408 protein-coding genes, 1 tRNA gene and 5 pseudogenes (2 of these 414 running past the window's edge) are annotated in these 451,459 nt (G+C 68.3%); 183 read left to right on the top strand and 231 right to left on the bottom strand.

The genetic code is table 11. From position 1 onward, the window contains the following. Positions 1-319, top strand: the 3' portion of a protein-coding gene (locus ACUDCK_RS24770) for an acyltransferase (protein WP_116793779.1). 596 nt of this gene lie to the left of the window's left edge; 319 of the gene's 915 nt are visible here — the last part of the coding sequence; its start codon lies beyond the left edge, outside the window; its stop codon occupies positions 317-319. Between the two features lie 10 nt (positions 320-329). Here the strand turns inward: ACUDCK_RS24770 and fahA are convergent, their stop codons facing one another. Together fahA and hmgA are read right to left on the bottom strand one after the other, a co-directional pair. Continuing rightward, on the bottom strand, positions 330-1,649 hold the full coding sequence (gene fahA, locus ACUDCK_RS24765) for a fumarylacetoacetase (protein WP_175143484.1): 1,320 nt from the start codon (positions 1,647-1,649) through the stop codon (positions 330-332). A gap of 118 nt (positions 1,650-1,767) precedes the next feature. After that, positions 1,768-3,066 (bottom strand): homogentisate 1,2-dioxygenase, encoded by a 1,299-nt coding sequence (gene hmgA, locus ACUDCK_RS24760; RefSeq protein WP_049076179.1) that lies wholly within the window; start codon positions 3,064-3,066, stop codon positions 1,768-1,770. Between the two features lie 165 nt (positions 3,067-3,231). Between hmgA and ACUDCK_RS24755 the strand changes: the two genes are divergently transcribed. After that, positions 3,232-4,149 carry a LysR family transcriptional regulator gene (locus tag ACUDCK_RS24755; RefSeq protein ID WP_175167064.1) on the top strand — a complete coding sequence of 306 codons (918 nt, stop codon included), beginning with the start codon at positions 3,232-3,234 and terminating at the stop codon, positions 4,147-4,149. Here the strand turns inward: ACUDCK_RS24755 and ACUDCK_RS24750 are convergent. From ACUDCK_RS24750 to mutM, 4 genes are all read right to left on the bottom strand, one after another. Further along, positions 4,115-4,333 (bottom strand): DUF2783 domain-containing protein, encoded by a 219-nt coding sequence (locus ACUDCK_RS24750; protein WP_049076175.1) that lies wholly within the window; start codon positions 4,331-4,333, stop codon positions 4,115-4,117. The two genes, ACUDCK_RS24755 and ACUDCK_RS24750, sit on opposite strands and share 35 nt — an antisense overlap. Before the next feature lie 17 nt (positions 4,334-4,350). Next, positions 4,351-6,030: an FAD-dependent oxidoreductase gene (locus ACUDCK_RS24745; RefSeq protein WP_175167065.1), complete on the bottom strand. Its 1,680-nt coding sequence runs from the start codon at positions 6,028-6,030 to the stop codon at positions 4,351-4,353. Positions 6,031-6,159: 129 nt separating this feature from the next. Next, complete coding sequence (locus tag ACUDCK_RS24740) at positions 6,160-7,113, bottom strand: MBL fold metallo-hydrolase (RefSeq protein ID WP_049076171.1); 954 nt, start codon at positions 7,111-7,113, stop codon at positions 6,160-6,162. A 228-nt stretch (positions 7,114-7,341) separates the two neighbouring features. Further along, positions 7,342-8,169 (bottom strand): bifunctional DNA-formamidopyrimidine glycosylase/DNA-(apurinic or apyrimidinic site) lyase, encoded by an 828-nt coding sequence (gene mutM, locus ACUDCK_RS24735; protein WP_064528550.1) that lies wholly within the window; start codon positions 8,167-8,169, stop codon positions 7,342-7,344. Here mutM and ACUDCK_RS24730 point away from each other — a divergent pair. From ACUDCK_RS24730 to ACUDCK_RS24650, 17 genes are all read left to right on the top strand, one after another. Further along, entirely contained in the window at positions 8,168-10,054 is a 1,887-nt protein-coding gene (locus ACUDCK_RS24730) for a tetratricopeptide repeat protein (RefSeq protein ID WP_054500689.1), read from the top strand. The two genes, mutM and ACUDCK_RS24730, sit on opposite strands and share 2 nt — an antisense overlap. A gap of 29 nt (positions 10,055-10,083) precedes the next feature. Continuing rightward, positions 10,084-10,644, top strand: coding sequence for a lipoprotein insertase outer membrane protein LolB (gene lolB, locus ACUDCK_RS24725; RefSeq protein ID WP_054500690.1), 561 nt, complete (start codon positions 10,084-10,086; stop codon positions 10,642-10,644). A 236-nt stretch (positions 10,645-10,880) separates the two neighbouring features. Next, positions 10,881-12,479 carry a methyl-accepting chemotaxis protein gene (locus ACUDCK_RS24720; protein WP_175167066.1) on the top strand — a complete coding sequence of 533 codons (1,599 nt, stop codon included), beginning with the start codon at positions 10,881-10,883 and terminating at the stop codon, positions 12,477-12,479. Positions 12,480-12,554: 75 nt separating this feature from the next. Next, positions 12,555-13,496: a 4-(cytidine 5'-diphospho)-2-C-methyl-D-erythritol kinase gene (gene ispE / locus ACUDCK_RS24715; protein ID WP_049076162.1), complete on the top strand. Its 942-nt coding sequence runs from the start codon at positions 12,555-12,557 to the stop codon at positions 13,494-13,496. A 1-nt stretch (position 13,497) separates the two neighbouring features. Continuing rightward, positions 13,498-13,574 (top strand) — tRNA-Gln (locus tag ACUDCK_RS24710). 135 nt (positions 13,575-13,709) lie between these two features. Continuing rightward, entirely contained in the window at positions 13,710-14,660 is a 951-nt protein-coding gene (locus ACUDCK_RS24705) for a ribose-phosphate pyrophosphokinase (RefSeq protein WP_006227587.1), read from the top strand. A 128-nt stretch (positions 14,661-14,788) separates the two neighbouring features. Further along, positions 14,789-15,403 (top strand): 50S ribosomal protein L25/general stress protein Ctc, encoded by a 615-nt coding sequence (locus tag ACUDCK_RS24700; protein ID WP_006385925.1) that lies wholly within the window; start codon positions 14,789-14,791, stop codon positions 15,401-15,403. 97 nt (positions 15,404-15,500) lie between these two features. Continuing rightward, positions 15,501-16,097 carry an aminoacyl-tRNA hydrolase gene (gene pth / locus ACUDCK_RS24695; RefSeq protein WP_026384832.1) on the top strand — a complete coding sequence of 199 codons (597 nt, stop codon included), beginning with the start codon at positions 15,501-15,503 and terminating at the stop codon, positions 16,095-16,097. Next, on the top strand, positions 16,097-16,876 hold the full coding sequence (locus tag ACUDCK_RS24690; protein WP_144655538.1) for a CPBP family glutamic-type intramembrane protease: 780 nt from the start codon (positions 16,097-16,099) through the stop codon (positions 16,874-16,876). Before pth ends, ACUDCK_RS24690 begins: the two co-directional genes overlap by 1 nt. A gap of 95 nt (positions 16,877-16,971) precedes the next feature. Then, positions 16,972-18,063 carry a redox-regulated ATPase YchF gene (gene ychF, locus ACUDCK_RS24685; protein WP_054500693.1) on the top strand — a complete coding sequence of 364 codons (1,092 nt, stop codon included), beginning with the start codon at positions 16,972-16,974 and terminating at the stop codon, positions 18,061-18,063. Positions 18,064-18,259: 196 nt separating this feature from the next. Then, positions 18,260-19,471 carry a tyrosine-type recombinase/integrase gene (locus ACUDCK_RS24680; protein ID WP_054500694.1) on the top strand — a complete coding sequence of 404 codons (1,212 nt, stop codon included), beginning with the start codon at positions 18,260-18,262 and terminating at the stop codon, positions 19,469-19,471. A 335-nt stretch (positions 19,472-19,806) separates the two neighbouring features. After that, on the top strand, positions 19,807-20,919 hold the full coding sequence (locus tag ACUDCK_RS24675) for a Fic family protein (RefSeq protein WP_054500695.1): 1,113 nt from the start codon (positions 19,807-19,809) through the stop codon (positions 20,917-20,919). Then, positions 20,909-23,686 (top strand): HsdM family class I SAM-dependent methyltransferase, encoded by a 2,778-nt coding sequence (locus tag ACUDCK_RS24670; RefSeq protein WP_217481213.1) that lies wholly within the window; start codon positions 20,909-20,911, stop codon positions 23,684-23,686. Before ACUDCK_RS24675 ends, ACUDCK_RS24670 begins: the two co-directional genes overlap by 11 nt. Then, positions 23,677-25,521 (top strand): restriction endonuclease subunit S, encoded by a 1,845-nt coding sequence (locus tag ACUDCK_RS24665; RefSeq protein WP_082401807.1) that lies wholly within the window; start codon positions 23,677-23,679, stop codon positions 25,519-25,521. The genes ACUDCK_RS24670 and ACUDCK_RS24665 overlap by 10 nt, the downstream gene beginning before the upstream one ends. Further along, positions 25,518-26,573, top strand: a complete 1,056-nt coding sequence (locus tag ACUDCK_RS24660) for a PDDEXK nuclease domain-containing protein (RefSeq protein WP_054500698.1) — start codon at positions 25,518-25,520, stop codon at positions 26,571-26,573. Before ACUDCK_RS24665 ends, ACUDCK_RS24660 begins: the two co-directional genes overlap by 4 nt. 4 nt (positions 26,574-26,577) lie before the next feature. Next, complete coding sequence (locus ACUDCK_RS24655; RefSeq protein WP_054500699.1) at positions 26,578-29,703, top strand: type I restriction endonuclease subunit R; 3,126 nt, start codon at positions 26,578-26,580, stop codon at positions 29,701-29,703. After that, entirely contained in the window at positions 29,703-30,413 is a 711-nt protein-coding gene (locus tag ACUDCK_RS24650; RefSeq protein WP_054500700.1) for a M48 family metallopeptidase, read from the top strand. Before ACUDCK_RS24655 ends, ACUDCK_RS24650 begins: the two co-directional genes overlap by 1 nt. Before the next feature lie 6 nt (positions 30,414-30,419). On the opposite strand, the gene ACUDCK_RS24645 is transcribed toward ACUDCK_RS24650, so the two are convergent. From ACUDCK_RS24645 to ACUDCK_RS24615, 7 genes are all read right to left on the bottom strand, one after another. Then, positions 30,420-31,283, bottom strand: coding sequence for a phage integrase N-terminal domain-containing protein (locus tag ACUDCK_RS24645; protein WP_175167067.1), 864 nt, complete (start codon positions 31,281-31,283; stop codon positions 30,420-30,422). A 677-nt stretch (positions 31,284-31,960) separates the two neighbouring features. Further along, positions 31,961-33,043: an STY4528 family pathogenicity island replication protein gene (locus ACUDCK_RS24640; RefSeq protein ID WP_244976859.1), complete on the bottom strand. Its 1,083-nt coding sequence runs from the start codon at positions 33,041-33,043 to the stop codon at positions 31,961-31,963. A gap of 361 nt (positions 33,044-33,404) precedes the next feature. Further along, entirely contained in the window at positions 33,405-35,699 is a 2,295-nt protein-coding gene (locus ACUDCK_RS24635; protein WP_175167068.1) for a TonB-dependent siderophore receptor, read from the bottom strand. 237 nt (positions 35,700-35,936) lie between these two features. Next, a complete protein-coding gene (locus ACUDCK_RS24630) occupies positions 35,937-37,550 on the bottom strand; it encodes an ABC-F family ATP-binding cassette domain-containing protein (RefSeq protein WP_175167069.1) in 1,614 nt (537 codons plus the stop codon). A gap of 206 nt (positions 37,551-37,756) precedes the next feature. Then, the gene (locus ACUDCK_RS24625; protein WP_054500704.1) at positions 37,757-38,254 is read right to left on the bottom strand and encodes a DUF2938 domain-containing protein; all 498 of its coding nucleotides are present in this window, start codon (positions 38,252-38,254) and stop codon (positions 37,757-37,759) included. Between the two features lie 173 nt (positions 38,255-38,427). Beyond that, positions 38,428-38,874 carry a MarR family winged helix-turn-helix transcriptional regulator gene (locus ACUDCK_RS24620; RefSeq protein ID WP_054500705.1) on the bottom strand — a complete coding sequence of 149 codons (447 nt, stop codon included), beginning with the start codon at positions 38,872-38,874 and terminating at the stop codon, positions 38,428-38,430. A 3-nt stretch (positions 38,875-38,877) separates the two neighbouring features. Next, entirely contained in the window at positions 38,878-40,476 is a 1,599-nt protein-coding gene (locus ACUDCK_RS24615; RefSeq protein WP_054500706.1) for an MDR family MFS transporter, read from the bottom strand. Positions 40,477-40,812: 336 nt separating this feature from the next. Between ACUDCK_RS24615 and ACUDCK_RS24610 the strand changes: the two genes are divergently transcribed. After that, on the top strand, positions 40,813-43,311 hold the full coding sequence (locus ACUDCK_RS24610; protein WP_064523562.1) for an AsmA family protein: 2,499 nt from the start codon (positions 40,813-40,815) through the stop codon (positions 43,309-43,311). Further along, positions 43,308-43,694, top strand: a complete 387-nt coding sequence (locus ACUDCK_RS24605) for an MOSC N-terminal beta barrel domain-containing protein (RefSeq protein WP_054500708.1) — start codon at positions 43,308-43,310, stop codon at positions 43,692-43,694. Before ACUDCK_RS24610 ends, ACUDCK_RS24605 begins: the two co-directional genes overlap by 4 nt. A gap of 73 nt (positions 43,695-43,767) precedes the next feature. Here the strand turns inward: ACUDCK_RS24605 and ACUDCK_RS24600 are convergent, their stop codons facing one another. The 4 genes from ACUDCK_RS24600 to rsmD form a co-directional block, all read right to left on the bottom strand. Next, entirely contained in the window at positions 43,768-44,988 is a 1,221-nt protein-coding gene (locus ACUDCK_RS24600; protein WP_049076138.1) for a benzoate/H(+) symporter BenE family transporter, read from the bottom strand. Continuing rightward, positions 44,985-45,236 carry a YfhL family 4Fe-4S dicluster ferredoxin gene (locus tag ACUDCK_RS24595; RefSeq protein WP_175144126.1) on the bottom strand — a complete coding sequence of 84 codons (252 nt, stop codon included), beginning with the start codon at positions 45,234-45,236 and terminating at the stop codon, positions 44,985-44,987. The genes ACUDCK_RS24600 and ACUDCK_RS24595 overlap by 4 nt, the downstream gene beginning before the upstream one ends. Positions 45,237-45,412: 176 nt before the next feature. After that, positions 45,413-45,916, bottom strand: a complete 504-nt coding sequence (coaD, locus tag ACUDCK_RS24590) for a pantetheine-phosphate adenylyltransferase (RefSeq protein ID WP_006385942.1) — start codon at positions 45,914-45,916, stop codon at positions 45,413-45,415. 58 nt (positions 45,917-45,974) lie between these two features. Further along, positions 45,975-46,541 (bottom strand): 16S rRNA (guanine(966)-N(2))-methyltransferase RsmD, encoded by a 567-nt coding sequence (gene rsmD, locus ACUDCK_RS24585; protein ID WP_054500709.1) that lies wholly within the window; start codon positions 46,539-46,541, stop codon positions 45,975-45,977. A 226-nt stretch (positions 46,542-46,767) separates the two neighbouring features. Here rsmD and ftsY point away from each other — a divergent pair, with 226 nt between their 5' ends. Beyond that, positions 46,768-47,946 (top strand): signal recognition particle-docking protein FtsY, encoded by a 1,179-nt coding sequence (gene ftsY / locus ACUDCK_RS24580; RefSeq protein ID WP_420867705.1) that lies wholly within the window; start codon positions 46,768-46,770, stop codon positions 47,944-47,946. A 133-nt stretch (positions 47,947-48,079) separates the two neighbouring features. Here ftsY and ACUDCK_RS24575 read toward each other — a convergent pair whose 3' ends face one another. The 7 genes from ACUDCK_RS24575 to ACUDCK_RS24545 all read right to left on the bottom strand — a co-directional run bounded on the left by ACUDCK_RS24575 (position 48,080) and on the right by ACUDCK_RS24545 (position 55,433). After that, positions 48,080-49,738, bottom strand: a complete 1,659-nt coding sequence (locus ACUDCK_RS24575; protein ID WP_175144124.1) for a CYTH and CHAD domain-containing protein — start codon at positions 49,736-49,738, stop codon at positions 48,080-48,082. 345 nt (positions 49,739-50,083) lie between these two features. Further along, positions 50,084-50,908, bottom strand: coding sequence for a phosphonate ABC transporter, permease protein PhnE (gene phnE, locus ACUDCK_RS24570; protein ID WP_054500712.1), 825 nt, complete (start codon positions 50,906-50,908; stop codon positions 50,084-50,086). Continuing rightward, a complete protein-coding gene (phnE, locus tag ACUDCK_RS24565) occupies positions 50,905-51,804 on the bottom strand; it encodes a phosphonate ABC transporter, permease protein PhnE (protein WP_026384726.1) in 900 nt (299 codons plus the stop codon). The genes phnE (ACUDCK_RS24570) and phnE (ACUDCK_RS24565) overlap by 4 nt, the downstream gene beginning before the upstream one ends. After that, the gene (phnC, locus tag ACUDCK_RS24560; RefSeq protein ID WP_054415079.1) at positions 51,804-52,574 is read right to left on the bottom strand and encodes a phosphonate ABC transporter ATP-binding protein; all 771 of its coding nucleotides are present in this window, start codon (positions 52,572-52,574) and stop codon (positions 51,804-51,806) included. The genes phnE (ACUDCK_RS24565) and phnC overlap by 1 nt, the downstream gene beginning before the upstream one ends. Positions 52,575-52,579: 5 nt before the next feature. Continuing rightward, positions 52,580-53,587: a phosphate/phosphite/phosphonate ABC transporter substrate-binding protein gene (phnD, locus tag ACUDCK_RS24555; protein WP_054500713.1), complete on the bottom strand. Its 1,008-nt coding sequence runs from the start codon at positions 53,585-53,587 to the stop codon at positions 52,580-52,582. Positions 53,588-53,800: 213 nt separating this feature from the next. Continuing rightward, positions 53,801-54,616, bottom strand: a complete 816-nt coding sequence (locus ACUDCK_RS24550) for an IclR family transcriptional regulator (RefSeq protein ID WP_054415082.1) — start codon at positions 54,614-54,616, stop codon at positions 53,801-53,803. A 10-nt stretch (positions 54,617-54,626) separates the two neighbouring features. After that, a complete protein-coding gene (locus ACUDCK_RS24545) occupies positions 54,627-55,433 on the bottom strand; it encodes an HAD-IIB family hydrolase (RefSeq protein ID WP_175167070.1) in 807 nt (268 codons plus the stop codon). 147 nt (positions 55,434-55,580) lie between these two features. Between ACUDCK_RS24545 and ribBA the strand changes: the two genes are divergently transcribed. The 6 genes from ribBA to ACUDCK_RS24515 all read left to right on the top strand — a co-directional run bounded on the left by ribBA (position 55,581) and on the right by ACUDCK_RS24515 (position 60,191). After that, complete coding sequence (gene ribBA, locus ACUDCK_RS24540) at positions 55,581-56,756, top strand: bifunctional 3,4-dihydroxy-2-butanone-4-phosphate synthase/GTP cyclohydrolase II (RefSeq protein ID WP_175167071.1); 1,176 nt, start codon at positions 55,581-55,583, stop codon at positions 56,754-56,756. Positions 56,757-56,766: 10 nt separating this feature from the next. Continuing rightward, positions 56,767-57,297: a 6,7-dimethyl-8-ribityllumazine synthase gene (gene ribH, locus ACUDCK_RS24535; RefSeq protein WP_006391339.1), complete on the top strand. Its 531-nt coding sequence runs from the start codon at positions 56,767-56,769 to the stop codon at positions 57,295-57,297. Then, positions 57,266-57,757, top strand: coding sequence for a transcription antitermination factor NusB (gene nusB, locus ACUDCK_RS24530; protein ID WP_049076116.1), 492 nt, complete (start codon positions 57,266-57,268; stop codon positions 57,755-57,757). Before ribH ends, nusB begins: the two co-directional genes overlap by 32 nt. A 253-nt stretch (positions 57,758-58,010) precedes the next feature. Beyond that, the gene (thiL, locus tag ACUDCK_RS24525; RefSeq protein WP_175144123.1) at positions 58,011-58,976 is read left to right on the top strand and encodes a thiamine-phosphate kinase; all 966 of its coding nucleotides are present in this window, start codon (positions 58,011-58,013) and stop codon (positions 58,974-58,976) included. Positions 58,977-59,121: 145 nt separating this feature from the next. After that, positions 59,122-59,628, top strand: a complete 507-nt coding sequence (locus tag ACUDCK_RS24520) for a phosphatidylglycerophosphatase A family protein (RefSeq protein ID WP_049076110.1) — start codon at positions 59,122-59,124, stop codon at positions 59,626-59,628. Then, positions 59,625-60,191, top strand: coding sequence for a CinA family protein (locus tag ACUDCK_RS24515; RefSeq protein WP_175167072.1), 567 nt, complete (start codon positions 59,625-59,627; stop codon positions 60,189-60,191). Before ACUDCK_RS24520 ends, ACUDCK_RS24515 begins: the two co-directional genes overlap by 4 nt. A gap of 69 nt (positions 60,192-60,260) precedes the next feature. Here ACUDCK_RS24515 and pyrF read toward each other — a convergent pair whose 3' ends face one another. The 3 genes from pyrF to ACUDCK_RS24500 are packed head-to-tail and all read right to left on the bottom strand — an operon-like array spanning position 60,261 to position 62,859. Further along, a complete protein-coding gene (gene pyrF, locus ACUDCK_RS24510) occupies positions 60,261-61,079 on the bottom strand; it encodes an orotidine-5'-phosphate decarboxylase (RefSeq protein WP_054500716.1) in 819 nt (272 codons plus the stop codon). Between the two features lie 8 nt (positions 61,080-61,087). After that, on the bottom strand, positions 61,088-62,407 hold the full coding sequence (locus tag ACUDCK_RS24505) for an NAD(P)/FAD-dependent oxidoreductase (RefSeq protein WP_054415094.1): 1,320 nt from the start codon (positions 62,405-62,407) through the stop codon (positions 61,088-61,090). 53 nt (positions 62,408-62,460) lie between these two features. Beyond that, complete coding sequence (locus ACUDCK_RS24500) at positions 62,461-62,859, bottom strand: diacylglycerol kinase (RefSeq protein WP_054415096.1); 399 nt, start codon at positions 62,857-62,859, stop codon at positions 62,461-62,463. A gap of 268 nt (positions 62,860-63,127) precedes the next feature. On the opposite strand from ACUDCK_RS24500, the gene ACUDCK_RS24495 reads away from it, so the two are divergent. Further along, positions 63,128-64,756: a mannitol dehydrogenase family protein gene (locus ACUDCK_RS24495; protein WP_175167073.1), complete on the top strand. Its 1,629-nt coding sequence runs from the start codon at positions 63,128-63,130 to the stop codon at positions 64,754-64,756. Positions 64,757-64,781: 25 nt separating this feature from the next. Here ACUDCK_RS24495 and ACUDCK_RS24490 read toward each other — a convergent pair whose 3' ends face one another. From ACUDCK_RS24490 to ACUDCK_RS24440, 11 genes and pseudogenes are all read right to left on the bottom strand, one after another. Next, entirely contained in the window at positions 64,782-65,492 is a 711-nt protein-coding gene (locus tag ACUDCK_RS24490; RefSeq protein WP_054415099.1) for an ABC transporter ATP-binding protein, read from the bottom strand. Next, positions 65,489-65,656, bottom strand: a complete 168-nt coding sequence (locus ACUDCK_RS24485; RefSeq protein WP_369817049.1) for a hypothetical protein — start codon at positions 65,654-65,656, stop codon at positions 65,489-65,491. The genes ACUDCK_RS24490 and ACUDCK_RS24485 overlap by 4 nt, the downstream gene beginning before the upstream one ends. A 147-nt stretch (positions 65,657-65,803) precedes the next feature. Continuing rightward, positions 65,804-66,202, bottom strand: a pseudogene (locus tag ACUDCK_RS24480) (ATP-binding cassette domain-containing protein); the annotation flags it as partial. Between the two features lie 62 nt (positions 66,203-66,264). Then, on the bottom strand, positions 66,265-67,251 hold the full coding sequence (locus ACUDCK_RS24475) for a branched-chain amino acid ABC transporter permease (RefSeq protein WP_064525808.1): 987 nt from the start codon (positions 67,249-67,251) through the stop codon (positions 66,265-66,267). A 19-nt stretch (positions 67,252-67,270) separates the two neighbouring features. Beyond that, positions 67,271-68,191, bottom strand: coding sequence for a branched-chain amino acid ABC transporter permease (locus ACUDCK_RS24470; RefSeq protein ID WP_175167075.1), 921 nt, complete (start codon positions 68,189-68,191; stop codon positions 67,271-67,273). Between the two features lie 35 nt (positions 68,192-68,226). Further along, positions 68,227-69,402 carry an ABC transporter substrate-binding protein gene (locus ACUDCK_RS24465; RefSeq protein WP_054500721.1) on the bottom strand — a complete coding sequence of 392 codons (1,176 nt, stop codon included), beginning with the start codon at positions 69,400-69,402 and terminating at the stop codon, positions 68,227-68,229. Positions 69,403-69,452: 50 nt separating this feature from the next. After that, the gene (locus ACUDCK_RS24460) at positions 69,453-70,454 is read right to left on the bottom strand and encodes an amidohydrolase family protein (protein ID WP_175167076.1); all 1,002 of its coding nucleotides are present in this window, start codon (positions 70,452-70,454) and stop codon (positions 69,453-69,455) included. Positions 70,455-70,482: 28 nt separating this feature from the next. Continuing rightward, positions 70,483-71,034, bottom strand: coding sequence for a 3-hydroxyanthranilate 3,4-dioxygenase (locus ACUDCK_RS24455; protein ID WP_049076093.1), 552 nt, complete (start codon positions 71,032-71,034; stop codon positions 70,483-70,485). A gap of 152 nt (positions 71,035-71,186) precedes the next feature. Further along, positions 71,187-72,152, bottom strand: a complete 966-nt coding sequence (locus ACUDCK_RS24450; RefSeq protein WP_244976860.1) for a LysR substrate-binding domain-containing protein — start codon at positions 72,150-72,152, stop codon at positions 71,187-71,189. 84 nt (positions 72,153-72,236) lie between these two features. Further along, positions 72,237-72,668 (bottom strand): RidA family protein, encoded by a 432-nt coding sequence (locus ACUDCK_RS24445; RefSeq protein ID WP_059273102.1) that lies wholly within the window; start codon positions 72,666-72,668, stop codon positions 72,237-72,239. 26 nt (positions 72,669-72,694) lie between these two features. Next, positions 72,695-74,152: a 2-hydroxymuconic semialdehyde dehydrogenase gene (locus ACUDCK_RS24440; RefSeq protein ID WP_175167078.1), complete on the bottom strand. Its 1,458-nt coding sequence runs from the start codon at positions 74,150-74,152 to the stop codon at positions 72,695-72,697. Between the two features lie 232 nt (positions 74,153-74,384). On the opposite strand from ACUDCK_RS24440, the gene ACUDCK_RS24435 reads away from it, so the two are divergent. Continuing rightward, positions 74,385-74,870 carry a MarR family winged helix-turn-helix transcriptional regulator gene (locus tag ACUDCK_RS24435; protein ID WP_238907799.1) on the top strand — a complete coding sequence of 162 codons (486 nt, stop codon included), beginning with the start codon at positions 74,385-74,387 and terminating at the stop codon, positions 74,868-74,870. Positions 74,871-74,930: 60 nt separating this feature from the next. On the opposite strand, the gene ACUDCK_RS24430 is transcribed toward ACUDCK_RS24435, so the two are convergent. Both ACUDCK_RS24430 and ACUDCK_RS24425 read right to left on the bottom strand, forming a co-directional pair. Next, positions 74,931-75,929, bottom strand: coding sequence for a YihY/virulence factor BrkB family protein (locus ACUDCK_RS24430; protein ID WP_049076086.1), 999 nt, complete (start codon positions 75,927-75,929; stop codon positions 74,931-74,933). 113 nt (positions 75,930-76,042) lie between these two features. Then, positions 76,043-77,302, bottom strand: a complete 1,260-nt coding sequence (locus ACUDCK_RS24425; protein WP_063582050.1) for a flavin-containing monooxygenase — start codon at positions 77,300-77,302, stop codon at positions 76,043-76,045. A 350-nt stretch (positions 77,303-77,652) separates the two neighbouring features. Here ACUDCK_RS24425 and ACUDCK_RS24420 point away from each other — a divergent pair, with 350 nt between their 5' ends. Genes ACUDCK_RS24420 through ACUDCK_RS24400 form a run of 5 tightly spaced genes read left to right on the top strand, consistent with a single transcriptional unit; the run spans position 77,653 to position 81,889 of the window. Continuing rightward, entirely contained in the window at positions 77,653-78,756 is a 1,104-nt protein-coding gene (locus tag ACUDCK_RS24420; protein ID WP_231891659.1) for an ABC transporter ATP-binding protein, read from the top strand. 5 nt (positions 78,757-78,761) lie between these two features. Beyond that, entirely contained in the window at positions 78,762-79,760 is a 999-nt protein-coding gene (locus tag ACUDCK_RS24415) for an NAD(P)H-quinone oxidoreductase (RefSeq protein WP_175167079.1), read from the top strand. Between the two features lie 50 nt (positions 79,761-79,810). After that, positions 79,811-80,431, top strand: a complete 621-nt coding sequence (locus tag ACUDCK_RS24410; RefSeq protein WP_175167080.1) for a glutathione S-transferase — start codon at positions 79,811-79,813, stop codon at positions 80,429-80,431. Between the two features lie 11 nt (positions 80,432-80,442). Further along, positions 80,443-80,922: a type II 3-dehydroquinate dehydratase gene (locus ACUDCK_RS24405; RefSeq protein ID WP_049076081.1), complete on the top strand. Its 480-nt coding sequence runs from the start codon at positions 80,443-80,445 to the stop codon at positions 80,920-80,922. 4 nt (positions 80,923-80,926) lie between these two features. Continuing rightward, positions 80,927-81,889 carry an NAD(P)-dependent oxidoreductase gene (locus ACUDCK_RS24400; RefSeq protein ID WP_175167081.1) on the top strand — a complete coding sequence of 321 codons (963 nt, stop codon included), beginning with the start codon at positions 80,927-80,929 and terminating at the stop codon, positions 81,887-81,889. 68 nt (positions 81,890-81,957) lie between these two features. On the opposite strand, the gene ACUDCK_RS24395 is transcribed toward ACUDCK_RS24400, so the two are convergent. The 3 genes from ACUDCK_RS24395 to ACUDCK_RS24385 form a co-directional block, all read right to left on the bottom strand. Further along, positions 81,958-82,773, bottom strand: coding sequence for an ABC transporter permease (locus ACUDCK_RS24395; protein ID WP_049076077.1), 816 nt, complete (start codon positions 82,771-82,773; stop codon positions 81,958-81,960). A gap of 1 nt (position 82,774) precedes the next feature. Beyond that, positions 82,775-83,629 (bottom strand): ABC transporter permease, encoded by an 855-nt coding sequence (locus ACUDCK_RS24390; protein ID WP_175167082.1) that lies wholly within the window; start codon positions 83,627-83,629, stop codon positions 82,775-82,777. Between the two features lie 102 nt (positions 83,630-83,731). Continuing rightward, positions 83,732-84,757, bottom strand: a complete 1,026-nt coding sequence (locus ACUDCK_RS24385) for an ABC transporter substrate-binding protein (protein ID WP_175167083.1) — start codon at positions 84,755-84,757, stop codon at positions 83,732-83,734. A gap of 303 nt (positions 84,758-85,060) precedes the next feature. Between ACUDCK_RS24385 and ACUDCK_RS24380 the strand changes: the two genes are divergently transcribed. From ACUDCK_RS24380 to argE, 4 genes are all read left to right on the top strand, one after another. Next, a complete protein-coding gene (locus ACUDCK_RS24380; RefSeq protein WP_063582047.1) occupies positions 85,061-85,474 on the top strand; it encodes a RidA family protein in 414 nt (137 codons plus the stop codon). Positions 85,475-85,494: 20 nt separating this feature from the next. Continuing rightward, a complete protein-coding gene (locus tag ACUDCK_RS24375) occupies positions 85,495-86,166 on the top strand; it encodes a DUF1028 domain-containing protein (protein ID WP_100503297.1) in 672 nt (223 codons plus the stop codon). A gap of 115 nt (positions 86,167-86,281) precedes the next feature. Further along, positions 86,282-87,262 carry a LysR substrate-binding domain-containing protein gene (locus ACUDCK_RS24370; RefSeq protein ID WP_049076070.1) on the top strand — a complete coding sequence of 327 codons (981 nt, stop codon included), beginning with the start codon at positions 86,282-86,284 and terminating at the stop codon, positions 87,260-87,262. Between the two features lie 7 nt (positions 87,263-87,269). Continuing rightward, complete coding sequence (gene argE, locus ACUDCK_RS24365) at positions 87,270-88,445, top strand: acetylornithine deacetylase (RefSeq protein WP_175167084.1); 1,176 nt, start codon at positions 87,270-87,272, stop codon at positions 88,443-88,445. 104 nt (positions 88,446-88,549) lie between these two features. Here argE and groL read toward each other — a convergent pair whose 3' ends face one another. Together groL and groES are read right to left on the bottom strand one after the other, a co-directional pair. Then, the gene (groL, locus tag ACUDCK_RS24360) at positions 88,550-90,190 is read right to left on the bottom strand and encodes a chaperonin GroEL (RefSeq protein WP_006385976.1); all 1,641 of its coding nucleotides are present in this window, start codon (positions 90,188-90,190) and stop codon (positions 88,550-88,552) included. Positions 90,191-90,228: 38 nt separating this feature from the next. Beyond that, positions 90,229-90,516 carry a co-chaperone GroES gene (gene groES / locus ACUDCK_RS24355; RefSeq protein WP_006221616.1) on the bottom strand — a complete coding sequence of 96 codons (288 nt, stop codon included), beginning with the start codon at positions 90,514-90,516 and terminating at the stop codon, positions 90,229-90,231. A 323-nt stretch (positions 90,517-90,839) separates the two neighbouring features. Here groES and ACUDCK_RS24350 point away from each other — a divergent pair, with 323 nt between their 5' ends. The 12 genes and pseudogenes from ACUDCK_RS24350 to ACUDCK_RS24295 all read left to right on the top strand — a co-directional run bounded on the left by ACUDCK_RS24350 (position 90,840) and on the right by ACUDCK_RS24295 (position 110,778). Next, complete coding sequence (locus ACUDCK_RS24350) at positions 90,840-91,328, top strand: helix-turn-helix domain-containing protein (RefSeq protein WP_445659264.1); 489 nt, start codon at positions 90,840-90,842, stop codon at positions 91,326-91,328. Between the two features lie 164 nt (positions 91,329-91,492). Next, a complete protein-coding gene (locus tag ACUDCK_RS24345) occupies positions 91,493-92,152 on the top strand; it encodes a TnsA endonuclease N-terminal domain-containing protein (RefSeq protein WP_175167086.1) in 660 nt (219 codons plus the stop codon). Next, positions 92,115-94,133 (top strand): Mu transposase C-terminal domain-containing protein, encoded by a 2,019-nt coding sequence (locus ACUDCK_RS24340; protein WP_175167087.1) that lies wholly within the window; start codon positions 92,115-92,117, stop codon positions 94,131-94,133. Before ACUDCK_RS24345 ends, ACUDCK_RS24340 begins: the two co-directional genes overlap by 38 nt. After that, the gene (locus ACUDCK_RS24335) at positions 94,130-95,017 is read left to right on the top strand and encodes a TniB family NTP-binding protein (protein ID WP_175167088.1); all 888 of its coding nucleotides are present in this window, start codon (positions 94,130-94,132) and stop codon (positions 95,015-95,017) included. Before ACUDCK_RS24340 ends, ACUDCK_RS24335 begins: the two co-directional genes overlap by 4 nt. A 76-nt stretch (positions 95,018-95,093) precedes the next feature. Beyond that, positions 95,094-95,363 (top strand): annotated as a pseudogene (locus tag ACUDCK_RS24330) (TniQ family protein); the annotation flags it as partial. Positions 95,364-95,720: 357 nt separating this feature from the next. Further along, positions 95,721-95,966: a hypothetical protein gene (locus ACUDCK_RS24325; protein WP_244976862.1), complete on the top strand. Its 246-nt coding sequence runs from the start codon at positions 95,721-95,723 to the stop codon at positions 95,964-95,966. Further along, on the top strand, positions 95,959-96,891 hold the full coding sequence (locus ACUDCK_RS24320) for a TniQ family protein (protein ID WP_175167090.1): 933 nt from the start codon (positions 95,959-95,961) through the stop codon (positions 96,889-96,891). Before ACUDCK_RS24325 ends, ACUDCK_RS24320 begins: the two co-directional genes overlap by 8 nt. Positions 96,892-97,800: 909 nt before the next feature. Further along, entirely contained in the window at positions 97,801-98,736 is a 936-nt protein-coding gene (locus ACUDCK_RS24315) for a CHC2 zinc finger domain-containing protein (protein WP_420867706.1), read from the top strand. Then, the gene (locus tag ACUDCK_RS24310; RefSeq protein WP_175167092.1) at positions 98,699-101,953 is read left to right on the top strand and encodes an RNA-directed DNA polymerase; all 3,255 of its coding nucleotides are present in this window, start codon (positions 98,699-98,701) and stop codon (positions 101,951-101,953) included. The genes ACUDCK_RS24315 and ACUDCK_RS24310 overlap by 38 nt, the downstream gene beginning before the upstream one ends. After that, entirely contained in the window at positions 101,950-102,897 is a 948-nt protein-coding gene (locus ACUDCK_RS24305) for a carbon-nitrogen hydrolase family protein (RefSeq protein WP_244976863.1), read from the top strand. The genes ACUDCK_RS24310 and ACUDCK_RS24305 overlap by 4 nt, the downstream gene beginning before the upstream one ends. A gap of 322 nt (positions 102,898-103,219) precedes the next feature. Next, on the top strand, positions 103,220-109,279 hold the full coding sequence (locus ACUDCK_RS24300; protein WP_445659263.1) for an ATP-binding protein: 6,060 nt from the start codon (positions 103,220-103,222) through the stop codon (positions 109,277-109,279). A 365-nt stretch (positions 109,280-109,644) separates the two neighbouring features. After that, positions 109,645-110,778: a DUF4238 domain-containing protein gene (locus ACUDCK_RS24295; RefSeq protein ID WP_175167094.1), complete on the top strand. Its 1,134-nt coding sequence runs from the start codon at positions 109,645-109,647 to the stop codon at positions 110,776-110,778. Between the two features lie 450 nt (positions 110,779-111,228). On the opposite strand, the gene ACUDCK_RS24290 is transcribed toward ACUDCK_RS24295, so the two are convergent. After that, on the bottom strand, positions 111,229-111,870 hold the full coding sequence (locus tag ACUDCK_RS24290; RefSeq protein WP_175167095.1) for a hypothetical protein: 642 nt from the start codon (positions 111,868-111,870) through the stop codon (positions 111,229-111,231). A gap of 858 nt (positions 111,871-112,728) precedes the next feature. Here ACUDCK_RS24290 and ACUDCK_RS24285 point away from each other — a divergent pair. The 3 genes and pseudogenes from ACUDCK_RS24285 to ACUDCK_RS24275 form a co-directional block, all read left to right on the top strand. Continuing rightward, a pseudogene (locus ACUDCK_RS24285) lies at positions 112,729-112,824 on the top strand (O-acetyl-ADP-ribose deacetylase); the annotation flags it as partial. Positions 112,825-113,033: 209 nt separating this feature from the next. Beyond that, the gene (locus ACUDCK_RS24280) at positions 113,034-113,780 is read left to right on the top strand and encodes a lysozyme inhibitor LprI family protein (RefSeq protein WP_240317449.1); all 747 of its coding nucleotides are present in this window, start codon (positions 113,034-113,036) and stop codon (positions 113,778-113,780) included. Between the two features lie 118 nt (positions 113,781-113,898). Next, positions 113,899-114,135: pseudogene (locus ACUDCK_RS24275) on the top strand (DUF2000 family protein); the annotation flags it as partial. Here ACUDCK_RS24275 and ACUDCK_RS24270 read toward each other — a convergent pair. Further along, on the bottom strand, positions 114,110-114,925 hold the full coding sequence (locus tag ACUDCK_RS24270; protein WP_175167096.1) for a hypothetical protein: 816 nt from the start codon (positions 114,923-114,925) through the stop codon (positions 114,110-114,112). The pseudogene ACUDCK_RS24275 and the gene ACUDCK_RS24270 overlap by 26 nt on opposite strands. Positions 114,926-115,095: 170 nt before the next feature. On the opposite strand from ACUDCK_RS24270, the gene ACUDCK_RS24265 reads away from it, so the two are divergent. Together ACUDCK_RS24265 and ACUDCK_RS24260 are read left to right on the top strand one after the other, a co-directional pair. Next, complete coding sequence (locus tag ACUDCK_RS24265; protein ID WP_244976864.1) at positions 115,096-115,746, top strand: imm11 family protein; 651 nt, start codon at positions 115,096-115,098, stop codon at positions 115,744-115,746. 168 nt (positions 115,747-115,914) lie between these two features. Then, positions 115,915-116,496, top strand: coding sequence for an SMI1/KNR4 family protein (locus ACUDCK_RS24260; protein ID WP_244976865.1), 582 nt, complete (start codon positions 115,915-115,917; stop codon positions 116,494-116,496). 58 nt (positions 116,497-116,554) lie between these two features. On the opposite strand, the gene ACUDCK_RS24255 is transcribed toward ACUDCK_RS24260, so the two are convergent. Beyond that, the gene (locus tag ACUDCK_RS24255) at positions 116,555-119,827 is read right to left on the bottom strand and encodes a hypothetical protein (protein WP_175167098.1); all 3,273 of its coding nucleotides are present in this window, start codon (positions 119,825-119,827) and stop codon (positions 116,555-116,557) included. Positions 119,828-120,047: 220 nt separating this feature from the next. Here ACUDCK_RS24255 and ACUDCK_RS24250 point away from each other — a divergent pair, with 220 nt between their 5' ends. Next, entirely contained in the window at positions 120,048-120,224 is a 177-nt protein-coding gene (locus tag ACUDCK_RS24250; RefSeq protein WP_175167099.1) for a hypothetical protein, read from the top strand. 46 nt (positions 120,225-120,270) lie between these two features. Here ACUDCK_RS24250 and ACUDCK_RS24245 read toward each other — a convergent pair whose 3' ends face one another. Next, positions 120,271-121,020: an SDR family NAD(P)-dependent oxidoreductase gene (locus tag ACUDCK_RS24245; RefSeq protein ID WP_054500731.1), complete on the bottom strand. Its 750-nt coding sequence runs from the start codon at positions 121,018-121,020 to the stop codon at positions 120,271-120,273. A 188-nt stretch (positions 121,021-121,208) separates the two neighbouring features. Between ACUDCK_RS24245 and ACUDCK_RS24240 the strand changes: the two genes are divergently transcribed. The 7 genes from ACUDCK_RS24240 to ACUDCK_RS24210 all read left to right on the top strand — a co-directional run bounded on the left by ACUDCK_RS24240 (position 121,209) and on the right by ACUDCK_RS24210 (position 128,790). Next, positions 121,209-122,114, top strand: a complete 906-nt coding sequence (locus ACUDCK_RS24240; protein WP_054500732.1) for a LysR family transcriptional regulator — start codon at positions 121,209-121,211, stop codon at positions 122,112-122,114. Between the two features lie 165 nt (positions 122,115-122,279). After that, the gene (locus ACUDCK_RS24235; protein ID WP_244976866.1) at positions 122,280-123,656 is read left to right on the top strand and encodes a sensor histidine kinase; all 1,377 of its coding nucleotides are present in this window, start codon (positions 122,280-122,282) and stop codon (positions 123,654-123,656) included. After that, complete coding sequence (locus ACUDCK_RS24230; RefSeq protein ID WP_175167100.1) at positions 123,641-124,978, top strand: sigma-54-dependent transcriptional regulator; 1,338 nt, start codon at positions 123,641-123,643, stop codon at positions 124,976-124,978. The genes ACUDCK_RS24235 and ACUDCK_RS24230 overlap by 16 nt, the downstream gene beginning before the upstream one ends. 149 nt (positions 124,979-125,127) lie before the next feature. Next, on the top strand, positions 125,128-125,832 hold the full coding sequence (locus ACUDCK_RS24225; protein ID WP_175167101.1) for a hypothetical protein: 705 nt from the start codon (positions 125,128-125,130) through the stop codon (positions 125,830-125,832). 79 nt (positions 125,833-125,911) lie between these two features. Beyond that, complete coding sequence (locus ACUDCK_RS24220) at positions 125,912-126,259, top strand: DMT family protein (RefSeq protein WP_054500735.1); 348 nt, start codon at positions 125,912-125,914, stop codon at positions 126,257-126,259. Positions 126,260-126,268: 9 nt separating this feature from the next. Continuing rightward, positions 126,269-127,531: an MFS transporter gene (locus ACUDCK_RS24215; protein WP_054500736.1), complete on the top strand. Its 1,263-nt coding sequence runs from the start codon at positions 126,269-126,271 to the stop codon at positions 127,529-127,531. A gap of 32 nt (positions 127,532-127,563) precedes the next feature. Beyond that, complete coding sequence (locus tag ACUDCK_RS24210; RefSeq protein ID WP_054501208.1) at positions 127,564-128,790, top strand: diguanylate phosphodiesterase; 1,227 nt, start codon at positions 127,564-127,566, stop codon at positions 128,788-128,790. A gap of 28 nt (positions 128,791-128,818) precedes the next feature. On the opposite strand, the gene ACUDCK_RS24205 is transcribed toward ACUDCK_RS24210, so the two are convergent. Continuing rightward, on the bottom strand, positions 128,819-129,673 hold the full coding sequence (locus tag ACUDCK_RS24205) for an oxidoreductase (RefSeq protein ID WP_175167102.1): 855 nt from the start codon (positions 129,671-129,673) through the stop codon (positions 128,819-128,821). 134 nt (positions 129,674-129,807) lie between these two features. Here ACUDCK_RS24205 and ACUDCK_RS24200 point away from each other — a divergent pair, with 134 nt between their 5' ends. Beyond that, the gene (locus ACUDCK_RS24200; protein WP_054500738.1) at positions 129,808-130,734 is read left to right on the top strand and encodes a LysR family transcriptional regulator; all 927 of its coding nucleotides are present in this window, start codon (positions 129,808-129,810) and stop codon (positions 130,732-130,734) included. A gap of 16 nt (positions 130,735-130,750) precedes the next feature. On the opposite strand, the gene ACUDCK_RS24195 is transcribed toward ACUDCK_RS24200, so the two are convergent. Beyond that, the gene (locus ACUDCK_RS24195) at positions 130,751-131,371 is read right to left on the bottom strand and encodes a TetR/AcrR family transcriptional regulator (protein WP_054500739.1); all 621 of its coding nucleotides are present in this window, start codon (positions 131,369-131,371) and stop codon (positions 130,751-130,753) included. A gap of 138 nt (positions 131,372-131,509) precedes the next feature. On the opposite strand from ACUDCK_RS24195, the gene ACUDCK_RS24190 reads away from it, so the two are divergent. The 7 genes from ACUDCK_RS24190 (at position 131,510) to ACUDCK_RS24160 (ending at position 141,131) form a co-directional block, all read left to right on the top strand. After that, the gene (locus ACUDCK_RS24190; protein WP_054500740.1) at positions 131,510-133,309 is read left to right on the top strand and encodes an ABC transporter ATP-binding protein; all 1,800 of its coding nucleotides are present in this window, start codon (positions 131,510-131,512) and stop codon (positions 133,307-133,309) included. After that, the gene (locus ACUDCK_RS24185) at positions 133,303-135,072 is read left to right on the top strand and encodes an ABC transporter ATP-binding protein (RefSeq protein WP_175167103.1); all 1,770 of its coding nucleotides are present in this window, start codon (positions 133,303-133,305) and stop codon (positions 135,070-135,072) included. Before ACUDCK_RS24190 ends, ACUDCK_RS24185 begins: the two co-directional genes overlap by 7 nt. Then, the gene (locus ACUDCK_RS24180; RefSeq protein WP_175142667.1) at positions 135,072-136,013 is read left to right on the top strand and encodes an ABC transporter permease; all 942 of its coding nucleotides are present in this window, start codon (positions 135,072-135,074) and stop codon (positions 136,011-136,013) included. Before ACUDCK_RS24185 ends, ACUDCK_RS24180 begins: the two co-directional genes overlap by 1 nt. Continuing rightward, complete coding sequence (locus tag ACUDCK_RS24175) at positions 136,010-136,960, top strand: iron chelate uptake ABC transporter family permease subunit (protein WP_175167104.1); 951 nt, start codon at positions 136,010-136,012, stop codon at positions 136,958-136,960. The genes ACUDCK_RS24180 and ACUDCK_RS24175 overlap by 4 nt, the downstream gene beginning before the upstream one ends. Further along, on the top strand, positions 136,957-137,733 hold the full coding sequence (locus ACUDCK_RS24170) for an iron ABC transporter ATP-binding protein (protein WP_175167105.1): 777 nt from the start codon (positions 136,957-136,959) through the stop codon (positions 137,731-137,733). Before ACUDCK_RS24175 ends, ACUDCK_RS24170 begins: the two co-directional genes overlap by 4 nt. Next, the gene (locus tag ACUDCK_RS24165; protein WP_054500745.1) at positions 137,730-138,731 is read left to right on the top strand and encodes a siderophore ABC transporter substrate-binding protein; all 1,002 of its coding nucleotides are present in this window, start codon (positions 137,730-137,732) and stop codon (positions 138,729-138,731) included. Before ACUDCK_RS24170 ends, ACUDCK_RS24165 begins: the two co-directional genes overlap by 4 nt. A 126-nt stretch (positions 138,732-138,857) precedes the next feature. Next, on the top strand, positions 138,858-141,131 hold the full coding sequence (locus ACUDCK_RS24160; protein ID WP_175167106.1) for a TonB-dependent receptor: 2,274 nt from the start codon (positions 138,858-138,860) through the stop codon (positions 141,129-141,131). A 46-nt stretch (positions 141,132-141,177) separates the two neighbouring features. Here ACUDCK_RS24160 and ACUDCK_RS24155 read toward each other — a convergent pair whose 3' ends face one another. From ACUDCK_RS24155 to ACUDCK_RS24090, 14 genes are all read right to left on the bottom strand, one after another. Further along, positions 141,178-141,693, bottom strand: coding sequence for a lipocalin family protein (locus ACUDCK_RS24155; protein ID WP_175167107.1), 516 nt, complete (start codon positions 141,691-141,693; stop codon positions 141,178-141,180). A gap of 10 nt (positions 141,694-141,703) precedes the next feature. Then, the gene (locus ACUDCK_RS24150) at positions 141,704-142,786 is read right to left on the bottom strand and encodes an SAM-dependent methyltransferase (protein WP_175167108.1); all 1,083 of its coding nucleotides are present in this window, start codon (positions 142,784-142,786) and stop codon (positions 141,704-141,706) included. Between the two features lie 11 nt (positions 142,787-142,797). Beyond that, positions 142,798-143,565: a DUF1295 domain-containing protein gene (locus ACUDCK_RS24145; RefSeq protein ID WP_175167109.1), complete on the bottom strand. Its 768-nt coding sequence runs from the start codon at positions 143,563-143,565 to the stop codon at positions 142,798-142,800. Beyond that, entirely contained in the window at positions 143,562-144,074 is a 513-nt protein-coding gene (locus tag ACUDCK_RS24140; RefSeq protein ID WP_026384043.1) for a DUF2878 domain-containing protein, read from the bottom strand. Before ACUDCK_RS24140 ends, ACUDCK_RS24145 begins: the two co-directional genes overlap by 4 nt. Then, complete coding sequence (locus ACUDCK_RS24135; RefSeq protein WP_175167110.1) at positions 144,074-145,348, bottom strand: SAM-dependent methyltransferase; 1,275 nt, start codon at positions 145,346-145,348, stop codon at positions 144,074-144,076. Before ACUDCK_RS24135 ends, ACUDCK_RS24140 begins: the two co-directional genes overlap by 1 nt. Beyond that, positions 145,345-146,121: a DUF1365 domain-containing protein gene (locus ACUDCK_RS24130; RefSeq protein WP_054500751.1), complete on the bottom strand. Its 777-nt coding sequence runs from the start codon at positions 146,119-146,121 to the stop codon at positions 145,345-145,347. Before ACUDCK_RS24130 ends, ACUDCK_RS24135 begins: the two co-directional genes overlap by 4 nt. Beyond that, positions 146,118-147,383: an NAD(P)/FAD-dependent oxidoreductase gene (locus ACUDCK_RS24125; RefSeq protein ID WP_054500752.1), complete on the bottom strand. Its 1,266-nt coding sequence runs from the start codon at positions 147,381-147,383 to the stop codon at positions 146,118-146,120. The genes ACUDCK_RS24130 and ACUDCK_RS24125 overlap by 4 nt, the downstream gene beginning before the upstream one ends. A gap of 2 nt (positions 147,384-147,385) precedes the next feature. Further along, the gene (locus ACUDCK_RS24120; RefSeq protein WP_244976867.1) at positions 147,386-148,315 is read right to left on the bottom strand and encodes an acyl-CoA desaturase; all 930 of its coding nucleotides are present in this window, start codon (positions 148,313-148,315) and stop codon (positions 147,386-147,388) included. A gap of 71 nt (positions 148,316-148,386) precedes the next feature. Beyond that, positions 148,387-149,139 (bottom strand): hypothetical protein, encoded by a 753-nt coding sequence (locus ACUDCK_RS24115; RefSeq protein ID WP_175167112.1) that lies wholly within the window; start codon positions 149,137-149,139, stop codon positions 148,387-148,389. 1 nt (position 149,140) lies between these two features. After that, complete coding sequence (locus ACUDCK_RS24110; protein WP_175167113.1) at positions 149,141-150,037, bottom strand: alpha/beta hydrolase; 897 nt, start codon at positions 150,035-150,037, stop codon at positions 149,141-149,143. Between the two features lie 59 nt (positions 150,038-150,096). Beyond that, the gene (locus tag ACUDCK_RS24105; RefSeq protein ID WP_054500755.1) at positions 150,097-150,768 is read right to left on the bottom strand and encodes an anti-sigma factor; all 672 of its coding nucleotides are present in this window, start codon (positions 150,766-150,768) and stop codon (positions 150,097-150,099) included. Beyond that, positions 150,765-151,310 (bottom strand): RNA polymerase sigma factor, encoded by a 546-nt coding sequence (locus ACUDCK_RS24100; RefSeq protein WP_054500756.1) that lies wholly within the window; start codon positions 151,308-151,310, stop codon positions 150,765-150,767. Before ACUDCK_RS24100 ends, ACUDCK_RS24105 begins: the two co-directional genes overlap by 4 nt. A gap of 131 nt (positions 151,311-151,441) precedes the next feature. Continuing rightward, entirely contained in the window at positions 151,442-152,323 is an 882-nt protein-coding gene (locus ACUDCK_RS24095) for a PhzF family phenazine biosynthesis protein (protein ID WP_054500757.1), read from the bottom strand. After that, positions 152,316-153,281: a Bug family tripartite tricarboxylate transporter substrate binding protein gene (locus ACUDCK_RS24090; RefSeq protein WP_064523070.1), complete on the bottom strand. Its 966-nt coding sequence runs from the start codon at positions 153,279-153,281 to the stop codon at positions 152,316-152,318. Before ACUDCK_RS24090 ends, ACUDCK_RS24095 begins: the two co-directional genes overlap by 8 nt. Positions 153,282-153,497: 216 nt before the next feature. Between ACUDCK_RS24090 and ACUDCK_RS24085 the strand changes: the two genes are divergently transcribed. After that, entirely contained in the window at positions 153,498-154,292 is a 795-nt protein-coding gene (locus ACUDCK_RS24085) for an AraC family transcriptional regulator (protein WP_064523058.1), read from the top strand. Between the two features lie 15 nt (positions 154,293-154,307). Here the strand turns inward: ACUDCK_RS24085 and ACUDCK_RS24080 are convergent, their stop codons facing one another. From ACUDCK_RS24080 to ACUDCK_RS24065, 4 genes are read right to left on the bottom strand one after another with little or no spacing between them, the layout of a single operon-like run. Next, positions 154,308-155,444 carry a hybrid sensor histidine kinase/response regulator gene (locus ACUDCK_RS24080; protein ID WP_054484794.1) on the bottom strand — a complete coding sequence of 379 codons (1,137 nt, stop codon included), beginning with the start codon at positions 155,442-155,444 and terminating at the stop codon, positions 154,308-154,310. After that, complete coding sequence (locus ACUDCK_RS24075; RefSeq protein WP_054500760.1) at positions 155,441-156,076, bottom strand: chemotaxis protein CheB; 636 nt, start codon at positions 156,074-156,076, stop codon at positions 155,441-155,443. Before ACUDCK_RS24075 ends, ACUDCK_RS24080 begins: the two co-directional genes overlap by 4 nt. Next, on the bottom strand, positions 156,073-156,918 hold the full coding sequence (locus ACUDCK_RS24070) for a CheR family methyltransferase (protein WP_054500761.1): 846 nt from the start codon (positions 156,916-156,918) through the stop codon (positions 156,073-156,075). The genes ACUDCK_RS24075 and ACUDCK_RS24070 overlap by 4 nt, the downstream gene beginning before the upstream one ends. A 24-nt stretch (positions 156,919-156,942) precedes the next feature. Further along, entirely contained in the window at positions 156,943-160,347 is a 3,405-nt protein-coding gene (locus ACUDCK_RS24065; protein WP_175167114.1) for a response regulator, read from the bottom strand. A gap of 250 nt (positions 160,348-160,597) precedes the next feature. On the opposite strand from ACUDCK_RS24065, the gene ACUDCK_RS24060 reads away from it, so the two are divergent. Beyond that, positions 160,598-161,032, top strand: a complete 435-nt coding sequence (locus ACUDCK_RS24060) for a response regulator (protein WP_231132852.1) — start codon at positions 160,598-160,600, stop codon at positions 161,030-161,032. 77 nt (positions 161,033-161,109) lie between these two features. Here the strand turns inward: ACUDCK_RS24060 and ACUDCK_RS24055 are convergent, their stop codons facing one another. Further along, positions 161,110-161,799: an ankyrin repeat domain-containing protein gene (locus ACUDCK_RS24055; RefSeq protein WP_081273372.1), complete on the bottom strand. Its 690-nt coding sequence runs from the start codon at positions 161,797-161,799 to the stop codon at positions 161,110-161,112. A gap of 125 nt (positions 161,800-161,924) precedes the next feature. On the opposite strand from ACUDCK_RS24055, the gene ACUDCK_RS24050 reads away from it, so the two are divergent. From ACUDCK_RS24050 to ACUDCK_RS24040, 3 genes are all read left to right on the top strand, one after another. Further along, positions 161,925-162,833 carry a LysR family transcriptional regulator gene (locus ACUDCK_RS24050; protein ID WP_175167115.1) on the top strand — a complete coding sequence of 303 codons (909 nt, stop codon included), beginning with the start codon at positions 161,925-161,927 and terminating at the stop codon, positions 162,831-162,833. A 92-nt stretch (positions 162,834-162,925) separates the two neighbouring features. Next, positions 162,926-163,615, top strand: a complete 690-nt coding sequence (locus ACUDCK_RS24045; RefSeq protein ID WP_244976868.1) for a DsbA family oxidoreductase — start codon at positions 162,926-162,928, stop codon at positions 163,613-163,615. A gap of 87 nt (positions 163,616-163,702) precedes the next feature. After that, on the top strand, positions 163,703-164,716 hold the full coding sequence (locus ACUDCK_RS24040; protein WP_175167117.1) for a cyclase family protein: 1,014 nt from the start codon (positions 163,703-163,705) through the stop codon (positions 164,714-164,716). A 42-nt stretch (positions 164,717-164,758) separates the two neighbouring features. Here the strand turns inward: ACUDCK_RS24040 and ACUDCK_RS24035 are convergent, their stop codons facing one another. The 5 genes from ACUDCK_RS24035 to ACUDCK_RS24015 form a co-directional block, all read right to left on the bottom strand. Beyond that, positions 164,759-167,095 (bottom strand): molybdopterin guanine dinucleotide-containing S/N-oxide reductase, encoded by a 2,337-nt coding sequence (locus ACUDCK_RS24035; protein WP_175167118.1) that lies wholly within the window; start codon positions 167,093-167,095, stop codon positions 164,759-164,761. A 7-nt stretch (positions 167,096-167,102) separates the two neighbouring features. Beyond that, positions 167,103-167,966, bottom strand: a complete 864-nt coding sequence (locus ACUDCK_RS24030; RefSeq protein WP_175167119.1) for a sulfurtransferase — start codon at positions 167,964-167,966, stop codon at positions 167,103-167,105. Between the two features lie 149 nt (positions 167,967-168,115). After that, on the bottom strand, positions 168,116-169,120 hold the full coding sequence (locus tag ACUDCK_RS24025; RefSeq protein WP_175167120.1) for a Bug family tripartite tricarboxylate transporter substrate binding protein: 1,005 nt from the start codon (positions 169,118-169,120) through the stop codon (positions 168,116-168,118). Positions 169,121-169,159: 39 nt separating this feature from the next. Further along, entirely contained in the window at positions 169,160-170,524 is a 1,365-nt protein-coding gene (purB, locus tag ACUDCK_RS24020) for an adenylosuccinate lyase (RefSeq protein WP_116793716.1), read from the bottom strand. An 18-nt stretch (positions 170,525-170,542) separates the two neighbouring features. Next, positions 170,543-171,985 (bottom strand): FAD-binding oxidoreductase, encoded by a 1,443-nt coding sequence (locus ACUDCK_RS24015; protein WP_175167121.1) that lies wholly within the window; start codon positions 171,983-171,985, stop codon positions 170,543-170,545. A 198-nt stretch (positions 171,986-172,183) separates the two neighbouring features. Here ACUDCK_RS24015 and ACUDCK_RS24010 point away from each other — a divergent pair, with 198 nt between their 5' ends. Next, complete coding sequence (locus ACUDCK_RS24010) at positions 172,184-172,876, top strand: IclR family transcriptional regulator (protein ID WP_054500772.1); 693 nt, start codon at positions 172,184-172,186, stop codon at positions 172,874-172,876. 29 nt (positions 172,877-172,905) lie between these two features. Here the strand turns inward: ACUDCK_RS24010 and ACUDCK_RS24005 are convergent, their stop codons facing one another. Further along, positions 172,906-174,288 (bottom strand): MmgE/PrpD family protein, encoded by a 1,383-nt coding sequence (locus ACUDCK_RS24005; RefSeq protein WP_175167122.1) that lies wholly within the window; start codon positions 174,286-174,288, stop codon positions 172,906-172,908. Positions 174,289-174,391: 103 nt separating this feature from the next. Then, positions 174,392-175,321: a DMT family transporter gene (locus ACUDCK_RS24000; RefSeq protein WP_054500774.1), complete on the bottom strand. Its 930-nt coding sequence runs from the start codon at positions 175,319-175,321 to the stop codon at positions 174,392-174,394. Between the two features lie 279 nt (positions 175,322-175,600). Between ACUDCK_RS24000 and dsbG the strand changes: the two genes are divergently transcribed. After that, positions 175,601-176,371 (top strand): thiol:disulfide interchange protein DsbG, encoded by a 771-nt coding sequence (dsbG, locus tag ACUDCK_RS23995; RefSeq protein WP_054500775.1) that lies wholly within the window; start codon positions 175,601-175,603, stop codon positions 176,369-176,371. Positions 176,372-176,392: 21 nt separating this feature from the next. Here dsbG and ACUDCK_RS23990 read toward each other — a convergent pair whose 3' ends face one another. The 3 genes from ACUDCK_RS23990 to ACUDCK_RS23980 all read right to left on the bottom strand — a co-directional run bounded on the left by ACUDCK_RS23990 (position 176,393) and on the right by ACUDCK_RS23980 (position 178,626). Further along, positions 176,393-177,160: an alpha/beta fold hydrolase gene (locus ACUDCK_RS23990; protein WP_064525843.1), complete on the bottom strand. Its 768-nt coding sequence runs from the start codon at positions 177,158-177,160 to the stop codon at positions 176,393-176,395. A 192-nt stretch (positions 177,161-177,352) separates the two neighbouring features. Further along, a complete protein-coding gene (locus tag ACUDCK_RS23985; RefSeq protein WP_244976869.1) occupies positions 177,353-178,105 on the bottom strand; it encodes an anti-sigma factor family protein in 753 nt (250 codons plus the stop codon). Between the two features lie 2 nt (positions 178,106-178,107). Next, on the bottom strand, positions 178,108-178,626 hold the full coding sequence (locus tag ACUDCK_RS23980; protein ID WP_175167124.1) for a sigma-70 family RNA polymerase sigma factor: 519 nt from the start codon (positions 178,624-178,626) through the stop codon (positions 178,108-178,110). Positions 178,627-178,788: 162 nt separating this feature from the next. Here ACUDCK_RS23980 and ACUDCK_RS23975 point away from each other — a divergent pair, with 162 nt between their 5' ends. Beyond that, complete coding sequence (locus ACUDCK_RS23975) at positions 178,789-182,322, top strand: ATP-binding response regulator (RefSeq protein WP_244976870.1); 3,534 nt, start codon at positions 178,789-178,791, stop codon at positions 182,320-182,322. 63 nt (positions 182,323-182,385) lie between these two features. Here the strand turns inward: ACUDCK_RS23975 and arsH are convergent, their stop codons facing one another. The 15 genes from arsH to ACUDCK_RS23900 form a co-directional block, all read right to left on the bottom strand. Next, positions 182,386-183,114, bottom strand: coding sequence for an arsenical resistance protein ArsH (arsH, locus tag ACUDCK_RS23970; protein ID WP_064525848.1), 729 nt, complete (start codon positions 183,112-183,114; stop codon positions 182,386-182,388). A 68-nt stretch (positions 183,115-183,182) separates the two neighbouring features. After that, entirely contained in the window at positions 183,183-184,262 is a 1,080-nt protein-coding gene (gene arsB, locus ACUDCK_RS23965) for an ACR3 family arsenite efflux transporter (protein WP_054500781.1), read from the bottom strand. A gap of 4 nt (positions 184,263-184,266) precedes the next feature. Further along, entirely contained in the window at positions 184,267-184,767 is a 501-nt protein-coding gene (locus tag ACUDCK_RS23960) for an arsenate reductase ArsC (protein ID WP_054500782.1), read from the bottom strand. A gap of 15 nt (positions 184,768-184,782) precedes the next feature. Continuing rightward, complete coding sequence (locus ACUDCK_RS23955; protein WP_054500783.1) at positions 184,783-185,109, bottom strand: ArsR/SmtB family transcription factor; 327 nt, start codon at positions 185,107-185,109, stop codon at positions 184,783-184,785. 73 nt (positions 185,110-185,182) lie between these two features. Beyond that, the gene (locus ACUDCK_RS23950; protein WP_054500784.1) at positions 185,183-186,289 is read right to left on the bottom strand and encodes an acyltransferase family protein; all 1,107 of its coding nucleotides are present in this window, start codon (positions 186,287-186,289) and stop codon (positions 185,183-185,185) included. Between the two features lie 13 nt (positions 186,290-186,302). Continuing rightward, a complete protein-coding gene (gene blaOXA, locus ACUDCK_RS23945) occupies positions 186,303-187,130 on the bottom strand; it encodes an OXA-364 family class D beta-lactamase (protein WP_175167125.1) in 828 nt (275 codons plus the stop codon). Positions 187,131-187,168: 38 nt separating this feature from the next. Next, entirely contained in the window at positions 187,169-188,878 is a 1,710-nt protein-coding gene (locus tag ACUDCK_RS23940) for a M56 family metallopeptidase (RefSeq protein ID WP_445659262.1), read from the bottom strand. Beyond that, complete coding sequence (locus ACUDCK_RS23935) at positions 188,875-189,264, bottom strand: BlaI/MecI/CopY family transcriptional regulator (RefSeq protein WP_054500787.1); 390 nt, start codon at positions 189,262-189,264, stop codon at positions 188,875-188,877. The genes ACUDCK_RS23940 and ACUDCK_RS23935 overlap by 4 nt, the downstream gene beginning before the upstream one ends. 124 nt (positions 189,265-189,388) lie before the next feature. Then, a complete protein-coding gene (locus ACUDCK_RS23930) occupies positions 189,389-190,273 on the bottom strand; it encodes an ABC transporter permease (RefSeq protein ID WP_175167127.1) in 885 nt (294 codons plus the stop codon). A 22-nt stretch (positions 190,274-190,295) separates the two neighbouring features. Continuing rightward, complete coding sequence (locus ACUDCK_RS23925) at positions 190,296-191,279, bottom strand: ABC transporter permease (RefSeq protein WP_054500789.1); 984 nt, start codon at positions 191,277-191,279, stop codon at positions 190,296-190,298. Further along, positions 191,276-192,862, bottom strand: a complete 1,587-nt coding sequence (locus tag ACUDCK_RS23920; protein ID WP_054500790.1) for an ABC transporter substrate-binding protein — start codon at positions 192,860-192,862, stop codon at positions 191,276-191,278. Before ACUDCK_RS23920 ends, ACUDCK_RS23925 begins: the two co-directional genes overlap by 4 nt. Positions 192,863-192,928: 66 nt before the next feature. Continuing rightward, positions 192,929-194,626 (bottom strand): hydantoinase B/oxoprolinase family protein, encoded by a 1,698-nt coding sequence (locus ACUDCK_RS23915; RefSeq protein WP_175167128.1) that lies wholly within the window; start codon positions 194,624-194,626, stop codon positions 192,929-192,931. Beyond that, positions 194,623-196,764, bottom strand: a complete 2,142-nt coding sequence (locus ACUDCK_RS23910) for a hydantoinase/oxoprolinase family protein (RefSeq protein ID WP_064525868.1) — start codon at positions 196,762-196,764, stop codon at positions 194,623-194,625. Before ACUDCK_RS23910 ends, ACUDCK_RS23915 begins: the two co-directional genes overlap by 4 nt. 202 nt (positions 196,765-196,966) lie before the next feature. Continuing rightward, positions 196,967-197,818 (bottom strand): hypothetical protein, encoded by an 852-nt coding sequence (locus ACUDCK_RS23905; RefSeq protein ID WP_054500793.1) that lies wholly within the window; start codon positions 197,816-197,818, stop codon positions 196,967-196,969. 17 nt (positions 197,819-197,835) lie between these two features. After that, positions 197,836-199,893: a PIG-L family deacetylase gene (locus ACUDCK_RS23900; RefSeq protein WP_244976871.1), complete on the bottom strand. Its 2,058-nt coding sequence runs from the start codon at positions 199,891-199,893 to the stop codon at positions 197,836-197,838. Between the two features lie 298 nt (positions 199,894-200,191). Here ACUDCK_RS23900 and ACUDCK_RS23895 point away from each other — a divergent pair, with 298 nt between their 5' ends. From ACUDCK_RS23895 to pdeM, 9 genes are all read left to right on the top strand, one after another. Further along, positions 200,192-200,854, top strand: coding sequence for an RNA polymerase sigma factor (locus ACUDCK_RS23895; RefSeq protein WP_116793700.1), 663 nt, complete (start codon positions 200,192-200,194; stop codon positions 200,852-200,854). After that, the gene (locus ACUDCK_RS23890; RefSeq protein ID WP_175167130.1) at positions 200,851-201,876 is read left to right on the top strand and encodes a FecR family protein; all 1,026 of its coding nucleotides are present in this window, start codon (positions 200,851-200,853) and stop codon (positions 201,874-201,876) included. The genes ACUDCK_RS23895 and ACUDCK_RS23890 overlap by 4 nt, the downstream gene beginning before the upstream one ends. A 166-nt stretch (positions 201,877-202,042) precedes the next feature. Continuing rightward, the gene (locus ACUDCK_RS23885) at positions 202,043-204,460 is read left to right on the top strand and encodes a TonB-dependent siderophore receptor (RefSeq protein WP_244976872.1); all 2,418 of its coding nucleotides are present in this window, start codon (positions 202,043-202,045) and stop codon (positions 204,458-204,460) included. 43 nt (positions 204,461-204,503) lie between these two features. Continuing rightward, on the top strand, positions 204,504-206,387 hold the full coding sequence (locus ACUDCK_RS23880; RefSeq protein WP_244976873.1) for a PepSY-associated TM helix domain-containing protein: 1,884 nt from the start codon (positions 204,504-204,506) through the stop codon (positions 206,385-206,387). A 77-nt stretch (positions 206,388-206,464) separates the two neighbouring features. Further along, positions 206,465-208,102: an ABC transporter ATP-binding protein gene (locus ACUDCK_RS23875; RefSeq protein WP_144655450.1), complete on the top strand. Its 1,638-nt coding sequence runs from the start codon at positions 206,465-206,467 to the stop codon at positions 208,100-208,102. A 101-nt stretch (positions 208,103-208,203) separates the two neighbouring features. Continuing rightward, positions 208,204-209,208, top strand: coding sequence for a ligase-associated DNA damage response exonuclease (locus ACUDCK_RS23870; RefSeq protein WP_175167132.1), 1,005 nt, complete (start codon positions 208,204-208,206; stop codon positions 209,206-209,208). A gap of 48 nt (positions 209,209-209,256) precedes the next feature. Then, positions 209,257-210,861 carry an ATP-dependent DNA ligase gene (locus tag ACUDCK_RS23865; RefSeq protein ID WP_063569933.1) on the top strand — a complete coding sequence of 535 codons (1,605 nt, stop codon included), beginning with the start codon at positions 209,257-209,259 and terminating at the stop codon, positions 210,859-210,861. Then, positions 210,858-213,314: a ligase-associated DNA damage response DEXH box helicase gene (locus ACUDCK_RS23860; RefSeq protein ID WP_175167133.1), complete on the top strand. Its 2,457-nt coding sequence runs from the start codon at positions 210,858-210,860 to the stop codon at positions 213,312-213,314. Before ACUDCK_RS23865 ends, ACUDCK_RS23860 begins: the two co-directional genes overlap by 4 nt. Beyond that, entirely contained in the window at positions 213,298-213,960 is a 663-nt protein-coding gene (pdeM, locus tag ACUDCK_RS23855) for a ligase-associated DNA damage response endonuclease PdeM (protein ID WP_175167134.1), read from the top strand. The genes ACUDCK_RS23860 and pdeM overlap by 17 nt, the downstream gene beginning before the upstream one ends. 40 nt (positions 213,961-214,000) lie before the next feature. Here the strand turns inward: pdeM and ACUDCK_RS23850 are convergent, their stop codons facing one another. The 3 genes from ACUDCK_RS23850 to ACUDCK_RS23840 are packed head-to-tail and all read right to left on the bottom strand — an operon-like array spanning position 214,001 to position 218,663. After that, the gene (locus tag ACUDCK_RS23850) at positions 214,001-215,743 is read right to left on the bottom strand and encodes an ABC transporter ATP-binding protein (protein WP_116793693.1); all 1,743 of its coding nucleotides are present in this window, start codon (positions 215,741-215,743) and stop codon (positions 214,001-214,003) included. Next, positions 215,740-217,455 (bottom strand): ABC transporter ATP-binding protein, encoded by a 1,716-nt coding sequence (locus ACUDCK_RS23845; RefSeq protein ID WP_277355991.1) that lies wholly within the window; start codon positions 217,453-217,455, stop codon positions 215,740-215,742. Before ACUDCK_RS23845 ends, ACUDCK_RS23850 begins: the two co-directional genes overlap by 4 nt. 17 nt (positions 217,456-217,472) lie before the next feature. After that, the gene (locus tag ACUDCK_RS23840; protein WP_175167136.1) at positions 217,473-218,663 is read right to left on the bottom strand and encodes an MFS transporter; all 1,191 of its coding nucleotides are present in this window, start codon (positions 218,661-218,663) and stop codon (positions 217,473-217,475) included. Positions 218,664-219,006: 343 nt separating this feature from the next. Between ACUDCK_RS23840 and ACUDCK_RS23835 the strand changes: the two genes are divergently transcribed. Further along, entirely contained in the window at positions 219,007-219,279 is a 273-nt protein-coding gene (locus tag ACUDCK_RS23835) for a metal/formaldehyde-sensitive transcriptional repressor (RefSeq protein WP_054415202.1), read from the top strand. Between the two features lie 57 nt (positions 219,280-219,336). Further along, entirely contained in the window at positions 219,337-220,362 is a 1,026-nt protein-coding gene (gene dmeF / locus ACUDCK_RS23830) for a CDF family Co(II)/Ni(II) efflux transporter DmeF (protein ID WP_064525887.1), read from the top strand. Between the two features lie 18 nt (positions 220,363-220,380). On the opposite strand, the gene ACUDCK_RS23825 is transcribed toward dmeF, so the two are convergent. Both ACUDCK_RS23825 and ACUDCK_RS23820 read right to left on the bottom strand, forming a co-directional pair. Next, positions 220,381-221,490, bottom strand: a complete 1,110-nt coding sequence (locus ACUDCK_RS23825) for a hypothetical protein (protein WP_244976874.1) — start codon at positions 221,488-221,490, stop codon at positions 220,381-220,383. Beyond that, positions 221,483-222,127 (bottom strand): hypothetical protein, encoded by a 645-nt coding sequence (locus tag ACUDCK_RS23820; protein ID WP_175167138.1) that lies wholly within the window; start codon positions 222,125-222,127, stop codon positions 221,483-221,485. The genes ACUDCK_RS23825 and ACUDCK_RS23820 overlap by 8 nt, the downstream gene beginning before the upstream one ends. Positions 222,128-222,366: 239 nt before the next feature. Here ACUDCK_RS23820 and ACUDCK_RS23815 point away from each other — a divergent pair, with 239 nt between their 5' ends. From ACUDCK_RS23815 to ACUDCK_RS23800, 4 genes are all read left to right on the top strand, one after another. After that, on the top strand, positions 222,367-222,846 hold the full coding sequence (locus ACUDCK_RS23815; RefSeq protein WP_175167139.1) for a VOC family protein: 480 nt from the start codon (positions 222,367-222,369) through the stop codon (positions 222,844-222,846). A gap of 208 nt (positions 222,847-223,054) precedes the next feature. Beyond that, on the top strand, positions 223,055-224,824 hold the full coding sequence (locus ACUDCK_RS23810; RefSeq protein ID WP_175167140.1) for a thiamine pyrophosphate-requiring protein: 1,770 nt from the start codon (positions 223,055-223,057) through the stop codon (positions 224,822-224,824). A gap of 92 nt (positions 224,825-224,916) precedes the next feature. Next, complete coding sequence (locus ACUDCK_RS23805) at positions 224,917-225,222, top strand: DUF883 family protein (RefSeq protein WP_054500807.1); 306 nt, start codon at positions 224,917-224,919, stop codon at positions 225,220-225,222. Between the two features lie 62 nt (positions 225,223-225,284). Further along, positions 225,285-225,683, top strand: a complete 399-nt coding sequence (locus tag ACUDCK_RS23800; RefSeq protein ID WP_054500808.1) for a PRC-barrel domain-containing protein — start codon at positions 225,285-225,287, stop codon at positions 225,681-225,683. On the opposite strand, the gene ACUDCK_RS23795 is transcribed toward ACUDCK_RS23800, so the two are convergent. Next, positions 225,674-226,114 (bottom strand): MarR family winged helix-turn-helix transcriptional regulator, encoded by a 441-nt coding sequence (locus tag ACUDCK_RS23795; protein ID WP_064525893.1) that lies wholly within the window; start codon positions 226,112-226,114, stop codon positions 225,674-225,676. The two genes, ACUDCK_RS23800 and ACUDCK_RS23795, sit on opposite strands and share 10 nt — an antisense overlap. Positions 226,115-226,186: 72 nt before the next feature. Between ACUDCK_RS23795 and ACUDCK_RS23790 the strand changes: the two genes are divergently transcribed. Next, positions 226,187-227,341 carry an FAD-dependent oxidoreductase gene (locus tag ACUDCK_RS23790; RefSeq protein ID WP_175142640.1) on the top strand — a complete coding sequence of 385 codons (1,155 nt, stop codon included), beginning with the start codon at positions 226,187-226,189 and terminating at the stop codon, positions 227,339-227,341. Between the two features lie 4 nt (positions 227,342-227,345). Here ACUDCK_RS23790 and ACUDCK_RS23785 read toward each other — a convergent pair whose 3' ends face one another. The 3 genes from ACUDCK_RS23785 to ACUDCK_RS23775 form a co-directional block, all read right to left on the bottom strand. Beyond that, positions 227,346-228,062 (bottom strand): hypothetical protein, encoded by a 717-nt coding sequence (locus ACUDCK_RS23785; RefSeq protein ID WP_175167141.1) that lies wholly within the window; start codon positions 228,060-228,062, stop codon positions 227,346-227,348. 30 nt (positions 228,063-228,092) lie between these two features. Then, on the bottom strand, positions 228,093-228,962 hold the full coding sequence (locus ACUDCK_RS23780; protein ID WP_064525898.1) for a hypothetical protein: 870 nt from the start codon (positions 228,960-228,962) through the stop codon (positions 228,093-228,095). Positions 228,963-229,071: 109 nt separating this feature from the next. Continuing rightward, complete coding sequence (locus ACUDCK_RS23775; protein WP_175167142.1) at positions 229,072-229,800, bottom strand: sulfite exporter TauE/SafE family protein; 729 nt, start codon at positions 229,798-229,800, stop codon at positions 229,072-229,074. 161 nt (positions 229,801-229,961) lie between these two features. Here ACUDCK_RS23775 and pdxR point away from each other — a divergent pair, with 161 nt between their 5' ends. Both pdxR and ACUDCK_RS23765 read left to right on the top strand, forming a co-directional pair. Then, positions 229,962-231,380 (top strand): MocR-like pyridoxine biosynthesis transcription factor PdxR, encoded by a 1,419-nt coding sequence (gene pdxR, locus ACUDCK_RS23770; protein ID WP_175167143.1) that lies wholly within the window; start codon positions 229,962-229,964, stop codon positions 231,378-231,380. A gap of 126 nt (positions 231,381-231,506) precedes the next feature. After that, positions 231,507-232,271 carry a class II aldolase/adducin family protein gene (locus ACUDCK_RS23765; protein WP_054500815.1) on the top strand — a complete coding sequence of 255 codons (765 nt, stop codon included), beginning with the start codon at positions 231,507-231,509 and terminating at the stop codon, positions 232,269-232,271. Between the two features lie 66 nt (positions 232,272-232,337). Here ACUDCK_RS23765 and ACUDCK_RS23760 read toward each other — a convergent pair whose 3' ends face one another. Then, complete coding sequence (locus tag ACUDCK_RS23760) at positions 232,338-233,126, bottom strand: hypothetical protein (RefSeq protein ID WP_064527710.1); 789 nt, start codon at positions 233,124-233,126, stop codon at positions 232,338-232,340. 123 nt (positions 233,127-233,249) lie between these two features. Beyond that, a complete protein-coding gene (locus ACUDCK_RS23755; RefSeq protein ID WP_006386038.1) occupies positions 233,250-234,149 on the bottom strand; it encodes a LysR family transcriptional regulator in 900 nt (299 codons plus the stop codon). An 89-nt stretch (positions 234,150-234,238) separates the two neighbouring features. Between ACUDCK_RS23755 and ACUDCK_RS23750 the strand changes: the two genes are divergently transcribed. The 4 genes from ACUDCK_RS23750 (at position 234,239) to ACUDCK_RS23735 (ending at position 237,521) form a co-directional block, all read left to right on the top strand. After that, positions 234,239-235,210, top strand: a complete 972-nt coding sequence (locus ACUDCK_RS23750; RefSeq protein ID WP_064527713.1) for a D-2-hydroxyacid dehydrogenase family protein — start codon at positions 234,239-234,241, stop codon at positions 235,208-235,210. A gap of 100 nt (positions 235,211-235,310) precedes the next feature. After that, complete coding sequence (locus ACUDCK_RS23745) at positions 235,311-236,186, top strand: NAD(P)-dependent oxidoreductase (RefSeq protein ID WP_054500818.1); 876 nt, start codon at positions 235,311-235,313, stop codon at positions 236,184-236,186. Positions 236,187-236,223: 37 nt separating this feature from the next. Then, positions 236,224-236,673, top strand: coding sequence for an acetyltransferase (locus tag ACUDCK_RS23740; RefSeq protein ID WP_054500819.1), 450 nt, complete (start codon positions 236,224-236,226; stop codon positions 236,671-236,673). Next, positions 236,670-237,521 (top strand): alpha/beta fold hydrolase, encoded by an 852-nt coding sequence (locus ACUDCK_RS23735; protein WP_175167144.1) that lies wholly within the window; start codon positions 236,670-236,672, stop codon positions 237,519-237,521. The genes ACUDCK_RS23740 and ACUDCK_RS23735 overlap by 4 nt, the downstream gene beginning before the upstream one ends. Before the next feature lie 83 nt (positions 237,522-237,604). On the opposite strand, the gene ACUDCK_RS23730 is transcribed toward ACUDCK_RS23735, so the two are convergent. Next, the gene (locus ACUDCK_RS23730; protein WP_175167145.1) at positions 237,605-239,923 is read right to left on the bottom strand and encodes a molybdopterin-dependent oxidoreductase; all 2,319 of its coding nucleotides are present in this window, start codon (positions 239,921-239,923) and stop codon (positions 237,605-237,607) included. A 235-nt stretch (positions 239,924-240,158) separates the two neighbouring features. On the opposite strand from ACUDCK_RS23730, the gene ACUDCK_RS23725 reads away from it, so the two are divergent. Both ACUDCK_RS23725 and ACUDCK_RS23720 read left to right on the top strand, forming a co-directional pair. Beyond that, positions 240,159-241,094, top strand: coding sequence for a 4-hydroxy-tetrahydrodipicolinate synthase family protein (locus tag ACUDCK_RS23725; RefSeq protein WP_054500822.1), 936 nt, complete (start codon positions 240,159-240,161; stop codon positions 241,092-241,094). Between the two features lie 137 nt (positions 241,095-241,231). After that, positions 241,232-242,245, top strand: a complete 1,014-nt coding sequence (locus ACUDCK_RS23720; protein WP_064527721.1) for a Bug family tripartite tricarboxylate transporter substrate binding protein — start codon at positions 241,232-241,234, stop codon at positions 242,243-242,245. A 43-nt stretch (positions 242,246-242,288) separates the two neighbouring features. Here ACUDCK_RS23720 and ACUDCK_RS23715 read toward each other — a convergent pair whose 3' ends face one another. Beyond that, complete coding sequence (locus ACUDCK_RS23715; RefSeq protein ID WP_277355989.1) at positions 242,289-243,491, bottom strand: MFS transporter; 1,203 nt, start codon at positions 243,489-243,491, stop codon at positions 242,289-242,291. A gap of 93 nt (positions 243,492-243,584) precedes the next feature. Between ACUDCK_RS23715 and ACUDCK_RS23710 the strand changes: the two genes are divergently transcribed. Beyond that, complete coding sequence (locus ACUDCK_RS23710; protein WP_175167147.1) at positions 243,585-244,538, top strand: helix-turn-helix transcriptional regulator; 954 nt, start codon at positions 243,585-243,587, stop codon at positions 244,536-244,538. A 119-nt stretch (positions 244,539-244,657) separates the two neighbouring features. Beyond that, positions 244,658-245,914 (top strand): MFS transporter, encoded by a 1,257-nt coding sequence (locus ACUDCK_RS23705; RefSeq protein ID WP_175167148.1) that lies wholly within the window; start codon positions 244,658-244,660, stop codon positions 245,912-245,914. A gap of 57 nt (positions 245,915-245,971) precedes the next feature. Here the strand turns inward: ACUDCK_RS23705 and ACUDCK_RS23700 are convergent, their stop codons facing one another. The 4 genes from ACUDCK_RS23700 to ACUDCK_RS23685 all read right to left on the bottom strand — a co-directional run bounded on the left by ACUDCK_RS23700 (position 245,972) and on the right by ACUDCK_RS23685 (position 248,420). Beyond that, positions 245,972-246,577 carry an ATP-dependent Clp protease proteolytic subunit gene (locus ACUDCK_RS23700; protein ID WP_054500827.1) on the bottom strand — a complete coding sequence of 202 codons (606 nt, stop codon included), beginning with the start codon at positions 246,575-246,577 and terminating at the stop codon, positions 245,972-245,974. Positions 246,578-246,616: 39 nt separating this feature from the next. Then, positions 246,617-246,976, bottom strand: a complete 360-nt coding sequence (locus ACUDCK_RS23695; RefSeq protein WP_144655434.1) for an SRPBCC family protein — start codon at positions 246,974-246,976, stop codon at positions 246,617-246,619. Continuing rightward, the gene (locus ACUDCK_RS23690) at positions 246,973-247,287 is read right to left on the bottom strand and encodes an ArsR/SmtB family transcription factor (protein WP_054500829.1); all 315 of its coding nucleotides are present in this window, start codon (positions 247,285-247,287) and stop codon (positions 246,973-246,975) included. The genes ACUDCK_RS23695 and ACUDCK_RS23690 overlap by 4 nt, the downstream gene beginning before the upstream one ends. Before the next feature lie 77 nt (positions 247,288-247,364). Continuing rightward, the gene (locus ACUDCK_RS23685) at positions 247,365-248,420 is read right to left on the bottom strand and encodes a sensor domain-containing diguanylate cyclase (RefSeq protein ID WP_175142631.1); all 1,056 of its coding nucleotides are present in this window, start codon (positions 248,418-248,420) and stop codon (positions 247,365-247,367) included. Positions 248,421-248,625: 205 nt separating this feature from the next. Here ACUDCK_RS23685 and ACUDCK_RS23680 point away from each other — a divergent pair, with 205 nt between their 5' ends. The 3 genes from ACUDCK_RS23680 (at position 248,626) to ACUDCK_RS23670 (ending at position 252,970) form a co-directional block, all read left to right on the top strand. Continuing rightward, positions 248,626-250,470, top strand: coding sequence for a methyl-accepting chemotaxis protein (locus ACUDCK_RS23680; protein ID WP_064527727.1), 1,845 nt, complete (start codon positions 248,626-248,628; stop codon positions 250,468-250,470). Between the two features lie 582 nt (positions 250,471-251,052). After that, entirely contained in the window at positions 251,053-251,442 is a 390-nt protein-coding gene (locus ACUDCK_RS23675; protein ID WP_231133048.1) for a tripartite tricarboxylate transporter TctB family protein, read from the top strand. A 16-nt stretch (positions 251,443-251,458) separates the two neighbouring features. Beyond that, a complete protein-coding gene (locus ACUDCK_RS23670; protein WP_054415478.1) occupies positions 251,459-252,970 on the top strand; it encodes a tripartite tricarboxylate transporter permease in 1,512 nt (503 codons plus the stop codon). 50 nt (positions 252,971-253,020) lie between these two features. Here ACUDCK_RS23670 and ACUDCK_RS23665 read toward each other — a convergent pair whose 3' ends face one another. Beyond that, complete coding sequence (locus ACUDCK_RS23665; RefSeq protein WP_175167186.1) at positions 253,021-254,217, bottom strand: FAD-dependent oxidoreductase; 1,197 nt, start codon at positions 254,215-254,217, stop codon at positions 253,021-253,023. Positions 254,218-254,307: 90 nt separating this feature from the next. Between ACUDCK_RS23665 and ACUDCK_RS23660 the strand changes: the two genes are divergently transcribed. Beyond that, the gene (locus ACUDCK_RS23660; protein ID WP_175167187.1) at positions 254,308-255,144 is read left to right on the top strand and encodes an AraC family transcriptional regulator; all 837 of its coding nucleotides are present in this window, start codon (positions 254,308-254,310) and stop codon (positions 255,142-255,144) included. Between the two features lie 41 nt (positions 255,145-255,185). Here ACUDCK_RS23660 and ACUDCK_RS23655 read toward each other — a convergent pair whose 3' ends face one another. Continuing rightward, entirely contained in the window at positions 255,186-256,352 is a 1,167-nt protein-coding gene (locus ACUDCK_RS23655) for a mandelate racemase/muconate lactonizing enzyme family protein (protein WP_175167149.1), read from the bottom strand. 158 nt (positions 256,353-256,510) lie between these two features. Here ACUDCK_RS23655 and ACUDCK_RS23650 point away from each other — a divergent pair, with 158 nt between their 5' ends. Beyond that, entirely contained in the window at positions 256,511-257,401 is an 891-nt protein-coding gene (locus ACUDCK_RS23650; protein WP_006387332.1) for a LysR family transcriptional regulator, read from the top strand. Positions 257,402-257,453: 52 nt separating this feature from the next. On the opposite strand, the gene ACUDCK_RS23645 is transcribed toward ACUDCK_RS23650, so the two are convergent. The 4 genes from ACUDCK_RS23645 to ACUDCK_RS23630 all read right to left on the bottom strand — a co-directional run bounded on the left by ACUDCK_RS23645 (position 257,454) and on the right by ACUDCK_RS23630 (position 259,670). Then, positions 257,454-257,906, bottom strand: a complete 453-nt coding sequence (locus tag ACUDCK_RS23645; protein WP_024070313.1) for a GNAT family N-acetyltransferase — start codon at positions 257,904-257,906, stop codon at positions 257,454-257,456. A 61-nt stretch (positions 257,907-257,967) separates the two neighbouring features. Further along, on the bottom strand, positions 257,968-258,318 hold the full coding sequence (locus ACUDCK_RS23640) for a DOPA 4,5-dioxygenase family protein (protein ID WP_006387335.1): 351 nt from the start codon (positions 258,316-258,318) through the stop codon (positions 257,968-257,970). 5 nt (positions 258,319-258,323) lie between these two features. After that, entirely contained in the window at positions 258,324-258,683 is a 360-nt protein-coding gene (locus ACUDCK_RS23635) for a translation initiation factor Sui1 (RefSeq protein ID WP_006387337.1), read from the bottom strand. Between the two features lie 84 nt (positions 258,684-258,767). Continuing rightward, positions 258,768-259,670, bottom strand: coding sequence for a LysR family transcriptional regulator (locus ACUDCK_RS23630; RefSeq protein WP_054415251.1), 903 nt, complete (start codon positions 259,668-259,670; stop codon positions 258,768-258,770). Positions 259,671-259,770: 100 nt separating this feature from the next. Between ACUDCK_RS23630 and dkgB the strand changes: the two genes are divergently transcribed. The 3 genes from dkgB to ACUDCK_RS23615 all read left to right on the top strand — a co-directional run bounded on the left by dkgB (position 259,771) and on the right by ACUDCK_RS23615 (position 262,689). Then, a complete protein-coding gene (gene dkgB, locus ACUDCK_RS23625) occupies positions 259,771-260,574 on the top strand; it encodes a 2,5-didehydrogluconate reductase DkgB (RefSeq protein WP_175167150.1) in 804 nt (267 codons plus the stop codon). Positions 260,575-260,626: 52 nt separating this feature from the next. Next, positions 260,627-261,517 carry an NAD-dependent epimerase/dehydratase family protein gene (locus ACUDCK_RS23620; RefSeq protein WP_175167151.1) on the top strand — a complete coding sequence of 297 codons (891 nt, stop codon included), beginning with the start codon at positions 260,627-260,629 and terminating at the stop codon, positions 261,515-261,517. Positions 261,518-261,639: 122 nt separating this feature from the next. Next, positions 261,640-262,689 carry an NADP(H)-dependent aldo-keto reductase gene (locus ACUDCK_RS23615; protein ID WP_054415256.1) on the top strand — a complete coding sequence of 350 codons (1,050 nt, stop codon included), beginning with the start codon at positions 261,640-261,642 and terminating at the stop codon, positions 262,687-262,689. A 69-nt stretch (positions 262,690-262,758) separates the two neighbouring features. On the opposite strand, the gene ACUDCK_RS23610 is transcribed toward ACUDCK_RS23615, so the two are convergent. Then, complete coding sequence (locus ACUDCK_RS23610; RefSeq protein ID WP_175167152.1) at positions 262,759-266,778, bottom strand: bifunctional nitrate reductase/sulfite reductase flavoprotein subunit alpha; 4,020 nt, start codon at positions 266,776-266,778, stop codon at positions 262,759-262,761. A gap of 406 nt (positions 266,779-267,184) precedes the next feature. Here ACUDCK_RS23610 and nirB point away from each other — a divergent pair, with 406 nt between their 5' ends. From nirB to ACUDCK_RS23595, 3 genes are read left to right on the top strand one after another with little or no spacing between them, the layout of a single operon-like run. Next, positions 267,185-269,737 carry a nitrite reductase large subunit NirB gene (nirB, locus tag ACUDCK_RS23605; protein ID WP_175167153.1) on the top strand — a complete coding sequence of 851 codons (2,553 nt, stop codon included), beginning with the start codon at positions 267,185-267,187 and terminating at the stop codon, positions 269,735-269,737. Continuing rightward, the gene (nirD, locus tag ACUDCK_RS23600) at positions 269,737-270,141 is read left to right on the top strand and encodes a nitrite reductase small subunit NirD (RefSeq protein ID WP_175167154.1); all 405 of its coding nucleotides are present in this window, start codon (positions 269,737-269,739) and stop codon (positions 270,139-270,141) included. Before nirB ends, nirD begins: the two co-directional genes overlap by 1 nt. A 26-nt stretch (positions 270,142-270,167) precedes the next feature. After that, positions 270,168-271,421, top strand: a complete 1,254-nt coding sequence (locus tag ACUDCK_RS23595; protein WP_240317435.1) for a nitrate regulatory protein — start codon at positions 270,168-270,170, stop codon at positions 271,419-271,421. A 19-nt stretch (positions 271,422-271,440) separates the two neighbouring features. On the opposite strand, the gene ACUDCK_RS23590 is transcribed toward ACUDCK_RS23595, so the two are convergent. Further along, on the bottom strand, positions 271,441-272,262 hold the full coding sequence (locus ACUDCK_RS23590) for a metallophosphoesterase (protein WP_064528727.1): 822 nt from the start codon (positions 272,260-272,262) through the stop codon (positions 271,441-271,443). 71 nt (positions 272,263-272,333) lie between these two features. Between ACUDCK_RS23590 and ACUDCK_RS23585 the strand changes: the two genes are divergently transcribed. Continuing rightward, complete coding sequence (locus tag ACUDCK_RS23585) at positions 272,334-273,311, top strand: GNAT family N-acetyltransferase (protein ID WP_054500844.1); 978 nt, start codon at positions 272,334-272,336, stop codon at positions 273,309-273,311. A 164-nt stretch (positions 273,312-273,475) separates the two neighbouring features. Further along, positions 273,476-275,716, top strand: coding sequence for a phosphocholine-specific phospholipase C (locus ACUDCK_RS23580; protein ID WP_175167155.1), 2,241 nt, complete (start codon positions 273,476-273,478; stop codon positions 275,714-275,716). Positions 275,717-275,729: 13 nt separating this feature from the next. Here the strand turns inward: ACUDCK_RS23580 and ACUDCK_RS23575 are convergent, their stop codons facing one another. Together ACUDCK_RS23575 and ACUDCK_RS23570 are read right to left on the bottom strand one after the other, a co-directional pair. Continuing rightward, on the bottom strand, positions 275,730-277,142 hold the full coding sequence (locus tag ACUDCK_RS23575; RefSeq protein WP_054500846.1) for a DUF2252 domain-containing protein: 1,413 nt from the start codon (positions 277,140-277,142) through the stop codon (positions 275,730-275,732). Positions 277,143-277,253: 111 nt separating this feature from the next. Further along, a complete protein-coding gene (locus ACUDCK_RS23570; RefSeq protein ID WP_054500847.1) occupies positions 277,254-277,904 on the bottom strand; it encodes a response regulator in 651 nt (216 codons plus the stop codon). 277 nt (positions 277,905-278,181) lie between these two features. On the opposite strand from ACUDCK_RS23570, the gene ACUDCK_RS23565 reads away from it, so the two are divergent. After that, a complete protein-coding gene (locus tag ACUDCK_RS23565) occupies positions 278,182-278,979 on the top strand; it encodes a hypothetical protein (RefSeq protein ID WP_175167156.1) in 798 nt (265 codons plus the stop codon). Positions 278,980-278,989: 10 nt separating this feature from the next. Here ACUDCK_RS23565 and gvpU read toward each other — a convergent pair whose 3' ends face one another. Next, positions 278,990-279,439 carry a gas vesicle accessory protein GvpU gene (gene gvpU, locus ACUDCK_RS23560; protein WP_175142623.1) on the bottom strand — a complete coding sequence of 150 codons (450 nt, stop codon included), beginning with the start codon at positions 279,437-279,439 and terminating at the stop codon, positions 278,990-278,992. Positions 279,440-279,613: 174 nt separating this feature from the next. On the opposite strand from gvpU, the gene ACUDCK_RS23555 reads away from it, so the two are divergent. Next, positions 279,614-280,000: a hypothetical protein gene (locus ACUDCK_RS23555; RefSeq protein WP_064526990.1), complete on the top strand. Its 387-nt coding sequence runs from the start codon at positions 279,614-279,616 to the stop codon at positions 279,998-280,000. A gap of 27 nt (positions 280,001-280,027) precedes the next feature. Here the strand turns inward: ACUDCK_RS23555 and ACUDCK_RS23550 are convergent, their stop codons facing one another. After that, complete coding sequence (locus ACUDCK_RS23550) at positions 280,028-281,041, bottom strand: helix-turn-helix transcriptional regulator (RefSeq protein ID WP_116792937.1); 1,014 nt, start codon at positions 281,039-281,041, stop codon at positions 280,028-280,030. Positions 281,042-281,157: 116 nt separating this feature from the next. On the opposite strand from ACUDCK_RS23550, the gene ACUDCK_RS23545 reads away from it, so the two are divergent. Next, positions 281,158-281,766 (top strand): glutathione S-transferase family protein, encoded by a 609-nt coding sequence (locus ACUDCK_RS23545; RefSeq protein WP_054500851.1) that lies wholly within the window; start codon positions 281,158-281,160, stop codon positions 281,764-281,766. 22 nt (positions 281,767-281,788) lie between these two features. Here the strand turns inward: ACUDCK_RS23545 and ACUDCK_RS23540 are convergent, their stop codons facing one another. Further along, entirely contained in the window at positions 281,789-283,090 is a 1,302-nt protein-coding gene (locus ACUDCK_RS23540) for a ParB/Srx family N-terminal domain-containing protein (RefSeq protein WP_054500852.1), read from the bottom strand. Positions 283,091-283,226: 136 nt separating this feature from the next. On the opposite strand from ACUDCK_RS23540, the gene ACUDCK_RS23535 reads away from it, so the two are divergent. Further along, a complete protein-coding gene (locus tag ACUDCK_RS23535) occupies positions 283,227-283,967 on the top strand; it encodes an ArsR/SmtB family transcription factor (RefSeq protein WP_231133021.1) in 741 nt (246 codons plus the stop codon). A gap of 50 nt (positions 283,968-284,017) precedes the next feature. On the opposite strand, the pseudogene ACUDCK_RS23530 reads toward ACUDCK_RS23535, so the two are convergent. Beyond that, positions 284,018-285,013: pseudogene (locus ACUDCK_RS23530) on the bottom strand (MFS transporter); the annotation flags it as partial. 90 nt (positions 285,014-285,103) lie between these two features. On the opposite strand from ACUDCK_RS23530, the gene ACUDCK_RS23525 reads away from it, so the two are divergent. Further along, positions 285,104-285,892: an AraC family transcriptional regulator gene (locus ACUDCK_RS23525; RefSeq protein WP_054500853.1), complete on the top strand. Its 789-nt coding sequence runs from the start codon at positions 285,104-285,106 to the stop codon at positions 285,890-285,892. On the opposite strand, the gene ACUDCK_RS23520 is transcribed toward ACUDCK_RS23525, so the two are convergent. From ACUDCK_RS23520 to cyoA (ACUDCK_RS23490), 7 genes are all read right to left on the bottom strand, one after another. Further along, complete coding sequence (locus ACUDCK_RS23520) at positions 285,889-286,995, bottom strand: porin (protein ID WP_064526996.1); 1,107 nt, start codon at positions 286,993-286,995, stop codon at positions 285,889-285,891. The genes ACUDCK_RS23525 and ACUDCK_RS23520 overlap by 4 nt on opposite strands. 292 nt (positions 286,996-287,287) lie before the next feature. Then, complete coding sequence (locus tag ACUDCK_RS23515) at positions 287,288-288,484, bottom strand: porin (protein ID WP_144655421.1); 1,197 nt, start codon at positions 288,482-288,484, stop codon at positions 287,288-287,290. 200 nt (positions 288,485-288,684) lie between these two features. Continuing rightward, positions 288,685-289,479: an SURF1 family protein gene (locus ACUDCK_RS23510; RefSeq protein ID WP_175167157.1), complete on the bottom strand. Its 795-nt coding sequence runs from the start codon at positions 289,477-289,479 to the stop codon at positions 288,685-288,687. A gap of 4 nt (positions 289,480-289,483) precedes the next feature. Next, positions 289,484-289,882 carry a cytochrome o ubiquinol oxidase subunit IV gene (gene cyoD / locus ACUDCK_RS23505; protein ID WP_054415283.1) on the bottom strand — a complete coding sequence of 133 codons (399 nt, stop codon included), beginning with the start codon at positions 289,880-289,882 and terminating at the stop codon, positions 289,484-289,486. Beyond that, positions 289,879-290,520: a cytochrome o ubiquinol oxidase subunit III gene (gene cyoC / locus ACUDCK_RS23500; RefSeq protein ID WP_049075869.1), complete on the bottom strand. Its 642-nt coding sequence runs from the start codon at positions 290,518-290,520 to the stop codon at positions 289,879-289,881. The genes cyoD (ACUDCK_RS23505) and cyoC (ACUDCK_RS23500) overlap by 4 nt, the downstream gene beginning before the upstream one ends. Then, positions 290,513-292,516: a cytochrome o ubiquinol oxidase subunit I gene (gene cyoB, locus ACUDCK_RS23495; RefSeq protein ID WP_054415286.1), complete on the bottom strand. Its 2,004-nt coding sequence runs from the start codon at positions 292,514-292,516 to the stop codon at positions 290,513-290,515. Before cyoB (ACUDCK_RS23495) ends, cyoC (ACUDCK_RS23500) begins: the two co-directional genes overlap by 8 nt. A 74-nt stretch (positions 292,517-292,590) precedes the next feature. Next, on the bottom strand, positions 292,591-293,634 hold the full coding sequence (gene cyoA, locus ACUDCK_RS23490) for a ubiquinol oxidase subunit II (RefSeq protein WP_064527038.1): 1,044 nt from the start codon (positions 293,632-293,634) through the stop codon (positions 292,591-292,593). A gap of 224 nt (positions 293,635-293,858) precedes the next feature. On the opposite strand from cyoA (ACUDCK_RS23490), the gene ACUDCK_RS23485 reads away from it, so the two are divergent. Next, positions 293,859-295,193 (top strand): MFS transporter, encoded by a 1,335-nt coding sequence (locus ACUDCK_RS23485; protein ID WP_064526999.1) that lies wholly within the window; start codon positions 293,859-293,861, stop codon positions 295,191-295,193. Continuing rightward, positions 295,186-295,587 (top strand): hypothetical protein, encoded by a 402-nt coding sequence (locus tag ACUDCK_RS23480; RefSeq protein WP_175167158.1) that lies wholly within the window; start codon positions 295,186-295,188, stop codon positions 295,585-295,587. The genes ACUDCK_RS23485 and ACUDCK_RS23480 overlap by 8 nt, the downstream gene beginning before the upstream one ends. 84 nt (positions 295,588-295,671) lie before the next feature. Here ACUDCK_RS23480 and ACUDCK_RS23475 read toward each other — a convergent pair whose 3' ends face one another. Next, positions 295,672-296,688 (bottom strand): amino acid ABC transporter substrate-binding protein, encoded by a 1,017-nt coding sequence (locus ACUDCK_RS23475; RefSeq protein ID WP_054500857.1) that lies wholly within the window; start codon positions 296,686-296,688, stop codon positions 295,672-295,674. A 43-nt stretch (positions 296,689-296,731) separates the two neighbouring features. Next, positions 296,732-298,060, bottom strand: a complete 1,329-nt coding sequence (locus tag ACUDCK_RS23470; RefSeq protein ID WP_445659261.1) for an aspartate aminotransferase family protein — start codon at positions 298,058-298,060, stop codon at positions 296,732-296,734. A 143-nt stretch (positions 298,061-298,203) separates the two neighbouring features. On the opposite strand from ACUDCK_RS23470, the gene ACUDCK_RS23465 reads away from it, so the two are divergent. Further along, complete coding sequence (locus tag ACUDCK_RS23465; RefSeq protein ID WP_116792931.1) at positions 298,204-299,103, top strand: LysR family transcriptional regulator; 900 nt, start codon at positions 298,204-298,206, stop codon at positions 299,101-299,103. Here ACUDCK_RS23465 and ACUDCK_RS23460 read toward each other — a convergent pair. The 3 genes from ACUDCK_RS23460 to ACUDCK_RS23450 are packed head-to-tail and all read right to left on the bottom strand — an operon-like array spanning position 299,091 to position 302,087. Then, entirely contained in the window at positions 299,091-300,134 is a 1,044-nt protein-coding gene (locus tag ACUDCK_RS23460) for a histone deacetylase family protein (RefSeq protein ID WP_064527008.1), read from the bottom strand. The genes ACUDCK_RS23465 and ACUDCK_RS23460 overlap by 13 nt on opposite strands. Before the next feature lie 31 nt (positions 300,135-300,165). Beyond that, positions 300,166-300,747, bottom strand: coding sequence for a SanA/YdcF family protein (locus ACUDCK_RS23455; RefSeq protein ID WP_175167159.1), 582 nt, complete (start codon positions 300,745-300,747; stop codon positions 300,166-300,168). Further along, positions 300,744-302,087 carry a hypothetical protein gene (locus ACUDCK_RS23450; RefSeq protein WP_064527012.1) on the bottom strand — a complete coding sequence of 448 codons (1,344 nt, stop codon included), beginning with the start codon at positions 302,085-302,087 and terminating at the stop codon, positions 300,744-300,746. Before ACUDCK_RS23450 ends, ACUDCK_RS23455 begins: the two co-directional genes overlap by 4 nt. Before the next feature lie 147 nt (positions 302,088-302,234). On the opposite strand from ACUDCK_RS23450, the gene ACUDCK_RS23445 reads away from it, so the two are divergent. Then, positions 302,235-302,636, top strand: a complete 402-nt coding sequence (locus tag ACUDCK_RS23445; protein ID WP_064527014.1) for a hypothetical protein — start codon at positions 302,235-302,237, stop codon at positions 302,634-302,636. Positions 302,637-302,682: 46 nt separating this feature from the next. Here the strand turns inward: ACUDCK_RS23445 and ACUDCK_RS23440 are convergent, their stop codons facing one another. The 3 genes from ACUDCK_RS23440 to ACUDCK_RS23430 form a co-directional block, all read right to left on the bottom strand. Further along, a complete protein-coding gene (locus ACUDCK_RS23440; RefSeq protein WP_445659260.1) occupies positions 302,683-303,282 on the bottom strand; it encodes a hypothetical protein in 600 nt (199 codons plus the stop codon). Between the two features lie 54 nt (positions 303,283-303,336). Next, a complete protein-coding gene (locus ACUDCK_RS23435) occupies positions 303,337-303,738 on the bottom strand; it encodes a hypothetical protein (RefSeq protein ID WP_054500865.1) in 402 nt (133 codons plus the stop codon). Between the two features lie 86 nt (positions 303,739-303,824). Continuing rightward, a complete protein-coding gene (locus ACUDCK_RS23430; protein ID WP_054501216.1) occupies positions 303,825-304,718 on the bottom strand; it encodes a LysR family transcriptional regulator in 894 nt (297 codons plus the stop codon). A 107-nt stretch (positions 304,719-304,825) separates the two neighbouring features. On the opposite strand from ACUDCK_RS23430, the gene ACUDCK_RS23425 reads away from it, so the two are divergent. Next, positions 304,826-305,824 carry a TerC family protein gene (locus tag ACUDCK_RS23425; protein ID WP_006387384.1) on the top strand — a complete coding sequence of 333 codons (999 nt, stop codon included), beginning with the start codon at positions 304,826-304,828 and terminating at the stop codon, positions 305,822-305,824. A gap of 288 nt (positions 305,825-306,112) precedes the next feature. Here the strand turns inward: ACUDCK_RS23425 and ACUDCK_RS23420 are convergent, their stop codons facing one another. Beyond that, complete coding sequence (locus ACUDCK_RS23420; RefSeq protein WP_054500867.1) at positions 306,113-306,835, bottom strand: serine aminopeptidase domain-containing protein; 723 nt, start codon at positions 306,833-306,835, stop codon at positions 306,113-306,115. 148 nt (positions 306,836-306,983) lie between these two features. On the opposite strand from ACUDCK_RS23420, the gene tam reads away from it, so the two are divergent. Continuing rightward, complete coding sequence (gene tam / locus ACUDCK_RS23415; protein ID WP_054415298.1) at positions 306,984-307,751, top strand: trans-aconitate 2-methyltransferase; 768 nt, start codon at positions 306,984-306,986, stop codon at positions 307,749-307,751. 53 nt (positions 307,752-307,804) lie between these two features. On the opposite strand, the gene ACUDCK_RS23410 is transcribed toward tam, so the two are convergent. Then, complete coding sequence (locus ACUDCK_RS23410; RefSeq protein ID WP_175167161.1) at positions 307,805-308,590, bottom strand: AraC family transcriptional regulator; 786 nt, start codon at positions 308,588-308,590, stop codon at positions 307,805-307,807. A gap of 85 nt (positions 308,591-308,675) precedes the next feature. On the opposite strand from ACUDCK_RS23410, the gene ACUDCK_RS23405 reads away from it, so the two are divergent. Further along, the gene (locus tag ACUDCK_RS23405; protein ID WP_277355990.1) at positions 308,676-309,908 is read left to right on the top strand and encodes an MFS transporter; all 1,233 of its coding nucleotides are present in this window, start codon (positions 308,676-308,678) and stop codon (positions 309,906-309,908) included. A 28-nt stretch (positions 309,909-309,936) separates the two neighbouring features. On the opposite strand, the gene ACUDCK_RS23400 is transcribed toward ACUDCK_RS23405, so the two are convergent. Both ACUDCK_RS23400 and ACUDCK_RS23395 read right to left on the bottom strand, forming a co-directional pair. Beyond that, on the bottom strand, positions 309,937-310,272 hold the full coding sequence (locus ACUDCK_RS23400; RefSeq protein WP_054500868.1) for a protealysin inhibitor emfourin: 336 nt from the start codon (positions 310,270-310,272) through the stop codon (positions 309,937-309,939). Beyond that, the gene (locus tag ACUDCK_RS23395; protein ID WP_054500869.1) at positions 310,269-311,333 is read right to left on the bottom strand and encodes a M4 family metallopeptidase; all 1,065 of its coding nucleotides are present in this window, start codon (positions 311,331-311,333) and stop codon (positions 310,269-310,271) included. The genes ACUDCK_RS23400 and ACUDCK_RS23395 overlap by 4 nt, the downstream gene beginning before the upstream one ends. A gap of 208 nt (positions 311,334-311,541) precedes the next feature. Between ACUDCK_RS23395 and ACUDCK_RS23390 the strand changes: the two genes are divergently transcribed. Continuing rightward, positions 311,542-312,171, top strand: coding sequence for a DMP19 family protein (locus ACUDCK_RS23390; RefSeq protein ID WP_175167162.1), 630 nt, complete (start codon positions 311,542-311,544; stop codon positions 312,169-312,171). A gap of 22 nt (positions 312,172-312,193) precedes the next feature. Here the strand turns inward: ACUDCK_RS23390 and ACUDCK_RS23385 are convergent, their stop codons facing one another. After that, positions 312,194-312,673: an anti-virulence regulator CigR family protein gene (locus ACUDCK_RS23385; protein WP_054500871.1), complete on the bottom strand. Its 480-nt coding sequence runs from the start codon at positions 312,671-312,673 to the stop codon at positions 312,194-312,196. Between the two features lie 271 nt (positions 312,674-312,944). Between ACUDCK_RS23385 and ACUDCK_RS23380 the strand changes: the two genes are divergently transcribed. Then, on the top strand, positions 312,945-313,838 hold the full coding sequence (locus ACUDCK_RS23380; protein ID WP_049075835.1) for a prohibitin family protein: 894 nt from the start codon (positions 312,945-312,947) through the stop codon (positions 313,836-313,838). Here ACUDCK_RS23380 and ACUDCK_RS23375 read toward each other — a convergent pair. Continuing rightward, positions 313,831-315,927, bottom strand: coding sequence for a PTS sugar transporter subunit IIC/EAL domain-containing protein (locus ACUDCK_RS23375; protein ID WP_054500872.1), 2,097 nt, complete (start codon positions 315,925-315,927; stop codon positions 313,831-313,833). The genes ACUDCK_RS23380 and ACUDCK_RS23375 overlap by 8 nt on opposite strands. Positions 315,928-316,211: 284 nt before the next feature. Between ACUDCK_RS23375 and ACUDCK_RS23370 the strand changes: the two genes are divergently transcribed. Further along, entirely contained in the window at positions 316,212-316,454 is a 243-nt protein-coding gene (locus ACUDCK_RS23370; protein ID WP_049075832.1) for a hypothetical protein, read from the top strand. Between the two features lie 150 nt (positions 316,455-316,604). Further along, entirely contained in the window at positions 316,605-317,426 is an 822-nt protein-coding gene (locus tag ACUDCK_RS23365) for a FecR family protein (RefSeq protein ID WP_064527026.1), read from the top strand. Positions 317,427-317,433: 7 nt separating this feature from the next. Here the strand turns inward: ACUDCK_RS23365 and ACUDCK_RS23360 are convergent, their stop codons facing one another. Then, positions 317,434-318,168, bottom strand: coding sequence for an SDR family oxidoreductase (locus tag ACUDCK_RS23360; protein ID WP_054428684.1), 735 nt, complete (start codon positions 318,166-318,168; stop codon positions 317,434-317,436). Between the two features lie 114 nt (positions 318,169-318,282). On the opposite strand from ACUDCK_RS23360, the gene ACUDCK_RS23355 reads away from it, so the two are divergent. From ACUDCK_RS23355 to ACUDCK_RS23340, 4 genes are all read left to right on the top strand, one after another. Beyond that, complete coding sequence (locus ACUDCK_RS23355; RefSeq protein ID WP_064527028.1) at positions 318,283-319,104, top strand: LysR family transcriptional regulator; 822 nt, start codon at positions 318,283-318,285, stop codon at positions 319,102-319,104. A 42-nt stretch (positions 319,105-319,146) separates the two neighbouring features. After that, positions 319,147-319,668, top strand: coding sequence for a sigma-70 family RNA polymerase sigma factor (locus tag ACUDCK_RS23350; RefSeq protein ID WP_064527030.1), 522 nt, complete (start codon positions 319,147-319,149; stop codon positions 319,666-319,668). Beyond that, the gene (locus tag ACUDCK_RS23345) at positions 319,665-320,618 is read left to right on the top strand and encodes a FecR domain-containing protein (protein WP_054500876.1); all 954 of its coding nucleotides are present in this window, start codon (positions 319,665-319,667) and stop codon (positions 320,616-320,618) included. Before ACUDCK_RS23350 ends, ACUDCK_RS23345 begins: the two co-directional genes overlap by 4 nt. Positions 320,619-320,736: 118 nt before the next feature. Then, positions 320,737-323,196 (top strand): TonB-dependent receptor, encoded by a 2,460-nt coding sequence (locus ACUDCK_RS23340; protein ID WP_144655407.1) that lies wholly within the window; start codon positions 320,737-320,739, stop codon positions 323,194-323,196. A gap of 56 nt (positions 323,197-323,252) precedes the next feature. On the opposite strand, the gene ACUDCK_RS23335 is transcribed toward ACUDCK_RS23340, so the two are convergent. The 4 genes from ACUDCK_RS23335 to ACUDCK_RS23320 form a co-directional block, all read right to left on the bottom strand. Continuing rightward, positions 323,253-324,149 carry a GntR family transcriptional regulator gene (locus ACUDCK_RS23335; RefSeq protein WP_054500878.1) on the bottom strand — a complete coding sequence of 299 codons (897 nt, stop codon included), beginning with the start codon at positions 324,147-324,149 and terminating at the stop codon, positions 323,253-323,255. Positions 324,150-324,168: 19 nt separating this feature from the next. Further along, positions 324,169-326,808, bottom strand: a complete 2,640-nt coding sequence (gene acnA / locus ACUDCK_RS23330; RefSeq protein ID WP_175167163.1) for an aconitate hydratase AcnA — start codon at positions 326,806-326,808, stop codon at positions 324,169-324,171. A gap of 71 nt (positions 326,809-326,879) precedes the next feature. Beyond that, complete coding sequence (locus ACUDCK_RS23325) at positions 326,880-327,593, bottom strand: 2OG-Fe(II) oxygenase (protein WP_421371968.1); 714 nt, start codon at positions 327,591-327,593, stop codon at positions 326,880-326,882. Then, positions 327,557-328,267: a DNA-3-methyladenine glycosylase family protein gene (locus tag ACUDCK_RS23320; protein ID WP_244976875.1), complete on the bottom strand. Its 711-nt coding sequence runs from the start codon at positions 328,265-328,267 to the stop codon at positions 327,557-327,559. Before ACUDCK_RS23320 ends, ACUDCK_RS23325 begins: the two co-directional genes overlap by 37 nt. A gap of 177 nt (positions 328,268-328,444) precedes the next feature. Here ACUDCK_RS23320 and ACUDCK_RS23315 point away from each other — a divergent pair, with 177 nt between their 5' ends. Then, positions 328,445-329,134, top strand: a complete 690-nt coding sequence (locus ACUDCK_RS23315) for an HAD family hydrolase (protein WP_144655405.1) — start codon at positions 328,445-328,447, stop codon at positions 329,132-329,134. Positions 329,135-329,144: 10 nt separating this feature from the next. Here the strand turns inward: ACUDCK_RS23315 and ACUDCK_RS23310 are convergent, their stop codons facing one another. Further along, positions 329,145-329,921, bottom strand: a complete 777-nt coding sequence (locus ACUDCK_RS23310) for a short-chain dehydrogenase/reductase (protein WP_064522625.1) — start codon at positions 329,919-329,921, stop codon at positions 329,145-329,147. A gap of 127 nt (positions 329,922-330,048) precedes the next feature. On the opposite strand from ACUDCK_RS23310, the gene ACUDCK_RS23305 reads away from it, so the two are divergent. Then, positions 330,049-330,567, top strand: coding sequence for an MgtC/SapB family protein (locus ACUDCK_RS23305; protein WP_116793257.1), 519 nt, complete (start codon positions 330,049-330,051; stop codon positions 330,565-330,567). Positions 330,568-330,574: 7 nt separating this feature from the next. On the opposite strand, the gene ACUDCK_RS23300 is transcribed toward ACUDCK_RS23305, so the two are convergent. From ACUDCK_RS23300 to ACUDCK_RS23270, 7 genes are all read right to left on the bottom strand, one after another. Beyond that, positions 330,575-330,940: a cupin domain-containing protein gene (locus ACUDCK_RS23300; RefSeq protein ID WP_054500883.1), complete on the bottom strand. Its 366-nt coding sequence runs from the start codon at positions 330,938-330,940 to the stop codon at positions 330,575-330,577. An 81-nt stretch (positions 330,941-331,021) separates the two neighbouring features. Then, positions 331,022-331,831 (bottom strand): AraC family transcriptional regulator, encoded by an 810-nt coding sequence (locus ACUDCK_RS23295; RefSeq protein WP_175167165.1) that lies wholly within the window; start codon positions 331,829-331,831, stop codon positions 331,022-331,024. Positions 331,832-331,837: 6 nt separating this feature from the next. After that, positions 331,838-332,224, bottom strand: a complete 387-nt coding sequence (locus tag ACUDCK_RS23290) for a VOC family protein (RefSeq protein WP_054500885.1) — start codon at positions 332,222-332,224, stop codon at positions 331,838-331,840. Positions 332,225-332,274: 50 nt separating this feature from the next. Then, positions 332,275-333,261, bottom strand: a complete 987-nt coding sequence (locus ACUDCK_RS23285; protein WP_175167166.1) for a formylglycine-generating enzyme family protein — start codon at positions 333,259-333,261, stop codon at positions 332,275-332,277. 141 nt (positions 333,262-333,402) lie between these two features. Beyond that, complete coding sequence (alkB, locus tag ACUDCK_RS23280; protein ID WP_064522622.1) at positions 333,403-334,062, bottom strand: DNA oxidative demethylase AlkB; 660 nt, start codon at positions 334,060-334,062, stop codon at positions 333,403-333,405. Between the two features lies 1 nt (position 334,063). Beyond that, positions 334,064-334,759 (bottom strand): 2OG-Fe(II) oxygenase, encoded by a 696-nt coding sequence (locus ACUDCK_RS23275; protein WP_175167167.1) that lies wholly within the window; start codon positions 334,757-334,759, stop codon positions 334,064-334,066. Between the two features lie 79 nt (positions 334,760-334,838). Then, positions 334,839-336,359, bottom strand: coding sequence for a phospholipase D family protein (locus tag ACUDCK_RS23270; RefSeq protein ID WP_420867704.1), 1,521 nt, complete (start codon positions 336,357-336,359; stop codon positions 334,839-334,841). A 119-nt stretch (positions 336,360-336,478) separates the two neighbouring features. On the opposite strand from ACUDCK_RS23270, the gene ACUDCK_RS23265 reads away from it, so the two are divergent. Both ACUDCK_RS23265 and ACUDCK_RS23260 read left to right on the top strand, forming a co-directional pair. Then, positions 336,479-337,051: a helix-turn-helix domain-containing protein gene (locus tag ACUDCK_RS23265; protein ID WP_175167168.1), complete on the top strand. Its 573-nt coding sequence runs from the start codon at positions 336,479-336,481 to the stop codon at positions 337,049-337,051. Between the two features lie 7 nt (positions 337,052-337,058). Beyond that, a complete protein-coding gene (locus ACUDCK_RS23260) occupies positions 337,059-337,595 on the top strand; it encodes a GNAT family N-acetyltransferase (protein WP_054500891.1) in 537 nt (178 codons plus the stop codon). A gap of 34 nt (positions 337,596-337,629) precedes the next feature. On the opposite strand, the gene ACUDCK_RS23255 is transcribed toward ACUDCK_RS23260, so the two are convergent. After that, positions 337,630-337,962, bottom strand: a complete 333-nt coding sequence (locus ACUDCK_RS23255) for a hypothetical protein (protein WP_054500892.1) — start codon at positions 337,960-337,962, stop codon at positions 337,630-337,632. A gap of 117 nt (positions 337,963-338,079) precedes the next feature. Then, positions 338,080-338,982: an alpha/beta fold hydrolase gene (locus tag ACUDCK_RS23250; RefSeq protein WP_054500893.1), complete on the bottom strand. Its 903-nt coding sequence runs from the start codon at positions 338,980-338,982 to the stop codon at positions 338,080-338,082. Between the two features lie 110 nt (positions 338,983-339,092). On the opposite strand from ACUDCK_RS23250, the gene ACUDCK_RS23245 reads away from it, so the two are divergent. From ACUDCK_RS23245 to ACUDCK_RS23235, 3 genes are all read left to right on the top strand, one after another. After that, positions 339,093-339,980, top strand: coding sequence for a LysR family transcriptional regulator (locus ACUDCK_RS23245; protein ID WP_144655400.1), 888 nt, complete (start codon positions 339,093-339,095; stop codon positions 339,978-339,980). A gap of 144 nt (positions 339,981-340,124) precedes the next feature. Beyond that, positions 340,125-340,280: a hypothetical protein gene (locus ACUDCK_RS23240; protein ID WP_167517638.1), complete on the top strand. Its 156-nt coding sequence runs from the start codon at positions 340,125-340,127 to the stop codon at positions 340,278-340,280. 170 nt (positions 340,281-340,450) lie between these two features. Beyond that, positions 340,451-341,272, top strand: coding sequence for an SDR family NAD(P)-dependent oxidoreductase (locus ACUDCK_RS23235; RefSeq protein WP_054500895.1), 822 nt, complete (start codon positions 340,451-340,453; stop codon positions 341,270-341,272). Positions 341,273-341,288: 16 nt separating this feature from the next. On the opposite strand, the gene ACUDCK_RS23230 is transcribed toward ACUDCK_RS23235, so the two are convergent. Next, a complete protein-coding gene (locus ACUDCK_RS23230) occupies positions 341,289-342,059 on the bottom strand; it encodes a sulfite exporter TauE/SafE family protein (RefSeq protein WP_175167169.1) in 771 nt (256 codons plus the stop codon). Continuing rightward, positions 342,056-342,466 (bottom strand): hypothetical protein, encoded by a 411-nt coding sequence (locus tag ACUDCK_RS23225; protein WP_064522614.1) that lies wholly within the window; start codon positions 342,464-342,466, stop codon positions 342,056-342,058. Before ACUDCK_RS23225 ends, ACUDCK_RS23230 begins: the two co-directional genes overlap by 4 nt. Before the next feature lie 123 nt (positions 342,467-342,589). Between ACUDCK_RS23225 and ACUDCK_RS23220 the strand changes: the two genes are divergently transcribed. Next, a complete protein-coding gene (locus ACUDCK_RS23220; RefSeq protein ID WP_054500897.1) occupies positions 342,590-343,480 on the top strand; it encodes a LysR substrate-binding domain-containing protein in 891 nt (296 codons plus the stop codon). 48 nt (positions 343,481-343,528) lie between these two features. Here the strand turns inward: ACUDCK_RS23220 and ACUDCK_RS23215 are convergent, their stop codons facing one another. Next, positions 343,529-344,929, bottom strand: a complete 1,401-nt coding sequence (locus ACUDCK_RS23215; protein WP_175142609.1) for an MATE family efflux transporter — start codon at positions 344,927-344,929, stop codon at positions 343,529-343,531. Positions 344,930-345,102: 173 nt separating this feature from the next. On the opposite strand from ACUDCK_RS23215, the gene ACUDCK_RS23210 reads away from it, so the two are divergent. Then, on the top strand, positions 345,103-345,573 hold the full coding sequence (locus ACUDCK_RS23210; protein ID WP_054500899.1) for a MarR family winged helix-turn-helix transcriptional regulator: 471 nt from the start codon (positions 345,103-345,105) through the stop codon (positions 345,571-345,573). On the opposite strand, the gene ACUDCK_RS23205 is transcribed toward ACUDCK_RS23210, so the two are convergent. The 3 genes from ACUDCK_RS23205 to ACUDCK_RS23195 all read right to left on the bottom strand — a co-directional run bounded on the left by ACUDCK_RS23205 (position 345,570) and on the right by ACUDCK_RS23195 (position 348,308). After that, on the bottom strand, positions 345,570-346,439 hold the full coding sequence (locus tag ACUDCK_RS23205) for a DMT family transporter (RefSeq protein ID WP_175167170.1): 870 nt from the start codon (positions 346,437-346,439) through the stop codon (positions 345,570-345,572). The genes ACUDCK_RS23210 and ACUDCK_RS23205 overlap by 4 nt on opposite strands. 82 nt (positions 346,440-346,521) lie before the next feature. Beyond that, positions 346,522-347,319 (bottom strand): AraC family transcriptional regulator, encoded by a 798-nt coding sequence (locus ACUDCK_RS23200; RefSeq protein ID WP_144655395.1) that lies wholly within the window; start codon positions 347,317-347,319, stop codon positions 346,522-346,524. Positions 347,320-347,345: 26 nt separating this feature from the next. Then, complete coding sequence (locus ACUDCK_RS23195; RefSeq protein WP_054500902.1) at positions 347,346-348,308, bottom strand: LysR substrate-binding domain-containing protein; 963 nt, start codon at positions 348,306-348,308, stop codon at positions 347,346-347,348. Positions 348,309-348,414: 106 nt separating this feature from the next. Here ACUDCK_RS23195 and ACUDCK_RS23190 point away from each other — a divergent pair, with 106 nt between their 5' ends. Both ACUDCK_RS23190 and ACUDCK_RS23185 read left to right on the top strand, forming a co-directional pair. Then, positions 348,415-350,709, top strand: a complete 2,295-nt coding sequence (locus ACUDCK_RS23190) for an NADP-dependent malic enzyme (protein WP_116792585.1) — start codon at positions 348,415-348,417, stop codon at positions 350,707-350,709. A gap of 108 nt (positions 350,710-350,817) precedes the next feature. Continuing rightward, a protein-coding gene (locus tag ACUDCK_RS23185) for an IS3 family transposase (protein WP_445659239.1) occupies positions 350,818-352,163 on the top strand; the annotation gives its coding sequence in 2 pieces (ribosomal slippage) (positions 350,818-351,282 and positions 351,285-352,163; 1,344 coding nt in all). Positions 352,164-352,315: 152 nt separating this feature from the next. Here ACUDCK_RS23185 and ACUDCK_RS23180 read toward each other — a convergent pair. The 3 genes from ACUDCK_RS23180 to ACUDCK_RS23170 all read right to left on the bottom strand — a co-directional run bounded on the left by ACUDCK_RS23180 (position 352,316) and on the right by ACUDCK_RS23170 (position 353,819). Beyond that, complete coding sequence (locus ACUDCK_RS23180; RefSeq protein ID WP_064524811.1) at positions 352,316-352,690, bottom strand: hypothetical protein; 375 nt, start codon at positions 352,688-352,690, stop codon at positions 352,316-352,318. Positions 352,691-352,883: 193 nt separating this feature from the next. After that, a complete protein-coding gene (locus ACUDCK_RS23175) occupies positions 352,884-353,243 on the bottom strand; it encodes a DUF4148 domain-containing protein (protein WP_054500905.1) in 360 nt (119 codons plus the stop codon). 360 nt (positions 353,244-353,603) lie between these two features. Next, positions 353,604-353,819 (bottom strand): SlyX family protein, encoded by a 216-nt coding sequence (locus ACUDCK_RS23170; RefSeq protein ID WP_006391018.1) that lies wholly within the window; start codon positions 353,817-353,819, stop codon positions 353,604-353,606. A 171-nt stretch (positions 353,820-353,990) separates the two neighbouring features. Here ACUDCK_RS23170 and ACUDCK_RS23165 point away from each other — a divergent pair, with 171 nt between their 5' ends. Together ACUDCK_RS23165 and ACUDCK_RS23160 are read left to right on the top strand one after the other, a co-directional pair. Then, positions 353,991-356,045 carry a TonB-dependent receptor gene (locus ACUDCK_RS23165; RefSeq protein WP_244976981.1) on the top strand — a complete coding sequence of 685 codons (2,055 nt, stop codon included), beginning with the start codon at positions 353,991-353,993 and terminating at the stop codon, positions 356,043-356,045. Between the two features lie 126 nt (positions 356,046-356,171). Continuing rightward, the gene (locus ACUDCK_RS23160) at positions 356,172-357,302 is read left to right on the top strand and encodes a hypothetical protein (protein ID WP_175168351.1); all 1,131 of its coding nucleotides are present in this window, start codon (positions 356,172-356,174) and stop codon (positions 357,300-357,302) included. A 34-nt stretch (positions 357,303-357,336) separates the two neighbouring features. Here the strand turns inward: ACUDCK_RS23160 and ACUDCK_RS23155 are convergent, their stop codons facing one another. The 13 genes from ACUDCK_RS23155 to ACUDCK_RS23095 form a co-directional block, all read right to left on the bottom strand. Further along, complete coding sequence (locus ACUDCK_RS23155; RefSeq protein WP_175168352.1) at positions 357,337-357,954, bottom strand: nitrogen fixation protein NifQ; 618 nt, start codon at positions 357,952-357,954, stop codon at positions 357,337-357,339. A 285-nt stretch (positions 357,955-358,239) separates the two neighbouring features. Beyond that, positions 358,240-358,590, bottom strand: coding sequence for a cytochrome o ubiquinol oxidase subunit IV (gene cyoD, locus ACUDCK_RS23150; RefSeq protein ID WP_006387442.1), 351 nt, complete (start codon positions 358,588-358,590; stop codon positions 358,240-358,242). Further along, the gene (gene cyoC / locus ACUDCK_RS23145) at positions 358,590-359,204 is read right to left on the bottom strand and encodes a cytochrome o ubiquinol oxidase subunit III (protein WP_006387443.1); all 615 of its coding nucleotides are present in this window, start codon (positions 359,202-359,204) and stop codon (positions 358,590-358,592) included. The genes cyoD (ACUDCK_RS23150) and cyoC (ACUDCK_RS23145) overlap by 1 nt, the downstream gene beginning before the upstream one ends. 3 nt (positions 359,205-359,207) lie before the next feature. Beyond that, a complete protein-coding gene (cyoB, locus tag ACUDCK_RS23140; RefSeq protein ID WP_020926575.1) occupies positions 359,208-361,184 on the bottom strand; it encodes a cytochrome o ubiquinol oxidase subunit I in 1,977 nt (658 codons plus the stop codon). Continuing rightward, positions 361,184-362,095 (bottom strand): ubiquinol oxidase subunit II, encoded by a 912-nt coding sequence (gene cyoA / locus ACUDCK_RS23135; RefSeq protein WP_026384598.1) that lies wholly within the window; start codon positions 362,093-362,095, stop codon positions 361,184-361,186. Before cyoA (ACUDCK_RS23135) ends, cyoB (ACUDCK_RS23140) begins: the two co-directional genes overlap by 1 nt. 258 nt (positions 362,096-362,353) lie before the next feature. Continuing rightward, on the bottom strand, positions 362,354-362,908 hold the full coding sequence (locus ACUDCK_RS23130; RefSeq protein WP_372363313.1) for a response regulator transcription factor: 555 nt from the start codon (positions 362,906-362,908) through the stop codon (positions 362,354-362,356). Between the two features lies 1 nt (position 362,909). Then, positions 362,910-364,112, bottom strand: a complete 1,203-nt coding sequence (locus tag ACUDCK_RS23125; RefSeq protein WP_049075761.1) for an ATP-binding protein — start codon at positions 364,110-364,112, stop codon at positions 362,910-362,912. 182 nt (positions 364,113-364,294) lie between these two features. Continuing rightward, positions 364,295-364,678, bottom strand: coding sequence for a DUF4148 domain-containing protein (locus ACUDCK_RS23120; protein ID WP_064524818.1), 384 nt, complete (start codon positions 364,676-364,678; stop codon positions 364,295-364,297). A gap of 240 nt (positions 364,679-364,918) precedes the next feature. Next, the gene (locus ACUDCK_RS23115; RefSeq protein ID WP_175168353.1) at positions 364,919-365,410 is read right to left on the bottom strand and encodes a copper chaperone PCu(A)C; all 492 of its coding nucleotides are present in this window, start codon (positions 365,408-365,410) and stop codon (positions 364,919-364,921) included. 30 nt (positions 365,411-365,440) lie between these two features. Beyond that, entirely contained in the window at positions 365,441-366,058 is a 618-nt protein-coding gene (locus ACUDCK_RS23110) for an SCO family protein (RefSeq protein ID WP_175168354.1), read from the bottom strand. Between the two features lie 59 nt (positions 366,059-366,117). After that, positions 366,118-366,546, bottom strand: coding sequence for a DUF2946 family protein (locus tag ACUDCK_RS23105; protein WP_064524822.1), 429 nt, complete (start codon positions 366,544-366,546; stop codon positions 366,118-366,120). Positions 366,547-366,580: 34 nt separating this feature from the next. After that, complete coding sequence (locus ACUDCK_RS23100) at positions 366,581-368,098, bottom strand: acyl-CoA-binding protein (RefSeq protein WP_064524824.1); 1,518 nt, start codon at positions 368,096-368,098, stop codon at positions 366,581-366,583. Then, positions 368,088-369,377, bottom strand: a complete 1,290-nt coding sequence (locus ACUDCK_RS23095) for an MASE1 domain-containing protein (RefSeq protein WP_054500914.1) — start codon at positions 369,375-369,377, stop codon at positions 368,088-368,090. Before ACUDCK_RS23095 ends, ACUDCK_RS23100 begins: the two co-directional genes overlap by 11 nt. A gap of 172 nt (positions 369,378-369,549) precedes the next feature. On the opposite strand from ACUDCK_RS23095, the gene ACUDCK_RS23090 reads away from it, so the two are divergent. After that, on the top strand, positions 369,550-370,320 hold the full coding sequence (locus ACUDCK_RS23090; protein WP_244976982.1) for a peptidoglycan DD-metalloendopeptidase family protein: 771 nt from the start codon (positions 369,550-369,552) through the stop codon (positions 370,318-370,320). A 58-nt stretch (positions 370,321-370,378) separates the two neighbouring features. Here the strand turns inward: ACUDCK_RS23090 and ACUDCK_RS23085 are convergent, their stop codons facing one another. From ACUDCK_RS23085 to ACUDCK_RS23075, 3 genes are all read right to left on the bottom strand, one after another. Beyond that, positions 370,379-371,140, bottom strand: a complete 762-nt coding sequence (locus ACUDCK_RS23085) for an amino acid ABC transporter ATP-binding protein (RefSeq protein ID WP_054500915.1) — start codon at positions 371,138-371,140, stop codon at positions 370,379-370,381. After that, positions 371,137-371,817, bottom strand: coding sequence for an amino acid ABC transporter permease (locus ACUDCK_RS23080; protein ID WP_026384606.1), 681 nt, complete (start codon positions 371,815-371,817; stop codon positions 371,137-371,139). The genes ACUDCK_RS23085 and ACUDCK_RS23080 overlap by 4 nt, the downstream gene beginning before the upstream one ends. 81 nt (positions 371,818-371,898) lie before the next feature. Then, on the bottom strand, positions 371,899-372,684 hold the full coding sequence (locus tag ACUDCK_RS23075; RefSeq protein WP_054500916.1) for an amino acid ABC transporter substrate-binding protein: 786 nt from the start codon (positions 372,682-372,684) through the stop codon (positions 371,899-371,901). A 192-nt stretch (positions 372,685-372,876) separates the two neighbouring features. Between ACUDCK_RS23075 and ACUDCK_RS23070 the strand changes: the two genes are divergently transcribed. Both ACUDCK_RS23070 and trhA read left to right on the top strand, forming a co-directional pair. Continuing rightward, positions 372,877-373,965 carry a P1 family peptidase gene (locus tag ACUDCK_RS23070; protein ID WP_175142603.1) on the top strand — a complete coding sequence of 363 codons (1,089 nt, stop codon included), beginning with the start codon at positions 372,877-372,879 and terminating at the stop codon, positions 373,963-373,965. Between the two features lie 142 nt (positions 373,966-374,107). Beyond that, the gene (gene trhA, locus ACUDCK_RS23065; protein WP_054500917.1) at positions 374,108-374,731 is read left to right on the top strand and encodes a PAQR family membrane homeostasis protein TrhA; all 624 of its coding nucleotides are present in this window, start codon (positions 374,108-374,110) and stop codon (positions 374,729-374,731) included. Between the two features lie 10 nt (positions 374,732-374,741). Here the strand turns inward: trhA and ACUDCK_RS23060 are convergent, their stop codons facing one another. Next, positions 374,742-375,215, bottom strand: a complete 474-nt coding sequence (locus ACUDCK_RS23060; protein ID WP_006386706.1) for an Lrp/AsnC family transcriptional regulator — start codon at positions 375,213-375,215, stop codon at positions 374,742-374,744. 138 nt (positions 375,216-375,353) lie between these two features. Between ACUDCK_RS23060 and kynU the strand changes: the two genes are divergently transcribed. After that, complete coding sequence (gene kynU, locus ACUDCK_RS23055; protein ID WP_175142602.1) at positions 375,354-376,604, top strand: kynureninase; 1,251 nt, start codon at positions 375,354-375,356, stop codon at positions 376,602-376,604. A gap of 58 nt (positions 376,605-376,662) precedes the next feature. Next, entirely contained in the window at positions 376,663-378,069 is a 1,407-nt protein-coding gene (locus tag ACUDCK_RS23050; RefSeq protein ID WP_175168355.1) for an amino acid permease, read from the top strand. 12 nt (positions 378,070-378,081) lie between these two features. On the opposite strand, the gene ACUDCK_RS23045 is transcribed toward ACUDCK_RS23050, so the two are convergent. Further along, the gene (locus ACUDCK_RS23045; RefSeq protein ID WP_116792575.1) at positions 378,082-378,987 is read right to left on the bottom strand and encodes a LysR family transcriptional regulator; all 906 of its coding nucleotides are present in this window, start codon (positions 378,985-378,987) and stop codon (positions 378,082-378,084) included. A gap of 102 nt (positions 378,988-379,089) precedes the next feature. Between ACUDCK_RS23045 and ACUDCK_RS23040 the strand changes: the two genes are divergently transcribed. Further along, positions 379,090-380,223: a threonine synthase gene (locus ACUDCK_RS23040; RefSeq protein WP_175168356.1), complete on the top strand. Its 1,134-nt coding sequence runs from the start codon at positions 379,090-379,092 to the stop codon at positions 380,221-380,223. On the opposite strand, the gene ACUDCK_RS23035 is transcribed toward ACUDCK_RS23040, so the two are convergent. Beyond that, the gene (locus ACUDCK_RS23035) at positions 380,195-381,115 is read right to left on the bottom strand and encodes a LysR substrate-binding domain-containing protein (protein ID WP_175168357.1); all 921 of its coding nucleotides are present in this window, start codon (positions 381,113-381,115) and stop codon (positions 380,195-380,197) included. The two genes, ACUDCK_RS23040 and ACUDCK_RS23035, sit on opposite strands and share 29 nt — an antisense overlap. Positions 381,116-381,224: 109 nt before the next feature. Here ACUDCK_RS23035 and ACUDCK_RS23030 point away from each other — a divergent pair, with 109 nt between their 5' ends. Further along, positions 381,225-382,535: an SLC13 family permease gene (locus tag ACUDCK_RS23030; protein ID WP_116792572.1), complete on the top strand. Its 1,311-nt coding sequence runs from the start codon at positions 381,225-381,227 to the stop codon at positions 382,533-382,535. On the opposite strand, the gene ACUDCK_RS23025 is transcribed toward ACUDCK_RS23030, so the two are convergent. The 4 genes from ACUDCK_RS23025 to ACUDCK_RS23010 all read right to left on the bottom strand — a co-directional run bounded on the left by ACUDCK_RS23025 (position 382,507) and on the right by ACUDCK_RS23010 (position 385,799). Further along, positions 382,507-382,935, bottom strand: coding sequence for a VOC family protein (locus tag ACUDCK_RS23025; protein ID WP_054500923.1), 429 nt, complete (start codon positions 382,933-382,935; stop codon positions 382,507-382,509). The genes ACUDCK_RS23030 and ACUDCK_RS23025 overlap by 29 nt on opposite strands. Before the next feature lie 110 nt (positions 382,936-383,045). Beyond that, on the bottom strand, positions 383,046-383,738 hold the full coding sequence (locus ACUDCK_RS23020; RefSeq protein WP_175142599.1) for a helix-turn-helix transcriptional regulator: 693 nt from the start codon (positions 383,736-383,738) through the stop codon (positions 383,046-383,048). An 88-nt stretch (positions 383,739-383,826) separates the two neighbouring features. Beyond that, positions 383,827-384,789, bottom strand: coding sequence for a hypothetical protein (locus tag ACUDCK_RS23015; RefSeq protein WP_175168358.1), 963 nt, complete (start codon positions 384,787-384,789; stop codon positions 383,827-383,829). Then, positions 384,786-385,799, bottom strand: a complete 1,014-nt coding sequence (locus tag ACUDCK_RS23010) for a tripartite tricarboxylate transporter substrate binding protein (RefSeq protein WP_175168359.1) — start codon at positions 385,797-385,799, stop codon at positions 384,786-384,788. Before ACUDCK_RS23010 ends, ACUDCK_RS23015 begins: the two co-directional genes overlap by 4 nt. Positions 385,800-385,955: 156 nt before the next feature. Between ACUDCK_RS23010 and ACUDCK_RS23005 the strand changes: the two genes are divergently transcribed. After that, the gene (locus ACUDCK_RS23005; protein WP_116792568.1) at positions 385,956-386,906 is read left to right on the top strand and encodes a LysR family transcriptional regulator; all 951 of its coding nucleotides are present in this window, start codon (positions 385,956-385,958) and stop codon (positions 386,904-386,906) included. Here ACUDCK_RS23005 and ACUDCK_RS23000 read toward each other — a convergent pair. Then, positions 386,903-387,763, bottom strand: a complete 861-nt coding sequence (locus tag ACUDCK_RS23000) for a hypothetical protein (RefSeq protein ID WP_175168360.1) — start codon at positions 387,761-387,763, stop codon at positions 386,903-386,905. The genes ACUDCK_RS23005 and ACUDCK_RS23000 overlap by 4 nt on opposite strands. A gap of 127 nt (positions 387,764-387,890) precedes the next feature. Further along, the gene (locus tag ACUDCK_RS22995; protein ID WP_175168361.1) at positions 387,891-388,358 is read right to left on the bottom strand and encodes a CopD family protein; all 468 of its coding nucleotides are present in this window, start codon (positions 388,356-388,358) and stop codon (positions 387,891-387,893) included. A 209-nt stretch (positions 388,359-388,567) separates the two neighbouring features. On the opposite strand from ACUDCK_RS22995, the gene ACUDCK_RS22990 reads away from it, so the two are divergent. The 8 genes from ACUDCK_RS22990 to ACUDCK_RS22955 all read left to right on the top strand — a co-directional run bounded on the left by ACUDCK_RS22990 (position 388,568) and on the right by ACUDCK_RS22955 (position 397,084). After that, positions 388,568-389,077: a sigma-70 family RNA polymerase sigma factor gene (locus tag ACUDCK_RS22990; protein ID WP_081273468.1), complete on the top strand. Its 510-nt coding sequence runs from the start codon at positions 388,568-388,570 to the stop codon at positions 389,075-389,077. Then, positions 389,056-390,057, top strand: a complete 1,002-nt coding sequence (locus ACUDCK_RS22985; protein ID WP_054500930.1) for a FecR domain-containing protein — start codon at positions 389,056-389,058, stop codon at positions 390,055-390,057. Before ACUDCK_RS22990 ends, ACUDCK_RS22985 begins: the two co-directional genes overlap by 22 nt. 111 nt (positions 390,058-390,168) lie before the next feature. Beyond that, on the top strand, positions 390,169-392,787 hold the full coding sequence (locus ACUDCK_RS22980) for a TonB-dependent receptor (protein WP_175168362.1): 2,619 nt from the start codon (positions 390,169-390,171) through the stop codon (positions 392,785-392,787). Positions 392,788-392,867: 80 nt separating this feature from the next. Continuing rightward, positions 392,868-393,914: a hemin-degrading factor gene (locus ACUDCK_RS22975; protein ID WP_175168371.1), complete on the top strand. Its 1,047-nt coding sequence runs from the start codon at positions 392,868-392,870 to the stop codon at positions 393,912-393,914. A gap of 10 nt (positions 393,915-393,924) precedes the next feature. Further along, on the top strand, positions 393,925-394,755 hold the full coding sequence (locus tag ACUDCK_RS22970) for a heme/hemin ABC transporter substrate-binding protein (protein WP_175168363.1): 831 nt from the start codon (positions 393,925-393,927) through the stop codon (positions 394,753-394,755). After that, positions 394,739-395,737 (top strand): FecCD family ABC transporter permease, encoded by a 999-nt coding sequence (locus ACUDCK_RS22965; RefSeq protein WP_175168364.1) that lies wholly within the window; start codon positions 394,739-394,741, stop codon positions 395,735-395,737. Before ACUDCK_RS22970 ends, ACUDCK_RS22965 begins: the two co-directional genes overlap by 17 nt. Beyond that, positions 395,734-396,522, top strand: coding sequence for a heme ABC transporter ATP-binding protein (locus ACUDCK_RS22960; RefSeq protein WP_064524856.1), 789 nt, complete (start codon positions 395,734-395,736; stop codon positions 396,520-396,522). Before ACUDCK_RS22965 ends, ACUDCK_RS22960 begins: the two co-directional genes overlap by 4 nt. Before the next feature lie 79 nt (positions 396,523-396,601). Then, a complete protein-coding gene (locus ACUDCK_RS22955; RefSeq protein ID WP_049075718.1) occupies positions 396,602-397,084 on the top strand; it encodes a YajQ family cyclic di-GMP-binding protein in 483 nt (160 codons plus the stop codon). Between the two features lie 442 nt (positions 397,085-397,526). On the opposite strand, the gene ACUDCK_RS22950 is transcribed toward ACUDCK_RS22955, so the two are convergent. Continuing rightward, entirely contained in the window at positions 397,527-398,975 is a 1,449-nt protein-coding gene (locus ACUDCK_RS22950; RefSeq protein WP_064524858.1) for an AlkA N-terminal domain-containing protein, read from the bottom strand. 144 nt (positions 398,976-399,119) lie between these two features. Here ACUDCK_RS22950 and ACUDCK_RS22945 point away from each other — a divergent pair, with 144 nt between their 5' ends. Then, positions 399,120-399,671: a methylated-DNA--[protein]-cysteine S-methyltransferase gene (locus tag ACUDCK_RS22945; RefSeq protein WP_175168365.1), complete on the top strand. Its 552-nt coding sequence runs from the start codon at positions 399,120-399,122 to the stop codon at positions 399,669-399,671. Positions 399,672-399,678: 7 nt separating this feature from the next. Here ACUDCK_RS22945 and ACUDCK_RS22940 read toward each other — a convergent pair whose 3' ends face one another. From ACUDCK_RS22940 to urtA, 10 genes are all read right to left on the bottom strand, one after another. After that, the gene (locus tag ACUDCK_RS22940; protein ID WP_064524860.1) at positions 399,679-400,284 is read right to left on the bottom strand and encodes a phosphatase PAP2 family protein; all 606 of its coding nucleotides are present in this window, start codon (positions 400,282-400,284) and stop codon (positions 399,679-399,681) included. Positions 400,285-400,411: 127 nt separating this feature from the next. Beyond that, positions 400,412-400,840: an arsenate reductase (glutaredoxin) gene (gene arsC, locus ACUDCK_RS22935; RefSeq protein WP_054500936.1), complete on the bottom strand. Its 429-nt coding sequence runs from the start codon at positions 400,838-400,840 to the stop codon at positions 400,412-400,414. A gap of 77 nt (positions 400,841-400,917) precedes the next feature. Then, a complete protein-coding gene (locus ACUDCK_RS22930; protein ID WP_175168366.1) occupies positions 400,918-402,453 on the bottom strand; it encodes a PepSY domain-containing protein in 1,536 nt (511 codons plus the stop codon). An 8-nt stretch (positions 402,454-402,461) separates the two neighbouring features. Further along, complete coding sequence (locus ACUDCK_RS22925) at positions 402,462-404,663, bottom strand: TonB-dependent receptor (RefSeq protein WP_175168367.1); 2,202 nt, start codon at positions 404,661-404,663, stop codon at positions 402,462-402,464. Between the two features lie 164 nt (positions 404,664-404,827). Beyond that, positions 404,828-405,226, bottom strand: a complete 399-nt coding sequence (locus tag ACUDCK_RS22920) for a DUF2946 domain-containing protein (RefSeq protein ID WP_064524868.1) — start codon at positions 405,224-405,226, stop codon at positions 404,828-404,830. A 25-nt stretch (positions 405,227-405,251) separates the two neighbouring features. Further along, a complete protein-coding gene (gene urtE, locus ACUDCK_RS22915; RefSeq protein WP_006386129.1) occupies positions 405,252-405,950 on the bottom strand; it encodes an urea ABC transporter ATP-binding subunit UrtE in 699 nt (232 codons plus the stop codon). 1 nt (position 405,951) lies between these two features. Beyond that, complete coding sequence (gene urtD / locus ACUDCK_RS22910) at positions 405,952-406,791, bottom strand: urea ABC transporter ATP-binding protein UrtD (RefSeq protein ID WP_006386130.1); 840 nt, start codon at positions 406,789-406,791, stop codon at positions 405,952-405,954. Next, positions 406,788-407,915: an urea ABC transporter permease subunit UrtC gene (gene urtC / locus ACUDCK_RS22905; RefSeq protein WP_006386131.1), complete on the bottom strand. Its 1,128-nt coding sequence runs from the start codon at positions 407,913-407,915 to the stop codon at positions 406,788-406,790. The genes urtD and urtC overlap by 4 nt, the downstream gene beginning before the upstream one ends. Then, the gene (urtB, locus tag ACUDCK_RS22900) at positions 407,912-409,543 is read right to left on the bottom strand and encodes an urea ABC transporter permease subunit UrtB (protein ID WP_049075705.1); all 1,632 of its coding nucleotides are present in this window, start codon (positions 409,541-409,543) and stop codon (positions 407,912-407,914) included. The genes urtC and urtB overlap by 4 nt, the downstream gene beginning before the upstream one ends. Before the next feature lie 21 nt (positions 409,544-409,564). After that, positions 409,565-410,818: an urea ABC transporter substrate-binding protein gene (urtA, locus tag ACUDCK_RS22895; RefSeq protein ID WP_047993316.1), complete on the bottom strand. Its 1,254-nt coding sequence runs from the start codon at positions 410,816-410,818 to the stop codon at positions 409,565-409,567. 405 nt (positions 410,819-411,223) lie between these two features. On the opposite strand from urtA, the gene atzF reads away from it, so the two are divergent. From atzF to ACUDCK_RS22880, 3 genes are read left to right on the top strand one after another with little or no spacing between them, the layout of a single operon-like run. Continuing rightward, on the top strand, positions 411,224-413,056 hold the full coding sequence (gene atzF / locus ACUDCK_RS22890) for an allophanate hydrolase (RefSeq protein ID WP_175168368.1): 1,833 nt from the start codon (positions 411,224-411,226) through the stop codon (positions 413,054-413,056). Positions 413,057-413,082: 26 nt separating this feature from the next. Next, positions 413,083-416,718: an urea carboxylase gene (gene uca, locus ACUDCK_RS22885; protein WP_175168369.1), complete on the top strand. Its 3,636-nt coding sequence runs from the start codon at positions 413,083-413,085 to the stop codon at positions 416,716-416,718. Positions 416,719-416,723: 5 nt separating this feature from the next. Then, positions 416,724-417,443 (top strand): GntR family transcriptional regulator, encoded by a 720-nt coding sequence (locus tag ACUDCK_RS22880; RefSeq protein WP_175168370.1) that lies wholly within the window; start codon positions 416,724-416,726, stop codon positions 417,441-417,443. Positions 417,444-417,911: 468 nt separating this feature from the next. Here ACUDCK_RS22880 and ACUDCK_RS22875 read toward each other — a convergent pair whose 3' ends face one another. From ACUDCK_RS22875 to ACUDCK_RS22855, 5 genes are all read right to left on the bottom strand, one after another. Continuing rightward, positions 417,912-418,727 carry an anti-sigma factor family protein gene (locus ACUDCK_RS22875; RefSeq protein WP_175167490.1) on the bottom strand — a complete coding sequence of 272 codons (816 nt, stop codon included), beginning with the start codon at positions 418,725-418,727 and terminating at the stop codon, positions 417,912-417,914. 1 nt (position 418,728) lies between these two features. Next, on the bottom strand, positions 418,729-419,241 hold the full coding sequence (locus ACUDCK_RS22870) for an RNA polymerase sigma factor (protein ID WP_047993313.1): 513 nt from the start codon (positions 419,239-419,241) through the stop codon (positions 418,729-418,731). A 31-nt stretch (positions 419,242-419,272) separates the two neighbouring features. Continuing rightward, on the bottom strand, positions 419,273-419,641 hold the full coding sequence (locus ACUDCK_RS22865; RefSeq protein WP_175167491.1) for a COG4315 family predicted lipoprotein: 369 nt from the start codon (positions 419,639-419,641) through the stop codon (positions 419,273-419,275). Positions 419,642-419,785: 144 nt separating this feature from the next. Beyond that, positions 419,786-420,250 carry a GNAT family N-acetyltransferase gene (locus tag ACUDCK_RS22860; RefSeq protein WP_144655370.1) on the bottom strand — a complete coding sequence of 155 codons (465 nt, stop codon included), beginning with the start codon at positions 420,248-420,250 and terminating at the stop codon, positions 419,786-419,788. Between the two features lie 9 nt (positions 420,251-420,259). Continuing rightward, positions 420,260-421,186 (bottom strand): LysR family transcriptional regulator, encoded by a 927-nt coding sequence (locus ACUDCK_RS22855; protein WP_049075692.1) that lies wholly within the window; start codon positions 421,184-421,186, stop codon positions 420,260-420,262. A 61-nt stretch (positions 421,187-421,247) separates the two neighbouring features. Here ACUDCK_RS22855 and ACUDCK_RS22850 point away from each other — a divergent pair, with 61 nt between their 5' ends. Beyond that, positions 421,248-422,390 (top strand): 4-oxalomesaconate tautomerase, encoded by a 1,143-nt coding sequence (locus tag ACUDCK_RS22850; RefSeq protein WP_054417206.1) that lies wholly within the window; start codon positions 421,248-421,250, stop codon positions 422,388-422,390. Positions 422,391-422,450: 60 nt separating this feature from the next. After that, complete coding sequence (locus ACUDCK_RS22845) at positions 422,451-423,419, top strand: tripartite tricarboxylate transporter substrate binding protein (protein ID WP_054500946.1); 969 nt, start codon at positions 422,451-422,453, stop codon at positions 423,417-423,419. Here the strand turns inward: ACUDCK_RS22845 and ACUDCK_RS22840 are convergent. The 7 genes from ACUDCK_RS22840 to ACUDCK_RS22810 form a co-directional block, all read right to left on the bottom strand. Beyond that, on the bottom strand, positions 423,376-424,776 hold the full coding sequence (locus ACUDCK_RS22840) for a DUF1501 domain-containing protein (RefSeq protein ID WP_175142583.1): 1,401 nt from the start codon (positions 424,774-424,776) through the stop codon (positions 423,376-423,378). The two genes, ACUDCK_RS22845 and ACUDCK_RS22840, sit on opposite strands and share 44 nt — an antisense overlap. Further along, the gene (locus ACUDCK_RS22835) at positions 424,773-426,335 is read right to left on the bottom strand and encodes a DUF1800 domain-containing protein (RefSeq protein WP_175167492.1); all 1,563 of its coding nucleotides are present in this window, start codon (positions 426,333-426,335) and stop codon (positions 424,773-424,775) included. Before ACUDCK_RS22835 ends, ACUDCK_RS22840 begins: the two co-directional genes overlap by 4 nt. A 152-nt stretch (positions 426,336-426,487) precedes the next feature. Then, positions 426,488-427,192, bottom strand: a complete 705-nt coding sequence (locus tag ACUDCK_RS22830) for an SDR family oxidoreductase (RefSeq protein WP_049075685.1) — start codon at positions 427,190-427,192, stop codon at positions 426,488-426,490. A gap of 87 nt (positions 427,193-427,279) precedes the next feature. After that, positions 427,280-427,732 carry an azurin gene (gene azu / locus ACUDCK_RS22825; RefSeq protein WP_049078035.1) on the bottom strand — a complete coding sequence of 151 codons (453 nt, stop codon included), beginning with the start codon at positions 427,730-427,732 and terminating at the stop codon, positions 427,280-427,282. Positions 427,733-427,940: 208 nt separating this feature from the next. Then, positions 427,941-429,266: a PQQ-dependent sugar dehydrogenase gene (locus ACUDCK_RS22820; protein WP_054500949.1), complete on the bottom strand. Its 1,326-nt coding sequence runs from the start codon at positions 429,264-429,266 to the stop codon at positions 427,941-427,943. A 73-nt stretch (positions 429,267-429,339) separates the two neighbouring features. Next, positions 429,340-430,665, bottom strand: a complete 1,326-nt coding sequence (locus tag ACUDCK_RS22815) for a ferredoxin reductase family protein (protein ID WP_175142581.1) — start codon at positions 430,663-430,665, stop codon at positions 429,340-429,342. 10 nt (positions 430,666-430,675) lie between these two features. Then, the gene (locus ACUDCK_RS22810) at positions 430,676-431,011 is read right to left on the bottom strand and encodes a PepSY domain-containing protein (protein WP_445659259.1); all 336 of its coding nucleotides are present in this window, start codon (positions 431,009-431,011) and stop codon (positions 430,676-430,678) included. Positions 431,012-431,208: 197 nt separating this feature from the next. Here ACUDCK_RS22810 and ACUDCK_RS22805 point away from each other — a divergent pair, with 197 nt between their 5' ends. From ACUDCK_RS22805 to ACUDCK_RS22795, 3 genes are read left to right on the top strand one after another with little or no spacing between them, the layout of a single operon-like run. Then, positions 431,209-431,556: a PepSY domain-containing protein gene (locus ACUDCK_RS22805; protein ID WP_100503429.1), complete on the top strand. Its 348-nt coding sequence runs from the start codon at positions 431,209-431,211 to the stop codon at positions 431,554-431,556. Then, a complete protein-coding gene (locus tag ACUDCK_RS22800) occupies positions 431,556-432,218 on the top strand; it encodes a response regulator transcription factor (protein ID WP_054500951.1) in 663 nt (220 codons plus the stop codon). Before ACUDCK_RS22805 ends, ACUDCK_RS22800 begins: the two co-directional genes overlap by 1 nt. Next, positions 432,215-433,597 (top strand): sensor histidine kinase, encoded by a 1,383-nt coding sequence (locus tag ACUDCK_RS22795; protein WP_175167494.1) that lies wholly within the window; start codon positions 432,215-432,217, stop codon positions 433,595-433,597. Before ACUDCK_RS22800 ends, ACUDCK_RS22795 begins: the two co-directional genes overlap by 4 nt. Positions 433,598-433,625: 28 nt before the next feature. On the opposite strand, the gene ACUDCK_RS22790 is transcribed toward ACUDCK_RS22795, so the two are convergent. From ACUDCK_RS22790 to ACUDCK_RS22775, 4 genes are all read right to left on the bottom strand, one after another. Next, positions 433,626-434,054 (bottom strand): universal stress protein, encoded by a 429-nt coding sequence (locus ACUDCK_RS22790; RefSeq protein WP_054500953.1) that lies wholly within the window; start codon positions 434,052-434,054, stop codon positions 433,626-433,628. A 10-nt stretch (positions 434,055-434,064) separates the two neighbouring features. Continuing rightward, complete coding sequence (locus ACUDCK_RS22785) at positions 434,065-434,490, bottom strand: universal stress protein (protein ID WP_064528398.1); 426 nt, start codon at positions 434,488-434,490, stop codon at positions 434,065-434,067. Positions 434,491-434,675: 185 nt separating this feature from the next. Beyond that, positions 434,676-435,479: a glutamate racemase gene (murI, locus tag ACUDCK_RS22780; protein ID WP_175167495.1), complete on the bottom strand. Its 804-nt coding sequence runs from the start codon at positions 435,477-435,479 to the stop codon at positions 434,676-434,678. An 87-nt stretch (positions 435,480-435,566) separates the two neighbouring features. Beyond that, a complete protein-coding gene (locus tag ACUDCK_RS22775) occupies positions 435,567-436,487 on the bottom strand; it encodes a LysR substrate-binding domain-containing protein (protein WP_054500956.1) in 921 nt (306 codons plus the stop codon). 133 nt (positions 436,488-436,620) lie between these two features. On the opposite strand from ACUDCK_RS22775, the gene ACUDCK_RS22770 reads away from it, so the two are divergent. From ACUDCK_RS22770 to ACUDCK_RS22760, 3 genes are read left to right on the top strand one after another with little or no spacing between them, the layout of a single operon-like run. Continuing rightward, the gene (locus ACUDCK_RS22770) at positions 436,621-437,196 is read left to right on the top strand and encodes a chromate transporter (RefSeq protein WP_175167496.1); all 576 of its coding nucleotides are present in this window, start codon (positions 436,621-436,623) and stop codon (positions 437,194-437,196) included. After that, positions 437,193-437,717 (top strand): chromate transporter, encoded by a 525-nt coding sequence (locus tag ACUDCK_RS22765; protein WP_054428590.1) that lies wholly within the window; start codon positions 437,193-437,195, stop codon positions 437,715-437,717. The genes ACUDCK_RS22770 and ACUDCK_RS22765 overlap by 4 nt, the downstream gene beginning before the upstream one ends. Positions 437,718-437,750: 33 nt before the next feature. After that, the gene (locus ACUDCK_RS22760; RefSeq protein WP_054500958.1) at positions 437,751-438,440 is read left to right on the top strand and encodes a DUF1345 domain-containing protein; all 690 of its coding nucleotides are present in this window, start codon (positions 437,751-437,753) and stop codon (positions 438,438-438,440) included. Between the two features lie 57 nt (positions 438,441-438,497). Here ACUDCK_RS22760 and ACUDCK_RS22755 read toward each other — a convergent pair whose 3' ends face one another. From ACUDCK_RS22755 to ACUDCK_RS22725, 7 genes are all read right to left on the bottom strand, one after another. Continuing rightward, positions 438,498-439,628 carry a methyltransferase gene (locus tag ACUDCK_RS22755; RefSeq protein ID WP_054500959.1) on the bottom strand — a complete coding sequence of 377 codons (1,131 nt, stop codon included), beginning with the start codon at positions 439,626-439,628 and terminating at the stop codon, positions 438,498-438,500. Positions 439,629-439,782: 154 nt separating this feature from the next. Next, complete coding sequence (locus ACUDCK_RS22750; protein ID WP_054500960.1) at positions 439,783-441,450, bottom strand: OFA family MFS transporter; 1,668 nt, start codon at positions 441,448-441,450, stop codon at positions 439,783-439,785. 146 nt (positions 441,451-441,596) lie between these two features. Next, positions 441,597-441,854: a formate dehydrogenase subunit delta gene (locus tag ACUDCK_RS22745; protein ID WP_175167497.1), complete on the bottom strand. Its 258-nt coding sequence runs from the start codon at positions 441,852-441,854 to the stop codon at positions 441,597-441,599. A 5-nt stretch (positions 441,855-441,859) separates the two neighbouring features. Then, positions 441,860-442,696 (bottom strand): formate dehydrogenase accessory sulfurtransferase FdhD, encoded by an 837-nt coding sequence (fdhD, locus tag ACUDCK_RS22740; RefSeq protein WP_054500961.1) that lies wholly within the window; start codon positions 442,694-442,696, stop codon positions 441,860-441,862. A gap of 19 nt (positions 442,697-442,715) precedes the next feature. Continuing rightward, the gene (gene fdhF, locus ACUDCK_RS22735; protein ID WP_054417105.1) at positions 442,716-445,592 is read right to left on the bottom strand and encodes a formate dehydrogenase subunit alpha; all 2,877 of its coding nucleotides are present in this window, start codon (positions 445,590-445,592) and stop codon (positions 442,716-442,718) included. 13 nt (positions 445,593-445,605) lie between these two features. After that, positions 445,606-447,177 (bottom strand): formate dehydrogenase beta subunit, encoded by a 1,572-nt coding sequence (locus ACUDCK_RS22730; protein ID WP_175167498.1) that lies wholly within the window; start codon positions 447,175-447,177, stop codon positions 445,606-445,608. Further along, complete coding sequence (locus ACUDCK_RS22725) at positions 447,174-447,731, bottom strand: formate dehydrogenase subunit gamma (RefSeq protein WP_054417107.1); 558 nt, start codon at positions 447,729-447,731, stop codon at positions 447,174-447,176. The genes ACUDCK_RS22730 and ACUDCK_RS22725 overlap by 4 nt, the downstream gene beginning before the upstream one ends. A gap of 157 nt (positions 447,732-447,888) precedes the next feature. Here ACUDCK_RS22725 and ACUDCK_RS22720 point away from each other — a divergent pair, with 157 nt between their 5' ends. From ACUDCK_RS22720 to mobA, 3 genes are read left to right on the top strand one after another with little or no spacing between them, the layout of a single operon-like run. Beyond that, positions 447,889-448,965, top strand: a complete 1,077-nt coding sequence (locus ACUDCK_RS22720) for a substrate-binding domain-containing protein (RefSeq protein WP_175167499.1) — start codon at positions 447,889-447,891, stop codon at positions 448,963-448,965. Between the two features lie 35 nt (positions 448,966-449,000). Continuing rightward, the gene (gene moaA, locus ACUDCK_RS22715; protein WP_175167500.1) at positions 449,001-450,095 is read left to right on the top strand and encodes a GTP 3',8-cyclase MoaA; all 1,095 of its coding nucleotides are present in this window, start codon (positions 449,001-449,003) and stop codon (positions 450,093-450,095) included. Next, a complete protein-coding gene (gene mobA / locus ACUDCK_RS22710; protein WP_175167501.1) occupies positions 450,088-450,711 on the top strand; it encodes a molybdenum cofactor guanylyltransferase MobA in 624 nt (207 codons plus the stop codon). Before moaA ends, mobA begins: the two co-directional genes overlap by 8 nt. Here the strand turns inward: mobA and ACUDCK_RS22705 are convergent. After that, positions 450,696-451,459: the 3' portion of a molybdopterin molybdotransferase MoeA gene (locus ACUDCK_RS22705; RefSeq protein WP_175167502.1), read on the bottom strand. Its footprint extends 442 nt past the window's final position; 764 of the gene's 1,206 nt are visible here — the last part of the coding sequence; the start codon falls outside the window, past its right edge; it ends in the stop codon at positions 450,696-450,698. The two genes, mobA and ACUDCK_RS22705, sit on opposite strands and share 16 nt — an antisense overlap.

Raw genomic sequence — 451,459 nt, 5'->3', positions numbered from 1 at the left:
CCACTTGCTCAAGCCCAAGGCGGGCGGGCTGGCGGTGTCGTTGAACGCGATGGGCACGCGCTTTCGCTCGATGATCGATGTCACCATCGCCTATCCGGCGGCCGTGCCCAGCTTCTGGGACATGGCCTGCGGCCGCATGGGCCCGGTGCGGGTGCGCATGCACCAGGTGCCGGTGCCGCCGGCCTTCTGCGACGGCGACTACAGCCGCGACAAGGCCTTCCGCACCGAATTCCACCACTGGCTGGGCCGGCAGTGGCAGGCCAAGGACGACGAGATCGAGGCGTTGATGGCCGATGCGGCCGCCACGCCCCGATCCTGACGGACTGCCCTTACACCCGCGCCGGCAGCACGGTGCCCGAGCATTCGCCGAAGCCGATGCGCGGATAGCCGGCCTTGACGCACTCGGCGCGCATGATGACCTGGTCGCCATCCTGCAGGAAGGTGCGCTTCTCGCCCCAGGGCAGCTCGATCGGCTGCTTGCCGCCGTGGTTCAGTTCCAGCATCGAACCGGCTTCCGAGGGCTGCGGGCCGGACAGCGTGCCGGTGCCGAGCATGTCGCCCGGCTGCAGGTTGCAGCCGTTCACCGTGTGGTGCGTGATCAACTGCGCCACGTTCCAGTACGCATCGCGGAAGTTGCTGCGCGACAGCCGCGCCGGCGCCTGCTTGCCGGCGCGCGACTGTTCGGTCGCGAGCAGCACTTCCATCTGCACGTCGTAGGCGCCCTTGGCGCGGTTGGCGTCGGAGGCCAGGTACGGCAGCGGCTGCGGTTCGGACGGGCCGCGGTTCCATTGCGTGCGGAACGGTTCCAGCGCTTCCATGGTGACAATCCACGGCGAGATGGTCGAGGCGAAGTTCTTCGACAGGAACGGGCCCAGCGGCTGGTATTCCCAGCCCTGGATGTCGCGCGCCGACCAGTCGTTCAGGATGCACAGGCCGAAGACGTGCGCATCGGCGTCCGCCAGCTTGATGCGGTCGCCCTGGGCGTTGCCGGTGCCGACGAAGATGCCCAGTTCCAGTTCGTAGTCCAGCCGCGCGCACGGGCCGAATTGCGGCGCCTCGCCTTCGTTGGCGGGGCGGGTCTGGCCGACCGGGCGGGGGAACTTCTGGTCCACGCCGATGCTGGAGGCGCGGCCGTGGTAGCCGATCGGCACCCACTTGTAGTTCGGCAGCAGGGGATTGTCGGGGCGGAACTGCTTGCCGATGGCGGTGGCGTGGTGCACCGAGATGTAGAAGTCGGTGTAGTCGCCGATGCGGGCGGGCGTGGTGTATTCGGCGTCGGCCTGGGCCACCAGCAGCGGCTCGACCGTGGCGCGCAGCGCGGCGCCTTCGCGCAGCGCGCGCGACAGCGCCAGGCGCAGCGCGCTCCAGTGGGCCTGGCCCAGGGCCATCAGCGCGTTCAGGCTGTCGCCCTGGCAGGCGGCCAGCGCCTCGGCGGCGGCGCCCTCGAACGGCTTGGCGGCGGCCAGCGCCGCCAGGTCGACGATCTGGTCGCCGATGGCCACGCCGGGGCGGAACGACTCCTGCGAGCCCTTGCGGCGGAACGCGGCGTAGGGCAGGTTCTGCACCGGGAAGTCCGACGCGCCGGTGTTGGCGCTGGCGACCCAGCTCTTGAGCGACGGGTCGTGGGTTTCGTTGATGGCGGTGGTCATGAGGAATGTCTCGTTCAATGTGTTTATAAGGGCGCGGCGGGCGCCGGAAAAATCCAAAGCCAAACGGCGATGCGCTTGCGCGCATCGCCGTGGGCGGGCGTGACGGGAGAGAAAACGGTCACGCCTTGGCGGGATCGAAATGCTTCTGCAGGCCCTGCCAGCACCGGTAATAGTCGCCCTGCAATTCTACCGAGGCCAAGGCCTGCGCCGTCGGGCGGATTACGCGCCGCGTCTCGAACATGAAAGCCATGGTGTCGCGGATGTAGTGCGCGGTGCTGGTGTCGGCGCGCGAGGCCTTCTCGAAGGTCTCGGCGTCGGGGCCGTGGCCGCTCATGCAGTTGTGCAGGCTCGCGCCGCCCGGGGCGAAGCCGTCGGCCTTGGCGTCGTACACGCCCTGGATCAGGCCCATGAATTCGCTGGCGACGTTGCGGTGGAACCAGGGCGGACGGAAGGTGTTCTCCATCGCCAGGATGCGCGGCGGGAAGATGGCAAAGTCCATGTTGGCCGTGCCCGGGGTGTCGGACGGCGCGGTCAGCACCGTGAAGATCGACGGGTCCGGATGGTCGTAGCTGATCGAGCCGATGGTGTTGAAGTGGCGCAGGTCGTACTTGTACGGCGCGTGCGTGCCGTGCCAGGCCACCACGTCCAGCGGCGAATGGCCGATCGCGGCGCGCCAGAAGCCGCCGGTGAACTTGGCGATCAGTTCGAAGTCGCCTTCCAGGTCTTCGTACCAGGCCACCGGCGTCTTGAAGTCGCGGGCGTTGGCCAGGCAGTTCGAGCCGATCGGGCCCAGTTCCGGCAGGCGCAGCGCGGCGCCGAAGTTCTCCAGCATATAGCCGCGCGCGCTGTCGTCCAGCAGTTGCACGCTGAAGCGCACGCCGCGCGGGATCACGGCGATCTCCAGCGGCTCCAGGTCGATCAGGCCCAGTTCCGTCGCCAGGCGCAGGCGGCCCTGCTGCGGCACCAGCAGCAGCTCGCCGTCGGCGTTGTAGAAATAGCGGCCCTGCATCGAGCGGTTGGCGGCATACAGGTGGATGCCGACGCCGCTTTGCTCATCGGGGCCGCCGTTGCCGCCCCAGGTCTTCACGCCTTCGATGAAATCGGTGGGCGCGGTGGGAATGGGCAAGGGGCTCCAGCGCAGCTGATTCGGCGTGACCGGGCCGTGACCGAACGCGCTTTCCCAGCCCTTGACGCCGCCAAACGGCTCGAACGGCTTGTGCTGTGCGCCCGGGCGGATGCGGTAGAGCCAGGAGCGGCGGTTCTCGCTGCGCGGCGCGGTGAAGGCGGTGCCAGACAACTGCTCGGCGTACAGGCCATAGGGACATTGCTGGGGCGAATTGCGGCCCAGCGGCAGCGCGCCGGGCAGGGCTTCGGTGGCACAGTCGTTGCCGAAACCGGTCTGGTAGTGCAGTTCCATGGAATCCTCCTGGGTGGCGCGCGATGCGTGGCCGCGCGGTCTTGGTCGTGGCGCGCCGGATGAAATGCTCCGACGTCGATACGCCATTGTCGGAAAATTCCCCCACTATGGCTACGGGAATGCAAAAATAGCAACTATAAATTTTGTGAATAGTAGGGGTGCCTGATGGCGGACTTGCGCGACGTCGACCTGAACCTGTTGATCCTGTTCCAGCACTTGCTGGAGGACCGCAACCTGTCCGCCGTGGCGCGGCGGCTGGACCTGTCGCAGCCGGCGGTCAGCAACGCCCTGCGCCGGCTGCGGCTGGCGTTCGGCGACGAGCTGTTCGTGCGCACCGCCCAGGGCATGCTGCCGACGCCGCGCGCGCAGCGGCTGGCCGGCCCGGTCAGCGAGGCGTTGGCCCTGTTGTCGCAGGCCTTGCAGGACCAGGAGGCGTTCGATGCCGCCACCAGCACGCGGCGTTTCCGCGTGGCCATGACCGATGTCGGCGAGATCCATTTCATGCCGCGCCTGATGGAAGTCTGCGTGCAGGTCGCGCCGCAGGTGCGCATCGATTCGGTGCGGGTGCAGGGGCCGGACCTGCCGCGCGAGATGGAGGCGGGCCGGGTCGACCTGGCCATCGGCGCCTTCGACGAGATGGGGGCGGGCACCTTGCAGCGCATGTTGTTCCGGCAGGGGTACGCCACGCTCTTTCGCCAGGCGCATCCCACGGCCCACCCCGGCATGGGGCTAAAGGCGTTTCGCGCCGAGCGTCATCTCATCGTGTCGCGGGCCGCGCCCTATGGGCAGGTCAACCAGTCGATGGAGCGGGCCGGCGTCGCGCTGGCCGAGCACTTCAGCGTGCCGCATTTTTCGGCCGTGCCGTACATCGTCAGCGCCACCGACCTGCTGGCGACCGTGCCCGAAAAACTGGCGGCGAGCGCCGCGCAGCCATTCGGCCTGCGCTACATGACGCCGCCGGTGAAGGTGCCGGCGCTGCAGACCAATATGTACTGGCAGCGCCGCTACGATCGCGATGGGGGCAACCAGTGGTTGCGCGCCCTGATCGTCAATGCGTTTGCGGTGGGTTCGCCGCCGGCGTGACCGACGCGCGGGCCTGCGCCAGCGCCTCGCGCAGCACCGCCATGTCGCCCAGGTGGTTGGCCAGCAGCAGGATCAGCGCGGCGTTCATCTCCTGGCTCTGCTCGTTGCTCAGGTCGCGATGGGCGTCGATCAGCGCTTCGTAGAAGTCGTCCGGTGCGGCCAGGTTGGTTTCGGTAATCAGCATGGAAAGGGCCTCCGTATTCAGGCGCGGCCAATGGCGCGGTTGACGGCCGACGCCACCGCGTCGGGCTGGAAGGCGCGCCAGCGCGCGGCGATGTGCTGGTCGGGGCGGATCAGGTAGGCGGTGCCGGACAGCGCGTCATATCGTTGGGCCAGCAGCCCTTCGACATCGATGACCCGCGCCAGGTCATCCGGCCAGCCGGCGGCCTCGCAACCCGGGCTGGCCACCAGCACGGGTGAGACCGGCACGGCCGCCAGGCGCAGCGCGCGCAGGGCCTGCAGGGTCTGGGCGTCGGGCGGGGCGTCGCCGCAGAACAGCGCCAGCGTGAAGCCCGCGCCCAGCTGCGACAGCCACCAGGGCGAGTCGCCAGACCCGCGCACCGGCGCGTCCAGCGCCACCGCGCCGGGCCGCATGCGGCCGGCGAAGGTGTCGCTGTCGGGGCTGTTCAGCGGCGAATCGACGTAGGTGGCGGGCAGCGACAGCCGGCCGCTGTTGACCAGCGAGCGCGCGAACGCATGGGTGCGGGCCAGGTTCAGCACCGCGTTGCGGAAGCTGCGGCTGATGTCGCTCTTGGGCGTGATGAAATCGGTGGCGCGCGACGAATTCAGGATGTTCTCGTCGGCGGCATGCTCGCGTTCGGCGGCGTAGCTGTCGATCAGCGATTCGGGCGCGTGGCCGGCCAGCACCAGGCGCAGTTTCCAGGCCAGGTTCTCGGCGTCCTGCACGCCGCTGTTGGCGCCGCGCGCGCCGAACGGCGAGACGCGGTGCGCCGAGTCGCCGGCGAACACCACGCGGCCGTGGCGGAACTTGTCCATGCGCTCGCAGGCGAAGGTGTAGACGCTGACCCATTCCAGGTCGAACTGCGCGTCCGGGCCGAGCAGGGCGCGGATGCGCGGCAGCACGTTCTCGGGCTTGACGGCCTCGACCGGGTCGGCGTTCCAGCCCAGTTGGAAGTCGATGCGCCAGACGTTGTCGGGCTGCATGTGCAGCAGCACCGATTGATTCGGGTGGAAGGGCGGGTCGAACCAGAACCAGCGCTCGGCCGGGAAGTCGGCCTTCATCTTGACGTCGGCGATCAGGAAGCGGTCGCGGAAGATGCGGCCATGGCTTTCCTGGCCGATCAGCTTGCGCACCGGCGAACGGGCGCCGTCACAGGCCACCAGCCAGTCGGCGCGCAGCGCGTAGCCGCCTTCGGGCGTGTCGATCGACAGCACCACACCGTCGCCGGCCTGTTCCAGGCCCACCACCTTGTTCTTCCAGCGCAGGTCGATGTTCGGTTCCTGGCGCGCCTGCTCGTACAGATAGCCCTCGGCGTAGTACTGCTGCAGGTTGATGAACGCGGGGCGGCGGTGGCCGGGCTCGGGCAGCAGGTCGAAGCGCCATACTTCCTGGTCGCGGAAGAACACCTTGCCCACGTTCCACGACACGCCCTTGTCGACCATGCGCTGGCCGACGCCGAGGCGGTCCCAGATCTCCAGGGTGCGCTTGGAAAAGCAGATGGCGCGCGAGCCGGTGGACAGGCGGTAGTCGTCATCCAGCACCACCACCCGCACGCCCTGGCGCGCCAGGTCCAGCGCCGTGGTCAGGCCGACCGGGCCGGCGCCCACCACCACCACTGGATGGCGCGCCTGCGTCGCGGCGGCCTGGTCGGCGTGTTTTTCATAGGCGAACTCCATCGCCTGAAAGTCGATGTCTCCCACGGTTGTCTCCTGTGTGGGTCATTTTGTTTTTATGCGCGGCGCCGCGCGCTGCCCGCGGCCGCTGGCCGGCGGGCCGTGCGGCGCCGTTTCAATCGGTGGAACGGCGGCCGGCGAGCCGGCCGCGCGGGATCAGCCCTCCAGCTGGGCCCACATTTCCAGGTCGCGCTTGTCGGTCCAGATGCGCGGATGGACGTGGCCGGTGGCCTCGTCGTAGGCGCGCGATACGTCGAACGGCATGCAGTGGTCGAAGATGACCCAGTCGCTGTAGCGCGGCTTCATGAAGTCGTAGACCTCGCGGTAGATCGTCTTCAGGTCCTTGCCCTCGGCCACGCCGCGGTTGACCGCGCCGTACAGGTCGGTCAGGAAGGCGCGCGTGCCGGCCAGGCCCTGGCGCACTTCGGTGGCGTTCTTCAGCGCGGGGCCGCGGCCAGGCACCATCTTTTCGGCCTCGAAGCCCGACAGCGCATCCAGCGTGCTGGGCCAGTCGCGGAAGTAGGCGTCGCCGCAGTAGGGGGTGGACTGGTATTCGACCAGGTCGCCGGCGAACAGGATCTTCTGCTCGGGCAGCCAGGCGATGGTGTCGCCCTTGGTGTGGCCGCGGCCGACCTGCAGCAGCTTGACTTCCAGGTTGCCCAGGTTGACGGTCATCTCGCCCTTGAAGGTCATGGTGGGCCAGACCAGGCCGGGGGGAATCGATTCGGCGTTGCGGAACAGGCGCGGGAAGCGGCCGATCTCGCTGGCCTTGTCCTGCTCGCCGCGCTCGGCGATCAGGTCGTAGGTGTCGCGGCTGGCCAGGATCTCCTGGGCGTTGTAGGCCGAGGCGCCGAACACGCGCACCGCGTGGTAGTGCGACAGCAGGATGTACTTGATCGGCTTGTCGGTGACTTCGCGGATGCGGCGGATGACGTCCTGCGCCATCACCGGCGTGGCCTGGGTGTCGACCACCATGACGGCCTCGTCGCCGATGATCACGCCCGTGTTGGGGTCGCCTTCGGCGGTATAGGCATAGGCGTTGTCGGACAGCTTTTCGAACGACACGACCTTGTCGGCCAGGTCGGCGTGCGAAGCGAATTGCTTGCTCATGGAGGCTCCTTCCACTTTTATAGGAATAGGGTGTGTGGAGGGACTATAGCGTGGCGTTAGTGGTTGTGCAATACGTTTGCTATAAACGAATAGACCCTTTTTGGCAGGGATTTCCCTGGGATTTCGGGCGGGGGCGCCCAAATGCGTCCGGGCCGCACTGGGCGGCCCGGAGGGGAACCTTTCAGGCCGCGGACGGCCCCAGGGAATTGGATGTGCTGGCGTGCGCGCTCAGGTCTTCTGGCACTTCGGGCAGTAGTACGTGGCCCGCTGGCCCTGGACGATGCGCTTGATCGGCGTGCCGCACACCCGGCAGGGCTGGCCGGCGCGCTCGTAGACCGCTGCGTGGATCTCGAAATACGCGCCCGGTTCGCCGGTGGCGCCGACATAGTCACGCAGGGTGCTGCCGCCGGAGGTCAGGGCGTCGGCCAGGGTGGCGCGCACCATGTCCGCCAGGCGGTCGCAGCGGGCGCGCGACAGTTTGTTGGCCGGGGTCTTGGGATTGATGCGGGCCCGGAACAGGCTTTCGGAGGCGTAGATATTGCCCACGCCGACCACCGCCATGCCGGCCAGCAGCACCTGCTTGATCGCGGCGCCGTGGCTCTTGAAGTGGTGGTGCAGCCAGGCGCCGTCGAAGCGCGGGTCGAACGGCTCGATGCCGAGCTTGGCCAGCAGGGGGTGGTTTTCGACCGGTCCGTCCGCTTCGGGATGCCACAGCACGGCGCCGAAGCGGCGCGGGTCGTGCAGCCGCAGCACGGCCTGGTCGAAGATCCATTCGACGTGGTCATGCTTGCGCAGGAATTCGCCCGGGGCCACGCTGCGCAGCGACCCGGACATGCCCAGGTGCACGATCTGGGTGCCGTGGTCAAAGCGCAGCAGCAGGTATTTGCCGCGCCGGCCGCATTCCTGCACGGTGCGCCCACCCACCAGGGCGGGCAGGTCGGCCGGGATGGGCCAGCGCATCCGGGACTCGTGGACGATCAGCCGCGTGAGGGGGCGGCCGGTGATGACAGCGTCGATTCCGCGACGCGTGGTTTCAACTTCAGGCAGTTCCGGCATGAGCCAGTGTAAGATCATCAATTGCGTGTACGAAGATTGTGCCACCAACCGGACGGGCCGCGTGAAGTCGTCTTTCAAACAAATGAATATCGGGATTGCCGCGCTGGCGCTTGCGTTGGCCTCCGCCCTGGCCCCTCAGGCCCAGGCCGCCGACAGCCGGACGCGGGATGCGACCGGCCCCCGCATGGCGCCCCAGAACCGCCAGCCAGAAACCGAGGTGATCCGCCTGCGTCCGGGCCAACTGCCCTACGTCTCGCTGACCGCCGACATCTTCTACCGCGTCCTGGCGTCGGAAATCGCCGCCCAGCGCGGCATGTACGGCACCGCCGCCAACACCATGGTCGGCCTGGCCCGCGACACCGGCGATCCCCGCCTGGCGCGCCGCGGCCTGGAATTCCAACTTGCCGGCGGCAATCTGCCGGGCGCCCTGGACGCCGCCCGGGTCTGGGCCCGCCTGTCTCCCAACGATCTGGAAGCCAGCTCAACCGAACTGGCGCTGGCCGCCGCCAATGGCCAGACGAAGGGCCTGTCGCAGGCCCTGCGCAACCGCATCGAAGCCTCGCGCGACAAGCCCGCCGCCATCGGCCAGGCCCTGGCCGTGCTGAGCCGCCTGAACGATCGCCGCCTGGCGCTGCGCATCCTTGACGAAGCCCTCAGCGACAGCGTGCGCAAGCTGCCGGCCGCCCATCTGGCGCTGGCCGACGTGGCCTCCGCCGCCGGCGACTACCCGCGCGCCTCCCAGGAGGCACGCGCCGCCCTGGCCGCCGATCCCAAGTCTGAACCGGCCGCCCAGCGCGTCCTGGAGTACGGCGCCAAGGTCGACCCGCAGCGCGCTCAGGCCGATGCCCGCGCCTATATCAACCGCAATCCCAACGCCCGCAAGGTGCGCCTGATGCTGGCCGGCCAGATGGCCGACGCCGGCGACTACAGCGGCGCGCTGGCCGAGCTGCAGGCCATGTCGCGGCGCTCGCCGGAAGACTTCGACCTGCTCTTCATGCAGGCCCAACTGGCCTACAAGGCCGGCCAACTGCCGCAGGCCAAGACGCTGCTGCAGCAGTACCTGGACGTGCAGAACCAGCGCCAGCGCGCCATCGTGCCGGGCGCCACCGACGCCGGCGCCGCGGCGGCCGACGCCCACGTGCTGCTGTCGCGCATCGCCGAAGACCAGGGCCAGTACGACGAAGCCATCGCCGAACTCGGCCGCATCGACGATCCGTCGCTGCGTTTCTCGGCGCGCATGCGCCAGGCCGCCCTGCGCGCCAAGTCCGGCCGCATCGACGACGCCATCAAGATGGTCGACGCCGCCGCGCCCCAGGACGAGGAAGAACGCACCCTGGGCGTGCTGACCAAGGCGCAGATCCTGCGCGACGCCGACCGCGTCGGCCAGGCCGTGTCGGTGCTGGAAGCGGCCGACCAGGCGCTGCCCGACACCGTCGAAATCAAGTACGAGCTGGCCATGCTGTACGAGCGCCAGGACCGCCTGGCCGACCTCGAACGCATGTTGCGCCAGGTCATCGCGCTGGATCCCGAGCACGCCCACGCCTACAACGCGCTGGGCTACACGCTGGCCGACCACAACCAGCGCCTGCCCGAGGCGCTGGATCTCATCACCCAGGCGCTGGAACTGTCGCCCAACGACCCGTTCATCCTGGACAGCATGGGCTGGGTCAAATTCCGCATGGGCGACCAGGTCGCCGCGGTCGATTACCTGCGCCGCGCCTATGGCGTGCGACCCGAGGCCGACATCGCCGCCCACCTGGCCGAGGTGCTCTGGACCCAGGGCAAGCGCGATCAGGCGGTCGAGCTGCTGCGCGCCGCGGTGCAGAAGGATCCCAAGAACAAGACCGTGCTCGACGTCATCAAGCGCCTGGGGGTCAGCCTGTGACGGCAGCGTTGCGCGGCAGCCTGGGTTGGATGCGCTGGGCGCTGCTGGCCATGCTGGCGTTCGTGCTGGCGGCCTGCACCACCACGCCCAAGCCCATTGAAGGCACGTCGCCGGATGCGTTCTCGCGCATCGGCCGTTTCGCCATCACGGTCAACGAGGAAAGCGGCAGGCAGAATGCCGTGCAGGGTGGTTTTTCCTGGTCTGACGACGGCCGTCGCTACGTGCTCGACCTGACCAACCCGCTTGGATCGACCGAGGCGCGCGTCGAGGGCCAACCCGGCGCGGCCAGCCTGACCAAGGCCGACGGCACCCGCCTGGTGGCCGATAACCCCGACGCCCTGGCCGAAGACGCCTTGGGCAGCAGCATGCCGGTGTCCGGCCTGCGCGATTGGCTGCGCGGCAGGCTGCCGGGCCAGCCCGAGGCCAGCGATGTCTCCAACGACGAGCTAGGCCGCCCCGTGGCGTTCGAACAGGGGGGCTGGCGCGCGCGGTTGTCGCGCTACGACACGCTCGGCCCCCAGATGCTGGTGCTCGAGCGCCAGGAGCCTGGCCGCCGCATCATGGTGCGGCTGGTCGTCAACAAGCCCTGATTCCCGCCGCTTCATGACCCGCGCGACGGCCCTTCGGGGCCGTTGTCTCGTCCGTCGGTAGCACGTCCCTCCGGCTTCAATTTGGCAAATAAGCGTTGCAAAACCGACTCTGTTACTGATTGATAGATTCTGTTTAGCCTGAATAATCCTCCGATCCCCGCGCGCACGACCCCTGCGCGCGGCATGCAAGGCCGGCGGTCGCGGATCGCGCCGCCGCTTTTTTACGGAGAATGCCAATGTTCAGGAATACGCGAATCGCGACGATGCTCTTGGGGATCATCGCGCTGTTTTTCACTTTCCAGTTGCTGGTGGGCGGCATGGGTTTCGTCGCCCTGCGGCAGACCAACCAGGACGTCGGCCAGCTCTATCGCCTTTCCTCGCAACAGGTCAATGCCGTCAACACGGCGGCGTTGTCGCTGGTCGCGGCGCGCACCGACCTGAGCCGCTACGCCACCCGGGTGGCGCAGGGCAATGCCAGCGACACCACCGCGCTGCGCCTGGCGCGCCAGCGCATCGCCGCGGGCGACCGCGCCTTCCAGGGCTTCGCCGGCGGCCTGTCGGCCGACGAGAAGGTCGTGTCCAAGGACCTGATCGAGGCCTACACCAACCTCAGCAACAACCTGCAGAACGTCGGCAAGGTGCTGGAGGCCGGCGACATGGACGCCTACTTCAAGCAGGGCACGCAACAGGTGCAGGAGCTGCTGGTGTCCGAGCGTGACGCCTTCATGAAGCGCGCCGAGACCACCGGCCAGGAGGTGATGGACGAGATCTCGCTGTTCCACATGATCTTCTCGTACCTGCTGGCCGGCATCCTGGTGCTGGGGCTGTTGATGGCGGTGGGCGCGCATGTGCTGATCCGCCGCATGATCGTGCGGCCGCTGCTGGAAGCCGGCGAGATCTTCCGCCGCATCGCCGAGGGCGACCTGACGCGCCGCGTAGCCGATCGCGGCCGCAACGAGATCGGCGCGTTGCTCAACGCCCTGCGCGCGATGCAGGACAGCCTGGTGCGCACGGTGTCCACGGTGCGCCGCGGCGTCGATGAGATCAACGTCGGCGCGCGCGAAATCTCGTCCGGCAATGCCGACCTGTCCAGCCGCACCGAAGAGCAGGCCGCCTCGCTGGAGGAAACCGCCGCCAGCATGGAAGAACTGGCCACCACCGTGAAGCAGAACGCCGACACCGCGCGCGAAGCCAACCGCATGGTCGCCGCCTCGGCCGCCGTGGCGCAGCGCGGCGGCGAGGCCGTCTCCAGCGTGGTCGAGACCATGCGCGCCATCCAGGGCAGCTCGTCGCGCATTTCCGACATCGTCGGCGTGATCGACGGCATCGCTTTCCAGACCAACATCCTGGCGCTCAATGCCGCGGTGGAAGCCGCGCGCGCCGGCGAGCAGGGCAAGGGCTTTGCCGTGGTCGCCAGCGAGGTGCGCACGCTGGCCCAGCGCAGCGCCGCCGCCGCCAAGGAAATCAAGCAGCTCATCGAGGACTCGGCGCAGAAGGTCGGCGTCGGTTCCGAGCAGGTCGAAACCGCCGGCGCCACCATGCGCGAGATCGTCGATTCGGTGCAGCGCGTGACCAGCCTGATGGGCGAAATTTCCGCCGCGTCGGAAGAGCAGGCCACCGGCATCGACCAGGTCAACCGCGCCGTGACGCAAATGGACGGCGTGACCCAGCAGAACGCCGCGCTGGTGGAGCAGGCCGCGGCCGCGGCCGGCGCGCTCGAAGAGCAGGCGCGCCAGCTGGCGGGCGCGGTGGCAGTGTTCAAGCTGCCGGAAGGGCAGGTGATCGAGGCCCCGGCGGAACGCCTGGCCGGCCGCGTCGCGCCGCAGATCGCCTGATCCGTGGCCGAGGGGGGGCGTCGGGGGCCGGGTGATCGCTAAAATCGACCCGTCTGTCTTTTTTTCCGATCCGCCGTGACCCTCTACGACGTACCCGCACCCGCCAAGGTCAACCTGTTCCTGCACGTGGTGGGCCGCCGTGCCGACGGCTACCACCTGCTGCAGACCGCCTTCCGCTTCATCGATCTGTGCGACACGCTGCATTTCGAGGCGCGCGCCGATGGCGTCATCAGCCGCGCCGCGGAACTGCCCGGCGTGTCCGAAGCGGACGATCTCACCCTGCGCGCCGCCCGCGCGCTGCAACAGGCCACCGGCACGCGCCAGGGCGCGCAGATCGCGCTGGAAAAGCGCATCCCGCAGGGCGGCGGCCTGGGCGGCGGTTCGAGCGACGCGGCCACTGTGCTGATCGCCTTGAACCGCCTGTGGGGCACCGGGCTGTCGCGGCGCGAGCTGATGGAACTGGCGTTGCCGCTGGGCGCGGATGTGCCGGTGTTCGTGTTCGGCCAGTCCGCCTTTGCCGAGGGCGTGGGCGAAAAACTGACGGCGCTGGACCTGCCGGCGCGCGCCTATCTGGTGGCGCAACCGGACGCGAGCGTGCCGACCGTTGGAATTTTTTCCGCACCCGATTTGACAAGAGATTCTTCTTACATCACAATAGCGGACTTTCTTGCTTCGCCTACATTTTCCTTCGGGAAAAATGATTTGGAGCCGGTGGTCTACCGACTTTATCCTGAGGTTCTCAGGGCATCGCGGTGGCTTGCAGAGCAGGGTGTGTTGAAAAACACGGGAACCCAAGTTCGCATGTCGGGATCTGGCGCGTGTTTGTACGCCGAGTTTTCCGAGCTGTCGGAGGCCGTTTTGGCGAAAACGGAAATTACCGCTACAATGCGCGGCGCTGTTGAAGCAAACTGCAAAAACGCAGATGACACAGACAGCACAACGCATCCACGGTTCCGGTTAGTGCAGGCGTGTCCTGGGTTGACTGAACATCCGTTGCGGAATTGGATTGCAAGATAGTTGGGGAGTCGCCAAGCTGGTTAAGGCACCGGATTTTGATTCCGGCATGCGAAGGTTCGAATCCTTCCTCCCCAGCCAACCGAATACATAACAAAGCTGTTGAACACGCCTGTAAGACACTGGCCCGGGTTCAGCAGCTTTTTTATTTTCCGGTTCCAGCAGGTTCTCGCATCACCTCGTTAGTGTCTCGAAACGACCATCGCATCATCCATCATGGCAAACGATAGCTTCATGATCTTCACGGGCACGGCCAACACTCGGCTGGCCGTGGACGTAGTCAACCACCTCGATATGTCCCTGGGCAAGATGACCGTCGGTCGCTTCTCGGACGGCGAGGTGATGGTCGAGATCAACGAGAACGTGCGCGGCAAGGACGTCTTCGTCCTGCAGCCCACCTGTGCGCCTACCAATGACAACCTGATGGAAATCATGGTGATGGTCGATGCCCTGCGCCGCGCCTCGGCCGGCCGCATCACCGCCGCCATTCCGTATTTCGGCTACGCCCGCCAGGACCGCCGCCCGCGCTCGGCGCGCGTCGCGATCTCGGCCAAGGTCGTGGCCAACATGCTGCAAGTGGCTGGCGTCGACCGCGTCCTGACGATGGACCTGCACGCCGACCAGATCCAGGGCTTCTTCGACATTCCCGTGGACAACATCTACGCCGGTCCGATTTTGCTGGGCGACATCTGGCGCCGCAATTTCTCGAACCTGGTCGTCGTGTCCCCGGACATCGGCGGCGTGGTGCGCGCCCGCGCGCTGGCCAAGCAGCTCGAAGCCGACCTGGCCATCATCGACAAGCGTCGTCCGCGCGCCAACGTGTCGGAAGTGATGAACATCATCGGTGAAGTCGACGGCCGCACCTGCATCATCATGGACGACATGGTCGACACCGCCGGCACGCTGTGCAAGGCGGCCCAGGCCCTGAAGGACCGCGGCGCCGGCGCCGTCTACGCCTATTGCACGCACCCCGTGCTGTCGGGCGGCGCCATCGACCGCATCGAGGCGTCGGAACTGGACGAACTGGTCGTCACCGACACCATTCCGCTCTCCGAGCAAGGCCAGGCCAGCGGCAAGATCCGTCAGTTGTCGTGCGCCGCGCTGCTGGGCGAGACCATCCTGCGTATCTCGAACGCGGAATCGGTCAGCTCGCTGTTCGTCGACTGACGTCAGCCCCCACCGTTTTTTGTGTCCTGCTGGTCGCGGCAGGACACAAGCAACACGGCGCACCTGTTGTGCGCCGTGTCTTTAACCGGTGAAGTCCGCTTCGCCATTTTTTGTTTTTGGAGTTTTCCATGAAATTCACTGCCACTGCGCGTAGCGTCCAGGGTTCGAGTGCGAGCCGCCGCCTGCGCCGCGCGGGCCGCGTTCCCGCCATCGTCTATGGTGGTTCGGCTGCCCCGCTGAACATCGAACTCGACCACAACGAGATCTACCACGCCCTGCGCAAGGAAGAGTTCCACGCTTCGATCCTGCAAATGCAGCTCGAAGGCGCCAAGGACGAACAGGTCCTGCTGCGTTCGGTTCAATGGCACGCCTACAAGCCGCAAGTCCTGCACGTGGACTTCCAGCGCGTCGACGCCAACCAGGCGCTGCGCACCAAGGTGCCGCTGCACTTCGTGAACGCTGAAGTCTCGCCGGCCGTCAAGCTGAGCGGCGCGATCATCAGCCACGTCGCCACCGAACTGGAAATCACGTGCCTGCCGTCGGCGCTGCCCCAGTTCATCGAAGTCAACCTGGCCGATATCCTGGCCGGCGCTTCGATCCACCTGGCCGACATCAAGCTGCCGATGGGCGTGACCTACGTCCCGCACGGTGGTGAAGAGAACCCGCTGCTGGCCGCCGCTGTCGTCAAGGGTGGCGCTGCCGCCGACGACGCCGACGCCGCTCCGGCCGCTCCCGCCGCCTAAGTCCTGTCGGAAAGCCTCGGCTTTCCGGCGGCTTGCGCCCGAAACCCTGCGTGTGCATTTGCATGCGCAGGGTTTTTTGGTTTAAACACCCCCCATCATGTCTATTCCCATACGCCTCATCGTGGGATTGGGTAACCCCGGTCCCGACTACGAAACCACCCGCCACAACGCGGGCTTCTGGCTGGCCGACCACCTGGCGGACGACCTGCGCGCCTCGTTCGCGCTGGAGAAGTCGTTCTTCGGCATGGTGGCCAAATCCCGCCTGGGGGCCGACAACGTGCTGCTGCTCAAGCCCAACACCTACATGAACCGTTCCGGCCAGGCGGTCGGGGCGCTGGCGCGCTTCTACAAGCTGACGCCGGAGCAGGTGCTGGTGCTGCACGACGAACTCGACCTGATGCCGGGCCAGGTGAAACTCAAGCAGGGCGGCGGCCACGCCGGCCACAATGGCCTGAAGGACATCCAGGCCGCGCTCGGCAGCCCGAACTTCTGGCGCCTGCGCATCGGCATCGGTCATCCGCGCACGCTCGGCCTGGCGCAGCAGGTGGCGGACTTCGTGCTGCACCCGCCGCGCCGCGAGGAGCAGAAGGAGATCGAGGCGGTCATCGACCGCTGCCGCGCCGTGGTGCCCGCCATGCTGGCCGGCGACTTCGCGCTGGCCACCCGCCAGCTGCACAGCGGCAACGACGCCTGATGGACGGCGCTCCGGCTTCCGCCGAATCGCGCAAGCTGCGCTTCCGCAGTGAGCTGGCGGATTTCTGGCGCTTCGTGCGCCGGCCGCGTCCGCTGCGGCGTCTGTCCGGCCGCACGCCGGCGATCGGCTGGGTGTCGGACTGGTGGCCGGGCGTCGGCCCCGGACGCCTGCTGGCGTGGGCCGCGGTGCTGTGGCTGATCAACCTGTTCGCCCTGGGGCCGGTGGCGGTCGCCGCGGCCGGCGTCGGCGGCGTCACGCATCGGCTGGACCCGGCCAACATCCCCTGGCTGACGGCGGTGATCTGGGCCCCGCTGGTCGAGGAAATGCTGTTCCGCTACGGCCTGCGACGTCCCAGGCAGGCGCTGTGGCTGTGCCCGGCGTTGCTGCCGGTGGTGCTGTACGGCCCACGCATCTGGACCGGCCTGCTGCTGGCCGCCTTCGTGCTGCTGGCCTGCTGGTCGCTGCGGCCGCGCCCCGAACCGCTCAAGGGCTGGAACACCGCCTGGCGGCGGCATTACCTGAAACACTTCGGCTGGGTCTTCCACCTGGTGGCGCTGACCTTCGCCGCCGTGCACCTGACCAACTTCGTCTTCAATCACACGCCGTACTGGCTGCTGCCGCTGCTGGTGCTGCCGCAATGGGTCACCGGCCTGGTGCTGGGCTGGATCCGCATCCGCCGGGGCATCGGCGCGGCGATCGCGCTGCACGCCATGTTCAACGCCGGCCCCATTTTGCTGATCTGGGTCGTGATGCGCTGGGCCCCCACGGCGGCCGGTTGAGCCGTCCGTCCCCCCGGGCGCGGTCATCATGGCGCGCCGCCCGGCGGGGTAAACTAGAACGTTAACGATCAATACCGTACTTACACAGGATTCCCATGGCTCTGCAATGCGGCATCGTCGGCCTGCCCAACGTTGGCAAATCGACACTCTTCAACGCTCTGACCCGCGCCGGCATCGCCGCCGAGAACTATCCGTTCTGCACCATCGAGCCGAACGTCGGCGTGGTCGAGGTGCCGGATCCGCGTCTGCAGAAGCTGGCCGAGATCGTCAAGCCCGAGCGCATCCTGTCGGCCACGGTCGAATTCGTCGACATCGCCGGCCTGGTGGCGGGCGCCAGCAAGGGCGAAGGCCTGGGCAACCAGTTCCTCTCGCACATCCGCGAAACCGACGCCATCGTCAACGTGGTGCGCTGCTTCGAGGATCCCAACGTGATCCACGTGGCCGGCAAGGTCGACCCGATCGCCGACATCGAGGTCATCGAAACCGAACTGGCGCTGGCCGACCTGCAGACCGCCGAAAAGGCCCTGCAGCGCCACCAGAAGACCGCCCGTTCGGGCGACAAGGAATCGCAGCGCATCGTCGCCGTGCTGGAAAAGTGCGTGGCGCAACTGAACGAAGCCAAGCCGATCCGCGCGCTCGACCTGTCCACCGAGGAAAAGGCCGACATCGCCCAGCTCTGCTTCATCACCGCCAAGCGCGCGATGTACGTGGGCAACGTGGCCGACGACGGCTTCACCAACAACCCGCTGCTGGACCGCCTGACCGAATTCGCCGCCGCCCGCAACGCGCCGGTGGTCGCCATCTGCGCCGCCATCGAGTCGGAAATCGTCGACCTGGACGACGCTGACCGCCAGGCCTTCCTGTCGGACATGGGCATGGAAGAGCCGGGCCTGAACCGCCTGATCCGCGCCGCTTTCAAGCTGCTGGGCCTGCAGACCTACTTCACCGCCGGCGTCAAGGAAGTGCGCGCCTGGACCGTGCCGATCGGCGCCACCGCGCCCCAGGCCGCGGGCGTGATCCACACCGACTTCGAACGCGGCTTCATCCGCGCGCAGACCATCGCTTACGAAGACTTCATCGCCTACAAGGGTGAGCAGGGCGCGAAGGAAGCGGGCAAGATGCGGGCGGAAGGCAAGGAATACATCGTGCAGGATGGCGATGTGATGAATTTCTTGTTCAACGTCTGACGATTTTTGCTGGATCTCGGTGGCGCTCAGTAGCGTTTGGTGGACAGATTGGCCCGTTTTAAATCAATGGGCTGCGTAAACAATACGGTCTGCTGAGCGTTCCTATTGTTCATCGAGGTCCAGAAAATTCGGGGGTAGCGTTGGGGGTACTCGTGTTCAACCGTGGGGGTACATCTCCCCGCAGTGGAGTCCAACGATGCCCGAGAATCTACTCACCGACCTCAAGGTCAGGTCGGCCAAATCGACTGATCGAGATTGGAAACTATCAGATGGCGGGGGCCTGTTCCTGCTGGTCAAGCCCACCGGCGGCAAGCTCTGGCGGTGGAAGTACCGCCTGCAAGGCAAGGAGAACCTCTTTGCCATTGGCGGCTTTCCTCAAGTAAGTCTTGCGGACGCGCGTGCGGCCCGAGAGAAAGCGCGTGCCTTGGTCAAGCAAGGTATCCACCCTGCGCATGAGCGGCAGCAGGTCAAGCAGCGCAACCTGGAAGTGCTGGAGGAACGCAAACGCGCAAAGGAAAGTTCGTTCGCCAAGGTGGCGCGGGCGTACCTAGCCGAGATCAAGCCAGTTTTTGCACAGAGTTCCTACCGCACGAAAGAGTCTCGCATCAGGAAGTACCTGTCGCCCAAGTTCGATGGGATGCCAATGAGCGACATTGGCGTGAAGCAGATTCGCCCTCTGCTGGAGGAATGCAAAGCTCATGGCGCGTGGGCGGCCATTCACGTCAAAGGCGATCTTTCGGCCATCTTCGAGTTCGCGGTGGTGCGTGGTTTGGTCGAGGCCAATCCGATCCCCAGTCTGCGCGGGCTGCTGCGCGTGCCGTTCAGCGAGAGCAAGGCGGCGATGACGCGAGAGCAAATCCAGAAGTTCTATCAGGAGTTGCGCGGCTACCGGGGCTATCCGGAAACTTCGTTGTGCCTGCGGCTGATTGCGCTGACCGCCTGCCGTCCAGGGGAAGCGGCGGATGCCGAGTGGGACGAGTTCGACTTTGAGGATGCACTGTGGCGTCGGCCTGCTGCGAAGATGAAGGCGCGGCGCGACCATGTCAGCCCGTTGTCTGTGCAGGCCATTGCCGTGCTGAAGGATTTGCAGTGCATCACGGGCGGTGGCTGCTATCTGTTCCCACACCGGAGCGGCAAGGGCTTCACCACACCCAACCGGTTGACCTACGCGATGCGCGATATGAACCTGGGCCGGGGTACGACGCCGCATTGCTGGCGGACGACCTTTTCAACCTGGGCCAACGAGAACGGATACCGGCCTGATGCGATTGAGCGGCAGCTTGCCCACGTGGAAAGCAACAAGGTTCGGGCCACGTACAACAAGGCGCTGCTGCTGGATCAGAGAAGGACACTGTTGCAGGACTGGGCGGACTACCTGAGTGCTGCGGAGGGCAGCGGCACAGCATAGAGACGGTTTGGCCGGGTATCGCAGCAGCGAGTGGGCAGAGCGGCCTTTTCCTTTTCTGGATAGGGCCGTTGTCCCTTGAGTGCCGTTCCCTTGCCGTTTGCCTTTGCCCTGAGTTGGGCCTGGAAATGGGGTAAACAATGGGGAAAATAGGGTAGTTGTGAAATTATTACCCTTTTTAGGCATTCCCTTCCTGGTCGGCCATGCCGGCCCCTCGCGATCGGGCCTACGTTCAGGAAATGGGGTAATCAAACACCTTTAATGAGGTATTTCTAGAGACAATGCCCCATTTAAAGACTATGATTACCCCCATTTAGACAGCCTGGGCTTACATTTCCATGCACTCGCTCACACCCGAGTACCTTGTCGCGCTTCGCTTCGATGGCACTCAAGCCGCCACGTTGCGCACACTGGGCGAGTACCAGGGTAAGCAGCAACTCTACGCCGCACAGTCGCCCGAAGCCCTCAAGGGCCTGCGCCAGATCGCGGTGGTGGAGTCCACTGAGTCGTCTAACCGGCTGGAAGGTGTTGTCGTAGCGCCTTCGCGGCTGAAGTCTCTGGTCATCCGCAACGCAACACCAAAGGGCCGCTCCGAACAGGAGATCGCCGGCTACCGTGACGCCCTGGCGCTGATCCACGAATCGGCCGCGCACATGTCCTTCAGCGAGGGCGTAGTGCTGCAACTCCACACCCTGCTGTACCGCTATATGCCGCAGGTGGGAGGGCGCTGGAAGGCTACCAATAACGACATCATCGAACGTCACCCGGACGGCACGTCACGTCTACGTTTCCAGCCGGTCGCTGCGCACCTCACACCCATGGCTATGACCGATCTGGCCGGGCGCTACGCCACCGCGCTGGATCAGCACCTGGCCGATCCCCTCGTACTGGTGCCGCTGGCGATGCTCGACTTCCTGTGCATTCACCCCTTCCCGGACGGCAACGGTCGCATGTCCCGCTTGTTGACCTTGCTGCTGCTCTACCACTTCGAATATGCCGTGGGCCGCTACATCAGTTTGGAACGCATCTTCGAGGACACCAAGGAAGGCTATTACGAGACGCTGGAAGCCAGTTCGCAGGGATGGCACCAGGGGCAGCACGACGTAAAGCCCTGGCTTGACTACTTCTGGGGCGCCTTGCTGCGGGCCTACCGCGAGTTCGAGGAGCGTGTCGGCACCATCGAACGGGGACGTGGCAGCAAAGGCGACCGGGTGCGGAAGGAAGTTCTGGGGCGTACCTTACCGTTCTCGATTTCCGAGATTGAAGAAGCCTGCCCGGGCGTGAGCCGGGACATGGTGCGGCTGGTGTTGCGGGCGATGAAATCAGATGGGTTGATCGAATCAACCGGAAAAGGCCGAGGGGCGAAATGGCTCCGTACCGCAGAAACACTGAGCACCACAGAAAACAGAGCGCTGGCATCCAGCCAAGCCGGCAACGAAGATGGATATTGAAGTGACAAGCACCGAACAGAAGACTGACCGCTTTATCAGCAAGCTCGAAGCCGTGGGAGGTTCCGCTGGGAATCAGCGGCTCCGAGAGGCGTTGGGGTGGCAAGAATCCACCTATGACAGCATCAAGCAGCAACTGATCGAGGAGGGGCGGATCATTCCCGGTCGAGGGCGCGGCGGTTCGGTTGCCCTGGCTACGACAGCCTATGCGGCCAACAAAAAATCAGCGACATCGTTGGAAGTACGCGAAGCCCCCGTGCCGTACCTGAAGACGAAGACGAAAGCAGATTCGTCATCGCGGGACCGAGCGACTGCTACCCCAGCCGCCAAGACGCTTACTCCGCGCAACGGTGTGGTCAAGAAATCCGACCTCTACAGCTCCATCTGGGCCTCCTGCGACGAACTGCGCGGCGGCATGGACGCCAGCCAGTACAAGGACTACGTGCTGTTCATGCTGTTTATCAAGTACATCAGCGACAAGTACGGTGACAGCGACGACTTCGCCCCGCCCGTGGTCATCCCACCGGGCGCGTCATTCAAGGACATGGTGGCGCTCAAGGGCAAGGACGACATTGGCGACAGGATCAATACCCAGGTTATCCAGAAGCTGATCGACGCCAACACCAAGCTGGCACGCAGCGACTTCCCTGATTTCAACGACCCCAACAAGCTCGGCGAAGGCTCGGCAATGGTCGAACGGCTGGGCAACCTGATCGCCATCTTCGAAAAGCCCGAGCTAAACTTCGCCAACAACCGCGCCGACAACGACGATTTGCTCGGCGATGCCTACGAATACCTGATGCGCCATTTCGCACAGGATTCCGGCAAGAGCAAGGGCCAGTTCTACACGCCGGCCGAAGTCAGCCGCATCATTGCCCAGGTGATTGGTATCTCGCACGCCAACACCAAGGCTTCCACTACTGCGTATGACCCGACATGCGGCTCGGGCTCGCTGCTGCTGAAAGTGGCTGCTGAGGCAGGTCGGCAGATCACCCTGGAAGGCCAGGAAAAGGACGTGACCACCGCTGGCCTGGCGCGGATGAACATGATCCTGCACGACTTCCCCAGCGCCACCATCCTCAGTGGAGATACGCTGGTGAACCCCAAGTTCAAGGATGGCGAACAACTGCGTGCCTACGACTACGTGGTCGCCAACCCGCCGTTTTCCGACAAGAAATGGTCCACCGGCCTCAACCCGGCCAACGACCCGTACCTCCGTTTCACCTGGGGCGAGCCGCCCGCCAAGCAGGGCGACTACGCCTACCTGCTTCACATTATCCGCAGCATGAAGGCCACCACCGGCAAGGGTGCCGTCATCCTGCCGCATGGAGTGCTGTTCCGTGGCAATGCGGAGGCCCATATCCGCAGGCAACTGGTGCGTTCCGGCATCCTCAAGGGCATCATCGGCTTGCCTGCCAACTTGTTCTACGGCACCGGAATTCCTGCCTGCATCCTGGTGCTGGACAAGGAAAATGCCAGCGCCCGCAAGGGCATCTTCATGATCGACGCCAGCAAAGGCTTCATCAAGGACGGCCCCAAAAACCGACTGCGCGAGCAGGACATCCACCGCATCGTCGATGCCTTCCGCCGCAGTGCGGACGAACCGCGCTATGCCCGCATGGTGCCGCTCGACGAAATCGCCAGCGAAAAGAACGACTACAACCTCAACCTGCCACGCTATATCGACAGCAGCGAGCCGGAAGACCTGCACGACATCGACGCCCACCTCAACGGCGGCATCCCCGAGCGCGACATTGACGCCTTCGCCGCCGATTGGCAGGAAATGCCTGCCCTGCGTCAGGCGCTGTTCGAGGCCGAGCGCCCCGGTTATGCGCGGCTGCGCCAGCCGATAGCCGAAGTGCGTTCCGTTATCCTGGCCCATCCGCAATTCCGGCAATTCCGCAGCAAGGTGGAAACCCTATTCGGCAAATGGCAGCAGGCCGTCACGCCGCTGCTCACCGGTATCCAGCCCAGCGACAAACCCAAGGCGCTGATAGCGAAGGTCTCCGAAACCCTGCTCACCACCTTCCACGCTGCACCGCTGCTCGACCCCTACGACATCTACCAGCACCTGATGGACTACTGGGCCGAGACCATGCAGGACGACGCCTATCTGATCGCCGCCGATGGCTGGGTGACCCTGCCCCGGCGCATCGTAGAAACCGACAAGAAGGGCAAGACCAAGGACAAGGGCTGGACCTGCGATCTGCTGCCCAAACAATACATCGTCGCTCGCTACTTCGCCGCCGAGCAGGCCGAACTGGAGGCAAAGCAGGCCGAACTGGAAAGCATTGCCAGCCAGATCGCCGAACTGGAAGAAGAACACGGCGGCGAAGACGGCGCCTTCGCAGGCTTTGACAAAATCAACGCCGCGCCGGTCAAAGACCGCCTCGCCGAAATTGGCGCTGATCCCGACAGCGCCGACGAACGCGCCGTGCTCAAGCAGTGGCAGCAACTCAGTGCCCGCGAAACCGAGTTGAAGAAAAACATCAAAACGCTGGAGGCGGAACTCGACCGTCAAGCCTATGAGCACTACTTCACTCTGAGCGAAGCCGAGGTCAAAACGCTCGTGGTTGAAGACAAATGGTTGGCTCACCTACAAACCGATGTGCAGCAGGAGCTGGATCTCATCTCGCAAACCCTCTCCCAGCGCATCCGCGAACTGGCCGAACGCTACGACACCCCGCTGCCCAAGCTGGAAGATGATGTGGTAGCCCTCAGCGCCAAGGTGGAAGCGCACCTGAAGAAGATGGGGGCGGTATGGAAGTGAAGCCGAGGTACAAGCAGACGGAAGTAGGGGTGATTCCGGAAGATTGGCGAATGGTTCACCTTGGAGATATTGCTGTCATTAAAGACGGGACACACCAAACTCCAAAATATGTTTCTTTCGGAGTTCCGTTTTACAGCGTTGAGCAAGTAACAAGCGGGAATTTCTCTGACACTAAATACATTTCGCCGGAAGAGCATAAATTTCTTACTCGCTCTTGCAAGATAGAGAAGGGCGATCTTTTGATGACCCGGATTGGGTCTATTGGCGATTGCAAACTGATTGATTGGGAGGTGGATGCCAGCTTCTACGTCAGCTTGGCACTACTGAAAATTCATGGCGCTTCTGCGGGTTATGTAGAGCAGTACTCCAAATCCCTCTCATTTAAGAGGGAGGTAGAGCTTCATTCCTTGCCTTCCGCAATTCCAAAGAAGATAAATCTAGGGCCCATATCGGATATACGAATTCCCCTTCCTTCTCCAGGAGAGCAGTCTGCCATCACCACCGCCCTCAGCGACATGGACGCGCTGCTGGACGGACTGGATCGCTTGATCGCCAAAAAGCGCGCTATCAAACAGGCCGCCATGCAGCAACTCCTCACCGGCCAAACCCGTCTGCCGGGGTTCAGGGGGGAATGGGAAGTGAAGCGGTTGGGTAATATCGTGAATATTGACCCCGAAAGCCTTGGCGGCGACACTCAAAAAGATTTTCAGTTCAATTACATGTCGCTCGAAGACGTAGATGAAGGCATCTTAAGAAGCTACTCGGAACAGATATTCTCTACATCTCCATCGCGTGCTCGTCGGAGAATACGTGAAAACGACGTGCTCGTTTCCACCGTTCGCCCCAATCTGAAATCACACCTGCTCTTCAAGAAAGGTGCTGGCAGTTGGGTATGCTCTACTGGTTTTTGTGTTCTACGTTGTCCGGAAGGCGTGATACACCCTGGCTACATTTTCTTCCATTTGTTTGCTAGTCATGTGAATCGTCAAATTGACGCTCTCCTGACAGGGTCAAACTATCCAGCCATCAACAGTAGTGATGTTCGTGCCTTGGAGGTTCCATTTCCCGGGTATGCCGAACAGGTGGCCATTGCCAGCGTCCTCAACGATATGGACGCCGAAATCACTGCGCTGGAAACCCGCCACACCAAGACCAGCGCCCTTAAACAGGCCATGATGCAGGAACTGTTGACTGGCAGGACGCGGTTGGTAATGCCTGATGTCAAACCGGCTGGCGAGGTGGTGGTACGAACAGAAGGACGCAAGGCGAACGTCCATTTCCTGAGAAGCGTGCTGGCTGCCGAAATCATCGACCAGTTGCACGACCAGCCGACTTTCGGTCACGTCAAGTTCGAGAAGATGATGTTCCTCGCCGAGCATCTGTGTGAGGTGGATACCGGCTCTACCTACCACCGCAAGGCCGCTGGCCCCTATGACAATCGGGCGCTGCGCTCGATAGACAGCCAGTTGCAGAAGCAGCAGTGGTTCGAGGCGCGCAAGCAAGATGGGCGTTACCAATACGTACCGTTGGCGAAGCGTGGCGGACACAAACCCTACTTCGAGCGGCATTTTCCCGGGATCGTCGAGACCCTTGAGAAGATTCTGGACACCTTCAAAACCGCCAAAACGGAGCAGTGCGAAATCGTCGCCACCTTGCTGGCGGCATGGAGCGATTTGCTGCGTGAGAAAGGAACCGTCTCCGATGAAATGATCGTGCATGAGGTGCTGCACAACTGGCACGAAGCAAAGCAGCGGATACCTGAAGATCGCTGGTTGAAGGCTCTAGGCTGGATGCGAGAAAAAGGTTTTGTGCCCAAAGGAGTGATATTGCCATGACCGACAAGCCAGTCTCCCTGACTTCAGCCCCACAAGGCTATGCCGACTGGCTGGCCGACCTGAAGGGACGCATCCACACCGCGCAGCAGCGTGCGGCGTTGGCGGTCAACCGGGAACTGGTGAGCCTGTACTGGCAGATCGGCCGTGACATCTTGGCGCGGCAGGCCGAGCAGGGCTGGGGAGCGAAGGTGGTCGAGCGGCTGGCGCATGACTTGCGTGCCGCCTTCCCGGAGATGAAGGGTTTTTCGCCGCGCAACCTCAAGTACATGCGGGCGTTTGCCGAGGCGTGGCCGGATGCCGAAATTGTGCAGCAGGCTGCTGCACAATTGCCTTGGGGTCATAACCAGGTATTGCTGGATCGCCTGAAAGGGCCAACGGAGCGCTTGGCTTATGCTCGCGCCGCCATCGAGCATGGCTGGTCGCGGAATGTGCTGAACATCCACATCGAGACCCGCCTGCTGGAGCGCACGGGCAAAGCCGTTACCAACTTCGATCAGCGCCTGCCTGCACCGCAGTCCGATCTGGCTATCGAGTCGCTGAAAGATCCGTACCGCTTTGATTTCCTCGGCCTGGGCGAGGAAGCGCAGGAACGCGAGATCGAGAATGCGCTGGTGCAGCACGTCACCGATTTCCTGCTGGAACTGGGTGCGGGCTTTGCTTTTGTCGGGCGGCAGGTGTTGCTGGACGTGGGCGGCGAGGAGTTCTTCATCGATCTGTTGTTCTACCACCTCAAGCTGCGCTGCTACGTGGTGATCGAGTTGAAGGCGGGCAAGTTCAAGCCCGAGCACCTGGGGCAACTGGGCTTTTACCTGACGGCGGTGGATCGGCAGGTGAAGCACGCGCAGGACAACCCGAGCATTGGTCTGCTGCTGTGCAAGAGCAAGAACAAAGTGGTGGCCGAGTACGCCCTGGGTGATAAGTCGCAGCCTATGGGTATTGCCGAATACAAACTGGTGGAGTCCCTGCCGCAAGAGCTGCAAACTGGCCTGCCGACGATCGAGCAGATCGAGCAGGAACTGGGCAAGTCTATGGACGATGGCACCGAGGAATGATGCGATGACCCAATCCATGCTGCGCTCCGAGCGCAACAGCCAAAACCGCGTGACGCGTCTGTTTACCACTCCACTGGCCGATGGCGGCCTGGGCTACGAACACCTGGGCAACTGGAGCAAGCGCGACCACAACCGCGCCATCGAAACCGAGTTGCTGCGCGCCAATCTGGCCGCTCGCGGCTACTCGCCCGCCCACATCAGCGCAGCCTTGCAGAAGCTGGAAGTTGCGGTGGATGTCACCGGCATCACGCCCTATCAGGCCAATCTGCGCACCTACCAGTTACTTCGCTATGGCGTGCCGGTGCAGATTGCGGCGGGTCAGTCGCATGAGACGGTGCAGTTGATCGACTGGGTGCAGCCCGGGCGCAATCACTTCGCGCTGGCTGAGGAAGTGACGCTGCGAGGCGGGAGCACCCGTCGGCCGGACATTGTTCTGTACATCAATGGCCTGGCGGTGGCGGTGATCGAACTCAAGCGCAGTTCGGTGGATGTGGGTGACGGCATTCGCCAGTTGATCAGCAATCAGGAAGAAACCTTCAATCAGGGCTTCTTCAGCACTGTGCAGTTGCTGCTGGCGGGCAGCGATGCGCAAGGTTTGCGTTACGGCACTACCGGAACACCGGAACAGTTCTTCGTGCAGTGGAAGGATGAACAACCGCCAGCCATGGCAACAGCGGGCGCGCTGCTGGATCGCCCGTTGGCGCAGATGTGCGAGAAGGCGCGGTTGCTGGATTTGATCCGCAACTTCGTGATCTTCGATGCGGGTTTCAAGAAGGTTCCCCGGCAGCACCAGTACCAGGGCATCAAGGCCGCGCAGGAACGCATTGCCAAACGCGAGGGTGGTGTGATTTGGCACACCCAGGGCAGCGGCAAGAGCATCCTGATGGTGTTGTTGGCCAAGTGGCTGCTGGAGCATGATCCACAGGCGCGGGTGCTGGTGGTGACCGACCGCGATGAGCTGGACAAGCAGATTGAAGGCGTGATGCGCAATGCCGGGGTGATCGGCGAAGGATCGGCTCCCCCGCGCATCACTTCACGCGCAGACTTCGTGCGAAAACTAGGCGTTACTACGCCGCGCTTGTTGTGCGCGCTGATCCACAAGTTCGATGCGGCCGATCTCAAGGGCGAGCCACCGCCCATCCATGGGCGTTTCTACGTGTTCGTGGACGAGTGCCACCGCACCCAGGGCGGCAACATGAACAAGCAGATGAAGCGCTGGCTGGCCGACGCCATCTTCATCGGCTTCACCGGCACACCGTTATTGCGCAAGGATCGGCAGACTACCCGCGAAGTGTTCGGCACGTATATCCACACCTACAAGTTCCACGAAGCGGTGGCTGACAAGGTGGTGCTGGATCTGAAATACGAGGCGCGGGATGTGCCGCAGCGGCTGACTTCACGCAAGGCCATCGATGCCTGGTTCGAGAAGAAAACGCGCGGGCTGAACAACTTCCAGAAGTCCATTTTGCGCAAGCGCTGGGCCACGATGGAAGAGCTGATGAGCGCCAAGGAGCGCAAGGATCGCATCGTCGCCAACATCATCGAGGACTTCAGTCTCAAGCCACGCCTGGACAATGACCGCGGCACGGCGATTCTGGTGGCCGCCTCGATCTACGATGCGTGTCATTATTTCCGGCTGTTCCAGAACACGCATTTCGGCCCCTATGTGGGCATCATCACCTCGTACGAACCCAACCCGGTTGCCATCTCGAAAGAATCGGCCGGCAGCGACGAGCGCTACAAGTTCGACACCTACAAGCAGCATGTGTTGCGTACTGGCCAGACCACCAAGCAGTACGAAGACGAAACCAAGCGCCGCTTCATCGAGGAACCGGCCAACATGAAGCTGCTGATCGTGGTCAGCAAGTTGCTTACCGGCTTCGATGCACCCAGCTGCTCCTACATCTATCTGGACAACGAACTGCACGACCATAACCTGTTCCAGGCCATCTGCCGTACCAACCGGCTCGACGGTGACGACAAGGACTATGGCCATATCGTCGATTACAAGGAGCTTTTCGGTGACGTGCAGCAAGCCATTGCGGTTTACAGCTCCGACGAGTTGGACATCGATGCGGGCAATGGCGGCGACAACAACATCCATCTGAAAAATTGGCTGGAGGAAGGCCGCAAGCAACTGGACGAGGCCCGTGAAGCGCTGCATTACCTGTGCGAGCCGGTGCCGCAGCCGCGTGAGCTGGAGCAGTTCATCCACTATTTCTGCGGGCATGCCGGTGATCCGGAAGCGCTGCTGGAAAGCGAGGCACTGCGCATTGCCTTCTACAAGGCGGTGGCGACCTATCTGCGTGCCTTTGCGGATATCGCCCAGAACTTGACCGAGGCGGGTTATTCCGACAATGAAGCCGACACCTTGCGCCGGGAGTCCGAGTTCTATGCCGAAGTGCGTTCGGCCATCAAGCACTACAGCGGTGAGGAGCTGGACATCAAGCCCTACGAAGCCGACATGCGCCACCTCATCAACACCTATATCCAGGCCGAGCCAGCGCAAGCGCTGGGGGAACTGGCCGAACTGTCGCTGACCGAGCTGATCATCGAGACTGGCATCCACGATGCCATCGCCAAGAAACTCAATGAGAAGGGCAAACTGTCGAAGAATGCCATTGCGGAAACCATCATCAACAACGTTCGCAAGACCATCATCCGCGACCGCCTGACCGATCCGCGTTTTTATGAGCAGATGTCCAAGCTACTCGATGACTTGATCCAGCAAAGCCGTGAAGGCACCGAGGCTTACGAAGCATTCTTGAGCAAGGCGGAAGGCATCCTGAAGAAGCACCGCGCGAAACAACACGACATCGATGAGCCTGCCATCTTGCACGGCAATGCAGGTGCGCTGGTGATTTATCGCAATCTGCCTGACATCATTTCCGGCGATGTGCTAGCCGATACGGATGGTGTAGTCAAAGAGCCACAGGCCGAATACGGAGATCCGTTGGCCTTGCTGGCGCTGAAGATCGATCGTGTGATGCGTGACGAAGCCCCGGCAGGATGGCGTGGCGACGAAGCCAAGGAGCGCATCGTGCAGAATTTCCTGCACCCGTTGACTGGACGCAACCGCGAGGCCACGCTCAAACTATTCGATTTGCTGAGAAATCAGCCGGGTTACTGATGGAGCAGACGCACATACGTCTGGGGGAACTGGACATCGCCGTCACGTTCAAGGCGGTGAAGAATGTCCATCTTTCCGTGCATCCGCCCGAGGGTGTGGTGACGCTGGTGGCCCCGATAGGCACGCGGCTGGAGGTTGCTCGTGCCTATGCTATTTCCAAGCTGCGTTGGATTCGCCAGCAACAGGCGCAATTACAGGCACAGTCCCGCGAAACTTCTCGCCAGTTCGTCACCAGAGAAAGCCATTACGTCTGGGGGCGCCGTTATTTGCTCACGGTGCTGGAGCGCGATGCCCCACCTTCAGTGAAGATGGACCACCATCGCATCACCCTGCATGTTCGCCCCGGCACCAACGCAGCCAAGCGCGAAGCCATCTATCAACGCTGGCAACGCGGTTTGCTACACCAGGCCATTTCACCCCTGATCGAATACTGGGAACCACGTATCGGCGTGAAGGTCAATGGCTACTTCCTGCAACGGATGAAAACCAAATGGGGTAGTTGCAATCATCGCCAGGCCCACATTCGGCTCAACACGGAACTGGCCAAGAAGCCTCGTGACTTGCTTGAATATGTGATCGTGCACGAAATGATCCATTTGATCGAGCCGACGCACAGTGAGCGGTTCATATCGTTGCTGACCCGACACTATCCTGCCTGGCGGGATGCTCGTGCGGAACTGAATGCGCTGCCGCTGGGACAGACGGTTTGAATATTGCTACCGGCCAAGATAAATCGAGACTACACCGACTCGCCCATGCCCTAGTTCAAGACTGATATGTAGTCGGACCTGGTGGTCTTGTAGGCGTTGTTCAGCAGACATGGCCGAAGAATGAATTCCCCCGGCCACAGGCGCCTTCCACCCCATCAGCATCTCATACCGCATCTGCGCATACCGATGCCGCAGCCCGTGCATGTTGCTCAACCCCGCCGCCTTGCACTGGCCGTCGTAAACATGCCGCTGCTGGATGTAGGTCTTGTACGCCGGGATCAGTGAGCCCGACCCTGCCAGCCGATGAGCTTCGTCCAGCACCGCACGCTGCTCCGGCGTCGTGATTGGCACCGTCCGATCACGCCCGCCTTTTGCCCATGATCCTTTGATGGCGATCTGGTCGCCACGGTCGGCATAGCGGGGTTGGAACTTGATGGACTCCTCCCGCCTCAGGCCGAAGGCAGCCTGTAAACGCAGGCTCATGAGGACATGAGGGTCGGTGATCCTGTCCAACCTATCGCCCAGCTCCTTGGCCTTGTTTTCATTGGTCACATAGCGGCGGTCAGGGATACCCAGCCTGGTGTTGTCCGTTGGTAGGATGCCTGCCTTGCCGACCTTCTCGGCCCACCAGCGCAGATGCGCCATGCGGTTCTTGATCGTGCCAGCCGACAGGCCTTCAGCTTGCCAGCGCTGTAACAGAGCTTCGACATGCTTGCCCTTGAGCGAGGTGGCCCGCATCTGGCGAAAGCCTGCTTCGCGCAGTTGGCAGGCGACCAGGGTCAGCGACCGTTGCCGGTCGGCTTGGGTGGCGTGGCTGCCGTCGCGGTTGCGCAGGCAGAGCTGGCGTAGGGTGTAGGTCAGGTCGTCCATTTGCGGCCTCCCAGTAAAGCGCCGTACTGCGTTGTCCTGAAATTCAGTGGTTAGTGTTGGTGCCAGCTCGCCAAGGCGAGATCCCGTGAGGGCAAGGGCATGGTGTTCAGGAGACACCAGAGCCTCGAATGAGGCGTCCGTCTTGCTCCCTGCTGGAAGCCCGGACGGAGGTACTACAAGACGAAAGTGATGCGAACGTGGACGAGTCCTCCTATGAAGTGAGTGGGATGAGAAATGCCGCGGGAACCCTGTGCGTTGTGCACAGGCAATTGCCGCAAAGGACAGTGCGCCAGATGGCGCGGTAGGGATGAGTTCAAACTGACGAAGAAGGCTCTGCCCTGAGTAGGGCCGGTATGCGGTCGGAGCCTGGGCATACCTGGGGTGGTTCCACCCTGTCGGGCCAGCGCTTGCAGGAACCTGCGCTGTTGGGGTTGCCGATGTACGAAGCCCATCGGTCATGGCAACTGTCCGGTCAATGTAGTGCGGACATCATCATGTAGGCCGCACGCAATAGGAACTGGCTTTTGCCCGCATTGTTTGCGGTGTTGCGCGGGGCGTCACTGCGGCGTGCAGTGACGCCCCGTTTCGCGGCAGCATCTACTGCTACGCAGGATGCGGCTGCCATCCCTTGGCCTGCATTGCCTGTACCGCGATATCCCCAGCGTTCGTCGGAGCATTCAGCATCTTGCGGATGTTGGCGATGTGCGCCAGGGCGGTTTCACGCGATGCCGGTTGTGCCGTCGTTCAGGGCGGTCTTCGGTGCGCGGCGGAGCTGCAGGCCGATTCTCGGCAGTCCGTGGGGTGGCAGACGCCTCCTTGCGTCCTGCCCACAGACGGAACTCGCCCGCAAATACGCGCTTCACCAAGGCAAAGAAGTAGGCCACGACATTGCGCACGGTGCCGCTCTGGCTGCGTGCCTGCAACTCATCGAGTACTTCCTGGCGATGCTGCGGCGGCAGCCGCCGCAAGGCGGCCTGCACGTCCTTTTGCTGATCTGCCTGGGCATTGCTCAGGCAAGGCGGCAAGCTCACCGACTGCGATGCCGTATTGCCGTCGCCTTCGCGCGCGCGGTACGTACGTTCTTTTTTATACATATACGTCTTATACGTACTGCCCTGCTCAGCCGTCACGTGGCGAGCGTGTCCGGTCTGTTGCGGAACAAGCGTGGTGCCAGCGGAATCGCCAGACATTGGCAGTGGGGCGGCTGCCTCGCTCGCCTGCGGCGGCGGAGTAGGGGGCAAATCATCGTCATCGTGGCGCTGATCGTGGGTCGCAATGGAAGCGGCTTCAGGTGCCTGCGCCAGCGTTGCCTGAATGTGGACGGCTACCCGATCCACCTGGTTGTTTTCGTGACCGATAGACGCTTGCAGAAGCGCAGGCAGACTGGCATCGAGCGCGCAGGCTTGTTGGAAGTCCAGGGTGCTTTCGTGAACCTGATACAGCTCGCTGAGCACATGGCCGGTAAGGGGATCGCGTTGCTGGCCCACCAGACTGATCCACCCCGTCAGCCGAAGCACGACGAGGACACGCCGGGCCGTCTCGTACCCGGCCCGCTGCCCCAATGGGGTAGAGGTGAGATAGCGTCGCAACTGTCCCAGGTTCGCCAGCGGGCTGATGCCCTCGGCAGAGCGCAGCATGCGCAGAACCTGCCAACCATTGCGCTCCAGCGGCGTGAGGCGAGCATCGAGCATGAGCGAGGCAGGTGTAGCGAACAGGGCATCTTGCCCCAGCGAGTTGTGGCGGGTGTGGTGGTCTGCCATGAGAGTTCTCCAAGGTCTGGGCCACAGTGGCCCGTTCCCCTGCATCTCATCGCGTACCGCTCCATGCGTCAGCCAACAATGCGGTCTGCGCCATACCCGTTTTATCCGGCAGGCGTAGCGCTGGCACCGGCTTCCAGACTGATCTATCATCCAGGTACCCCCTTGGGGGTACAACTGGGGGTACTTCCAGCGATTCCCGCAAAGGCCGTGGCCCGATTTCCCCGCGAAACCTAGCATTCACGGCCGTTTGCCGACCGATCAACGTTTAAACGTGTGATCAACGTCTGATCGTTTTCAAGCGCGCCAGGTCGCGCTTCATGGAAGGGGCAGGTCCTTGGCATCAAGGGCCTGCCCCTTCCATTTAGAACTTCGCCTGCAAGCTCAACGTCACCCGCCGCGGCTCGCCGTAGATCAAGCCGTTATAGAACCCATACTGCCGATAGTACGTCTTGTCGAACAGATTGCTGACGTTCAGCATGGCTGACAGATGGCGGTTGATGTCGTAGCGCGCCATCGCGTTGAACAGCGCATAGCCCTTCAGGGGAATCGGCGAGTCGTCGAAGCCGCCGCGGCCGTCCGGCCGGCCAGGGTAGGGTTCGGACACCGTCTTGCCTTGCCATGTCAGGCCGCCGCCGATGGTCAGCCCGCGCAGCATTCCCTGCAGCCGGTAGGTGGTGTTCAGCCGCAGCAGATGGCGCGGGTCGGGGCGCTCGGCCGTGTCGGTGTTGCCGACGTCCAGATAGGTGTAGCCCAGATAGACGTTCCAGGCGGCCGTCACAGCGCCGGCGATTTCGGCGTCGACGCCTTTGACGATGACGCCCGTGCCCGTCCGGTAGGCCTGGTCGCCATCGGGCGTCAACCTGTCGCCGTCTTTCAGGGCGACATTCTTCTGCAGGCCGCGGAACGCCGACACGGCGGCATTGAGCGCGCCATTGAACCATTCGCCCTTGATGCCGGCTTCGTAGCTGGCGCCCGTGATGGGCTTGAGGGTGTCGCCGCTTTCGTTCTTGCTGGTCTGCGGCGTGAATACGTCGGTGTAGCTGGCGTAGACCGAGTAGTTGGGCGTCAACCCGTAGACCAGGCCGTAGTAGGGCGTCCAGGCGTGGGCGGCGTTTTCGCCGGTGCGCGCGCCGCGGACACCCGCCGCGTTGTAGTTGTCGCTGTGGATCTGGTAGGCGCTGCGGCGCAGCCCGGTGATCAGGGTCAGGTCGTCGGCGAGTTCGAAGCGGCCCGCGACGTAGCCGCCATAGAGCGTTGTCCGGGTGACGCGGCGGGCATCGGTGCGAAACGCGCGGATGTTGCCGTATTCGTCGCCGCGCCAGGCGCGCCAGTCCGCGACGGGCAGCTCGGTGCGGTATTGGCAGCGGCCCCGGAAGCCGGCGATGCCGTCGATGCTGCAGTTGCTGCTGTTGAAGGTCCACGACGGTTCGTCCATGCGCGAGCCGTTCAGGCCGACGAGCAGTTCGTGCCGGCGTCCGAACAGTTCCAGGGGGCCCGAGAGATCCAGCGAGAATGCGTCGGTTTCGCCTTCCGTCTCCGAATGGATGGCATTGAGATAGGCGCCGCTGCCGTCCTGATTCCAATGGGGCCAGCGGACCCTGCCGTTGTTGACCTTCACCGCGCCCTTGTTGTTCAGGTCCGCGCGCGAGGTGTGGGCATAGTCGGCGCGCAGCTTCCAGTCGTTATCGAAGCGGTGGTCGAGCGAGGCGAACAGCGTCTTCGCTTCCATGTCGGTCTTGCTCCAGTCCGCCGCCAGGTTGACGTTGCGGCGGAAATGGGTCGGCGATCCGTCTGCGAACCAGGCGGGCACGTTGGCGCCCCATGAGGCGCCGTGGAAGATGCTGTGCTCGTACTGGAAGCCCAGGCCCACCTGCGTGCGGGCTGTCACATCCATGGCGATGCTGGCCAGGAACCCCTGCCGTTCGATGCTCGAGTGGTCGCGGAACACGTCGGAGTTCTCGCCGCTGAATACCAGGCGCGAGCGCACGCGCCCGTCCGCCGCCAGCGGGATGTTGATGTCGCCGACGGCATTCTTCTTGTTCCAGCTTCCGGTGCGCAGGGTCAGGCTCGCGCCGAGCTCGCGGCCGGGACGTTTGCGCACCAGGTCGACGGTGGCGGAGGGGTCGCCGGTGCCGCCCAACAATCCGTTTGCGCCCCGCACGATGCTGACGCGGTCGTAGAGATCCATGTTGATCGCGCCGCTGCCGCCGCTGTTGAACGAGGACCCGCCGATGACCGACAGGCCATCGACCTTGTAGTTGGTGATGTTGAATCCGCGTGCGCGGTAGGTGGTGCGCCCGCCGTTGTCCATTTCGACGAAAGTGATGCCCGTGGTGCTGCCCAGCACGTCGCCGATGGACTGCATGCCCTGGTCGTCCATCTGCTGGCGGGTCACCACCGACACGGACTGGGGCGTTTCCTTGGGGCTGAGCGTCAGGCCGGTGGAGGCGCGGGTCGCGGGCACGGTATAGGCGCGTGTCGCCTCGGTGGGTTCGTCTGCCTGGCCGCTCACTTCAATGGCCGGCAGCGTGGCGGGGCCGGGCGATGCGGTGCCGGCGCCATCCGGCTGCCGCGCCTGGAGAGGGGCGGACGCGGAGGCCAGGGCAAGCGTGATCAGGCCAAGCAGTACGGAAGAGCCCGACGAGTGGTGGTGCATGACAATCCATCCCGGTTCATATGGAAAAAAGAAGCGCCATTGATTGGCATTTTTATTTATGCAATTGGCTGCCAGGGAATATGCCGGATGTCGGCCGGGTTGGCCCACGCTATGCGCAACGGGTCGGCAAAAGAAGACTTGTTTAAGGGGGCCAGCCGCGAGAGCGGGATCAGGCTGTGCGATCACGCGGTGCGCGGGGCTTCACCGCCATGCCGACGCGTCGGCATGGCGGAAGGCTTACCAGGGCTCCAGCAGCCAGCCCTGTTGCGTGGCCCGCAGCCTGTCCGTGAGCGCCAGGTTGTCCAGGAACGCCTCGTCGTGCGATACCACGACCAGCGCGCCGGCATAGCCGCGCAGCAGGCTTTCGAGGGCGAGCATGGAGGGCAGGTCGAGGTGGTTGCCAGGCTCGTCCAGCAGCAACAGGCGGGGCGGCGGATCGGCGTAGAGCGCGCACGCCAGCGCTGCCTTCAGCCGTTCGCCGCCACTGAGCGAGCCGCTGGGCGCCAGGCTTTTGCGCGCATCCAGGCCGAGGTGGGCCAGGCGTGTGCGCAGTTCGCCTTCGTCCAGGTTGGGATTGGCGGCTTGCAGTTGTTCGAGCACGGGCTGCTCCGAAGCCAGGCCGGCCAGCCGCTGGTCGAGATAGACGCTTTCGGGCGCAGCCTTCCTCTCGCCCGACAGGGGCGCAAGCTGGCCCGCCAGCACCTTCAGCAAGGTCGATTTGCCGCAGCCATTCGGGCCGGTGACCGCCACGCGTTGCTGGCCGCCCAGCAACAGGCTGACATGGCGGGTGGCCGCCGCGATGAACGGCAGCGTGACGTCGTCCAGTTGCGCCACGCGCCGCTGCGCCGCCTGCGCGACGGGCAGGGCGTGCAGCGAGATCGCTGCGTCCTTTTCGACTTGCGCCGCGGCCTCGCGCACGGACTGCGCCAAGCGTTCGTGGGCGGCTGCGTGTTGCTGCTTCAATCTGCCGGCCGAATCCTCGCTGCGGCCCTTTTGACGGTCGAGCAGGATCCTGGCCTGGTTGGCCTGCTTGCCGTGCCGCTGGCCGCGCGCCTGCCGGCGCTCCTGCCGTTCGCGCTGGGCCTGCATCGCCTGTTCTTCGCGCCGGCGTTCGAGCTTGCGGTGTTCCAGCCGCTCCAGTGCATTGGCGCGTTCCTGCGCCTTGCTGGCGGCATAGACGCCGTAGTTGCCGCCATAGCCGCGCAGGCCCAGCGATGACAACTCCACGATGCGCGCCAGGGTGTCGAGCAGTTGCCGGTCGTGGCTGACGACCAGCAGGCCGCGCGGCCAATGGCGCAGTTGTTCGATCAACGCCTCGCGGTTGCGGCGGTCCAGGTGGTTGGTGGGCTCGTCCAGGATGAGGAAGTCGGCTTCGGACAGCATGGCGCTGGCCAGCGCGACGCGCATGGCTTCGCCGCCGCTGAGGCTGCTGGCGGGTGTCGCGGCGTCGAGATGGCCCAGGCCGTCGCGTTCCAGCGCGTGGTGCAGGCGCTGGCGGATGTCCCAACGGTCGCCGACGCATTCGAAGTCTTCCGGCGCGCTGCTGCCGGCCTCGATGCGCGCCAGCGCCTCCAGCGTGGATTGCACGCCTGCCAGACTGGCGACGGTGGCGCCGGGCGGCGGGGAGACCTGCTGGGCCAGATAGAAGACGCTGCCCGATCGCAGGCAGCGTCCGCTCGATGGCGGCAACTCGCCGGCCAGGATCCGCGCCAGCACGGTCTTGCCAACGCCATTGCGCCCGACCAGACCAGTGGGACGCGAGTCGAAGGTTTCGTCGAGTCCGGAAAAGAGGGGGCTGCCGTCCGGCAGCAGATACGACACGCCTTCCAGCGTGAGATACGGAGTCGTCATGCGTGATGCTTCCAGGGATGCCAGGAACTCCCCCTGCGAGTGGGGGGCGGGTGGAGACTGGCCGTCATTGCGACGGCGGCATCAATGGCGCATGGGACGAATACCTCGATGACTGTGATCCAGGCCGATACTGTAAAAGCCCTCGGCGGAATTGGCAAAATTCGCGCGAGGCAAGGCTGCCCGAGTTGACGGGGGCGTGCGCCGTTTCAGGCCTCCAGAGCCTGCGCCACGGCCCATCCCGCCAAGTACAAGCCTACGCCGAACGACGCATGCGCCATCAGGCTGCGTAGCCGCGCCACCGCGGGCTTCGGGGTCTTGCGCGCCGCGAGGCCGGCGCCCATGCCCGGTTGCAGGATCAGGAATGGCGCGGCGACGGTGGCGATGCCGACGATCAGCGCCGGAGGCAGCGTGGGCCGCGCGGCCCAGGCCGGTCCCCAGATCGCCAGCAGCAGGAGCGCGAACAGGATGCCGATGGCGTAGTGGGCGATCCAGCCGATGGCGCGTTCGCCCGCCACGGGGGCCGAGCGCGCGATGCCGGGATGGGTCAGCCGTCCCTGTGGCAGATGGCCGAGCCAGCGGCCCACCATGGCGTAATCCAGCGATGGCACGCCGAACAGGCGCTTGAGCAGCAGGGCCCACAGGTCCATGACGAGGGTGGCGCCGACGCCGATCAGCACGGCGCGAAGGAATAGCTCAGGAAACATGCGGGTTCCGGCAAGTGAACAACAATCAATAGATTGATTGAATGTTATTCAATAACGTTTCCGAGTGTCAACGTCACGGACCGATGATGGGCATATTGCCCGCGCGAAGCGGCGCCGGTGGGAAGGCCTTTGCCTGTGGGCTTGCAGCGCGGCCACGGGCGGCCCCGGCGCCGTTATTCGCCCTTGCCGCCACCCGCCGCGCGCAGGAAGTTTTCTTCCAGCACGTTCAGCACCCGGTTCAGCGTGTCGATGTCGGCGGCCGACAGGCCCTTGAGCGATTCGTCGAAGAAGGCCGCCCGCTTGGGCAGGGCCTCGTCGACCACGGCCTGGCCGGCCGGCGTGAGGCGGGCGTTGGTCAGCCGGTTGTCGTTCGGATCCACGGCGCGCGCGATCCAGCCGAGTTTCTGCATGGCCTGCAACTGGCGGGTGAGCGAGGCGGGATCGAGGCGGCAGCGCTCGGCCAGGTGCTTCTGCGAGCACTGGCCGCATTCATGCAATGCCAGCAGGATGCGCCAGCGCGGCAGCGCGTGGCCGACCCGGCCGCTGAAGGCGCTCTGCATGACGCGGTAGGTCTGGCCCATGTGCTGTATGACCTGCAGGCCCTGTTGTTGTTTGGGCAAAAGCTACTCTCCGACGCTGGCGGGCTCCGGCTTGGAGACGCGCGCCAATTGCACCAGGGGGACGCGCCGCACGCACCACAGCGCCAGCACCGCGACCGCCAGGGCGATGAGTTGCCCCTCGTGGATGGCGCCGACCAGCGCCACCCGCGCGATCTCGATCAGCGACGTTCCATCCTGGCCTTGATGCGCCAATTGTGCCAGGAACTGCGTCTGGGCCTGGGGATTGACCAGCATCTGCGGGTCGTCCAGTTGCGGCAGCCAGCGCGCCGAGGCGCCGCGCAGCGTCGATTCAACGCCGCTGAAATAGCTGTGGTTGACCATGGTGCCGACCACGGCGGTGCCGAGCATGCCGCCGATCATGCGCAGCGATTGCAGCAGCGCGGTGGCGATGCCCAGGTGGCTGCGGCCGGCGGTCTGCTGCGCGAACACGGTCAGGTTGGGCATGATGAAGCCCATGCCGAGGCCGGCCATCAGCATGTAGGCGGCAATCAGGCCGTGCGGCGTGTAGTTGTGGGTGGTGACGATGCCCATACAGGATAGCGCCATCAGGATGAAGCCCGCGTACAGCATGCGGTTGGGGTTGCGGATGCGGGTGATGATGCGGCCGTTGATGATGCTGCCCACGGTGATGAAGACCACCATCGGCGTGATCAGCAGTCCGGCGTCCTGCGGCGACAGGCCGAAGCCGCCCTGCAACAGCAGCGGTGCGTAGAACAGCAGCGAATACATGGTCACGCCCACCAGCAGCGCCAGTATGAACAGCATCGCCAGGCCGCGGTTGCGGAACATGTCGAACGGCAGCAGCGGATGCGGGCAGCGCCGCTCCCACCAGTACAGCAGGCCGAAGGCGGCGGCGCTGCCGGCGCCCAGCAGCACGATGGTGGCGCTCAGGCCTTCCTTGGGCAGCAGTTCCACCAGCAGTTGCAGGCCGCCCAGCGCGGCGGCGATCAGCAGCGCGCCCTGCCAGTCCAGGCGCACCTTGCCGGTGGTGTGATTGCGCAGGTGCGGCAGGTAGCGCGCGACGAACCAGAGGCCGAGGATGCCGATGGGCAGGTTGACGTAGAACACCGAGCGCCAGCCATAGTGCTCGGTCAGCGCGCCGCCCAGCGTCGGCCCGACCGCGTTGGCGATGCCGAAGGCCGAACTGAGCATGACCTGCCAGCGCAGCCGCACGTGCGGGTCCGGGAACAGGTCGGGGATGGAGGCGAAGGCGGTGCCCACCAGCATGCCGCCGCCCACGCCCTGCAGGGCCCGCGCCAGCACCAGCGTGAACATGCTGTCGGCCGCGCCGCACAGCACCGAGGCCAGCGTGAACAGCACGATCGCCGCCACCACGAAGGGCTTGCGGCCATAGTAGTCGCCCAACCGGCCGAAGATCGGCACGGTGATGACCGAGGTCAGCAGGTAGGACGTCGCCACCCACGCGTACAGCTCGAAGCCCTTGAGCTCGGCCACGATGGTGGGCAGCGCGGTGCCCACCACGGTCTGGTCGATGGCCACCATCATCATGACGAAGCACATGCCCAGCATGGCGAGCAGGGTCTGCCGGAAGGGGAGCACCTGGCCGGGCGAATAAGGGGTGCTGGGGGCGGGGGCGGGCATTGTTGGATGGATCAATGATTGATGGATCAATCATTCTAGCTCTACAATCCGCAAGACAGAAAACCGTCAGTTTTGCGCCCGGCGCGCAGGTGGGCCCGATTTGTTACGATAGCGGTATGTGCACGCTGGTCATGCTGGCGTCTTCAGCAGGTCTTTCCATGGCAGTTCCTCTCCGCTTGGCGTATCGGCCCCTGGCCTGACGCACGCGGCGGCACGCGATCGAAGACGGATAAATCAGTAAGCCTCGCGCCGGGCGCGACGGCATAGCGCCATTCCCGCGCCGGACGCGGCGGATGGCATTCAAGGATTACCAGTCGAGGTACCGACGGGGCGGCAATGAAAACGTGGTTCAAGCGCATTCTGATAGGCCTGGTGGTGTTGGTTGTCGTGGCCGTCGTTGGCCTGGCCATCTTTCTGCTGACGTTCGACCCCAACGCGTACAAGTACAAGCTCGAAGAGCTGGTCCAGGAACGCTATCACCGCACGCTCACGATCGACGGCGAGATCGAGCTGTCGCTGTTCCCGCGCATCGGCCTGTCGGTGCAGGGCGTGTCGCTGTCCGAGGTCAATAGCACCGAGACCTTCGCCTCCATCGAGAGCACCCGCCTGGCGGTGGCCGTGTGGCCGCTGCTGTCCAACAGTTTCGTGGTGGACCATGTCGCCATCAGCGGCTTCAAGGCGCGCCTGGTGCGGGGCAAGGACGGCCAGTTCAATTTCAGCAACCTGGTCGGCGGCACCGCGCCTGTGGTGGCTACGCCCGCCAATCCCGCCGAGGCCCTCGCGGGGGCGGCGCAGACCGCCGCGCAAGCGCTGACCAGCGGCGCGCTGCCGCCGTCGCGCAACAACATGCAGATCGACATCGCCGGCCTCGACCTGAAGGATGGCGAGGTGCTGCTGCAGGATGAGATGTCGGGCATGGCGGTGGCCGTGACCAAGATCAACGCCAATACCGGCCGCGTCACCTTCAACCAGCCGTTCGACGTGCGCCTGACGGCGCGCCTGGAAGGCGGCAACCCGCGCATCGACGCCAACCTGACCGGCCAGGCGTTGCTGACGCTGGACCCGTCCGCCAAGCGCTACGCGGCTCAGAAGCTCGATCTGCGCATGGACGGCAAGCTGCCGGGCGCCGAGGCCAAGAGCCTGGCGATGCGCGGCAACCTGGCGTTCAACGGCCAGAAGTCGGCGCTGGACGTGGCCGGGCTGGAAGTCGTGTTCCAGGGCGACGTCACCGATCCGGCCGCGCGCGCCACCAACGTGGACGCCAGCGTGGCCATGCCCAAGCTGTCGATCGACCCGCACAAGAGCCAGTTGCAGATCGAGAAGCTGGCGGTGCGTGCCAAGGGCGGCGTGGCCGACGGCCCGTTCGAATTCGCCGTGGACGCGCCGGCGCTGAACATTTCGCCGACGCAGGCCACGGGCGAGGCGCTGACCGGCCGCGTGCGCATCAGCGGGCTGGACGCCAGCTTTGGCCTGAACGGCATCAGCGGCAACGCCACCGAACTCGACATCAAGGAAGCCAAGCTCGACAGCACCTCCAAGAAGGGCGAGCGCGTGGTCAAGCTGACCTTCGCCTCGCCGCTGTCGCTGAACCTGCTGCAGCGCCAGGGCAGCCTGGCGGCGCTGCGCGGCGATGTCAACATCACCGACCCGGGCCTGCCCAAGGGCAGCCTGCAGATTCCCGTGATCGGCAGCCTCAATGTCGATCTGACCAAGGACACGGCCAGCAGCAAGATCAACGCGGTGCTCGAAGGCGGCAAGTTCGACCTGACCGCCGACATCGCCAAGCTGAGCGATGCGCCGCAGGTGAATTTCGCGCTGGCCGTGGATACGCTGGACCTGGACAAGCTGGTGCCGCCGGCGGCCGCGGCCGCGCCGGCCAAGCCGCCCGCCGACGGCAAGAAGGACGAGAACAAGCCGGTTGCGCCGGCGCCGGCCGCGCCCGCGGATGATTCGATCAACCTGTCGGCGCTGGTCGGCCCGAGCGTGAACGGCACGCTCAAGGTCGGCAAGCTGGTGGTGCGCGGCCTGAAGGCCGATGACGTCGCCGCCGCCGTCAAGCTGGACCGCGGCAAGCTCGATATCTCCAGCCTGACCGCCGGCCTGTACGGCGGCAAGCTGGCCGGCGCGCTGTCGGTGGACGCGGCGCAGGGCAACCAGTTGGCGACCAAGATGTCGCTGGCGGGCATTTCGATCGAACCGCTGCTGGTGGACCTGGCGCAGCGTAACGTGCTGAGCGGCACCGGCAGCCTGGCGCTGGATCTGAAGACCGCCGGGGCCAACGCCTACGCCATGAAGAGCGGCCTGGGCGGCACGCTGCAGGTGCGGCTGCGCGACGGCGCGGTCAAGGGCATCAACCTGACGCAGACGCTGCGCGAGCTGAAGGCCGCGCTCAAGCCCGAGTCGCAGGACGAAACGGTGGCGGCCGACACCAGCAAGCAGACCGCGTTCTCGGAAATGGATGCGGACCTGGCCTTCACCAAGGGCGTGGCGAGCGTCAAGCGCCTGAACGTCGTGTCGCCGCTGTTGCGCGTGACGCAGGGCGAGCCGGCCACCATCGACTTCGTCAAGAGCGAGCTGGACCTGGTGGCGCGCGCGCGCGTCGTCAATCCGGCGGCCGACCCGGAAGGCAAGGAATTGATCGACCTGAAGGACGTGACGATTCCGGTGCACGTGCGTGGTCCGTTCGAGAAGCCCACCTACACGCTGCTGTGGAAGGACGCCGTCGCCGGCATCCTCAAGCGCAGCCTGGAAAACAAGCTGCGTGAAGCCGTGACCGGCAAGGGCAAGGGCGGCGCGGCGGTGGACAAGGCCCTGAAGGGCCTGCTGGGCAAATGAGCGCCGCCACCTTCCAGCCCATCGCCCAGTGCGGCGTGACGGCGCAGGCCGAGGCCGCGCCGTATCATCGCCAATGGCTGGTGGCCAACGATTCGGGCCAATGGCTCAACCGCGAGCTGTGCCCGCGGCTGGCCGATGTGGCGGTGGAACTGCGCCTGGGCTACCTGGTGCTGCGCGCGCCGGGCATGCTGCGCATGGATATTCCGCTGGACGTGATCGAGGACGACGACAGCGTGCGCTACAGCATGAAGGTCGGCGAGCAGGTCATCGACGTGGTCGACGAAGGCGAGCTGGCCGCCGCCTGGATCTCGAATTTCGTGCAGGTGCCGTGCCGCATCCTGAAGGTGCATCCGGACACGCCTGTGTCGGTCTGGCCGGACTGAGTCTGGCGCGGGAAATCCGGGGGCGCGCCGCTGCGCGACGCGCTTGTCATCGGCAACGCATGAAGCGGCAGCTTCAGGCCGCCGGCCTGCGTTTGTATTCGAACACGGTGTGGGCCAGCAGGCCCGCCACCAGGCCCCAGAAGGCCGAACCGATACCCCAGAAACTGAAGCCCGAGGCCGTCGCCAGCAGCGTGATGAGCGCGGCTTCGCGCCGTTGCGGGTTGGCCATGGCGGCGGCCATGCCGCCCATGATGGTGCCCAGCAGCGCGAGGCCGGCCAGCGCCGCCAGCAGCGCGGCCGGCAGCGCCTGGAAGAACACCGCCACCGCGCCGGCGACGATGCTCAGCGCGAAATAGCTGACGCCGTAGGTGGCCGCGGCGATGTAGCGCTTGGACGGTTCGGCGTGCGCTTCGGGGCCGGTGCAGATGGCCGCGCTGATCGCGCCCAGCGTGACGCTGTGGGCGCCGAAGGGCGCGGCCAGCAGGCCGAGCAAGCCGGTGGCGGCGACCAGCCGCGAGGCGGGCGGACGGTAGCCGGCGGCCTGCAGGATGGCCAGGCCGGGCAGGTTCTGCGAGGCCATCGCCACCACGAACAGCGGCACGCCCAGGCTGATCGCGGCCTGCATGCTGAAGACCGGCGTGGTCCAGACGAACTCGGTCAGGTGCCAGTCGAGCTGGTCGACCCGCATCAGGCCCAGGCCGGCCGCCATGGCGACCGCCACGGCCATCACCACCAGCACCGCGTAGCGCGGCGCCCAGCGCCGGCACACCAGGTAGGCGGCGCACATGGCCAGCACCAGCGCCGGCTGCTTGCCGACGTTGGTGAAGATGCCCATGCCGAAGTTGAGCAGCACGCCGGCCAGCATGGCGGCGGCGACTTCGCCGGGAATGCGGCGCAGGATGGGATCGATCCAGCCGAACAGGCCGCAGGCCAGCGTCAGCGCGGCGGCCAGCACGAAGGCGCCGATGGCTTCGGGGAATGGCACCCCCGCCAGCGCGGTCACCAGCAGGGCCGCGCCGGGCGTGGACCAGGCCATGACGATGGGCAGGCCGGTGCGCAGGCTGTAGGCCGCGCCGCCCAGGCCCAGCACCAGGCTGAGCGAGCCGATCCAAGAGCCGATGCGGGCGGCGTCCAGGCCGGCGGCATGGCCGGCCTGCACCATCAGCACGGCGGTGCCGCCGAAGCTGACCAGCACGGCGACCAGGCCGGCCGCGATCGCCGAGGCGGACAGGTCGCGGCGGGCGTTGGGGCGGGTGGCGGGGGGATCGAAGACGGGTTGCGCGGTGTCGCTCATGCGGCACCGGTCAGGCGGCGGTACTTGGCCATCAGTTGTTCCTGGCCTTCATTCCATTGCGGGTGCAGCTCGATGCATTCCACCGGACAGACCACCTTGCATTGCGGCTCGTCGTGATGGCCGACGCATTCCGTGCAGCTGTCAGGGTCGATGACGTAGTATTCCTCGCCCATGGAAATCGCGTCGTTCGGGCACTGGGGCTCGCAAACGTCGCAATTGATGCATTCTTCGGTGATGGTCAGGGCCATGATGAGGGGCTACGGAATCCGGCAGGGATACTGCAATTGTACTGCCGGGCCCGACGGGCGCCCGGCAAGCCCCTGGCGCCGACCTGCCCATCCCGGCGCTTGCCGTCCGCCAAAACGCAGGGAGGGCGCACAAGGCGCCCTCCGGGAGGGTTCGGTGAGGCGGGGAGCGGCAGCGCTCAGCCCGGCCAGGATTGCTCGCGGCGTTCCTTGGCCTTTTCCTGCAGCCAGCGTTCCACCGAGGGGAACACGAACTTGCTGACGTCGCCGCCCAACTGGGCGATTTCGCGCACGATGGTGCCGGAGATGAACTGGTATTGATCCGACGGCGTCATGAATAGCGTTTCGACGTCGGGCAGCAGATGGCGGTTCATGCCGGCCATCTGGAATTCGTATTCGAAGTCGGACACGGCGCGCAGGCCGCGCACGATCACGCGCCCGCCCTGGTCGCGCACGAAGTCCTTGAGCAGGCCGCCGAAGCTCTGCACTTCCACGTTGGGATAGTGCCCCAGCACTTCGCGCGCGATGTCCACGCGCTCGTCGATGCTGAAGAAGGGCTTCTTGTTGCGGCTGTGCGCGATGCCGACGACGACTTTGTCGAAAAGCGTGGCGGCGCGGCGGACCAGGTCTTCGTGGCCTCTGGTCAGCGGGTCGAAAGTGCCGGGGTAAACAGCGATGATCATGCGAGCTCCGTACCGTTATTAGTGGTGTACACCATCCTCCGAAGCTCGGATTATTGATCTATTTGCGCAATGCAGCAAATTCCAGCAGATGGTAGTGGACCGCGCCTGCCTTGTCCTGGCGCAGGATCTCGAAGCCGTCGGGCGCTTCGATGGGGCTTTCGGCCTCGACGTAGACCAATCCGCCCTCGGCCAGGATGCCGGGCAGGATCGGCCACAGGCGCGGCAGCCAGCCCTGTCCGAAGGGGGGATCCAACAGGATGAGGTCAAAGCGGGACGCATCCATTCTTTCGACGACCTGCATCGCATCGCCCACATGGATGCGTATCATGTCGGCTTTGAGCTTGTCGCGCAGTGTCCGCAGCGCGGACGCGGCAGTCTTGTCGCGTTCCACCATCTGCACATGCGCCACGCCGCGCGAGGCCGCCTCGAACCCCAGGGCGCCGCTGCCGGCGAACAGATCCAGCACCTGCTTGTCGGCGAATTCGCCGCCCCACAGGTGATTGAGCCAGTTGAACAGCGTTTCCCGCACCCGGTCGGGCGTCGGGCGGAGCGTCTCCACGTCGGGCACGACGATAGGGGTGCGCCGGTATTGGCCCCCGACGATACGAATATACTTGTTACCCATGTTTAGCCGCTTCTTCAAGAAAAAATCCCCTCCGCCCGCCGCGCCGGCCCAGCCCGCGCCGCCGCCGGAGCAGGTGGATGCCGGGATCGCGCCGCAAGCCGAGGCCGAGGTCCCCGCCCAGCCCGTCGAACCCGCCGTTCCGGCGCGCGAATTCGCGCCCGTCGCGACGCCCGAGGTGACCCTGCCGGTGCCGTCCGCCGAGGTGCCCGCGCCGGCGTCGGCCAGCGTGCCGCAACCGTCGCCGGCCGTGGTGCCGCAGCCGCAGGCCTCGGCGCCCGTGGTTGCGCCTGCTGCCACGCCCGCTTCCACACCTGCTTCCGCCGCACCCGCTTCCGTGCCCGTGGCTGCCGCGCCGGCCGTTGCCCCGCCGCCGGTTGCACCCGCGCCGGTGGTGGCATCGCCGCCCGCCGTCACGCCTCCGGCCCCGGTCGCCGCTGCCCCCGCCGCCATCGCGCCGGCGCCCGCCGCGCCCGAACCGGAAGCCGCGCCCAAGAAGGCGTCCTGGCTGTCGCGGCTCAAGCAGGGCTTGTCGCGCACCGGCCAGAGCATTGGCGGCATCTTCGTCGGCGTCAAGGTCGACGAGAACCTGTTCGAGGAACTCGAATCGGCGCTCATTATGGCCGATGCCGGCCTGGAAGCCACCGAGAAGCTGCTGACCGCGCTGCGCGCGCGGGTCAAGAAAGAGCGCATCGAGGACCCCGCCAAGGTCAAGGCCGCGCTGCGCCAGTTGCTGGCCGATCACCTGCGTCCGCTGGAGCGCGCCTTTGACCTGAAGCGCGCGCAGCCGCTGGTGGTGATGATCGCGGGCGTCAACGGCGCCGGCAAGACCACGTCCATCGGCAAACTGGCGCACACCTTCCAGCGCCAGGGCGCCAGCGTGCTGCTGGCCGCGGGCGACACGTTCCGCGCCGCCGCGCGCGAGCAACTGATCGAGTGGGGCAGCCGCAACAACGTCACCGTGATCTCGCAGGATGGCGGCGACCCGGCGGCGGTGGCGTTCGACTCTGTCAACGCCGGCCGCGCGCGCGGCATGGGCGTGGTGATGGTGGACACGGCCGGCCGCCTGCCGACCCAGTTGCACCTGATGGAAGAACTGAAGAAGATCCGCCGCGTCATCGGCAAGGCCGATCCGGCCGCGCCGCACGAGGTGCTGCTGGTGGTGGACGGCAACACCGGCCAGAACGCGCTGGCGCAGATCCGCGCGTTCGACGCGGCCATCAACCTGACGGGCCTGGTCGTGACCAAGCTGGACGGCACCGCCAAGGGCGGCACGCTGGCGGCGGTGGCGGCGGGCAGCCAGGGCGTGCGGCCGATCCCGGTTTACTGGATCGGCGTGGGCGAAAGCCTGGAAGACCTGCAGCCGTTCGTGGCCGACGAATTCGCCGGGGCCTTGCTGGCCGACTGATCCGTCCCGCTGATACCGGCACGGGCCTCGCGCCCGGCGCTGAAAACACCGCGCCCCACGTCTGCTGCATCGCAGGCGTGGGGCGCGGTGTTTGCGGCGGGCGGAAACGCAATCCGCGAAGGATCGCGCCGCCTTATTTCCAGAACGGCTTGCTGCCGGCCAGGTCGTCGAATGCCTGTTGGGCATCCACCGCCAGCTCTTCCAGGCGCGCGCTGATCCAGCCCAGCGCGAACCAGGCCTGCGGATGCGTGGCCGTACACGACTCGTAGTAGTCCTTGGCCACGGCCAGGTCGTTGATCTCGCCCAGGATGTCCTGCACCCGCGACAGCAGCTTGCGGTAGCCGCGCAGCTTGCTCGGGGGCAGCAGCGATTCGGCGAAGGCCAGGCTGTAGCGCAGGCGCTTGCCGCGCTTGCGCAGCTCGTGGCGCGTGGGGATGTCGAGCGTGGCGAACTGGGTGCCCTGGTCGGCCACCTTGCTGTGCCAGCGGTGCAGGCGCCGCGCCAACTGCTCGTGCAGTTGCTGCGGATCGGGCTCGGGCGCCAGCATGGGGATGATGGTGGGCTTGACGCTGGGACCGGCGATGCCGCCTTCCAGGCGGATGGCGGGTTCGGGCGCCGCGTCGCTGGGCATGCCGTTGGCGACGGGCAGGCCATCGCTGGTGGGCTGCGCGGGCGGCACGTCCAGGCTCCATTCCAGCAGTTCCAGCAGCCAGGCCTGGAAGGCCTTGCCGCCGGCGATGGCGCGCGCGTCCTGTTCGGGCGGCGCGGCCTCCATCGGGATGACCGGCATGCCGGCGCGCATCAGCGCGGGCGCCACGGTTTCGTTCAGCACGTCCTGGTCGCGGTTGGCGCCGAAGGCGGCGAAGTGGGCGCGCACGCCCTGCATGATGGCGTCGGGGATCGGCCCGATCCAGCCGTCGAACAGCTTCCAGGCCGAGCGCAGGCGGCGGATGCCGACGCGCAACTGGTGCACGTGCTCGGAATTGCCGGCGCGGTACACGCCTTCGGTGTCGACTTCGGCCAGCACGGCCGCGTTGCGGGCGATCTGGTCGAGGCATTCGGCGGCGATGCGGCCCATGGCCTGCGCCGCCGTCATGTCCTCGCGCAGCTTGACGGACGCGGCGCCGCGCGGCGCCCAGAACAGCGCGATGGCCTGGGCGCGGCGGCTGTCGAGGTCGTCGCCCGGGACGGCGTCGACGTCGGCCAGGCGCTGCGCCAATTGCGCCAGCGCGTCGCCGCGCTCGGACTTGCTGCGCGGGTCCAGCACCAGGTTGTGGCGCTGCTGCCAGCCGCGCGCGACCGCGAAGATGGCGGCGGGGCGGCCCGAGACCAGTTCGAATTCAAGTTCGGAGATCGGCAGTTCCAGCGCGCCGGCGCGCAGGATGCCGGTGTCGTAGGCCAGTTCGACGGTGCCGTAGCGCGTGCGCACCTTGCGCAGCATGCGCTGCACGTCGGTTTCATAGCGCAGGCCGAGTTCGCCCTTGATGGCGGCCAGCGCGGCCTCGACCTCGGTGCCGGCGTAGACCGACAGGTCGAGAACGGGGCCCGGGCGCGGGTGGTTCAGTTCGATGCGGGTGATGGCGTTGATGCCGGGCATCTTCAGCGTCTGCACCCAGTCGCGGCCTTCCTGGCGCAGGCGGATGGCGATGCGCGCGCGGGCCAGTTCACGCTCGGGCGTGTCGAAATACATCGCATGCAGGCGGATGCGCGTCGCCTCGCGTTGCTTGATCTCTCGCAGCACGGCCTGGCGCGAAGCCGTGGGCACGTGCAGTTTCAGTTCCTGTTCCGACATGGCGGCGGGTGTCCAACGGCAAAAGCCGAGATCTTAATCAAACGGGGCGGGCGGTTTGATGACCGGTCATATTTATTTCACAAACGCCCACACGGAGCATAGACGTGGTTGCGGTGCATCAACAATCGTTCCCGCGTCAGGCGCGGGATATTTTCCGCTTCGATTGCGTCCGCTCAATGACCTGGACAGGCAGAGACGCGCCGTGGGGGGCTGTCGGATTGTAAATCCGGGGCGGGGCGTGCCTCGGCGGTCCGGGTGCGCGGGGTGGCATGCAGCCCCGCGCGAGGCGGCCAAAAAAAACCGCCCGTTGCCGGGCGGCGCAAAGGAACGTCGGTTGCGGGCGCGTCAGAGGATGCGCTTGCGCGCCTGGGTGATGAGGATCTCGGCCAGCACCACCACCACGAAGATGGCGGCCAGCACCAGCGCCACGCGGTCCCACTGGAACAGATTGAGGGCGGTGTCCAGCGCCATGCCGATGCCGCCGGCGCCGACCAGGCCAAGCACGGCCGATTCGCGCACGTTGATGTCCCAGCGCAGCAGCACGATCGACCAGAACGCCGGGCGGATCTGCGGCCAGTAGGCGTACCAGATCACCGAGGCCTTGCTGGCGCCGGTGGCGGTGACGGCCTCGATCGGGCCGCGCTGCGCTTCCTCGATGGCTTCGCCCACCAGCTTGCCGACGAAGCCGATGGAACGGAACGCGATGGCCAGCGTGCCGGCCAGCGCGCCGGGGCCGAAGATGGCGATGAACAGCAGCGCCCAGACCAGCGAGTTGACCGAGCGGCTCGACACCAGGATCAGGCGCGCGAGCATGTTGATGGTCTTGCTGGGCGTGAGGTTGTTGGCCGCCAGCAGGCCCACCGGCACCGCCATGATGACCGACAGGATGGTGCCGAGCGTGGCGATGTGCAGGGTCTCGATCAGCGCGTCGTGCACGCCGCCGCGATAGTGGGCCCAGTCCACCGGCCACATGCGCTGGAACAGGTCGGCCATCTGTTCCGGCGCGTCGTACAGGAACTCCGGGATGATCTCGACGCCGCGGATGGCCTGCACGATGGCGGCCACCAGCAGCAGGTAGAGGGCGAAGCGCAGCAGCCGCTGGCCCAGGCTGTAGCGGTGCCAGACGCGCGGCGCGTTGGCGGCGGGCAGGGTGGGGGCGTGCGTGTTCATTGATCCGCCTCCGCCTTGCGCGCGGCCTGGTAGGCTGCCTTCGATGCGCTCGAACCGATGCCGCGCGCGCCGGCGAAGCGGCCCTGCAGGATACGGTCGAAGCCCAGGTTGTCCAGGAACACGGCGCGCACGAAGCCCGCCAGGATCTCGCCCAGCATGATGATGGCGATGAGCGTCAGCAGGATGGCGCTGACGAAGTCGTAGTCGAAGCGCTGGAAGGCCGAGAACAGCGTGCCGCCCACGCCGCCGGCGCCGACGATGCCGACCATGGTCGAGTTGCGCAGGTTCGAGTCGAACTGGTAGGTGGCAAAGCCGATGAAGCGCGCGAACACCTGCGGCAGCACGCCGAAGGCGAGCACGTTGGCGAACGAGGCGCCGGTGGCGCGCACCGCTTCGACCTGCTTGAGCGAGATTTCCTCGATGGCCTCGGTGAACAGCTTGCCGATGAAGCCGATCGAGGCCACCGTCAACGCCAGGATGCCGGCCAGCGCGCCAAAGCCCACGGCCTTGACGAACAGGATGGCGACGATCACCGGATGCAGCGCGCGGCATAGCGCCACGATCGAGCGGGCGGGCCACGAGACCCACGCCGGCATCAGGTTGCGCGCGCCCAGCAGGCCCACGGGCAGCGCGAACAGGATGCCCAGCACCGAGGCCAGCACGGCGATCTCCAGGCTCTCGGCGATGCCCTTCCACAGCGTGGCGGGCTTCTCGAAATTGGGCGGGAACATGCGCGCCAGGAAGGTCGAGGCGTGGCCCATGCCGCTTTCGAAGCGGGCCCAACTGAAGTCCAGTTGCGCGGCCGCATACACGGTGTACAGCACCAGCAGCAGCACGCCGGCCTTGGCGCGGCCGGACAGCGCGAAGGGACGCGGATGGGACGAACGCGGAGTCATTACGCCAGCCAAGACTCGCCTCCGTAGATGGTCTTGAGCATGGCGGCGTCCAGGCCTTGGCCGTTGCCGTCATAGACCACATGTCCGCCGGACATGCCGACGATGCGGCCGGCGTAGCGCCGCGCCAGTTCGACGTCATGGATGTTGACGATGACGGGGATGCCGCTGGCGTCGCCCTGCGCCGCCAGCAGCTCCATGATCTCGACCGAGGTCTTGGGGTCGAGCGACGAGGTCGGCTCATCGGCCAGCAGCAACTGCGGGCGCTGCATCAGGGCGCGGGCGATGCCCACGCGCTGGCGCTGGCCGCCCGACAGGGCGTCGGCGCGCTGGTCGGCAAAGCCCGCCAGGCCCACGGTATCGAGCAGTTGGTAGGCGTGCTCGATGTCCTCGGCCTCGAAGCGGCGGGTCCAGGCCTTGAAGGCGCCGGTGTAGCCCAGCCGTCCGGTCAGCAGGTTTTCCATCACGGTCAGGCGTTCGACCAGGTTGTATTCCTGGAACACCATGCCGATGCGCCGGCGCGCGCGCCGCAGCGACGCGCCACGCACCCGGGCCAGGTCGACCGCCCCGTCGCCGGCTTCGAGCACGATCTCGCCGCGGGTCGGCTCGATCAGCCGGTTGATGCAGCGCAGGAGCGTGCTCTTGCCGGTGCCCGAGGGGCCGATGATGGCGGTCAGGCCGCGTCCCGCGATCTGCAGGTCGATGCCGTTCAGTACCGGCCGGCCGGCCCGGTATTCCTTGACCAGGCCGGAAATGCGTAGCGACGTCGTCATGCTGATTACTTCTTGCTCTTGGCGGATTCGCGGTCGTAGGCGGCGCGGTTGAAGCTTTCGCCGCCGGATTCGGCGACCTGGCGCACGATGGCCCAGTCCTTCTGGTAGGTCACCGGGTAGAAGCGGTCGGCGCCGTCGAAGGCCTTGGACATCTCGGCCGGGAAGCGGTAGTCGTAGAAGCACTTGAGCATCTGGTCGCGGAACTTCGGCTCCAGGTCGTGCGCGTAGGCGAACGACGAGGTGGGGAATTTCTCGCTCTTGTAGATGACGCGGAAATCGGCTTCCTTGACCTGGCCGCGCTCGATCATGCGCTTGAACACGTCCGAGGCCACGGCGGCGGCGTCGTAGTCGCCCGAGTTCACGCCCATGACGGACTGGTCGTGCTTGCCCGAGAACACCACCTTGTAGTCCTTGTCGGGCGTCAGGCCTTCCTTGGGGAACAGCGCCACGGGCGCCATGTGGCCGGAGTTCGACGACGGCGCGGTGTGCGCCAGCTTCTTGCCCTTGAGGTCGGTGAGCTTCTGGTACGGGCTGTCTTTCTTGACGATGACGATCAGGTTGTAGCCCTGGAAGCCATCGGCGTAGCCCTTGACGGCGAACGGCACCGCGCCGGCGATGTTCACGGCGAAGGCGGTGGGGCCGGTGGAGAAGCCGCCCACGTGCAGGCGGCCCGAGCGCATGGCCTCGATTTCGGCGGCGTTGCTCTGCACCTGGTAGAACACCACGCGCTTGCCGGTGCATTCGGACAGGTGCTTGGTGAACGGCTTGAAGATGTCTTCATACACCGCGGGGTCTTCCACCGGGGTGTAGGTGAACACCAGCGTCGACGGCGTCTTGAGCTTGGCCGGATCGGTGGGCGTGTCGGCCACCAGGTCCTTGTTGGCGTCGCAGTAGTTCTGGTCCAGGTCGCCCCGGTTGGGGCAGGCGTCGGCGGCGTGGGCGGCGGACGCTCCGAACGTTCCGAACACGAGCGCGGCCAGCGAGGCCGCTTGCAGGTGACGCAATGCGCGCATCGTATGTCTCCTCTTATAGGTCTGAATATGACTGGTAACTGAATTCAAACATACAAGCGCCAGGGGCACACTCGGGAAAGTCCCTGTGTTTCTTTTCGGGTTTTGTTCGTTTTGTTCGCTTTGGGTTCGTTTATGCGCGAACGGCGCGACGGCCGCGCGAGTGGATCGGCGGATCCGTCGCGCGGCTTGCGGGTCAGGCGGGAGGAGGGAAGGTCAGGCGCGGTAGCCCAGCTTGCGCGAGATCTCGTGGGCGCAGGCCAGCAACGGACGGGCGATGGCGCCGTCCCAGGACACGTCGAACAGGCCGGTGGGGCCCAGGCTGGTCAGCGCCAGCACGATGTTGCCGGTGTTGTCGAACACGGGCACCGACAGGGCGTCGACGCCCGGCAGCGGGTTGCCCAGGGCGCGCGCCATGCCGTGCACGCGGATGTCCGCCAGTTGCGCCTCGATGTTGGCGCGGCTGACCTTGCGCGGCGGCGACACGCTGGAGATCACCGCCGTATCGCCTTCCTCGCGGGCGATGTAGTGCTCGCTGACCTTGGGCGGCAGCCAGGCTGCGAACACCAGGCCGGTGGCGGTGTGCAGCATCGACATCACGGTGCCCTTGCGCATATTCACGTGCACCGGATAGCTGGCCTCGGTCATGTGGATCATGGTGGGGCCGTGCGAGCCCAGCACCGCGATGCCCAGCGTGTGGCCGATCTCGGATTGCAGTTTGGCGATCTCGGGCATGGCGATGCGCACCGGATCCAGCCGCTGCAGGCTGACCAGGCCCATCTGCAGCGCGAACGGCCCCAGCTCGTACTGGCCGGTGATGCTGTCCTGCTGCACAAGGCCGACCCGGATGAAGCTCACCAGGTAGGGGTGGGCCTTGGCCGAGGTCATGCCGGCGCCGGCGGCCAGATCGCGCAGGGTCAGCGGCTTGGCGGCGTCGACCAGGGCGGCCAGCAGCGGCACGCCCACTTCGATGGACTGGATGCTGCGGCGGCCGTCATTGGCGGCGGGGGCGGCGGGTTTGGTGGTGGCCACGGTGGGTGCCTCAGGCGGTGACGGCGCGGGCGGCCAGCAGCCGGTCGGCCATCTCGGTGAAGCCGGCGCCGCCATGGAACGCGGCCACGTAGGCGGGGCGGTGCGTCAGGCGGTGCAACTGCGACTGGATGTTGGCCACGCCGACCGAGACCGGGAAGTAGGCGAACATGGGCTCGTCGTTGGGCGAGTCGCCGATGAACAGCGTGCTGTCGAGCGCGCTGGCCACGTCGATGCCGAATTCGCGCTGGAACAGGGTGCGCGTCATGGTCAGCTTGTCGTAGTCGCCGAACCAGCCGTTGACGTGGATCGAGCTGACCTTGGCCTGGGCGCCGGCGTCTTCGAAGATGCGCACGATGCGGCTGATATCGGCCTCGGGCAGGGGCGGCACGTCCTCGCAGAAGTCGATGGCCAGGTCGGCCACGCGGTAGTCCTGGTCGCTGGCCACGGCGGCGCCGGGCACCTCGGCCAGCACCCGGTCGCGGATCGCGTCGAGCTTTTTGCGGCTGGCCTGGCGCGAGGCCGCGTCGGTCCAGTAGTGCGTAACCATGCGGCGCGCCTGGCGGTCGTAGGCGTAGTAGAACGCGCCGTTCTCGCCGACCACCGCGCGCACCGGCCACATGCGGGCGATGTGGTCGCACCAGCCGGCCGGGCGGCCGGTGATCGGCACCACCTGGATGCCGGCCTGTTCCAGGCGTTCCAGGGCGGCGTAGGCGTCGGCGGGCAGCCGGCCTTCGGTGGTCAGGGTGTCGTCGATGTCGGTGAGCACGACGCGGATCCCCGCCGCGACGGTCAAAGGCATGGCCGCAAGGGCTTGCATGGCGTTTTTCCTTGGTTTTATGGGGTGTTCTCCGGCCGAAAGTTTAACCGGATGGCCCTGTTTGGGCGGGGGCGGGGCGGGCCGGTAGGGGATATGGCGCCGGGGGCGGTAAAATCCGGGCTTTCCCGCCTGGTTTGCGTGCCCGCCATGTCCGTCCAGTTGTCCCCGTTGCCCGGCTCCGAGCCGGAATCCTTCGATATTGCCTCGGTCGCCGAGATCATCGCCGAGCTGCGCGCCGGCCGCATCGTCATCCTGGTTGACGAGGAAGACCGCGAAAATGAAGGCGACCTCGTTATGGCCGCCGAGTTCGTCACGCCCGAGGCCATCAACTTCATGGTGACCCACGGCCGCGGCCTGGTGTGCCTGACCCTGACCGAAGAACGCTGCCGCCAGTTGGACCTGCCGCTGATGGCGGCCCGCAACGGCACGCGATATGGCACCAATTTCACCCAGTCGATCGAGGCCGCCGAAGGCGTCGAGACCGGCATTTCGGCCGCCGACCGCGCCCGCACCATCCAGGTGGCGGTGGCGCGCGACGCCAAGCCGTCCGACCTGGTCCAGCCCGGCCACATCTTCCCGGTGCGGGCCGTGCCCGGCGGCGTGCTGGTGCGCGCCGGCCACACCGAGGCCGGCTGTGACCTGACCGCCATGGCCGGCCTGACCCCGGCCGCGGTGATCTGCGAGATCCTCAAGCCGGACGGCACCATGGCGCGCCTGCCCGACCTGGTGCAGTTCGCCCGCGAGCACGGCCTGAAGATCGGCACCATCGCCGACCTGATCCAATACCGCAGCGAGCACGAATCCATCGTCAAGCGCGTCGGCAAGCGCAGCATGCAGACCGCCTGGGGCACCTTCGAGGCCGTGGCCTACGAGGACGCCGCCACCGGCTCGGCCCACCTGGCGCTGGTGCATGGTACCGTGGCGCCAGACGTCGAGACCCTGGTGCGCGTGCACGAGCCGGCCTCGGTGCTGGACGTGCTGGATACCGGCGCCAGCCCGCATAGCTGGGGCGTGGCGCAGGCCCTGCAGGCCATTTCGCAGGCGCCGGCCGGCGTGCTGGTGCTGATGAACTGCCAGTCGTCCACCGAACACCTGTTCGCGCAGATCGCCGGCTGGAGCGACCCCAAGGCCAATGCCAACCCCGCCAACGCCGACCGATTCGGCCTGCGCACCTATGGCATCGGCGCCCAGATCCTGCGCGACCTGAACGTGGGCGAGATGAAGCTGCTGGCCCGGCCGCGCAAGATGCCCAGCATGGCGGGCTTCTCGCTCACCATTACGGGTTACGATTGCGACCCTCCGAACACTCCCGCAACACACTGAAGGCCGACACATGAACCCTTACATCCTCACCCCCGACCTGAACGGCGAAGGGCTGCACATCGGCATCGTACGCGCCCGCTTCAACGAAGAGATCGGCCAGGCCGAACTCGAAGCGTGCCTGAAGGAACTGGCCGAACTCGGCGTGGACGAGCGCGACGTGATGGTCGCCACCGTGCCGGGCGCCCTGGAACTGGGCGTGGCCCTGTCGCACATGGCCGAGACGTTCGAGTTCGACGCCCTGATCGCGCTGGGCGCGGTCATCCGCGGCGAGACCTATCACTTTGAAGTGGTCAGCAATGAAATGGCCACTGCTATCACCCGCATCTCCCTCGAGACCGGCATCCCGGTCGCCAACGGCGTGCTGACCGTGGACACCGACGAGCAGGCGCAAGCCCGCGCCGCCGGCAAGGGCCGCGACTGCGCCCAGGTGGCCGTCGAAATGGCCAACCTGGTGGCGGCCCTGGAGCCCGAGGAAGAAGACGAAGACGACGAAGACGAGGACGAAGATTTTGACGACGAAGAAGACGACGACCAGCGCTGATAGCGCGGCGCAAGCCCGCGCCAACGCCCGCAGCGCGCGCCGCCGTGCGCGCGAATTCGCGCTGCAGGGCGTGTACGCGTGGCTGCTGCGCGGCGGCGAAGGCACGCAGGACGCCGGCGAGATCGACGCCCATCTGCGCGACACCGAGGACTTCTCCGAGGCCGACGCGCAGTGGTTCAAGACCTTGCTGCATGGCGTCCTGCGCGAAGCGCCCGCGCTGCGCGAGCGTTTCACGCCCTACGTCGACCGTCCGCTGGCCGAGCTGTCGCCGGTCGAGCATGGCATCCTGCTGATCGGCAGCTTCGAACTGATCCATCATGTCGAAGTGCCGTACAAGGTCGCCATCAACGAAGCCGTGGAACTGGCCAAGTCGTTCGGCGGCACCGACGGCTTCAAGTTCGTCAACGGCGTGCTCGACAAGCTGGCGGCGGACGTGCGCTCGCACGAAATGAAGAAGTAGACCCCCCCGAAGCGCTGCGCGCTTCCCCCCCAGGGGGGCGCCGCTGCGGACCGGCGGAGCCGGATCCGCGCGGCCCGGGTCTGGGGAGGGCCGTTTTTTTGGGGCGGTCTCCCTTTTGGGGCGGGCTTCCTTCTTTTGGAGCGAGCTTTCCGCGCCTCTGGTGCGGACCTCTCTTTGGCGCGAATCTTCCCTTGGAGCGTGGCTCCGGTGTGGGAGTCAATACCGGCGCATTGCGCCGGACTGCGGAGTTGTCGTGGCGTCCGAATTCGATCTGATCGCGCGCTATTTCACGCGCGCCGCGCCGGCGGGGCTGTTGGGCGTGGGGGATGACTGCGCGTTGTTTCCGGTGCCGGCCGGCGAACAGGTGGCCACCAGCACGGATCTGCTGCTGGAAGGCCGGCATTTCTTTCCCGATGTCGATCCGAAGGCGCTGGGGCACAAGGCCCTGGCGGTGAACCTGTCGGACCTGGCCGCCATGGGCGCGCGGCCCATCGGTTGCGTGCTGGGGCTGGCGCTGCCGCGGCTGGACGAGGCGTGGCTGGCGGCGTTTGCCGAGGGGTTTCATGCGCTGGCGCAGGTCCATGGCTGCCCGTTGATCGGCGGCGACACCACCCGCAGCGTCCATGACCTGGCCATCAGCGTGACCGTGTTCGGCGCCGTGCCGGCGGGCGCCGCGCTGCGCCGCGACGGCGCCCGGGTGGATGACGATATCTGGGTGTCCGGCGAACTGGGCGCGGCCGACGTGGCCTACCGCCTGCTCGACGGGCAGTATCCGGCCGACGCGGCACGGCTGGCCGCGACCCGCGGCGCGCTGGAATGGCCCGAGCCGCAAGTGGCGCTGGGCGTGGCGTTGCGCGGCATCGCGCACGCCGCCATCGATATTTCCGACGGCTTGCTGCAGGACCTCGGCCACATCCTGGCGGCCAGCCGGGTGGGGGCGTTGCTGCATGAAGACCGCATGCCCGTGGCCGCCGCGCTGGCCGGCATGCCCGCTGACGTCGTGCGCCAAGCGGTGCTGGGCGGCGGAGACGTGTACCAACTCTGCTTCACCGCGCCCCCGGCCCGCCGCGACGCCGTGCGGGCGGCTGCGCAGGCGGCCGGCGTCCGCGTGACGCAAGTGGGCAATATCGTGGCCGAGCCGGGATTGGTGCTGCGGGACGCCGCCGGACAGCCGTTGACACGATTGCCCGCCGGCTTCGATCACTTTCCCTCGGTCTGAGAGCGCCGGCCTTGCGCCGGACGCAGGCAAACCCTGTCACAATCGCTGCCACGGTTGTTTACTGAACGCCATCCTTCCCATCGCCCTTATCCCCGCCACTCTTGGGCCCTTATCCATGTCGTCCTCTTCCCCCCATTCCCCGTCGATGCGCGAACGCTCGCGCGCGGTCTATCCCGCGCTGTCCTGGGTGTGCCGCGATCCGGGCCGCCTGATCGCCTTCGGCTTCGGCAGCGGCCTGATCCGCCCCGCCTCGGGCACCTGGGGCACGCTGCTGGCCTGGCTCATCTGGGTCGCCGCCGCGCCGGCCGCGTCGGACCTGGCCATCGGCATCTTCCTGGCGCTGGCCTTCCTGTACGGCTGCTGGGCCTGCGACCGCGTCGGCCGCGAACTCCAGCAGCCCGATCATGTCGGAATGGTGTGGGACGAGATGGTGGCGTTCTGGCTGGTGCTGTGGCTGACGCCGGCCGGCTGGTTGTCGCAGGCGCTGGCGTTCGTGCTGTTCCGCACGTTCGACATCGTCAAGCCGCCGCCCATCAAGTTCTTCGATGCCCGCCTGAAGGGCGGTTTCGGGGTAATGTGGGACGATATCGTCGCGGCCGGATACGCCTTGCTGATCATGGCGCTGGCCGTGCGCACAGGAGTCTTGGGATGAACCAGCAACACGAAAACCCGCCGTCCAATCTGTCGGCTGAACAACTGGCGCAGGCCACCGTATACGGGCTGGCCGAGCGGCTGGGCGATACGTTGCGGCGCCTGGGATTGGTGCTGGGCACCGCCGAATCCTGCACCGGCGGGCTGCTGGCGGGCGCCGTCACGGCGGTGGCCGGGTCCAGCGAGTGGTTCGACCGCGGCTTCGTCACCTACAGCAACGATGCCAAGGTCAGCGAACTGGATGTGTCGCCGGACGCCTTGCATCACTTCGGCGCGGTCAGCGAGCCGGTGGCGCTGGAGATGGCCAACGGCGTGCTGCTGGCCTCGCCGGCGGCGCAGGTGGCGGTGTCCACCACCGGCATTGCCGGTCCGGGCGGCGCCACGCCGGGCAAGCCGGTGGGCATGGTGTGCTTCGGCTTCGCGCAGTGGGTCGGCGACGGCATCAGCAGCCGCGCCGTCACCCACGTGTTCAGCGGCGACCGCGCGCAGGTGCGCCAGCAGGCGGTCGAATTCGCGCTGCGCGGCGTGCTGGAACTGCTGGGGGCGCCGGTCAACCGGCGTTGAGGAAGACCGCCCGCGCAATGGCGCGGTCCAGGGATACCGCGGGAACCGCCTGGCCCCCGCGGGCGGCGCTCAGCGCACCGCGTTGATCGCGTCGCGCAGGCCGCGCGCGGCGTCGCCGGCGGCCTGGCGCCAGTCATCGCCGCCGCTGGCGTAGATGATGGCGCGCGACGAGTTGATCATCATGCCGCTGCGCGCGGCGTTGGCGCCGGCGTTGACGGTGGCGGTGATGTCGCCGCCCTGGGCGCCGATGCCCGGCACCAGCAGCGGCACCGCGTCGCCGATGCGCTGGCGCACCGCGGCCAGCTCGTTCGGGAAGGTCGCGCCCACCACCAGGCCGCACTGGCCGTTGGCATTCCATTTGTCGGCCACCAGCCCCGCCACGTGCAGGTACAGGGGCTCGCCGTTATCCATCTTGAGGAACTGCAGGTCCGACCCGCCGGGGTTGGATGTGCGGCACAGCACGATCACGCCGCGGTCGCGCCAGGCCAGGTAGGGCTCGACCGAGTCCAGGCCCATGTACGGACTGACCGTCAGCGCGTGCGCCTGGTAGCGCTCGTAGGCTTCGCGGGCGTAGTTTTCGGCGGTGGAGCCGATGTCGCCGCGCTTGGCGTCCAGCACGATGGGCAGGTCGGGGTGCTTGTCGCGGATGTGCTGGCACAGCGCTTCGAGCTGGTCTTCGGCGCGGTGCGCGGCGAAGTAGGCGATCTGCGGCTTGAAGCTGCAGGCGTAAGGCGCGGTGGCGTCGACGATGTCGCGGCAGAACTGGAAGATCGCGTCCGGCTTGCCCTGCAGTTCGCGCGGAAAGCGTTGCGGGTCGGGGTCGAGCCCGACTTGCAGGAGCGAGTTGCTGGTGGTCCAGGCGTGTTCGAGTCTTTGGAGGAAATTCATGGGGGAGTTCAGTGCAGTTTGACCCGGGGGCGCGTGCGCCGCATGAGCAGGCGGGCCAGGGCCAGGGAGGCGGTGCGTGAGATGCCCAGCACCGCTTTGTGGTGCATCAGGTGCAGGCTCATGTACATCAGGCGCGCCAGTGTACCGCTTACGAACAGTCCGCGTCCGGCCAGCTTGCCCATCAGGCTGCCCACGCCGGCGTCCTGGCCCAGCGAGACCAGCGAGCCGTGGTCTTCGTAGACATAGGGAGCGGTGGGCTCGGCCGCGCGGCGCAGGCGCGCGGTGAGCTTCTTGCACAGGTAATCGGCCTGCTGGTGCGCGGCCTGGGCGCGCGCCGGCACGGTGCGGCCATCGCGCCAGGGCGCGGCGCAGCAGTCGCCCAGCGCCAGGATGTGCGGGTCGGCGGTTTCGAGCCGTTCGTTGACCTCGAGCTGGCCCAGTCTGTTCAGCGGCAGGTCCAGCTCGGCCAGCAGGGCCGGGCCCTTGATGCCGGCCGCCCACATGCACAGGCGCGCGGGGAATTCGCGGCCGTCGGCGGTCTTGACCGAATCGGCGGCGACCTCCGAGACGCGGCAGTCGGTTTCGACGCGGATGCCGAGCTCGGTCAGGCGCGCGGTGGCGGCGATGGATATCTTTTCGGGGAGCGCGGACAGGATGCGCGGCGCGCCCTCGACCAGGGTGATCGCCAGATCGCGCTCGGCGCGGAAATTCGGCAGGCCGTAGGCGCTGACCACGTGGCTGGCCTCGACCAGTTCCACCGCCAGCTCGACGCCGGTGGCGCCGCCGCCGACGATCACCAGGTCCAGCCGAGCCGACGGATCGCGCACCTTGGCCTGGTCGACCAGCGCCATGGCCTTGAGCATGGTCAGGCGGAATTGCTCGGCGTTCTCGGTGGTGTCCAGCGTGACGGCGTGCTCGGCCGCTCCCGGGGTATTGAAGAAGTTGGAGGTGCTGCCCAGCGCCAGCACCAGCGTGTCGTAGGCCAGTTCGCGGCGCGGCAGCACTTCCTGGCCCTGGCTGTCGGCCACGGCATCGACCGTGACCAGGCGGCGCTCGCGGTCGACGCCGACCAACTGGCCCTGGGCGAAGGAAAACCCGTTCAGGTGCGCCAGCATCAGATAGGACAGGCCTTCCTGGTGGATATCCAATGTGCCCGCCGCCGCTTCGTGCAGCGACGGCTTCCAGATGTGGAACGGCCGGCTGTCGACCAGGGTGATGTGCTGGCGGCCGTGGAGGCGGCCGAGCTTGGCGGCCAGTTCGAGGCCGCCGGCACCCCCGCCGACGATGACGATGCGTTCCGAAGGGGCTGGCGTCGAGTTGGGCATCATGGTTCCCAGTATAGAGGCCCGGACCCCTTGGCGGGCAAGCCCGGCGCCGTGAATCAGTGCATCACGAAGCGGCTGACTGCCACGCCCACCCAGACGGCGACGGTGAACAGCAGCAGCAGCATGACGGCGGCGCTGCCCAGGTCCTTGGCCCGGCCCAGCAGCGGATGGGTGTCGACCGACAGCGCGTCGGCCAGCGCCTCGATCGCCGAATTCAGCAGCTCCACCGCCAGCACCAGCACCACGGTGCCGATCAGGAAGAACACCTCGACCGTGGTGCGCCCCAGGAAGAACGCGGCCGGGATCAGCAGCACGGCCAGCGCCAGTTCCTGGCGGAAGGCGGCCTCGTACTTGATGGCGGCCTGCAGGCCCTGTAGCGAGTAGCGCAGCGCATTCAGGATGCGGCGCAGGCCGCCGGTGCTTTTGTAGGGCGAGTGGTGCGGGTTGGTCGACATGGGAAGCGTAATAAGGCCGGGTGTGGCGGCTTTTTAACAGATATGGATTGCCGGCGTGATGCGACATGAGGCGGGTCAAGCATCCGCCAGGTTTTGCTGGTAATACTACGTTACTTTTTGCCTTCGCCGCGGCCATGCGATACCCTGGCGGCGCGCGGCATCGCGGCGTTGGCTTCTGACCACGCCCGCCGTGTGCAATTCCCTACCAACGCGCCTCTGCGCCCGTCTTGGGGCGGATGCATCAAGGCGCCCTGAGACACAGCAATCCATGCTCGAACGCTTGAATACGGAGTCCTTGTCGCGCCTGCCCGCAGACGTGGAGAAACCCGCCTATGACCGCGGCCGATTGACGCCGGGTATTGTGCATCTGGGGCTGGGCGCCTTTCATCGCGCGCACCAGGCGTTGGCCACCGACCTGGCCATGGCCGCCAGCCAGGATCTGACCTGGGGCATCCTGGGGGTGTCGCTGCGCAGTCCGGCCGTGCGCGATGCGCTGACGCCCCAGGATGGCCTGTACACCCTGGCGCTGCGCGACGGCGACGAGGCAGGCGGCGCGCGGGAATCCCTGCGCGTGGTCGGGTCGGTGCTGCGCGTAATGGTGGCCCAGGAGGATCCGCAAGCGGTGCTCGAGCGCATCGCCTATCCGCAGACGCGCATCGTCAGCCTGACCATCACCGAGAAAGGCTACTGCCACGAACCGGCCACCGGCCACCTGCGCTGGGATGACCCGGACATCCTGCACGATCTGGAGAACCCGGTGCGCCCGCGCAGCGCCATCGGCATGCTGGTGCATGGCCTGGCGCTGCGCCGCGAGCGCGGCCTGCCGCCCTTGACGCTGCTGTCCTGCGACAATCTGCAGGCCAATGGCGACACGCTGCGCAGTCTGGTGCTGGCCTTTGCGCTGCGGCTGGACGTGGCGCTGACCGGCTGGATCGACGCGCACTGCACCTTTCCCAATTCCATGGTCGACCGCACCGTGCCGGCCACCCGCGACGAGGACCGCGCGCGCATCACGCAGCGCCTGGGGGTGGAAGACGCCTGGCCGGTGGTGGCCGAACCCTACCTGAACTGGGTGATCGAAGACAAGTTCGCGGCCGGCCGCCCCGCCTGGGAAGCCGCGGGCGTGACCTTCGTGGCCAATGCCGCGCCCTATGAGCGGCTGAAGCTGCGCATGGTCAACGGCCCGCATTCGGCGCTGGCCTGCCTGGGGACGTTGCTGGGCGCCGCCACCATGCATGAGGCGGCGGCGGTGCCGGCGTTGCGCGGCTTCGTGGACGACCTGATGCGCCACGAGGTCGCGCCCACGCTCAAGGGCATTCCAGATGCCGGCCTGGAAGGCTACCGCCAGCGCTTCCTGGCGCGCGTCGACAACGCGGCGCTGCCGCATCCGACGTGGCAGGTGGCGATGGACAGTTCGCACAAACTGCCGCCGCGCCTGCTGGCCACCATCCGCGACCGCCTGCGTCGCGGCGACGATATTCGCCGCCTGGCGCTGGCGGTCGCGGCTTGGCTGCACTATCTGCGGGGCGAAGACGAAAGCGGCGCGCGCTATCCGATCGACGATCCGCTGGCCGCGCCCCTGGCCAGACTGTTGGCGCGTGCCGATGTGGCGGCGCGGGCGGCGGCGCCCAAGCAGGCGGCCTATCGCCGCGCCCTGGTGCTGGCCGGCTATCGACCGGTGTTCGGCGACCTGGGCGAGAAGCCGGTGTTCGTCGCGGCGCTGGCGGCGCAGTTGGAGGCCCTGCGCGAACATGGCGTCCTGCATGCGCTGCAAGCCGTGGCGCGCGAACCCGAGCCTATTGTTCCGGCCGACAGCGTGGGCGTGGCCGAGGCGGCTGAAGCGACGGCCGCCGCGGCCGCGCCGCCTTCACGGGAAGCGGCCGGCCTGGGTATGTGAGCCCGCGCCGGCCACGATGCTGCCCCTACACGCCCAGGTAGTGCAGCAGGCGCGCTTCGTCGTCGATGAAGGCCTGCGAGGTGCCGCTCCAGGCTACCCGGCCCTTTTCGATGATGGCGTGGCGGTCGGCGGTGGCCAGCAGCGGCTCCAGGTTCTTGTCGATGCACAGCACCGCCAGCCCGGTGCGCTTGAGGCTTTCCAGCGCCTGCCAGATTTCCTCGCGCACCACCGGCGCGAGGCCTTCCGTGGCTTCGTCCAGGATCAGCAGGCGCGGATTGGTCAGCAGCGCGCGGCCGATGGCCAGCATCTGCTGCTCGCCGCCCGACAGGTGACTGCCCAGGTGGCGCGCGCGTTCGGCCAGGCGCGGGAACAGCGCGTAGACGCGTTCCAGCGTCCAGGGCTGCGCCAACCCCTGGCGGTTGTGCGCGGTGGCCACCAGGTTCTCGCGCACCGACAGGTTGGGGAACACGTGCCGGCCCTCGGGCACCAGGCCGATGCCGCACTGCGCCACCTTATAGGCCGGCAGGGCGACGATGTCGCGGCCGTCGAACGTGACGGCGCCGCGGCTGGCGCGGTTCAGGCCCATGATGGCCTTGACCGTGGTCGACTTGCCCATGCCGTTGCGGCCCAGCAGCGTCACGAACTCGCCCGGGCCGATATCCAGGTCGATGCCGAACAGCGCCTGGCTGGCGCCGTAGTGCGCGGTCACGCCGCGCAGCGACAGCAGCGCGCTCATGCCGGCGCTCCCTGCGCACGGCGGCCGGCGTGGCCGCGTTCGCTGCCCAGATAGCACTCGCGCACCTGCGGATCGTTGCGGATCTGGTCGGCATCGCCGCAGGCCAGGGCGCGGCCATACACCAGCACCGTGATGCGGTCGGACAGCGCGAACACCGCCTGCATGTCGTGCTCCACCAGCAGAATGGTGTATTGCCCGCGCAGGCGTTGCAGCAGCCGCGTCATGGCCTCGGATTCATGCTGGCTCATGCCGGCCATGGGTTCGTCCAGCAGCAGCAGGGTCGGCTGGCAGGCCAGCACCATGGCCAGCTCCAGTTGCCGCAGCTCGCCATGCGCCAGCGCGGCGGCGGGGGTGTCGGCGCGCGCGTCCAGGCCGGCCAGCGCCAGCGCCTCCCGCGCCGGCTCGCGCAGCGCCGGCGTGGCCAGCAGCGGCCGCCAGAAGCGGAAGCCGTGGCCGCGCCGCGCCTGCACCGCCATGGCCACGTTCTCCAGCGCGGTGAACGGCTTGAACACCGAGGTGATCTGGTACGAGCGCGCCAGCCCGCGGCGCACGCGCCGTTCGACCGGCAGGCGCGTCACGTCCTCGCCATCGAGCAGCACGCAGCCGCCGTCGGGCCGCAGCTCGCCGCTCAACTGGCCGATCAGCGTGGTCTTGCCGGCGCCGTTGGGGCCGATCACGGCATGCAGTTCACCCGGCCGGATGTCCAGCGACAGGTCGTCGGTGACGGTCAGGCCGCCGTAGCGCTTGACCAGGTGTTCGACGCGCAGCGCGCTCATCGCGGTTCTCCGGTGGGGTGGGGCAGGGCGCGCGCGGCGCGCAGGCGCAACGGCTTGTCCGACAGACCGCCATACAGGCCGCGGCGCGACACCAGCACCACGCCCACGATCAGCAGGCCCATCACCAGCATCCAATGGTCGGTCAGCAGCTTCAGTCCTTCCTCCAGCAACAGGAAGGCCAGGGCCCCGGCAACCGGGCCGACCACCGTGCCCAGCCCGCCCAGCGCCACCATCACGATCAGCTCGCCGGAGGTGGTCCAGGCCAGGTACGAGGGCGACACATACAGCGTCAGGTTGGCCAGCAGCACGCCGGCCACGCCGCACACCATCGCCGACAGCACATAGGCCGCCAGGCGATAGCGCAGCGTCGCGAAGCCCAGCGCGCGCATGCGCCGCTCGTTGGCCTGGCAGCCGCGCAGCACCATGCCGAACGGCGCGTGCACCAGCCGGCGTAGCGCGGCCAGCGCCAGCAGCAGCACGCCGAATGCGGTGTAGTACAGCGCCAGCGGCGTATCGAGCCGGAACAGGCCGAAGTCGCTGCCGGCGAACAGCGACATGCCGTCGTCGCCGCCGAAGCCCTCCAGCCCCGTGGCCAGGAAATAGAACATCTGCGCGAACGCCAGCGTGATCATGATGAAGGCGATGCCGGACGTGCGCATCACCACGTAGCCGCTGACCAGGCCGACCACGGCGCAGGCGCCCAGCGCGGCCAGCAGGTGCAGCCAGCCGTTCTCGATGCCGTAGTGGTTCAGCACGCCGACCGCGTAGGCGCCCAGGCCCAGGTACAGCGCGTGGCCGAAGCTGACCATGCCGCCGTAGCCCAGCAGCAGGTTCAGCGCCAGCGCGGCGATGCCGTACACCAGCACGCGGCCGAACAGCGCCAGCAGGAACGGTTCGCCCTGCCATTGCGCGTACAGCGGCACCAGCGCCAGGAGCAGCAGCAGCGCGCCGGCGGCGAGCGCGCGGGGAGAGAGTCGAAGCATGTCGGGGCCTCCTTGGGCGCTATCCATGCCGCACGGGAAACAGGCCCTGCGGTCGCAGCGCCAGCACCAGCGCCATGACGATGTAGATCAGCATCGAGGCGATCGCCGGGCCGGCCGCGTTGGCGGCGGCCGGCGGCAGCGCGGCGCGCAGCAAGGCGGGCAGCAGCGCCCGGCCGAGCGTGTCGACCAGTCCCTCCATCAGCGCCGCCAGGAAGGCGCCGCGCACCGAGCCGATGCCGCCGATGACGATCACCACCAGCGTCAGGATCAGGATCGGTTCGCCCATGCCGGTCTGCGCCGACAGGATCGGCCCGGCCATCAGGCCGGCCACGCCGGCCAGCACCGCGCCCAGCACGAACAGCAGCGTGTTCAGGCGCGCGATGTTCACCCCCAGCGCGCCCACCATCATGCGGTCGGTGGAGCCGGCGCGGATCAGCATGCCCAGCCGCGTGCGGTGGATCAGCGCGTAACAGCCCGCCGCCACCGCGAGCCCCGCCACGATGATGAGAAAGCGGTATAGCGGGTAGGTGACTCCCAGCAGGTCGATGGTGCCCGACAGCCACGACGGCAGGCCCATGCTGATCGGCGCCGGGCCCCAGATGATGCGGGTCAGCTCGTTGAAGAACAGGATGAAACCGAAGGTGGCGAGCACCTGGTCCAGATGCTCGCGCGGATACAGCCGCGCCAGCGCGATGCGGTCCAGCAACAGGCCCAGCAGCGCCATGCCCGCCACCACGGCGGCCGCGGCCAGCAGGAACGAGCCACTGTGGCGGAACACGGTGGCCGCGATGAAGGCGCCCATCATGTACAGCGAGCCGTGCGCCAGGTTGATGAAGTTCATGATGCCGAACACCAGCGTCAGGCCGGCGGCCAGCAGGAAAAGCAGGATACCCAGTTGCAGGCCGTTCAGGGCCTGCACCAGCAGCAATGTCGCGGACATGGCGCCTTACCTCGTTATTGCCCGGCAGGCCGGCGTCATTTCATGGCGCACTGGGCGGCGTACTGGTCCGAGACCTTGGACAGGTCGGCGAAGATCGGGCCCTTGTTGACGAAGCCGACCTTGCCGTCCGCGCCCGCCGCCACGTCGGCGCGGAAGAAGCCGGCCGCCGGGAAGTGGTTCGGCTGGTAGCGGAATTCGCCGCGCACCGACTGGAAATCGGCCGCCTCCAGCGCCTTGCGCAAGGCTTCCTTGTCGTCGGTCTTGCCGCCGGTGCGCTTGAGCGCCGAGCCGATGAGTTGCGCCGCGTCCCACGACTGGGCCGCGTAACTGGACGGTTCGCGGCCGTACTTCTGGCGGAAAGCGGCGGCGAAGGCCTTGTTGGCGGCGTTGTCCAGGTCGGGCGAGTACGGCACGTTGGTGACCGCGCCGAGCGCGTCCTTCTGCAGCGCGGGCAGGGTGGCGCCGTCGATGGTGTCGACCGACAGCAGGGGGATCTTGTCGAACAGGCCCGCCTGGCGGTACTGCTTGATGAAGTTCACGCCCATGCCGCCGGGAAAGAACACATAGGCGGCATCAGGCCTGGCGTCGGCCAGCGCGGCCAGCTCGACCGAGTAGTCGGGCTGGTTGACCTGGGTGAAGACCTCGTTGACCACCTCGCCCTTGAAGAAGCGCTTGAAGCCGGCCATGGCGTCCTTGCCGGCCTGGTAGTTGGGCGCCAGCAGGTAGACCTTCTTGAAGCCCATCTGGTTGGCCATCTCGCCGCTGCCTTCGTGGCGCTGGGTGTTGTTCCACGAGGTCGAGAAGAAGAACGGCGAACAGTCCTTGCCGGCCAGGTTGGTGGGGCCGGCGTTCGAGCCCACCAGGAACACGCCGGCGCCGGTGACCGGCCGCGCCACCGCCAGCATCACGTTGGAATACACCACGCCGGTGATGATCGGCACCTTGTCGCTCTGCACCAGCTTGCGCGCGGCCTGCACGCCGACCTCGGGCTTGAACTGGTCGTCTTCCTTGATGACCTGCACCGGCACGCCGCCGAGCTTGCCGCCGCCCTGTTCGACGGCCAGCATGAAGCCGTCGAGCTGGTCCTGTCCCAGCACCGAGCCGGGCCCGGTCAGGGTGGTCAACAGGCCGATCTTCACATCGGCCCAGGCGGCGGCGCCGGGCGCCAGGGCGACGGCCGCGGCGGCGGCCAGCAGATGGATGCGTTTCATGGTGAATCCCCTTGCGTTGCCGTGTCTCACGGTCATGGTTGGCGGGCGGCTCAGCGATCCAGCCCGAAGAACGTCTGCGTATTGGCCGACAGGATCTTGTGCTGCACCGCGGGCAGCAGGTCGGAATTCGACACCAGCCGGCCGACCTCCTGCTCGCCCAGCGGATACGGATAATCGGAACCGAGCAGCACGCGGTCCTCGCCCATCACGTCGATCAACAGCCGCAGCGAGCGCGGATCGAACACGGCGCTGTCGACGTAGAAGCGGTCGGTGTACGACGAGGGCGGCTGCGGACAGTCCTGGCGCACGATGTCGCGGTGGCGCCAGGCGTTGTCCACGCGTCCCAGCAGGAAGGCGAAGCTGCCGCCGCCGTGGGCGAAGCACAGCTTCAGGCTGCGCGGAATGCGCTCGAACGCGCCGGACAGGATCAGCGACAGGATGCCCAACTGGGTTTCGGCGGGCATGGCGACCAGCCACGGCAGCATCCAGCGCTTCATGCGGCCGTCGGTCATCATGTCCCAGGGGTGCACCAGCACCGGGATGCCTTCGTTGGCGCAATGCACCAGGAACTGCACCAGCGTGTCGTCGTCCAGGTCGCGCGGGCCGACGTGGTTGCCGATCTGCACGCCCAGGTGGCCGGCGGCGCGGGCGCGCGAGGCCTCGCGGCAGGCCAGCTCCAGGTCCTGCAGCGGCACCTGCGCCAGCGCCTTGAGGCGGCCTGGCGCGAAGGCGCAGTGCTCCAACGCCAGATCGTTCATGCGCGCGGCCCAGTCGGCCGCGGCCCGCGCGGGATAGGCGTAGCCGAACATCACCGGCGTGGCGCACAGGATCTGCAGGTCGACGCCGTGGCGGTCCATCTGTTCGACGCGCAGGGCCGGGTCCCACAACGTGGCATCGACCGGGCGGAAGGGGCGGTCGCCGGCCATGATCTGGCCGGTCGAGCCATCGCCGTCGCGCCGCAGCCAGGGCGCGTCCACCGGGTCCAGCGCCGCTGCTTCCTGCCGCGTGATGGGCGGGAAGAAGTGCGCGTGCATATCGATTTTCAGGGTCATAAAGAGGGCGGATGACAGGTTGGGGGCGTCAGGCGGGCGACGGCTGCGCGGCGGGGGCCTGCGCCTTGCCGGGGTGGAGCGCGCCGCAGCCGGGGCAGGTGCGCTTTTCCTCGCTGGAATAGAAGGCCTGGAACAGCGGCGGCAGGTCTGTCACGATGCTTTTGAGCTGCACCTCGACGCGGTGCACCAGGTGGCCGCAATGCGGGCAATACCATTCGAAGCCGTCCAGCAGCCCCTGCGGACGCTGGCGCTCGATCACCAGACAGGCGCTGCCGGTCTCGGGGCGCTGCGGCGAATGGCGCACGTGCGGCGGCAACAGGAAGATGTCGCCTTCCTTCAGGTCGACCCGTTCGGGCTTCCCGTCGATCCACAGCGAGAGCCAGGCGTTGCCGCGTACCTGGTAGAAGAACTCTTCCAGTGGATCGTCGTGGTAGTCGGTGCGCAGGTTGGGGCCGCCGACCACGGTGACGATGAAATCGGCGTCCTGCCAGATCTGCTGGTTGCCCACCGGCGGTTGCAGCAGGTGGGCATGGTCCTGGATCCAACGCTGGAAATTCAGGGGCGGGCCATAGGCGGGCATGACGGTCTCCGGGAGGCGCTTGCGGACTTCGTTGAAGGCAAGTCTAGGCGGGGGAAGGGGCCGCGGCACAATAGAAATTGCGCGGTTGGATATGCGGGGTATCTATCGCGGGGTTTCCCTGAACGGGATATCCCGGATGCGGTGGCCGGCGCTCAGGCGCCGGCGGGGCGCTGCGCCGCGATCTGCTTCAGGTACTCGACCAGCCGCAGGCAGGCCGGCGTCAACGGCCGGTCGGCGCGGATCGAATAGCCGACGTCGCCAAACGCGCCGAAGGCGTCGGTGGGCAGGCGCGTCAGCACGCCCATGGCCAGGAACTGGGCCGCGGCGTCGTAGGGCATCAGCGCCAGCGCGTCGCTGTGCATCAGGATGCCGATATTGGTCAGCAGCGACAGCGATTCGACGTGGCGCGTGGGCAGCCGCACGCCGGCATCGAAGAAGCTGCGCTCGATCGAGGCGCGCAGCGGCGAGGTGGGCGCGGGCAGGATCCAGATGTGGTCGGCCAGCTCGGCCAGCGTCACGCGCGCCGCGCCCGCCAGCGGATGGCGCGCGCCGGCCACCAGGCACAGGTCCTCGCGATACAGCATGTGGTGGTCGACGGCGACGCCCGAGATCGACGCCATGTCGGCGCCCGGCAGGCGGCCCACCACGATGTCGACGTCGCCGGTGGCCAGTGCCGGCAGCAACTGCGCCGACGGCCCCTCGCGCACCGTGACCTGGATGCCGGGGTGCTCGGTCATCAGCCGCGCGATGGCCTCGGGCAGCAGCTTGGCCGAGGCCGCGATCAGTGTGCCCACCACCACGTGGCCGCTGGCGCCGCCCAGCACCGCGTCGATGTCGTCGGCCATGTAGCGGATCTCGGCCATCATGGCGTGCACGCGGCGCCCCAGCACCAGCGCGAGCTCGGTCGGCGTGACGCCGCGGTTGGAGCGCTCGAACAGCGTCGCGCCGAAGAACGCTTCCAGGTCGTGGATGGCCTTGGTGACGGTGGGCTGGGTCAGGTGCATGTCGCTGGCGGCGCGCGACAGCGAGCGGCGCGCCAGCACGCGCTCGAAGATCTGCAACTGGTGCAGCTTGAGTTTGTGGCTGAGCGCGTTGGGCGTGATGCGGAAGTTCGACATGCGCGCGGCCGTCCCGGCGGGGCGGCGATCCTGTTCCGAAGGCGAAGCCGCAAGGCGGTCAGGCGCCATGGCCGCGCGCGCCGCTCAGCGCGCCTGCGGCTTGTAGGCCACCGCCTTGATCTCAATCAGCAATTGCGGGTGCGGCAACTGATGCACCGCCACGGTGGTGCGCGCCGGTCCATCGGCGTCGAAGAACTCGCCGTAGACCTGATTGTAGCCACCGAAGTCGTTCATGTTGACCAGGAAAGTACTGATCTCGACCACGTCCGCCAGGCCCGCGCCGGCGCTGGCCAGGATGTCGCGGATGTTCTCGATCACCGCGCGCGTCTGCGCGCGGATGTCGAGCGTGGTGGTGCCCATGGCGTCGACCTCGGCGCCGGCGATGCGGTTGTCGGGCAGGCGCGAGCTGGTGCCGGAGACGAACAGGAAGTCGCCGGCGCGCTTGATGTGGGGATACTTGCCGCGCGGCGTGGCCTTGCCGGCGACGACGGTGGCGCGGGTGGAAGATGAGGTCATGGCGGTGTCCTTGAAGGCGCTGTGGCTCACAGCTTGATGCAGACGTTGGTGGGCTCGGTATAGAAATGCAGCGAATGGCGGCCGCCCTCGCGGCCGATGCCGGACAGGCCGCTGCCGCCGAACGGCGTGCGCAGGTCGCGCAGGAACCAGCAGTTGACCCAGGCCAGCCCCACCTTCATGGCCTGCGCGACGCGGTGGCCGCGGGTCAGGTCCCGTGTCCAGACGGCGGCGGCCAGGCCGTAGCGCGTGTCGTTGGCCAGGCGGATGGCCTCTTCCTCGGTGTCGAACGGCGCCACGTGGCAGACCGGGCCGAACACTTCTTCTTTTATGCAGCGCGCGCTCTCGGGCAGGCCGGTCCAGATGGTCGGCTGCACGTAGGCGCCGGCGTCGCGCGCATCGCCGAATACCGGGACGCCGCCGCCGGTGACCACGGTGGCGCCTTCCTCGCGCGCCAGGGCGAAATACGACAGCACCTTTTCCCGGTGTTCGCGCGACACCAGCGGCCCCATGCCGGTGTCCGCGTCATCGGGCCAGCCGATGCGCAGCGCCCGCGCGCGCTCGGCCAGCGCGGCGACGAAGCGTTCGTAGATCGGGCGCTGCACGTACACGCGTTCGGTGCACAGGCAGACCTGGCCGCAGTTGGCGAACACCGAGCGCGCGGTGCCGTCGACCGCCGCCTCGAAGTCGGCGTCGGCGAACACCAGCGCCGCGTTCTTGCCGCCCAGCTCGAACGACACCGGCTTCACGCCCGGCGCCACGGCGCGCATGATGGCCGCGCCGGTGGCTGATTCGCCGGTGAAGGTGATGCCGTCGATGTCCGGATGCGTGGTGATGAACTCGCCCGCCGAGCCCGGCCCGAAGCCATGCGTCAAGTTCAGCACGCCGGGCGGAAGCCCCGTATCGTGCGCGACCTCGGCCAGCAGCGTGGCGGTGGAGGGCGTGACCTCCGACGGCTTCATGATGACGGTGTTGCCGAACGCCAGCGCCGGCGCCACCTTCCAGGTCAGCAGCAGCAGCGGCAGGTTCCACGGCGAGATCACGCCGACCACGCCCAGCGGCTTGCGGTAGGCGTAGTTCAGCGCCTGGCGGCCGTCGGGCGTGTCGGTCATGTAGCTTTCCATGTCCAGCGTGCGCGCCAGCTCGGCGAAGGTTCGGAAGTTGGCGGCGCCGCGCGGAATGTCGATCTGGCTGGCCCAGGAGACCGGCTTGCCGGTGTCGCCGATCTCGGCCTGCAGGAAATCGTCGAAGCGGCGGCTGATGCCGTCGGCCAGCGCCAGCAGTTGGTCGGTGCGCTGGCCCACCGGCAGCGCGGCCCAGGCGGGCAGGGCGCGGTGGGCGGCGGCGACGGCGCGGTCGACCTGCTCGCGGCTGGCTTCGTGCGCCTGGGCGATCAGCGCGCCATCCACCGGGCTGTGTTTGTCGAAGGTGGACGCGCCGTCTTCGAAGCGGCCATCGATGTAGTTGCGCAACTGGCGGATCGTCATGATCGGGATTCCGGGAAGGGCCGAGAGGGAGGCTGGCGATAATGTACGTATACGTACTATTATGCGGATATTAGGCAGCGCCCGGCGCGAAGTCAATGCAGGGTTTTGCCCCAGGAGGGCCGGCGTGGGTGGGCAGGCCGCCTGCCGCGGCGCGGGCTGGCCGCCACGCGGGACCCTCGGGGCAACGCCAGCCCCGGCCTACAATCGCCAGGCCCTCTCCATGGAACGCCCGATGACCGTTTCCCGTTCGACCTCACGTCCGGCCCCGCCCCGCGCCTTGCGCGAATTCGACCTGACCCACGTGGCCTCGCACCTGCTGCGCCGCGCCCATTTCCGGGCCGAGGCGCTGTTCGCCCAGGCGTTTCCCGACGAGGACCTGACGCCGCGCCAGAAGGCCCTGCTGATCACGGTCTACCAGAATCCGGGCGCGACCCAGAACCGGGTCGCCGAACTGATCGCGCTGGACCGCAATTCCTTCGCCGAAATGATCGCCCGCATGAGCGCCAAGGGGTATGTGCGGCGCACGCGCTCTGCCGAGGATGGCCGCGCCTATGCGCTGGAGATCACGGACGAGGGCATGGCGCTGCTGGCGCGGGTGTTGCCGCGTGATGCGCAGGTGGAGGCGCAGGTGCTGGCGCCGATCCCTGAGGAACTGCGGCCCGTGTTCCTGCGCTGCCTGCGCCTGATGGCGGGGCTGGAATCGCCCGAGGCGCCATGAGGGAAAAGGAGCGGGAAAGGCTCGCGTCCAGCGCAGCGGGTGACGGACGCGGCGCCTGGTTCAGGGCGTGTCCGACGGCGGTGATGCCGGAGGCGCCGATGCCGGCACGGACGCCGACGATGTCGGTACGGCGGACGCTGGATCCGCATCCGAAGCCTTGGAGGCCGCGGGCGTCTTGGGCCGAGCCTCGCGCCCGAACCGCAGCGCGAACTGCCGCGTGAACACCGCGCCGAAGAAGAAGATCTGCGCCGAGTAATAGATCCACAGCAGCAGCGCGATCAGCGAGCCGGCCGCGCCATAGGCCGACACCGCCGCGCCCCGGCTCAGGTATACGCCGATCCCCCACTTGCCCACCAGGAACAGCGCCGCCGTGACGATGGCGCCGGGAATCACGTCGCGCCAGGAGATCCGCGCGCTCGGCAGCAGCTTGAAGATCACCGCGAACAGCGCCACCACCACCGAGAACGAAAACAGGCTCGACGCCCAGTCGGCCGCCGTGGCGAAGGCCGAGGCGGTCCACAGGTCGCCGTAGTACTTGCGCGCGGCGCCCAGGGCCGCGTTCACGGTCAGCGAGACCAACAGGAACAGCGCCAGCACCAGCACCAGGCCGAACGACAGCATCCGGCTGCGCACCATGCCCTGGATGCCGCCCTTCTGGTTGCCGGACACTTCCCACAACTCGTCCAGGCTGGCCTTGAGCTCGGCGAAGGCCGTGGTGGCGCTGAAGATCAGCACGAAGATCGAAATCAGCGCCGCGATCCAGCCGCCGCCGGATTCATGGGCGCTGGCCAGCACCGTCTGGATCACTTCGGCGCCGCGCTCGCCGGTCAGGTCGCGCAGCGACGCGAACAGCTCGGACCGCACCGCGTCTTCGCCGAAGAAGGCGCCGGCCACCGCGATCACCAGGATCAGCATCGGCGCCAGCGAGAACACCATGTACAGCGCCAGCGCCGCGCCCTTGCTGGAGGCGCGGTGGGTGGACCATTGGTTGGCGGAATCCATCAACAGGCCGCCGATCTCGGACGGACGCAGGGCACGCAGGCTTTGGGGAAGGCGCATGGGTCTGGGTGGTTGCGGGCGAACCCCCATTGTAGGGACTGCGCCGCTCGCTGCCCGCCTGTAAACGTAACAAGTCTGCGCGGCGCCTCTGGCGCCGCCGTCCGCGACCTTGGCTAGCGCGCCTTTTCCTTCTCGTAGGCCAGGTAGTCCAGGTGGATGCCGATGTGATCCGCCAAGTATTTCGCGTCATGCCAGACGCCCCAGATGAAGGACGAGGAGCGGTTGGTCTGGTTGGGCAGGCCGAGGAAGTAAATGCCCTTTTCCGAGGTGATGCCGCGCTTGTGCACCGGATAGCCGTGGTCGTCGAGAATATCGGCCTCGATCCAGCGGTAGTCCACCTTGAAACCGGTGGCCCAGACGATGGACGTGATTCCCGCCTGGGCCAGATCCAGCGCCAGGATGGGGTGCTTGAGGCATTCGGGATCGTCGAGCAGGCGCCAAGCCTCCGGTTCGGGCGGCAGGTCCAGGCCATTCTGCTCGATATAGGCGTCGGCCTCGCGCAGCACCTCGAAGTAGTCGGCGTCGCCTTGCGCGATGTTGCGCGCCAGGCCCTCTTCGAATGTCATCACGCCCTGCTCGAATGCGCGGGTGATGCCGACCAGTTGGATGCCCTCGTGAGCCATGCGGCGAAAGTCGATGGTCTTGCCGTTGTCGTAGCCGCTGACGGCGAAGGCGACGTGTTCGCGCTTGGGCTTTTTCCGGACCTCGTCCCACATGCCCAGCGCGCCCAGCCACCAGCAATAGTCGCGTTCACGGTAGGCGCGCGGCGGACGGTAATGCTCGCCCACCGACAGGTAGACCTGGCGGCCGGCGCGGCGCAGTTCCTCGGCAATCTGCGAGCCCGATGCGCCCGCGCCCACGACCAGCACCGCGCCGTCGACCAGTTGGCCAGGGTTCTTGTAGGCCGACGAGTGGATCTGCTGGATACCGGCCTGCGCTGGCACGATCTCGGGGTAGTGGGGGATCTGGAAGGCGCCGGTGGCCACGACCACGTGGCGGGCTTCGATCTCGCCGGCCGAGGTGGCGACGGTAAAGCCAGGGCGCTTCTGGTTGCGCCGGACCCGCAGCACCTCCACGCCGGTGCGGACCGGCGCGTTGATCATGCGGGCATAGTCCTCGAAGTAGCGCGCCATGCGCTCCTTGGGCGGGAAGACGTCGGCGCCGACGTCATCGAACTTCAGGTGGGGGAAGCGGTCGTGCCAGGCCGGGCCGTTGGCCACCAGCGAGTCCCAGCGCTCGGAGCGCCAGCGTTCGGCGATGCGCTTGCGTTCCAGCACGATATGGTCGATGCCCATCGCGCCCAAGTGTTCGCTCATTGCGATACCGGCCTGTCCGGCGCCAATCACCAGGGTATTGGTTGTTTCCACTGACATGTTTTCCTGAGAAGTATCGAGGCCGGCGTCGCGGAACGCCGCGGCATCGTCGCCTGGGACATGAGCGCGTTCGCTCATGGATGAGGCGCAGTGTGGGGCAGATGGCCGCGCTTGATAACTTGGTTTTTTGGACGCTGGGCTTAGGAAAAAGCAAATCACTGCCGGCGTGAGCCGGAACCCCGGCGTTTCGTTTTTTCCGATGGCCCGCCTCGGTATCCACAAACGGCCGGCCGCGCCGGCCTCCCGTATGCTGCAAGCCATGCCATCGCCCGGCGCGCCGCCGCCACGCGCGCCGCGCGCCGGGCGCAGTCCCCGTCGAATCCTTCCGAGCCGCCATGCAGAACAGCCCTTTGTCCCCGAAATCCTCCAGCGCGGTCAGCCTGGAAGGCGTGGTCAAGAAATACCGCCAGCAGACCGTGTTGCAGGAACTGTCGCTGAAGATCCGGCGGGGCGAATTCCTGACCTTGCTGGGACCGTCCGGTTGCGGCAAGACCACCCTGCTGAACCTGATCGCGGGCTTTGCCGAGCCCGACAACGGGGAAGTCTTTATCGAAGACCAATTGGTGACTGACCTGCCGCCCTACCAGCGCCAGATCGGCATCGTGTTCCAGAACTATGCGCTGTTCCCCCACATGACGGTGGAACGCAACATCGGCTATGGCCTGCGCATGCGCCGCCTGCCGGCCGACGAGATCGCCGAGCGGGTGCGGGAAGCCATGGCGCTGGTCAAGCTCGACGGACTGGGCGAGCGCCGACCGCGCGAATTGTCCGGCGGTCAGCAACAGCGCGTGGCGTTGGCGCGGGCGCTGGTGATTCGGCCCAAGGTGTTGCTGCTGGACGAGCCGTTCTCCGCGCTCGACAAAGGCCTGCGCGGCGCCATGCAGGTGGAGATTCGCGAGATCCAGCGCCGCCTGGGCGTCACCACGGTGTTCGTTACGCATGACCAGGGCGAGGCGCTGGCCATGTCGGATCGCATCGCGGTGATGTCGGCGGGCGTGATCCGGCAGATCGCCACGCCCGATGAGCTCTACCGCAATCCCCAGGACCCGTTCGTGGCCTCGTTCCTGGGCGACGTGAACATCCTGCCCGCCCACTATCACGGCGCCGAGTCCGACGGCATCCTGCTGCGGCTCGGGGCTGGCCTGATCCGCGTGCCGCGCGAGCGGCTGGTGGGCGGTTCGCACGAGGGCCGCCGACTGGACATCTACGTGCGGCCGGAACAGATCCGGTTGGAACACCTGCACGGCGAATCGGTGCTCAGCGGCACCGTGGTCAATCACGTGTTCCAGGGGGACCACATCGATTCCTATATCGACGTGGATATCCCCGTGGCGGGCCGCCAGCGGGTCATGGTGCGCAGCGCCGGCCTGGAGGCGCCGCGCCAGTGGCCGGTGGGCGCGGTGACCGGCCTGGCCTTGCCGGGGCAGGGCGTCAGCGTCTTCGACGCGTCGTGATCGCCATGTCGATGCCGCCTTCCGCCATGCGCGCCATCGTCGCGCGCGAACCGGGCGATGCCGATGTCCTGATGTTCGCCACCCGGCCCGTGCCGACGCCCGGACCGGGTGAAGTGCTGTTGCGCGTGCGTGCCGCCGGCGTCAACCGGCCCGACATCATGCAACGCCAGGGGCTGGCGCGCCCGGCCGAAGGAGTGACCGACGTGCTCGGCCTGGAAGTGTGCGGCGAGGTGGCGGCCTGCGGCGCGGGCGTGCCCGAGGCGCTGCGCGGGCGACGCCTCATGAGCCTGCTGCCGGGAGGCGGTTATGCGCCGTGGTGCGTGGCGCGTCTGGATCATTCGTTGCCGGTGCCTGACGCTGTCGATGATGACGCCGCCGCCGCCTTGCCCGAAGGCCTGTTCACCCTCTGGCACAACCTGTTCGAGCTTGGCCGCCTGCGCATGGGCGAGACCGTGCTGATCCACGGCGCGGCCGGCGGCATCGGCACGCTGGGGATCCGCATGGCGCATGCGGCGGGGGCCCGGGTCATCGCCACCGCTGGCCGCGCCGAGCGCCTGCCTGCCCTGCGCGAGATGGGGGCGGTCGAAGCGGTGTGCTATCGCGATACGGACTTCGTGGCCACCTGTCGCGACCTGACCCAGGGGCGTGGCGTTGACGTGGTGCTGGACGTGGTCGGCGGCGACTATGTCGCGCGCAACCTGCAGGCGCTCGCGTTCGGTGGCCGTCATCTCAGCCTGTCGTTCCTGCAGGGATCCACGGTCACGCTGGACCTGCTGGCGTTGATGCAGAAGCAGTTGAGCCTGCACTCCTCGACGCTGCGGCCGCAGAGCGCGACGGAAAAGACGCGCATGGCCCAGGCCATCACTCGCCACGTACTGCCGCTGGTGGCCGATGGCCGCGTGGCGCCACGCGTCTGTGCCCGCCTGCCGCTGGCCGAGGCCGCGACCGCGCACCGCCTGCTCGAAAGCGGCGAGGTGTTCGGCAAAGTGGTGCTGCGTCCTTGAGGCCCGCCGCCCGTCCGATTGTTCCGTGACTTCCGATAAGGCTCCCGACCATGTTGAAACTGCTCTACGCCCCGACCTCCCCCTATGTGCGCAAGGTCATGGCCTGCGCCCACCTGGCGGGGCTGGCCGGCCGGATCCAATGGCTCGAAAGCGCGGCGCATCCCGTGCGCCGCGACGACCGTATCGCCGCGCACAACCCGCTGGCCAAGGTCCCGACGCTGATCCTGGAGGACGGCACCGCCCTGTACGACAGCCGCGTCATCTGCGAGTACCTGGCCGACCTGGGCGCCAGCGCCGACCTGTTTCCCGCGGCTGGCGCGCGCCGCTGGCAGGCCTTGACCCGCCAGGCGTTGGGCGATGGCCTGCTCGACGCCGCCCTGATGGCGCGCTACGAACACACGGCACGGCCAGCAGAATTCCAATGGCCCGCCTGGCGCGAGGCGCAATTGGTCAAGGTGGCGGCCTGTCTGGACGCGATAGAGCAATGCGCGCCGATGCTGGCCACCCGCGCGCCCACCATCGGCGAAGTCACCCTGGGCTGCGCCCTCGGCTATCTGGACTTCCGTTTTCCAGAGTTGGACTGGCGCGCCCGCCATACCGCCGCCGCACGCTGGGAAGAGGCGTTTTCCGCCCTGCCAGCGATGCAGGCCACGCTTCCCCACGACACTTGAGGCAACGCGCCATGACGTCTTCCCCCGCCAATGCCGGCTTCGCGCCGGACTCGACCCTCTGGTTCCTGAACGGCCCCAACGCCAATCTGTATGGGTTGGACGCCAACAAGACCTACGGCAGCGACAGCTTCCCGGTGCTGCGCGAGCGTTGCGAGCGCAAGGCTGCCAGCCTGGGCCTGGGTCTGCGTTTCCTGCAATCCAACCACGAAGGCCAACTGGTCGACTGGATCCAGGAAGCGCGCGGCCAGGCGCCCGGGCTGATCATCAATGCCGCCGGCCTGACCTATTCCTCGGTGCCGATCCTGGACGCGCTACTGGCGTTTCCGGGCCGCATCATCGAGGTGCACATGAGCAACATCTGGCGGCGCGAGTCCTTCCGCCACCATTCGTATGTGTCCAAGGCGGCCGACGGCGTCATCGCGGGCCTGGGCGGCGATGGCTACGAGCTGGCCATCGAGGCCATGGCACGGCTGATCGCGCGCGCGCAATGAGGGCATGGCCATGTGCGAAGATGACGTGACGCCCTCCGGCGCGCTGGTGTTCTACAGCGAGTTCGACGATTTCGCCACCTGGCGCCGGGCGTTGCAGGCCCGCCTGCCGGCCTTGCGCATCCTGCATTCCAGCGAGGTGGGGGATCCGGCCGGCATCCACTATGCACTTGCGTGGAAGCCGCCGGCCGGATTCTTCGCCCGCATGCCCAATCTGCGCCTGATCATCAACCTGGGCGCAGGCGTGGATTCGCTGGTCGGACGTGACGACCTGCCTGCTGGTGTTCCGGTCACGCGCATCACCGATCCGGAGATGGCGCGCATGATGGCGGGCTATGTGCTGTTCGCCACGCTGCGCCACGCCCGCGATATTCCCTGGTTCGAGCAGGCGCAGCGCCGGGGACAGTGGGCCTACCGCCATCCGCGCGCGCCGGCCGACACCCGCGTCGCGGTGCTCGGCCTGGGTGAACTGGGCGCCTATGCGGCCCGCGAATTGCAGCGCCAGGGCCTGACGGTGCTGGGCTGGTCGCGCAGCCCGCGCGATATCGAAGGTGTGCAGTGCCACGCCGGCATGGAGACGCTCGACTCGGTCATCGCGCAGGCCGATATCCTGGTGGTCATGCTGCCGCTCACCACGCAGACGCGCGGCCTGCTCGACCGCCAGCGGCTGATGCGCCTGCCGCGTGGCGCGGCCCTGGTCAACGTGGCGCGCGGGGCGCTGGTCGACCAGGCCGCCATGACCGACCTGCTGCAAAGCGGACATCTTGGCGCGGCCACGCTGGATGTCTTTGAACGGGAACCGCTGCCAGCGGACGACCCGCTGTGGCGGATGGACAATGTGCTGATCACGCCGCACCTGGCGTCGGTCGCCATTCCGGCCTCGGCGGCGGCGCAGATCGCCGACAACATCCTGCGGGTGTCTGGCGGCCAGGCGCCGCTGCGGCAGGTTGATGCGGGACGCGGTTATTGACGGCTATCGCGGCAAGGCAAGAGAAAGCGCGGGAATCCCATCCCGCGCTTTTTTTTCCACGGCCGGGGTCAGCGCGTGTCCTCGATATTGAGGATGCGCCCCAGTCCCAGGAAATAGTTGGCGAAGGCCAGCAGGCCCGCCGTCACCGCGATGTAGACCACCGACAGCGCGGCCAGCGTGGGGTCGGCGAATTCGCGCACATAGTTGTACATGGACACGGGCAGCGTCTGCGTGGCCTGCGTCGTCACGAACAACGATGCGGTGAATTCGCTGAATGACATGATGGCGGCAAACAGCCAGCCGCCGAACAGGCCGGGCGCCAGCAGGGGGATGGTCACCGTGGCCATGACTTTCAACGGCGAAGCCCCCAGGCTGGCGGCGGCCTGTTCCAGCCGTTCATCGATGTTCTCCATCGAGACGTAGACGCTGCGCATGACGAAGGGCAGCACCAGCATCACGTGGCATAGGATCACCAGGGCATAACCGCGATTCACGTCGAGCTGGGCGGCCAGAATCAGCAAACCGAGTCCCAGCGTGAAATGCGGAATCACCAGCGGCGAGAGCAGGATCGCCTGCAGCAGCTCCTTGCCGGGGAACCCCATGCGCTTGACCGCGATGGCCAACGCGGTGCCGATGAACAGGGCCAGCGTCGAGGTCCAGGCCATCACGATCAGGCTGGCGCGAAATCCCTGCTGGAAATCGGGATATGTGAACACCCGCGTGTACCAGCGCAGCGACCAGCTTTGCGGCGGAAAGGTCAACAGCGCCTTGTCGTTGAACGACGCCAGCGTGACCACGAACACAGGCAGCAGCACGAACGCCAGGATCACGCAGATGAGCAGCGGCGCGCCCAGGCGCAGCGGCAAAGGGGGTTTGAAAGCCATGTCAGTGGGCTCCGATTGCCTTGAGGCGCTTGGTGGCGCGGCCGAGCAGAAGCAGCGCCGCGACCGTCAGGGCCAGGCCGCTGATGCTCAGGCTGGCCGCCAGCGGGAAGTTCATCGAGGAGAACCCCAGTTGGTACACCAGGGTGGAAACGGTGGGCACGCGGCCGCCGCCGATCATCTGCGGCGTGGCGAACGCGCTGAAGGTCCAGGCGAAGGCGGTCGTGATGCTGGCGATGATGCCCGGCATGGACAGGGGCAGCGTCACTGTGAGAAAGGTGCGCACCGGCCCCGCGCCCAGACTTTGGGCCGCTTTTTCATAGTCGCGGTCGATGTGCGAGATGGCGGTGGCCAGCATCAGCACCACCACCGGTATCGTCACGTGCACCAGCGCGATCAATACGCCCAGGTGCGTGAACATCAGGTTCAGCGGCTGCTCGATCAGGCCGAGCTGGCGCAGCAGCGTGTTGAGGAAGCCGTTGTTGCCCAGCACGATGATCCACGAATAGGTGCGGACGATCTCGCCCAGGAACAGCGGCGTGATCGAGATGATCAGGATGCAGGATTTCAGCAGCCGGTTGCGTACGCGCACCAACGCGTAGGCCAGCGGGTACGCCACCAGCAGCGAGCACACGGTGGTCTCGATGCTGAGCAGCAGGGTGTTGATGAACGCCGACAGGTAGATCGACTTGCCCAGCCCCGAGAAGTTGGCCAGCGTCAAGCCGCCGACTTCCATCGAACCGGGGATGAAGGCGCGCACGCTGAATTGCAGCACGGCGGCCATCGCCACGACGATGCACAATGCGATGAGGCCCGCCGGCGATATCAGCCATCCTCTCAGGCCGGAGCGCGTGTTCATGGATCGTATGACTTCCGTTTGAGGTTGCTTGCGGAAAAGGTTCACGTCCCGGCCTGGGTGGCGGCCGGGACGCGGGCGTGGCGCGCGGCGGCGCCGCGGCCGTCAATTCATGAGGTTCTCGGTGAACCACTTGCGCCAGGTCGCGGTCTTCTCGGCGCGCAGCTTGTCGTCGATGACGATGGCCTGCTTGTCCCATTGCTCCTTGGTGGTGAACACGCCGGGCAACGCGGCATCCTCGGCCGAGACCTTGGCATTGGTGACGACCGGGCTGGCCTTCTTGTAGGCCACGATCTTGGATTGAACCTCGGGCGAGAGCGCGATGTTCATGAATTTGTAGGCCAGGTCGGTCTTGGCGCTGCCTTTCATGATGCCCATGGTATCGATGCCGAGCACGGCGCCTTCCTTGGGCATCGCGACCTTGATCGGCACGCCCTGGCCGATCATGTAGTAGGCGTTCATCGACAGCAGGATCTGCACCGGCGTTTCACCCGTGGCCATCAACTGCTGGCTGTTGGCGTCGTTGGTGTAGAACGCCTTGAAATTGGGCTTGAGGGTCTTGAGCTTGTCCGTGCCTTTTTCCCACGACGCGGCATCGCCGCCCGATAGCAGGGCGGCCACGGTGATGATGTGGCTGGGGTCGAAATCGGGGGCCGACAGCTTGCCCTTGAGGGCGGGATTCCACAGATCGTTCCAGCTATCGAACTTGATGTCCTTGGGGACCAGGTCGGGCCGGTAGCCGATCGTGTAGACGTACGCCCAACTGCCCACGTGGTAGGGGCTGACCTTGGCGCGATCCACCAGGTTGGCGTAGTTCGGCAGCTTGGCGGTGTCGAGCTTTTCGAACAGGCCGCCGTCGACGTACAGCCAGCCGATGTGCGAGGTGGTGAAGGTGATGTCGCTTTCGGGCGTCTTGGCCAGCTTGGCCTTGTTCAGCCGGTCGATGGTGCCGCCGGTGACGTACTTGACCGGTACGCCCGTCTGGCGCGTGAATTCCTTGCCGATGTTCTCGTCGATCAGGTCGCGGAAGCTGCCGCCCCAGGTGCTGACCACGAGCGCGTCCTCGGCCCAGGCCACGTTGGCCAGCAGGACGGTGGAAAAGAGACCGACTGCCGTAAGTTGTCGAATCATTGCAAACCCCTTGAATGTTTTGTGCCCGCCGAACGCCGCCGACCGGAATCCAGATGATGGGAGAGCCGTGCGGCAGCGGCCAAGTCGCCTTTTCCTTAGGCCTGGCTCGCAATTCCTGAGGCGCCGCGTAAACCCGGATGGCCCGGCCCGGGTCATGGTCCGGGTCGGAATTTCCGAGACCGGCCCCCGGAAAAAACAAATAGGCGCGGTCCGGCGCCGGGTCCGAAGATGGGCATCCCTGCCGTTCCCGTGGGAGCGGCCTTCGCCCGGCGCCATGCGCTGGCCCCATTTTTTCGAGAAGCCATGAAACACAAGCGCATCCGCACCTTCAACACCAAGGCGACCTATCCGGAACAGAACCTGGACAATGATCTTTGCCAGGCAGTGGTCGCCCGCGGCAGCACCGTGTTCCTGCGCGGGCAGATCGGCCAGAACCTGGAGACCTCGGAGAGCGTGTGCATTGGCGACGCCGCCGGCCAGGCTGAACAGGCCATGGCCAATATCGCCATGCTGCTCAAGGAAGCGGGGGGCGAACTCGAGGACATCTGCAAGATCACCATCTACATCATCGATCCGCGCTATCGCGAGGCCGTCTACCGGGTGGTGGGCCGCTGGCTCAAGGGCGTGTTTCCGGTGTCGACCGGCATCGTGGTGTCGGCGCTTGCCCGGCCCGAGTGGCTGGTCGAGATCGATGCCACCGCCGTGATCCCCGACTGACCGAGCCCGGAGGCCCGACCATGACCTTCTCGATCATTGCCCGTTGTCCGGCATCCGGCCAGTTCGGCGCCGCCGTATCGTCGTCCTCGCCCGCCGTCGCGTCGCGCTGTGTGCGCGTGCGCGCGGGGGTCGGCGCGGCCGTCAGCCAGAACATCACCGATCCGGCGCTCGGGCCCATGGCCCTGGACCTGATGGCGGCCGGGCAGACGCCGGCACAGGCATTGGAGCAACTGCGGCAGCGCCCGTTCATCGACTATCGCCAGTTGATGGCGATCGACGCCAGCCATCCACCCGCCATTTTCACGGGCGCCAGCGCGCTGGGCACGCTGGCCGCCGTGACGGGCGAGCATGCCGCGTGCGCCGGCAACATGCTGGCTTCGCCCGGGGTGCCGGGCGCCATGTTGGCGGCCTTCGAACAGGCCGAGGGCGTGCTCGCCGAACGCTTGATGCAGGCCCTGCTGGCCGGACAGGCCGCCGGCGGAGAGGCTGGGCCAGTGCATTCGGCCGGCCTGCTGGTGTGCCAGGACCTGGACTGGCCGATGGTGGATCTGCGCCTGGACTGGGTGGAGGAGAGGCCGGTCGAGGCCCTGTATGCGGTCTGGAAAGTCTATGAGCCACAGATTCCCGCCTATCTGACCCGCGCCCGCGATCCGCGCGATGCGCCGAGCTTCGGCGTGCCGGGAGACCTCTGAACGGGACGACGGCGGCGATGGAGGAAATCCTTGCCCGGGGTCGGCGGCTGAGGGGATACTTTGCAAGCACCCGCCCGCCCTGGCCGGTTTTCTGAATCCGCTTCCCCACCGCACCATGCTCAATCGCATTTCCCTCCGGCAGATGGAGTACTTCGTGGCGACCGCCAAGCACGGGAGCATCGCCGCCGCCTCCGCGCAGATCCATATCTCGCCGCCCTCGATCTCGGCTGCCATCGCCCACATCGAGGCGGAACTGGGGGTGCAGTTGTTCGTGCGGCATCCCTCCAAAGGGTTGGCGCTCACGCCGCTGGGCACGCAGGTCATGCAGGAATGCGAAGACCTTCTCGAACGCGCTTCCAGACTGTACGAGATCGCCTCCAATTCCAATGACACCATCCAGGGCGTGCTGCGCGTGGGCTGCTTCCAGCCGCTTGCTCCCATGATCGCGCCCGAGGTCATCTTCGGCTTCTCGCGCGCGTTCGAGAAGGTCGAACTGCACATGGCCGAGGGCGACCAGCAGGAGCTCATCAACCGCTTGCATCTGCTGGAAATCGATCTGGCCATCACCTACGACCTGCAACTGGGCGACGAGATCCACTTCGAGACGCTGGCGCACATGCCGCCGCACGTGCTGGTGAGCGAACTGCATCCGCTGGCGCAGCAGATTGCCGTGACGCTGGACGAACTGGCCCAACTGCCGATGGTGTTGCTGGACCTGCCCATGAGCCGCGAATACTTCCTGTCGCTGTTCGCCAAGGCCGGCCTGGAGCCGAACATCGTGGCGCGTTCCCGATCCGAGGACGTGGTGCGCTCGATGGTCGCCAACGGCATCGGCTACGCGCTGTTCAATGTGCGCCCCAAGTCGAGCCAGTCGCTCGACGGCAAGCGCCTGGTCCGGCTGCGGCTGGCGGGCGAGCACCGGCCGATGCTGCTGGGGCTGGCCACCTATCGGCCGATGAAGCCCTCGCGGTTGACGCAGGCCTTCATGCAACGTTGCCGCGCCTACATTTCCGATCAATACATTCCGGGCATGAGCGCGGCCAGCTTCTTCGATCCCTATATCTCCGGCCCGGCCGACGCCCCGCCTTCTTCCTGAGTGCCCCATGAGTCGTCTTCTCCCGCCCGACAGTCTGGCCCTGCTGCGCGAATTGATCGCGTTTCCTTCCATCACGCTGACTTCCAATGCGAGCCTGATGGACCGCGTGCAGGAGGTGCTGGAGCAAGCCGGCATCGCCTCGATGCGGGTGCCGGATCCGCGGGATGCGACGCGCTGCAATCTGTACGCCAGCGTCGGCCCGAGCGATGTGCCCGGGATCCTGTTGTCGGGCCATACCGACGTGGTGCCGGTCGAGGGCCAGCCCTGGACCACGCCGCCTTTCGAAGCGAGCGAGCGCGACGGCCGGCTGTACGGCCGCGGCGCCGCCGACATGAAAGGTTTCGTGGCCTGCGCGGTGATGGCCATGGCGCGCGCCGCGCGACGCCCGTTGAAGCGTCCGTTGTCGCTGGCGCTGTCGTTCGACGAGGAGATCGGCTGTGTCGGCGTGCGCCACCTGCTGCGCGAGCTGGAGGGCCTGGAGCCGCAGCCACTGTTGTGCGTGGTGGGTGAACCCACGCTGATGCAGATCGGGACCGGCCACAAGGGCAAGGCGGCCTATCGCGCGCATTGCTGCGGGCAGGCGGGCCATTCCGGCCTGGCGCCGCGCTTCGTCAATGCCATCCATACCGCCACCGACCTGGTGGGCGCGCTGCGCGACGTGCAGCGCGAGCTGGCCGAGCAGGGCCCGCGCGAGGAGGGCTACGCGATTGCCTACTCGACCGTGCATGCGGGCACCATCCGGGGCGGGACGGCGTTGAATATCGTGCCGGCCGATTGCGAGGTGGATTTCGAGATCCGCAATGTGGCCCAGGACGAGCCGCAGCGCATCCTGGCGCGCGTGCTGGAACGGACCCGGGCGCGGATGCGCGAGGCGCAGCCCCTGGCCGACGCCGCGCTGCCCGATATCGTGCCGGGCAACGCCTATCCGGGCCTGTCTGTGCCGCCGGATTCACCCGCGGTGCGCCTGCTGGCCTCGATGCTGCCGCCGGGCACGCCATGCACCAAGGTCGCCTTCGGCACCGAGGGCGGGCTGTTTGGCCAATTGTGGGCGCGCACGTCGGTGTTGGTGTGCGGCCCCGGCAGTATCGAAGTGGCCCACAAGGCCGATGAATACGTCGAGATTTCGCAGATCGAGGCCTGCGACGCCATGCTGGCGCGCCTGACCGATTACCTCTGCGGCTGACGGCGGCCCAAAAAAGAAAAACCCCCGGGGCGAAGGTCCGGGGGTCTTTCGGGGTACTGCATTCCCCGGCCGAAGCCGGGGAGGCCATGCAAGGGAAGCGGGACTTAGAAGTCCATGCCGCCCATGCCGCCCATGCCGCCGGGCATGGCCGGGGCAGCGGGCTTGTCTTCGGCCAGTTCCACAACGGCGGCTTCGGCGGTCAGCAGCAGGCTGGCGACGGAGGCGGCGTTCTGCAGGGCGGTGCGGGTCACCTTGGTGGGATCCAGCACGCCTTGCTCGACCAGGTCGGTGTACTCGCCGGTCGCGGCGTTGTAGCCGTAGTTGCCCTTGCCTTGCAGCACGGTGTTGACCACCACGCTGGCTTCTTCGCCGGCGTTGGTGACGATGGTGCGCAGGGGTTCTTCGACGGCACGCAGGATCAGCTTGATGCCGGCGTTCTGGTCAGGCGTGTCGCCCTTCAGGTCGGTGATGGCTTGCTTGGCGCGCAGCAGAGCCACGCCGCCGCCGGCCACAACGCCTTCTTCCACCGCAGCGCGCGTGGCGTGCAGGGCGTCTTCGACGCGAGCCTTCTTTTCCTTCATTTCGACTTCGGTGGCAGCGCCAACGCGAATCACGGCAACGCCGCCGGCCAGCTTGGCCACGCGTTCTTGCAGTTTTTCACGGTCGTAGTCGGACGTGGCTTCTTCGATCTGGATGCGGATCTGCTTGACGCGCGCTTCGATCGACTTGCTGTCGCCAGCGCCGTCGATGATCGTGGTGTTCTCCTTGCCCACTTCGATGCGCTTGGCTTGACCCAGCTCAGCCAGGGTGGCCTTTTCCAGCGACATGCCGGTTTCTTCGGAGATCACCGTGCCGCCCGTCAGGATGGCGATGTCTTCCAGCATGGCCTTGCGGCGGTCGCCGAAGCCAGGCGCCTTGACGGCGGTGGTCTTCAGGATGCCACGGATGTTGTTGACCACCAGGGTCGCCAGGGCTTCGCCCTCGACGTCTTCGGCGATGATCAGCAGCGGACGGCTCGACTTGGCGACTTGTTCCAGCACCGGCAGCAGGTCACGGATGTTGCTGATCTTCTTGTCGAAGATCAGGACGAACGGGTCTTCCAGCGCGGCGACTTGCTTTTCCGGGCTGTTGATGAAGTAGGGCGACAGGTAGCCGCGGTCGAATTGCATGCCTTCGACGACGTCCAGCTCGTTTTCCAGCGACTTGCCGTCTTCGACGGTGATGACGCCTTCCTTGCCGACCTTGTCCATCGCGTCAGCGATGATCTGGCCGATCGAGGAGTCGCTGTTGGCCGAGATCGAGCCGACCTGGGCGATTTCCTTGCTGGTCGTGACCGGCTTGGATTGCTTTTTCAGTTCGGCGACGGCGGCGGCGACAGCCTTGTCGATGCCGCGCTTCAGGTCGATCGGGTTGAAACCGGCGGCAACGTACTTCAGGCCTTCCTGAACGATGGCCTGGGCCAGCACGGTGGCGGTGGTGGTGCCGTCACCGGCGTTGTCGGAGGTCTTGGAGGCGACGTCCTTGACCAACTGGGCGCCGATGTTCTCGAACTTGTCCTTCAGTTCGATTTCCTTGGCGACGGAGACGCCGTCCTTGGTCACGGTCGGGGCGCCGAACGAGCGCTCCAGCACGACGTTGCGACCCTTGGGGCCCAGGGTGGTCTTGACGGCGTTGGCGAGGACATTCACGCCACGGACGATGCGCACGCGGGCGTCGTCACCGAACAGTACTTGCTTGGCAGCCATTTGTTAGCTTCCTTCGAAAATTCGTTTTGAGGCAGGGTTTACTGGACCACGGCGAGGATTTCGTCCTCGCGGATGACGAGCAGCTCTTCGCCGTCAACCTTGACCGACTGGCCGGCGTACTTGCCGAACAGAACCTTGTCGCCAGCCTTCAGGTCGACCGGCAGGATCTTGCCGTCTTCGGTCTTCTTGCCGGGGCCGACGGCCACGACTTCACCCTGGTCGGGCTTTTCAGCGGCGCTGTCGGGGATGACGATGCCCGACGCAGTCTTGCGCTCGTTTTCGAGGCGTTTGACGATCACGCGATCGCCCAGGGGACGCAAGGCCATGAGGAACTCCTGTTACTAGAGAAGAAAGTGAATGATCGGTTGGGCCCGGGAGGATTGTTAGCACTCACCGGAGTCGAGTGCTAATTATAGGGATGATGTGGTGGGGTTCAAGGGGGAGAGCGGTGGCTGTTACATATGGGGCGGGCGGCAATGCGTCTGTCGAATTCCATTGAGTTTGGAATTTGTGTCATCCAGTTTGGAACTTTCGCACCGTCTTTGATGAGCCGCACACCACAGTGGCAGCGCCGTGGGCACCTGCGTCCCCAAATACAAACATGTATTAATTTAACGCAAGTCGTTGAAAAATAAAGACTTATTGCGCGATGCGGGTTGGTTGGGATAGAGTTCAAACATCCCAACCCTGCACTTTTCTCGCCATGCTCTATGAGACCTTCGGATCGAAGCTTCGTCGGATGCGAGCTGCACGAGGCCTGACGACCAAACGGCTAGCCGACCTGGCAGGCGTGACCCCGTCCTACCTAACGCAGATCCAGAAAGGCAATCGGGAGCCCCCGGATGACTTGGTCGCACGCTTGGCGCGGGTGATGGGCCTAGAGAGCCAAGAGACGTCTGAGCTCGCACGCGTGCTCACAAAGGAACGAATCCTCAGAGCGATTAACAGATCTGGTACCGAGACGGCGGCGGTCGTACTTGCCGCTGAGATTCTGAAGACCGACGACGGCGTGTGCTCCGAGTCTGAGTACGAAGCATTGCGCGTGATCTGTTCCCTGTACTTAGCAAGGACTAGGAGTTACGCCGTGCGGGACACGCATTCGCTGCTGAACCCAGATGACAGGAGAGCAGTCATGTAGAAAAGAAAACGCCGATCAACTTTTACATTGACCGGCGTTGTCCTTCGGTTCGGAAACCAAAGGCTTAGACAACCCAAGTTTCCTTCCGCAGTGCAACCCAGTCAAGCAATTTTTCGATGAGCGACCGCTCGTCGGGGGCAAGTGTTGCCTTCAGGAGGAAAAGCATGCTGCTAGAACGCGGTAGGAAAGTGGTCACCCGGTCACCACATCGAAGAGTGGGGTACATCTCTTGCCCATGGCTTCAAGAGGAGCAGGTGGAATATGAAAGCCTGCTGGAGCTGAACTTTGCGCGTATTGCGTTGCTCTGCCCTGGGTTAGTGTCGATTCGATCCCAGCCCTTTGTCATCGAATTGCCCGGTGGCGCTAAGTACACGCCCGACTTCCGCCTGGACTTCGCCAGCAAGCTTGCTGTCATCGTCGAGGTGAAGCCGTCAAAGTTCGTTCGTCAGCATCAGGAAAATTTGGACACCGCAGCTGAACTGCTGCGAAGCCACGGATTCACTTACCTGATTGCAACCGAAGAGCAAATTAACAAAGACGGTCGCGATGCGAGGGCATCCGTTTACATCCGCTACGCCAGGTCTCACTACACCGACGATGTAGTGAGAGATGCACTGGTCAAACTCCAGGAGCCAGTTACTCCTGGTTCGATTGACAAGCTAGCCCAATGCGTCGGCTGCCCGCGAGAACTCGTCTTGCATCTGATTGGGATTCGGCGACTGACTGTTGGCCCGTCGTTGCTGCCGGATCAAATCTCCTTCCCCTCTGATCTTAAGGAGCTTCGCAATGGCGAATTTTGCCCTGCAAGTTGGCTTAACAATTAGGAAGGGCGGTCGGTGCTGGACGTTTGTTCGGGATTTGGGCGACAACACTATCCAGTTCGAGGACATTCATACCCGGGCTGTGACTACGTTCCAGGCGGCAGACCTCGTACGCGACATCATCGACGGCAAGTATGAGGTCTTGAGCCCCGCCCCATTTGCTCCAGCGCTCACGCATGAGCGCGCGTCAACGGGGTCAGGTGACGCGCTGGCTTCGCTAATCGGTAGGTTGACCGGCAGGCAAGGCCGAGAGATAGAGCGACGTGAAAGATACGTTCGGGCCGTCATAAAAAGCGGTATCAAGCCTGCAGCACGGTTGGAGATCTCGAGTGTAGTGGCGTCGGTGGTGCAGAGATTCCCAGACGAAAATCCACCCTCTGCTTCGACGGTGATCCGTTGGCTGCGCTGCTTCAACAATTCCGAGGGGAACGTGCTGAGTCTTTTGTCTGGAAACGTTCGCCGAGCCAAAGCAATCCGATTGGACGAGATTACAAGAGAGATCGCATGGGAGGTACTGCGCCAGAGCTATTTCGTCTTTCGCGGAAAGGGCGTGACGGCGGCGTATACGAGGTACCTGGCGAGACTCACGCAAATTGAGCAGCAACGGGGGTGTCGCCACATTGAGCCAATGAGTTTGTCGTCCTTTCGCCGACTCGTTCAATCGGTGCCCCGGTACGAGGCAGACAGAGTTCGGATGGGTGCCACCGCAGCAAACAATAGGTGGCGCCACGCGGTTGGCGGGGTCTATGCCACGCGTCCGTTAGAGCGTGTGGAGATGGACCACACCCTTCTTGATCTCTACGTGATTGATGATAGGCGAGGCATTCCATTGGGACGGCCAACATTGACGCTGGTCATCGACTCATTCTCGAAGTACATCTTGTCGGTGTTCATCAGCTTCGAGGGCGAGTCTCTTGGCAGGGTGTGCCAAAGCTTGAAGCTAGCTCTGAGACCGAAGGATGATCTTGTCCGCGCGGTAGGGGCAGAGCGCGAGTGGCTCACCCCAGGCCTGCCGGAAACTATCCTTGTGGACAATGGTCTGGCATTTCATTCACAGCAGTTTCGGCAAATTGCATGGGCATTGCGATGCGATCTTGAATTCGCAGCAGTCAGAAAGCCGTGGTTCAAACCTAACGTCGAACGTGCGTTGGGGACGATGATGAACACGCTTCCCATCGAAGGAATGCCAGAGAAAATCCGCGGCCTCGCGAAAAGAACGGATCCAAAAATTACGGCCTGCGTCATGTTCTCCGATCTATGCCAATGTCTTGTTCGTTGGGCAGTCGACGTCTATCCGGTCGCAATACCAGAGCGTTCGTTGCTTAGGCCGTACGACACCCTATCCGAATCGATGCAGACCATGCCACCACCGCAGTTCGCCGGCGGACTGGAACAGCTCGATCTGCTCACTGGCCTCTCTCGTAATCTGACGGTCGCACACCACGGGGTGGAAATGTTCCACATCAGCTACCGCAGTCCGGATCTTGCTGAAATGGCGCGATCTCAGCGCACCCCAAGGTTCAAAACCGAAATCAAGTTTGATCCGAATGACCTTGGCAGCATCTGGGTAAGAAATCCCACCTCAAGAAGCTGGCTAAAGGTGCCCAGCATGATCCCCGACTATGCAGACGGCCTTACCCTCAGCCAGCACCGTCTAATTAGGCATTACGCGAAGGAAAAATTACGGGGGGAGGGTGCATATGCCGAATGGCAAAGAGTGCAGCAGGAGTTTGAGGATATGGTGGACAACGCCGTCAAACGTGGCAAGCGCTTGATTCGCGACATGCGCAAGTACGCGTTGTTTCAGGGCCTTTCTTCGGTGAAGCCTCTTGCGGAACAGAAGATGAATGCTTCGCCGCCGCCACAAGAGAAAAAGATTGCGCTTCAGATCTTCACCGACGAGGAAATAAGGGTGCTTCCAGAGGAAATACCGATCTTCAAGGGTTTCATGCCGGATGAGTTCAACCTTGGGGGAGTCCGATGAATAAATACGGAGCAGCCGCGATCAGTGCGGGCAACGCACTTTCGGAAGTCATCGTTCCACATCCTGCTTTTGAGAACGTTTTGCAGTATGTGCTGAATGCGATCGAAATTGGAAATCAGGTTGGCGTCTTCACCGGAGTGAGAGTGACCGCTCCGTCAGGAGCCGGGAAAACGCTGTTGATGTCCCATCTTTCTGACATATTGCGCCAGGGGATTAGTGACAGTAGCAGCGTTCCGTTGATCAGCGCGAGCCTAAAAGAAGAGCCCTCTGTTTCCCAGCTACAAACGGGCTTGCTCAACAATTTCTCGTACGCCATGGCCAGTTCTATGCAGCGAGATAGAGGGCGTGCCAACAACAATGATGTCAACCAAATTCTCGTGAGCGCCATCAGGCACCAAGGTGTCAGGGTGATAGTGCTCGACGAGTTCCAACATGTCTATCACACATCGGGCACAAAGGTCTTCACATCCATCATAGATTGGCTAAAGCGGCTCATCAACGCGACAGAGGTTCCAGTTGTGCTGCTGGGCACTGAGATGATGGATAACTTGGCGACGATCGATCCTCAATTGACCTCAAGAATTCCGGTGGCTGTCAAGCTGGCGCATTTTCGACTGGGTGCGGAGTGGCTCGGATTTCTGAAGGGACTGGCAGATACATGCAAGGCAACGGACCTTACATCGTTGTACAAGAACAAAGAATGGGCAGGAGCAATCTTCCGGGTTACGTCGGGATCTCCTCGCCTGTTGAAGTTACTTCTTGTGCAAGCAATTCTCCTTGCCGTTGAGCGAGAAGAATTGAACTTGTCAGCGGGAACTTTGCGTCAAGCCTATTCGCTCCAGACGGGGGCTTCGGACGAGGAGAATCCTTTTGCTTCTCTTTGACCACATACTTGGCCGGCCCTTACCTGTCCAAGACGAAATAGGCGACAACGAGTCTGGAAACGGATATGCCCTACGAATGCTGACCGTGAACGGATTGCAGTTCTCGGATTTGGCGAGGGCCGCCGCTTCCGTTGGTCACACCTATATGCCGGCTACAGCGGCGCCTTATTTATCCTATGCATTCGGCGCGTCACTGAGTCGGCTTCAAAGGGCAATCCCCAGAAGCTACTCGTTGAAAGGACGGCGCAGATCGGCCTTCCTTGGGCACGACTTCAGTCGGACCTATCAATTGCGCTACACGCGGCCTCAGGTGTGCCCCTCGTGCCTGGCAAGGCCTGGTGCCCGGCTACAAGCTATCTGGGAGATTTCCCTCTATACATCATGCGTTGAGCACGAGTGCCTGCTGCTTGATTTGTGCGTCTGCGGCAGGGGCATTTCGTGGAGGAGGGCAGGCCCATTTGAATGCTCCTGCGGCGCGGATCTGCGAGCGCTATGTTGTGAAAGTGCAGGTCCCGGGTCTCTAGCGATCTCAACCTTGATTGCGGCGCGTGTCATGCGCGGAGTGCCTGAGCAAAAGAGCGCTGGTCGGCGAGGGCTTCTGAACGCCCTCAGTTTGGACACATTGCTTCGACTTGTGAGGGCACTGGGGATCTCTGAGAGCGCATCAGGCGATGACCTTGTACCAGGGCGATTGACACGCCTTTTGAGCACTTCCGAGGCGGTTTCCGTGGTGAGAAGGGCGTGGGACCGTCTCGCCGATAAAAATGCACTCGTCTTCACTCAGCTCCCACCGGCATGGCAGTTAGAAGAGTTGTTCGGAGGCGCAAATTCGAGCGATTTGCGGGTGTTGCAGGCGTTACTTGGTGAAGAGGAGCCGACGGTCAGTCGTTGGCTCAAGCAGCATCGATGGGTTCAACTGGATCTGCTCGAGAGAGACGTTAATGGCTGAGCAAATCCCTTCGCTATTGTTCTTGCCGCAGCCAGAATTGTATGAATCGACCTCCTCATGGCTGGCGAGAGTTGCGTGTATGCATGGAGCGCCAGTATCGAAAATTCTTGATGACCTTGATTTGTCGCGCAATCGAGATTGGGACATAGGCATCGGCTCAAGGAGCGCCGCTCGGATGGCGCAAGGCACCAACTTACCGCCGGCAACGCTTGAAGGCTTTGTCTCGCGCTTTGACGCATTTCGGCGGAATCGCTGGCTTAGGAGATGGTTGCGTTTGAGTGAGCGGGGGGCTGCCCGCAGCGGATTCTGCCCCAACTGCTTGCGCCAGGATGTGGTGCCATACCTTCGGTTTGAATGGCGAATGCGCTACTGGATGATATGTCCAACGCACGGAAACCGTATCCTCACTATTTGCCCTGCGTGTCAATTCAGCGACCCTGTCGCTGTGGATGGTCTACACAATGCGCTCCCTTTTGCAGGGTGCGGAAGGTGTGGTGTTGACCTCCGCTTTATGGGGCTCGCGCCGTTGAGATGCGATACGACAGTGCAACTTGCGCAGCTGCAAGTGGCTGTGACTGCCGCGATCTTGCAAGAGGGATTTTCCTTGGTAGGGATTGAGGAGTGGATCCCACTCGCAATGCTCCCCAGCCTGTTGGCGGCAGGGATTGAACCTAGGGATCGAAATGAGATCCAGCCCTTGAGTCGTATTGATCCTCGGCTCCTGGACGACGTTAGACGAAGCATCTGTCAGGTCAATGCGCTTGGCAGGCTTTACGCGTCAGTAGATTTTGTTGCCTCCCGAGGCAACACCCGTGGACGGCGTGTTTGGAAGGGAGATATCGGGAGGTTGTGCGAGATCGCGTTGAAGCAACGCTTTCGATGGCCATTGGCCGTGGCTGAGCTTGATGCTCAACAGCGGCAGTAGGAGGTTGGGTTCTGCTGTGGAGCGGCAGTCTGGGAAGTGCCGCCTTCACCATACCTGCGACCGTCTGTGCGCGGGGCATGACGTATGGACGTTGGGCGTAGCGTGAACAGGCAGAAGGGCCTATTCATAATGGGAAATGCGAAAGCCCCAATAATGGGGCTCCGTAGTCTGGAAGTCATTACCCGCTCCGGGCGGAACCACTCTCGTGGGACTACGCTATTGCCTTGTCGAAGGCGCACCAGCTATTGCGTGTGGGCAATTATCTCGTGAAAGTGCCTTAACAAGCAAACGCAAAAAGGCCGACAAGCAAATTTGCGGAAAGACCACTCCGACATGCTAGGCGCCGCCGATTTGGCACAAGCGGCCGTTTTCGGCCAGAAGCAGACGGCTGCCGCAGACTTCCGAGCGACCGCTTCAGGCTGAAAGCGGAAGCTCGACAACAGCCGCTTCCCGGTACTTCAGTTGATCCATCTAAATGACCATGCGCTAGCCCGCTAGCATTTGCCGTAAGGAGAAACGCTAAAAAGCGTGTCATGAGTCCCAAGACAAAGCCAATTCGCTAGCGCCGACGGGGCCTTGCTTCTGACGCCACTGTTCACTGCGCAGAGAGATCGATGCCTAGACTCCTGGCTGAATTCTTGCCGCAGCTACCTTGCTCGGGCAGGCTCCCGTTGCTTTGATCTGTGTGTCCAGTGCCATTCAGATGCCAGTAGATCCAGCCCCTTGTATCCATGAGATAATTGTAGTAATAAAATATAAAATAACGTAAGGAGGACGGTTTTGCGGCGGTCCAGCTTATCGACAGCCAAGCCGAAGTTATTAAGCGATCAGGCGCTTGCACGCCTGCGCGAATTGCCAATAGTGGACGTTGCATCAGCCGTAGGGATCACCCTACGTGGCAACAAGGCGATGTGCTTCAACGGGCACGATACAGCGACTCCAAGCTTCACTGTCAGCAAAGCGAGAAATACCTGGAGGTGCTTTGGATGCGGTGAGCATGGCGACGCAATCACGCTAGTCCAGAAGATTCACGGCCTTGGGTTTATGGATGCCTGTAACTGGCTCTGCCACCACTTCGGCATCATCGGCGGCGACGTCCCATATGGCCTACGCGCTCGTTCACTTTCGCGGGTTACAAGTCCCAAGCCAGTTAACCCCCTTCCTTCTGCACCCTCGACTAGTCCTGACTTCGAGCTTTACACCTGGCTCGTGGCGCGCTGCGGACCAGTCAAAGCGTCCTTGGGAACAACCTACCTCCAAACTCACGGAATTACACCGGATCTGGCCCTTAGGTTCGGCGTCGTGGAACTCGTAGACCCGGTGAGGGCGTATCGAGAATTAGAAAGGCATTGGGGGCCAGATCGAATCCGTAGCGCAGGACTGTCCGGGAGCCGACGAGCCCTAAGCTGGTCTGGCTATGCCCTAATTTTCCCCTTCAAATTCGATGCCATCACTCAGTATTTACAGGTTCGCTGCCTTCAGACCAGTAGGAAATTCTTCGGTCCAAGTGGTATCCCTAAGCCTATGTTCAACAGTCAACGGCTTAGCCAGTTGCAACCAGGGAGCCTCCTCCACATTTGCGAAGGCGTTCCAGATGCAATTTCCATGGAGGGGTCCGGGCTAGCCGCAGTTGCAGTTTTAGGTGCTACATCGTTTCGCTCTGAATGGGTCGAGGAGCTTCTCCCTTTTGATCTAGTGGGCGTTCCCGATGGTGATGCTGCAGGCGAGAAATTCATGAAGTGCCTCGCCAATGAATTTCGGGCCAGAAGTAAGAGCATTCGGTTTGTAGTTCCACCTGAAGGCATGGATGCAAGTGACGTTATTGCGCGAGGAAAGAATGCGTAGTTTTCTAAGTCAGGTATGCGACCAATTGAACATGCGCTGGGCATGGGAGAAGGTGAAGCGAGCGTCTGTCCCTGGCGACATCTGGATCGACGAGGCAGACTTGGCTCATTTTGAAGTGCACTTGGGTCACGAACTCCGGGGTCTTGGTGACGATCTACTCTCCGGAAGATTTCGGATGTCACCCATTCGGCCCATGGCTTTTCCGAAGAACCCTGATGGAGATGGGAACCCTAGGGTCCGACAGTACTTCCACTTCACGGTCAGGGATCAAGTGGCGTGGGTTGCCGTCGTGAATGTTTTAGGACGCTATATCGACGAACAGATGCCCGTTTGGAGCTATGGCAACAGACTCTTCCGGTCAGCATGGATTGAAGAAGATATTCACGGAAATAAGATACGGAAAATCGGGCCGTACAGACATTCCTCGGGCCGAATCTATCGGCCGTTTCAGCAATCCTGGCCACTATTTAGGCGTCACATTGCCTTGGCGGTTTCAGCAGCGGCACACGGTTATTCCAAGGTGGACAGCCTTGATGACGATGAGCGCGAAGAGCTTGGCTTTCAGCGTCGCATGCACCGAGCCAATCAATGCCCATTTGTTCTCGCTGACTATTGGACTAACGTACCAACCGGCCCCAACGAGAGCGACGTCTATTGGGCATCTGTTGATCTTGAGAAGTTCTATCCGTCCATCCCTCTTACAGCATGCGTTGATGCAATCTCCCAGTCTGTTCCAGCCGAATTGCGCCCAGAAGTTCAGCGACTGCTAAAAGCGTTAACACAGCTTCCATTGAACCTTGATGGTTGGACGGACGCCGAACTGAAGCACATCGAACTTGATGAGTCTCGGAAGACCTTCCACAAAATTCCTACTGGGCTCATGGTGTCAGGGTTTCTCGCAAACGCTGCGCTCCTTCCGGTCGATCAAGAGGTACAGAAAACGCTCCCTCGCGGACGCGTCGCGCACTTCCGCTATGTCGATGATCATGTGATACTGGCCAAGACGTTTGATGACCTGATAACGTGGATCGATCACTACAAGGATGTGATCGATAATCTAGGTTCCGGTGCAAGCATTAACCCTGCAAAGACCGAACCGAAAGCCCTAGGGGAACTACTGGGAACGAGCGATACCAGCAAACGCTTTGCCGGGTCAGACCTATGGGATCGAGCCCAAATGGAATGCCGCCTCGATCCGGAGTTTCCAACTCCGCTAATGACGAAGACGATTGCGCTGGTTTCAGCAATAGGCAAAACAGACTTCACTGCGCTCGAAGACAACGAACTCTCCATCCTGTCGCAGCAGCTGGAGCATCTATTGCTCGTAGATCTTCCTGAAGCGGAGATGCCAGCACGAACACGTCTGGCATTCGCGGCGACTCGTCTTGCCCGCGTTGCCGAAGCAAGACTTGCTTCCCCGGAAACACTCGATATCCGACATGGTGGGTCCGGGCAAAACCGAACGACCGGGACTCAAGCAACCAGTCGCCATAGCGGGGGTCTTTCGCTTGATCCAATCGCTGGCCTTACTGGCATAAGTGACTCTCAGATTCACGCTCGGCTGAACAGCATTGCCGACAGGGTATTTGGCCTAGTCAGAAAAGTTCTGCGAGAACGGCCTGATCGTGTCCGTCTGTGGACCCATGCTCTGACCATCGCGCGCCGCCTCGGCGCTACGGGGCTGGAGCTTCTCTTTGATGACATCGATCGCTATGCGAGCGATCCGGTGAATCGGCTAGCTGCCAGCTACATTCTCGGCAATTCTTATGCTGTACTCGCTGCAGAAACAGTACGAGCTGCACAATTGCTTGTTGATACCAATGCGGCAGGATGGCGTAGGGCTGCCGCACTTAGATCTCTGCGGGATATCGCGAAGTTTACTAACCAATGTCAGCCTAAAACAGGCCGATGGTTTGTACAGAAAAGCCTAAATCAGTTTTTCGTCGGTGTATATTGCGCCACTGTGTTGTTGGAGCAATATTCAGGCTCCTTGCAACTCTTGGGGAAACCGCTAAATCAAACATTTGTCGACAAAGGTCGCGAGCTGCTAGCGGGCCATGAAGTGCTGCCGGATCTGCGCGTTGCGCTTGCTTGGTGGGGATGTAAGTTCGACCTTCGCAAGCCCGTTCGTCGAGCGTCTGAGCTGATCGTTCACTTGGGAACTCTCGTAGAGGCACTGCCCGAATCCGACGATCTGTGGACTTTCTTTCCTGCAGATGCACCAATCACACCACTAGTGCGGATCGCATCAGCGACTAAGTCGGCTCAAATGAAGCAAGAAGGGTGGTGGTTTGACGCGATGATGGGTCGCCTTGATTACCGAGACATGGAACAAGTAGCGACTCTGTCCCCTGAAGCGTCTCGTGTTTGGAAATCATTCGAGGAATCTGAGACGGGGAAATTTCTACCGCTGCCCGTCTGGGCAACAATGATCTGGGAAAGCTGCGATCCCAGAATTGCAACGGAATGGCGGCTCGGCGAATGGACCTGCCTAGAGATCGTTAGGCAAGCAGCGTTGCTACTGTCGTCTACCACCCAGACGTTGGATCAAGACTATCTTGAACGCGCATCGCGTAAAGACATAGATACACGCTCCCATTGCGCACACCCGCTCAACTTCGCGCTACCAAGGCATCTCATCGACACGACAGCTGTCTCCTGGCAAGAGTGGAAGCAGAAGCTGCGAGAGCCAGGAACTGGAGTTCTACGACAGGCTCCCCAGCGGCGCCAGATCTATGACAGACGCTATGCGCCGCTCGTCGTGAGCGAAATAGGCTCTGCACAGAATCCAATTCGCGGTCTTGGCCTGTGCCTCTTTGCCTTGCTTTCGCGCTCGTTCCTACTTCCGGCGCAATGGAATGGACTTGGGCATGAAAGCATGCTCAGGCATCTCCCTCAGCTCCTGCGAGACGAGATTTCCTATTCATCGGCAACTCTTGGAATTCTTGAGGCGTGTCTTCAACCACGCACGGCCGAGAATGTATTCGCCAACCTCTATCAAGCATGGAGTCCTGGCTCCGATGATGACACTGAGCATGATCCGGTAAGTCTCATCGACACCGCGGATTTGGCGCGCGTTATCTCGATTGCACAGAACGAACTTGAGGCAAATCAAATCTCGACATTCAATCAGCAATCTCGACAAGTGACGCCTGTCAATCTCATGCACCTCACTGACGTTGATTGGAAGCGCTACTTTGAAACGGGACCAGCATGATTTCTGAGAAGCCAGCATTGGTTGAGGTGCTTACTCTTGGCGTAATTCAGACCACCTTGGATTCCACGGCTGCATGGAACACTGATAGTGGTGAGCCAAAAATCTCGGCATCCGAGGATAGCCGTGCATGGCACGAGATTCGCAGAGCGATGAGGGCATTGGCAGACCATGAAGATCAGCCTCGCATCATTCTTCTCCCTGAGCTAGCACTCCCAAGAACGCGACTGGATGACTTCGAACGGCTTGTCTGCTCCATGAACGCACTGGCGATCGTTGGAGTTGACTACCGTCTGAATCATCGAACGAAATCTGCAAAAAATGAAGGTCTCGTTCTTGTCCCTAGAAATTTTTGGAAGCGTACACCTTCACGCTATGCTGCCAGAGTCTGGTTCGGCAAGCGAGACCCTGCACCGGCTGAGGCGTCTGGCTTCAAAGAGTACATGCCACCATGGGCATTTCATTCGGACCCGAACGTCTATGTCTTCGATGCAGGACCTTTTGGACGAATCGGGGTCAGCATTTGCTACGATTTCATGGACATTGAGCGAGCGCTCCTCTATCGCGGTCGGGTTCACCACTTATTTGTCATAGCCTACAACCGTGATGTAAAGCTCTTTGAGTCGTTGGCCGTTTCTTTGTCAAGAACGGTCTTCTGCAATGTGGTGGTTTGCAATACTGGATACTTTGGCGGCTCGCTGGTCGTCAGCCCGTACTACGAGGCGTTCAAGCGCGTTGGATACTCGGTCGACGGGGGAAAGGTTTTCACAGCTCAATGCGTTCCGCTTCCAGTGCGCGATCTTGATGCAGCCATTCACGGTTTCGACACTAAACCAAAGGCCACGTACAAGCACTTGCCACCAGGCTTCACGACTAGTATCGATCACACTGCTGCGCTTCCGGAAGGCCCATCGGCGGTAACCATCCCACTTTTCACTTCGGATTAAACGTAGGACCGCGGCCGCTGCGAAGCGGTCATCGTCTTCGGTCTCTTGAACTTCCGCTTTGGGTCGGCAGCGGTCTGCCGACAAAGACGGCTTCCGGCCAGAAGCGAATAATCACAGCACGTTCTCGGCTGACTGCTTCAGATTGAACAGAGTCATTCACGACCAAGCTCTCGAATGACCGCGGCTATCGCGCAGGCCCATACTTTGCAGCAGAACGGCGCTCGATGAGTTAGCTGCATGTCCATCTGGTGCTTGACGCTCCAGTTGATGCTGAAGCCGTTCCTTTGATTCATGTTGGCACCAACTATCCAACTCCAATTCCATGGCCCCGAAAAAACCAAAGAAGCCGAACCTTTCCACCCCCGCAGCTCCTGCAACGGCCCCGGCGGAAGGCGAACGCCGAGCACTCCGTGGATATATCGGCCAGTATGAGCGAGCGGGCGCTGCCATCTACGCAGCGCTCGAGCGCGACGAGCTGCGCTGGATCGGCGTCGCCGACCGCAACGCGGGTATCGCTGACGACCTAGTCCTCGGTTTCGATGGATTGGTGGTCGGCCACCAGTTCAAGACGTCCAAGTTTCCGGGAACTTTCACAGTTGAGACGCTGTTTACTGGCGCCAGTGGCCTCTGGAAGCCCCTGGTTCATGCTTGGCAGTCCCTGCGCAAGGACAACCCGGGAAGCCGCGTCGAGATTCGCTTGGTCGTTAATGACTTTCCGTCGACTACTGACAAGCCAGGCGATGGCACGCCCGCCCACAGCGCGGCATTCCTTGAAGAGTTCCGGCAGCATGCAAATCGGTCACTAGCGGATTGGTTCATGTCGGAATGGAGCCGACTGATCGATCTCCTGCGTCGGGAAGCTGGCCTTAGTGATGGCGACTTCGAACGGTTCTTGCAGAGTCTCCGTGTGATGTGCGGAGCTGCGGCGGACTTCGTCCAGTCGCACAAGCTGAACGCCGAACAGGCGAGACAGGCATCTGAGATTGCCAGCGTACTGCCCAAGCTGGTCGTCGACTCACGGGACAAGGACAGGTGGACGCGTGACGAGCTGCTTCGTGAGCTTGGCTGGCGCGATCCCGTCAAGACGTTGCTCATCCATCGGTTCCCAGTCGGCGCCTATGTCCAGCGCAACCGCGACACTGAGGTCAAGCTATTGGCCGCGCTGCAAGCCACCAGCCAGGGCTATGTCTCACTCATAGGGCCGCCTGGCTCAGGGAAGTCCACCCTCCTACAGGTGGCGCTGGCCACCCAAGCGAATACCCGGCTCGTCCGCTATCTGGCGTATGTGCCGGGCGCTGCCCAGGGCGTCGGGCGCGGAGAGGCCGATAACTTTTTGACCGATGTCGGCGCGCAACTGCGCAACAGCGGTTTGATCGGGCTGCGTCTTCGCGATGACTCGCTGCATGAGCGGCGCGAACAGTTCGGCGTCCTGGTGCGGCAGGCCGGGGAACGCTTCGACCGCGACGGGATCCGAACGATCGTCGTCGTCGACGGGCTCGACCATGTTCCCCGCGAAGAGCTGCCGACCAATTCACTGCTTGGGGAGCTACCTCTTCCGGCGGCCATTCCGAAGGGGGTTGTGTTCGTCCTCGGCACGCAGCGGTTGGATCTTGCGAATCTGAAGCCCGCCGTTAAGGAACAAGCGGAGAAGAGCGAGCGGCAGGTCCTCATGAGCTCCCTAGGTCGCGAGGAAGTCGCCCGGATGGCGGATGCGCTTGGCCTGCCTGTCGACATTCCGCGATTGGAGTTGAGCAAGCTCACGCATGGCCACCCGCTGGCAACGCGCTACTTGATTCAGGCACTGTTGCACGCGGACGAAGCCGGCCGCAAGCACCTGCTCAGTGGCGGGATGCCGTTCGACGGTGACATTGGGACCGTGTATGCCGCCGCCTGGCGCGAAATCGCAAGCGACAGCGATGCCATGGACGTGCTTGGCTTTATCGCCCGGGCCGAGGCACCCATGGACTTGCGGTTGTTGGCCACGGTGGTCAAGGAGTCTGCGATTGAGCGAGCACTGGTCGTTGCACGGCACCTTCTCCGCAGTTCATCCCTGGGATGGAGTGTGTTCCACAACAGCTTCAGGCTGTTCGTCATCGCCCAACCGCGAATTCGCCTCGGTAGCGTCGACGACGAATATTCCCGGCGCGTATACCGCGACCTCGCCGAACTGGCAAAGAACGCGCCGCAAGAATCCGCGCAGCGGTGGCTTGAGTTGCGCTACCGCGCCCGTGCTGGGGACGGTGCCGATGTACTTGCGTTGGCAATTCCCGCTCGCTTCAGGCAACACCTGGCCGAAGGGCGTTCTATCACCGAGATCCACGCTGATATCCGGCTAGCTCTGCTAGCAGTGCGTGAAACGCACGATGCGACGGCCTTCACAAAGCTGTTGCTGTGTAGTGACGAAGTGGGCAGGCGCGAAACAGCCCTTGAGTATGCCAACCAGCTTCCGCTCGCGATGCTGGCAGTCGGGAACATCGATTCAGCCGTCTCTTTCGTGCAGTACTTTCCCAGCCAGGGCTACGAGGTAGTCGACGCCCTGTTGGCGCGAGGCGACTTCGAGCGCGCGAAGGAGCTATTTGAAAATCTAGAACCACTATCGCAACTCCATACGTCCAAGTTCCAGAACTACGGACACGACCACAACATCAACGAATTCAAGAGGTGGGCGAGGCGCGCTGTCCATTTCCGAGATGCAGAGCAGATACAGGCAGCGATTGACCATCTCGCCGCGGAGGGGCTACGCGAGGCCGAAAAGGTGGATCCAGAAACTGTCGCCGCGCTGCGCCGGCATTTGCGGACGGAAGCCGCAGAGGCGACGCTCCTCCATAAGGTTGACGACGATCCACAAGACCTCTGCAGCGAGCTCGGGGTAACCGACGAAGACAAGCCTTCTGTGATGGTTCACGCAGGGCTATTGGCCAGTCGGCGTGGCGCCATTGCGCACGCGCTTTCTCTGTTCGATGCCGCTGCCGTCCTTCCCGGCTTCGGAGAGGTGCCCAATGGCGACCGCCGCCGTATGGCACTGATTGCATGCCAAGCTGGCCGTCGTGACCTAGCCGAGGCCCTGTTCGACAAGTTGGTAGCACCGATGATCTCCATGTGCGACGGCGAGACGGACCTGGCTGGGCTGGGTTACCTGGTCGGCGCGGTGATGCATCACGCGAGGCTTTGTACGATGCTTGGCAAACCGTTGCCGAGTGTGGTGCCGTCGAAGCACTCCTTCCTTCATCCGTTCCAGCAGCGCGCGTCGACGATAGGCGTGCTCTTAGGTCGCGCCGCTGTCGACAACTCGGCAGTACAGGCTGGCAGCATCCAGGCCGAAGCCCGCGTTGCCCTTGGGTCCGTGCTACGTCTGACTTCAGACGCCGGTAGCGAGTCATATCGCATTCAGCAGGCATTCAAAGCGATCCCCGTGCTCGCGAAAGCGCTACTTAGACTCGGCGCCAAATGTGGCGAGGATGAGTACCGCGCCGTACTTCGAACAGTTGATGCAGCCATTACCTCATCGACGCTGGGGGGTACTGCGTACCTGCGGCGCCGGTTGGCCGTCGATGCGTATCGGGTTGACGGTGACCGTGCGGGGGCCGTCGACCGGCTCAACGCCCTCGTTACGGAGCTTCAAGAAAGCACGCCGAGTGAACAAATTGACGGGTTGGCGGATCTGTCCATCGCGTTGGCTGCGGTAGGGGACGTAGAGCGGGCGAAACAGTTGCTGGCGACAGTTCCCGAACAATGCCTTGGCTATGCGCTGCCTCCCAAAAAAGATCCACAGTACGCAATCTGGCGGGACATCCTCGTCCTTGCGAACACCGCTGACCCGGAGCGCCGTGTCAAGCGGCTCTCAGGCTTGATGCGCCAGGTCAGCGGCATGACCGAAACGGAAGGGTCTTCGGCCGCGCACCGCCTGACAATGTCGCTGATTGAGGAAGCGATGCAGGTCGGTCCTCGCTTCGGTTTCGAGGTGTCAAAGGCACTGGCAGATTGGTATCTGATTGGCTGGCCGAACCGCGTCGATCTACTCATGAAGGGGATGGCCCGGCGAAGCCCTGACTTCGTCTTACCTTGCGCTACCGTCTGGTGCGGGCTCTGCCTACCGTTCTACATGGAACCGCACTACCGGGATCCGTACCACGTGGGCGACTTCATCGACGTCGCCGCCGACGCTGCAGGCCCCGGCCAGATTGAGCCGCTCACGCTGATGCTATTGGGAGCGATCGAGGTAGTAAGCAGAGCACATGAGAGGGTCGGGCTGCTCCAGCGCCTTCGCACCGCGGCTGGAAGACACGGGTTCTCGTCCACGGAGCTTGAAGCCGCTATAGGCCGATGGATGTCAGAAGCACCGGGCCCTCGACACCCTTCTACGCCCAGCAAGTACGACTCTGCGGCTACTCTCGAGGAGCTTGAACTCGAGTTTGAAGCGGATGGCGACGAACTGAACTACAACGCCCCGTACCGATTCAGAGATCTGGCCGAGAAGGCTCCGCTTCATCCAGTGCGGAGGATGTTTGAGCGTTGGCAAGTCTTGCGGGACGACGCGCGCTGTCGCTTCCTGATGGTGAAGCGGTTGGCTGCGGCGGGTGAGACTGAGTACGCCAAGAAGCTGATTCAGGACTATGAGACAAGCAAGGACCCCTGGCGCGCCTGGAGCCAATGGATGGGCGGCGGCAAGTTCCTCTACTTTGAGGCGAAGAAGCTCTTGGACGGGCCATCTACGTCTGCTGTCGCCTTTGAGAATATCGTCGATTCGGTGACGGCGGGCGAGGAGAATATCCAGTCGCTGCTGACAGAGCTGGATTCGATATTGCCGGTAATTAGCACGACACCTGACTGGCCGGCCATATGGTCGCTGCTTGAGGAGCAGATGGCCTGCACTCGCGAATTCCAACTGGGACGGCCATTCCAGTCGAGCGAGCAACCACTCAGCGAGACGGATCTTCTGGAGGACTTGCTGCACTTTGCCTATCAGTTGCCCGTTGCCGAGGTTCAGCGACACGCACGCAACTGCACTCTGCGCTTGGCAGGCCAAGCAGGACATGGTCAAGCTTTATTCAAGTCTCTTATGCGGCGACTTCTGGCCGGCGATTTTGATGCCCCCCTGCGCGCGCTCGGAACGCTGCTGGCTGTTGACAGCGCGGGCCTCATATCCGAGCTGGGCACTGCCGTGGCTGCGTTGGTCAATCACCGCGATGTATGTGTAGCAGAGTCAGCCGCGATCTTGTCACATCGGTGGGGGGTGACAGTCTCAATGGACGCGAAGCCACTGCCGCTCTTCTATAGCCTCGAACTGAAGTTCCCCTCGGAGGGCGACAATGCCTTCAAGGACGAGAGAACTGGTGCAATGCGAGTCGAGTCGTCGCTTGGCTGGACCGAGATGCTGCGCTCCACAGCAAGGCACCTTGCGCAGGCGACAGGTATCGACGAGATGACAATCCGCCAGCGCGCGGCGATGTTCATCCAAGATTGGGGCGGACTTGAGGCATTCGGGCCTTCTGGTGTCAAAAGGCTAGAGGCTCAGCTTCGCGCCCTCGAAATGCAGATCACATACCTGAAGCCTCATGCCTATATTGCGATTGCCGCCCTTCGCCACGTTGCGGGAGAACTGCGGCTGGCGGGCAGGCTAAACGGCCGCGACAGGCCGACGCTGTTGGAGCGTTTGGGTTGCCCCCTGCCGCCTCGGCCTCTGACGTTCCCGCAAGCGCGCCCCGAATGGATCCGCATGCCGCTGCTCGACCGACACGCCGGTTGGTCCGAGCGAGAGAAGAAGTGGGTTGACGAGGTCGACAGCGACGTTGCGTCCTTCCCGGCACACCAGGACGGCCAAGTCGTGGCGGAGGTGTCGCGTATCAAAATCTTCAAGCCACGCTTGTCAGAGCATCGTCTCTATCGATTTCGAGCACCATCGGCACATACTGACGGGGAAGACTTCGACCAGTGCTATGAAACGTTGCCCCTCGCGGTCTGGCTGGGCCAGCACGTCGCCCTCGACGATGAGCTGGCTCCAACGCTGGTAAGACGAGTTGTTTGTTCCGTGGACATGGGCTTTGATGTAGCGGCCTATCCGTTCGCGTTGTGCCCGAACTGGGTGATGAGGCTTCGTTGGCGCATGCACAACGAAGAGCCGAGCGTCTTCCTCAACGCGGGCGGGGAGGTCGTCGCAAAGCTCTATTGGTGGCGTGACGCCGGCCCGGTTGACATCGATGCGGAGGCTATGTGGGGCGAAGGTTGCTACCTAGTTCTGACGCCACCAGGCCTCGAACAGCTCGCAGCTACGCGCGGGAAGCTGGACCTGGCCATCAACGTATTTGCAAGCAGGCAGATCAATCAGCCCAGCCACTACGGGCAATCTCTCCTAAAGACGGCGAAGAACAGCTATTCGGTTTAGGCTGTCCTCATACAGCTGCGATGTCAGACGAGAGAGCCTAGGCCGGCGATGGCCTATCGCACTCATACTGGGTTACCCGAAAGGGCCCCTAGCGTCCTGATTGCGCGACCGTGGCCAGCTGCTGAGTGGTGATCTGCCCGATGATCTGGCAATCCACTCATTGTTGGCGGTTTTGAATTCAGACGGTCAGTGCAACGGTTTTGCGCGGCGGGGGAGGGGGCGACCTGGCTTGGATACGCTACGCCGATTCATTGGATTTGGTTCGAAGCCCACACTTATCTGCGAATATGTTAGCTCGCGTTGGATCGTCGGATGTGACGAAGTGGAGTACGCGTATAGTGCTCTGCTTGCCATCGGAGTGATAGGTGTACGGCCTTGAACCTGATGTCTGGCCACAGAAGCACTTCAGAACAAAGGCTCTTCATTTGGCTTTTGGGAACAATAGTTGGAGTTTGGTACAGACGATGAAAACGAGTACTCAGCTTCGCGTAGACAATCACTACGTGCCCCAACTCTATCTGAAGCAATGGGCGAAGAACGGGAAGATCCCCACCTATCGGCTCTTAGTGCCGAAAAACGAGGCTCCTCTATGGAAGGACCATTCCCTTCGAGGCATAGCCTATCATCAGCACTTGTACACATACGTGGCCGGTCAAGAAGAGACAGATGAGCTTGAGCATTGGCTGAGCAAGGAGTTCGAGGATCCAGCACAAGAAGCTATTCGCCTTGTGGTCAATGACGAACGAATGTCTCCAGAGCATTGGAGGAGATTGATTCGATTTGCGGTTGCGCAAGATGTCCGCACGCCAGCGAGCCTGCGCGCTTTTCTTGCTAGACACCGCGACTCGATGCAAGGGCTTTTGAATCAGACGGTGGAGTCGTCCGTCAAATACCTGGAAGCCGCAGTCAAAGCCGGAATCAAGTTGCCGGAGCGGGCACCAGATTGGGAGCCTACGGAGTCCTTCCCGGTCAAAATCTCAGTGGTTCGAAACCCGGAAGGAGATGGCACTATCGAAACGAGGACTATCCTAGGGCGGCGTTTGTGGCTGTGGAGTGTGCGGCATGTGTTGACGGAAACCATCACAAAGATCACCAATCAACGATGGACGATTGTGCATGCCCCCGCGGGCGTATCGTGGCCGACCTCAGATAACCCTCTAATTAGACTCAACTACCGTGGTCCGGCCAGTTATAGCTTTGGCGGAGGGTGGGGTGTCGACAACGTAGATATCCTGATGCCCATCAGCCCGACACACCTGCTCCATAATTGCATAGGCCGGAGAAGCTGGCCTAGAGGTACGGTGCTCGACCAGGCGACCGCACAGTTTCTACGAAAGGTCATCATTGAGCATGCAGACCGTTACGTGTTCGACATAAGCAAGAGTGACGTCCAGAAGATTCGTCGGAGAACTGTGAATTTGGCGGCCTACAACGAGGAGCGGGCTATTTGGCAAAACTGGGGTAAGGAACAAGGTGCAGCTGAGGCAGAGCTATTCTAGTTTTGCTGCCTGGCGGCCGCCTTTTGGACGGGGGGGACTAATGCTGCGATCTCAGTCGCGCGGGCGTTTTGACGACGATTGCTTCAGCCGAAATTCTAGTTAGGTTGTGATTCTTCAAGAGACATCGAATACAACCAAGTGGCCGCATGTGCAACTGACGAAACGACGACGTGCCCGGACCGAGTTTTGGGATCGTTGTATGACGAAACCCTTGAACCCTATCGAACTGACGGAGTTGCGCCGCAGAGCCGAGAATGCGGTGGCCTAACATCGCTTGGCTCGGAGTTGAGCTGGACGCCCGCACAATTGCGGACCTGTATCGAGTGGCGGATGGTGCGCTGTCGTTCGAAGAATTGACCGAAGACCTTCAGCGGTGGGGGCGCTCTGGAGAGCTTTCGGACAATGCGAGGCCGGTTAAAGAGGTGTTAGGCGGCCGCTTTACCGCCAGGTTCATATCGCTGTGCAAGTGGCCCACCTCAGCCGCACCGAGTCGTGCTGGGTGAGCCAACGATTGATGCCGGGATCGATCCAGTCAAGGACCTCCAGAATAGTGGCGTGTAACTCCTCCACGGTAGGATTCACCCATAGCAGCGGTTCGTGGTGCATGACCCGATTGCGAAGGTCCCGAATGCGGTTTACCGCCGCGCTAATCGGTGCGCGCTGACGCTTTCTCTTAGGACAGGTGGGAAATGCCCACATGAGACGCCTCCATAGCGTGGGCCCATGCTGAACGTTGAATAGCCGTGTCCAAGATCCGAAGGTCAGCTCGGCGACGATCTTGTCAGTCGTGGCGCCCTCCTTGCGCCTTGAGATCTTGGTGCGTGCTTCGTTCACGGCCAGGCGCAGCCAGTCGAATTCGGGCGCGGGGAGGGCAGTCCACCAGTCTGGCTGTCCGATGGACCTGGACAGGCTGTGGTGGATGGCATTCCGGAGGGCAATTTCTACCGTCTGGAGAGCGGGCATCAATGCCTGGGCCAGCAGGACGTTCTGGTCATAGGCGACGCCAGCGCGCCCCGCGTCCCCGGCATATTTGTTCAGGTAGCGCCCCATCCGGGGAACGGAGAACACCGTCTCTCGCAGTTGCCATTCCATCGGTATGCTGATCTCCGTCTTGGAGGCCGCGCCCCCTTTGCGCGTCCCCATTTAATTTGTCACATCATAGGTATCATACGTGAGATGCGCGGTGAGCCGGCATACAGCTCGTCCTCGGGAGCGTGCAAAAATGACCACCGAAAAAGATGCCCGAAACGTGCTTCGAAACCGATTCCCGAAATTTGGCTCGAAATCTGGGTTGAATTGGGCGATCAAAAACGGTACACTGATTTCGCTGCCCTAGAAATGCCACTCCCAGATGTGAATGCTGGTGATGCAACTAGGTCCGAACGATGGCCCCACTTCGGTGGGGCCTCCCTATTTGGGCGCTCGATCCATGATTTCGATTGCTCCGCTGGCCACTAGCGCTGCTGCTGCTTGAGCGCACGCGTGTTGGCCCCCAGCTCCCATAAAAAAGAAGGGCCGCCTTTAGCGGCCCTTTTTTCCGAGCCATAGTTGGGCTGGGACACATCTGGCTGGCGGCGCGTTTGCGTTAGGGAGGGTCCAAAGGCATAAGCACGAATGCCCGAATCGTTGAGCCTCGGTAATTCTAGATTTGACTACTGCACTGGGCGGAGGCACTGGCGTGTGTCAACTGTCCGGCGCCAGCGACGGCGAAACAGCGGAGTTCCAAACTGAGTGGCGTTTTCTCCGAAAAATTCCAAATTCAATGACACCTTGGTTCCAAACTCAATGATGGGGTTTTGATAAGTATCTGATTATTAAAGAGTTCTAGTTCCATGCCAGGTGAACTTCGACAGCGTCTTGTGGTGTGTCCCTTTTTTTGCGGATTGCGCTGAAGGGTCCGGGGGGCGAGAGTCTGCGCAAGAAGTTCTCTCACGCCCAAGGAGCCAATACATGCCCGCCAGCCTGCGCGCAATTCAATCGGATATCACGAAGCTTCGCGTGGACGCCATCGTCAACGCCGCGAATTCCTCATTGCTTTGGGGCGGCGAGTGTCGAATTTCGTTCGACTTGAGATTCGGTTCACTGAAGTTGGCACGTGGACGAGTGTAGATTGAGGCGGCGTGTGGATTGAAAGCCCGTTCATTGGCAGGCCGTGCCTTGCTCAATAGGTTATATATCCACTGAAGAGCGACTTGCTAGCATGTGTTGTGCTGTACGAAAGACATCATCGACATACAACTTGAGAAGATAGGATCATGACCCAGCCGCATTCAAGACGCCCACCCGCTGACGTACTGAAGACACGGTATACACCTGCGATGAAGCTTCTCTTTACGTTGGGCCTCGCAATGCTAGGGACCTACGCCCAAGCCGCCAGTTTTGATTGCAACAAGGCCGCGAGCACGACGGAAAAGTTGATCTGTAGCGATGCCGAGACCTCCGCGCTGGATGGCAAATTGCAGGGGGCCTATAAGGCAGCACTAGCCGCAACCGATGCCTATGGCAAGAAAGCGTTGGCTGAAGAACAGCGCAACTGGATTAAATACGCGCGTGGCATTTGTCAAGACAGCGCCTGCCTGCGGCAAGCATACACAAGCCGCATCGCCCTGCTGGCGCGTAATGAGAAACATATTGCCAATGGCAAGGTGTACTCGGACTGCAAGCTGCCGGGCAACCAAACCGCCAGTGGCGAATGCGTCAATGTTGTGCCGATTCGTGATCCCAACTCCCGTGTGGAATCGTTCAACCAATCGCTGGGGCAGCAGAAGCAAAACGGCCGAATCATCGGTTGTAGCCGGCTGATTGATCTGCCGGTTGGCGTCGCCGGAAGTAATCACAGTTTTGGCGGTTCCTGCGTATTGCAGGAAGGCACGCAGCGCAGGGACGTGAGGATCTGCAACGACGATATGTTCGGTCATTTCCAAGTAGAGCCGTCCACGCCGCAGGATGCCTCGGACAAGCGCCTGGTCGACTTTACTTACGCACAATGCTATGGCGGTTGATGGTAAACGTCCGGCTCTCACCGCGTAGAGGCCATCTTGGCGCTCAGGCAAGGGCTTTGCGCGGTGAGAGCCGGACGTTTACCTCACTCAGCCAGCCTCCCCATCACTTCTTCTTCTTATCCCGGTGTTCGAGGGGGACCGCGCCGGCCTGCAGGCGGCGTACCGGATCGCGCGCGACCGCGAGCTGACGCTGGCGCCGTTCGTCCATGCCATGTTCGCCACCGGCCGCTACGAGGCCAACCGCGCCGTGTTCCGCGCCCAGCCGGCCGACGACCTGGACCTGGTCGGCATCGCCCTGCACGGTCCGAAAAGGGCGGTGGACAAGGCGGTCAAGGGGCTGTCGCTGCATCCTTGATGCTGTCGCTGTCGCTGTCGCTGTCGCTGTCGCTGTCGGACGCGGGACGCGCCGGCGCGCCGTCCCGGTAGGCCACCGAGACCATGGCGCCGACGACGAACGTCATCACGATGAAGAGCGTCAGATAGGCCACGATCCAATACGGCCCGCCGTCCAGGGCGTAGCCCAGGTACTCGTACAGCGCGCTGTGGGCCAGGCCGCCCGCGCTCACCAGGATGCCCAGGGCCAGCATCAGCGGCCAGCGCGGGTAGGGCATGGCGGCGCGCACGCCGCGCAAGCCGGTTGCGCCGGTCACGGCGGCGCGCGGCAGGGCGGGCGCCAGCAGCGCCAAGCCGTACAGGATCGGCAGCCAGAGCACCAGCACCACGGGCACCAGCGCCGCGAAGAACAGGCCCGAGTCCGGGCCGTTCATCAGCGCGAACAACACGTAGGGCAGGTCGCCGGTGGCGCGCGCCAGCGTCGCCACGACCACCGCCAGCAGGCCCAGCATCACCAGGTGCCAGGCTTGCGAGGTACTGCCGCCGGCATCGATCCGCGTATCGTCCGCGCGCGCGATGACCCGGTGCCAGGCGTACGTCATGCGCGAGAATGCAATCAGGTTGACCAGCGCGGACAGCAGGAACAGGCCGCCCTTAAGCCAGTACAGCGACGCGGCCAGAATGGCGAACGGCAGCGATAATAGGAACACCGCCAGCGACCACGGCGCGGCCGCCAGCATCGCGCGGCCATGGCGCCGGATGGCGCCAGCCGTTGCGTTGAAGAATGAAATCGCTCCGCGTGCGTTCGACAAGTCGTTCCTCTGTGTGCAATCGACAGGGCCTTGTTTATACCGCAGCCGGGCCGCCCGGACATCATCGTTTGCAAGCCTTTACCACAAGAGAGGAGACCCGATGGAAGTGACCTTGAGCGGCAGGATGGGGGGCCGAGGCTATGGCGGTTGATGGTAAACGTCCGGCTCTCGTGACCGAACCGACCGCCATTGCACTTTCAGCCGAAGCCGCATCGCATAAGGGCAAGTTTTTCCTGATCGACGCCGGCTTCCTGGGAGGCGGCAGGGTTCCCGGCTTGGAAATCGCCAACGAAGAGACGCTGATCGATCCGGGGATGAACGTCATCTCGCGCCCGAATGGAATGCCAGATCAGTATCCGGCGCGTCCCCACCTGGTCCATGTTCCGCAAAAGGGCGCAATGCCCCGCGATCTGGAAGAGCTCGCTGGCATATGGATTGTTTCGGAGCCGTTGAAGCAGTTGTTTGAGCAGTTGGACGCCGAGGCGTTTGCGTTTGTGGCATGCGACTTCAGCCTTGCCGACGGCAGCCCCGGTCCTCGGTACTACCTGGGCAATGTGCTGCGCAGACTCGATGCCCTGGATGAAGCCTCTTCTCGCGTGAGAATCAAGCTCGATCACAATTATCAGACCGGCGAGGACGAGAAGCTTTATAGCCTCGTCGGCGGCGCCAGTTTGGTGTTCAAACCCGAGGTTGTGGGAGGCGCCCATATCTTCCGCCAGGACCGCATGGGAGCGCCTCCCATCTGTGACCGCGCGATGTTTGAGGCATTGCGCGCGGCCAGCTTTTCTGGCGTGCGGCTGCGCGATGTCGCCGATATCTGAGAATGTTCTGAACGACCCGGCGTGAACCGCTCCGCGCAGCCAACCGCCATCGATCGTCGAACCGGAGCCACGGACCATGCGGGCGCGCTCGCGGCTATAGTGTTGCGTCATTCCGGCCTCCCGCCCTGGCGGCGGGCCGGGACTTGTCTTTTGATTCAGGAAGCTTGCATGACCATGACCGCCGAACAGTTCCACAAACGCATCTGGGAGATCCTGGACCCCGTGGACAGCGCGTATTTCGAGGTGGTGGCCGCGCCCGCGCCCGACGCGGCCGCGATCGCGAGCCTGGAGGCCGCTGTCGGGTTCCCGCTGCCGGCGGCGTTCACGGCCTTCTGCCAGCGCACCAATGGCCTGTGCGTGATGGCGCGCGAGGAAGTCAGGCCGCGCGCCAAGGAGTTCGACGTCGGCCCCGCCTGGACCTTCTGGCGCGGCGTGGTGCTGTTGGGCATCGATGCGCCGGAGTTGCCCGAATGGGCTAGCATTTCGGCGCAGCAGCGCCAGCTTGCCGAGGCCGGTCTGCCTGGCATCCTGCCGGTGCTGAAGATCGTGGGCGACGGCAGCCGGATCTGGGGTGTGGACCAGGCGGGGGCCGTCGTGGCGATCGACGACTGGGCCGATCCGGAGCCGGTGGGCGGCGACCTCATCGATCTTTATGCCGAGCAGATCGCCGACCTGATGCGGCGTCAGCAGGACATGGCACTGCGACTGGCCGAACGCGCCAAGGGAAAACTCGGCAAGCTGCCGGGATAGCGGGCAGCGGGGCGCGGGCGGATCCGGTTGCCGGCATGCCGCCCGCCCGGAATGCGCGTCATCCGCCGGCGCGCGGGGAAAGCGCATCCGGGTACTTGACCAGGTCGGCGGCGTCGGAAACCCAGCCGTCCTTGTCGTGCCGATACAAATCCAGCCGCTGGCGCATTTCTGGCGTCCATCCGGTCCGGGCCGACATTGCGCACAGCAGTCCCAGGCCGATGCGCCGCATGCCGGCATTGCTTTCGGCGCCCAACCACGCTTCGACCTGGGTGAGCTGATCCAGGCGCGCGCCAGCCACCGTGTCCGCGAGCGCATCCAGGACGTCGCCAACGACGCCGGGATGCAGTAAATCCGAGGCCGCGGATTGCCGCGCGAGCGCCAGCGCGGCCTCTGGACGCAACACCGAGAACGCCAGTCGTAGCGCCAGTCCCGGATGCCAGCGCCTGGCCAGCAGGGCCGCGGCCAGCATGTCCGCCGACGCGGCCAGTTCCAACTGGCCACGCTGCCGTTGCTGCTGGTACGCGGCGACAACCGCGGCCAATGCATGCGCCCGCTTCAGGCCCGCGAAACTGTCCGCCAGTTCGCGCGGCAGGCTTCCCGCATAAATGCCCAGCAGCGCGCCTGCCGCGAGTTCGACCAGCGACACATCGACATCTCCGAGCCGCGCGGCCAGCGCCTGGTACAACGCGGGTGCGCCTTGCCCCGGAGGCATCGCGATCAGTCGTTCCAGCGTTTCCTTGCGGATCTGGGCATCGGAATGCCCGAGCAGCAAGGCGAGATGCTGGCTCAGGGCGCGCTGGCCATCCGGAGAAAGGCCCGTCGGCGGAATGCGGATGGTTGCGCGCGCCAGGGCCGGCGGCCCGCTGCGCGCGGCGGCGTGCAATCTGGGCCAGACCTCGGGACGGTCGAGGAAGTTCCAGTACGCTCGCGCCAAGGCGATCGCCACGTCCTGATGCAGCTTGGGCTCGGCTTCGATCCGGGCAAGAAATGCGAAGGCGCCATCCGTCCTCAGGTCGCCGGCAAGGCGGACGATCTCCTTGGCGACGGTGATCTTGCTTCGCGGCGCGCGGTCCAGCAGTTCCAGCACCTGCGCGGGGCGCAGGTTCATCAAGGATCGCCGCAAGGCATAGATGGCGACCCGGGCCCGGCCGTCATCCAGTGCCTGTATCAGCGCCGCCACCCCGCGTCCGGCATCGGCGCGTCCGAGCGCTTCCAGCGCCTTGTCACGCAGCGCCTGGTCGGGCGTGTCGAGGCGCGCCAGGTCGACCAGCGGCGCCAGGTCGATGGATGGCATGGCCGCATAGCGCTGGACGCAGCCGTAGAGTTCCCAGGCGTTGCGCTGCGTGCTGGTGAGGATATCGAGCAGTTCGGCGGCATAGCATTGCTGCTGGGCCGCCGTCCACCGGAAGAATCCGTCTTCGTAGGCGGGGAGAAATGCCGCCTTGCCGCTGGGAAACCGCCCCTTGTAGACGCGGGCGGTCAGAAACGGCGTCAGCAGGTCTTGCCTGCGACGATGCAGATGCGAGGAGACCGCGGACACCTGGATCCAGCTCGGATCGGCCCCCAGCAGTTGGGGAATCAATTCCGCCGCGCGCTTGCGCAGTCCGAGCCGCACCAGCGCGTCCAGCCCGGAACGCGCCACATTGCCGCGTTTGTCGCGGGCCAGGTCGGAGATCATGTCGACAAACAGGTCCACGGCCTTCGCCCGGCATCCGAAGCCAAAGACGAGTTGCAGCGCCACCTGGGCGCGATCGCGCCGGATCCAGGTCTCGAGCAGCCCCATCAGGTGCGGGGCGATCCGGCGCAGTTCGCCATCGCTCATGCGGGATTCCCAGTGCCCCTGGCGCAGGTTGCCCATGCCGCCCATGCGCTCGACAAGGCCGGGCAGCGCGGCCACGACAAATGCGGTGTGGGGGGTGATGATGGACATCAACCATTGCATGGCCGCCAGCATGGTCTGGTGCGAGCAGTCGCGGGCGCGCAATGCGGCATCGATGAGCGCGGTGAACCCGGGCAGGTGCCCGGCTTCCCAGCGCGAAGGCGGCAGTGCCGCCAGGGCCGTCAGCATGGCAAGTCGCACAGGGTCCTGCTCGTTCTCGCGGGCCCGGCAGAAATCCAGAATGGCGGCCAGGCTCGATGCCTCGTATCGTCCTGTCCCTGCCACCGCCGCCACGGCCTGCGCGCGCAGCTCGCCATCGGGCTGCGACAGGAACGGCTGGGCCAGGGTCAGCGCTTCCTGGAATGGCAGGCAGGACAGGTACGGCAGCCGGACCAGCGGCTCGGCGGCGAGGCGTGGCGACGAGAACGCGCGGCGCGCTTCGGCCTGCCGGGCAGCGCTGGATAGTTCCCGCACGAACTCGAACGGCAAGGCCCCGCTGTCCTCGCGCCAGGCTTCGCCGCCCTGGCGATAGAGGGCGTCCCGCTGGCTTGCATGCAGTTGCTGGAAGACCGCGTGCAGGTCGGGGAGCGCGTCAACCGACAACAGTTTGCAGAGCGCGGACGCCTCCAGGCGCCGCAGGGTCTGCAGGGTGAAGGGAATGCGCTGTCTGCCGCCCAGGTCCTCGACGATGGCGGCGATCTGCGCCGGGAAGAAAGAGGCATAGCGCGCCAGCGGCAAATCCTGGACGGGAATGCGGGCGACCGCCACGCGCAACAGGCTCAACCCGGCCGCCCGGTCGCTGCGCAGCATGCGATAGAGCGCCGCCCTGATGGCAACGCGCAATGCATAGGAGGGATTGCCGGACTGCTCCAGTTCGTGCGCCAGCCTGTCGCGCACGAGCCTCGGCAAGCGCTGCGCCAGCGCCGCCCACTGCGGCGCCTCCAGCAATGCAACCTGTTCGGCATCCAGGCTGGCGCCGATGAATGCATCCGTCGTCCAAGGCAGCAGATGGCGGCGCGCCGCGCCTTCGAGTGTCGGATAGACGGCATCGTTGACCTGCCCGCGCCCGGCTCGCCAGAGCTGGCGGGCGAGCTCCCGGCGGCACGGCTTTGTCATGTCGGGCATCAGGCGGACCAGGATCTCGTCTGGCACCACACGCGCCGCCAGTCGGGCGGCACGCAACACCAGCATGGGCGATGGGTCGGCGAGCAGCGTGACGATCAGATCCGTCGCGCGCGAGCCGCTGGCCGACATCAGCGCCAGCAGCCGCTCGTAGTGGATCTCCGATTGCGCCAGCGACTTCAGGTCTTCGGCAAGCCGCGCATCCGCGATGGACTCACGACCGAGCGCCACCATCCGCCCGTAACGTTGATCATGGCCGAGGAGGGCGACCTCCGCGAGGATGCGCCGCGTGGACGGGCGGTGTTCTTTCCGTGGGGGCGTCATGGTCATGGGCAGGCAGTCGTAGGGTGGGCAGGGCGCCATTCGCACGGCGCGGCGGGGATCCGCAACGGGGATAGTAAATCGATTCGGCCCGCTGGCTTTCCGATTGGACCCCGCGCCAGGCCCGCGCGCGCGGGCGAACGTCCTGGGCACCTTGGTGGCCGACGTACGGCAAGACCGGAACCGGCTCGCCCGGCAGCCACGGCGTCTACACGCTGGCCAACTGAACGTGCTGGTCATCCGCGAGCGATGGATCAACGATGCCCTGGGCGTGATGCGGTCCCTGTCGGTCGAGGTGGCCTTCTACCTGCTGTTTCCGCTGGGCGCGCTGGTGTCGCGGGCGTGTTCCACGCCGTTGAACCTGCGCCTGCGGCGGCTGTGGCGGCTTGGCCGCGGACTGCGTTGACGGGCGCGTGGAGCAAGGGGGAGCGGGCAGGGAGGCCTGCGGCCACTTACACCTGGGCCATGCCGCCATCGACGAACAGTTCGATGCCGTTGACGAAGCTGGCCGCGTCGGAGGCGAGGAACGCCACGGCCTTGCCGATTTCCCGCGGTTCGCCCAGGCGTCCCAACGGCACCTGCGCGGCCAGGTGATCGAACAAGCCCTGGCGCGCCTCGTCGGGAACCAGTCCGCCCAGGCCTGGCGTGCGGATCGGCCCCGGGCTGACGACGTTGACGCGAATGCCCCGATCCTTGAGGTCCAGCGCCCAGGAGCGGGCGAAGTTGCGCACGGCGGCCTTGCTGGCGCTGTAAACGCTGAAGTTCGCGGTGCCCTGGATCGACACGGTCGAGGCCGTCAGGATCACCGAAGCGCCATCCACCAGCAGCGGCAACGCCTTTTGCACGGTGAACAGGGTGCCGCGCACGTTGGTGCCGAAAATGCGGTCGAAGTGCTCCTCGGTGATCGCGCCCAGCGGCAGCATGTCGCCACCGCCCGCGTTGGCCAACAGGATATCCAGTTTGCCTGCGGTCCGGGCGATCTGCGCGTAGACATTGTCCAGGTCGCCCAGCACCGCGGCGTCGGCGCGGATGCCGGCGGCCGCGCCGCCCAGGGCAGCCACGGCGGCGTCCAGTTCCGCCTGGCGCCGGCCGGTGATGAATACGCGCGCGCCCTGCGCCGCCAATTCCTGCGCGGCGGCAAAGCCGATGCCGGTGGTGCCGCCGGTGACGAGTGCGATCTTGCCGTTCAGTTGCTGATTCATGGTGTTCTCCAGATCCTTTTTGCTCGGTTGCCCGTCAACGTCTCACGGCGCCGGATGCATTCCGAAGCGCTGGCGTTGCAGGGTATGGCGTCACTTTAAGGACCTCTGGATATTGAATAAATACTGTAAAATCGAAATAACTATCCATACATGTGGATAATTTGCTTGCTCCGGGAGAAGAAATCCGCATGGATCAGTTGACGGCCATACGCGCCTTTTCACGGGTGGTGGAGGCAGGCAGCTTCACTCGGGCGGCAGACTCGCTCGACATGCCCAATGCCACGCTCAGCAAGCTGGTTCAGGACCTGGAAACGCACCTGGGCGTGCGCCTGCTGCAGCGCACGACGCGCCGCGTCACCGTCACGCCGGAAGGTCGCGATTACTACGACAAGGCCTTGCGCATCGTGCGCGACCTGGAAGACATCGACAGCTCATTCAATGCGGGGCAGGGCAGGCCGAAAGGGCACCTGCGCATCGATGTCGGAGGCTCCACCGCGCGCGATGTGTTGATCCCTGCCATGCCGGATTTTCTTGCGCGGTATCCCGACATACGGATCGACCTGGGCGTGTCGGATCGTACGGTCAATCTCATCAGTGATAACGTCGATTGCGTGATCCGCGGCGGCCCCCTTGACGATTCCTCGCTGGTGGCGCGGCATATCGGCACGGCCGATCTCATCACTTGCGCCGCGCCGGCATACCTCAAGCACTTCGGCACGCCGGCGTATCCGGAGGAGCTGAAGAACGGTCACAGGCTGGTGAGCTATCTTTCCCCGCAGAACGGACGCGCATTTCCGTTCCGCTTCGAGCGGGACGGAGACAAGCGGGAGATCAAGGCCGAGCACCGCGTGGGTGTCAACGAAAGCAATGCGCATCTGGCCGCGGCGCTGGCCGGCCTGGGTATCATCCAGACTTTCACCTATGCGGCCCGGGCCGCGCTGGACGGTGGCGCGCTCGTGGAGATCCTGAAACCCTGGCGGCCCCAACCCTATCCGTTCCATGTGGTCTATCCGCACAATCGCCACGTGACACAGCGCCTGCGTGTGTTCATCGACTGGCTCATGGAAAACCTGCCGCCTCGGCTCAGGCCCTGAGATCGCGGCTGCCGTGATCCGCCATGGCGGCGGTGTGGCCGGGCTCCTCACGAGAGGGACGTCCGGCGCCCGGGCGAGCGTCCCGCCTCATGCCTGCGGCCGATGGCACACCGCTTCCACGTTGTGGCCTATCGATCGCGCGGCGCGATCGGGTATTCTGCCGGCGTGTACCCGCGAAGGAGCGCGATCCTGTCACCGCAGAAATCGATTCGTCGAGACCTGGCGATCCTCTGGTTCTGGATCGCCATCGTCGCGCTGGTGCTGGCGGGCCTGCTGGTGACACTCAGCCGCCAGGGCGCCAGTTCCCAGGTCGCTCGTGCGCGCGACCTGGCGGCGGTCAGTTGCGAGGCCTTGCGCGCTGGCGCGGGGCGCCTGCAACAGGTCGGCGCGGCCAGCCCGCAAGCAGAGGCGTCCGGCCTGCCGGGCGCCCAGGCCATCCTCGATCTGGCCTTGCGGGACCGCCCCGGCATGGAAGGCGGCTTCTGGCGGCCGGGCGCCGGGGTGGTCGCCTATGCCTTTCCCACCTATGACGGCACCGGCATCAAGCGTGACCCGCCCAGCGCGGAGCTGGAGCGCATCGGCGCCACGGCGCAGCGCGCGCTGGATGCGGCCGAGCTGGTGACCGACATGCGGCCCGGCCTGCGTGAAGCCGTGGTCTTCGCCGCCTGTCCCGCCGACACGCCGAATGACCCGCTCGCCGCCTGGACCCTGACGCGCGTGCCGCTGATCGGCGGCGACGTGATCAATGCGCTGATCCTGGCGGTCAGCCTGTTGCTGGGCATGGTCGTGGTATCGGGCCTCTGGCTCGGCCGCACTTTCGTTCGCTGGCGCCGACAATCCGACGACATGCAGCGCCAACTGCAGCAGGCCGAACGGCTCGCCACATTGGGGCGCATGTCCGCGGGCCTGGCCCACGAGATCCGCAACCCCCTCGGCACCATGCGCATGAAAGTCGAGAACGCGCTGGCGGCGCCCGGGCCGGTCCGGGAGGCGCGCGTGGCTGGCGCCCTCGAGGCGGTGCTGGCACAGACCGAGCGTCTCGAATCGCTGGTGGCCAGCCTGCTGGCCCTGACTCAGCCGTTTCGCGTCGAGCGCCAGGTGCTTGATCTGACCGCCTTCCTGGAGGAGCGGGCGCAGACGCATGCGGCGATGGCGCAGAAATCCGGCATCCGGCTGACGACGGTGGCCCGTGACGTATCCGGCGCGCGCGCGTGGTTCGATCCGGCGCAGATGGCGCGGGCGTTCGACAACCTGCTGCTGAACGCGCTGGCGCACACGGGCGACGGGGGGAGCATCGAGCTTGGCGCCGGCCGCAGTCCGCGCGGCGCCTTGTTGTTGTGGGTCGCCGATGATGGCGCCGGCGTGCCGGAAGCATTGCGCGAAACCCTGTTCGAGCCGTTCGCCACGGCCCGCGCGGGCGGATCCGGCCTGGGGCTTGCCCTGGTGCGGGAAATCGTCCAGGCGCACGGCGGGCAGGTCCGGTTGGCGGGGACCGCGCGGGGCGCCCGCATTGAGATGGAGCTGCCATGGCCCGCATCCTGATCGTCGACGACGACGCGGCATTTCGCGACAGCCTGACCGAGACGCTGCAAGACCTGGGGCATACGGTGTTGCAGGCCTCGTCGACCCTCGCGGGCCTGAACCGCCTGCGCGCCGAGGCCGTGGATCTGGCCATCGTCGATCTGCGCATGCCGGGCGATGACGGGTTGGCGTTCCTTCGCAAGGCGTCCGAGCTGTCGCCGGTTCCCTGCATCATGCTGACCGCCTATGCGAGCGGCGCCAACACGATCGACGCCATGCGCCTGGGGGCATTCGACCACCTGACCAAGCCGGTGGCGCGGGCCGCCCTGGTGGAGACGCTGGATCGGGCGTTGAGCAGCGTGGCGGCGGCCGGCGATGACGCTGCCAGCGCCGACGCCGCGCCGGTCGACGACTTCGAGCTGGTCAGCGGCAGCGCCGCCATGCGCGAGGTCTTCAAGCGCATCGGCATGGCGGCGCGCGGCGATGCCACGGTGCTGATCCTGGGCGAAACGGGCACGGGCAAGGAGCTGGTGGCCCGCGCGCTGCATCGCAGCAGCGCGCGGGCGGCGCGGCCTTTCGTCGCCGTCAATTGCGCCGCCATTCCAGACGAACTCATGGAAAGCGAGCTGTTCGGCCACCTTAAAGGGGCGTTTACCGGCGCCATCAGCGATCGCGCCGGACGTTTTCGCGAGGCCGAGGGCGGCACGCTGTTTCTCGATGAGATCGGCGATATGCCGCTGGCGACGCAGGCCAAGATCCTGCGCGTGTTGCAGGAACGGGAAATCACCCCCATCGGCGGGGCGCGTGTCGTGCCCGTGAACGTGCGTATCGTCGCGGCGACCCACCGCGATCTGCCGGCGGCGGTCGCGGCGGGGCGGTTCCGCGAGGATCTCTGGTATCGGCTGCAGGTGGTGCCGATCGCGTTGCCGCCGCTGCGCGAGCGGTTGGGCGATGTGGTGCTGCTGGCCGAGCATTTCCTGAGGCGTATCGGCGCAGGCTCGCCCAAGCGCCTTTCCAGCGCGGCCGCGCAGCGGCTGCTGGCGCACGCCTGGCCCGGCAACGTGCGCGAACTGCGCAACGCCATGGAGCGCGCGGCGGTGCTTTGCCGCGGCACCACCATCGGCCCCGAGCATATCGGCCTGCCATCCTTGCACGCCACGCAGGAGGCCCAGGGCGGTATCGCCCTGGATGGCCCGCTGGCTGACGCGGTGGCGGCACTGGAGCGCGCCATGATCCGACGCGCCTTGGCGGCCACGGCCGGCAATCGCGCCGAGGCCGCGCGCCGGCTCGGCCTGTCGCGCCAGCAGCTCTACCGAAAGTTGGCCGAACACGGCCTGGAATGAGGTGTCCGGCCCTGTGACGCCGTGGTGTCACAGGATCGGACGCCGCGGGGCCGTCGGGCGGCGCAACTCATTGATTTGCAGGGAACTCCTTGTTGGCACACGGTTTGCATGGAAACCGGTGTGTTCACTGCCGGTGCAAGGAGTCCATCATGTCTCGATCCGCATTCGCCTTTTTCGCCCTCGCCGCGGCCGTTGTCGCGGGCATGGCCTGCGCCGCGCCGCCGCCTGCGGGCGCGACGCCAACGCCTGCTGGCGCGACGCCGCCGCCCCTTGGCGCGACGCCGCCGCCCGCGCCCGACGCCGCCGCGTCGACGGTGGCGCAGGGACAAGTCCAGCGTCTGCTGATGAACCCTTATGGCGAGGTCGACGGCCTGCGGCTGGTCGATGGCACCGTGGCGCGGTTCCCGCCGCATCTGTCCCAGGCGCTCAGCGCCGCCGTCAAACCTGGCGACGCCGTTCGCATCATCGGCCGCCCGCAATCGCGCGGCAACGTCAAGGCCGATGCCATCGTCAACACCACCAGCGGCCAGACGGTGTACGACCAGCCGCCGGCGCCGGATACGGGACGGCCGCTGCCGCCGCACCTGCGCGCGCAGGCGTTGCGGCCGCAGCGGGTCGAAGGCCAGGTCGATACCGTGCTGACCGGCCCGCGCGGTGAAGCCAACGGCGTCATCCTGACCGATGGCAGCATCGTCCGCTTCCCGCCGGAAAGCCTGCGTCTATCGGTGCTGCCCGGAGCCTCCTTCGCCGCCGATGGCCTGGGGACGCGCAACGCCCTGGGCACGTCGCTGGAGGCGATCCGCATGGGCACCAGCCTGTCGGCGCTGCAACCCCTGTACGACCGCGCTCCCTGACCGCCGTCGCGCCCATTCGGACCGAGCCGCTGCGCCGATCGCCGGCGGCTTCTCCGTCATCCGCCCGAGAACCCTGAAGATGTCCCCCAAATTCTTGCCCGTCGCGCTGTTGCTGGTCTCTAACGTGTTCATGACGTTCGCCTGGTATGGGCACCTCAAGTTCGGCGAGCGTCCGCTGTATGTCGTCGTCCTGGCCAGTTGGCTGATCGCCTTCGCCGAATACTGCTTCGCGGTGCCGGCGAACCGCATCGGACACGCCGTCTACAGCGCCGCCGAACTCAAGACCATGCAGGAAGTCATCACGTTGACGGTGTTCGCCGTGTTTTCGGTGTTCTACCTTGGTGAACGGCTGACGCTCAATCACCTGGTCGGCTTCGGCTGCATCGGACTGGGCGCGTTCTTCGTTTTCAAGGGCCCGTTGCCTTAGGACGCGATCATGTCGATTCCGAAAGCGGATAACGACCCGCGGCGCTGGCTCGCCGGCGTCAATTTCTTCCTGGCTGATGTGCGTGACGGCCTGGGCCCGTTTCTGGGCGTTTTCCTGCTCGGCCATGGCTGGCAAGCCGATGCCATCGGTTACCTGATGACGGCGGCCGGTCTGGCGGGCATGCTGGCCACGACGCCGATGGGCGCGTGGGTGGACGCGTCCCGCCGCAAGCGCGGCTTGCTCGCCGGCGCCACCTTGGCGCTGATCGCCTGCAACGTGGCGTTGTGGGCGATGCCCGTCGCCAGTGTCGCGGCCGCGACGCAGGTCCTGGCCGCCATCATCGGCGCGCTGTTTGCGCCTGCCATCATGGGGCTCACGCTGGGTCTGGTCGGCCCGCGCGGCCTGCCGCGGCAGCTTGGCTTGAACGAGGCCTGGAATCATGCGGGAAACGTGGTGGCCGCGGCACTGGCCGGCCTGGCGGGCTACCGCTGGGGGCTGTCCGCCGTCTTCGTATTGATGATGATCGTGCCGTGTGGCGCGTTTCTCTGCCTGGCCCGCATCCGGCCGTCCGCAATCGATCATGAGGTCGCTCGCGGCGCGGCGCCGAGCGCGCGGCCCCAGGCATCCCAGGCACAAGTGCCGACGATCTGGCAGGTGCTGTCGCGCTCGAAGGCGCTGCGCCTGCTGGCGCTCGTCATGATGCTGTTCCATCTCGGCAACGCGGCCATGCTGCCGCTGCTGGGGCAGGCCGCCACCTCGCGTGGGGAGGCCGATCCCAGCGCCTACACGGCGTTGACCATCATCGTGGCGCAACTGGTGATGATCCCGGTAGCGTTGCTGGCGGGGCGCTACGCCCGTCGGTACGGCTATTGGCGGATTCTGACGCTGGCCTGCGCTGTCCTGCCCGTGCGGGGATTGCTGGCCGCCACGTTGCCGCCGACCTGCGCCCTGGTGCCGGTGCAGATGATGGATGGCGTCGCCGCGGGCCTGGTGGGCGTGGCGCTGCCCGGCCTGGTGGCATCCATCCTGCGCGGGAGCGGACATGTCAATGCCGGGTTGGGCGCCGTCATGGCCGTCCAGGGCGTCGGCGCGGCGCTCAGCCCGGCATTGGCCGGCTGGGTGGCGCAGCGCTTTGGCTATGGGCCGGCGTTCATTGCGCTGAGCGTGGCCGCGGCCGTATCGTTGGGACTGATCGTGACGCATCGGGCCGAATGCGGGGGCGCCCGATCCGCCAGGGCAGGACGAGTCCCCGACGTACACTCTTCATATTGAACATGCTGGTCCCTGGGGCGGGAGAGTACGCCATGCTATCGACATTGATCTACCGCAGCCGAGTCTGCGAACCCTTGGATGCCGATGCGCTCGGCGTTCTCGTCCGCAAAGCCCGAGCGCGCAATGCGTCGTTGAACGTCACGGGGATACTGCTTTTTGACGGGGTTCACTTTGTTCAGTTGCTGGAGGGGGGCGCACGGGAATTGGCGGTGCTGTTCGAGGCCATCCAGCGGGACGAGCGGCACGCGAATGTCGTGCATCTCCTGCGCGACCAGGGGCCATTTCGTCGCTTCGAGGGCGACCAGATGGCGATGGTCGACCTGCGTGAACTCGACTCGAAGCGGGTGGCAGCGCTGATTCTCGAGAAAATGAAGCGGAAAGCCAGGTTGGCGGCCAGCGACGACCGGGTCATCCAGATTCTCTCGTGGTATGCGCTTGCGCGCGGCACAAGCCATATCGTTGAAGGGGAAAGCGCGCGCAACTGGCGATTCGTGACGGAGGGCGAGGCAGCGCCCGGGCAGGGCTTGCTGGCGGAGCAGGCGTATCAGTTTGCCTTGCAGCCGATTGTCGAGCCCATGCGTCGAACGGTTACTTCCTTCGAGTTCCTGATCCGCAGCGGAACCGGCGGATCGCCCGAACAGTTGTTCTCCAGCGTTCCCCCCGTCCAGCGCTACCGGATGGACCTGGAGTCCAAAGCGTCCGCGTTCCGATTGGCGCGTCGCCTGCGCCTGGAAGACGTCAAGCTGTCGGTGAATCTGCTGCCCATGTCGTTGGTTGCGGATCCCGCGGCGGTGGACCATCTGCTTGACCAGATCGCCGCATGCGGCCTGTCGCCCCAACAGGTGATCGTCGAGGTTACCGAGCAGGAGGCCGTCGCCAACCAGGGGGATTTCGGCGCTGCCATCGAACGCTTGCGCAGAGCCGGGATCGGCGTGGCGATTGACGATTTTGGCGCGGGCTTTGCCGGCCTGTCCCTGCTGGCCGAATTCCAGCCCGACAAGCTCAAGATCGACCGCAAGCTCATCCAGAATATCCATTCGGACGGCCCTCGGCAGGCGATCGTGCGCGCGATTCTCGAGGCGTGCACGGCCATGGGCATCATGCCCGTGGCCGAGGGGGTGGAACGAATAGAGGAATGGTGCTGGCTCGAGGCGGCCGGCTTGAAGCGCTTCCAAGGCTACCTGTTCGCCAGGCCCGCGCTGAATTGCCAGCCCGAAATCAGGTGGCCTGAACGGGTTGCCCCGAGCCAGGTCGCCTGAGGGGAGTGGCGGCCTGCACGCCAATGCCTCACACCGCGGCGAAGTCCGTCGAGCGCGCCAGGGCCTGCCAGGTCTCGGTTTCGCGGGCAACGTAGGCCAGCTTCTCGGCGATGGCGGCCAGGGTGTCGCTGCCCAGCGGCAGGCGCAGCGGCGGTTCGGCGGCGTTGGCCAGTTCGACCATGGCCGCGGCGAGCCGGACGGGATCGCCAGGCTGCTGGTGGTTCAGATCGACGGCTCTCCTGCGCACCTGGCCTGACGTGGCCGCATAGTCGGCGATCTCGCCCGGGGCCACGACCAGCGATGTGGTGTCCAGGAAGTCGGTGCGGAAATAGCCGGGCTCGACCACGGTGGCGTGGATGCCCAGCGGCGCGAGCTCGTCATGCAAGGCCTCGGTCAGTCCCTCCACGGCGAATTTGGTCGAGCAGTAAGCGCCGAAGCCGGCCCCCGAGCGGAAGCCGCCGATGGACGAGATATTGATGACGTGGCCGGCGCGGCGTTCGCGCATGGCGGGCAGCGCCGCGCGGGTCACGTTGAGCAGGCCGAAGACGTTGGTGTCATACATGCGGCGCACGTCGGCGTCGCTCGATTCTTCCACCGCGCCCAACAGGCCGAAGCCGGCGTTGTTGACGAGCACGTCGATGCGGCCGAAGGCCTGCAGCGCGGCGGCGACCGCGGCCTGCGCCTGTTCGGGGCGGGTCACGTCCAGCGCGACCGCCCGCAGGCCGGGCGCCTGGCCCAGGCGTTCCGTGATGGCGGCGGGGTTGCGGCCGGCGGCGACCACGGCGTTGCCGTCGGCCAGGGCGGCTTCGGCGATCAGCGCGCCCAAGCCGCGCGAGGCGCCGGTGATGAACCAGACTTTCTTGAAATCCGTCGGGGTGTTCATGCGTTTCTCCAATCAGGGGGAAGGGGTGAACGCATGGTAGAGAGCGGTGGGTGTTCCGAATAGACGCTATTCAATAGAATGATAATCAACGTTTATTTGCTAATTGGCCGCTCCGACCGGCTGGGGGATCCGCCATGAACGAAGTCCGCGCCCTGACCATTTTCGTGCGCACCGCGATGCTCGGCAGCCTGCGCAAGGCCGCCGTGGACCAGGGTATTTCGCCACAGGCGGCGAGCCACGCGGTGATGCAACTGGAGAAATCGCTGGGCGTGCAACTGCTGCGTCGGACCACGCGCAAGCTGAGCCTGACCGAAGAGGGACGGCGGCTGCTCGACAACGCCAGCCCGGCCCTGGGCCTGCTGTCGGCGGCGCTGGCGGACGCGCGGCGCGCCAGCGACGAGATCAGCGGTCCGCTGCGCATCAGCGCGCCGCGGGCGTTGATCCACTGCATGCTGTGGCAGTACGTGCTGGCGTTCGCGCGGGAATATCCCGGCGTGCAGCTCGATGTGCATTTCGATGATCGCCTCACCGATCTGGTCGGCGACCGGGCCGACGTGGGCTTTCGCGGCGGCTCGCTGCCGGCGGCAGGCACGGTGGCGCGACGGCTGGTGCCGATCCAGTTGCTGGTCTGCGCAGCGCCCGACTACCTGGCGCGCCACGGCGCGCCGACGAATATCGATGACCTGGCGCGACATCGGTGCACGGGCTTTGTCCACGCCAACACGGGCAAGCTGGCGCCGTGGGCGTTCCAGGTCGATGGCGAGCAGGTCTACCGCGAGATCACGCCGGCGCTTTGCATGAACGACATCGACGCCGAGGCCCAGACCGTGCTGGCGGGCGAGGCCATCGGCCAGTTGGGCAGTTTCACGGCGGTGCCGCACATCCGCGCCGGCCGGCTGGTGCCGCTGTTGCTGCGGCACGCGGTGGATCTCGAGGGCATCTATCTGTACTACGGTCGCCGCACCGAACAGCCGCTGCGGGTGCGGACGTTCGTGGATTTCATGGTCAGGCGGCTGGAAGGGAACCGGCAGTTCTTCCTGGGGCCCGACGAGCTGCGATAGAGCGGGGTCGGCGGGCTCAAGTCCGCCGCAGGTCGTCTTCCAGCATCGCCAGCACACCGATGATCAGCGCCTGCATGCCCTGATCGAGTTCCGCTTCCATCTCGGCTTCCTCGGCCGCGCGCGCCGCGTCTACCACCGGTTCCAAGCCAGCCACCGAATACACCGTGTCGGCGACCGCCATGCAATGGAACGCCACGGTCGCCAGCAGCATGCGCGCCTGTTCCCGGGAAATGCCGTAGGCGTGGGCGATGTGGCGCTGGTGCCCCTCGATCTTGGCGATCATGGATGGCGTGGCTGCCAGCCGCCGGATCACATAAGGCGTCACGCCCGGATGCGCCTTGACGAACTCGCGCACCGACGCGGTGAACACCGTCAGGTATTCCTTCAGGCCGCCACGGTCGCTGCTGCTCGCTTGCGGGATCTGCCAGCGCTTGAAGATCTCCTCGGCGATCAGGCGTTTGAGCTCCTCAAGGCTCGGCACGTGCTTGTAGAGCGCCATGTGGCTGACGCCCAGCGCCGCGGCGACGCCGACGAAGGTGAGGTTGGGCAAGCCCATCGCAATGCCGGCGTCGGCGATCCGCTCCAGGGTGATGGTGGGCGGGCGGCCCCGCGCCGGGCGGCGCTCTGACGGGTTCATGTCTGGTCCTCGATGGTGACGGCCTATCCGTCACTTTAACCTGCCCGCAATTATTTAGTTTATTGGTATGCAACTAATTCAGGATTTAGTTTATAGTCATGCAAATAATTATCACCACCATCTGGGTAGTCCGATTTCATGAGCACGTCCGTAGTCGCCGCGGCCAGACCTGGCCCGCTCAGGCAAGTGTTGTCTCCGATACGCGGGCAACTGATCGCCGCGGCGGTACTGGCGTCGCTGGGCACCATGCTCACGTTGGTGCCGCTGGCGGGCGTGACGCACATCGCCCAACTGCTGCTGGCGGGCCTCGATGCGGTGGATGCCTCCCAGGCGTCGCGGCGGGCCGAACTCTGGTGGGTGGCGGGGGCCAGCGTGGCCAGCCTGTTCACCGGCATGGCGCTGGTGTCCGCCGGCGAGCTGACCGCGCATCTGGCCGATAACCGCATTACGCATCACCTGCGCCTGGCCGTGGCGCGGCGGCTGGCGCAGGCGCCGCTGGGCTGGTTCACCGGCCGGGCGTCGGGCGAGGTCAAGCAGGCGATGCAGGACGACATCGCCACGCTGCACAGCCTGACCGCGCATTTCTACACGGCAGTGGGCCGCGCGGCGGGCGCCATCGGGCTGTCGGTCATCTACCTGTTCGCGCTGGACTGGCGCATGGCGCTGGCGGCGTTGCTGCCGTTTCCGGGGTTCTTCCTGTTCCTGCGCCGCGCCATGAAGGCCGGCGGCGCCGAGATGCAGACCTTCATCACCCGACTCGAGCGACTGAACGGCGCGACCGTCGAGTTCGTCGGCGGGATGCCGGTGGTGAAGGCGTTCAGCGCCAGCGGCAAGGCGCATCGCGGCTACCACGAGGCCGTGGACGGACTCGCCGAGGCCTTCAGCCGTTTCACCCGACCGCTTGTGGCGGCGATGGCCCACGCGCACGCCATGATCGCCCCGGTCACGGTGCTGGGGGTGGCGCTGGCCAGCGGCGCCCTGTTTGTCGGCCTGGGCTGGATCGCGCCGGTGGAGGTGTTGCCGTTCGCGCTGGTGGCGCCGGGCATTTGCGCGCCGGTGTTGCTGCTGCATACGCTGCTGCACGACCTGGGCAGCGCCACGGCCGCCGCGCAGCGCGTGCTGGCATTGCTGGAGACGCCAGTGCTGGCGGCGCCGGCGCCCGGCCACGGCGCGACGCCGGCGGGCCACGAGGTGCGCTTCGAGAACGTGGCCTATGCCTATGACGGAAAGCGCCAGGCGTTGTCGGGCATCAGCTTCACGCTGGAGCCGGGCACCGTGACGGCCATCGTTGGCGCCTCGGGCGCGGGCAAGTCGACGCTGGCGCGGCTGCTGCTGCGCTTCTTCGACCCGACCGCGGGGCGCATCACACTGGGCGGAGTGGATCTGCGGCAGATCGAGACCGGGCAACTGTACCGGCGCGTCGGGTTCGTGCTGCAGGAAGTGCGGCTGATCCACGCCAGCGTGCATGACAACATCGCGCTGGGCCGGCCGGCGGCCAGCCGCCACGAGGTGGAGGCGGCCGCGCGCGCCGCCAACATCCATGAACGCATCCTGGCGCTGCCGCGCGGCTATGACTCGATGGTCGGCGAGGACGCCCAACTGTCGGGCGGGGAGCGCCAGCGCGTGAGCATCGCGCGCGCCGTGTTGCTCGACGCGCCGGTGCTGGTGTGCGACGAAGCCACGGCGGCGGCCGATGCCGGCAACGAGGTGGCGATCCAGGAGGCGCTGTCGCGTTTCGCGCAAGGGCGCACGCTGATGGTGATCGCCCATCGGCTGGATACGGTGATGCACGCCGACCGCATTCTGGTCCTGGAGGACGGGGCCATCGTCGAGCAGGGCCGGCACGACGCGCTGCTGGCGTTGGACGGCCGTTATGCCCGGCTGTGGTCGATGGGCGGCTATGACAAGGCGGCGGAACCGGCGGGGGCGTCATGCTGAAGACGTTCCTGTTGTTGCTGGGCAATGAGGCGTCCGTGCTGCGGCGCTATGCCGGGATGGCTGTCGCCTATGGCGTGCTGTGCGGGCTGGCCATCGCCTCGCTGGTCCCGGTGCTGATCCATCTGCTCGACGGCGACGTGCGGCGGGTGGCGCCTTGGCTGGCGCTGCTCGCGGGCGAGGTGGCGGTTTGCTGGCTGTTGCGGCGCCAGGTGGAGCGGGCGGGCGTGCGCGTGGGGGTGGCCATCCTGCAAAGCGGCCGCCACCGTCTGGGCGAGCACGTGGCGCGGCTGCCGGTGGGATGGTTCACGCCGGCGAACACGGCGCGTCTGGGGCATGTGGTCACGCAGGGCATGATGGCCGTGGCGCAGCTTCCCGCGCACGTGTTCACGCCGGTGCTCACCGGAATCGTGACGCCGATGGTGCTGGTCGTGGCGCTGTTCGCGCAGCACTGGTTGCTGGGTGTGATCGCGCTGCTGGCGCTGCCGTTGCTGGCCGGCGTCCTGGCATTGACGGCCGCCATGTCGCGTCGGGCGGACGGCGCTTTCCATCGCAGTTTTGCCGAGGCCAGCCAGCGCGTGGTGGAGTTCGCCCAGGCGCAGTCCGTGCTGCGCGCGTTCAATGGCGACGGCGGCGGCTTGCGCTTGCTGGAGCAGGCGGTCGATCGCCAGCGCCAGGCCGGCGCGCGGTTGATCTGGTTATCGGCGGGGGCGGCCGTCCTGAATGCCTGGGCCGCGCAGGCGGCATTCGCCGCCATGCTGATGGCGGCGGTGTGGTGGGCCAACGATCTCGCCGGCGGCCCGTTGGCGCCTGGCGCGGTCGCGTCGGTCATTGTCTCGTTGGTGCTGGCGGCCCGCTACGTCGACGCGCTGCTGGAAGTGGCGGGGTATGGCGAAGTGCTGCGCGGCGCGCGCGGCCAGCTCGACGCCATCGCGGCGCTGTTCGCGGTGCGGCCGCTGCCGGAGCCCGAGACGCCGCGGGCGCCGCGCGATGGCGCGATTGAACTTCGCGAGGTGGACTTCCGCTATGCGCCGGAGGAACCGGACGTGCTGCGCGGGGTGACGCTGCGTATCGCGCCGGGCAGCATGGTCGCCCTGATCGGCGAGTCCGGTTCCGGCAAGACCACGCTGGCGCGGCTGATCGCCCGCTTCTTCGACGTGACCGCGGGCAGCGTCAGCGTGGGCGGCGTGGATGTGAGACAGATCGCCAGCGCGCGCCTGGCCGGCCATATCCGCCAGATCTTCCAGGACAACTATCTGTTTTCGGGCAGCATCGCCGACAACATCCGCGTCGGCAAACCGGACGCCAGCGACGCCGAGGTCATGGAGGCCGCGCGGCAGTCGGGGGTGGCCGGAATCGCCGAGCGCCTGCCGCAAGGCCTGGACACGATGGTGGGCGAGGGCGGCGCGCGCCTGTCGGGGGGCGAGCGCCAGCGTGTCGCCATCGCCCGCGCACTGATCCGCCCAGCGCCGATCCTGCTGGTGGACGAGGCAACCGCGGCGCTGGATGCGCAGAATCAGAACGTCGTCACCGAGGCGCTGGCGCGGCTGCGCGGTCGTTGCACGCTGGTAGTGATTGCCCATCAATTGTCCACGGTGGCGATGGCCGACCAGATCGTGGTGCTGGAAGCGGGCCGCATCGTCGAGCAGGGAGCGCCCGCGTCGCTGCGCGCGAGCCAGGGGCGCTATGCGCGATTCCTGGCGCAGCGCCGGTCCGCCAAGGGCTGGCGCATCGCCGCCGCGGCGCTGGACGAGGTGGGCGACTGATGCGCGCGGGGCTGGTCGGCGTGTTCATCGCGCTGTGCGGCGCGTCACTGCTGGTGGGCGCGAGGCAGATGGCGTGGTCGCAGGCGTTGTCGCTGTCGGGCGACGCCTGGCTGACGCTGACGGCGAGCCGGCTGCCGCGCCTGGCGGCGCTGGTGCTGACGGGCGTGGGGCTGTCGGTTTGCGGAGTGATCCTGCAACACGTGGTGCGCAACAAGTTCGTCGAGCCCGCCACCTCGGGCGGGCTGGACGCCGCCAAGTTCGGCATCCTGGTATCGCTGACGCTGGCGCCCGGCGCCGGCGCGACCGTACGGATGCTCTTCGCGCTGGCGTTCTGCCTGGCCGCCAGCCTGCTCTTCGTGGCGATCGTGCGCCGGGTGAAGTTCAAGAACACCGTGCTGGTGCCGGTGATCGGCCTGATGTACGGCGGCGTGCTGAGCGCGCTGGCCGAGTTCCATGCGTATCGTCACAACATCCTGCAGAGTATGCAAGGGTGGATGCTGGGCGATTTTTCCCGGATCGTGCAGGGGAACTACGAGATCATCTACCTGATCCTGCCGATCGTCGCGCTGACGTATCTGTATGCGCACCGTTTCACTGTGCTGGGCATGGGAGAGGGCATGGCGTCGAGCCTGGGGCTGAACTATGGCGCCACCGTGGCGCTGGGGCTGATGCTGGTGGCCGTGACGGTGTCCGCCACGGTCATCACGGTCGGCGCGATTCCCTTCGTCGGCCTGGTGGTGCCGAATCTGGTGGCGCTGCATTACGGCGATAGCCTGAGCCGCACCCTGCCGGTGGTGGCGCTGGGCGGCGCGTCGCTGCTGCTGGCATGCGACGTGCTCGGGCGCCTGCTGATCCACCCGTTCGAAGTGCCCATCGGCCTGACCGCGGGCGGGTTGGGCGGCCTGCTGTTCCTGGCGCTGATCTTCTGGAAACATCGATGACGCGCCTGGCTTCGCGGCACCTGGCCTGGATGCTTGTCATCGCCCTGGCGCTGGCGTTCCTGTTCCTGGGCGCCGACTTCGATTTCGACTACGTCATCCCCAAGCGGCTGGCGCGGCTGGCGGCCATGCTGATCGGCGGCGTGGCCATCGCCTGGTCGTCGATCGTGTTCCAGACGCTGACGGGCAATCGCATCCTGACGCCGGCCGTCATGGGCTACGAGGCGGTCTACCTGTTGCTGCAATCGCTGCTGGTGCTGGGGCTGGGCGCGCAGAGCCTGGTGCTGTTGGGGGCGCACGGCAACTTCTTCCTGTCCGTGGCGGTGATGCTGGGCTATTCGTGGCTGATCCATCGCGGGCTGTTCAGCCAGCGGCGGCAGAACGTCCATTTCCTGTTGTTGGCGGGGCTGGTGCTGACGATGGTGATCGGCACCTTCACGCAGTTCGCGCAGCTCAAGACCAGCCCCGGCGAGTTCTCGATCCTGATGGGTTTTTCGCAGGCGTCGTTCAACAAGATCGAGCCGGCGCAGTTGCTGGTGTCAGGGCTGCTGGTGGCGGGCGTGTGCCTGGCGGGCCTGAAGACTCTTCCGACACTGGACGTGATGTCGCTGGGGCGGGATCAGGCGATGTCGCTGGGCGTGGATTATCCGCGCCAGGTGCGGAGGAATCTGGCGCGGATCGCCACGCTGGTCGCGGTGTCGACCAGCCTGCTGGGGCCCACGGCGTTCATGGGCATCTTCGTCGCCAACATGGCCTATGCCCTGGCGCGCACGCGCCGGCATCGGGTCACCCTGCCCGCCGGCTGCGCCATTGCGATCGGCCTGTTCCTGCTGGCCCAGTTGGCGGTGGAGCATCTCTTCAACTACCGGACCACCGTCGGCATCCTGGTCAACCTGGCGTGCGGCGCGTGGTTCCTCGCGCTGATGGCGCGGGCGCGGGGCACAGCATGATTACCGTCAAGCATCTTTCCAGGCACTATGGCGCGCGCGCCGTGTTGTCCGACGTCAGCGCGCAGTTTCCGGCGGGGCGGCTGACCTCGCTGATCGGCCCCAATGGCGCGGGCAAGACGACCCTGTTGATGATGATTGCGCGGCTGCTGGCGCCGACCCGGGGCGAGATACTGATTGAAGGCCGCGACGTGTCGGACATCCGCGTCGGCGACTACGCCCGGCGCGTGGCCACGCTGCGCCAGTCTCCCGATTTCAACCTGCGCCTGACGGTCGAGGAGCTGGTCGCGTTCGGCCGTTTCCCCTACAGCCGGGGGGCGCTGACGCCTGCGGACCGGCGCGTGATCGACGAGGCCATCGCGTTCCTGTCGCTGCAGCCGCTGCGCCAGGCCTATCTCGACGAACTGAGCGGCGGGCAGCGGCAGATGGCGTTCCTGGCCATGACCATCGCCCAGCAGACCGACTGCCTGCTGCTCGACGAGCCGCTGAACAACCTCGACATCAAGCACGCCGTGCAGATCATGCGGGCGCTGCGCCGCCTGTGCGACAGGCACGGCCGCACCGTCATCCTGGTGGTGCACGACATCAACTTCGCGGCCAGTTATTCCGACCACGTCGTCGCCATGAAAGACGGCGCCGTGCATTGCGCCGGCACGGTGGCGCAGGTCGTGACCGAGGACCGCTTGCGGGAACTGTATGGGCTGGATTTCGAGATCACGCACGGCGCGCGCGGCCGCCTGTGCAACTACTTCAACCCATCGGGAGAATTGACATGAACGGCAAGCACAGGACCTGGGCGTTTGCCCTGCTGGTGGCCGCCGCGATCGCGGTGCAGGGCTGCGGCCAGGAAACGGCGCCAGCGCCCAATGGGGCGCAACCGTCGCCGTCGTCCGGCGCGGCGGCGCCGCCGGCCTATGCCGCCATCACGGTGCGGCACAAGCTCGGCGTCACCGTCATCGACAGGCAGCCCGAGCGCGTGGTGGCGCTGGATATGAACGAGGTCGACTTCCTGGACCTGCTGGGCGTGCCCGTGGCCGGCATGCCCAAGGACTTCGTGCCGCACTTCCTGGCCAGGTACCGGGACGCGCCGCACGTGCGGGACACGGGCGCGATCGTGCAACCCAACCTGGAGCGGGTGCACGCGGCCAGGCCCGACCTGATCCTGATCACGTCCCTGCAGGCCAGCCACTACAAGGAGCTGAGCCAGATCGCGCCGACGATCCATTTCGACGTGGATTACCGCGACAGCCAGGTCAATCACATCGAGGTCGTCAAGGACCACCTGCTGACGCTGGGACGGATCTTCGGCAAGGAAGACCTGGCGCGCCAGCAGGCGGCCGGGCTGGACGAGAAGGTCCAGCAGGCCCGGCGCCTGATCCAGGACCGCCCCGAGAAGGCGCTGATCGTGCTGCACAACAACGGCGCTTTCACGTCCTTCGGCCCGCAGTCGCGCTACGGATTCGTCTTCGACGCGCTAGGCGTGAAGCCGGCCGGCCCGATGGCGGAGGCCGGCCTGCATGGCCAGCCGATCTCCAGCGAATTCATCCAGCAGGCAAATCCCGACGTGATCTACGTGGTGGATCGCACCGCCGTGATGGAACGCCGGCCCGCGCTGACCGCCGGGACGCTGGGCAACCCGTTGCTGCGCGCGACATCCGCCTGGAAGCACGGCCGCGTGGTCTTTGCCGACGCCGAGGCCTGGTATGTCACGGCCGCCAGCGTGAATTCGCTGCGGATCGTGATCGACGACGTGATGAAGGGTTACCGGGACTGACCCGGTCGACCGGCGCTTCGGCGCTAACGGTTTTATTGATTAACGATTCCCATTCTCTTCATTGTTTTCATTCTTGATTATGAAGCCGATGAAGGGCAAGCCACGCTCAACCGAACGGAGCATTCCATGAGCACACGTCGCCATCGCGGCCGCGCCGCGCGTCCCGCATCGCATGCCGCGCACGCCAGGACCGCCTTTTCCCTCAACGGCCTGACCGCGGCCCTGTTCGGCCTGACGGCCGGCGCCGCCCTGATCGCGGCCTCCTCCGCGCAGGCGCAGCAGGCCGCCGATAACCGAACCCGCGTCAGCGAGACGGCGTCGCAGGCGCAACCGGACCAGGCCGTCGCCGGGGTCAGGACGCTGCCGGTGGTACGGGTCACGGGGCAGTCCGAGGAGCCCGCCTCGCCCTATGCCGGCGGCCAGGTCACTTACGGCGGTCGTGCCGGCTTCCTGGGCGAACGGGACTTCATGAGCACGCCGTTCTCGGTCATCAGCTATACCGACAAGTACATCCAGGACCTGCAGGCCCAGGACATCACCGACGTGATCGCCCGGACCGACCCGTCGGTGTTCAGCAACGGCGTCACCGGCGCCTGGAGCGAGAATTACTCGATCCGCGGTTTCAGCTCCAGCACCACCGATATCTCCTTCGGCGGGCTGTTCGGCATGGCGCCGTACTATCGCACCACGCCGGAAATGTTCGAGCGCATCGAGGTGCTGAAGGGGCCGTCGGCCCTGCTCAACGGCATGCCGCCGGGCGGCTCGGTGGGGGGCACGGTCAACCTGGTGCCCAAGCGCGCCGGCGATGAGCCATTGACGCGCCTGACCGCGACCTACATGTCGGACGCGCAGTTTGGCGGCCACCTGGACATGGGACGCCGTTTCGGCGAGGACAAGCAGTTCGGCATCCGCTTCAACGGCGTCTATCGCGACGGCGCCGGCGCGATCAAGGACCAGGACAAGAAGGCGCAACTGGCCGCCGTGGGGCTGGACTGGCGCAGCGAGCGCGTGCGCGTGTCGGCGGATCTGTACGACAGCGACGAGCGCGTGGACGGCGTGACCCGCGGCATCAACCTGGCGCCGGGCGTGGCCGTGCCCAAGCCGCCCAAGGCCGATACCTTGCTGAACCCCGACTGGGCGTATGTGCACAACCGCGATCGCGGCGCGATGGTGCGCGGCGAAGTCGACGTCAGCGACAACCTGATGGCATACGCCGCGATCGGCGCCAGCCGGTCCGAATACACCTATAACGGCGCCATCTCGGCCCAGGTGCTAAATGCCGCGGGCGATCTGCGCACCACCATCGGCCAATTGAACATGCGCATCAGGAAGACCACCGGGGAGGCCGGCGTCAAAGGCACGCTGCAGACGGGCGGCATCAAGCATCAGTGGGTGCTGAACGCCACCTACTACACCGATACCGAACGCGACTACGGCCGCCGCTCGGTGCCGGGCGCGGACTGGACCACCAATATCTACAAGCCGGTCTGGGGGCCGGAGGTCAGTGGCGTCTGGCCGGCGATCCTGCATACCGAAACGCGCCTGATCAGCTACGGCCTGGCGGACACGTTGTCGTTCGCCGAGGACCGGCTGCAGTTGACGCTGGGCGCGCGTCGCCAGGAAGTGCGTTCGGACACCTTCAATGTCGCCACGGGCGCGCGCACCAGCCGCTATGACGCCAGCGCGACCACGCCGGCGGCGGCGATTCTGTTCAAGGCCACCGACAATGTCTCGCTCTACGCCAACTACATCGAGGGGCTGAGCAAGGGGCAGACGGCGCCAGCCACCGCCGCCAACGCCGGCGAGCTTTTCGCGCCCTACAAGACCAAGCAGAAGGAGGCCGGCATCAAGGTCGATTTCGGTGACTTCACCCATACCCTCGGCGTGTTCGAGATCACGCGGCCGAGCAGCTACACCAATCCCGTCACCAATGTGTTTTCGTTCGGCGGCGAACAGCGCAACCGCGGCGTGGAGTGGGGCTTCTTCGGCGAACCGCTGCGCGGCGTGCGCCTGATGGGCGGCGTGGCGTACATCGATCCGAAGGTCACGAAGGCCGCGCTGGCCGTCAACGAGGGCAGGCAGGCGACCGGCGTGCCCAAGCTGCAAGGCAAGCTGGGCATCGAGTGGGATGTGCCGGCCGTGCAAGGGCTGACGCTGACCGCCAACGCGACCGCCGTGTCCAAGCAATACATCAGCGCGGACAATTCGCTGTCGGTGCCCGGCCGCGCCACCTATGACGTCGGCGCGCGTTACGCCACCAGGGTGGCCGACCGCCCGCTCACCCTGCGGGCCAGCGTCAACAACCTGACCAACAAGACATATTGGGGCATGCCGCAGTTGTCGAGCCTGGCGCTGGGCGCGCCGCGCACCTTCATGCTGTCGGCATCGATGGACTTCTGACGATGGCGAGCCGCCGGCCCGCGGCGGCGTTGCGGGCCGGTATCGCCTATTGGCAACGCTGCGGCACTTTGCGCAGGGACTCCGTGTAGCCCAGCGCGGCGACGCGGTCGGCCAACTGCGCGTAGGCGTCATCGCTCAGGCATGGCGTGCGCGCCATGATCCACACGTAATCGCGCTTGGAGCGGCCGATGATGGTGGTCTGGTAGGCGTCGTCCAGGTAGGCGATGACGTATTCCGCCTGGATCGGCCAGATGAACTGCATGCCCCAGACCGCGTTGCCGGTGCCCGGCCGCACCGTGGCCACCGGGTGCATGGTGCTGACCTCGGCGTCGAAACTGCCCTTGCGGTAACGGAAATCGGTCTGGATCCGGCCGTCCGGCAGCGGCCGGTAGCTTTCGACGGCATCGTAGGCGTTGCGTTCGGGCCAACTGGGGATGTGCGCGATGACGTACCAGTCGCCCATGAAGCGCGGCAGATCGACATGGGCCACGGGCGGCATGGGCGCGGGCCCGGCGCAGCCCGCCAGCAGGCCCATCGCGGCAACACACAGGGCGCGCAACATGGCGGTCTCCTCAGGGACGGGTGAACCGGTAGTGGGCGACGCCCCATTGCTGGCCGTGGTCGTAGCCGAACAATTCGGCGCAGGCCATCCAGAACATGCGCCAGCGCTGATGCCACAGCGGCGCCAGCTGCGGGCCATAGGCCTGTTCCAGCACCGCCCGGGCCTGCGCGGCGCGGGCGTCCTGGTTGGCCAGCCAGTGGTTGGCCGTGCGCGCGTAGTGCGTGCCATCGAGAAACCACTTTTCCTGCAGTTGCAGGTCGCGCTGGAAATGCAGCAGCGTGTCGGCCGCCGGCATGATGCCGCCGGTGAAAAAGTGGCGTCCCATCCAGTTGCCGGCGCCTTCGGTCTCGAACGGATAGGCGCGCTCGCGGTGCGCGAAGATGTGCACGAACAGCTTGCCGCCGGGCCGCAGCCATTGGCCGATGCGCGCCAGCAGGTCCTGGTAGTTGCGCATGTGCTCGAACATTTCCACCGAGACGCAGCGGTCGTAGGCGGCGCCGGGCAACGACAGCGCGTTGACGTCGCAGGTGATGACCCGCACGTGCTCCCAGCCGCGTTCGCGGCAGCGCGCCTCGATATGCTGGCGCTGGGTGGCCGAGTTGGACACGGCGGTGATGCGGGCGTTGGGAAACTGTTCGGCCATCCACAGGGTCAGCGAACCCCAGCCGCACCCCAGCTCCAGGATGTCCTGGCCGTCGGCCAGCTCGGCGCGCTCGCCATACAGGCGCAGCATGGCGGCTTCGGCCTGGTCCAGCGTTTCGGCGCCGGTCGGGTACAGGCAGCCGGAATATTTCATGCGGGCGCCCAGGCAGAGCTGGAAGAACGCGGTGGGCAGCTCGTAGTGCTGCGCGTTGGCGGCGTCGGTGTGGATGGCCACCGGGCTGTTGCGCAGGCGCGCGATCAGGGCCTGGTCGCGGGCGGTCCAGGCCTCGATGCCGCCGGCGTACTCGGCCGTCAGGCGTTCGGCGCACAGGCGCCGGATGCCCAGGCGCAGCAGCGCGTCGGGCACCAGGCCGCGTTCGGCCAGGCCGAGCAGGCCGGGCGCGGGGCGGTCGGTGGCGAGCGGGAGGTCGTTCAGGCTGGCGGTCGTCATGGCGTGCCTCGTCAGGATTTGGGGAACCACGGGAAGAAGGTCGAGGTGCGGCGCTGATACTCGCGGTAGTCGTCGCCGCGAGTGCGCAGTGCCTGCTGCTCGGTGAAGGGAATGCCGCTGATCCAGCGCAGGAAGACGTACATCAGCGCGGGGCCCAGCCACGCCAGCCAGTTCAGGGGCGAGCCCCAGGCCAGCGCGACGTAGCCGAACCAATGGCACCATTCGAAGAAATAGTTGGGATGCCGTGAATAGCGCCACAGGCCGTCGCGGCAGGTCCGGCCGCGATGGGCCGGATCGTCGCGAAAGCGGTCGAGCTGGCGGTCGGCGATGACTTCGCCGGCCAGCGCCGCCAGCCAGATCGCCAGGCCCAGCGCGACGGGCAGACCACGCGCGGGGCTCACGCCCACGGCCAGGAAGGGCAGGCTGAACAGCATCACCAGGCCGGCCTGGAACATGAATAGGCCGAAGAACTTGCCTTGATGGCCCGCCCAGTATTCGCGCAGCGCGCGGTAGCGTCCATCCTCGCCATGCCGGACCCTGCGCCACAGGTGCCAGGCCAGCCGCAGCGACCAGACGCCGGCCATCGCGGCCAGGCTGGCCCTGGGCGCCCAGTCGCCTTGGCCGGTGGCGGCGATCAGCAAGGCGCTGGCGCCCAGGCCCGCGGCCCAGACCACGTCGACGATGCCCGCGTTGGCGTGGCGGCGCTGCCAGCTCCAGGCCAACGTCATGGCGATGACCATGACGGCGGCGATGATCAGCCATTGCGACAGGGGATTCATGCGGCCTCCCGCGTCCAGCGGTGCGCGCGGCGCGTCAGCGCCGGCAGGATCAGCCCCCAGCCCAGTGCCAGCGCCGCGGTCGCGCGCCAGGCGGGCGCCTCGAACTGCACCGCCTGCCAGCCGCGCGCGGCGCCCCAGTAGGCGAGCGGCCCGCCGATGGCGCCGAAAGCAAAGGCCAGCCAGCGGCGCGGCCGCAGGTAGGCCAGTGAATGGTTCAGCGTCAGCGCGAAGGCCGCCCACAGCGCCAGGATCCAGCGTGGCGCGGGCCAGGCGTCGGCGGCGTAGACCGCCCAGCCCAACGCGGACAGCGCACCGTCGAGCAGGCAACCGCACAGCAACGCGGCGGCGGCCAGCTTCAGGTCGGCGCGCCACTCGGCCGAGCAGGCCAGTTGCGCGGCAATGAAGACCAGGGCCGAGACCACGCCCGGCCACGCCAGGCCGCGGCCCGCGCCGATGACGGCGCTGAACCAGACAAGCTGGTAGCCGAGCAGGTTGGCCCAGAAGCGCATCACACGCCCGCCTGGACCCAGCGCTCGCCGTCGCCGCGGGCGCCGGGAGGGGTCAGCAACAGGTGCGAGACGCCGATCGAGCGTTCGCGAAAGCCGCCTTCGCAGTAGGCCAGGTAGAACTCCCACAGGCGGCAGAAGCGGCTGTCGAAGCCCTGTTCCCGCACCTCGGGCAGGTGCGCCAGGAAGCGGTGGCGCCAGGCTTGCAGGGTGCGGGCGTACGACAGGCCGAAATCCTCCAGGTGTACGAGGGCGAGGTCGCAGGCGCGCGTCTTGGCCCGCAGCATCGCTTCGATCGAGGGGATGAAGCTGCCAGGAAAGATATGGCGCTTGATGAAATCCACCTCGCCCAGCGCCTGCTGGTAGCGATGGTCCTCGATGGTGATGGCCTGGATCAACGCGCGCCCGTGCGGCGCGAGCAGGTCGGCGACCTTGGCGAAATAGGTCTCGAGGTATTGCGCGCCGATCGCCTCGATCATTTCGATCGACACCAGCTTGTCGTAGCGGCCCTGCAGATCGCGGTAGTCCTGCAGCACCACGCTGACGCGATCGTCCAGGCCCACGGCGCGCACCCGCGCCAGCGCCAGCGCGTGCTGTTCGCGCGAGATGGTGGCGGTGGTGACGTGGCAGCCGTAGTGGCGCGCGGCGTGGATGGCGAATCCGCCCCAGCCGCTGCCGATTTCGACGACACGGTCGCCCGGGCCGAGTTCCAGCTTGCGGCAGATGGTGTCCAGCTTGCGCCGCGAGGCCTCTTCCAGCGTGTCGTCGGCGCCGGCCCACAGCGCCGACGAGTACATCAGGTCCGGCGACAGGAACAGCGAGAAGAAATCGTTGCCCAGGTCGTAGTGGGCGGCGATGTTGCGGCGGCTGCCTTCGTGGGTGTTGCGGTTGCCGGCATGCCAGCGCTTGAGCGCCCAGCCGGCCACGCGTGCCAGCCCCGATTCCATGCCGTCCAGCGTGTCGCGGTTGCGCACCAGCAGGCGCACCAGGGCGACCAGATCGTCGCAGGTCCACAGGCCGTCGCCGTACGCTTCGCCCGCGCCGACGCTGCCCTGGGTGGCCACCAGGCGGTAGAAGGCCATGTCGCGGATGGTCAGGCGCACCACCGGCTCGCCGTCGCCCAGCGTGACGCTGCCCAGGTCGTCCTCGATGGCCAGCCGGCCGCTGGTGAGCGTCGAGAGACGGGCGAACAGGCGTCTGCGCAACAGGCGCTCCAGCGCTCCGGGCGGACGGGTCCCCGCGATGGCGGCATGTTCGGACGGCGTCATGGCTTTCATTGTGGTTCTCCGTTGGGCGTGCGGGGATGGTCGTGGATCGGGTTGCGTTTGAGCCAGAGGCGCAGGGCCTGCCAGTGGATGCCGCCGATGACCTGCAGGGTCATCAAGGGAAAGCGCCACAGCAGGCGAGCCAGCGCAGCGCCGTCGAGTTCGCGGCGTTGCAGGCGCAGGTTGGCGTCGAATTGCGGCTGGCCCTGGCGGTTGACGCGCATGTGCACCCGCAGATCCTCGCCCGGGGCGTTGAAGCGCCAGTCATAGATGCAGTCCATGGGCATGAAGGGGGAGACGTGAAAGCGTTTGTCGAAGCGCCAGGCCATGGCGTCGCCACGTCGCTCGGCCTGCGCGACCGGCAGGACGACGCAATGCCGTTGTTTCCATGGGGTGTTCGTGATCTCCGCCAGGATCGCGGCCAGGGTCACGCCGTCGGCTTCGTAGCAGTAGTAGAAGCTGACCGGGTTGAAGACATAGCCGGCGTAGCGCGGATGAGCCAGCAGTCGGATCGGCCCGGCGGGCGCCTCGCCCAGGCGCGCTCGCAGCCTGGCCCGCACCGCCTGCGCCAGCGGCTGCCCCGCCTCGCCATCCAGATAATCGCTGCGGCGCCATTCGGCCAGGTTGGGCCGGTCCACCGACCACAGCCAGCGGCGCTGGAACACCTGGTCGATTTCGTCCAGGTCCAGGTACAGTTGCGCCATGCGGTAGCTGAAGCCATGCGCGTGCGGCACGTGGCGCCTGTGCGTCACGCGGCCTTCGTAGAGGGCGCTGTGGCCGCTCATGCCGCCACCGCGGATAAGGCCGCGGCCTGCGATTGGATGCCCCGGACCACGTCCAGCGCGCTGGCCACGCCGTCCTCGTGAAAGCCCCAGCCCCAGTAGGCGCCCGCGTACCAGCAGCGGTGGTGGCCCGAGATCTCGTCGCGGCGCGCCTGGGCGGCCACGGACGCGAGGGTGTAAACGGGATGGTGGTAGCGCATGCGGGCCAGCACCTGCGTCGGATCGATGGCTTCGCTGCGATTGAGCGTGACGATGAAGGGGCGGCGCGATTGCAGGCCTTGCAAGAGGTTCATGCAGTAGCTGACCGAACACGGCGCCGACGGGTCGGCCGGCACGTAGGCATTCCACGCCGCCCAGGCCTTGGGGTGGCGTGGCAGCAGGCGCGCGTCGGTGTGCAGCACGACGTCATTGTGCTGATACGTGATCGCGCCGAGCACCTCGCGCTCGGCCGCGCTGGGCGCGGCCAGCAGCTTCAGGGCCTGGTCGCTGTGGCAGGCGAACACCACCTGGTCGTAGCGCGGCCGACCCTCGCACGAGGCCAGCGTGACGCCGTCCGCCTGGCGCGTGACCTGGTACACCGGGCAGTTCAGTCGCACCCGCACGTTCCAGCGTTCGCGCAGGGCGCGGATGTAGCTGCTGGACCCGCCCTGCACCACGCGCCATTGGGGGCGCGCATCGACTTGCAGCATCTGATGGTTGGCCATGAACTGCACCAGATAACGCGCCGGGAATTCGAGGATGCGCGCGGCGGGCGATGACCACAGCGCCGACGCCATCGGGATCAGGTGGTCGGCCTGGAATGCCTGGCCGTAGCGGTGCCGCGCCAGGTACTCGCCCAGCGTCGGGCCGGGCTCGTCGCCGGCCAGCAGGGCCGGGGCTTCGCGGTAGAAGCGCAACAGGTCGCGCACCATGCCCAGAAAGCGCGGCGACAGCAGGTTGCGGCGCTGGCAGAACAGGGTGTCGAGCGAGGTCGCGTTGTATTCCAGGCGGCCGGCCTCCTGGTGCACCGAGAAGCTCATGGTGGTGGGCTGCGAGCGCACGCCCAGCTCCTCCAGCATCGCCGTGAAGTGCGGATAGTTGACCGGGTTGTGCACGATGAAGCCGCTGTCCACCGCATAGCGGCGGCCGTCCTGCTCGACGTCGTGGGTGTGCGTGTGGCCGCCCAGGTAGTCGTTGGCCTCGTACAGGGTCACGTCATGGTCCTGGCCCAGCTTCCAGGCGCAGACCAGTCCCGCGATGCCCGAACCGATGATGGCGATGCGCATGGTCATTCCTTGGCGCGCGCCAGCACCCAGGCCGGCACGGGTTTCAGGTCCCAGATCAGGCCAGCGGCCGCCAGCAGGCGCAGGCCGTACCAGGTGAGGTCGATTTCCCGGGCGCGAAAGCCCTGGCGCGCCGAACCGGGATAGAAGTGGTGGTTGTTGTGCCAGCCTTCGCCGAAGGTCAATAGCGCCAGCCAGGCGTTGTTGCGGCTATCGTCGGCGGTGTCGTAGCGGCGCTTGCCGTAGCGGTGCGCCAGTGAATTGATGGTGACGGTCGCATGGAACAGCGCCACCGTCGAGATGAAGAAGCCCCACACCAGCATCTGCGGCCCGCTGGTGCCCAGGCCGGGCGCCAGGCGCTCGAGCGCGGCGCCCAGGGCATAGCACAGCAGCGCCAGCGCGATGGGCACGGCGGCGTCGAAGCGGTCCAGCCAGCGCAGTTCGCGGTAGCGGCGCAGATCCGGCACGCGCGCCAGGTCGGTGGCGAAGGCGCGCGGCGTCAGGAACCAGCCCATGTGGCTCCACCAGAAACCGTGGCGGGCCGGCGAGTGCAGATCCTGTTCGTCGTCGGCGTGGCGGTGATGGTGGCGGTGGTGCGCCGCCCACCACAACGGGCCGCGCTGGGCGCACGAAGCGCCGAGAATGGCGAAAACCAACTGCATGGCGCGCGAGGTGCGGAAGGTGCGGTGCGAGAAATAGCGGTGGTAGAAGCCGGTCAGGGCGAACATGCGCACGGCGTAGAGCGCCACCGCCACGGCCACCGCCACCGGCGAAACGCCGGTCCATGCGACGCCCAGGCAGCCAACGTGCAGCAGCGCGAAGGGCAGGGCGCGGGTCCAGTCGACGCGGTCGGGCGGGCCGGCGGGCGCGCCCGCCGCCTGGGTATCGACCCAGCGGCGTATCGAAGTGGTCCAGTGAGAGGGTTCAGGGCGCATCATCGTGTCCTGTTCGAGGCTTGCGGGGATATACGGGCGGGGCGGGCGGACGGATGCGTAGGTGGAAACCCTTAGTCGCACCGTCCCGTCAACGGCGTGGCCGCCGCGGCGTCCATGTCCTGCTCGGTGGGCGGGGCCAGTTCGGCGTCGGCGGGGAATTCGATGCGCACGGTCTGCGTGCCGCCGTTGCCGTCGCGCAGGTTGCTGGGGCCTTCGAAGCGGCGCAGGCGTCGGCTGTCGCGGTCGTAGGTCACGCGCAGCGGCGGCGCGGCGAAACCGTACCAGGCATCCAGCCGCAGCCGGAATACGCGCTCGCGCTGTTCGGGCACGTCGCGCGCCTGGACTTCCAGCGGCATCAGGGCCAATCGGCTGGGCACCAGGAACTGCAAGGGGCGGTCGGGTGAGTCCCAGTGCGCGCGCAGCCAGGCGTCGAAGCCGGCGTCGATCACCGGGTCTTCGGCCTGCGGCAGCGCCTGGCTGCGCGTGGTCGCGCTGGCGCGCGCCTGCACGTAGGCGTGGCGCACGCCGCCGCGGCTGCTGACGCCTTCGCGGTAGCCGTCGCGCTGGTCCAGCAGGGCGAAATCGGGCGCGGGATCATCCACGCCGCCGCGCACCCATTTGCGGGCGAAGGCGGCGCCGTCCGGACAGCGATACAGCACCAGCCGGGTCTGCCGCGCGCCGTCCCTGACGACCCAGTGCTCCTCGCGGTAGCGCTCGGCGCCGCCGTGCTGGGCATAGGCGTAGCCCACGTAGTGTTCGTTGGCCGCCTGGGCGCCAAGAGGCGCCAGCGGCAGGATCAGGGCGAGCAGCAGCGATGGGCGCATGTCATTCTCCCGGGGCGGAGCAGGGACGGGTCACGAACGCGGCCATGTCGTCCAGCACCGGCGCGCGCCAGCGCAAGGGCCGCGCCAGCGCGCCCACCAGCAGTTTGTGGCCGAGGTCGGGATACTCGACCAGGCGCGCGCAGGCGCCAGCGGCGCGCAGGGCGCGCGCCAGGCCGGCGCTGTTGCGCCGCGGGTCCACCGCGGTGTCGGCGCCGCCGGTCAGCAGCAGGCCCGGCGGGGCGTCGGCGCTGACGTGGCGGATCGGTTGCGAGTCGGCCGGCGTATCGGGAAACCGGAACACCGGCCGCACGTCACGCGCGACGATCGGCAGGAAGTCGTAGGGGCCCGCCAGGCCGATCCAGCCGGCCAGCGAGCCCGGCGCGGAGCCGGCATCGCGCAGCCAGCGCGGATCCAGGGCCAGCATGGCGGCGATGTAGCCGCCGGCGCTGTGGCCGGCCACGAACACCCGGCCCGGGTCGCCGCCATAGGCATCGATATGCCGTTGCGTCCACGCCACCGCCAGCGCCGCGTCCTGCAGGAACGCCGGGTAGATAGCCTCGGGATAGAGGCGGTAGTCGGCGATGACGGCGATGATGCCGCGCGAGGCCAGCGCGTCGCCCGCGAAGCGGTAGTCGGCGCGTTCGCCGCTGCGCCAACTGCCGCCGTAGAAGAACACCACCACCGGCGCGCCGGCGGCGTCCAGCGGCGCATGGATGTCCAGGCGCTGGCGCGGCAGCGGGCCATAGGCCAGCCCGGACGTGGCGCGGCTGGCGCCGTCGGGCACGGCGCCGTTGAGCAGGGTCAGGGGCGAGCAGGCGGCCAGCAGGCCTAGCGCCAGGCTGGCCAGCAGCAGTATCTCGAGCAGGCCGCGCTGGCCCGGGCCGATCCAGGAAGACATGGGGTGCTCCGCAACGGGGACACCCCTCTATACGGGCACGGGCCCGCGTTGGATGCGGCTCAGATCTTCAGCACGTCGCCGCTCATGATGACCGGCCCGGTGGGCGCGCCGGTGGGCGAGCCGCCCGGCGGCTCCAGCGTGATGGCCAGTTGCTGGACGCCGGCCAGGCCCTGGGCGCGGCGCAGCGCGGTCAGGCCTTCGGGCGACACCAGCCCGACCGACTGCGGCGCCTGCCCGGGCGGAATGGCCCAGAGTTCCAGGGACTTGCCGCCGGCGCGCGTCGCCAGGTTCTGCAGCGCGTGGATGTGCAGGCCGCCGGCTTCGTCGGCGCGCACCACCAGCATGGCTTGCGCCTCGGGGCTTTGCAGCACGGCCATCAGTTGCGCCCGGGCGGCGCGGTCCACCTGCATGGGATAGATGACGACGCCGGCCACCAGCAAGGCGGCCAGCGCGCCGCTGGCGACGCGCCAGAACGCCAGGCCGCGCCACCAGGGCGCCGCGCCCGGGTGCAGGCGGGATTGGATCGCGCGCCAGACGCGGCGCGGGGGCGTCCTGCCGGGCAGCGACCAGAGCAGGGGGTAGATGTCGTCTTCCCAGCCCCGCACCTGTCGGCGCAGATTGGCGTCGGCGGCCATCAGGCCCTCGAAGCGGCGGCGGGCGCCGCCGCGCATGGCGCCCGAGACGTAGTCGGCCGCCAGCCGGGCGCGCAATTGCGGATCGCGGTAGTTCATGACAGGCACCTCTTGAGCCGTTCCATGCCGCGCCGCACCCAGCTCTTGATCGTGCCCAGCGGCGCCTGCAGGCGGCGGGCGATCTCGCCGTGGCTCAGGTCGTCGAAAAAGGACAGCGCGATGGCCGTGCGCTGCTGGCCTTCCAGTTGCTTGAGGCAGTCGGCCAGGCGCCGGGCATCCTGGTCGGACTGCAGGCGCTCGAAGGGGCCGGGCGCGTCATCCGCCCAGGCCAGCGTCAGTTCGCCGTCGGCGTCCGGGCGCTCCAGGTCGGGCCTGCGCAGCAGGTCGATACAGCGGTTGCGCACGATGCGGGTCATCCAGGTCATGACTTGGCTCTGTTCCGAAGAATAGCGGGCGGCGTTGCGCCAGATATTGATGAAGCTGTCCTGGAGGACTTCTTCCGCCCAGTCGCTTCGTCGCAATATACGGACGGCAAGGGCAAACAGATGCGGGGACGTTTGACGATAGAGTTCGGCCAGCGCGGATTCCTGGCCGCGCGCGCAGTCTTGTATCAGGGCCTTCAGACGTATGGGGTCGGGCATGACGGGTATCCGGGGTCACATGGGGTGCGGCCGCAGAATGCGCGGAATGGGCGCCACGGCGGGACGCGCCGCGGCACCATCCGACATACTACCGAAAACTCCGGCCTCGTTGCGCGGCCTGGCCCTGCCGGTCACGTCATCCATTGCGTGAGGCCGCTCAGCCAGCAGCCGGCGCCATCGCCCCGCGCGCGTAGCTGGATTGCCGACGGGGAGCCCATGGCCACGCCCTGGCGCACCGTGCAGACCTGGCCGGCGGGGATGGCGCCGGTCTTGTCCAGATAGCCCCACAATGCCGCCGCCGCGATGCCGGTGGCGGCGTCCTCGGGATAGCCGGACGCCTTCGGAAACTGCCGCGCGCTGGCGCCGTCGGCCGTCAAGGCGTAGGGGTACAGGCCGGTCGAGCCGATGGCCTCGCACAGGCCGCGCATCGCATCGAAGTCGGGGGCCAGCGCGTCCAGCGCGGCCGCGTCGGGCAGCCGCACCAGGGTTTTGACGCGGCTGGTGCTGGCATTGACCATGTGCAGGCCCGGCAGCGCCGGATCGATGCGCAGCACGGCCGCGACGGCGCGGCACTGGTCTGGCGTCAGCGCGCGGGTGGTCGCGGCGGGTTGCGAGACCCAGGCCCGATCGCCGGCCTCGTCCCATTCGACGTCCACGCTGCCGCTCAGGGTCTGGACCCGCGTGGCGGGCGTGCGCCAGTGCCCCCATTGCCGCAGCGCCCAGAGCGTGCCGACGGTGGCGTGGCCGCACATCTCCATTTCATGGCCGGGCACGAAGAAGCGCAGCCGGCACAGGTGGCCATCGCGATCGGCCGGCGCCACGAAGGACGATTCGTGGCCGTGGCGCGCGGCCAGGGCCTGCATGTCGGCGGCCGTCATGCCGAGCGCGTCGAGCACCAGCGGCACGGGGTTGCCGCCGCGTCCGGCGTGGGCGGGATCGACGAAGACGCGCAGCAGGGCGGCCGAGCCGGCGGCCGGCGGGGCGGGCGCGCGGGGGGAGGGAAGGTCAGTCAAACTGGACTCCGAGGGTGGTGATGAGCTCGCCCCAGAAGGCGAGGTCGTGGGAGACGGTGTGGGCCAGCGCGTCGGCCGTGTCCGGGTGCACGTCGACGCCCTTGGCCGCCAGGTCCGCCGCGATGGCCGGATCCCGCAGCACCGTGTTCAGGGCAAGGTTCATCTTCTGCACGATGGCAGGCGGCGTGCCCTTCGGGAAAGCTAGGCCGTACCACAGCGATTGCGTGTAGGCGGGCATGCCTTGCGCGGCGAACGTCGGCACGTTCGGCAGGATCGGGGTGGCGGCGGTGGTGGCCACGGCGACCAGCTTGCCGCTCTGCACGAAGGGCGCCAGGCCCACGGGGTTGTCGAACATGATGTCGACCTGGCCGCCGATCAGGTCGGTGTAGGCGGGCGCCGCGCCGCGGTAGGGCACGTGGGTCAGGTCCAGGCGCTCGTCTTTCTTGAACATCTCGCCCAGCAGGTGCGACACGGTGCCGGCGCCCACCGAGGCATAGGTGGCGCTGCGGCCCTTGAGTGCCGCGACCAGCGCGGGCAGGGTGGTGGCCTTCAGGGCCGGCTGCGCGGCCAGCACGTAGGGCGAGGTGCCGATGAAGCCGACGTAGTCGAAATCGTGGGCCGGCTTGTACGGCAGATTCCTGTACAGGCTGGCGCTGAGCGCGACCGTGCTGGTGGTGACCGCGACGGCGGTATAGCCGTCGGGCCTGGCGCGCGCGGCCTGGCCGGTGCCCACCGTGCCGCCGGCGCCGCCGGCGTTCTGGATGATGACGGTCTGCTGCAATTGGCGCGTCAACGCCGGCTGCAGGGTGCGCACCACCAGGTCGGTGCCGCCGCCGGCCGGGAACGGCACGATCAGCGTGATCGGTTTGTCAGGCCAGGCCGGTTCGGCCGCCGCGGCGGCGAGCGGCAGGGCCAGGGGGGCGACGGACAACAGAGCGAGCGGCAATGCGCGGATCATGGACATCCCCTTGTATAGGTTGAACGCCCGATCGTAGGGGGCGGCCCGCGCGCGGGCGAACCACGGCGCGACAGGGGCCGATCCCGCACACGACAGCGGCCCGGCGGCGTGGACGCCGGGCTTGCGTGGACGCGGGCGCGCGTCGATACTGGGGCGACGTCCATTTCCGCCCGCGTTGGCCTGCCGCCGGCGCGGCATCCGCGCCGCCGACCCATCATGCGTTCCGTCCCGCTTTCGTCCAAACAGGACCTGATCGCCCAGACCGGCTTTGCCATTGCGGCCAGCCGCCAGCCGCACTACGCCTTTCACTGGCACGAGCACGACTGCGCCATGCTGCTCTGGCCGCGCGCCGGCGCGCTCGACAGCGCCTGGCAGGACGAGGAAGGCGCGCGCCGCCGCAGTCGCCTGGTTCGCGGCCAGGCCTTGCTGCTGCCCTCGCACGTTGAGCACAGCACGCGCGCCGAAAGCGCCGCGCAGCAGCATGGCGAACTCTATCTGGCGCCCGAACTGCTGCGCGACTGCCAGGCCGGCGGAGTGCTGCAACTGGACGGCGCGGCCCAGGCCATGCTGGACGCGCTGTGGAAGCCGGCGCTGTCGGCCGCGGCCCTGCCGATGCTGGTGGCGGCGCTGATCGCGCAGCTCGACGCGCATCACCGGCTGCAGGCCCACGCCCGCGTGACGCAGGCGCCGCTGCCGTTGGCGCGGCAATGGCTGGCGCTGCTGCGCGGTCGATTGGAGGAAGGGCAGCCGCTGCCCGCCATCGCGGAGTCGGCCAGCGCGCTCGGCGCCACCACGCGCACGCTGCAGCGCGCCTGCCAGCAAGCCTACGGACTCTCCCCCATCGCCCTGCGCCGCCAGCTCCTGGCGCAAGCCGCGCGCCAGCGGCTTGCGCTGGGCGAACCCTTGGCGCGGGTCAGCGCCGAATTGGGGTTTTCCAGCAGTGGCCACCTGGGCCGGCTGCTGCGCGCGGTCGGGGCCGGGCAGGACCCGGACCTTGCCGGGCCGTTCTGACGCGAATCGATATCGTCAGGTCGAGGCGGTCGACGCCTGCCGTGGCAGCGCCACGCGGAAGCGGGTGATGCCGTCGCGCGATTCGGCGCTGATGCGGCCGCCGTGGGATTGCGCCACCTGTTGCGCGATGAACAGTCCCAGCCCCAGGCCGCGATGGCCCCCGGCCGGCCGCGCGCCGCTGCGGAACGGGTTGAACAGTTGCGGCAGCAGTTCCGCGGGAATGCTGCCGCCGTTGCTGACGGTGACCACGACCCGGTCGGCAACGGAACCATCCACCTCGACCCGTACCGGCACGTCGCGGGCGCCGTGGTGCAAGGCGTTGCCGAGCAGATTGGCCAGCACCTGGGCGATGCGCTCGCCGTCCCATTCGCCGACCGGGTCGCCATGGCATTCGGCTTCGATCTGGCGGTCGGCGAAGCCGGCGCGCAATTCATCCAGGGTGCGGTGGACCAGCGTGTCCATGCCGATGCGCGCCGGCGCCAGCGCCAGTCCGCCGGCCTGGCGGATGCGCGTCACGTCGAGCAGGTCTTCGATCAGGTGCTTCATGCGCTCGCTGCTCTGGAGCATGCGTTGCGCCACGCTGACCACGCGCGCGTCGCCGCCCTGGCGCGCCAGCATCGAGGCGCCCATGATGACCGCCTGCAATGGCGTGCGCAGGTCATGGCTGAGCACGGCCATGAACATGTCGTTGACCCGCAGCGCCTCGGTGCGCGCCTCCAGTTGCTGCGCCAGCGCGCGCCGGCGCTCGTGCAACTCGAAGAACACGTTCGCCTTGCTGCGCAGCATGTAAGGGTCGACCGGCTTGTACAGAAAGTCCACCGCGCCGCTCTCGTAGCCGCGGAACTGCCAATTCTGTTCGCGCGAGCCGGCGGTGATGAAGATCAGCGGAATGTGGCGGGTGCGCTCGCTGCCGCGGATCAGCTCGGCCAGCTCGAAGCCGTTCATGTCGGGCATCTGCACATCGAGCAGCGCCAGCGCCACGTCGGGATGATTCAGCAGCAGTTCCAGCGCCTGCGGGCCGGATTGCGCTTTCAGCACTTCGACCCGGTCGCTCGCCAGCAGCGCTTCCAGCGCGACCAGATTTTCGGGCACGTCGTCGACCAGCAGGCACTTGATGCGGTCATCCGAGGGTTTGGCAGATGTCAATATCATGGTGTGGTGGATGTGGGGGGGCAGGGCCGCGGCTGCGCGGGCAACTGCGACAGCAGCGCCGCGATGGCGGCGGGCGCCAGGACCAGGGGGGCATCGATGCGCGCCAGGGCGGCGTCGGGCATGGCGCGCATCGCGGCGGTGTCCGGCGCCTGGACCACGGCGCGGCCGCCCGCGGCGTGGATGGCGGCCAGGCCGGCGGCGCCGTCTTCGTTGGCGCCCGACAGCAGCACCCCCAGCAACCGCTCGCCATAGCCGTCGGCGGCGGACTGGAACAGCACGTCGATTGAAGGCCGCGAGAAATGCACCAACGGGCCGATCGACAGCGCCAGGCGCGGCCCACGGTCGACCAGCAGGTGGTAGTCGGGGGGCGCGAAATAGACGTGCCCCGGCTGGATGGGCTGCTGGTCTTCAGCCTCGCACAGCGGCAGCGCGCAGCGGTCGCGGAAGATGTCGACCAAGAGGCTGCGGCGGTCGCGCGGCAGGTGCAGCAGCACGATCACCGCGGCGCGCAGGCCGGCCGGCAGGGCGGGCATCAGCAGGTTCAGGACCTCGATGGCGCCCGACGAGCCGCCGATGACGATGGCGTCCCAGGCGCCCGCCGCCTCGCCGCGATCCGGCGTTGGGGCGCTCACAGGCCGGCCTTCTTGCGGTAGATGCGGTCTTCGAGCACGAAATCGTCGAAGCCGTCGGCCTGGGCGGAAAAGCGCACCGATTCGCGCGAGCCCAGGCCCATGAAGCCGCGATGCACCAGCGCGTCATGGAACAGGCGCAATGCGCGGTTCTGCAGGTCGCGCTCGAAATAGATAAGCACGTTGCGGCACGAGACCAGGTGCACCTCCGCGAACACGCTGTCGGTCGCCAGGCTGTGGTCCGAGAACACCATGTGCTCGCGCAACTGCTTGTCGAACACCACACGCCCGTAGCGCGCGGTGTAGTAATCGGACAGCGAGCTGCGGCCGCCGGACTGGGCGTGGTTGCTGGTGAAGGCGGCCACCCGGTCCAGGTCGAACACGCCCTGCTCGGCCGCGCGCAGCGCATGCGGATTGATGTCGGTCGCGTAGATCAGGGCGCGGTCCAGCAGGCCTTCCTCATGCAGCAGGATGGCGAGCGAATAGACCTCCTCGCCGGTGCTGCAGCCGGCCACCCACACCTTGATAGAGGGGTAGGTGCGCAGGATGGGCACCACTTCGCGGCGCAGCGCCAGGAAATAGCTGGGGTCGCGAAACATGTCGCTGACCTGGACGGTCAGGAATTGCAGCAGGCTGGTGAACACCGGCGGCTCATGCAGCACGCGGTCCTGCAACTGCGACAGGGTCTTGCAGCCGAAGTGCGACAAGGCGCTGCGCAGGCGCCGCTTGAGCGAGGCCTGGGCATACTCGCGGAAGTCGTAGTGGTACTGGTGATAGATCGCGTCGAGCAGCAGCCGCTGCTCGATATCCTCGGTCTGCGCCTTGGGCGGAGGGGGCAGGGTCATGATCGCCGGGTCCGGGGCCGCTGGTTACTTGCGCATCCAGACGCGCACCAGCGACAACAGCCGCTCCACGTCCAGCGGCTTGGCGATGTAGTCGTTGGCGCCGGCGGCCAGGCATTTCTCCTGGTCGTCCTTCATGGCCTTGGCGGTCAGCGCGATGATCGGCAAGCGGCGCCACTCCGGCCGCGTGCGGATCTCGCGCATGGCGGTGTAGCCGTCCATCTCGGGCATCATGATGTCCATCAGCACCAGGTCGATCGCCGGGTGGCCGTCCACGCCGACGCGGTCCAGCGCCTCGAGGGCCTCGCGGCCATTGCGCGCGATCTCCACCCGCAGGCCGGTCGGCTCCAGGATGCTCGACAGCGCGAACACGTTGCGCACATCGTCCTCGACCACCAGCACCGTGCGGCCTTCGAGCGCGCTGTCGCGGCTGCGGGCCAGCTCCAGCATCTGGCGCTGCTGCGGCGGCAGGTCGGCCTCGACCTGGTGCAGGAACAGCGTCACCTCGTCGAGCAGGCGTTCGGGCGAGCGCGCGTCCTTGATGATGATGGACTTGGAGAAGCGGCGCAGTTGCTGCTCCTCGTCGCGCGACAGCGCCCGGCCGGTGTACACGATCACGGGCGGGAACGACACGCTCTCCTGCTCGGCCATTTCGCGCAGCAATTCGTAGCCGCTGATGTCGGGCAGGTTCAGGTCCATGACCACGCAATCGAAGGTGGTCTCGCGCAGCAGCTTCAGGGCGGCGCCGGCGGTCGCGGCCGGCACGATCTCCACGTCGTCGCGCGCCAGGAGCTCCCGCACGCTTTCGCGCTGGCGGTCGTCGTCCTCCACCACCAGCACGCGCCGCACGTTCTGGGTGAACTTGGCCTCCAGGCGCAGCAGCGCCTGCGTCAGTTCCTCGCGCTTGACGGGCTTGAGCGCGTAGCCGATCGCGCCGCGGCCCATGGCCTCCTGGGCGTAGTCGGCCACCGACACGATGTGCACCGGGATGTGGCGCGTGTGGGGGTTGCGCTTGAGCTGGTCCAGCACGCCCAGCCCCGAGAAGTCGGGCAGGTTGATGTCGAGCACGATGGCGTCGGGCCGGCGCTGTGCCGCCAGCGCCAGGCCGTCGGTCGCGGTGTGCGCGGCCAGGCAGCCGAAGCCCATTTCGTGCGCCAGGTCGCCGAGAATGCCGGCGAAACGTTCATCGTCCTCGATGACCAGGATGGTGCGGCCGGCCTCGCGGGCCGGTTCCGGGTCCGGCTGGACGGGCTCGGCCGCCGGCGCGGCGGCGGGCGCCGCCCAGGCGGGGATGGCGGGCGGCGTCGGGATCGGCGCGGGCAGGCTGGGGACGGGCGCCGCGGGCGCGGCCTCCAGGCGTATCGGCAGCAGCAGCGTGAACACGCTGCCTTGCCCCGGCGTGCTGACCAGCGACAGGGATCCGCCCAGCAGCTTGGCCAGGTCGCGCGAGATCGACAGCCCCAGACCGGTGCCGCCATGCTTGCGATGGCTGCTGCCATCGGCCTGGCGGAAGGCCTCGAAAATCAGTTCCTGCTGGTCGGCCGGCACGCCGATGCCGGTGTCCTGCACGGCGAACGACAGCATGTTGCGCGGCGCGCGCGACACCTTGAGCGCAACGCTGCCTTGCTCGGTGAACTTGAGGGCGTTCGACAGCAGGTTCTTCAGCACCTGGCCCAGCCGCTGCGGGTCGGTATGCAAAGACGCCGGCACGTCGGCGGCGATGTCCAGTTCCAGGGTCAGGCGCTTGTCCTGCGCGATCGGGCGCAGCGGATCCAGCAGCCGCTCGAGCGCCGGCGCGATGGCCACGGCCTCGACCTCCACGGTGGCCTGGCCGGCCTCTATCTTGGCCAGGTCCAGAATGTCGTTGATCAGCGCCAGCAGGTCGCTGCCCGCTTCGTAGATGGTCCGCGCATACTTGACCTGGTCGGCGCTCAGGTTGCCCGGCTTGTTCTCGGACAGCAGCTTGGACAGGATCAGCGTCGAATTCAACGGGGTGCGCAGTTCGTGGCTCATGTTGGCCAGGAACTCGCTCTTGTACTGGCTGGCCTGCGTCAGCAGCCGCGCCTTGTCGGTCAGCGCGCCCTGCACCCGCAACAATTGCTCGGTCTGCAGTTCCAGGCTGACGTTGGCCTGCTTGAGCTCGGTCTGCTGCACCTCCATGCGCGCCTGCGATTCCTGCAGGATGCGGCTCTGCTGTTCCAGCTCTTCATTGCTGACGCGCAATTCTTCCTGCTGGGTCTGCAGTTCTTCCGACTGGCGCTGGGTTTCCGCCAGCAGCGCCTCCAGCCGCGTGCGGTCCAGGCCGGCGCGGATCGCCGAGGCCAGCATCTCGGAGGCGCCCTCGAGCAGGCTGCGCTCGCTCTGGCCCACGGCGTGGGTGAAGCCCAGTTCGATCACGGCATAGACCCGATCGTTCTGCATGGCGGGCGCGAGGATCAGTTCGGCCGGATTGGACGTGCCCGTGGCCGACGAGACCGGGAGGTGGCCGGGCGGTACGTCGCGCAGGTGCAGCAGCTTGCGCGAGCTGGCCGCCTGCCCGACCAGCCCTTGCGCGGCGGGGATCTTCTGCGCCAGGCGCTCGGCCGGCAGGGCGTAGCCGCCGAAGAGTTCCAGCTCGTCGCCGCCGTGGTTGACGACGTAGCCGGCGCCGACGCTGGCGTGCAGGTAGTCCGCCAGGTAGTCCAGCGCGCGCTTGCCGATTTCGTCCAGGCGATGATCGCCCCGCAAGCGCAGGCTCAGGCCGGAGAGGCCGGTCGTGACCCAGGCCTGGCGCGCCTTGGCGCGGTACTCACGGATGGTCACGGCGGCCGACGCCAGGATCAGCGCCAGCAGCAACATCGACCCGCCCCATGAGTAATAGGTCGAGGTGGTCGAGGCCGCGGCCCAGGTTTCGCGTTGCTCCTCGACCTGGCCCAGTTGGCGCGTGTACAGGTCGGCGACCAGGTCGCGCAACCGGTCCATCGCTTCCTTGCCGGCATCGGTGCGCACCACGGCCATTGCGCCTTCCACGTCGCCGGCCTTGCGCATTTCGATGGTCTCGCGCAGTTCCGTCAGCTTCTGCTGGGTGATGCCCGCGATGTCGTTGACGATGCGGCGCTGCGCCGAATCCGCGGTGGCCGCTTCCTTGACCAGCGCCAGGCGCTGTTCGATCAACGGCACCGAGCGCAGATACGGTTGCAGGTAAGCCGGGTCGCCCGTCAGCAGGTAGCCGCGCTGGCCGATCTCGGCATCCTTGAGCGCCGAGTTGAACAGGCTCAGTTGGCGCACGGTCTCGGTGGCGCGGTCCATGGCCCTGACCGCCTCCGTCCGGGTCTCGGCCGAGCGCACGTTGACGAAGGCGATGACCAGGGTGGCCAGCGCCGCCGTCACGAAACCGGCCATCAAGGTGCGCGGAAGGGTGTGGCGGCTGGCGGATTGTTGCGAATTCGGCATGGGAACGGTTGACGGCTCGGGGAAGAGGACGGCGCGCGGGGCGGGGGCGGCGCCGACAATTATAGGGACGAGCCGCGATCCCGGCTGCCCGGCCAAACCCGCGAGACTATACAGGCGGATGGGGCATTCGTTTCGTCCGGATACAATTACTTCACACATGAAGGGTCCGCATGCCCTAGGATTCGGCGTCTACCCGGCTCCACCTATCCGTCTGCCCGCCGGCGTCCCGCACGCGTGGCAGCGCACAACCATGACGAAAATCCTTTTGGTCGACGACCAGCCCGTGCTGGTCACCCTGATGAGCGAATTCCTGAGCGGCGAAGGCTATGACGTCACGACGCACACGGACGGCCTGACCGCGTTGCAGCAGATGCTCGAAGTGCGGCCGGATCTGGTCATCACCGATCTGTCCATGCCCGGCATGGATGGCGGCGCCTTGCTGACTGCCATGCGCGAGAACGCCTACCTCGGCGATACGCCGGTGCTGGTCCTGAGCGGCCGTCCGCAAGCCGAGATCGCCGCGGTCTGCGAAGGGCGCGCCACCCTGATGCGCAAGCCCGCCGAGCCGCAGGATGTGCTGGCGGCCGTGCGCCGCCTGGCGCCGGCGCCCGTGCGGCGGCCGCGCGCCGGCGCGCCGATCCTGGCGGCGGGCGAGACCCGCGAATTGGCCGCCCTGGCCGCGTAGCGCCGTTTCACCGCGCGCCGGGCTCGGCCCGCGCCTGCGCACGAACTCATATCGAAGACAGGGGCCGGCCGGCGCCGTCAGCGCGCCCCGGCGGCCAGCAGCAGCTGCGCCGTCGCCGCCTGCCTGCGCTGGCGCGCGTGCCACAGGGGGCTGCGGCCATCGCCGTCGGCCAGGTTCACATCGGCCCCGCCCGCGATCAGCAGCGCGACCACGGCCTGGTGGTCCGGCCCGCCATCGCTCAGGATGATGGCCTCCAGCAACCCCGTCCAGCCCAGCCGGTTGACATGGTCCGGATCGACGCCGGCCGCCAGCAGCATGCGCACCGTTTCGACCAGGCCGCGTTCGCAGGCCGGGATCAGCGCGGTGCCGCCGTAGCGGTTGGTGCTGCGCAGGTCGGCGCCATGGCGCAGCGTCTGCGCCAGGATGCCGTTGTGACCGCGGGCGCCGGCGTACAGGTAGGCGCTGTCCTGCATGGCGTTCTTGGCGTTGACGTCGGCCCCGGCCTGGATGAGCGCCGAGGCGGCCGCCTCCGCGTTGATCAGCGTGGCGCGCAGCAGCGGCGTGTTGCCGTCGGCGTCGCGCGCTTCCAGCGGCGCGCCCCGGGCCAGCAGGGCCTGGACGCGGGCGGCGTCGCCGTCGCCGGCGGCCTGCAACAGGGCGCCGCCGGCCTCGGTCTCGCCGGCCGCGCCCGAACTGGCCGCGCTGCCCTCCGCGACCGCCAGCAGGGTGGCGGCAAGGAAGGCGCGCCAGGAGCGGATGATGGACATGCGTCGGGTCTCCTTGTCGTGGATACTGCCTCGATTATGCCGCCATGATCCGTCGCCGGCGCCCCGTTTGGCGAATACCGCCGATCGCTGCAGAATCCCGGGATTCCCTTCTCTCCGTTTCCGCCATGGACACCTTCAACTACATGCGCGCCTTCCGGCGCATCGTGGAACTGGGCAGCCTCGCCAAGGCGGCCGAGGACCTGGACATGTCGTCCGCCGGCCTCAGCAAGCAGTTGCGCGCGCTGGAAGCCCACCTGGGCGCGGTGCTGATCCAGCGCACCACGCGCAAGATGAGCCTGACCGACACCGGCGCCGCCTACTATGCCGAATGCTGCCGCCTGCTCGACGAACTGGATACCCTGGAAAAATCCATCAAGCAGCAGGCCGGGCGCGTGGCCGGGCGGCTGCGGGTGAATGCGCCGGTGTCGTTCGCGCTGAGCGTGCTGTCGCCCTTGCTGGCGCGCTTCCTGCGGCAGTATCCGGAGCTGCGGCTGGACCTGGCCATGGAGGACCGGCTGGTCGACGCCGTGGGGCTGGGCTTCGATGTGTCGATCCGCCTGCGGGCGCAACTGGATGATTCCTCGCTGATCGCCCGCCGGCTGGCGTCGCTGACGCAGGTGCTGTGCGCGGCGCCGTCGTATCTTGCCCAGCGCGGCCATCCCGGCAGCGTGGACGACTTGCGGGGGCATGACTGCCTCAGCTATAGCCTGGCCGACAGCCCCGGCCCGGTGCCGGACGACGATGCCAGCCATCCCGCCGACCCGTTCGGCGCGCCGACGCGGGTCCAGGCCAACAACAGCCTGATGCTGCGCGACCTGCTGGAAGCCGGCCTGGGAATCGGCGGGCTGCCGTCCTTCCTGGCCGCGCCCGCCATCGCCGAAGGCCGGCTGGCGCGGGTGCTGCCCGATCTGCCCAGCGCGCCGCGCCAGGTCTACGCGGTGTATCCCACCAGCCGTCACCTCCAGCCCAAAGTCAAGGCCTTCGTGGACTTCCTGGCGCAACATCTGCCGGCCGCCATGGGCGGCGATTGTTGACGCCCAGCGAATAGAGTCCTGCCGGCGAACGCCTTACTCGCGCGCCGCCCCGTCCGTAAGCTGGCATCCATTGAAACCCGATGGATGCCCGCATGTTTTCGACCTTGCCCGCCACCCCCGCCGCGCCCGCCGGCAACCCCGCGCCCGCCGGGCCGCGGGTCGTGGACTTCTTCCACGACGTGGTTTGCGGCTGGTGCTACGTCATGTCCCCGCGCCTGCGTCAGGTGGCCGCCGAACTCGGCATCACGGTGCGCCAGCGCAGTTTCGTGCTGCAGGAATCGCCCGAGCAGATGCGTCGGGTGTTCGGCTCGATGGAGCGCGCCAAGCGCGTCATCCTGGGGCATTGGGACGCCTGCGCCCGCCACGATGACGAGGCGCGCATCGACGTCGAGGGCATGCGCGCCGAGACCTTCGACTATCCCAGCGGCCTGGCCGGCGCCCTGGCCTGCCAGGCGGCCCACCTGCTCGCGGGCGACGCGGCGCATTGGGACCTGTTCGACGCGATCCAGCGCGCCCACCTGAGCGAGCATCGCAACATCGGAGACGCCGCGGTCCTGCTGGACATTGCCGTGGCGCAAGGCTTCGACCGCGCCGAATTCGCCCGCATCATGCAGGGCGAGGACGCCTCGCGGCGCGTGCGCGACGACCGCGCCGCCGCCGCGCGGCTGGGCATCGATTCCATCCCCACGCTGGTCGCGGGGCCGCACCAGGCCCGCCTGCAGACCTTGCCGTTGGCCGAGCTGCGGCAGCGCCTGGCGGCGCTGATGCCCGCGCGCGGCTGACGCCGATCCGGCGTCGTCAGCGCTCGCCTTTCCTTTTCCTCAATCCCGCCCGTCCGCCGGACGAGGCTTTCCTGCTCAAGGTGTCTTATGCCGCTCCCTTACTCCCGCAAACTGCTCGGCCTCGCGCTGGGCGTCGTTCTTGCCAGCAACGTGTTCGCGCATGGCGCGCCGTCGCGCGCCCCGGCCTCCAGCCAGGAAGTGGGCGTCAGCCCCTGGGGGCCCGATGACGAGATCGGCCGCCTCAACCTGATCACGCCCGAATCGCGCGCCGCCGTCATGTCGCGCGTGGCCGGCGACAAGGTCTATGACCTGGCCACCGAATACTACGTGGGCATGCCCAGTTGGCAGGACGCCGGTGATCCGCGCTACCAGTTCTGGATGACGCACACGCCGCGCGGCACCGAGGTCGACGATCCGATGGGCGTGGGCAAGGACATGAACGCCACGCGCAGCTACACCGGCACCGCGTTCTCGATGTACAGCCACACCGGCACGCATATCGACGCGCTGAACCACTTCGGCATCCACGGCAAGATCTGGAACGGCTTTCGCGCCGACGAACACCTGGGCGACCGCGGTTGGAAACGCACCGGCATCGAGAAATTCCCGCCGCTGGTGGCGCGCGGCGTGCTGATCGACGTGGCCGCGCTCAAGGGCGTGGACATGCTGCCGGATTCGTACCGCATCACGCGCCAGGACCTGAAGGCCGCGCTGGCGCGCCAGAAGACCGAACTGCGCCAGGGCGACATCGTGCTGATCCGCACCGGCCGCATGAAGCTGTACCACGATCCGGCCGCCTACATGGCCCAGCCGCCCGGCATGGGCCTGGAAGCGGCGCGCTATCTGGTGGAAGAGGGCGGCGCCATGATCCTGGGGGCGGACAACCTCAGCTTCGAGACCTTCCCGTCCGAGGTCGCCGACGACTACGTGCCGCTGCATACCTATCTGCTGGCGCAGCAGGGCGTGCCGATCATCGAGCTGGCCGCGCTGGACGAACTGTCGCGCGACAAGGTCTATGAGTTCGCCTTCATCGGCGGGCCGCTGAAGATCCGCGGCGGCGACGCCGCGCCGCTGCGTCCGGTGGCGATGCCCTTGCGCTGAGCGCCGCCGCCGCGCTGACGGCCGCTGGCCGGGCCCCGGCCGTCACCGCGGCGAGCCGTCCGTGCGCGGTCGGTCGAACGCCCGGATCGGCGGCAGCGCGCCGTCATGGCGTTCCACCTGCACCGCCGTCAACTGGCCGCTGCAGCCCTGCGCCAGCGACGAGGTGCCGACGTCGCGCGTCAGGATGTTGGGATTGCCGTGGCCGCACAGCGTCACCTCGCCGTCTTCTTCGCGCACCGGGTCGTACCAGGCGCCGGTGGGCAACTGCGCCACGCCGGGCATGATGGCCTCGCTCAACGTGGCGCTGGCCAGGCAGGCGCCGCGTTCGTTGAACAACCGCACGATGTCGGCCTCGGCGATGCCGCGGGCCGCGGCGTCGGCGGGATGCAGGGTGCAGACCTCGCGGCCCTGGCGCTTCTGCGCGGCGCTGTGAGCGCCGAAATCCAGTTGGCTGTGCAGGCGGGTGGCGGGCTGGTTGGCCACCAGGAACAGGGGATGCGCCGGGGTCGGCGCGTCTTGCGGCGCCAGCCACGCCGGATGGCCGGGGCAGTCGGCATAGCCGAAGCCGGCGATGGTCGGCGAGCTGATCTGCACTTTGCCGCTGGGCGTGGGCAGCGGCTTGCCGGCGGGATCGTCGCGGAAGGCGCGCAGGATGCCGCCGTCGTCGTCCTGTTGCGGCAGCGTCAATTCGCCGCGCGTCCAGAACTGATCGAAGTCCGGCGCGTCCAGGCCTTTTTCCTCGAGGGCCGCGCGGGTTCTTTCATACAGGTGGCGCAGCCATTCGGCGCTGCCGCGGCCTTCGGTGAAGGCCTCGCGCGCGCCCAGCCGTTCGGCCAGGTCGGTGAAGATGTCGTAGTCGTCGCGCGCCTGGCCGTTGGGCGGGGCAATGCGGTGCATGGCCACCAGCAGCGGGTCGGTGGGCGCGCCGCCGATGTCCTCGCGTTCCAGCGTCATCGTGCAGGGCAGCACGATGTCGGCGTGGCGCGCGGTGGCGGTCCAGCCGATCTCGTGCACCACGAAGGTGTCGAGCGTGGCGAAGGCGCGCGCGAGGCGCTTCAGGTCCTGGTGGTGGTGGAAGGGGTTGCCGCCCGCCCAATAGGCCAGCCGGATACGCGGATAATGCATGCGCTTGCCGTTGTAGTCGAACGGCTCGCCGGGATGCAGCAGCATGTCGGCGATGCGGGCCACGGGGATGAAGTCCTTGACGCCGTTCACCCCCTGGGGCAGCGAAGCCACCGGCACCGCGTTGCTGCGCTTGCCGTAATGCGCCAGCGTGCCCAGCGCGTAGGCGTAGCCCCCGCCCGGCAGCCCCAACTGTCCCAGCGCCGCGGCCAGCACCGCGCCCATCCAGACCGGCTGTTCGCCATGTTCGGCGCGTTGCAGCGAATGCGACACGGTCACCAGCACGCGCTTGCCCGGCAGCGACCGCGCGATCCGCGCGATGTCCGCGGCCGGCAGGCCGCAGATCGGCGCGGCCCAGGCCGGATCCTTGGCCTGGCCGTCCGCGCGGCCCATCAGGTAATCCTCGAAGCCATCCCAGCCCTCGCAGAAGTCGCGCAGGAACGCCTGGTCATGCCAGCCATTGGCCACCAGCTCATGCACCAGCGCCAGCATCAGGGCCACGTCGGTGCCTGGCGCCGCGCGCACCCATTGCGCCGCCGCCTCCGCCGGCAGGTCGGAGGCGAGCGGACTGATGTTCAGGAAGCGGCAGCCGCGCTGCGCGGCCTGGCGCATCGAGTCGCGCTCGATGTGGCGGCTGATGCCGCCGCTGGCCACGCGCGAGTTCTTCAGCGCCATGCCGCCGAAGGCCAGCACCACGTCGGTGTGCGCGACGATCTGCTCCCAGGTGACGTTGCGGCGCGCCACGTCGTCCATGCTGCCCAGGATGTGCGGCAGGATGACCGCCGAGGCGCCGGCGCTGTAGCTGTTGACCGAACGCACGTAGCCGCCCAGTGCCGTGTTCAGGAAGCGGTGCACCTGGCTCTGCGCATGATGGAAGCGGCCGGCGCTGGACCAGCCATACGAACCGCCGAACACCGCCTGCGGGCCGTACTGGTCGCGCACCCTGCGCAGTTCGGCGGCCAGCAGATCCAGCACGTCGGGCCAACTGACCGCCACGTAGTCGTCGCGTCCCCGGCGCGGGTCCGGCCCCGGTCCGCGTTCGAGCCAGCCGCGCCGCACCATCGGCGTGGTCACGCGTGCGGGATGGTCAAGCGCGTTGGTGAAGTTCTCTATCAGCGGATTCGGATCCGGATCGCCCGGATGCGGCCGCACGTCCAGCACGCCGTCCCGCCAGGCCGCGGAGAACACGCCCCAATGCGCACTGTGGGGCTTGCGGCCGTCGTCGGCGCGGGCGGGTTGGGAAGAGGCGTCGATCATGGGCGTGTCAGGGGTTGGCGCCCGTGGCGATGGGCGCGCCGGGCTGCGCGCTCCATTCGCTCCACGAGCCGGGGTAGAGGGCCGCGCCGGGCAGGCCGGCGACTTCCATGGCCAATAGATTGTGGCATGCGGTGACGCCCGAACCGCATTGGCACACCACCGCGTCCGGCGCGCGGCCTTCCAGGCGCGCCAGGAACGCTTCGCGCAGCGCGGCAGGCGGCAGGAACCGTCCGTCGGCGCCCAGATTGTCGCGGAAGAAGCGGTTGCGCGCGCCGGGGATGTGGCCGCCGACCGCGTCCAGGGTTTCGTTTTCGCCCCGGTAGCGGTCGGGCGCGCGGGCATCGAGCACCAGGCGGTCGTGCCCGGCCAGCGCTGCGCGCAAGCCAGCGTAGTCCAGGGTCGGCTGGCGGCCGTCGCGCGCGACCAGCGCGCCTGCCGCGCGCGGGACAGGCGCATCGGTGGTCAGCGGCAGGCCTGCCGCCTGCCAGGCGTTGGCGCCGCCGTCCAGCACCGCCACGGCTTCGTGGCCGATCCAGCGCAGCAGCCACCACAGGCGCGCCGCGTACATGCCGCCGGCGTTGTCGTAGGCGACCACCTGGGTGTCCGGGTTCACGCCCAGCGCCGCCAGGGCCCGCGCCAGCGCGGCGCGGTCGGGCAGGGGGTGGCGGCCGTTGCGGCCGGTCTTGGGGCCGCTCAGGGTGTCTTCGAGGTGGACGTAGAAGGCGCCCGGCAGGTGGCCGGCGTCGTAGTGACGGCGGCCGGCCTGCGGGTCGGTCAATTCGAAGCCGCAGTCCAGCACCAGGATGCGTTCGCGGTGCGGGCCTTGCAAGGCCCGGGCCAGGTCTTGCGCGCAGATCAGCGTGGTGTGCATGCGTCGCTCCCCGCTCAGGCCTGGCCGGCGGCCAGCGCGTCCATCGCACGCAGCGAGTACACGCAGGCGGCGCCGGCCTTGCGGTTGTTGGCGAGGGTGTCGGTCCTGTTCTTCAACATGGGTGGGTATCCTGAAAGGGGGGAACGGGGTCACTGCCCGATCTGCTTGAGCAGGTCCGGCGTGGCGGCTTTGCGGTAGTTGGCGATGTCTTCGACGATGTACTGCTTGAACTGGTCCATCGGCAGGTCGCGCTCCATCGCGGCGTCCTTGCGGATGGTGTTCTGCACCGCGGGGTCCGCCAGCGCGCGCGACAGGTGCTCTGACAGCGTCTTGACCACCGCCGGCGGCGTGCCGGCGGGCGCGGCCAGGCCATACCACTGCGTCATGGTCATGTCGATCCCGAGTTCCTTGAAGGTCGGCACCTCGGGCAGGATCGGGCTGCGCTGGCGGCCGGTCAGCGCCAGCACGCGTAACTGGCCCTGCTGCACCTGCGGCACCAGCGGCGAGGCGGTGGCAAAGAACATGTCGATCTGTCCGCCCAGCATGTCGGTGATGGCGGGGCCGGAGCCCTTGTATGGCACGTGCAGCAGCTTCAGGTGGCCCAGCTCCTTGATGGTCTCCATGCCGATGTGGGCGGCGCCGCCGGTGCCGGTCGAGGCAAAGGTCAGTTCCTTCTGCTTGGCGGCGTCGATCACTTCGCGCGCCGTCTTGAAGCGCGAGGGCGTGGCCACGAACAGGCCGTGCGGCGCCTCCAGGATCAGGCCGATCGGCGCGAAGTCGCCCGGCACCTTGTACGGCAGGCTCTGCGGCTTGAGCGCCGGCGACACGGCCAGGTTGCCGCTCATCGCCAGCAGGATGGTGTAGCCGTCCGGGGCGGCCTTGGCGACCAGGCCGGCGGCGATGTTGCCGCCCGCGCCCGGCCGGTTCTCGACGATCACGGTCTGCCCCAGCGTCTTGCCCATGGCGGTGGCGATCAGGCGGCCGTAGAGGTCGCCGCCGCCGCCCGGCGGAAAGCCCACCACCAGGGTGATGGGACGCTCGGGAAATGCCGCCTGCGCCTGGCCGCCGGCCAGCGCGGCCAGGCCCAGCGTCGCGGCGATGGCGGCGCGCCGCCCCAGCCGGCGCATGGCGCCGCTCGCAAAGGAAATGCCCATGGTGTTTGTCTCCTGTGTATTTTTTATCAGGGGGAACCGTCAGGCCCGCAGCCAGCCGGCTTGATGTCGCTGCACCACCCTGTCCACCGAGGCGGCGCACTGCCCCAGGTAACCCGCAGGATCGGTCAGGCGCAGGATCTCTTCCTCGCCCAGCAGGTTGGCCAGATCCTTGTGCTGGCGCAGCGCCTGGGCGAAATCGAGCTTGTGCGTGATGCCGTGCATCGAGGCCTCGTAGATCCATTCGTGCGCGGTCTGTTTGCCGACGCGCTCGGACAGGTTCAGCATCACGTGTTCGGACAGCAGGTAGCCGCGCATGCGGTCCAGGTTCAGCGCCATGGCGTCGGCGTCCACGCGCAGCCCGGCCAGCAGGTTCCTGGCCTGGAACAGCATGGCGCCGGCGATCAGGCAGCATTCGGGCAGCGCCTTCCATTCGATCTTCCAGGCGATGCCGTCGCGCTCGCCTTCCTGCACCATGCCTTCGAGCATCAGCGCGGCGTTGGCGCGCAGCGGCCGGCACAGGCCGGCGAGGTTCTCGGCCGAGGTCGGGTTGCGCTTGTGCGGCATGGTCGACGATCCCAGCTTGCCCTCGGAGAAGGCTTCCTCGACTTCGGCGAATTCATTGCGCTGCATGTTGAATAGTTCGTTGCCGATCTTCGACAGCGTGGCGCCGATCATGGCCAGCACCAGCGCGTATTCGGTGTAGCGGTCGCGCGCCGGCGCCCAACTGATGGGCGCCATCTCCAGGCCCAGCCTGGCCAGCGTGCGGCGCTCGACCTCGGCGGCCTGTTCGCCCAGCGAGGCCTGGCTGCCGACCGCGCCGACCACCATGCCGACCAGCACCCGTGTCTCGCATTCCTTCAGGCGCGCGTGATGGCGCGCCAGCTCGTCCAGCCATACCGCGCACTTGTGCCCGAACGTGATGGGCAACGCCTGCACGCCATGCGTGCGGCCGGCCATGGGCGTGTCGCGATGACTGAGCGCCAGGCGCGCCAGCTCTCGCCCGACGGCGGCAAGGTCGCGCAGGAACACCGCGTGCGCCTGCTTGAGTTGCAGCGCCACGCCGGTGTCGACCACGTCCTGGGTGGTGGCGCCGTAATGCAGCCATTCGCCGTGGTCGGGGCCGCAGCGCGCCTGCAGTTGCTTGAGCGCCGGCACCAGCGAATGCTTGATGCGGCGGATCTCGGCCGACATCGCGGCGATATCGATGTTGGCGACCGAGGCCTGGGCGCGGATCTGCGCGGCGGCCGCGGCCGGGATGATGCCCAGCTCGGCCTGCGCCTCGGCCAGCGCGGCCTCGAACTCCAGCCATTGCTGGATGCGGTTCTCTTCCGAGAAGATGGCGCGCAATTCATCGGTGCTCCACAGGTGCTGGAGCGACTGCATGTCGAAGACGGAAACGGGCATGGTGAGGATCCTGGAGGCTTAGGCGTGATGGGCGGGGCGCGGCAGGAGCCGGCCGGGGTTGAAGGTGCCGCGCGGGTCGAGGGCGTGCTTGAGGCGTTGCATCACGTCGACCGAGACGGCGGGCTTGTATTGCAGGAAGGCGTTCTGCTTGAGTCGGCCGATGCCGTGCTCGGCCGAGATCGAGCCGCCCAGTTGCGCGGCGACCTCGTGCACGATGTCGTGCACGGCGTCTTCTCGCGCCCGGAAGGCGGCGTCGTCCATCGCCAGCGGCTTGCTCTGGTTGTAGTGCAGGTTGCCATCGCCGACGTGGCCGAAGCAGACGATGCGGATGCCTGGCACGAGGGCCCGCAGCCGTGCGTCGGCGAGCGCGATGAAATCCGGGATGCGCGACACCGCCACGGAAATGTCGTGCTTGATGGAGGGGCCGTCCAGCCGCTGCGCTTCAGGCACGTGCTCGCGCAGCGCCCACAGTTCGTGCGCCTGGCGGCCGGAGGCGGCGATCACCGCGTCGGTCACGCCGCCTTGTTCCATCGCGGCCTCGAGCACGCCTTCCACCGCCGGTTCGGGATCCATCCGCGCCGAGGTCTCCGAGACGTCGAACAGCACCGCCCAGGGCGAGGGCCTGGTCAGCGGATCGCGCATGCCGTCCAGCGGGTGCGCCAGCACCTGTTCCAGCGTCTGTCGGCCGATCAGTTCAAAGGCCGTGACGCGCTCGCCGACGGCGTCGGTCAGGCGCGCCAGCAGCTCCACCGCCGCCTGCGGCGTCGGCACCGCGGCCCATACGGTCACCACCTTGCGCGGCAGGGCGTAGAGCCGGAAGGCCGCCGCGGTGACCACGCCCAGGGTGCCCTCTGCGCCGATGAACAGTTGCTTCAGGTCATAGCCGGTGTTGTCTTTGCGCAGCGTGCCCAGGAGCGGCAGCACGCTGCCGTCGGCCAGCACCACTTCCAGCCCCAGCGTCAGCTCGCGGGTATTGCCATAGCGCAGCACCTGTTCGCCGCCGGCGTTGGTGGCGACCACGCCGCCAATGGTGGCGCTGCCTTCCGAGGCCAGTGACAGGGCGAACAGCCGGCCGGCGTCGGCGGCCGCCTGCTGGGCGGACAGCACCGTGCAGCCGGCTTCCAGGATGATGCTGTTGTCCAGCGCATCGACCCGGCGCACGGCGGTCATGCGGTCCAGGCTCAGCACCACCTCGCGGCCCGAAGCGTCGGGCGTCGAGCCGCCCACCAGGCCGGTGTTGCCGCCTTGCGGCACCACCGCCACCCCTTGCGCGGCGCACAGCGCCACCACTCGCGAGACGTCCGCCGTATTGGCCGGACGCACCACCGCGCGTGCCACGCCGAGGAAATTGCGGCGCCAGTCCGTCGTGTAGCGGGCCGTGTCGGCCACGCCGGTCAGGACGTGGGACGGCCCGACGATGGCGCCCAGCGCGGCGGCGAATGCATCGATCTGATTCGGCATAATGCTACGGTGCGCGGCGGCGGGCGTAAGGCTCGCGGGGTCGCGCCACGCTTGTCTCCTGGGTTGAAACCAGGACGGCATTTCCCTGGTCCGGTAGCCGTCTTTCGTTTCATTGATTAAAATACGTTTTATTGAACAAAACTATAGGAAGCATCCGAAACCGTGTCAAGCGAGAATTCCCCTAAGCCGCCCGCCGGCGTGCTCGAACGCGGTATCTCCGTGCTGGAGTGCTTTGGCGAAGACCATCTGCGCCTGTCGCTGCGCGACCTGGCCGACCGCACAGGCCTGGACAAGGCCACGCTGCTGCGCCTGCTGGGCGTGTTCATCAAGGCGCGCATGATCCATCGCTACGACAGCAGCACCTACGCGCTGGGCCCGGCGTTGCTGCACATGGGCATGCTGTATCGCGATACCTTCGACCTGGGCTCGCGCCTGCAGCCAGCGCTGCGCAACATCGTGGCGCAGACCGGCGAGACCGTGGCCGTGTACGTGCGCAGTGGCGACGACCGCATCTGCCTGTACCGTGAAAACACCACCAAGGAAGTGCGCCATCACGTCGAGGTCGGCACGCGCATCAGCCTGAAAGACGGCGGTTCGTCGGCGCACGTGCTGCGCGCCTTCACCGGCGGCACGACGCCGCTGGCGCGCGACATCCAGGAAAAGGGCTATGCCATGACCCGTTCGGAGCGTGTCGCCGAAATGGCGTCCGTGGCCGTGCCGGTTTTCGATGCCGACGACGCCTTCGTGGGCGCGCTGGTGGTGCTGGGACTGGCCTCGCGGCATAACGAGGCGGCCCAGCGCAAGGCGGTGGAGATTGCGCGCCACGAACTGGCGCAGCAGGGATTTCGCACCGCGCCGCCCGCATCCTGGACGCCGCCGACGCAGGAGTGAGGCGCGCCGCGCAGGCGCCTGGCTGCCTTTCAGCCGCGCGGCGCGGCGCCGAACAGGGCGGGCGGCGGCAGGCAGATCCGTGAGTCCCGATCCGCGTCGGTGAAGCCCTCGCACCAGGCCGCGATGGCCCCGGCCGTTTCGTCATCCATGGCCGGCGCGAAGGCGCGCATGCGCGCCAGCAATGCCGGCCAGTCATACGGGTCTTCGGGATCGCCCCGGCGCAGTTGCCGCAACGCGCTGAGCGTGCGGCCGTCTTTCAGCGTCAGTGTCACGCGGCATGGCCGCAGGCGCGGGAAGTCGCGCTGGAACTGGTCGCTGGTGCGCACCGTGATGCGGCGCGCCAGCGCCAGCAGGGCGGGCGCGCGCAGATCGGGTGTCTCCATGTCCTCGATGCCCAAGCGGCCCGTGAGCAGCAGGCGCGCCACCACGTAGCGCAACGAGAAGCAGGTTTCCGCCGGCTTGGCCGGCCAATCGACGCCGGCGATCCTGAGCGCGTGGGTGAAGATCTCGACGTCGACCGATTCGATCGCGTCGGGCGCCGGCGCATGCCGGTCCAGCAATTCGCGGGTGGCGTCCAGCGGCGTGAACAGTTGCGCGCAGCACGGCCAGGCCTTGATGGTGGCGGTGTTCAACCGCTCGCTCGCCTCCAGGCCGCCGTCGAGCGCATCCAGCGGACCATCGCCCGCGAGCAAGGCATACAGTCCGCGCGCGCCGCTGGCGAAGCGCTGCGCGCCCGGCAGGCCGGCGCGCGCGGCGTAGGCCGCGGCCATGCCGTTGCGTACCGCGAAGGCGGGGTGCAGCGACTTGGCTTCGTGCGCGCCGTCGTCCACCAATTGCCACAGGCCGGCGGCCTGGGTGGCGCCGATGCCCAGCGCGTGATGCAGCCGCGCGGCATCCAGCCGCAGGGCCACGCCTGCCGCGGCCGCCGCGCCCACCGCGCCGGCCGTGGCCGTGGCGTGAAAGCCGGCCGCGTGGCGCGTCCCCAGCGCCTCGCCCAGCCGCAGCGAGACCTCGTAGCCGGCGATGACGGCGTCGGCCACCTGCCGTTGCGTCATGCCGCCTGCGCCCGCCAGCGCCAGGGCCGGCGTCACCGACACCACGCCGGGATGCAGCATCGCGGCCCGGTGCGCATCGTCGATCTCACGGACGTGGGCGATGGCGGCATTGGCGAACGCGGCGCCGTTGGCGTGCATCGGCAACCCTCCGAAAACCGGCGCCGTTCCGGGGGCCGGGTTGCAATCGCGGGCAACCTGGCGGTAGGTGTCCGCGGCGGGCGTGGCCGCCGCCGACCAGCCCGCGGTGAACCAGTCGAGCAGGGCTTGCGCCAGGCGGGCGCGGGTGATGGGCGGGATCGGGCGCCTTTGCAGGTCGGCCAGATGGGTGACCAGGGTGCTTTCGGGGGAGGTGGCCATGTTGTTTCATTGAATGGAATATATTTTATTCAACGAAACATTGTGCCGTTTGTCAATCCACCCGTGCCGCGCCAGCCACGGCGCGCAGCCGTCGCGCGGCGGGCTAGCGGCGCTGCCGCGCCTCGGCACGGCGCCGGCCGCCGTGCATCAGCGCCATGCCCGAGATCGCGAGGGCGGCGCCGATGAACAGGTTCGCGGGCGTGGCCTCGTCCAGCCAGAGGCTGGAGAACAGCACGCCGAAGACAGGCACGAGCGTGATGTAGCCCGAGGCCGCGCCGGCGCCCAGCGCCTTCACGCCCTCGAAGTACCAGGCGTAGGCAATCGCGGTTGCGCCAAACGCCAACGCCAGCAGGCTGCCCCAGGCGCTCGCCGGCGCCTGCCCCAGCTTCTCCCAGACGGGCACGCCTTCCACCATCAGGCTGGTCAGCAACAGCATCAGCGCGCCGATCACGGTCGTGACGGTGGTGGTGGTCAGGGCGTCCACGCCTTTGAGCACCAGCCGCCCGACCAGGGTGTAGGCCACCCAGCACGCCACGCAGCCGAGCAGCAGCAGTTCACCCAGGCCCACGCCGGCGCCCGTGGCGGCCTGCGGGCCACCGCCGCCGATGGCGATATACGCGCCGATGGCGGACATGATCATGCCGGCCAGGATGGCGGCATTGAGGTGCTCGCGAAACAGGATCGCCGCCAGCAACAGGGTCGCGCCGGGGTTCAGCGTCACCACGATCGCGGCCTTGCCAGCCGGCACCAGTTGCAGGCTCAGCATGAAGAAACTGGAGTAGCCGAACACACCGGCCAGCGCGGCGGCGGCCAGGCCGAGCCATTGATTGCGCGTCAACGACTTCAGGCCGCGCAGCGCCGAGGCGCGGTGCATCCACAGCACCAGCGCCACGCTGGCCAGCAGGAACCGCAGGCTGGCCGCTGCCAGCGGCGCCATCGATTGGGCCACGACCTTGCCCCAGGACCACGAGGCGCCCCACAGCGCCGCCATGCCGACCAGTCGCAGGTGCGTGGCCATCAATGTATTTTTCATGTCTCTTTCTAAGTCTGGCGGCAGGAGTCGCGCGCGGCGCCACAGGGGCAGGGGGAATACGTCGACTCGGCGGGGGGCCGGCCGATCGCAGGCGGATTTTAGCTGGCCGCCCGCGGGCAGCTTGCGTGTCCGCCAGCCCCTGGCCGCCTGTCGCGCCGCCGCGCCCGCGCTGGCGCCTGCAGCAGGCCGGGTTGCTCCCGTAGCCCTGTACGCGTGGATGACAACGCTGCCGGTATCATTGGCGCCTTTGGCACTGTTCTGAAAAGCCCAGGAGTACCCATGATCCGTCCGCATGCGCCCAGCCGTTTCCTTTTTGCCCTGGCGGCCCTGCTGGCCGCCGCCGGCGCCCTGGCCGCCCAGGATCGGCCCGCCGTGCTCAAGGCGCTGGAGGCGCGCGGACTGCGCGTCGTGGAAGAGTTCAAGGTCGGCGGCGACCTGCGCGCGTTCGCCGGCGTGGCGGGCGACCAGCCGGTGGCGATCTACGTCACCCGCGATGGCAACGCCATTGTCGGCGCCCGCCTGGACGCCGAGGGCAAGCCGCTCGACGACGCCAAGCTGGAAGCGCTGGTCAGCAAGCCGATGGGCGAGCAGGCCTGGGCGCAGCTCGAGAAATCGACCTGGGTGCTGGACGGCAAGAAAGATGCGCCGCGCATCATCTACACCTTCAGCGACGCCAATTGCCCCTATTGCCACAAGTTCTGGGAGGCGGCGCGGCCATGGGTCGATTCAGGCAAGGTGCAATTGCGCCATGTGATGGTGGGCGTCATCCGCCAGGACAGCCCGGCCAAGGCCGCCGCCATCCTGGGCGCCGCCGATCCTACGGCCGCCTTGCTCGAGAACGAGCACAAGTTCAACGCGGGCGGCATCACCCCCGCCAAGAGCGTGCCCGAGAACATCGGCAAGATACTCGACGACAACCAGGCGTTGATGGTGTCGCTGGGCTTTCGCGGCACGCCCGGCATCGTCGTGCGCGACGACGCCGGGGCGCTCAAGAAGTACAACGGCATGCCGCAGGCCGGCAAGCTGGCAGAGGTGTTCGGCCCGCGCTGACGCGGGCCGGGCCTGTCTGGTTCAGCCCTTGCGGCCGGCGGCCTGCAGGATCAGGTCGGCGATCTCGTCGGGATGCGACAACAGCGACAGGTGGCCCGACGCCAGCTCGATGGTGTGAGCGTTCATGCGCTTGGCCAGAAAGCGTTCCAGCTCGGGCGAAGTGGTGCGGTCGTTGGTCGAGACCGCGTACCACGTCGGCTTGTGGCGCCAGGCGGCCTCGGTGGTGCGCGAGGCGAACAACGTGTCCGAGATGCGGCCCTGTTCGGCATACAGCACGCGCGCCTGGACCGGGTCGAGGTCGCCGGCGAAATCATGCAGGAAGGCTTGTTCGTTCAACTGCGCGTAGCCGCCCGACTTGACCAGCCCCGCGCTGGCGGGCGGAGTGGGGAACCGGGCGGCCAGCGCGCCGTAGTCCTCGCCGGCGTCGGGCGCGCGCGCCGCCACGTACACCAGCCCGGCCACCTTGGGATCATTGCCGGCCTGGCTGATCACGGTGCCGGCCCACGAGTGGCCCACCAGGATCGTCGGGCCGTCCTGCAGCGCCAGGGCGCGTTGCGTGGCGGCGGCATCGTCGGCCAGCGAGGTCAGCGGATTCTGCACCGAGGTCACGTGCAGGCCGGCCTTCTGCAGGCGCTCGATCACGGCCGACCAGCTCGAGCCGTCGGCGTAGGCGCCATGCACCAGCACGACGTTGCGGATGGGGGCGGCCTCGGCGGCGGACGCGGCGTGGGCGAGGCCGGCGCCGGCCAGGGCAAAGGCGGCGGCGATGAGGGAATGCTTGATCTTCATGGGATGTCCTTCGGTTCTCGGTCGACAAGGGGCATGCAGGCCTGGGGCGTCCGGCGCGATGTCGCCGGCGTCTGCCTGTCCGCCGTAAGACGAACCGGCCTCGCGCTTATTCCCGCGACATGAAAAAGAAAAAGCCGCCCGGTTCGGGGCGGCGGGAGCGCGGGCCTGGCGCGGCGGCTTGGGTTGGCCGGCTCAGGCGTCCGGCGCGACCGCCTGCTGCACCGCGCGCGCGGCTGGCGTGTCGCTCGGGCTGACCACGCCGTAGAAGTAGCGCCCCTGTTTCCAGTACTGCGCCGTCAGGTCGCCGTCGCGCCGCTTGCCGTCGCCGAAATTGACCACGCCGCCGGGCGGACGCACGTAGTACAGCACCGACTCGCCGGCCGGGTTCTGGTAGAGCACCATCGCCGCCGGCCCATACTCCGAGGACATCAGGCGTGCGCCCACCGGCTGGAAGCCGAAGGCGTCGAAGTCGGGCAACGGCGCCGGCTGCACGAAGTGCCGGTTCAGCCAGGCCTGCAATTCGGCCGGCTGGCTGGAACGGAAGTCGACCATCGATGACGCCGCGTCCGAGGCGAACATGCGATAGGCCTGCACCGCGTCGGCCATCGGCAGGTAGCTGGCGCGGAGGGCGGCGTCGCGGATCTGCCAGCCGCCCACGCTGCCCAGCCCCAGCATCAGCACCAGCGAGGCCGCCAGCGCCATGGCGCGGCGCCGGCGCGTCGCCTGGGCCAGGCGGATCCGCGCCGGGTCCAGCCGGGGCGGCGGCGCGAAGCGGCCCAGGTCGGCATGCTGGCGGCGTAGTTCGTCGGTCTGCCGCCGGATCGCGTCGACCTCGCGCGCGGCGTCCGGATGGTCGGCCAGATAGCGCTCGACCTCGCGGCGGCGCTCGGCATCGAGTTGGCCGTCGGCGTAGGCATGCAGTTCTTGATCGCTGGGAGTCGGCATGGTCATTTCATCAATCGCAGGGCGGGCTTGGCGGCCACATGGCCTTCCGTGATCTCGCGCAGCGCCTTGCGCGCCCGCGACAGCCGGGACATTACCGTACCGATGGGGATATCGAGCACGTCGGCGGCCTCCTGGTAGCCCAGGCCCTCCACCGACACCAGCAGCAGCAGGCTCTGCTGGTCGGCCGACAGGCGCGCCAGGTCGCCCAGCGCGGCGCGGGCCAGGGCGACGTCCTCGGCGGACGGCGCCACCGGCTCGGGCGCGCCGCTGAAGAAGTCGAGGATGCGGGCGTAACGCTTGCCGCGCCGCTGGCCGTCCAGGAAACACCGGTACAGGATCGAGAACAGCCAGGCCCGCAGGTCGCCGTCGGCGCGGCGGCCGGCCGCCCGCGACAGCGCGCGCTCCATGCACGACTGCACCAGGTCGTCGGCGTTGGCCACGTCGTGGGTCAGCGACAACGCGAAGCGGCGCAGCCGCGGCAGCGCCTCGCGCAGATCATCGTCGGTAAAGCCGCCAGTCATGGGGAAACAAGCCTTTCACGGTACAGGGTTGCCGTAAGACGACTGACGGTCGGGTTTATTCCCGGCCTTGGCGGGGATATTACATTTGCACCGCTCGTCGGGGGAACTCGTATTCCGCGCCCAGGGCCGTATCGCCTGCTGGCGCCGCGCGCCGGCCCCGCTGTGCAGTCGGGCAAGGACAGTTACGGCTACTCACGACTTTGCGCTCATTTTGCATCGTGCTGCGATACCATCGAAGCGTGCGGAACAGACTGCGGCGGCCGCCGCGCGGCGGCCTTCTCCTATTTCATGCGAGACTCCTTGCCACCCGACACGAGTTTGAATTTCCTGCCGGACCACGGCGAGGTCGCGCGGCATCTGGCGCGGCTGGATTGGCACTCGACCTCGATCGGACCGCCCGAGCACTGGCCGCAGAACCTGCGCACGGCGTTGAGCCTGTGTCTGAGTTCGCGTTTCCCCATTCTGTTGTGGTGGGGCGAAGACTTCAGCATTCTGTACAACGATGCCTATATTCCTTTCCTGGGCGCCAGCAAGCATCCTGGCGCGCTGGCGCGGCCGGGCCAGGAATGCTGGCGTGAAATCTGGCCTGAAATCGGGCCCATGCTGGCCGGGGTGTATCGCAGCGGCCAGGCAACGTGGTCCTATGACCAGGAATTCTATTTCGATCGCCACTTGCCGCGGGAAGAGGTCTACGTCACCTTCACCTACGGTCCGATCCTGGCGACCGATGGCGTGACCGTCCAGGGAATTTTCTGCCCCTGCACGGAGACCACCGAAAAGATTGTCAGCGCGCGGCGCCTGGAGATCCTGCGCGAACTGGGCGCGCAGCCGCCGACCGCGGGGCCGGCGGCCACCGCGCGCCGCATCTGCGACGTGTTGGCCCGCAATCCGCGCGACGTGCCGTTCTGCCTGATCTACCGTTGCGGCGATTCGGCCTTCGAGCTGCTGTCCGCCACCGGCGCGGACGGCCAGGCGCGCGCCGCCGCCCATTGGCCGCTGGAGCAGGTTGCCAGCACGGGCGAGCCGCAGACCGTCGAGCTGGCGTCCCGGGCGCTGGCCCTGCCTGGCGGCCCCTGGCCCGATCGGGCCGAATGGGCGCGCATTTTGCCGATCCGCTGGACGGCGGACGGCTCGGTCTCCGGCATCATGGTGCTCGGGGTCAGCGCGCGTCGGCCGCTGGACGGCGCGTACCGCGATTTTTTCGACCTCGTCGCCCGGCATTCGGCCAGCGCCATCGCCAGCGCCGTCGCCTATGAAGAGGAGGCCCGGCGCGCCGAGGCGCTGGCGGAGCTGGATCGGGCCAAGACGACCTTTTTCTCGAACGTCAGCCACGAATTCCGCACGCCACTCACGTTGATCCTGGGCCCGTTGGAACAGGCTTTGGCCGAGTCGCGGGCAAGCCTCGGCCACGAGACGCTCGAGTTGCTGTTCCGCAATGCGCTGCGGCTGCAGAAGCTGGTGAATTCGCTGCTGGACTTCTCGCGCATCGAAGGCGGGGGCATGGTCGCGCGCCTCGAGCCGACCGACCTGGCGCGCGCCACCCTCGATCACGCCAGCGCATTCCGATCCGCGATCGAGGGCGCCGGCCTCACACTGTCGGTGCAGTGCGACGCGCTGCCCGAGGTCTACGTCGACCGCGACTGGTACGAGCGGATCGTGTTGAACCTGCTGTCCAACGCGTTCAAGTACACCTTGCGGGGCGCGATTGACGTGACCTTGCGCGATGGCGGGAACGAGGTCGTGCTGTCCGTGCGCGATACCGGCGTCGGCATCGAGCAGGCCGATCTGGCCAGAATCTTCCAGCGCTTTCAGCGGGGGCACAGCTCCGCCGCCAGAAGCCATGAGGGGTCGGGCATCGGCCTGGCGCTGGTGCACGAATTGGTGAAGCTGCAGGGCGGGGTCATCACCGTCGAGAGCGAGCCCGGTGTCGGTAGCCGGTTCATCGTCACGCTGCCCAAGAGGCAGGCGCCGAGCGCGGCCGGCGAACGGTCGCATGAGCCGGGCGGGCCGTATGAGCCAGGCGGGCCACATCAGCCAGGCGAGCCGCGGGAGCCACAAGGGCCGCGCCTGGGCCGCGCGGCCCTCCAGGCGCGTCAGGAGGCGTCGCGCTGGCTGGCCAACGCATCCCCGTTGTCCGTGTCCGTGGCAACGGGCGACCGCCCACGCATTCTCTGCGTCGATGACAACGCCGATCTGCGCGAATACCTGCGCGGCCTGTTGGCGCAGGACTATGACCTGACGATCGCCGCCGACGGCCAGACGGCGTTGCGCGATGCGCGGCAGGTTCCGCCCGACCTGGTCATCACCGACATCATGATGCCGGGCATGGACGGCCTGACGCTGTTGCAGGCGTTGCGCAGCGATGCGCGAACGCGCACGGTGCCGGTGATCCTGTTATCGGCGCGCGCCGGCCAGGAAGCGCGTGTCGAGGGGATGGACGCCGGGGCCGACGACTACCTCGTCAAGCCGTTCTCGCCGGCCGAACTGCGAGCGCGCGTGGGCGCGCATTTGCGCTTGTCGTTGCTGCGGCAGGAAACCCAGGCGGCGCTGCGCGACGCCAACGAGCGCAAGGACGAATTCCTTGCCATGCTGGCCCATGAGTTGCGCAATCCGTTGGCGCCCCTGCACAACGGATTGCAACTGTTGCTGCGCGCGCGCGCCGGCGAAGCGGATGTCCGGCGCATCCATGAGATGCTGGCGCGCCAGGTCAGCCACATCGCAAGGCTGGTCGATGACCTGCTGGATATCGCCCGCATCAACAGCGGCAAGATACTGCTGCGAAAGGCTCCCGTGGACCTCGTGGCGCTGCTGCGCAATGCCCTGGAAGCGAGCCGCGGCGTGATCGACGCGGCCGGGCACGCGCTCAGCGTGACGCTGCCCGCCGAGCCGGTGATGGCCGAGGCCGATGCGGTGCGCCTGACGCAGGTGGTTTCCAATCTGCTCAACAACGCGGCCAAATATACCGACCGTGGCGGCCACATCACCCTGAATGGCGCGTGCGATGGCCGGGGCAAGTTCGTCCTGTCGGTCCGCGATAATGGCCGCGGCATTCCGGTGGACATGCTGACGCGCGTCTTCGAACCGTTCGTCCAGGTCGATGGGCGTCGCGGATCCGGGGGGCTGGGCGTCGGCCTGACGCTGGTGGCGCGCTTGGTGGCCTTGCACGGCGGCAGCGTGCAGGCCCATAGCGCGGGGCCGGGAACGGGCAGCGAAATCGTGGTTCGCCTGCCCGTTCAAGGCGGCGCGTCGCAGGCGTTGCCGCAAACGGACGGCGCGGACACGCCAGGGCGTGCGCCGGGCCGGATCCTGGTGGTGGACGACAATCCCGATTCCGGGGATACGACGGCCATGGTGCTCGAGAGCTTTGGCGCGCAGGTCCGGATCGCGCGCAATGGGGCCGAAGCGCTCGCCATGCTGGTCGATTTTGCGCCGCACGTCATGCTGGTGGACATCGGCATGCCGGACATCGATGGCTATGAGGTGGCGCGGCGCGTGCGCGCAGGCCCCGCGGGGCAGGACATTGCGCTGATTGCCATGACGGGCTGGGGGCAGGACGAAGACCGGCGCCGTTCGCAGGAGGCGGGTTTCGATCACCACCTGGTCAAGCCGGTTGATTTTTCCGTCCTGGAGCGCATGCTGATTGCCTTGTCGCAACAGCGCGCACGGGCGGCGGAACCGGGCGACCGCGCGCGCTAGGCGGCATGCCGCACGGGTTATTGACGCCCTGCGCGAGCGCTGGGCGGCCGCGCGGGCGGCGTGTCAGATCGACGATTGCCTCATTCGCGCCGACAGCGCCTGCGCGCTTTCCTTGCGCTCGCTATAGCGGTCCGTCAGGTACGGCGAGGCGTCGCGGGTGAGCAGCGTGAACTTCATCAGTTCTTCGACCACGTCGACGATGCGGTCATAGTACGGAGAAGGCTTCATGCGGCCAGCCTCGTCGAACTCCTGGTAGGCCTTGGCCACCGACGATTGGTTGGGGATGGTCAGCATGCGCATCCAGCGGCCCAGGATGCGCATCTGGTTCACCGCGTTGAAGGACTGCGAGCCGCCGGATACCTGCATGACGGCGAGCGTCTTGCCCTGGGTCGGCCGCACGGCGCCGACCGACAGCGGAATCCAGTCGATCTGCGTCTTCATCAGGCCGGTCATGGCGCCGTGGCGCTCGGGCGAGCACCAGACCATGCCCTCGGCCCACTGGACCAGCGCGTGCAGTTCCCGCACCTTGGGGTGGTCTTCGCTGCCGGCGTCATCGACCAGCGGCAGCCCGGAGGGGTCGAACAGGCGGGTCTCGCCGCCCAGCGCGCGCAGCAGCCGCGCGGCTTCCTCGGCCACCAGGCGGCTGTAGGAGCGCTCGCGCAAAGAGCCGTACAGCAGCAGGAATCGCGGCGCATGGGCGGCGCGTTCGGGCGTCAACAGGCGCGCCCGGTCCGGCGCCTCGAACCGCGCGGCGTCGAGGTTGGGAAGATCGGAGTCCGGCTTGGAATGCATGCAATGCCTCGTGATGCGTGGTGGAATCTCAGTGTGGGCGCCGCGGTGTGGGCAACGCCAGCCATGGCTCAGCGCCGTCGGGGGCCGGCGTCGTACCAGCCCTTGCTCTGGTTGACCACGCGCACCACCAGCAGCATTACCGGCACTTCGATCAGCACGCCCACCACCGTGGCCAGCGCCGCGCCGGACTGGAAGCCGAACAGGCTGATCGCGGCCGCCACGGCAAGCTCGAAGAAGTTGGATGCGCCGATCAAGGCCGACGGACCGGCGATCTCGTGGCGTTCGCCGACGCGGCGGTTGAGCCAGTACGCCAGGCCCGAATTGAACAGCACCTGGATCAGGATCGGCACGGCCAGCATGGCGATCACCAGCGGCTGGGCGAGGATGGCGCGGCCCTGGAAGGCGAACAGCAGCACCAGCGTCAGCAGCAGCGCCGCCATGGAGAACGGCGCGATCCGGGCCAGGGCCGCGTCGAAGGCGGCCTGGCCGCGCCGTTGCAGCGCGCGGCGCCACAGCTGCGCGAGAATGACCGGAATCACGATGTACAGCCCGACCGACACCAGCAGCGTGTCCCACGGCACGGTGATGGCCGACAGGCCCAGCAGCAGGCCGACGACGGGCGCGAAGGCGAACACCATGATGGCGTCGTTGAGCGCCACCTGCGACAGCGTGAACGTCGCGTCGCCGCCGGTCAGCCGGCTCCAGACGAACACCATGGCGGTGCAGGGGGCCGCGGCCAGCAGGATCAGGCCGGCGATGTAGCTGTCGAGCTGGTCGGCCGGCAGCCAGGGCGCGAACACCTGGCGGATGAACAGCCAGCCCAGCAGCGCCATCGAGAACGGCTTGACCGCCCAGTTGATGAACAGCGTCACGCCGATGCCGCGCCAGTGGCGGCCAACCTGGCGCATCGCGCCGAAGTCGACCTTGAGCAGCATCGGGATGATCATCACCCAGATCAGCAATCCCACCGGCAGATTGACCTGGGCGACCTCGAGCCGGCCGATGGCCTGGAACAGGGACGGCATGAGTTGCCCGAGCGCGATGCCCAGCACGATGCAGAGCACGACCCAGAGCGTGAGATAGCGCTCGAAAACACTCAGCCCCGCGGGCGGCCGCCGGACGGCCGCCTGCTGTCTGGAAAGCGACATGGCTTTACTCCCGCGAGGCGCCGATGCCGCGCAGCTCGGCCTGCAGCGACAGGGCGTCGAGCTTGTCCAGCGGCAGGGACAGGAACAGTTCGATGCGGCGCTTGAGCGTGCGCGCGGCGTCGTGGAAGGCCTTCAGGCGGCGCGCCTCGTCGCCGGTCTCGGCCGCGGGGTCGGGAACGCCCCAGTGCGCCGTGGCCGGCCTGCCCGGCCAGACCGGGCAGGCTTCGCCCGCGGCGTTGTCGCAGACGGTGATGATGAAGTCCATCGTCGGCGCGCCGGGGCCCGCGAATTCATCCCAGGGCTTGCTGCGGTAGCCGTCGGCCGGCAGCGAATAGGCCTGGAGCGTGGCGAGCGCGAGAGGATGGACCTCGCCCTTGGGCGCGCTGCCCGCGGAGTAGGCGCGGAAGCGCTCCCCGCCCAGGCCCCGCAGCAGCCCTTCGGCCAGGATCGAGCGGGCGGAATTGCCGGTGCAGAGAAACAGCACGTTGAACGGAACGGATGACATGGGGATAACTCCTGGTCAGCAGGTAGTGCAGGCGCCGGGATCGGTGAGGTCGCAGGGGGCGCCCTGGCAGCAGTGTTCGGTGAGATAGCCGAGCAGGCCATTCATGCGCGAGTAGTCGGCGCGGTAGATCAGGTTGCGGCCCTGCTGTTCGACCGTGACCAGGCCGGCGTGCGCCAGCGCCTTCAGGTGGAACGAGAGCGCATTGCGGGCGATGCCCAATTGCTCCGCGAGCACGCTGGGGGTAAGGCCTGGCAGGCCGGCCACGACCAGCGCGCGGAAGGTGCGCAGGCGTTGGGCGTGGGCGAGGGCGCCGAGGGCGGTGATGACGTGGTCTTCATTCATTATTCGATAATACAACGATTATTGAATCATTGTGGATTTTTTTCCGGCGCGATGCAGCCGGTATCCGGCGCGCTTAGCGCGCCGCGTCGAACCACCGTCGCAGCCCGCGATTCAGAGGTGTGGAATAGCCGAGCGACACCAGCGCGCCCAGCAGGCACGAGCCGATGACGCACGCCAGCAGCAGGCCGAGCCTGGCATCCCCCGGATATTGCGCGGGCGGCAGCCAGGTGCGCAGCAGGCCCAGCACGAGCAGATGCAGCAGGTAGATCTCGTAGCAGTCGCGGCCGCAGCGCGCCAGCAGGCGTCGCGCCAGGCCGGGCGAAGGCGGGGGCGTCATGGGTCGGCCGAGCAGCAGCACGGCTGAGCCCAGCGCCATTGCGCTGGCGCCCAGGACGTTGCTCTGGCTGATCGGCCACGCGAGGTAGAGCGCGGCCATGGCGAAGCCGGCAAGCGGACGAACCCAGGGCTGCCGCAACGCCGGCATCGCCTGCCGTTGCCACAGCACCGCGGCGCAGCAGCCGATGGCGATGGCGTCGAAGCAGGCCAGATAGCCGTAGAGGTACGCCTCGCTCTCGCCCTGGTTGGCGAGGCGATAGAGCGGGCCTGCCACGATCAGCAGCGCGGCCAGCGTCCGCAACCCCGCGCCAGGCCGCAGCCACGCGCAGGCCAGCGGAAACAGCAGGTAGAAGGCCATCTCCACCGACAGCGACCACATCACGCCCAGCGCGTAGTTGATCCATCCTTCGCGGATGACCAGCACGTTCATCCAGGCGCCGAGGGCGGCGGCGTTGGCGGTCCAGAGCGACACCGCGCTGCCTGCGCGGTTGCCGAATAGTGGCAGGCCGGCCAGCGCCAGCGCATCGACGGCCAGCAGCGTCAGCGCCAGCGTGGGCACGATCCGCGCCAGTCGCAAGCGCCAGAACGGGGCAGGCCGGATGGCGTTCAAGCTGCCCCAGCGCTCGAGCGCATTGCGGGTGATCAGGAACCCCGAGATGACAAAGAAGATCGTCACCCCGTAGTTGCCATTGCGCGCGATGGCGTGCAGCAGCGGCCAGCCGATAACGCCGGCCAGCGCCGTGTCGCGCAGCGGATAGGCGATGTTGAAATGATGCAGCAGCACCAGCAGGATCGACAGGCCGCGCAGCATGTCGATGGCGTCATCGCGGGGGGCGGCGTTCATGCTCGGCGCCGCCCTACTGGCGGGGCGCGTCGGCCATGGCCGGCCACTCGCGCAACAGCTCGTCGCGGGCGCGCAGGCCGGCATTGGGCCGGGTGGCTTTCTCGTCCTGCAGCAGGCGCGCGAACACCAGTTGGCGGCCGTCCTTGCGCGCCCAGCCGACGAACCAGCCGTAGGCGTTGTCCGGCGTGTAGACGCCGTTGCTGCCCGGCGAGCCGGTGCCGGTCTTGCCATACAGGCGCCAGCCGCCGGCCTCGCCGGCGTCGAACAGCGTCTCGGCCAGATCGTAGGCCGCGGGCTTGAGCGGCAATTGCCGGTTGACCAGCTTGCGCAGGAACGCCAGTTGCTCCAGCGGCGAAATGCGCAGCGACGAGTTGATCCACGCGCCGTCCAGGCCGTTGTGCTTGCCGGGCTCGCCCGAGACGTCCTCGTTGCCGTACTGGAAGGCCGAGGCGTAGCGCTGGAAGCGCTCCTGCCCCAGCGCCCGGGCGGTCAGTTGTGAGTACCAGACCACCGAATACTTGATCCAGCGCGCCGGGTCCGTCGGTTGGCGCCAGGCGTCGCCGCCCCAGTCGGGGTAGCCCGGCTGGTAGTTCCAGACTGGCGCGTGCGCGCCTTGCAGGATGCCCGCGTCCGCGCCCATCAGCGCGATCGGCAGCTTGAAGGTCGAGGCGGGCGTGTAGCGCTCGGCGCAGGCCGCCTGCGTGCCTTGCTGGAACACGATGCGGCCGTCGGCCGCGTCGGCCACCACGGTGCACAAAACCGCCGCGCGGGCGGGGGCGCCGGCCAGCGCGAACAGGGACAGGGCCGCGCCCAGGGCGCGCAGAGGGAGTCGGAGGGGCATGATCGATGAAGCGTGGTGGGGAAAAACGGAAGGTGCGTTCAGGCGCAGTCGGCGCGGCCGTCGAGCAGGACCAGCGTCAGGTCGCGGTCGTCGATGTGGATCCGCATGGCCAGGCAGCGTCCGGCCTCGGTCGAGGCGCCGGTCTTGGACAGGCGGATGTCCCAGCCTTGCGCGCCGACCAGCGGATTGGTGTTGCGATAGCGCAGCGAGTCGCCGGCGGCGTGCACCGTCTCGGCGGGGGTGGTGGTGTCGCGCGCGATCTGCGGATACGCGGCGGCCGCGCTGACGATGCGGCCGACGTCGGCGGCGCTGGCGCGATTGGCGGGCGACAGGCCGGTCGGCTCTTCCAGCGTGGTGTGTTCCAGATGCAGCGCCGCGGTCTTGCGCCGCAGGGCCTGGGCGAAGGCCGCCTCGCCACCTGGATAGGTGCGGGCCAGGGCGTGGGCGGCGCGGTTGTCCGAGGCCATCAGCGCCAGCCTGAGCAGCGTGTCCAGCGTCACGCTGGCGCCCACCGGCAGCGGCGAGGCGGCGCCCGCGGCGGTGGCGCGCGCGTCGCGCTCATCGATGCGGATGGCGCGCGACAGGTCCGGCGCGGTGTCCAGCACCACCATGGCGGTCATCAGCTTGGTCAGCGAGGCGATCGGCACGGCATCGTTCTCGGCGCGGCCGAGCAGGGTTGCGCCGGAGCGGGTGTCCTGCACCAGTACGTGGGAGGCGCCGCTGGCCGAGATCAGCGCCTGGACCGCGGGCAGCCGCGCCATGAGGCGTTGCGCCTCCTGCGCGGACAGCGGCTGCGCCGGCCCCGTCGTCAGCGCCGACCAGGCGCCAAACCCCGCCAATGCGCACGACATGGCCAGCACGGGCAGGGCCACCGCGCGGCGGGCGGCGAGCGTGTCGGGTCGGACCAGGCGGCGGATGCGGTCGAGCAGGTCGCCGTCGCGCGCGGCGGGCGCCACCGGCGCCGGCGCTTCGTTGGCGCGCTCCAGGGCGTGGAGGGCCCGCGCCAGCGGCATGGGACCGCCGATCAGCGCCGCGGCCATCTGGTCGGCGATGCGCTCGCGTTCGATCCGCAGGCGGCGCGACAGCCACCAGATCGACGGATGGAAGAACAACAGCACTTCGGCCGCGTGCTGCAGCAGGTTCACCAGGTAATCGTGGCGCCGCACGTGGGCCAGCTCATGCGCCAGCAGCGCGGCCAGCAGGTCCGCCGGCATGCCGGTGACGAGCGAGGCCGGCACCAGGATCACCGGCTTGAGCCAGCCGGCGGTGACCGGCGTGGACAGGTTGCGCGTCACGCGCAGGCCGACCGCGCGCGACAGGCGCAGGCGGCGCGCCATGTCCGCCACGCGCGCCTGCCAGGCGGGATCCTGCCAGGGCTGGCTGGCGCGCAGCACGCCGCGCAACCAGCCCAGTCCGAACAGCAGCCGCAGCGCCGCCAGCGCGCTGCCGGCCAGCCAGGCCAGCGCCAGCCATAGCGGCCAGGCCGTGGCGGTCGTTTCCGCCGTGGGCGCGGCCGCGGCGGGCAGCGGGGCCGGCGGGCCGCGCCAGGCGAGCGCCACGTCGGCCATGCCGATGCCCACGCCGGCGAACAGCGCCGCGCCCAGCAGCAGGTAGCGCAGCCGGGCATCGTGGGGGCGCGTCAGCGTCAGCAGCGCCAGCGTGGCGGCGTGCAGGCACAGGATTTTCCAGGCCAGCGCCGGCAGGCTGCCGCCGAGGGTCCAGGCCGAGGCGAGCAGGAAGTCGGTCACAGCTTGTCGTCGCGCAGCAGGGCTTCGATTTCCGCGCGTTCCTTTTTGCTGACGTGGCCTTCGCGCAGCGCGGCCAGCACCAGCGCCTTGCCGGAGCCGGCGAAGGCCTTGCCGATCAGGTCCTTGATGAGGCCGCCCTGGGTCGCCTTCTGGCTCTGGGCGGCGGCGTAGACGTGCGAGCGTTCGCTTTCGTCGCGCGTCAGCAGGCCCTTGCCGTGCATGATCTGCATCAGCCGCAGCACGTTGGCGTAGGTTAGGCCGTCGCGCCCGGCGGCCATCGCGGCGTGGACCTGCTTGACGGTGGCGGGACCGGTTTCCCAGAGCGCCTGCAACACGTCGAGTTCGGCGCTGGTGGGCTTGGCGGTGGCGGAAGGGGAGACGGTCATGAAGCGGGGAAGTCGACAAAAAGTCGATCTAGAATAAATGTTCTAGAAAAGTTTGTCTACTTCCGCTTCTTTCGCGGCTCCTTTCGCCGCCGACCCGCCACCGATGCGCCGGGCCGGCAAGGCTTCAGCGCGACAGCCGGGGATTGAACGCGTCGTTCAATGCGTCGCCCAGCAGGTTCAGCGACAGCACCGTCAGGATGATGGACACGCCCGGCAGCGCCGCCAGGTACCAGGCCGTGCGCAGCATCTCGCGGGCGTCGCCGATCATGCTGCCCCACGACACCGCGTTGGGATCGCCCATGTTCATGAACGACAGCGCCGATTCCATCAGGATGGCGTTAGCCACCAGGACCGAGGTGGTCACGATCACCGGCGGCAGCGCATTGGGCAGGATTTCGAGCAGGGCGATGCGGGCGTGGCTGAAACCCAGGCTGCGCGCCGCCTGCACGAATTCGGATTCGCGCAGGGTGCGGAACTCGGCCCGCACCAGCCGCGCCACCACGGGCCAGGAGGCGACCCCGATGGACAGCGCGATCACCGTCACCGAGGGGCGGGCGATCGCCACGATCACCACCACCAGCAAAAAGGCGGGGATGGTCTGCAGCAGCTCGGTCACGCGCATCAGCGCCACGTCGACCCAGCCGCCGAAGTAGCCGGCCGCCGCGCCGATGGCGATGCCGATCACCAGGCTCAGCAACGCCGCGGTGACGCCCACCGTGAGCGACACTCGCGCGCCATGCGCCAGGCCGGCGGCCACGTCGCGGCCCATGGTGTCGGTGCCGAGCCAGAATTCATGGTCCTGCCCGGGCCACAGAATGGGCGGCCCCACCATGTCGAGCGGATCGTGCGGAAAGATCCACGGCGCGGTGGCCGCGGCCAGCAGGATCAGGAGCAGCAGCAGCGCGCCGGCCACGGCGGCCGGGTTGGCCAGCAGGCGGCCCAGCGCGCCGCGGCGCAGGCGGGGCAGAGGAGCGCTGGGCGCCGGCGCGGAAGCGGATTGAGCGGTCATGGCGAGTCGGGAAATGAAGGAGTCAGCGCACGCGGATGCGCGGGTCGAGCAAGGTCTGCAGCAGGTCGACGAGGATGTTGGCCAGGATCACCAGCAGCGACGACAGCACCAGGATGCCCAGCAGCACCACGAAGTCGCGCGCCATCACGGACTCGTAGGCCAGGCGGCCCAGGCCGGGCCAACTGAACACCGTCTCCACCACCACGGCGCCGCCCAGCAGCGTGCCGACGTTCAGGCCGGCCACGGTGGTGACCGGGATGAGCGCGTTGCGCAGCACGTGACGCAGCGCTACCGCGCGCGGCGTCAGGCCCTTGGCGTGGGCGGTGCGGACGAAGTCCTGGCGGTTCACCTCGAGCATCGAGGCGCGCGTGAGACGGGCGAAGATGGCCACGTAGAAGCCGGTCAGCGCCAGGGTCGGCAGCACCAGGTGGCGCGCCACGTCCAGCGCGTGAGCCCAGCCCGTGGCGCCCGAGCCGATGGTGGATACGCCGCCGGGCGGCAGCCAGCCCAGCTTGACCGAGAGCAGGATGATGGCCATCAGCCCGAGCCAGAAGCCGGGCGTGGAATACAGCAGCAGCGCCGCCAGCGACAGCACGCGGTCGAGCCAGCGGCCGGCAAAGCTGGCCATGACCGCGCCCAATGCGATGCCGGCCGCCAGCGCGCACGCCAACGCGCTGCCCATCAGCAGCACGGTGTTGCCCAACCGGCTGAAGATCAGCTCCGACACCGGCAGGTTGTAGCGCGGCGACACGCCCAGGTTGAGCGTGGCCAGGTCCCGCAGATAGGCGCCCAGTTGTTGCAGCACCGGCTGGTCCAGCCCGAAGTGGCTGCGCAGCGCGGCCATGCTGGCCTCGGTGGCCGAACCGGACTCCGCCGCGATCACGTCGGCGGCATCACCCGGCACCGCCTGCAGCAGGAAGAAACTGAGCAGCACGACGCCGATGACGGTCGGCACCGCTTGCAGCAGCGACCGTCCCAGGACCCGCAATGAACGATGCGCCGTCATGGCTGCAGATAGACGTCGGCCAGATTGGACTCGACGCCGTCGGCCGTCAGCGAGTGGTCATGCACGCGCTGGTTGGCGATGGTGATGAATTCCGGCTGGTACAGGTTCAGGTCGGGCACCTCGCGCGCCACGATCTGCTGGAACTCCTTGAAAAGCTGCACGCGGCGGGCCGGGTCGTTCTCGACCGCGGCGGCTTCCAGCAACTGGTCCACCTTCGGGTTCTGGTAATGCGTGCCATTGGAGAACGGCACGCCCTTGATGAAGTTCTTCGACCAGTACAGCCGCTGCACGCCGACGGTGGGGTCGAACAGGTTGCTGGCGCCGTTGGTGGTGAAGGCGAAGTCGCGGTCGGTGTAGACGCGCTTGATGAAGGCCGAGGCGTCCTGGGCCCGCACCGTCACCGCGATGCCGACGCGCGCCAGCGTGGTGCGCAGGTAGTCGGCCAGGCGCGGGCCGTCGGCGCCGATCGGGTTGTAGTCCAGCGTCACGCGAAAGCGCACGCCGTCGGCGCCCTTGGGATAGCCGGCCTCGTCCAACAATGCGTTGGCGCGCTTGAGATCGAAGGGGTAGGGCGTGGGCGTCGGGTCGTTGTAGGTCTTCAGGCCGGGCGCGATGGGCGAATACGCCACCTGGCCGACGCCGTAGTTCACCACCTTCAGGATGACGTTGCGGTCGACGGCGTGGGCCACCGCCTGGCGCACCTTCTCATTCTTGAAGTGCGGATCGTCCAGATTGAATTCCAGGCGCGTCACGTTGTAGGAGTAGCTGTTGCCCTTGGTCTCGAAGCGCAGCGACGGCACGGCCTTCAGGCGCGCTAGGTCGGCCAGCGGCACGGGCGTGCGGTAGCCCAGGTCGGCCGTGCCGGTCTCGAAGGCGATGGCGGCCGCGGCCGGGTCGGCGACGATGCGCACGATCAGGCGGTCGATGTAGGGCTTGGGCTTGTCCCAGTAGTCCGGGTTGCGCTCGTAGACGATATGGCTGCCGCGCACCCATTCCTTGAACTTGTACGGGCCGGTGCCGATCGGCGCCGAGGTGGCCGGATTGGTCAGCGGATCGGTGCCTTCGTAGATGTGCTTGGGGATGATCGGCGTTTCGGTCGCGACGAAGGCGCGGATCAGGTAGGGCGCCGGCTTGGACAGGCGCAGCACCACGGTGTGGTCGTCCGGCGTCTCGATGGCGGTGACGTTGGCGAAGGTGTTGCGGCCGCGCGGGTGGATCTTCTTGAGCAGCTCGATGGAGAAGGCCACGTCCGCCGCCGTGAACGGCTTGCCGTCATGCCACTTGACGCCCTGGCGCAGCGTGAAGGTGTACACGGTGCCGTCGGGGCTGATGTTCCAGGCGGTGGCAAGCTGAGGTTCGGGAGTCAGGTCGTAGTCGTATTTGAGCAGGCCTTCGGTGACCTTGGCGCTGACGCTCAGGATCGGCGTGGCGACGTTGCCCACGGTGACGAGCGCGGTGGGTTCGGACGGCAGCAGCAGCGTCAGCGTGCCGCCGCGGGCGGGTTCCGCATGGGTGTACGGACTGGCGGCCAGCAGCAGGCCGGCAAGGGTCAGGCTGAGGAAGGAACGGCGGGTTGGCTTCATGATCGTCGGGCGGGGAAATGATGAGGGCCCCGGGGCGCGCCCGGGGCGGGATGGAAAGGGTCGTGCTCAGGTGCCGGTGTGCTGGTAGGCGCTGCCGGCCTGCTCCGCGCTGACCAGGCCGTAGCGCACGTCGCGTTCGACGCGCGCGGCGTCGCGGCGGGCCGGGTCGCCCAGGCCGCCGCCGCCCGGGGTGTGCACCACCAGGCGTTCGCCGGCCGGGACCAGTTGGCGGCCCTTGGCGCGCAGACTCGCGCCGCCGACCAGCCCCAGGGCGCCGCCGGCGCCGGCGTGCCCGCCAAGCGCGCCGCGGGCCGGATGCACCACGCGGTCGAAGGCGGCGGCGATCATCATGGCCGCCTGCGGATCCGCGTGGCGCACGACGATGGTCTGGCCGAGGCCGCCGCGCACCGTGCCCGGACCGCCGGAATCGGCGCGGTATTCCTTCTGTTCGAACACCAGCGGATTGGCGCTTTCCAGGATCTCCAGCGACACGTTGCGCACGCCGCTGGGATACGAAGTGACGGACAGCCCGTCCTTGCCGGGCCGGGCGCCGGTGCCGCCGGTGGAGAAACTGACCGCATTGAAGCGCGGACCCGCCAGCAACGCCCGCTGTTCATCCTGCGTGGCGCCGGCCAGCGGCTCGCCGCCGACCAGGTGCAGGTTCCACAGCGACGAGGCGCCCTCGGCCGGCACCTGGTCGGGCCGCGCCTGGCGCAGCGCGCCGAACACGGCGTCGGGCAGCAACTGGCCGATGATGTGGCGCGCCGTCACCGCGGCCGGGAAGCGGGCGTTCAGGATCGAGCCTTCGGGCGCGGCCACTTCCACCAGCGACAGCGAGCCGGCGTTGTTGGGCACGTCGGCGCCGATCAGGCAGCGGATGCCGAACGAGGTGTAGGCGTCGGTATAGGCCTTGACCACGTTGATGCCGCGCGCCACGCTGGGCGAAGTGCCGTCGAAGTCCACCAGGATCTTGCCATCCCGCACCGTCACGCTCGCCTGCAGCGTGATCGGCGCGTCGTAGCCATCGATCACCAGCGTGTTGTGCCAGGTGCCCTGCGGCCATTGCGCGATGGCCTGGCGCATGGCTCGCGCCGATTGCTCGATGATGTAGCCGCCCAGCGATTCCAGGTCGCCCAACTGGAACTCGGTCAACAGCGACTTCAGGCGGCGCCCGCCGATGTCGTTGCAGGCCACCAGCGCGTACAGGTCGCCCTCGACCTGTTCCGGTTCGCGCACATTGGCGCGGATGATGGCCAGCACGCCCGGGTCGACCTGGTGCTGGTGGAAGAAGCGCAGGATCGGCAGGAACAGGCCTTCGTGATAGACCTCCAGGCCGTCGGCGCTGCTGCCGATGCCGCCGATGTCGATCACGTGCAGGGTCGAGGCGAACAGCGCCACCAGGGCGCCGTCATGGAACACCGGCGACACCATGGTCATATCGAACAGGTGGCCGGTGCCCTTCCACGGATCGTTGGTCAGCAGCACGTCGCCGTCCTTCAGGGTCTCCGGCGGAAACACCTTGAGAAAGTGCTTGACCGATTCGGCCATGGCGTTGACGTGGCCGGGCGTGCCGGTGACGGCCTGGGCGATCATGCGGCCGTCGGGCAGGAACACGCCGGCCGACAGGTCGCCGGCTTCGCGCGTGGCGGTGCCGAAGGCCGAGCGGATCAGCACCTGGGCCTGTTCCTCCACTACCGACAGCAGGCGATTCCAGGCCAGTTGAAAGCGGATGCGTTGCTGGGGCGTGGGTTGCGCGGTGCTCATGCGGGGTCCTTTGCGGCGCGCGCGGCGGCCGCCTTGATATCGTCCAGCACCAGCGAGCCGAGCCGGCTGCGCCGCGCTTCGAAGCCCGCGGGCACGAAAGTGGTGGTCTCGTCTTCCACGACGAGGGCGGGGCCGGTCAGCTTCTGCTCGGCGTCCAGCGCCTGGCGTTCGTAGGTCGGCACCTCGATCCAGTCGTTGCGGTCGAAGTCGTAGAGCCGGCGCGTGCCGGCCTGGCGCGCCGCCGTGGCCGGGCCGCTGGCGATGTGGTCACGCGGCCGCGCGCGGCGCTCGCCGGCCTGGGCGGCGACCGACCAACTGACGGCCTCGGGCGCCACGTGCGGCAGGCTGCGGCCGTACAGTTGGGCATAGCGTTCGGCGAAGGCCGCGCCCAGCCGCGCGCTGGCGGCGGCGTCGAAGGGGCCGTCCGGCAGGTCCACGGCAATCTCGTGGCCCTGGCCGCTGTAGCGCATGAAGACCACCCGCTTGTGGCTCAGCGGCGCTTCGGGCGCGGCGCGCCGCACCACGGTGTCGACCCCGGCGGTCAGCTCGTCCAGCAGGCGCTGCACCGCGGCATGGTCGATGTCGGCCAGGCGCTGGTGGAAGCTGCGCACCGCCTGGTAGGCGATCGGCGCCCACAGGAAGCCCACGGCCGACCCCACGCCAGCCGATTCCGGGATGATGACGCGGCCGATGCCGAGCTTGCGCGCCAGGCCGGCGGCATGCAGCGGCGCGGCGCCGCCGAAGGCGATCAGGGTGTGTTCCTCGGCCGCCTTGCCCAGCTCGGAAGCATGCACGCGGGCGGCGTTGGCCATGTTCTCGCTGACCACCTCGATGATGGCCTGGGCGGCCTGCGGCGCTTCCAGCCCGGCGGGGCGCGCCAGGTGGGTCTCGATGGCATGGCGCGCGCGCTCGGGTTGCAGGCTGACCTTGCCGACGGCAAAGCGTTCCGGCGTGACGGTGCCGATCAGCGCGTGGGCATCGGTGACGGTGGGCAGTTCGCCGCCATTGCCATACGCGGCGGGGCCGGGCGACGAGCCGGCGCTGTCCGGGCCGACCTGCACCACGCCCAGGTGGTTGACGCGCGCGATCGAGCCGCCGCCGGCGCCGATCTCCACCATCTCGATCACCGGGATGCGGATCGGCAGGCCCGAGCCCTTCAGGTGACGGTGCACGCGGCCGAATTCGAAGCTGCGGCTGACCTGCGGCTCGAAGTCATCGATGTAGCAGATCTTGGCCGTGGTGCCGCCCATGTCGAACGACAGCGCGCGCGCCGCGCCGGTCTGTTCGGCGATGTGTTGGGCCAGGATCGCGCCGCCGGCCGGTCCGGACTCCACCAGCCGCACCGGCTCGTCGATGCCGGTCTGCAAGGTGGCGATGGCGCCGCCCGAGGTCATCAGGAACGGCTCGTCGCGCAGTCCGCGTTGGCGCGCCGCGTCGTTCAGCCGGCGCAGGTAGCCGGACACCTGCGGCTGCACGTAGGCGTTGGCGCTGACGGTGGACAGGCGCGGATACTCGCGGATCTCGGCGCAGACGTCGGAAGACAGCGACACCCAAAGCTGCGGCGCGTGTTGCTTGAGCAGCGCGCGGATGCGGCGTTCGTGGCCGGGATGGGCGTAGCTGTGCAGCAGGCACACCGCCACGCTCTCGATGCCGGCGCGGGTCAGTTCCCCGGCCAGCGCGATCACCTGGGCCTCGTCCAGCGGCGTCAGCACCTGGCCGTGCGCATCGACGCGCTCGGTGACGCCGAAGCGCCAGGGCCGCGGCACCAGCGGTTCGGGCTTGTCCAGGAAGATGTCGTACTGCGCGAAGCGGTCTTCCAGGCCGATCTCGACCAGGTCGCGGAAACCCGCGGTCGTCAGCAGCGCGGTGCGGGCGCCCTTGCGCTCGATCAGCGCATTGGTGGCCAGCGTGGTGCCCAGGATCAGGAGGTCGACCCGCGGCCACGCCAGGCCGGCCTGGCCGAGCAGCTCTTCGATGCCTTGCAGCACCGCGGTTTCGGGCGCGTCGGGCGTGGTCAGCAGCTTGGCCGACCAGCGTTGTGGTTCCTGTTCGAGGACGATATCGGTGAACGTGCCGCCGACGTCGACGGCAACGCGCACCGGCGCCGTCGAGGCGGACTCAGAGGGGGAGTGGGACATGTGGGCAGGGGAGGAAAAAGCGCAGGGGTCTCGCGGAGCGCCGGCAGGCGGGCTTTGCAAAAGACCGATCCTAAGCAGTCAGGGCGGCTGCCAGAAGGACGTTTTTCGCATGTCGATATGCGGATTTCGTGCCAGCCGGCCTTGGCGCCGGGCAATCTGGCGATCGGCGATCTGCTGATCGCCGATCGGTCGGGCGGGCGTGTTATTCCGCGCCGTCGCGGTCCATCGACCGCAATGGTTGCGGAATCCGATAGCGCTGGCCGTCGAATTTCAGCGTGCGCGGCGTCTTGCCCTTGTCGACGACTTTTTCCTCGCAATCGCCGCGCACCACGGCCGCCCGGCTCGACTCGCGCGATTCACTCGTGGCGATGTCGCGGTATCCCTGCGTGACCGTGTCGGCCATGGACAGGGTCACGGCGCGGCTGGTGAATCTCCCCGCGCAGTTGGTGTCCCATTCGCCGCTCGAGCGCGCGACGGACAAGCCATCGAGCACCATCGCCAGGCCCTTGGGGCCGATGTCGAACAGGCGCAGGCTGGTTTCGTCGAAGGGGTTGGCGCGCGAGGCGCCGACGCGCGAGATGCGCAAGCCGAAGGCGCGGCGGCCGGGCGCGAGGTCGTAGCGGGCGGTGTCGAAGGACACGCTGGTCAGGCGTACCGCATCGTCCGACATCAGTCCTTGCAGCCGGATGTCATGACGGATTTCCAGGGAGGAGCTGTCCAGCACCAGGATCCGCAGGTCGCCGGTGTGGCCGTCGTCCTGGTTCGGCGTGTCCTGCATCAGCGGAATCGCCGCCAGCAGAAGGCCAGGCTGGGCCGGCCAGGTCTTGCACGTCACGGCGAAGGGTTCGCCGTCGTCGGCGTCGGCGATCCGGATGACGATATTGTCCCGCCCGAGGCGCAGGTTGCCTTCGCCGTCGGGGGCGGGCGCCTCGGGGTAGGCCATGCGCACGACAGCCGCGGCCTGCGGGCAGGCGCCACGGGCGGCCTGCGCGGCGCCGGGGACGAGCAGGGCGGCCAGCGCCAGCGGCGCGGCAAGGACCAGATGACGGATCATGAGGGGGATCTCTTGGTTTATTGCACGTGGGTGGGCGTGGCGGCGCGCGAGGCCTGCGTGGGCATCGCTTCTTGTGCCAGGGTGCCCGGTTCGGTGGCGGACGGCCGCAGCACGACCGTGTGCTGGGCGTCGTTGGCGCCCAGCTTGGGCAGGTCGGCGGGCCGCGCGGCCAGGGTCGCGAACGGTCCGCCGCCGGCGGCGGGCAGGCCGTCCAGCGTCAGGGTGGCCGCCCAGACGCCGCCGCGGCGCGACAGCACCTGGTAGCGCTGCGGGCCGCCGGCCATGCGCGCCACCACGTACAAGGTGCCGTCGATGAGATGGATGGCCGGCGGCGAGGCGGCTTCGGCGTCGAGCCTGGCCGGCTTGCCGTGCTCCACCAGCCAGAGCGGTCCGTCGGCGCGTTCCAGGATCGCCACGATCACATTGCCCTGCGCATCGGCGTCGATGGCGGGCCGGCCGATGTAGGGCACGCCCAGGTCGGTCGGCGCGCTCCATTCCATGTCCAGGTCGGTGGTGTCGCCGGTTTCTTCCAGCCGCGTCAGGTGATTGTTGGCGCGCTGGCGGAAATAGAGTTCGACGCGGTGCTCGTGGTTGCGGATCGCGGCCAGCCCGCCGGCGGCCTGGGGGGCCTGCACGCGGCGCCAGGAATGCCACTCGGGGCGTTGGCCCTTGGGCGCCGGCAATTGGCGTGTGTAGAACAGTTGGCCGCCGCCAGCCGATGCGAACACGATGTAGCGGCCGTCATCGCCGCGCACGACCGCCGGCGCGCCGGTGGCGCCGTCCAGGGGCGGCAGGCTCTGCCACGGCGCCCAACTGCCGTCGATGCCGGACGGCGCGATCCAGTGCAGCAGGCCGTCGTAGCCGAGCGCCACCGCGGCGGCCTCGCCGCGCGGCGCCACGGCCGGGATCTGGCTGACGCGCACGCCGGCCAGGGCCTGCCAGCCCTGCCAGGTGCCGTCGTGGCGCTGTTTGTTGGCCCACACGCCGCCCAGCGGATCGCGCGCCATCAGGCCGGCGGTGCCGTCGGCATGCCCGAATGTCACCAGCGGGCCGCTGGTGCGCCCGCCCAGGCTCTGCCAGCGGCGCTGGCCCGCGTCCCAGCGATTGGCGGCCGCGTTGGTCTCGCCGGCGGCGAATACCACCAGGCCGTTGCGGCCGTCCGGATAGATCTGCGGCGGCATGTCCTGGCGCGAGACGTAATACGCGCGCTGCACCCAGGCGGCCGCGGGCCCGGCGGGCTCCTTGCAGCCGGTGGGGCCTGCGCAATAGTGATAGTCGTTCCAGGCGTAGTGCTGGAAGATCACCGATTTGCTGGCGATCTCGTTGTCGGCGAGGTTGCTGGCGCGTTCCTGGCTGGGGTAGTCGATGTAGCCGGTCTCGGCGTAGTTGCCGGGCGCGCGCAGCATGGCGGCGCGGACCAGCCGCGCGCTGGCGATATGGTCGGGATGCCCGTGGCCGGCGCAGCGCCAGCACAGTTGCGTGTATGGCACGCTGATGGTGTCGTCCAGGTGCCGCACCGTGGTCGGCTGGTACTGGCGGATCAGTTCGGCCAGGGTGTCGATCAGTTGTTCGCGCGAGTAGACCTCCGGATACGGCCCCAGCGTGTCCACCGTCTGTCCCGGTTCCGATTCCGTGCGGCTCAGCGGCGTGAGGCTGCCCCAGCCCTTGCCCAGCCACGGGTCCTTCAGCCGCAGATGCCACAGTTGCACGCGCGGATTGCCGGACAGGGTGAAACGCGCGATCTGGCGCGGGCCCGCATGGCCGGCGCTTTCCTTCCACAGGTCGGGCTGGCGCGCCATGTAGGCATAGGCCGCGCGCACGCCGCGCTCCCGGCCCAGCATGTAGGTGTCGCCCTCGCCGGCATCGCTGGCGGTCAGGTAGACCACCCGCACGCAGCCGCCCGCCGCGATGTTGGAGGCGATGTCCGGATTCATGAACAGCAGGTCGTCATCCAGGTGGGCGACGAAGGCCAGGTCCTTGATGCCATTGCACTGCGCCAGGGTGGGCGGGGCGGCGAACGCGGCGGAGCAGGCCAGGCAGGCGAGCAGCAGCGCCTGGCCGAGGCGAAAGAGCAAGGTCGTGGGGATCCGTGTCAAGGGGCGCCGCTCCGATAGGCCGGGATATGAAATTGCCGGCTGCAGGAATCTTAGCAAGTCACGCCGCCGGGCGCCGGTCGAATGGCGATTGAGAATAAATCTCAGTACAATTCGGCGAATTTCAACCCGCCAGCATCGCCCGCGCGCGAATCGATGGCCCACCCGTCGGCACCGTGTTCGTCACTTCGCTCCGCCCCTCCACCGATCGCCTGGTCCCGGCCCGCTCCGGACGGACCGCGCCATGCATGGCGCGGCGACGGACAACGGAGCGCGCGGGATGAGCCGCAACCCCTTGCTGGCGTCTCGCGACACGGCCGTGCCGGATGAGACCGGCAACGCCAGCGCCCTCGCCAAGGCCTATGCGCGCTGGCGGCTGCCGCTGCTGCGCGGGCTGGCGCGTTTCAAGGGCAGCATCGGCAGCGCCGAGGACGCGCTGCATGACGGCGTCGTCAAATGGGTCGCGGCCAATCCCGCGCTGGATTCGATCGACAAGCAGGGCGCCTATCTGCGCAAGACCGTGCAAAACGGCGTGGCCGACGAGTTCCGCGAACGCGAGGCGGGCCGGCGCCTGCGCACGGTCTCGCTCGACGAACTGGGCGAGGACGCGCATGGCTGGGCTGCCGACGAGGCCTCGTGTCCGATGCGGGCGGCGGCGCACCAGCAGCGGCTGCAGCGCCTGGCCGAGGCCCTGCGGGAACTGCCGGAGCGCCAGCGCGAAGCCTTTGTGCTGAGCCGCTTCGACGGCCTGACGCAGGATGAGATCGCCAGCCACATGCAGATTTCGCGGCGCATGGTGGTCAAGCACCTGGCGCGCGCCATCGCCTACTGCGAGGTGCGGGTGCACTATGCTACGGTTGCCCAGATGCAGCAGATGCATCGGTTCGCCGCCGACGACGGCGGGCCGGACAATAACAACAAGAGCGACGCCACGCCGTCATGACCGATCCGACTTCCCCTCCGCCCGACCCGCTGGCCTTGCACGAGGCGGCGGCCGAATGGTTCGTGCGCCGCCAGGACCCCAGTTGGTCGGCCGCGGACGAGCGCGACCTGCAAGCCTGGCTGGCGGCCGGCGCACCCCATCGGCAAGCCTACGCACAGGTGTCGCGCACCTGGGGCGACCTGGCGCGGACGCCCCGGCCGGCGCTGGCGTCGGACCGGCCCGCCGTGGCGCCGCGGGCGGCCGCGGCGCGTCGCGCGAAGCGGCGGGGCGGCTGGCGCTGGCTGCCGGGCCAGACGGTGTTTTCGCGCGCGCTGGTCGCCGTCTGTGTGGTGCTGGCGATCGGCGCGGGCGTTGGCGGCTATCACTGGGCCAACACCCCCGGGTACGTGCTGGACGTGCGCACCGCGGCCGGCGAGGTGCGTCAGGTGGACCTGCCCGATGGCTCCCATGTCGCCTTGAATTTCGGCAGCGCCCTGCAGGTGCGCTACTACCCGGGCCGGCGCGAGGTCGTGCTGGACCAGGGAGAAGGCTTTTTCGAGGTGGCGCCGGACAGTGGCCGCCCCTTCACCGTGGATGCGCGCCGCAGCCGGATCACGGTGGTGGGCACGGCCTTCAACGTGCGCACCACGCCGGACGAGGTCTTCGTCAAGGTGCTGCATGGCCGGGTGCGGGTGCAGCCCGATCGGGACAAGGGCGGCGACGAGGTTTCGTTGGGCGCCGAGCAGGGCGTCACCGTGGGCGCGACTGCCTCCCCGGCGGTGGCGGTCGGGGCCGACGCCATCGGCGGCTGGCGCAACGGCCGCCTGGTGTTCCGGCGCACGCCGCTGGGCGAGGTGGCGCAGGAGGTGGCGCAATACCTGGGCAAGCCGGTGACGCTGGGCGCGCCGGGCCTGAAAGCCCTGCCGGTGTCGGGCTTTGCCGCCACCCAGGCGCCCGCCGCGTTCCTGGAAGCCTTGCCGGATCTGCTGCCGGTGCGGGTGGCGCGCACGGCCGATGGCGGCTATCTGATCCAGGCCCGCTGAGCGGCCGGGGCCGCCGCAAAAATATTTTTCCGCGCGGGTTCCCAAGCCCGCCCCGAACTCCGTTTACCCCTGCAAGGCCGGTCGCGGTCAACAACAGAAAGTGGGAGTGGGAATGGGACGGGGTACGTTGAGAAACGCGCTGGCAGGCGGCGCGTTGGGCGCGGGCATGCGGGCCCGGGCAGTGCGGGCGCTGGTGGCGGGGGCGCTCGCCGCCCTGGGCGCGCAGGCGGCGCAGGCGCAGCAAGCGGCGGCACAGGTGCAATTCAGCATTCCGGCACAGCCGCTGGATCGCGCCCTGCGGGTGTTTTCGGAGCAGTCGCGGCACCAGGTGCTGTTCGATGAGGCGGCGGTGGCGGGGCAGCAGGCGCCGGCCGTCAATGGTCGCTACACGCCGCGCGAGGCGCTCGACCAACTGCTGGCCGGCACCCCGGTGCGGGTCAACAGCAGCCGGCCCGATGTGTTCACCCTGACGGCGGCCGGCCAGTCATCGAGCGGCGCCGTGACGCTGCCGGCGGTTACCGTCAGCGGCGGCAGCCTGCGCGACCCGACCACCGAACTGACCGGTTCCTACACCAGCGGCGCGCTGACCATCGGCAAGATGACGCAGTCGATCCGCGAAACGCCGCAGTCGGTCAGCGTGATCACGCGCCAACAGATGGACGACAAGAATCTCACCACGCTGGAGGAGGCGCTGGCCCAGACCACCGGCGTCACCAAGACGGCGCGCAACTTCGGCAACCACAAATTCTCGATCCGTGGCTTCACCGTCGATGACAACAACTACCTGGTCGATGGCGTGGCGGGCATCGTCTATGCCCCGGTGGGCTGGCTGCCCATCGACACCGCGGTGTTCGACCGGGTCGAGGTGCTGCGCGGCGCGGGCGGGCTGATGCTGGGCTCGGCGGATCCCAGCGGCGCCATCAACATGGTGCGCAAGCGGCCGCGTGGCGAAGGCCACCTTGAAATGAACACGACCGCGGGGTCGTGGGACAACTACCGCATGGAAGTCGACGGCGGCGGCCCGCTCAACGCGGCCGGCACGGTGCGCGGCCGCCTGGTCACGGCCTACCAGGACCGCCACTATTTCTACGATGGCACCAAGGCCCGGTCGCCGCTGTTCTATGGCGTGATCGACGCCGACGTCGGCCCGCGCACCACGCTGACGCTCGGCGCCCGCCACCAGGCCACCGACACCGATGGCTATTGGCTCTTCGGCCTGCCGCGCTACACCGACGGCAGCCCCCTGGACATCAAGCGCTCGACCTCGCTGATCCAGGACTGGAACCGGCAGAAGGGTCAGGTCGACGAGATCTTCGCCGAGGCCGAGCACCGTTTCGCGACGGACTGGAAGGCGCGGCTGTCGGTCAACCGCACGGAGGTCGACCTGGACCAGCGCGTGGCCATTCCGATCGGCGGCGTGGACCGGGCCACCGGCCTGGGCTCCAGCTTCTACACCACCTACTTCAATCGCGCGCGCGTGCAGAGCGACGGGGTCGATCTGCACACCACGGGCAGTTTCCAGGCGCTGGGCGGCACCCACCAGATGCTGGTGGGTGCGAGCTGGGCGCGCCAGCGCATCAACCAGAAGTCGGCGAGTCTGGACACCGACATGCCAATCGATATCTACAACCCGGACCATTCCTCGTTGCCCGTGCCAACGCGCCCGGCCTGGGACTCGAAGGAAACCGCGCGCAGCGAGCAGGCCGCGCTGTACGGCAACATGCGCCTGCAGTTGGCGGACCCGCTGCACCTGCTGCTGGGCGGCCGGCTCACCTGGCTGAAGTATCAGTCCAGCGACGGCCTGACGGGCGCCAGGACCCGCGATTACGAGCAGAAGCACGAGTTCACGCCGTATGCCGGCCTGGTCTATGACCTGAATTCGCAATGGTCGGTCTACACCAGCTATGCCGACATCTTCCAGCCGCAGAGTTCGTATGTGACGTCGTCGGGCTCGCCGCTGGACCCGGCCATCGGCGCCAACTACGAGGCGGGGATCAAGGGCGAGCTCTACGACGGGCGCCTGAACCTGTCGGCGGCGGTGTTCGCGGTCAAGAAGTCGGGCATCGCGGTGGTGGACGAGGCCAATCCGGGCGGTTGCACCGGCTCGCTGGCCTCGAGCGACTGCTATCGCAACGGCAGCACGCTGCGCAGCAAGGGCTTCGAACTGGAGGCCAGCGGCGAGCTGTCGCCGGGCTGGCAGGTGATGGCCGGCTACACCTTCGTCACCAGCCGCGATGACGAGGGCGAGACCATCAGCGCGGAGACGCCGCGCCATTTGTTCCGCCTGTCGACCACGTATCAGTTGCCGGGCCGCTGGAACGCCTTCAGCATCGGCGGCGGGGTCTCGGCGCAGAGCGGCTATTCATATCCCGCCTACGACGATACCTCCGTGCGCATGGGCGCGCCGGGCCGCGCGGTGTGGGACCTGCGCGCCGGCTACCGCATCGACAAGCACTGGAGCCTGGCCCTGAACGTGGCGAACGTGTTCGACAAGCACTACTACAGCATGGTGAGCCAGATCCGCCGCGGCAATCACTTCGGGGAACCGCGCAACGTGATGCTGACCCTGCGCGGCACGCTATGACGCGCCGTGCCGCCGCCGCGTGCCGGCCCGCGGGCGCGCCGGCATGAAGGCGGGCTTGCGCCAGAGCATGGCCTGGCTGCACACCTGGTGCGGCCTGGTCTGCGGCTGGCTGCTGTGCGCCATCATGCTGACGGGCACGCTCAGCGTGTTCCGGGAACCCATCACACGGTGGATGGAGGCCACGCCCCTGCCCGCGGGCCAGCCCGGCGGCGACGCCGCCTGGCTGATGGACCGGGCGACGCGGATCCTGTCGTCGCGGGCGGGCGATGCGGTCGCCTGGGACATCGCCTTGCCGGCGCGGCCGGACCGACCGTTGCATCTGGCCTGGACCGGCGGCGATGGCCGCTCGCACGACACCTGGATGGATCCGGCCACCGGCGCCGAACAGGCGCCGCCGCCACGGCGCGCGACCGAGGGCGGCCGCCATTTCATGTCGTTCCACTACACCCTGCACGGAGGCCTGCCGGGCTACTGGCTGGTGGGGGCGATATCGCTGTGCATGCTGGTGGCGCTGGTGTCCGGCGTGGTGGTGCACAAGCGCATCTTCAAGGACTTCTTCACGTTCCGGCGCGGCAAGGGCCAGCGTAGCTGGCTCGATGCGCACAACGCCACCGGCGTGCTGACGCTGCCGTTCCTGTTCATGATCGGCTACACGGGACTGGCGTTCTTCTATACCAGCTACATGCCGTGGCCCTTGCATGCGGTGTACGGCGGGGACGACGGCGCCTACCGCCGCTACCAGGCCGAGCTGGCGCCCGCGCCGCCTGACGCGGCCGGCGCGCGGCCGGGCCAGGGCGCGGGACAGGCGCTGTATCCCTTGCTGTTGCGGGCCCGCGCGTTGACCGGACAGGACGCGGCCCACGTCACGGTCGAGCATCCCGGCGCGACGGGCAGCGTCGTGCGCGTGCTGGGACGCAAGGACGCGGGCCCGGCGCCGCGCCTGCTTACCCATGCCAGCCGGGTCGTGTTCGACGCGGGCAGCGGCGCGGTGCGCCAGGTCGTGCCCGCCTTTGAGGCGAGGATGGCCGCCCATCACGTGCACGCGGCCATCGAGACCCTGCACAAGGCCGACTTCGGCGGCTGGACCATCAAGTGGCTGTATTTCTTCAGCGGCCTGGCGGGCACCGCGATGGTGGCCACCGGCACGCTGCTGTTCGCGCTCAAGCGCCGCAAGAAAAGCGAACACGAATTCGGCGCGGCCACGGCGCGTGTCTATCACGGGGTCGAGGCGCTGAACGTGGCGGCGCTGGCGGGCATCGCGCTGGCCAGCATCGTCTACCTCTATGCCAACCGGTTGATTCCGCCGGGTCTGGCGGGACGCGAGACCTGGGAGATCCGGGCGTTCTTCGGCGCGTGGGCCCTGTCATTGGCACATGCCGCGTGGCGCGGGCCCACGCGCGGCTGGATCGGGCAACTGGCCCTGGCGGCCCTGCTGTGCATGGGGCTGCCGTGGCTGAACGGGGCCACCACCGGCATGCACCTGTGGGCCTACCTCCGGCACGGGCAGGCGCAGCAGGCGGCGCTGGAGCTGACGGTGATCGGGTTCGGCCTGGCGCTGGCCTATATCGCCTGGGCGCTGCGGCGCGGCTGGGCGCGGCCGGCCGCGGCGGGCGACGCCAGGCGGGCGCCGGCGGCCGCGGCCCCGCAACGGGCGGCCCATCGATGGCAGGTCGCCAGCCGCGTGCTGGCGGCCGCGGCGGGCGGCTATGGCGTGTCGGCGCTGGCGATGTCGCTGCTGGCGCGGGCCCTGCCCACGGTTGGGGTATCGCCGGCCGTGGCGGTGCTGGCGGCGACCCTGTCCAGCTTCGTCCTGTATCCGCTGATCGTGCTGGGGGTGTTCAGCGCCCGCGGCGCGGGACGGGCGTGGGGTGCGCTGGCGCTGGCCGGCGCGCTTTGCGCGGCGCTGCTGCCGGCATGGTGGTTCTAGGGGATGGGGCGATCGGTCATTTGCTAATCGCTGATCTGTCGTTAGCCATCGCCCCGCGCCGGCTTAGCATCGGCGCCATGACCGAACTCCTGCGCATCCAGAACCTCACCGTCGACCTGCCGGCGGGCGCCGACCGGCGCCACGCGATTCACGACCTGTCCCTGTCCGTCAACGCCGGCGAGATCGTTTGCGTCGTCGGCGAGAGCGGATCCGGGAAATCGCTGACCGCCGGCGCCATCCTGGGCCTGCTGCCGCAGGGCGTGCGCGCCAGCGGCGGGCAGGTGCTGTGGGAAGGCGAGGACCTGCTGCGCCTGTCCCCGGCCGCCATGCGCCGCCTGCGCGGCCAGCGCATCGGCATGATCTTCCAGGAGCCGATGACGGCGCTCAATCCGCTGCGCACCATCGGCGACCAGATCGGCGAGGTCTTCCGCACCCACACGCGCCTGCCAGGCGGCGAAATCCGGCGGCGAACGCTCGGGTTGCTCGACTCGGTGCGCCTGCCTGATCCCGCCCATGCGTTCAGCGCCTATCCGCACGAACTGTCCGGCGGCCAGCGCCAGCGCGCCATGATCGCCATGGCGCTGGCGCTGGAGCCGGCGCTGCTGATCGCCGACGAGCCGACCACGGCGCTCGATGTCACCACGCAGGCGCAGATCCTGAGCCTGATACACGACCTGCAACGCCGCCGCGGCACCGCGGTGCTGTTCATTACCCACGACTTCGGCGTGGTGGCGGAGATCGCCGACCGCGTCGCTGTCATGCAGCGCGGCGAGCTGGTGGAGAGCGGCCGCGCCGAGGAGGTGCTCAGGCATCCGCGCCATCCCTATACCCGGGCCCTGATCGCGGCCGTGCCGCCCTTGGCGCCGGCAGCCGCGCGCGCCCCGGGCGCCCCGGAAAAACCCGCCATTCTCACCACGGACGGATTGTCCAAGACCTATCGCAAGCGCGGCTGGTTCGGCCAGCCCGGGCGGGTGACCCACGCGTTGGACGGGGTGTCATTGACGTTGCGCGAAGGCGGCACGCTCGGCATCGTCGGCGAAAGCGGTTCGGGCAAATCCACCCTGGCGCGTACCCTGCTGGGGCTCTTGCCGCCGGATGCCGGCGCCATCACGCTGGCCGGGGAACCGCTGGCGTTCAAGGGCGCCGCCGCGCGGCGCGCGCACGCCCGGCGGGTGCAGATGGTGTTCCAGGACCCCTATGGCTCGCTCAACCCGCGCCAGCGCGTCGGCGAGATCGTCGCGCGCGGCCCCATCGTGCATGGCGCGCCTCGGCGCGAGGCCTGGGCCCAGGCGCGGGAGTTGTTCGAACTGGTCGGCCTGTCGCCGGACGCGATCAATCGCTATCCGCACGAGTTCTCGGGCGGACAGCGCCAGCGCGTGGGACTGGCGCGGGCCCTGGCGATGCGGCCGCGCGTACTGATCGCCGACGAGCCGGTGTCGGCGCTGGACGTGTCGGTCCAGGCCCAGGTGCTGGCGCTGCTGGCGCGCCTGCGCGAGCAACTGGGCCTGTCGATCCTGTTCATCACCCACGACCTGCGGGTCGCGGCGCAGGTGTGCGACCACGTCGCGGTGATGAAGGACGGCAAGGTGGTGGAAGCGGGGCCTTGCGCCGAGGTCTTCGGCCAGCCGTCGCATTCCTATACCCAGGCATTGCTGGCGGCGGTGCCGGGCCGGGGTTGGGATCCCGCCGGGGCCGCCGCGCGGCGGGCAGCATAGCGGCTTTGGCCGGATACGGCATTCGCGGTATAACCGACTGATGCCGTGCCGCGTTTCACGCGCCTCGCGCGAGACGCTCCCTCCACGGCGGGAGATTGCCCATGCCCGACATCGTCCAATTGCGTCCGGAGGGTCTGTACTGCGCCGCGGGCCAGTTCTACATCGACCCCTGGCGCCCCGTGGACGTCGCCGTTCTCACGCATGGCCATGGCGACCACGCGCGCGCCGGCATGGGTTGCTACCACACCAGCGCCGAAGGCCTGCCGATCCTGCAATGGCGCCTGCGCGAACAGGACTACCGCGTCCACGCCTACGGCGAGCCGTTCACGCTGGGCCGGGCGCGGGTTTCGCTGCATTCCGCGGGCCACGTGCTGGGCTCCGCGCAAGTGCGCATCGAAGTCGACGGCCAGGTCTGGGTCGTGTCGGGCGACTACAAGCGGCAGCCCGATCCCACCTGTGCGCCGTTCGAGGTGGTGCCGTGCGACACCTTCATCACCGAAGCCACCTTCGGCCTGCCGATCTATCGCTGGCCGGACACCGCGGAAGTGGCGCGCGACATCGTGCAGTGGCGCGACCATTGTGCCGCGCGCGGCGAGGCGGCCATTCTCTACTGTTATGCGCTGGGCAAGGCGCAGCGGGTGCTGGCCGAGTTGATGCCGTTCGTCGACCGGCCCGTCTACCTGCACGGCGCGATTGCCGCGGGCGTGGACGTCTACCGCGAGGCCGGCATCGCGCTGCCCGACACGCGCCTGGTCATCGAGGCGGACGGCGCGCCGGCGGCCGCGGGCACGGGATTTGCTGGCGAGCTGGTGCTGGCGCCGCCGTCGGCGGCCGGCAGCGCGTGGCTGCGGCGCTTCCGCAAGGCGCAGCACGGTTTCGCGTCCGGCTGGATGCGGTTGCGCGGCAACCGGCGCCGGCGCAACATGGACCGGGGCTTCGTCGTTTCTGACCACGCCGACTGGCCCGACCTGCTGCGCACGATCCGCCAGACGGGCGCGCGCCGCGTCATCGCCACGCATGGCGACACCGACGCGCTGGTGCGCACGTTGAATGAATCGGGCATCGTCGCCGAGACGCTGGCCACGCAATATGGCGAAGACGACTAGCACGGCGCGCCGCGCCATTTTCGTAGCGACAGGGGAACGGATCCAGGCATGAAGCGATTCGCGGCGTTGTATCAGGAACTGGACCGCAGCACCGCCACCTTGGACAAGCGCGCGGCGCTGGTGGCCTACTTCCGCGATGCGCCGCCGCGCGACGCGGCCTGGGCCTTGTACCTGCTGGCGGGCGGCAAGATCACCAGCGCGCGCCGCAAGATCGCCGCCGTCGGCGAGTTGCGCGCCTGGGCCGCGACCGCCTCCGATACCGCGCCCTGGCTGGTGGACGCCTGCTACGACCAGGTCGGCGACCTGGCCGAGACGCTGGCGCTGCTGGTGCCCGACCCGCGTACCGCCGCGCCCGAGCGCGGCCTGGCCGATTGGATCGAGGAGATCCTGGTGCCGGTCGCCAACCGCGACGAGGCCGAGCGCCGCGAAGTCATCGTCGCGGCCTGGCTGGGGCTGCCCTACATCGAGCGCCTGGTCTTCAATAAGCTGCTGACCGGCGCGCTGCGCGTCGGCGTGTCGCAACGCATGGTGCAGCAGGCGCTGGCGGAGTTGTCGGGCGTGCCCATCGCCCGCATCGCGCAGCGCATGCTGGGCGCATGGTCGCCCAGTCCCGCGTTCCTGCGCGACCTGCTCAGCGCCGACGAACTGCCCGGCGACCGCCAGCAGCCCTATCCCTTTTTCCTGGCCTCGCCGCTGGAGGGCGACCCGGCGCTGCTGGGTCCGATCGACGACTGGCTGCTGGAGTGGAAGTGGGACGGCATCCGCGCGCAACTGATCCGGCGGCGCGGCGAGGTTGCGCTGTGGTCGCGCGGCGAAGAGCGCCTGGACGGCCGCTTTCCGGAAGTCGAAGCGGCCGCGGCCGCCTTGGCGGTGGACTGCGTCGTCGACGGCGAACTGCTGGCCTGGCAGGAAGACAGCGTCGATCCCATGCCGTTCTCGGCCCTGCAGACACGCATCCAGCGGCTCAAGCCCGGACCCAAGTGGCTGGCTGAGGCGCCGGTGCGGCTGCTCGCCTACGACCTGCTGGAGCTGGACGGCGCCGATCTGCGCGACGAGCCGCAGGCCGCGCGCCGCGCGCGGCTGGAAGCGCTGCTGCGCGAGCGCGCCGACCCGCGCCTGGGACTGTCGCCGCTGGTGGCGCCGGCGAGCTGGGACGAAGCCCACGTGCTGCGCGCGCAATCGCGCGAGCGCGGCGTGGAGGGCTTCATGCTCAAGCGCCGCGGCGCGCCCTACCAGAGCGGCCGGCGGCGCGGCGACTGGTGGAAGTGGAAGATCGATCCGCTCACCATCGACGCGGTGCTGCTGTATGCGCAGTCCGGCCACGGCCGCCGCAGCACGCTCTACACCGATTACACCTTCGGCGTATGGGACGGCGACGCGCTGGTGCCCATCGCCAAGGCCTACTCGGGCCTGGACGACAAGGAGATCCTGGAACTGGACCGCTGGTTGCGCGCCCACACGCGCGAGCGCTTCGGCCCGGTGCGCTCGGTCGACCCGGTGCAGGTGTTCGAGCTGGGCTTCGAGGGCGTCAACCTGTCCAAACGGCACAAGTCCGGCGTGGCGGTGCGCTTTCCGCGCATCCTGCGCTGGCGTCACGACAAGCGCGCCGACCAGGCCGACCGGCTCGATACCCTGAAGGCCCTGGCGCGATGAGCAGCGCGCGGCGGGACGGCCCCTTGCTGGCCTGGTTCGCGGCTCGCGGCTGGAAGCCCGCCGCGTTCCAGCGCGAAACCTGGCGGCGCTATCTGGCCGGCGAATCCGGCCTGCTGCATACGCCCACCGGCAGCGGCAAGACGCTGGCCGCATTCGGCGGCCCGCTGCTGGAGGCGCTGGCCGATCCGGCGCCGGCGCGCGCGGCGGCGGGCGAGGGGCCGCGCGTGCTGTGGGTGACGCCGTTGCGGGCGCTGGCCGCCGACACCACGCGCGCCCTGGCACAGACAGCGGCCGAGCTGGGCCTGGCGTGGACGGTGGCGCTGCGCACCGGCGACGCCAGCGCGCGCGACAAGCGCCTGGCGCGCCAGGGCAAGGCGGATGTGCTGGTCATCACGCCCGAGTCCCTGGCGCTGCTGCTGTCCTACGCCGATGCGTCGCAGCGCTTTCGCGCCCTGCGCGGCATCGTGGTGGACGAATGGCACGAGCTGCTGGGCAACAAGCGCGGCGTGCTGCTGCAGTTGTGCCTGGCGCGCCTGCGCTGCCTGTCGCCCGGCGCCCGCACCTGGGGCCTGTCGGCCACGCTGGGCAACCTGGACCAGGCCCGCGCGGTGCTGCTGCCGCATGCGCCCGACAGCGCCCTGGTGTCGGGCGCGCGGCCGCGCAAGATACAGATATCGACCCTGTTGCCCGAGTGCAGCCGCGCCCTGCCGTGGGCGGGGCACCTGGGGCTGTCGCAGCTCGAACGGGTCTTCAAGCGCCTGTTCGACGTGCGCGCGACCCTGCTGTTCACCAACACCCGCGCGCAGGCCGAGCTCTGGCATCGCGCGCTGGAATCGATCTGGCCCGAGGCCCCGGGCACCCTGGCGCTGCATCACGGCTCGCTCGATCCCAAGCTGCGCGCGGCGGTGGAGCAGGGCCTGCGCGACGGGACGATGCGCTGCGTGGTGGCCACCTCCAGCCTGGACCTGGGCGTGGATTTTCCGGCGGTGGACCAGGTGTTGCAGATCGGCAGCCCCAAGGGCGTGGCGCGCCTGTTGCAACGCGCCGGCCGCGCCCGCCATCGGCCGGGCGAGTCCGGCAACGTGGTGTGCGTGCCGGCGCAGGCGCTCGAACTGATCGAGTACGCCGCCGCCCGGCAGGCCATCGCGCGCGGCGAGATCGAATCCCGGCCGCCGCCGGTCGGCAGCCTGGACGTGCTGGCCCAGCATGCCGTCACGCTGGCGCTGGGCGGCGGCTTCGACGCCGACGCGCTGTACCAGGAAGTGCGCGGCACGCATGCCTATGCCGCGCTCGATCGCGCCACCTGGCAGGCGGTGCTGGACTTCATCGTGCAGGGCGGCCGCGCGCTGGCCAAGTATCCGGACTATCAACGCGTGGTGCGCGACGACGACGGCCGCTATCGCGTGCACGACCGGCGCGTCGCGTTCCGCCATCGTTTGTCCATCGGCACCATCACCGCCGACGGCGCCGTGGCCGTCAAATACCTGCGCGGGGGCAGCCTGGGTTCGGTGGAGGAAGGCTTCCTGGCGCGCCTGCGGCGTGGCGACCGCTTCCAGTTCGCCGGCCGCACGCTGGAACTGGTGCGGCTGGAAGGCATGGTGGCCTATGTGCGCCGCGCCAAGGGCGGCGATGGCCCGGTCGCCACCTGGCAGGGCGGGCGCATGCCCCTGTCGACGCAACTGGCCAGCGAAGTGGAAAGCCTGTATTCGCATCCCGGCACGCATCCGGAGATGCGCGCGGTCGCGCCGCTGCTGCGGATCCAGGCGCAGGCCAGCGCATTGCCGGACCGGGGGCGGCTGGTGGCAGAACGCATCGGCACGCGGCGCGGCATGCATCTGTTCCTGTTTCCGTTCGCCGGCCGCGCCGTGCACGAAGGCATCGCGGCAATGATCGCGCTGCGCTGGGGCCGGCGGCAGGCCAACACGATCTCCTATACGGTCAACGACTACGGGCTGATGCTGACGCTGGCCGAGCCGGCCGCGCTGGACGCGGCGCTGCTGCGCCAGTTGCTCAGCCCCGAACACATGGCCGAAGACCTGCGCGACGGCGTCAACCTGGGCGAAATGGCGCGCCGCCAGTTCCGCGAGATCGCGCGCGTGGCGGGCCTGTTGACGCCTTCATTGCCCGGCCAGGCGGCACGCTCGCTGCGGCAGGTGCAGGCCTCCAGCGGGCTGCTCTACGATGTGCTGCGCCGCTACGATCCGGACCACCTGCTGCTGGCGCAAGCCGAGCGCGAGGTGTTCGAATTGCAACTGGAGGCGCCGCGCCTGCTGGCGGCGTTGCACGACTGCCAGCGGCGCGAACTGGCGCTGTGCGAACCGCGCGCGCTGACGCCCCTGTCGTTCCCGCTGTGGACCGAAAGCATGCGCGGGCAACTCAGCACCGAAACCTGGCAGGCGCGCGTCAGGCGCGCCGCGCAGCAACTGGAGAAGCGCTATGAGCGCCTTGCCTGACGGCGCGTTGCAGGCGTTGCTGGGCGGCGAGCCCCTGTGGCTGTTGGGAACCCGTGCCCTGTTCTGGCCGGCGCGTTCGCGACTGGTCATCGCCGACCTGCACCTGGGCAAGAGCCATGCGTTCCGGCGCGCGGGCATCGCGGTGCCCAGCGGCGCCACGCGCGGCGACCTGGATCGCCTGGCGGATGTGATCGCGCGCACCGCCGCCCGCGAGCTGTGGATCGTGGGCGACCTGTTGCACGGGCCCGCGGGGCAGGCGGGGTGGCGCGATACCTGGATGGCGTGGCGGCGTGACCATGCGGCGCTGGATGTCGCGGTGCTGGCGGGCAATCATGACCGCGCCCTGGATGGCCCGGCGTTCGGCGTGCGGCAGTTGGGCGAGACGCACATTGACGGCCCGTTCCTGTTCAGCCATGTCCCGCGGGCGGACCCAGACGGCCGGCACGTCATCGCCGGCCACATGCATCCGAAGACATCCGTGCGCGGCGTGCCGCGCAGTTGGCCGGCGTTCTGGCTGCGTTCCGGTCTCACGATCCTGCCGGCCTTTTCGGACTTCACCGGCGGCTATCCGGCCGATCGCGACGACGGGCGCGTCGTCGCCTGCGTGGAAGGCGTCGCGATCGAGGTCGGCGCACGCGCGCGATGAGGGCGCCGGACGAGGAATCGAGAAGGGGGGCTGCCGCGGGTTACCCCTGCTGCGCCTGCCACATCCGCCGATAGCGCCCCGGCTGCGCCAGCAGCTCAGCGTGCGTGCCCCGCTGGATGATGCGGCCGTCCTCGAACACCAGGATGCGATCGGCCGCGACGATGGTCGACAGGCGATGGGCGATGACGATGACGCTGCGCTCGGCCACCAGCGTGTCGATGGCCGCCTGCACCGCCAGTTCGCTTTCGGTGTCGAGCGCGGCGGTGGGTTCGTCCAGGATCACGATCGGCGCATCCTTGAGGATGGCGCGCGCGATCGACAGGCGCTGGCGTTCCCCGCCCGACAGCTTGCCGCCCGCCTCGCCCAGGCGGGTCTGCCAGCCTTGCGGCAGGCGCTCGATGAAGTCCAGGCAATGGGCGGCGCGCGCCGCCGCCCGCACCTCGGCCTCGCCGGCCTCGGGCCGCGCCATGCCGATGTTGCCGATCACGCTGTCGTCGAACAGGTGCACGTCCTGGAACACGGTCGATATCAGGCGGTTCAGGTCCGCGGGCGGCAGGCCGCGGATGTCCACGCCGCCGATCCGGATCGCGCCGCGCTGCGGGTCGGCGTGGCGCATCAGCAGGCGCGTCAGCGTGGTCTTGCCGGAACCGGACGGCCCCACCAGCGCGGTCAGGCCGCGCGCCGGCAGGTCCAGGTCGATGTCGCGCAGCGCCGGGGCAGTGCCGCCGGCGTAGCGGAACTCCAGGCCTTCGATGCGGATGTCCGCCGGCCCGGCCGGGCCGCCCTGCGAGGGCCATTGCGGCAGCGGCGCCACCGCGCGCAGCTCCTCGATGCGGGCCAGCGCGGCTTCGATCAGCGCCAGGACCGTGGTGAAGTTCACAAAGGTCGCCAGCGGTTCGGCAAAGCGCGCCACCAGCACCAGCACCGCGCCAAGCGCCGCGGGCGCCAGGCTGCCCTGCGTGACCCAGAGCATGCCGCAGCCCAGGATCGCCAGCATGCCGGATTCGACGATGGCGGCCACCATCAGCGACGGCTTGGCGCCGCGCCGGTGGTGTTCGCGCTGCAATTGCTCGAGCTGCTCGAAGCCGGCGCGCAGGCGTTCGTTGGCGGCGCCGGCGCGGCCCGTCGCCAGGCACACGGGCAGCCCTTGCATGTATTCGAGCAGTTCGGCGTTCAGGGCCTCGTTGGCGCGCCCGGTGGCGCCGTGGCCTCGGTCCAGCGCCGGCCGGCGCCAGCGGTAGAGCGGCACGATGGCGGGGAACACCAGCATCAGCGCCACGCCCAGCCGCCAGTCCCAGGCCAGCAGCGCCACGGCGGCCGCGGCCGGCGTGACGATGGCGCCCAGGATCAGGTTGATCACCGTCAGCGCGTAGTTCATCTGTTCGTCGACGCCGCCCAGCAGCTTGGCGGCGATGCCGCCGGTGCGGTGGGCCTGCAGCGCCTCCAGCGGCATGCGCCGCAACTGTTCTCCCAGCAGCACGCGCAGTTCGTGCGTGGCGCGCGCCATGTGGCCGCGATAATCGAAGCCCTGCGCCCGCCAGCGCAGGACGATGGCGGCCGCCGCCAGCAGGGTGAAGCCCGCCAGCCAGGCCAGCGCGGCGCGCCAGGGATCGCCGCGGGTCACATGGACGAACAGGGGCACGATGCAGGCCAGCGACAGACCCTGGCACACGGCGGCGAGCAGCAGCAGGCACAGGCTGGCGCGCAGGCGGCCGGCCTGGCTGCCGGCGCTGCGGAGAAGGCGTCGATAGGTGTCGCGCCAGGGAGCGGGAGGTGTTGTCATGAGGCTTGGTCGCCCAGGGTCCAGCGACGGGCGCGTTGATGGTTGTTCCACAACTGGGCGTAGAGGCCGCCGGCCGCGACCAGGGTGTCGTGCGTGCCGCATTCGGCCAGCCGGCCACGGTCCAGCACCAGGATCTGGTCGGCGTGGCGGATGCTGGCGAGCCGGTGCGCGACCATGATCACGGTGCGGCCGCGCATCAGCGCGGCCAGCGCGGCGCCGACCGCGCGTTCGTTTTCGGGATCGGTGGCGGCGGTGGCCTCGTCCAGCACCAGGATCGGGCGGTTCATCAGCACGGCGCGGGCGATCGTCAGGCGCTGGCGCTGGCCGCCGGACAGGTCCTTGCCGCCCTCGCGCAGCACGGTGGCGTAGCCGTCGGGCAGCGCCAGGATGAAGTCGTGCGCCTGCGCGGCCCGGGCGGCGGCCTCGATCTCGGCCGGGCTGGCGTCGGGACGGCCCATGGCGATGTTCTCGGCCACGCTGCCGGAGAACAGAAAGTTGTCCTGGAACACGAAGGCGACGTGCTCGAACAGGGTCTCGCGTTCCAGGTCGCGCACGTCGACGCCGCCCACCAGCAGGCGCCCGGCGTCGATGTCCCAGAAGCGCGCGATGAGCCGCGCCACGGTGCTCTTGCCGGCGCCGGAGCGGCCCACCAGCGCCGTCAACTGGCCGGCGTGCGCGGTGAAGCTCAGGCCGTCCAGTGCGGGGGCGCCGCCATAGCCGAAGCGCACATCCTCGAAGCGCACGCTGGCGTCGGCAGGACGACGCGCCGGCGCGCGCGCCGGCGGCAGCGGCGTGATCGCCAGCACCTGCTGGATGCGCGCCACGCTCAGCTTGGCCTGGTCGATCATGTGCGCCAGCGACATCATCGGGAACATGGCCTCGGCCATGCCCATGCCAAACAGCAGCAAGGCCAGCCAGACGGGAAAATCGAGCTGGCCCTGCGCCGTCCACCAGGCGCCCAGCCACAGCAGCGCCGCCAGCGTCGGCAGCGGGCCCAGCACGGCGATCGCGAAGCGCGAACTGAAGCTGGCGCCGCGATACCAATCGGTCAGCACGACCAGGTAGCGCTCCAGGGCGCGATGGTAGCGGCCGAAGGTGGTCTGGCCGGTATCGAAGGTGCGCACCACCGGCATCGCCTGCACGTATTCGATGACCGCCGCGCTGACCTGTTCGCGCGCCTGGTGGTAGCGCCGCGTCATGGTTTCGCGCCCGCGCATCGCCAGCGACAGCCCGCCGGCGCCCACCGCCAGCACGCCCACGGCGGCCAGCGCCATGCGCCAGTCCAGCGCGAACAGCAGCGCCGCGCTGAATACCGGCATGGCGTAGGCGCGGGCGAACAGCGGCGTGCTGTCGGCCACGAACACGTGCAGCGCCTGCACGTCGTTCTGCACCACCTTGGCCAGCGGACCGCTGCCCAGCGCCTGCAATTCGCCGAATGACAGCCGTGCAAGGTGCCGGACCAGGTCGTTGCGCAGGATCACTTCCAGGCGGAAGGCGGCATAGTGCGACTGGTTGAAAGCCTGCAGCCGCAGGAAGCAGGCCAGCAGGGTGCAGGCCAGTGCGCCCAGGAACGCGGGCCAGGGGTAGGCGGCCGAGGCCCGCAGCAGGTCGCGCATGGCCAGGGCCAGGCAGCCCAGGCTCGCCAGGCTGCACAGCACGCCGGCCACCGCCAGGCCCATGGCCAGGCGGATCCGGCCGCGCACCGGCCGCATGATTTCCCAGGGCTTGTTCATGCCGCCTCCCGGGGAATCCAGCGCATGGCGGCGAGCAGGCCGAGCACCGCCAGCGCGACCGCCGCGCCGACCACGCCGCCGTAGCCGATGCGGCCGGCCATCAGGGTGCCGGCCGAGGTCAGCAGCATCGCGAAGAAATGGCTCACGCTCATCTGCAGGGTGTAGTCGGTGGCGGGGCTTTGCGGCGACGCCTGATCCATGATCAGCGTGCACAGCACCGTGGCGGCCGGGGTGTACAGCATGTAGTACAGCACCACCGCCACGCCCGCCGTGGCATGCGATCCCCAGGCCATGGCGGGCAACGCCAGCCCGGCGATGCCCGCGACCTGCAACAGCGCCGCCGACAGGGCGGCGCCGCGCCGCGACCAGCGCTTGAGCAGGCGGCCGTAGGCCAGCGCCACGAGCAGGCCGGCGCTGGCGCCGACTACGTTGAGGACCAGCCCGATGTCGGCGAGCGACCAGCCGGTGTCGATCAGCGAGGGCATGATGACGGCATACCCCAGCGACGCGGAGGCCGGATAGAGCACCAGCAACAGCAACCAGCGCTTGCGTTGCGGGCCGCGCCAGAAGGCCAGCAGGCGCGCATGGCTGGCGGGGCCGGCGCTGCGGGGCCATTGCGGTTCGCGGTAACCCAGAAGCTGGATCCACGACACCGCCGTGAGCGCGGCCAGCAACAGGCAGCAGCCGCGCCAGCCCAGCCGTGGATACAGCATCAGCATCATGCCGCCGCCGACCAGGTTGCCAATCAGGCCACCGGCGATCTGCAGGCCGTTGCCGAAACCGCGATCGGCCGGACGGGTCAGCAGCCGGCAGGCCAGGCCGTCGAGCGCCACGTCCTGGGCGCCCGAGAACAAGGCGGTGGCCCAGCACAACAGGTAGATCGCCGTGAAGTCGGTCCGCAGGTCAAGCATGCCGATCAGCGCCAGGCACAGCACCAGCCCTGCCTGGGTCACCAGCAGCCAGCCGCGGTAGTGCCCGCGCAGGCCGGTGGCGTGGCGGTCGATCCAGGGGGCGTACAGTGCCTTCAGCGGCCAGGCCATGCCTATCAGGTAGACCAGGCCGAGGGTGTCCAGGCTGGCCCCGCCGTCGCGCAGGATGGCCACCATGGCGATGACGAAGAACATCAGCCCCAGGAACTGGGTGCTGTAGAGGCTGGCCAGCAAGGCCCAGGCGCGGCGCGATGGCACGGGGAAGATTCTCCGGAGGAATGAGCAGGCGGATGCCGGGCGTGCCGCTCGGGGGCGGCGCGGGGCGAAGGCGGCAAGCCCGGGAGGGAACGCGCCGCGAATTCATTGATGATAATGATTGTTATTGTTATTTCTACCCGAATCGGGTCATTTCAGCCTGAATCGGATAGAAGCACCGTGTCATTGCCGGCCGTTTCGCCACGCGGCGCCGGGGCGTCCTTGGGCGTTCGGGCCCGGACTGCTTGCCTTCGTCCGCTTTTCGGGGGCGCCAGCAGGGGCATTCCTTTTGCGTCGTGGTATCTATAATATAGTCCCCTAGACTATATTCAGGCATTCATCCGCCATGGCCCACACCATCCGCCAGAAAGAAAAACTCATCGCCCGCGTGCGCCGCATCCGCGGCCAGCTCGACGGCCTGGAGCGCGCGCTGGAGGCCGAGACGCCCTGCGGCGAGGTATTGCGCCAACTGGCTTCCGCGCGCGGCGCGCTCAGCGGCTTGACCGCCGAGGTGATGCAGGGCCATCTGGACGAGCACGTGGTGCACGCGCCGTCCGAATCCGAGCGGGTCCAGGCGGCGCGGGAAATGATGGATGTCATCCGGGCCTACATGAAATAACCGCCCGCCGGCGCCGGGCCGTCGGTCACGGGCCTGGCGGGCAGCAGGAGCAACCCCATGAATCATTCCCCGTCCCACGATCATGTCTTCCTCGGCCAGGACCATCGGCGCAACGAGCGCCAGGTATGGTGGGTCATCGCCCTGACCGCCAGCATGATGGTCGTCGAAATCATCGCCGGCAATCTCTACGGGTCGATGGCCCTGGTGGCCGATGGCTGGCACATGTCGACCCATGCCGGCGCCATGCTGATCACCGCGCTGGCCTACGGCTATGCGCGCCGCCAGGCCCGCAATCCGCGCTTCACCTTCGGCACCGGCAAGCTGGGCGAGCTGGCGGGTTTCGCCAGCGCCATCGTGCTGGCGCTGATCGCCCTGATCATCGGCTGGGACAGCCTGGCGCGGCTGGTCGATCCGGTGCCCATCCGTTTCGACGAGGCCATCGCCATCGCGGTCGCCGGGCTGCTGGTCAACCTGGTATCGGCCTGGCTGCTGAAGGATGACCATGGTCATGCGCACGGCCATGGCGGCCATAGGCCTGACCATGATCATGGGCGTCATGTCCATGGCGCCCATGATCGCGGCCATCATGGGCACGACCACGACCACGACCACGACCACGGCCGCGCGCCAGCCGCCGGTCATGGCCATCCCGCGCGGGTCCGTGACAACAACCTGCGCTCCGCCTACGTCCACGTGCTGGCCGATGCCTTGACCTCGGTGCTCGCCATCGCGGCCTTGCTGCTGGGCCGCAGCTACGGCTGGCTATGGGCGGATCCGGCGATGGGCGTGGTCGGCGCGCTGGTCATCGCGCGCTGGTCGTGGGGCCTGATCCGCGATTCCGGCACCGTGCTGCTCGACGCCGCGCCGCAGAGCGGAAAAATGCGGCGCGACATCGAACAGGCCCTGGATGCCGGCGACGGCGAGATCGCCGACCTGCATGTGTGGCAGGTCGGTCCGGGCCACTATGCCGCGATCGTGTCGCTGGTTACGCGCCATCCGCGCGACAGCGCCTTCTACAAGGCCAAGCTGGCGCATATCGCCGGCCTGTCGCATCTGACGGTCGAGACGCAGGCCAGTCCCTGAACGAGACGGCCCGCGGGCTCAGTCGCAGGCGCCGGCGTCACGCCGGGCCGGATCGACGCAGCGGCCCCAGGCCTTGGCATCCAGCGCCGTGACGGGCAGGAAGCGGGTCATGTCGTGCACATACAGGAACACCCGGCCCGGGGTCTCGCGCAAGGCCCGGTGGAACGGCGCGATCTGCGAGGACGCCAGCAGCACACGGCCCTGGGCATTGCTGACGCCCTTGAGCAGCACGGTCTGCACCTTCGGATCCCACGACGGCAGGCCGTCGCCCTCGACCGTGTCGGCCGGCACGCGCACCACGCGCCAGGGCTCGTCGGGGATCTCGGTGATGACGATCGGCGAGGCGCCGGGCGCCACCGGCAGGATCCGGTCCTGCGGATTGGCCGGCAGGGCATAGGCGATCATCGCGCCGTCCCGGTCGGGATCGGGACGCGACCGGTAGACCGCGCGCGTCGTGCCATCGGCGTTCAAGCGCTGCACCCGCGCGCCGAGCGGCCCGGCGCGCAGGTCGATGATGCGCAGCAGGGAGCCGGCATCGTCGCGCACGTAGTACACCGGCCGCGATGGCGTGCCGCCGCAATCGTCCAGGAACACGGCCGTGACGCGGCCCTGGCCGTCGCGGGCGACGCAAGCCTGCTGCAGCGCGCCCTTGCCACTGCGCGCCGACGTGAATTCGGCGTAGGCCGCCAGCCGGCCCTGGGCATCGTAGGCGAGCCGGTAGCCGCCATCCTCGACCTGGCGACCGCGCACCTGCCGGTAGCGGTCGATGCGGCACAGCCGGCCGTCGGCATCGCGCTGCAACACGGTCGCGCCGGGCTCGCCGGCGCGACTGGCGTAGACGCTCCAGTCCACCGCGTCGGGCCAGAGGCGCGGCGTGAGATCGCCGTCCTCGGCCACGGTGATCAGCCGGGTGTCGGCTTGCACGCGTTCGCCATGCAGGCCCAGCAGCACGCGCGGGCCGTCCAGCGCCAGCGCCAGCGGCTGGGGGCGCAGCGCGGCGCCCGCCGGCTCGGCGCCGAACGGCGTGTCGATGGGCGCGCAGGCGGCCCAGCACAGCGTCGGCGCCGCGGCCAGCAGCGCGGCGCCGAGACGGCGCGGCCAGCGGCGGGACATCGTCGCGTCAGCCATGTTGCAGCCCGTCCAGAAAGCGCACCACGTCCCAGTATTCCCGCGTCATGGCGCCCAGTCGCAGGCGTGGCCCGTCGTCGAACACCAGGAAGGGATAGGCGTCGCGCTCGAGCTTGCCGTCGGGCGGCAGGCGATAGGGCTTATAGGCGTCGGGGTCGTTGAAATGGGGCTCCAGCCGGCCGCCGCCGTCGATATGCAGATACCAGGCGCGCAACTGTAGGGGCGCCTTGCCCGGCGGCGTGTCGGTGTAGGGGCCGCCGTCGCCCGCCACCACCGATTGCCGCAACAGGCCAAGAAGCAGGCGCGTCCGCCCCTGGTAGGCAATCTCTCCCGACACCGTGCCGGCCGGCTGTGCGGCCAATTGGCGCACGAGGGCCACCGCGCGCGATGACGGCACCACGGTGTCGGCGAAAATGCGCTCGACGTCGGCGTCGGTGGGGGTGGGCACGGCGGCCAGCCGGCGCAGGTCGCGCTCGAAATCGGCCAGCCATTGCTGGTAGCGCTGCGTCTGGGCCTGTCGGTCGAAGGCCTGGGCGGGGGCCGCGCAGGCCAGCCACAAGAGTGCGGCGGCGCAGCAAAGCGCGTAGCGCATGCGAAGGACGGCAAGACGCTCCGAAGCCAGCGTAGGGGAGGACATGCCGGTGGGCTCCTGCGGAAGGACGGAATGCCCGGGATTATGCGCAGAGCGGCGACGGTCTGTCACCTCGGTGGGCGGATCGCCGTGGCGGGGCACGGCGAGATTGCCAACGCTTCGTAACGTCTGCGCGCCAGGGCCGGCGTTATGCTCGACCGGGCAGCATTCTTCAGCGCGCGGCGCGTGTTTCGTTTCGCGCGCGTTTCGTTTCGTGTGTCGCTTCTCATCGCAGGAGACCGATGATGATCAGCAAGAATACGATTTGCCTCTGGTACGACCGTGAGGCGCTGGACGCGGCCCGGTTCTACGCGCAGACATTTCCCGACAGCGCCGTGGGCCGCGTGATGCATGCGCCCGCCGACTATCCGTCCGGGCGCGAGGGCGATGTCCTGACGGTGGAGTTCACGGTGGCCGGCATTCCCTGTCTCGGCTTGAATGGCGGCCCCGGCATCCTGCACAACCAGGCTTTCTCGTTCCAGGTCGCCACCGACGACCAGGCGGAGACCGATCGCCTGTGGAACGCGATCGTCGGCAACGGCGGCCAGGAAAACGTGTGCGGCTGGTGCCAGGACCGCTGGGGCTTGTCCTGGCAGATCACCCCGCGGGTGCTGACCGAGGCGCTGGTGTCGCCGGACCGCGCCGCCGCCAGGCGTGCCTTCGAGGCCATGATGCAGATGGGCAAGATCGACGTCGCCGGCATCGAGTCGGCGGTGCGGGGTTGAAGGCCGCGCCAACCTCCCGGTGACGCTCAATCCGCCGGCAGCCCGAACGAAGCGTTGGTCGGGCCCGGCGCGGGGGCCGTTAATTACCGGTCCTTGTAAGGGATGCCATGGGAGGCGTGTCCGCCGCCACCGCGCCGGCGGCTGGGCGGAGGGAACGGCAATTGCGCAGGCGGGTGATTGCATCATCGCAATCGCAAGGAGAACCCCCGTGCAAACCGTATCCGACTTCGTGCTGGACCGCCTCGGCCAGTGGGGCGTGCAACGCATCTATGGCTATCCAGGGGACGGCATCAATGGACTGATCGGCGCCTTCGGCCGCAACCAGGCGCTGCAATTCGTGCAGGCCCGGCACGAGGAAGCCGCGGCCTTCATGGCGTGCGCCCACGCCAAGTTCACCGGGCAGGTCGGGGTCTGCATGGCCACCTCCGGACCCGGAGCGATCCACCTGCTCAACGGTCTGTACGACGCCAAGATGGACCATCAGCCGGTGGTGGCGATCGTGGGCCAGCAGGCTCGCAGCGCGCTGGGCGGCGACTCCCAGCAGGAGGTGGACCTCGCCAATCTGTTCAAGGACGTGGCGCACGATTTCGTGCACATGGTGACCTCGCCGCTGCAGGCGCGGCACATGGTCGACCGCGCCATGCGCATCGCCATGGAACGGCGCAGCGTCACCTGCCTGATCTTTCCGAACGACGTGCAGGATCTCGAAGCCGTGCCCGCGCCGCCGCGCGAGCACGGCACGGTGCACACCGGCATCGGCGTCACCTCGCACGCGTCCGTGCCCCCGGCTGCCGCGCTCGAGAACGCGGCGGACATCCTCAATCGCGGCGAGCGGGTGGCGATGCTGGTGGGCGCGGGCGCGCTGGCGGCAGGCAACGAAGTCCGGGCGGTGGCCGAGCGCCTGGGCGCGGGCGTGGCCAAGGCGCTGCTGGGCAAGGCGGTGCTGCCGGATGCATTGCCATACGTTACCGGCGCCATCGGCCTGCTGGGCACCCAGCCCAGTTGGGAAATGATGAACGAATGCGACACCCTGCTGATGGTGGGCACCTCGTTTCCCTACGCCGAATTCCTGCCGCGCGAAGGGCAGGCGCGTTGCGTGCAGATCGACCTGGACGGGCGCCAGTTGAGCCTGCGCTATCCCGCCGAGGTCGGGCTGGTCGGCGACGCCCGGCTGACGCTGGAAGCGCTGCTGCCCCTGCTGCGGCCCAAGGCCGCCGACCAATGGCGCAGCCACATCGAAAAGCGGGTGGAACGGTGGCGCGAAAAGGTGCACGCGCGTGCGTCGGTCGCGGCCAATCCGGTCAACCCGCAGTTGCCTTTCCTGGAATTGTCCGAGCGTCTGCCAACGGACTGCATTGTCACCTGCGACTCCGGCTCGGCGGCCAATTGGTACGCGCGCGACGTGCAGTTGCGCGAAGGCATGATGGGCTCGGTATCGGGAGGCCTGGCGAGCATGGGCTGCGGCGTGCCATACGCCGTGGCGGCCAAGCTGGCCTATCCCAGCCGTCCGGTGATCGCGCTGGTGGGCGACGGCGCGATGCAGATGCTGGGCATCAACGAGCTCATCACCATCGCCCACCGCTGGCATGAATGGAGCAATCCAACGCTGGTGGTGATGGTGCTCAACAACGGCGATCTGAACCTGGTGACCTGGGAGCAGCGTGTCATGGGCGGAGATCCGCGCTTTGCCGATTCGCAGTGGCTGCCGCAGTTCTCCTATGCCGACTATGGCCGCCTGCTTGGCCTGGAAGGCATTCGCGTGACCGCGCCGGATCAGGTCAGACCGGCCTGGGACCAGGCCCTGGCGGCGGGGCGGCCGGTCGTGCTGGAAGTGGTGACCGATCCGGAGATACCGCCGCTGCCGCCCCACGTATCGCTCAAGCAGGCGCGCGCCTACCTGGCCGCGCTGGGCAAGGAAAGCGATGGCGCCGGCGCCGCGGCGCTGCGCGCCACGCTCAAGCAATGGTGGGCTGGCTGAGCGCGCGGCACGCGACTTGCTAACGGTTTAGAGGGGCGCGGCCGCCGCCTGAACCGGCCGACGTCCGGCAGTCATTTTTTCAAGGAGAGGTCATGGCTACACAAAATGGCAGCAACACGCTGCGTGAACTGGTATCGGGAACCGAGAATCTGCTGCGCAGCACCGCCAGCTACGGCGGCGCGGAGATCGAGGCGGCGCGTGATCGGCTCAAGCACCAGCTCGACGCCGCGCGCGCCGAGGCCCGCGAGCGGGGCCGGCATGCCTGGCGGCGGGCCCGCGAGGTATCGGCCGCCACCGATGGCTATGTGCATGAAAACGCCTGGAAGACCATCGCCGGCGCCGTGCTGGTGGGCGCGCTGGCCGGCGCCTGCCTGATGGCGGAATCGCGCCGTCGCTGAGCGATCCTTTTTTATCGATTCATTTCACGACATGCCGCGGGCAACCGCGCGGGAGCGACACCATGGAACATCAATCGAATATCGTCGGCGGGCCGAAAACCAAGGCGCTGGGCCCTGGACCGGAAGTCATGGCCGCCAATACCCTGGAAGGCAACGACGTCTACAACGCGGCCGGCGAGAGCCTGGGGGACGTGAAGGCCATCATGATCGACGTGCCGCGCGGCCGGGTGGCTTATGCGGTGCTGGCGCGCGGCGGCGTGCTGGGAATGGGCGAAAAACTGTTCGCCATTCCCTGGAACGCGTTGACGCTGGACACCGACCGCAAGTGCTTCGTGCTCAACGTCGACAAGGAGACGCTCAAGAACGCGCCGGGGTTCGACAAGGACAACTGGCCCAGCATGGCCGACGAGACCTGGGCGCGTGACCTGCACAAGTACTACAACCAGGACATCTACTGGTAGGCGTCTTCCAGGAGCCGCAGCATCATGCCGGCCAGCGCTTCGCGCTCGGCCGGCGTCAGCACGGCGCAGGCCCGCTCGTCAATCCGGCGCAGGATGGCGCGCCCCGGCTCCAGCTTGCGCCGGGCGGCGGCGGTCAGTGACAGCAGGCTGCTGCGGCCATCGGTCGGCGAAGGTTCGCGTTGCACCAGTCCATCGCGTTCCATGCGCGTCAGCAACTGCGCCATGCTGGGTTGCTCCACGTCGCAGGCTTGCGCCAGTTCTTTCTGCGTCAGCCGCGCGCAGTCCTTCAGGGCCACCAGCACCGGCAGTTGCGAGGCGGTGATGCCGATGGGCTTGAGTTCCTCGTCCACCCGCCGAGCCATCAGCCGCGCATAGCGGTGGATCAACAGCGTGGGCATCCGTCCTGGCTGCCAGTCGGGGGGAGTGGCCATACGTCCTCTTTCAAATTAATAGGCACCTATGTACTATGCATAGGTGCCTATTAAATTAAGGGAAAGGCCGTCATGCCGCAAGTCCCCACCATCGCGATCATCGGCGCCGGCCCGGCCGGCCTCACCCTCGCCAATATCCTGCAACGCCATGGCTGGCGCGCCGATGTGTTCGAGGCCGACGCCGCGATCGACGCGCGCGACCAGGGCGGATCGCTCGATCTGCATCCGGGGCAGGGGCAGCGGGCCCTGGCGCAGGCGGGCCTGCTGGATGCGTTCATGGCGGTGGCGCGCCACGAGGACCAGGAAACACGGCTGGTGCATCACGCCACTGGCGCGGTCCTGCGCGAGGAGATTCCAGCAGCGGGGATGGGAGAGCGGCCTGAGATCGACCGCCTGGCGCTGCGCCAGTTGCTGCTGCGGCCGCTGGACGCCGGCACCGTGCGTTGGGGGCGGCGGCTAGAGGACGTCATCCCTCGCGCCGACGGGCGCCATGGCTTGCGCTGCGCCGGCGGCGAGATGGGACCCTATGACCTGGTGATCGGCGCCGATGGGGCCTGGTCGCGGGTGCGCGCGGCGCTGACGCCGGCGCAGCCGGTGTACTGCGGCGTCACTTTCGTCGAGTTGTGGCTGCACGATGTGGACCGCCGCCATCCCGAGGCGGCCGCCCGGGTCGGGCACGGCACGATGTTCTCCCGGCATCGCGGCAACGGCATCGTGGCGCAGCGCAACGGCAACGCGACCGTGCGCGTCTACGCGGCCTTGCGCACCGGGCCGCAGGCGGGCAGCCGTCCGGACCCGGCCCTGGCGGGCATCGGCAAGGACGCGCTGCTGGCGCGCTTTGCCGGCTGGTCGCCGTCATTGTTGGCGCTGATTGCCGAGGCGGACCGGATCGCGGCGGTGCGGCCCATCGTGTCGTTGCCCGCGGGCACGCGCTGGCCCCATCGGACGGGGTTGACCGCGGTGGGCGACGCCGCGCATGTGATGCCGCCTTTAGGGGTCGGCGTGAACCTGGCGATGCTGGATGCGGCGGAGCTGGCCGAGGCGCTGGTCAGTGGCGACGATTGGCGCGCCGCGCAGCGCCGCAGCGAGGCCGCGATGCTGGACCGCGCGGCGGCTGTGGCGACGCAATGCATCGAGTCGCTCGACGAGCTGTTCGACAACCCGCGGGCGCAGGCCCCGTGGCACGGACACGAGGCGCATCACGATGACGCCCGGCCCGGTCCATGATCCGTCAGGCGGCGGCTTCCCAATCGCCGCTGCCGGGCCGCACGGCCAGGCGCGCGCCGCCGCGCCGCACCTGCTCCCCAGCGAGCCCGGCTGCGCCAGCCGGGTCTGTGTCAAAACGGATGTCCAGCGCGGCGGCCACGCGCGGGTCCTCGATGGGCAATTCCCAGGTCAGGAATAGTTGCGACAGGTCTGGTCGCGGCGCGAAGTCGCTTTCGCGGAACGCGCGAGCGCCGCGCGGCACCACGCCATGCGGCTGGCAGGTGTCGAACAGCACGGCGGTGCCGCGGGTCAGCGCGATGCGCTGGCCGGTCTGCGCAAAAAACAGGTCCAGTTCCTTGTCTTCGCTCAGGAAAAGATTGCAGAAGGCCGCGCCGCCGTATTGATTGCCGTCGTGATGGTAGCGGGCGCCGCGGCAGGCCATCAGCGCGATGTCGCAGTCGGCCAGCAGGTCGCCCAGCCCGAGCGCGGCGCTCCAGTTGCGCATGGCCCGCACGCAGGCGCCGTATTCGGGCCAGCGGGCCATGGTGCGCGCCAGCGGCATCTGCTCGACGTCGCCGGGTTCGAGTTCGAGCCGGGTGTCGATTTCCCGCGCCCAGTCGGCGACCAGGCGCGCCGGCGGCGCGGGCAGGGCGAGCGTGGCGGTGCGCACGGCGGCGCCGACGCTGCGGCTGCGCAGCGCGTCGCCGCTCCAGAAATACGAAACGAGGGGGGCGGTGGGCATGGCCCTATTAGAGCCCAAACCCGCCCGGCTTCAACTGCCCAGCGCGCTGGCCCACAGCCGCTGCACCCACGAGCGGCGCGCCGGACGCGGCCGGTTGCCGGTGTAGTTCTTCTGCGAGGCCTTGACCACGTTGCCGAACGGCGCGTCGTTGCGGTAGTCGTCGGGCGAATGGCCGGCGGCCAGCGCTTCCTGGTAGTAGCGATCGAACAGCTCGGCCAGGTCGGCACGGGCGTGCGTCACCACTTCGCCGTCGAACCAGTGCTGGCGGCCCTCTGCGCGCAGGCGCGGCATCGCGTAGCGGTGCGAGAACTGCGTGCCCATGTCGGAATAGTGGAGGATGCCGATCTCGTCGCGCGCCAGGTTTTCGCCATCGATGCTGTTGTAGCGGGCGTCCAGGTGCTGGACCAGGTGCGGCCGGTCGGCGAAGTAATGCTTCATCTCGCGATTGGCGTGGCGCTTGGCGCGCAGGACCTCGAGCGTGGGCAGATGGGCGCGCGCACGGGCGCAGTCCCACAGCGCCACGCATGAGCGCCAGCCGTCGCCGTCGCGACGGCCCGCGACGATGGCTTCGCCGTCCAGCGGCAGGTCCCAGATCTCGGCCAGGTCGCACAGCACCAGCATATCGGCGTCCATGTACAAGGCGCGGCCCTGGAAGCCGGCCGCGGCGGGGACGGCCCAGCGGAAAGCCGAGAATGGCGTCGACCATTTTTCGGTGCGCCAGCCGCGGCCACGCTCCGGATCGCAGTACCAGGGGCTGGCCGGGTCGCGCGACAGGCGCATCCAGGTGATCTCGACGGGGCGCGAGGCATGCTTGCGGGCACTGTAGTCCAGCACCATCATCTGCTCGAGATCGCAATCGTTGGGGTCGCAACCGACAAAGATCCTGATGGGGTCTTGCATGGTGTCTCCGTCTCACAGGTCGTCGTGGCACGCCGAGCCCCGCTCTTCGGCGAACCTGAATTATTCCTGAATTGTAGACGGACTTGCCCGTGAACAACGGGTTTGCGCGTCAGAACACCTGGATCAGCATGTGGATGCCGGCAACCAGCAACACCAGCAGCACGATGCGGTTGAACACCTCGACATTGACGCGGTGGTACAGGCGCCGGCCGAGCCAGGCGCCCACGAGCGTGCCGGGCAGCGCGCGCCAGACCAGCGACATGACTTCGCCGGTGAGATAGCCCGATACCGCCTGCGACACTAGTGCCACCGCCAGGATCGACAGGTTGAAGGACTGGAACACCGCGCGCCGCTCGTCCTTGCTCCAGCCCTGCAACCCGGCCCACAGGGTCGGCAGCGGGCCGGACAGCCCGGCGATGCCGCCCAGCAGGCCGCCGCCCAGGCCCACCAGGCCGTCGGCGAGGCGGCTGGTGCGTGGCAGGCGATAGTGGCCGTTCAGCAGCAGCACGGTGCACAGCGTCATCAGCAGCAGTCCCAGGCCGCCCTGGAACAACCGCGGCGGCACGTGGGGCAGGATGGCCACGCCGACCGGGACGCCCAGCAGGCCGCCGGCGACGAAGGGCGCGGTCCGGCGCAGGTCGATGGCGTGCCAGATCGACGGCAGGGTCTGTACCTGCGAGACCACCGAACAGAGGATGACCAGCGGCGAGGCCAGCGCGGGCGGCAGCGTCAGCAGCCAGATCGGCAGGGCCGTCAGGCCGGTGCCGAAGCCGGTCAGGCCGGAGACCAGGCCGCCGGCCAGGGCGCCGCCGGTGATGAGAAGCGGGTCGTAGGACATGCGAAGCGGTGAGGGCGGGGTGGGCGCATACTTGTAGCGCCGATCGCCGCCGCCGCAACCGTCCGCTTTGCCGATGTCCGCCCTACCAGTGTGGTGCGCGGGCGGCGCGGCGGGCGCCGATGCCACTAAAATTCCGGCAGACCCGTTCCGCGCTTTCCGCCATGACATCCGCCGCCGTCACCTGGCTGGTGCTGGACCGGCCCCAGGGCGATCTCGAAGGGCAGTTGTGCCGGGCCATTCGCGAACGCGTGCTGGCGGGCCGGCTCGGCGCTGGCGAAAAATTGCCGTCGACCCGCGCCCTGGCGCTGGCGTTGCGGGTCGCCCGATCGACCGTGGTGCAGGCCTATGACCGCCTGCGCGCGGAGGGCTATATCGAGACCGTGCGCGGCTCCGGCACCCGGGTCGCGGCGCGGCAGCCGCGGCCGCTGGCGGGGCCGCTCGACGCCCCGCCGCCGTCACCTCCGGCGCCGGCCGCGCGCAGCCTGCCGTTCCAGCCCGGCATTCCCGACCTCAGGAGCTTTCCGGCGGCGGCCTGGTCGCGCTGCGTCGCCGGCCGCATCAAGTCGCTGCGCGTGCATGACCTGGGCTACGGACCGGTGGCCGGCCTGCCGGCCCTGCGCAGCGCGATCCTGGCGCACGTCGGCGCGGCGCGCGGCGTGGTGGCGCAGGTTGACCAGGTGGTGATCCTGCCCTCGGTGGCGGCCGCGATCGATCTGCTGGCCCGTGTCGCGCTGACGCCGCAGGCGCCCGTGGCGTGGATCGAGGACCCGGGCTACCCGAAAGCGCGCGCCCTGCTGCAGCGGGCCGGGGCGCGGCTGGCGCCGGTGCCTTGCGATGACGCCGGCATCGATCCGGCCCGCGCCGCCGAAGGCCCGCCGCGCCTGATCTACGTGACCCCGTCGCACCAGTGTCCCACCGGCGCCACCATGACCCTGCCGCGGCGCCTGGCGCTGCTGGAGGCGGCGCAACGCCACGACGCCTTCATCATCGAGGACGACTACGACAGCGAGTTCCGCTACGCCACGCGGCCGATCGCCGCGCTGCAGGGCATCGACAGCGGCCAGCGCGTGGCCTACATCGGCACGTTCTCCAAGACCCTGGCGCCAGGGTTGCGGGTGGCCTACGTCATCCTGCCGCCGGCGCTGGTGGCGCCGTGCCTGGCCGACATGGCGCTGCGGCAGGGCGAGGTCTCGATCCACATCCAGGCCGGCCTGGCGGATTTCCTGGACGACGGCCATTTCCGCGGCCACATCCGCCGCATGCGCGCCGTCTACGCCGAACGCATGGACAACCTGGTGGGCGCGCTGACGCGGCATTGCGGGCGCTGGCTGCGGGTGGCGGACGGCGCCGGCGGCCTGAAGCTGGCGGTTCGGTTCCGCAACCCCGCCATCGACGACCGCCTGGTGGCGCAGGCGCTGGCGCGGGCCGGCTACGGCGCCCGCACCTATTCGGAATTCTGCATGGTTGAGCCAGAGCCTGGACTGGTCTTCGGCATCGGCCAGGCCACGCCGGCGCGCGCCGACGCGCTGGGGCTTTGCCTGGCCGCCATTCTGCGCCAGGCGGCGGCCGACACCCGCTGACCGGGCAGCGTTGCACGCTGCGGACGCTTGCCGTCGCCGCGCCGCCGCCGGCGCCCAAACCGAATACAGTGCGCAACAGACCCCGCCGCGTCCTTGCGGCGGGAGAACACCACAAAGGGAGACAGCATGGATACGGCAGGGCAGACGGGCGCCAGCGTGCGCGAACGGGTCGGCGAGACGGAATGGCAGGTGCGCAAGGACCTGGCGGCGCTCTACCGGCTGGTGGCGTTGTTCGGTTGGGACGACCTGATCTTCACGCACATCACCGCCAAGGTGCCGGGCACCGAGCATTTCCTCATCAACCCCTACGGCATGATGTTCGACGAGATCACGGCGTCCAGCCTGGTCAAGATCGATCTGCACGGGCGCAAGGTGATGGACTCGGAATACGACATCAATCCGGCGGGCTTCACCATCCATAGCTGTATCCACGCGGCCCGCAAGGACGCCATGTGCGTGCTGCACACGCACTCGATCAACGGCGTGGCGGTGTCGGCGCAGAAGGAAGGCCTGCTGCCGCTGTCGCAGTTCGCGTTCATCGTGCTGCGTTCGCTCGGCTATCACGACTACGAGGGCCTGGCGCTCAATCCCGAAGAGCAGCCGCGGCTGGTGCGCGACCTGGGCAGCAACAACTACCTGATCCTGCGCAATCACGGCCTGCTGACGGTGGGGCAGAGCATGGCCGAAGCGTTCCAGGCCATGCACCGGCTGGAAGCGGCCTGCATGGTGCAGGTGCGGGCGCAGGCGGGCGGCGAACTGACGTTCATTCCGCCCGAGGTGCTGGCGCGCGCCGCGGTGGAATCCCCGGCCGACCGCGCCCACAAGGCCGCGCTGGCCTGGCCGGGGCTGCTGCGCCGGCTGGACCGGCGCAATCCGGGCTACGCCGACTGAGGCGTCCGCAGCCGGGCGCGTTACGCCCGCGCGGCGGGGCTGCGCCTGGGCGGCCGGGCCCGCGCCTTACTTCTTCCGGGGCTGCGGTTCCAGGAACTCGGCGCAGTCCGGCACCGGCGTGGCCGGCTGGTAGACCGAGCCGTCTTCCTTCCACTTGTAGGTCACCGTGTAGCTGCACTGCTTGTCGGCCAGGGGCTGCAACTGCGCGGCCGTCGGCGCGGGCCGCTTGCTCGCGTCGGCGTAGCGGCTGGCGTCGGCCGGGCTGCGCGTGGCCTGGGTGGTGACCTGCAGGTCCGGGTACGGCTGCTGGCTGGGCAGGGCCTTCACCGTGGCGTCATAGCGGTAATAGTCCATGCAGTTGCCCGCGCGGCGCTTCTCGTCGGCCTCGTTGGCGCAGGCGCGGATGCCGGCCTTGGCGGAGTAGGGCAGCAGGTGCGCCAGGGCCGAGGACTTGTCGCCCAGGTCGACCATGAACAGGTACAGGTCGCGGCGCGAGAAGCTGCCGCCGGGGAACTGGATCTCTTCCTTGTAGTCCGGCTCGTTGGGGCCGATCACGCCGACCAGCGCGCGTTCCTCGCTCAGGCGGATGAGGTGCGGCCAGACCGTGAAGCGCGTGAAGTTCGGGATGTCGGGCAGGTCCCAGAAGCGGTAGTCGGCGCGCAGGGTGCGGCTGGTGGCGAACGGGCCGTTATCCTCGAAGCCGCCGTCGACCTTGATCCCCACGCACCAGTCGGCCTGCTTGTTGCAGTAAAGCTGGTTTTGCGGGTTGAGCGTCAGGGGCTCGACATCTGGCTGCACCGCGGACGCGGCGGCGGGCAGGACGGCGCAGAGCAGCGCCGCAAGGGCTTTGTTCATCGTGGTTCCTAATGGGTCGGGAAAAGCGGTCGGGAAAAGCGCCGACGCATTGTGGCCCGATTCCTCCGGCAAAGCGTCACCAATTGTATAAGGCGGTGCGAAAGTTCCGCGTCGGGCGGCGCGTCAGCGCGGCCCCTGCGCGCGGTGCCGCAGGATCAGGTCGTGCAAGGCCTGGGCGGCCGGCGACAGGTGCGCGCCCTTGCGGCTGATGAGCGAAAAGGTGCGTCTCACCACCGGCGTGTGCAGCGACACCACGCGCAGCCCCGGATACGAACCGGCCTGCCAGGCCAGCCGCGGCGCCACGGCGATGCCGGCGCCGGCCGCCACCAGCCCGACGGCGGTCGAGCTGCGCTGCACTTCATAGAAGGCCGTCAGCCGCGGCGCCAGCTCGGCCAGCGCGTGATCGAGCAGCGGCCGGTTGTTGCTGCTGGCGCCGGGAAAGATCAGCCGGTGGCCCTCCAGCTTTTCCCAGGGCAGCGTGCGGCGGCGCGCCAGCGGATGGTCCTCGCGGCAGATCAGCACGAAGTCGTCCTGCAGCAGCGGGATGCTTCGCAGCGTGGGGGCGTGGGTCTCGGCGATGTTGATGCCGAACTCGGCCTCGCGCGTGAGCACCGCCTGGGCCACCGCGCCGGAAGAATGGTCCAGCACCTTGACGCGGTTCTGCGGATGCTCGGCGCTGTAGCGCTGCAGGATGTGCGGCAGGTAGTGCACGCCGATGGTCGGCACACAGGCCAGCGTCACGTCGCCGCGCTGGGCCTTGCCGGTTTCCCGGATCTCGGTGAGCGCCGCGGCCAGGTCGGCCAGCAGCCGCCGCGCCTGCGGCAGGAAGCTGTCGCCCGGCGGCGTCAGCGCCACCGAGCGGGTGGTGCGTTCCACCAGCCGCACGCCCAGGAACGATTCCAGGTTCTGCAGCCGGCGGCTCAACGCGGTCTGGGTGATGCTGAGCTCGCCGGCGGCGCGGCGAAAGCTCTTGTGATCCGCGATCGCCACGAAGGCCTGCACGCCGAGCACGTCGATTTTCATGAGAAAAACGCATCAATTGACTAATTAATATCATTTTACGGTCGGCAAGGCGGCGCTCACAATGCCCGCATCCTGGCAGGAGACAGACCATGAACATCACGATTCTGGACGACTATTTCGACACGCTGCGGGGCTTGCCCTGTTTCCGCAAACTCGACGGCCATGCCGTCACGGTCTGGAACGACCATGTGCAGGACGTGGATGCGCTGGCCGAGCGCCTGCGCGACACCGAGGCGCTGGTGCTGATCCGCGAACGCACCCAGATCCGCGCGCCGCTCATCGCGCGCCTGCCCAAGCTGCGGCTGATCAGCCAGCGCAGCGTCTATCCGCACATCGACGTCGACGCCTGCACCGCGCACGGCGTCATCCTGTCCTCGAACCAGCACGCCGGCACGCCGTCGTACGCGGCGGCGGAGCTGACCTGGGGCCTGGTGCTGGCCGGCATGCGGCGCATTCCGCAGGCGGTGCAACTGCTCAAGCAGGGCACCTGGCAGACCGGCATGGGCCGCACGCTGCGCGGCCGCACGCTCGGCATCTACGGCTATGGCCGCATCGGCGCCGAAGTGGCGCGCTACGGCGCCGCCTTTGGCATGAAGGTGCTGGTGTGGGCGCGCGAGGCCTCGCGCCAAAGGGCCCGCGACGACGGCTGGGACGTGGCGCCGGACAAGCAGGCGTTCTTCGAGACCTGTGACGTGCTGTCGCTGCACATGCGGCTGCTGCCGGACACGCGCGGCATCGTCACGGCGCAGGACCTGGCGCGCATGAAGCCGTCGGCATTGCTGGTGAACACCAGCCGCGCCGGCCTGATCGAGCCGGGCGCGCTGGCGCAGGCGCTGGCCGCGGGCCGGCCGGGCGCGGCGGCGGTGGACGTGTTCGAATCGGAACCGATGACCGATCCGCAACATCCGCTGCTGCAGTTGCCCAACGCGATCTGCACGCCGCACATTGGCTACGTCACCGAGGACGAATACGAGACCCAGTTTTCGGACGTTTTCGATCAGATCGTCGCCTACGCCGCCGGCAAGCCGATCCATGTGATCAATCCCGCTGTGCTGGCTTGACATCCGCTCGGCCGACGCGCGCCGGAGCCGTTGTCCGCGAGCGGCGGCAACAATCGGTGGAATAATAGGGACAATGAACACAACCAAAGCGGAAACACGCATGGATATCGGATTCATCGGCCTGGGCGTCATGGGCACGCCGATGGCGCTCAACCTGGCCCGCGCCGGCACGCCGCTGGTGGTCTGGAGCCGTTCCCCCGGCGGCTATGACGCGCTGCGCGCCGCGGGCGCGCGCGTGGCCGACAGCGCCGGCCAGGTCTACGCGCAATGCCGCACCGTCATCCTGATGCTCGCCAACGACGCGGCCATCGACACGGTGCTGGCGCGCGGCACGGACGACTTCGCCGCGCGCGTGCGCGACCACGTGATCGTCAACATGGGCACCACATCTGCCGACTTTTCGCGCCAACTGGGCGCGGACATCGAGGCGGCCGGCGGGCGCTACGTCGAGGCGCCGGTGTCGGGCTCGCGCAAGCCGGCCGAAGCCGGGCAACTGGTGGTGATGCTGGCCGGCCATGACGACGACGTCGCAGCCGTGCGCGAACTGGTGCGGCCGCTGTGCCGCGACAGTTTCGTCTGTGGCGCGGTGCCGTCCGCGCTCGTCATGAAGCTGTCGGTCAACCTGTTCCTGATCACCATGGTCACGGGCCTGACCGAGTCGGTGCATTTCGCCGAGCGTCACGGCATCGACCTGGCCCTGTTCGCCGAGGTGCTGAACGCCGGACCGATGGCCAGCGACGTGTCGCGCGTCAAGCTTGGCAAGCTGGTGACGCAGGACTTTTCCGTGCAGGCGGCGATCACCGACGTGCTCAAGAACAGCCGCCTGGTGGCCGAGGCCGCGCGCGGCGCCGGCATCGCTTCGCCGCTGCTGGACGCCAGCCATGCGCTTTACGGCGAGACCGAGGCCCAGGGCCTGGGCGCGTCCGACATGGTGGCGGTGATCCGCGCCATCGAGCGGCGCACCGACGCCGGCTGACGGCTGCCAACCTTTCTTCTTTTTTTTCCGTAGCACCATGATCACCCTGAGAACCTCCACCCCCGCCGACGGCGAACGCGTCGTCGACATCTGGCGCCGCGCCGTCGATGCCACCCACGATTTCCTGTCGCCGCAGGACCGCCATGACATCGAGGCCGAGGTGGTGGGCTTCCTGCCCGCCGCCACGCTCGATCTGGCCGTGGATGCGAACGACCGCGCGCTGGCGTTCATGCTGCTCGACGGCGGCCACATGGAAGCGCTGTTCGTCGATCCCGCCGCGCGCGGCAAGGGCGTCGGGCGCGCGCTGGTCGAGGACGCGCTGCGGCGCCATCCCGGCCTGAGCACCGACGTCAACGAGCAGAACGCGCAGGCGATCGGCTTCTATGAACGGCTGGGCTTCGAGCGCACCGGGCGTTCCGAGCGCGATGGCCAGGGACGGGCGTATCCGCTGATCCATCTGCGTCATCGCGGCGACGCGCCGGCATGAGCCCGGTCTTCAAGTCCGAGCGCCACGCCGAGGCCGTGCGCCAGGCCTATGCCGCGGCGCTGGCCCATTGGCCGGCCGATGTGCGGCGAGTGACGGTGCCGACGCCGGCCGGCGACACCCATGTGCTGGTGTGCGGCCGCGAGGACGCACCGCCCCTGGTGCTGCTGCATGGCGCGCAGAGCACGGCCGCCAGTTGGCAGCGGCAGGCCGCGGCCTGGGCGCCGCATTTCCGCATTTACGCGATCGACCTGATCGGCGAGGCAGGCCCGAGCGCGCCGGCGCGGCTGCCGCTGGCGAGCGATGCGCACGCGGCCTGGCTGGAGGCCGTGCTCGATGGACTGGGCGTGGCGCGCGCGGCGTGCTTCGGCATTTCGCTGGGCGCGTGGCTGGCGCTGGACTTCGCCGTGCGGCGGCCGGCGCGGGTCGAGCGGCTGGCGCTGTTGTGCCCGTCCGGCATCGGCCGGCAGAAGCACATCCTGCCGTGGGTCCTGCCATTGCTGCTGCTGGGACCCGCGGGCCGCGCGCTGGTGCGCCGCCGCATCATCGGGCCGCTGCCGGCCGATCCGGCGCCCGCCGATCGGGCTCAGTTTGGGTTGATGCACGCTATCAATCGCGGTTTCCGCTCGCGCTTCGGCGCCATTCCCGTCTTTGACGATGAGGCGCTGCGTCAGTTGGCGCAGCCGCTGTACGTGGCGGTGGGCGGGCGCGATGTGATGCTTGATTCGCGCGAGACCTGCGAACGCCTGCGCCGCCTGGCGCCGCGCGCGCAGGTGACGCTGTTGCCGCGTGAGCGGCATTTCATCCGGGGACAGGACGACGCGGTGCTGGCGTTCCTGCGAGCGGCCTAGGGCCTGTTCACACGATAAGTAGCCTCGCACAGGCCGGCAATCGGGCGCCAGGCGCGGTCGCCGCGCCGGGGGCGACCGCGCCGTCAGCGTGGCGCGCCCGGCGTCTCGGCCCGCAGCGGCGGCGGCTCGAAGGCCCGCACCGCCGGCGCCTCGCCGTGCCAGCGTTCCACCTGCACCAGCGCCGATAGCGCGCTCGGGCCCTGCGCCAGCCGCGACGTGCCCACGTCCACCGTCAGCACGTTGGGATTGCCATGACGCTCCAGCGCATCGTCCTGTGGATCGAACCAGGCGCCCGTGGGCATCACCACCACGCCGCGCAGCAGGTCGGCGCTGAGTTGCGCGCCGCCGAGGCAGGCGCCGCGATCATTGAAAAGGCGCACCACATCGCCCTGCGCGATGCCGCGTTCGGCGGCGTCGTCGGGATGCAGCAGCACCGCCTCGCGCCCGGCGACCTTGTTGGCGCGGGTGGCCGGCGCCGGGTCGAGCTGCGAGTGCAGCCGGTCGGCGGGCTGGCAGGTGACCAGGTGCAGCGGCCAGCGCGCGGCGCGCTCGGCGCCCAGCCATTCCACTGGCGGCAGCCAGGCCGGATGCGGCGGACAGTCGTCGTAGCCGAATTCGGCGATGGCCGCGCTGTGCAGTTCGAGCCGGCCGGAACGGGTCTTGAGCGGATGCGCGGCGGGGTCTGCACGGAACTGCTCGAACAGCACGAAGTCGCGCGCCGGCGGCGGCAGCGCGACGTGGCCGCGTTCCCAGAATTCGTCGAAGGCCGGCAGCGTCAGTTGCGCCGCTTCCCAGGCCGGCCGCATCTGTTCGTAGATGTGGCGGATCCAGGTCATTTCGTCGCGGCCTTCGGTGAAGGCGTGCTCGAAGCCGCCGCGCGCGGCCAGTTCGCGGTAGATGTCGAAGTCGTTGCGGCTGTGGCCCACCGGCGCCAGCGCCTGCCGCATCGCCAGCAGGTAACGGTCGCGCGACGAGCCGCCGATGTCGTTGCGTTCCAGCGTGGTGGTGGCCGGCAGCACGATGTCGGCGCGGCGCGCGGTCGGCGTCCACCATGGCTCGTGCACGATGATGGTCTCGGGCCGCGCCCAGGCCCGCATCAGCCGGTTCAGGTCCTGGTGGTGATGGAACGGATTGCCGCCGGCCCAGTAGACCAGGCGGATGTCCGGATAGATGCCGGTCCTGCCGTTGAACTCGTACGGCTCGCCCGGCTGCAGCAGCATGTCGGTCAGGCGCGCCACCGGGATCGACACGCCGGCAGGATTGCGGCCCGCGCGCATCTCCGGCGCGGGCAGGTCGGGGCGCGGATTGCCGGCGCCGTTCATCGAGCCATGGCCGAAGGCGAAACCGCCGCCAGGCAGGCCGATCTGGCCCAGCAGGGCGGCCAGCGCGACGCTGCCCCAGTACGGCTGTTCGCCGCGATGGCCGCGCTGCAGCGACCACGAGCACGACAGCAGCGTGCGGGTGCCGGCCGCGTCCCGCGCCAGCGCGCGGATGGTATCGGCCGGCACGCCGCAGATGCGCGCGGCCCAGGCAGCGTCCTTGGGCTGGCCGTCGGCGCGGCCCAGCAGGTAGTCGGCGTACTGCTCGAAGCCATTGCAGCAGCGGGCCAGGAAGTCGCGGTCGTGGCGGCCCTCGGCCAGCAGGGTGTGGGCCATGCCCAGCATCATCGCGGCATCGGTGTTGGGACGGATGGGGATCCATTCGGCCGCCAGCGCCGCCGGCGCGTCGCCGCGCGTGGGGCTGACCACCACGGTGCGTATGCCGGCCTGGCGCGCCCGCGCCAGCCAGCCGGGGGCGCTGTGGTCGCCCGCGCCGCCCGAGGCGATCTGGGTGTTGCGCAGCGGGATGCCGCCGAACGCGATCAGCAGCCGGGTGTGCCCGACCACGCTGTTCCAGTCGGTGATGCGGCCGGTCACGGGCGCGTAGGTGCCGATGATGTGCGGCAGCAGGAATTGCGCCGCGCCCCAACTGTAGTTGCCCGACTGGTCGACGCAGCCGCCGCCGGCGTACAGGAAGCGGTGCGTCAGCGTGCGGGCGTGGTGCAGCCGTCCGGCGGAGGACCAGCCATACGAGCCGCCGAAGATGGCGGTCGGGCCATGCTGCGCGCGCACCCGTTGCAATTCGTCGTGCACCAGCGCCAGCGCGGAGTCCCAATCGACCTCCACATAGCCGTCGACGCCACGCAGCTCGGGCGCGCCGCGATGCCTGAGCCAACTGGCGCGCACGGCGGGGCGGGCGATGCGCAGCGGCGAATGCACCATATCGGGCATCGTGTGGATAAGCGGGGACGGGGCCTGGTCATGCGCGAACGGCTCACAGCCCACGACACGGCCTTCGCGCACCAGCGCGGTGTACGCGCCCCAGTGGGACAGGGACGGATAACGAAAGATCGCTTCGGACATGCGGGGGGCGCCGTGAAAAGCGTATTGTTATGGAAATCTTCATAACTTAACGGCATTGCCTTAGAAATTCTTTGTCTTTCAGGCCCTGCAAAAGTGTGGAAAATAGAAAAATTTTCGGGGCCGCTCTTCCTATACTGCGAAAGCAACAAGGGGAATGGTCAGGTGCAGGCGCCAACGACCGCGCGCCAACCTGGCCTTTTTTGATTGGGCAGTCCTTCCGCATGTGGAGCAGGTCATGAGCAAAATGAAAATCCAGGGGTCCTTCGTCGCCATCGTCACGCCGTTCAATCGCGACGGCAGCGTCGATTTCAGCGCCTTCCGCACTCTGTTGAAGTTCCAGGAAGACAACGGCACCGCCGCCGTGCTGATCATGGGCTCCACGGGAGAGGTCTCGATGCTGTCGCCCGAAGAGCGGCGCCAGGTGATCGTCGAGACGGCCAAGATGAAGACCGGCAAGATGAAGCTGTTCTACGGCTGCACCGGCAACAACACCGACTCCACCATCGACTACCTGAAGTTCGCGCACGCCAACGGCGCCGACGGCGCGATCCTGGCCGCGCCCGCCTACATCTGCGCGTCCGAGGCCGACACCGAGGCCTATTTCCTCGAAGTGGCCGACGCCACCGACCTGCCCCTGGGCATCTACAACAACCCGCCGCGGGTCAAGAGCGACCTGCATTGGGACCAACTGCTGCGCATCTTCAAGCACCCCAACTACGTGGTGCACAAGGAATCGACCACCCGCGTCGGCCAGGTGGCGCAGGTGCTGCGCGGCCGTCCCGACGTGTCGGTGATGTGCTGCGACTCGCCCAACCTGGGCCTGGTTGTGCCCACCATGAGCCTGGGCGGCCACGGCACCGCCAACATGACCGGCAACATCGCGCCCGCAGAGATGGCCGACATCTCGCGTCCGTGGGACACGCCGGACGTGTCGGTCAGCTTCCGCGAAGGCTACCTGGGCCTGCTGCCGATGCTGCACTACTCGTATTCGGCCATCAACCCGGTCGCCATCAAGTCGCTGATGAAGGCGGTGGGCCTGCCGGTCGGCGACCTGCGCCGGCCGCTGCGCGGCCTGGAGGGCGACGCGCTGGCCAAGGGCCTGCGCATCGTGCGCGAGCTGGGGCTGGACGCCAAGTACGGCTTCAGCTCCGCCCAGCTCAAGGCGGCCTGATTCCCCTGTTCCGGCGGCAATAGCCGCCGGATGCATTTTGACGATCCACGACATGGCGGCCGCGAGCGTCGCGGCCGGTGGCGTGGTCGGCCCCTGCGCGTCCGGAATGGACGCGCCATCGCCAAGAGAGACCCATCATGTTCCGTTCGCCGTCCCGTCCCGCGCCGTTCACCCGGCTGCTCGCCACCGCCTTGACGGTCGTGGGCGTCACCTGCGGCGCCAGCGCGCTGGCCGCCGATGCCGCCGACTATCCGCAACGCCCGATCACGCTGGTGGTGCCGCATCCGCCGGGCGGCTCGGTCGACGGCGTGGCCCGCCTGTATGCCGAGCAACTGGGCAAGGAGCTGGGCCAGTCGATCGTGGTGGAAAACCGCGCCGGCGCGTCGGGCATGATCGGCGCGGCCTACGTCGCGCGGGCCGCGCCGGACGGCTACACGCTTTACCTGAACGCGTCGATCCACGCCATCAATCCGCTGCTGTACAAAAAGACCATCAAGTTCGACTCGGTCAAGGACTTCACGCCGATCAGCGAGCTGGCGCAGGGCGCGCTGATCTTCAGCGTCTATCCCAAGGTGCCGGCCGAGAACGTGGGCGACCTGGTCAAGCTGCTCAAGGCCGAACCGCAGAAGTACTCCTTCGCCACTTCCGGCTTCGGCTCGGCCGGGCACCTGGCCGCGGCCTCGTTCCTGCATGACAACGGCCTGGACCAGATTCCCATCGTGCTCTATCGCGGCGGCGGTCCGGCGCTGTCCGATCTGGTCGGCGGCCAGGTGCAGGGCCTGATCGATCCGATGCTGTCGTCGCTGCCGATGGTGCGCGCCGGCAAGCTCAAGGCGCTGGCCGTGACCGGCGCCGCGCGCAGTCCGCTGCTGCCCGATCTGGCGACCATGAAGGAGCAGGGCCAGAAGAACTTCGAGTTCTATTCCTGGTATGGCGTGTGGGGCCCGGCCAAGCTGCCCGAGCCGGTGCTGCGCAAGCTGGAGGCGGCCTCGGCCAAGGTGATGGCCAATCCCAGGATCGTCGAGCAGCTCAATGGCCTGGGGTTCGAACCGTCGGTGAAGAATTCGGCGGCCTTCGCCAAGTTCATCGACGCCGAGATGAAGCGCTACCAGGTCATCATCGACCAGGCCAACATCCGCATCACCGAATGACGCGAACCACTGATCCGGCCCCCGCGCCGCGGGGGCCGTGGCGTCAGGGCGCGGCCACGCGCGGCTTGAGCGTCGCGGCCAGCGCCACCAGCAGCAACAGGCTGGCGGCCACCACATAAGGCATCCAGGGGCGCACGCCATACAGCAGCGTGCATACCAGCGGCGCCACCACCATCGCCATGCCCTGCACCGCGATCACCGAGCCGGCGGCGATGCCTTGCTCGTCGGCGGTCACGGCATTGGCCGCCAAGGTCTGGATCGAGGGGAACACCAGGCCCATGCCGGCCGCCATGACGGCGTAGCACGCCACCAGCCCCGCGGTGCCGCCCAGCACCGGCACCAGCAGAAAGCCGATGCCCGACAGCAGCGCGCCGCCCGCCAGGCAGCGCGCCGCGTTCATCCGGCGCGCCTTGGCCAGCCCCACCTGCACCAGGATCAGCATGACGCCGACGGTGGTCATGGCCCAGCCCGCCGTCCGCGCGGCCGGGCCGGGCGCCTGGCGCAGCGCGTCCATGGCGTAGAAGCCGACGATCATCTGCGCGGTGATGACCGCGCTCATGGCCAGCAGCATCGCGGCCAGCGGCAGGCGCAAGCGCCTGTCGCTCAGTTTCAGCGGCGGCGTGGCGCGCGGTTCGTGCGCGGCATCGGACGGCAGCTTCGCGGCCAGCCACAGCGTGCCCAGCAGCGGCAGCGCGGCGGCGATGTAGAGCGGCAGGGTCAGGCTGTCCTTGACCAGCAGGCCGCCGATGGCCGGCCCCAGCACCATGCCCAGGCCGTTGGCCGCGCCCAGTCTGGCCATCATGGCGCCGCGTTGGTCCGGCGCGGTGATGTCGGCGATGCGAGCCGCGCTGACGGTGGGCATGGCGGCGTAGAAGGCGCCGATCAGCGCGCGCAGCGCCATCAGGGCCAGCAGCGCCAGCCACACCGGCGGCGGCTCGCGCAGCATCAGGTCCAGGCCGATGGCCAGCAGCAGGTAGCTGACGATATAGCCGGCGGCGGCGCGCAGCAGCACGCGGCGGCGGCCGATGCGGTCGCTGCGGCCGCCCCAATAGCGCGCCATCAGCATCCACAGCACGCCGGCCACGGTGACCACCAGGCCGCCATGCCATTCGGCCAGCCGCAGGCCGCGCACCACCGGGCCGATCACGGGCATGAAGGCCATGATTGCGGTCAGGCACAAGGTGTTGAAGACGAACAGGGCGGCGGCCTCGTTCGGGCGGCGGGCGGTGTCTGGCAAAGGCGGCATGGGAGGCTTGATGCGGATGAAAATTGTTATCATCCAGGCCAGGCGGCGGCCGCGCTAGCGAATCCGCGCCGGAAATTGCGGAATTGGAACAAAATGGCCTCTCAGCCCCGTCCTGCCCCGGACCGCCGCGCGCCCCTTACCGCGCAGGACCTGCTGCGCCTGCTGCCGCCGGATTGGCTCAGGATCCGCACCCAGCACGAGCTGCCGGGCGGCATCTCGATCGGCTGCCTCGACGGCCGACCCGAGTCCGACTGGGCCGCCAGCGGCGCGGCCGAATCCAGCGTCGGCGTGGCGATCGTGCTGGAAGGGCAGTTCGGGGTGGGCTTCGAGGGCGGCGCGGCCCTGCGCATCCAGCCGGGCAGCGTCATCCTGCACGGCACGGCCGAGCCGGTGCCGGGATGGGACGAATTCAAGGGCCGCCACAATATCCGCGCCGTCGACATCCGTTTTTTCAGCGACACCGTGCGCGCCCTGTGGCGGCGCACCTTGCGGCAGGTGCCGCCCGCCGCGTTCGCGGCCGACGGCAGCGTGCCGGCGCGTGACGCGCAGTTGGCGACGCTGCCGCTGTGGCCGGGACTGGCGCGCGTGGCCGGCGAGATCCTGGCCTGGAACCAGGACCGTGGCGAGATCGCCGCCCTATATCTGCAAGGCAAGGCCCAGGAGGCCCTGGCCCTGACCCTGGCGCACCTGGCCGGTCGCGCCGCGGCCGACTTGCCGCCACCGGCCGACCGCAAGCGGCTGGCCGAGGCCCATCGCCGCATCCAGCACGAATACGCCGATTGCCGCGGCGTGCGGCAACTGGCGCAGGCCGTGGGCCTGAGCGAAAAGCGGCTGCAGGCCGGCTTCATGTCGCTCTACGGACAATCGGTGCATGGCTGCCTGCTGCAAGCGCGGATGGAGGCGGCCGCCGGCCTGTTGCGGCGCGGCTGCTCGGTCACCGAAACCGCCTACAGCATCGGCTTTTCCAGCCTCAGCCATTTCATCAAGGCCTTCAAGGCGCACCGCGGGGCCACCCCCAAGGCCTGGCTGCGCGGCGCCGCGCAGTAGCCGCGCGCCTTGGGGGGTAGCGGCAATACCGGTATCGCGGCTGGCCTTGCTGCGGGGGGCGAGGCTGGCAACAATCCCGGTTCCACGACTTCCCGCCCGACAGCGCAAGGCTTGCCCCCATGACTTCCCCCACGACCCCGGATCGCGTCGGCGCCGCCGCGCCGGCCGAGAACATCCACTGGCGCCGCAACCTGGCCGTCTGTTTCGCCGGCTCGTTCAGCACCATCGTGGCGATGACGCTGCTGCTGCCGTTCCTGCCGCTGTACGTGGAAGAGCTGGGTGTGCAGGGCCATGCCGCCATCGTGCAGTGGTCGGGCGTGGCCTACGGCGCCACCTTCTTCGCCGCGGCATTGGTCGCGCCATTGTGGGGCCGGCTGGGCGACCGCTACGGACGCAAGCTGATGCTGGTGCGCGCCTCGTTCGGCATGGCGGTCTGCATGTCGCTGACCGGCATGGTGCAGAACGCGTGGCAACTGGTGCTGCTGCGGCTGCTGGTGGGCCTGGCCGGCGGCTACGCGTCGGGTTCGACCATCCTGGTGGCAATGCAGGCGCCCAAGGCGCGCTCGGGTTGGGCGCTGGGCGTACTGTCGGCCGGCATCATGGCGGGCAACCTCGTGGGGCCGTTGATTGGCGGCGCGCTGCCGCCGCTGATCGGCATCCGCGCCACGTTCCTGCTGGCGGGCGGCGTCATCTTCCTGGCGTTTCTGGCCACCGTCTTCCTCATCAAGGAAATGCCGCGCCCGCCCAAGGCGGCCGGGCAGGGCGGCCAGCGCCGCGGCGGCTGGGCGCAGATCCCCGACAAGCGGCCGGTGGCCGCGATGCTGGCGACCGGCATGCTGCTGATGTTCGCCACCATGTCGATCGAACCCATCATCACGGTATACGTGGGCCAGTTGGTGGAGGATCCGGCCCGCGTCACGCTGGTGTCCGGGGTGGTCATGTCGGCGGCGGCGCTGGGGGCGATCCTGTCGGCCTCGCGACTGGGCCGGCTGGCCGATCGCGTGGGCCACTGGACGGTGATCGTCGGCGCGCTGGCCGTGGCCGCGCTGCTGCTGATTCCGCAGGCTTTCGTCACAGCCGGTTGGCAACTGGTGGCGCTGCGTTGCCTGATGGGTCTGGCGCTGGGCGGGCTGCTGCCGTGCGTCACCAGCGTGATCCGTCACAACGTGCCCGACGGCGTTGGCGGCAATGTGCTGGGCATGTCGATTTCGGCCCAGTACGCGGGCCAGGTGGCGGGCCCGTTGCTGGGCGGTTTCATCGGCGGGCATTTCGGCATGCCCGCCGTCTTCCTGGGCACCGCGGTGCTGCTGGCGGCGGGCGCCGTGGCCAATGGCGTGTTGCGCGCGCGTCATCAGCGCGCGCTGGTCGAGGCGTAGCCGTCGCGCGGCTTGCGTGCGTCGATGGCATGACGGGACGCAACGCGCTCGGCCGCGTCAGAACCCGGCCGAGCGCGGATCCATGACGTGGTCGATCAAGCCCCATTGCACGGCTTCCTCGGCGCTCATGTAGCGGTCGCGGTCCAGGCTGCGCTCGACGTCGTCGTAGTCGCGCCCGCAATGCTCGGCATACAGGCGGATGATGCGCTGTTTGGTGCGCTGCATTTCCTCGGCGTGGATCAGCATGTCCGAGGCCTGGCCCTGGAAGCCGCCCAGCGGCTGGTGCACGTGCAGACTGGCGTTGGCCAGCGCGGCGCGATGACCGGGCTCGCCGGCCATCAGCAGGAACGACCCCATCGAGCGCGCGGTGCCCATGCAAAGGGTGTGAACCGGCGACTTGATGAACTGCATGGTGTCGTACATGGCCAGCCCGCTGGTGATGACCCCGCCGGGCGAGTTGATGTACAGGTGGATCGGCTTGCCGGGGTTTTCGGCTTCCAGGAACAGCAACTGCGCGCACACCAGGGCCGACACGGCGTCATTGACTTCGCCGCTCAGGAAGATGATGCGTTCGCGCAGCAGGCGCGAATAGATATCGAACGAACGTTCCCCGCGGCCGGACTGTTCCACCACCATCGGGACGAGCTGCATCGTTTCGCTCATGCGCGAACTCCTGTCTTGCATCAAAGGGAAAAAGCGGCGTCAGGCGGCGAGCTTGAGGGCCGGCCAGGCATCGTTGGCCGCCTGCGGCGCGGGCCGCGCCAGCCGCGCATCGTCGGGGGCGTGGACGATGGTCAGGCGGGTGCCGCCGTCGGCGGTGGGGCTGAGCTGGAACGTGACCACGCTTTCCAGGCAGGGCGGCAGCGTGTCGCGCATGCGGTAGCGGACTTCGACGCCGGGTGTCGCGGCCAGCGGCTCAGGATCGGCCAGCGCGCTGGCCGGCAGCCACTGCTCGCGCAAGGCGGGAATGCTGAGGGCGCGCCAGACCTTCTCGGGCGGCGCGTCCAGCTCATAGTCGAGCACGATTGCCGTGTCCTGCGGGGCGGAGGCCGTGTGGGTCATTGGTCCATGTCCTTGAGCAGCGTTTTCAGGGCGTCGACCCGCGCCGGCCACCAGGCGCGGTACTTCGACAGCCAGCCGGCGATCAGCGCCAGCCCGTCCGGGTCGACCTGGTAGTTGACGAAACGTCCCTGGCGTTCCTCGCGCACCAGCCGCGCCTGGCGCAGCACCGCGAGGTGCTGCGAGACCGCGGGCTGGCTGATGTCCAGGCCCTCGCGCAGCGCGCTGGCGTTCATGGCGCCCGCCGCGAGCTTGTCGAACAGCGCGCGGCGGGTCGGGTCGGCCAGGGCCTTGAAGATGTCGTTTTCGATCATGGCAACACATTAGCAGTTGCTTATGTGTTGTGCAAGCCCCGGGGAGCACGGCGGCCAGGATCGCCGCGGCCCGCGTCTCAGTGGAGGGTGCGGGCCGCCTTGCGGGCGCGCTTGATCTCGTACATGCGGGCATCGGCCAGGCGCACGGCTTCCTCGGCCGCCAGGCCGCGTGGATCGAGCGCCACCACGCCGACGCTGGCGCCTTCGTAGGTCAGGGTGATGTCGCCGAACGGGTAGCGGCCGACGGTGGCGGCGGCGGCCCGATCTTCCAGCGAGCGGGCGGCTTCCTCGGCGTCGCCGCGCTCGGCCTCGTGGCCCGGCGCCGCGTCGCCGCGCGCCAGCGCGGGGCCCGGGCCGACCAGCACGAATTCGTCGCCGCCCAATCGCCCGACCATGTCGGAGGCGCGCAGCGCCATCGCCAGGCGCCGCGAGACCTCCTGCAGGAAGGCGTCGCCCGACTGGTGGCCGTAGGTGTCGTTGATGCCCTTGAAGCCGTCCAGGTCCACCACGCCCACCAGCACGCTGCCGCCTTCGCGCAGCGCGCGGCCGCGCAGGCGCTCCAGTTCCTCGTACAGCGCGCGCCGGTTGGGCAGGCCGGTCAGGGGATCGGTCAGCGCGTAGGCCATCAGCTTGGTGTTGGCGGTGCGCAGCTCGGCCACCAGTTGTTCGCGTTCCAGGAAGTTGGCGATCACGCTGGAGAACAGGCGCATGATTTCCTCGGCCTGCGGCGCGATGTCCTGGCGGCGGGCGCTGGCGCCGCACAGGGTGCCCAGCAGCAGGCCGTCGTCGGTGCGGATCGGGGTGCTGACGTAGGTCTGGATGCCAAGCTGGCGCGCCGCGTCGGAGTCGGGCCAGCAGGCGCCGACGTCGCTGGTGGACATGCGGCCTTCTTCCAGCGCGCGCTTGCACAGCGTGTCCGACCAGGGCACCGACAGACCTTCCGGAATCTGCAGCGCGCCGACGTTGCGCGCGTAGCGCACGTGCTGCTGGTCCTGGTCCGGATCGATCGAGGTGAGATAAGTGGATTCCAGGCCGGTGACGGCTCCGAGCATATCCAGAAGGGGGCGCGTCAACTGTTCGACCGACTTGGCCGCCTGCAGAGACGCCGACAGTTCGGCGAGTATCGGGTCCAAAGAAAGCTCCCAGAAAAACACTGACGCATCGACGCCGGCCCCGGGTCCTCGGCCCAGGGAGCGGCCTTGTCGACATTATGCCCGCGCTGTTTCCCTAAAGTCCTATGTTGCACTGCCGTAAGCCAGGATGGCGCGGACGCTTGCGTCGTCGCGTACCTGGATACCCGTGCCCCCCGGCATGGGCAGTTGCAGTAAGAAGACAAGCATGAAAATCACCTCGTTGCGCAACAGGATCCTGTTGATCACCTGTTTCACCGTCATCGGCGCGCTGGTGCTCTCGGGCATTGCGATCTATCACATTGTGCGCGACAACATGATGGCGACCATCTCCGCGGACCTGGACGCCATCGCCGCCGGCAACGCCAGCGCCATCGAACGCTGGTCGGCCGACAAGGCCCTGGCGGTATCGGCCACCGCCGCGGTGGTGGAAAAGGGCGATCCGCGCGGCCTGACCAAGCTCATGGGCGCCACCAACGGCTTTCCCATCACCAGCATAGGCTGGTCCGACAAGAGTTACTTCTCGACCGCGCAGACGCCGCCCGACTACGACCCCACCGCGCGCCCCTGGTACAAGAGCGCGGTGGCCGCCGGCAAGCTGACCGTGACCAAGCCGTATGGCGATTCCGGCACCGGCAAGCCCTACGTGGCCTTCACCGCGCCGATCGTGCGCGCCGGCGAGACCACCGGCGCCATCAGCGGCGCGGTGGCGCTGGACGGCATCAAGGACGTCATCAAGGCAATCCGGCCCACGCCCTCCAGCACCGCGTTCGTGCTGGCCACCGACGGCCAGGTGATTTCGCACGTCGATGACAAGCTGGCGCTCAAGCCGTCCACCGACGTGGCCGCCGGCCTGACGCCGGCCGTGCTGGCGAGCATGGCGCAAGAGGGCGCGACGCCGCTGGCGCTGCGCCTGGGCGGCGTGCCCAAGCTGCTCAAGGCGCGTCCCATCGCCGGCACCGACTGGTTCCTGGTGATCGCGCTGGACGAGGCCGAGGCCACCGCCGGCCTGTCGCAGGTCTTCAATGCCACGCTGATCTCGATGGTGGTGCTGACGCTGGTCGCGGCGCTGCTCGCCAGCGTGGTGACTTCGCGCGCCTTCAAGCGCCTGTCGGCGGTGCGCGACGCCATGGACACCATCGGCTCGGGCGACGGCGACATGACGCATCGGCTGGCGGTTGTCGGGCACGACGAAGTGGCGCAGATCTCTTCCTCGTTCAACGCCTTCGTCGACAAGATCAGCCATGTCATGCTGGACGTGCGCAACGGCGTGCACTCGATGACCTCGGCCACGCGCGAGATCGAGATGGGCAACCGCGACCTGTCGCAACGCACCGAAGTGTCCGCCGGCTCGTTGCAGGAGACCTCGTCGGCGCTGACCGAGCTGACCTCCAGCGTGCGCCAGACCGAAGAGGCCGCCGAGCACGCCACGCGCCTGGCAACCGAAGCCAGCCAGGCGGCCGAGCGCGGCGGCCAGGTGGTGACCGACGCGGTCAGCACCATGGGCGCGATCGCGCAGTCGTCCGAGCGCATCACCGAGATCATCAGTGTCATCGACGGCATCGCTTTCCAGACCAACATCCTGGCGCTGAACGCGGCGGTCGAGGCGGCGCGCGCGGGCGAGCAGGGCCGCGGCTTCGCCGTGGTGGCCGGCGAGGTGCGCACGTTGGCGCAACGCAGCGCGGCCTCGGCGCAGGAGATCCGCGCGCTCATCCAGGCGTCGGTGCAGAACGTGCGCAGCGGCACCGAACGGGTCCAGGCGGCCGGCTCGACCATGCAGGAGATCGTTGAAGGCGTGTCGCGTGTTCAGCGTCTTGTCAGCGAGATCCACGGCGCCATGGCCGAGCAGAGCGTGGGCATCAGCCAGATCGACCGCAGCGTGTCGGAGATGGACCAGGCCACGCAACAGAACGCGGCGCTGGTGGAGCAGTCGGCGGCGGCTTCGGCAATGCTGAGCGACCAGGCCGGCGCGCTGGCCGGCACCGTGGCCCTGTTCAAGCTGCGCGGTGATGCGCACGGCGCCGCGCCGCGCATGGCGGCCCTGCCGGCCTGATCCGGCTCGATCGGCGTGGCGGCGCGTGACGCGCCGCGCGTCCGGGCGCATGGCGGTCCGTCATCCCGAGGGGTGACGGGCCGCGCCGACGTCGCGCAATGCGGCGCGGGTGGCGCCTGCCATGTGGGTGGATACGGCGCTCGCCGTGGCGGACATGGATGCACTGCGCCGACCATTCTTCGTCCCGTTCGCGGACGGCTTTCCTGATCTTTTCGCTGACTCGATCCGCCTTGCCGGAGCCGGCCGCGCACGCGGCTTTCGTCTCTCGGAATAGGGGGTGAGGCCGCGGGCCGTCTTCATTTTGACATCAATTCAGGAACCAGTCAGCTTCATGTCGCTGGACCTACGGGAAAGCGATAACGCATTCGCGCGTTCCGGCGCAAAAAGCGAAAGCAGATTGGAAGTGTCGCTCTCTACTATCTGCCGAACTCGTCCGCAGCACCGAAATTTTCAGCGGGAAGACAGGCGGGTAACCAGACCGGTTTGAGAAGCCGGGTGGCAATAACAAGCGAAAAAAACGCAATGCCTGGGAGGGCGCGTCTTATGTACTTTGGCAATAGAAACTTTGTCGCGGGGCTCTTCATGATCGCCTTCGCCCTGCTGTTCGGGCTGGCGGCGTTGAAGTATCAACTGGGTTCGTTCAGCCGGTCGGGGCCTGGCCTGTTCCCGCTCATGGTCAGCTCGCTGCTGGGCGTGATCGGGGTGATCTCGGTGGTGCGTTCGCGCTTCGTGCCGCCCGTGCCGCTGAGCTACAGCATCAAGAACATCGCCATCATCATGCTGAGCCTGTGCGGCTTCGCGGTGGTGTCCGGCCTGATCAACATGATCGTCGGCATCGTCTTCCTGGTGTTCTGCTCGACCTTGGCGGGCACCTCGTATTCGCTGGTGCGCAACGTCAAGATCTCGCTGGGCCTGATTGCGGTGGCGTTCGCCTTCCGCAACCTGCTCGGCCTGAACCTGCCGCTGTTCTGAGGGGAGAGACGCCATGATGGAGATGTTCAACAACCTCGCGTTCGGGTTCGAGCACGCGCTGACGCTGCAGAACCTGATGTATTGCGCCATCGGCTGCGTGGTCGGCACGCTGGTCGGCCTGCTGCCGGGCCTGGGCCCGCTGTCGACCATCAGCCTGCTGCTGCCGCTGACCTATTCCATTCCCACCGGCGGCGCGCTGATCATGCTCGCCGGCATCTACTACGGCGCGCAGTACGGCGACAGCGTCAGCGCGATCACCATGAAGATCCCGCATGCGAGCAGTATCGTCGCCTGCATCGACGGGTATCAGATGAACCTGAAGGGCAAGACCGGCCTGGCCTTGTTCACCGCGGGCGTGTCGAGCTTCATCGGCGGCACCGTGGCGATCGTGGTGCTGTCGACGATGGCGCCGGCGCTGGGCGAAGTCGGTCTGCTGTTCGGTCCGGCCGACTACTGCGCGCTGATGCTGCTGGGCTTTTTCTGCGTCAGCTTCGTCAGCAGCGGCAGCCTGCTCAATGGCCTGGCGATGGCCATGATCGGCATCCTGCTGGGCGTGATCGGCACCGACGTCAACAGCGGCGTGGCGCGCTACACCATGGACCTGGCCTTCCTGCAGGACGGCGTGGGCCTGATCAGCATCGCGCTGGGCTGCTTCGGCATCGCCGAGATCGTCAAGAACCTGGACAACCGCAACACGCTGACGCCGTTCAACGGCAAGATCAAGCTGATCCCGACGTGGCCCGAGTTCAAGCGCATCCTGCCCAGCGCGCTGCGCGGCAGCGTGGTCGGTTCGGTGCTGGGCATCCTGCCCGGCGGCGGCCCGACCATCGCGCAGTTCGCCGCCTACGCGGCCGACAAGCGCTTCAGCAAGTACCGCCACGAGATCGGCAGCGGCGCCATCGAAGGCGTCGCGGGCCAGGCGGCGGCCGACGAAGCGGCCGCGCGCACCAGCTTCATCCCGCTGATGGCCATCGGCATCCCCGAGAATGCCGTCATGGCGCTGATGCTGGCCGCGTTCATCGTCAAGGGCATCCAGCCCGGCCCCAACATGATCGGCACCCACCCCGACCTGTTCTGGGGCCTGGTGGCCAGCATGTGGGTGGGCAACTGCTTCCTGCTGATCCTGAACGTGCCGCTGGTGCGCTACTGGCTGTCGGTGTTCAAGATTCCGTACACGGTGCTGTTCCCGGCGATCCTGTTCTTCTGCTGCATCGGCACGTTCAGCATCAACAACAACCTGGACGACATCTACATCACGGCGATCTTCGGCCTGATCGGCTACCTGTTCCTGCGCCTGGGCATGGAAGCCGCGCCGCTGATGCTGGGCTTCATCCTCGGCCCGATGCTGGAAGAGAACTTCCGCCGCGCCATGCTGCTCAGCCGCGGCGAGTTCAGCATCTTCCTGACGCGGCCGATCAGCGGCACGCTGCTGGCGCTGATCGGCGCGGCCGTGGTGTGGCAACTGGTGTCGTTCCTGCGCAAGGCGCGCAAGGCGCCCGCGCTGGAACAGGCGCCGGCCGAGCCCTGAGGTGGCGGGGTTGCGGGCCTGCGCGGCGTTGCTTCTCGCGCGAGCAGGCCCTAGCCCCTGCCGGTGACGCGGGCGGCGGCCTCGGCCGATCGCTGGACGGCCCGGTCGCCGCGAGCGCGCAGATCCGCTTCATAGTCTTGCAAGGCCTGCCCCAGCGGCAGGCCTTTGCACACCTGCGCCAGCCGCGTCGCCAGCGATTGCGCATCGGCCAGGGCGGTGTTGGCGCCCAGGCCGCCCGCCGGGCTCATCGCATGCACCGCGTCGCCCAGGAACGTCAGCCCGGCTTGCGTCCATCGCGGCAGGGGCGGCGCCTGGTAGACGGTCTTGAGCGCGATGCCGCGCGGATCGCCGGCGGCCACCATGGCGGCCAGCGCGGGATGCACCGGCGCCAGCAGGCGCTGCGCGGCTTGCTGCCAGCGCGCGCCCGTCGCGGTGTCGTCCCGCTGGCTCGCGCTGATCGCGGCGTCGTCCGCGCCCAGCACCGCGCGGCGCTCGCCGATGATGGCCCAGTACTGGTAGCCGGGCACCGCCGTCAGCGTGCAAGCTGGCGCGAGGCGTTGCGCCAGGGACGGCAGCGCCGCCAGTTTCATGGCGTCCAGCACCAGCGCGTAGCCGGCGCCGAACACCACGCCGGCGCCGTCGCGCAGGGCCGGCGGCAGGCCATCGGGCGTGAGGCAGCCGGCCGGCGCCATGCCGAAGATCGTCACCGTGCCGCTGTCCTCGGGCGCCGCTTGCGGCAGGTGCTGGCGCCGCAGCGCCGAGTGCACGCCGTCGGCGGCCACCACCAGCGTGCCGGGCCGCGCGCGGATGCCTTCCAGGCGCGGGCCGCTGTCATCCATGCCCGCGCAGCCGTGGCCGAAATGCACGCGCCCGTCCAGGCCGGCCAGCAGGATTTCGCGCAGCGTCTGCCGGTGCGCCGAGCGGTCGGGCGGGGTGTCGGCGTCGTCCAGGCGCCACGTGGCCGAGGCGCGTTGTGGCAGCGGCCGCAGTTGCGCGTCGAGCATGGCGCCGGGGCGGTCGTGGGTCGAGCAGCTTTGCTGGAACAGGGCGTACAGGTCCGGCGGCAGGCAGTGCGCCAGCGCCGCCTGGCCCGTGGCGTCGATGCGCAGGCGGTAGCCCTGCACCCGGCTGTCGGTGCGCGCGTCGCGCTCGTAGACGTCGAAGTCGATGCCGGCGCGCGCCAGCCCCTGCGCCAGGCACAGGCCGCCCAGGCCGGCGCCGATGATGGAAACGTGGAGATTCTGCATAATGTCCTCGAAGCAAGCCGGCGTTGCCGGCACCCCCACAGCTTGCGCGCAAGCGCGCCCGCGCCGGTAATGCCGGCGCGCCAACAAATGATGCGAACCCGCCAGACCGCTGCCCCCGCACCCGACTACAGCGAATTGCTCGACGGCCCGGCCGTGTGCGTGTTCCATGGCGCCGACGCGCCCGGCAGCGAATTCCGCCTGGGCTCGCGCGAATACGATTGGCATGCCCATGCCCGCGGGCAGTTGTTCGGGGTGGACAGCGGCGCGATGCGGGTGCGCACCGAGGCCGGCTCGTGGCTGCTGCCGCCGCAGCGCGCGGGCTGGATCCCGCCGGGGCTGCGGCATCGGGTCAGCGTGGCCGGGGCGGCCAGCGGCTGGGTGGCACTGGTGCATCCGCAGGCCGCCGCGGCGTTGCCGGCGGCGCCGTGCGTGCTGGGGGTGGACGGGGTGTTGCGCGCCATGGTGCTGCGCGCGGCCGATTGGCCGGACAAGCTGGCGCTGGACCCGGCGCGCGCGCGCTTCGCGGCGGTGTTGCTGGACGAGATCGAGGCGGCGCCGCGCGAGCGCCTGCACCTGCCATGGCCGCGCGACCGCCGGCTGGCTCGGCTTGCGCAAGTCCTGGCGGACGACCCGGCCGACAACCGGCCGCTGGAAGCACTGGCCGCGCGGGCCGGGCTGGCGACGCGCACCGCGCAGCGCCTTTTCCGCGAGGAAACGGGATTAGGCTTCGCGCAGTGGCGCCAGCAACTGCGGCTGATCCACGCGCTGGAACGCCTGAGCGCGGGCCAGCCGGTGGCGCAGGTGGCCGACGCGCTGGGCTACGCCACGCCCGGCAATTTCATCGCCATGTTCAAGCGCGCCTTCGGCACGACGCCGGGGCGCTATCTGCGGGCGCCGCTGGCCGAGGGCGACGCCGCCGTCGCTTGAACCGCGCCGGGGCGCGTGGCGTCCCGCTCGCTACCGGCCCCTTACTCCGCCAGCTTGCGCATCTCGGCGATCAGGTCCGCCTTGCCCTCGAAGCCGATGCCGGGCAATTCGGGCAGGGTGACGTGGCCGTTGTCGACCCGCACGCCGTCGGGGAAGCCGCCGTAGGGCTGGAACAGGTCCGGATAGGATTCATTGCCGCCCAGCCCCAGGCCGGCGGCGATGTTCAGCGACATCTGGTGGCCGCCGTGCGGAATGCAGCGGCTGGCCGACCAGCCGTGCTGGCGCAGCATGTCCAGCGTGCGCAGGTATTCCACCAGGCCATAGCTCAGGGCGCAGTCGAATTGCAGCCAGTCGCGGTCCGGCCGCATGCCGCCGTAGCGGATCAGGTTGCGCGCGTCCTGCATCGAAAACAGGTTCTCGCCGGTGGCCATCGGCTTGTCGTAGTAGTTGCGCAGCGTGGCCTGCAGTTCGAAGTCGAGCGGGTCGCCGGCTTCCTCGTACCAGAACAGGTCGTACTGCGACAGCGCCTTGGCGTAGCGGATCGCGGTGTCCAGGTCGAAGCGGCCGTTGGCGTCGACCGCCAGTTTCCTGCCGTCGCCCAGCACGCCCAGGATGGCGTCGATGCGGCGCAGGTCTTCGTCCAGCGAGGCGCCGCCGATCTTCTTCTTGACCACGGTATAGCCGCGGTCGACGTAGCCGCGCATCTCGTCCTTGAGCTTGCCCAGGTCCTGGCCCGGGTAGTAGTAGCCGCCCGCCGCATAGACGAACACGCGGCGGTCGGGGCGGCCGTTGCCGTAGCGCTCGGCCAACAGCTGGAACAGCGGCTTGCCGGCGATCTTGGCGACCGCGTCCCACACCGCCATGTCGATGGTGCCGATGGCGACCGAGCGTTCGCCATGGCCGCCGGGCTTCTCGTTGACGTACATCGCGTTCCAGATGCGGTGCGGATCGAGGTTGTCGCCGCTGTCGTCGAGCAGGCTGGCGGGGGCGGCCTCCAGCACGCGCGGGATGAAGCGTTCGCGCATCAGCGTGCCCTGGCCATAGCGGCCGTTGGAATTGAAGCCGTAGCCGATCACGCGCCGGCCGTCGCGCACCACGTCGGTCACCACCGCCACCAGGCTCAGCGTCATCTTGCTGAAGTCGATGTAGGCGTTGCGGATCGGGGAACTGATCGGGACGGTCTTCTCGCGGATTTCGACGATTTTCATGGTGTCTCCTGGCCGTGCGGCGGATGGGAAAAACCGTAGATTATTGGCTTGAAGGCGCATTATGATTCGCTATCAGGCACTACTTTATTAACTGAAAGTTAAAGATTCCGGCGCTCGTTGCCCGTCGCCGGCCTCGTCCCGATGAGGCGTTCCCCGCCGTGAACCACGATCTGGCATCTTCCCTGGAGTTCTTCGTGCTGCTGGCGCGCCACCGCAACCTGTCGACGGTGGCGCGCCAGCTCGACCTGACGCCGCCGGCGGCCACCAAGCGCCTGGCGCAACTGGAGGCGCGGCTGGGCGTGCGGCTGGTGAACCGCACCACCCGCAGCATCAGCCTGACGCCCGAAGGCGAAACCTACCTGCACTACGCCACGCGCATCCTGGCCGACGTGCGCGAAATGGAAGAGGTGGTGTCGTCCAGCGGCTCGGTGCCCAAGGGCCTGTTGCGCATCAATGCGACGCTCGGCTTCGGCCGCACGGCGATCGCGCCCATCGTGTCGGAGTTCGCCCTGCATCATCCGCAGGTCGAGGTGCAGCTGGACGTGACCGACCGGCCGATCGACCTGGTGGAAAGCGGCGTGGACCTGGGCATCCGCTTCGGCGCCTTGCCCGACCAACGCCTGGTGGCGCGCCGCGTCCTGTCGAACCGGCGCTTCCTGTGCGCGGCGCCGCGCTACCTGGCGCGCCACGGCACGCCCGCCAGCCTGCGCGACCTGGCCGACCACCAGTGCATCATCCACCGGCAGAACGAGGACGCCTACGGCGTCTGGCGCTTCACGCGCGACGGCCGCGCCGAGACCGTGAAGGTGCACGGCGCGCTGTCCAGCAACGATGGCGACATCGTGCTGAACTGGGCGCTGGACGGCCATGGCATCCTGGTGCGCTCGGAGTGGGACCTGGCCAAGTACCTGGAAAGCGGGCGCTTGCGCGTGGTGCTGCCCGAGTTCATCCTGCCTTCGGCCGACCTGTTCGTGTACTACCCCAGCAAGCGCGACCTGTCGGCGCGCACGCGGGCGTTCATCGATTTCCTGATGGCGCGTTTCGCGTAGGCCAGGCCGGGGGCGAAGGCGCGCCGGTCGGCGGCATGCGCGGGGGCGGACGCTAGGCGAACCGGTAGGCGAGCACTTCGTCGCCGGCCGCGTCGATCTCGCCCGTGGGCGCCCAGCCCAGCCGCCGGTAGAAGCCATGCGAGCGCACGCCCGGATCGGCCGCGCAGCTCAGGAACAACCGTTCATGGCCCAGCGCCCGCAGCGTTCGCATGACCTGCCCGAGCAGTTCGCGGCCGATGCCGCGGCCCTCGTAGGCCGGCAGCAGGGCCAGCACCAGGATCTCGCCGCTGTCGCGATCGCCGAAGCAATAACCCGCCATCACGCCGTCGGCCAGCGCCACCACGCCCGGCAGCGCGCCGTCGCGGATGCCATCACGCCAGCTTTCGACGGTGATGCCCAGGGCGCGCAGGTCCTCGGCCGAGAAGGCGTTCTCGCGGGTGCGGCCGCGCAGGTCGATGCAGGCAGCGGCGTCGTCGGGATGGGCTGGGCGGTAATGCAGGTTCATGTCGGGTGTCGTCTATCGGAAGAGGGCGCGGCCGGCGCGCCGCGCAAGGCTGGCGCGGGGATCAACCGCCGAGCGCCGCCAGGTTCAGCGTGTGGCTGTGGCCGATCCACAGCGCGCAGTCGCGGTGATCGCGCAGCGATTCGCCGGTGTTCGGATGCAGGAACACGTCCAGCAGGCCATGGTTCAGCGCCAGCCAGGTGAGCACGCGCGGCAGCGCGGCCGGCGCGAAGGCGAGCTGGTAGCTCCATTGTGGATGCGGGCCGACCGGGCGCTCGTGGAAGCGGCCCATCTGGATGCTGTCGCCGAATGCGTCCAGCGCCTGTTCGCGCAGCGCCCAGGCCGCGTCGCGGCTGTCGGCGTTGAAGTAGACGTGGGCGTGCCAGCTGTCGACGATGGCGGGGTCCAGGATCATGGTGGTCAACCTCCGGCGCGCTTGGCGCGATGGCCGAGTTTTTCGAGCGCGGCCAGGATGCGGTCGCAGTGATCGCCCTGCACCTCGATGACGCCGTCCTTGACGGTGCCGCCGGAGCCGCAGGCGGTACGCAACTGCTTGCCCAGCGCCGCCAGCGCGTCGTCGTCCAGCGGCAGGCCCTTGACGACGGTCACGGCCTTGCCGCCGCGGCCCTTGGTTTCGCGCGACACGCGCGCGCCGCCCGGTGCCGGCACCGGGCGGGACGCCGCCTGGCATTGGCAGTCGGCGAGCGGGCGCCGGCATTGGGGGCACATGCGGCCGCCGTCGGTGGAATAGACGAGTCCGCCCTTGGAGCTGCTTTTCATGGGTATTGCGTGATGTTGCGGTTCAGGCGGCCATTATGCCGGACCCGCTGCAGCCTGGCGTCGCCGGAGCCGCGCGCGCCGCGCTCACTCGTCGAAGCCGCGAGGCCCCAGCGATTCGACCAGGTAGTCGATGAAGGACTTGATGCGCGAGGAGATCGCGGTGTTGCGGTAATAGACCGCGTTGACCGGCTGGCGCACGTCCAGCGTCTGGCGCGGGAAAAGCTGGCGCAGCGCGCCGGACTGGCGGTCGGCGCGCGTCATGAAGTCGGAAAGGCAGACGATGCCGGCGTCGTTCAGCGCCAGTTGCCGCAGCGTTTCGCCGCTGAACGAGCGGATCGACGGCTGGATGTGCAGCGGTTGGCCGTCGGCGTCCTCCAGCGGCCATTCGTTCAGCGATTCCAGTTGCGAGAAGCCGAGCAGGGTGTGCTCGCGCAGATCGGCTACCCGCTTGGGCGTGCCGTGCGCCGCCAGGTAGCCGGGACTGGCCAGCACCCGCACGCGGCTGCGGCCGATAGGCACCGCGTGCAGCGACGAATCCTTCAGGCTGCCGATGCGCAGCGCCAGGTCGGTGCGGCGTTCCAGCAGGTCGATGTTGCCCTCGTTGCTGTTCAGTTCCAGCTCGACCTTGGGATAGCGCTTGCGGTAGCCCGGCACCAGCGGAACGATGACGTGCAGCATGAAGGGCGAGGCGGCGTCGACCCGCAGCCGCCCGGCCGGCTGGTTGCGGCGCGCGCGCATCTGTTCCTCGGTCTCTTCGACCGCGGCGATGATCTTGCGGGCCTGCTCCAGGTAGGCGCTGCCTTCCTCGGTCAGTTCCAGCCGCCGGGTGGTGCGGCGCATCAGCGTGGTCTGCAGCTTTTCCTCCAGTCGCGTCATGGTGCGGCTGGTGGCGGAAATGGTCTGCTGCAGCGCATCGGCGGCGGCGGTGATCGAACCGCAGTCCACGATGGCGATAAAGACCTGCATTTCGTCGAGGGTCGTTTTCATATTTGACGTTATATCAAAAGTCTTTCGCCGATACAGGGCTTATTCCGCAAGGATCGCGCGGGCACACTGGGTGCATTCCAACACCTACCGGGAGTTTTACATGAGCATTCCGTCTTTTGGCGTCGGCACCTTCCGCCTGCAGGGCCAGGTCGTCATCGATTCCGTGCGCAACGCGCTGGACGTCGGCTACCGCGCCGTCGACACCGCCCAGATCTATGAAAACGAAGCCGAGGTCGGCCAGGCCATCGAGGCCAGCGGCATCGCCCGCGCCGACCTGTTCCTGACCACCAAGATCTGGGTGCCGAACTATGGTCGCGCCAAGCTGGTGCCCAGCCTGAAGGACAGCCTGGCCAAGCTGCGCACCGACTACGTCGACCTGACTCTGATCCACTGGCCCGCGCCGGGCAACGGCGTCGCCATCGCCGAGATGATGGCCGGCCTGATGGACGCCCGCGAACAGGGCCTGACGCGCCAGATCGGCATCTCCAACTTCCCCATCGCCGAGACGCGCGAAGCCATCGCCGCCGTCGGCAAGGAAGCGATCGCCACCAACCAGATCGAGCTCAGCCCGTATCTGCAGAACCGCAAGCTGGTGGACTTCCTGAATCAGCAGGGCATCCACGTCACGTCGTACATGACGCTGGCCTACGGCAAGGTGCTCAAGGACCCGGTGATCGGCCAGATCGCGCAGCGCCACAACGCCACGCCGGCGCAGGTGGCGTTGGCCTGGGCGCTGCAGCGCGGCTTCGCCGTGATCCCGTCGTCCACCAGGCGCGAGAACCTGGCGAGCAACCTGCTGGCCCGCGACCTGCGCCTGACCGACGCCGACATGGCGCAGATCGCCGCGCTGGAACGCAACGGCCGCGAAGTCAGCCCGGAAGGCCTGGCTGCGGCCTGGGACTGAAGCGCGCCATCGGCGCCACCCGCGCCAACCTGATCTCATAAGGAGCCACCTCATGAAACTGTTCATCACGGGCGCCAGCGGATTCATAGGCGGCGCCGTCGCCACCGCGATGGTCAAGGCGGGCCACACGGTTCGCGGCCTGATTCGCAATCCCGACCGCGCCTCCGAACTGCGGGGCTTCGGTATCGAGCCGGTCATTGGCACGCTGGACGACGCGGCGCTGCTGGCGGCCGAGGCGCGCGCCGCCGACGCCGTCATCAACGCGGCTGACAGCGACCACCGTGGCGCCGTCGAGGCCTTGCTGGGCGCGCTGGCCGGCAGCGGCAAGGTGTTCATCCACACCAGTGGCAGCAGCCTGGTCGCCGACGACGCGCTGGGCGAGCCGTCCGACGCGGTGTTCGACGAGACCACGCCGGTGGCGCCGGTGCCGGGTAAGGTGGCGCGCATCGCCATCAACGACCTGATCCACGCCAGCGCGCCCGGCGTGCGCAGCGTGGTGCTGTGCCACAGCCTGATCTACGGTTCGACCGAGGGGCCGCGCGCCGAAAGCGTGCAGATTCCGCCGCTGGTGGCGCAGGCCCGCGAAAGCGGCGTCGCGCGCCACGTCGGCCGCGGCCTGAACCGCTGGTCCAACGTGCACGTCGCCGACGTGGCGGCGCTGTACCGGCTGGCTCTGGACAAGGCGCCGGCCGGCAGTTTCTATTTCGTCGAGAACGGCGAGGCGGCCTTCGTCGACCTGGTTGGCGCCATCGGCCAGACGCTGGGATTGGGGCCGGCCCAGGCCTGGGATCCGGCGCAGGCGGTGGCCTACTGGGGCAAGGACCTGGGCGCCTACGCGCTCGGTTCCAACAGCCGGGTGCGGGCGGGCAAGGCGCGCCGCGAGCTGGGCTGGGCGCCGGTTCATGGCGACGTGATCGCCTGGGTGCGCCAGGCCATCGCCTGACGCGGGCGGCGGCGGGGGGCGGCGTCCACAGGGTGGGCCAACGGCGCCGCTTCGTCAGCAAAACGCCAACCGAGTTGCGGTAAGGTAATCGTTCCCTTCAGAGATTCCGCACGGAGCAGAACTTGAAATACCGCAAACTCGGCCGTACCGACCTGGACGTCAGCCTCATCGGCCTGGGCACCATGACCTGGGGCGAGCAGAACACCGAAGCCGAGGCCCACCAGCAACTGGACTACGCGCTCGAGCGCGGCGTCAACCTGGTCGATGTGGCTGAAATGTACCCGGTGCCGCCCAAGCCCGAAACCCAGGGCCTGACCGAAACCTACATCGGCACCTGGCTGGCGCGCAGCAAGCGCCGCCAGGACATCGTGCTGGCCAGCAAGGTGGCCGGCCCGGTGCGCGATCCCAAGCGTCCCGGCCACATTCGCGACGGCAAGACCTTCCTGGACCGCAAGAACCTGACCGAGGCGCTGGACGCCAGCCTCAAGCGCCTGCAGACGGACTACCTGGACCTGTACCAGTTGCACTGGCCCGACCGCACCACCGCCACCTTCGGCCAGTTGTCGTATCCGTGGGTCAAGGACGACCACACCGTGCCGATCGAGGAAACCCTGTCGGTGCTGCAGGACTTCGTTCGCGCCGGCAAGGTGCGCCACGTGGGCGTCTCCAACGAAACGCCGTGGGGCGTGTCGCAGTTCCTGAAGGCCTCCGACAATCTCGGCCTGCCGCGCATCGCCTCGATCCAGAACGCCTACAGCCTGCTCAACCGCGTCTACGAGATCGGCCTGTCCGAATTCAGCCACCACGAAGGCGTGGGCCTGCTGGCCTATTCGCCGCTGGCCATGGGCATGCTTTGCGGCAAGTACCTGGACGGCGCCCGTCCCGCCAATGCGCGCCTGACGCTGTACACGCGCTTCACGCGCTACAGCAATCCGCAGGCCGAGGCCGCCACCCGCGCGTACGTCGAACTGGCGCGCCAGCACGGCATCTCGCCGACGCACCTGGCGCTGGCCTGGGTCAACCAGCGCCCGTTCGTCACCAGCAACCTGATCGGCGCGACCAACCTGCAGCAATTGAAGGAGAACATCGACAGCGTCGACGTCGAACTGTCGTCCGAGCTGCTGCAGGCCATCGACCAGATCCACGTGCGCCATCCCAACCCGGCGCCCTGATCCCCGCCCGCCGCGCCTGCGCGCAGGCGCGGCCCGGGCCGCCCAACCCGACGGCCCGGCCCCTGTTTCTCAATACACGTCGCGCAGGTAGCGCTTGTCGGCCGTCATCCGCGCCACATAGGCTGCCGCCGCGTCGGCGTCCAGGCCGCCATGTTCCGCCACCACCTGCCGGAGCATGGCGTCCACGTCCTTGGCCATGCGTTCGGCATCGCCGCAGACATAGAAATGCGCGCCCTCCTGCAGCCACGCCCAGAGCTGCGCGCCGTGCTCGCGCATGCGGTCCTGCACGTAGACCTTGGCCGCCTGGTCGCGCGAGAACGCCAGGTCCAGCCGTGTCAGCAGGCCGTCATCGCGCAGCGCCTGCAATTCGTCGCGATAGTAGAAATCGCTGGCCGCGTGCCGCTCGCCGAAAAACAACCAGTTGCGGCCGCCATCGCCGCGCGCCCGCCGTTCCTGCAGGAAGGCGCGGAACGGCGCCACGCCGGTGCCGGGGCCGACCATGATCATCGGCGTGTCGCCCTGCCGTGGCGGCCGGAAGTGGCTGGCCTCCTGCACGAAGACCGGCACGTCGGCGGCGCCCGCGCGGTCGGCCAGGAAGGTCGACGAGACGCCCTTGCGCTGGCGCCGGCCGTTGTCATAGCGCACGGCGGACACCGTCAGGTGGACCTCGCCGGGGTGCGCCTTGGGGCTGGACGCGATGGAGTACAGCCGCGGTTGCAGGCGCTTGAGCGCGCCCAGCCACGCCTGCGCCGGCAGCCTGACTGGGTACGCGTGCAGCACGTCGGCCAGTTGCTTGCCCCATAGCCATTGGCGCAGGTCGGCCCGGCGCTCCTCGGCCAGCAATTGCCGCAGCCCCGGGTCGCGGCTGTGTTCCGCGATCAGCGCCAGCGTGGCGGGCGCGGGGCGCGCGATTTCGTAATGCGCGGACAGCGCTTGGGCCAGCGGCATGTCGCCGACGCCCGGCACGCTGGCCACGGCGTCGCCCGACAGGCCCGTCTGCGCCAGGAGCTCCTCCACCAGCTCGGGACAGTTCACCGGCCACACGCCCAGCGCGTCGCCGGCCTGGTAGGCCAGCCCCGAGCCCGAGGTGTCCAGCGCCAGCGCGCGGGTGTCCTTGTCGCCGTGGGCGTTCAGGCGCTGGTTGCCCACCAGGCGCGCGCGCGCCGGGCTCTTGCGGGAGGGCGGCGCGCGACGCATGCCGGGCGGCGAGTCGGCGGGCGTCGGCGGCGCAATGGTCGGCGCGATGGCGGGCGCGAGTCGCGCCGCCTGGGCCGGCGAGGCCCCCGCCATGAGGGCCGCGGCGATGTCATCCGGCATCAGGCCGCCCGCTGGATGGCCGTGTCGTTCGGCCTCGGCGGCGTGGATGGCGGCGATGGCGCTTTCCAGCCAGGCCTGGGCCGGCGCCTCAAAGTCGGTGTCGCAATCGACCCGCGCCAGCAAGGGCCGCGCGCCCAATTGCGCCAGCCGCCGGTCGAGCCGGCGACCGTGGCCGCAAAAGGCCTCGTAGTTGCTGTCGCCCAGGGCCAGCACCGCGTGGCGCAGCGACGCCAGTTGCGGCGCGTCGGCGGCGGACAGCGCGCGCCACAGGTCCTGGCCGTTGTCCGGCGCCTCGCCGTCGCCGAAGGTGCTGGTGATCAGCAACAGGTACTGGGCGCGCGCGAGGGTGTCGACCGCGCAGTCCGCCATGCAGGCGGTGCGCAGCGCGAAACCGGCGGCGGCCAGCGCGACGGCGCTGCGTTCCACCAGCGATTCGGCATTGCCGGTCTGCGAGGCCCACAGCAGCGTCACGCGCGGGCGCGGGCCGATGATGCGGACGGCGGCTTCGCCGGTGTCGGCGGTCAGCCCCAGCGGCGCGGCCATGGCCTCGGCCGGCGCGGCTTGGCCTGCCGACACGGCGGGTGGTTCGGCGGCCGTCGTCCTGTCGGCAGGCGCTGACACGCGGCACAGCGCCACCGCGCAGAACTTCAGTTCAGGCTGCTGCGACAATGGATCGATGGCGTCGCTGGTGACCGCGTTGATGCACAGCGCCTCGCCATACACGTCGTTCCAGTGCATGGGGGCGAAACAGTTGCCGGGCCGGACACGGTCGGTGACGACGGCGGGCAGCACCGCGCGCCCGCGCCGCGAACGGATCTCGACGCTGTCGCCGGCGGCGATGCCGAGCGCAGTCGCGTCATCGGGATGGATCTCCACGAACGGCGCGGGATTGAGCTTGTTCAGCATCGGCACCTTGCCGGTCTTGGTCAGCGTATGCCATTGGTGCTGCAGGCGTCCGGTGTTGAGCACCATGGGATAGTCGGCGTCGGGCAGCTCGGCCGGATCGACATGCGGCCGCGCGTGGAATTGCGCGCGGCCATTGGCGGTGGCGAACGTCAGGCGCGGCCGCGCGCCGTCCTCCTCTTCGCGCCACGGCTGGCTGACGCCGTCGTTGAGATAGCGGATCGGATTGCGGTCCGGACCGTCGGCGCGCGCACAGGGCCATTGCAGCGGCGTCTCGCGCAATCGCGCATGGCTGGCGCCGCGCAGGTCGTAGCCGGTGGCGGGGTTGGAAAAGCCGGCGATCTCGTCGAACACCTCGGCCGCGCTGGCGTACTGGAACGCGTGGCCGTAGCCCATCTCGCCGGCCACGGCGGCGATGATGCGCCAGTCGGGCAGCGCGTCGCCGGGCGGCGGCACGGCGCGCGGCATCAGCGTCAGGGTGCGCTCGGAATTGATCATCACGCCGTCGGCCTCGGCCCACAGCGCGCCGGGCAGGAGGATGTCGGCATGGCGATTGGTCTCGGTGTCCAGGTAGGCGTCCTGCGCGATCACCAGTTCCGCGGCGCGCAGCCCGGCCAGCACGTTGGCGCGGTTGGCGACGCTGGCCACCGGATTGGTGCAGATGATCCAGCAGGCCTTGATCTCGCCCGCCGCCATGCGCTGGAACAGGTCGATGGTGCCTTGCCCCAGCCGCGCATGCAGCGTGCCGGCCGGCACGCCCCAGCGCGTCTCGACAAAGGCGCGGTCGGCGGCCGACAGCACACTGCGCTGGCCCGGCAGGCCGGGGCCCATGTAGCCCATCTCGCGCCCGCCCATGGCATTGGGCTGGCCGGTCAGCGAGAACGGCCCGCTGCCCGGCCGGCAGATGCGGCCGGTGGCCAGGTGCAGATTGCACAGCGCGTTGGTGTTCCAGGTGCCATGGGTGCTCTGGTTCAACCCCATGGTCCAGCAGCTCATCCATTCCGGCGCCGCGCCGATCCAGTCGGCGGCCTGCCGCAGTTGCGCGGCGGCGATGCCGGTCAGCGCCTCGACGCGCTCGGGCGCGTAGTCGCGCAGGAAGTCCGGCATCGCCTCCCAGCCGTCGGTGTGCGCGGCGATGAAGGCGGCGTCGGTCTTGCCGGCCTCATGCAGCAGATGCAGCAGGCCGTTGAGCAGCGCCAGGTCGGTGCCCGGCTTGATCTTCAGGTGCAGGTGCGCCTTCTCGGCGGTGATGGTGCGGCGCGGATCGACCACGATCAAACGGGCGCCGGCCCTGACCCTATCCATCATGCGCAGGTACAGGATCGGATGGCAGTCGGCCATGTTGGCGCCGATCACCAGGAACAGGTCGGCGCGGTCGATGTCCTGGTACGAGCCGGGCGGGCCGTCGGCGCCCAGCGACAACTTGTAGCCGCTGCCGGCGCTGGCCATGCACAGCCGCGAATTCGACTCGATGTTGTTGGTGCCGATGAAGCCTTTGGCCAGCTTGTTGGCCAGGTACTGGGCCTCGATCGACATCTGTCCGGACACGTACAGCGACACCGCGTCCGGCCCGTGCGCATCGATGACGGCGCGCAGCCGGCGGGCGGTCTCGCGCAGGGCCTGCGCCATCGGCCTTGGCGCCAGGTCCTGGCCGCGCCGGTCGCGCGCATAGGCGTGCTCCAGCCGGCCGGATTGGCGCAGGGCGATGTGGGCCGAGGAGCCCTTGGTGCAGAGGCGGCCGAAGTTGCTGGGATGCTCGCGGTTGCCGGTGATCTTCACCACCTGCTCGCGCTCCACATGCAGGGTCATGCCGCAGCCCACGCCACAGTAGGGGCAGACGGTGTCCACGGTGCGCGCGTTGCCGTTCATGCTCGGCTCCAAAAAAGAAGGCGCCCTGCCTGCGCGGCCAGTAGCCGGGCGGGCAGGGCGCCATTGCCCTGGTTCCCGGCGTGGCCGGGTCGATGTCCTGGCGATGCAAGTTCCATGCCAGTCGGCCGCCGCCGTCGGACCTCGCCCCGCGCCGACAGGCGGCGCGCGCGGTGGTGCGCGGCCGCACCGCATTGGTGCGCCTTCGAACCGTTTGGGTGCGCGGTGGACGCGCCGGCGCGCCGCCGCGCGGGCGCCAGCGCGATGGCACGCTTATTGCTTTGTTTGCCATACCGGGCCCGTGTCCGGCCAGACAACGCGAGCATTGCAGGCAACGGCGCCCGGACCCACCAGTCCCGGGCGCCGTTTGTCTTTTGAAACCCGAACGGCCCAGCCTGGATAGCCTCCTATGAGCACAGCGACCTCCACGATCCCCATGCAGACCCTGATCGTCATCGGCAACGGCATGGTCGGCCATCACTGCGTCGAGCAACTGATCGAGCGTGGCGCGCTGGCGCGCTACCGCATCCTGGTGTTCGGCGAAGAGACCCGCCGCGCCTACGATCGCGTGCACCTGTCCGAATACATCGGCGGGCGCGATGCCGAATCGATGGCCATGAGCGACGCCGCGTTCTATGAACGGCCGGGCCTGTCGCTGCGGCTGGGCACGCCGGTGCTGCGCATCGACCGCCACGCGCGGCAGGTGGTGACGGCCGAGGGCAGCCACGGCTATGACAAGCTGGTGCTGGCCACCGGCTCCTATCCCTTCGTGCCGCCGATCGCCGGCGCCGAAGGAGCGTCGCGCCTGGTGTACCGCACGCTCGATGACCTGGACCAGATCCGCGCGGCGGCCGATGGCGCCCGGCGCGGGGTGGTGGTGGGCGGCGGCCTGCTGGGCCTGGAGGCCGCCAACGCGCTCAAGTCGCTCGGGCTGGAGGCGCACGTGGTCGAGTTCGCGCCGCGCCTGATGCCGGTGCAACTGGACGAGGCCGGCGGCGCCGCGCTCAAGGCGCGCATCGAGGCGCTGGGCGTGGGCGTGCACCTGTCGCGCGCCACGCAGGAAATCAAGGAAGGCACGCAATACCGCTACCGCATGCGTTTTGCCGAGGGCGCGCCGCTGGAAACCGACCTGATCGTGTTCTCGGCCGGCATCCGGCCGCGCGACGGCCTGGCGCGCCAGGCGGGACTGACCGTGGCCGAACGCGGCGGCATTGCCGTCGACGGCCATTGCCGCAGCAGCGATGCGTCGATCTACGCCATCGGCGAATGCGCCGCGTTCGACGGCGCCATCTTCGGCCTGGTGGCGCCGGGCTACCAGATGGCGCGCGTGGCCGCCGCCGAGCTCTGCGGCGACGACAGCGCGCCGTTCGCCGGCGCCGACATGTCGACCAAGCTCAAGCTGCTGGGCGTGGACGTCGGCTCGATCGGCGATGCCCACGGCGCCACGCCCGGCGCGCGCAGCTATCGCTACATCGACGAGGCCGGCGCCTCATACCGCCGCCTGGTGGTGTCGGCCGACGGCAAGCGCGTATTGGGCGCGGTGCTGGTGGGCGACAACAGCTACTACGACACCCTGCTGCAATACGCGCAGAACGGCATCGCGCCGCCGGCCGATCCGGCCAGCCTGATCCTGCCCGCCGGGCAGGCCGCGCCCATGCTGGGCGCGGCGGCGCTGCCGGCCACCGCCACCATCTGTTCGTGCCACAACGTCAGCAAGGCCGCCATCTGTGACGCGCTGGACGGCGGCTGCGCCGACGTCGCCGGCGTCAAGGCCTGCACCAAGGCCGCCACCGGCTGCGGCGGCTGCGCGGCCCTGCTCAAGCAGGTGGTGGAACACGAACTGGCGAGCCGCGGCGTCGCGGTGGACAAGAGCCTGTGCGAGCACTTCGCCTACACCCGCCAGGAGCTCTACGCCATCGTGCGGGTGCAGGGCATCGAATCGTTCGAGGAACTGCTGGCGCGCCACGGCCGCGGCCATGTCGGCTGCGACCTGTGCAAGCCCACCGTGGCGTCGATCCTGGCCTCGTGCTGGAATCGCCCGATCCAGGATCCTCATCTGGTGCCGCTGCAGGACACCAACGACACCTTCATGGCCAACATGCAGAAGAACGGCACCTATTCGGTGGTGCCGCGCATCCCGGGCGGCGAGGTCACGCCCGACGGCCTGATCGCGATCGGCGCGGTGGCCAAGAAATACAAGCTCTACACCAAGATCACCGGCGGCCAGCGCATCGACCTGTTCGGCGCACAATTGCACGAGCTGCCCGACATCTGGGCCGAACTGATCGCCGCCGGCTTCGAGACCGGCCACGCCTACGGCAAGTCCACCCGCACCGTGAAGTCCTGCGTCGGCAGCACCTGGTGCCGCTACGGCGTGCAGGACAGCGTCGCCATGGCGCTGCGCATCGAAGACCGCTACAAGGGCCTGCGCGCGCCGCACAAGCTCAAGTTCGCGGTCTCGGGCTGCACCCGCGAATGCGCCGAGGCGCAAAGCAAGGACATCGGCGTCATCGCCACCGAGAACGGCTGGAACCTGTACGTGTGCGGCAACGGCGGCATGCGGCCGCGCCACGCCGAACTGTTCGCCCAGGACCTGGATGACGCCACCCTGATCCGCTACATCGACCGCCTGCTGATGTTCTACATCCGCACCGCCGACAAGCTGCAGCGCACCTCGGTCTGGCGCGAGTCGCTGGAAGGCGGCCTGGATTATCTGAAGGCCGTGGTCATCGACGACAGCCTGGGGCTGGGCGCCGAACTGGAGGCGCAGATGCAGTTGGTGGTGGACCGCTATGAATGCGAATGGGCCAATGCCCTGTCCGACCCGGAAAAGCTCAAGCGTTTCCGCACCTTCGTCAACAGCGCCGCGGCGGACCCTGACATCCGCTTCGTGCAGGAGCGCGGCCAGCCGCGCCCCGCGCCGGCCGCGCGCGTGATTCCCATCGCCGAGGAGCTTGCCTGATGCGCTCGAATGCCGTGATTGCCCTGCGCCCGGAGACCGCACGTGACGCCACGCCCGACGCCGCGTCTTGGCGACCCGCCTGCACCCGCCGCGACCTGGTAGCCGATTCCGGCGTGGTGGCGCTGGTGGAGGGCCGCCAGGTGGCCCTGTTCTATCTGCCCGCCGTTGCCGGCGAAACGCTCTACGCCCTCGACAACCGCGACCCGAAATCCGGCGCCAACGTCATCGGCCGCGGCATCGTCGGCCACCTGGCCGGCGAACTGGTGGTGGCCTCGCCGCTCTACAAGCAGCACTTCCGTCTGCGCGACGGCGCCTGTGTCGAGTATTCCGATCAATCGCTGCGGGCCTGGCCCGTGCGTTTCAATGGCGATGCGGTGGAAGTCCAACCGCCCGCCATGGCTTGAGGGCGACCGCCATGCCGCAGCACGCCATGCCTTCGACCCTGCGCTTTCTCCTGGCCGCCCGCCGCAGCGAGTTGCACGGGCTCGAGGCGCTGGCCAGCACCTGCGAGCTGGCCACCCTGGTCAGCAAGCTGGTGCACGTGCTGCAGAAGGAGCGCGGCTCTTCCAACCTGTACCTGTGCGGCGGCCAGGACGCGCTGCGCCAGACCCTGGCCGGCCTGAGTTCCGACGCCTGCGCGGTGGAGGAGGAAGTGCGCCGCTTCCTCGACCGGCTGGAGCCGGATGCCACCCGCAGCGCCGGCAAGGCGCGGCTGCTCAACTGCATCGCGTACGCGCTGTACCGCCTCGACGAACTGCCGCGCACGCGCCGCGCCATCCGCGACCGCCGGGTCGCGGCGCAAGAGGCCGGGGCGGTATTCACGCGGCTCATCGCCAGCCTGTTCGCGCTGGTGTTCGAAGCTGCCGATTCGTCGCTGGATGCGGGCGTCACGCGCCTGCTGGTGGCGTTGCTGAATTTCATGCAGGGCAAGGAACTGTGCGGCCAGGAACGGGCCTACGGCGTCATGGGCTACACCACCGGCTACTTCACCGAGGCGCAGAAGGCCCGCGTGCTGGAGCTGGCGGACCTGCAGAAGCGCTGCTTCGACAGCTTCGCGCAATACGCCGGCGCGGATGCGCTGGCCGTCTGGGAACGGGTGGAACAGGGCGCAGGCCCGGTGCTGCGCATGCGCGACATGGCGCTGCGGACTTCCGAATCCGAACGCGTCGACGCTGGCCTGGCCGAGCTGTGGTTCGGCCTGTGCACCGAACGCATCGACGCGATGCGCGCGGTCGAAAGCCTGCTGGCCGAGGCACTCACCCTGCAATGTCATCGCCGCATCGTCGAGACCCGCGCCGAACTGGACAACCATCGGCTGCTCCTCAGCCGTTTCGCCGATCACGCCAGTGACGACACGCCGGCGATGCTGTTCCAGTTGCAAGGCCGCATTCTCGACGTGCCGCCGCAGGACGGCGTGGGCGAGGCCATGGAGCGCTCCATCCTCGACCTGATGCGCGATCAGGCGCAACGCCTGCGGCAGTCGGACGACGCGCTGGCGCTGGCCCGCCGCGCGCTGGAGGAGCGGCGGCGGGTCGAGCGCGCCAAGTGGCTGCTGGTCAGCCGCCATGGCCTGAGCGAACAGGCCGCGCACGATCAATTGCAGCGCGTTGCCATGGACTGCCGGCGCTCGCTCGACGAGGTCGCCCGGCAGGTGCTGGCCGAACTCGATACCGCGGCTGGCTGAACGCCGCCGCGATCCCGGCCTACGCGCCGCGCCTGTCCGGCACTTCCCACAACGCGTCGGGCAGGTAGCCCTCCTGCTCGCCCTTGCGGGCGTAGCCCAGCGGATTGGCGACCACGCGGCAGCCTTCCTTCTCGTAGTCCAGCGGGCAGTGCAGGTGGCCGTGCAGCCACATGTCGGCCAGCGGCAGCAGGTGATCGAGCGCGTTGCAGAATCCGGCGGTGCCCGGCGTCACGCCGTAGCGCGGATCGGCGCTGGCCAGGCTTGGCGCGAAATGGGTGATGGCCACCGTCGGGCCGTCGAACGGCGCGCGCAGCGCCGCCTCCAGCCAGGCCTGACAGGCCAGGCCCTGTTCGCGCATCTGCTCGGCCATGAAGGGGGCGCCGTGGCGCCGCATCCGCGCTTTCTCCAGATAGAAATCGGCGGCGCGGAAGGCCTTGCCCCGCTTGGCCAGCGCCTGCGTCAGCGTGTCGCCCGGCGCGGCCAGCGCGTCGAAGTCGGTCCACAGCGTGGTGCCCACCAGCCGCACGCCGTCGAGCACCAGGGTCTCGCGCTCGAGCCAATGGATCCCCAACGCCTCGCACAGCGTGCGCAGCCGGTCGTGGGTTTCATCGAAATCGAGGTTGTCGTATTCATGGTTGCCCGGCACATAGACCACCGGCGTCGGCCAGCCGTGGCGAGGCGAATAGCGGCCCAGGCCGAAATCGTCCGCCGTCAGTCTGGAGCGCGGTTGATACGAGCCGATGTCGCCCGCCAGCACCAGCAGGTCCGCGCCCGCCGTCGGGTGTGCGACGAAAGTGGGGTCGGACTCCAGGTGCAGATCGGACAGCAATTGAATTTTCATGGGGCAGGGCTTGTTTTGGTTGCGATTCGCAAGTAAATTGGTTGCGACCCGCAACTTCAGGACGCGTCATCATGGATCTTATCGATTTTCCCACCCGCTCCCGGGAACAGACCATCCGCGACCTGCGGGAATTCTCGCGCAAGCTGGTGCGAGAACTGGGCTTCATGCGGCCATCGCTGGCCGGCAGCGAGCTGGCGCCGTCGGCGGTGCACGCCATCATCGAGATCGGCCTGCAGCCGGGCATCCAGGCGCGCGACCTGGCGCTGGTGCTGCGGCTGGACAAGTCCAACACCAGCCGCCAGGTCGCCAAGCTGGAGGCGGCCGGCCTGGTGGCGAGAGAGACCGACAGCGGCGACGCGCGCGCCTCGCGCCTGTCGCTGACGCCAGCCGGCCAGGACCTACGCAGCCGCATCGATCAGTTCGCCACCGAGCAGGTGTCGCGCGCCTTGCGGCAACTGGCGCCGCCCGACCAGGAGATCCTGGTGCGCTACCTGTCGTTGTACGCCGACGCCTTGTCGCGCGAAAACCCCAACACCCGCGCCGCGCAGGCCAGCGACGCGATCGAGTCGCAGATCCAGGAAGGCTACGCGCCCGGCTGTATCGGCGACGTGGCCGGCCTGCACGCGCGCTACTACGCCCAGGCCGCCGGCTTTGGCGTGGTGTTCGAGCGCCTGGTGGCGACGGGGCTGGCGGCCTTCGCGGAGAGCCTGCCCGCGCCGGGCAAGAACCTGTGGCGCTACACCGACGGCAACCGCACGCTGGCCTCCATCGCCATCGACAGTGACCTCGCGGCGCGCACGGCGCATCTGCGCTGGTTCATTGTCGATGAGTCGCTGCGCGGCATGGGCGTGGGGCGGGCCCTGCTGGCGCGCGCCATGGCCTTCGTCGACGCGCTCGACATTGACGAAACGTATCTGTGGACCTTCAAGGGCCTGGACGCCGCGCGCCACCTGTATGAGTCGGCCGGCTTCGTGCTGACCCAGGAAGCCGAGGGCACGCAATGGGGCGGCGTGGTGGTCGAACAGCGCTTCAGCCGCGCGGCGCGCTGACCTCGCGCTGACGCATCTGGACACACACTGAGGCCGCGCGCACGCGCCGCGGCCCGCTTCGACGCGTCCGCTTTCACGGCGCTGTCACTTCGCATTCCTAGACTCGCTGGGGTCTTGCCGATGCTTCGCGGCAAGGTTGGTGCTCCTCTTTCCAAATCCACCCGATGACCTCCCGCCGCAACTTTCTCCAGACCGCCGGCGCGGGCTTTGCCGCCGCCGCGCTCGCCGCATTTCCCCCCAGCATCCGCCGCGCCCTCGCCATTCCCGCCAACAACGCCACCGGCACCATCAAGGATGTCGAGCATGTGATCATCCTGATGCAGGAGAACCGCTCGTTCGATCACTACTTTGGCACGCTCAAGGGCGTGCGCGGTTTCGGCGATCGCTTCACCATCCCGCTGGCCAACGGCCGCAAGGTCTGGCAGCAGCAGCGCGCCAACGGCGCCGTGCTGACGCCGTTCCATATCGACGGCAGCAGCCACAACGCGCAGCGCGCGGCCGGCACGCCGCACAGTTGGGACGACAGCCAGAAGGCCTGGGACGGCGGCCGCATGGCGCAATGGCCCACGCACAAGAACGATATCTCCATGGGCTACTTCAAGGAAAGCGAGATCCCGTTCCAGTTCGCGCTCGCCAACGCCTTCACCCTGTGCGACGCCTACCATTGTTCGATGCACACCGGCACCGACGCCAACCGTTCGTTCCACCTGACCGGCACCAACGGCGCCGTGCCCACCAACACCGCCTTCGTCAACAACGAGTGGGACTGGATCGACGGCCTGCCGGCCAACGTCAACAAGGGCTACACCTGGACCACCTACGCCGAGCGCTTGGAACAGGCGGGCGTCAGTTGGATCTCGTACCAGAACATGCCCGATGAATGGGGCGACAACATGTTGGGCGCGTTCCGCGCGTTCCGCCAGGCCAACGTGAATTCCGGCTATCCGGTGTCCAGCGGCGGCGAGCCCGGCGTGCCCTATGCCAACACCGGCCAGGCGCTGCCGTACAAGGCCTACGATCCGGCCACCGACAACGCCGCCAATCCGCTCTACAAGGGCGTGGCCAACACGCTGCCGGGCGCCGCGCCCGAGAACTACCTGGACGCCTTCAGGCGCGACATCCGCGAAGGCCGCTTGCCGCAGGTGAGCTGGATGAACGCGCCGTCCATCTATTGCGAACACCCGGGCCCGTCCAGCCCCGTGCAGGGCGCCTGGTTCCTGCAGGAAGTGCTAGATGCGCTGACCGCCGTGCCCGAGGTCTGGAGCAAGACGGTGCTGCTGGTGAATTTCGACGAGAACGATGGCTACTTCGACCATGTGCCGTCGCCGTCCGCGCCGTCGCGCGATGCCGGCGGCACCCCCGCCGGCAAGACCACGCTGGCCGATGCCGACATGGCGTTCGAGTACTTCACGCACGCCTCGCCCGCCGGCAGCACGACCCAGCCGGCGACCAAGGACGGCCGCGTCTACGGCCCCGGCCCGCGCGTGCCGATGTTCGTGATCTCGCCCTGGAGCCGCGGCGGCTGGGTCAACTCGCAGGTGTTCGACCACACCTCGGTGTTGCGTTTCCTGGAGGCGCGCTTCGGCGTGGCCGAGCCCAACATCAGCCCGTTTCGCCGCGCGGTCTGCGGCGACCTGACCAGCGCCTTCAACTTCAAGACGCCCAATGCCGAAGCGCTGCCGACGCTGGCCGGGCGCGCCACGCGCGCGGCCGCCGACCAGTTGCGCAGCGCGCAGGAAGCCCTGCCGCAGATGCCGCTGCCCACCGACATGCAATTGCCGCCGCAGGCCAGCGGCACGCGCCCCTCGCGCGCGCTGCCCTACGAACTGCACACCAGCGCGCGCTGCGCCGCGGCCGGCACGGTGGAACTGGTGTTCGCCAATACGGGCACGCAGGGCGCGGTGTTCCACGTCTACGACCGCTATCACCTGGACCGGCTGCCGCGCCGCTACGCGGTCGAGGCCGGCAAGACCCTGTCCGATACCTGGAATGCGTTGCTGGACAACCTGGGCAGGTACGACCTGTGGGTGCTGGGCCCGAACGGCTATCACCGCCATTTCAAGGGCGACATCCACCGCATCGCCGCCAGCGGTTCGCTGCCCGAGATCCGGGTCTGCTACGACATTGCCAATGGCGAGGTCTACGCCGAGTTCCTCAATACCGGCGCCAACGCCTGCACCTTCACCGTGACGCCGCAGGCCTACCGGCAGGACGCGCCGTTGGCGCTGGAGGTCGCGGGCGGGGGCAAGGCCACGCGCAATTGGAACCTGGCGGCCAGCGGCCAGTGGTATGACTTTGCCGTCACCTGTTCCAGCGATCCGGCGTTCCACCGCCGCTTCGCCGGCCGCGTCGAGACCGGCGCGCACACGGTGAGCGATCCGGCCATGGGCGTGGCCGGCGCTTGAGGGCCGGACGCGCTCAGACGCGGAAGTCCGCCGCCATGTCCTCGTCCGTGCGCATGGGCAGCTTGCCAGCGCGGCAGGCCTCGAGGAAGCGGCGGTAGTCCTTTTCGTTCTGCCGCGCGTAGCCCTGCGCGTACGCCAGCAGCGCCTCGGCGAACGGGCCCGCGCGGCCCATGTACGCGGCCAGCTCCACCGAGTGCCCGCTGGCCTTGGCATGGGCCCGCGCCAGCGCGCGGCCGCACATGCGGGCGTAGCCGGTCAGGATCTTCTGGTTGAAGCTCTCGACGTCGGCTGACACTTTCATGTCGCGCAACTGGCGGAAATAGTAGTGCTTGCCGCGCGGCCCGGTGGCCCAACCCAGGAAGATGTCGCTGGCCGCCTGCAGCAGCCGCTGGCCCGTCACCACGCGATATCCGTCATGCGCGGGCGCCCTGTCGCGGGCATAGCGGGCGATGACGGATTCACGCGCTTCCTTGGCCTGCAGGAACAGCGGATTGCCCCAACTGTCCACCATCAGCATCACCAGGCAGACCGTGCCCACGCTGCCCACGCCCACCACCTTGAAGACCACGTCCTGCGCCGCGAAGTGCTTGAGCAGTTCGCGCCGGTCCGGCGCCAGGCTATCGAGATAGCCGGCGTAGCATTTGGCCATCTTCTTCTTCCAGGTCGGCGTGTCCGGCCAGTGCTCGGCCTTGCCCAGCAGTGTCACCGGACCGCTGGGGTGGAACATGGCCGGCGGCGCGTCGCGGATGCGCCAGTGGCCGCCTTCCATGTACGCCATCTTGTGCAGCATGCTCTCGTTGGTGCGGCCGGCGGCCTTTTCCATGGCGCGGCTGATCAGCCGGCGGCCCTCGGCGGTTTCCGCGTCCTGCAGCATGCGTTCGAAGGTGATGCCCTCGTACCACACGTCGAGCGTGCTGTTCTGCGCGTACTCGTTCATGCGCAACTGGTATTCGCAGGCGGCCGCCATGACGATGTCGGCGCTGTCGCCGCGGCCGTAGCCCATGTGCGCCGCCGCCACCGCAAGGCTGGCGGTCAGCCGCTTGATATCCCATTCCCACGGGCCGGTGGCGGTTTCGTCGAAATCGTTCAGGTCGAACAGCAACTGCCGCTCGGGCGTGGCGAAGCCGCCGAAATTGAGCAGGTGGGCGTCGCCGCAGATAGGGATGGAGATGCCGGTATGCGGGGTGCCGGCCAGGTCGTGCGCCTGCAGGATGGCGGCGCCGCGAAAGAAGGCGAAGGGCGAGGCCGCCATGCGGCCGTAGCGCAACGGGATCAGGGCCTGTACCCGTCCGGCGCTATTGATCCGCAGCAACCGGATCGGGTCCCGGTCGACATTGCCGAGGGCGGCGTGGGACGAGCGCTTGACGTGCTCCCGGGCTTTTTGCCCGTTGGACCTGCGCGCTTGAATGCTGTCTGTTTCGAGCATGGCGGTTCCCTGGTCGCGGACCGGTGCCGATGACCGGCCTGTCGCCAGGAGTGTAGCGGGACTGGGCGCCTTGTGGGTGTCCCCGCGCGAGCGGCGGCCGCCCGCGGAGCCTCATTGGAACATGCCGTGCTCGACACAGAACGCCACCAGTTCCTGGTCGGTGCGCACGCCCAGCTTGCGCATGGCCGACATCTTCTGGCCGCTGACGGTCTTGACGCTGCGCTTGAGGCAGCCGGCCACCTGCATCATCGACTCGCCGCGCACGAAATGCCGCAGCACTTCGAACTCCTTGGGCGAGAGGCTGTTGATGCGCTCGCCGATGAGCGCGCCGTGTCCCGCCGGCGAGCGGCGCCGCGGCAGGCCGGGCGGATAGTATTTGCGGCCGCGTTGCAGCGCCTGCAGGGCGGTGACGATCTCGTTCGGGCTGTCGTGCTTGAAGACCACCGCATCCACGCCGGCGTCGTACAGCGCCGACACGATCATGGGGTTGGAAACCATGGTCAGCACCACCACGCGGACGCCGGGGTAGTGGCGGATCAGGTACTTGACCAGGCGGATGCCATCGCCGTAGAGGTCGTCGCCGGGCATGGCGTAGTCGGTGATGACCACCTGCGGCGCGTCGCGCGCAAGCTGTTCGACCAGCGCCGTGGGCGTGTCGAGCGCGGCGACGACCTCGAAGCCCAGGTGCTTTTTCAGCAGGTCGGCCATGGCCATCAGGACCAGCGGATGGTCGTCGGCGATGGCGATACGGAGTCGTTGCATGCGAAGCGGGGTCAGGTTGGCCGGGGAGACAGACGAATTATTCCGCATCGGCGGCCGGTCGCGGAACGCATGGCGCCGAAGCCGGACGAGGCGAGAGGATTCCAGGATTGAGAATTTTCCTGTTCAATCGCTTCCCCGCCTTTGGCACCATCGTCCTCATATCTGCTGTCTTCCGTCCGACGCGGCCGGCATTGCGGCGTGTCCACGCCTTCATGAGGTTCCATGATGTTCTCCCCCACGCGCCGCCCCTGGCCGGCGCCCGTGGCCCGCTTCCGCCATGCGTGACCCCGTTTCCGCCTGGCCTGCGCGAAAGGAAACCCTGTTCCTGCGGTTCCAGCCGGTCTTCACCGCGCAAGGCCGTGTGCATGAGTACGCGGTCGCGGACGGCTTCACGCCGTGGAGCGGCGGCGCGGACAACCTTGCGCCGCAACGCGCGCGCCTGCGCGCCGCGGCGGCCTTCGCCGAGCAGTCCGGCGCGCTCATCGACCTGTCTTTCGAACACGCGCTGGCCGGGCCCGGCGACGCCGACCTGGCGCAGCGCCTGTGCACCGATCTCGACATGGGCCTGACACGCGACCAACTCTGCCTGGGTGCGCGCGCTGGCGGCAAGCGCGCGCACCTGGCGACCCGGCGCCTGACTTTCCTCCTGCCCTTGTTCCAGCGCCTGTTGCCCCAGGCGTCCGTTCTGGCCAGCTATGCCGAATTCCAGCCCGGCTTGCGGGCGCAATTGCTGCCCGCCACCTGCGGCGGCGAACCGGTGGCCTGTGGCGCGCTGCGCGTCTGCGGCCTGACCCTGAAGATTCCGCGCGGGCTCGGCGCCGACCGCTCGCTGCAGCAGCGCTTTTGCGCCATGATGGCGTGCATCGAGGATGCCAAGCTGCAGGTGCTTGCCGACGACATAGAAGACATTCACGATTTCGTCTGGCTGCGTGCGCACCCCGGACTGCTGTTTCGCGGCGCCATGCTGTCCGCGCCACTCAGCGCGCAATGCCTGGCGGTCTGGCTGCAGGCTGACGGCGGGGCCTGGCGCAGCTTCAACGCCTGCGTCGACCGGCCCGGCCCTGGCGCCGGCTAGCGTAGCCCGTTCAGGCGGCCTGCAGGCGGCCCAGGATGAAACCGTCCACGGCGCTGCTGCGGCCGCGCCACAGCGTCGGCTGGCCCGCGATCGGCGTGCCGTCCGCGGTGAAGAACAGGGCGTCGGCCAGGTGGATGTAGTTGGGCAGGGGTTCGGCCGGTTGCGGCAGCCGGAACACGTCGCCCAGTTCCGACAGCGAGGAGCGCACCGATCCCCGCGCCTGGTCGTCCATGTCCGACAGCGAATCGGCGAAGGCTTCGGCGAAACGGTCGAAGTACTCGGCGCCCGACACGATCGAACCGGACACCAGCATGCCGCCCATCTGCAGCGTCACGCCGATGCCCTTGAGCTGGCCGCCATTGTTCACCAGGTTCACCAGGAACTGCAGGAAAACGTCGGCTGGCGGCGCGGCGACGGCGGGGGCGGGCTGGGATGAGGTGGGGGTCGGTTCGAAATTCATGACGGCACAGGCTCCGGAATGTGCGAGGGAGTCACAAGATACTCGAACTGCGGCGGGCGCGCATCGGGGCAATCGGCGGAGAAACAGCCGGATCGGGCGTCATTCCGGTGCATCGGTCCGGCGGCCGGGAGAGTAACTTGCGAACCATCGTGTTTTCCTCAGACTAGGCTGACCATGATCACCGTGAATTCCAGGAATGCCGCCGACGCGGCCGATCCTCGCCAATCTTCGTCGTTCGCCGCGGGCGCCGGCGAGGCCTTCCGCGCCGCGTTCCAGGACGCGCAGCAGCGCGGCGCCTCGGCGCTGGGCGGTGGCGTGCGCGGCGCTTCGCCGGGCGCCGCCTCGGAGTCCGAGCAGGAATTCATGGACTATGCCTCCATGTCGCTGCAGGACAAGATGTTCTACGCGGCGCTGGCCTCCCTCGGGATCTCGAAGAAGGACTACGACGCGATGTCGGCGGCCGACAAGCTCAAGATCGCCGAAAAGGTCTCGCTGGTCATGCAGCAATTGGCCAGGGCCGAACAGGCCAAGCAGGCCGATCAGGCGCGTTCCGGCGCCTGATCGGCGCGCGCCGTGGCGCCGCCGGCGTTACGGCGCGGGCGGCGTCAATCCGCCTGTTGTCGACGCCTGTTCGCGCGCGGCATGGCGCTGCAGCATGCGGTCTACGCGTTCGCTCGCCTGCCGCAGGCGCTGCGCCAGCGCCGTGGGCGCCAATACATCGAACTCCACGTCCAGCGACATCAGCCAGTAGGCCAGCGCGTCCGGTGACTGGCCCGCGCAGCGCAGCAGGCAGCGGCCGGGGTCGAGCGTTTCGAGATCGCCAGCCCATGGCGGAATGCGCGCCGCCATCGCCGCCCGCGGCGCGTGCAGGATGACGCGGGCGTCTTCGGCATTCGGCGCCTGGCCCACCGATCGCGCGACATACGCGCGCAGGTCGCCGCCGTCGGGCGGCGGCCGTGGGCGGAAATGCGCGCCCGGTGTCACGCCGCCGGCGATGCGGTCGAGCCGGAACGTGCGCCAGTCGTCGCGCGCCGGATCCCAGGCGACCAGGTACCAGCGCCAGCCCGTGTGCGCCAGCCCCTGCGGCTCGACCTGGCGCGTGCTGGCCTGGCCACGGCCGTCGATGTAGTCGAAGCTCACGCGCAACTGGTCGCGGCAGGCGGCCGCCAGCGCGGCCAGCAGGCCCGCATCCACCGACGGCGTGTGGCGCGCCAGCGGCACCAGCGCCGAGCGCAACGCATCCACCTTGTGCCGCAACCGCGCCGGCATCACCTGTTCCAGTTTGACCAGCGCCCGCAGCGCGGCTTCCTCGATGCCGGCAACCGTGCCGGTGGCGGCGGTGCGCAGGGTGATCGCCACCGTCAGGGCCTCGTCGTCATCCAGCAGCAGGGGCGGCAGCGCGTGCCCGGCGCGAAAGGCGTAGCCGCCGGCCACACCGCTGCTGGCCTGGATCGGGTAGCCCAATTCACGCAGCCGGTCGATATCGCGCCGCAAGGTGCGCGGGTGCACCGCGAGCGCCTGCGCCAGCTCGCCGCCGGCCCAGTGGCGGCGGGTCTGCAGGAGGGACAGCAGGCGCAGGAGACGGTTGCTGGAGGTGAGCATGGCGTGACGGTAAAGCAAATCGAGGGCGGAATCTGTCCGCAATCGATTCTACAGTTCACGCCATCGCCGGTGGCCATGGGGCCGCGGCGGGAATCCACGAAACCGGAGTATTTCCCATGTCCATCGTCTTTTATTGGCACCCCCAGTCCAGCGCTTCCCCGATCGCCGCCGCCCTGGCCGAACTGCAGGTTCCTCACGAGCGTGTAAAGGTTGACATCCGCGCCGGCGAACAGCGCCGTCCCGAATTCCTGGCGATCAATCCGAATGGCAAGGTGCCGACGCTGACCGTGGACGGCGCGCCCCTGTTCGAAGCGTTGGCGATCCAGTTGTGGCTGGGCGAGCAATGGGGCGTCGAGCGCGGCCTGTGGCCCGCCGCGGGCACGCCGCAACGGCTCGCCGCGATGTCCTGGAGCGCGTGGGCTTATGTATCGTACGGCGCGGTGCTGTGGCGTCTGTTCCACGTCGGCCACGGCGAGGAAGGCCAACGCGATCCGCGCCACGCGGAGCGGGCGCGGGCCGACCTGGACGTCTTGCTGGCGGTGTTGGATGGCCACCTGACGCGCCAGGCCTGGATGCTGGGCGACGAATACTCGTTGGCCGACCTGGTGGTGGGCTCGGTGATCGGCTACAGCACGATGCTCGGGGCGCCGGTGGCGGCGCACCCGAAGGTGCAGGCTTGGCTGGCCAAGGTGCAGGCGCGGCCGGCCATGCAGATCGACCGCTGAGGCGGCGTTGCCGCCCCGGCGCCTACCAGCCCCAGCAGGTGCCCGCGGCCGGCTTGCCGCAGGCGCGATAGTTGACGGCGAACCACAGCTTGCCGGCGCCGCGCGGGCTGCCGTCGGCCTTGACGTCGTTGCGCGGCAATTCTTCCAGCGTGTCGCGCGCCGTCTTGGTGGGCGAGCCGCTGGGAGCGCCCGCCACCAGCGGGATGCGGCCCAGGCTGGCGGCCGTGCGGTCCTGGAAAACGATGTCGGTGTCGGCCAGCGCCGTCATCTTCAGGGCGGCGTTGCGCACGGCGGCGGCATAGCCGTCGTTGGCGCCGGTGGGCGCCAGCGCCGCGCTCAGCGTGCTGACCGTCAGGATCTGCGCGGGCGTGGCCGGCGCCACCATCGCGTACTGGTCCAGGCCGGGCAGCAGATTGGCGGCCACCTGGCGGCGGAGCCAGTCGCCCCACAGGAATTCGGCGAATTCCGGCAGGCTGCCATTGCTGTAGGCGATGTCGCGGGTGAAGTACACCAGCGAGCGGTAGCGGTCTTCCTGCATGCCGCCGGGTTCCTGCGCGTTGGCGATGCCCACGCGCGTCGGTAACTGGTCCACGGTGATGGGCTGGTTCTGGCCGTCGCGCAGCCAGGCCTTGCGCTCATCGACCATGCGCTGCCAGAAGGCCGCGGCAGTGCCGGCGCCGCTGTAGTTGGCGTCGACCTTGACCCACACCGGCAGCTTGGGGCCGCCATCGAAGATCTCGCGCAGCGACGAGAACGTGTGATGGCCGTCGGTCAGGTACAGGTTGCCGTCCCACCCCACCACCACCGTCTTCAGGTTGGCGGGGTTGGCCCCGAACGCGGCCGTGCAACTGAAGGTCGTCGGCTGGTCCAGGCGCGCGGCCTGCAGTTGGGCGATGGAGGTGAACGCCTGTGACGTGGTGGCGCCCATGTCCTCGCAATAATCGCTGAACTTCTTGCCGACCGTGCGGTTCAGGTAGTCCAGTTGCTTGGTCGCGTCGGCCGCCCAGGTGGGGCGGTTGAAGTCGCCCTGCCAGCGGCCCAGCTTGTAGTAGATCTGGTCATAGCCGATCGCGGCCTGGGTCGGGCGCAGTTCCTCGATGCGCACCTTGATCACGTCGCCCGGCCGCGCCGACAGGTAGGCCGGGTTGCGCGTGTCGGTCGGTGGCGCCGGGTTCTGCGCGACGGGGCTGTCGTCGTCACCATCCTTGCTGCCGTTGCAGGCTGCCAGCAGCAGCGGCAGCGCGGCCAGGGCGAGGATCCGCAGCGCGGGGCGCCAGCGCGCGGCGAAAGGGCGGGGAAGGTCGGAGTCGGGCGTGCGGGGCATGGATGAGCGTATCGGGTTCGACAGGGGAAGTATCCAATGATGACAGCTACGTGTTTCGTGTTCATTGCATTGTCACGCCAGGCGTTGTTCAAGGCGCCGCGCGACGGGCCCGGACCCAATGCTAAGATCGCCGCCAATGACCGCGCCACCGCTCCAGACCCCTCTCGCGGCCGAACTGGCCGAACTCGCCCGCACGCTGGGCAACGCCCACCGCCTGGTGCTGCTCGAGCATATCGCGCAGGGCGAGCGCCCGGTCGAACGGCTGGCCGAATTGTCAGGCCTGTCGGTCGCCAACACTTCGCAGCATCTGCAGCAATTGCGCCGCGCCGGTTTCGTTGCGACCCGGCGCGATGGCAAGCATGTGTATTACCGGCTCGGCACCGCGCCCATCGCCGGGCTGCTCAATGCGCTCGGGGCCGTGGCGCAGCACAACCGCAGCGAGATCCGTCGCCTGGTGGCCGACAGCCAGGATCGTCGCGACGGCCTCGAGGCCATCTCGCGCGACGAACTGCTCAGCCGCCTGGGCGAAGGCGGCATGACGCTGCTGGACGTGCGGCCGGCCGACGAATTCGCGCAAGGCCACCTGCCCGGGGCCCTCAACATCCCCGCCGATGAACTGCTCGAGCGGCTCGGCGAATTGCCGGCCGGGCACGAGATCGTGGCCTATTGCCGCGGCCCGTTCTGCGTGCTGTCCTCCGATGCCGTCGCCACGTTGCGCGCGCACGGCCTGCGCGCCCGCCGGCTCGACGCCGGCTTTCCCGACTGGCGCGCCAGCAGCAGCCAGAGCGCCAGTCCCAGCCATGCCAGCGACAGCGGCCGGGGCGTGTCGAAAGGCAGCCATGAGGTGGCCGCCAAGCCCACGCCCAGCAGGCTGTAGTAGGCCAGGCCGAACAGGGCGCCGGCGCGTCCCAGGCAATGCCCGTAGCGCCGCAGCGCCGGTCCCAGCAGGTTGGGTATCGCCAGGCCATAGCCCGCGAACAGCGGCAGCGCCGTGGCGGCCCATAGCCAGCCCGGTTCCGGACGCCAGGCCATGGCGGCGGCCTGCGCCGCCGCGCCAAGCGCGACGCAACGCAGGCCGTAGCGCACCCGGCGCTCGGCATCGGCCGAGGCGGGCAGCCGGCGGTTGGCGGCGGCGCCCAGGCTGCCGACCAGCGCCACGCCCAGGCCCACCCAGCCAAAGCCCAGCCCGGGCAGCGGGCCCGTCATGAACGGCCCGGCGGCATAGAAGGAAAACACCAGCAGGTTCAGGCCGGCCACCCGCAGCACCGCCAGGCGCAGCACGCCGTCGGCCAGCATGGCGCGGCCCAGCGCCGCCAGCGGTGTGTGCCCTGCCGGGGCAGGCCGGGTCTCGTGCCAGCGCCAGGCGACCGATCCCAGCAGCAACGTGACCGTCGCGGCGAGCGCCGCCAGCACCCCGGCATAGCCTTGCCGGTCGGCCAGCCATTGGCCCGTCAGGGGCCCGACGGCGGGCGACCACGCCAGCACCGTGCCCAGCGTGACGAAGTAGCGCGTCAGCCGCGGGCCGCTCAGGCAATCGCGCAGCGCAGTCTGCGTCACCACCGAGCAGGCTGCCAGACCCAGCGCCTGGACAAAGCGGCCAGCCAGCAGCCAGCCGTAGTGCGGCGCGGCCAACGCGCCCAGCGTACCGGCCAGCCCGGTGGCCAGGCCGGCCAGCATCGCGGGGCGGCGGCCCCAGATGTCCGCCAGATGCCCCCACAGCAACACCCCGGCGGCAAAACCGATAAAGAACACGCCCATGACCGGCTGCGTGGCGGCGGCGTCCAGGCGCCAATGGCGCGCCAGGTCTGGCAGGGCGGGGGCGAGAATGGTCTCGGCGATCTGCGGCAGGGCCAGCAGCGCGATGATGAGCCAAGGCGGGGGCAGGGCGCCTTGGGCGGGCGCGAAAGCAAGATGGGATGACATGCGACGACCGTGATGCGAAAAGTCGCTAGCGTAGGCGCGCGGGGGCGCGCAAAATCACGATATCGCGCCATAAAACATCGTCAATCGGACATGCCTGCCTATCTCCCCGACGCCGTCGAAGATCCGGACCTCGTCGCCTGCCCCGTGGTGGGCATGGCGATCGACACCCGCGCGCACGCGTCCGACTGGCATGCGCATCAGCGCGCGCAGTTGCTGTATCAGGCCGAAGGCGGGGTGACCCTGTATCTCACCGACCGGGTGGGGCAACTGGCGCCGCTGCAGGCGGCGTGGCTGCCGGCCGGCTGCGTGCATCGCACGGCCATGCAGGGCACATTTGCGTATCGCAGCCTGTATTTCGATGTGTCGGTCTATCCCGGCCTGCCGCGCGAGCCGCAAATCCTCGACGTCAATCCGCTGTTGCGCGAACTGATCGTGCGCGTCACGCAATGGCCATCCGACCGGCCGCTGGATGGGCCGCGACAGCGCCTGGTGGGCGCATTGCTGGATGAACTGGCCGCCGCGCCCGCGGCGCCGCTGCACCTGCCCATGCCGCGCGACCGGCGGCTGGCGCCGATCGCGCGCGAATTGCTGGCAAACCCGGCCTGCGCGTTGTCAATCGACGACTGGGGCCGACGGGTGGGCGCCAGCGGCCGCACCCTGGCGCGCGCATTCCTGGCGGAGACCGGCCTGCCGTTCACGCGCTGGCGCACGCAATGCCGCCTGCTGATGGCGCGGGCCCGGCTGGCCGAAGGCGCGTCCGTCACGGAAGTGGCGCACGCCGTGGGCTATGCCAGCGACAGCGCCTTCATTGCCATGTACCGGCGCGCCTACGGCGAGCCGCCGGGGCGCCGGCAGCGCCGGCGCGACCCGTTGCCTTAGAACACGTGGCGGATGCCGACGCCGGCGGCGGTGCTCTTGAGGCCGTCGATGAACGCGTAGTCCTTGCCGTACGAACCATAGGCGTACAGGTTGGTGCGCTTGGACAGGTCGTAGGTGTAGCCCACGCTCCAGACGTTCATGTTGGCGTCGCCGCCGGTCAGGCGGTCGTTGGACGGCGAGACGTGCTGCCATGATGCGAACAGGCTGCTGGCGCCGCCCACGGGCATCGTCGCGCCCAGCATGTAGGCGTTAGCCTTGAAGCCGTCCACGTAGCGGTTGGTGCCGAACTCGTCGCTGAAGGGCGTGCCCGCCGGCAGGTCCTGGCCGACGAACCAGCCGTCGGTGGTGCGGCCATAGGCGGCGGCAAGCTTCACCACTTCCAGGTCGTACGATGCGCCGATCGCGTACTGGCGCGGCGTGGCGCCGTGGTCGATGGAGGCGCGGTTCGAGCCGTTGAGCTGGTCGTAGGTCAGCGTGACGTTGACCGGACCTTCAACGTAGCGCAGGCCGGCGGTGATGCCGCGCGAGTTGTCGTTGGTGCGGAAATGGGTCTCGTCGCTGTTGGTATCGTCGACGTTGAACGAATAGCCCGCGGCGAACTGGAAGCCGCTCATCGAGGGGCTGCGGTACATCACCATGTTGTCCCAGCGCATGGTGTTGGCCGCGCTGAAACCCAGGCCCAGGTTCGATTGGGTGTAGCTGGTGTAGAAGGGGTCGATGTCGGCCAGGTAGTTCGAGCCGACCGTGGCCTGGCGGCCGAATTCGATGGTGCCCCAGGCGTCGTTGGCCAGCCCGAGGGTGGCCTGGCGACCAAACAGGCGACCGCTCTGGCCGCGGGTGCCGTTGCCCGAATCGAAACCGCTTTCCAGCGTGAACACGGCGCGCAGGCCATCGCCCAGGTCTTCGGATCCGCGCAGGCCCCAGCGGGAGCCGGCCTGGATGCCGTTGATCATGCCGAGCTTGCTGCCGTCATAGCCATTGCCCTTGATCTTGTTGTAGCCAATGCCGGTGTCGATGACACCATAGAGAGTGACTGACGTTTCTGCCTGAGCGACGCCTGCAAAAGTGGTCAACATTGCGGCTGCGAGCAGCGTCTTTTTCATCCGTGGAACTCCTTGCTGTAGAGGGGAAAAAATAAAGGGAACAACACGTTGAGCATGACGCCCAACGCGGTTCCCAAACCCTAGTGTAGGTCAAAAAGTCCTATTTCCTGCCAAAAACCGTGATTTTCTGTCTATTTGTATCGGAATCATGGGTCCGTTCTTCCCCCAAAGCCGGGCAAACGGGCCAGGGCGCTGCGTATCGCCATAGGCCAAGGCAAAAAAAACCGCCACGGAGCGGGTCCGTGGCGGTGTCTTGCGCATGAGGCCGGCAGGGCCGGCTTGGCGCGGATGCTTAGAACAGGTGGCGCAGGCCGATGCCGCCGGCGCTGCTCTTCATGCCTTCGATGAAGGCATAGTTCTTGCCGTACGAACCGTAGGCGTAAACCATGGTGCGCTTGGACAGGTCGTAGGTGTAGCCCACGCTCCAGATGTTCATGGTGGCGTCGTCGCCAGTCAGCTTGTCGTTGGACGGGGAGACGTGCTGCCACGAGCTGAACAGGTTGCTCGTGCCGCCCAGCGGGAGGGTCGCGCCCAGCATGTACGAATTGGCCTTGAAGCCGCCCGCGTAGTGCATGGTGCCGAGCTTGTCGTTGAGCGCCGGGTTGGCCGCCAGGTCCTGGCCGACGAACCAGCCGTCGGTGGTGCGGCCGTAGGCGGCGGCCAGTTTCAGCACTTCGAGGTCGTACGAGGCCGCCACGGCGTACTGGCGCGGCTTGACCGAATGGTCGAATTCCACCCGCTCGCCGTCGACGATGACAGGGGCGCCCTCGGCATCGAGCTTGCGCGCCGAGTTCGAGCTGTTGAGCTGGTCATAGGTCAGCGAGACGTTCAGCGGGCCTTGGACGTAGCGCAGGCCGGCGGTGATGCCGCGCGCGTTGTCCGCGGTGGCGAAGCCGCTCTGGTTGTCGTCGCTGCTGTCGGCGTTGAAGGAGTAGCCCAGTGCGAACTGGAAGCCGTCAGTCCAGGCGCTGCGGTACATGACCATGTTGTCCCAGCGCATGGTGTTGGCGGCGCTGAAGGACGTGCCGATGTTGGCCTGGGTGAAGCTGGTGTAGAAGGGGTCGATTTCAGCCAGGAAGGTGCCGCCGACGGTGGTCTGGCGGCCGAACTCCAGCGAGCCCCAACTGTCGTTGGCCAGGCCGACGGTGGCCTGGCGATTGAACAGGCGGCCTTGTTGCGCCGTGCCGTTGCCCGAGTCGAAGCCGCTTTCGACCGTGAACATGGCGCGCAGGCCGTCGCCCAGGTCTTCCGTGCCGCGCAGGCCCCAGCGCGAGCCGGCCTGAACCCCGTTGATCATGCCGATGCGGCTGGCGCCGACGTCTTTACGCAGAGGCTGGCCGGCAGCGTTGTTGCCAGCGTCGACGGTGCCAGAAACCTTGTTGTAGCCGATGCCGGTGTCGATGACACCATAGAGCGTGACCGACGTTTCCGCCTGGGCAATGCCAGCAAAGGCGGTCAGCATGGCGGCTGCGAGCAGCGATTTTTTCATCCGGAGAACTCCTTGAGTGGGGATGGCAAGGGGAACGAAGCGGCGGGCTTGCGGCCCGCCCTGTTCCCGATTGCCTGTGTAGATTGCACTCAAGCATTCTCGGCCAACCGTCACGTATTTCCGGTCATCTGCGTCGATTGTCGGACTGATTGACGGGGGCTCGTCCCTCTCTGGTGAGGCGCTTTCGCAACAGGGGCCAGTCAGCGGCGCGCGCGCAGCCGCCGTTCCTCGCGCACCACGATGCCGGCGCCGACGATGATCATCGCGGCCAGGGCGTACCAGGTGATGGCGTAGACCAGGTGGTTGTTGGGAAAGGTCAGCGTCGTCAGGCCGCCGACCGGCGCCTGCGTCGGATCGCGGCCGGCGCCGGGGGCGGCGTCGGCGTCGATGAAGTAGGGCGCCACCTCGCCCAGCCCGCGCGCCTGGGCGATGGCGGGCAGGTCACGCGAATACCAGAGGTTGGCGGCCGGATCGTTGTTGCGCAGGAAGCCGTTGCCCGGCTCGCCCATGCGCAGCAGGCCGTCGACCTTGACCGGGCCGGCGTCGGCCTCGGCCTGGCCGCCGGCCGCCTGGCGCTTGCGCCATTCGGGCAGCACGAAGCCGCGGTTGACCAGCACCGTGCCGCCGCCATCAGCCAGTTGCAGCGGCGTCATGACCCAGTAGCCGCTGCCCAATTCGGTGGCGGCCTGCACCAGCGTCTGCTTGTCGTACTGGTAGGCGCCGCTGGCCGACACGCGGCGGTATTCGGCGTTGTCGGAGGTCAGGGCCGGCCAGTCGGCGCGCGCGGGGGCGGGCGTGGCGGGCGCGTGCGCCCGCTGCTCCACCTGCGCGATCAGGTTCTGCTTCCAGGCCAGGCGATGCACCTGCCAGGTGCCAAGGGCGCACAGGCCCGCGAACAGCGCGGCCGCAACCACGCCCAGGACGGCCAGGGTGGTTGCGCTGCGGGGATTGCGGGGGGTGTCGCCGGAATGCGTAAAGTCTTTTGTTGCCGCCATCACGTCAGGGCATATTCCGCATGTCGTGGATCGACATGGGCATCATGTTGGAGTTCAAGTGGTACATGATCCAGATGGATCCGCTGAGCGTGATCACGACCAGCACCAGCGTGAATATTAACGCCAACATGTTCCAGCCGCTTTCGGACTTGGCATCCATGTGCAGGAAATAGATGATGTGCACCACGATCTGCACCGCCGCGAACGCCAGGATGATCAGCGCCGTGGTGCGTGAGCTTTCGAACACGCGGTCCATTACCAGCCAGAACGGGATGGCGGTCAGGATGGCCGCCAGGATGAAGCCGGTGACGTAGCTTTTCAGGGTGCCATGGGCGGCGCCGTCGTCATCGTCGTGATGGCCGTGATCGTGGCCGTGGCCGGCGTGGTCGGCATGGGCGTTCATGGCAGCACTCCCATCAGGTAGACAAAGGTGAACACGCCGACCCAGATCAGGTCCAGGAAGTGCCAGAACATCGACAGGCACATCAGCCGGCGGCGGTTCTCGGGGATCAGGCCGTGCATGCGCACCTGCACCATCATCGTCACCAGCCAGACGATGCCGAACGTGACGTGCAGCCCGTGCGTGCCCACCAGGGTGAAGAACGACGACAGGAAGGCGCTGCGCTGCGGCCCGGCGCCGATGTGGATCAGGTGCGCGAACTCATACAGTTCCAGCGACAGGAAGCCCAGCCCCAGCAGGCCGGTGACCGCCAGCCAGCCCTGCGTGGCGCCGACCCGGTTGCGCCGCATCTCCAGCATGGCGAAGCCGTAGGTGATGGACGACAGCAGCAGCAGCGAGGTATTGACCGCCACCAGCGGCAGGTCGAACAGGTCGGCGCCGGACGGGCCGGCGGCGTAGTTGCGCCCCAGCACGCCGTAGGTGGCGAACAGGCAGGCGAAGATGAGGCAGTCGCTCATCAGGTAAACCCAGAAGCCCAGCAGCGTGCCGTTCTTCGGGTGGTGTTCGCCAGCCACGTGGAACACGGGCTCGGCGGGCGGCGCGGCGCCGCCATGCAGGGGGGGAGCCAGGGTATCAGACATGTTTCGCCAACAGGTGGGTGCGGGCGTCCTCCGTGCGCACGACCTCGTCGGCCGGCACGTAGTACTCGCGCTTGTAGTTGAAGGTATGGACGATGGACACGACGATCAGCGCGGCGAACGACAGCACCGCCAGCGGCCACATGTGCCAGATCAGCGCGAAGCCCATCACCACGCTGATGGCCGCCAGCACGATGCCGGCCCAGGTGTTCTTGGGCATGTGGATGGGGATGAAGCCGGCCTGCGGGCGCTGGTAGCCGTGCTGCTTCATCTGCCACCAGGCATCCTGGTCATGCACGCGCGGCGTGAAGGCGAAGTTGTAATTGGGCGGCGGCGAGGAGGTGGACCATTCCAGCGTGCGGCCGTCCCACGGGTCGCCGGTGAAGTCGCGCAGCGATTCGCGGCGCCGGTAGCTCACCACCAACTGGATCAGGAAGCAGGCGATGCCGATGGCGATCAGGAAGGCGCCGAACGCGGCCACCTGGAACCAGATCTGCAGCGACATGTCCTCGAAATGGTTGACGCGGCGCGTCACGCCCATCAGGCCCAGCACGTACAGCGGCATGAAGGCGAAGTAGAAGCCCACCAGCCAGAACCAGAACGAGCACTTGCCCCAGAACGGATCGAGCTTGTAGCCGAAGGCCTTGGGGAACCAGTAGGTGATGCCGGCCATCAGCCCGAACAGCACGCCGCCGATGATGACGTTGTGGAAGTGGGCGATCAGGAACAGGCTGTTGTGCAGCGCGAAGTCGGCCGGCGGCACCGCCAGCAGCACGCCCGTCATGCCGCCGATCACGAAGGTGACCATGAAGCCCAGCGTCCACAGCATCGGCACCTCGAAGCGGATGCGGCCGCGGTACATGGTGAACAGCCAGTTGAAGATCTTGGCGCCGGTCGGGATCGAGATGATCATGGTGGTGATCCCGAAGAACGAGTTCACGCTGGCCCCGGACCCCATGGTGAAGAAGTGGTGCAGCCACACCAGGTACGACAGCACCGTGATCACGACCGTGGCGTACACCATTGATGCGTAGCCGAACAGGCGCTTGCGGCAGAAGGTGGCGACTACCTCCGAGAAGATGCCGAAGGCCGGCAGGATCAGGATGTAGACCTCCGGGTGGCCCCAGATCCAGATCAGGTTCACGTACATCATGGCGTTGCCGCCGAAGTCGGCCGTGAAGAAGTTGGTGCCGACGTAGCGGTCCATCGACAGCAGCGCCAGCACCGCCGTCAGCACCGGGAACGCCGCCACGATCAGCACGTTGGTGCAAAGCGCGGTCCAGGTGAAGATCGGCATGCGCATCAGCGACATGCCGGGCGCGCGCATCTTGACGATGGTGACCAGCAGGTTCACCCCGGACAGCAATGTGCCGACCCCCGCGATCTGCAAGGCCCATATGTAGTAGTCGACCCCCACGTCCGGACTCTGCGCGATGCCCGATAAAGGCGGATACGCCAGCCAGCCGGTGCGGGCGAACTCGCCCACGAACAGCGACATCATCACCAGCACCACGCCGCCGGTGGTCATCCAGAAGCTGAAGTTGTTCAGGAACGGAAAGGCCACGTCGCGCGCGCCGATCTGCAGCGGCACCACGTAGTTCATCAACCCCGTGACCAGCGGCATGGCCACGAAGAAGATCATGATGACGCCGTGCGCCGTGAAGATCTGGTCGTAGTGGTGCGGCGGCAGGTAGCCGGTGGAATCGCCGAAGGCCACGGCCTGCTGCAGCCGCATCATGATGGCGTCGGCGAAGCCGCGCAGCAGCATCACCAGGCCCAGGATCATGTACATGATGCCGATCTTCTTGTGGTCGATGCTGGTGAACCACTCGCGCCACAGGTAGCCCCACTTGCGGTAGTAGGTGATGCCGCCCAGCACCACGATGCCGCCGATCGCCACCATGGCGAAGGTGGCCAGCAGGATCGGCTCGTGGAAGGGGATGGCGTCCCAGGTCAGGCGACCGAAGATCAGCTTGGTGAGGTCTGGTTGATCAGTCATCTCGGTTTCCAGGGCTCGGTTTCCAGGGGGAATACCTTGATTTCACGCGATGCGCCGTGGCGGCGGCGCGGACGCTACAGCGCCAGTTCCGCCGCCGAGGTGCACATGGCGCCGACATACTTGCGCGGCGGCGCATCGGCCAGGCCCAGGCGTTCGCGCGTGGCCTCGTCCAGGCTGGCGATGTTGCGCGCGCCGGGGATGCCCATGCCGCCGCCGGCGTCGATCGCCATGGCGTCCTTCATGCACATGCGGTTCGGTTCCACGCAGCGATTGACGATGGCGTCGAACAGGCCGGGCGCGACGCTGGCGTAGCGCTGCACCGGGTTGCGTTCGCTGGGTTGTTCCAGTTTCAGGTAGGTGTCGCGGCCGAGCGTGGCGCCGGAGGCGCGAGCGTCGGCGATCCACTTGTCGAAGCCCTGCTGGTCCAGGCCGTGGAAGCGAAAGCGCATGCCGGAAAAGCCCGCGCCGCTGTAGTTGGCCGACAGGCCTTCGTATTCGCCGGGGTGGTTGATGACCGCGTGCAGCGTCGTCTGCATGCCCGGCATGGCGTAGATCTGGCCGGCCAGCGCCGGGATGAAGAAGGAGTTCATCACCGTGGACGAGGTGATCTTGAACTGGATCGGGCGGTCGACCGGCGCGGCCATTTCATTGACCGCGGCCACGCCCTGTTCGGGGTAGAGGAACAGCCACTTCCAGTCCAGCGCCACCACTTCGACCACCAGTGGCTTGGTGCCGGCCGGCACTTCGCGGCCTTCGGACAGGCGCGCCAGCGGGCGGTAGGGATCGAGCTGGTGGGTGCTGACCCAGGTGAGCGCGCCCAGCGCGATGATGATCAGCAGCGGCGCGGCCCAGATCAGCAGCTCCAGCATGGTGGAGTGGTTCCAGTCGGGGTCGTAGTGCGCGTCGCGGTTGCTGGCGCGATAGCGCCACGCGAACAGGAAGGTCAGGAAGATCACCGGCACGATGATCAGCAGCATCAGGCCGGTGGAGATGATGATCAGGTTGCGCTGCTGCACCGCGATGTCGCCTGATGGCGAGAGCAACACCGCATTGCATCCGGAGAGCAATGGCAGGGCGGCTAACAGCAACAATCCGCGGAACCTTGGGAAAGACGGCATGGCCATACCCCGAAACGTAACCGTGGGAGGTAAACGCAACACTACGCTGGAAGCCGCGAAAAATCTAGGGTAAAAAGAGCAAAAGTATGCACGGAAAGGCGTGCGGGGCAGGGCCGGGCGAGAGCGCGCCGCGGTCCGCGGGGCCTTGGCGCATGTGCGTACGAGTGTGTTGCAAAAAGCGTAGACAAGGCGTTTTTCAAAACCTCCTTTCAGCGAGCACTCACATGGCGACCACCACGCAGTATCCCGGTCATGCCTCTGCCTTGCCCGGTCCGGGCGCGACAGGGGGCGCGGCCAGCCACGCCAAGGTGGCGCCGGGCGAAATCGCCGTGGGGGTCGTCATCGGACGCGCCTCCGAATATTTCGACTTCTTCGTCTTCGGCATCGCCTGCGTGCTGGTGTTTCCACGGGTGTTTTTCCCGTTCGAACCGCAGCTCGAAGGCACGCTGTGGGCATTCGTCATCTTTTCGTTCGCGTTCATTGCGCGTCCCATCGGCACGGCGGTGTCGATGGCGATCCAGCGGCGCTGGGGGCGCGGCACCAAGCTCACCATCGCGCTGTTCCTGCTGGGCACCGCCACGGTCGGCATGGCCTTCCTGCCGGGCTACAACGTCATCGGCTCGCACGCCATCGTGCTGCTGGCGGTGTTCCGCTGCTTGCAGGGGCTGGCCTTCGGCGGCTCCTGGGACGGGCTGCCGTCCTTGCTGGCCCTGAACGCGCCGCCCCAGCGCCGCGGCTGGTACGCGATGCTGGGCCAGTTGGGCGCGCCTATCGGCTTCATGATCGCCAGCGCGCTGTTCCTGTTCCTGCACCTGACGCTGACCGAGGCGGACTTTCTCGACTGGGGCTGGCGCTATCCGTTCTTCGTCGCCTTCGCCATCAACGTGGTGGCGCTGTTCGCGCGGCTGCGGCTGGTGCTGACCGAGGAATACACGCAACTGCTCGAAGAAGGCGAACTGGAACCCATCAGCACCACGCAGATGGTGCGCGAGCAAGGCTATAACCTGTTCCTGGGCGCGTTCGCGGCGCTGGCCAGCTATGCGCTGTTCCACCTGGTGACGGTGTTCCCGCTGTCGTGGATCGCGGTCAGCGCCACGCAGCAGATCTCCGATGTGCTGATCGTGCAGATCATCGGCGCGGGCGTGGGCATCCTGGGCACCATCGCCTCGGGCTGGATCGCCGACCGCATCGGCCGGCGCACCACGCTGGGCCTGCTGGCCGCGCTGATCGGCGTGTTCGCGCTGTTCACGCCATGGCTGCTGGGCGGCAGCCCCAAGGCGCAGGATGCGTTCATCCTGATCGGCTTCGCGCTGCTGGGGCTGTCGTACGGCCAGGCGTCGGGCACGGTGACGGCCAATTTCACCAAGCGTTTCCGTTACACCGGCGCGGCGCTTACCACCGACATGGCCTGGCTGGTCGGCGCGGCCTTCGCGCCGCTGGTGGCGCTGGGCCTGTCGGCACGCTTCGGCCTGGTGGCGGTCAGCATCTATCTGCTGTCGGGCACCGCCTGCACGCTGCTGGCGCTGCGCATCAACAAAGCGCTGGAAACGCGTGACTGACGGGAAGAGGACGCCAGTACGCGGCAGCGACACGGGGACTTCGTTCAATTGGGCGCGCGCCCTGGTGCTGGGCGCGTTGCTGATCGCCATCGCCATGTATCGGCCGCTGGATCCGCAGGTCATTCCGGCCTGGTATCGCGCCGCGGGCGACGCGTTCTTTGTCATCGTATGCGTGCTGGCCGCGGCGCTCGGCCGTGGCGCGGGCTTTCGCGATATCTGGTCGCGCGGCTTCGTCTCCGGTTTCCTGCTCTACAGCCTGGCCTGGCTGCAAGGCGGTACGGCGCCTGCGGCCGCGCCGTGGCTGCCGACCTTGCTGGTCGGACTATTGCTCGCCTGGCCTTTGCTGTGGCTGTGCGAGGCGCTGTGGTGGCGGCGCGGGACGCGCGGCGCCTGATCCCGGAAAAGATCGCCGCGCCTGAGGGCGCGGCAGGCGCGGCTCGGAACCGCCCGTCCGGGCTGTCCGCCCGCGTCGCGCGGGTCAGCGCACCGGCCAGCCGTACATCTGGCCGCCGTCGCGCCATTGCGCGTTCAGGCCGCGCGGCAGCTTCATCGCGCTGGCCATGCCCAGGTTGCGCTCAAAGCTCTCGCCATAGTTGCCGACCTGCTTGACGATGCTGTAGGCCCACTTGTCGTCCACCCCCAGGTTCTTGCCCATGCCCGGCGTCACGCCCAGGATGCGCTGCACGTTGGGGTTGTTGCTCTTGAGCTGGCTGTCGACGTTGGCCGAGGTCACGCCGAATTCCTCCGCTTCCAGCATGGCGTTCAGGGTCCAGCGCACCACGTTGAACCAGTTGTCGTCGCCCTGGCGAACCATGGGACCGAGCGGGCTCTTGGCGATGTTCTCGTCCAGGATCAGATAATTGTCCGGCTGCTCCAGCGTGGTGCGCGAGGCCGCCAACTGCGATTTGTCGGAGGTGAAGGCGTCACAGCGGCCGGCCGCGAAGGCGCGCACGATCTCATCGTACTTGTCGATCACCACCGGCTTGAATTTCAGGCCGTTGGCGCGGAACCAGTCGGCCAGGTCGAGCTCGGTGACGGTGCCGGGCTGCACGCAGATGGTGGCGCCGTCCAGTTCCTTGAGCTTCTTGACGCCGAGCTTGGCGGACACCATCACGCCCTGGCTGTCGTAATAGTTCACGCCGGTGCTGATCAGGCCCAGCGTGGTATCGCGCGCCATCGTCGGCGTGACGTTGCGCGTCAGCACGTCGACCTCGCCCGATTGCAGGGCGGTGAAGCGCGCCTGCGTCGTCAACGGCGTCAGGCGGTATTTGCCAGCGTCGTTGAAGACGGTGGCGGCGATGGCGCGGCACATGTCCACGTCCAGCCCCTGCCAGTTGCCCTTGCTGTCCGGCGAGGAAAAGCCCTGGATGCCGGTGGACACGCCGCACTGCACGTAGCCGCGCTTCTTGACGGTGTCGAGGGTGGGGCCGGCGTGGGCCAGGCTGGTGACGGTGGCCAGCGCCAGGGCGCCGGCCGCGGTTCGGAATATCGGCATTGCGTTCTCCGGCCGGGTCCGGCCCGGCGCCAGGGGGAATGGCTCAGGCGCTCAGCGCGCGGGGCTTGGCGATCTGGTCCAGGCTTTCGGTCAAGGCCTGGTCCAGGATCGAGACGGCGCGGTCGATCTCGTCATTGCTGACGGTCAGCGGCGGCGCGATGCGCCAGACCGAGCCGCGCTCGGGGCGGCGGCGGATGTTCATCGACAACCCCAGCTCGAAGCAGCGCTGCGTGGTCAGGGCGCCGAGCGCGTGATACGGCTCGCGCGTGGCGCGGTCCTGCACCAGTTCCACGCCCAGCAGCAGGCCCAGGCCGCGCACGTCGCCGATGGCTTCGTGGCGCTGCTGCAGTTCCAGCAGGCCGCGGCGCAGGTAGTCGCCCTGGCGGCGGGCGCGCTCCAGCAGTTGTTCGCGCTGCAGCGTCTCCAGCACCGCCAGTCCGACGGTGGCGGGCAGCGGGTCCGAGACGTGGCTGGTGTAGAAGGTGAAGCCTTTCTCGTGCACGTCCTGTTCGATAGCGGGCGTGGTGATGGTGGCTGCCAGCGGCAGGCCGCCGCCCAGGGTCTTGGAGACGCTGATGATGTCGGGCGTGACGCCGAAGTGTTCCGAGCCGGTGCGGCAGCCGAGGCGGCCGAAGGCGGTCTGCGCCTCGTCGAAGATCAGCAGCATGCCGCGCGCGTCGGCGGCACGGCGCAGCGCCTGCATGTAGGACTTGGGCGGCACCAGCACGCCGCCGGCGCTGATCACCGGTTCGACGATGATGGCCGCGGGCCGGCCGGCCGAGGCCATGTCGAACATCTTCAGGCCGATCTCCAGGCAGGCCAGCGCCGACTGCTCGGCGTCCAGGCCGGCGATGTAGGGGCGATACGAGTTTGGCTCGGGCATGACGAACACGCCGGCCGGCGGCACGCCATAACCCTTGCGGTCGCTGGCGTAAGAGACCGAGCCGGCGCCGCTGGTGACGCCATGCCACGAGCCTCCCACCGCCAGGATCTCGAAGCCGCTCTTGTGCATCTTGGCCATGCGCAGCGCGATTTCGTTGCTCTCGGAACCGGTGTTGACGAAGATCGACTTGGTCATGCGCGCCGGCATCCAGTCGCGCGCCATCGTCGCGGCCAGTTGCGCGACGGCTTCCGGGATCATGCCGCTGAAAAAGTGGAAGGCGGTTTCTCCGGCGCGGCGCACCGCGTCGACGATGGCCGGGTGGTTGTGGCCGATGGTGGCGCACATCTGGCCCGAGGTGAAGTCCAGGATCTCGCGGCCGGTGTCGTCGCGCACCACCGTGCCCTTGGCCGACTTGAACAGGTTGGGGAAGGTGTCGCCGCCGTAGCGGATGAGGTATTCGCGGGCCGCCGCACGCAGGGTTTGATCCATGTTTACACTCCGGCAAAAGGCAGGTTCCAATGCGGAACCGACGGACGCAGTGTCTGGCGGCGCGGCGCCGGCGTCCAATGCGAAGTACGCATGCGGCGCCATGCATGGCGCGCATGACCCATGCGAATCGCGCAAGGAGCGGTATGGATACCCGGTGGCTGCAGGACTTCATCACCCTGTCGGAGCTGCGCAATTTCACGCGCGCGGCCGAGGCCCGCAATCTGTCGCAGGCGGCGTTCAGCCGCCGCATCCAGAGCCTGGAGAACTGGGCCGGCGCGCGGCTGATCGACCGTTCCGCTTTCCCGACCCAGCTCACCGAGGCGGGCGAGCGTTTCCGCGTCGCGGCCATCGAACTGGTCAACCAGTTGGTCGAGGCGCGCGCGGGAATCGCCGCCGTGCCGGCGCGCAACCAGTTGCGACTGGCGACGTCCTATGCCCTGGCGACGACCCACCTGCCGCGCTGGTGGCGCGACTGGAGCGCGGGCCAGCAGCTCAGTTGCAGCCTGCAGACGGGCAATGTGCATGACACGGTGTCGGCCTTCACCTCGGGCGCGGCCGATCTGTTGATCTGTTTCCACCAGTTGGCGCAGCCATTGCCGCTGGACCTGTCGCGCTACGACTGCCTGACGCTGGGGCGCGAGCTGATTCGGCCCTACGCGGCGCGCGCCCTGGTCGAACGCGAGCGGTTGGACCTGCCGGGAACCACGGCGCGGCCGGTGCCGTTGCTGATGTATTCGCCCAGCGTCTATTTCGCGCGCTTGATCGACGCGGCCATCGAGGGCGGGCCGGAGCCCCTGCACGGTGTGCGCCTGTTCGAGGCGGAGATGTCGGACGTGCTGGGCGACATGGCGGCGCAGGGGCTGGGCGTGGCGTGGCTGGCCGACAGCGCACTGCGGCGGCTGGAGACGGCCGACCTCGTGCCCTTGGCCAACCGCGCCTGGGACATCGAGGTGACCATCCTGGCATTCAAGGACCGCAGCGACGCGCGCGCCGCGGTCGAGGCCGTGTGGCGGCGGATGGCCGCGGCCGCTCAGCCGGCGTAGCCTTCCAGCACGTTGGCGACGTTGACGCCGACCTCGGCCACCGCGTAGCCGCCTTCCATGGTGAACACCGCGGGCAGGCCCAGCCGGGCCAGCCGCGCGCCCACCCGCAGGTAGTCGGCGCTGCGCAGCTTGAATTTCGAGATGGGGTCGCCTTCGTACGTGTCCACGCCCAGCGCGATCACCAGCGCGTCCGGCTTGAAGCGGCCGATGGCGGCCAGGCCCTGTTCCAGCGCCTCGGTCCAGCCGGCGAAGTCGGTGCCCGCCGCCAGCGGCAGGTTCAGGTTGGCGCCCAGGCCGGCGCCCTGGCCGGGTTCGTCGGCATAACCCAGGAAGAAGGGATATTCGGTGGTCGGGTCGCCATGCACCGACACGGTCAGCACGTCGCCGCGCTCGTAGAAGAGGCTCTGCGTGCCGTTGCCGTGGTGGTAGTCGATGTCCAGCACCGCGACGCGCTCGGCGCCGGCCTCGCGCAGCGCCTGCGCCGCCAGCGCGGCGTTGTTCAGGAAGCAGTAGCCGCCGAAGAAGTCGGCGCCGGCGTGATGGCCGGGCGGGCGCGTCAGCGCCATGGCGGTGCGCGGACCGTGACCGCTGGAGACCGCGCGCGCGGCGTCGATGGCGCAGGCCGCGCCGGCGGCCGCCGCCTCCCAGGTGCCCGCCGTCAGCGGGCTGCCGCTGTCGAACGAGAACAGGCCGACGCGCGCGGCGAAGTTGCTGGGCGAGATGTCGTGGCGGAAGCCGCGCACCGGCCACACCGACGGCAGGATGTCGAGCTCGGCATTGGCCGGATCCAGCGCGATCCAGTCGGCCCAGGCGCGTTGCAGGAAGTCGACGTAGCGCGGGCTGTGCACCCGGCGGATCAGGTCCAGGTCGGGCGCGGCCGGCGCCCGCAGCGTGCCGATGCCGCGCTCGCGCAGGGCGTCCAGCACGTATTCGAGCCGGGCCGGGGTCTCGTGACAGGGCACCAGCCTGCCGCGGAACATTTCCTGGCGGCCATCGTGTTTGCCGTGGACGGGATTGTGGAAGATAAGCACGGTAGCGTCTGTGGAAAGAGAGGAAGGGAAACTATAGCGGCCGCAGTCCGTACCAGGCGATGGCCGGCAGCTCGCGCAGGATCGAATACAGGTCGCGCGCCTCGGCATAGCGGGGCGAGGCGCCGCCGACCTGCGGCACGCCATGGCGCCTAAGCGCCAGCATGGTGCGCGGTACGTGGAAGTACTGTGTGATGGCCGTGGCGCTGGCGTAGCCGTGCTCGCGCATGTAGGCGCTGGCGTGGCGGGCGGTGGCCCAGGAGTCGTTGCCGAGACTGTCCGCGACCACCCGGTCGGCCGGCACGCCGCGCGCGATCAGGTAGTCGCGCATCACCGCCGCTTCGTCATGGCCGGCCGGATCGACGCCGCCGCTGACGAACAGCACGCGGCAGCGCGCGGCGGCGTAGCAGTCGTAGGCGCGGTCGAGCCGGGCGGCCAGGCGCGGCGAGGGCTTGCCGTCGGGCGCGACCGTGTTGCCCAGCACCACCGCGACGTCGGCCTGCGGGGCGTCGGCCTGCAGGCCCGCCGCGACCAGGGCGGCGGCGGCCAGCGCCACGGCCACGCCCAGGCTGGCGAGGGCAACAAGGGCGCGGCGGGGCCAGCGGGGCGCGCTCATTGCCGTTTGGGGAAGGGCAGGTCGACTTCGATGGCGTTCGAGTAGACCGGGCTGGTTGCGGCGGCCGGGTCCGTCAGCGCCACGACCAGCCGGTAGCGGCCGGGGGCCAGGTCGGGGAAGAAGGGCACGTACTGGCCGTTGCCGGCGCTTACCTGGTACTCGAACCCGCCGTTTCCGTCCGGACGCCACAGCACCGGGTCGTCGGCCCAGTCGGCCACGTGGCGCGGGCCCGTGGGCGCCGCAGGCCGGTCGGCGTTGTCGGCATAGGCGGGGGAAGTCTGCGCGGCGGCGGCCGCAACGGCGGGCGCGGCCAGCGTCACCGGCGGGCGTTGGTAGAGCGGCTGCAGCGTGCGCCGATCCTGCGCGTCGATGAACAGCAGCCAGATGCGTGGCGATTGCAGTCGCGCCGACTCGGGGCCGAGGTTGGTCACGTGCAGCGTGAAGCGGCCGCCGGCCTCGTACAGCGTGGTGCCCAGGTGGCCATAGACGGACAGCATCAGGCCGCTCGTGGGCGTGCGCGGCGCCGGGGCATAGCGGTGTTTGTCGATCTTCAGGTCGGCGTAGCGCACCCATGCCGGCGGCGCATCCGCGCTCGCGCCGGCCTCGCGCACCTGCAGCCACTGCGGACGCAGCGCGATCACGTCGAGGCGCTCCCCGGCCTTGGCTGTCCGCGTCGACAGCGCCTTTACATCGGGGGCGTCGTACAGGTCGAGCCGGTCGAAGGGCACGCTGCTGTCGCCATCCAGCGGCGAGTCGTCGCCGTCGATCTGGATGCGCGCCACCGTGCCGTCTTCATTGAATCCGTAGGTCAGCTCGAAGGCGCTGTCCTCCAGGTCGAACAGCGCCTGGGCGGTCCACCGCACCGGGCGCGCGGTGCCATCGGGGCGCAGCGCGTAGTCCTCGATGCCATTGCTGTCGGCGCCGTAGCGGCAGCCCACCGAGAACGCGGCCTTGGCGGCATCGAACACGGGGTTGACGAACTGGTGGCACGGGCTGGCCAGCGGCGCGGGATGCGCGATCTCGCGGAACCTGCCTTCCTTGGGCCGGTACAGGAACAGCCGGGCCTGGACCTGGCCGCCGCCGCCGCTCTGGCCGATGACCAGGTCGCGGTAACCGTCGTGGTCGATGTCGGGCGTCTCGAAGACGTCGACCGCTTCGTCGTCCAGGCGGGCGATTTCCTGCGGCGCGCCCTTGCCGACGCGAACGCTGACGCGCTGCTGCGTGGCCCCGTCGACGGTTACTACCGCCCGCAGGCCCGGCTTGATGTCGTAGGCATGGTCGCGCGCGAATGCGTCGGCGCTGACGCCGGCGCCGGCCAGCATGGCCGCAAGCAGGAACATTTTCAAGGCAGCGCCTCCCGGATTTCTTCTCGGCGCATTATGCCCGAGCCGTCGCGCCGCGCGCCGTGCCTGCGGGGGACGCGTCGAGGGTCGCGGCGGCTGCGGGTTCCTGGGTAGAATCATCGGATAGCTTGCGACGCGCGCGCCATGAACCTCCCGTTCCCCATCCGTCAAGAATGCCCGCCGGGCGCCTGTATGTGCGACCGCGATCGGCTGCTGGCCGATCCGGCGGCGGACGTGCGCATCCTGCGGCTCACCAAGGAAGAGGAAAAGCGCCTGGTGGCGCGGCTGGAGAACATTGCCAGCCTGGAAGACCTGCGCGCCATGCAGGGCCGCATGCAGGCGCAATTGGGCATCGTGGTGCGCATCATCCCCAGCGACAACGAAGTGCGCACCTCGCGCGGCATTGCCATCCAGCTCGACGAGCAGCCCGGCCTGTGCCGCAAGACGCGCACGTCGATTCCGGCCGCCATCCGCCGCGGCTTCGACAACAGGCCCGAGATCGTCTACGCGCTGCTGAACGAGCGCGACCTGCTGAACGGCACGTAGCGCCGTCATGCCATGGACGCCGTGGCGGTCGGAGCCCGCTGCGTCCCTACCTGCCGCGCGGCACGGGGCAGGGCGCCAGCGGCACCACGTCGGCGGGCGTGCGGCCCGCTTCGGGCCGGGTATCCATCTTCTTGCCGCTGCGCGCGGGATACACCAGCAGCACGGCGCTGCCGGGGGCCAGCGTGGGCGCGTTGGGGCCGCCGTAGGCCACGGTCCAGCCGCGCAGCGCCAGCGGCGCCAGCGTGTATTGCAGGGCCGAACCGGGCGACACGTGAGCCACCTTGCCGGCGAACAGTTCCTGTTGCCGGGTCTCGAGGCCGTTGACGGACTGGTAGGTGGCGATGCTGACCAGCGCGGCAGATTCGCCGTGCCGCGCCAGGATCGCGGTTTCGTAGCGGCCGGGGGGAATGGCCGTGAGGCTGACGCTGATGTTGCCCTGCGGCTGGCCGCCGCCGTCCAGCCGCACGCCGGTCACGTCGGCCCGCGCCAACGGGGCTGACCCGGTGTTGCGAACCCGCACGCTGTACTGCCCCGACGTGCCGGTCAGCGTACACACCTCGATGCCGTGGGGCGGTGTGTTCGCGTGCGCGGACGCCGCCAGGACGGCGGCGGGCAGGATGGCGGCGCGGAATAGTCGGGACGGCACGGTACGCTCCTATAAGAGGAGGCAGCGCGCCGGGACGCCGCGTTGCCTGCCTTATTACACCACCTGGCGGCCGGGGCCGTCGCCCTGCGGGCGCTTGCCGGCCAGCCAGTGCAGGATCAGCGCCAGCACCAGCAGGGCTGCCATGATGAAGCCCCAGAACAGCCAGCCCAGCACCGCGATCCAGGTGCCCAGGCTGCCGGCCGCGGGCAGGACCTGGTTCAGCAGGTCCACCAGCCACACCAGCCCCGACTGCAGCGACTGGATCAGGCCGGCGTCGACCCAGGGGGCCGCCCACGCGGGCGCCTGCCATTGCGCCGAGCCGATCGCGGCGGCGCCCGGCACCTGGGTCGAGGCGATGGCCGCCAGCACCCAGTCCGCCAACTGTAGCGTCAGCGCCACCAGGCCGGTCCATAGCGCGGCCAGTACGGCGAAAGCGATCCAGATGATTTTCTTCATTGTTGCGGTACTCCGGTGATTCAGGAAAGAAACGCCACGATAGAGCGGAAACGGATTCTGAAAAACCAGCGTCTTTGTGACAATCATTAAGAAAAAACCGAAGTCTTGGCATGCGCCAGTATCTGCTGCACCAGCGGGTGGTGCTGCCCGCGCCGATTGCGGATGCCGTGGATTTCCTCGTGCACGCTGTCGCAGCGCGCCAGCGGCCGCAGGCCGCGCAGCAGGCCGACGTCGTCGCCGCCCAGGCGGCTGAGCGGGAACACGCCCAGGCCGCGCGCGGCGAACACCGACATCAGCGCGCTGTCCTCGAACTCGCCGACCACGTTGGGCCGCAGGCCCTGTTCATTGAACCACCGGTCCAGCGTCTGGCGCAGCACCGAATGGCCGGTCGGCAGCAACACCGGCAGGCGCTCCAGGCAGCGGGGGAAGTCCTGCGTGTCGGCCTTGCGCACCAGCCGCGCCGGGCCGTACCAATCGACCGGCGAGGACACCAGCCGGTCGCTGGTCAGGCGCAGGTTGGGGTTGGCCGGCGCGCCCTGGCCGGCCAGCACCAGGTCCAGGTGGTGGCGCGCCAGTTCGCCCAGCAGTTCCTCGACCTCGCCCTCGTGGCAGGTCAGGCGCAGGTCCGGGGTGTCCAGCACCGGCCCTAGCAGCGCGTGGGCGGCGAGCTTGGAGATGCCGTCCGACAGGCCCACCGACAGGCGGATCACCGGCTTGGTGGCGGCGGCGCGGACTTCCTGCGGCAGTTCCTGGCCGATCTGGAAGATCTCCTCGGCGCGGGCGAAGGCGGCCTGGCCGGCGTCGGTCAGGGCCACCCCGCGCCCGGCCGGACGCAGCAACTGGTGGCCCAGGTTCTTTTCCAGTTCGCGCACCTGGGCGCTGATGGTCTGGATGGCCATGTCGAGGCGCTCGGCGGCGCGCGAGAAGCCGCCTTCCTTGGCGACCATCCAGAAGTAATACAGGTGGCGGTAATTGAGCATGGCGATGTTCACTTCGGTTTTTTCGAACCATAACTCACTTTCAGGCTGATTTCTCCATCGGCCCGGGATCCGGATCATGAGGGCCTTCACACACAAGCGGGAACATCATGGAAGCCTTGCTCTCATTTCTACAAGCCGACTTCGCCGGCACGCCGGCCTGGAGCTGGCTGCTGTTCATCGGCATCGTCATCTCCCTGCTGGTCTTCGACCTGGGCGTGCTGCACAAGGAAGACCGCGAGATCGGCGTGCGCGAAAGCCTGCTGCTGTCGGCGGGTTACATTTCGGCCGCGTTGCTGTTCGGCGGCTGGGTCTGGTGGCAGATGGGCCCGGCCAGCGGCATGGCCTACTACACGGGCTTCCTGATCGAGAAATCGCTGTCGCTGGACAATGTGTTCGTGATCGCGCTGATCTTCAGTTTCTTCGCCATCCCGCGCCAGTTCCAGCACCGCGTGCTGTTCTGGGGCATCCTGGGAGTGATCGTGCTGCGCGCCATCATGATCGGCCTGGGCGCCGCGCTGGTCAGCAACTTCGGCTGGTTGATGTACCTGTTCGGCGCGTTCCTGGTGTTCACCGGCATCAAGATGTGGATGATCGCCGACCAGGAGCCGGACATCGCCACCAACCCGATCCTGAAGTTCCTCAAGCGCCGCATGCGCGTGACCGATGGCCTGCGCGGCAATGCCTTCTGGGTGCGCGAGCCGGATGCGGCCACGGGCAAGACGGTGCGCTGGGCCACGCCGCTGTTCCTGGCCCTGGTATTGATCGAGTTCGTGGACCTGTTGTTCGCGGTGGACTCGGTGCCGGCGATCTTCGCCATCACCACCGACCCGTTCATCGTGTACACCAGCAACATCTTCGCGATCCTGGGCCTGCGCGCGCTGTACTTCGCGCTGGCGGCGATGATCCATCGTTTCCACTACCTGAAGTACGCGCTGTCGCTGGTACTGGTGTTCATCGGCACGAAGATCTTCCTGGTCGGCTTCATCGGCAAGATTCCCGCCGTGGTGTCGCTGTCGGTGACCTTCGGCCTGATCGGCGGCGGCGTGCTGTTCTCGCTGTGGAAGACCCGCTCGGGGGCGTCGCAGCCTGAGCTGAAGACCGAGTAAACCCGGCAAGAGCAGAGGGCCCGCCCATGGCGGGCCCTTTTTCATCGCCGAGCCGCCTCAAGATGAAAAAGCCCCCCCGGGGGGCAGCAAGCCGAAGGCGCGGCGTGGGGGCCCTTTTTCATCGCCGAGCCGCCTCAAGATGAAAAAGCCCCCTCGGGGGGCAGCAAGCCGAAGGCGCGGCGTGGGGGCCCTTTTTCATCGCCGAGCCGCCTCAAGATGAAAAAGCCCCCTCGGGGGGCAGCAAGCCGAAGGCGCGGCGTGGGGGCCCTTTTTCATCGCCGAGCCGCCTCAAGAGGAAACAGCCCCCTCGGCGGGGGCGGGGTCGAGCGTGCGCAGGAAGTCGGCGATGGCCGCGGCGGCGGCCTCGGGCGCGGCCTGCAACAGGCAGTGCGGCGCGTCGATGTCGACCAGGAGGGTCTGCGGCGCCAATTGCCTGACCAGCGTGGCGGCGGCGGGCGGCACCACGCGGTCGTGGCGCGCCTGCAGGTATAGCAGCGGCAGGCGCACGCCGGCACATGCCGCGCGTTGGTCGGCGGCCATCACGGCCTGGAGGCGGGCTCGCATGACGGCGGGCGCCACCTGCGCGACGGCCCGGTCCAGCGCGGCGCGCAGCGCCGGCGTGCCATGGGCGCCCAGCAACAGGTGATGCAGGACCGCGCGCGGCAGCAGTGTGACCGGCAGCCAGTTGGCCAGCGGCCGCGCCAGGCCCAGCCGGGGATGCGGCGCGCGCACGAACGAGGCGCACAGGATCAGGCCGCGCAGGTTTGGCGGCGGCGCGGCGGCGATGGCGGCGCCCAGCGGTCCCGAGAAGGATTCGGCCAGCAGCACGAAGGGCGCCTGCGCGGGCAGGGCCTGGCGCACGCGCTGTTCGAGCGCGGGGTAACCGAGCGGCTCGCGGGCGGGATAGCGCAGCACCATGGGCGGCGGCGCGGGGGGCAGCGCGGACAGCAGCGGATCAAACAGATCGCCGGTGCCGTCCATGCCGGGCAACAGGACCAGTTGCGGAGGCATTCATCAAGTTCCGGATGGGGAATGGTCGCATTCTGACAGGGTGTCGGCATATCCAGTAAATATGAATGTGTAGCCCTATATATATTTGTCATATGGAATGACGCGGCGTAGAGTGCGGAACGTACCCAGACCCACGCAAGGAGCCGCCATGACCTGGTCCGCCAAACAGTATTCCGCCTTTGAAAACGAACGCACCCGCCCGGTGCGCGACCTGGTTGCCGCCCTGCCGAACGAACAGGTCGGCCACGCGGTGGATCTGGGCTGCGGCCCCGGCAACTCCACCGAGGTGCTGGCCGCCCGCTACCCGCAGGCCGACGTGACCGGCATGGACAGCTCCGACGACATGGTGCAGGCGGCGCGCAAGCGCCTGCCGTCGATCGCGTTCGAACTGGCCGACATCGAAACCTGGAATCCGCCGCGCCAGTACGACGTGATCCTGGCCAACGCCGCGCTGCAGTGGGTGCCGGACCACGCGACCCTCTATCCGCGCCTGGTGGGCAAGCTGGCGCCGGGCGGCAGCCTGGCGGTGCAGACGCCGGACAACCTGGAAGAGCCGGCCCACAAGCTGGCGCGCCAGGTCGCCGCCGACGGCCCCTGGGCCGGCAAGATCGGCGGCGTCAAGCATCCGCCGCGTCACAGCGCCGCCTGGTACTACGAACTGCTCAAGCCGCATTGCGGCCGACTGGACGTCTGGCGCACGACCTACATGCACCCGCTGGCAGGCGCGCAGGCGGTGGTGGAATGGTTCAAGGGCACGGCGCTGCGGCCTTATCTGAACAAGCTGGACGCTGACGAACAGGCGGCCTTCCTGGCGCGCTATCGGGACGAGATTGCGCGCGCCTATCCCGCGTTGGCCGATGGCACCGTGCTGCTGCCGTTCCCGCGGCTGTTCCTGGTGGCGGGTCCCAAGGACTGAAGCGGCGCGCCCGGTCCGCCACGCCGCCGCGCCCTTGCGCGGGAACCGCGGCCCTAGGCCTTGTCGGCGAAGTAGCGCGCAGGCGTCTGTCCCAGCGCCTTGCGGAACATGGTGATGAAGGCGCTGACCGATTCGTAGCCCAGGTCTTCGGCGGTGCGCTGCACCGACACGCCCGACGACAACCGCTGCAGCGCCATGACGATGTGCATCTGCTGGCGCCAGCGGCCGAAGCTCATGCCAACCTCCTGCCGCACCAGGCGCGCCAGCGTGCGTTCGCTCATGGCCAGGCGCCGGCCCCATTCGGCCGCGGTGCTGCGGTCGGCGGGATTGGCCCGCAGCGACGCGGCAATCTCGCGCAGGCGCGGATGGTCGGACAGCGGCAGGTGCAACTGCTCGGTCGGCATCCGCGTCAATTGCTCGACCAGCACGGCGGCCAGACGGCGGTTGGCGGGGAGAGCGGTGTCGGCCGGCGCCAGGTCGGCCAGGTGCGCCACCATTTCCCGCACCAGCGGCGTGATCGCCAGCGTGCAGCATTGCGTCGGCAGGCCCGGCGTGTCCGCCGGCACGAACAGGAAGCAGACCCGGCCGTTGTCGGTGACGCGGTTGCGGTGCGGCACGCCGCCGGGGATCCACACGCCGCAGCGCGGCGGCACCATCCACAGGCCCTGCGGCACGAAGCTGGTCACCCCGCCCTGCAGCGACAGCACCAACTGGCCCATGCGGTGGTGATGGGTGGGCGATTCGTGTTCGTTGCGGGCCGCCTCCACGCGCATGGCGTAGGTCCATTGCGTGGGCGTGTCGGGATCGAAATAGGGGCTGTGGGCGTGCGGCGGATACATGGCGCGGCGCTGCCTTGGCTGGATTCAGGGATATTTTGTCATTATCTCGAAATTCAGCAGAGACGGCTTTGCCTAAGCTGACGGCATGATTCCTTCCGCTTCCTCCCCCGCTTCCCGACGCCCCGTTCTGCTGATCGTGGGCATCCTCTTCATCGCCATGGCGCTGCGCGCGCCGGTCACCGGCATGCCACCGCTGGTCGGCCTGATCCGTGAACAGCTCGGCCTGTCGAATACCGCCGCCGGCATGCTGATCACGTTGCCGCTGCTGGCGTTCGCCATCGTTTCGCTGGTGTCGGCCGGCATGGCGCGTCGCCATGGGCTGGAGCGCACGCTGTTCGCCGCGCTGCTGCTCATCGGCGGCGGCATCGTGCTGCGCAGCCAGGGCCAGGCCTGGGCGCTGTATGCCGGCACGGCGGTCATCGGTTCGGGTATCGCCGTCGGCAACGTGCTGCTACCCAGCCTGCTCAAGCGCGACTTCCCGCAGCGCGTGGCGGGCCTGACCTCGGCTTATGTGTTGACCATGAGCATCGCGGCCGGCGCCGCCTCTGCCCTGGCGGTGCCGCTGGCCAGCCTGGCGGGCGGCAGTTGGCGCTTCTCGGCGCTGTGCCTGCTGGCGATTCCGGTGGCCGGGGTGCTGCTGTGGCTGCCGCAACTGGCCAACCATACGCCGCCGGCCGCGTCCACCGCGCACGCGCCGCATGGCGGCCGGTTGTGGCATTCCGCGCTGGCCTGGCAGGTCACGCTTTACCTGGGCATCAATTCCTTCGTGTTCTACGTGGGCGTGAGCTGGCTGCCGGCGATCCTGCGCGACGCGGGCTACTCGGCCGAGCGCGCCGGCTCGCTGCACGGGCTGCTGCAGTTGATGTCGGCCGGGCCCGCGCTGTTCCTGGCGCCGGTGGTGCGCCGCATGAAGGACCAGCGCGCGGCCGCGTTCTGCTCGGCGCTGTCCTCGCTGGTGGCGTTCGTCGGCTTGATCGCGGCGCCGGGCTGGGCCACGTTGTGGATCGTGCTGCTCGGCCTGGGCACGGGCGGCGGCATCATCCTGGGCCTGATGTTCGTGGGCCTGCGCGCCAGCCACGCGCAGCAGGCGGCGGCGCTGTCGGGCATGGCGCAGTGCGTCGGCTACCTGTTCGCGGCCAGCGGACCGGCGCTGGTCGGCGCCCTGCACGATCGGCTGGGGGGCTGGTCGGCGGCGCTCGGTCTGTGCGCCGCATTGTGCCTGGCGATGGCGGGCTGCGGACTGCTGGCGGGCCGCGCGATCCAGATTGGCGCGTTCCGCACGCATCCGGCCCAGGCGCCGCAACGCGCGGCGCAGTGACGCCGGCGCACGCCGCAAGCGGCGTTTTCTAGCCGCCGGCCTGGGCGCGCCACAGACGCACCAGGATGTCGGGCGCCTGCGCTTCCGGCACGTCGAAGGTGAGGCTGGCCGTATCGCCGCTGGCCGGATCGCGGAACGCCAGTTCCACATGGAAGTACCGCTGGTCGCCGCCCTGGGCGGCGCAGTCAGGCGTGGCCAGCGGGGCGGTGCGCCGCAGGGCTTCGCCGACCTCCTGCCGCAGCCCGGGCGGGCAGGAGGTCAGGTCGATGCTGCGGGTGCGCGCCAAGCCGGGCAGGTAGGCCAGCCCGCCTTCGCGCGTCAGGCTGACGCGCAGCGCGAATTCGAGCGGAGGCAGGTCGATCATGGCTGTATGCCCACCGCCGCCCAGGCGCCGGCGACGGCCTTGTGCGCGGCCTCGCCGTGCGCCCCGCGTGCCACGTCCAGCGTCAGGCGCGCGAACGCGGCGAAGTCGGCGTCGTGGCGCAGGCGCTTGTCGCGCAGCGTGTCGTACCAGATGCGGCCGGCTATTTCCCAGGCCGGTCCCTTCAGGGCGGTCGCGGCCAGGTAGAAGGCGCGGTTCGGAATGCCGGAGTTGATGTGCACGCCGCCATTGTCATGCGGCGTATCGACGTAGCCGCTCATGTGCGCCGGCTGCGGATCCTTGCCCAGCACCGGATCGTCGTAGGCGCTGCCGGGCTCGGCCATCGAGCGCAGGGCGCGCGCCTGCACTTTCGGCAGGAACAGGCCCTGGCCCACCAGCCAGTCGGCTTCGCGCGCGTCCTGGCCCAGGGCGTATTGCTTGACCAGCGCGCCGAACACGTCGCACAGCGATTCGTTGAGCGCGCCCGACTGGCCCTGGTAGGCCAGCGCCGCTTCGCTGTCGATGACGCCGTGCGTCAGTTCATGGCCGATGATGTCGACCGCCACGGTGAAGCGGTTGAACACTTCGCCGTCGCCGTCGCCGAACACCATCTGCGAGCCATTCCAGAAGGCGTTGTCGTAGTCTTCGCCGTAATGCACGCTGCCCACCAGCGGCAGGCCCGCGCCATCGATCGAGTCGCGCTGGTAGACGTCGTGGAACAGCCTGTAGGTCGCGCCCAGGTGATCGTAGGCTTCATCCACCGCCGCGTCGCCGCTGGCCTTGGCGCCTTCGGCGCGCACCAGCTTGCCGGGCAGGGCGGTGGTGTTGGCCGCGTCGTGCACCGCGCGTTGCGGCGTGCCGCCGGCATCCGAAGCGCGAGGAGCCGCCACCTGGGCCCGCGACGGCCGCGCGGCCATTTCACGCAATCCGCGTTGCTGCTGGTCGATGATGAGTGTTTTGACGGCCGGCATGCTGACACGCGCGTCGGCGTGCTGTGCCAGGCGGTCCAGGACATAGGGCGGAATCACGCCGATCAGGGGCGTGGACGCGGAGGGGCGCGGCATTGTCGATCTCCCGGTGAAGACATGGCGGACGCGGCGCGCGGGCCGGGCCCGGGGCAGGCTTTACGGTAGCAGATAGGCCATGCGCGGGCGTAACAGTGTGCGGCCTGATGCGAGGAACGATAAACGGGCGCGGCGCGCCTCGACGGCCGAGGCGCGATCCGTTATCTTCTGCGCGTTCCGGATTTCTGCTTACGCTTCGAGACATCGCATGTCCGCCGACTACCGCATCCGCCATCTCGCCCTGACCGAGACCCACATCCTGCTGACGCTGGCCGACGGCCGCACGCTGCGCGAGCCGATCCGGCGGCATATCCGGCTGGAAAAGGCCAGCCCGGCCGAGCGCGAACAGTGGCAACTGGTGGACGACGACCATGGCGTGGTGTGGCCGGACTTGCTGGAGCCTTCGGCCGCGGGCATGCTGAACGTGCGCGACCTGTTGTGGGACGCGCATTACGAAGGCGCGCTGGCGGCGTTGCGGGCGGTGGAGTGGAAGCTGGAAAGCCTGCCGCAGCGCGAGCAGGAACTGGTTGCGCTGTGGCGCATGGAAGCCGACATCAACAACGGCGGCTTCATGCAGTTCCTGTGCAATTGGGGCGATCCGACCTGCCAGTTGGCGCTGCTGGCGCTGGGCAAGATCGGCGCGGCGCGCACGCGCGCCATCCTGGCGGAGATGCGCGGCCTGGTCGATCGTTTCGAGGCCACGCCCGAAGTGATCGAACTGAACGATATCTACGGCGCCATGACCGAGGCCGAGCAGGCGCGCCTGCATGCGCTGGACGAAGCCTACTTCGACTATCCGGACGACCTGGCGCGGCTGGGCCTGGCCTACTACGACTAGCCAGGCGGCCAGTCGATACGCTTCAGTCGAACACGCCCGCCAGCACGTCCGCGACGATGCCGGTGGCGATGGCGATCAGGATGAGGTCATTGCCGGCCACGCGCCACTCGTAACCGGGATGCACCGGCAGCCGGGCCAACATCGGGCCGGGCACCATCTTCTTGGCGATGCCCGGGGGCAGCGGTTTGCCGCGCGCCAGGTTCTTGCGGATGCCGGGCGGCAGGGAGCCATAGCCGGTGGCGCCAGCCTGCACCGCGTAGCCGCGCGCGGTCGAGATGCTGATGCCCGCGGTGCTCAGGGTGACGCTGACGTTGGTGTCGGCATCCTTGCCGTTGCCCTTGTTCTTGCCGCCGCTGTTGCCATTGCCCTTGTTGTTCCCATTGCCGTTGCCGTTGCCGGCGTGATCGGGCTTGCCGCGGTTTTCAGGCGGCGCCGACCAGGCGGGGGCGAGGAGGGTGGTACAGGCCAAGGCGGTCACGAAAATGGCGATCGAGCGGCGCATGATGGGCACCCGGAGTTAAGGCCCATGCAGCGTACCGCAATGCTGGAACGCGCACCATCTCCATTGGCAAGCGGTTTTTCCTATTGCAACAACCGTAACCTTTCACGCCGCTGACTCGGGCTAGAATCGCTCGCTTCTATTCCGGGGGGGAATGCCAGATGCGATATTTCCTGATCTTGGTGGGGGCGGCCGTGGTCGCCTATTTGCTCGCGCGCGGCATCGCCGCCGTGCTCTCGGATCGTAAACGCAACAAATCAGAAAGGGACTGAAAGTGAAGCCGACCGACCTCCAGATCGTCAAGTCCGTCAAACCGCGCAGCCTGAAGGTGGCCATCATCACGGGCGTGCTGTTCGTGCTGATCCTGTGCCTGGCGTTCGGTTCGTGGTTCCAGGTGGACCAGGGCGAACGCGGCGTGGTGCTGCGCAACGGCAAGCTGGTGCGCGTGTCCGAGCCGGGCCTGGATTTCAAGACGCCCTTCATCGACAACGTGATGACGGTGTCGGTACGCGACCACACTTTCGTGTTCGAGAAGCTCGAAGCCTATAGCTATGACCAGCAACCGGCCACGCTGCGCGTGTCGGTCACCTACCGCGTGCCGCCCGAGCACGTGGCCGAGCTGTATTCCGAGTACGGCACCATCAGCAACCTGCAGATGCGCGTGCTCGAACGCAAGACGCCCGACGCGGTCAAGAACGTGTTCGGCCAGTACACCGCGGTGCGCGCCATCCAGGAACGCCAGAAGCTGGGCCTGGACGTGAACAACGCCGTGCTCAAGACCATGGAAGGCGCGCCGGTGCAGGTGGTGGGCGTGCAGATCGAGGAAGTCGGTTTCTCGCAGGCCTACGAGCACTCGATCGAACAGCGCATGCTGGCGCAGGTGCAGATCGAGACCACCCGCCAGCAGAAGGAAACGGCGATGATCAACGCCGAAATCCAGGTGGTCAAGGCCAAGGCCGAAGCCGACGCGCGCCGCCAGCAGTTCACCGCCGAGGCCGACGGCATCCGCATGCGCGGCGAAGCCGAGGCCGCGTCGATCCGCGCCAAGGCCGAGGCGCTGGCCGCCAACACCAATCTGGTCAGCCTGAACGCGGTCGAGAAATGGGATGGCGTGCTGCCCTCCACGCAGGTGCCGGGCGCGGCGCTGCCGTTCATCGGCATCAAATAGCGGCGGCGCTGCCGCTGTGCGCGGCGGCCGGCATGCGCCGCCGCGCGAATTCCACCAGGTGCTCGCCTGACAGCGCCTTGCTGTAGAACCAGCCTTGCACGATGATCTCGGCGCTGGATTCGAGAGCGGCGAGCTGCTCCTGGGTCTCCACGCCTTCGACGATGATCTGCAGGTCCAGCGCCTCGCAGAAGCGCAGCAGGCCGCTCATGACCTGGGCGCCGCGCGCGCTGCTCTGGGCGAGCACGAAACTGCGGTCGATCTTGACCGCGTCGATCTCGAACTGGTGCAGGTAGCTGAGGGCCGAGTAGCCGGTGCCGAAGTCATCGATATAGACCTTGCAACCGATGCCATGCAGGCGGTCGAACGCCGTGTGCAGCGCCTGCGCGTCTTCCACCAGCGCATCCTCGGTCAGCTCCACCGATACCTGGCCCTGGGCCTGCTCCAGCACCTTGACGAGCTTGTCCAGATACGAAGCCGAGGTCAGTGTGCCGCTGGTGACGTTGACGGTCAGGGGCAGGGTGAAACCGGCCTTGCGCCACGCAAGACATTGCAGCACCGCCTGCTTGGCCACCCACAGATCCACTTCGCGCATCAGGTCGGCCTGCGCCAGCCAGCGCAGGAATTCCAGCGGCGCCTGTTGCGTGCCTTCCGGGCCGGTGGCGCGCAGCAGCGCCTCGCAGCCCGTGCAGCGGCCGCTGCGCAGCGACACCTGCGGCTGGTATTCGAGATAGAAGTCGTATTCGCTGATGGCGCGGATCCGCGAGATCTCGGCGCTGCGGCGGGCGCGGTTGGCGTAGGTCGAGACCACCGGATCGTGCGCGAACAGCAGCGATTCCTCCTGCAATCGCGGGAAGGTGGTGTCGAGCGACTTGAAGTAGACGGTGGCGTCGGCCTTGCGCTGGCGTTCCAGCGCGACCACGAACGGCGCATAGAGGCAGGCGCCCAACGCGATCAGCGTCACTTGCAGCGCCACCCCGCCCAGGTGGCCACCGGCGCTGAGATAGGCATTGAGCAGGACCGGCGAGGTCAGCGGCAACGAGACCGAGGCGGCCGGAATCCAGCCCAGTTGCACCACCGCCAGCGCCACCAGCGCGTTGCACACCGGCGCCAGCACGAACGGGATCAGCAGGCGCGGGTTGAGAATCAGGGGCAGGCCGAACAGCAGGATCTCGTTGACGTTCAGCAGCGACACCGGAATGCTGGCCAGCGCCAGCAGCCGCAGCGATTCGCTGCGCGAGAACAGCAGGATGGCGACCACGAGCGACAGCGTCGCGCCGGCGCCGCCGATGAAGACAAAGGCGCCCAGCAGGCTGCCGTTCAGCGCGTACAGGCCTTCGTGGCCGGCCGCGGCGCTGGCGGCGTTGAGCGCCGTGGCCTGGTCCAGCACGTCTATCACGGGCGCCATCGCGTGATAGCCGTGGATGCCGAAGAACCAGAAGATCGAGTTCAGCGCCGCCGTCATCGGACCGGTGGTGAAGGGGCTGTCGAGCGAGGCCAGGTCGACCGGAATGTCGAACTGCGCCACGCCCGGAATGCGCAGCAGCAGGCTGACCGCGAGCGCCACCGCGCCGGCGGTCAGCAGGCCTGGAATCACCATGTTGAGGGTGCCCCGCACGTTCTCGCCGATGAGCCCGTCGGGCGCCAGCCGCGTCCAGCGGCGCCGGTGCAGCCAGGCCAGCAGGGGCACGCTGCCCAACGGCAGCAGGATGGCGATGCTCAGGATCAGGGTGGCGGCGGCATGCGGGTAGGGCGCCAGCAGACCCTCGGCGATCACGACGTACGACAGGCACAGGAAGGCGGCCGGCAGATTGGGCACGCGGTGGCGGATCGACAGCATGTAGCCAACCGAGGTGCTGACCAGCATGGGCATGACCATGTTGAGCCGGTTGTGCACGGCGGCCAGCTCCTGCACCAGCGCCGCGGACAGACCGAGCTGGCCGGCCACCACCGACAGCACCAGGAACAGCGCCGACACGAGCAGGCACGGCATCGTCCAGAGCAGTCCCTCGCGGATGGCGCGCAGTGCGCTCGCGCTGGCCAGGGCCGCCAACCGATCTTTCGGATAGCGCATGAAGCTCGATGTCGGCATACCGGTCGCCCTATGAAGCCCGCTACCGAGGGCGGGCTGGCCCGGGGCGCGGCCGCCTCGCCGGACCCGGTTTGTAAGAATCCTTTGCCGCATCCTAGCGCCTCAGTTCCCGACTTAGCAATCGCGCCGCCGAAAAATCTTAGGGATTCCCCTCTGTCAAGAATTGAAAAGCGGGCGCATCGTGCACGTATCGGGCGCAGGGCGGCGCGCTACCATCAGGCGCAAACCCTTGGGTTTGGCGGGAGCCGCGGCTTCAATACAGGCTGGATCAAGAGGGAGACAGGATGTCGCAGTTGGAATGGGTGTCCGGCGACACGACGCCGGAACGGCAGGGCTACTACGAAACGCGGTTCGATACGGGCGGCACCGCGATCACGCTGTACAGCGTGCTGGGCTGGATGCCGGCCAAGGCGCCCGGCAACATGGTGAGCTGGCGCGCATTGCCGCCGGCGGTCGAGCGTGAAGAGGCCGAGCGGCACATCCAGGAGTTGCGCGCGGCGCAGAGCCACGTGCCGATGGATTATTGACCGGCGGGTACCTCGCCGGGGCCGCCGCGGTCCAGGCGATATGATGGGAACGCAAGGCCGCGTGGGCGATCGAACGGTTACCGGCGGTTGTGCCCGACGCTGTTTCCGTTCATTCCTGGCCCGCGCTCCCCTTGCGGGCGGCACGCATCCATGACAGATTCCTTTTCGCGAGATTCCGACAGCCGGCGCCGGCCCGCATTCCTGGCCTGGCGTTGGCCTGCGGGCGGCCCGGGACGGCGACTGCTGACGCGCGCGGGGCTGGCCTGCGTTGTCCTGGCGGCCGTGGCGCTGCTGGCGTGGTGGAGCCTGCCCGCCGAGGCGCCGTCGTTTGCGACCACCATTAGCGCCGATCGGGGCGAACGCAAGCAGGTCACGCTGCCCGATGGCTCGGTCCTCGAACTCAATGGCAACGCCCTGGCCGAGGTCAAGTTCTACGGCGCGCGGCGCGAGGTCGAACTGCAGGGCGGGGAAATCCTCTTCACCGTGAACGCCGAGGCGCAGCGGCCATTCATCGTGCGCGCCGGCAGCGCCGACGTGCGCGCGGCCGGCGCCGTCTTCGATGTCCGTCGCGATGAGGACGACGTGACGGTGCTGGTGCGTGCGGGCACGGCGGATGTGACGGGCGGCCATTGGTGGAACCTGGGCCTCGCGGTGCTGCGCGACGGGCACCGCATCCGCGTGCCTGCGAGCGGCGCGATCGGGGTGCCGGCGCCCGCCGACGTCGACGCGCTGCTGGCCTGGCAGACAGGCCGCCTGGTCTTCCGCGACACGCCGATGGCCGAGGTGGTGCGTGAGATGAATCGCTATCTGGCCGCGCCGTTGCGTCTGGCCGACAGCCGGGCGGGGCGCTTGCGCCTGTCGGCTTCGTTCGATCTGGATCCCCCCGAGGCCATGCTGCAGGCGCTGGCCGCCGCGGCGCCGGTGACGCTGGCGCCCGCCGCCGACGGGGCGATCGATCTCAAGGCCCGCTAGCGCGGACTCAGGCCTGCTGGCGGGTCGCCGCCAGCACGATTTCGCGGATGCACACGCCGGGCGGTTGCGAGTAGGCGTAGTACACCGCGTTGGCCACGTCCTCGGCGGCCAGCACCTTGCCGCCCATGTCGGCCTTCCAGTCCTGGTAGCCGCTCTTGATGCCTTCGTCGGTGGTGTGGCTGAGCAGCTCGGTCTCGACCGCGCCGGGGGCGATGGTGACCACGCGCACATTGTGCGGCGACAGTTCCTCGCGCAGGTTTTCCGACAGGCCGTGCACGGCGAACTTGGTGCCGACGTAGGCGACGTGGTTGGGGAAGGTCTTGCGGCCCGCCACCGAGCTGATGTTGATGATGGTGCCGTGGCCGCGCTCGACCATGCCGGCGGCGACGGCGTGCACGCCGTTGAGCAGGCCCTTGACGTTCACGTCCAGCATGCGGTCCCACTGCGCCGGATCCTGGCGCGTGATGTCGCCCAGCAGCATGACGCCGGCGTTGTTGACGATGGCGTCGGCGGGGCCGTACTGGGCCTCGGCCTCGCGCAGGGCGGCGGCCAGCGCGGCGCGGTCGGTCACGTCGACCTGGCGGGCCAGCGCATTGGGCAGGTTCAGGGCCTGCATCGGCGCCAGGCGGCGCGCCAGCAGCAGCAGCGGGTGGCCGTGCGACGAGAACAGGCGGGCGGTGGCCAGGCCGATGCCGGAACTGGCGCCGGTGACGACGACGAGGGGGCGTTGGGGGGTAGTCATGGTGAAGACTCCAGGTATCGGTTATTCATATGCCGGAGGGGCTGAAAACGATTCTAGGACCGGCTTTCACGCTTGAAAAATGGTTTATTCTTCTCGCATCAATCGGAAAAACTTATGGATAGCCGCCAGCTCAATGCCTTCATCGCGGTCTTCGAGGAACGCAACATCACCGCCGCCGCGCAGCGGCTGCACCTGAGCCAGCCGGCCCTGTCGGGCACCATCAAGAGCCTGGAGAGCCTGCTGGGCGCGCAGTTGTTCGAGCGCCAGGCGCGCGGCGTGGCGGTCACGGACGAGGCCCGCATCCTGTATCCGCAGGCGCGCCGCCTGGTCGCGCAGACCGAGTCGATGGCGCGCCAGTTCCGCCAGGATGCCCGCCTGGCCGAGCTGCGCATCGGCGTCGAGGGCGAGATCGCGGGCGCGCACGTCCGCGCGTTCGTGGCACGGGCGCGGCAGGCGGTGCCCAATCTGTTGCTGCATTTGCTGGAAGGCTGCGTCGGCGACGCCCGCCTGGCGACCGAGGACGAGCGTTGCGAGGACGAACTGTTCGTGCCGCTGTGGGACGACCCCTACGCCATCGCGCTGCCGGTCGAAGCCGCCGTGACCGCCGCGCCGCAGTGGATCGTCTGTCCCGATCACCCGAGCCATCAACGCCTGCTGCCGTATTACGGCGCGGCCGCCGGCGCGCCCGCCGCGCAGGCCGGGTCCTTGCGCCTGGCGCTGGAACTGGCCGCGGCCGGCGTCGGCGCCTGCATCGCCCCGCGCTCGCTGATCGCGCAGCAGCCGGGCGTCGCGGCCCAGGACCTCGATGGCCTGGCGCTGTCGCGCCGCGTCGGCCTGTGCTATGCGGCGCAGGCGCTGGACAAGCCGGCGCTGGCCTTGCTGGCGGAACAGTTGCGCGGCGCCGCCGGCGGACAGGATGCCGGCGGAATGGGATAAAATAGTAACAATTCCCATTTAGATTTCACCGCGAGCCGCGCCGTGTCCTCGACCGAATCCCTGCCCACCGACGCCGTTACGCGGATCTACCAAGAGCATCACGGCTGGCTGTCCGTCTGGCTGCGCAAGAAGCTCGGCAACTCGTTCGATGCCGCCGACCTGGCGCACGACACTTTCGTGCGCCTGATGGCGGCGCGGGTGCGCGCCGGCGGCGGCGACGAGCCGCGCGCGTTGCTCACCCACATCGCCAAGGGCCTGGTGGTGGACCACTGGCGCCGCCGCGCGCTGGAAGACGCCTATCAAAGCGCGGCCGCGCAGTTGCCGCGGCGCGAGGTGCCGTCGCCGGAAGTGCGGGCGCTGATCCTGGAAACGCTGTACGCCATCGACGCGACCTTGCGCACGCTGCCCGCCAGGACCCGCGCCATCTTCCTGGCCTCGCAATTCGACGGCATGACCTATGCCGAGATCGCCCGCGCGCAGCGCGCGTCCCTGGCCACGGTCAAGCGCCACATGCAAAAAGCGCTGACGGCCTGCCTCATCGCCTACCAGGGGGGCGCCGCGTGAGCGCCACCCCCGATACGGCGGTCCTGGAAGAGGCCGCCGGCTGGCTGGTGCGCTTCCAGTCGGAAACCCTGTCGGCCGCGGACCGCGCCGCCTTCGAGCGCTGGCGCGGCCGCAGCGCCGCGCATGCCGCCGCCTGGGCCCGGTTGGAGGACATGCTGCGCAGCTTCGGACAGGTGCCGCCCGAGCTGGGGGCGCGCACGTTGCGGCGCCTGGAGCGGCCCGGACGGCGCCAGGCGCTGCGCACCGTGGCGGGCCTGGCGCTATTGGGACCGGCCGCCTGGCTGGCCTGGCGCGAACTGCCATGGCGCGAATGGAGCGCCGACGCGCGCACCGCCGCAGGCGAGCAGCGCCGCATGCAACTGGCCGATGGCACCCGCCTGCTGCTGAACACCGCCAGCGCCGTTGACATCCAGTACACCGCCGAGCAGCGCGTGATCTGGCTGCGCGCGGGCGAGATCCTGCTGACCACCGGCAAGGACCCGGCGCCGGTCCATCGGCCGTTCATCGTGCGCACCGCGCAGGGCTCGGTGCAGGCGCTGGGCACGCGCTTCATGGTGCGGGACGAGGGCAACGGCATCCGCGTCGCCGTGTTCGACGGCGCGGTGGCGATCCGGCCGGCCGCCAGCGACGCGCGGCGCGTGTTGCAAGCGGGACAGCAGACCGTGTTCGACGCGCAGCGGATCGGCCCCGAGTCGGCCGCCGACGCCGCGCTGGCGTCCTGGGAGGACGGCATGCTGGCCGCGCGCAACTGGCGCCTGGCCGACCTGGTGGCGGAACTGGCGCGCTACCGCCGTGGCTTCCTGCGCTGCGATCCGGCGGTGGCCGAGCTGCGCGTGTCGGGCGCCTTCCCCGTGAACGATACCGACGCCGGCCTGCGCCTGCTGGAGAAGACGCTGCCGGTGCGGATCCACCGCATCACGCCGTACTGGGTCACCGTGGCGGCGCGCTGAACCGCCGAGCCCGTTACAAAATAATCGTCGAATCCCTGACACTTTTTCCGCCTTCGTCCGGTGTACCGGGTGAATCGTCGCGGCGCGACCGCGATGCCCCGCCCACGAAGGATCCCTCATGGCCAGCCGTCACTCCCGTTCCCTGTCCGTCCGCCGCGCGCGGACGCCCTCATCGTCCTCGCGCGCGGCGGTGCGCGTCCTAGGCCTGGGCGTGGCGCTGGCATTGGCCTCGGCGGTCTCGCCGGCGGCGCGCGCCGCCGATGCCGTCAGCGCGGCGAGCGGCAAGTCCTATGCGATTCCCGCCGGCCCGCTGGGCGACACGCTGGCTCGCTTCGCCGCCGCGTCCGGAGTGCCGCTGTCCTTCGACCCGGCCCTGCTGGCGGGCCAGCACAGTGACGGCCTGAACGGCGTCTACACGGTGCGCGAGGGCTTCGCGCGGCTGCTGTCGGGCTCCGGCTACGCGCTGGCGGAGCAGGGCGGCGGCGCCTATTCGCTGCGCAGGCTGCCGCCGCAGGGTGAGACCACGCTGCTGCCGAACGTCGTGGTGACGGGCGCGGACGCGCATGCGTCGGCGCTGCCGGCGGCGTACACGGGCGGCCAGGTGGCGCGCGGCGGCCGGCTCGGCCTGCTGGGCAACCGCGATGTGATGGACACGCCGTTCAGCGTCGCCAACTACACCTCGGACCTGCTGGCCAACCGCCAGGCGGTGACGCTGGCCGACGCGCTGAACGTCGATTCCTCGGTGCGCTTCACCGGCCAGATCGGCGGCGTGACCGATTCGTTCTACATCCGCGGCTTTCCGATCGGCGAAGGCAACCTGGGCGAAATTGCCTTCGACGGCGTCTATGGCGTGGCGCCGAACTACCACGTGTTCACCGATTACATCGAGCGGGTCGAGGTGCTGAAGGGGCCGGCGGCGCTACTGTACGGCATGTCGCCCAACAGCGGCGTGGGCGGCGTCATCAATATGGTGCCCAAGCGTTCGCTGCCGCAGGACCTGACGCGGGTGTCGGCCGATTACGCGGGGGCGTCGCAGTTCGGCGGCCGCGTCGACCTGAGCCGCCGCTTCGGCGACGACGGCGCCTGGGGCGTGCGGGTCAACGGCCTGCATCGGCAGGGCGACACGCCGCTGGACAACCTGCATTCGCGCACCGACATCGGCGCGCTGTCGCTGGACTACCAGGGCGAGAAGCTGCGCGCCTCGCTCGACCTGCTGATCCAGAACGAGAAGATCGACGCGCCCACGCGTCCGTTCCTGGTGGCGGCGGGCCTGCGCGTGCCGGACGCGCCGGACGGCCGCCGCAATGCGACGCAGCCGTGGAGCTGGTGGAAGTCCGAAGGCGAATCCGCGCTGCTGCGCGTCGAGTACGACATCAGCGACCGCCTGACGGTGTTCGCCGACGCGGGGGGCTCGAGCACCACCATCAACCGCCTGTCCGACCAGACGCCAACCCTCGTCAACGCCGCCGGCGATACGCGGGTGACCCCCAACCATTTCAAGTTCCAGGTCGATCGCAGCACCTACAACGCCGGCCTGCGCGCCAAGCTGGAGACCGGTCCGGTGCGCCATGCCATCACCTTCATGGGCACGTTGTACAGCGACCGCAACGCGCAGGCCAGCGTGAACGGCACGCCGCTGTCGTCCAACATCTATCACCCGGTGACGCGGCCCCGGCAGGACATCGCCGCGCCCGCCAGCGTGCCCAAGGTGTCGTCTTCGGACCTGAGCGGCTTCGCGCTGGCCGACACGCTGAGCGTGCTGGACGAGCGGGTCCAGTTGACGCTGGGCGCGCGCCAGCAGCGGGTCGAGTCGCGCAACTTCAATGCCGTCACGGGCGCGCGCACCCTCAGCTACGACGAAAGCGCGATCACGCCGCTGGCTGGCCTGGTGCTCAAGCCGTGGCGGAACGTCTCGTTCTACGCCAACTACATCGAGGGCCTGAGCAAGGGCGACGTGGCGCCGGCCACCGCCGCCAACGCCGGCCAGGTGTTCAAGCCGTACAAGTCCAAGCAGAAGGAAGTGGGCGTGAAGGTCGATTTCGACAGCGCCATGCTGACCCTGAGCGCTTTCGAGATCACCAAGCCCAGCGGCCAGTTGACGGGCGGCGTGTATGCGGCGGACAGCGAGCAACGCAACCGCGGCCTGGAACTGAACCTGTCGGGCGAGCCGCTGCGCGGCCTGCGCCTGCTGGGCGGCGTGACCTTCCTGGACGCCGAGCTGACGCGCACCGGCAACCCCGCCACGCGCGGCAACCAGCCGGTGGGCGTGCCGCGCCTCACCGCCAACCTGGGCGCGGAATGGGATACCCCGTGGGTCGCCGGGCTGACCCTGACCGGCGGCGTGATCCACACCGGCAAGGAATACGTCAACCAGGCCAACACGCAGTCGGTGCCCGCGTGGACCACGTTCGACCTGGGCGCGCGCTATGTCACGCGCATCGACGGCAAGGAAGTGACCCTGCGCGCCAATGTCGTCAACGTGTTCAACCGCGCCTATTGGTCGGGCGTGGCGTCCTACGGCACCATCTCGCAGGGCGTGCCGCGCACGTTGATGCTGTCGGCGTCGATGGATTTCTGAGGACGCGCGGCGGGCCGCCAGGCGGCCCGTGCGAAGCGGCTTGATTCCCCGGCCGCCTAGGCCGCCAGGATGCCGCGGATGCGCGCCAGGTTGTCGAGCGTGCTGCGCAGGTGGCGGGCCAGCGCCTGCGAGGCCTCTTCGTTGCGCTCGCGCTCGAGCAGGTCGAGGATTTCCAGGTGCTGCTCGCAATGCTGGCGATAGCGGCTGCGGTCCTGCATCGAGCGGTACGACAGCAGCCGCCGCACGCGGTTGACGCGCTTGATGGTGTCGATGAAGAACGGGTTGCCCGAGGCCTCCACCAGCGACTCGTGGAAGCGCACGCCGCGCTCGTGTAACTGGTCGGCGCTGTCGCTGTCGATGCCGCCGTCGAGCAGGTGGCGCTCGGCGGCGCGGCAGCGCGCCAATACGGACTTGTCGATGCGGTAGGAGGGCTCGAGCAGCGCGGCCGGCTCCAGCGCCAGGCGCAGGCGGTACGACTGCAGCAGGCTGTCGGGCGTGGTCATCATCGACGAGAACTCCCAGCCATAGCCGGGGCGCCGCTGCGCCCAGCCTTCCTGCGCCACGCGGGCCAGCAGCGCCTGGGTCTGCGCCTGTGTCAGGGCGTAGCGGGCGCGCAGCAGCGCCTCGCTGCACTGCATCGGCAGCACGCCGCGCAGCAGTTCATCGGCCAGCCGGAAATAGCTTTGCGTGACGATGTCCTCGGCGGCGGGCGGCGCCAGGTCCGCGCAGGTGCGCGCCAATGCCTCCTGGTCCAATTGCAGGAAGTAGCCGCGGTTGGGCTTGCGCGCCACGATGCCGTGCGCTTCCAGCAGGCCGAGCGCGTCGTTGACCGGCGAGCGCGACAGGCGCAGGCGGTCGGCCAGCTTTTGCGCGCTCAGGTGCGCGCCCTCGGTCAGGCGGTCCTGCCGGATCAGCTCCAGGATCTTGCTGGCAGTGTGGGTCTGCGCGCTCATGGGGGATGGAAAGTGGGAATCAGCCCCGCGGGGCCGTGTCGGGCGGCGCCGATTTCGCGGCGCCAAGCGTATCCGCGAGGATAGCCGGAATCACGCCGCCCATCCGCAGCAGATGCAGCTCCAGTTGCGTTTCGACAGCGGCGGTGGCCTGCAAGGCCTGTTCGCGGCCGTCGGCGCGCAGCAGCCGCACGGCGACCGGCTGGCGCGGCGCCAGGCGCTGCGGCGGGCAATCGATCTCGAAGCGGTCGCCCGGCTGGATCGCCAGGCGGTGCGGCGTGACGCCCGCCGGCAGGCGCAGCGGCAGGATGCCCATGCCGATCAGGTTCGAACGGTGGATGCGCTCGAAGCTGACCGCCAGCACCGCGCGGATGCCCAGCAGCCGCTGGCCCTTGGCGGCCCAGTCGCGCGAGGAGCCGGTGCCGAAGCGTTCGCCGGCCAGCAGCACCACCGCGTCGCCGTCGCGGCGGTAGTGCTCGGCGGCTTCCCAGATCGGCTCGATGGCGCCGCTGGGCGCGTGCAGCGTATGGCCGACCGGCGCGCCGGGGCTGAGCAGGTTTGCCAGGCTCTTGCTGTAGAAGGCGGCGCGCATCATCACCTGCCAGTTGCCGCGGCGCGAGGCGAACACGTTCAGATCATCGCGGTCGTCGCCCTGTGCCACCAGGAAGTCGGCGATCAGGCTGTCGGGCGGAATGGCGCTGGCCGGCGACAGATGGTCGGTGGTGACGTCGTCGCCCAGCACCAGCAGTGGATAGGCGGCGTAACGGCCCAGTTGGCTGGCGGCGCCGGCGCTGGCGAACGGCGGACGCCGCAGCGCGGTCGAGGCCGGGTCCCACGGAAAGCGCGGCGTGTCCGGCGATTCGAGCGCCTGCCAGCCGGGATTGGCGGCGGCGATGCGGAAGGCGCGCTGGAAATCGTCGGCGCGCAGGCCCTGCGCCAGCGCCGCGTCGATCTCGTCCTCGGGCGGCCACAGCTCATGCAGATACACCGCGCGGCCGTCCGGCGCCACCTGCACGGGCTCGCGGCTGAAATCGCGCTCGGCGTCGCCGGCCAGGGCGAAGGCGATGACCAGCGGCGGCGACATCAGGAAGCCCAGGTCGAGGTCGGGGTGGATACGGCCGGCGAAGTTGCGGTTGCCTGACAGCACCGCGACGGGGTGGACGGCGCCGGCGGCCATGCCGGCGCGCACCGCCTCCGGCAGCGGTCCGGAATTGCCGATACAGGTGGTGCAGCCATAGCCCACGATGCCGAACCCCACCGCTGCCAGGTCCTCGAGCAGGCCGGCGCGTTGCAGATAGTCGGCGGCGGCGGGCGAGCCGGGACCGAGCGAGGTCTTGACCCAGGCCGGCGCCGTCAGCCCGGCCTGGCGCGCCTTGCGCGCCAGCAGTCCGGCGGCGATCAGCAGGCGCGGGTCCGAGGTGTTGGTGCAACTGGTAATGGCGGCGATGGCGACGGCGTGGCGCGGCAGCGGCGAGGCCGCCCCGGGCGCGAAGGCCAGGCTGGCGAGGATCGCGCGGGTCTCGCCGTAAGGGCGCAGGTCCTGCGGCCGGGTGGGGCCGGCCACGTGCATTCGCACCTGGTCCAGCGCGATCTCGATGACCCGGGTGTAGCGCGGCGTGGCCGCCGGATCCAGCGCCAGGCCGGCGCTGGCCGCGTAGGCGCCGACGCGCGCGACGTGGGCCGCGTCGCGGCCGGTCTGGCGCAGATAGTCGAGGGTGGCCTCGTCGATGGGGAAGTAGCCGGTGGTGGCGCCGTATTCGGGCGCCATGTTGGCGACCACGCAACGGCTGCCCGCCGACAGCGTGGCGACGCCGGGGCCGAAGAACTCCACGAACTCGCCCGACACCTGGATCGCGCGCAGCCGCTGGGTCACGGTCAGCGCCAGGTCGGTGGCGGTGACGCCAGCCGAAAGCGCGCCGCTCAGGCGCACCCCTATCACGTCCGGGATGCGCAGCATGGTCGGCATGCCGAACATCACCGTCTGCGCTTCCAGGCCGCCCACGCCCCAGCCAAGCACGCCAATGCCGTTGATCATCGGTGTGTGGCTGTCGGTGCCGATCATCATGTCCGGGTGCAGCGCGCCATGGTCGTTGCACACCACGGTCGCCAGTTGTTCCAGGTTGATGGTGTGCATGATGCCGGTGCCGGGCGGATGGATGCGCACGTTCGACAGCGCCTTGGCGGCCCAGCGCAGGAAGCGGTAGCGCTCGGCGTTGCGGCGCAGTTCCAGGGCCAGGTTGCGCGCCGCCGCGTCGGGCTGCGCATAGGCCTGCACCGCCAGCGAGTGATCCACCGAGACGTCCACCGGCAGCACCGGATTGAGCGCGCGCGGATCCACCCCCGCCTCGTCCAGCGCGTCGCGCATGGCGGCGATGTCGACCAGCGCCGGAGTGCTGGTGGTGTCGTGCATCAGCACCCGGCCGGGCTGGAAGGCGATCTCGGCCTCGCTGGTGCCGTCGGCGAGCCAGGCGAACAGGGCGGCCACGGCGGCGTCGCGCTCGGCGCCGCGCATGTTGCGCAGCGCGTTCTCGAGCAGCAGCCGCAGCACCACCGGCAGGCGGTAGTAGTCCGGGCCGTACATGCCGGCCATGTCGATGTGGGTATAAGCGGCGCCGTCGAGCGTGAAGCTGGCGTGGCGCAGGGCGGGGGCGGGATTTTCCATGGCTGCTAGTTTTGCATATTGAATATGCAAAATGCAATCTGGATGCGCAGTTCGATGCGCCGGCGGGCGGGCTATCCGGGGGCGAACGCTTGGCCGTCCAGGGGCAATTCCAGGCCACGGCGTTCGCCGCCGCGCACCCGGCTGACAGCGTGGCGCAGGGTGGCGCGGTAGTCGCCGCGCGCGCCCCGAATGGGGCGATGGGCCGCGGCGATCAGGGCGGCGTCGCCCAGGCCCAGCGGCAGCACCAGGGGCCGCGACTGCTGGCGCGGACGCTGCTCGGTCATGACGAATTCGCCGCCGCTGAAGTCGCGGGCGGGATCGGACAGCAGCGCCACCAGCCGGATGGGGAACGCCCAGTCGTCATGCGCGTGTTGCAGCGCTTCGTAGCCGTCCAGGCGCAGGCAGGTGAGGACGGCAGGGCCGTCGGGCGCGGTTCGCTCGGCGTCCAGGTCCGGCCGATAGCGGACGTCGTGGCCCAGCCGCTGCGCCCAGGACTGCGCCAGCGGCGCCAACCGCGCATACAGGGCGCACGGCAGGTCGCGCAGCGGCGGCGGCGCGGGCAGGCGCAGGGCGCGCCGCTCGTCGCGTTCGCCGCTGATGCGGACGGCCGCCGGGTCGTCGAAAGCCCGCGCCAGCGCGCGCGCCTGCGGCGGACTGAACAGCGCGGGCAGCGGCGCCCAGCCCTCGGCGTCCAGTTGGCCCACGATGCCGGTCCAGTCGTAGCGGTCCAGCGGATGGCCGGCGGCGTTCATGACATTGCCGCCGGCGCGGTGGGCATGCGCCACAGGTACCACGCCGCGATCGTGCGATACGGGCTGAAGGCTTCGCCGATGGTTCGCATCCGGGCGGGCGATGGCGCCTTGTCCAGGCGTTTCAGCCGGCGATAGCCTTCGCGCACGCCATAGTCGTCCGCTGGCAGGATGTCCATGCGCTCGAGCGTGTAGATCAACAGCATCTCCACGGTCCAGCGGCCCACGCCGCGCAGCGCCACCAGGCGCTCGATCAGGGCTTCGTCGCTCATCGCCAGCGCCTCGTCGCGCTCCGGGATCACGCCGTCGAGCGCCGCCTGCGCGATGCCGCGGATGGTGGCCAGTTTGGACGCCGAAAAGCCGCAGGCGCGCTGGGCCTCTGGGTCGGTGTCCAGCAGTGCCCGTGGCCGGGGGAAGTCCTGCCCCGGATACAGCGCCAGCAGCCGGCCGAGGATGGCGTCCCCGGCGCGCGCATGCAACTGCTGGTAGGCAATGGCGCGCACCAGCGCCTCGTAGGGCTCGCGCGCCGGCCGCGGCGCGTGCAGGCAGGGGCCGATGGCCTGCACGTGGCGCGCCCAGTCGGCGTCGAGGGCGGCCAGGTGGCGGGCGGCGCGCTCGAACAGGACCGGCGTCGGCAGGGCTTCCTGTGCGGCGACGGTCTTGTGGGGCCGGCGTCCGGCGGCGGGCGGGGCGGTATCGGGTGGCGTCATGAGAGGCGGGAATCGGGGGGCAGGGCGGCGCGGGGCGGGGACGCCGGCGAAGGACAGCATAACGGCTCGGGCCGCCGCCGGCACTCCGTTGCTTGCGGCCGCGGCGCGCGCCCCTGGCCGGCAATGGGCCGTGCAGTATGCTTGTGGGCTTTCCTGCCCCCTTTCCCGCTGCCCGCAATGACTGATTTTCCCTTTGACGCCGTGCTGTTCGACTGTGATGGCGTCCTGGTCGATTCCGAGCCGATCACCGCCCGCGTCCTGACCGAGATGCTCAACGAACTGGGCTGGGCGATCACCTTCGAAGAGGCCACCCGCATCTTCACCGGCAAGGCGGTGCGCGACGAACTGCCCCTCATCCAGGCGCGCACCGGCGTGGCGCTGTCGCCCGACTGGTTCGCGCAATTCCGCGAGCGCCGCAACGCCGCGCTCGACCTTGAACTGCTGGAAATCCCCGGTGCGCCGGACGCGGTGCGCGCCTTGCACCGGACGCTGGACGGCCGCATCGCAGTGGCCTCCGGCGCCGACCGCCGCAAGGTCGAGCTGCAACTGGCCAAGGTCGGCATCGCCGACTGCTTCAGCGAACGCGTCTTCAGCGGCCACGAAATGCCGCGCAGCAAGCCCTATCCCGATGTCTACCTGGCCGCCGCCAGCGCGCTGGGCGTGGACCCGCGCCGCTGCGCCGTGGTCGAAGACACCGTCACCGGCGCCACCGCCGGCGTGGCGGCGGGCGCCACGGTGTTCGGCTACAGCCCCGGCGACAACGGCCACAGCGGTCCCGAGGCGCTGCGCGATGTCGGCGTCGCCCACGTCTTCACCGACATGGCGCAACTGCCGGCCCTGCTGGCCGGCTGGGCCGCGGCGCGCTGACGCCGACGGGTCAGCGGCCGGCGTACTGCTCGCCGCCGTCCAGGTCGATCACCGTGCCGCTCAGGTAGCCGGCGCGCGGCGAGGCGCCGAACACCACCATGTCGGCCACCTCGCCGGCTTCCATCAGGCGGCCGAAGGGCAGGTCGTGCAGGGTTTCCTGCCAGCGCGATTCATCGCCCCAGCGGGCCTGCGCGCGCTGCCTGGCCAGCGTCAACACGCGGTCGGTGCGCGTGCGCGACGGATTCACGCCGAACACGCGCACGCCGTGGCGCGGCCCGTCGCCGCCCAGGGCGCGCGTGAATGCGATCAAAGAGGCGTTGGCGGCCGCGCCGCAGATGTAGTCGGCGCGCGGGGCCGCGCCGGCCATGCCGATGATGTTGGCGATGACGCCGTTGCCGGCGGTGCGCATCAACGGGTAATAGTGACGCGCCAGGTCGATGTAGCCATGCACCTTCAGGTCCCAGCCGGCGCGCCAGCGCCCGTCATCGACCTGATCCAGCGCGCCGCCGGGCACCGCGCCGGCGTTGTTGACGAGGATGTCGACGACGCCGGTGTGTTCCACCACGCGCGCAGCCGCGCCCGGCTGCGCCAGATCGACCGCCAGCGTGCGGGCCTGCCGGCCGGTCTGCGCGGCGATTGCGGCGGCCGCGGCCCGCAGCGCCGCGTCGTCGCGCGCCGCCAGGATCGGCTCGGCGCCTTCCCGCGCGAACGCCAGGGCGCAAGCCAGGCCTATCCCCTTGGACGCGCCCGTCACCAGTACGCGTTTGCCCTCCAGTTGCAGATCCATCCCAAGCTCCTCGCGATCGCGTCCGTCATAGCGCGGACCAGGATGACGTTGTAAACCGGATGGCCGGCGCGACGCCAGCGCCAGCCTGCTATGCTGAACGCCGCATACCTGGACGCGGGAGACGGCGATGGCGGAAATCTGGCTGGAAGTCTGGAGCACCTTGCGCAGCGAATTCGCCGACATCCCCGATGCCGGCGAAGCCACCCGCATCGTGCTGCGGCTGGGCATGGCGGTGATTCTGGGCGGCCTGCTCGGGTACGAGCGCGAACGCAGCGGCAAGGCCGCCGGCCTGCGCACTCACATGCTGGTGGCGCTGGGCGCGGCCATCTTCGTGCTGGTGCCGCTGCAGAACGGCATGGCGGTCGGCGACCTCAGCCGCGTGCTGCAGGGCGTCATCGCCGGCATCGGCTTTCTCGGCGCCGGGGCCATCATCAAGCTCAGCGACGAACGCGAGATCCGCGGCCTGACGACCTCCGCCAGCATCTGGATGACCGCCGCCATCGGCGTGGCCGCCGGCATGGGCCGCGAAGCCACGGCCGTGGCCAGCACGGCGATGGCGCTGTTCGTGCTGGCGGTGCTGCGGCGGGTCGAGGCGCGCATCGCCGGCAAGAACGAGAAGCGGGTGATCGAGCGCGGCCGCCCCTGAGGCGGCCTCAGATCCAGACGTCGTTGGGCGCGCTGCGCTCGCCGCCGTGGTCGCCGGTATTGCGCACGCCGCGCGGCTCGATCAGCATGGCGTGCACCTCGTCTTCGGCACAGGGCTTGTGCTCGACCCCCTTGGGGATCACGGCCATCTCGCCGGGCCCCAGGTCGATGTGGCCGTCGCGCAGTTCGATGCGCAGCCGGCCTTCGAGCACGATGAAGGTCTCGTCGGTATCGGCATGGGCGTGCCAGACGAATTCGCCGTGCAGCTTGACCAGCTTGAACTGGTAGTCGTTCATCTCGGCGATGACCTTGGGCGTCCAGTGTTCCTGGATCAGCGAGAGTTTGCGGGCCAGGTTGATGGCGATGGCGGACATGCGGGGTTCCTCGGCGGAAAATGGAAGGCCCCAGCGTAGCGACGCGCGCGCCCGCCGTCTTGTACGTTTGTGCGGCGAGCGTCAGGGCCGCAGGGTGCCGCGCCATTGCGCCGGCGTCATGCCGAACGCCTGGGCATGGCGCCGCGTCATGTGGCTCTGGTCGCTGAAGCCGGCCTCGGCCGCGGCGTCGGCCAGCGGCCGCCCCGCGGCGATCAGGCGCCTTGCCAGGTCGAGCCGGCGCAGCAGCGCATAGCGGTACGGGCTGGCGCCATACAGTGCGCGGAAATCGCGCGAGAGGCGCCAGCGGTCGATGCCGGCGGCGCGTTCCAGGTCGTCCAGCGAGACCGCCATGCCGTGGGTGTCGTGGATGTACTGACGAGCGCGTTCGCCGGCGGCGTAATCGGGAAGGCGGGCGGCGGGCGCTTGCCCGGCCGCGGCGCACAGCGCCAGCGTCAGGTCGTAGAGCGCATCGTCTTCCCGCAACGGATCGGCGTCGCCCTCGTCGTTGCGCAGCAGCGCGGCGCAGGCGGCGCCAAGCCGCGGGTCGCTGGAAATGCCGTCGCGAATGAACGGCAGCGGCCGGCCGCCCAGGATGCGCTGGATCAGCGCGGGCTGCACGTAGGCCATGCGGTAGTGGAAGCCGGCGTCGGTGCCGGCCTGGCCGTCGTGCGCCTCGTCGGGATGCAGCACCAGCACGCCGCCCGGCAGGCTGTGCCGCAGGCCGCGGCGATAGTGGAAGCTCTGCACGCCCGCCAGCGTGCAGCCGATGGCGTAGGTGTCGTGGCGATGCAGGCCGTAGCCGCGGCCGCCGAAATACGCCTCGATGCGCTCGAACCGGTCGTCCGGCGCGCGGCGCACGATCCAGTCGCGGGAGGCGGGGCGGGCGGACACGGCTGTCTACGGCCGGATCTGTACCAGCACGAACTCGTTGCCGTACAGGTCGATGAAGTGCGCGTACACCGCGTTGCCGTCGTCCACCGGCTCCCGGGTGAAGCGCACGCCGCGCCCGGCGAAACGGGCATGGTCGCGGGCGACGTCGTCGGTGTAGAACACGCCCACCGGCTGGCCGCCGGTCTGGTCGCCGACGCGGTCGCGCTGGGCCTGGGTCTGCGCTTGCAGCAGCCAGACGCCCACCGACGGTTGCTCGGGCAGGCGCAGGTGCACGTAGCGCTGCTGCCCCACGGCCATGTCCACGAACACCTCCATGCCCAGCTTGTCCTGGTAGAAGGCGATGGCGGTGTCGTAATCGTTGACGAGCAGGACGAGACGGCCCAGCGAATGCATGTCGGGACTCTTTTGAAAGTTGTGCTTGCGGCTATGCTAACCGGTCTACATTAATCCGCTTCGCGCAGCAGCCGGAATCCGACGAGCGGATAGCGCGTTTCCACGGTGTTCCAGTTGCGGTAGGCCGAACGCGCGTACAGCGCCCAGGTGTGCCAGGAGCCGCCGCGCCGCACTTTGACGTTGCCGCTGGCGGGGCCCTGCGGGTCATCCTGGGGCGAATGCGCATAGTAGTCCTCGCCATACCAGTCGGACACCCATTCCCAGGCATTGCCATGCATGTCATGGAGCCCGAACGCGTTCGGCGCGTAGCTGGCGACCGGCGCGGTGAAGGCATGGCCGTCGCGCCGCGCGGCGGCGAACGCCCGCCATTTCGGCCACAGCGGCGCCGCGTCGGCGTCGAAAGTGTTGGCCACGTCCGGCAGCGCGGCCGGATCGTCGCCATTCTGGTAGCGGCCGCGGCTGCCGGCGCGGGCCGCGTATTCCCATTCGGCCTCGGTGGGCAGGCGGTAGACGCGGCCTTCCTCGCGGCTGAGCCAGCGCGCCATGGCGGTCGCGTCGTTCCAGCTTACATTGACGACGGGATGCGCGTCGGTCTGGGCGAAGCCGGGGGTGCGCCACGAATAGCGGCGGTCACGCCCCTCGAAGGCGTCGCCGCGTTCGCTGGCATCGGGGTCGTAGGCGGCGTTGTAGCCATAGCCGCCGGTGCCGTCCGCTTCCGATTCCGGCACATAGCCCGAGGCCTCGATGAAGCGCCGGAACTGACCCACGGTGACTTCCGTGCGCGCCATCAGGAAGGGCCGGGTGATACGCACCATGTGCACCGGCGCTTCGTCGAACAGTTGGGCGAAGCGCTCTTTCGGGTATTGCGGATAGTCGCGCGCCAGCGCCTCGGGCGTTTCGTCGCTGCCCATCTGGAAGGCGCCCGCCGGCAATGGCACGAACACCATGCCAAGCGAATTCTCGATCGGTGTCGGCGGCTCGGCGGCCATGGCGGACAGGCTGGCCAGCGAACACAGCAGGGCTAAGGCGAGGCGCATGGAATACCTGGAGAAAGGGCGCAAGGGTGCCCGATAATAGGGCCGTCGCGTGGCCGCCGCCAGTTCTGGGGAACCCGCATGGCGGCCGGCCGGCAGCCTCGATCGGCCGGCTGCTTCCGCGGGTGCGCGGCGCAAGCCGTCTCAGCCTGCCTTGCGGATGGTGAAGTTGATCCGCACACTGCCCAGCGTGGGGTGCGGGCGGTCCTTCAGTGGCAGCACGCCGTGATAGCGCAACCGGTCGACGCCGCCCCACACCACCACGTCTCCATGGAACAGCGGCACGTGCACGGCCTTGTCGCCGCGCTCGTGGCCGCCGAACAGGAACACCGCCGGCATGCCCAGCGACACCGAGACGATGGGGGCGTCGTAGTCGCGCTCGTCCTTGTCCTGGTGCAGCGACAGGCGCGAACCGGGCTGGTAGCGGTTGACCAGGCAGGCATCGGGCGCGAAGCCGGGAAAGCCCGCCGCCAGCGCGGCCTCGCGCGCCAGCGTGTCGAAGGCTTCCGGCATCGCCGGCCATGGCAGCCCCGTGCGCGGATCCTCGCGGGTGTAGCGGTAGCCGCGCGCGTCGCTGGTCCAGCCGAAGTCGCCGCAGTTGGTCAGCGCCACCGACATGGGCAGGCCGCCGGGCGTGACCATGTGGCGAAAGGGCGCTTCCCGGCGCACCGCGTCGACGCCGGCCAGCAGCGCCCGCGCCGCCGGCAGCGCATAGCCGCGCAGCACGACTGACTGCGCGCCGATGCGTTCGCGGCCGGTCTGCGCGGTTTCCTCGTCGTTGAACAGGTTCAGGCTGGTTCCCATGTCAGGTCGCGTCGTGGAAGATTACGCCGAGCGTGTGGCGGCGGCCGTCGCGCAGCGCGCTGACGCCGTGGCGCATGGCCACGCGGCGCCAGCCGCGCGCGCCGGCCACCGGGCGCTGGTTGACGGTGAATACCAGCGCGTCGCCCTGGCGCAGCGGCAGCACTTCGGCGCGTTGCCCGCCGCTGTCGGTCTCGGTCATGACGAACTCGCCGCCGGTGAAGTCCAGGCCTGGCCGCGACAGCAGCACGGCGACCTGCAATGGGAAGACGTGTTCGCCATACAGGTCCTGGTGCAGGCAGTTGTAGTCGCCCGGCCCGTAGCGCAGGATCAGCGGCGTCGGCCGGCGCTGGCCGGCATGGTGGCAGCGGGCCAGGAAATCGGCGTGAGCGGCGGGATAATCCACCGCGATGCCCATCTGCCGGTTCCAGCGGTTGGCGATGGGCGCCAGGCGCGGGTACAGCGCGGTGCGCAGGTTGTGCAGCAGGCGCGGCAGCGGATAGGCGAAATACTTGTATTCGCCGCGGCCGAACCCGTGGCGGCTCATGATGATGCGGCTGCGGTAGCGGTGTTCGTCGTCGTAGCCGGCGGCCAGCGCCTCGCATTGCGCCGGCGTGAGCAGGCCGGCGGCCACGGCGTGGCCGCGCGCGTCCAGGTCGGCGGCGATGCGGCTCCAGTCCAGTGTGTCCAGCTTGCTCATGCGGTGCGATGCATAGGAAAAGCGATAGTGTCCAGTCTAGCGCCATCGGGCCGGCGTCGAACTCCGTATGTTGCCCCGCCTACAGCAGCGACTCGACCGGCAGCAGCGATACGAACCACACCGAAAAGCGCTGCCAGGCGGTCGTGCCCGGCTCGGTGTCGTGTCGGAGTGTGCTGCCGTCGCGCTGTTCCAGCCAGTAGAGCCTGCCCTTGTCGTCCAGGCAGACGCGATAGGCGCTGCGCGGGATGTCGCGCTCGAAGGCGTCGGCGATGTGGCGCGCCAGGGTCGGGCTGTCGATCACGAAGCCCAGCTCGGTGTTCAGGCGAGCCGAGCGCGGATCGAAATTGAATGAGCCGACGAACACGCTGCGTCCGTCCACCGCGAAGGTCTTGGCGTGCAGGCTCGAGCCGGAGCTGCCGAACGGCCCCATGCTCTTGTTGCGCTCGACTTCGCCCGCCTGACGCTTCATTTCGAACAGTTCCACGCCGGCGGCCAGCAGGTCCCGGCGTCGCGAGGCGTAGCCCGAATGCACCACAGCCACGTCGGTGGCCTCGAGCGCGTTGGTCAGCACCCGCACCTTGACCCCGCCCTGCGCCATGCGCGCAAAGGCCTCGGTGCCGCTGGCGGTGGGCACGAAATAGGGGGAGACCAGCTCCAGGTCGGTCGTCGGCGTGCCGACGATGTCGTGCAACTGGTGCGGCAGCATGGCCTCGGGCGGCGCGGTGCCCAGCGTCTTGCGCGGGTCGTCGCTGACCATGCGCGTGTCGGCCCACTCCAGCGCCAGTTCGCCGCGCAGCAGTTGCTGGATGAACGGCAGCTCGCGCATCGCCTCGGCATAGGCCGCGGCCTCGGGCGACCGCTCGACGGCGCTGGCCTTGCGTTCCAGCGCGGCCAGCGCATCGGGGCCGGCGGGCTTGAGCAGCCCCGCCACCGGATAGGCCGACTGGCTGGCCCAATAGCGGTCGAAGTCGTTTGAGACGTCAGGCACCACGGCGCCCACGGCCAGCACGTCCAGGTCGGTGAACAGCACGCCGTTGGTGGCGCCGAAGTATTCGTCGCCGATGTTGCGGCCGCCGACGATGGTGGCCTGGTTGTCGGCGGTGAGCGACTTGTTGTGCATGCGCCGGTTCAGGCGGCGGAAGTCGGTCAGGTAGCCGATGGACTTGGGCCAACGCACCGCGAACGGGTTGTACAGGCGCACCTCGATGTTCGGATGCGCGTCCAGCGCCGCCAGCACCGTGTCCAGCCCGGAGGTGCCATTGTCGTCCAGCAGCAGCCGCACGCGCACGCCTCGGTCGGCCGCCGCGTGCAGCGCCTCCAGCAGCATGGTGCCGGTCATGTCGTCGTGCCAGATGTAGTACTGCACGTCCAGGCTGCGCTGCGCGGCGCGCACCAGCATCATGCGCGCGGCGAAGGCGTCGTGGGCGTCCGCCAGGGGATGGATGCCGGACTTGCCCGGATGCCGCGCCGCCAGGGGCGCGATGGCGCGGCCCAGCGCCGTGTCGCGGGCCACGTCGGGCGCCAGCGCCTGCGAGGCGCTGCGTGATTCCAGGGGCGGCAGGCTGCAGCCCGTCAGGATGCCCAGGCAGAGGACGGTCATGGAAACGAATCGGGCTGTGTGCATACGCCGTATTGTGCCGAATTGCCGGCGGCCGCGTCGGGTTGCAGGCGCGCACGCGGTGATTGATTGAATTCCATATTTGAGATAAATTCTCTTATATGGAAAATTCACCCGCTCCCGATTTCGACCTGGACCAACGCCTGGCCGGCCGCCTGAAGGCCCTGCGCGCCGAGCGCGGCTGGTCGTTGGACGAGCTCGCCGCGCGCGCCGGCATCAGCCGCGCCACGCTGTCGCGCCTGGAAAACGCGGAGGTCAGCCCCACCGCCAGCGTGCTCGGCAAACTGTGCGGCGCCTATGGCATGACGATGTCGCGCCTGCTGCGCATGGTCGAGGACGACTTCGCGCCGCTGGTGCCGGGCGCGGCGCAGGCCGTGTGGGTCGATGGCGTCACGGGCTTTCGGCGCCGCTCGGTGTCGCCGCCGTCGCAGAAGCTGGCCGGCGAAGTGCTGGCCTGCGAATTGCCGGCCGGCGCCCATATCGAATACGAACAGTCGCCGCGCGCCGGACTGGAACACCACCTGGTGATGCTGGAAGGCGAGCTCTCCATCCGCGTCGACGGCCAGGCCCATGCGCTCGGGCCGGGCGACTGCCTGCGCTATCAGCTCTACGGCGCCAGCGCGTTCGATACCCCGCCGCACAGCGGCGCCCGCTACCTGTTGTTCATCGTCTGAGTCCGCCATGTCCATCGATACCCTTGCATTGACCTCTGTTACCGCCGATGAGGCCCACGCCCTGCTGCCCGGCCTGGGCGAGTTGCTGCACGCCTGCGTGCAGGAGGGCGCCAGCGTCAGCTTCGTGCTGCCCTTTGGCCCCGAGGCGGCGCGCGCGTTCTGGCTCGACAAGGTGCTGCCGCCGCTGGAAAGCGGCGGCCTGGTGCTGCTGGTGGCCATGCGGGAAGGACGGGTGGCCGGCTCGGTGCAACTGGACTGCGATACGCCGCCCAACCAGCCGCATCGCGCCGAGATCCGCAAGCTGCTGGTGCACCCCGATTTCCGCCGCCGCGGCATCGCCCGTGAACTGATGCAGGCCGCGGAGGCCGCGGCCGTGGCGGCCGGTCGCAGCCTGATCACGCTGGATACGCGCACCGGCGACAACGCCGAGCCGCTGTATACCTCGCTCGGTTACCGCACGGTGGGGGTGATTCCGGGATTTGCCCGGGATGCGCGCGATCCGAACCGGCTGGATGGCACGACCATCATGTACAAACCGTTGTAGCGCGGCCCGGCGGGCGCCGGGCGCGGCAGGCCGCTCAGGCGAGCGGCTTCAGGCCCACGCTGTAGGGCGGGGCGTTGCCGCGCGCGGCGGCCTTGATCTTCAGCATCGAGCCGCCCGGCGTGAATTCGAATTCCTGAAACGGCACTTCGAACCACTGGTGGAAGCTGGTGCGCGAGAACTCGGGCACCCAGACCTTGGGACGCTTGTTGTCGCAGTGGAATTCCACCAGGGTACGGTCGATGCCCAGCGGACGGGTGTTGCCAATGCGGTAGCTGGCGCGCAGTTCGGCGCTCTCGGTGCGGCCGGGCTGCCAAGTCAGCCCGATGGATACCATGAAGTGTTCGATCGCCTCAATGCCGCGATACATAGCTGACTCCGAATGCTGCCGGGCGCGAACGCCCGCAAGAAGCCGCCGCGAGGGCGGCGGGAAATACCGCGATTATCCGCCATTCCCCGTTTTCCTGCCGGTCGTCGCGCCCGGGCTTCAGTCGGCGACGGGCCAGGCCGCGTGGAATTTCAACAGCGCGGCGGCCACCGCCTGCGGCGCTTCGCGTTGCGGAAAATGGCCGACCCCATCCAGCACTCGCCGTTCATAGCCTCCGGTGAAATAGCGCTCGCGGCCTTCGGACGTCGCCGGCAGGTTGCAGGTGTCCGCGCCGCCGTGCAGCACCAGCGTGGGCAGCGCCAGTGTCGGCGCGGGCGTGAGCCGCGCGCTGTCCTCGGCGTAGGCCGGGTCGCCGGCCTCGAAGCCCCAGCGCTGGCGGTACGAGTGCAGCACCACCGCGGGCCAGTCGGGATTGTCGAAGGCGCGCGCGGCCTCGTCGAATTCGTCCGGCTGGTACCAGCCGGGCGGCGACCAGGTGTCCCACAGATAGCGGGTGAAGGCGCGAGCCTCCTCGCGCACGGCCGCCGCGCCGCGCGGCGTGGCCATGAACCAGTGGTACCAGTAGTTGCGCGCCTGCGGCAACGGCAGGGCCTGCGCGGGATCGTTGGTGCCGTAGCCGACCGACAGCAGCGCCAGGTGCGAGGCCACGCCGGGTTGCAGGCCGCAGGCGTTGGCGGCGGCGCGCGCGCCCCAGTCGTGGCCGACCAGCAGCGGCCGGCGCAGGCCGAGCGCGGCGATGAAGTCCAGCACGTCGCGGCCCAGCGCGGCCAGCTCGCCGCTGCGCGGCGTCGCCGCGTCCAGAAAGCGGGTCGGGCCGAAGCCGCGCAGCGCCGGGCACAGCACGCGGTAGCCCTCGGCCGCCAGGCGCTGCGCCACCGGGCGCCAGCATTCGGGGCTGTCGGGCCAGCCGTGCAGCAGTACGGCGGCGCGCGCGCCGCCGGGATTCCATTCCAGATAGGCGATTTCCAGCCGGGGGGTGCGGAGGGTGGCGTAGGCGGTCATGGTCGTGCGTCCTTGCGGTATCGGGAAAGGCTACGATAGCGGCGCCGGAAATCACGATTAGTGAATAATGTGAGGTTATTATCAATGAATCACGTATTTAGGAGTCGCCCATGGACACCCCCGCGGCGCCGGTCGGCGCGGTGCTGGACCTGACCCTGTTGCGCACGTTCCTGGAGGTCGTCGACCATGGCGGGTTCGCGCTGGCGGCCGATGCCCTGGCGTTGACGCCGTCGGCGGTCAGCGGCCACATCAAGCGCCTGGAGTCGACGGCCGGCGCCGTGCTGCTGGAACGCACCACCCGCAGCTTCGAGCTGACCGCGGCGGGCGAGACCCTCTACGCCTACGCGCGCAACATCGTCGATCTCGAGCGCGAGGCCCGCGCCCGCCTGCGCGGCGCCGGCCTGAAGGGACGGTTGCGCATCGGTTCGTCCGAGGATTTCGCCGGCGCCTGGCTGCCCGAAGTGCTGCAGGCGTTCCACCGCGCGCACCCCGGCGCGTCGATCGAGTTGAAGGTGGGCGTCACGACCGACCTGCTGCGTCAGCAGGAACGCGGCAAGCTCGACGTGGTGTTCGGCAAGCGCTGCGCCCGCGTGCACGATGACGGCGAACTGTTGTGGGAAGAAGAACTGGTGTGGGCCTGGAGCGAGGACAAGCCGTGGAAGCCGGGCGAGCGCGTGCCGCTGGCGGTGTTTCCCGATCCCTGCGTCTACCGCGAGGCCGCGATCGCGGCGTTGGGCAAGGCGCGGCGCGCCTGGCTGCCGGCGTTCGAAAGCGCCAGCATGGCGGGTTGCCTGGCCGCGGCGCAGGCCGGCTTCGCGGTGGCGCCGGTGGCGCGCAGCCAGTTGCGCCAGGGCCTGCGCGCCCTGGCGCGCGAGGACGGCATGCCGCCGCTCCCGAACGCGCGCTTCTATGCCTTTGCACGCTCGGCCGAGCCGGCGGTGCGGGCCCTGGTCGCGGCCGTGCGCGAGACCGGGCAGCGGCGCCGGTTCGCGCGTTGAGCCGCGGGCTTGCGTTGTTTCAATGGCCTTGATTGAGTAAACCAAATGGACGCGTGGCGCCGCGTCCCGCACGATGGTGCCCATGTCTTCTATAAGACCGGCGCAGCCGCCGCCGGTCCGGGCATCTGAATCAAAGGAATCATCATGGCAAATTTCCTGCTTGCACTGGTCACCGCTGAACTCTCCCTCTTCGGCGTCGACGCCGCTGCCGCGCCCGCGGCCGCCGCCCCGGCCGAGGCGCCGCCCGCCGACACCTCGCCGCGCTTCGACAGCGAGCACTACCGCAGCGCGCTGGGCTGAGACGCAAGGCTGTAGAAATAGGCAGGTTTCACGCAAGAACGAGCCTGTACGCTCCACCACGCGATTCTTAATATCCCTCTCACGCCCGGGGTCCATGGTTTCCGTGTGAATCCATGGACGACGGCGGGTCACCGGCCTGTTGCCGGTGGCTGCAAGCAGAGGGAGATCGCATGAGCACCGAAAAAATCTGGTTTGTCACAGGCGCCGCGGGCGGCCTGGGTCTGGCGCTGGTCAGGATGCTGCTCGATCAGGGGGGCTACGTCGCGGCGACGGCGGACGACGTGGATGTATTGATGGAGGCGGTGGGCGCCAAGCTCGAGGGCCGTTTCCTGCCGCTCGAAGTGAATCTGGCCGATGAAGGCAACGTGCGCCGGGCGGTCGACACCGCCATCGCCGCGTTCGGCCGCATCGACGTGGTGGTCAATCACGCCGGCCAGGGGCTGTCCGGGCCGCTCGAAGCGCTGTCCGACGAGGCGTTGCGCGGCAGTTTCGACATCAACGTCTTCGGCGTGTTGAATGTGGTGCGCGCGGTGATGCCGCGCCTGCGCGCCCAGCGCGCGGGGCACGTCTTCAATATCTCGTCGATCCTCGGTTTCGATGGCGGCCGCGCCGGCTGGGGCGCCTACAGCGCCGCCAAGTTCGCCGTCAGCGGCCTGACCGAGGCGCTGGCATTGGAAGCCGCGCCGCACGGCGTGCGGGTGTCGCTGGTGTACCCCGGCGCGATGCGGGCGGGGGCGGAGGAGATCGGCGGCCATCCCGAAGCGGGACAGGCCGCTGCGGCGGGGCATCCCGCCGCCGGCGATCCGGCCAAGGCGGCGCGCGCGCTGATCCAGGCGGCCGACGCGCAGTATGCGCCGCTGCACCTGTTCCTGGGGCGCGACGCCTTCGACCAGGCGCGCGGCAAGATCCAGTCTGTGCAGCAGGAGCTGGCGCGCTGGCGCGAGATGTCCGTGTCGATCGGCTTCGTCGACGAGCGGCGCATGGCGGCCTGAGCGCGAGCGGGGCCGCCTACCCGGTCAGGCCCTGCGCCGCCTGGTAGGCGCCCAGCAGCGCCAGGCTCACCATGAAACATTGCCTGAAGACGCGCGGCGACAGCCGGTCGCGCAACCATTGTCCCAATGCCATGCCGGCCAGCGCCGGCATCAGCATCAACACCGAGGCGCCGGCCGCGCCAGGGCTGTAGCTGCCGGTCAACCACAGGCCCGCCGCCAGCGCGACGGTCGAGACCGTGAACGAAATGCCCATGGCCTGGATCAGTCCGTCCTTGCCCAGGTTCAGCGCCTGTAGATACGGCACGGCGGGAATCACGAAGACGCCGGTGGCCGCGGTGATGACGCCGGTGACCACGCCCACCGCCACCCCAAGCGTGCCTTCGTGGCGGGCCGGCACCGCGGGCGGCTTGCCAAACAATCCCCAGGCCGCGTAGACCACCAGGGCGACGCCCAGGCAGACGCTGGCCCAGTGGCCGGCCGGCGCGCCCAGCCACAGCGCGCCGCCGATCGTGCCCACGCACACGCCGAGCTGCATCGCGCCGATGCGGCGCAGCACCCGCGTCAGCGTCGGCCATGGCCGCGCCTGCCAGAGATTGGTGATGAGCGACGGCACGATCAGCAGCGCGGCGGCCTGGGCCGGCGCCATCACCAGCGCCAGCATGGCCATGGAGATGGTCGGCAGGCCCAGTCCCACCACGCCCTTGACCACGCCGGCCAGGACGAACACGGCGGCGGTCGCCATCAGCAGCGCCGGCGTGGCGATGCCGGACAGTTCGTGCAGGTTCATGCGGCCTCGCAATGCGCGGTGAGCGGGTCGCGCGGCCGGCCGAACAGGGCATAGGCGACGTCGTCGGCCCCGCCCTGGCTGGCGGCGCGCAGCAGCCACTGGCGGCCTTCGCACAGATCGGCGGGCTGGCCGGCGCCATACAGCGCGGGGCCGCCGACCAGGGCGATGCCGAGCATGCGCTGCGCCGGCGCATGGCCTTCGCGCGCCGCGGCCCGCAGCCACGTCAGCATGGCGGGATAGTCGCCCAGGGTCTGCGCTTCCAGAGCCAGGGCGTATTTCTGCGCTGGCGTGGCATAGGCCGACAGACCGTTATTGGCTTCGGCCCGGCCTGAGGAATGCAGCGCCAGGGCAAGCAGCAGCGCGGCAGGCCCGACCGCGGCAACGCGCCGCGCGAAGGAGGGAGTCATGGATATTCCCCTTGATGGATGATCGACAGCCAGATTCTGCGCGCGGCAGGGGGTGAATCCATATCGGGATCTCGCTGAGCCTGCCTATGGAGCAGCCTGAGTCTGGCGTGCTACGCTTTTCGCATGCGCTTCGACCTGACCGATCTGCGGCTCTTCCTCAATGTGCAGGAAGCCGGCTCCATCACGGCGGGCGCCCGTCGTTCGCACATGACGCTGGCGTCCGCCAGCGAACGCATCCGCGGCATGGAAGAGACGCTGGGCGTGCCGCTGCTGCTGCGCGAGCATCGCGGCGTGCAGGCCACGCCCGCCGGCCGCACGCTGGCGCATCACGCGCGGCTGGTGCTGGCACAGATGGACCGCATGCGCGGCGAGCTGGACCACTACGGCCAGGGGCTCAAGGGCCACGTGCGGGTGCTGTGCAACACCACCGCGCTCAGCGAGTACCTGCCGCAGGTGCTGGGCGCATTCCTCAAGGACCACCCGCGCGTCTCGGTCGACCTGGAAGAGCGCCTCAGCTACGAAATCGCCGACGCCCTGCGCGCCGGCACCTGCGACATCGGCGTGCTGGCCGATTCCACGGATCTGCAAGGCCTGCGGGTGCTGCGCTTTCGCCATGATCCGCTGGCGCTGGTGCTGCCGCCAGGCCATCGGCTGGCGGGCCACGCGACGGCGCTGCTGGCCGACGTGGCGGACGAGGAGTTCGTGGGGCTGGTGGAGGGCAGCGCGTTGCAGGAGCACATCGCGCACCATGCGCGCCGCGGCGGCAAGGCGCTGTCGTACCGCGTGCGGCTGCGCAGCTTCGACGCCGTCTGCCGCATGGTGGGGCAGGGCGTGGGCATCGCCATCATGCCGAAGGTGGCCGCGGTGCGCTACGGCCGCGCGGCCGGCGTGCGGCGGGTGGCGCTGGTCGACGACTGGGCCGTGCGCGACCTGGTGCTGTGTGTGCGCGGCGAGCTGCCGGCCTATGCGCAGCAGTTGGTGGCGTACGCGCTGCGCGACGCGCCCAAGGCCTGACAGGGCCGGCGCGAGATTCGTTTTGGCATGAGGCGGTCCCGCGCGCGCTCAGCGTTGCGCGAGCCCGGGCTTGCGCAGATGTCCCCGCTCGAACCATGAACCGGACGCCACGGCGGTCAGGATGACCAGGCCATACAGGCACATGGCGGCCGCGGCGATCAGGAAGAACAGCGTCAGCGATCCGGTCAGGTGCAGCGCCGCGCCGCCGACGCCCGCGCCCACCGCCAGCCGCAGGAAGCCGGCCCACAGCGGCCATTTCAGGCGGCCCGCGCCCTGCGAGGCGAAGTACATCGAGAATCCCAGCGCGAAGAAGCCGTACACCGGACCGACGATGCGCAGATAGGCGCTGCCGGCCTCGAGCATGTGGTCCTCGGCGCCGAACAGGCGCAGCCACACTTCGGGAAACAGCGCCGCCGCCAGGCCGAGCGCCTCGGCCAGCGCAAACGCCATCGCGCCGCCCGTGAGCGCCACGCGCAGGGCGCGTTCCGGCTGGCCGGCGCCGATGTTGGAGCCGACCATCGCGACCATCGGCGCGCCCAGGCCGAACGCCAGCGGCATCATCAGGTATTCCAGCCGCACCGCGATGCCGTAGCCGGCCACTGCGGCGGTGCCGGCATAGGCGCCCACCAGCGCCGCCGTCAGCGCCACCAGGCCATTGGTGAGCAGCGGGTTGAGCGTGGCCAGTGCGCCGACGCTGAGGATGTTGCGCATCAGGCTCAGGTGCAGGCGGCAGCGGGTCAGGCGCGCGGCGTTGCGGCCGCTCAGGCAATAGCCGCCCAGCACCAGCGTGCCGACGGCGTAGTAGGTGACCAGCGCCCAGCCGCCGCCGGCCACGCCCAGCGCGGGGAACGGCCCCCAGCCGAAGATCAGGCACGGCGACAGCGGCACCAGCAGCAGCGCGCCGCCGCAGATCACCGCGCCCGGCATCAGCATGTTGCCGGTGCCGCGGATGACGCTGGCGAACGCGTTCATCAGCCACATCAGCACGATGCCGCCGAAGATGACGTTGGAATAGGCCAGCGCCGCCTCCAGCGCCGCGCCCTCGGCGCCCAGGGCGCGGTACAACCGCGGTCCGAACGCCAGCAGCAACACGCAGAACAGCAGGCCCAGCGCCGCATTCAGCACCACCGCGTGCAGCACCAACTGATCGGCTTCCTGCTGCCGCCCGGCGCCCAGGGTACGGGCGACTGCGGCCGAGATGCCGCCGCCCATGGCGCCCTGCGACATGTTCTGCATCAGCATCAGCACCGGCACCACCAGCGCCACGCCGGCCAGCACCGGGGTGCCCAGCCGCGCCAGGAACCAGGTCTCGATCAGGCCGGTGGCGGACTGCGCCAGCATCATCAGGATGTTGGGCCACGCCAGCCGGGCCAGCGTCGGGGCGATCGGCGCGTGCAGCATGGCCTGCAGACGGGCATTGGCGGGGCGGGGCGCGGGAGAGGCGGGCATGGCGGGGGGGCGGAGGAGAAGTCCGCAAAATTTACGTGCATATGCCAATATATGTCAAGATTGCGCTAGACTGAAATCCGGCGGGGCAGTAGCGTTATGGGCGGCCTGCGGCGGCCGCCCAGCCGGACCGCCCCGCCGTTGCGTACCCTTTTCACCTGCCGTCCGAAGCCATCATGTCCGACGTCGATTCCCCCTCCATCCCCCCGGACCCGCTGGTCTGCAACGGCGCCGCGCTGCGCAAGGCGACCCGGCGCGTCTCGCAGTTGTACGACACGGTGCTCGCGCCCTGCGGCCTGAAAGTGTCGCAACACTCGATCCTGGTGCACATCGCGCGCGCCGGCGCGCCGTCCATGACCGACCTGGCGCGCGCGATGGTGCTGGATCGCTCCGCGCTGGCGCACAATCTCAAGCCGCTCGAGCGCGATGGCTACGTCCACATGGCGCGCGACGAGCGCGACGGCCGCAGCCGTCGCGTGGCGCTGACCGAGGCTGGCCGCGACAAACTGGCCGAATCCAAGCGCCTGTGGAAAGACGCGCAGCGCCGTTTCGAGGCCGCCTACGGCGCTGAGCGGGCCGCCGCCTTGCGGGTATCGCTGGCTGATATCTTCTCCGACGAATTCGCGCTGGCGTTCAGCCGCGGCTAGCGCGCGCGGGCCAGCGCCAGCGCTGCGCCCAGCACGCAGGCCATGCCGGTCAACTGGCCGGCCGACAGCGCTTCGCCCAGCAGCAACGCGGCCAGCAGGACGGCTGACACTGGCGCGATTGCCGTGAATAGCGCGGCTTCCGAGCCGCTGACGCGTTCGGCGCCGGCGTACCAGAGCACGAAGCCGCCCACGGTCGGGACCAACGCGTAATAAGCCACGGCCAGCAGCGCATCCGCGGGCAGCGGCCGCATCCACGGCGCTTCGGCGACGGCCGCCGGCAGGCACACCGCCAGGCCGATGGCGGTCATCAGCGTGGACAGCGCCAGCGGCGGCACCGGCGCCCGCAGCCGCTTATGCAGGAGGATGAACAAGCCCTCGCAAAGCACCGCGCCCAGCACCAGCGCGTTGCCCGCCAGGGTGCCGCCATCCTGGGCCCCGCCGCTGCGCGTCATCAGCCAGACGCCCGCCGCCGCCACCGCGATGGCCAGCAGCGTGGCCTTGCCGGGCCGCTCGCCCAGCAGGGCGATGGCAATGCCGGCCGACACCAGCGGCAGCGTGCCGAGGATCACGCCGCCATCCACCGCCGACGTGCGTTGCAGTCCGGCGATCAGCAACGTGGTGTAGCCGACGCTGCCGGCGATGGCCTGCGCCGCCAGCAGCGGCCAGTCGCGCCAGGCCAGGCGTGGCAGGCGCGCGCCGGCCAGCTTCCACAGCAGGGCGAAACAGGGCAGCGCCATGGCGAAGCGCAGCGCGGTGGCGCTGAACGGCGGCAGGCCGGCGGCGATGATCTTGCTGGCGACGATGGTGCTGCCGACCAGCGCCATCGCGGCGGCCAGGCAGCAATAGCCTTGCAGGGTACGGTTCATGAGGCTGCGGCAGTGACGGAGAAGGCCGCAGCGTAGGCGTTGACGGCCGCCGCGGTCTTGAACGAAATTGCGCGGCGCGGATTCAGCCGGCGACGGCCAGCGCGTAGCGGCCGGGCGATACGCCGTAGGCGCGCGTGAACAGCCGCGTCATGTGGCTCTGGTCGGCAAAGCCCGCGCTGGCCGCCGCATCGGCCAGCGCCATGCCGTGGCGCAAAAGGCGGCGCGCCAGCAGCAGACGGCGCTGCACCTGGTAGGCGTGCGGCGTCATGCCGGTGGCGCGGCTGAAGCCGCGCAGCACCTGGAAGCGGCTCAGGCCGCAGGCGCGGGCCAGGTCGGCCAGCGACAGGGCGGCGGCGGGCGCGTCGTCGATCAGGGCGAGCGCATGGCGGATGGCGGCGGACGCGCCGCCAGCGGCCGGCTCGGCCCGCGCCAGGCCGCCGGCGCGCGCCAGCACGCGCGCCAGCAAGACGTCGCGCGCCAGCGCGTCGCCGCCGCCCACGGCCAGCGCATACAGCGCCAGCAGGTCCGCCGCCAACGCCGGCGCGTCCATCACTGGATGTTCGAATTCAAAGCCGCTGGCGGCCGGCAGCGCGTCGGCCGCGTCCGCCACCACCGCGGGATCCAGGTACAGCATCTGCCAGGCGCGTTCGCCGCCGATGGGCGCGCCGTCGTGCACCTCGCCGGGATTGACGGTGATGACCTGGCCCGGCCCGGCCTCGACCCGGCCGCGGCCGCTGTGCGACGCCTGCGCGCCATGGCGCATCACGCCGATGCCGTATTGATCGTGCGTATGCCGCGCGAATGCCCTGCCGCTGCGCGCGGCCACCGCCTGCACGCCGGCGAGGACGCTGCGCGACATGACGAACTGGCTGGCGGGCATGGCATGGCTCCGGTGGGGGGGCGGGATCAGGCTCGCCCGCCGCGGCTGAAGACCTCGCGCAGCGCCGCCGCGAACAGGGCGTCGACGTTGCGGCGCAGGCCGTCGGCACGGGTGAACAGCGAAATCGGCGGCAAGGTCCAGTCGAAAGAATACGGCACGATCGCCGCCCCGGCGATGCGCACCAGTTCATCGGCGATGTCGGCCGGCAGGATGGACACGGCGCGGTCGCTGGCGACGATCATCTCGCCGATCAGCTTGGACGAATCGCTCTGCACCGAGGGCGTGGGCGGCGCCAAGCCGGCGCGCAGGAAAATGTCGGCCACCTGCTCCCGGATCGGGCTGTCCGGCGTGCCCAGGATCCAGTCCAGGTCGGCCAGCATGTTCCACTCCAGCCGGGCGCGGCCCAGTCGCGCCGCCAGGCGGCGGCTGGCGATCAGGCGCGGCGGCTGGTGGTACAGCACCTCGAAGTCGATCTGGCGCAGGTCCACCGACGGCGTGGCCCAACCCACCACCACGTCGAGCGTGTGGTCGCGCAACTGGCGCAGCAGCGCGGGGCCCTGGCCTTCGTGGATGGTGGCGGTGATGCCGCGCCCCTGCGGCAGGGTGCGGGCGATGGCCGCCGACAGCACCTGTCCCGAGACGAATGGAATCACCCCGACATGCAGGTGGGCGGCCTGGCCGGCGGCCACGGCCTCCATTTCCTGCACCAGGTGGCCCAGGTCGTGCACCAGCGCCCGGGCCCGGGCCAGCACCACCGCGCCCAGGGGCGTGGGGGTCATGCCGCGCACCGAGCGGTCGAACAGCGGCACGTCGAACATGCTCTCCAGTTCGGCCAGCGCGTTGGTCACGGCCGGCTGGCTGGTGGCCATGTGCTCGGCCACGCGGGTCAGCGAGCCGTGCTGCTCGATCTGCAGCAGCAGCATCAGGTGGCGCATCTTCAGCCGCGAGGTCAGCTTCCGGAGCACCTCGTCCGGGGAAAACGGTGTCATAGACAAGGCATAAGGTAAAAGTGATGTGACAATATTAAATCTGAATGAACACCTTATGCCTGCGGCCCTAGAATTTTCCCTGTCATAGACTAGGAGGCGCCGCCCCATGAATTCGCAAGCAGACCGCCAGGCCGCTCTGGATTACCACGAGTTTCCCACCCCGGGGAAGATCTCCGTCGTGGCGTCCAAGCCGCTCACCAACCAGCGTGACCTGGCCCTGGCGTATTCGCCCGGCGTGGCGGCGGCTTGCGAAGAAATCGTGGCGGACCCGGCCAACGTGTTCCGCTTCACCGGCCGGGGCAACCTGGTCGGCGTGATCTCCAACGGCACCGCGGTGCTGGGCCTGGGCAACATCGGCGCGCTGGCCTCCAAGCCGGTGATGGAAGGCAAGGCGGTGCTGTTCAAGAAGTTCGCCGGCCTGGACGTGTTCGACATCGAGATCAACGAAACCGACCCGGACAAGCTGGTCGAGATCATCGCCGGCCTGGAGCCGACCTTCGGCGGCATCAACCTGGAAGACATCAAGGCGCCGGAATGCTTCACCGTCGAGCGCAAGCTGCGCGAGCGCATGAAGATCCCCGTCTTCCATGACGACCAGCACGGCACCGCCATCACCGTTTCCGCCGCCTTCATCAACGGCCTGAAGGTCGTGGGCAAGCAGATCGACAAGGTCAAGGTGGTCACGTCCGGCGCCGGCGCGGCCGCGCTGGCCTGCCTGGACCTGATGGTGGACCTGGGCCTGCCTCTGGAGAACATCTGGGTCACCGACATCGAAGGCGTGGTCTACGAAGGCCGCACCGTGCTGATGGACCCGGACAAGGCGCGCTTCACGCAGAAGACCGACGCCCGCAAGCTGGCTGAGGTGATCGAGGGCGCGGACGTGTTCCTGGGGCTGTCGGCCGGCGGCGTGCTCAAGCCCGAGATGGTCGCCAAGATGGGCCCGCGCCCGCTGATCCTGGCGCTGGCCAATCCCACGCCGGAAATCCTGCCGGAAGTGGCGCACGGCGTGCGCGACGACGTGGTGATGGCAACGGGCCGTTCGGACTACCCGAACCAGGTCAACAACGTGCTGTGCTTCCCGTACATCTTCCGCGGCGCGCTGGATGTGGGCGCCACCACCATCACGCGCGAGATGGAAAAGGCGGCGGTCTATGCCATCGCCGAACTGGCCGAGGAAGAGCAGAACGAAGTGGTGGCGGCCGCCTATGGCACCTACGACATCTCGTTCGGCCCCGAGTACCTGATTCCCAAGCCGTTCGATCCGCGCCTGATCGTGCGCATCGCGCCGGCGGTGGCCAAGGCCGCCATGGAAGGCGGCGTGGCCACGCGTCCGCTGGCCGATCTGGAAGCCTACGAAGAGCAGTTGCAGCAGTTCGTGTACCACTCCGGCGCCTTCATGAAGCCGCTGTTCTCGGCGGCCAAGCGCATCGTGCGCAACGGCGGCAAGTCGCGCATCGTCTTCACCGAGGGCGAGGACGAACGCGTGCTGCGCGCGGTGCAGGTCATCGTCGACGAAGGCGTCGCCCGACCGATCCTGGTGGGCCGTCCCGCCGTGCTGCTGTCGCGCATCGAGAAGTTCGGCCTGCGCCTGCGCCTGGGCGAGGACGTCGAGGTCACCAACCCCGAATACGACGAGCGCTTCCACCAGTACTGGACCACCTACTGGGAACTGATGTGCCGCCGCGGCATCACCAAGGAAATGGCGCGCGTGGAAATGCGCCGCCGCCTGACCTTGATCGGCGCGATGATGGTGCACCTGGGCGATGCCGACGGCATGGTCTGCGGCACGGTCGGCGCCTATCACGACCACCTGCGTTTCGTCGACGAAGTGATCGGCCGCCGCCCCGGCGCCAACGTCTACGCCGCCATGAACATCCTGCTGCTCAACGAGCGCACGGTGGTGTTGGTGGATACGCACGTCAACGATGAGCCGACGGCCGAGCAGATCGCCGAATTCACCATCGCCGCCGCCCGCGAAGTGGGCCGCATGTTCCTGGCGCCCAAGGTGGCGCTGCTGTCGCGCTCCAACTTCGGTTCGGGCAGCTCGGCCTCGGGCGCCAAGATGCGGCGCGCGCTGGAACTGGTGCGCGAAGCCGCGCCGGAACTGGAGATCGACGGCGAGATGCACGGCGACTGCGCGCTGGACGAGGCGCTGCGCCTGCGCATCCTGCCGTCCTCGACGCTCAAGGGCGAGGCCAACCTGCTGGTGTGCCCGAACGTGGACGCCGGCAACATCGCCTACAACCTGCTCAAGACGGCGGCCGGCGGCAACGTGGCGGTGGGCCCGATCCTGCTGGGCGCCAACGCGCCGGTGCACATCCTGACCTCCAGCTCGACCGTGCGCCGCATCATCAACATGACGGCCCTGACGGTGCTGGACGCCAACCGCGTCGAAAGCTGATCGCCACGCGGTCGCGCCCGACCGCATCGCAAAACGCCCGCTTCATCGCATGATGACTGAACTGACCCCCGAAAGTTGGATATTGATCCGACCTTCGGGGGTTTTTACATGGCGAAGTATGAAGAGCAATTCAAGATCAAAGTGGTGCAGGCGTACCTGCAAGGCACGGACGGCTTCAAATCGGTGGCGCGCCGATACGAAGTGCCGCACTCAATGGTGCGGCGCTGGGTCGGGAGTTTTCGAGCGCATGGCGTTAACGGGTTGCGCAGGCAATCTGGCTCGTACAGCGCGGCCTTCAAACAATCGGTGCTGATCAAGATCCGGCGCGAAGGTCTGTCGGACACGCAGGCAGCGGTGTTGCTGGGGATTCGTCATACAGGGCACATTACGAAATGGCGCGCCCAGTATGATGCTGGGGGTATAGAGGCGCTGGCGCGCAAGCGCCGAGGAGCAAGCATGCCGCATAAGTACCCCCCAGAGCCGGTGTCCAAGGACATGACCAAGGAAGAACTCGAGCAAGAGCTGGCCTATCTGCGCGCGGAGAACGATTACCTAAAAAAAATGAAGGCCTTGATCGAAGCGGAGAAGACCCGGGCGCTGGTTGGAAAGCGCAAGTGGTCCAAGGATTAAGGCCCAAGCATCCGCTGGCACTACTGCTACGCGTCGCCAAGCTGTCGCGCAGCACGTTTTATTACCACCTGAAGTCGTTCGGAGCCGTGGACCCGTACACCGAGCTCAAGCAGCGCATCAGCGCGGTCTACGCCCGTCACAAGGGCCGCTACGGCTACCGCCGGATTACGGCGGTCTTGCGCCAGGCCGGTGAGCTAGTGAACCACAAGACCGTGCAGAAGCTGATGCAGGCGCTAGGCTTGAAGTCGCTGGTGCGCGCCAAGAAGTACCGGTCCTACCGAGGCCAATCGCACCACGTGGCGGCCAACGTGTTGGCGCGCGACTTCGAGGCGGCGCGTCCGAACCAAAAGTGGGTCACCGATGTGACCGAGTTCAACGTACGTGGCGAGAAGCTGTACCTGTCGCCGGTGATGGACCTATACAACGGCGAGATCGTGGCCTACGAGACCAGCCGCCGGCCGGTGTTCAAGCTCGTGGGCAGCATGCTGAAGAAGGCGCTGGCGCGGCTGCTGCCGACGGAGCGTCCAGTGCTGCACTCCGATCAGGGCTGGCAGTACCAGCAGCAGAACTACAGGCGGATGCTGGCAGATAGATCGGTGACGCAAAGCATGTCACGCAAGGGAAACTGCCTGGACAATGCCGCTATGGAAAGCTTCTTCGGCACGCTCAAGGCTGAGTTCTTCCACTTGAATCGCTTCGAAAGCATCGAGCAGTTGCAAGCCGGCATTCGACAGTACATCCGTTACTACAATCACGATCGCATCAAGCTCAAGCTAAAAGGCCTGAGCCCGGTGCAATACCGAGCTCAGGCCTTCGGGCTTTAGCTGACTGTCCAACTTCTGGGGGTCAGTTCATGACGCGGGCGTTTTTTTTACGGCGATCGGGCTCGGGATGGCGGGCTACGGGAGGGGGCGCGCCCGCCGAAGGCGTGGCGCGACGAAAGCGCTCTTGGCGCCGGCAAAGCCGGCCCCATGACTCAGTTGGCGCTGGCCTTCCAGGTGCCGTCGGGTTGCTTGCAGAACCAGAACTTCCAGGTTTCGGTGGTGCTGGTGCGCGCGAAATCGCCTTCCAGCAGGCGGCAGGTGCGCTCGCCCGCCGTGCTGGTCTGCAGCGGCGTGATCTTGGCCGTGATCGGCGCGGCCTTGCGCTTGGGAGTGCTGGACCAGTTCACGCTCTGGCCGTCGGCGGCGCTGTTCAGCGCTTGCGCCACCGCCTCGTGGAAAGCCGGCTTGTCGGCCTTGGAAATCTGGGTGATGAGGGCATTGTTCAGCATGACGGCGGGCGCCGCCAGGACCGGGCCGGCGGTGACGCCGGCGGCGAGTGCGAAAGCGATGAGACGGATGGTTTTCATTGCGGACTCCCTCGTTGTTGTCAGGGCCGCGCGGGCGGCCCATTGATGGTCAGGTCCGATGGTACGCGAAGCGTCGGCGTCTTGTCTCCATTCGTCCGCGGCCAGGGGGCGCGGCTTGCGCACACGCAAAAAAGGCCGCCCGGCAGGGGCGGCCAAGGTACAACAAGGGGAGGGGTAAATCGTCAGGCCGTGCTCAGTTGACGCGGTGGTAGGCGCCCGAGAACGGCAGGTCGTTGGGTTCGACGTTCGAGACCTGGCCGGCGGCCTTGGCGGTGGCCAGTTCGGCTTCCACCTGGGCGCGGGTCACGCCCGACTGGGGCGCGCCATACACGCCCTGGAACGGCATGTCGTTGGGTTCGACGTTCGAGACCTGGCCGGCGGCCTTGGCGGCGGCCAGCTCGGCCTGCACCTGGGCGCGGGTCGGGCCTTCATACGGCGTGCCGTAGACGCCTTGGAAAGGCACGTTGTTCGGTTCGATGTTCTGCGAGGCGGAGGCGCCGGCGCTCAGGGCGGCCAGGGACATCAGCAAAGCGGTGGCAAGGGTCTTTTTCATGGTGAATCTCCGATTTCAGAAGCCAGGGAGCGAATCGGCGGCCTATCCGTCGTAGTTCGTTGTTGTTTCCCGATGGCTCCATAGTGCGCCGGATATCACTAGGGATAAACCCGTATATCGGTAAAAGATTTTTCCATAAATGGAAGAAATAAGTAATTTCGAGCAATTAGTCTCCATCAATGGCAACGATAGCCGGCGCAACCCCTCGCTGGGGCGCGGCGTGGAGCAGGGGGAATGGCACGGCCGTCGTGGCGATGCCACGAAGCCCGCAACAGGCGGCAGGCGACCCGGGCTGGCCGGGCGAGTTGTGGCGGGTGGTGGGGCAGACGGGAGCGAGCGGGCGCCCTGGAGCGGCCGGGGTCAGTAGTGCGGCGGCAGTTCGTCGCGCAGGCTGCGGAACGGCGCCGCGCCCTCGGGCGCCTGCTGGCGCAGGTCGGCCACTTCGCGTTGCAGGCGGTCGATCTGCTGCTGCTGGCGCACGATGATCTGGTTCAACTGTTCCAGCAGGTCGTCGGCGAAACTGGCCTTGACTTCCAGGTCCAGCAGCCGGCGTTCGATGTCTTGCGAGTTTTCCATGGCGCTATTAGAACCCATTCCCCGCGCGGGTTCCCTGGCCCGGACGTATCGACATTGAAGGCATCCTGTGCGAGGCTCGGGGCCATGGTCCTTCAGCGGGGTTTTCGATTGGCGAAGCAACGACGCCGGCCCGGCGGCCTGGCCAGCTCCTTCCTGCATGGCCTGCTCGGCATGGCGCCAGCCGTGACGGCGCTCGCCCAATCGCAGACGCCGCAGCAACTGGCGCCCGTAGCGGTAACCGGCACGCGGATCGGCACGCCGCCGTGGGAAACCGCGGCTTCGGTCGACATCGTGGAGGGCGCGGCGATGCGGCGCGGCCAGCCGGGCATCAACTTGTCCGAAGGCCTGGCGGGCGTGCCCGGCCTGCAGATCCAGAACCGCCAGAACTACGCGCAGGACCTGCAGATATCCAGCCGTGGCTTTGGCGCGCGTTCCACCTTCGGCGTGCGCGGCGTGCGGCTGTACGTGGACGGCATCCCGGCAACCATGCCGGACGGCCAGGGCCAGACCTCCAATATCGACATCGGCTCGCTCGATCGGGTGGAGGTGCTGCGCGGACCGTTCTCGGCGCTGTACGGCAACTCGTCCGGCGGGGTGATCCTGGCCTACACCGAAGACGGCGCCGTGCCCGCCGAAATCGGCGCCTCGGCCTGGGCCGGCCCCGACCGCACCTGGCGCTATGGGGCCAAGGCCTCCGGCACGTCCGGCGACATGGACTACGTGCTCGACCTGTCGCGCATGACCACCGACGGCTACCGAGACCACAGCGCCGCGCGCAAGAACCTGGGCAATGCCAAGCTGGGCGTGCAACTGGACGACGCCAGCCGCCTGACGATCGTGGCCAACAGCGTCGACCTGACGGCCCGGGATCCGCTCGGCCTGACGTACGCGCAGTTCCAGGACGCGCCGCGTAGCGCCGAGCTGGCGGCACAGTACGACACCCGCAAGACCGTGCGCCAGACCCAGGGCGGGCTGGTCTACGAACGCCACGTCGACGGCGCCAACACGCTGCGCCTGATGCTGTACTACGGCCAGCGCGACACCACCCAGTTCCAGGCCATCCCGCCCGCGGCGCAGGCGGCGCCGACGCAGGCGGGCGGCGTGATCGACCTGCGCCGGCGCTATGGCGGGGCCGACCTGCGCTGGACCTCGGAACTGGGGCCGGCGGTGCGGCCGCTGACGCTGGTCGGCGGCTTCTCGTACGACACCCTGCGCGAGAACCGCCAGGGCTACCAGAACTACGTGGGGGACGGCGCCAGCCGCCAGCTTGGCGTGCGAGGCGCATTGCGGCGCGATGAAACCAACACGGTCTACAACGCCGACCCCTATCTGCAGGCGTCATGGCGCGCGGCGCCGCGCTGGACGCTGGATGCCGGCCTGCGCTACAGCACGGTGGCGTTCCGCTCGCGCGATCATTACCTCGCGCCGGGCAATGGCGATGACAGCGGCAGCGCGCGCTATCGCCGCGCGCTGCCGGTGGCCGCGGTGCGCTACCAGGCCGATCCGCGGACCTCGCTGTACGCCTCGTATGGACGCGGCTTCGAGACCCCGACGCTCAACGAGCTGTCGTACCGGCCCGGCGGCCAGCCGGGCCTGAATTTCGCGCTGGCGCCAGCGCTCGGCGCCCACGTCGAGGTCGGCGCCAAGACCGATCTGGCGGGCGGCCAACTGGCCGCGGCCGTGTTCCGCGTATCGACCGATGACGAGATCGTCGCGGCCGGCAGCACGGGCGGCCGCGCCACCTTCCGCAATGCCGGACGCACGCGCCGCGACGGCGTGGAACTGGGCTGGTCCAACCGCTTTGCCGGCCACTGGCGGGCGCAACTGGCCTACACCTGGCTCGATGCCCGCTACCGCGACGATGGCGGCGGCGCCATCCGCGCCGGCAACCGGATTCCCGGCATTGCCGGGCAGTCGGCCTATGCCTCGCTGGCCTGGACGCCGCCGCAGGGCTGGCAGGCCGGCATCGAGGCCCGCTACCTGAGCCGCCTGTACGCCGACGACGCCAATGACGCGGCGGCTCCGGGCTATGTGGTGGCCGCGCTGTCCACCGGCTACGTCAAGCAGGTGGGGCCGTGGGCGTTGAGCGCCTACGCGCGGATCGACAACCTGTTCGACCGGCGCTATGCCGGGTCGGTCATCGTCAACGAGAGCAATGGCCGCTACTACGAGCCGGCGCCGGGACGCGGCGTTGGCCTGGGGGCGGGGGCAACGTATCGCTTCTGACAGCCCGGACGCCGCGGGTCGGCCACGGGCGGGCATCGCCTGAAATGTCAGACCATGCCCGCATCGACGCCGCGACCGCCACAGATAGAATCCGTAGGTCATTTTGGATAGGCGGAGTCGAGAATCGTGCAATGGCAGCAGAGGGCCAGACGGGCGCTGGCGCGGGTATTGATGGCGATCGCGTTGATGCCGGCGTTCGCCTACGGCCAGGCTCATCCTGCCAACGGCTGCTTTTCGTCGGCGGGCGCCAACGCGGTCCGATTGGAAATTCCGCCGTCAGTCACGTTCGATCTGGACAGGCAGTTGATCAACGGCGAGTGGCTCTACCGAAGCCGCGTCTACGAATTCAACTATCGCTGCTACCGGAACCGACCCGGCATAAACCAGAGCCAGGTGGAGTTGCGGTCGCTATTCGACTTCGCCATCATCAGGCAAGCGCTGCGAGACACCGGCGTCCGGCTGGACCTCATCATCAACGGCGACGTCAACAAATTCTGGAATCCCGACCCAATGATCCCGGGCGGCGCTGAAGGGTATGTATTCGGCGACCCATATTCCCAAGATACCGGCGAGCGGACCCTGACCGTCACGATGCTGCTGATCGTGGACAGGCAGATCACCAGTCCGTTGCGCGTCTTCATGCCGTCGACCACCGCCTTCAAGCTGATCAACGATTCCTGGGGCGTCGCCGATCCGGGGATTTTCATCACGACTTCCGCGACGCGTTTCCAATATGTGCCGCGGTGCATTGGCGATCTTGCCGTGGATAGCGTCGTGCCCTTCGATACGGTGCTCAACACCGTCACCTACAACGGCAAGCTGCCGCAGTCCAAACCCTTCCAGGTGATCACGCGTGTCAACCCGGCATGCCCCAACCTGGGTTCATTGACCAGGCCCGCGGGCGCCAATCCAAACGACGTTTTCCATCTGCCTCTGGCGGTGTCTTTCGAGCCGCAGGGCGGCGAGCGCATGGATCCCATGCTGCAAACGATTTACATGAAAAATACCGACGGCAAGGAAAACGGGTTGAAGCTGCGTATCACCAATGCCGCCGGCAGTAATGTTCAGTTTGGCACGCTGTTCGTCGATCGGCTGGGCATGCCTATCTCCCTGTCGGTGAACAACATCGCCGCGCCGCTGATGAATACGACGTCGGTCGCGCAGGGGTACACCGCGCACCTGGAGCGCGAACCCACGATCGGACTGGTGACCGGCAAATACAACACCCAGGTCCTGGTCAAGGCAACCTGGTACTGATCTCGCTGGCCTTGGGCCGGCGGGTGTCGGCGCCTTAGCGCTGCCCACCCGTGCCATAGCAGAGGCCGTGGTCTTCGCAATGGGCGCACCCGGGCGCGGCCTGCGCCGGCAGCCCGGCATGCGCGAAGGCGGAATACGCCAGGAATTTCTTCCAACGCAGGTTGCCGGTGTTGCGCGCCACCAATCCCGGGTAATGCCGCGTCAGCAACGCGGTGACGTCGTCGCGGCCGCTCAACCCCAGGTCGCGCCACAGGTGGTCCGGGCGCAGGCAGGCGTGCGCCAGCACGCTGGTGACCCAGGGCGTGGTCGCGGCCGGTCCGCTGCAGGCGTCGAGCAGCACACGCAGCAGGCGGGTGAAATCCGATTGGGGGCTGGCCAGGCCGCGCGCCGCGTACGCGAGCAATTGCGCTCGCAGGGCGGCAAGCGCCGCGCCCGAGCCAGCCTGCGCGCCGGGAAACAGGCTGGCCAGCACCCCCGCCAATTCGGCGGGAGGCAGGCCGGTACGGGCCAGGTCGCGGTGCGCCAGGCTCTTGCCGATCACCGTGGCGAAAAAGCGCGCATCGGGCTGATCGGGCGGCGCATGCGCCAACAGCGTACAGGCCAGGGCATCGATATCCCGGGCGGTGGGGGCGGCGATCAGGATGGCATCCATGGGCGGTTCGCGGCGGTGATTGGGGGGCTTCGCTATAAGCTTGAATATATAACGAGCGCCAGAGGGCGGGCCTGCGCGGCATCAACCCTGCGGGGAAGTGGGACGGGCCGCTGCGCGGAAAGCGGGCGGTGGCGCCGCGCGGCCATGCCGGAGAAGGCAGCGCCGCGTTTCGCCATGGACCGCGGCCGCGGCAGGGCGCAAAAAAAACCGTCCCGATAGCGTGACGGCCTTCCAAAAAAAACAGGCGCCTCGCGGCGCCTGTCTGTCGTCATTGGATGACGGGTCTTACATGGCGTGGCCCATGTTGACGTTCATGTTGTACAGCACCCAGGCCGAACCCCCGACGATGATGGCGATGATCATCACGGTGAAGACGAACGTGGCCAGGTTGTCGCGGGCCGATTTCGAAGCGCCCATGTGCAGGAAGTACACCAGTTGCACCAGCAACTGGAGCACGCACAGCGCCACCACGCCGATGATGGTGATGGTGTGGGACAGCGCGCCGCTCATCACCAGGCCGAACGAGCCGAAGGTGAGCAGGAGCGAGAGCACGAAACCGATGATGTAGGACTTCAGGCTGCCGTGGTCGGCGGCGTGATCGTCGTGGCCGTGTGCGGCCGCAGCGGAGTGCGACATCAGAGGGCTCCCAGAAGATAGACGAAGGTGAAGACGCAGATCCAGACGATGTCCAGGAAGTGCCAGAACAGGCTCAGGCACGCCAGGCGACGCTTGTTGATCGAGTCCAGGCCATGGCGGCGGATCATGTCGATCATGACGACGATCCAGATCAGGCCGAACGTCACGTGCAGGCCGTGCGTGCCGATCAGCGTGAAGAACGCCGACAGGTAGGCGCTGCGGCCGGGGCCCGCGCCTTCGGTGATCAGGTGATGGAATTCATAGACTTCCATCGCGATGAAGCCCGCGCCGAACAGGAACGTGACCATCAACCAGCCGATTGCGCGGCTCTTGTTGTTGGCGTGGACGTTCAGGTTGGCCATGCCGAAAGTGAAGCTCGAGAACAGCAGCAGCAGGGTTTCGACCAGGACGAACTTCAGGTCGAACAGTTCCTTGCCGGTGGGGCCGCCCGCGGTGGCGTTGGCCAGCACCGCGAACGTCGCGAACAGCACCGAAAAGATCAGCAAGTCGCTCATGAGGTAGACCCAGAAACCGAAAACGGTCTTGGATCCATCGTCATGGTGCGCGTGATCGTCGTGACCCGCGTGGGGGTGAGTGGCTACGGCTTGAATCATGGCTCAGGCGGCCTTCTGCATTTTTTCAAAGTGGGCGTTTTCGATGCGTTCGACTTCCGCGGCCGGGACCCAGTAGTCGACGTCGCGGTCATAGGCGCGGACGATGAACGAACCGATCATGCCGACGAAACCGACGATCGACAGCCACCAGATGTGCCAGATCAGGGCAAAGCACATGACCAGGCCGAACGCGCCGATGAAGACGCCGGCGGCGGTGTTCTTCGGCATGTGGATGTCTTCGTACTTGGCCGGGCGCTTGTAGGCCTTGCCGTTCTGCTTGTCTTCCCAGAACTGGTCCAGTTCATCGACGTGAGGAACGTGGGCGAAGTTGTAGAAAGGCGCGGGCGACGAGATCGACCATTCCAGGGTGCGGCCATCCCAGGGATCGCCGGTGATGTCCTGGTTCTGCTTGCGCTGGCGCACGGACACGAACACTTGCTGCAGCAGGAACCAGATGCCCAGCATGATCAGCGCGGCGCCGGCCAGGGCGACCAGCAGGTAGGGCTGCCATTCGGGGTTGTCGTAGTGGTTCAGGCGACGCGTCATGCCCTTGAAGCCCAGGATGTACAGGGGCATGAAGGCCAGGAAGAAGCCGACGAACCAGCAGTAGAACGAGTAGCGGCCCAGGCGTTCGTTCAGCTTGAAGCCGAAAGCCTTGGGGAACCAGTAGGTCATGCCGGCGATGCAACCGAACACCACGCCACCGATGATGGTGTTGTGGAAGTGGGCGATCAGGAACAGGCTGTTGTGCAGCACGAACGACACGCCGGGGATGGCCAGCATCACGCCGGTCATGCCGCCGATGACGAACACCAGCATGAAGCCCAGCGTCCACAGCACCGGCGTGGTGATGCGCAGGCGGCCGCGGTAGATGGTGAACAGCCAGTTGAAGATCTTCGCGCCCGTCGGGATCGAGATGATCATCGTGGCGATGCCGAAGAACGCGTTGACGTTGGCCCCCGCGCCCATGGTGAAGAAGTGGTGCAGCCAGACCAGGAACGACAGCACGCCGATGGCGGCCGTGGCGTAGACCATGGACTTGTAGCCGAACAGGGTCTTGCGGGCGAACGTGGCGACCACTTCGGAGTACACGCCGAAGGCCGGCAGCACCAGGATGTAGACCTCGGGGTGGCCCCAGATCCAGATCAGGTTCACGTACATCATGACGTTGCCGCCCATGTCGTTCGTGAAGAAGTGCGTGCCCAGGTAGCGGTCCATCGTCAGCAGCGCCAGCGTGGCGGCCAGCACCGGGAAGGCGGCCACGATCAGGACGTTGGTGACCAGCGAGGTCCAGGTGAAGATCGGCATCTTCATCAGGGTCATGCCCGGCGCGCGCATGCGCAGGATGGTGACGATGAAGTTGATGCCGCTGAGTGTTGTTCCCAACCCGGAGATCTGCAGCGCCCAGATGTAGTAGTCCACCCCGACACTTGGGCTGTAGTCGAGCCCGGACAGCGGCGGATAGGCGAGCCAGCCGGTCGCGGCGAATTCACCGACGAACAGCGAGATCATCATCAGCGCGACGCCGGCGCCGAACAGCCAGAAGCTCAGCGAGTTCAGGAACGGGTAGGCCACGTCGCGGGCGCCGATCTGCAGCGGCACCACGATGTTCATCAGCCCGGTGATGAAGGGCATCGCCATGAAGAAAATCATGATGACGCCGTGGGCGGTGAAGATCTGGTCGTAGTGGTGCGGCGGCAGGAAGCCGGCGGAGTCGGCCGAGGCGACGGCCAACTGGGTACGCATCATGATGGCGTCGGCGAAGCCGCGCAGCAGCATGATCAGCGCGACGATGATGTACATCACGCCGATGCGCTTGTGGTCGACGGAGGTGAGCCATTCCGTCCAGAGGTACTTCCACTTGCGGAAGTAGGTGATGGCGCCGAAGACCGCTAGGCCTCCCAGGCACACGGCGGCCAGCGTGACCATGACGATGGGTTCATGGTACGGAATGGCCTCGAGGGTGAGTTTCCCGAGCATTATTGAGTCAATCCTGCGACAAGATTATTCGACGTGGGGGTGCACGTGGCGTCGTCGACGCCGGCCATCTTGGACATGGTGCTGCCCAGGATGTAGTCGAACATGGACGGTGGCACCGAGGCGTACTTGGCGACCGGGTTGTGTTCGCTGCGCTTGGTCAGTTCCTGGTACACCGCCGGAGTCAGCGCGGTGCCGGAAGCCTTGGCTTCCTTGACCCAGTTGTCGAAGCCTTCCTGCGACGTGGCGATGGCCTTGAAGCGCATGCCGGAGAAGCCGGCGCCGCTGTAGTTGGCCGAGATGCCGGCGTAGGTGCCGGGCTCGCGCGCGTTCAGGTGCAGCTTGGTCTCCATGCCCGCCATCGAGTAGATCTGGCTGCCCAACTGGGGGATGAAGAACGAGTTCATGACCGAGGCCGAGGTGATCCGGAAATTGACCGGGACGTCGACCGGGAACGCGATCTCGTTGACCGTGGCGATGTCGTACTCGGGGTAAATGAACAGCCACTTCCAATCCAGCGACACCACCTCGATGGTGACCGGCTTGTGCTCGGAGACGAGCGGCTTGTAGGGATCGAGCGCGTGCGTGGAGCGCCAGGTGATCACGGCGAGGATCGCCACGATGATACATGGCACGGTCCAGACCACGACTTCGATCGCCGTGGAGTGGGCCCACTTGGGCTGGTAGTCGGCTTTGGTATTGGATGCGCGGTATTTCCAGGCAAACGTCAGGATCATGATGATGACCGGGATCACCACCAGGAGCATCAGACCGGTTGCCGTGAACAGCAGGGTCTTTTCCTGAGCGCCAATGTCTCCCTTGGGGGAGAGGATTTCCATGTTGCAGCCGCCAAGCAGCATGACCGCGCCGACGCCAAAAATGCGCGTAAGGGTCGCAAGGAGGGGGTGTTTCACGTACAGCCTTGGATGGAAGGTGGGAAATGCTGCGGAGCAGCAGACTGGAATGCTGCTAGGCAGCAACGTCCATCCTATCGGTTTGACCTGGGTCAAGCGTGCGACGAATGGTCGCATTGCCCAGCCGGCTTTTGCCCCCAAGGCCCCTGCTTAAGGGTTTTCCCAGGCGGGAGAGGGCTTCGCGGGGCAGGTGGGGGTGCGACGATATGTCGCACCTGCACAAAGCAGGATTGTTGCGATGTGTCGTATCCGCGCCAATCAGTCGACCAGGACCTCGCGTTCCGGCCCCGGTTTCTTGGCCAACTTGCGCTGCAAGGAGCGCCGGTGCATGCCCAGCAGGCGGGCGGCGGCCGAGACGTTGCCGCCGGTCTCGTGCAGGGCCTGGTGGATGTGCTCCCATTCTAGGCGGTGCAACGGCGTCATGGTGCTTTCGATGGTAACGGTTTCCGGCTTCACCAGGCCCAGCGTGCGCAGGATCATCGGCGCGGTGGCCGGCTTGGGCAGGTAATCGTCGGCGCCGCGCTTGATGGCCTCGACCGCGGTGGCCACGCTGGCGTAGCCGGTGACCAGCAGGATGCGCATGTCGGCGCGCAGGGCTCGAAGGGGACGGATCAGGGTCAGCCCGGAATCCTCGCCCAGGCGCAGATCGACCAGCGCGAAGGCGGGGCGGATCTCTTCGGCCACGCGCAGCGCCTCGGCGATGCCGGTGGCGGTTCGGGTTTCCAGGCCGCGGCGCGACAGGCTGCGCTGCAGGGTGCGCACGTAGAGCTCGTCGTCGTCGATCAGCAGGCCAAGATCGGTGGGATTCAACATATCAGGTCCCGGGAGTGCCGAGAGGCAAATAAAAACGGATGCGGGTGCCGCCGCCATCGGCGGCGGTCATGGTCATTTCGCCGCCCAACTGCTCGACGGTGGCGTGCGACAGGGCCAGGCCGACGCCCAGGCCGCCCGGCTTGCCACTGTTGAACAGGCTGGTGGCCGGCAGCAGCGTGTGGTCGGGGTCGAAGCCGCCGCCATAGTCGCGCACTTCGCCGCGCAGGGCGCCATAACCGTATTCCAGGTGCAGGTCCACGCGCGGCTCGTTGGCGGCTTCGCCGGCATCGGCCGCGTTGTTCAGCAGGGCCTGCAGCAGGTGGGCGATGGCCGGATCGACCCGCAGGCTGGCGGGCAGCGTGCCCGACCGGCGCAGGTCGATGGTCGGCCGGATCAGGCGCCATTGGCCCACCACGCGCACCAGGTCCACGGCGGTTGGGACCGCCAGATTGCGAATCCGTTCCCGGCACAGGGCCAGCAGTTGGCTGAGCGTGGCGACGTCCTGCTTGAGGTCGGGCTCCTTGACCTCGGCGGCGATCTCGTCGGCCAGCAGGGTCATGGTGGCCAGCGGGGTGTTCAGTTCGTGCGCCATGGCGGCGGCGTGGGTGGCCAGGGCGACGATGCCCTCGTTGCGGGTGAAGCGCTCGCGCAGCCGCGCCAGTTCGCGCTCGCGCGCCCGCAGGTCGGCCGCCAGGCGGGTGGTGAACACCAGCACCACCACCACGGAAATCAGGAAGTTGGCGGCCAGGCCCCATAGCAGCAGGGTGTGGGTGTTGAGGTCGCCGCGCAGCGGCTGGCCGAAGATGGCGGCGGCGAAATAACCGGAGATGCCCGCCAGCGCCGCCGCCAGCGCCCAGTTGCGCGGCAGCGCCAGGGCCGCCAGGGCGGTGAGGATCAGGAACATCATGCCGAACGGATTGCTCAGGCCGCCGCTCCAGCCCACCATCCAGGCCAGCACCGCCATGTCCACCAGCAGGTGGCCGAAAGCGGTGGCGTGGGACAGGTCGCGGCTGTGGCGCAGCCGCAGGCTGGCGTAGACGTTGAAGCCGATCAGCACGCCCACGCCGATCCACAGCGGCTCCAGCGGCAGGGCCAGGCCGAGCACGGCGCTGGCCACCAGGATGGTGGCGGCCTGGCCCGCGATGGCGAGCCAGCGCAGGCTGCAGAGGGTACGCAGGAAGGAAAAGGCGGAACTACCGGGCATATCCAGACACAGGGTTGCCGGTCTATCGCCGGCGGATCAGGCGCCCGGCTGCGCGGAACGCTGGCATCCGGGGCGGCGTGGGGCGCCGCGCTGCCGCCGGGCCCCGCGAGGCCGCCGGCGGCGGATGTGTGCTGGCATTGTATGAGGAATCAGGACGGGCCGCAGATTGCGGTGTGTCCCTTTTATTGAATGGCGGACGCACCGCTATGCGCCATCGGCGCCGGCGGATAGCTTTCCTGGTCGGATGCCATCTGCCCTTGCATCTCGGCGGTCTGGAGCTCCTGTTCGACCTGGGCGCGGCTTTCCCCCGGGCCGTTGGAGGCGATGGCGGGCGGGTAGTCTTCCTGGCCGAAGGTGTACTGGCCGTCGGCCTTGGACTGGGCGAGTTCGGCGCTCACCTGGTCGGCGGTCTTGGCGGCGGGGGCGGGGTAGCTGACGCGCCAGTCGCCGTAGAGGTCGCGCTTGTATTGCGCGGCGGGAGCCGCGGCCTGGGCGGGTTGGGCTTGCACGGCAGCGGAGGCGGCGAGGCCGGCGCAGAGCAACAAAGTAGCTGTCAAGGTCTTCATGAAACGCTCCTGGCAATCAAAGCAAACGGCCTGGGGGCAGGCCGCGCCGTCGTCCCCGGTGCGGCATGGGGGCGATTTCCTGGGATGCGGCGGATGCGTGGAGAAACGGCGCACCCGGTGTTCTTGATTCGACCGGGTGGCCGTCCTGGCGTTGCAGAAAACGCGGCTTGCGGGGCAAACAGCTATTTCAAGCTTGAAATACAGGTGTCAATGCGCTTGCAATGACGCGGTCCCTGTTAATCAGTGCCCATGCTTGGCGGCCGGGGCCGCGCCGCCCGCCAGCGGACGCGCCGTGGCCGTCACCGGCACGCGGCGCTGCTGGCCGTTGGCGTCTTGCACCAGCAGCGTCAGCGCCACCGGGTCGCCCGCCGACACCTGCCTGGCCAGGTCGATCAGCATGACGTGGTAGCCGCCGGGCTTGAGTTCCACCGGCTGGCCGGCGGGCAGGTCGAGGACGGGGATCTGGCGCATTTTCATGACGTTGTCCTGCATCGCCATTTCGTGCACCTCGACGTGCTTGGCGGCGTCGGACTCGACGCCGACCAGGCGCGCCGGGACGGACGAGGTCAGGCGCATGAAGACGCCGGTGGCGTGCTGGCTGGGCACGGTGGCGCGGACCCAGGCGTCCTCCACCTTGAGGGTGGCGTCCTGCGCCAGGGCGGGGGCCTGGAGCAGGGTCAGGGCGCCCAGCGCGAAGGCGGCGGCGAGGGATTTGAAGGCGGTCTTTTTCATGGGGGTTCCTTTGATCGGGGGGCGGGCGGTTCAGATCACCGTGCGCAGGTCGGCGGCGCATTCCTCGGCGCTCTGCTGGTGGCGCAGGGCCACGCGCAGCTTGCCCCCGGCGTCGATGACGTAGGTCAGCGCGGTGTGGTCCATGGTGTAGGACGAGCCGGTCGGGACCTTCTGGTAGAACACCTTGAATGATTGCGCGGCGGCGCGGGTCTGCTCGGCATCGCCACGCAGGCCGACGAACGCGGGGTCGAAGGCCTGCATATAGGCCTGCAGGATCTCCGGCGTGTCGCGCTCGGGGTCGACGGTGATGAACAGCACCTGCACTTTCTTGGCGTCGGCGCCCAGCAGGTTCTTGATCTCCAGTGCGCGGGTCAGCGCGGTGGGGCAGATGTCCGGGCATTGGGTGAAGCCGAAGAACAGCATCACGGTCTTGCCGCGGTAGTCGGCGAGCTGGCGCTGCCTGCCCTCGGTGTCCCGGAGCTGGAAATCGCCGGTGGGCATGCTGGTCAGATCCATGCCGTTGAGCTTGGGGGCGTCTGGGCCGCAGCCGGCCAGCGGCAGCAGCGCCAGGGCCGAGAGCAGTCTGCGCCGGTGGCGGTCGGGCGCCGGCGCGGCGCCCACGGGGGCGCGCGAAAGGGGGGAGTGCATGAAAGCCTCGTCGGTTGACGGTTCGCAAGGGCGCGGCGGGGCCGCGCGGAGAGGCGGAGTCAGGCGGCGAGGGGCGGGGCGCGCGAGCCCAGCGGCGGCCCTTGGGCCGGTTGCACTGGCGTCGCCACGCTTGCCGGCGGGAAGGGGGCGGCGCGAGAGATGGCGAGCGCCAGCGGCGCGGTCTGCGCGGCGGGCGCCGGGGTGACGTGCGCCAGCAGGCCAAACGGGCATTGCGCGCCGGTGTCGGCGCCGGAGTTGCCGGCGCCGCCGTGCTTGCCGTCGGGCGAGAGCGCGATCTTGAGGGTGGACAGGTCGCCGGCGGCCGAGCAGAAGGTCACTTCGAGCCGGCCGTCGTGCAGCGCGCGCGCGTCGGGCATGTAGCCCGTCGGCACCAGGGCGCGCAGCAGCAGCGCCAGGAACGCCAGCCACAGCACGCCCCGGACGCGCAGGGCGCCGGTGGTTCGCGAGGGATGGGTCAGGGCGGACATGGACCGATTGTAGGCCGAGCGGCCGCGGCCGGCTTCAGGTGTCGGGATCGAGGCGCCGGATCAGGGCGATATAGCGGCGCCGCGCCTGGTCGGCGGGCAGGCCGGCCAGCAGGCGCCAGGTGGCCAGCTCCATCTGTTCGCGCACGCTGGCGTCCGGCGCGTCATGCGGCGGCGCATCGCCGCGCCGGGCCTGTTGCTCGTAGGCATACAGCCGGATGGCGACGCTGGTGGATGGCGCCTGTGGCAGCGCGCGCAGCGCCATCGCGGCCGCCTCGAATGCGTCCTCCAGGTCGTCGGCGGCGATCGCCAGCGTTTCCGGGTCCATCGCGTCGCCCTCGGGCTCCAGGCCGCTGGCGACGGCCAGCCGCCGCCACAATGCGTCCTCGGTGGCCGGGTCGGAGGCGCGCGAGGTGACCTTGGCGATGGCGTTATTGCGCAGGCGCAGGATATGGGTGGACGCGCCACGGTAGCGGATGGGGCCGTCCTGCACCTGGAAGGTGAGCGGCACCGCGATCGATCGCCCGGCCGGTTCCGGCGGCCCGACGCTGTCGACCGTGAAGGTGTTGCGCGAATAGTCCATCACGCGCGAGAACAGGTCGATCAGGCCGCCGCGGCCCTGGTAGACGCCGCTCAGGGGGCTTTCGCCCTCTTTGTGCCACACGACGTCCTCGGCGAACAGGGGGAACAGGGTTTCGAACTGGCCCGATAGCATCGCCTCGCGGTAGTCGCCCAGGATGCGCTCGACTTCGTCGCCGCTCATCGCGGCGGCGCGGCCGGGGCGCGCGATCGCCGGGCGCTTGTCCATGAACTGCAGGATGTCGGAGGCGACCCGGTCGCGGTCGTTGTCGACGCAGATCATGTGGTAGCTGTTGTCCAGCAGCACCAGCCGGCTGTCGGGAATGGCGTCGTTCAGGTAGTGCGCCGAACGCACCGAGGTCAGCTCGTCCTCGTGGGCGTGGATGATCAGGCTGGGACAACTGATGGCGTTCAGGCCGCGCTGCACCAGGCGGCGCAGGCGGTCGACTTCGCGCACACAGGCCAGAGGCACCCAGCGGTAGTGGAAGTTCTCGCCACGCTCGAACTTGGCCTTGACGATGGAGCGCACCAGCTCGTTCTTGATGCCGTAGGGCTCTTCCTCTTCGACCCGCATGCGCGCGGCCAGGCCGGGGATGCGATAGACCAGCTTGCGCAGGCCTCGGTACCAGGGCGTGCTCCAGCCGTCGATGAAGACCGGCGCGGCCAGGCTCACCAGCTTGCCTTTGCGGTGCTGCACGCGCTTGCACAGCTCCACCGCCAGCAGCGCACCCAGGCACATGCCGACCACGTGCAGCGTGTCGTGGCGCTCGGCCACCTCGCGGTACTTGGCGGTGACGGCGTCGATCCAGTCCTCGGCGCGCACCGGCAGCAGGTCTTCGGGCGTGGTGCCGTGGCCGGGCAGCGTCAGCGTGTGCGTTTCGATGCCGGCGCGCTTGAGGATCTTGTGCAGCGAGCCCAGGTCGTACTGGGTGCCGCCCAAGCCGTGGATGAGCAGGGCTCCGGTGCTAGTTGACATCTGCCTGCTCGACTTCACCCAGGCGCCACATACCCGCCACGACAGCCACGCTGCCGTCGAAATCCTCCAGCGGCGAGCCGCGGTCGCTGACCACGCGCCAGCCGCCGTCGGCGTGCGCCACGCGGAACAGCAGCGGGGTGCGGTCCTGGGCGCCGGCGCGGCGCGCGGCCCAGTGCAGCGTCAGGCGCGCGCGGTCGTCGGGATGGGCCAGCGCCAGCAATGCGTCCAGGTTGGGAATGGCGTCGGCCGGCATGCCGAAGGCGCCCTGGAGGTCGCCGGCCAGCTCGAGCGAGCCGTCGAACGGGTTGTAGCGGTACATCAACTGGTGGCTGCCCGCCAGCGCCAGGTCGAAGCGGCCGCGCCACTGCAGGGCGTTCTCGAGTTCCTGCGCGCGGGCGCCGCGCAGCGTGTTGACCAGCAGGATCAGCAGCGCGGTGACCACCAGGTAGACCTGGGTGGCCAGCAGCACGTGCCAGTGGTCGTTGGCCTCGACGAAGGGGCCTTCGCCCTGGGCGCTCTGGTAGAGCGCCATCAGGGTCAGCGTGATGACGGCCAGGGTGCCGCCCAGCGGGCCCCACACCAGCGCGGTCAGCACCGCGAACACCAGCGGCAGGTAGGTCAGTTCGAAGGTGACGACGTACGGCAGGTTCTTGATCATGTCGCCGTCGAAGGTCATGAAGGTCGTCACGATCAGGCCGACGTAGGCGCAGACGCCCAGCACCAGGTCGCGCCGGCGCGGACCACCCGAACGGCGCGGGCGGAAATGGGCCCAGACCGTCAGCGCGGGCGCCAGGATCAGGATGCCCGCCAGATAGGCCGCCACCCAGGTGCGCAGCCGCACCAGCGCATGGGCTTCCTGGGTCAGCCAGAGCCAGCCGCCGCCCAGCAGGGCGGACAGGCCGGCGCCAGCCACCGCGCCGGCCAGCAACGCCGCGACCAGGCCCACGCCACCCTCGCGCGGACTCAGGCGCTGCACGGTCCAGGCCGCCAGCAGGCTGGACAGGCTGGCGGTGATGGCGAACACCAGCGCCGTGGCGGGTTGGCCGCGGGTGAAACTGGTGAGCGCCAGTTGGGCACAGAAAAAGGCGGCCAGCAGCAGCGACCAGTTGCGGCGTTGCGTCAACAGATAGGCGCCCACCGCCACGCCGGGCGGCAGCCAGACGAACACGGCATGGCTCACCGGGTCGTTGAGCAGGCGAGAGAAGACGCCGCACAGCAGGTACGGGATGGCCCATAGCAGGCAGTACAGGTTCTTTCTCGGCGCTTGGGGCTTTCCCATATTGTTCCTTGCAGACGCTGTGATGCATGGCGAGCCGTAGCTCGCGGCAATCAGCGGGTTATACACGGCCCGGCATGGTCCGCGAAAGTTGCGGGGGCATACCGGCGTCCGAAAATCTTGGTACCCTTGGACGCAGTCATTCTTCACTCCGTTCCAGGATTCAGTGCTCTCCTTGCCCGCCCAGCTCTTGCCTGTTCCCGATTTTGCCGGCGTTTCCGGCGGCCTTCCGGCTCGTCCGCCGTCCCGCGGCGCCATCCGGCTCGTCCGGCTGGCGTTGCTGGCCGTGGTGCTGGCGCTGCTGGCGGCCTGCGGCACGACCAAGGTCCAGCCTGGCTACTACCGGGTGCAGTCGGGCGATACGCTCACGCAGATCGCGCGCAAACAAGGCACCAGCGTATCGAACCTGGTGCGCTGGAACAACCTGTCCAACTCCAACTCGATCGAGGTGGGACAGATGCTGCGCGTCGTGCCGCCCGCCGGCCAGGCCGCCTCCACCCCCGCCAAGCCGCGCGCCAGTTCGTCGGGCAGCCGCGCGCCGGCCTCCGCCACGGGCAAGCGGCGCACCGCGCCGCCGGGGGCGATTTCGCTGGTGTGGCCCGCGCAGGGCAAGGTCACCCGCGGCTATGACGGTTCGGGATCCAATGGCATCGTGATCTCCAATTCCGCCGGCACGCCGGTGGTGGCCGCCGCCGCTGGCACCGTGGCCTATTCGGGCAGCGGCCTGCGGGGCTACGGGCATCTCGTGATCGTCAAGCATAACGCCAGCTTCCTCAGCATTTACGCCCACAACAGCAAGCTGCTGGTCAAGGAAGGCCAGCGGGTGAGCCAGGGCCAGAAGATCGCGGAAATGGGCAATAGCGACAGCAAGCAGGTCGGCTTGTATTTCGAGCTGCGCTACGACGGCCAGGCGGTCGATCCTGCCGGCTCGCTGCCGGGCAAGTAGGCGCGCGGGCCGCAGGGGCCGAATTCTAGCGGATCCGCCGCCCCGGCCTGCCGCCGGCTCAGGCTGGATGCCCGGCGTCCTGCGTCAGGGTCGAGATGAATGCCGCCGTGCGCGGGTCGCGCGGCCGGGTGAACAGGTCGCGCGAGGCGCCCGATTCGACCACCTTGCCCTCGAGCAGGAACACCGCTTCGCGCGACACGCTGGCGGCCAGGCGCAGGTCATGGGTGGCCATCAGCATGGTCATGCCTTCGCCGGCGAGCTGGCGCAGCACGTCCACCACTTCGGCCGCCAGGCCGGGATCGAGCGCCGAGGTCGGCTCGTCGCACAGCAATACGCGGGGGGCGGGCGCCAGGGCGCGGGCGATCGCCACGCGCTGCTGCTGGCCGCCCGACAGATTGGCGGGCCAGGCCTCGGCCTTGTCCAGCATGTTGACCTTGCGCAGCAGTTCCTCGGCCCGCGCGCGGGCGCGGTCGGCCGGCCATTTCTGCACCGTCACCAGCCCTTCCATCACGTTGCCGATCACGGTCTGGTGCGGGAACAACTGGAAGTTCTGGAACACCATGCCGGTCTGCATGCGCACCCGCTGCACCTGATCGCGCGAGAGCTTTTCGCCGGGCTCGAACTCGACCCGTTCGGGGCCGATCTCGAGCGTGCCGCGGTCGGGGACCTCCAGCAGATTGACACAGCGCAGCAGGGTGCTCTTGCCGCTGCCGGACGGGCCGATCAGGGCGGTGACGCTGCCTTCGGCGATGGCCACGTCGACCTGCTTGAGCACCAGGTTGCCGCCAAAGGACTTTTCGATCTTTTCCAGGCGGATCATCGGTTCTTCTCGGAAAACACCGCGTGCTGGCCGAAGCGCCGTTCCAGGCGCACCTGGGCGGCGGACAGCACCGAGCTGAACACCAGGTAGATCAGCGCGGCCTCGGTGTACAGGATCAGCGGTTCGTACGTGACGGCGGCAATGCGCTGGGCCGCCTGGAAGATCTCGGGCACCGTCAGCACGGCGGCCAGCGAGGTGTCCTTGACCAGGGCGATGAAGGAATTGGACAGCGGCGGCACCGCCACCCGGGCGGCCTGCGGCAGCACGGTGCGGCGCAGCGCCTGGCCGCGCGTCATGCTCAATGAATAGGCGGCTTCCCACTGGCCCTTGGAGATCGACTCGATGGCGCCGCGGATCACTTCGGAGTTGTAGGCGCCGACGTTCAGCGTGAAGCCGATCAGCGCGGCCGGCAGCGGGTCGAGCACCACGCCGACGCTGGGCAGGCCGTAGAAGATCACGAATAGCTGCACCAGCAGCGGCGTGCCGCGGATCAGCCAGACGTAGAAGCGCACCAGCGCCACCAGCGGCGCCGGCCCGAACAGCCGGATCAGCGCCACCACGAAGGCCAGCGCCAGCCCCAGCGCGAACGACATCAATGTCAGCGGGACGGTGAACACCAGGCCGGCGTGCAGCAAGGGCCAGAACGAGTCGGCCATCAACTGCACCCAGGCCGGCACCGCCAGGGTGTCGACCTGGGACAGAATCCAGTCGGGCAGGACGTTGTGCAGCCAGGCGGGGAGCGTCATGGAGCGGGCCGCTTATTGCTGCGCCGACAGGTCCGTGCCGAAGTACTTGACCGAGATGGCCTTGTAGGTGCCGTCGGCCTTGATATCGGCCAGCGCCTTGTTGATGGCGGCGACCAGTTCGGGATTGTTCTTGCGCAGCAGCACGCCGGAGTTGCTGAATTCGGCGGCCTTGTCGGTGGCGGCGATCTTGACCTTGGCGTTGGGCTTCTGCTTCTTGAAGTCCAGGAACGACAGGTTGTCGTTGACGGTGGCCTCGACGCGGCCCGAGGTCAGCAGGTCGATGGCTTCGTTAAAGCCTTGCACGGCAACCACTTCCGCGCCATGGCTCTGCGCCAGCTTGCCGAAGTTGCTGGTGAGCGTGTTGGCGGACTTTTTGCCCTTCAGGTCGGCGAACGACTTGATGGTGGTGTTGTCGTCGCGCACGATCAGCACCGCGGCCGACGAGATGTAGGGATCGGAGAAGTCGTACTTGGCGCGGCGCGCGTCGGTGATGCCGACCTGGTTGATGACGGCGTCGTAGCGCTTGGCGTCGAGCCCGGCGATCAGGCCGTCCCACTTGCCTTCGACGAATTCGGCCTTGACGCCCAGGCGCTGGGCGATGGCGCGCCCAATGTCGACGTCAAAACCGGTAAGCTGGCCGGAGGCATCGTGGAAGGTGAAGGGAGCGTAGGTGCCTTCGGTGCCGATCTTGAACACGCCGGCGGACTTGATCTGGTCCAGCCCCGACTGGGCGTGGGCGGCGGACAGGGCGGCGACCTGGACCAGGCCGGCGATGAACAACGAGCGCAAGAGTTTCATGGCAATGCTCCACGGATGAGGGATCACTGCGAAAGGGCCGCGCGGATCGCGCCGCCTTCCGGTGTAGCCGCACTCTAACAACGCGCCTATTTTTCCACAAAGCATAAGGAATAGTAAAAATATAGCGGCAAGTCATATGCGGTATTCGCGCCCCGGGCCGCCCGGCCCGGGGTTCATCCAGGTGGTATCCAGATGGAGACAGGCGTGCAACAACAGTGGAACAGGCGGGCGTTCATGATGGCGGCGGCGGGTGTCGCGGCTTGCGCAAGTGTCATGCCGGCGCACGGCGCCAACGGCCTGCGCCGGGTGCCCGGCGGCGGCAGCATCACCGACGTGGCCGGCCTCAAGGTCGGGCACTACACCGACACGCGGCGGCCGACCGGCTGCACGGTCATCATCGCCGAAGCGGGCGCGACCGGCGGCGTGGACGTGCGCGGCGCGGCGCCGGGCACGCGCGAGACCGATCTGCTCAATCCCGTCAACATGGTGGAAAAAGTGCATGCGGTGATGCTGGCCGGCGGCAGCGCCTTTGGCCTGGAGGCGGCCACCGGCGTCATGCGCTACCTGGAAGAACGCAAGATCGGCTTCGACGTGGGCGTGGCGCACGTGCCGATCGTGCCGGCCGCCATCCTGTTCGACCTGGGCGTGGGCGACGCCTCGATCCGGCCCGATGCCGCGGCCGGCTACCAGGCCTGCAAGGCGGCCAGCGCCAAGCCGCCGCAGGAGGGCAACGTCGGCGCCGGCGCCGGGGCGACGGTCGGCAAGCTGTACGGCGCCAAGCGCGCCATGAAGGGCGGCCTGGGCAGCGCCTCGCTGACCGTGGCGGGCGTCACGGTGGGCGCGATCGTCGCGGTCAATGCGGTGGGCGACGTGGTCGATCCGGCCACCGGCCACGTGCTGGCCGGCGCCCGCACCGCCGACGGCAAGATGCTGCTGGACACGCGCGCGGCGATCCTGGCCGGCGACCTGCCGACCTCGATGCGCGAGGGCGCGGCCACCACCATCGGCCTGGTGGCGACCGACGTCAAGCTGACCAAGGCGCAGGCGCAGAAGATGGCGCAGACCGCGCACGACGGCCTGGCCCGCACCATCAACCCGATCCACACCATGCTCGACGGCGACACCGTGTTCGCGCTGGGCACGGGCGTCTCCAACAAGCCCGCCAACATGATGCTGCTGGGCGTGATGGCGGCCGAGGCGATGGCGATCGCGGTGCAGCGCGCCATCCTGGCGGCGCGCGCGCTGGAAGGCTATCCGGCGGCGGTGGATTTCATCGCCTGAGCGGCGCTTTCTTCCGGGTAATGGCGCGCCTGCGGGCAGGAACGCCATTTGCTGCCACCCCGTGTTCGTGCTGACCCCAAGCTGTCATATCGCGCCGGCATGATGGAAAGCGTCGGCGCACCGCCTGCGCGGGAGGGATGGCATGTACGAAGGAGAGCGCTTCAACGGAGCCACGCACCTGGCCGGCCTGGCCTTGGCGGTGGCTGCATCCGGGGCCCTGATCGCGCGGGCCGCGGAATTGAAGGTCGAGTGGCGCCAGACCGTGGCCTGCGCCGTGTTCGCGGCATCCATGATCGCCGTCTATGCATCTTCGGTGCTGTATCACTGCTCGCGCGGGCGCCGCAAGGCGCTGTGGGCCAAGGCCGACCATTGCGCCATCTACCTGCTGATCGCGGGCACCTACACGCCGCTGGCGTTCGTGCCGCCGGAACTGGGCTGGGGCGCCGCCATGGCGGTGGCGATCTGGCTGCTGGCGCTGTACGGCATCGGCCGCGAACTATGGTGGGCGCGCGGGGCCGCGCCAGCCTTGCCGCTCTATCTGGCGATGGGCTGGTTGGGCGTGATGTGCGCCGCGCCCATCGCCGGCGCGCTGTCGGGCGCCGGGCTGGCGTGGCTGCTGGCCGGGGCCGCGCTCTACACGGTGGGCACGGTGTTCTACGCCAACGACAAGCGCTGGCGCCATGCCCACGGCATCTGGCATCTGTTCGTCATGGGCGGATCGGCCTGCCACTTCGTCACGGTGTTCGGTTTCCTGCGCCACGCCTGACGCGGGGCCGTCAGCGCCAGGCCGCCAGTGGCAGCATGCCGCCGCGGTTCTTCACTTTGCGCATGACGATATGCGAACACAGGTCGCGCACGCCCGCGATCTTGCTGAGCTTGTCTTCCACGAACTGCGAGAAGGCCGCCAGGTTGCGGGTGCGCACCGTCAGGATGTAGTTGGAGGCGCCGGTGACGATGCTGGCCTCGGTGATTTCGTCATACAGGGCGATGCCGGCCAGGAATTCCTCGTGCCAGCCGGGCCGCGACTGATCGAGGGACACGTGCACGATGGCTTCCAGCTCGAACCCCAGCCGCTCGGCGTCCAGCACGGCGCGGTAGCCGCGCACGAAGCCGCCTTCCTCCAGCGCCCGCACCCGCCGCAGGCAGGCCGACGGCGACAGGGCCACCTGCTCGGCCAAGTCCTGGTTGCTGAGCTGGCTGTTCTCCTGCAGGCGGTAGAGAATGCGGTGGTCGATGGCGTCCAATTGCATGATGCAATCCAATTCGAAAAAATGGTCTATGGCGCAATTTAATGCGAAATCATAGGGTAAGCCACGCCTCGTTTTGCAAGTATTCGGCTTACTCGCGCTGATAGTATGTAGCCAGCATATTGCCCGAAGGAGCTGTGAATGCATACCCGCGAAAGCTGTGTCGCCGCCGACCGGCAGGACCCCCTGGCGCCGCTGAAAGCGCGTTTCGACCTGCCGCCCGGCGTGCTCTATATGGATGGCAATTCGCTCGGCGTGATGCCGCGCGCCGCCGCCGCGCGCGCCGCCGAGGTCATCACCCAGGAATGGGGCACCGGCCTGATCCGCAGTTGGAACACCGCCGGCTGGTTCGAACTGCCGTCGCGGCTGGGGGACAAGCTGGCCGGCCTGCTCGGCGCGAAAGAGGGCGAACTGGTCATCACCGACACCACCTCGCTGAACATCTTCAAGGCGCTGGCGGCCAGCCTGCGCATCCAGCAGAAGCGCCAGCCCGGGCGCCGCGTGATCCTGTCCGAGCGCGACAACTTCCCCACCGACCTGTACATGATCCAGGGCATGATCGACCTGCTGCAGCAGGGCTACGAGATGCGCCTCATCGACGACGACCTGCCGCTGGCGCGGGCGCTGGACGAGGACGTGGCTGTGGTGCTGCTGTCGCACGTCAACTACCGCAGCGGGCAGATGCACGACATGGCCGCGGTCACGCGCCAGGCGCACGAGCGCGGCGCGCTGGTCATCTGGGACCTGGCGCACGCCGCCGGCGCGGTGCCGGTGGACCTGAACGGCGCCGACGCCGATTACGCCGTGGGCTGCACCTATAAGTACCTGAACGGCGGCCCGGGCTCGCCGGCCTTCATCTGGGTGGCGCCGCGCCACATTCCCGATTTCTGGCAGCCGCTGTCGGGCTGGTGGGGCCACCAGCGGCCGTTCGACATGACGGTCGCCTACGAGCCGGCCGGCGGCATCCGCCGCTACCTGTGCGGCACCCAGCCGATCGTGTCGCTGGCCATGGTCGAATGCGGCCTGGACGTGGCGCGCGACGCCGACATGGCCGAGGTGCGCAGGAAGTCGCTGGCGCTGGGCGACCTGTTCATCGCCCTGGTCGAGGAACGCTGCGCCGGCCATCCGCTGACGCTGGTGACGCCGCGCGACCATGCCGAGCGCGGCAGCCACGTGAGCCTGCGCCACCCGAACGGCTACGAGGTCATGCAGGCGCTGATCGCGCGCGGCCTGATCGGCGACTACCGCGAGCCCGAGGTGCTGCGCTTCGGCCTGACGCCGCTGTACTTCGGCTACGCCGACGTGTGGGACGCGGTCGAGATCCTGAAAGACGTGCTCGACAGCAAGGCCTGGGACAAGCCCGAGTTCAAGCAGCGCTCGGCCGTGACCTGACCTGCCGCGCACCGGCCCGAGCGACATCCAGCAAGAGAGCGCAGTACCGGAGGAGACAATGACACAACAACAAGGATTCGGCAGGATCGCCGAACGCGAGCAGGGGCTCAAGCGCCGCCTGACGTCCGGCCAGATGAGCATGATCGCGATCGGCGGGGCCATCGGCACCGGCCTGTTCCTGGGCAGCAAGTTCGCGATCGGTTTCGCCGGCCCCAGCGTCATCATCAGCTACGCCATCGGCGGACTCATCACGCTGCTGCTGATGGGCTGCCTGGCCGAGATGACGGTGGCGCATTCCACCTCGGGCTCGTTCGGCGCCTACGCCGAGCACTACATCGGCCCGCTGGCCGGCTTCCTGGTGCGCTACGCGTACTGGTCGTGCGTGGTGCTGGCGGTGGGCACCGAGGTCACCGCGGTGGCCGAGTACATGAAGTTCTGGTTCCCGTCGGTGCCCGGCTGGCAATGGGTCTGCCTGTTCTCGGCGGCGCTGATCTTCATCAACGCCATGAGCGTGAAGGCGTTCGGCACCATCGAATACTGGTTCTCGACCATCAAGATCAGCGCCATCGTGGCGTTCATCATCCTGGGCGCCTATGTGGTCTGGGGCAGTCCGCAGTACGGCACGGCGCAGTACACGGCGCACGGCGGCTTCTTCCCCAACGGCGTGTGGGGCATGTGGATCGCGGTGGTCATCTCGATCTTCAGCTACCTGAGCGTGGAGATGATCGCGGTGGCGGCGGGCGAGGCCGAGGACCCCGAGCGCGCGGTGAAGAAGGCGTTCCGCGCCACCATCGTGCGGCTGGTCGTGTTCTACCTGCTGACGCTGGCGCTGATCCTGGCCATCGTGCCGTGGGACCAGGCCGGCAAGGGCGGCAGCCCCTTCGTGACGGTGATGGAAGCGGTGAAGGTGCCGTACGCGGCGGGGGTCATCAACTTCATCGTGCTGGTGGCGGCGCTGTCGGCCATGAACAGCCAGTTGTATATCACCACCCGCATGATGTTCAGCCTGTCGCGCGCCGGCCACGCGCCGGCGGCGCTGGGCAGGCTGACGCGCAGCGGCACGCCGCTGAACGCGTTGCTGCTGTCGACCAGCGGCATCGCCATCGCCACCGTGCTGAACGTGCTGTATCCGGAAACCTCGTTCACGCTGATGATGGCGATCTCGATGTTCGGCGCGCTGTTCACGTGGATGATGATCTTCGTCACGCACTACTTCTTCCGCCGCCGCTGGGCGCGCGAGGGCGGCGCGGCGCTGTCGTTCCGCATGCCGGGCTTTCCGCTGCTGACGCTGCTGGGCGCGGGCGCGATGCTGGCGATCCTGGTGACGACCTACTTCACCGGCGTGTTCAAGATGACGCTGGTGTTCGGCGTGCCGTTCCTGCTGGTGCTGGCGGCGCTGTATCTGCTGCTGTTCCGCAAGTCCGCGGAGACGGTGGTGTTGCAGGCGCGGCAGCAGCGGTCCTAGCGGCCGCGCCTTTCAAACGGCGCCCGCGCCCTGGCGGATCGCCGCCAGCATGGCGCGGGCGCGCGCCGGCAGCGAGCGCGATCCATACACCGCATGCATCTGCGGCGCCACGCCCCGCGCCGAGGTGGCGGTGTAGCCGGGGCAGACCCGCACCAGCGTGCCGCGGGCGATTTCCGGCGCGGCCGCCCAGTCGGCCAGCCGCGCGATGCCCACGCCCTGCAACGCCAGCGCCATCAGGCCGCTGCTGGTGCTGACCCGCACCGCCGGCTCGGCGTGCATGCGCACGATGCGCTTGTCGCGCCGCAGGTGCCAATCCTTCAACACGCGCGGGCCGGTATGCATGATGAGGCGGTGCCGCGCCAGTTCCTCGGGTTCGCGCGGCAGGCCCATGCACGCCACGTAGTCCGGGCTGGCGCACAGCAGCCGCTCGTAGGGCCACAGGCGCGCGCCCAGCAGGTCGCTGGACGCCGGGAAGCCGCCGCGGATGGCGAAATCCAGGCCCTCGGCGATCGGGTCGATTGCCTTGTCGGTGTAGTGGATGTCCACCGTGACGCCCGGATGCTCGGCCGCGTAGCGGCGCAGCACGGCCGGCAGCAGGGTCACGCCCAGCAGGTCGGGCGCCGAGAAGCGCAGGCGGCCCTGGTCGCCTTGCTGGGCATCGTGCAAGGCCTCGCGCGCCTGGCTTTCCAGGCGCAGCAGCTCGCGCGCGTATTCGAAGTAGCTTTCGCCTTGCGGCGTCAGCGCCACGCTGCTCTTGCTGCGCAACAGCAACTGCGCGCCGACCTGGCGCTCCAGCGCCTGCACCGCGCGCGTGACGGCGCTGGGCGAGGCGCCCAGCGCGCGCGCCGCCAGCACGAAGCTCTGGCGTTCCGCGACGGCGCAGAACACCTGGTATTCCCATAGGGCGCCACGTTCCATGGTGGTTCTCCATTGCGATTATCGCAACATGATATTGCAACGCCGAGAGCTCGGTCGGACCTAGACTGCGGCCATTCCCGACTTTCTCCAGGTTGACCGCCAATGTCAGATCCCCACTATTTCGATCCCGTCACCGGCGCGCGCCATGCGCTGGACGAGGCCCGCTGGTGTTCCGATGCGCGCACGCCACTGATGATCTCGCCGCTGCCGGGCATCTCGCCCGACGACATCGACCGCCGCGAGCGTTCGCTGTGGCGCTACCGGGCCGCGCTGCCCGGCGCCGTGACCCGGCCGGTGTCGATGGGCGAGGGCGGCACGCCGATGGTCGAGCGCGCGTGGGGCGGGCTGCGGCCGCTCTTCAAGCTGGAATGGTTCAACCCCACCTGCAGCTTCAAGGACCGTGGCGCCGCGGTGATGCTGTCGTGGCTGCGCCAGATCGGCATCGGCGCCATCGCCGAGGACAGTTCGGGCAATGGCGGCGCCGCCATCGCGGCGTATGGCGCGGCGGCGGGCATGGGCGTCACGATCTTCGCGCCGGCCTACACGTCCAGCGCCAAGGTGGCGCAGATCCGCGCGTTCGGCGCCGACGTGCGACTGGTGCAGGGGCCGCGCGAGAACGCCGAGACCGCCGCGATCGAGGCCGCCGAGCGGATCTTCTATGCCAGCCACAACTGGCAGCCTTTCTTCCTCCAGGGCACCAAGTCCATCGCCTACGAGATGTGGGAGGACTTCGGTTTCGAGGCGCCGGACAACGTGGTGATTCCGGCGGGCGCGGGCAGCAACGTGCTGGGCTGCGCCATTGGCTTTGCCGAGCTGCTGGCGGCCGGACAGATCAAGCGCCTGCCGCGCCTGTTCGTGGCCCAGCCGCGGAACTGCTCGCCGGTGGACGCCAGCTTCCATGCCGGGGTCGACACGCCGGTGCCGCGCGAGGTGCTGCCGACGGTGGCCGAGGGCACCGCGATCAAGCGGCCGGTGCGGCTGCGCGAGGTGTTGCAGGCGATCCGCGCCAGCGGCGGTCAGACCGTTGCGGTGCCGGAGGCGGACATCGTTGCCGCCGTGCGCAGGCTGGCGGCAATGGGGCTCTACGCCGAGCCCACCAGCGCCACCGCGGCGGCGGCGCTGGACATGCTGCGCGCGCGTGGCGCGATTCGCGAGACCGAGCGCACCGTGGTGCTGTTGACCGGCACCGGCATCAAGGCCACGCAGTTCATGACGGATCTGTATTCGGCGGCGTGACCGCCGCCGCGTCCGCCAGCAGGTGGTCGAGCAGGCGGCGGGCGCGGGCGCTGAGGGTATTGCGCGACTGCACGCACAGCAGCAGCTCGCGCGCGGCCCAGGCGTCGGACAGCGCCACTGGCGTCACCCTGAGCAACTGGCGCATGCTGTTGGCCGTGGTTTCGGGCACGATGCCCACGCCGACGCCGGCCTCGACCAGCCGGCACATGGCGTCGAAGCTGCGCAACTGCACCCGCAGCTTGATGGGCTTGCCGACCACCAGTGCCTGCCGCGCCAGGAAGCGTTGCAGCGCGCTGCTGCGGTCGAGCCCGACGAAGTCTTCGTCCAGCACGTCGCCGAACGCGACCTCGGCCCGGTCCGCCAGCGCGTGGCCGGCCGGCACGATCAGCACGAAGCGGTCGGCGTGGTAGGCGTGGGTCTGCAGGGCGCCGGTGTCGACCGTGCCCGCGACGATGCCGATATCGGCCGAGCCGTCGGCGATGCATTCGACGATCTCGTCGCTCAGCATTTCCTGCAATTCGACGTTGATGCGCGGATGCGCCGCCAGGAAGCCGCTGAGCGCTTCGGGCAGGAAGGCGGTCAGCGCGTTGGTGTTGGACAGCAGGCGCACCGAGCCGCCGAATTCACCGGAGAAGTCGGCCAGGTCGTCGCGCAGGCGGTCGGCCTGGGCCAGCATGACGCGGGCATGGGCGGCCAGCTTCAGGCCGGCCGGGGTGGGGATGACGCCCTGGCGGCGGCGCTCCAGCAGCGGCGCGCCGAGCGAGGCCTCGAGGTTGCGGATGCGGGCGCTGGCGGCGGCCAGCGCCAGGTTGGCGCGGGCGGCGCCGTGGGTGATGCTGCCGGCCTGCACCACGTGCAGGAACAGCGCCAGGTCGGTCAGGTCGAAACGCATGGCGGCGAGCCTACGCGAGGCGCGCAGGCAGCCTCTGCGAATCGCGCATTTTCAGCGCGGGACAGGGTCCGTACACTGCGCCGATCCGTGTTCTCGTGGTGGTTTTTCCATGCATCTTGTCGCCTCCGGTTTTCCGATTCTACCCGCGCTGATCACCGCGATCACGATCGCGTTGTGGGCCTTTTCGCGGCTGCCTGAGTACCTGACGGCGCTGCTGTTCTTCAGCGCCGCCATGATCTTCGCGGCCGCGCCGCGCGAGGTGGTGTTCTCCGGGTTTTCGTCGGCGGCGTTCTGGCTGGTGCTGAGCGGCTATGTGCTGGGGCTGGCGCTGAAGTACACCGGCCTGGCCGACCGCATGGCGGGCGCGCTGTCGCGGCGCCTGTCGGGTTCGTATCCGAAGGTGGTGGCCGGCGTGGTGGCGCTGACCTACCTGCTGGCGTTCGTGATGCCGTCGAACATGGGCCGCATCGCGCTGCTGATGCCGATCGTGCTGGCCTATGCCGACCAGATCGGGCTGGTGGCGGGCCGTCGTGGACGGATTGGCCTGGCGCTGGCGGTGGGCTTCGGCACCTTCCAGTTGTCCACCTCCATCCTGCCGGCCAACGTGCCGAATCTGGTGATGGCCGGCAGCATCGAATCGAGCTATGGCCTGCAGTTGGGTTATCTGCCGTATCTGTGGCTGCATGCGCCGGTGCTGGGCATCCTGAAAGGCGTGGTGCTGGTGGCCTGCATCGCCTGGTTGTTCCGCGATACGCCCGAGACCGCGCCGCCCGCGCCCGCCGCCCAACCCCTGTCGGCGGCGGAAAAGCGCCTGGCCGTGCTGCTGGGGCTGACGTTGCTGGGCTGGGTGACGGACGGCTGGCACGGCGTGTCGCCGGCCTGGATCGGCCTGGGCTCGGCCTGTCTGTGCCTGTTGCCCAAGGTGGGTTTCGTCAGTGGCGAGCAGTTCGGCAAGGAAGTGAATTTCCGCACCGCGATCTACGTGGCGGGCATCCTGGGACTGGCGGCGATGGTGGCCGACAGCGGCCTGGGCGGCATCATCGGCCGCGCCCTGTTGGCCTGGCTGCCGTTGTCGCCCGAGGCGCCGATGCAGAGCTTCTTTTCGCTGGTGGGGCTGTCGGCGGCGCTGAATTTCGTGGTCACGGCCAACGGCGTGCCGGCCCTGTATACGCCGCTGGCCGAGACGCTGGCGCAGGCCTCGGGCTTTTCGCTGATGACGGTGCTGATGGCGCAGGTGGCCGGCTACGCCACCGTCATCATGCCGTACCAGGCCTCGCCCATCGTGGTGGCGATGGGCATGGGCCAGGTGCCGGCGCGCAGCGGCCTGGCGTTGAGCCTGCTGACCGCGCTGGTGTCCTTCGTGGCGCTGGTGCCGCTGGACTACCTGTGGTTCAGGCTCCTGGGAATGCTGGGATCGTGATCAGTTCGTCTTCGACGGCGGCGGTGGTGGGTTCTGGCGCCGGGGCGAACACCCGCAGGCGGTGGCCGTCGGGGTCGAGCGCGACGAAGGTGCGGCCGAAGTCCATGTTGGTGGGGGCCTGCAGGATCGGCAGGCCGCGCAGGCTCCAGTCGAGGTGGCGCTGGTTGAGCGCGTCGGCGTCGGGCACGGTGAAGGCCAGTTCGGTGCAGCCGCCGCGGCCGGCGGCGGCCGGCTCGACGGTGTGGCGCGACCACAGGCCCAGCATCAGGCCGGAGTCGAGCGCGAACAGGGCGAAGGTGGGCGAGCTTTCGACGGGCGGGCGGTTCAGCAGCGCGCTGTAGAACGCCGCGCTGGCCTCGGGCTTGTCGACGTAGAAAATGACGAAGTTCTTGGCGGACATGATGCGCTCCTGGTTGAATGAGCGCCCATCTTAGAGAGCCATGCTGTCAGATTTTGTCAGCAGTCTTCATGCCGATGTCGCACCCGCCGGCGCGCGGCGCACGCCAGGGATCAGCAGGGGGCGCCCTTGGCCGTATTGATGGCGCGCCACTCCTTGAGCAAGGCCTGGCGGCGGCGCGGATAGCGTTGCCCGGCTTCGAGCGTGGCGATGCGGTCGGTGCGGAAATGGCGGAAGTCCTGGCGCAGTTCGCACCAGGCCATGACGATGCGCACGCTGTCGAAAAATCCCAGGGCGAACGGCCAGATGACGCGTTCGGAATCGGCGCCCTTGTCGTCGCGGTAGGTGATGGCGATTTTCTGCTCGCCGCGGATCGCCTGGCGGATCAGCGACAGGTCGACCCGGTCGACCACCGCCCAACTGCTGGGGCCGACCAGCAGCGGAATGGCGTCCAGTTCGTCGCGCAGTTCGCGCGGCAGCACCGCGCTGATCTTGGCCAGCGCGTTGGCGGCGGCCTGGCCCAGGCGCGGATCGGAACGGCCGGCCACCCAGCGGGTGCCCAGCACCAGGGCCTCGATCTCCTCGGTGCTGAACATCAGCGGCGGCAGCATGAAGCCGGGCCGCAGCACGTAGCCGATGCCCGGCTCGCCCTCGATCTCGGCGCCCTGCGCCTGCAGCGTGGCGATGTCGCGGTACAGCGTGCGCAGGCTGACGCCCAGGTCGGCGGCCAGGCGATGGCCGCTGACGGGCAGGCGGTGGCAGCGCAGGGTCTGCAGCAGGTCCAGGAGGCGTTCGGTGCGGGACATGGGAGCGGGCGGGGGCGGGACGGCGTAATGCTGCCATGGAATGGCAGCAGCGGGAAGCCGCGGCCCGCCGTTCTTGATCCGGCCGTCCTTAACCCGGCAGCGCCGCCAGCCAGTCGTGCACCCGCCCGGCCAACTCCAGGCTGTTGCGGTCCATCATCAGCATGTGCGAGTTGCCGCGGATGCCCAGGTCGGGCAGCGACAGCACCGTGACGCTGGCATGGCGCGCCGCGAATTCCCGCACCCGTGCGCGCATCCGCGGCCAGCGCGGATCGGTGTCCATGTGGTCGCCCATCACGACCAGCGTGGGGGTGTCGTAGCGGGCATCGGGCCCGAGGTCCGGGATGCTGGCCGGCTCCAGCGCCACCAGGGCCCGCACCCGCTCGGGCAGGGCGTGGGCGGCGCGGATGCCGAACACGCCGGCCTGCGAATGGCAGACCACGATGGCCGCGCCGATCCGCTCCAGGAAGGCCTGGTAGGCGCGCAGGATGGCGGCATCGGTGTGGACCCAGCGCGGCACCATCTGCGCGGCCAGCGCGTCGAACGCCTCCAGCGGGAATTGCGTGTCCGGGTAGGCGCTGCCGGGGCCGGGCCGGGTGCCCGGGCGGCCGATGCGAAAGCGCGTGTAGCAGTCCTCGCGCGCCTGCACCACCGGCGCGTCGGGCCAGACATGCGGCGCGGCGCCGGCGCGGCCGCGTTCCACCGCGTCGCACAGGTAGGCGTCCCAGCCGCGCCGCAGGAAATAGTGCAGCCAGCCCTGGCGGCCGTCCGGCGTGGTCTCCCAGGCCGCGCCGGTCATGCCGCCGCCATGCCAGAACGCCAGCGGCGGCCGGCCGCTGACCGGCTCCGACAGGAAGTACTGGGCGTACATCTGTTCGACGCGGTAGGTGCCGTTGGGATCCAGCGCCACCGGCTGGCCGCCTTCGGCCATGACCAGCTCGCGTCGCGGCAGGCCGCTGAGCGCCAGGTCGCGGCCGCCGACGTGGAATGCACCCATGTCGCGCAGGCGGATCGGCGCCAGCGCCGCGCCGTCGTCCAGGGCAGCGGCCATCATTCGGCCTTGATGTGGTTGGTCTCGATGACCTGTTTCCACCTGGCCGTTTCGGTGGTGACGAAGCGGCCCAGGTCGGCGCGCGAACCGGCGGCGGTCTCGACGCCCAATTCGCGCATCTTGGCTGCCACCTCGGGCGCCTGCAGCGCCTGGGCGAAGGCGTCGTGCAGCGTGTCCAGCACCGGGGCGGGGGTGCCGGCCGGCGCCATCACGCCGAACCAGGGCGTGATCAGGAAGTCGGGCACGCCGGCCTCGGCGAAGGTCGGCACGTCCGGAATCGCCGGCGCGCGCGCGGCGCTGGCCACGGCCAGGGCGCGCAGCTTGCCGGCGCGGATGTTGGCCAGCGAGGCCGGCAGGTTGTCGAAGTACATGTCGACCTGCCCGCCGAGCAGGTCGGCCGCCACCTGGCCGGCGCCCTTGTAGGGGATGTGGGCCAGGTCGATGCCGGCGCGCTGCTTGAGCAGCTCGGTCGCCAGGTGGGCCGAGCCGCCGATGCCGGAGGAGGCCGAATTGAGCTTGCCGGGGTTGGCGCGCGCATACGCCAGCAGCGCCGGCAGCGTGTCGGCCGGCACCTTGGGATTGACCACCAGCACGCTCGGCACGGTGCCGATCATGGCGACGGGGGCGAAGTCCTTGACGATGTCGTAGGGCGCCGGCTGGTACAGCGACGGCGCCACGGTGCAACCGAACGCGCACATCAGCAGCGTCTGGCCGTCGGGGGCGGCTCGGGCCACCGCCTGCGCGCCGATGTTGCCGCCGGCGCCGGCCCGGTTCTCGACGATCAGCGGCTGGCCGAGGCGCTTGGAAAGGTTGTCGCTGAGCAGGCGCGCCAGGATGTCGGGCGTGCCGCCGGCGGGGAAGGGCACCACCAGCGTGATCGGGCGGCTGGGGAAATCGGCGGGATGGGCCGCCAGCGGCAGGCAGGCGGCCAGCGCCAGCAGGGCGCGGGCGGACCAGCGTGCCAGCACGGGGCGGATGCGCCGGGGCGCGGGAAGGTGGCGGGTGGGGCCCATGGTTGTCTCCGTAGCGGGCGGCCGGGTCGAAACGCCCGGTCCGTGGCGGACTGTAGCCAAGCCGGCCGCGCCTGCCCAATGCCGATGGCGCAAGACTTGCATATCGAATCCGATATGGTTCTTTGCAATCATTCGCTTACGGCATAGCATGGCGCCATGCGCGACGCCCAATCCTTGCCTTTCCTGCGCAGGCTCGACATGAACCTGCTGCTGACCTTCGACGTGCTCATGCGCACGCGCAGCGCCACCGCCAGCTCGCGCCTGCTGCACAAGACCCAGCCGGCCATCAGCCGCGACCTGGCGCGCCTGCGCCTGCGGCTGGAGGACCCGCTGCTGGTGGTGGTGAAGGGACGTTTCGTTCCGACCGAGCGGGCGCTGGAGCTGCACGCGTCGGTGCATGACGCGCTGGCGCAGATCGAGGCCGCGCTGCGCCCGCCCGAGGCCTTCGATCCGGCGCGCGCCGAAGGCGTGGTCAACATCGGCACCGGCGCGCACAGCGAGATCCTGCTGGCCGCGCCGCTGATCGAGCGCCTGCACCGCGCCGCGCCCGGCGTGACGCTGCGCTTCCAGTCGCTGCACGGCGATTTCGCGCCCGACGACCTGGAGGCCGAACGGCTGCACATCGCCATCGGCCTGTTCGGCAAGGTGCCGGCGCGCTTTCACCGCGATGCGCTGCACACCGACCGCCGCGTCTGCGTGCTGTCGGCGCGGCATCCCTGGGCCGCGCGCGGCGCCCTGACGCTGGCCGACCTGGGCGCCATCAAGTGGTTCGCGTTCGAGCAGATGTACGGCCGCGAGACGACCTTCGACCGGCTGCTCAAGCCGGGCGACGGCCGCATGGCGTTCTCGGCCTATCTCTCGGGCTTCGGCGTGGCGCCCTATGTGCTGGTGGACACCGACTACGCCACCACCATGCCGGCCAGCGTGGCGCGGGCGCATTGCCGCCATTTCCCGCTGGCGATGCTGGAGATGCCGGCGCGCCTGCGGCGCATGGAACTGGCGATGGTGTGGGCGCGCCGCCAGCACGCTTCGCCATTGCAGGCGTGGTTGCGCGGCCAGGTGCGCGACGTGCTGCGCGAGCGCCTGGCCGCGGACGGCCCGGCTTAGCGGGCGACCGGCTTGCCGGTGGCCACGTCGATGGCCGAGCCGTCTTCCAGGCTGACGCGGTAGATCTCGCGCAGCACGTTGCCGGCAAAGCCGATCTCGACGATGGACACGTCCTTGAAGGTGGCCTGGATGCCGTCGGGCAGCGCGGCGTTGAATTTGGCGGACTCCTGCTTCATGGCGTCGGCCAGGCGCGCGTCGTACGGCGTCATGCTATAGACCAGCGTGGTGTGCGGGTTGTGGGCGCGCACTTCCTTGCCGTCCTTCATCACGTTGACGCCGCTCACTCCCATGGTCTTGACCAGCTCGCGGCCGGCGTCGGCCATCTTGGCGTAGACCGGGCCGGTCACGCGCGGCAGCGGGCCGTCGCGCAGCGGCGCCAGGGCGGCGGTGGTCACGGTGTTGTAGGCCATCATGGCCTCGAAGCCCGCGCCGCTCTTGACCACGCCCAGGTCCAGCCACCACGGGTGGCCCGCGCCCTTGGCCGCTTCGGTCGGATAGAAGTCCTTGAGCGTCACCTGCAGCGGCGCCGGGGGCTTGGGCAGCGCGCGCAGCATGCGCTGCGGCGTGGCGCTGTCGGCGCTGTGGATGTGGACCACGGTCACGTGCGGGATATTGGGCGTTGCGGCCTCGGTATTCAGGCCCAGCGCGAGCAGGTCCTGCTTGAGCGAGCCGTTGACCTTGGCGTCCAGCACGGCGTTCACTTCCTTGGGCAGGCGGTAGACCACGCCGTAGGTGGTCTTGTGTTCACGGAAGGCGGGCTGCTCCAGCGCGCTGTTGTCGATGGGAGCGGCGAAGGCGGTCGAGAGAGTGGCCAGGGACAGGCCCAGAGCGGCCAGGGGCAAGACGCGTTTGATCATGGATTTTCCTTTTATGTTCAAGACCCGCGAGAGTCCGGTCCAGTGTGGCCACGCCGGATGTACGGCGTATTGCAACAGGGCAAAGAAATCCGATAGGCGGCCAAGCCGTGCCGATGGCTGCGCCCGGCTATAGCAGGAAGACGGCCGCCACGATCAGCAGCCCCAGCACCAGGTTGACGCCGACGCAACGGCGGATGCCCGCCATGGCCTGGCCGCCGCGCGGCCATTCCGAGGCGGCCACCGCCGCGCGCAGGCGCGGATAGAGCGCGGCGCGGATGTAGGCGTAGATGGCCGTCATCACCAGCCCGCCCGCGGCCATCACGGTCCAGGCGCGCGGCATGAAGAAGGCGCCACCGCTGCGCGCGGCCTGGGCCGCTTCCTGGCCGATCATGAGGGCGCCGGTCGCCAGGATCAGCACGATCGCGGCCCCCACCGCGTTAAGGAAGGGGCCGAGCACCGCGTCCATCAGGCGCAGCCGTTGCGGCGGCTCCAGTTGCGCGGCCGCCGGCCGCAGGAAACAGTGGGCGAACAGCATGCCGCCGACCCACAGGATCACGGCCAGCAGGTGGATGAGTTTGAGGGCGCTGTAGAGCATGGTGTCGGGCTTCGGAATGGGCCGCGTCGTCGCAATGCCGACGGCAAGGCCTGGCTGTGGGGACGGCGGCCGCGGGAGCGCGCGCGGCCGAATCTGTCCCCATGATATATCCCCACGACGCCCGGGCGGGCTTCTTGACGCATGCCACGGTTTTGCATTTAGAATGAGATTGATTTTTATTTGTAGTCAAGAAAGTTCGGGAGTCCATCGTGTCCAACCTTGCGCTAGCCTGCGGCGACGCCGTCCATCTGCTCTACCGCGCGCATCATGGATGGCTGCACAACTGGCTGCGGGGCAAGCTGGGCAACTCCTGCGATGCCGCTGACCTGGCGCAGGACACCTTCGTGCGGGTGCTGCGGCATCGGCACGAACTCGACGCGCTGCGCGAGCCGCGCGCCTACCTGACCACCATCGCCAAGCGTCTGGTGCTGAATCATTACCGGCGCCGCTCGATCGAACAGGCCTACCTGGACGCCCTGGCGACCATGCCCGAGGCCATGGCGCCGTCGCCCGAGCAGCGCCTGCTCATCCTCGAAGCGCTGCAGGAAATCGACGAGATGCTGGCCGGCCTGGCGCGCCCGGCGCGACAGGCGTTCCTGATGGCGCAGCTCGAAGGACTCAGCCACATCGAGATCGCCGCGCGGCTGAACGTGTCGGTGCGGTCGGTGCATCGCTACATCGCCAAGGGGTACGAACAATGCATCATGGCGGTGATGTGAGCGTCCAATGGGGCGTGGCGGGCGAGCTGCCCGCCGTCGATCGCCAGGTCGCGCGCGAGGCGGCGCGCTGGCTGCTGCGGCTGAATTCCGAGCACGCCACCGATGCCGACATCCGCGCCTGCCAGCAATGGCGCGCCAGCAAGGCCGAGCATGAACATGCCTGGCAGCGCGCGCAGCGCGTCAACCAGCGCTTCGGCCTGATCCCGGCATCGCTCGGCATGGCGGCGCTGAACCGGCCGGAGTCGGCCGGCCGGCGCGCGGCCCTCAAGACGCTGGCCGCGCTGATCGTGGCTGGGCCGGCGGGCTGGGCCGCCTGGCGCGCCAGCCCGTTCGAATGGACCGCCGACTACCGCAGCGCGACCGGCGAACAGCGCCAGGTGGCGCTCAGCGATGGTTCTTCCATGCGCCTGAACACCGCCAGCGCGGTCGACGTCCTGTACGGCGCCGACCTGCGGCTGGTGCGGCTGCGTGCCGGCGAGATCGCGGTCCACGCGGTGGCCGAAGGCGGGGTCCATCCGCGGCCCTTCGTGGTGCGCACGAGGCAGGGCGATATCCGGGCGCAGGCGGCGCGCTTCTGCGTGCGCGAAGACGGTTCGGCCTGCCGCGTCAGCGTGCAGGAGGGCGGCGTGACGCTGCGCCGCGGCGACGCCAGCCTGGCGCTGACGGCCGGCGAGCAGGCCTGGCTGCGCGACGATGAAGCGCCGCGCATCGAGCCGGCCGATCCGCATGCCGCCGACTGGACGCGCGGCGTGCTGCACGCCAGCGCCTGGCGCCTGGACGCCTTCGCGGCCGAGCTGGGCCGTTACCGCCCCGGTGTGCTGCGCTGCGATCCCGAGGTCGCCGGCCTGCGGATCTCCGGCGCCTTCCAGTTGCGCGATACCGACGCGGTGCTGGCGGCCCTGCCGTCCACGCTGCCGGTGCAGGTGCGTTACCGCAGCGCGTATTGGGTGACGCTCATGCCGCGCGCGGGGCAGGCATGAATCGTCGTTGTTACAAAAAAGCCGGGGCGGGTTGTCCGGTTGGCGTTGGTCAAGGGTCATGGTCAGTAGAGGCATACGAATGCCGATACCCGTTGGATCGAAAGGACGACCATGGCTCACTTTCCCGCCAGCCGCCTCCGCGGCACCCCCTTGAACCGAGAGGCTCCATGCCGATTGACCCGCCTGTCCCTGGCGTTGCGCATCGCCACCGCGCTGGCTGCCCCGGCCGTTGCGCTGTGGCCGGCCGCCGCCGCGCTGGCGCAGATCGCGCCGGCCGAGCAGGCGCGCGGCTACCGCATCCCGGCCGGCCCGCTGGCCGAGAATCTGTCGCGCTTCGCCGACAACGCCGGCGTCACGGTGCTGTTCGACGCGGCGCTGGTGGGCCAGCGGCGTGGCGCCGGCCTGAACGGGGAATACTCCGTGGCTGACGGTTTCGCCCGCCTGCTGGCCGGCAGCGGCCTGGCCGCGCGCGAGCGCAGCCCGGGCGTGTTTGTGCTGCAGGCCCTGGCCCCTGCCGGCGTGACGCAGTTGACGCCGGTCACGGTGGAAGGCGAGGGCACGGCGATCACGCCGGCGTGGGAGACCCGCAGCGACCGCAAGCGCCTGGACGACGCGCAGGTGCGCGGTTGGAGCGACCTGGGCAAGCGCCTGGAACCGGGCGTGAACTTCAACCGCCAGAACAACAGCATCAACATCCGCGGACTCGACCAGGATCGCGTGCTGACGCGGGTGGACGGCATCCGCCTGCCGTGGCTGGATGACGGCGCGCGCGGCGTCAAGGGCGGCCTGGAGGCGGTGGACTTCAACTCCCTGTCGCGCCTGGACATCGTGCGCGGCGCCGACGCCAGCGCGGGCGGCTCGGGCGCCATCTCCGGCATGGCCGACCTGTACACGCTCGATCCCTCGGACCTGCTGAACGACGGCAAGACCTTCGGCGCGTTGGCCAAGACCGACTACGACACCGCCGACAGCAGTTGGGGCGCCAACGCCGCGCTGGCCGGACAGATCCACAGCGATACCTTCTGGCTGGTGCAGGCGGGCGTGCGCAACGGCCATGCGCTGGACAACCGCGGCGACGTCGGCGGCTATGGCCCGCGCCGCAACCAGCCGACGCCCGAGGACTACGACCAGCGCAGTTTCCTGCTCAAGCTGCAGCAGCGCGTCGAGGGCGGCCACCGCTTCGGCCTGACCGGCGAATACTTCAAGCGCAAGGCCACGCAGGACAGCATGTTCGAACAGGGGCCGGGCACCAGCTACCTGATCGGCGAGAACACCACCCGGAAGGAAACCGAGCGCCAGCGCGTGTCGCTCGATTATTCCTACAAGGCGCCCGCCGAGGGCGGCTGGATCGACAGCGCCACGGCGGTGGTGTACTGGCAGCGCATGCAGCTCGACAGCGCGCTCGATGGCGAACGCAGCCGCGATGCGCGCGCCAACATCATTCCCGGCGACCCGTTCCGCTATGGCTTCCCCAGCGGCGCCTACGGCCGCAACAACTCCATCCGCCAGACCATGTTCGGCGCCAATGGCGAACTGACCAAGCGGCTGGCGGGCAACACGGTGTCGCAGTTGTGGACCGTGGGCGGCGAGTGGTATGGCAACAAGACCGAACAGAACTCCAGCGGCTACGACAACTGCCCCACCGTGCGGGCCGGCACGCCGGCGCCGTTCGGCCCGCGCACCTGCGACATGCTGCACACCAACCAGGCCGACGTGCCGCTGTCCAAGGGCAGCCAGTGGGCGCTGTGGATGTCAGACGAATTCAGTTTCGGCGATGGCCGCTACACCGTCATGCCGGCGCTGCGCTACGACCACTACGAGCAGAAGCCCAGGTCCACCGAAAGCTACGCCAGCAACCGCAACGGCGGCGTGTTGCCGCCCGAGAACAGCGGCGGGCGCTTCTCGCCCAAGCTGCTGACCACCTGGAAGGCGGCCGACGCGCTGAGCCTGTACGCGCAGTACGCCTATGGCTTCAAGGCGCCCAGCGCGACGCAGCTCTACACCAACTACGGCGGCCCCGGCACCTACCTGCGGGTCGGCAATCCCTACCTGAAGCCGGAAACCAGCAAGGGCTGGGAACTGGGCGCCAAGCTGGGTTCCGATTCGCTCGGCGGCGCGGTATCGTTCTTCGATAACCGCTACCAGAATTTCATCGACAGCAACGTGCCGCTGGATGCCAACTCGCCGCAATGGCAGCCGGGCTGGGCCGGGCAGTACCCGTTGGGCATCACCGGCAACGTCAACCGCGCCAAGGTGCGCATCTACGGCGCCGAGGCCAGCGCGCACTGGAAGTTCTCGCCGGGCTGGCGCACGTGGGGTTCGCTGGCGTGGGCCGTGGGCAAGGATGAAGGCACCGGCCAATACCTGAACTCGGTGGCGCCGCTGAAGGCGGTGCTGGGCGTGGGCTATGGCCGCGACGTGTGGGGCGTGGACGCGCTGCTGACGACCGCCCTGCGTCGTAACAAGGTCGAATACCCGGAGGCCGGCGCCTCGACGCCCAACCGCGACTTCCAGGCGCCCGGCTACGGCGTGGTGGACCTCATGGGCTACTGGCGGCCGACGGCGGTCAAGGGGCTGCAGGTGCAGGCTGGCGTGTTCAACCTGTTCGACAAGAAGTACTGGGAAGCGATCAACGTGCCGACCGCCGGCGCCACGGCCCTGCCGCGGCCGGTTGACTGGTACACGGAGCCGGGGCGCAGCCTGCGCGTCTCGCTGACTTATCAATACTGACCCGCGCTGCCGCCGCTGCGCGACAGCGGCGGCAGTCCTGATTTTCCATTCCGGCCGGAGAGACCGCAATGAACCAAGAAGTGAAGCATCCTGATTTCGCTACCCGCGCCGCCGAGCTGCGCGCCCGCAACGACGCGCTGGCGGCGTCCAGACCCGGCCTGCGCGCCCGCAACCTGGCCCAGGAACTCGGCGTGTCCGAGGCCGAATGGGTCGCGGCCGGCTGTGGCGGCGTCAAGGCCACCGAACTGCACGGCCAGCCGCAGGAGATCTTCCGCGAACTGGGCGCGCTGGGCCCGGTGATGGCCCTGACGCGCAATGACTGGTGCGTGCATGAGCGCCACGGCGCCTACCTGGACATCCAGGCCGACGGACCGGTCGGCCTGGTGCTGGGGCCGGACATCGACCTGCGCGTGTTCTTCTCGTGCTGGAAGTCCGCCTGGGCGGTCGAGCAGGACGGCCGCCACAGCCTGCAGTTCTTCGACGGCGCGGGCGTGGCGGTGCACAAGGTCTACCGCACCGAAGCCACCGACGTCGCCGCGTATGACGCGCTGGTGGCCAGGTTCGCCGGCGATTCGCGCTGGCCCGAGACCGCGCCCTACGCGCCCGCCGCCGACGCGCCGAGCGTCGAGGACAGCGCCCAGTGGCGCCAGGCCTGGCTGGGCATGCAGGACACGCACGAATTCTTTCCGCTGCTGCGCAAGTTCAAGGTGTCGCGGCTGGCGGCGCTGGCCGCGGCCGGCGAAGACCTGGCGCAGACGGTGCCGGCGGAGTCGGTCGAGCGCATGCTGGAGTCGGCGGCGGCCAGCGGCCTGTCGATCATGTGCTTCGTGGGCAACCGCGGCATGATCCAGATCCACACCGGCCCGGTTCGGCAGTTGCGCCGCACCGGCCCGTGGTTCAACGTGCTGGATCCGACCTTCAACCTGCACCTGGATACCACCGCCATCGCGTCGGCCTGGGTGGTGAACAAACCCACCAGCGATGGCTGGGTGACGTCGCTGGAACTGTATTCGTCCAGCGGCGACCTGATCGCGCAGTTCTTCGGCGAGCGCAAGCCGGGCAAGCCGGAGCTGGCGGGGTGGCGTGAATTGATGTCGGGCCTGTGCCGCGTGCCGTTGGCCGCTTGAGGATGATGCAATGAAGAAATGGCTGGCGGTGGCGGCTTGGATGCTGGTGGCGGGCGCGCAGGCGGCGTCGCCCGAACGCGTGGTGACGCTGGGCGGCAGCGTGACCGAGATCGTGTACGGCCTGGGGCAGGGCGGCCGGCTGGTCGGCGACGATCAGTCCAGTCTGTACCCGGAGGCCGCGACCCGGTTGCCGCGCGTCGGCTATTACCGCGCGGTGCCGGTCGAAGGCGTGCTAGCGCTCAAGCCCGACCTGGTGCTGGCCTCGGAACAGGCCGGTCCGCCCGAGGCGCTCAAGCGCCTGGGCGAAGTCGGGGTGCGGCTGGTGAGCGTGCCGGACGCGCCGTCGGTCGATTCGCTCAAGGCGCGCATCCGCGCCGTGGCCGGCGCGCTGGACGTGGCGCCGGCCGGCGAACAGATGGTGCGGGACGTGACGCGCGAGCTGGCCAAGGCCGAGGCCATGCCGGCCACGCGCGCGCGGGCGCTGCTGCTGATCAACCGCAACGGGGCGCCGCAAGGCGCGGGGCGCGGCACCGCGGCGGCCGAAGTCATGCACCTGGCCGGGCTGGACAACGTGCTGCACGGGCAGCAGGGCTACAAGCCGCTGTCGCCCGAGGCCATCGGCGCGCTGGCGCCCGACCTGATCATCGTCACGCGCGAATCGCTGCAGGCCAGCGGTGGCCTCGATGGCTTTGCGCGCCTGCCCGGCATCGCGGTGACACAGGCCGCGGCGAAGCGGCGCATCATCGTCATGGATGACCTGTTGATCCTTGGATTGGGCCCGCGGCTGCCGCAGGCGCTGATCCAGCTCAAGCAGGAGGCCGCGCATGCCATGGCGCGCTAGCCCGCCGCTGGCGCTGGTGTTGCTGGCGGTGGCGGTGGCGGCGGCGGTGCTGGCGGCCAGCGCCAGCGGCGCGGTCTCGATTCCGTTGCGCGAGCTGCCGGCGCTGTTGTGGGGCACGCCCACGCCGGAGCAGGCGCTGTGGCGCAACGTGCTGATCGACATCCGCCTGCCGCGCGTGCTGCTGGCGGTGGTGATGGGCGCGGGCCTGGCGATCTCGGGGGCGGCGCTGCAGGCGCTGTTCCGCAACCCGCTGGCCGAGCCGGGCCTGATCGGCATTTCCGCTGGCGCGTCGCTGGGCGCGGTCATCGCCATCGTGATGACGCCGGGCGGCTTCTGGTACACCGCGCCGGGCGCCTTCATCGGCAGCCTGGTCGCGACGCTGTCGGCCTATCTGGTGGGACGGCGCGTGCCGGGCGTGGCGGGGCTGCTGCTGGCGGGCGTGGCGATCACCGCCATCGCCTTCAGCCTGATCGGGCTGTTCACCTTCATGGCGTCCGACGCGCAACTGCGCGACCTGACCTTCTGGAACATGGGCAGCCTGGCCGGCGCCAACTGGAAGCTGCTGGCCTTCCTGGGGCCGTGGGTGCTGCTGCTGTCGCTCTGGCTGATGCGCCAGTGGCGCGTGATGAACGCGCTGCTGCTGGGCGAGCGCGAGGCCCAGCACCTGGGCTATTCGCTCAAGCAGGCGCGGGCGCGGCTGGTGCTGGCCTGCACCCTGATCGTCGGGCCGCTGGTGGCGGCCAGCGGCACTATCGTGTTCGTCGGGCTGGTGGTGCCGCACCTGGTCCGCATGACGCTGGGCGCCAACCATCGCCTGCTGCTGCCCGCCTGCCTGCTGGGCGGCGGGCTGGTGATGACGCTGGCGGACTGGCTGGCGCGCGTCGTGGTGGTGCCGGCCGAGTTGCCGATCGGCCTGGTGACCGGGCTGGTGGGCGGTCCCTTCTTCCTGTGGCTGCTGGCGCGCGGCCGGAGGCACGGTTGATGCTGGCCGCCGAGAACCTGAGCCTGGCGCGCGACGGCAAGCGCATCCTGGACCGCGTGTCGCTGGCGATCCAGCCCGGCGAAGTGGTGGGCCTGCTGGGCAGCAATGGCGCCGGCAAGTCGACCCTGCTGGGCGCGCTGTCGGCCGAGCTGGGCGCGGATGGCGGCAGCCTGACGCTGGATGGGCGGGCGCTGGGCGGGATGCCGCCGCGCGAGCAGGCGCGCAAGCGCGCGGTGCTGCCGCAGAAGCCCGGGCTGACCTTCGACCTGGGCGTGCGCGAAGTGGTGGCAATGGGCGCCTATCCGTTTCCGGAACTCTCGCCGGCCGAGGTCGACGAACTGGCGCGGCAGGCGCTGGAGTGGGCCGACGTCAGCCACCTGGATGGACGCCGCTATCCGCAACTGTCGGGCGGCGAGCAGCAGCGGGTGCAGTTCGCCCGCGTGCTGGTGCAATGCCGCGCGGCGCGTGCCCAGGGCGAAGCCCGCTACCTGCTGCTGGACGAACCGACCGCCAGCCTCGATCCCAAGCACCAGGCCGACCTGATGCGGCGGGCGGCGCAACTGGCGCACGAGGGCAACACGGGCGTGCTGGTGATCCTGCACGACATGAACCTGGCGGCGCGCTGGTGCGACCGCCTGCTGCTGCTGAGCGGCGGCCAGGCGGTGGCGCTGGGCACGCCGGCCGAGGTGCTGACGCCGGCCAACCTGTTCCTGGCGTACGGCATCCAGGCGCAGGTGATGCCGCATCCGTTGCAGGCGGACCGGTTGCTGGTGCTGATGGCTTGATGGGCGCCAGCCCCGCTAAAATGGGGCATCGCGGCGGCCGCGGCCGCCTTTTCCTCATCTACCGACAGGACTTAGTGTCATGCCTACTTTCGACGTCGTTTCCGAAGTCGACAAACACGAACTCACCAACGCCATCGACCAGGCCAACCGCGAGCTCGCCACCCGTTTCGATTTCAAGGGCACGGATGCCAAATTCGAACTGGATGGTTTCGTGGTGACGCAGGTGGCGTCGAGCGCGTTCCAGCTCAAGCAGATGCTGGACATCCTGCGCGGCCGGCTGTCGGCGCGCGGGATCGACGTGCGCTGCCTGGATGTGGCGGATCCGCTGGAGAACCTGGGCGGGGCGCGGCAGAAGATCACGGTGAAGCAGGGGATCGAGCAGCCGGTGGCCAAGAAGCTGATCGCGGCGATCAAGAACGCCAAGCTCAAGGTCGAGAGCCAGATCAACGGCGACAAGCTGCGGATCAGCGGGAAGAAGCGGGATGATCTGCAGACGGCGATTGCGTTGTTGAAGAAGACGGATGTGGATTTGCCGTTGCAGTTTGAGAATTTTCGGGACTGACTGGTTTGATGCGGCGGGCGCGTTCGTAGGCCGCCCGTTGCGCGGGGCGCCTGGGGGGTGGGCGCCCACGATTGCGGTCCGGAGCGTTCGCTCCGGACTTCCCCTTCCTCAACCTCGTCCTCGCCTGCGGCGACTCCTTCGGTTTCCGTCGGGCGCATCGAGGTTGCCCACCCCCCAGGCGCCCCGCGCAACGGGCTACCGGCGTCGAGGTTTGCGGCGCTGTCAGGTCAGTGGGGGTGCGGCGAGGTTTGCGTTGCCCGCAGAAAAAAGGCCGCCCTGCGCGGCCTTTTTTTGCATACGCGGCGTGCTGCGTCGAGAGGGTGTGCGCGGCGCGCTCGCGGGGGCTAGAGGCTTTTCCGGGGATTGGCGGGTTTTGGTCTTGTTGGGCTGGCCCATCGGGGGGGACTCGCGCTTGCATGGCGGCGCGGCCCGTTATTCTTTTTCAGTATTCCGCCCACAGATGCTGGGCCGCGTAGGCGCGCCAGGGGCGCCAGGCTTCGGCGCGGGCCAGGAGCTGGGCGGGGGTGTATTCGCGGGATTCGAGTTTTTCCAGGGCGCGGATCAGGCCGATGTCGGAGGCGGGGAAGGCGTCGGGTTCGCGCAGTTGGCGCAGGGCGATGTATTGGGCGGTCCATTCGCCGACGCCGCGGATTTCGCGCAGGCGGGCGACGGCGGTGTCGAGGCTGTCGGTGGTGTCGAACAGGTGCGGGTCGGCCAGGGCGGCGGCGGCGACGGCGGACAGGGTGGCGGCGCGGCTGCGGGGCATGCCGAGCGGGGCGAGGTCGACGGGGGCGACGGCGGCCGGGGTGGGGAACAGATGGGTCAGATCGCCGTCGGGTTGCTCCAGGGGTTGGCCGTGGGCGGCGACGAGCTTGCCGGCGAGCTTGATGGCGGCGCCGACGGTGATCTGCTGGCCGAGGACGGCGCGCAGGGCGAGTTCGAAGCCGTCCCAGGCGCCGGGCACGCGCAGGCCCGGGCGGGCGGCGGTGAGGGCGGCCATGACGGGATCGTGGGCAAGCTGGGCCGCGAGCGCGGCGGGGTCGCTGGCCAGGTCGAAAACGCGGCGCAGCCTGGCGATGATGGTGGGCAGGGCATGCAGTTGGGGAAAACGGACGGTGGCCTGCAGTGCGTTGCCCGTGCCGGGTTCGACCCGCACGGTGCCCTGGGCGCCGTCCAGCCCGATGGTGCGCGTGTAGCTGTCGGCCGTGACCCGTTCGATGCCGGGGATGGCGCGCACGCGCAGGAAGTCGAGCATGGCAGTCCAGTCGTAGGGCGGGCGGTAGCGCAGCAGCAGTTTGATTTCGCCCTGCGGGCCGGCCGAGATGACGGGCTTGCCGGAGCGGCGCAGTTCGCCCGGCGCGCGGCCGAACAGGGCCAGGAAGCTCTCGTTGAAGCGGCGGATGCTGCCGAAGCCGGCCGCGAATGCGATCTCGGCCATGGGCAGGCGGGTTTCGTGGATCAGTTGCTTGGCCAGCAGCACGCGCCGGGTCTGCGCCACGGCCACGGGCGACGCGCCCAGGTGCTGGCGGAACTGCCGCCGCAACTGGCGTTCGCCCACGCCCAGGCGCGCGGCCAGGGCGTCGACGCCGGCTTCGTCGAGCGCGCCGAGTTCGATCAGGCCGAGCGCGCGCGCGACGCTGTCGGGCAAATCGCGGGCGCGACCGGCGGCGGGCGCGGTTTCCGGGCGGCAGCGCAGGCAGGGGTGGAAGCCCGCTTCCTGTGCGGCCGCTGCCGTGGGGTAGAAGACGACATTGCGCGACAGCGGCGTGCGCGCCGGGCAGACCGGGCGGCAGTAGATGCGGGTGGTCTTGACGGCGGTGAAGAAGCGGCCGTCGTAACGGGCGTCGCGCACGCGGATGGCGCTGTAGCAGGCGTCGTGGTCGAGGTTCATGAGGCCATGCTAACGCCGGACGCGGACGTGATCTAGCGGTTTTCGGACACTGTTGTCACGCTCACTGCCATGTCCGGAATCCGCCAGCGCGAGGTCGGCGGCCGGCCTATATTGGGTGCATTCCTACCGTATCCGGAGCCCGTCATGCCGATTCAAACCTTCACCCTGGAACGTGTTGCCACGCCCATCGGGCAGATGCTCGTGCTGACCGATGCGCGGGAGTGTCTGCGCGCGGTCGATTGGCAGGATTACGAGCCCCGCATGCATGCCTTGCTGCGGCGCCAGTACGGCCAGGGCGCGGTGCGGGTCGAGGACGCCGCGCGGGTCTCGGCGGCGAGCCGCCGGTTGCAGGCGTATTTCGACGGCGAGGTCGAGGCGATCGACGGGCTGGAAGTGGCCCTGGGCGGCACCGATTTCCAGCGCCAGGTGTGGCGGGCGCTGCGTGATATCGAGCCGGGCGATACGATCAGCTATGGCGTGCTGGCCGGGCGCATTGGCCGGGCTTCGGCGGTGCGCGCCGTGGGCATGGCCAATGGGGCCAACCCGGTCGGGATCGTGGTGCCGTGCCACCGGGTCATCGGCGCCGATGCGTCGCTGACCGGCTACGGTGGCGGCCTGCATCGCAAGCGCTGGCTGCTGGATCACGAAGGCCGCTGGCGGGCGGCCAGGGGCGCGCCGGTTGCGCGCGCCGCGTGAGAAACGCTCAGGCGCGAATCCAGCCGCGCGCGATGGGCAGGGCCAGCAGCTTGCGGTACAGGGCCTGCAGCAGCAGGGTCAGCGGCGCGCCGACGCGGCGCCAGACCGGCATGACCAGCCCGGCCGCCACCGGCGCCAGCAGCAGGCCGCCGGCGATGTCCAGGGGGAAGTGCACGCCCAGGTAGACCCGCGACAGGCCGACCACGGCAGCCAGCAGCAGCGTGGCATAGCCCCAGCCGGCCCAGCGCCGGTCGAATATCAGCGTGAACGCCAGTGTCGCGATGATGATGGTGTGGTTGCTCGGGAACGACGCGGTGGCCTTATGCGCGAAGAAGGCGTGGCCCAGGCCAAGGGTGAACGGCCGCGGATGGGGCCACAGCGCGCCGCACAGGTAGCTGATGAACAGCGCCGCGCCGATGCCGGCCAGCGCCTTGAGCGCCAGCTCGCGCTGCGCCTGTCCGCCCCACAACCAGAGCGCGGCGAGGGTGATGGGCAGCAATTGGATCAGTCGGTTGGCGACGATCAGGCCGGCCTGGATGCGCCAGCCGGGGCTGGCGGGATCGGCGTTGATCAAAAGAAAAAGGGACTGATTGAGGGGTTCCAGGAATTCCATGAATCGTCATCTGACTGAAATGATTTGGTCAGGCGCGATGGTAGACAGGTTTGCCGTCAAATCCCTTGCAAAATGCGGCGGAATCCAGGGATTTACTTCTGGATGCGATTTCCTCCGCCCGGCGGCCTCACTTGGCGATGCGCTTGCCCTGCGCGTCGATCACCGCTTCGCCGTCTTCCTTGGTGAAGGCGCCTTGCTGCGGCGCGGGCAGGATGTCCAGCACCAGTTCGGACGGGCGGCACAGGCGCGCGCCCAGCGGGGTGCTGACGAAGGGGCGGTTCAGCAGGATCGGGTGGGCCTCGATGGCGTCCAGCAGGGCGTCGTCGCTCAGCGATGTGTCATCCAGGCCGAGCTCGGCATAGGGCGTGCCCTTTTCGCGCAGCGCGTCGCGCACGGTAATGCCGGCGCGCTTGAACAGCGCCTTCAGCTCGGCGCGCGAGGGCGGCGTTTCCAGGTACAGCACCACGGTCGGCTCGATGCCGGCATTGCGGATCATGGCCAGCGTGTTGCGCGAGGTGCCGCACTTGGGGTTGTGGTAGATGGTGACGTCGGACATGGCGTTTTCCTTGCGAGGGTGCGGGGACAAGGCAGGAGCATAGTGCATTCCCGCCCGGTCCTCGCCGCCGCCCGGTTTCAGGCGCGCAGCTTGCGGCCCAGGCGGCGCCAGCCGATCACCACGCCGGTCAGGCTCAGCGCCGCGCCGCCCAGGTTCAGGAACACCAGCAGGATGTCCCACAACGGCCGGCGCGCCAGCAGGCCGGTCCAGTCCCAACTGTGCAGGAAGGCGAACAGCCAGCGGCTGGCGCGGTTGCCGCGGTCCTGCCGGCCCAGCACCTGGCCGGTGCGCGGGTCCAGGTAGACCCAACTGGCCTGCGGGTCGTCGAACACCAGTCGCCAAACCGGCAGCGGCTTCTCGATGTGGCCGAGCATGGCGTGCTCGTCGCGGCCGTAGTAGTAGAAGTCGTAGCGATCCAGTACCTGCAGGTCCGTCAGGGTGGCGCCGGGCACCAGGCGCGCGGCGGCCGCGCGCAGGGCCGCCGGGTCGAGCGTGACGGCTTGCGCGTCGGCGGCCGCCAGCAGTCGCGGCGCGCCCGGGCCGCTGCGGGCAAGGACCAGGTCCTGGCCGTCCACCCGTTGCCAGCGCAGCTCGCGCGGCGCCGCCGGCAGGGCGCGGATCAGCGCGGCGGCGGGCGCCTGCGGCGCGTCGACGGCATAGGCGCCGCCGGCGTAGGCCTGTTGCGCCAATGGCGCCGCGCCGCTGCTGAACACCTTCCACGGGTTCATGGACATCAGCCCGCTGAAGATCCAGGTGAGCGTGATGCCGGCGAACATCAGGCCGGCCAGGTGGTGCCAGCGCATCATGTTCTCGCGATACGGCGAGCGGCTGCCGCTGGCGTAGGGGCGCGAGAAGCGCCAGCGCAGGATGCCGACCACCGTGCCCGTCAGCGCCACGGCCACCCCGGTCACCGACAGCCAGACGACGATGTCGTGCCACCACGGATCGAAGACATTGCCGCGGAACGGATACAGCCAGTGGATCCAGGCGCCGACGTAGTTCCACAGCCGTTCGCGGCGGGTGGCGTCCAGCACCACTTCGCCGGTGGCGGACGAGACGTACAGCCGGGTGCGCGCGGGATCGTCCAGGTCGATGCGGTGAAGCGGCCGGTGGATGTCGAGCGCGCCGGAGTGGGTGTAGACGTCCTCCTCCACCACGCCCTGGTAGCGCGCGGCGTACCGGCCGTCGAACCAGGCCGCGGCGCTGGCGGTGGCGACCGCGGCGTCGGCGCGCGGCAGCAGCGCGCCGCTGGCGGCATCCACCACCCTGGGCGCGCGGCCGCGGCCCATCGGCACCAGGTAGACCGGCGCGCCGCCGCGCAGCGCGGCCAGGCTCAGGCCCGCCATGTCGCTGGCGCCGGCGGCGGCCAGCGCCTGGGCCGGCGTGGCGGCGACGCGGGCCGGGTCGAGCGGCGCCAGGTGCGTCATGCGTTCCTGCGGCGTGAGCTTGGGGTAGCCCACGTACATCATCACCACGCCCGAGATAAACCACATGGCGAAGAACAGGCACAGCACGATGCCGGCCCAGCGGTGCGTCAGGTACAGCCAGCGCTTGGCGCGGGTGGACCACGGTACCGGCGCGGCCCGGCGGCGGGGGGAGGGGATGGCGTCCATGGCAGTCCTCAGAACCGCGCCTGCAGCGTCAGTTCGAACGAGCGCGGCGCGCCCAGGTAGAACATCGGCGTGCCGGTGACGTTGGCGGCGTACACCTTGTCGGTCAGGTTGCGGACCCGGCCGGTGACGGTGAAGTGGCGGTCGATGCGATGCGACAGCGCCGCGTCGAACACGGTGTACGACGGCGCCCAGACGGTGTTGGCGGCATCGGCGTAGGCGCGGCCGACGTAGCGCGCGGCCACGCTGGCGTTCCAGTCCGGCAGGAAGGCGTAGTCGATCCAGGCGTTGGCCACGCGCCGCGGCGTGTTGGTCGGCACATTGCCGTTGCGCGACACGCGCACGCCGCCGACCGTTTCCGAGAAGTCGTCGTACCTGGGATCGACGAAGGCGACGTTGGCCTGCAGCGACAGGGTGCGCGTCAGGCGCAGTCCGCCGGCCAGTTCCAGCCCGCGCGCCGACTGTTGGCCCACCGGGATGCTGACCGCCGGGTTGTTGGCGTCGGGCGCCGAGATGTGCTTGCGCGTGATCTCGTAGGCCGCGATGGTGGCCGAGCCGCGGCCGTCCCAGAACTCGAACTTGCCGCCCACTTCCTTCTGCGTGCCGGTGGTCAGCTTGTCGTTGTTGAGCACGTCGGCGAACGAGGCGGTGGCCATGATGCCGGACGGGGGATCGGCGGCCGTGGCGTATTGCGCGTAGAGCGAGGCCTGCGGCGTGATGGCCCAGTTCAGCGCCAGCCGGCCGGTGGTGGGCGAATAGCTGCGCGAGGCCGAGGCCGGCGCGCTGGCCGTGACCGCGCGGCGGTTGGTCAGGTCCAGGTCGATGAAGTCCTTGCGCAGGGCCGACACGATGGCCACGCCGGGCAGCACTTCCGTGCGGTTCTCCAGCGTGAAGGCCAGCGTCCGGATGCGGTTGTCGCGGTCCGGGTTGTGGCCGCGCGTCATGCCGGGGATGTCGTAGAAATAGCCCGGCTGGAAATCGTACGGATCGACCGCGTCCACCGTGGCCGGCAGGCTGGTGGGATAGCGGGTCTGCTTGTTCACGCTCAGGTCGGCGCCGAACGACCAACTGGTGGGCAGGCCAGCCAGCGTCGATTCGACCAGCCCTTCGACGCGGTTGCCGACCAGGCTCTGTTCGTGGCGCTGCAGCAGCGCGCCCGAGCGCAGCACGCGGCTGTTGGCGGCGTTGTAGCGGTAGGTCTCCAGGTTGCGGAAGTCGCGTTCGGCGCGGTAGTAGTACAGCGTGTTCTTGAACGTGATGCCCGGCGCCGCGCGCCATTCCGTCAGCGAACGGGCCCACAGCACCGACTGCTCGTACAGGCCGTCGTCGACGTTGTAGTTCTTGAAACGCGTGCCGCCGCGGATGTGGCCTTCGCCGCTCACCTTGCCGTTCGCGCCCACCGTCAGCGGCGTGCCCCAGTAGGGGCGGTCGACGCGTTCGCGCTGGTACTCGAAGGCCCAGGTCTGCGTGACGTCGTCGCCCAGGTCGGACAGCAGCGAGGCCGCCACCTGGGCGGCATTCGAGCGCTCGCCGTCGACCCAGCCGCGGCTGGCGGTGGTGTTGGCGTCGATGCGCAGGTAATGGCCGCGTCCGCCCGGCGAGCCGGCCAGTTGCTGGTTGATGCCGACCGATGCCTGGCGCGTGTCGAACGATCCCAGGCGCAACTGGCCCTCATAGAACGTGTCGCGCTCGGCCAGCTTGGTGACGTAATTGATGGCGCCGCCGACCGCGCCGGCGCCGAACAGGAAGGTCGACGGGCCGCCGATGGCCTCGACCCGGTCGTAGATCCAACTGTCGATCGGCCGCGCGGCCACCGAGTCGTACTGCACCGAGATGCCGTTGAACAGTTGCGACACCTGGCCGCCGCTGAAACCGCGGTAGCTGACGGCGCCGGCCATGCCGGGGGGCGCGGCGTTGTTCACGCCCGGGATGCCGCGCGCGATGTCCTGGGTGTTGAGCGCGCCGCGCGCCTCGATCTGCTGGCGCGAGATGACGGTGACGGAGGCCGGCGTGTCCTTGATGCGCAGGCCGAGGCGGCTACCGGTGCCGTCGATGCGTTCCAGGTTGATCGGACCGTTGGGCGCGTCGTCGGCGCGCTCGCCTTCGACCAGGGTGGCGGGCAGGGTCTCGATGGCGGGTTCGGCGGTCAGCGCGAACGCCGGGTTGGCCGCGCAGGCGCCGGCCAGCAGGGATGCTGCATAGTGTTTTTTCATGGTCCAGGCCGGCGGGGGCCGGCATGCGCGCTCGCGCGGGCGCCGCGTTCAGGGGCGGCAAAAGGCGCGGGCGCGGGGTCTCCAGGGCGTCGCCGCCGGAAACGGGCGGCGCGGGCTCGGGCGCAGGCGGCGCGGCGGCCGTCCACGGGGAACGGCGCGCGCGCTCAGGCCGCGGGCGGGGCGCGCGGCTGGGCCGCGCGCCAGGCGTGGAGGGGGTGCGAGGCGCGGTAGAACAGCGCCGGGTAGGTGACGCCGCCGCTGGCGGGCGCCGGCAGCACGGTCAGGGGAGCGGGAGGGAGGCCGAGGTCGGCCTGGGGGTTGCGGCAGAACGGGCAGTGGTTGCTGTCGCCGTGGTGGGCGGCGTGGTCGCCGGCCCCTTCATCGCTTTGCACCTCGATGGTCAGGGACGAGCGGCCCTCGGGGGCGCAGTAGTCCACGCTGACCTGGCGGCTGGCATTGGGCAGGTGATTGCCATGCGCCAGCGACGGAACCAGCGACGCCCACAGGATCGCGATCAGCGCGATCCAGGCGTAGCCGCGGTTCAGGAAGAGGGCGAGGTGCATGACGGCGCATTATATCCAAGCCCTTTCAGACGGAAAGATGGCGCCGCACGTCCTCGCCGTCGATGGCGGCGCGGTCGCCGCTGGCCACCACCTCGCCGCGCGACAGCACCACGAAGCGGTCGGCCAGTTCGCGGGCGAAATCGAAGTACTGCTCGCACAGCAGGATGGCGATGTCGCCGCGCTGGCGCAGCATGTGGATGACGCGGCCGATGTCCTTGATGATGGACGGCTGGATGCCCTCGGTGGGTTCGTCCAGGATGATCAGCTTGGGCTCGGCCACCAGCGCGCGGGCGATCGCAAGCTGTTGCTGCTGACCGCCGGACAGGTCGCCGCCGCGCCGCGCCAGCATGCTCTTGAGCACCGGGAACAGCTCGAACACTTCCTCCTTGATGCGGCGCGCGCGCGCGGCCGGCTTGGTCGCCATGCCCATCAGGATGTTTTCTTCCACCGTGAGCCGGGCGAAGATGTCGCGGCCCTGCGGCACGTAGGCCATGCCGCGCGCGGCGCGCTGGTGCGGCGCCAGGCGGGTGACGTCGGCGCCGTCGAAATCGATGGCGCCGCGCGCCACCGGCAGCACGCCCATCACGCACTTGAGCAGGGTGGTCTTGCCGACGCCATTGCGGCCCAGCAGCGCCAGGCATTCGCCCTGGTTCACGGCCAGCGATACGCCGCGCAGGGTATGGCTGCCGCCGTAGTACTGGTCGATGGTGTTCACGTTCAGCATGTCAGCGCCCCAGGTAGACTTCGATCACGCGCGGGTCGGCCTGCACCTTGGCCATCGGCCCCTCGGCCAGCACCGAGCCTTCGTGCAGCACGGTCACCTTGCCGTCGCCGGCGATCTGGTTGACGAAATCCATGTCGTGCTCGACCACCATCAGCGAATGGCGGCCGCGCAGTTCGTTGAGCAGTTCGCCGGTGCGCTCGGTCTCGGCGTCGGTCATGCCGGCCACCGGCTCGTCCAGCAGCAGCAACTGCGGTTCCTGCATCAGCAGCATGCCGATCTCCAGCCATTGCTTCTGGCCGTGCGACAGCAGGCCGGCCGGGCGGAAGGCCTCGGGCCGCAGCCGGATCAGGTCGAGCGTCTCGCCGATGCGGTCGGCCTGCTCGCCGGTCAGGCGCGCGAACAGCGTGGGCCGCACGCGCTTGTCGGTCTTCATCGCCAATTCCAGGTTCTCGAACACCGTGTGCTGCTCGAACACCGTGGGGCGCTGGAACTTGCGGCCGATGCCGGCGTGCGCGATCTGCGCCTCGCTCAGCGTGGTCAGATCGATGCTCTGGCCGAAGAACGCGGTGCCGGCGGTGGGGCGCGTCTTGCCGGTGATGACGTCCATCATGGTGGTCTTGCCGGCGCCGTTGGGGCCGATGATGCAGCGCAGTTCGCCGACGCCGATGTCCAGCGTCAGGTCGTTGAGCGCCTTGAAGCCGTCGAAGCTGACGGTGATGCCTTCCAGGTACAGGATGGCGCCGTGGCTGGTGTCCAGGCCCTTGGGGCTGACGCGGCCGTAGCCGGCGTCGCCGCTGGGGCCGCCATCGAGCATGGCGCTTTCGGTATGGGTGCTGGTCATGCGCGTCGCTCCTGGTAGCGGGCGGCCAGGCGCCGGGCGAGGCCGACGATGCCGGTGGGCAGGAAGAGGGTCACCAGCACGAAGATCAGGCCCAGCGCATACAGCCAGAATTCGGGCAGCACGCTGGTGAACCAGGTCTTCAGGCCGTTCACGGCGCCGGCGCCGATGATGGGGCCGATCAGCGTGCCGCGGCCGCCGGTGGCCACCCAGATCACCATCTCGATGGAGTTCTCGGTGGACATCTCGCTGGGGTTGATGATGCCGACCTGCGGCACGTACAGCGCCCCGGCGATGCCGCACAGCACCGCCGACAGCGTCCACACGAACAGCTTGAAGCCGAGCGGGTCGTAGCCGATGAAGCGCAGCCGGCTCTCGGCGTCGCGCACCGCCGTCAGCACCCGGCCCAGCTTGGACTGCGTGACGGCGCGCGCCAGCACCAGCGCGCCGGCCAGCGCCGCCAGCGTGATCCAGTACAGCGCGGCGCGGGTGCCGGGCGCGGTGATGTCGAAACCCAGGATGCGCTTGAAGTCAGTGAAGCCGTTGTTGCCGCCAAAGCCGGTGTCGTTGCGGAAGAACAGCAGCATGGCGGCGAAGGTCAGCGCCTGCGTGATGATGGAGAAATACACGCCCTTGATGCGCGAGCGGAAGGCGAAGTAGCCGAACACGAAGGCCAGCACGCCCGGCACCAGCACCACCAGCAGCATGGCATAGGCGAAGTGGTCGGTGAAGGCCCAGTACCAGGGGTAGTCCTTCCAGTCCAGGAACACCATGAAGTCGGGCAGGCGGCTCTGGTAGACGCCGTCCTGGCCGATGGCGCGCATCAGGTACATGCCGTGGGCATAGCCGCCCAGCGCGAAGAACAGGCCATGGCCCAGCGACAGGATGCCGGCGTAGCCCCACACCAGGTCCAGCGCCAGCGCCGCCAGGGCGTAGCACATGAACTTGCCCAGCAGCGCCACGGCGTAGGCCGAGACGTGCAGCGGATGGCCGGCGGGAAACGCCAGGTTCAGCAGCGGCACCAGCGCCAGCAGCAGCACGCCCGCGCCCAGCGCGGCCCAGGCGCGGCCATTGAACAGGGGCCGGCGCGCCAGCAGGTTGAAATCGGTCAGCGCGGTCTGCTTCATTCGACGCTCCGGCCGCGCGGGGCGAACAGGCCTTGCGGCCGCTTCTGCACGAAAAGCACGATGAGCACCAGGATGGTGATCTTGGCCATGACCGCTCCCGCGTAAGGCTCCAGGAATTTGTTGACGCCGCCCAGGCCGAGCGCGGCGATGACGGTGCCGGCCAGTTGGCCGACGCCGCCCAGCACCACCACCATGAAGGAATCGACGATGTAGCCGCGGCCCAGGTCCGGGCCCACGTTGCCCAACTGCGACAGCGCCACGCCGGCCAGCCCGGCAATGCCAGAGCCCAGCCCGAACGCCAGCATGTCGACGCGGCCGGTGGGCACGCCGACGCAATCGGCCATGCGCCGGTTCTGGGTGATGGCGCGCACAAACAGGCCGAGCCGGGTGTGGTTCAGCAGCGCCCACACCAGGAACACCACGAACAGCGCGAAGCCGATGATGACCAGCCGGTTGTAGGTCAGCACCAGGCCGCCCAGCACGGTGAAGCCGCCGGACATCCAGCTCGGGTTGCCCACTTCCACGTTCTGCGCGCCGAACAGCGTGCGCACGCCCTGCATCAGCATCAGGCTGATGCCCCAGGTGGCCAGCAGCGTTTCCAGCGGCCGGCCGTAGAGCCAGCGGATCACGGTGCGTTCCAGCGCCATGCCGACCAGCGCGGTGACCACGAAGGCCAGCGGCAGCGCCGCCGCCACGTACCAGTCGAGCCAGCCCGGCAGCCAGGCGCGGAACGCCGTCTGCACCAGGTAGGTGACGTAGGCGCCGATCATCAGCAGCTCGCCGTGCGCCATGTTGATGACGCCCATCAGGCCGAAGGTGATGGCCAGCCCCAGCGCCGCCAGCAGCAGCACGCTGCCCAGGCTGAGGCCGTAGAACAGGTTGCCGGCCCATTCGATGGTGGCCAGGTGGCGGTCGATGCGTTTGAGCGCGTTGGCGGCCGCCTCGCGCACGCCGGCGTCGGGTTCGGCGTAGACGCCGTCCTGCTGTTGCGTCAGCGCCGCCAGCGTCGGCCGGAAGGCGGCGTTGTCGGTGCGGCCGAGCAGATCGACCGCGTGGCGCCGCACGGCGGGGTCGGCGCTCTTGAGTTCGAGATTGGCCTGCGCGATTTCCAGCGCGGCGCGCACGGCCGGGTCTTTTTCGGCGGCCAGCGCCTTCTCCAGCAGCGGCAGGCGGGCGGGATCGCCGGTCTGTTGCAGGCGGCGGGCGGCGGCCAGCCGTTCCTGCGGGTTATCGGAGAACAGGCGCGAACCGGCCAGCGCCGCCTCGATCGCGCGCCGCAAGCGGTTGTTGATGCCGATGGCGGCCGCCTCGGGCGGCAGCGCCAGGGAAGCGCCGGTGGCCGGATCGGTGGCCTGGCCCTTGCCGTCGCCGATCAGCACGCGGCCGTCCGGCAGCGCATACAGTTGGTCATTGCCCAGCGCCTGCAACACGGCGGCCGCGCCCGGGCCGGGCTGCTGGCCCAGGGCGGCGATGGCCTGCAGGCGGGCGTCGGTGTCGTCGCCCGCCAGCGGCGCCAGCAGCGCCGGATCCACGCCCGGCGCGGCCGCGTGGGCGGCCAGCGCCGGCGCGGCCAGCAGCCATGCAAGCAGGAGGTGACGCAGGAATTTCGCGATGACCGCATTCAGCATGGCTGCGCTTCCGGTTCCGGTTTAAAGGCCTTGCTTGCTTTCGTTGCCCGGGATGTACGGGCTCCACGGTTGCGCGCGGATCGGGCCCTTGCTCTTCCAGACCACGTTGAACTGGCCGTCCGCCTTGATCTCACCGATGTAGACCGGCTTGTGCAGGTGGTGGTTGGTCTTGTCCATCTCGATCGAGAAGCCGCTCGGCGAATTGAACTTCTGGCCGCCCATGGCCGCGATCACCTTGTCGACGTCGGTGGTCTTGGCCTGTTCGACCGCTTGCTTCCACATGTGGATGCCGATGTAGGTGGCTTCCATCGGGTCGTTGGTGACCACGGTGTTGGCGTTGGGCAGGTTCTTGGCCTTGGCGTAGGCCTTCCACTTCTTGATGAATTCCTCGTTGACCGGGTTCTTGATCGACTCGAAGTAGTTCCAGGCGGCCAGGTGGCCCACCAGCGGCTTGGTGTCGACGCCGCGCAGTTCTTCCTCGCCCACCGAGAACGCCACCACCGGCACGTCGGTGGCCTTCAGGCCGGCGTTGCCCAGTTCCTTGTAGAACGGCACGTTGGAGTCGCCGTTGATGGTGGAGATGACGGCGGTCTTGCCGCCGGCGGCGAACTTCTTGATGTTGGCGACGATGGTCTGGTAGTCGGAATGGCCGAACGGGGTGTAGACCTCGTCGATGTCGCTGTCCTTGACGCCCTTGGAGTGCAGGAAGGCGCGCAGGATCTTGTTGGTGGTGCGCGGGTACACATAGTCGGTGCCCAGCAGCACAAAGCGCTTGGCGCCGCCGCCGTCTTCGCTCATCAGGTATTCCACGGCGGGAATCGCCTGCTGGTTGGGCGCGGCGCCGGTGTAGAACACGTTCTTCTCCAGCTCCTCGCCTTCGTATTGCACCGGGTAGAACAGCAGGCCGTTCAGTTCCTTGAACACCGGCAGCACCGACTTGCGCGACACCGAGGTCCAGCAGCCGAACACCACCGCCACCTTGTCCTGCGACAGCAGTTGGCGCGACTTCTCGGCGAACAGCGGCCAGTTCGAGGCCGGATCGACCACCACCGCTTCGAGCTTCTTGCCCATCACGCCGCCGTTGGCGTTGATTTCGTCAATGGTCATCAGGGCCACGTCCTTGAGCGACGTCTCCGAGATGGCCATGGTGCCCGACAGCGAATGCAGGATGCCGACCTTGATGGTGTCTTCGGCGGCGAACAGTTGCGGCATCCAGCCGGACATGGCCAATAGGCTGGCGGCGGTCAATTGCTTGAGGGCTAGTCTGCGTTTCATGGTGACTCCTGGATGGGAAGAAGCCGGCGGCGCCGGCGATAACGGTCTCAAAGCCTGGGACTGCATCCAACTACCTCTGCGCGCGGCCCTGCCGAAGCAAGGGCGTGACCAGGACTCAAAAGCAAAAGGCGTGCCAGGCGCATCGGGGGGCGCGATGCGCTGTATGGAGCGATAGGGAAAGGGGCGTGCCGGCGGTGGCGGCGGGACGACGACGGCACGGTTCAATCTGGTGCCGCGTGCACAAAATCGGTGCGGACCTTGCCCGCTCAGGGTGCGGCGGCCAAGCGCGCGAGGCGCCCGGCGTGGCGCCGCCACCCGGCGCGCGCAGTGGCGGCGCGGGGCGCGGCCGACATGGCACGCGTATTGCTTGGGAATCCGTACTTGTATACAAGAGAGGATTCCAGCATGAATGCCGTAGCAACGCAGCAGGGCCCCATCGGTTGGACGATCGCGCAATGGCTGTCGGCCTATGAAAACGACGGGGTGACCCCGGATACGTTGTTGCCGTCCCTGTTGCCCGCGCCGGACGCCGCCGCCGACAACGCGTGGATCTCGCGGGTCAGCGCGCCGGTGCTGGCGCGCCAGCTCGACGACCTGCGCCTGTTGCTGGCCGCCGCCGGCGGCGACCGCGCCCGCCTGCCGCTGTACGGCGTGCCGTTCGCCATCAAGGACAACATCGACGCGGCCGGCTGGCCGACCACGGCGGCCTGCCCCGAGTTCGCCTACACGCCGGACGAAGACGCCACCGTCGTGCGGCGCCTGCGCGCGGCCGGCGCCATCCTGATCGGCAAGACCAACCTCGACCAGTTCGCCACGGGCCTGGTCGGCACCCGCTCGCCGCATGGCGCGGTGGCCAACAGCTTCAACCCCGAATACATCAGTGGCGGCTCCAGTTCCGGTTCCGCCTCGGTGGTGGCGCGCGGGCTGGTGGCGTTTTCGCTGGGCACCGACACCGCGGGCTCGGGCCGCGTGCCGGCGGGCTTCAACAATATCGTCGGCCTGAAGCCGACCAAGGGCTGGCTCAGCACCGCCGGCGTGGTGCCGGCCTGCCGCACGCAGGACTGCGTGTCGATCTTCGCGCTGACGGTGGACGATGCCGAACGCGTGGCCGGCATCGCCGGGGGCTATGACGAGCGCGATCCGTATTCGCGCGCACAGCCGGCCGGCGCCGCCGCGCCCTGGCCCGCCACGCCGCGGCTGGCCGTGCCGGATCGCCTGGAGTTCTTCGGCGATGCGCAGGCCGCCGCCGCGTTCGAGGCCGCGGTGCAGGCGCTCAAGGCCGCGGGCGCGGTGATCGAGCCGATTGACTTCTCGCCTTTCGCCGAGCTGGCGGCGCTGCTGTATCAAGGGCCCTGGGTGGCCGAGCGTTTCGCCGCTGTCGAGTCGCTGTGGCGCGACAACCCCGAGGCCATCCACCCGGTGGTGCGCAGCATCGTCGAAGGCGCGGCCAACTACAGCGCGCTCGACGCCTTCAAGGCCGAATACCGCCGCGCCGAGCTGACGCGCCGCATCCACCAGTCGCTGCAAGGCTTCGACGCGCTGGTGGTGCCGACCTCGCCGTCGATCTACACCATCGCGCAGTTGCAGGCCGACCCGGTGCGTCTCAATTCGCAGTTGGGCATCTACACCAACTTCGCCAACCTGGCAGACCTGTCCGCGCTCGCGCTGCCGGCCGGCATGCGCGGCGACGGCCTGCCGGCCGGCATCACGCTGATCGGCATGGCCTGGCAGGACCGCGCCCTGGCGCGCTTCGGCCGCCAATGGCAGGCGCTGCGCGGCCTGCCGCTGGGCGCCACGGGCCAGCCGCTGCCGCCGATGGGGCCGCCCGCCGCCGACCCGGAACTGCTGCGGGTCGCGGTGGTGGGCGCGCACCTGACGGGCATGCCCCTGAACCACCAACTGACCTCGCGCCGCGCGGTGCTGGTCGAAAAGACCCGCACCGCCGCCGACTACCGGCTCTATGCGCTGGCCAACACCACGCCGCCCAAGCCGGGGTTGGTGAAGTCCGACAGCGGCGCGCCGATCGAGGTGGAGCTGTGGGACATCCCGCTGGCGGCGTTCGGCGCCTTCGTGGCCGAGATCCCCGCGCCGCTGGGCATCGGCACGCTGACGCTGCATGACGGCCGCCAGGTCAAGGGCTTCATCTGCGAGCCGCGCGGCCTGGAGGGCGCGCGCGACATCACCGCCTTCGGCGGCTGGCGCGCCTACCTCGCCAGCCTGAACGCCACCCCCCGCTAATGCCAATCGCCCCTGGGAGCCGAACCGTGTTCGATACCGTCCTCATCGCCAACCGTGGCGAAATCGCCGTCCGCGCCATCCGTACCCTGAAACGCCTGGGCATCCGCAGCGTTGCCGTGTATTCCGATCCCGACCGCAACGCGGCCCATGTGCGCGAGGCCGACGTGGCCGTGGCCCTGGGCGGCGAGAAGGCCGTCGACAGCTATCTGCGCACCGACCTGCTGCTGGCGGCCGCGCGCGAGCACGGCGCGCAGGCCATCTACCCCGGCTACGGCTTCCTGTCGGAGAGCGCCGAGTTCGCGGAAGCCTGCGAGGCCGCGGGCATCGCCTTTGTCGGTCCCACGCCGCTGCAGATCCGCGAGTTCGGCCTGAAGCACCGCTCGCGTGAACTGGCGGCCGACGCCGGCGTGCCGATGACCCCGGGCACGGGCCTGCTGGCCAGCCTGGGCGAGGCGCTGACGCAGGCCGAGCGCATCGGCTATCCGGTGATGCTCAAGAGCACGGCGGGCGGCGGCGGCATCGGCCTGTCGCGTTGCGACAACGAGGCCGAACTGACGGTGGCGTTCGACAGCGTGCAGCGCATGGGCGAGCACTTCTTCCGCGACGGCGGCGCCTTCATCGAGCGCTACGTGGACAACGCCCGCCACGTCGAGGTGCAGATCTTCGGCGACGGCGCCGGCCGCGTGCTGGCGCTGGGCGAACGCGATTGCTCGGTGCAGCGGCGCAACCAGAAGGTGATCGAGGAAACTCCCGCCCCGCACCTGCCGGCCGCGACCCGCGCGGCGCTGCTGGACGCGGCGGTCAAGCTGGGCGAGTCGGTGGCCTACCGCTCGGCCGGCACGGTCGAATTCATCTACGATCCGGCGCGCGACAGCTTCTATTTCCTGGAGGTCAACACCCGCCTGCAGGTGGAGCACCCGGTGACCGAGGCGGTGACCGGGCTGGACCTGATCGAATGCATGCTGCGCGTGGCGGCGGGCGAGCCGCTCGACCTGGCCGCGATGTCGCGCGCGCCGCAAGGCGCGTCGATCGAGGTGCGGCTGTACGCCGAAGACCCGCTGCGCCAGTTCCAGCCGTCGCCCGGCGTGCTGACGGAGGTGCATTTTCCTGAAGGCGTGCGGCTGGACGGCTGGGTCGCGACGGGCACCGAGGTGCCGCCATTCTACGACCCGATGCTGGCCAAGCTGATCGTGCACGCCGACACCCGCGAGGCCGCGCTCGACAAGCTGGCCGACGCGCTGGCGCACACCCGCCTGCACGGCATCGCCACCAACCTGGACTACCTGCGCCAGATCGTGGCCGACGCGCGCTTCCGCGCCGGCCAGTTGTCGACGCGCTTCCTCGAAGGCTTCACTTACCAGCCCGCGGCCATCGAGGTGCTGGAAGCCGGCACCTACACCAGCGTGCAGGATTACCCGGGCCGCACCGGCTATTGGGACATCGGCGTGCCGCCGTCGGGGCCGATGGACGACTACGCTTTCCGCCTGGCCAACCGCATCGTCGGCAACGCGCCCGACGCCGCCGGCATCGAGGCCACGCTGGTCGGGCCGACGCTGCGCTTTCATGGCGATGCCATCGTCGCGCTCACCGGCGCCGAATGCGCCGCCACGCTTGATGGCGAGCCGGTGCCGATGTGGCAGCCGGTCACGGTGCGCTCGGGCCAGGTGCTGGCCACGGGCCGCGCGCTGTCCGGCTGCCGCACGTACCTGGCGGTGCGCAACGGGCTGGACGTGCCGGTCTACCTGGGCAGCCGCTCGACCTTCGCGCTGGGCCAGTTCGGCGGCCACGCCGGCCGCACGCTGCGGGTCGGCGACATGCTGTCGCTGGTGCGTCCCGAGCTGCCGGCCGCGAACGCCCAGGCGCCCGTGAGCGCGCCGCAGGCCGCGCCGGCCGAACTGATCCCCGCCTATGGCAACACCTGGGAGATCGGCGTGCTGTACGGCCCGCATGGCGCGCCGGACTTCTTCCGCCCCGAGGCCATCGATGCCTTCTTCGCCGCCGATTGGGAGGTGCACTACAACTCCAATCGCCTGGGGGTGCGCCTGACCGGCCCCAAGCCGACCTGGGCGCGCGAGAACGGCGGCGAGGCCGGCCTGCATCCGTCCAACATCCATGACTGCGAATACGCCATCGGCAGCATCAACTTCACCGGCGACAGCCCGGTGATCCTGACGCGCGACGGTCCCAGCCTGGGCGGTTTCGTCTGCCCGGTGACGATCGCGCGCGCCGAGCTGTGGAAGGTGGGCCAGGTCAAGCCGGGCGACCGCATCCGCTTCGTGCGCATCGACTATGCCGAGGCGGTGGCGCGCGAGGCGGCGCAGGACCACAGCGTCGAACAACTGCGCGCCGTGGCGCCGCAGGCCACCACGCCGTCGGCGCCGCCCGCCACGGCCTCGGAAACCATCATCGCGGCGCTGCCGGCGACGGGCAGCCGGCCGTCGGTGTCGTACCGCCAGGCGGGCGACGGCTACCTGCTGCTGGAGTATGGCGACAACGTGCTCGACCTGGCGCTGCGCATGCGCATCCACCTGCTGATGGAGGCGCTGGCGGCGCGGCCGATCGATGGCGTGCGCGAGCTGTCGCCAGGCGTGCGCTCGCTGCAGATCCGCTACGACAGCCGCGTGATCCTGCAACAGGCGCTGATCGCGCGGCTGCTGGAGATCGAAACACAGTTGGCCGACGTGGCGACGCTGAAGGTGCCGACCCGCGTGGTCTACCTGCCGATGGCGTTCGAGGATTCGGCCACGCTGGGCGCGGTGCAGCGCTACCAGGAAACGGTGCGCGCCAGCGCGCCGTGGCTGCCGAACAATGTCGACTTCATCCAGCGCATCAACGGCCTGGCCAGCCGCGAGGACGTGCGCCGCATCGTGTTCGACGCCAGCTACCTCATCATGGGCCTGGGCGACGTCTACCTGGGCGCGCCGTGCGCGGTGCCGATCGATCCGCGCCATCGGCTGCTGACGTCCAAGTACAACCCGGCGCGCACCTTCACGGCCGAGGGCACGGTGGGCATCGGCGGCGTCTACATGTGCATCTACGGCATGGACTCGCCCGGCGGCTATCAACTGGTGGGCCGCACGCTGCCGATCTGGAACAAGTTCCTGAAGAACCCGGTGTTCCAGGACGGCAAGCCGTGGCTGCTGCGCTTTTTCGACCAGGTGCGTTTCTATCCGGTGAGCGAGGCCGAACTCGATACGCTGCGCGAGGACTTCCGCGAGGGCCGCGCCACGGTGCGGATCGAGGAGGAGGTGTTCGACTTCGCCGCGCACCAGCGCTTCCTGGCCGAGCAGGCCGACAGCATCGGCGCGTTCCAGGCGCGCCAGAAGACGGCGTTCGACGCCGAGGTGGCGTTGTGGAAGCACGAGGACGTGGCGGTGGCGCCGGCCGAGGCCGCGCCCGAGACGCAGACCCCGCTGCGCGATGGCGAACGGCTGGTCAGCGCCGACATGTGCGGCAACATCTGGAAGATCCCGGTGCAGGTGGGCCAGAGCGTGGCGGCGGGCGACACGCTGGTGGTGGTGGAAGCCATGAAGATGGAACTGTCGGTGATCGCGCCGGTGTCGGGCACGGTCACGGCGATCCGCTGCGTGCCGGGCAAGCCGGTGAATGCCGGCGACGCGCTGCTGGTGCTGGCCGAGGACGCGACGTGCCCCGTGACCTGAGCGGCATGCGCGACCCCGTCAGCATCAGCCCGGCGCTGCGGCAGGCGCCGGTGCTGGCCGGGTCGCTGGCGGACCAGGTCTACCAGCGCATCAAGGATGAGCTGTTCGACTTCCGCCTGCTGCCGGGTGACCGTTTCACCGAGGCGGAGCTGGCGTTGCGGCTGGGGGTGAGCCGCACGCCGGTGCGGCTGGGGCTGGCGCGGCTGGAGCGCGAGGGCTTCGTGCTGCCGAGTCCGCGCAGCGGCTGGCAGGTGCGGCCGTTCGATTTCGAGCGCTTCGAGGCGCTGTACGACGTGCGCGTGGTGCTGGAGCTGGCGGCGGTCGAGCGGTTGTGCGCGCGCGAGCACATGGACGATAGCGGCCTGCTGGGGGCGTTGACGGATGTGTGGCTGGTGCCGCCGGCGCAGCGGATCCTGGATGGGCGGATGGTGGCGGAGCTGGACGAGGCGTTTCACTGCTCACTGGTGGCGGCTGCCGGGAATGCGGAGATGGCGCTGATCCATCGGGAGGTGACGGAGAAGATCCGGATCGTGCGTCGGCTGGATTTCACCAAGGAGTTCCGGGTGGATGCGACGTATGAGGAGCATGGGGCGATCTTGCGGGCGGTGCTGGCGCGGCGGGGGGAGGCGGCGGGGAGGATGTTGCGGGGGCATGTTGAGATGAGCAAGGCTGAGGTGAGGAAGATTACGTTGCATATGTTGCATGTGGCTCGGGAGGGTTCTTAAGGCGCGGCGGGGCGAGGCTGGCGGGCGGGTGCGGGGCTACGATTGCGGTCCGGAGCGTTCGCTCCGGACTACCCCTTCCTCATCTTCGTCCAGGCCTTCGGCCTTCCCTTCAGATTCCGTCGGGCGCATCTACACGCCCCGCACCCGCCCGCCAGCCTCGCCCCGCCGCTCGTCTGTCTTCCTGCGACGGATTGGGGGGAGGGCGGTTTTCTTGGCGTTCTATTCAACGTCGGGGTGGGGCGGAGGAGTTTGCGGGGCCCGCCAAAAACGGCTGCGCGGGCAGCCGTTTTTGGCATACATCGGGTGGGGCGTCGGGGTGTGGTCGCTGCGCGAAGTGGCGGCGATGGGGGGCGCGCTTTGCGGTGCGCTTTGTGGGAGGGCAGCTGATTCTCGAACGAGGGTGTCTGACCAGGGGCTTTGTGAAACCCGCGGGCGGATTGGCGCTCGCCGGGCGCGCCAGCCCCGGGGTCAGCCTTGCAGTTGTTTGTAGACTTCTTCGGAGACGCGCTGCAGTTCGTCGCGGCTGACGGCGCCGGAGAGGGCGTAGCCGAATTGGCCTTCGACCCAGTAGAAGACGCGGACGGGGCCTTCCTGGGTGAATTGGAAGGCGGTCTGGCCGCCGGTGGCTTCGCGGGTGACGTAGAGGGTCAGGCGTTGGCCGTCGGGAGCGCCGTACATGAAGAGGGCGACGGGGCCGCTGCCGCCGGGCAGGAGGCGGCCGCCGACGAGGTCGTAGCCGGCATGGGTCAGCGAGGGAGCGCGCACGGGGGCGCCCAGGCGCTTGGTGAGCCAGGTGACCAGGGCCTTTTCGTTGTCGCCGCTGACCTCGACGGGGCGGCCCATGTCGGGGGCGTAGACGGCGTGGGCGATGGCGGCGCGCTGGGCGTAGCCGCCGGCGGCGCGGTCGGGGGCGGCGGTGGCCAATACGGTCTGCAGGTGGCGGGCGTCCAGGGCGCCGCGCGCCAGCCAGGCGCTGCTGGCGCTGATGGCGGCAATGGCGATGCCGGCCGCCAGGGCGCGCCACGGCAGGCGTCGGGCGGGGGGCGAGAGCGGCAGGCGCAGGGGCAGCGGTTCGTCCAGCACCGGGTCCAGCAGGGCGTGCAGGGCGCGGCGCTGGGCTTGCCAGGCCTGGACGCGGGCCAGGTCCTGCGGGTGGGCGGCGAGGAAGGCGTCGACCTCGGCGTGGCGGCCGGGCGGCAACTGGCCGTCGGCGTAGGCGTGCAGGTCGGCTTCGGTGATCGGGTTGCCGGCGGTAGGGACGGCGTGGAGGCGTTTGTCGTTCATGTCATTTCACGCGATGGAGCCGGCTGGCGGGTTCCTGGCCTTGCATCAGGGCGCCCAGCCGTTCGCGGGCGCGCGACAGGCGCGACATGACCGTGCCCATCGGCACGCCCAGCACCTGCGCGGTTTCCTGGTACGACAGGTCTTCCACGCACACCAGCAGCAATACTTCGCGCTGCTCGGCCGGCAGGCCTTGCAGGCAGCGGTCCAGGTCGCGCACCTCCAGGTGGTCGGTCTGCGTGGCGCGCACCGGCACGTCGGGCAGGTCGCCCGCGCCGGCCTGTTCGGCCTGCCGGTGGCTGGCGCGCACGCCGTCGATGAAATGGTTATGCATGATGCCGAACATCCAGGCCCGCAGCTCGCCGCGGCGCTGCCAGCGCGAGTAGCGGCTCCAGGCCCGTTCGAGCGTGTCCTGCACCAGGTCGTCGGCCCGGTGCGGGTCGCCCGTCAGCCCGCGGGCGTAGCGCCGCAGGCTGGGGATGCAGGCCAGGATCGCGGCTTCGTCGTCGGCGCGCATGGTCGGGCGTGGAGGGACGGCTCAGGCCGGATCAGGGCTTGATGACGTGCCAGACGTCCTTGAAGTTGTCGCCGGTCTTGTCGCCCGGCTTGGTGTCCTTGGCATACAGGTAGACCGGCTTGCCCTTGTAGGCCCACTGCTTGGAGCCGTCGTCGCGGGTGATGATGCTCAGGTCGCCCGAGGCCTTGGCGTCGGCGGCGGCGGTGACGGGCGGCCAGATCTTGGCGCACTGGTCGTTGCAGGCGCTCTTGCCGCCGGCATCCTTGTCGAAGGTGTAGAGGGTCATGCCGGCGCTGTTGACCAGGATGCCGTCCTGGGTCTTGACGGCCTGGGCGTGGGCGCCGGCCGAGAACAGGGCGGCGGAGGAGAGAACCAGGGCTGCGGCGATTTGAGTACGCATGTCGTGCCTCGTAGATGGGAAAGTGGGGGACTGCCCTCTACAGACGCCGGGGCGAACGGGAATATTCCGCCGCGGGAAAAAAAGTGGAGGGCCGGGGATGACGATCCAACCGAGCCTCGCGCGGGCCCTTCGCGACGGCCGCTGTCAGGCGTGGCCGCCGGCGGGCGGGGCGGGTTCGTAGCGCATTTCTATTTCCAGGTCGGTCTCCTCCACGGGAATGAAGCCCAGCGACTCGTAGAGCCGGCGGGCGGGGTTGCCCTTCAGGACGGACAGGGTGACCGGGGCGCCTTCGTCGTCCGCCTGCCGCAGCAGGCCCGCCAGCAGGCGCCGGCCCAGTCCCTGGCCCTGGAAGGCCGGGTCGATCTGGATCTGCACGACGCGCCAGCCGGCCGGATCGCGGAAGGTCTTGAACAGGCCCGCCGGGCGGCCGTGCAGCCAGACGATCTGGGCGTCGTCGAAGTGGTAGCGGACGCGCGCCAGGTGGTGCGCATCGTCCCGCGGTGCGTCAACGCGCGCCAGGTGTTCGGTCATGGTCGCCTTGCGCAGCGCTAGCAGGAAAGGCAGGTCGTCTTCGGTGGCGGCTTGCAATGCCAGGGATTGGGGGCTCATGGTGCGGCTTCAGGGTTGCTTGGAGGGGCCACGCTTGGCGCTCTTGCCGGCCTGGTGGATAAGGTTATAGAGCTGTTGCGCCGCCGGCGCCAGGGGGCGGCCCCGGCGCGAGATCAGCCCCAGGCTGCGGGTGACGCGGGGATGTTCGAGCTTGACGCCGGCCAGGGTGGCGTGGCCGGCCGGCGGCATCGCCAACTGCGGCACCGCCGCCACGCCCAGGCCCGCCTCCACCAGCCCCAGCAGCGTCATGACATGGCTGACCTCGAAGGCGCTGACGGTGCGCTTGCCGCTCTTGGCCAGCGCGTCGTCGATCAGCAGGCGGTTGCCGCTTTCCTTGGCCACGGTCATGAAGCGTTCCTGCGACAGTTCTTCCCACGACACGCTGCGGCGCGCGGCCAGCGGATGGTCGCGCCGCACCGCCAGCACGAAGTCCTCGCGCAGCACCGCCTTGAAATCCACGTCGGGCTCCTGGGTGCCGAAAAAACTGATGCCGAAGTCAGCGCGGCCGGTCACCACGCTGTTGAGCACGGTGTGGGCGGTCTCGTCGATGATGCGGACCCGTATCCGAGGAAAGCGCTGGGCGTAGTCATGGATGATGGCGGGCAGGAAGTAGTAGGCCACCGACGGCACGCAGGCCACGGTCACCAGCCCGCCGCGCTGCGCCGCCAGGTCGCCGATGCTGAGCACCGCGCGTTCCAGTTCGTCGATGGCGCCGCGCGCCCGTTCCAGGAAGATGCGGCCGACGTGCGTCAGCGCCACGCGGCGCGTGGTGCGTTCCAGCAGGCGCGCGCCCAGCAGGTCCTCCAGCTTGTCGATGCGGCGGCTGAGCGCGGGCTGCGACAGGTTCAGGTCTTCGGCGGCGGCGCGAAAACTGGCGCGCTCGGCCACGGCCACGAAAGCCTGCAATTCCTGCAAATCGAAATTGATGCGTGCCATGCATTAATCCATCCGTAAGTTGCAATTCAAATAATAGCCGCGTCGTCGCAGAATGCACGGCATGGAAACGATCATCCCTTGCGTACTGATGCGTGGCGGCACCTCCCGCGGCCCCTTTTTTCTTGGCGACTGGCTGCCGGCCGATCCCGCCGACCGCGACCGGCTGCTGTTGCAGGCCATGGGCTCGCCCCATGCGCTGCAGGTCGACGGCCTGGGCGGCGGCAACTCGCTGACCAGCAAGGTCGCGATCGTGTCGCGCTCGACCCGGCCCGACTGCGACATCGACTATCTGTTCGCCCAGGTCTCGGTGGACCGCGCCAGCGTCGACACCCGTCCCAACTGCGGCAACATGCTGTCTGGCGCCGCGCCCTTCGCCATCGACGAGGGCCTGATCGCCGCGGCCGACGGCGAAACCTCGGTGCGGGTGCACAACGTCAACACGGGCGCCGTGATCGAGGCCGTGGTGCAGACGCCGGGCGGCCGCCTGACCTATGAAGGCGAGGCGCGCATCGACGGCGTGCCGGGCGCCGCCGCGCCCGTGCGCCTGAATTTCCTCGACGCCTGGGGGGCGGTCACCGGCCGCCTGTTCCCGACCGGACAGCGCCAGGAGAAGGTGGACGGCGTGGCCGCCACGCTGATCGACGCCGCCATGCCGATGGTGTTGCTGCGCGCCGCCGACTTCGGCCTGCGTGGCGACGAATCGCCCGCCGAGCTGGACGCCAACGTCGCGCTGCTGGCGCGCCTGGAACGCATCCGTCGCGAAGCCGGCGCCCGCATGGGCCTGGGCGACGTGTCGGACAGCGTCATCCCCAAGCCGGTGCTGCTGGCGCCGGGCAGCGATGCCGCCGTCCTGTCGCTGCGCTCGCGCTACTTCACGCCGCATGCCTGCCATCGCGCCCATGCCGCCACCGGCGCGGTGGGCGTGGCGGCCGCCTTCCTCATGCCTGGCACGGTGGCGCATGATTGCGGCGGCCCGGCGCCGCGGCCGGGCTACCGCGGCGTGCGCATCGAACACCCGTCGGGCGGCATGGACATCGACGTGAAGCTGGATGACGCCAGCGGCGAGGTACAGGCCGCCGGCCTGGTGCGCACCGCGCGCAAGATCATGAAGGGCCTGCTCTATGTGCCGGGGCGCTACGGCGCGGCGCGGCAGGAGCAGGACGCCCGCGCCCGGCTGGCCTCGCGCCAGCCGGTGGCGGCATAAAAAAGACTCGAGACGCAGCGGTCCGCAGAGACCGCCAACAGAACCATCAGGAGACATGACATGGTTTTCCCCACTCGCGGCACGCTGGGTGCCGCCGCGCTTTGCCTGGCCCTGGCCAGCCCGGCCGTCCACGCCGAATTCCCCGAACGCGCCATCACCATGGTGGTGCCCACCGCCGCCGGCGGCGGCAATGACACCCTGGCCCGCGTGATCGGGCAGAAGATGGGCGAACTGCTGGGCCAGACCGTCATCGTGGTCAACAAGCCCGGCGCGCAGGGCGCCATCGCCGCCGACTACGTGGCGCGCCAGCCGGCCGACGGCTACACCCTGATGCTGGGCTACATCGGCACGCACGGCATCAACCCCGCGCTGCAGAAGCTCAACTACGATCCGGTGCGCGACTTCACCGCCATCGGCATGGTGGCCGACTCGCCCACGCTCATGGTGGTGTCCAGCAGCATCGGCGTGCAGGACGTGCCGGGCTTGCTCAAGTATGGCCAGGCCCACCCCGACGGCCTGAGCTACGCCTCGGCCGGCCCGGGCACGGCGCCGGCGGTGGCGGGCGAGCTGTTCAACCGCGCCACCGGCGCGGCCATGCTGGAGATTCCCTACAAGGGCTCGGCCCCCGCCATGACGGACACGCTGGCCGGCGTCACCCAGGTCATGTTCCCCAGCCTGTTCAGCGCCTATCCGCACCTGAAGTCGGGCAAGATCCGCGCGCTGGGCGTGGCCGGCACGCGCCGCGCCAAGGTGCTGCCCGACATGCCGACGCTGGCCGAGCTTGGCGTGCCGGGCGTGGACGTGGCGCAGTGGTACGCCGTGTTCGCGCCCGCCAACGCCGATCCGCAGGTGGTCGCCAAGTTGAACACCGCGCTCAATGGCGCGCTCAACGATCCGGCCGTGGCCGCCAAGATCGACGACCAGGGCGCCGAGGTGCGCACCAGCACGCCGGCCGAGCTGGCGGCGTTCGTGCGCGACGAAGCCGTCAAGTGGAAGAAGCTGGCGTCGACGATTCACGCGGCGCTGTAAATAGCGCCAAGGGCGAGGCGTCGAAGTGGCGCAGGTTCGGAAACACCAGCCGCAGGTCGTCCGGGCTGGCGCCGAACCAGCCGCCTAGCGCCGCGCCCAGTTGCTCCACCGCCAGCGTCGGCAGCAGCCGGCCGTTGTCCACGAACCCGGGGCCGTCGGGCGCGATCTGCGGATGCGTGCCGTGGTAGCGCCCGCCGTTGACGGCGCCGCCCAGCACGAAATGATGCGCGCCCCAGCCGTGGTCCGAGCCGTTGCCGTTCGATCCCAGCGTCCGGCCGAATTCCGAAGCGGTGAAGGTGGTGACCTGGCGCGCCACGCCCAGGCCCGCCAGCGCCGTCTGGAAGGCGGCCAGCGCCTGGCCCAGCTCCTTGAGCAGGGCCGGGTGGGCGTCGTTCAGGCCGGTGTGGTTGTCGTAGCCGTTCTGCGACACGAAGAATACCTGGCGCCGCGCCCCAAGGGCCTGGCGCGCCGCGATGATGCGGGCCACGATCTTCAACTGCTGCGCCAGCGGCGAGTCGAAATCGCCCGGCACGGCCACGCCAGACAAGGCCGACCGCAGCCGCGCGTCGGCATCGATCGACTGCGTCGCGATGCGCGACATTTCCCGTTCCATCAGGTGCTCGCGCGGCTGCGTGATCAACTGGCGCAGCAAGGCGGTGCAGGCGCTGGAGCCGTACATGTCGCGCGTCAGCAGTTCGATGCGGGTCGAGCCGTTCACGCCGACCCGGTAACCGGCGACGTGGCGGCCGGCCAGCAGCACGGTGCTGCCGCCGGCGGTGATGCCGGTGAAGCTGCGCTGCGCGTTGATGTCGGCGTACAGGTCCGTCAGCCGCCCGGCCCAGCCGGAGGACGCGCCTTCCGGCGCCAGCGCCTGCCAGTATGACTGCTGGTCGTTGTGCGAAAACAGCTTGGGCGGCAGCGGCACGCGCGCGCCGATATAGTCCGCCTTGCTGGTGGGCACCACCAGCGGGCCGACGTTCAGCACCGCCGCCATCTCGCCGCGCTCGAACAGCGGCGCCAGCGGCGCGAGCGATGGCGCGAGCGCGAACTGCGCGCCGTCGGCGGCGGGCGCGGCGCCGCGTAGCGCGGTGGCTTGCAGCGCCTGGCGCGGCAACGCGATATCGGTGCGCGCGGCGGCGTAGGCGCGATGGGCGCCCGGGTCGAACGGCACCAGCGTGTTGAACGGGTCGTTGCCGCCGTACAGGAACACGCACACCAGCGCCTTGTAGTCTCCCGGCGGCGCCGACTGCGCGGCCGCCGCGCCCAGCGCCGCCAGGTTCAGCGCCAGCGGCGCCGCCGCGTGCGTGGCGCCCAGGGCGCAGGCGCGCAGCAGGAATTCGCGGCGGTCGGCCTTCATTTCTGCACCAGGTATTCAGGGCTGGCCGCCACCAGCGTGATGGCGGCGCGCACGCGGTCGCGCGGCCGTGCGCGCGGCAAGGTGTCGACCGCCTGCGCGATGGCCTGCGCCGTCGCCGCGCTGAAGGCGTCGCCCGCCAGCAGCAGCACGATGCGCGCCACCAGCGCGTCGGCGTCGGCGGCCAGCGCGATCTCGGCAGTGTACGGCGTCTGCAGGTCTTCCCAGCCGCGATCGACGTAGATGGCCACGAAGTTCAGGTAGCCGGCGATGCTGGTTTCATCGGTGATCTGCAGTTCCGGCGCCACCAGGCCGCGCCGCGCCAGCTCGGTGACGGGGGGCGTGTAACGCGGCCTGAAGAAATTGAACACGCTGGCCGAGCGCATCGGGCTCTGCGCCAGCCGGATGGTGTTGTCGGTGGTGTCGGGCATGGCCCAGGCGCCGTTGGTGGAGGTGGCGCCGAAGGCGCGCGCCCAGCCGGAAAAGCGCAGGATGGGCTCGCGCACCTTGCCCCAGCCGGGCGCCGACAGGTCGGGGTGGCGCGCTTCGTCGTCCAGCAGGATGGCGCGCACCACGGCCTTGAGATTGCCGCGCGCGCCATGGCCGTCGTCGTCGAACACCGTCGCCACCCGCTCGACGTAGGCCGGACTGGGATTGCTGGTGACCAGCCGCTGGATCAGTTGCGTGCCGATGAACGGCCCGACGTTCGGATGCGCGCTGATCACTTCCATCGCGCGCTTGAGCGACAGGTGGCCGTCGGTGCCGGGCGGGATCACCGCGCCCAGGAAGCGCTTTTCGGCCAGCGAATGCAGCGCCGGATTGAGCGCCATCGGACGGCGGTGGAACTGCACGTCGGTCTCCGGCCCGTCCAGGTCCCAGCCGGTGAAGACCTTGGCCAGTCCCTGCACGTCGGCATTGTCGTAGGTCTCCACGGGGGCGCCGTTCACCAGCCGCGGCGTGCCGTCGCGGTTCAGTTCGACCAGGCCGATGCTGAACAACTGCATCACCTCGCGCGCATAGTTCTCGTCGGGATGGCGGCCGGTGCGCGGGTCTTCCTTGCGGTTGCCGCGATAGGTCAGCATGCAGCCCATCGACAGATTGCGGGTGACGGCGGTGAGCAGGTCCCGGTAGTTGCCGAAGGCATGCTCGGCCAGCAGGTCCATGAAGCCGGCGGCGCCGAACAGCGGCCAGTTGGCGGTGATTGACGCCACCCCGACCACGAAGATCTCCGACAGCGCGAACGCCACCCGGGTGCGCACCTGATCTTCCGCGCTGATGAACTTGCGCCACAGCGTCGATTCCAGCGGCGCGTTGATGCCGTTGCCCTTGTAGGCCTCGGTGTCCTTGCCTTGCTGCAGCAGCCAGTCGAAATGGCTTTGCGAGGGCGCCAGCGCCAGTTGCGTGTCGAGCCATCCGGCGTAGCCGTCGCGCACCACCGCGTCGATCAGCGCCGGCGTCGGGCCGAAGGTGGCCTGCGCCAAAAAGCGCGAGGCCTGGCCGGGCGTGGGCGGGCGGGTTTCAGCGGAAGCGGGCGGCGCCGCTCCGGACGGCGACGCGGACATGCAGGCAGCCCCGGGGTCGAATGCGAAAGCCTACGGTAGCGAAGCGCCAGGGGGGCTTCAAGACCGCCATTCGGACGAGGGACTAATCCTTTTGCACGAGGCGCGCGCGAGCGGCGCGCCGCCCCGCGCGGGGGGCGGCCGGGCCGCGCGGATTACACCGAACGTGTGATGCCGCCGTCGATGCGGATGTTCTGCCCGGTGATGTACGAGGAAGCGTCGGAGGCCAGGAAGGCGATCAGGTCGGCCACTTCCTCGGCGGTGCCGTAGCGGCCCATCGGGATGCGCGCGCGCCGGTCTTCCTTTTCCGGCAGGCTGTCGATGAAGCCGGGCAGCACGTTGTTCATGCGCACGTTGTGTTCGGCGTATTCGTCCGCGAACACCTTGGTGAACGCGGCCAGGCCGGCGCGGAACACGCCGGACGTGGGGAACAGCGCCTCCGGCTCGAAGGTGGCGTAGGTCGAGATGTTGACGATGGCGCCGGTTTTCTGCTGCTTCATGACCGGCGCCACCAGGCGCGCGATGCGCACCACGTTGAGCAGGTAGAACTCCATGCCCAGGTGCCAGTCGTCGTCGCTGATTTCCAGCAGCGGGCCCTTGGGGCCGTGGCCGGCGCTGTTGACCACGGCGTCGACGCGGCCCCACTTCTGCAGGGTCGCGTCCACCAGCCGCGCCAGGTCCTCGGGCGAGCGGTTCGAACCGGTTACGCCCAGGCCGCCCAGCTCGGCGGCCAGCGCCTCGCCCTTGCCGGACGAGGACAGGATCGCCACGCGGTAGCCGTCGGCCGCCAGTTTGCGCGCCGCCGCCGCGCCCATGCCGCTGCCGCCGGCGGTGATGATTGCCACTTTATCCGTGCTCATGCGTCGTTCCCCAGGGTGTCGGAAAACGGCCATTGTAGGGGCGGGCGCGGCGGCCCCGCGCAGATCCCGCGAGGCCGGCAGGGGCGATCAGTCGACCAGCTTGAGCACGCCCTTCATCAGCGCGAAGTGGCCGGGGAACGAGCAGAAGTAGGCATAGTCCTGGCCGGCGGCCAGCTTGCTGACGTCGAAGGTGACCGAATCGGTCTCGCCGCCGCCGATCACCTTGGTGTGGGCGATGACGCGGGCGTCGTCCTTCTTGACGTAGTTGTTGTCCAGGCCGGCGGCCATGCCGTCGTTGACGGCGCCCTGCATGTCGGCCTGCTTGGTCAGCACCCAGTTGTGGCCCATGACGTTCTTGGCCAGGGTGCCCGGGTGCTTGAGGTTCACGGTGAACTGCTTGCAGCTCTTGCTGACCGTGATTTCCTTCTTGTCGAACTGCATCTGGTCGTTGCCGGCGATATCGACCGAGCATTCGGCCGCCAGCACGGGGGCCGAGGCCAGGGCCAGGATGGTCGCGGCGCAGAGATTCTTCAACAGCATGTTCATGCCTCCAGGGATCGAGGGGAGTGGAGCCGCGCGCGTCGCGGGACGCGAGCCGCGCGGCCGTTGCGCTATTCTCGCCCCAGTCTACTCCTCGTGGCGCGGGCGGGCCCGCAAGGGGTTTGACGCAACGCAAGCGGGCGTTACCGAATTGCGTGGCAGGGTCCCGCTTGCGCCGTTTTTCCGCGTTTTCCCGCGATGCCGCGGTTCAGCGGGCGGCGTCCGCGGCGGTGACGCGCCAGATAGCATTGCCGACATCATCGGCCACCAGCAGCGCGCCCTGGCGGTCCAGCGCCACGCCCACGGGCCGGCCGCGCGCCTGGCCCGCGTCGTCCAAAAATCCCGTCAGCACGTCTTGCGGCTGGCCGTCCGCGCGCGTGCCGGTGAACGGCACGAAGATGACTTTGTAGCCGCTGCGCGGGTCGCGGTTCCACGAGCCGTGCTGGCCGACGAACATGCCGTGGATGAACGGCGCCGGCAGCCTGGCGCCGCCGGACCAGGCCAGCCCGAGCGAGGCGGTATGCGGCCCCAGCGCGTAGTCGGGCACGATCGCCTGCGCCACCAGGTCGGGGCGCGGCGGCTTGACCCGGGTGTCGACGTGCTGGCCGAAATAGCTGTACGGCCAGCCATAGAAGCCGCCGTCGCGCACCGAGGTCATGTAGTCGGGCACCAGGTCGCTGCCCAGTTCGTCGCGTTCGTTTACGGCAGTCCACAGCGTCTTGCCGTCCGGCCCCCAGGCCATGCCCACCGGATTGCGCAGGCCGCTGGCGTAGAGCCGTTTGGCGCCGCTGGCGACGTCGATTTCCCAGATGGCGGCGCGGCCTTCCTCTTCCGCCATGCCGTTCTCCGCGACGTTGCTGTTCGAGCCGACCGTCGCATACAGCTTGGCGCCGTCGGCGCTGGCGATGAGGTTCTTGGTCCAGTGATGGTTGCGGCCTGAGGGCAGGTCGGTCACCTTGACGCCGGGCGCGTCGATGCGGGTCTGGCCGGCCTGGTACGGAAACCGCAGCACCGCGTCGGCATTGGCGATGTACAACTGGTCGCCGACGAGCGCCATGCCGAAGGGCGAATTCAGGCCTTCCAGGAACACGCTGCGCATCTGCGCCGCGCCATCGGGCGTCAGGCCGCGCAGCAGGGTGATGCGGTTGGCGCTGGGCGTGCGCGCGCCGGCGCGCTTCATGACGATGCCGGCGGCCCAGTCCTTGATGCCGCCGGAGGCCTCTGGCGGCTTGGGCGGCGCATTGGTCTCGGCCACCAGCACGTCGCCGTTGGGCAGCACGTACAGCCAGCGCGGGTGGTCCAGGCCGCGCGCGTAGGCGGTGACCGCCAGGCCGCTGGCAGGGGTCGGCAGGCCGGTCTCGCTCCAGCCTACCGCCTTGGCCGTGTTGACGGTGGGAATGAGGGTGGTATTGGGCGCGGGCAGTTCGGGCCGCGGACCCATGCCGGCCTCGACCGGCAGGCGCGCGACTTCGCCGCAGGCGGCCACCAGCCCGGCGGACGCGACCAACGCCGCCAACAGGTATCGAATTCGCATGGCCCGGCTCCCGGCGCGGATTGGCAGGCTCCCATCATACGACGGGGCGGCGCGGACTTTCGCGCTGCCGCATTCAGCGCATGTCGAACGCTTCCTGATGCCAGCGGACGTCGCCGCGTCCCAGCCGACGCAGGCCCTTGCGCAGCGCGGTCGCCAGCCCGGCGGGCCCGCAGTACCAAACCTCGCCGACACGGCCGGCGGCCACTTCGCCCTGCGCCAGCGCGGCGGCATCCAGCCGCTGGCCGGCGGCGGCGCTGTGCACCTGGAGCGTGACGTTGTCCAGCGCGGCGCAGCGTTGCCGCAGCACCTCAACGAACGGGTCGGCCTCGCCATCGCGCACGCAGTAGTGCAGCCAGACGGGCGGCATGCGGCCGGGCTCCTCGCGGGCCGCCTCCAGCCACGCCAGGAAGGGCGTGACGCCGATGCCGCCCGCCACCCACACCTGCGGGCCGGCGGCGGGGCGCGCGAAGCGGCCGTAAGGGCCTTCCACCGTGACGGGCGCGCCTTCGCGCAACGTCGCGGCCAGCCGGCTGGTGTAATCGCCCAGCGCCTTAATCTCGAACGTCACGTCGCGGCGCCCGGGGTGCGGCGCGCTGGCGATGGTGAACGGATGCGCGCCCTCGCGCCGGTCGAAGGTGACGAAGGCGAACTGGCCGGCGGTGTGGCCGGGCCAGCGCGCATCGAGTTCACAAGTGACTTCGAGAATGCCCCCCGGACGTTGCGCCAGCGCCGTCACGCGGCCGGCGGCGCGCCGGCCCTGGCCGATGCGGCCGGCCAGCGACAGCACGGCGGCCCAGGCGCCGCCGGCCATCAGCGGCAGCAGCAGCACGCCGGTCGGCCCGGTCCAGTAATAGGCCGGCGCCAACGCCAGGGTATGGAACACCAGTATCAGGTAGGCCAGCGGCATGGCGCGATGGATGATGCGCCAGGCATGGTAAGGAAAGCGGCGCCACAGCGTGATGACCAGCATGGCCAGCAGCGCGTAGATCGTCCATTCGCCGAGGTCCTTGGCCAATCCGCGCGAATCCGCCAGCATGGCCAGCACCGCGTCGCGCGCCGGCCGGCCCTCGGCGCCGACCAGCGCCTTCAGCGGCGTGCTGGCCAGCTTGACCAGCCAATGCGCGGCGCCGGCGCCGATGGCCAGGATGCCGGCCCATTTGTGCAGCCGGTAGACTTTGTCCATGCCGCCCAGCGGTTCCTCCAGCCAGGCTGGACGCAAGGCCAGCAGCATGATCAGCGACATCAGGCCGATGGACCAGACGCCCGTCAGGTACAGCGCCTGTTGGCGCAGCACCCAGGGCCAGGCGGCCGAGGCCGCCGGTTGCAGCAGGAGGGCGTCGACGGCCCAGGCGCCGGTCAGCGCGAGCAGGAACAGTCCCAGGGCGGTACGGGTTTTCATGGCATTTGCCTCAGTCCTTGATGCGGCTGCGCAGCACCGCGCCGGTCTGCGCATCGACGCGCAGCTTCACGCGCTGGCCTTGCGGGTTGTCGGCCTTGACGTCGTAGCCGCGGTGATGCTCCAGTTCGATCTCGGTGATGTTGCGATAGCCGGCGGCGGTCAGCACGTCGTAGATCTGGCGCACGGTCAGGATCTGCGCGGCGTGCGCGGCCTGGGCGGGCGCGGTCGCGGCGGGCGCCGGCGCGGCCGGGGCCGGTTGCGGCGCGGTCTGCGCCAGCGCGGCGGCGCCGGTGAGGGTGGCGGTGCCGATGGCCAGGGCGGTCAGGGTCTTGCGGATCGGGTTCATGCGGTTTTCTCCTGAGGGTCGAAGTGGGGCCGTGGATCGGCCATGACGTCATTATTCGAGGGGGCGCATGAACCCGTTCTGAAGCCGTCATTCACCCGCCGTTCATGTTCGACACGCTATAAATGAGACGCTTGCATTCCCCTGTTTTTCCCCCGCGCGCCGGGTTACCCTGGACGCGATCGCCCGACGGAATCCCCATGACCGCACGCCTTCGTATCGGAATCTGGCTGACCGGCCTTGCGCTGGCCCTGGCGCTGGCCGTCGGGCCCGGCGCCGGCCGCGCCGACGAAAGCGACCACGAACAGGCGCGCCAGGCCCTGCAGGCCGGCAAGGTGCTGCCGTTGCGGTCCGTGCTCGATATCGTCGAGCGCGACTACCCCGGCCAGGTGGTCAAGGTGGAATTCGAAGAGGATGACGGCCTCTTCCTGTACGAGATCCGCCTGCTGCAGCCCGGCGGCAATCTGGTCAAGCTGAAGATCGATGCGCGCGACGGCGCCGTGCTGGGCATGAAGGGGCGCGACATCCAATTCCGGAACCGACACTGATGCGCATACTTGTCGTCGAAGACGAACCGACCCTGGCCTCGCAACTGGCCGAGGCGCTGCGCCACGGCGGCTACACCGTCGACACGGCGGCCGACGGCGGCACCGCCCACTACATGGGCGAGGTCGAGACCTACGACGTGGTGGTGCTGGACCTGGGGCTGCCGGTGATGGACGGCCTGACGGTGCTCAAGCAGTGGCGCGCGGCCGGGCGCGGCATGCCGGTGCTGATCCTGACGGCGCGTTCCAACTGGCACGAAAAGGTCGCCGGCATCGACGCCGGCGCCGACGACTACCTGACCAAGCCTTTTCACATGGAAGAACTGCTGGCGCGCGTGCGGGCGCTGTTGCGCCGCCACAGCCACCACGCCAGCGCGCAATGGCGCTGCGGCCCGCTGATGCTCGACACGCGGCTGGCCCGCGCCACGGTCGATGGCCAGCCGCTGAACCTCACCAGCCATGAATTCAAGGTGCTGGCGGTGCTGATGCAGCGCGCCGGCGAGGTGGTTTCGCGCGGCGAGCTGATCGAACACATCTACGCGCAGGACCACGATCGCGATTCCAACACCATCGACGTGTTCATCGGCCGCCTGCGCAAGAAGCTGCCGGCCGACACCATCGAGACCGTGCGCGGGCTCGGCTACCGGCTCGCCTGTACCTCATGACGTCGCCGCGCGCGCCGGGGTCGCTGCGCTGGCGCATGCTGGCCGGCACGCTCGCCTGGATCGCGGCGATCGTCGTGCTGGCCGGATGGGGGCTGGGCAACTTGTTCCGCCAGCACATCACCGAACAACTGCGGACCGAGCTGGCGCTGCACATGAACCAGTTGACGGCGGCGGTCAGCGTGGCGCCGGACGGCCGCCCGACGGTGGCCTCGCCGCTGAGCGACCCGCGCCTGGAGCAGCCGCTGTCGGGGCTGTATTGGCAGATCGACCGCCTCGATGACAGCGGCCGCGTGGTGGCCGCGGGCGTGGCGCGCTCGCGCTCGCTGTGGGACCAGGTGTTGGCGCTGCCTGCGGCCGACGACGCCGACGGCCTTCACGACATCGCCGGGCCCGAGAATCACCGCCTGAGCGCGCTGACGCGCCTGCTCAAGCCCGAGGACAGCGACGCCGGTTCGCTGCGCCTGGTGGTGGCTGCCGACCGCGCGGTGCTGGCCGAACCGATCGAACGCTTCGACCACATGCTGCTGTGGTCGCTCGGCGCGCTCGCGGCCGGAATGGTGGCGGCGGCGGTGGTGCAGGTGGCGGTGGGGCTGCGGCCCCTGGGGCGGCTGCGGCGCCAGCTCGCCGCGCAGCAGGGCCGCAACAGCGTGCGGATCGAGGGCCGTTTTCCCAGCGAGATCCAACCGCTGGTCGACGATTTCAACCGCGTCCTGGCGGTCAACGCCGATATCGTGCAACGGGCGCGCACCCAGGCCGGCAACCTGGCGCACGCGGTCAAGACGCCGCTGACCATCCTGGGCAACGCGGCGGCGCGCGAAGAGGGCGCGTTCGCCCGCCTGGTGCGCGAACAGGTCGCCATGGCGCAGCGCCAGATCGACCACCACCTGGCGCGCGCGCGGGCCGCGGCGGCTTCCGGCACGGCGGGCGGACGCGCGCCGCTGCGGGCGCCGCTGCAGGCGCTGTTGCGCGTCATGCAGCGTCTGTACGCGGCGCGCGGGCTGGCGCTGGAGATGGACGAATTCCCCGACCGGCTTGAGTTCCGTGGCGAGGAACAGGACCTGCAGGAGATGGTTGGCAACCTGCTCGACAACGCCTGCAAATGGGCCGCGCGGCGCGTGCGGATCGGCGCCCAGGCGGATGCGCCCGACCGCCTGCGCATCGTGATCGACGACGACGGCCCGGGCATTTCCGAGGGCGAGCGCGAGCGCATCTTCGAGCGCGGCGTGCGCATGGACGAGCAGCGCCCGGGTTCGGGCCTGGGGCTGGATATCGTGCGCGACCTGGCCGGCACCTACGGCGGCGAGGTCAGCGCCGGACAATCGCCGCTGGGCGGGTTGCGCGTGACGCTGATCCTGCCGGCGCTGCCGACCGGCGCCTAGCTGACCGGCCGACGCCTGGGGCCGGCGCTCAGCGCACCAGCGTCACCGGCACCTCGGCCAGTTGCACCACCTGGTTGGCGACCGAGCCGATCAGCATGCCGGCCAGCGCGCCATGGCCGCGCGTGCCCATGACGATGCGGGCGCATTGATGCTGTTGCGCGTAATGGGCGATCTCGACCGCGGGGTTGCCGAATTCGACGTGGCTGGTGTAGTCGGTGCCGGTGACGTCGAGCAGCTTGCGCGCGTCGTCGGCGGCTTCCTGGCCTTCGCGCACGTAGTATTCGTCGATCATGTCCTGGGTGACCAGCCGCGACAGGCCGGCGCGCCCCTGCGGCGGTGTCTGGATGTTGAGCAGGTGGATGCGCGCGTCGCGCGCGCCCTGCGCCAGTTGGCGCGCATGCAGCACGGCGCGGTTGGCGTTGTCGGAGCCGTCGACCGGCACGAGGATATGCAGCATGGCGGTCTCCTTACTTGACCAGGGTAACGGGTAGGTCCGTGAGGTGCAGGACCTTGGTGGCCACCGAACCCATGAACAGCGCGGAGGCTGATCCCAGTCCGCGCGTACCCATGAAGATCTCGTCGGCGTCGCTCTCCGCGGCCACGCGCGCGATGGTTTCCGCGGCGGCGCCGGTCTCGACGCGCTGGCCGAACGGCACGCCGGCCTCGGTCAGCAGCGCGCTGGCTTCACGCAGCGCGGCCTGGGCTTCTTCCTGGTGGTAGGCGTCGATGTCCGCCTGCGACAGGCCGCGGCCGATCTTGCCTGCGTGCAGCGGAATCTGCACCGTCAGCAGTTCGACCCGTTCGACCGGATCGTAGCCGCGCGCCTCGAGCATTGCCCGGACGGCGTGCACGGCGTGTTGCGAGCCATCCACGGGGATCAGAATGCGTTTCATCGACGTCTCCTTGTTGTCCGCGAGCCACGGCGATGCGCCGCGGTGTCTCCACTGTACGAAATTATCCCGCGCCATGGGCGGTGGCGGGATGCGCGGAATCAAACGAAGCGGACCGTCCGAGCGGGGCGGCATCAGGCCTGTGCGCAAGCGGCGGGCGCCCCGGCGGCAGGGGGCCGCCAGCGACTTCAGCGCCAGCGCGCCGGCGTCTGCGCCGCCTCGGCCGGCAGGCCCAGCAGCAGGGCCGCCATGCGGCCCAGCGCGGCCGCATCGCCGGTCGTCTCCAGCGACACCGAGCCGGCGTCGTCCGGCGCCAGCAGTCCGCGCTCCTGCAATTGATGGCGCAGGCGGCGCGCCACCGGGCCGCCGGTTTCCAGCAGGGGCACGGACGCGCCCGCCGCGGCCTGGATCTCGTCGCGCAGGAAGGGGAAATGGGTGCAGCCCAGCACCAGCGCGTCGGCGCCCTGGCCCAGCAGTTCGCGCACCGGCGCCGCCACCACGCGGGCGGCGCCCGGGCCGTCGATCTCGCCGCGTTCGACCTGCAGCACCCATTCCGGACACGGCCGGAACAGGATGCGGATCTCGGGCGCCTCGCGCCGCACCAGCGCCGCGAACTTGGGGCTGGCCAGCGTGCCGGTGGTGGCGAAGACGCCGACCACGCCGCTGCGCGTCAGGTGCGCGGCCGGCTTGATGGCCGGCTCCACGCCGATGATGACCAGGTCTGGATGGCGGGCGCGCAGCAGCGCGATGGCGGCGGCGGTGGCGGTGTTGCAGGCCACCACCATGGCCTTGGCCTGGCGCGACACGAAATAGTCGGCGATGGCCAGCGCCCGCTGCTGCACGGCTTCCTGGGTCTTCTCGCCGTAGGGCACGTGGGCGGAATCCGCCAGGTACAGCAGGTGTTCCCGCGGCAGCGCTTCGCGGATGGCGCGCAGCACGCTCAGTCCGCCGACGCCGGAGTCGTATACGCCTATGGGGTGGGGGGCATGCATGGGCAAGCAGCGAGAGCCAGGATGGCGCCCAGTGTAGCGCCCGGGGCACGTCGCCACCGCGAGAGGCTTCTTTCCCTGCGAACGGGCCTAGTCTTCCGGCGTCTCGCGATGCGCGCGCACCTCCTCGATCAACCGGCGGGTCGCGCCCGACAGCGGCGCGTCGCGCCAGATCAGGGTGAGCGGGGCGCGCAGCTCCACCGGGCCGGTGACGTTGACGTACACCACGCCCTCGATATTGACCCGGCGCAGCGAGGCCGGCACCAGCGACACGCCCAGGCCGGCCGCCACCAGGCTCAGGGTGGACAGCACGCGCGGCGCCTCCTGCGCCACCCGCGGGCTGAAGCCCGCGGCGCGGCAGCCCGAGATGATGGCGTCGTACAGGCCGGGGCCGCTGTGGCGGCGGTACAGGATCAGCGATTCCTCGGCCAGCTCCGCCAGCGCGATGCGCTTGCGGCTGCGCCCCTTGACCATCGGATGGTCGGCGGGAAAGGCGGCCAGCATGGTTTCCTCCAGCACGCTCTCGACCGCCACGCCGCGATCGGCGCCGTGCGCGCCGCGGATGAAGGCGACGTCGACCCGGCCGGCGCGCACGTCTTCCATCAGCTCGCCGGTGCTGCTTTCTTCCAGCACCAGCCGCACCTGCGGCGCGCTTTCGCGAAAGCGCCGGATCACCGATGGCACGAACGGGTGGAAGGCGGCCGAGCCGGTGAAGCCGACCGTCAGCCGGCCAGCCTCGCCCAGCGACACCCGCCGCACGCCGTCGACCGCCTGATCGACCAGCGCCAGGATGCTGCGCGCGTCGGCCAACAGCGCCCGGCCGCTTTCGGTCAGTTCCATGCCGCGCGGCAGGCGGTGGAACAGCGTGACGCCGAGCTCCTGTTCCAGCACGCGGATCTGCTGGCTGAGTGGGGGCTGGCGGATGCCCAGCCGGGCGGCCGCCTTGGTCAGGTGGGATTCCTCGGCCACCGCCAGGAAATACCGCAACAACCGCAAGTCGACGGATGCCATATGTGACGGATATGAATGTTTAGTCAGTCATATATTAGACATTATCTTTGGGCGGGAGTAGGCTGCGAGCTATTCCTTCACTCCCGGCGCCGCCGCGCGCCGGCGTTTCCCGGCCGGCCACGGCCCCAAGACAATGAACGCAGCAGCTCCCGATTCCCCCGACGCCACGCGGCCACCGCCCACCTGCGGGCAACTGTTCTACGGATTCCTCATGCTCGGCCTGACGGCCTTCGGCGGCGCGTTGCCATTGGCGCGCCGCATGGTGGTCGAAAAGCACCGCTGGCTGTCCGGGGCCGAATTCACCGACCTGCTGGGCCTGTGCCAGTTCCTGCCGGGCGGCAACATCATCAACCTGTCGGTCGCACTGGGCATGAAGTTCCGCGGCCCGCGCGGCGCCTTCGCGGCGCTGATGGGCCTGATCCTGGCGCCGTCGGCCATCGTGGTGCTGCTGGGCATGGTCTACGACCGCTTCCAGAACGATCCGCACATCCAGCACCTGTTCGCCGGCCTGGCGGCCGCGGCGGCGGGGCTGCTGATCTCGATGGCGGTCAAGATCGGCGTGCCGGTGCTCAAGCGCCGCGACTGGCTGGCCGGCTTGGTGGCCACGGCCTGTTTCATCGCCATCTCGGTGCTGCGCATTCCGCTGCTGCCCACCATGGCGGTGCTCACGCCCCTGAGCATCCTGCTGGTCTGGAGGCAACGTCGATGATCCAGACCCTGATCGCCCTCGCCATCATCTTTTCGCAACTGTCGGTGCTGGCCTTCGGCGGCGGCAACACCATCCTGCCCGAAATGCAGCGCCAGGTCGTCGAGGTGCACGGCTGGATGACGGCCGCCGATTTTTCCGCGCTGTTCGCCCTCGGGCAGGCGGCGCCCGGCCCCAACCTGATGGTGGTCACGCTGGTCGGCTGGCATGTGGCCGGCTGGGCCGGCATGCTGGTCACCACCCTGGCCAAGTTCGGGCCGTCCTCGATCATCACCATCATCGCCCTGGGACTGTGGGAACGGTTCAAGGACCGCCCGTGGCGCGGCGTGATCCAGGCCGGCATCTTCCCGATGACGGTGGGGCTGGTGGCCGCCAGCGCCGCGCTGATCACGGAGGCATCGGCCCATACCTGGCTGCTGGGCGCCATTACCGCGGTGGTGGCGCTGCTGGGCAGCGTGACGCGGATCCATCCGCTGTGGCTGCTGTTCGGCGGCGCGCTGGTGGGATTGCTCGCGATCGGTTAGCGTTTAGGCTCTTGCCACCCGTGGGAGGCCGCCATGACGCTGCCGGTCAAGGATCCGGATACCGACTCGACCCAGGCCGGCGTCGCGCCGCTGCCGTTCTTCCATGCGCATCGGCGCCTGGTGCTGTGCGGGCTGCTGTTCGTCGCGGCGGCGGTGGGGTTGTGGCGCGCCGGCCTGGCGCCGAGCCGGGCGGGCCTGCTGGGCTTTGATCTTGCGGCGCTGGTGTTCCTGCTGCTGACCGGCGCCGCCTTCGGCAGGGCGACCCCCGCCACGATGCGGATCCGGGCGCAGCAGGTCGATGTCGGCCGCAGCGCCGTGCTCTGGAGCAGCGTGCTGCTGTCTTGCCTGGTGATGCTGGCGCTGTGGATGGAAATGCGCGCCGCGGGCGGCCTCGAAGGCGCGGCCGACCTGATCGCGGCGGCCGCCAGCATCGTGCTGTCGTGGCTCTACATGAACATGATCTTTGCGCTGCACTATGCGCATGGCTACTACAGCCACCGCAACGGCATGCACAAGGGCCTGGACTTCCCAGGCAAGGAAGATCCCGACTACTGGGACTTCGCCTACTTCTCGCTGGTGCTGGGCATGACGTTCCAGGTGTCGGACGTGCAGATCGTCAGCCGCCGGCTGCGGCGCACGGCGCTGCTGCACAGCGTCATCGCGTTTTTCTTCAACGTCTTCATCATCGCCATCAGCGTCAACGTCGCGGCGGGGCGGGCATGAAAAAGCCCGGCCGGGGGGCCGGGCTTCTGCATGTGCCGAACGACGGGCGGCGCGCGCTCAGGCCGCCGCCAGCCGCCACAGCGACGTGACTTCCTTCGAGCGCGCCGCGTACAAGGGATCGTCCGGATCCTTGGCGCGGCCGTGCGTGGGCCGGGTGTCGATGCGCTCCACCACGCGCAGGCCGGCCTGCTCGATCATCTCCAGCAATTGCTCGCGGGTGCGCAGGCCCAGGTGTTCGGCCAGGTCCGACAGGATCAGCCAGCCTTCGCCGTTGGGCGTCAGGTGCGCCGTCAGCCCATTGAGGAAGCCTCGCAGCATGCGGCTGTCGGGGTCGTAGACCGCGTGCTCGACCGGCGAGCTGGGGCGGGCCGGCAGCCACGGCGGGTTGCAGACCGCCAGCGAAACCCGCCCTTCGGGGAACAGGTCGGCCTGGACCACCTCGACCTGTTTGGCCAGGCCCAGCCGCTCCAGGTTCTCACGGGCGCAGGCCAGCGCCCGCGGGTCCATGTCGGTGGCGATGACGCGCTTGCCGCCGCGGCGCGCCAGCACCGCCGCCAGCACGCCGGTGCCGGTGCCGATATCGAAGGCCACGCTGCCGCGCGGCATCGGGGTGCGCGCCACCAGGTCGATGTACTCGCCCCGCAGCGGCGAAAACACGCCGTAGTGCGGGTGGATGCGGTTGTCCAGCGCGGGAATCTCCACGCCTTTCTTGCGCCATTCGAAGGCGCCGATCAGGCCCAGCAGTTCGCGCAGCGACGCCACGTACGGTTCGTCGGCGGGGCCGTGGGCTTCTTCGCAGGCCTGCCGCGCGTCCGGCGCGCGGCGCAGCGAAATGCCGTGGCCGGCGTCGAACGGAATCAGCAGCATGCCGAGGATGCGGGCGCGCTGCGACTGGATCTGGCGATGCTGGTTGAAGGCCTCCAGCATGGTTTCGACCGGCTTGCGCGGGCGCTTGTCGACGCGGCGCGTGATCGCCTGCAACAACTGGCGCGCATTCTGGAAGTCGCCGCGCCACAGCAGGCCCACGCCTTCGCACGCCAGGCGATAGGCCACGTCCGCCGTGGTGCGGTCGTCGGCCAGCACCACGCGCTTGGGCGGCGTGGCGCCGGATTCCGAGCGCCAGCGGGCGGTGTGGTGGGTCTGGTCCGGGGCTTCGCCCTCGGTCCAATGCAGTTCAGGCAGGGTCAACGGGACGCTCCGGACAAGGCGGGCTTCAGGGGCAGGACGGTCATGAAACGGGGAAATCCAGGGGGAAAAGAAAACAAGGCGCGGGCTGCCAATGTAGCAGCTTCGCGCCTTCGGGGGCGGCGGATGGCGCGCGGCGCCACCCGTCGGGGCGGTATCAGTGGAACAGCACCACGGCCTTCTGCAGCGTGATCCAGATGCCCCAGGCCAGCGGGATGCCGACGCAGGCCCAGGCGAACAGCACCAGCGCGGCCGGCGTGCGGAAGGTCGAGGCGCCCACGCCGTGGGTCTCGGCCGCCGCCGCGCGCTCATGCGCCAGGGCCTTTTCGCGCGCCAGTTCCTCGTCGCTCATGAAGTACTTGGGGTTCACCGGGCGGATCGCCAGGTTGCACAGGAAGCCCAGCACCAGCATGCCGGCCAGGATGTACATGGTGATGTCATACACCTGCGCCCGCGGCACGCCGATGGACAACTGGTATTCGCGGATGTAGTTCACCAGCACCGGCCCGAAGATGCCCGCGGCCGACCACGCCGTCAGCAGCCGGCCGTGGATGGCGCCCACCATCTGCGTGCCGAACAGGTCCGCCAGGTAGGCCGGCACGGTGGCGAAGCCGCCGCCGTACATCGACAGGATGACGCAGAAGGCCGCCACGAACAGCGCCAGCGCGCCCATGTGCGCGGTCCAGGGAATCGCCGCGTACAGCGCGAAGCCCAGCACGAAGAAGATCAGGTAGGTCATCTTGCGGCCGAGCTTGTCCGACAGGCTGGCCCAGAAGAAGCGGCCGCCGATGTTGAACAGGCTCAGCAGCCCGGTGAAGCCCGCGGCGATGGCGGCGATCGAGGCCAGTTGGGCCTTGTCGAGCTGGCCGTAGCCCAGCTCGGGCTTGTTGATGAGGCCGCCGCCGAACACTTCCTGCAGCAGCGGCGAGGCCATGCCCAGGATGCCGATGCCGGCGGTCACGTTCAGGCACAGCACCAGCCACACCAGCCAGAACTGCGGCACGCCCCAGACCCGCTTCACGTGCACGTGGCCCTGGGTGATCATGGCGTTGTTGGCGTGCCTGGCGGGGGCGGTCCAGCCCGCCGGCTTCCAGCCGGTGGGCGGCACGCGGTAGCCGAGCGCGCCCGACATCATGAAGATGAAGTACACCAGCGCCATGGTCAGGAAGGTCTGCCACACGCCCGGCGAGGTCGGCGTGGCGAAGTGGCGCATCAGCAGGTCGGCCAGCGGCGCGCCGATCATGGCGCCGCCGCCAAAGCCCATGATGGCCATGCCGGTCGCCATGCCGCGGCGGTCCGGGAACCACTTGATCAGCGTGCTGACCGGCGAGATGTAGCCCAGCCCCAGGCCGATGCCGCCGATCACGCCCGAGCCGAGCCACAGCATCCACATCTGGTGCAGGTAGACGCCGGCCGCCGAGATCACCAGGCCGCCGCACCAGCACAGGGCCGACACCACGCCCGCCTTGCGCGGACCGGCGCGCTCCAGCCAGCCGCCCCACAGCGCCGCCGAGCAGCCCAGCAGCACGAAGAACAGCGTGTACATCCACCCCATGGTGGAGATGCGCCAGTCGCAACTGGTGGTGAACAGCTCGGCCACCAGGCTCATGTCGGCCGGGCAGGCCAGCGGCTGGGCGCCGCCGACGGCCTTGGACAGCGGCAGCCAGAACACCGAAAAGCCATAGGCCATGCCGATGCACAGGTGGATGGCCAGGGCGGCCGGGGGCACCAGCCAGCGGGAAAAACCCGGTCCGGCGATGGTGCGTTCCTTGTCCAGGAAGCCCGGCTTGGCGCCGGGCAGGTCTAGCGTTGCAGTGCTTTCCATGAGGTCTCCTCGGGGTGCGGCTTTATAGCGGCGTTGGCTGGAGAAATCCAGTCCCGCCGTCTCTTGTTGAACCCTTTGCTGCGGTAAAGCTTGCTGCGTCCGCGCGCCGTCGCGGGCACGCGGATCGGTGCGGACGCGTCGGTCGGTCAGGGCACGCGCGCCAGCGGTGTCAGGCGTTCGCGGTTCTGCCTCACCGCCTCCAGCACCAGCGGATGCAATTGTTGTTCGCCGGCATCGCCGTCGGGCTGCCGCGCCAGGAAGTCCAGCAGCTCGTTGCGCATGCGGGGTTCCCAGAACTTGTGGATATGGTTGGCCACGCCTTCCACCGCTTCAGGCCGCAGCGGCATGGCTTCGAAGAATTGGCCGATGCGGTTGGCCATGCGGATCAGGTTGCCGATTTCCATGCGTGTCAGGTCTGCGAAGTGATGCGTTCGGGGTGGGAATACAGGGTCGCGTCGTCGTTGCGCAGAAAGCCCAGCAGCGCGATGCCGGCGCTGTCGGCCAGGCGCACGGCCAACGCGGTGGGGGCAGACACCGCCGCCAGGATGCCGACGCCGGCGGCGGCGGTCTTCTGCACCATCTCGAAGCTGGCGCGGCTGGACACCAGCACCACGCCGTGCGCGGCGGGCAGGGCCTGGCGCGCCAGCGCGCCGACCAGCTTGTCGAGCGCGTTGTGGCGGCCCACATCCTCGCGCACCAGCGCCACGGCGCCGCTGGCGTCGGCCCAGCCGGCGGCGTGGGTGGCGCCGGTCAGGTCATGCAGCGCCTGGCGCGCGCGCATGTCGCGCATCGCCCGCAGCACCGCGCCCACCGGCAGCGGCGCGCCGGCCGGCACCGGCGCCACCGGCCGCAGCACCTCGGGCAGCGTCTCGACGCCGCACAGGCCGCAGCCGGTGCGCCCGGCCATGGCGCGGCGGCGTGATTTCAGCCGCGCCTCGCAGGCGCTGGATATCTCGATCTGCACCACGATGCCGTCGCATTGCGGCAGCACGTCGATGCCGCGCACGTCGGTCACGCTGTCGATGATGCCTTCCGACAGCGAAAAACCGACGGCGAAGTCCTCCAGGTCGGCGGGCGTGGCCAGCATGGTGGCGTGGCTGATGCCGTTGAACTCCAGCGCCACCGGGGTTTCCTCGGCCAGGTTGTCGCCTTCGGCGCCGGGCGCGATGGCGCCGGCCCGCACGCGGGTCACCTGGGCCGCCACGTGCTCGGGGCGGGAGGAAGGGGGAGGGGCGCTGTGGTCCATGGCGGGCTCGGCTGTCGGGTTATTTCCCCGACGTCACGGCTTCGTTCTCGCGCGAGCGTTCACGCAGCAGCTTCTGCTGGATGTCCGCGAAGCGCGACCATTGCCGCTGCCATTCCGACGGCTGGGACACGCGCGTGACCTGCACGGCCGTGACCTTGTACTCGGGGCAGTTGGTGGCCCAGTCGGAACTGTCGGTGGTGACGACGTTGGCGCCGGACTCGGGGAAGTGGAAGGTGGTGTATACCACGCCCGGCTGCACCCGGTCGGTCAGGGTCGCGCGCAGCACGGTCTCGCCCGAGCGGCTCTGGATGCCGACCCAGTCGCCTTCGGCGACGCCACGGTCTTCGGCATCCTGCGGATGGATCTCCAGCACGTCCTCGCTGTGCCACATGACGTTGGGCGTGCGGCGGGTCTGCGCGCCCACGTTGTATTGCGACAGGATGCGGCCGGTGGTCAACAGCAGCGGGAAACGGCGCGTGCTGCGCTCGTCGGTCGGCACGTACTTGGTGATCATGAACTTGCCCTTGCCGCGCACGAAGCTGTCGATGTGCATGATCGGCGTGCCTTCGGGCGCGTCGTCGTTGCACGGCCATTGCAGGCTGCCCAGCTTGTCCAGCTTCTCGTAGCTGACGCCGCTGAAGGTCGGCGTCAGGCGCGCGATCTCTTCCATGATCTCGCGCGGGTGGCGGTAGTTCATGGGATAGCCCAGCGCGTTAGACAGCGCCACGGTCACTTCCCAGTCGGCCTTGCCGTTCTTCGGCTCCATCACCTTGCGCACGCGCGAGATGCGGCGCTCGGCGTTGGTGAAGGTGCCGTCCTTTTCCAGGAACGACGAACCCGGCAGGAACACGTGCGCGTACTTGGCGGTCTCGTTCAGGAACAGGTCCTGCACCACGATGCATTCCATCGCCGCCAGCGACGCCGCCACGTGCTGCGTGTTGGGGTCGGACTGCACGATGTCCTCGCCCTGGCAGTAGAGGCCCTTGAAGGTGCCGCCCAGCGCGGCCTCGAACATGTTGGGAATGCGCAGGCCCGGCTCGGGTTGCAGCGTCACGCCCCAGTCCTGCTCGAACTGCGCCCGCGCCACGTTGTCGGAAATATGGCGGTAGCCCGGCAGCTCGTGCGGGAACGAGCCCATGTCGCACGAACCCTGCACGTTGTTCTGGCCGCGCAGCGGGTTCACGCCCACGCCTTCGCGGCCGACGTTGCCGGTGGCCATGGCCAGGTTGGCGATGGCCATGACGGTGGTCGATCCCTGGCTGTGCTCGGTCACGCCCAGGCCGTAGTAGATCGAGCCGTTGCCGCCGGTGGCGAACAGGCGCGCCGCGCCGCGCACGGCCTGCGCCGGCACGCCGGTGATCTCGGCCATGGCTTCGGGCGAATTCTCGGGCAGCGAGACGAAGTCGCGCCATTCCTGGAACGCCTTGGCCTCGCAGCGCTCGGCCACGTAGGCCTCGTCGATCAGCCCTTCGGTGGCGATCACGTGCGCCATCGACGACAGCAGCGCGGTGTTGGTGCCGGGCCGCACCTGCAGGTGGAAGTCGGCCTTGATGTGCGGCGAACTCACCAGCTCGATGCGGCGCGGGTCGATCACGATCAGCCGCGCGCCCTGGCGCAGGCGGCGCTTCAGGCGCGAGGCGAACACCGGATGGCCACTGGAGGGGTTGGCGCCCATGACGATGACCACGTCGGTGTGCATCACCGAGTCGAAGGTCTGGGTGCCGGCGGATTCGCCCAGCGTCTGCTTCAGGCCATAGCCCGTGGGCGAATGGCACACGCGGGCGCAGGTGTCGACGTTGTTGGTGCCGAACGCGGCGCGCACCAGCTTCTGCACCAGCCAGGTTTCCTCGTTGGTGCAGCGCGACGAGGTGATGCCGCCGACCGCGTCGCGGCCGTACTGGCCCTGGATGCGGCGGAATTCGGAAGCCGCGTACTCGATCGCCTCTTCCCACGACACTTCGCGCCAGGAATCGGTGATGCGCTTGCGGATCATCGGCTTGAGCACGCGCTCCTTGTGGGTGGCGTAGCCCCAGGCGAAGCGGCCCTTGACGCACGAGTGGCCTCGGTTGGCCTGGCCGTCCTTCCACGGCACCATGCGCACCACTTCCTGGCCCTTCATCTCGGCCTTGAAGCCGCAGCCCACGCCGCAATAGGCGCAGGTGGTGACCACCGAATGCTCGGCCTGGCCCATCATGATGACGGTCTTTTCCTGCAGGGTCGAGGTCGGACAGGCCTGCACGCAGGCGCCGCAGGACACGCATTCGCTGTCCAGGAATGGCTGGTCCTGCCCCGGCGACACGCGCGATTCGAAGCCCTTGCCCGAGATCGTCAGCGCGAAGGTGCCCTGGGTTTCCTCGCAGGCGCGCACACAGCGGTTGCAGACGATGCACTTGGAGGCGTCGTAGGTGAAGTACGGATTGGACTCGTCCTTCTCGCTCTTCAAGTGATTGGCGCCGTCATAGCCGTAGCGCACGTTGCGCAGGCCCACCACGCCGGCCATGTCCTGCAGCTCGCAGTCGCCGTTGGCCGGACAGGTCAGGCAGTCCAGCGGGTGGTCGGAGATGTACAGCTCCATCACCCCGCGCCGCAGGTCGTGCAGCTTGGGCGTCTCGGTGAAGACCACCATGCCGTTCTCGGCCGGCGTGGTGCACGAGGCGGGATAGCCGCGGCGGCCCTCGATCTGCACCAGGCACAGGCGGCACGAGCCGAACGGCTCCAGGCTGTCGGTGGCGCACAGCTTGGGGATGTTGATGCCGGCCTCGGCGGCCGCGCGCATCAGCGAGGTGCCTTCGGCCACGGTGATTTCCTGGCCGTCGATGGTCAGGGTGACGGTTTTTTCGGACACCCGCGCCGGGGTGCCCAGGTCGCGGTCGCGCTTGATGACGGTTTCTAGCATGGCGGTCTCGGCTTCAGGCGGGATGGGCGGCGGACTGCGAGGACTCGATGCCGAAGTCCTGCGGGAAGTGGTTCAGCGCGGACAGCACCGGATAGGGCGCCATGCCCCCCAGCGCGCACAGCGATCCGCCCAGCATGGTGTCGCACAGGTCGCGCAGCAGGTGCACCTGCTGTTCGCGCCCCGGGCCGCCAGCGGCGATCTTGTCCAGGGTCTCCACCCCACGGGTGGAACCGATGCGACAGGGCGTGCACTTGCCACAGGATTCGATGGCGCAGAATTCCATGGCGTAGCGCGCCATGCGCATCATGTCGACACTGTCGTCGAACGCCACCAGGCCGCCGTGGCCGATCATGGCCGAGATCTGGACATAGGCTTCGTAGTCCAGCGGCACGTCCCATTGCGATTCCGGCAGGTAGGCGCCCAGCGGCCCGCCGACCTGCACCGCGCGCAGCGGCCGGCCGGAGGCGCTGCCGCCGCCGAAGGTATACAGCAGGTCTCGCAGGCTCAGGCCGAAGGCCTTTTCCACCAGCCCGCCCTGCTTGAGGTTGCCGGCCAACTGGAAGGGCAGGGTGCCGTGCGAGCGGCCCACGCCGTAGTCGCGGTAATAGGCCGCGCCCTTGGCCAGGATGATCGGCACCGTGGCCAGCGAGATCACGTTGTTGATGACCGTGGGCTTGCCGAACAGGCCCGAGATCGCCGGCAGCGGCGGCTTGGCGCGCACCACGCCGCGCTTGCCCTCGATGCTTTCCAGCAGCGAGGTCTCCTCGCCGCAGATGTAGGCGCCGGCGCCCTTGCGCACTTCCAGGTCGAAGCGGCGGCCGCTGCCGTGCACGTCGTCGCCCAGCCAGCCGACGCTGCGCGCCCGCTCGATGGCGGCCTCCAGCGTGGCGATGGCGTGCGGGTATTCGGAACGCACGTAGATGTAGCCGTAGGTCGCGCCCACCGCCAGGCCGGCGATGGTCATGCCCTCGATCAGCACGTAGGGGTCGCCTTCCATCAGCAGGCGGTCGGCGAAGGTGCCCGAATCGCCTTCGTCGGCATTGCAGACGATGTATTTGCGGTCGGCCGGCGAGCCCAGCACCGTTTTCCACTTGATGCCGGTGGGAAAGGCCGCGCCGCCGCGCCCGCGCAGGCCGGAGGTGACCATCTCTTCGACGATGGCGGCCGGCTCCATGGCCAGCGCGCGCTTCAGGCCCTGCAGGCCGCCGTGAGCGGCGTAATCCTGCAGGGACAACGGATCGATCACGCCGACGCGGGCGAAGGTCAGGCGTTCCTGCTGCTTGAGATACGGAATTTCCTCGGTCAGGCCCAGCCCCAGCGGATGCGCGCCGCCCGTCAGCCAGCCGGCGTCGAACAGCGCCGGCACGTCCTCGGGCTGCACCGGCCCGTAGGCCACGCGGCCCGCGGGCGTGCCTATCTCCACCAGCGGCTCCAGCCACAGCAGGCCGCGCGAACCGTTGCGCACCACCTGCACGGCCAGGCCGCGTTCGTCGGCGGCCAGTTCGATGGCGGCGGCCACGGCGTCGGCGTCCATGGCCAGCGCCGCGGCGTCGCGCGGCACGTAGATCAGGGTGGGAGCGCTCATTGGCCGGCCTCCCGCGCGCGATGCAGCAGGCGGTCGAGCTTGGCCGGCGTGACGCGGGCGTGCGGCTGGCCGTCCAGCATCACCGCCGGCGACTGGGCGCACAGGCCCAGGCAGTACACCGGCTCCAGCGTGAAGTCGCCGTCGCGCGTGCTGGCGTGGAAATCACAGCCCAGCGCCTGGCGCGCATGGGCGGCCAGTTGTTCGCCGCCCATCGCCTGGCAGGACTCGGCGCGGCACACTTCCAGCGTGTGGCGCCCGGCGGGTTCGCTCCGGAAGTGGGGATAGAAGGTGATGACGCCATGGACTTCGGCGCGCGACAGGTTCAGGGCCTCGGCGATGGTCTGCACCGCCTCGGCCGGAATACAGCCCAGTTCGTGCTGGACCGCGTGCAGCACCGGCAGCAAGGGGCCGGGCTGGTCTTTCAGGCGGGCCAGGATGCGGGCGGTGGTCGCCACGGCGGGGCTGGCGGAGGCCTGGGCGGCGTCCAGGGCCATGGCGCCGCCACGGGCGCCGCCGGTGGAAGCCAGATCGGATTTTGCCTCGCGCTGACGCATGGCGGTCTCCTCCAGGAGTGCTGGGCCCCGTAGGGTGGGGGCTGTTGTGATGGGAGGTCAGGCCTATTTATATGCAATGAAAAACATATAAATTTCCCTTGCCTCGCGTTATTTGTGTACTCTAAACAGGTAATTAATCGCCTTCAATAAGAAATAAATGACATATAAGTTCCGAATCGGCCTGCGGCCGCAATGGACCTTGGGTGGAGACGACGGCGCCCGCGTGCCGCTGCAGGACATGCTGGCGTTGCTGGCCGCCATCGACGCCACCGGCAACATCGCCGGCGCCTGCCGCGCCTGTGACTTGTCGTACCGCCACGCCTGGGGCGTGCTGCGGCGGTTCGAGGGCATCTTCGGCACCCAACTGCTGATCACCAACCGGCGCCAGGGCACGCAACTGTCGCCGTTTGCGCAGCGCCTGCTGTGGGCCAATCGCCGCATCGAGGCGCGGCTGATGCCCACGCTCGACAGCCTGGCCTCCGAACTGCAGGAAGAACTGGCGCGGCTGCTGCCGGAAAACGGTCCGCACCTGCGGCTGCACGCCAGTCACGGGTTCGCGGTGGAATCGCTGATGGAACACATGGGCGGGCGCAAGCCCGGCCTGGAGCTGCGCTATCGCACCGCGATCGAGGCGCTGGCCTCGCTCGAGCGCGGCGAATGCGACCTGGCGGGCTTCCAGGTGCCGCTGGGCGACTTCGAGGCGCCGATCATGGATCGCTACGCCCAGTGGCTGCACGCCGACGAGTACCTGCTGATTCATCTGGCGGTGCGCAATACCGGGCTGTTCGTCGTGGGCGGCAACCCCAAGCGGATCCACGGCATCGCCGACCTGGCGCGCCAGGACGTGCGCTTCGTCAATCGCCAGATCGGTTCCAGCACCCGTTACCTGATCGGCCTGATGCTGCAACGCGCCGGCGTCTCGATCAGTGAAGTGCAGGGTTACGAAACCAACGAATTCACGCACATGGCGATCGCCGCCCACATCGCCAGCGGCATGGCCGACACCGGCGTGGGCGTGGAGACCGCCGCCTGCCGCTTCGGCCTGGATTTCATTCCGCTGGTGCGCGAGCGCTATTTCTTCGCCATCCGCAAGAACGCGCTGGAGACGCCCGCCATGCGCGACCTGCTGTCCATCATGCGCAGCCCCGACTATGTCGGCTACGTCGGCCAACTGGTCGGCTATGACGCGCGCGATACCGGCCGCCTGCAGACCCTTGAAGAGGCATTTTCCTAGGCGCGCCGCCGCGTGCGCCGGGCTATGATGTTCCCATGAGCAAAGTGATCCTCCTGGCTGATCGCCGCACCGAGCGTCCGGCGCCCCTGGCGCCGCCACCCGTGGGCCAGCCCGCGCTCGACCGGCGCTCCCGGCCGCTGCGCGACCTGCGCATCTCGGTCACCGATCGCTGCAATTTCCGCTGCACCTACTGCATGCCGCGCGAGGTGTTCGACACCAACTACGTCTTCATGCGGCATGCCGACCTGCTGTCGTTCGAGGAAATCGCGCGGCTGGCCGGCGTCTTCACCCGGCTGGGGGTCGAGAAGATCCGCCTGACCGGCGGCGAGCCGCTGCTGCGCAAGCATGTGGAAAACCTGGTGGGCCTGTTGTCGGGGCTGCGCACGCCCGCCGGCCGCCCGCTGGAACTGACGCTCACCACCAACGGCAGCCTGCTCGAACGCAAGGCCGCGGTGCTCAAGGACGCGGGCCTGAAGCGCGTCACGGTCAGCCTGGATGCGCTGGACGCCAGCATGTTCCAGGACATGAGCGACAGCGGCTTCACGCCCGACGACGTGCTGCGCGGCATCGACGCCGCCGCGGCGGCCGGGCTGGCGCCCGTCAAGGTCAACATGGTGGTGCGGCGCGGCCTGAACGATGCGCAGATCCTGCCAATGGCCGAGCGCTTCCGCGGCAGCGGCCACATCCTGCGTTTCATCGAATACATGGACGTGGGCAACACCAACGGCTGGAACCTGACTGAAGTGGTGCCCAGCGAGGAAGTGCTGGCGCGCATCGGCGCGATTCATCCGCTGGAACCGATCTCCACCGACGACATGGGCCGCGTCGCCGAGCGTTGGCGCTATCGCGACGGAGGCGGCGAGATCGGCGTCATTTCCAGCGTCACCCATGCCTTCTGTGGCGGCTGTACGCGCGCGCGCCTGTCGCCGGAAGGCAAGCTGTTCCTGTGCCTGTTCGGCCACGAAGGCCACGACTTGCGCGCGCCGCTGCGCGACGGCGCCAGCGACGACGAACTGGCCGCCATCCTCACTGGAATCTGGGCCGCCCGCGGCGACAACTATTCCGAACAGCGCGGCCGCAACATGGCCGACCCGGCCCGCAAGGTCGAGATGAGCTACATCGGTGGCTGAGACGTTGCCCGCGTTCGACCGGCAACAGGTGGCCGGCCTGATCCTGGCCGGCGGCCAGGGCTCGCGCATGCGGGGCAGCGACAAGGGATTGGTCCTGCTGCGTGGCGAGCCGCTGGTGGCGCACGTGGCGCGGCGCCTGGCGCCGCAGGTCGGGCCGCTGCTTCTCAGCGCCAACCGCAATGCCGACAGCTACGCGCGCTATGGGCGGGTGGTGGCCGACGATACCGACGAATTGGGCGCCTGGCAGGGGCCGCTCGCGGGCCTGGCCGCCGGCCTGGCGGCGGCCGCGCCGTGCGAGTGGCTGGTGGTGACGCCATGCGACACCCCGTTCCTGCCGGCCGACCTGGCCCAGCGCCTGATCGCGGCGGCGCAAGCGGCGGGGGCGCCGCTGGCCTATGCGGTGGCCGGCGGCCAGCGCCATCCGGCCTGCATGGCGCTGCGCGCGTCGCTGTTGCCGGCGCTGCGCGATTATCTCGCGGCCGGCGAACGCAAGGTCGGTCTGTGGCAGTCGCGCGTGGGAGGCGTGGGCGCGCCGTTCGATGACGCGCCCGGCGCGTTCATGAACCTGAACACGCCCGAGGAACTGGCGGCGGCCGAGCGCTACGCCAGCCAGTGACGCAGGTCGTAGTAGGGCACGCGGTCGCGGTCCTGCACCTGCACGTCGGCCGGCAGGCGCGCCAGGCCGGTCGACCACGGCAATGAACTGATCACCCCCGACCCCTGGTGGCCGTACGGCACCAGCTCGGCGTTGCCGTCGTCGGCGGCGCGGCGCTGCACCCGCAGGAATTCCTCGCGGCTGTCCAGGCGCGGATGCTCGGTGCGCAGCGGCAGCCGGCTCACCGGCGGGAACAGTTCCTCGCGGCCCTGCATGCGGCGCACCAGCGGCGACACCAGCATCGCGAACACCGCATAGGCCGACACCGGATTGCCCGGCAGGCTGACCACCGGCTTGTCGCCGATCATGGCCAGCGCCACCGGCTTGCCCGGCTTCATGCGCACCTTCCACAGCGACAGTTCTCCGCCCAGCGCGGCCAGGGCCGGCTTGACCAGGTCGCGCTCGCCGACCGACACGCCGCCGACGCTCAGCACCAGGTCGCATTCGGCCAGCAGCGTCTTGAAAGCGCCGCGCAGGTCGTCCTCGGTGTCGCGGGCATGCAGCACCAAGGCCGGCTCGGCGGCCATGCCGCGCACCAGCGACGCCAGCATCGGGCCGTTGGAGTTGTAGATCTGCGCCGGTTCGCGCGCGCCGCCGGGCGCCACCAGCTCGTCGCCGGTGGTCAGGATGCCCACCCGCAGGCGGCCGTAGACCGGCACGCTGGCCAGGCCCTGCGAGGCCAGCAGCGCCACGTGGGCGGCCTGCAATT

Source organism: Achromobacter sp. CF-sbj1-Ac2-l, from assembly GCF_052698165.1.
The sequence above is the reverse complement of the archived record's forward strand: the minus strand, read 5'-3'. Positions and strand labels throughout refer to the sequence as shown.

Coding starts and splice junctions, on each gene's coding strand:
- fahA (WP_175143484.1), bottom strand. CDS start 1,649: ATGACCACCGCCATCAACGAAACCCACGACCCGTCGCTCAAGAGCTGG.
- hmgA (WP_049076179.1), bottom strand. CDS start 3,066: ATGGAACTGCACTACCAGACCGGTTTCGGCAACGACTGTGCCACCGAA.
- ACUDCK_RS24755 (WP_175167064.1), top strand. CDS start 3,232: ATGGCGGACTTGCGCGACGTCGACCTGAACCTGTTGATCCTGTTCCAG.
- ACUDCK_RS24750 (WP_049076175.1), bottom strand. CDS start 4,333: ATGCTGATTACCGAAACCAACCTGGCCGCACCGGACGACTTCTACGAA.
- ACUDCK_RS24740 (WP_049076171.1), bottom strand. CDS start 7,113: ATGAGCAAGCAATTCGCTTCGCACGCCGACCTGGCCGACAAGGTCGTG.
- ACUDCK_RS24730 (WP_054500689.1), top strand. CDS start 8,168: ATGAGCCAGTGTAAGATCATCAATTGCGTGTACGAAGATTGTGCCACC.
- mutM (WP_064528550.1), bottom strand. CDS start 8,169: ATGCCGGAACTGCCTGAAGTTGAAACCACGCGTCGCGGAATCGACGCT.
- lolB (WP_054500690.1), top strand. CDS start 10,084: ATGCGCTGGGCGCTGCTGGCCATGCTGGCGTTCGTGCTGGCGGCCTGC.
- ACUDCK_RS24720 (WP_175167066.1), top strand. CDS start 10,881: ATGTTCAGGAATACGCGAATCGCGACGATGCTCTTGGGGATCATCGCG.
- ACUDCK_RS24705 (WP_006227587.1), top strand. CDS start 13,710: ATGGCAAACGATAGCTTCATGATCTTCACGGGCACGGCCAACACTCGG.
- ACUDCK_RS24700 (WP_006385925.1), top strand. CDS start 14,789: ATGAAATTCACTGCCACTGCGCGTAGCGTCCAGGGTTCGAGTGCGAGC.
- pth (WP_026384832.1), top strand. CDS start 15,501: ATGTCTATTCCCATACGCCTCATCGTGGGATTGGGTAACCCCGGTCCC.
- ACUDCK_RS24690 (WP_144655538.1), top strand. CDS start 16,097: ATGGACGGCGCTCCGGCTTCCGCCGAATCGCGCAAGCTGCGCTTCCGC.
- ychF (WP_054500693.1), top strand. CDS start 16,972: ATGGCTCTGCAATGCGGCATCGTCGGCCTGCCCAACGTTGGCAAATCG.
- ACUDCK_RS24680 (WP_054500694.1), top strand. CDS start 18,260: ATGCCCGAGAATCTACTCACCGACCTCAAGGTCAGGTCGGCCAAATCG.
- ACUDCK_RS24675 (WP_054500695.1), top strand. CDS start 19,807: ATGCACTCGCTCACACCCGAGTACCTTGTCGCGCTTCGCTTCGATGGC.
- ACUDCK_RS24670 (WP_217481213.1), top strand. CDS start 20,909: ATGGATATTGAAGTGACAAGCACCGAACAGAAGACTGACCGCTTTATC.
- ACUDCK_RS24665 (WP_082401807.1), top strand. CDS start 23,677: ATGGAAGTGAAGCCGAGGTACAAGCAGACGGAAGTAGGGGTGATTCCG.
- ACUDCK_RS24660 (WP_054500698.1), top strand. CDS start 25,518: ATGACCGACAAGCCAGTCTCCCTGACTTCAGCCCCACAAGGCTATGCC.
- ACUDCK_RS24655 (WP_054500699.1), top strand. CDS start 26,578: ATGACCCAATCCATGCTGCGCTCCGAGCGCAACAGCCAAAACCGCGTG.
- ACUDCK_RS24650 (WP_054500700.1), top strand. CDS start 29,703: ATGGAGCAGACGCACATACGTCTGGGGGAACTGGACATCGCCGTCACG.
- ACUDCK_RS24645 (WP_175167067.1), bottom strand. CDS start 31,283: ATGGACGACCTGACCTACACCCTACGCCAGCTCTGCCTGCGCAACCGC.
- ACUDCK_RS24640 (WP_244976859.1), bottom strand. CDS start 33,043: ATGGCAGACCACCACACCCGCCACAACTCGCTGGGGCAAGATGCCCTG.
- ACUDCK_RS24635 (WP_175167068.1), bottom strand. CDS start 35,699: ATGCACCACCACTCGTCGGGCTCTTCCGTACTGCTTGGCCTGATCACG.
- ACUDCK_RS24630 (WP_175167069.1), bottom strand. CDS start 37,550: ATGACGACTCCGTATCTCACGCTGGAAGGCGTGTCGTATCTGCTGCCG.
- ACUDCK_RS24625 (WP_054500704.1), bottom strand. CDS start 38,254: ATGTTTCCTGAGCTATTCCTTCGCGCCGTGCTGATCGGCGTCGGCGCC.
- ACUDCK_RS24615 (WP_054500706.1), bottom strand. CDS start 40,476: ATGCCCGCCCCCGCCCCCAGCACCCCTTATTCGCCCGGCCAGGTGCTC.
- ACUDCK_RS24610 (WP_064523562.1), top strand. CDS start 40,813: ATGAAAACGTGGTTCAAGCGCATTCTGATAGGCCTGGTGGTGTTGGTT.
- ACUDCK_RS24605 (WP_054500708.1), top strand. CDS start 43,308: ATGAGCGCCGCCACCTTCCAGCCCATCGCCCAGTGCGGCGTGACGGCG.
- ACUDCK_RS24600 (WP_049076138.1), bottom strand. CDS start 44,988: ATGAGCGACACCGCGCAACCCGTCTTCGATCCCCCCGCCACCCGCCCC.
- ACUDCK_RS24595 (WP_175144126.1), bottom strand. CDS start 45,236: ATGGCCCTGACCATCACCGAAGAATGCATCAATTGCGACGTTTGCGAG.
- coaD (WP_006385942.1), bottom strand. CDS start 45,916: ATGATCATCGCTGTTTACCCCGGCACTTTCGACCCGCTGACCAGAGGC.
- rsmD (WP_054500709.1), bottom strand. CDS start 46,541: ATGGGTAACAAGTATATTCGTATCGTCGGGGGCCAATACCGGCGCACC.
- ACUDCK_RS24575 (WP_175144124.1), bottom strand. CDS start 49,738: ATGTCGGAACAGGAACTGAAACTGCACGTGCCCACGGCTTCGCGCCAG.
- phnE (WP_054500712.1), bottom strand. CDS start 50,908: ATGAACACGCACGCCCCCACCCTGCCCGCCGCCAACGCGCCGCGCGTC.
- phnE (WP_026384726.1), bottom strand. CDS start 51,804: ATGACTCCGCGTTCGTCCCATCCGCGTCCCTTCGCGCTGTCCGGCCGC.
- phnC (WP_054415079.1), bottom strand. CDS start 52,574: ATGACGACGTCGCTACGCATTTCCGGCCTGGTCAAGGAATACCGGGCC.
- phnD (WP_054500713.1), bottom strand. CDS start 53,587: ATGCGCGCATTGCGTCACCTGCAAGCGGCCTCGCTGGCCGCGCTCGTG.
- ACUDCK_RS24545 (WP_175167070.1), bottom strand. CDS start 55,433: ATGCAAGCCCTTGCGGCCATGCCTTTGACCGTCGCGGCGGGGATCCGC.
- ribBA (WP_175167071.1), top strand. CDS start 55,581: ATGTCCGTCCAGTTGTCCCCGTTGCCCGGCTCCGAGCCGGAATCCTTC.
- ribH (WP_006391339.1), top strand. CDS start 56,767: ATGAACCCTTACATCCTCACCCCCGACCTGAACGGCGAAGGGCTGCAC.
- ACUDCK_RS24520 (WP_049076110.1), top strand. CDS start 59,122: ATGCGCGAACGCTCGCGCGCGGTCTATCCCGCGCTGTCCTGGGTGTGC.
- ACUDCK_RS24515 (WP_175167072.1), top strand. CDS start 59,625: ATGAACCAGCAACACGAAAACCCGCCGTCCAATCTGTCGGCTGAACAA.
- pyrF (WP_054500716.1), bottom strand. CDS start 61,079: ATGAATTTCCTCCAAAGACTCGAACACGCCTGGACCACCAGCAACTCG.
- ACUDCK_RS24505 (WP_054415094.1), bottom strand. CDS start 62,407: ATGATGCCCAACTCGACGCCAGCCCCTTCGGAACGCATCGTCATCGTC.
- ACUDCK_RS24500 (WP_054415096.1), bottom strand. CDS start 62,859: ATGTCGACCAACCCGCACCACTCGCCCTACAAAAGCACCGGCGGCCTG.
- ACUDCK_RS24495 (WP_175167073.1), top strand. CDS start 63,128: ATGCTCGAACGCTTGAATACGGAGTCCTTGTCGCGCCTGCCCGCAGAC.
- ACUDCK_RS24490 (WP_054415099.1), bottom strand. CDS start 65,492: ATGAGCGCGCTGCTGTCGCTGCGCGGCGTGACCGCGCACTACGGCGCC.
- ACUDCK_RS24485 (WP_369817049.1), bottom strand. CDS start 65,656: ATGCAGGCGGTGTTCGCGCTGTCCGACCGCATCACGGTGCTGGTGTAT.
- ACUDCK_RS24475 (WP_064525808.1), bottom strand. CDS start 67,251: ATGCTTCGACTCTCTCCCCGCGCGCTCGCCGCCGGCGCGCTGCTGCTG.
- ACUDCK_RS24470 (WP_175167075.1), bottom strand. CDS start 68,191: ATGTCCGCGACATTGCTGCTGGTGCAGGCCCTGAACGGCCTGCAACTG.
- ACUDCK_RS24465 (WP_054500721.1), bottom strand. CDS start 69,402: ATGAAACGCATCCATCTGCTGGCCGCCGCCGCGGCCGTCGCCCTGGCG.
- ACUDCK_RS24460 (WP_175167076.1), bottom strand. CDS start 70,454: ATGACCCTGAAAATCGATATGCACGCGCACTTCTTCCCGCCCATCACG.
- ACUDCK_RS24455 (WP_049076093.1), bottom strand. CDS start 71,034: ATGCCCGCCTATGGCCCGCCCCTGAATTTCCAGCGTTGGATCCAGGAC.
- ACUDCK_RS24450 (WP_244976860.1), bottom strand. CDS start 72,152: ATGTCGAACTTCCGCATCACGCCCAACGCGCTCAGCCACAAACTCAAG.
- ACUDCK_RS24445 (WP_059273102.1), bottom strand. CDS start 72,668: ATGACCTCATCTTCCACCCGCGCCACCGTCGTCGCCGGCAAGGCCACG.
- ACUDCK_RS24440 (WP_175167078.1), bottom strand. CDS start 74,152: ATGACGATCCGCCAGTTGCGCAACTACATCGATGGCCGCTTCGAAGAC.
- ACUDCK_RS24435 (WP_238907799.1), top strand. CDS start 74,385: ATGACCGTTTCCCGTTCGACCTCACGTCCGGCCCCGCCCCGCGCCTTG.
- ACUDCK_RS24430 (WP_049076086.1), bottom strand. CDS start 75,929: ATGCGCCTTCCCCAAAGCCTGCGTGCCCTGCGTCCGTCCGAGATCGGC.
- ACUDCK_RS24425 (WP_063582050.1), bottom strand. CDS start 77,302: ATGTCAGTGGAAACAACCAATACCCTGGTGATTGGCGCCGGACAGGCC.
- ACUDCK_RS24415 (WP_175167079.1), top strand. CDS start 78,762: ATGTCGATGCCGCCTTCCGCCATGCGCGCCATCGTCGCGCGCGAACCG.
- ACUDCK_RS24410 (WP_175167080.1), top strand. CDS start 79,811: ATGTTGAAACTGCTCTACGCCCCGACCTCCCCCTATGTGCGCAAGGTC.
- ACUDCK_RS24405 (WP_049076081.1), top strand. CDS start 80,443: ATGACGTCTTCCCCCGCCAATGCCGGCTTCGCGCCGGACTCGACCCTC.
- ACUDCK_RS24400 (WP_175167081.1), top strand. CDS start 80,927: ATGGCCATGTGCGAAGATGACGTGACGCCCTCCGGCGCGCTGGTGTTC.
- ACUDCK_RS24395 (WP_049076077.1), bottom strand. CDS start 82,773: ATGGCTTTCAAACCCCCTTTGCCGCTGCGCCTGGGCGCGCCGCTGCTC.
- ACUDCK_RS24390 (WP_175167082.1), bottom strand. CDS start 83,629: ATGAACACGCGCTCCGGCCTGAGAGGATGGCTGATATCGCCGGCGGGC.
- ACUDCK_RS24385 (WP_175167083.1), bottom strand. CDS start 84,757: ATGATTCGACAACTTACGGCAGTCGGTCTCTTTTCCACCGTCCTGCTG.
- ACUDCK_RS24380 (WP_063582047.1), top strand. CDS start 85,061: ATGAAACACAAGCGCATCCGCACCTTCAACACCAAGGCGACCTATCCG.
- ACUDCK_RS24375 (WP_100503297.1), top strand. CDS start 85,495: ATGACCTTCTCGATCATTGCCCGTTGTCCGGCATCCGGCCAGTTCGGC.
- ACUDCK_RS24370 (WP_049076070.1), top strand. CDS start 86,282: ATGCTCAATCGCATTTCCCTCCGGCAGATGGAGTACTTCGTGGCGACC.
- argE (WP_175167084.1), top strand. CDS start 87,270: ATGAGTCGTCTTCTCCCGCCCGACAGTCTGGCCCTGCTGCGCGAATTG.
- groL (WP_006385976.1), bottom strand. CDS start 90,190: ATGGCTGCCAAGCAAGTACTGTTCGGTGACGACGCCCGCGTGCGCATC.
- groES (WP_006221616.1), bottom strand. CDS start 90,516: ATGGCCTTGCGTCCCCTGGGCGATCGCGTGATCGTCAAACGCCTCGAA.
- ACUDCK_RS24350 (WP_445659264.1), top strand. CDS start 90,840: ATGCGGGTTGGTTGGGATAGAGTTCAAACATCCCAACCCTGCACTTTT.
- ACUDCK_RS24345 (WP_175167086.1), top strand. CDS start 91,493: ATGCTGCTAGAACGCGGTAGGAAAGTGGTCACCCGGTCACCACATCGA.
- ACUDCK_RS24340 (WP_175167087.1), top strand. CDS start 92,115: ATGGCGAATTTTGCCCTGCAAGTTGGCTTAACAATTAGGAAGGGCGGT.
- ACUDCK_RS24335 (WP_175167088.1), top strand. CDS start 94,130: ATGAATAAATACGGAGCAGCCGCGATCAGTGCGGGCAACGCACTTTCG.
- ACUDCK_RS24320 (WP_175167090.1), top strand. CDS start 95,959: ATGGCTGAGCAAATCCCTTCGCTATTGTTCTTGCCGCAGCCAGAATTG.
- ACUDCK_RS24315 (WP_420867706.1), top strand. CDS start 97,801: ATGTGCTTCAACGGGCACGATACAGCGACTCCAAGCTTCACTGTCAGC.
- ACUDCK_RS24310 (WP_175167092.1), top strand. CDS start 98,699: ATGCAAGTGACGTTATTGCGCGAGGAAAGAATGCGTAGTTTTCTAAGT.
- ACUDCK_RS24305 (WP_244976863.1), top strand. CDS start 101,950: ATGATTTCTGAGAAGCCAGCATTGGTTGAGGTGCTTACTCTTGGCGTA.
- ACUDCK_RS24300 (WP_445659263.1), top strand. CDS start 103,220: ATGGCCCCGAAAAAACCAAAGAAGCCGAACCTTTCCACCCCCGCAGCT.
- ACUDCK_RS24290 (WP_175167095.1), bottom strand. CDS start 111,870: ATGGAATGGCAACTGCGAGAGACGGTGTTCTCCGTTCCCCGGATGGGG.
- ACUDCK_RS24280 (WP_240317449.1), top strand. CDS start 113,034: ATGACCCAGCCGCATTCAAGACGCCCACCCGCTGACGTACTGAAGACA.
- ACUDCK_RS24260 (WP_244976865.1), top strand. CDS start 115,915: ATGACCATGACCGCCGAACAGTTCCACAAACGCATCTGGGAGATCCTG.
- ACUDCK_RS24255 (WP_175167098.1), bottom strand. CDS start 119,827: ATGACCATGACGCCCCCACGGAAAGAACACCGCCCGTCCACGCGGCGC.
- ACUDCK_RS24245 (WP_054500731.1), bottom strand. CDS start 121,020: ATGAATCAGCAACTGAACGGCAAGATCGCACTCGTCACCGGCGGCACC.
- ACUDCK_RS24240 (WP_054500732.1), top strand. CDS start 121,209: ATGGATCAGTTGACGGCCATACGCGCCTTTTCACGGGTGGTGGAGGCA.
- ACUDCK_RS24230 (WP_175167100.1), top strand. CDS start 123,641: ATGGCCCGCATCCTGATCGTCGACGACGACGCGGCATTTCGCGACAGC.
- ACUDCK_RS24225 (WP_175167101.1), top strand. CDS start 125,128: ATGTCTCGATCCGCATTCGCCTTTTTCGCCCTCGCCGCGGCCGTTGTC.
- ACUDCK_RS24220 (WP_054500735.1), top strand. CDS start 125,912: ATGTCCCCCAAATTCTTGCCCGTCGCGCTGTTGCTGGTCTCTAACGTG.
- ACUDCK_RS24215 (WP_054500736.1), top strand. CDS start 126,269: ATGTCGATTCCGAAAGCGGATAACGACCCGCGGCGCTGGCTCGCCGGC.
- ACUDCK_RS24210 (WP_054501208.1), top strand. CDS start 127,564: ATGCTATCGACATTGATCTACCGCAGCCGAGTCTGCGAACCCTTGGAT.
- ACUDCK_RS24205 (WP_175167102.1), bottom strand. CDS start 129,673: ATGAACACCCCGACGGATTTCAAGAAAGTCTGGTTCATCACCGGCGCC.
- ACUDCK_RS24200 (WP_054500738.1), top strand. CDS start 129,808: ATGAACGAAGTCCGCGCCCTGACCATTTTCGTGCGCACCGCGATGCTC.
- ACUDCK_RS24195 (WP_054500739.1), bottom strand. CDS start 131,371: ATGAACCCGTCAGAGCGCCGCCCGGCGCGGGGCCGCCCGCCCACCATC.
- ACUDCK_RS24190 (WP_054500740.1), top strand. CDS start 131,510: ATGAGCACGTCCGTAGTCGCCGCGGCCAGACCTGGCCCGCTCAGGCAA.
- ACUDCK_RS24185 (WP_175167103.1), top strand. CDS start 133,303: ATGCTGAAGACGTTCCTGTTGTTGCTGGGCAATGAGGCGTCCGTGCTG.
- ACUDCK_RS24180 (WP_175142667.1), top strand. CDS start 135,072: ATGCGCGCGGGGCTGGTCGGCGTGTTCATCGCGCTGTGCGGCGCGTCA.
- ACUDCK_RS24175 (WP_175167104.1), top strand. CDS start 136,010: ATGACGCGCCTGGCTTCGCGGCACCTGGCCTGGATGCTTGTCATCGCC.
- ACUDCK_RS24170 (WP_175167105.1), top strand. CDS start 136,957: ATGATTACCGTCAAGCATCTTTCCAGGCACTATGGCGCGCGCGCCGTG.
- ACUDCK_RS24165 (WP_054500745.1), top strand. CDS start 137,730: ATGAACGGCAAGCACAGGACCTGGGCGTTTGCCCTGCTGGTGGCCGCC.
- ACUDCK_RS24160 (WP_175167106.1), top strand. CDS start 138,858: ATGAGCACACGTCGCCATCGCGGCCGCGCCGCGCGTCCCGCATCGCAT.
- ACUDCK_RS24155 (WP_175167107.1), bottom strand. CDS start 141,693: ATGTTGCGCGCCCTGTGTGTTGCCGCGATGGGCCTGCTGGCGGGCTGC.
- ACUDCK_RS24150 (WP_175167108.1), bottom strand. CDS start 142,786: ATGACGACCGCCAGCCTGAACGACCTCCCGCTCGCCACCGACCGCCCC.
- ACUDCK_RS24145 (WP_175167109.1), bottom strand. CDS start 143,565: ATGAATCCCCTGTCGCAATGGCTGATCATCGCCGCCGTCATGGTCATC.
- ACUDCK_RS24140 (WP_026384043.1), bottom strand. CDS start 144,074: ATGCGCTTCTGGGCCAACCTGCTCGGCTACCAGCTTGTCTGGTTCAGC.
- ACUDCK_RS24135 (WP_175167110.1), bottom strand. CDS start 145,348: ATGAAAGCCATGACGCCGTCCGAACATGCCGCCATCGCGGGGACCCGT.
- ACUDCK_RS24130 (WP_054500751.1), bottom strand. CDS start 146,121: ATGAGCGGCCACAGCGCCCTCTACGAAGGCCGCGTGACGCACAGGCGC.
- ACUDCK_RS24125 (WP_054500752.1), bottom strand. CDS start 147,383: ATGCGCATCGCCATCATCGGTTCGGGCATCGCGGGACTGGTCTGCGCC.
- ACUDCK_RS24120 (WP_244976867.1), bottom strand. CDS start 148,315: ATGCGCCCTGAACCCTCTCACTGGACCACTTCGATACGCCGCTGGGTC.
- ACUDCK_RS24115 (WP_175167112.1), bottom strand. CDS start 149,139: ATGCGCCCATCGCTGCTGCTCGCCCTGATCCTGCCGCTGGCGCCTCTT.
- ACUDCK_RS24110 (WP_175167113.1), bottom strand. CDS start 150,037: ATGTCTTCCTGGATCGGCCCGGGCCAGCGCGGCCTGCTCGAGATACTG.
- ACUDCK_RS24105 (WP_054500755.1), bottom strand. CDS start 150,768: ATGAACTACCGCGATCCGCAATTGCGCGCCCGGCTGGCGGCCGACTAC.
- ACUDCK_RS24100 (WP_054500756.1), bottom strand. CDS start 151,310: ATGCCCGACCCCATACGTCTGAAGGCCCTGATACAAGACTGCGCGCGC.
- ACUDCK_RS24090 (WP_064523070.1), bottom strand. CDS start 153,281: ATGATCCGCGCATTGCCGCTCGCTCTGTTGTCCGTCGCCCCCCTGGCC.
- ACUDCK_RS24085 (WP_064523058.1), top strand. CDS start 153,498: ATGCGTTCCGTCCCGCTTTCGTCCAAACAGGACCTGATCGCCCAGACC.
- ACUDCK_RS24080 (WP_054484794.1), bottom strand. CDS start 155,444: ATGATATTGACATCTGCCAAACCCTCGGATGACCGCATCAAGTGCCTG.
- ACUDCK_RS24070 (WP_054500761.1), bottom strand. CDS start 156,918: ATGACCCTGCCCCCTCCGCCCAAGGCGCAGACCGAGGATATCGAGCAG.
- ACUDCK_RS24065 (WP_175167114.1), bottom strand. CDS start 160,347: ATGCCGAATTCGCAACAATCCGCCAGCCGCCACACCCTTCCGCGCACC.
- ACUDCK_RS24060 (WP_231132852.1), top strand. CDS start 160,598: ATGACGAAAATCCTTTTGGTCGACGACCAGCCCGTGCTGGTCACCCTG.
- ACUDCK_RS24055 (WP_081273372.1), bottom strand. CDS start 161,799: ATGTCCATCATCCGCTCCTGGCGCGCCTTCCTTGCCGCCACCCTGCTG.
- ACUDCK_RS24050 (WP_175167115.1), top strand. CDS start 161,925: ATGGACACCTTCAACTACATGCGCGCCTTCCGGCGCATCGTGGAACTG.
- ACUDCK_RS24045 (WP_244976868.1), top strand. CDS start 162,926: ATGTTTTCGACCTTGCCCGCCACCCCCGCCGCGCCCGCCGGCAACCCC.
- ACUDCK_RS24040 (WP_175167117.1), top strand. CDS start 163,703: ATGCCGCTCCCTTACTCCCGCAAACTGCTCGGCCTCGCGCTGGGCGTC.
- ACUDCK_RS24035 (WP_175167118.1), bottom strand. CDS start 167,095: ATGATCGACGCCTCTTCCCAACCCGCCCGCGCCGACGACGGCCGCAAG.
- ACUDCK_RS24030 (WP_175167119.1), bottom strand. CDS start 167,966: ATGCACACCACGCTGATCTGCGCGCAAGACCTGGCCCGGGCCTTGCAA.
- ACUDCK_RS24025 (WP_175167120.1), bottom strand. CDS start 169,120: ATGGGCATTTCCTTTGCGAGCGGCGCCATGCGCCGGCTGGGGCGGCGC.
- purB (WP_116793716.1), bottom strand. CDS start 170,524: ATGCCCGTTTCCGTCTTCGACATGCAGTCGCTCCAGCACCTGTGGAGC.
- ACUDCK_RS24015 (WP_175167121.1), bottom strand. CDS start 171,985: ATGCCGAATCAGATCGATGCATTCGCCGCCGCGCTGGGCGCCATCGTC.
- ACUDCK_RS24005 (WP_175167122.1), bottom strand. CDS start 174,288: ATGGCCACCTCCCCCGAAAGCACCCTGGTCACCCATCTGGCCGACCTG.
- ACUDCK_RS24000 (WP_054500774.1), bottom strand. CDS start 175,321: ATGAAAAATACATTGATGGCCACGCACCTGCGACTGGTCGGCATGGCG.
- dsbG (WP_054500775.1), top strand. CDS start 175,601: ATGATCCGTCCGCATGCGCCCAGCCGTTTCCTTTTTGCCCTGGCGGCC.
- ACUDCK_RS23990 (WP_064525843.1), bottom strand. CDS start 177,160: ATGAAGATCAAGCATTCCCTCATCGCCGCCGCCTTTGCCCTGGCCGGC.
- ACUDCK_RS23985 (WP_244976869.1), bottom strand. CDS start 178,105: ATGCCGACTCCCAGCGATCAAGAACTGCATGCCTACGCCGACGGCCAA.
- ACUDCK_RS23980 (WP_175167124.1), bottom strand. CDS start 178,626: ATGACTGGCGGCTTTACCGACGATGATCTGCGCGAGGCGCTGCCGCGG.
- arsH (WP_064525848.1), bottom strand. CDS start 183,114: ATGCATTCCAAGCCGGACTCCGATCTTCCCAACCTCGACGCCGCGCGG.
- arsB (WP_054500781.1), bottom strand. CDS start 184,262: ATGTCGCTTTCCAGACAGCAGGCGGCCGTCCGGCGGCCGCCCGCGGGG.
- ACUDCK_RS23960 (WP_054500782.1), bottom strand. CDS start 184,767: ATGTCATCCGTTCCGTTCAACGTGCTGTTTCTCTGCACCGGCAATTCC.
- ACUDCK_RS23955 (WP_054500783.1), bottom strand. CDS start 185,109: ATGAATGAAGACCACGTCATCACCGCCCTCGGCGCCCTCGCCCACGCC.
- ACUDCK_RS23950 (WP_054500784.1), bottom strand. CDS start 186,289: ATGAACGCCGCCCCCCGCGATGACGCCATCGACATGCTGCGCGGCCTG.
- blaOXA (WP_175167125.1), bottom strand. CDS start 187,130: ATGCCCCTCCGACTCCCTCTGCGCGCCCTGGGCGCGGCCCTGTCCCTG.
- ACUDCK_RS23935 (WP_054500787.1), bottom strand. CDS start 189,264: ATGACCGTCTCCCCTTCCGCCACCGCCAAGCCCACCAGCGCCGAACTC.
- ACUDCK_RS23930 (WP_175167127.1), bottom strand. CDS start 190,273: ATGACCGCTCAATCCGCTTCCGCGCCGGCGCCCAGCGCTCCTCTGCCC.
- ACUDCK_RS23925 (WP_054500789.1), bottom strand. CDS start 191,279: ATGACGGCGCATCGTTCATTGCGGGTCCTGGGACGGTCGCTGCTGCAA.
- ACUDCK_RS23920 (WP_054500790.1), bottom strand. CDS start 192,862: ATGAAGCCAACCCGCCGTTCCTTCCTCAGCCTGACCCTTGCCGGCCTG.
- ACUDCK_RS23915 (WP_175167128.1), bottom strand. CDS start 194,626: ATGAGCACCGCGCAACCCACGCCCCAGCAACGCATCCGCTTTCAACTG.
- ACUDCK_RS23910 (WP_064525868.1), bottom strand. CDS start 196,764: ATGTCCCACTCCCCCTCTGAGTCCGCCTCGACGGCGCCGGTGCGCGTT.
- ACUDCK_RS23905 (WP_054500793.1), bottom strand. CDS start 197,818: ATGATCCGTCATCTGGTCCTTGCCGCGCCGCTGGCGCTGGCCGCCCTG.
- ACUDCK_RS23895 (WP_116793700.1), top strand. CDS start 200,192: ATGAGCCGCAACCCCTTGCTGGCGTCTCGCGACACGGCCGTGCCGGAT.
- ACUDCK_RS23890 (WP_175167130.1), top strand. CDS start 200,851: ATGACCGATCCGACTTCCCCTCCGCCCGACCCGCTGGCCTTGCACGAG.
- ACUDCK_RS23885 (WP_244976872.1), top strand. CDS start 202,043: ATGCGGGCCCGGGCAGTGCGGGCGCTGGTGGCGGGGGCGCTCGCCGCC.
- ACUDCK_RS23880 (WP_244976873.1), top strand. CDS start 204,504: ATGAAGGCGGGCTTGCGCCAGAGCATGGCCTGGCTGCACACCTGGTGC.
- ACUDCK_RS23875 (WP_144655450.1), top strand. CDS start 206,465: ATGACCGAACTCCTGCGCATCCAGAACCTCACCGTCGACCTGCCGGCG.
- ACUDCK_RS23870 (WP_175167132.1), top strand. CDS start 208,204: ATGCCCGACATCGTCCAATTGCGTCCGGAGGGTCTGTACTGCGCCGCG.
- ACUDCK_RS23865 (WP_063569933.1), top strand. CDS start 209,257: ATGAAGCGATTCGCGGCGTTGTATCAGGAACTGGACCGCAGCACCGCC.
- ACUDCK_RS23860 (WP_175167133.1), top strand. CDS start 210,858: ATGAGCAGCGCGCGGCGGGACGGCCCCTTGCTGGCCTGGTTCGCGGCT.
- pdeM (WP_175167134.1), top strand. CDS start 213,298: ATGAGCGCCTTGCCTGACGGCGCGTTGCAGGCGTTGCTGGGCGGCGAG.
- ACUDCK_RS23850 (WP_116793693.1), bottom strand. CDS start 215,743: ATGACAACACCTCCCGCTCCCTGGCGCGACACCTATCGACGCCTTCTC.
- ACUDCK_RS23845 (WP_277355991.1), bottom strand. CDS start 217,455: ATGCGGCCGGTGCGCGGCCGGATCCGCCTGGCCATGGGCCTGGCGGTG.
- ACUDCK_RS23835 (WP_054415202.1), top strand. CDS start 219,007: ATGGCCCACACCATCCGCCAGAAAGAAAAACTCATCGCCCGCGTGCGC.
- dmeF (WP_064525887.1), top strand. CDS start 219,337: ATGAATCATTCCCCGTCCCACGATCATGTCTTCCTCGGCCAGGACCAT.
- ACUDCK_RS23825 (WP_244976874.1), bottom strand. CDS start 221,490: ATGGCTGACGCGACGATGTCCCGCCGCTGGCCGCGCCGTCTCGGCGCC.
- ACUDCK_RS23820 (WP_175167138.1), bottom strand. CDS start 222,127: ATGTCCTCCCCTACGCTGGCTTCGGAGCGTCTTGCCGTCCTTCGCATG.
- ACUDCK_RS23815 (WP_175167139.1), top strand. CDS start 222,367: ATGATCAGCAAGAATACGATTTGCCTCTGGTACGACCGTGAGGCGCTG.
- ACUDCK_RS23805 (WP_054500807.1), top strand. CDS start 224,917: ATGGCTACACAAAATGGCAGCAACACGCTGCGTGAACTGGTATCGGGA.
- ACUDCK_RS23800 (WP_054500808.1), top strand. CDS start 225,285: ATGGAACATCAATCGAATATCGTCGGCGGGCCGAAAACCAAGGCGCTG.
- ACUDCK_RS23795 (WP_064525893.1), bottom strand. CDS start 226,114: ATGGCCACTCCCCCCGACTGGCAGCCAGGACGGATGCCCACGCTGTTG.
- ACUDCK_RS23790 (WP_175142640.1), top strand. CDS start 226,187: ATGCCGCAAGTCCCCACCATCGCGATCATCGGCGCCGGCCCGGCCGGC.
- ACUDCK_RS23785 (WP_175167141.1), bottom strand. CDS start 228,062: ATGCCCACCGCCCCCCTCGTTTCGTATTTCTGGAGCGGCGACGCGCTG.
- ACUDCK_RS23780 (WP_064525898.1), bottom strand. CDS start 228,962: ATGCAAGACCCCATCAGGATCTTTGTCGGTTGCGACCCCAACGATTGC.
- ACUDCK_RS23775 (WP_175167142.1), bottom strand. CDS start 229,800: ATGTCCTACGACCCGCTTCTCATCACCGGCGGCGCCCTGGCCGGCGGC.
- pdxR (WP_175167143.1), top strand. CDS start 229,962: ATGACATCCGCCGCCGTCACCTGGCTGGTGCTGGACCGGCCCCAGGGC.
- ACUDCK_RS23765 (WP_054500815.1), top strand. CDS start 231,507: ATGGATACGGCAGGGCAGACGGGCGCCAGCGTGCGCGAACGGGTCGGC.
- ACUDCK_RS23760 (WP_064527710.1), bottom strand. CDS start 233,126: ATGAACAAAGCCCTTGCGGCGCTGCTCTGCGCCGTCCTGCCCGCCGCC.
- ACUDCK_RS23755 (WP_006386038.1), bottom strand. CDS start 234,149: ATGAAAATCGACGTGCTCGGCGTGCAGGCCTTCGTGGCGATCGCGGAT.
- ACUDCK_RS23750 (WP_064527713.1), top strand. CDS start 234,239: ATGAACATCACGATTCTGGACGACTATTTCGACACGCTGCGGGGCTTG.
- ACUDCK_RS23745 (WP_054500818.1), top strand. CDS start 235,311: ATGGATATCGGATTCATCGGCCTGGGCGTCATGGGCACGCCGATGGCG.
- ACUDCK_RS23740 (WP_054500819.1), top strand. CDS start 236,224: ATGATCACCCTGAGAACCTCCACCCCCGCCGACGGCGAACGCGTCGTC.
- ACUDCK_RS23735 (WP_175167144.1), top strand. CDS start 236,670: ATGAGCCCGGTCTTCAAGTCCGAGCGCCACGCCGAGGCCGTGCGCCAG.
- ACUDCK_RS23730 (WP_175167145.1), bottom strand. CDS start 239,923: ATGTCCGAAGCGATCTTTCGTTATCCGTCCCTGTCCCACTGGGGCGCG.
- ACUDCK_RS23725 (WP_054500822.1), top strand. CDS start 240,159: ATGAGCAAAATGAAAATCCAGGGGTCCTTCGTCGCCATCGTCACGCCG.
- ACUDCK_RS23720 (WP_064527721.1), top strand. CDS start 241,232: ATGTTCCGTTCGCCGTCCCGTCCCGCGCCGTTCACCCGGCTGCTCGCC.
- ACUDCK_RS23715 (WP_277355989.1), bottom strand. CDS start 243,491: ATGCCGCCTTTGCCAGACACCGCCCGCCGCCCGAACGAGGCCGCCGCC.
- ACUDCK_RS23710 (WP_175167147.1), top strand. CDS start 243,585: ATGGCCTCTCAGCCCCGTCCTGCCCCGGACCGCCGCGCGCCCCTTACC.
- ACUDCK_RS23705 (WP_175167148.1), top strand. CDS start 244,658: ATGACTTCCCCCACGACCCCGGATCGCGTCGGCGCCGCCGCGCCGGCC.
- ACUDCK_RS23700 (WP_054500827.1), bottom strand. CDS start 246,577: ATGAGCGAAACGATGCAGCTCGTCCCGATGGTGGTGGAACAGTCCGGC.
- ACUDCK_RS23695 (WP_144655434.1), bottom strand. CDS start 246,976: ATGACCCACACGGCCTCCGCCCCGCAGGACACGGCAATCGTGCTCGAC.
- ACUDCK_RS23690 (WP_054500829.1), bottom strand. CDS start 247,287: ATGATCGAAAACGACATCTTCAAGGCCCTGGCCGACCCGACCCGCCGC.
- ACUDCK_RS23680 (WP_064527727.1), top strand. CDS start 248,626: ATGAAAATCACCTCGTTGCGCAACAGGATCCTGTTGATCACCTGTTTC.
- ACUDCK_RS23675 (WP_231133048.1), top strand. CDS start 251,053: ATGATCGCCTTCGCCCTGCTGTTCGGGCTGGCGGCGTTGAAGTATCAA.
- ACUDCK_RS23670 (WP_054415478.1), top strand. CDS start 251,459: ATGGAGATGTTCAACAACCTCGCGTTCGGGTTCGAGCACGCGCTGACG.
- ACUDCK_RS23665 (WP_175167186.1), bottom strand. CDS start 254,217: ATGCAGAATCTCCACGTTTCCATCATCGGCGCCGGCCTGGGCGGCCTG.
- ACUDCK_RS23660 (WP_175167187.1), top strand. CDS start 254,308: ATGCGAACCCGCCAGACCGCTGCCCCCGCACCCGACTACAGCGAATTG.
- ACUDCK_RS23655 (WP_175167149.1), bottom strand. CDS start 256,352: ATGAAAATCGTCGAAATCCGCGAGAAGACCGTCCCGATCAGTTCCCCG.
- ACUDCK_RS23645 (WP_024070313.1), bottom strand. CDS start 257,906: ATGAACCTGCATTACCGCCCAGCCCATCCCGACGACGCCGCTGCCTGC.
- ACUDCK_RS23640 (WP_006387335.1), bottom strand. CDS start 258,318: ATGATCCTGGACCCCGCCATCGTCGACAGCTGGCACGCCCACGTCTAC.
- ACUDCK_RS23635 (WP_006387337.1), bottom strand. CDS start 258,683: ATGAAAAGCAGCTCCAAGGGCGGACTCGTCTATTCCACCGACGGCGGC.
- ACUDCK_RS23630 (WP_054415251.1), bottom strand. CDS start 259,670: ATGAAAACGACCCTCGACGAAATGCAGGTCTTTATCGCCATCGTGGAC.
- dkgB (WP_175167150.1), top strand. CDS start 259,771: ATGAGCATTCCGTCTTTTGGCGTCGGCACCTTCCGCCTGCAGGGCCAG.
- ACUDCK_RS23620 (WP_175167151.1), top strand. CDS start 260,627: ATGAAACTGTTCATCACGGGCGCCAGCGGATTCATAGGCGGCGCCGTC.
- ACUDCK_RS23610 (WP_175167152.1), bottom strand. CDS start 266,778: ATGAACGGCAACGCGCGCACCGTGGACACCGTCTGCCCCTACTGTGGC.
- nirB (WP_175167153.1), top strand. CDS start 267,185: ATGAGCACAGCGACCTCCACGATCCCCATGCAGACCCTGATCGTCATC.
- nirD (WP_175167154.1), top strand. CDS start 269,737: ATGCGCTCGAATGCCGTGATTGCCCTGCGCCCGGAGACCGCACGTGAC.
- ACUDCK_RS23595 (WP_240317435.1), top strand. CDS start 270,168: ATGCCTTCGACCCTGCGCTTTCTCCTGGCCGCCCGCCGCAGCGAGTTG.
- ACUDCK_RS23590 (WP_064528727.1), bottom strand. CDS start 272,262: ATGAAAATTCAATTGCTGTCCGATCTGCACCTGGAGTCCGACCCCACT.
- ACUDCK_RS23585 (WP_054500844.1), top strand. CDS start 272,334: ATGGATCTTATCGATTTTCCCACCCGCTCCCGGGAACAGACCATCCGC.
- ACUDCK_RS23580 (WP_175167155.1), top strand. CDS start 273,476: ATGACCTCCCGCCGCAACTTTCTCCAGACCGCCGGCGCGGGCTTTGCC.
- ACUDCK_RS23575 (WP_054500846.1), bottom strand. CDS start 277,142: ATGCTCGAAACAGACAGCATTCAAGCGCGCAGGTCCAACGGGCAAAAA.
- ACUDCK_RS23570 (WP_054500847.1), bottom strand. CDS start 277,904: ATGCAACGACTCCGTATCGCCATCGCCGACGACCATCCGCTGGTCCTG.
- ACUDCK_RS23565 (WP_175167156.1), top strand. CDS start 278,182: ATGCGTGACCCCGTTTCCGCCTGGCCTGCGCGAAAGGAAACCCTGTTC.
- gvpU (WP_175142623.1), bottom strand. CDS start 279,439: ATGAATTTCGAACCGACCCCCACCTCATCCCAGCCCGCCCCCGCCGTC.
- ACUDCK_RS23555 (WP_064526990.1), top strand. CDS start 279,614: ATGATCACCGTGAATTCCAGGAATGCCGCCGACGCGGCCGATCCTCGC.
- ACUDCK_RS23550 (WP_116792937.1), bottom strand. CDS start 281,041: ATGCTCACCTCCAGCAACCGTCTCCTGCGCCTGCTGTCCCTCCTGCAG.
- ACUDCK_RS23545 (WP_054500851.1), top strand. CDS start 281,158: ATGTCCATCGTCTTTTATTGGCACCCCCAGTCCAGCGCTTCCCCGATC.
- ACUDCK_RS23540 (WP_054500852.1), bottom strand. CDS start 283,090: ATGCCCCGCACGCCCGACTCCGACCTTCCCCGCCCTTTCGCCGCGCGC.
- ACUDCK_RS23535 (WP_231133021.1), top strand. CDS start 283,227: ATGACCGCGCCACCGCTCCAGACCCCTCTCGCGGCCGAACTGGCCGAA.
- ACUDCK_RS23525 (WP_054500853.1), top strand. CDS start 285,104: ATGCCTGCCTATCTCCCCGACGCCGTCGAAGATCCGGACCTCGTCGCC.
- ACUDCK_RS23520 (WP_064526996.1), bottom strand. CDS start 286,995: ATGAAAAAGACGCTGCTCGCAGCCGCAATGTTGACCACTTTTGCAGGC.
- ACUDCK_RS23515 (WP_144655421.1), bottom strand. CDS start 288,484: ATGAAAAAATCGCTGCTCGCAGCCGCCATGCTGACCGCCTTTGCTGGC.
- ACUDCK_RS23510 (WP_175167157.1), bottom strand. CDS start 289,479: ATGGCGGCAACAAAAGACTTTACGCATTCCGGCGACACCCCCCGCAAT.
- cyoD (WP_054415283.1), bottom strand. CDS start 289,882: ATGAACGCCCATGCCGACCACGCCGGCCACGGCCACGATCACGGCCAT.
- cyoC (WP_049075869.1), bottom strand. CDS start 290,520: ATGTCTGATACCCTGGCTCCCCCCCTGCATGGCGGCGCCGCGCCGCCC.
- cyoB (WP_054415286.1), bottom strand. CDS start 292,516: ATGACTGATCAACCAGACCTCACCAAGCTGATCTTCGGTCGCCTGACC.
- cyoA (WP_064527038.1), bottom strand. CDS start 293,634: ATGCCGTCTTTCCCAAGGTTCCGCGGATTGTTGCTGTTAGCCGCCCTG.
- ACUDCK_RS23485 (WP_064526999.1), top strand. CDS start 293,859: ATGGCGACCACCACGCAGTATCCCGGTCATGCCTCTGCCTTGCCCGGT.
- ACUDCK_RS23475 (WP_054500857.1), bottom strand. CDS start 296,688: ATGCCGATATTCCGAACCGCGGCCGGCGCCCTGGCGCTGGCCACCGTC.
- ACUDCK_RS23470 (WP_445659261.1), bottom strand. CDS start 298,060: ATGGATCAAACCCTGCGTGCGGCGGCCCGCGAATACCTCATCCGCTAC.
- ACUDCK_RS23465 (WP_116792931.1), top strand. CDS start 298,204: ATGGATACCCGGTGGCTGCAGGACTTCATCACCCTGTCGGAGCTGCGC.
- ACUDCK_RS23455 (WP_175167159.1), bottom strand. CDS start 300,747: ATGAGCGCGCCCCGCTGGCCCCGCCGCGCCCTTGTTGCCCTCGCCAGC.
- ACUDCK_RS23450 (WP_064527012.1), bottom strand. CDS start 302,087: ATGTTCCTGCTTGCGGCCATGCTGGCCGGCGCCGGCGTCAGCGCCGAC.
- ACUDCK_RS23445 (WP_064527014.1), top strand. CDS start 302,235: ATGAACCTCCCGTTCCCCATCCGTCAAGAATGCCCGCCGGGCGCCTGT.
- ACUDCK_RS23435 (WP_054500865.1), bottom strand. CDS start 303,738: ATGAAGAAAATCATCTGGATCGCTTTCGCCGTACTGGCCGCGCTATGG.
- ACUDCK_RS23430 (WP_054501216.1), bottom strand. CDS start 304,718: ATGCTCAATTACCGCCACCTGTATTACTTCTGGATGGTCGCCAAGGAA.
- ACUDCK_RS23425 (WP_006387384.1), top strand. CDS start 304,826: ATGGAAGCCTTGCTCTCATTTCTACAAGCCGACTTCGCCGGCACGCCG.
- ACUDCK_RS23420 (WP_054500867.1), bottom strand. CDS start 306,835: ATGCCTCCGCAACTGGTCCTGTTGCCCGGCATGGACGGCACCGGCGAT.
- tam (WP_054415298.1), top strand. CDS start 306,984: ATGACCTGGTCCGCCAAACAGTATTCCGCCTTTGAAAACGAACGCACC.
- ACUDCK_RS23410 (WP_175167161.1), bottom strand. CDS start 308,590: ATGTATCCGCCGCACGCCCACAGCCCCTATTTCGATCCCGACACGCCC.
- ACUDCK_RS23405 (WP_277355990.1), top strand. CDS start 308,676: ATGATTCCTTCCGCTTCCTCCCCCGCTTCCCGACGCCCCGTTCTGCTG.
- ACUDCK_RS23400 (WP_054500868.1), bottom strand. CDS start 310,272: ATGATCGACCTGCCTCCGCTCGAATTCGCGCTGCGCGTCAGCCTGACG.
- ACUDCK_RS23395 (WP_054500869.1), bottom strand. CDS start 311,333: ATGCCGCGCCCCTCCGCGTCCACGCCCCTGATCGGCGTGATTCCGCCC.
- ACUDCK_RS23390 (WP_175167162.1), top strand. CDS start 311,542: ATGTCCGCCGACTACCGCATCCGCCATCTCGCCCTGACCGAGACCCAC.
- ACUDCK_RS23385 (WP_054500871.1), bottom strand. CDS start 312,673: ATGCGCCGCTCGATCGCCATTTTCGTGACCGCCTTGGCCTGTACCACC.
- ACUDCK_RS23375 (WP_054500872.1), bottom strand. CDS start 315,927: ATGCCGACATCGAGCTTCATGCGCTATCCGAAAGATCGGTTGGCGGCC.
- ACUDCK_RS23370 (WP_049075832.1), top strand. CDS start 316,212: ATGTCGCAGTTGGAATGGGTGTCCGGCGACACGACGCCGGAACGGCAG.
- ACUDCK_RS23365 (WP_064527026.1), top strand. CDS start 316,605: ATGACAGATTCCTTTTCGCGAGATTCCGACAGCCGGCGCCGGCCCGCA.
- ACUDCK_RS23360 (WP_054428684.1), bottom strand. CDS start 318,168: ATGACTACCCCCCAACGCCCCCTCGTCGTCGTCACCGGCGCCAGTTCC.
- ACUDCK_RS23355 (WP_064527028.1), top strand. CDS start 318,283: ATGGATAGCCGCCAGCTCAATGCCTTCATCGCGGTCTTCGAGGAACGC.
- ACUDCK_RS23340 (WP_144655407.1), top strand. CDS start 320,737: ATGGCCAGCCGTCACTCCCGTTCCCTGTCCGTCCGCCGCGCGCGGACG.
- ACUDCK_RS23335 (WP_054500878.1), bottom strand. CDS start 324,149: ATGAGCGCGCAGACCCACACTGCCAGCAAGATCCTGGAGCTGATCCGG.
- acnA (WP_175167163.1), bottom strand. CDS start 326,808: ATGGAAAATCCCGCCCCCGCCCTGCGCCACGCCAGCTTCACGCTCGAC.
- ACUDCK_RS23320 (WP_244976875.1), bottom strand. CDS start 328,267: ATGACGCCACCCGATACCGCCCCGCCCGCCGCCGGACGCCGGCCCCAC.
- ACUDCK_RS23315 (WP_144655405.1), top strand. CDS start 328,445: ATGACTGATTTTCCCTTTGACGCCGTGCTGTTCGACTGTGATGGCGTC.
- ACUDCK_RS23310 (WP_064522625.1), bottom strand. CDS start 329,921: ATGGATCTGCAACTGGAGGGCAAACGCGTACTGGTGACGGGCGCGTCC.
- ACUDCK_RS23305 (WP_116793257.1), top strand. CDS start 330,049: ATGGCGGAAATCTGGCTGGAAGTCTGGAGCACCTTGCGCAGCGAATTC.
- ACUDCK_RS23300 (WP_054500883.1), bottom strand. CDS start 330,940: ATGTCCGCCATCGCCATCAACCTGGCCCGCAAACTCTCGCTGATCCAG.
- ACUDCK_RS23290 (WP_054500885.1), bottom strand. CDS start 332,224: ATGCATTCGCTGGGCCGTCTCGTCCTGCTCGTCAACGATTACGACACC.
- ACUDCK_RS23285 (WP_175167166.1), bottom strand. CDS start 333,261: ATGCGCCTCGCCTTAGCCCTGCTGTGTTCGCTGGCCAGCCTGTCCGCC.
- alkB (WP_064522622.1), bottom strand. CDS start 334,062: ATGGGAACCAGCCTGAACCTGTTCAACGACGAGGAAACCGCGCAGACC.
- ACUDCK_RS23275 (WP_175167167.1), bottom strand. CDS start 334,759: ATGAGCAAGCTGGACACACTGGACTGGAGCCGCATCGCCGCCGACCTG.
- ACUDCK_RS23270 (WP_420867704.1), bottom strand. CDS start 336,359: ATGACCGTCCTCTGCCTGGGCATCCTGACGGGCTGCAGCCTGCCGCCC.
- ACUDCK_RS23265 (WP_175167168.1), top strand. CDS start 336,479: ATGGAAAATTCACCCGCTCCCGATTTCGACCTGGACCAACGCCTGGCC.
- ACUDCK_RS23260 (WP_054500891.1), top strand. CDS start 337,059: ATGTCCATCGATACCCTTGCATTGACCTCTGTTACCGCCGATGAGGCC.
- ACUDCK_RS23255 (WP_054500892.1), bottom strand. CDS start 337,962: ATGTATCGCGGCATTGAGGCGATCGAACACTTCATGGTATCCATCGGG.
- ACUDCK_RS23250 (WP_054500893.1), bottom strand. CDS start 338,982: ATGACCGCCTACGCCACCCTCCGCACCCCCCGGCTGGAAATCGCCTAT.
- ACUDCK_RS23245 (WP_144655400.1), top strand. CDS start 339,093: ATGGACACCCCCGCGGCGCCGGTCGGCGCGGTGCTGGACCTGACCCTG.
- ACUDCK_RS23240 (WP_167517638.1), top strand. CDS start 340,125: ATGGCAAATTTCCTGCTTGCACTGGTCACCGCTGAACTCTCCCTCTTC.
- ACUDCK_RS23235 (WP_054500895.1), top strand. CDS start 340,451: ATGAGCACCGAAAAAATCTGGTTTGTCACAGGCGCCGCGGGCGGCCTG.
- ACUDCK_RS23230 (WP_175167169.1), bottom strand. CDS start 342,059: ATGAACCTGCACGAACTGTCCGGCATCGCCACGCCGGCGCTGCTGATG.
- ACUDCK_RS23225 (WP_064522614.1), bottom strand. CDS start 342,466: ATGACTCCCTCCTTCGCGCGGCGCGTTGCCGCGGTCGGGCCTGCCGCG.
- ACUDCK_RS23220 (WP_054500897.1), top strand. CDS start 342,590: ATGCGCTTCGACCTGACCGATCTGCGGCTCTTCCTCAATGTGCAGGAA.
- ACUDCK_RS23215 (WP_175142609.1), bottom strand. CDS start 344,929: ATGCCCGCCTCTCCCGCGCCCCGCCCCGCCAATGCCCGTCTGCAGGCC.
- ACUDCK_RS23210 (WP_054500899.1), top strand. CDS start 345,103: ATGTCCGACGTCGATTCCCCCTCCATCCCCCCGGACCCGCTGGTCTGC.
- ACUDCK_RS23205 (WP_175167170.1), bottom strand. CDS start 346,439: ATGAACCGTACCCTGCAAGGCTATTGCTGCCTGGCCGCCGCGATGGCG.
- ACUDCK_RS23200 (WP_144655395.1), bottom strand. CDS start 347,319: ATGCCCGCCAGCCAGTTCGTCATGTCGCGCAGCGTCCTCGCCGGCGTG.
- ACUDCK_RS23195 (WP_054500902.1), bottom strand. CDS start 348,308: ATGACACCGTTTTCCCCGGACGAGGTGCTCCGGAAGCTGACCTCGCGG.
- ACUDCK_RS23190 (WP_116792585.1), top strand. CDS start 348,415: ATGAATTCGCAAGCAGACCGCCAGGCCGCTCTGGATTACCACGAGTTT.
- ACUDCK_RS23180 (WP_064524811.1), bottom strand. CDS start 352,690: ATGAAAACCATCCGTCTCATCGCTTTCGCACTCGCCGCCGGCGTCACC.
- ACUDCK_RS23175 (WP_054500905.1), bottom strand. CDS start 353,243: ATGAAAAAGACCCTTGCCACCGCTTTGCTGATGTCCCTGGCCGCCCTG.
- ACUDCK_RS23170 (WP_006391018.1), bottom strand. CDS start 353,819: ATGGAAAACTCGCAAGACATCGAACGCCGGCTGCTGGACCTGGAAGTC.
- ACUDCK_RS23165 (WP_244976981.1), top strand. CDS start 353,991: ATGGCGCCAGCCGTGACGGCGCTCGCCCAATCGCAGACGCCGCAGCAA.
- ACUDCK_RS23155 (WP_175168352.1), bottom strand. CDS start 357,954: ATGGATGCCATCCTGATCGCCGCCCCCACCGCCCGGGATATCGATGCC.
- cyoD (WP_006387442.1), bottom strand. CDS start 358,590: ATGTCGCACTCCGCTGCGGCCGCACACGGCCACGACGATCACGCCGCC.
- cyoC (WP_006387443.1), bottom strand. CDS start 359,204: ATGATTCAAGCCGTAGCCACTCACCCCCACGCGGGTCACGACGATCAC.
- cyoB (WP_020926575.1), bottom strand. CDS start 361,184: ATGCTCGGGAAACTCACCCTCGAGGCCATTCCGTACCATGAACCCATC.
- ACUDCK_RS23130 (WP_372363313.1), bottom strand. CDS start 362,908: ATGTTGAATCCCACCGATCTTGGCCTGCTGATCGACGACGACGAGCTC.
- ACUDCK_RS23125 (WP_049075761.1), bottom strand. CDS start 364,112: ATGCCCGGTAGTTCCGCCTTTTCCTTCCTGCGTACCCTCTGCAGCCTG.
- ACUDCK_RS23120 (WP_064524818.1), bottom strand. CDS start 364,678: ATGAAGACCTTGACAGCTACTTTGTTGCTCTGCGCCGGCCTCGCCGCC.
- ACUDCK_RS23115 (WP_175168353.1), bottom strand. CDS start 365,410: ATGAAAAAGACCGCCTTCAAATCCCTCGCCGCCGCCTTCGCGCTGGGC.
- ACUDCK_RS23110 (WP_175168354.1), bottom strand. CDS start 366,058: ATGCACTCCCCCCTTTCGCGCGCCCCCGTGGGCGCCGCGCCGGCGCCC.
- ACUDCK_RS23105 (WP_064524822.1), bottom strand. CDS start 366,546: ATGTCCGCCCTGACCCATCCCTCGCGAACCACCGGCGCCCTGCGCGTC.
- ACUDCK_RS23100 (WP_064524824.1), bottom strand. CDS start 368,098: ATGTCAACTAGCACCGGAGCCCTGCTCATCCACGGCTTGGGCGGCACC.
- ACUDCK_RS23095 (WP_054500914.1), bottom strand. CDS start 369,377: ATGGGAAAGCCCCAAGCGCCGAGAAAGAACCTGTACTGCCTGCTATGG.
- ACUDCK_RS23085 (WP_054500915.1), bottom strand. CDS start 371,140: ATGATCCGCCTGGAAAAGATCGAAAAGTCCTTTGGCGGCAACCTGGTG.
- ACUDCK_RS23075 (WP_054500916.1), bottom strand. CDS start 372,684: ATGAAACTCTTGCGCTCGTTGTTCATCGCCGGCCTGGTCCAGGTCGCC.
- ACUDCK_RS23070 (WP_175142603.1), top strand. CDS start 372,877: ATGGAGACAGGCGTGCAACAACAGTGGAACAGGCGGGCGTTCATGATG.
- trhA (WP_054500917.1), top strand. CDS start 374,108: ATGTACGAAGGAGAGCGCTTCAACGGAGCCACGCACCTGGCCGGCCTG.
- ACUDCK_RS23060 (WP_006386706.1), bottom strand. CDS start 375,215: ATGCAATTGGACGCCATCGACCACCGCATTCTCTACCGCCTGCAGGAG.
- kynU (WP_175142602.1), top strand. CDS start 375,354: ATGCATACCCGCGAAAGCTGTGTCGCCGCCGACCGGCAGGACCCCCTG.
- ACUDCK_RS23050 (WP_175168355.1), top strand. CDS start 376,663: ATGACACAACAACAAGGATTCGGCAGGATCGCCGAACGCGAGCAGGGG.
- ACUDCK_RS23045 (WP_116792575.1), bottom strand. CDS start 378,987: ATGGAACGTGGCGCCCTATGGGAATACCAGGTGTTCTGCGCCGTCGCG.
- ACUDCK_RS23040 (WP_175168356.1), top strand. CDS start 379,090: ATGTCAGATCCCCACTATTTCGATCCCGTCACCGGCGCGCGCCATGCG.
- ACUDCK_RS23035 (WP_175168357.1), bottom strand. CDS start 381,115: ATGCGTTTCGACCTGACCGACCTGGCGCTGTTCCTGCACGTGGTGCAG.
- ACUDCK_RS23030 (WP_116792572.1), top strand. CDS start 381,225: ATGCATCTTGTCGCCTCCGGTTTTCCGATTCTACCCGCGCTGATCACC.
- ACUDCK_RS23025 (WP_054500923.1), bottom strand. CDS start 382,935: ATGTCCGCCAAGAACTTCGTCATTTTCTACGTCGACAAGCCCGAGGCC.
- ACUDCK_RS23020 (WP_175142599.1), bottom strand. CDS start 383,738: ATGTCCCGCACCGAACGCCTCCTGGACCTGCTGCAGACCCTGCGCTGC.
- ACUDCK_RS23015 (WP_175168358.1), bottom strand. CDS start 384,789: ATGATGGCCGCTGCCCTGGACGACGGCGCGGCGCTGGCGCCGATCCGC.
- ACUDCK_RS23010 (WP_175168359.1), bottom strand. CDS start 385,799: ATGGGCCCCACCCGCCACCTTCCCGCGCCCCGGCGCATCCGCCCCGTG.
- ACUDCK_RS23005 (WP_116792568.1), top strand. CDS start 385,956: ATGCGCGACGCCCAATCCTTGCCTTTCCTGCGCAGGCTCGACATGAAC.
- ACUDCK_RS23000 (WP_175168360.1), bottom strand. CDS start 387,763: ATGATCAAACGCGTCTTGCCCCTGGCCGCTCTGGGCCTGTCCCTGGCC.
- ACUDCK_RS22995 (WP_175168361.1), bottom strand. CDS start 388,358: ATGCTCTACAGCGCCCTCAAACTCATCCACCTGCTGGCCGTGATCCTG.
- ACUDCK_RS22985 (WP_054500930.1), top strand. CDS start 389,056: ATGCATCATGGCGGTGATGTGAGCGTCCAATGGGGCGTGGCGGGCGAG.
- ACUDCK_RS22980 (WP_175168362.1), top strand. CDS start 390,169: ATGGCTCACTTTCCCGCCAGCCGCCTCCGCGGCACCCCCTTGAACCGA.
- ACUDCK_RS22970 (WP_175168363.1), top strand. CDS start 393,925: ATGAAGAAATGGCTGGCGGTGGCGGCTTGGATGCTGGTGGCGGGCGCG.
- ACUDCK_RS22965 (WP_175168364.1), top strand. CDS start 394,739: ATGCCATGGCGCGCTAGCCCGCCGCTGGCGCTGGTGTTGCTGGCGGTG.
- ACUDCK_RS22955 (WP_049075718.1), top strand. CDS start 396,602: ATGCCTACTTTCGACGTCGTTTCCGAAGTCGACAAACACGAACTCACC.
- ACUDCK_RS22950 (WP_064524858.1), bottom strand. CDS start 398,975: ATGAACCTCGACCACGACGCCTGCTACAGCGCCATCCGCGTGCGCGAC.
- ACUDCK_RS22945 (WP_175168365.1), top strand. CDS start 399,120: ATGCCGATTCAAACCTTCACCCTGGAACGTGTTGCCACGCCCATCGGG.
- ACUDCK_RS22940 (WP_064524860.1), bottom strand. CDS start 400,284: ATGGAATTCCTGGAACCCCTCAATCAGTCCCTTTTTCTTTTGATCAAC.
- arsC (WP_054500936.1), bottom strand. CDS start 400,840: ATGTCCGACGTCACCATCTACCACAACCCCAAGTGCGGCACCTCGCGC.
- ACUDCK_RS22930 (WP_175168366.1), bottom strand. CDS start 402,453: ATGGACGCCATCCCCTCCCCCCGCCGCCGGGCCGCGCCGGTACCGTGG.
- ACUDCK_RS22925 (WP_175168367.1), bottom strand. CDS start 404,663: ATGAAAAAACACTATGCAGCATCCCTGCTGGCCGGCGCCTGCGCGGCC.
- ACUDCK_RS22920 (WP_064524868.1), bottom strand. CDS start 405,226: ATGCACCTCGCCCTCTTCCTGAACCGCGGCTACGCCTGGATCGCGCTG.
- urtE (WP_006386129.1), bottom strand. CDS start 405,950: ATGCTGAACGTGAACACCATCGACCAGTACTACGGCGGCAGCCATACC.
- urtD (WP_006386130.1), bottom strand. CDS start 406,791: ATGACCAGCACCCATACCGAAAGCGCCATGCTCGATGGCGGCCCCAGC.
- urtC (WP_006386131.1), bottom strand. CDS start 407,915: ATGAAGCAGACCGCGCTGACCGATTTCAACCTGCTGGCGCGCCGGCCC.
- urtB (WP_049075705.1), bottom strand. CDS start 409,543: ATGCTGAATGCGGTCATCGCGAAATTCCTGCGTCACCTCCTGCTTGCA.
- urtA (WP_047993316.1), bottom strand. CDS start 410,818: ATGAAACGCAGACTAGCCCTCAAGCAATTGACCGCCGCCAGCCTATTG.
- atzF (WP_175168368.1), top strand. CDS start 411,224: ATGAATGCCGTAGCAACGCAGCAGGGCCCCATCGGTTGGACGATCGCG.
- ACUDCK_RS22880 (WP_175168370.1), top strand. CDS start 416,724: ATGCGCGACCCCGTCAGCATCAGCCCGGCGCTGCGGCAGGCGCCGGTG.
- ACUDCK_RS22875 (WP_175167490.1), bottom strand. CDS start 418,727: ATGAACGACAAACGCCTCCACGCCGTCCCTACCGCCGGCAACCCGATC.
- ACUDCK_RS22870 (WP_047993313.1), bottom strand. CDS start 419,241: ATGCGCGCCGACGACGAAGCCGCGATCCTGGCCTGCATCCCCAGCCTG.
- ACUDCK_RS22865 (WP_175167491.1), bottom strand. CDS start 419,641: ATGCGTACTCAAATCGCCGCAGCCCTGGTTCTCTCCTCCGCCGCCCTG.
- ACUDCK_RS22860 (WP_144655370.1), bottom strand. CDS start 420,250: ATGAGCCCCCAATCCCTGGCATTGCAAGCCGCCACCGAAGACGACCTG.
- ACUDCK_RS22855 (WP_049075692.1), bottom strand. CDS start 421,186: ATGGCACGCATCAATTTCGATTTGCAGGAATTGCAGGCTTTCGTGGCC.
- ACUDCK_RS22850 (WP_054417206.1), top strand. CDS start 421,248: ATGGAAACGATCATCCCTTGCGTACTGATGCGTGGCGGCACCTCCCGC.
- ACUDCK_RS22845 (WP_054500946.1), top strand. CDS start 422,451: ATGGTTTTCCCCACTCGCGGCACGCTGGGTGCCGCCGCGCTTTGCCTG.
- ACUDCK_RS22840 (WP_175142583.1), bottom strand. CDS start 424,776: ATGAAGGCCGACCGCCGCGAATTCCTGCTGCGCGCCTGCGCCCTGGGC.
- ACUDCK_RS22835 (WP_175167492.1), bottom strand. CDS start 426,335: ATGTCCGCGTCGCCGTCCGGAGCGGCGCCGCCCGCTTCCGCTGAAACC.
- ACUDCK_RS22830 (WP_049075685.1), bottom strand. CDS start 427,192: ATGAGCACGGATAAAGTGGCAATCATCACCGCCGGCGGCAGCGGCATG.
- azu (WP_049078035.1), bottom strand. CDS start 427,732: ATGCTGTTGAAGAATCTCTGCGCCGCGACCATCCTGGCCCTGGCCTCG.
- ACUDCK_RS22820 (WP_054500949.1), bottom strand. CDS start 429,266: ATGCGAATTCGATACCTGTTGGCGGCGTTGGTCGCGTCCGCCGGGCTG.
- ACUDCK_RS22815 (WP_175142581.1), bottom strand. CDS start 430,665: ATGAAAACCCGTACCGCCCTGGGACTGTTCCTGCTCGCGCTGACCGGC.
- ACUDCK_RS22810 (WP_445659259.1), bottom strand. CDS start 431,011: ATGAACCCGATCCGCAAGACCCTGACCGCCCTGGCCATCGGCACCGCC.
- ACUDCK_RS22805 (WP_100503429.1), top strand. CDS start 431,209: ATGACCGCACGCCTTCGTATCGGAATCTGGCTGACCGGCCTTGCGCTG.
- ACUDCK_RS22800 (WP_054500951.1), top strand. CDS start 431,556: ATGCGCATACTTGTCGTCGAAGACGAACCGACCCTGGCCTCGCAACTG.
- ACUDCK_RS22795 (WP_175167494.1), top strand. CDS start 432,215: ATGACGTCGCCGCGCGCGCCGGGGTCGCTGCGCTGGCGCATGCTGGCC.
- ACUDCK_RS22790 (WP_054500953.1), bottom strand. CDS start 434,054: ATGCTGCATATCCTCGTGCCGGTCGACGGCTCCGACAACGCCAACCGC.
- ACUDCK_RS22785 (WP_064528398.1), bottom strand. CDS start 434,490: ATGAAACGCATTCTGATCCCCGTGGATGGCTCGCAACACGCCGTGCAC.
- murI (WP_175167495.1), bottom strand. CDS start 435,479: ATGCATGCCCCCCACCCCATAGGCGTATACGACTCCGGCGTCGGCGGA.
- ACUDCK_RS22775 (WP_054500956.1), bottom strand. CDS start 436,487: ATGGCATCCGTCGACTTGCGGTTGTTGCGGTATTTCCTGGCGGTGGCC.
- ACUDCK_RS22770 (WP_175167496.1), top strand. CDS start 436,621: ATGAACGCAGCAGCTCCCGATTCCCCCGACGCCACGCGGCCACCGCCC.
- ACUDCK_RS22765 (WP_054428590.1), top strand. CDS start 437,193: ATGATCCAGACCCTGATCGCCCTCGCCATCATCTTTTCGCAACTGTCG.
- ACUDCK_RS22760 (WP_054500958.1), top strand. CDS start 437,751: ATGACGCTGCCGGTCAAGGATCCGGATACCGACTCGACCCAGGCCGGC.
- ACUDCK_RS22750 (WP_054500960.1), bottom strand. CDS start 441,450: ATGGAAAGCACTGCAACGCTAGACCTGCCCGGCGCCAAGCCGGGCTTC.
- ACUDCK_RS22745 (WP_175167497.1), bottom strand. CDS start 441,854: ATGGAAATCGGCAACCTGATCCGCATGGCCAACCGCATCGGCCAATTC.
- fdhD (WP_054500961.1), bottom strand. CDS start 442,696: ATGGACCACAGCGCCCCTCCCCCTTCCTCCCGCCCCGAGCACGTGGCG.
- fdhF (WP_054417105.1), bottom strand. CDS start 445,592: ATGCTAGAAACCGTCATCAAGCGCGACCGCGACCTGGGCACCCCGGCG.
- ACUDCK_RS22730 (WP_175167498.1), bottom strand. CDS start 447,177: ATGAGCGCTCCCACCCTGATCTACGTGCCGCGCGACGCCGCGGCGCTG.
- ACUDCK_RS22725 (WP_054417107.1), bottom strand. CDS start 447,731: ATGCGTCAGCGCGAGGCAAAATCCGATCTGGCTTCCACCGGCGGCGCC.
- ACUDCK_RS22720 (WP_175167499.1), top strand. CDS start 447,889: ATGACATATAAGTTCCGAATCGGCCTGCGGCCGCAATGGACCTTGGGT.
- moaA (WP_175167500.1), top strand. CDS start 449,001: ATGAGCAAAGTGATCCTCCTGGCTGATCGCCGCACCGAGCGTCCGGCG.